The 458153-nt window shown below is 70.2% G+C and carries 431 protein-coding genes, 5 tRNA genes, 6 rRNA genes and 7 pseudogenes (1 of these 449 running past the window's edge); 252 read left to right on the top strand and 197 right to left on the bottom strand.

Annotation, left to right across the window (positions count from 1 at the left end):
- The 3 genes from AC0VYM_RS02245 to AC0VYM_RS02235 all read left to right on the top strand — a co-directional run.
- Positions 1–515, top strand: the 3' portion of a protein-coding gene (locus tag AC0VYM_RS02245) for a gamma carbonic anhydrase family protein (protein ID WP_475458386.1). Its footprint begins 49 nt before the window's first position; 515 of the gene's 564 nt are visible here — the last part of the coding sequence; its start codon lies beyond the left edge, outside the window; its stop codon occupies positions 513–515.
- Between the two features lie 340 nt (positions 516–855).
- Entirely contained in the window at positions 856–1368 is a 513-nt protein-coding gene (locus AC0VYM_RS02240) for a hypothetical protein (protein ID WP_475458384.1), read from the top strand.
- A gap of 166 nt (positions 1369–1534) precedes the next feature.
- Complete coding sequence (locus AC0VYM_RS02235) at positions 1535–2281, top strand: hypothetical protein (RefSeq protein WP_475458382.1); 747 nt, start codon at positions 1535–1537, stop codon at positions 2279–2281.
- Positions 2282–2345: 64 nt separating this feature from the next.
- Here AC0VYM_RS02235 and AC0VYM_RS02230 read toward each other — a convergent pair whose 3' ends face one another.
- The 5 genes from AC0VYM_RS02230 to AC0VYM_RS02210 all read right to left on the bottom strand — a co-directional run bounded on the left by AC0VYM_RS02230 (position 2346) and on the right by AC0VYM_RS02210 (position 11057).
- Positions 2346–5024 carry a sensor histidine kinase gene (locus tag AC0VYM_RS02230; RefSeq protein ID WP_475458380.1) on the bottom strand — a complete coding sequence of 893 codons (2679 nt, stop codon included), beginning with the start codon at positions 5022–5024 and terminating at the stop codon, positions 2346–2348.
- 343 nt (positions 5025–5367) lie between these two features.
- Positions 5368–6216: an ABC transporter permease gene (locus AC0VYM_RS02225; protein WP_475458378.1), complete on the bottom strand. Its 849-nt coding sequence runs from the start codon at positions 6214–6216 to the stop codon at positions 5368–5370.
- 115 nt (positions 6217–6331) lie between these two features.
- A complete protein-coding gene (locus tag AC0VYM_RS02220; RefSeq protein WP_475458375.1) occupies positions 6332–7333 on the bottom strand; it encodes an ABC transporter ATP-binding protein in 1002 nt (333 codons plus the stop codon).
- A 734-nt stretch (positions 7334–8067) separates the two neighbouring features.
- The gene (locus AC0VYM_RS02215) at positions 8068–8667 is read right to left on the bottom strand and encodes a TetR/AcrR family transcriptional regulator (RefSeq protein ID WP_475458373.1); all 600 of its coding nucleotides are present in this window, start codon (positions 8665–8667) and stop codon (positions 8068–8070) included.
- A gap of 170 nt (positions 8668–8837) precedes the next feature.
- Positions 8838–11057, bottom strand: a complete 2220-nt coding sequence (locus AC0VYM_RS02210) for a (Fe-S)-binding protein (protein WP_475458371.1) — start codon at positions 11055–11057, stop codon at positions 8838–8840.
- 532 nt (positions 11058–11589) lie between these two features.
- Between AC0VYM_RS02210 and dnaK the strand changes: the two genes are divergently transcribed.
- From dnaK to clpB, 5 genes and pseudogenes are all read left to right on the top strand, one after another.
- Positions 11590–13452 (top strand): molecular chaperone DnaK, encoded by a 1863-nt coding sequence (dnaK, locus tag AC0VYM_RS02205; protein ID WP_475458369.1) that lies wholly within the window; start codon positions 11590–11592, stop codon positions 13450–13452.
- Between the two features lie 44 nt (positions 13453–13496).
- On the top strand, positions 13497–14225 hold the full coding sequence (gene grpE / locus AC0VYM_RS02200; RefSeq protein WP_475458367.1) for a nucleotide exchange factor GrpE: 729 nt from the start codon (positions 13497–13499) through the stop codon (positions 14223–14225).
- 168 nt (positions 14226–14393) lie between these two features.
- Positions 14394–15551 carry a molecular chaperone DnaJ gene (dnaJ, locus tag AC0VYM_RS02195; RefSeq protein WP_475458365.1) on the top strand — a complete coding sequence of 386 codons (1158 nt, stop codon included), beginning with the start codon at positions 14394–14396 and terminating at the stop codon, positions 15549–15551.
- Positions 15548–16033: pseudogene (locus tag AC0VYM_RS02190) on the top strand (heat shock protein transcriptional repressor HspR); the annotation flags it as partial. The gene dnaJ and the pseudogene AC0VYM_RS02190, both read left to right, overlap by 4 nt.
- A gap of 207 nt (positions 16034–16240) precedes the next feature.
- A complete protein-coding gene (gene clpB, locus AC0VYM_RS02185) occupies positions 16241–18850 on the top strand; it encodes an ATP-dependent chaperone ClpB (RefSeq protein ID WP_475458363.1) in 2610 nt (869 codons plus the stop codon).
- Positions 18851–18890: 40 nt separating this feature from the next.
- On the opposite strand, the gene AC0VYM_RS02180 is transcribed toward clpB, so the two are convergent.
- The 6 genes from AC0VYM_RS02180 to AC0VYM_RS02155 all read right to left on the bottom strand — a co-directional run bounded on the left by AC0VYM_RS02180 (position 18891) and on the right by AC0VYM_RS02155 (position 22821).
- Entirely contained in the window at positions 18891–19118 is a 228-nt protein-coding gene (locus AC0VYM_RS02180; RefSeq protein ID WP_475458361.1) for a hypothetical protein, read from the bottom strand.
- Positions 19119–19340: 222 nt separating this feature from the next.
- The gene (locus AC0VYM_RS02175) at positions 19341–20057 is read right to left on the bottom strand and encodes a VOC family protein (RefSeq protein ID WP_475458358.1); all 717 of its coding nucleotides are present in this window, start codon (positions 20055–20057) and stop codon (positions 19341–19343) included.
- Between the two features lie 560 nt (positions 20058–20617).
- Positions 20618–21067 (bottom strand): hypothetical protein, encoded by a 450-nt coding sequence (locus tag AC0VYM_RS02170; protein ID WP_475458355.1) that lies wholly within the window; start codon positions 21065–21067, stop codon positions 20618–20620.
- On the bottom strand, positions 21064–21627 hold the full coding sequence (locus tag AC0VYM_RS02165; RefSeq protein WP_475458353.1) for an ATP-binding protein: 564 nt from the start codon (positions 21625–21627) through the stop codon (positions 21064–21066). Before AC0VYM_RS02165 ends, AC0VYM_RS02170 begins: the two co-directional genes overlap by 4 nt.
- A gap of 100 nt (positions 21628–21727) precedes the next feature.
- Positions 21728–22249 carry a hypothetical protein gene (locus AC0VYM_RS02160; protein WP_475458350.1) on the bottom strand — a complete coding sequence of 174 codons (522 nt, stop codon included), beginning with the start codon at positions 22247–22249 and terminating at the stop codon, positions 21728–21730.
- Positions 22249–22821 carry an ATP-binding protein gene (locus tag AC0VYM_RS02155; RefSeq protein WP_475458348.1) on the bottom strand — a complete coding sequence of 191 codons (573 nt, stop codon included), beginning with the start codon at positions 22819–22821 and terminating at the stop codon, positions 22249–22251. Before AC0VYM_RS02155 ends, AC0VYM_RS02160 begins: the two co-directional genes overlap by 1 nt.
- Before the next feature lie 431 nt (positions 22822–23252).
- Here AC0VYM_RS02155 and AC0VYM_RS02150 point away from each other — a divergent pair, with 431 nt between their 5' ends.
- Together AC0VYM_RS02150 and AC0VYM_RS02145 are read left to right on the top strand one after the other, a co-directional pair.
- Entirely contained in the window at positions 23253–24092 is an 840-nt protein-coding gene (locus tag AC0VYM_RS02150; protein ID WP_475458346.1) for a helix-turn-helix domain-containing protein, read from the top strand.
- 12 nt (positions 24093–24104) lie between these two features.
- Complete coding sequence (locus AC0VYM_RS02145; RefSeq protein ID WP_475458344.1) at positions 24105–24299, top strand: DUF397 domain-containing protein; 195 nt, start codon at positions 24105–24107, stop codon at positions 24297–24299.
- 133 nt (positions 24300–24432) lie between these two features.
- On the opposite strand, the gene AC0VYM_RS02140 is transcribed toward AC0VYM_RS02145, so the two are convergent.
- Positions 24433–24846, bottom strand: a complete 414-nt coding sequence (locus tag AC0VYM_RS02140; protein WP_475458342.1) for an NUDIX domain-containing protein — start codon at positions 24844–24846, stop codon at positions 24433–24435.
- A 166-nt stretch (positions 24847–25012) separates the two neighbouring features.
- Here AC0VYM_RS02140 and AC0VYM_RS02135 point away from each other — a divergent pair, with 166 nt between their 5' ends.
- A complete protein-coding gene (locus tag AC0VYM_RS02135) occupies positions 25013–25258 on the top strand; it encodes a DUF397 domain-containing protein (RefSeq protein WP_475458340.1) in 246 nt (81 codons plus the stop codon).
- Positions 25259–25350: 92 nt separating this feature from the next.
- On the opposite strand, the gene AC0VYM_RS02130 is transcribed toward AC0VYM_RS02135, so the two are convergent.
- Positions 25351–26337, bottom strand: coding sequence for an NAD-dependent epimerase/dehydratase family protein (locus AC0VYM_RS02130; protein WP_475458338.1), 987 nt, complete (start codon positions 26335–26337; stop codon positions 25351–25353).
- A 120-nt stretch (positions 26338–26457) separates the two neighbouring features.
- Between AC0VYM_RS02130 and AC0VYM_RS02125 the strand changes: the two genes are divergently transcribed.
- Complete coding sequence (locus AC0VYM_RS02125) at positions 26458–26667, top strand: hypothetical protein (protein ID WP_475458336.1); 210 nt, start codon at positions 26458–26460, stop codon at positions 26665–26667.
- 62 nt (positions 26668–26729) lie between these two features.
- On the opposite strand, the gene AC0VYM_RS02120 is transcribed toward AC0VYM_RS02125, so the two are convergent.
- From AC0VYM_RS02120 to AC0VYM_RS02110, 3 genes are all read right to left on the bottom strand, one after another.
- Positions 26730–27983 (bottom strand): RNA polymerase sigma factor, encoded by a 1254-nt coding sequence (locus AC0VYM_RS02120; RefSeq protein ID WP_475458334.1) that lies wholly within the window; start codon positions 27981–27983, stop codon positions 26730–26732.
- Between the two features lie 62 nt (positions 27984–28045).
- Positions 28046–28483, bottom strand: coding sequence for a YciI family protein (locus tag AC0VYM_RS02115; RefSeq protein WP_475458332.1), 438 nt, complete (start codon positions 28481–28483; stop codon positions 28046–28048).
- Positions 28484–28584: 101 nt separating this feature from the next.
- Entirely contained in the window at positions 28585–29907 is a 1323-nt protein-coding gene (locus AC0VYM_RS02110; RefSeq protein ID WP_475462906.1) for an MFS transporter, read from the bottom strand.
- A gap of 345 nt (positions 29908–30252) precedes the next feature.
- Between AC0VYM_RS02110 and AC0VYM_RS02105 the strand changes: the two genes are divergently transcribed.
- The 3 genes from AC0VYM_RS02105 to AC0VYM_RS02095 all read left to right on the top strand — a co-directional run bounded on the left by AC0VYM_RS02105 (position 30253) and on the right by AC0VYM_RS02095 (position 38191).
- Positions 30253–30894, top strand: a complete 642-nt coding sequence (locus AC0VYM_RS02105) for a DUF1449 domain-containing protein (RefSeq protein WP_475458330.1) — start codon at positions 30253–30255, stop codon at positions 30892–30894.
- 209 nt (positions 30895–31103) lie between these two features.
- Positions 31104–33152, top strand: a complete 2049-nt coding sequence (locus tag AC0VYM_RS02100) for a flotillin family protein (RefSeq protein WP_475458328.1) — start codon at positions 31104–31106, stop codon at positions 33150–33152.
- Positions 33153–33163: 11 nt separating this feature from the next.
- Positions 33164–38191, top strand: coding sequence for a DNA repair ATPase (locus AC0VYM_RS02095; protein ID WP_475458326.1), 5028 nt, complete (start codon positions 33164–33166; stop codon positions 38189–38191).
- A gap of 58 nt (positions 38192–38249) precedes the next feature.
- Here AC0VYM_RS02095 and AC0VYM_RS02090 read toward each other — a convergent pair whose 3' ends face one another.
- From AC0VYM_RS02090 to AC0VYM_RS02075, 4 genes are all read right to left on the bottom strand, one after another.
- Entirely contained in the window at positions 38250–38552 is a 303-nt protein-coding gene (locus AC0VYM_RS02090; protein WP_475458324.1) for a helix-turn-helix domain-containing protein, read from the bottom strand.
- Positions 38549–38905 (bottom strand): type II toxin-antitoxin system RelE/ParE family toxin, encoded by a 357-nt coding sequence (locus tag AC0VYM_RS02085; RefSeq protein WP_475458322.1) that lies wholly within the window; start codon positions 38903–38905, stop codon positions 38549–38551. Before AC0VYM_RS02085 ends, AC0VYM_RS02090 begins: the two co-directional genes overlap by 4 nt.
- A 64-nt stretch (positions 38906–38969) precedes the next feature.
- Positions 38970–40976: an acyltransferase family protein gene (locus AC0VYM_RS02080; RefSeq protein ID WP_475458320.1), complete on the bottom strand. Its 2007-nt coding sequence runs from the start codon at positions 40974–40976 to the stop codon at positions 38970–38972.
- A gap of 81 nt (positions 40977–41057) precedes the next feature.
- Positions 41058–41660 (bottom strand): suppressor of fused domain protein, encoded by a 603-nt coding sequence (locus AC0VYM_RS02075; protein ID WP_475458317.1) that lies wholly within the window; start codon positions 41658–41660, stop codon positions 41058–41060.
- Positions 41661–42087: 427 nt separating this feature from the next.
- Between AC0VYM_RS02075 and AC0VYM_RS02070 the strand changes: the two genes are divergently transcribed.
- On the top strand, positions 42088–42654 hold the full coding sequence (locus AC0VYM_RS02070; RefSeq protein ID WP_475458315.1) for a hypothetical protein: 567 nt from the start codon (positions 42088–42090) through the stop codon (positions 42652–42654).
- A 617-nt stretch (positions 42655–43271) separates the two neighbouring features.
- Here AC0VYM_RS02070 and AC0VYM_RS02065 read toward each other — a convergent pair.
- On the bottom strand, positions 43272–43904 hold the full coding sequence (locus AC0VYM_RS02065) for an FMN-dependent NADH-azoreductase (RefSeq protein ID WP_475458313.1): 633 nt from the start codon (positions 43902–43904) through the stop codon (positions 43272–43274).
- A 120-nt stretch (positions 43905–44024) separates the two neighbouring features.
- Between AC0VYM_RS02065 and AC0VYM_RS02060 the strand changes: the two genes are divergently transcribed.
- The 14 genes from AC0VYM_RS02060 to AC0VYM_RS01995 all read left to right on the top strand — a co-directional run bounded on the left by AC0VYM_RS02060 (position 44025) and on the right by AC0VYM_RS01995 (position 62315).
- Complete coding sequence (locus AC0VYM_RS02060; protein ID WP_475458310.1) at positions 44025–44636, top strand: TetR/AcrR family transcriptional regulator; 612 nt, start codon at positions 44025–44027, stop codon at positions 44634–44636.
- A gap of 261 nt (positions 44637–44897) precedes the next feature.
- A complete protein-coding gene (locus tag AC0VYM_RS02055) occupies positions 44898–45521 on the top strand; it encodes a DedA family protein (RefSeq protein ID WP_475462905.1) in 624 nt (207 codons plus the stop codon).
- A gap of 145 nt (positions 45522–45666) precedes the next feature.
- The gene (locus AC0VYM_RS02050; RefSeq protein WP_475458307.1) at positions 45667–46704 is read left to right on the top strand and encodes a hypothetical protein; all 1038 of its coding nucleotides are present in this window, start codon (positions 45667–45669) and stop codon (positions 46702–46704) included.
- A 212-nt stretch (positions 46705–46916) separates the two neighbouring features.
- Complete coding sequence (locus tag AC0VYM_RS02045) at positions 46917–47099, top strand: thiazolylpeptide-type bacteriocin (protein ID WP_378738228.1); 183 nt, start codon at positions 46917–46919, stop codon at positions 47097–47099.
- 125 nt (positions 47100–47224) lie between these two features.
- Entirely contained in the window at positions 47225–47407 is a 183-nt protein-coding gene (locus tag AC0VYM_RS02040; RefSeq protein WP_378738231.1) for a thiazolylpeptide-type bacteriocin, read from the top strand.
- A gap of 85 nt (positions 47408–47492) precedes the next feature.
- Entirely contained in the window at positions 47493–48410 is a 918-nt protein-coding gene (locus tag AC0VYM_RS02035; protein WP_475458302.1) for an ABC transporter ATP-binding protein, read from the top strand.
- The gene (locus AC0VYM_RS02030) at positions 48407–49285 is read left to right on the top strand and encodes an ABC transporter permease (protein WP_475458300.1); all 879 of its coding nucleotides are present in this window, start codon (positions 48407–48409) and stop codon (positions 49283–49285) included. The genes AC0VYM_RS02035 and AC0VYM_RS02030 overlap by 4 nt, the downstream gene beginning before the upstream one ends.
- Positions 49282–51939, top strand: a complete 2658-nt coding sequence (locus AC0VYM_RS02025) for a lantibiotic dehydratase (protein WP_475458297.1) — start codon at positions 49282–49284, stop codon at positions 51937–51939. Before AC0VYM_RS02030 ends, AC0VYM_RS02025 begins: the two co-directional genes overlap by 4 nt.
- Positions 51936–53084 (top strand): hypothetical protein, encoded by a 1149-nt coding sequence (locus AC0VYM_RS02020; protein ID WP_475458296.1) that lies wholly within the window; start codon positions 51936–51938, stop codon positions 53082–53084. Before AC0VYM_RS02025 ends, AC0VYM_RS02020 begins: the two co-directional genes overlap by 4 nt.
- On the top strand, positions 53077–55038 hold the full coding sequence (locus AC0VYM_RS02015; RefSeq protein ID WP_475458293.1) for a hypothetical protein: 1962 nt from the start codon (positions 53077–53079) through the stop codon (positions 55036–55038). The genes AC0VYM_RS02020 and AC0VYM_RS02015 overlap by 8 nt, the downstream gene beginning before the upstream one ends.
- Positions 55029–56831 carry a YcaO-like family protein gene (locus tag AC0VYM_RS02010; RefSeq protein ID WP_475458291.1) on the top strand — a complete coding sequence of 601 codons (1803 nt, stop codon included), beginning with the start codon at positions 55029–55031 and terminating at the stop codon, positions 56829–56831. The genes AC0VYM_RS02015 and AC0VYM_RS02010 overlap by 10 nt, the downstream gene beginning before the upstream one ends.
- Positions 56783–58642 carry a hypothetical protein gene (locus tag AC0VYM_RS02005; RefSeq protein ID WP_475458288.1) on the top strand — a complete coding sequence of 620 codons (1860 nt, stop codon included), beginning with the start codon at positions 56783–56785 and terminating at the stop codon, positions 58640–58642. Before AC0VYM_RS02010 ends, AC0VYM_RS02005 begins: the two co-directional genes overlap by 49 nt.
- Positions 58639–60327: a thiopeptide-type bacteriocin biosynthesis protein gene (locus AC0VYM_RS02000; protein WP_475458286.1), complete on the top strand. Its 1689-nt coding sequence runs from the start codon at positions 58639–58641 to the stop codon at positions 60325–60327. Before AC0VYM_RS02005 ends, AC0VYM_RS02000 begins: the two co-directional genes overlap by 4 nt.
- 170 nt (positions 60328–60497) lie before the next feature.
- A complete protein-coding gene (locus AC0VYM_RS01995) occupies positions 60498–62315 on the top strand; it encodes an acyl-CoA dehydrogenase (protein WP_475458284.1) in 1818 nt (605 codons plus the stop codon).
- Positions 62316–62439: 124 nt separating this feature from the next.
- Here AC0VYM_RS01995 and AC0VYM_RS01990 read toward each other — a convergent pair whose 3' ends face one another.
- Positions 62440–63669: an MFS transporter gene (locus tag AC0VYM_RS01990; protein ID WP_475458282.1), complete on the bottom strand. Its 1230-nt coding sequence runs from the start codon at positions 63667–63669 to the stop codon at positions 62440–62442.
- Between the two features lie 628 nt (positions 63670–64297).
- Here AC0VYM_RS01990 and AC0VYM_RS01985 point away from each other — a divergent pair.
- The 5 genes from AC0VYM_RS01985 (at position 64298) to AC0VYM_RS01965 (ending at position 73215) form a co-directional block, all read left to right on the top strand.
- The gene (locus AC0VYM_RS01985; protein ID WP_475458280.1) at positions 64298–64669 is read left to right on the top strand and encodes a hypothetical protein; all 372 of its coding nucleotides are present in this window, start codon (positions 64298–64300) and stop codon (positions 64667–64669) included.
- Positions 64670–64971: 302 nt separating this feature from the next.
- Positions 64972–67023, top strand: a complete 2052-nt coding sequence (locus tag AC0VYM_RS01980; protein WP_475458279.1) for a WD40 repeat domain-containing serine/threonine protein kinase — start codon at positions 64972–64974, stop codon at positions 67021–67023.
- A gap of 16 nt (positions 67024–67039) precedes the next feature.
- Positions 67040–69094, top strand: coding sequence for a protein kinase domain-containing protein (locus tag AC0VYM_RS01975; protein ID WP_475458277.1), 2055 nt, complete (start codon positions 67040–67042; stop codon positions 69092–69094).
- 42 nt (positions 69095–69136) lie between these two features.
- A complete protein-coding gene (locus tag AC0VYM_RS01970) occupies positions 69137–71137 on the top strand; it encodes a protein kinase (RefSeq protein ID WP_475458275.1) in 2001 nt (666 codons plus the stop codon).
- A 62-nt stretch (positions 71138–71199) separates the two neighbouring features.
- On the top strand, positions 71200–73215 hold the full coding sequence (locus AC0VYM_RS01965; RefSeq protein WP_475458273.1) for a WD40 repeat domain-containing serine/threonine protein kinase: 2016 nt from the start codon (positions 71200–71202) through the stop codon (positions 73213–73215).
- Positions 73216–73394: 179 nt separating this feature from the next.
- Here the strand turns inward: AC0VYM_RS01965 and eccD are convergent, their stop codons facing one another.
- Positions 73395–74735: a type VII secretion integral membrane protein EccD gene (gene eccD, locus AC0VYM_RS01960; protein WP_475458271.1), complete on the bottom strand. Its 1341-nt coding sequence runs from the start codon at positions 74733–74735 to the stop codon at positions 73395–73397.
- Between the two features lie 218 nt (positions 74736–74953).
- On the opposite strand from eccD, the gene eccCa reads away from it, so the two are divergent.
- The 12 genes from eccCa (at position 74954) to AC0VYM_RS01900 (ending at position 92390) form a co-directional block, all read left to right on the top strand.
- Entirely contained in the window at positions 74954–78916 is a 3963-nt protein-coding gene (eccCa, locus tag AC0VYM_RS01955) for a type VII secretion protein EccCa (RefSeq protein WP_475462904.1), read from the top strand.
- A gap of 412 nt (positions 78917–79328) precedes the next feature.
- Positions 79329–79532 (top strand): hypothetical protein, encoded by a 204-nt coding sequence (locus AC0VYM_RS01950; RefSeq protein ID WP_475458269.1) that lies wholly within the window; start codon positions 79329–79331, stop codon positions 79530–79532.
- Positions 79533–79571: 39 nt separating this feature from the next.
- Complete coding sequence (locus AC0VYM_RS01945; RefSeq protein WP_475458267.1) at positions 79572–82010, top strand: TPR repeat domain-containing protein; 2439 nt, start codon at positions 79572–79574, stop codon at positions 82008–82010.
- A gap of 18 nt (positions 82011–82028) precedes the next feature.
- Entirely contained in the window at positions 82029–83465 is a 1437-nt protein-coding gene (locus AC0VYM_RS01940; RefSeq protein ID WP_475458265.1) for an outer membrane protein assembly factor BamB family protein, read from the top strand.
- A 232-nt stretch (positions 83466–83697) separates the two neighbouring features.
- A complete protein-coding gene (locus tag AC0VYM_RS01935) occupies positions 83698–84018 on the top strand; it encodes a hypothetical protein (RefSeq protein ID WP_475458263.1) in 321 nt (106 codons plus the stop codon).
- A gap of 61 nt (positions 84019–84079) precedes the next feature.
- Positions 84080–86764, top strand: coding sequence for a TPR repeat domain-containing protein (locus tag AC0VYM_RS01930; RefSeq protein WP_475458260.1), 2685 nt, complete (start codon positions 84080–84082; stop codon positions 86762–86764).
- A 65-nt stretch (positions 86765–86829) separates the two neighbouring features.
- On the top strand, positions 86830–87327 hold the full coding sequence (locus tag AC0VYM_RS01925) for a hypothetical protein (protein WP_475458258.1): 498 nt from the start codon (positions 86830–86832) through the stop codon (positions 87325–87327).
- Between the two features lie 249 nt (positions 87328–87576).
- Complete coding sequence (locus AC0VYM_RS01920) at positions 87577–87915, top strand: hypothetical protein (protein ID WP_475458256.1); 339 nt, start codon at positions 87577–87579, stop codon at positions 87913–87915.
- Positions 87916–87958: 43 nt separating this feature from the next.
- Positions 87959–88252, top strand: coding sequence for a WXG100 family type VII secretion target (locus AC0VYM_RS01915; protein ID WP_431868344.1), 294 nt, complete (start codon positions 87959–87961; stop codon positions 88250–88252).
- A gap of 14 nt (positions 88253–88266) precedes the next feature.
- Positions 88267–88614 carry a hypothetical protein gene (locus AC0VYM_RS01910; protein WP_475458253.1) on the top strand — a complete coding sequence of 116 codons (348 nt, stop codon included), beginning with the start codon at positions 88267–88269 and terminating at the stop codon, positions 88612–88614.
- Positions 88615–88679: 65 nt separating this feature from the next.
- Positions 88680–90950, top strand: a complete 2271-nt coding sequence (locus AC0VYM_RS01905) for a serine/threonine protein kinase (RefSeq protein ID WP_475458251.1) — start codon at positions 88680–88682, stop codon at positions 90948–90950.
- Between the two features lie 339 nt (positions 90951–91289).
- Positions 91290–92390 carry a hypothetical protein gene (locus AC0VYM_RS01900; protein ID WP_475458249.1) on the top strand — a complete coding sequence of 367 codons (1101 nt, stop codon included), beginning with the start codon at positions 91290–91292 and terminating at the stop codon, positions 92388–92390.
- A gap of 206 nt (positions 92391–92596) precedes the next feature.
- On the opposite strand, the gene AC0VYM_RS01895 is transcribed toward AC0VYM_RS01900, so the two are convergent.
- Positions 92597–93958: an outer membrane protein assembly factor BamB family protein gene (locus AC0VYM_RS01895; RefSeq protein WP_475458247.1), complete on the bottom strand. Its 1362-nt coding sequence runs from the start codon at positions 93956–93958 to the stop codon at positions 92597–92599.
- A 99-nt stretch (positions 93959–94057) separates the two neighbouring features.
- Positions 94058–94261, bottom strand: a complete 204-nt coding sequence (locus AC0VYM_RS01890; RefSeq protein ID WP_475458245.1) for a hypothetical protein — start codon at positions 94259–94261, stop codon at positions 94058–94060.
- Between the two features lie 482 nt (positions 94262–94743).
- Here AC0VYM_RS01890 and AC0VYM_RS01885 point away from each other — a divergent pair, with 482 nt between their 5' ends.
- The 4 genes from AC0VYM_RS01885 to AC0VYM_RS01870 all read left to right on the top strand — a co-directional run bounded on the left by AC0VYM_RS01885 (position 94744) and on the right by AC0VYM_RS01870 (position 99973).
- A complete protein-coding gene (locus AC0VYM_RS01885) occupies positions 94744–96168 on the top strand; it encodes an outer membrane protein assembly factor BamB family protein (protein ID WP_475458242.1) in 1425 nt (474 codons plus the stop codon).
- Between the two features lie 248 nt (positions 96169–96416).
- A complete protein-coding gene (locus AC0VYM_RS01880; RefSeq protein ID WP_475458240.1) occupies positions 96417–96851 on the top strand; it encodes a hypothetical protein in 435 nt (144 codons plus the stop codon).
- A gap of 99 nt (positions 96852–96950) precedes the next feature.
- Positions 96951–97883 carry an AEC family transporter gene (locus tag AC0VYM_RS01875; RefSeq protein WP_475458238.1) on the top strand — a complete coding sequence of 311 codons (933 nt, stop codon included), beginning with the start codon at positions 96951–96953 and terminating at the stop codon, positions 97881–97883.
- 191 nt (positions 97884–98074) lie between these two features.
- Entirely contained in the window at positions 98075–99973 is a 1899-nt protein-coding gene (locus tag AC0VYM_RS01870) for a serine hydrolase domain-containing protein (RefSeq protein WP_475458236.1), read from the top strand.
- A 169-nt stretch (positions 99974–100142) separates the two neighbouring features.
- Here AC0VYM_RS01870 and AC0VYM_RS01865 read toward each other — a convergent pair whose 3' ends face one another.
- Genes AC0VYM_RS01865 through pdhA (AC0VYM_RS01855) form a run of 3 tightly spaced genes read right to left on the bottom strand, consistent with a single transcriptional unit; the run spans position 100143 to position 103668 of the window.
- The gene (locus tag AC0VYM_RS01865; RefSeq protein ID WP_475458233.1) at positions 100143–101549 is read right to left on the bottom strand and encodes a dihydrolipoamide acetyltransferase family protein; all 1407 of its coding nucleotides are present in this window, start codon (positions 101547–101549) and stop codon (positions 100143–100145) included.
- Between the two features lie 19 nt (positions 101550–101568).
- Positions 101569–102549, bottom strand: a complete 981-nt coding sequence (locus tag AC0VYM_RS01860; RefSeq protein ID WP_475458231.1) for an alpha-ketoacid dehydrogenase subunit beta — start codon at positions 102547–102549, stop codon at positions 101569–101571.
- Positions 102550–102552: 3 nt separating this feature from the next.
- Positions 102553–103668, bottom strand: a complete 1116-nt coding sequence (gene pdhA / locus AC0VYM_RS01855; protein ID WP_475458229.1) for a pyruvate dehydrogenase (acetyl-transferring) E1 component subunit alpha — start codon at positions 103666–103668, stop codon at positions 102553–102555.
- Positions 103669–104069: 401 nt separating this feature from the next.
- Here pdhA (AC0VYM_RS01855) and AC0VYM_RS01850 point away from each other — a divergent pair, with 401 nt between their 5' ends.
- Positions 104070–105188 (top strand): lysostaphin resistance A-like protein, encoded by a 1119-nt coding sequence (locus tag AC0VYM_RS01850; protein ID WP_475458227.1) that lies wholly within the window; start codon positions 104070–104072, stop codon positions 105186–105188.
- A 259-nt stretch (positions 105189–105447) separates the two neighbouring features.
- Here AC0VYM_RS01850 and AC0VYM_RS01845 read toward each other — a convergent pair whose 3' ends face one another.
- Complete coding sequence (locus AC0VYM_RS01845; RefSeq protein ID WP_378747235.1) at positions 105448–106083, bottom strand: sigma-70 family RNA polymerase sigma factor; 636 nt, start codon at positions 106081–106083, stop codon at positions 105448–105450.
- Between the two features lie 277 nt (positions 106084–106360).
- On the opposite strand from AC0VYM_RS01845, the gene purS reads away from it, so the two are divergent.
- From purS to purL, 5 genes are all read left to right on the top strand, one after another.
- Positions 106361–106603, top strand: coding sequence for a phosphoribosylformylglycinamidine synthase subunit PurS (purS, locus tag AC0VYM_RS01840; RefSeq protein ID WP_017546939.1), 243 nt, complete (start codon positions 106361–106363; stop codon positions 106601–106603).
- 224 nt (positions 106604–106827) lie between these two features.
- Positions 106828–107307: an ATP-binding protein gene (locus AC0VYM_RS01835; protein WP_475458225.1), complete on the top strand. Its 480-nt coding sequence runs from the start codon at positions 106828–106830 to the stop codon at positions 107305–107307.
- A gap of 347 nt (positions 107308–107654) precedes the next feature.
- Positions 107655–108344, top strand: coding sequence for a phosphoribosylformylglycinamidine synthase subunit PurQ (purQ, locus tag AC0VYM_RS01830; RefSeq protein ID WP_475458222.1), 690 nt, complete (start codon positions 107655–107657; stop codon positions 108342–108344).
- A 42-nt stretch (positions 108345–108386) separates the two neighbouring features.
- Positions 108387–108914 (top strand): hypothetical protein, encoded by a 528-nt coding sequence (locus AC0VYM_RS01825; protein ID WP_475458220.1) that lies wholly within the window; start codon positions 108387–108389, stop codon positions 108912–108914.
- Between the two features lie 81 nt (positions 108915–108995).
- The gene (gene purL / locus AC0VYM_RS01820) at positions 108996–111290 is read left to right on the top strand and encodes a phosphoribosylformylglycinamidine synthase subunit PurL (RefSeq protein WP_475458218.1); all 2295 of its coding nucleotides are present in this window, start codon (positions 108996–108998) and stop codon (positions 111288–111290) included.
- Positions 111291–111361: 71 nt separating this feature from the next.
- Here the strand turns inward: purL and AC0VYM_RS01815 are convergent, their stop codons facing one another.
- On the bottom strand, positions 111362–111883 hold the full coding sequence (locus AC0VYM_RS01815) for a hypothetical protein (protein WP_475458216.1): 522 nt from the start codon (positions 111881–111883) through the stop codon (positions 111362–111364).
- A 130-nt stretch (positions 111884–112013) separates the two neighbouring features.
- Here AC0VYM_RS01815 and AC0VYM_RS01810 point away from each other — a divergent pair, with 130 nt between their 5' ends.
- A complete protein-coding gene (locus AC0VYM_RS01810) occupies positions 112014–112259 on the top strand; it encodes a hypothetical protein (protein WP_475458214.1) in 246 nt (81 codons plus the stop codon).
- 45 nt (positions 112260–112304) lie between these two features.
- Here AC0VYM_RS01810 and AC0VYM_RS01805 read toward each other — a convergent pair whose 3' ends face one another.
- Positions 112305–113033: a class I SAM-dependent methyltransferase gene (locus tag AC0VYM_RS01805; RefSeq protein ID WP_475458212.1), complete on the bottom strand. Its 729-nt coding sequence runs from the start codon at positions 113031–113033 to the stop codon at positions 112305–112307.
- Positions 113034–113310: 277 nt separating this feature from the next.
- Here AC0VYM_RS01805 and AC0VYM_RS01800 point away from each other — a divergent pair, with 277 nt between their 5' ends.
- From AC0VYM_RS01800 to AC0VYM_RS01790, 3 genes are read left to right on the top strand one after another with little or no spacing between them, the layout of a single operon-like run.
- Positions 113311–113820 carry a pyridoxamine 5'-phosphate oxidase family protein gene (locus tag AC0VYM_RS01800; protein ID WP_475458210.1) on the top strand — a complete coding sequence of 170 codons (510 nt, stop codon included), beginning with the start codon at positions 113311–113313 and terminating at the stop codon, positions 113818–113820.
- Complete coding sequence (gene tdh / locus AC0VYM_RS01795; protein WP_475458208.1) at positions 113817–114863, top strand: L-threonine 3-dehydrogenase; 1047 nt, start codon at positions 113817–113819, stop codon at positions 114861–114863. The genes AC0VYM_RS01800 and tdh overlap by 4 nt, the downstream gene beginning before the upstream one ends.
- A gap of 20 nt (positions 114864–114883) precedes the next feature.
- A complete protein-coding gene (locus AC0VYM_RS01790) occupies positions 114884–115888 on the top strand; it encodes a GNAT family N-acetyltransferase (RefSeq protein WP_475458207.1) in 1005 nt (334 codons plus the stop codon).
- Here AC0VYM_RS01790 and AC0VYM_RS01785 read toward each other — a convergent pair.
- The 7 genes from AC0VYM_RS01785 to AC0VYM_RS01755 form a co-directional block, all read right to left on the bottom strand.
- A complete protein-coding gene (locus tag AC0VYM_RS01785; RefSeq protein WP_475458205.1) occupies positions 115885–117798 on the bottom strand; it encodes an endonuclease/exonuclease/phosphatase family protein in 1914 nt (637 codons plus the stop codon). The two genes, AC0VYM_RS01790 and AC0VYM_RS01785, sit on opposite strands and share 4 nt — an antisense overlap.
- A 108-nt stretch (positions 117799–117906) precedes the next feature.
- Positions 117907–118881 (bottom strand): glycine betaine ABC transporter substrate-binding protein, encoded by a 975-nt coding sequence (locus AC0VYM_RS01780; protein ID WP_475458203.1) that lies wholly within the window; start codon positions 118879–118881, stop codon positions 117907–117909.
- On the bottom strand, positions 118874–120832 hold the full coding sequence (locus tag AC0VYM_RS01775; protein ID WP_475458201.1) for an ABC transporter permease: 1959 nt from the start codon (positions 120830–120832) through the stop codon (positions 118874–118876). Before AC0VYM_RS01775 ends, AC0VYM_RS01780 begins: the two co-directional genes overlap by 8 nt.
- Before the next feature lies 1 nt (position 120833).
- Complete coding sequence (locus tag AC0VYM_RS01770; RefSeq protein ID WP_475458199.1) at positions 120834–122000, bottom strand: quaternary amine ABC transporter ATP-binding protein; 1167 nt, start codon at positions 121998–122000, stop codon at positions 120834–120836.
- A complete protein-coding gene (locus AC0VYM_RS01765; protein ID WP_475458197.1) occupies positions 121997–123574 on the bottom strand; it encodes a GMC family oxidoreductase in 1578 nt (525 codons plus the stop codon). Before AC0VYM_RS01765 ends, AC0VYM_RS01770 begins: the two co-directional genes overlap by 4 nt.
- Positions 123575–123783: 209 nt before the next feature.
- Positions 123784–125310, bottom strand: a complete 1527-nt coding sequence (locus AC0VYM_RS01760) for an aldehyde dehydrogenase family protein (RefSeq protein ID WP_475458194.1) — start codon at positions 125308–125310, stop codon at positions 123784–123786.
- Positions 125311–125585: 275 nt separating this feature from the next.
- Positions 125586–126524: an alpha/beta fold hydrolase gene (locus AC0VYM_RS01755; RefSeq protein ID WP_475458192.1), complete on the bottom strand. Its 939-nt coding sequence runs from the start codon at positions 126522–126524 to the stop codon at positions 125586–125588.
- A gap of 178 nt (positions 126525–126702) precedes the next feature.
- Between AC0VYM_RS01755 and AC0VYM_RS01750 the strand changes: the two genes are divergently transcribed.
- From AC0VYM_RS01750 to AC0VYM_RS01740, 3 genes are all read left to right on the top strand, one after another.
- The gene (locus AC0VYM_RS01750; RefSeq protein WP_475458190.1) at positions 126703–127839 is read left to right on the top strand and encodes a sensor histidine kinase; all 1137 of its coding nucleotides are present in this window, start codon (positions 126703–126705) and stop codon (positions 127837–127839) included.
- The gene (locus tag AC0VYM_RS01745) at positions 127836–128489 is read left to right on the top strand and encodes a response regulator (protein WP_475458188.1); all 654 of its coding nucleotides are present in this window, start codon (positions 127836–127838) and stop codon (positions 128487–128489) included. The genes AC0VYM_RS01750 and AC0VYM_RS01745 overlap by 4 nt, the downstream gene beginning before the upstream one ends.
- A 103-nt stretch (positions 128490–128592) precedes the next feature.
- Complete coding sequence (locus tag AC0VYM_RS01740; protein ID WP_475458186.1) at positions 128593–129258, top strand: class II aldolase/adducin family protein; 666 nt, start codon at positions 128593–128595, stop codon at positions 129256–129258.
- Positions 129259–129268: 10 nt separating this feature from the next.
- On the opposite strand, the gene AC0VYM_RS01735 is transcribed toward AC0VYM_RS01740, so the two are convergent.
- Together AC0VYM_RS01735 and AC0VYM_RS01730 are read right to left on the bottom strand one after the other, a co-directional pair.
- Positions 129269–129817 (bottom strand): hypothetical protein, encoded by a 549-nt coding sequence (locus AC0VYM_RS01735; protein ID WP_475458183.1) that lies wholly within the window; start codon positions 129815–129817, stop codon positions 129269–129271.
- A 31-nt stretch (positions 129818–129848) separates the two neighbouring features.
- A complete protein-coding gene (locus AC0VYM_RS01730; protein WP_475458181.1) occupies positions 129849–130112 on the bottom strand; it encodes a helix-turn-helix transcriptional regulator in 264 nt (87 codons plus the stop codon).
- Between the two features lie 232 nt (positions 130113–130344).
- Between AC0VYM_RS01730 and AC0VYM_RS01725 the strand changes: the two genes are divergently transcribed.
- Entirely contained in the window at positions 130345–130746 is a 402-nt protein-coding gene (locus AC0VYM_RS01725; protein WP_475458179.1) for a VOC family protein, read from the top strand.
- 1 nt (position 130747) lies between these two features.
- Here the strand turns inward: AC0VYM_RS01725 and AC0VYM_RS01720 are convergent, their stop codons facing one another.
- A complete protein-coding gene (locus tag AC0VYM_RS01720; protein WP_475458177.1) occupies positions 130748–131515 on the bottom strand; it encodes an alpha/beta fold hydrolase in 768 nt (255 codons plus the stop codon).
- Between the two features lie 151 nt (positions 131516–131666).
- Here AC0VYM_RS01720 and AC0VYM_RS01715 point away from each other — a divergent pair, with 151 nt between their 5' ends.
- The 3 genes from AC0VYM_RS01715 (at position 131667) to AC0VYM_RS01705 (ending at position 133594) form a co-directional block, all read left to right on the top strand.
- Positions 131667–132188 (top strand): DinB family protein, encoded by a 522-nt coding sequence (locus tag AC0VYM_RS01715; protein ID WP_475458176.1) that lies wholly within the window; start codon positions 131667–131669, stop codon positions 132186–132188.
- An 86-nt stretch (positions 132189–132274) separates the two neighbouring features.
- On the top strand, positions 132275–132472 hold the full coding sequence (locus tag AC0VYM_RS01710) for a type II toxin-antitoxin system VapB family antitoxin (protein WP_475458173.1): 198 nt from the start codon (positions 132275–132277) through the stop codon (positions 132470–132472).
- Positions 132473–132829: 357 nt separating this feature from the next.
- Positions 132830–133594 (top strand): SURF1 family protein, encoded by a 765-nt coding sequence (locus AC0VYM_RS01705; protein WP_475458171.1) that lies wholly within the window; start codon positions 132830–132832, stop codon positions 133592–133594.
- Here AC0VYM_RS01705 and AC0VYM_RS01700 read toward each other — a convergent pair.
- Both AC0VYM_RS01700 and AC0VYM_RS01695 read right to left on the bottom strand, forming a co-directional pair.
- Entirely contained in the window at positions 133570–133992 is a 423-nt protein-coding gene (locus tag AC0VYM_RS01700) for a DUF3817 domain-containing protein (protein ID WP_475458169.1), read from the bottom strand. The two genes, AC0VYM_RS01705 and AC0VYM_RS01700, sit on opposite strands and share 25 nt — an antisense overlap.
- 120 nt (positions 133993–134112) lie before the next feature.
- Positions 134113–135660, bottom strand: a complete 1548-nt coding sequence (locus AC0VYM_RS01695; RefSeq protein WP_475458167.1) for a glycosyltransferase family 2 protein — start codon at positions 135658–135660, stop codon at positions 134113–134115.
- Between the two features lie 352 nt (positions 135661–136012).
- On the opposite strand from AC0VYM_RS01695, the gene AC0VYM_RS01690 reads away from it, so the two are divergent.
- From AC0VYM_RS01690 to AC0VYM_RS01680, 3 genes are all read left to right on the top strand, one after another.
- Entirely contained in the window at positions 136013–136747 is a 735-nt protein-coding gene (locus AC0VYM_RS01690) for a WbqC family protein (RefSeq protein WP_475462903.1), read from the top strand.
- Positions 136748–136854: 107 nt separating this feature from the next.
- Positions 136855–137568 carry a PIG-L deacetylase family protein gene (locus AC0VYM_RS01685; RefSeq protein WP_475458165.1) on the top strand — a complete coding sequence of 238 codons (714 nt, stop codon included), beginning with the start codon at positions 136855–136857 and terminating at the stop codon, positions 137566–137568.
- Positions 137569–137661: 93 nt separating this feature from the next.
- Positions 137662–138645 carry an NAD-dependent epimerase/dehydratase family protein gene (locus tag AC0VYM_RS01680; RefSeq protein ID WP_475458163.1) on the top strand — a complete coding sequence of 328 codons (984 nt, stop codon included), beginning with the start codon at positions 137662–137664 and terminating at the stop codon, positions 138643–138645.
- A gap of 184 nt (positions 138646–138829) precedes the next feature.
- Here AC0VYM_RS01680 and AC0VYM_RS01675 read toward each other — a convergent pair whose 3' ends face one another.
- A complete protein-coding gene (locus AC0VYM_RS01675; protein ID WP_475458161.1) occupies positions 138830–139201 on the bottom strand; it encodes a DUF202 domain-containing protein in 372 nt (123 codons plus the stop codon).
- Positions 139198–139545: a YidH family protein gene (locus AC0VYM_RS01670; protein WP_475458159.1), complete on the bottom strand. Its 348-nt coding sequence runs from the start codon at positions 139543–139545 to the stop codon at positions 139198–139200. The genes AC0VYM_RS01675 and AC0VYM_RS01670 overlap by 4 nt, the downstream gene beginning before the upstream one ends.
- Positions 139546–139818: 273 nt before the next feature.
- Between AC0VYM_RS01670 and trxA the strand changes: the two genes are divergently transcribed.
- The 7 genes from trxA (at position 139819) to AC0VYM_RS01635 (ending at position 146286) form a co-directional block, all read left to right on the top strand.
- Positions 139819–140193 (top strand): thioredoxin, encoded by a 375-nt coding sequence (gene trxA / locus AC0VYM_RS01665; RefSeq protein ID WP_475458157.1) that lies wholly within the window; start codon positions 139819–139821, stop codon positions 140191–140193.
- 435 nt (positions 140194–140628) lie between these two features.
- Complete coding sequence (gene pstB / locus AC0VYM_RS01660) at positions 140629–141501, top strand: phosphate ABC transporter ATP-binding protein PstB (RefSeq protein ID WP_475458155.1); 873 nt, start codon at positions 140629–140631, stop codon at positions 141499–141501.
- Between the two features lie 54 nt (positions 141502–141555).
- Entirely contained in the window at positions 141556–142341 is a 786-nt protein-coding gene (locus AC0VYM_RS01655; protein ID WP_475458153.1) for a response regulator transcription factor, read from the top strand.
- A gap of 400 nt (positions 142342–142741) precedes the next feature.
- Entirely contained in the window at positions 142742–143863 is a 1122-nt protein-coding gene (pstS, locus tag AC0VYM_RS01650) for a phosphate ABC transporter substrate-binding protein PstS (protein WP_475458151.1), read from the top strand.
- A 110-nt stretch (positions 143864–143973) separates the two neighbouring features.
- Entirely contained in the window at positions 143974–144981 is a 1008-nt protein-coding gene (gene pstC / locus AC0VYM_RS01645; protein WP_475458149.1) for a phosphate ABC transporter permease subunit PstC, read from the top strand.
- Positions 144978–145886: a phosphate ABC transporter permease PstA gene (gene pstA, locus AC0VYM_RS01640; RefSeq protein WP_475458147.1), complete on the top strand. Its 909-nt coding sequence runs from the start codon at positions 144978–144980 to the stop codon at positions 145884–145886. The genes pstC and pstA overlap by 4 nt, the downstream gene beginning before the upstream one ends.
- Before the next feature lie 181 nt (positions 145887–146067).
- Positions 146068–146286, top strand: coding sequence for an EF-hand domain-containing protein (locus AC0VYM_RS01635; protein ID WP_475458144.1), 219 nt, complete (start codon positions 146068–146070; stop codon positions 146284–146286).
- A 7-nt stretch (positions 146287–146293) separates the two neighbouring features.
- On the opposite strand, the gene AC0VYM_RS01630 is transcribed toward AC0VYM_RS01635, so the two are convergent.
- Entirely contained in the window at positions 146294–147004 is a 711-nt protein-coding gene (locus tag AC0VYM_RS01630; RefSeq protein ID WP_475458142.1) for a spermine/spermidine synthase domain-containing protein, read from the bottom strand.
- Positions 147005–147126: 122 nt separating this feature from the next.
- On the opposite strand from AC0VYM_RS01630, the gene AC0VYM_RS01625 reads away from it, so the two are divergent.
- On the top strand, positions 147127–147531 hold the full coding sequence (locus AC0VYM_RS01625) for a DoxX family protein (protein WP_475458139.1): 405 nt from the start codon (positions 147127–147129) through the stop codon (positions 147529–147531).
- A 124-nt stretch (positions 147532–147655) separates the two neighbouring features.
- Here the strand turns inward: AC0VYM_RS01625 and AC0VYM_RS01620 are convergent, their stop codons facing one another.
- Positions 147656–148213 (bottom strand): hypothetical protein, encoded by a 558-nt coding sequence (locus tag AC0VYM_RS01620; RefSeq protein ID WP_475458137.1) that lies wholly within the window; start codon positions 148211–148213, stop codon positions 147656–147658.
- Between the two features lie 60 nt (positions 148214–148273).
- Between AC0VYM_RS01620 and AC0VYM_RS01615 the strand changes: the two genes are divergently transcribed.
- The gene (locus AC0VYM_RS01615; protein ID WP_475458135.1) at positions 148274–149743 is read left to right on the top strand and encodes a cellulase family glycosylhydrolase; all 1470 of its coding nucleotides are present in this window, start codon (positions 148274–148276) and stop codon (positions 149741–149743) included.
- A 12-nt stretch (positions 149744–149755) separates the two neighbouring features.
- Here the strand turns inward: AC0VYM_RS01615 and hisG are convergent, their stop codons facing one another.
- The 3 genes from hisG to AC0VYM_RS01600 all read right to left on the bottom strand — a co-directional run bounded on the left by hisG (position 149756) and on the right by AC0VYM_RS01600 (position 151890).
- Entirely contained in the window at positions 149756–150610 is an 855-nt protein-coding gene (hisG, locus tag AC0VYM_RS01610; RefSeq protein WP_475458133.1) for an ATP phosphoribosyltransferase, read from the bottom strand.
- An 89-nt stretch (positions 150611–150699) separates the two neighbouring features.
- On the bottom strand, positions 150700–150963 hold the full coding sequence (locus AC0VYM_RS01605; protein ID WP_211715077.1) for a phosphoribosyl-ATP diphosphatase: 264 nt from the start codon (positions 150961–150963) through the stop codon (positions 150700–150702).
- A gap of 99 nt (positions 150964–151062) precedes the next feature.
- Entirely contained in the window at positions 151063–151890 is an 828-nt protein-coding gene (locus AC0VYM_RS01600) for an SDR family NAD(P)-dependent oxidoreductase (RefSeq protein ID WP_475458131.1), read from the bottom strand.
- A gap of 149 nt (positions 151891–152039) precedes the next feature.
- Here AC0VYM_RS01600 and AC0VYM_RS01595 point away from each other — a divergent pair, with 149 nt between their 5' ends.
- The 6 genes from AC0VYM_RS01595 (at position 152040) to lpdA (ending at position 161223) form a co-directional block, all read left to right on the top strand.
- The gene (locus AC0VYM_RS01595; RefSeq protein ID WP_475458129.1) at positions 152040–152756 is read left to right on the top strand and encodes a class I SAM-dependent methyltransferase; all 717 of its coding nucleotides are present in this window, start codon (positions 152040–152042) and stop codon (positions 152754–152756) included.
- Between the two features lie 410 nt (positions 152757–153166).
- A complete protein-coding gene (locus tag AC0VYM_RS01590; protein WP_475458127.1) occupies positions 153167–155548 on the top strand; it encodes a trehalase-like domain-containing protein in 2382 nt (793 codons plus the stop codon).
- A 196-nt stretch (positions 155549–155744) separates the two neighbouring features.
- A complete protein-coding gene (locus AC0VYM_RS01585; protein WP_475458124.1) occupies positions 155745–156851 on the top strand; it encodes a winged helix DNA-binding domain-containing protein in 1107 nt (368 codons plus the stop codon).
- An 84-nt stretch (positions 156852–156935) separates the two neighbouring features.
- Positions 156936–158594, top strand: coding sequence for a hypothetical protein (locus AC0VYM_RS01580; protein WP_475458122.1), 1659 nt, complete (start codon positions 156936–156938; stop codon positions 158592–158594).
- Between the two features lie 142 nt (positions 158595–158736).
- Entirely contained in the window at positions 158737–159684 is a 948-nt protein-coding gene (locus AC0VYM_RS01575) for a DedA family protein (RefSeq protein WP_475458120.1), read from the top strand.
- A 132-nt stretch (positions 159685–159816) separates the two neighbouring features.
- The gene (gene lpdA, locus AC0VYM_RS01570; protein WP_475458118.1) at positions 159817–161223 is read left to right on the top strand and encodes a dihydrolipoyl dehydrogenase; all 1407 of its coding nucleotides are present in this window, start codon (positions 159817–159819) and stop codon (positions 161221–161223) included.
- Positions 161224–161310: 87 nt separating this feature from the next.
- Here lpdA and AC0VYM_RS01565 read toward each other — a convergent pair whose 3' ends face one another.
- The 8 genes from AC0VYM_RS01565 to AC0VYM_RS01530 all read right to left on the bottom strand — a co-directional run bounded on the left by AC0VYM_RS01565 (position 161311) and on the right by AC0VYM_RS01530 (position 167893).
- On the bottom strand, positions 161311–161811 hold the full coding sequence (locus AC0VYM_RS01565; RefSeq protein WP_475458116.1) for a 2,4'-dihydroxyacetophenone dioxygenase family protein: 501 nt from the start codon (positions 161809–161811) through the stop codon (positions 161311–161313).
- Between the two features lie 42 nt (positions 161812–161853).
- Positions 161854–162594 (bottom strand): SDR family NAD(P)-dependent oxidoreductase, encoded by a 741-nt coding sequence (locus tag AC0VYM_RS01560; protein ID WP_475458113.1) that lies wholly within the window; start codon positions 162592–162594, stop codon positions 161854–161856.
- A gap of 12 nt (positions 162595–162606) precedes the next feature.
- Entirely contained in the window at positions 162607–162957 is a 351-nt protein-coding gene (locus tag AC0VYM_RS01555; protein ID WP_475458111.1) for a hypothetical protein, read from the bottom strand.
- Positions 162947–163774 carry an ABC transporter ATP-binding protein gene (locus AC0VYM_RS01550; protein WP_475458109.1) on the bottom strand — a complete coding sequence of 276 codons (828 nt, stop codon included), beginning with the start codon at positions 163772–163774 and terminating at the stop codon, positions 162947–162949. The genes AC0VYM_RS01555 and AC0VYM_RS01550 overlap by 11 nt, the downstream gene beginning before the upstream one ends.
- Entirely contained in the window at positions 163771–164682 is a 912-nt protein-coding gene (locus AC0VYM_RS01545; protein ID WP_475458107.1) for an ABC transporter permease, read from the bottom strand. Before AC0VYM_RS01545 ends, AC0VYM_RS01550 begins: the two co-directional genes overlap by 4 nt.
- Before the next feature lie 8 nt (positions 164683–164690).
- Positions 164691–165539, bottom strand: coding sequence for an ABC transporter permease (locus AC0VYM_RS01540; RefSeq protein WP_475458105.1), 849 nt, complete (start codon positions 165537–165539; stop codon positions 164691–164693).
- Complete coding sequence (locus AC0VYM_RS01535) at positions 165536–166669, bottom strand: ABC transporter substrate-binding protein (protein ID WP_475458103.1); 1134 nt, start codon at positions 166667–166669, stop codon at positions 165536–165538. The genes AC0VYM_RS01540 and AC0VYM_RS01535 overlap by 4 nt, the downstream gene beginning before the upstream one ends.
- Positions 166670–166930: 261 nt before the next feature.
- Complete coding sequence (locus AC0VYM_RS01530) at positions 166931–167893, bottom strand: LysR family transcriptional regulator (protein ID WP_475458101.1); 963 nt, start codon at positions 167891–167893, stop codon at positions 166931–166933.
- A 294-nt stretch (positions 167894–168187) separates the two neighbouring features.
- Between AC0VYM_RS01530 and AC0VYM_RS01525 the strand changes: the two genes are divergently transcribed.
- Entirely contained in the window at positions 168188–168868 is a 681-nt protein-coding gene (locus AC0VYM_RS01525; protein ID WP_475458098.1) for a hypothetical protein, read from the top strand.
- Between the two features lie 309 nt (positions 168869–169177).
- The gene (locus AC0VYM_RS01520) at positions 169178–170059 is read left to right on the top strand and encodes an aldo/keto reductase (protein ID WP_475458096.1); all 882 of its coding nucleotides are present in this window, start codon (positions 169178–169180) and stop codon (positions 170057–170059) included.
- A 76-nt stretch (positions 170060–170135) separates the two neighbouring features.
- On the opposite strand, the gene AC0VYM_RS01515 is transcribed toward AC0VYM_RS01520, so the two are convergent.
- Positions 170136–170942, bottom strand: coding sequence for a DUF4352 domain-containing protein (locus AC0VYM_RS01515; protein WP_475458094.1), 807 nt, complete (start codon positions 170940–170942; stop codon positions 170136–170138).
- A gap of 269 nt (positions 170943–171211) precedes the next feature.
- A complete protein-coding gene (locus AC0VYM_RS01510) occupies positions 171212–172804 on the bottom strand; it encodes an OmpA family protein (RefSeq protein WP_475458091.1) in 1593 nt (530 codons plus the stop codon).
- A gap of 294 nt (positions 172805–173098) precedes the next feature.
- Between AC0VYM_RS01510 and AC0VYM_RS01505 the strand changes: the two genes are divergently transcribed.
- The 5 genes from AC0VYM_RS01505 (at position 173099) to AC0VYM_RS01485 (ending at position 177752) form a co-directional block, all read left to right on the top strand.
- Positions 173099–173716 (top strand): fasciclin domain-containing protein, encoded by a 618-nt coding sequence (locus AC0VYM_RS01505; protein WP_475458089.1) that lies wholly within the window; start codon positions 173099–173101, stop codon positions 173714–173716.
- A gap of 98 nt (positions 173717–173814) precedes the next feature.
- Positions 173815–175533 carry a molybdopterin-dependent oxidoreductase gene (locus AC0VYM_RS01500; protein ID WP_475458086.1) on the top strand — a complete coding sequence of 573 codons (1719 nt, stop codon included), beginning with the start codon at positions 173815–173817 and terminating at the stop codon, positions 175531–175533.
- Between the two features lie 80 nt (positions 175534–175613).
- The gene (locus tag AC0VYM_RS01495) at positions 175614–176279 is read left to right on the top strand and encodes a fasciclin domain-containing protein (RefSeq protein ID WP_475458084.1); all 666 of its coding nucleotides are present in this window, start codon (positions 175614–175616) and stop codon (positions 176277–176279) included.
- A gap of 142 nt (positions 176280–176421) precedes the next feature.
- Positions 176422–177015, top strand: a complete 594-nt coding sequence (locus AC0VYM_RS01490) for a sigma-70 family RNA polymerase sigma factor (RefSeq protein WP_475458082.1) — start codon at positions 176422–176424, stop codon at positions 177013–177015.
- Between the two features lie 8 nt (positions 177016–177023).
- Positions 177024–177752 carry an anti-sigma factor gene (locus AC0VYM_RS01485; RefSeq protein ID WP_475458080.1) on the top strand — a complete coding sequence of 243 codons (729 nt, stop codon included), beginning with the start codon at positions 177024–177026 and terminating at the stop codon, positions 177750–177752.
- 410 nt (positions 177753–178162) lie between these two features.
- Here AC0VYM_RS01485 and AC0VYM_RS01480 read toward each other — a convergent pair.
- From AC0VYM_RS01480 to AC0VYM_RS01465, 4 genes and pseudogenes are all read right to left on the bottom strand, one after another.
- A pseudogene (locus AC0VYM_RS01480) lies at positions 178163–178708 on the bottom strand (MFS transporter); the annotation flags it as partial.
- Between the two features lie 30 nt (positions 178709–178738).
- Complete coding sequence (locus AC0VYM_RS01475) at positions 178739–180448, bottom strand: recombinase family protein (RefSeq protein ID WP_475458078.1); 1710 nt, start codon at positions 180446–180448, stop codon at positions 178739–178741.
- 57 nt (positions 180449–180505) lie between these two features.
- A complete protein-coding gene (locus AC0VYM_RS01470; protein ID WP_475458076.1) occupies positions 180506–180766 on the bottom strand; it encodes a hypothetical protein in 261 nt (86 codons plus the stop codon).
- A gap of 306 nt (positions 180767–181072) precedes the next feature.
- Positions 181073–181552, bottom strand: a complete 480-nt coding sequence (locus AC0VYM_RS01465) for a hypothetical protein (protein ID WP_475458073.1) — start codon at positions 181550–181552, stop codon at positions 181073–181075.
- Positions 181553–181743: 191 nt separating this feature from the next.
- Between AC0VYM_RS01465 and AC0VYM_RS01460 the strand changes: the two genes are divergently transcribed.
- From AC0VYM_RS01460 to AC0VYM_RS01360, 21 genes are all read left to right on the top strand, one after another.
- Entirely contained in the window at positions 181744–182007 is a 264-nt protein-coding gene (locus AC0VYM_RS01460) for a helix-turn-helix domain-containing protein (RefSeq protein WP_475458071.1), read from the top strand.
- A complete protein-coding gene (locus AC0VYM_RS01455; RefSeq protein ID WP_475458068.1) occupies positions 182007–182219 on the top strand; it encodes a hypothetical protein in 213 nt (70 codons plus the stop codon). The genes AC0VYM_RS01460 and AC0VYM_RS01455 overlap by 1 nt, the downstream gene beginning before the upstream one ends.
- 133 nt (positions 182220–182352) lie before the next feature.
- Positions 182353–182622 (top strand): hypothetical protein, encoded by a 270-nt coding sequence (locus AC0VYM_RS01450; RefSeq protein WP_475458065.1) that lies wholly within the window; start codon positions 182353–182355, stop codon positions 182620–182622.
- The gene (locus tag AC0VYM_RS01445) at positions 182619–183545 is read left to right on the top strand and encodes an ERF family protein (RefSeq protein WP_475458063.1); all 927 of its coding nucleotides are present in this window, start codon (positions 182619–182621) and stop codon (positions 183543–183545) included. The genes AC0VYM_RS01450 and AC0VYM_RS01445 overlap by 4 nt, the downstream gene beginning before the upstream one ends.
- The gene (locus AC0VYM_RS01440) at positions 183542–184150 is read left to right on the top strand and encodes a hypothetical protein (RefSeq protein ID WP_475458060.1); all 609 of its coding nucleotides are present in this window, start codon (positions 183542–183544) and stop codon (positions 184148–184150) included. Before AC0VYM_RS01445 ends, AC0VYM_RS01440 begins: the two co-directional genes overlap by 4 nt.
- Positions 184147–184329 (top strand): hypothetical protein, encoded by a 183-nt coding sequence (locus tag AC0VYM_RS01435; protein WP_475458058.1) that lies wholly within the window; start codon positions 184147–184149, stop codon positions 184327–184329. The genes AC0VYM_RS01440 and AC0VYM_RS01435 overlap by 4 nt, the downstream gene beginning before the upstream one ends.
- A gap of 59 nt (positions 184330–184388) precedes the next feature.
- Positions 184389–184937, top strand: coding sequence for a WhiB family transcriptional regulator (locus AC0VYM_RS01430; protein WP_475458057.1), 549 nt, complete (start codon positions 184389–184391; stop codon positions 184935–184937).
- Positions 184934–185191, top strand: a complete 258-nt coding sequence (locus AC0VYM_RS01425) for a hypothetical protein (protein ID WP_475458055.1) — start codon at positions 184934–184936, stop codon at positions 185189–185191. Before AC0VYM_RS01430 ends, AC0VYM_RS01425 begins: the two co-directional genes overlap by 4 nt.
- Positions 185191–185331 (top strand): hypothetical protein, encoded by a 141-nt coding sequence (locus AC0VYM_RS01420; RefSeq protein WP_475458053.1) that lies wholly within the window; start codon positions 185191–185193, stop codon positions 185329–185331. The genes AC0VYM_RS01425 and AC0VYM_RS01420 overlap by 1 nt, the downstream gene beginning before the upstream one ends.
- A gap of 765 nt (positions 185332–186096) precedes the next feature.
- On the top strand, positions 186097–186555 hold the full coding sequence (locus AC0VYM_RS01415; protein WP_475458051.1) for a hypothetical protein: 459 nt from the start codon (positions 186097–186099) through the stop codon (positions 186553–186555).
- Positions 186552–187109 (top strand): zinc finger domain-containing protein, encoded by a 558-nt coding sequence (locus AC0VYM_RS01410; protein WP_475462902.1) that lies wholly within the window; start codon positions 186552–186554, stop codon positions 187107–187109. The genes AC0VYM_RS01415 and AC0VYM_RS01410 overlap by 4 nt, the downstream gene beginning before the upstream one ends.
- 10 nt (positions 187110–187119) lie before the next feature.
- Complete coding sequence (locus AC0VYM_RS01405; RefSeq protein WP_475458049.1) at positions 187120–187428, top strand: hypothetical protein; 309 nt, start codon at positions 187120–187122, stop codon at positions 187426–187428.
- 93 nt (positions 187429–187521) lie between these two features.
- Positions 187522–188691, top strand: a complete 1170-nt coding sequence (locus tag AC0VYM_RS01400) for a hypothetical protein (RefSeq protein ID WP_475458047.1) — start codon at positions 187522–187524, stop codon at positions 188689–188691.
- Positions 188688–188918, top strand: a complete 231-nt coding sequence (locus AC0VYM_RS01395) for a hypothetical protein (RefSeq protein WP_475458045.1) — start codon at positions 188688–188690, stop codon at positions 188916–188918. The genes AC0VYM_RS01400 and AC0VYM_RS01395 overlap by 4 nt, the downstream gene beginning before the upstream one ends.
- Before the next feature lie 146 nt (positions 188919–189064).
- Positions 189065–189628 (top strand): helix-turn-helix domain-containing protein, encoded by a 564-nt coding sequence (locus tag AC0VYM_RS01390; protein WP_475458043.1) that lies wholly within the window; start codon positions 189065–189067, stop codon positions 189626–189628.
- 66 nt (positions 189629–189694) lie between these two features.
- On the top strand, positions 189695–191005 hold the full coding sequence (locus tag AC0VYM_RS01385; protein WP_475458041.1) for a PBSX family phage terminase large subunit: 1311 nt from the start codon (positions 189695–189697) through the stop codon (positions 191003–191005).
- Positions 191006–191014: 9 nt separating this feature from the next.
- Positions 191015–191287 (top strand): hypothetical protein, encoded by a 273-nt coding sequence (locus AC0VYM_RS01380; RefSeq protein WP_475458039.1) that lies wholly within the window; start codon positions 191015–191017, stop codon positions 191285–191287.
- A 3-nt stretch (positions 191288–191290) separates the two neighbouring features.
- Positions 191291–192856: a phage portal protein gene (locus tag AC0VYM_RS01375; RefSeq protein ID WP_475458037.1), complete on the top strand. Its 1566-nt coding sequence runs from the start codon at positions 191291–191293 to the stop codon at positions 192854–192856.
- A gap of 27 nt (positions 192857–192883) precedes the next feature.
- On the top strand, positions 192884–196219 hold the full coding sequence (locus AC0VYM_RS01370) for a phage minor capsid protein (protein ID WP_475458035.1): 3336 nt from the start codon (positions 192884–192886) through the stop codon (positions 196217–196219).
- Positions 196220–196232: 13 nt separating this feature from the next.
- The gene (locus AC0VYM_RS01365) at positions 196233–196430 is read left to right on the top strand and encodes an Rmf/CrpP fold protein (RefSeq protein ID WP_475458033.1); all 198 of its coding nucleotides are present in this window, start codon (positions 196233–196235) and stop codon (positions 196428–196430) included.
- A 2-nt stretch (positions 196431–196432) separates the two neighbouring features.
- Positions 196433–196717 carry a hypothetical protein gene (locus AC0VYM_RS01360; RefSeq protein WP_475458031.1) on the top strand — a complete coding sequence of 95 codons (285 nt, stop codon included), beginning with the start codon at positions 196433–196435 and terminating at the stop codon, positions 196715–196717.
- 1 nt (position 196718) lies between these two features.
- Here the strand turns inward: AC0VYM_RS01360 and AC0VYM_RS01355 are convergent, their stop codons facing one another.
- Together AC0VYM_RS01355 and AC0VYM_RS01350 are read right to left on the bottom strand one after the other, a co-directional pair.
- Positions 196719–197480, bottom strand: a complete 762-nt coding sequence (locus AC0VYM_RS01355) for a hypothetical protein (protein ID WP_475458029.1) — start codon at positions 197478–197480, stop codon at positions 196719–196721.
- 68 nt (positions 197481–197548) lie between these two features.
- Positions 197549–198193, bottom strand: coding sequence for a hypothetical protein (locus tag AC0VYM_RS01350; protein WP_475458027.1), 645 nt, complete (start codon positions 198191–198193; stop codon positions 197549–197551).
- A 164-nt stretch (positions 198194–198357) separates the two neighbouring features.
- Here AC0VYM_RS01350 and AC0VYM_RS01345 point away from each other — a divergent pair, with 164 nt between their 5' ends.
- The 20 genes from AC0VYM_RS01345 to AC0VYM_RS01250 all read left to right on the top strand — a co-directional run bounded on the left by AC0VYM_RS01345 (position 198358) and on the right by AC0VYM_RS01250 (position 213213).
- Entirely contained in the window at positions 198358–198978 is a 621-nt protein-coding gene (locus tag AC0VYM_RS01345) for a hypothetical protein (RefSeq protein ID WP_475458026.1), read from the top strand.
- A 12-nt stretch (positions 198979–198990) separates the two neighbouring features.
- Complete coding sequence (locus AC0VYM_RS01340) at positions 198991–199986, top strand: major capsid protein (RefSeq protein ID WP_475458024.1); 996 nt, start codon at positions 198991–198993, stop codon at positions 199984–199986.
- A 2-nt stretch (positions 199987–199988) separates the two neighbouring features.
- The gene (locus AC0VYM_RS01335) at positions 199989–200381 is read left to right on the top strand and encodes a hypothetical protein (RefSeq protein ID WP_475458022.1); all 393 of its coding nucleotides are present in this window, start codon (positions 199989–199991) and stop codon (positions 200379–200381) included.
- Positions 200382–200393: 12 nt separating this feature from the next.
- Positions 200394–200627, top strand: a complete 234-nt coding sequence (locus AC0VYM_RS01330) for a hypothetical protein (RefSeq protein ID WP_475458019.1) — start codon at positions 200394–200396, stop codon at positions 200625–200627.
- A complete protein-coding gene (locus AC0VYM_RS01325; RefSeq protein ID WP_475458017.1) occupies positions 200624–201022 on the top strand; it encodes a head-tail connector protein in 399 nt (132 codons plus the stop codon). Before AC0VYM_RS01330 ends, AC0VYM_RS01325 begins: the two co-directional genes overlap by 4 nt.
- 4 nt (positions 201023–201026) lie before the next feature.
- Positions 201027–201350: a hypothetical protein gene (locus tag AC0VYM_RS01320; protein ID WP_475458015.1), complete on the top strand. Its 324-nt coding sequence runs from the start codon at positions 201027–201029 to the stop codon at positions 201348–201350.
- A 5-nt stretch (positions 201351–201355) separates the two neighbouring features.
- Entirely contained in the window at positions 201356–201703 is a 348-nt protein-coding gene (locus tag AC0VYM_RS01315; RefSeq protein WP_475458013.1) for a hypothetical protein, read from the top strand.
- A 2-nt stretch (positions 201704–201705) separates the two neighbouring features.
- The gene (locus tag AC0VYM_RS01310) at positions 201706–202152 is read left to right on the top strand and encodes a minor capsid protein (RefSeq protein ID WP_475458011.1); all 447 of its coding nucleotides are present in this window, start codon (positions 201706–201708) and stop codon (positions 202150–202152) included.
- Positions 202153–202165: 13 nt separating this feature from the next.
- Complete coding sequence (locus tag AC0VYM_RS01305; RefSeq protein WP_475458009.1) at positions 202166–202612, top strand: phage tail tube protein; 447 nt, start codon at positions 202166–202168, stop codon at positions 202610–202612.
- Positions 202609–203109: a hypothetical protein gene (locus AC0VYM_RS01300; protein ID WP_475458007.1), complete on the top strand. Its 501-nt coding sequence runs from the start codon at positions 202609–202611 to the stop codon at positions 203107–203109. The genes AC0VYM_RS01305 and AC0VYM_RS01300 overlap by 4 nt, the downstream gene beginning before the upstream one ends.
- A 269-nt stretch (positions 203110–203378) precedes the next feature.
- Entirely contained in the window at positions 203379–205778 is a 2400-nt protein-coding gene (locus tag AC0VYM_RS01295) for a phage tail protein (RefSeq protein ID WP_475458005.1), read from the top strand.
- A 4-nt stretch (positions 205779–205782) separates the two neighbouring features.
- Positions 205783–206679, top strand: a complete 897-nt coding sequence (locus AC0VYM_RS01290; protein WP_475458003.1) for a phage tail family protein — start codon at positions 205783–205785, stop codon at positions 206677–206679.
- A 15-nt stretch (positions 206680–206694) separates the two neighbouring features.
- Entirely contained in the window at positions 206695–207687 is a 993-nt protein-coding gene (locus tag AC0VYM_RS01285) for a hypothetical protein (protein WP_475458001.1), read from the top strand.
- Positions 207648–208865, top strand: a complete 1218-nt coding sequence (locus AC0VYM_RS01280) for a hypothetical protein (RefSeq protein WP_475457998.1) — start codon at positions 207648–207650, stop codon at positions 208863–208865. Before AC0VYM_RS01285 ends, AC0VYM_RS01280 begins: the two co-directional genes overlap by 40 nt.
- 3 nt (positions 208866–208868) lie before the next feature.
- Entirely contained in the window at positions 208869–209696 is an 828-nt protein-coding gene (locus AC0VYM_RS01275) for a hypothetical protein (RefSeq protein ID WP_475457996.1), read from the top strand.
- A complete protein-coding gene (locus tag AC0VYM_RS01270) occupies positions 209693–209941 on the top strand; it encodes a hypothetical protein (protein ID WP_475457993.1) in 249 nt (82 codons plus the stop codon). Before AC0VYM_RS01275 ends, AC0VYM_RS01270 begins: the two co-directional genes overlap by 4 nt.
- Positions 209942–209999: 58 nt before the next feature.
- Positions 210000–210863: a peptidoglycan recognition protein family protein gene (locus AC0VYM_RS01265; protein WP_475457991.1), complete on the top strand. Its 864-nt coding sequence runs from the start codon at positions 210000–210002 to the stop codon at positions 210861–210863.
- Positions 210864–210963: 100 nt separating this feature from the next.
- Positions 210964–211182 carry a hypothetical protein gene (locus tag AC0VYM_RS01260; RefSeq protein WP_475457989.1) on the top strand — a complete coding sequence of 73 codons (219 nt, stop codon included), beginning with the start codon at positions 210964–210966 and terminating at the stop codon, positions 211180–211182.
- Between the two features lie 3 nt (positions 211183–211185).
- Positions 211186–212337 (top strand): hypothetical protein, encoded by a 1152-nt coding sequence (locus AC0VYM_RS01255; protein ID WP_475457986.1) that lies wholly within the window; start codon positions 211186–211188, stop codon positions 212335–212337.
- Positions 212338–212340: 3 nt separating this feature from the next.
- A complete protein-coding gene (locus AC0VYM_RS01250; RefSeq protein ID WP_475457984.1) occupies positions 212341–213213 on the top strand; it encodes a peptidoglycan-binding domain-containing protein in 873 nt (290 codons plus the stop codon).
- A 712-nt stretch (positions 213214–213925) separates the two neighbouring features.
- Here AC0VYM_RS01250 and AC0VYM_RS01245 read toward each other — a convergent pair.
- The 8 genes and pseudogenes from AC0VYM_RS01245 to AC0VYM_RS01210 form a co-directional block, all read right to left on the bottom strand.
- Positions 213926–214492, bottom strand: coding sequence for a hypothetical protein (locus AC0VYM_RS01245; protein WP_475457982.1), 567 nt, complete (start codon positions 214490–214492; stop codon positions 213926–213928).
- The gene (locus tag AC0VYM_RS01240; protein WP_475457980.1) at positions 214479–215015 is read right to left on the bottom strand and encodes a hypothetical protein; all 537 of its coding nucleotides are present in this window, start codon (positions 215013–215015) and stop codon (positions 214479–214481) included. Before AC0VYM_RS01240 ends, AC0VYM_RS01245 begins: the two co-directional genes overlap by 14 nt.
- Positions 215012–215971 (bottom strand): hypothetical protein, encoded by a 960-nt coding sequence (locus tag AC0VYM_RS01235; RefSeq protein ID WP_475457978.1) that lies wholly within the window; start codon positions 215969–215971, stop codon positions 215012–215014. The genes AC0VYM_RS01240 and AC0VYM_RS01235 overlap by 4 nt, the downstream gene beginning before the upstream one ends.
- A 78-nt stretch (positions 215972–216049) precedes the next feature.
- Positions 216050–216910: a hypothetical protein gene (locus AC0VYM_RS01230; protein WP_475457975.1), complete on the bottom strand. Its 861-nt coding sequence runs from the start codon at positions 216908–216910 to the stop codon at positions 216050–216052.
- A gap of 202 nt (positions 216911–217112) precedes the next feature.
- Positions 217113–217295, bottom strand: a pseudogene (locus AC0VYM_RS01225) (helix-turn-helix domain-containing protein); the annotation flags it as partial.
- Positions 217296–217352: 57 nt separating this feature from the next.
- Positions 217353–217523, bottom strand: a pseudogene (locus tag AC0VYM_RS01220) (BldC family transcriptional regulator); the annotation flags it as partial.
- 2 nt (positions 217524–217525) lie between these two features.
- Positions 217526–217720, bottom strand: a complete 195-nt coding sequence (locus AC0VYM_RS01215; RefSeq protein WP_475457972.1) for a BldC family transcriptional regulator — start codon at positions 217718–217720, stop codon at positions 217526–217528.
- A 354-nt stretch (positions 217721–218074) separates the two neighbouring features.
- On the bottom strand, positions 218075–218365 hold the full coding sequence (locus tag AC0VYM_RS01210; RefSeq protein ID WP_475457969.1) for a hypothetical protein: 291 nt from the start codon (positions 218363–218365) through the stop codon (positions 218075–218077).
- A gap of 694 nt (positions 218366–219059) precedes the next feature.
- Between AC0VYM_RS01210 and AC0VYM_RS01205 the strand changes: the two genes are divergently transcribed.
- Together AC0VYM_RS01205 and AC0VYM_RS01200 are read left to right on the top strand one after the other, a co-directional pair.
- Positions 219060–219800 carry a DUF5753 domain-containing protein gene (locus AC0VYM_RS01205; RefSeq protein WP_475457967.1) on the top strand — a complete coding sequence of 247 codons (741 nt, stop codon included), beginning with the start codon at positions 219060–219062 and terminating at the stop codon, positions 219798–219800.
- On the top strand, positions 219797–219997 hold the full coding sequence (locus tag AC0VYM_RS01200; RefSeq protein WP_475457965.1) for a DUF397 domain-containing protein: 201 nt from the start codon (positions 219797–219799) through the stop codon (positions 219995–219997). Before AC0VYM_RS01205 ends, AC0VYM_RS01200 begins: the two co-directional genes overlap by 4 nt.
- Before the next feature lie 153 nt (positions 219998–220150).
- Here the strand turns inward: AC0VYM_RS01200 and AC0VYM_RS01195 are convergent.
- Together AC0VYM_RS01195 and AC0VYM_RS01190 are read right to left on the bottom strand one after the other, a co-directional pair.
- Positions 220151–220900: pseudogene (locus AC0VYM_RS01195) on the bottom strand (MFS transporter); the annotation flags it as partial.
- A gap of 257 nt (positions 220901–221157) precedes the next feature.
- Positions 221158–222435, bottom strand: a complete 1278-nt coding sequence (locus AC0VYM_RS01190) for an MFS transporter (protein ID WP_475457963.1) — start codon at positions 222433–222435, stop codon at positions 221158–221160.
- Between the two features lie 187 nt (positions 222436–222622).
- Here AC0VYM_RS01190 and AC0VYM_RS01185 point away from each other — a divergent pair, with 187 nt between their 5' ends.
- The 5 genes from AC0VYM_RS01185 to AC0VYM_RS01165 all read left to right on the top strand — a co-directional run bounded on the left by AC0VYM_RS01185 (position 222623) and on the right by AC0VYM_RS01165 (position 227352).
- Positions 222623–223105, top strand: coding sequence for an Lrp/AsnC family transcriptional regulator (locus tag AC0VYM_RS01185; RefSeq protein ID WP_475457960.1), 483 nt, complete (start codon positions 222623–222625; stop codon positions 223103–223105).
- 98 nt (positions 223106–223203) lie between these two features.
- A complete protein-coding gene (locus AC0VYM_RS01180) occupies positions 223204–224043 on the top strand; it encodes an EamA family transporter (RefSeq protein WP_475457958.1) in 840 nt (279 codons plus the stop codon).
- Between the two features lie 62 nt (positions 224044–224105).
- Complete coding sequence (locus tag AC0VYM_RS01175) at positions 224106–224780, top strand: hypothetical protein (RefSeq protein WP_475457956.1); 675 nt, start codon at positions 224106–224108, stop codon at positions 224778–224780.
- A gap of 50 nt (positions 224781–224830) precedes the next feature.
- The gene (locus tag AC0VYM_RS01170) at positions 224831–225796 is read left to right on the top strand and encodes an amidohydrolase family protein (RefSeq protein ID WP_475457954.1); all 966 of its coding nucleotides are present in this window, start codon (positions 224831–224833) and stop codon (positions 225794–225796) included.
- On the top strand, positions 225781–227352 hold the full coding sequence (locus AC0VYM_RS01165; RefSeq protein ID WP_475457952.1) for a long-chain-fatty-acid--CoA ligase: 1572 nt from the start codon (positions 225781–225783) through the stop codon (positions 227350–227352). Before AC0VYM_RS01170 ends, AC0VYM_RS01165 begins: the two co-directional genes overlap by 16 nt.
- A gap of 49 nt (positions 227353–227401) precedes the next feature.
- Here the strand turns inward: AC0VYM_RS01165 and AC0VYM_RS01160 are convergent, their stop codons facing one another.
- Positions 227402–228202, bottom strand: coding sequence for a VOC family protein (locus AC0VYM_RS01160; RefSeq protein ID WP_475457950.1), 801 nt, complete (start codon positions 228200–228202; stop codon positions 227402–227404).
- 261 nt (positions 228203–228463) lie between these two features.
- On the opposite strand from AC0VYM_RS01160, the gene AC0VYM_RS01155 reads away from it, so the two are divergent.
- Entirely contained in the window at positions 228464–228955 is a 492-nt protein-coding gene (locus AC0VYM_RS01155) for an SRPBCC family protein (RefSeq protein WP_475457947.1), read from the top strand.
- A gap of 291 nt (positions 228956–229246) precedes the next feature.
- Complete coding sequence (locus AC0VYM_RS01150; RefSeq protein ID WP_475457945.1) at positions 229247–229714, top strand: hypothetical protein; 468 nt, start codon at positions 229247–229249, stop codon at positions 229712–229714.
- Between the two features lie 143 nt (positions 229715–229857).
- On the opposite strand, the gene AC0VYM_RS01145 is transcribed toward AC0VYM_RS01150, so the two are convergent.
- From AC0VYM_RS01145 to AC0VYM_RS01130, 4 genes are all read right to left on the bottom strand, one after another.
- Positions 229858–229974, bottom strand: a complete 117-nt coding sequence (locus tag AC0VYM_RS01145) for a DUF397 domain-containing protein (RefSeq protein ID WP_475457943.1) — start codon at positions 229972–229974, stop codon at positions 229858–229860.
- Between the two features lie 308 nt (positions 229975–230282).
- Positions 230283–231770 carry a recombinase family protein gene (locus AC0VYM_RS01140; protein ID WP_475457940.1) on the bottom strand — a complete coding sequence of 496 codons (1488 nt, stop codon included), beginning with the start codon at positions 231768–231770 and terminating at the stop codon, positions 230283–230285.
- 67 nt (positions 231771–231837) lie between these two features.
- On the bottom strand, positions 231838–232089 hold the full coding sequence (locus tag AC0VYM_RS01135; protein ID WP_475457938.1) for a Smr/MutS family protein: 252 nt from the start codon (positions 232087–232089) through the stop codon (positions 231838–231840).
- Between the two features lie 415 nt (positions 232090–232504).
- Complete coding sequence (locus AC0VYM_RS01130; protein ID WP_475457936.1) at positions 232505–232945, bottom strand: hypothetical protein; 441 nt, start codon at positions 232943–232945, stop codon at positions 232505–232507.
- Positions 232946–233540: 595 nt separating this feature from the next.
- Between AC0VYM_RS01130 and AC0VYM_RS01125 the strand changes: the two are divergent.
- Positions 233541–233635, top strand: a pseudogene (locus AC0VYM_RS01125) (IS982 family transposase); the annotation flags it as partial.
- Positions 233636–233663: 28 nt separating this feature from the next.
- Here the strand turns inward: AC0VYM_RS01125 and AC0VYM_RS01120 are convergent.
- Together AC0VYM_RS01120 and AC0VYM_RS01115 are read right to left on the bottom strand one after the other, a co-directional pair.
- Positions 233664–234149: an N-acetyltransferase family protein gene (locus tag AC0VYM_RS01120; RefSeq protein WP_475457933.1), complete on the bottom strand. Its 486-nt coding sequence runs from the start codon at positions 234147–234149 to the stop codon at positions 233664–233666.
- Positions 234130–234954: a TIGR02452 family protein gene (locus AC0VYM_RS01115; RefSeq protein ID WP_475457931.1), complete on the bottom strand. Its 825-nt coding sequence runs from the start codon at positions 234952–234954 to the stop codon at positions 234130–234132. Before AC0VYM_RS01115 ends, AC0VYM_RS01120 begins: the two co-directional genes overlap by 20 nt.
- Before the next feature lie 114 nt (positions 234955–235068).
- On the opposite strand from AC0VYM_RS01115, the gene AC0VYM_RS01110 reads away from it, so the two are divergent.
- The gene (locus tag AC0VYM_RS01110) at positions 235069–235617 is read left to right on the top strand and encodes an RNA 2'-phosphotransferase (RefSeq protein ID WP_475457929.1); all 549 of its coding nucleotides are present in this window, start codon (positions 235069–235071) and stop codon (positions 235615–235617) included.
- An 11-nt stretch (positions 235618–235628) separates the two neighbouring features.
- Here AC0VYM_RS01110 and AC0VYM_RS01105 read toward each other — a convergent pair whose 3' ends face one another.
- From AC0VYM_RS01105 to AC0VYM_RS01085, 5 genes are all read right to left on the bottom strand, one after another.
- Positions 235629–236453 (bottom strand): class I SAM-dependent methyltransferase, encoded by an 825-nt coding sequence (locus AC0VYM_RS01105; protein WP_475457927.1) that lies wholly within the window; start codon positions 236451–236453, stop codon positions 235629–235631.
- Between the two features lie 26 nt (positions 236454–236479).
- Positions 236480–237334 carry an SURF1 family cytochrome oxidase biogenesis protein gene (locus tag AC0VYM_RS01100; RefSeq protein ID WP_475457924.1) on the bottom strand — a complete coding sequence of 285 codons (855 nt, stop codon included), beginning with the start codon at positions 237332–237334 and terminating at the stop codon, positions 236480–236482.
- Between the two features lie 136 nt (positions 237335–237470).
- Complete coding sequence (locus AC0VYM_RS01095; protein ID WP_475457922.1) at positions 237471–238508, bottom strand: chaplin family protein; 1038 nt, start codon at positions 238506–238508, stop codon at positions 237471–237473.
- 740 nt (positions 238509–239248) lie between these two features.
- Entirely contained in the window at positions 239249–241231 is a 1983-nt protein-coding gene (locus AC0VYM_RS01090) for an APC family permease (RefSeq protein ID WP_475457920.1), read from the bottom strand.
- A 113-nt stretch (positions 241232–241344) separates the two neighbouring features.
- Positions 241345–242388: a GntR family transcriptional regulator gene (locus tag AC0VYM_RS01085; RefSeq protein ID WP_475457918.1), complete on the bottom strand. Its 1044-nt coding sequence runs from the start codon at positions 242386–242388 to the stop codon at positions 241345–241347.
- 283 nt (positions 242389–242671) lie between these two features.
- Between AC0VYM_RS01085 and AC0VYM_RS01080 the strand changes: the two genes are divergently transcribed.
- Complete coding sequence (locus AC0VYM_RS01080; protein ID WP_475462901.1) at positions 242672–243844, top strand: DUF418 domain-containing protein; 1173 nt, start codon at positions 242672–242674, stop codon at positions 243842–243844.
- Positions 243845–243884: 40 nt separating this feature from the next.
- On the opposite strand, the gene add is transcribed toward AC0VYM_RS01080, so the two are convergent.
- On the bottom strand, positions 243885–244913 hold the full coding sequence (gene add / locus AC0VYM_RS01075) for an adenosine deaminase (RefSeq protein ID WP_475457916.1): 1029 nt from the start codon (positions 244911–244913) through the stop codon (positions 243885–243887).
- A gap of 174 nt (positions 244914–245087) precedes the next feature.
- Here add and AC0VYM_RS01070 point away from each other — a divergent pair, with 174 nt between their 5' ends.
- Entirely contained in the window at positions 245088–245717 is a 630-nt protein-coding gene (locus AC0VYM_RS01070) for a hypothetical protein (RefSeq protein WP_475457914.1), read from the top strand.
- 55 nt (positions 245718–245772) lie between these two features.
- Here AC0VYM_RS01070 and AC0VYM_RS01065 read toward each other — a convergent pair whose 3' ends face one another.
- Positions 245773–247233: an aldehyde dehydrogenase (NADP(+)) gene (locus tag AC0VYM_RS01065; protein ID WP_475457912.1), complete on the bottom strand. Its 1461-nt coding sequence runs from the start codon at positions 247231–247233 to the stop codon at positions 245773–245775.
- Between the two features lie 461 nt (positions 247234–247694).
- Between AC0VYM_RS01065 and AC0VYM_RS01060 the strand changes: the two genes are divergently transcribed.
- From AC0VYM_RS01060 to AC0VYM_RS01050, 3 genes are all read left to right on the top strand, one after another.
- On the top strand, positions 247695–248285 hold the full coding sequence (locus tag AC0VYM_RS01060) for a TetR/AcrR family transcriptional regulator (protein ID WP_475462900.1): 591 nt from the start codon (positions 247695–247697) through the stop codon (positions 248283–248285).
- Positions 248279–249187: an alpha/beta hydrolase family protein gene (locus AC0VYM_RS01055; protein ID WP_475457910.1), complete on the top strand. Its 909-nt coding sequence runs from the start codon at positions 248279–248281 to the stop codon at positions 249185–249187. Before AC0VYM_RS01060 ends, AC0VYM_RS01055 begins: the two co-directional genes overlap by 7 nt.
- A 205-nt stretch (positions 249188–249392) precedes the next feature.
- On the top strand, positions 249393–250016 hold the full coding sequence (locus AC0VYM_RS01050; RefSeq protein ID WP_475457908.1) for an HD domain-containing protein: 624 nt from the start codon (positions 249393–249395) through the stop codon (positions 250014–250016).
- 85 nt (positions 250017–250101) lie between these two features.
- Here the strand turns inward: AC0VYM_RS01050 and AC0VYM_RS01045 are convergent, their stop codons facing one another.
- From AC0VYM_RS01045 to AC0VYM_RS01035, 3 genes are all read right to left on the bottom strand, one after another.
- A complete protein-coding gene (locus AC0VYM_RS01045) occupies positions 250102–250860 on the bottom strand; it encodes a sulfite exporter TauE/SafE family protein (protein ID WP_475457906.1) in 759 nt (252 codons plus the stop codon).
- Between the two features lie 247 nt (positions 250861–251107).
- Positions 251108–252034 carry an SPFH domain-containing protein gene (locus AC0VYM_RS01040; protein WP_475457903.1) on the bottom strand — a complete coding sequence of 309 codons (927 nt, stop codon included), beginning with the start codon at positions 252032–252034 and terminating at the stop codon, positions 251108–251110.
- Between the two features lie 268 nt (positions 252035–252302).
- Positions 252303–253091 carry an ABC transporter ATP-binding protein gene (locus tag AC0VYM_RS01035; RefSeq protein ID WP_475457901.1) on the bottom strand — a complete coding sequence of 263 codons (789 nt, stop codon included), beginning with the start codon at positions 253089–253091 and terminating at the stop codon, positions 252303–252305.
- Positions 253092–253146: 55 nt separating this feature from the next.
- Between AC0VYM_RS01035 and AC0VYM_RS01030 the strand changes: the two genes are divergently transcribed.
- From AC0VYM_RS01030 to serB, 3 genes are all read left to right on the top strand, one after another.
- Positions 253147–253893: a hypothetical protein gene (locus tag AC0VYM_RS01030; protein WP_475457899.1), complete on the top strand. Its 747-nt coding sequence runs from the start codon at positions 253147–253149 to the stop codon at positions 253891–253893.
- Between the two features lie 426 nt (positions 253894–254319).
- The gene (locus AC0VYM_RS01025) at positions 254320–254982 is read left to right on the top strand and encodes a DUF1707 SHOCT-like domain-containing protein (protein ID WP_475457897.1); all 663 of its coding nucleotides are present in this window, start codon (positions 254320–254322) and stop codon (positions 254980–254982) included.
- A 90-nt stretch (positions 254983–255072) separates the two neighbouring features.
- Positions 255073–256284: a phosphoserine phosphatase SerB gene (gene serB / locus AC0VYM_RS01020; protein WP_475457895.1), complete on the top strand. Its 1212-nt coding sequence runs from the start codon at positions 255073–255075 to the stop codon at positions 256282–256284.
- Positions 256285–256742: 458 nt separating this feature from the next.
- On the opposite strand, the gene rrf (AC0VYM_RS01015) is transcribed toward serB, so the two are convergent.
- From rrf (AC0VYM_RS01015) to acs, 9 genes are all read right to left on the bottom strand, one after another.
- Positions 256743–256858: ribosomal RNA gene (gene rrf / locus AC0VYM_RS01015) — 5S ribosomal RNA — on the bottom strand.
- A gap of 97 nt (positions 256859–256955) precedes the next feature.
- Positions 256956–260045 (bottom strand): 23S ribosomal RNA (locus AC0VYM_RS01010).
- A gap of 306 nt (positions 260046–260351) precedes the next feature.
- A 16S ribosomal RNA gene (locus tag AC0VYM_RS01005) occupies positions 260352–261884 on the bottom strand.
- The 16S, 23S and 5S rRNA genes sit together here, the layout of an rRNA operon.
- 613 nt (positions 261885–262497) lie before the next feature.
- Entirely contained in the window at positions 262498–262983 is a 486-nt protein-coding gene (locus AC0VYM_RS01000) for a SixA phosphatase family protein (protein ID WP_475457893.1), read from the bottom strand.
- A 259-nt stretch (positions 262984–263242) separates the two neighbouring features.
- Complete coding sequence (locus AC0VYM_RS00995) at positions 263243–265672, bottom strand: sodium-translocating pyrophosphatase (RefSeq protein ID WP_475457891.1); 2430 nt, start codon at positions 265670–265672, stop codon at positions 263243–263245.
- 613 nt (positions 265673–266285) lie between these two features.
- Positions 266286–266801 (bottom strand): DUF309 domain-containing protein, encoded by a 516-nt coding sequence (locus AC0VYM_RS00990; RefSeq protein ID WP_475457888.1) that lies wholly within the window; start codon positions 266799–266801, stop codon positions 266286–266288.
- A gap of 7 nt (positions 266802–266808) precedes the next feature.
- On the bottom strand, positions 266809–267753 hold the full coding sequence (locus AC0VYM_RS00985) for an alpha/beta fold hydrolase (protein WP_475457886.1): 945 nt from the start codon (positions 267751–267753) through the stop codon (positions 266809–266811).
- A gap of 6 nt (positions 267754–267759) precedes the next feature.
- Positions 267760–268248, bottom strand: a complete 489-nt coding sequence (locus AC0VYM_RS00980; RefSeq protein WP_475457884.1) for a phage holin family protein — start codon at positions 268246–268248, stop codon at positions 267760–267762.
- A 223-nt stretch (positions 268249–268471) separates the two neighbouring features.
- A complete protein-coding gene (gene acs / locus AC0VYM_RS00975) occupies positions 268472–270442 on the bottom strand; it encodes an acetate--CoA ligase (RefSeq protein WP_475457882.1) in 1971 nt (656 codons plus the stop codon).
- A gap of 205 nt (positions 270443–270647) precedes the next feature.
- Between acs and AC0VYM_RS00970 the strand changes: the two genes are divergently transcribed.
- The 5 genes from AC0VYM_RS00970 (at position 270648) to AC0VYM_RS00950 (ending at position 276301) form a co-directional block, all read left to right on the top strand.
- Positions 270648–271460, top strand: a complete 813-nt coding sequence (locus AC0VYM_RS00970) for a Fic family protein (protein ID WP_475457880.1) — start codon at positions 270648–270650, stop codon at positions 271458–271460.
- A 939-nt stretch (positions 271461–272399) separates the two neighbouring features.
- Positions 272400–273446 carry a septum site-determining protein Ssd gene (ssd, locus tag AC0VYM_RS00965; protein WP_475457878.1) on the top strand — a complete coding sequence of 349 codons (1047 nt, stop codon included), beginning with the start codon at positions 272400–272402 and terminating at the stop codon, positions 273444–273446.
- Positions 273443–274636 carry a TadA family conjugal transfer-associated ATPase gene (locus AC0VYM_RS00960; RefSeq protein WP_475457876.1) on the top strand — a complete coding sequence of 398 codons (1194 nt, stop codon included), beginning with the start codon at positions 273443–273445 and terminating at the stop codon, positions 274634–274636. Before ssd ends, AC0VYM_RS00960 begins: the two co-directional genes overlap by 4 nt.
- Entirely contained in the window at positions 274633–275283 is a 651-nt protein-coding gene (locus tag AC0VYM_RS00955; protein ID WP_475457874.1) for a type II secretion system F family protein, read from the top strand. Before AC0VYM_RS00960 ends, AC0VYM_RS00955 begins: the two co-directional genes overlap by 4 nt.
- A 280-nt stretch (positions 275284–275563) precedes the next feature.
- Positions 275564–276301, top strand: a complete 738-nt coding sequence (locus AC0VYM_RS00950; protein ID WP_475457872.1) for a type II secretion system F family protein — start codon at positions 275564–275566, stop codon at positions 276299–276301.
- A gap of 47 nt (positions 276302–276348) precedes the next feature.
- On the opposite strand, the gene AC0VYM_RS00945 is transcribed toward AC0VYM_RS00950, so the two are convergent.
- The 6 genes from AC0VYM_RS00945 to AC0VYM_RS00920 all read right to left on the bottom strand — a co-directional run bounded on the left by AC0VYM_RS00945 (position 276349) and on the right by AC0VYM_RS00920 (position 281749).
- Entirely contained in the window at positions 276349–277425 is a 1077-nt protein-coding gene (locus AC0VYM_RS00945) for a CU044_5270 family protein (protein ID WP_475457870.1), read from the bottom strand.
- A complete protein-coding gene (locus AC0VYM_RS00940) occupies positions 277413–277976 on the bottom strand; it encodes an RNA polymerase sigma factor (protein WP_475457867.1) in 564 nt (187 codons plus the stop codon). The genes AC0VYM_RS00945 and AC0VYM_RS00940 overlap by 13 nt, the downstream gene beginning before the upstream one ends.
- A gap of 517 nt (positions 277977–278493) precedes the next feature.
- Positions 278494–278847 (bottom strand): Rv3654c family TadE-like protein, encoded by a 354-nt coding sequence (locus AC0VYM_RS00935; RefSeq protein ID WP_475457865.1) that lies wholly within the window; start codon positions 278845–278847, stop codon positions 278494–278496.
- Positions 278844–279203: a TadE family type IV pilus minor pilin gene (locus tag AC0VYM_RS00930; RefSeq protein WP_475457863.1), complete on the bottom strand. Its 360-nt coding sequence runs from the start codon at positions 279201–279203 to the stop codon at positions 278844–278846. The genes AC0VYM_RS00935 and AC0VYM_RS00930 overlap by 4 nt, the downstream gene beginning before the upstream one ends.
- Positions 279181–279354, bottom strand: a complete 174-nt coding sequence (locus AC0VYM_RS00925; RefSeq protein ID WP_475457861.1) for a DUF4244 domain-containing protein — start codon at positions 279352–279354, stop codon at positions 279181–279183. The genes AC0VYM_RS00930 and AC0VYM_RS00925 overlap by 23 nt, the downstream gene beginning before the upstream one ends.
- Before the next feature lie 103 nt (positions 279355–279457).
- On the bottom strand, positions 279458–281749 hold the full coding sequence (locus AC0VYM_RS00920; protein ID WP_475457859.1) for a DEAD/DEAH box helicase: 2292 nt from the start codon (positions 281747–281749) through the stop codon (positions 279458–279460).
- Between the two features lie 233 nt (positions 281750–281982).
- Here AC0VYM_RS00920 and AC0VYM_RS00915 point away from each other — a divergent pair, with 233 nt between their 5' ends.
- Positions 281983–282330, top strand: a complete 348-nt coding sequence (locus tag AC0VYM_RS00915) for an STAS domain-containing protein (RefSeq protein ID WP_026119772.1) — start codon at positions 281983–281985, stop codon at positions 282328–282330.
- Between the two features lie 13 nt (positions 282331–282343).
- Positions 282344–282895, top strand: a complete 552-nt coding sequence (locus AC0VYM_RS00910) for an ATP-binding protein (RefSeq protein WP_475457857.1) — start codon at positions 282344–282346, stop codon at positions 282893–282895.
- Between the two features lie 84 nt (positions 282896–282979).
- Here AC0VYM_RS00910 and AC0VYM_RS00905 read toward each other — a convergent pair whose 3' ends face one another.
- The 3 genes from AC0VYM_RS00905 to nth form a co-directional block, all read right to left on the bottom strand.
- Positions 282980–284158: a MarP family serine protease gene (locus AC0VYM_RS00905; RefSeq protein ID WP_475457855.1), complete on the bottom strand. Its 1179-nt coding sequence runs from the start codon at positions 284156–284158 to the stop codon at positions 282980–282982.
- A 23-nt stretch (positions 284159–284181) separates the two neighbouring features.
- Entirely contained in the window at positions 284182–284835 is a 654-nt protein-coding gene (locus AC0VYM_RS00900) for an NUDIX hydrolase (RefSeq protein ID WP_475457853.1), read from the bottom strand.
- Positions 284836–284975: 140 nt separating this feature from the next.
- Positions 284976–285746, bottom strand: coding sequence for an endonuclease III (gene nth / locus AC0VYM_RS00895; RefSeq protein ID WP_475457850.1), 771 nt, complete (start codon positions 285744–285746; stop codon positions 284976–284978).
- 290 nt (positions 285747–286036) lie between these two features.
- Between nth and AC0VYM_RS00890 the strand changes: the two genes are divergently transcribed.
- Complete coding sequence (locus AC0VYM_RS00890) at positions 286037–286720, top strand: Crp/Fnr family transcriptional regulator (RefSeq protein WP_014908639.1); 684 nt, start codon at positions 286037–286039, stop codon at positions 286718–286720.
- 122 nt (positions 286721–286842) lie between these two features.
- On the opposite strand, the gene AC0VYM_RS00885 is transcribed toward AC0VYM_RS00890, so the two are convergent.
- The 5 genes from AC0VYM_RS00885 to AC0VYM_RS00865 all read right to left on the bottom strand — a co-directional run bounded on the left by AC0VYM_RS00885 (position 286843) and on the right by AC0VYM_RS00865 (position 290301).
- Complete coding sequence (locus AC0VYM_RS00885; RefSeq protein WP_475457847.1) at positions 286843–287649, bottom strand: MBL fold metallo-hydrolase; 807 nt, start codon at positions 287647–287649, stop codon at positions 286843–286845.
- A gap of 96 nt (positions 287650–287745) precedes the next feature.
- The gene (locus AC0VYM_RS00880; protein WP_475457845.1) at positions 287746–288585 is read right to left on the bottom strand and encodes an NUDIX hydrolase; all 840 of its coding nucleotides are present in this window, start codon (positions 288583–288585) and stop codon (positions 287746–287748) included.
- Positions 288586–288644: 59 nt separating this feature from the next.
- Complete coding sequence (locus tag AC0VYM_RS00875; protein ID WP_475457842.1) at positions 288645–289106, bottom strand: RidA family protein; 462 nt, start codon at positions 289104–289106, stop codon at positions 288645–288647.
- Positions 289107–289280 (bottom strand): DUF4177 domain-containing protein, encoded by a 174-nt coding sequence (locus tag AC0VYM_RS00870; protein ID WP_017546677.1) that lies wholly within the window; start codon positions 289278–289280, stop codon positions 289107–289109.
- Between the two features lie 61 nt (positions 289281–289341).
- The gene (locus tag AC0VYM_RS00865; RefSeq protein WP_475462899.1) at positions 289342–290301 is read right to left on the bottom strand and encodes an oxidoreductase; all 960 of its coding nucleotides are present in this window, start codon (positions 290299–290301) and stop codon (positions 289342–289344) included.
- A gap of 115 nt (positions 290302–290416) precedes the next feature.
- Between AC0VYM_RS00865 and AC0VYM_RS00860 the strand changes: the two genes are divergently transcribed.
- The 3 genes from AC0VYM_RS00860 to bagB all read left to right on the top strand — a co-directional run bounded on the left by AC0VYM_RS00860 (position 290417) and on the right by bagB (position 293458).
- Positions 290417–290992 (top strand): TetR/AcrR family transcriptional regulator, encoded by a 576-nt coding sequence (locus tag AC0VYM_RS00860; protein ID WP_086002877.1) that lies wholly within the window; start codon positions 290417–290419, stop codon positions 290990–290992.
- Between the two features lie 142 nt (positions 290993–291134).
- Positions 291135–292202, top strand: coding sequence for an ATPase BagA (gene bagA, locus AC0VYM_RS00855; protein WP_475457838.1), 1068 nt, complete (start codon positions 291135–291137; stop codon positions 292200–292202).
- Entirely contained in the window at positions 292199–293458 is a 1260-nt protein-coding gene (bagB, locus tag AC0VYM_RS00850) for an ATPase BagB (RefSeq protein ID WP_475457836.1), read from the top strand. Before bagA ends, bagB begins: the two co-directional genes overlap by 4 nt.
- A gap of 20 nt (positions 293459–293478) precedes the next feature.
- On the opposite strand, the gene AC0VYM_RS00845 is transcribed toward bagB, so the two are convergent.
- A complete protein-coding gene (locus AC0VYM_RS00845) occupies positions 293479–293796 on the bottom strand; it encodes a WhiB family transcriptional regulator (RefSeq protein ID WP_475457834.1) in 318 nt (105 codons plus the stop codon).
- A 438-nt stretch (positions 293797–294234) separates the two neighbouring features.
- Between AC0VYM_RS00845 and AC0VYM_RS00840 the strand changes: the two genes are divergently transcribed.
- Positions 294235–296622 carry a penicillin-binding protein gene (locus AC0VYM_RS00840; RefSeq protein WP_475457831.1) on the top strand — a complete coding sequence of 796 codons (2388 nt, stop codon included), beginning with the start codon at positions 294235–294237 and terminating at the stop codon, positions 296620–296622.
- A 61-nt stretch (positions 296623–296683) separates the two neighbouring features.
- Here AC0VYM_RS00840 and AC0VYM_RS00835 read toward each other — a convergent pair whose 3' ends face one another.
- On the bottom strand, positions 296684–297136 hold the full coding sequence (locus tag AC0VYM_RS00835; protein WP_475457828.1) for a GatB/YqeY domain-containing protein: 453 nt from the start codon (positions 297134–297136) through the stop codon (positions 296684–296686).
- Positions 297137–297233: 97 nt separating this feature from the next.
- Between AC0VYM_RS00835 and AC0VYM_RS00830 the strand changes: the two genes are divergently transcribed.
- Both AC0VYM_RS00830 and AC0VYM_RS00825 read left to right on the top strand, forming a co-directional pair.
- Entirely contained in the window at positions 297234–298154 is a 921-nt protein-coding gene (locus AC0VYM_RS00830) for a metallophosphoesterase (protein ID WP_475457825.1), read from the top strand.
- 74 nt (positions 298155–298228) lie between these two features.
- A tRNA-Pro gene (locus tag AC0VYM_RS00825) sits at positions 298229–298302 on the top strand.
- 126 nt (positions 298303–298428) lie between these two features.
- Here AC0VYM_RS00825 and AC0VYM_RS00820 read toward each other — a convergent pair.
- The 3 genes from AC0VYM_RS00820 to AC0VYM_RS00810 form a co-directional block, all read right to left on the bottom strand.
- Positions 298429–299625 (bottom strand): tyrosine-type recombinase/integrase, encoded by a 1197-nt coding sequence (locus AC0VYM_RS00820; RefSeq protein WP_475457823.1) that lies wholly within the window; start codon positions 299623–299625, stop codon positions 298429–298431.
- Positions 299626–299708: 83 nt separating this feature from the next.
- Positions 299709–300113 (bottom strand): hypothetical protein, encoded by a 405-nt coding sequence (locus tag AC0VYM_RS00815; protein WP_475457820.1) that lies wholly within the window; start codon positions 300111–300113, stop codon positions 299709–299711.
- 180 nt (positions 300114–300293) lie between these two features.
- Positions 300294–300797, bottom strand: coding sequence for a helix-turn-helix domain-containing protein (locus tag AC0VYM_RS00810; protein WP_475457818.1), 504 nt, complete (start codon positions 300795–300797; stop codon positions 300294–300296).
- Between the two features lie 173 nt (positions 300798–300970).
- Here AC0VYM_RS00810 and AC0VYM_RS00805 point away from each other — a divergent pair, with 173 nt between their 5' ends.
- The 14 genes from AC0VYM_RS00805 (at position 300971) to AC0VYM_RS00740 (ending at position 309535) form a co-directional block, all read left to right on the top strand.
- Entirely contained in the window at positions 300971–301237 is a 267-nt protein-coding gene (locus AC0VYM_RS00805) for a hypothetical protein (protein ID WP_475457817.1), read from the top strand.
- On the top strand, positions 301234–301425 hold the full coding sequence (locus AC0VYM_RS00800; RefSeq protein WP_475457814.1) for a helix-turn-helix transcriptional regulator: 192 nt from the start codon (positions 301234–301236) through the stop codon (positions 301423–301425). Before AC0VYM_RS00805 ends, AC0VYM_RS00800 begins: the two co-directional genes overlap by 4 nt.
- Positions 301426–301503: 78 nt before the next feature.
- Positions 301504–301983: a hypothetical protein gene (locus AC0VYM_RS00795; RefSeq protein ID WP_475457811.1), complete on the top strand. Its 480-nt coding sequence runs from the start codon at positions 301504–301506 to the stop codon at positions 301981–301983.
- Positions 301980–302225 carry a hypothetical protein gene (locus tag AC0VYM_RS00790; RefSeq protein WP_475457809.1) on the top strand — a complete coding sequence of 82 codons (246 nt, stop codon included), beginning with the start codon at positions 301980–301982 and terminating at the stop codon, positions 302223–302225. Before AC0VYM_RS00795 ends, AC0VYM_RS00790 begins: the two co-directional genes overlap by 4 nt.
- A 62-nt stretch (positions 302226–302287) precedes the next feature.
- A complete protein-coding gene (locus AC0VYM_RS00785) occupies positions 302288–302758 on the top strand; it encodes a hypothetical protein (protein WP_475457806.1) in 471 nt (156 codons plus the stop codon).
- Complete coding sequence (locus AC0VYM_RS00780; protein WP_475457805.1) at positions 302758–303588, top strand: hypothetical protein; 831 nt, start codon at positions 302758–302760, stop codon at positions 303586–303588. The genes AC0VYM_RS00785 and AC0VYM_RS00780 overlap by 1 nt, the downstream gene beginning before the upstream one ends.
- A 33-nt stretch (positions 303589–303621) precedes the next feature.
- A complete protein-coding gene (locus tag AC0VYM_RS00775) occupies positions 303622–304233 on the top strand; it encodes a hypothetical protein (RefSeq protein ID WP_475457802.1) in 612 nt (203 codons plus the stop codon).
- A gap of 96 nt (positions 304234–304329) precedes the next feature.
- The gene (locus AC0VYM_RS00770; RefSeq protein WP_475457800.1) at positions 304330–306771 is read left to right on the top strand and encodes an AAA family ATPase; all 2442 of its coding nucleotides are present in this window, start codon (positions 304330–304332) and stop codon (positions 306769–306771) included.
- 119 nt (positions 306772–306890) lie between these two features.
- Positions 306891–307157 carry a hypothetical protein gene (locus AC0VYM_RS00765; RefSeq protein ID WP_475457798.1) on the top strand — a complete coding sequence of 89 codons (267 nt, stop codon included), beginning with the start codon at positions 306891–306893 and terminating at the stop codon, positions 307155–307157.
- 13 nt (positions 307158–307170) lie between these two features.
- Positions 307171–307833 (top strand): hypothetical protein, encoded by a 663-nt coding sequence (locus tag AC0VYM_RS00760; protein WP_475457796.1) that lies wholly within the window; start codon positions 307171–307173, stop codon positions 307831–307833.
- Positions 307830–308195, top strand: a complete 366-nt coding sequence (locus AC0VYM_RS00755) for a hypothetical protein (RefSeq protein ID WP_475457793.1) — start codon at positions 307830–307832, stop codon at positions 308193–308195. The genes AC0VYM_RS00760 and AC0VYM_RS00755 overlap by 4 nt, the downstream gene beginning before the upstream one ends.
- The gene (locus AC0VYM_RS00750; RefSeq protein WP_475457791.1) at positions 308188–308460 is read left to right on the top strand and encodes a hypothetical protein; all 273 of its coding nucleotides are present in this window, start codon (positions 308188–308190) and stop codon (positions 308458–308460) included. The genes AC0VYM_RS00755 and AC0VYM_RS00750 overlap by 8 nt, the downstream gene beginning before the upstream one ends.
- On the top strand, positions 308457–308789 hold the full coding sequence (locus tag AC0VYM_RS00745) for a hypothetical protein (RefSeq protein ID WP_475457789.1): 333 nt from the start codon (positions 308457–308459) through the stop codon (positions 308787–308789). The genes AC0VYM_RS00750 and AC0VYM_RS00745 overlap by 4 nt, the downstream gene beginning before the upstream one ends.
- Positions 308790–308860: 71 nt before the next feature.
- Positions 308861–309535 (top strand): hypothetical protein, encoded by a 675-nt coding sequence (locus AC0VYM_RS00740; RefSeq protein ID WP_475457786.1) that lies wholly within the window; start codon positions 308861–308863, stop codon positions 309533–309535.
- A 91-nt stretch (positions 309536–309626) separates the two neighbouring features.
- Here AC0VYM_RS00740 and AC0VYM_RS00735 read toward each other — a convergent pair whose 3' ends face one another.
- The 3 genes from AC0VYM_RS00735 to AC0VYM_RS00725 all read right to left on the bottom strand — a co-directional run bounded on the left by AC0VYM_RS00735 (position 309627) and on the right by AC0VYM_RS00725 (position 310611).
- Positions 309627–309812: a hypothetical protein gene (locus AC0VYM_RS00735; RefSeq protein ID WP_475457784.1), complete on the bottom strand. Its 186-nt coding sequence runs from the start codon at positions 309810–309812 to the stop codon at positions 309627–309629.
- A 175-nt stretch (positions 309813–309987) separates the two neighbouring features.
- A complete protein-coding gene (locus AC0VYM_RS00730; RefSeq protein ID WP_475457782.1) occupies positions 309988–310293 on the bottom strand; it encodes a hypothetical protein in 306 nt (101 codons plus the stop codon).
- Positions 310294–310332: 39 nt separating this feature from the next.
- On the bottom strand, positions 310333–310611 hold the full coding sequence (locus tag AC0VYM_RS00725; RefSeq protein WP_475457780.1) for a hypothetical protein: 279 nt from the start codon (positions 310609–310611) through the stop codon (positions 310333–310335).
- An 855-nt stretch (positions 310612–311466) separates the two neighbouring features.
- Between AC0VYM_RS00725 and AC0VYM_RS00720 the strand changes: the two genes are divergently transcribed.
- From AC0VYM_RS00720 to AC0VYM_RS00610, 23 genes are all read left to right on the top strand, one after another.
- Positions 311467–311967, top strand: a complete 501-nt coding sequence (locus tag AC0VYM_RS00720) for a phage terminase small subunit (RefSeq protein WP_475457777.1) — start codon at positions 311467–311469, stop codon at positions 311965–311967.
- Complete coding sequence (locus tag AC0VYM_RS00715; RefSeq protein WP_475457775.1) at positions 311939–313660, top strand: hypothetical protein; 1722 nt, start codon at positions 311939–311941, stop codon at positions 313658–313660. Before AC0VYM_RS00720 ends, AC0VYM_RS00715 begins: the two co-directional genes overlap by 29 nt.
- A gap of 2 nt (positions 313661–313662) precedes the next feature.
- On the top strand, positions 313663–315006 hold the full coding sequence (locus AC0VYM_RS00710) for a phage portal protein (protein ID WP_475457773.1): 1344 nt from the start codon (positions 313663–313665) through the stop codon (positions 315004–315006).
- A complete protein-coding gene (locus AC0VYM_RS00705; RefSeq protein WP_475457771.1) occupies positions 315003–316589 on the top strand; it encodes a VG15 protein in 1587 nt (528 codons plus the stop codon). Before AC0VYM_RS00710 ends, AC0VYM_RS00705 begins: the two co-directional genes overlap by 4 nt.
- Entirely contained in the window at positions 316586–316780 is a 195-nt protein-coding gene (locus tag AC0VYM_RS00700) for a hypothetical protein (RefSeq protein WP_475457769.1), read from the top strand. Before AC0VYM_RS00705 ends, AC0VYM_RS00700 begins: the two co-directional genes overlap by 4 nt.
- 97 nt (positions 316781–316877) lie before the next feature.
- On the top strand, positions 316878–317405 hold the full coding sequence (locus tag AC0VYM_RS00695; RefSeq protein ID WP_475457767.1) for a hypothetical protein: 528 nt from the start codon (positions 316878–316880) through the stop codon (positions 317403–317405).
- A 58-nt stretch (positions 317406–317463) separates the two neighbouring features.
- Positions 317464–318438, top strand: coding sequence for a major capsid protein (locus AC0VYM_RS00690; protein WP_475457765.1), 975 nt, complete (start codon positions 317464–317466; stop codon positions 318436–318438).
- Between the two features lie 2 nt (positions 318439–318440).
- Positions 318441–318860, top strand: coding sequence for a hypothetical protein (locus AC0VYM_RS00685; RefSeq protein ID WP_475457763.1), 420 nt, complete (start codon positions 318441–318443; stop codon positions 318858–318860).
- Between the two features lie 15 nt (positions 318861–318875).
- Positions 318876–319214: a phage head completion protein gene (locus AC0VYM_RS00680; RefSeq protein ID WP_475457761.1), complete on the top strand. Its 339-nt coding sequence runs from the start codon at positions 318876–318878 to the stop codon at positions 319212–319214.
- A complete protein-coding gene (locus AC0VYM_RS00675; protein WP_475457759.1) occupies positions 319214–319516 on the top strand; it encodes a DUF5403 family protein in 303 nt (100 codons plus the stop codon). The genes AC0VYM_RS00680 and AC0VYM_RS00675 overlap by 1 nt, the downstream gene beginning before the upstream one ends.
- Positions 319516–319818, top strand: coding sequence for a hypothetical protein (locus AC0VYM_RS00670; RefSeq protein WP_475457757.1), 303 nt, complete (start codon positions 319516–319518; stop codon positions 319816–319818). The genes AC0VYM_RS00675 and AC0VYM_RS00670 overlap by 1 nt, the downstream gene beginning before the upstream one ends.
- Complete coding sequence (locus AC0VYM_RS00665) at positions 319818–320243, top strand: hypothetical protein (RefSeq protein ID WP_475457755.1); 426 nt, start codon at positions 319818–319820, stop codon at positions 320241–320243. The genes AC0VYM_RS00670 and AC0VYM_RS00665 overlap by 1 nt, the downstream gene beginning before the upstream one ends.
- Before the next feature lie 49 nt (positions 320244–320292).
- A complete protein-coding gene (locus tag AC0VYM_RS00660) occupies positions 320293–320859 on the top strand; it encodes a phage tail tube protein (protein ID WP_475457753.1) in 567 nt (188 codons plus the stop codon).
- 94 nt (positions 320860–320953) lie between these two features.
- Positions 320954–321331, top strand: a complete 378-nt coding sequence (locus AC0VYM_RS00655; RefSeq protein WP_475457751.1) for a hypothetical protein — start codon at positions 320954–320956, stop codon at positions 321329–321331.
- A gap of 17 nt (positions 321332–321348) precedes the next feature.
- A complete protein-coding gene (locus AC0VYM_RS00650) occupies positions 321349–321750 on the top strand; it encodes a hypothetical protein (protein WP_475457748.1) in 402 nt (133 codons plus the stop codon).
- Positions 321751–321786: 36 nt separating this feature from the next.
- Positions 321787–324447 carry a phage tail protein gene (locus AC0VYM_RS00645; protein ID WP_475457746.1) on the top strand — a complete coding sequence of 887 codons (2661 nt, stop codon included), beginning with the start codon at positions 321787–321789 and terminating at the stop codon, positions 324445–324447.
- A gap of 20 nt (positions 324448–324467) precedes the next feature.
- Positions 324468–324827, top strand: a complete 360-nt coding sequence (locus tag AC0VYM_RS00640) for a phage tail fiber protein (protein WP_475457744.1) — start codon at positions 324468–324470, stop codon at positions 324825–324827.
- A gap of 13 nt (positions 324828–324840) precedes the next feature.
- Positions 324841–326508 (top strand): hypothetical protein, encoded by a 1668-nt coding sequence (locus AC0VYM_RS00635; protein WP_475457742.1) that lies wholly within the window; start codon positions 324841–324843, stop codon positions 326506–326508.
- Positions 326495–328753: a hypothetical protein gene (locus AC0VYM_RS00630; RefSeq protein WP_475457740.1), complete on the top strand. Its 2259-nt coding sequence runs from the start codon at positions 326495–326497 to the stop codon at positions 328751–328753. Before AC0VYM_RS00635 ends, AC0VYM_RS00630 begins: the two co-directional genes overlap by 14 nt.
- Before the next feature lie 8 nt (positions 328754–328761).
- On the top strand, positions 328762–328899 hold the full coding sequence (locus AC0VYM_RS00625) for a hypothetical protein (RefSeq protein ID WP_475457738.1): 138 nt from the start codon (positions 328762–328764) through the stop codon (positions 328897–328899).
- A complete protein-coding gene (locus AC0VYM_RS00620) occupies positions 328892–329146 on the top strand; it encodes a hypothetical protein (protein ID WP_475457736.1) in 255 nt (84 codons plus the stop codon). Before AC0VYM_RS00625 ends, AC0VYM_RS00620 begins: the two co-directional genes overlap by 8 nt.
- 127 nt (positions 329147–329273) lie before the next feature.
- Complete coding sequence (locus AC0VYM_RS00615; RefSeq protein WP_475457734.1) at positions 329274–329996, top strand: peptidoglycan recognition protein family protein; 723 nt, start codon at positions 329274–329276, stop codon at positions 329994–329996.
- 64 nt (positions 329997–330060) lie between these two features.
- Complete coding sequence (locus tag AC0VYM_RS00610) at positions 330061–330291, top strand: hypothetical protein (protein WP_475457732.1); 231 nt, start codon at positions 330061–330063, stop codon at positions 330289–330291.
- Positions 330292–330398: 107 nt separating this feature from the next.
- On the opposite strand, the gene AC0VYM_RS00605 is transcribed toward AC0VYM_RS00610, so the two are convergent.
- The 7 genes from AC0VYM_RS00605 to AC0VYM_RS00575 form a co-directional block, all read right to left on the bottom strand.
- The gene (locus AC0VYM_RS00605; RefSeq protein WP_475457729.1) at positions 330399–330542 is read right to left on the bottom strand and encodes a type II toxin-antitoxin system HicB family antitoxin; all 144 of its coding nucleotides are present in this window, start codon (positions 330540–330542) and stop codon (positions 330399–330401) included.
- A 78-nt stretch (positions 330543–330620) separates the two neighbouring features.
- Entirely contained in the window at positions 330621–330803 is a 183-nt protein-coding gene (locus tag AC0VYM_RS00600; RefSeq protein ID WP_475457727.1) for a hypothetical protein, read from the bottom strand.
- Positions 330804–331056: 253 nt separating this feature from the next.
- On the bottom strand, positions 331057–331551 hold the full coding sequence (locus AC0VYM_RS00595) for a hypothetical protein (RefSeq protein ID WP_475457725.1): 495 nt from the start codon (positions 331549–331551) through the stop codon (positions 331057–331059).
- A 142-nt stretch (positions 331552–331693) separates the two neighbouring features.
- Positions 331694–331825, bottom strand: a complete 132-nt coding sequence (locus AC0VYM_RS00590) for a hypothetical protein (RefSeq protein WP_475457723.1) — start codon at positions 331823–331825, stop codon at positions 331694–331696.
- Positions 331826–331906: 81 nt separating this feature from the next.
- The gene (locus AC0VYM_RS00585) at positions 331907–332167 is read right to left on the bottom strand and encodes a hypothetical protein (RefSeq protein ID WP_475457721.1); all 261 of its coding nucleotides are present in this window, start codon (positions 332165–332167) and stop codon (positions 331907–331909) included.
- Between the two features lie 44 nt (positions 332168–332211).
- On the bottom strand, positions 332212–332523 hold the full coding sequence (locus AC0VYM_RS00580; RefSeq protein ID WP_475457719.1) for a hypothetical protein: 312 nt from the start codon (positions 332521–332523) through the stop codon (positions 332212–332214).
- A complete protein-coding gene (locus AC0VYM_RS00575; RefSeq protein ID WP_475457717.1) occupies positions 332523–332711 on the bottom strand; it encodes a hypothetical protein in 189 nt (62 codons plus the stop codon). Before AC0VYM_RS00575 ends, AC0VYM_RS00580 begins: the two co-directional genes overlap by 1 nt.
- A gap of 227 nt (positions 332712–332938) precedes the next feature.
- Between AC0VYM_RS00575 and AC0VYM_RS00570 the strand changes: the two genes are divergently transcribed.
- Both AC0VYM_RS00570 and AC0VYM_RS00565 read left to right on the top strand, forming a co-directional pair.
- Positions 332939–333784 (top strand): helix-turn-helix domain-containing protein, encoded by an 846-nt coding sequence (locus tag AC0VYM_RS00570; protein ID WP_475457715.1) that lies wholly within the window; start codon positions 332939–332941, stop codon positions 333782–333784.
- An 11-nt stretch (positions 333785–333795) separates the two neighbouring features.
- Positions 333796–333987, top strand: a complete 192-nt coding sequence (locus AC0VYM_RS00565; RefSeq protein WP_475457713.1) for a DUF397 domain-containing protein — start codon at positions 333796–333798, stop codon at positions 333985–333987.
- Between the two features lie 71 nt (positions 333988–334058).
- Here AC0VYM_RS00565 and AC0VYM_RS00560 read toward each other — a convergent pair whose 3' ends face one another.
- The 4 genes from AC0VYM_RS00560 to AC0VYM_RS00545 all read right to left on the bottom strand — a co-directional run bounded on the left by AC0VYM_RS00560 (position 334059) and on the right by AC0VYM_RS00545 (position 336010).
- Entirely contained in the window at positions 334059–334217 is a 159-nt protein-coding gene (locus AC0VYM_RS00560) for a hypothetical protein (protein ID WP_475457711.1), read from the bottom strand.
- Positions 334218–334307: 90 nt separating this feature from the next.
- A complete protein-coding gene (locus tag AC0VYM_RS00555) occupies positions 334308–334682 on the bottom strand; it encodes a hypothetical protein (RefSeq protein ID WP_475457709.1) in 375 nt (124 codons plus the stop codon).
- A gap of 25 nt (positions 334683–334707) precedes the next feature.
- Positions 334708–335811: a DUF2637 domain-containing protein gene (locus tag AC0VYM_RS00550; RefSeq protein ID WP_475457708.1), complete on the bottom strand. Its 1104-nt coding sequence runs from the start codon at positions 335809–335811 to the stop codon at positions 334708–334710.
- Positions 335804–336010 carry a hypothetical protein gene (locus AC0VYM_RS00545; protein ID WP_475457706.1) on the bottom strand — a complete coding sequence of 69 codons (207 nt, stop codon included), beginning with the start codon at positions 336008–336010 and terminating at the stop codon, positions 335804–335806. Before AC0VYM_RS00545 ends, AC0VYM_RS00550 begins: the two co-directional genes overlap by 8 nt.
- A gap of 411 nt (positions 336011–336421) precedes the next feature.
- Between AC0VYM_RS00545 and AC0VYM_RS00540 the strand changes: the two genes are divergently transcribed.
- Positions 336422–337279, top strand: a complete 858-nt coding sequence (locus AC0VYM_RS00540; RefSeq protein ID WP_475457704.1) for a maleylpyruvate isomerase family mycothiol-dependent enzyme — start codon at positions 336422–336424, stop codon at positions 337277–337279.
- A 74-nt stretch (positions 337280–337353) separates the two neighbouring features.
- On the opposite strand, the gene AC0VYM_RS00535 is transcribed toward AC0VYM_RS00540, so the two are convergent.
- A complete protein-coding gene (locus tag AC0VYM_RS00535) occupies positions 337354–338583 on the bottom strand; it encodes an amidohydrolase (protein ID WP_475457702.1) in 1230 nt (409 codons plus the stop codon).
- Between the two features lie 122 nt (positions 338584–338705).
- Here AC0VYM_RS00535 and AC0VYM_RS00530 point away from each other — a divergent pair, with 122 nt between their 5' ends.
- Positions 338706–340166: an amidase gene (locus AC0VYM_RS00530; RefSeq protein WP_475457700.1), complete on the top strand. Its 1461-nt coding sequence runs from the start codon at positions 338706–338708 to the stop codon at positions 340164–340166.
- Positions 340167–340178: 12 nt separating this feature from the next.
- Here the strand turns inward: AC0VYM_RS00530 and AC0VYM_RS00525 are convergent, their stop codons facing one another.
- The 3 genes from AC0VYM_RS00525 to AC0VYM_RS00515 form a co-directional block, all read right to left on the bottom strand.
- The gene (locus AC0VYM_RS00525; protein WP_475457698.1) at positions 340179–340958 is read right to left on the bottom strand and encodes a hypothetical protein; all 780 of its coding nucleotides are present in this window, start codon (positions 340956–340958) and stop codon (positions 340179–340181) included.
- Between the two features lie 48 nt (positions 340959–341006).
- Positions 341007–341633, bottom strand: coding sequence for a hypothetical protein (locus AC0VYM_RS00520; protein ID WP_475457696.1), 627 nt, complete (start codon positions 341631–341633; stop codon positions 341007–341009).
- Positions 341634–342103: 470 nt separating this feature from the next.
- Positions 342104–342628 carry a lytic polysaccharide monooxygenase auxiliary activity family 9 protein gene (locus tag AC0VYM_RS00515; RefSeq protein ID WP_475457694.1) on the bottom strand — a complete coding sequence of 175 codons (525 nt, stop codon included), beginning with the start codon at positions 342626–342628 and terminating at the stop codon, positions 342104–342106.
- A 1086-nt stretch (positions 342629–343714) separates the two neighbouring features.
- Here AC0VYM_RS00515 and AC0VYM_RS00510 point away from each other — a divergent pair.
- Together AC0VYM_RS00510 and AC0VYM_RS00505 are read left to right on the top strand one after the other, a co-directional pair.
- Positions 343715–344836 (top strand): DUF4037 domain-containing protein, encoded by a 1122-nt coding sequence (locus tag AC0VYM_RS00510; RefSeq protein ID WP_475462898.1) that lies wholly within the window; start codon positions 343715–343717, stop codon positions 344834–344836.
- Positions 344837–344891: 55 nt separating this feature from the next.
- Positions 344892–345689: an oxygenase MpaB family protein gene (locus AC0VYM_RS00505; protein WP_475457692.1), complete on the top strand. Its 798-nt coding sequence runs from the start codon at positions 344892–344894 to the stop codon at positions 345687–345689.
- A gap of 22 nt (positions 345690–345711) precedes the next feature.
- Here AC0VYM_RS00505 and AC0VYM_RS00500 read toward each other — a convergent pair whose 3' ends face one another.
- Together AC0VYM_RS00500 and AC0VYM_RS00495 are read right to left on the bottom strand one after the other, a co-directional pair.
- A complete protein-coding gene (locus AC0VYM_RS00500; RefSeq protein ID WP_475457690.1) occupies positions 345712–348603 on the bottom strand; it encodes an AfsR/SARP family transcriptional regulator in 2892 nt (963 codons plus the stop codon).
- Positions 348604–348818: 215 nt separating this feature from the next.
- Positions 348819–348977, bottom strand: coding sequence for a hypothetical protein (locus AC0VYM_RS00495; RefSeq protein WP_475463312.1), 159 nt, complete (start codon positions 348975–348977; stop codon positions 348819–348821).
- A gap of 1612 nt (positions 348978–350589) precedes the next feature.
- Here AC0VYM_RS00495 and AC0VYM_RS00490 point away from each other — a divergent pair.
- From AC0VYM_RS00490 to AC0VYM_RS00480, 3 genes are all read left to right on the top strand, one after another.
- Positions 350590–351066, top strand: coding sequence for an NUDIX hydrolase (locus tag AC0VYM_RS00490; RefSeq protein ID WP_475457688.1), 477 nt, complete (start codon positions 350590–350592; stop codon positions 351064–351066).
- 269 nt (positions 351067–351335) lie between these two features.
- On the top strand, positions 351336–351773 hold the full coding sequence (locus tag AC0VYM_RS00485) for a hypothetical protein (RefSeq protein ID WP_475462897.1): 438 nt from the start codon (positions 351336–351338) through the stop codon (positions 351771–351773).
- A 136-nt stretch (positions 351774–351909) separates the two neighbouring features.
- Positions 351910–352722, top strand: coding sequence for a DUF2786 domain-containing protein (locus AC0VYM_RS00480; RefSeq protein WP_475462896.1), 813 nt, complete (start codon positions 351910–351912; stop codon positions 352720–352722).
- A gap of 200 nt (positions 352723–352922) precedes the next feature.
- Here AC0VYM_RS00480 and dnaN (AC0VYM_RS00475) read toward each other — a convergent pair whose 3' ends face one another.
- Together dnaN (AC0VYM_RS00475) and AC0VYM_RS00470 are read right to left on the bottom strand one after the other, a co-directional pair.
- Positions 352923–354017, bottom strand: a complete 1095-nt coding sequence (gene dnaN, locus AC0VYM_RS00475; RefSeq protein ID WP_475462895.1) for a DNA polymerase III subunit beta — start codon at positions 354015–354017, stop codon at positions 352923–352925.
- Between the two features lie 69 nt (positions 354018–354086).
- Positions 354087–354545, bottom strand: a complete 459-nt coding sequence (locus AC0VYM_RS00470) for a DUF4442 domain-containing protein (RefSeq protein ID WP_475462894.1) — start codon at positions 354543–354545, stop codon at positions 354087–354089.
- Between the two features lie 127 nt (positions 354546–354672).
- Between AC0VYM_RS00470 and AC0VYM_RS00465 the strand changes: the two genes are divergently transcribed.
- Positions 354673–354761, top strand: a tRNA-Ser gene (locus tag AC0VYM_RS00465).
- 154 nt (positions 354762–354915) lie between these two features.
- On the opposite strand, the gene AC0VYM_RS00460 is transcribed toward AC0VYM_RS00465, so the two are convergent.
- The 6 genes and pseudogenes from AC0VYM_RS00460 to AC0VYM_RS00435 all read right to left on the bottom strand — a co-directional run bounded on the left by AC0VYM_RS00460 (position 354916) and on the right by AC0VYM_RS00435 (position 360064).
- Positions 354916–355347, bottom strand: coding sequence for a tyrosine-type recombinase/integrase (locus AC0VYM_RS00460; protein ID WP_475457686.1), 432 nt, complete (start codon positions 355345–355347; stop codon positions 354916–354918).
- Positions 355334–356116 carry a tyrosine-type recombinase/integrase gene (locus AC0VYM_RS00455; RefSeq protein WP_475457684.1) on the bottom strand — a complete coding sequence of 261 codons (783 nt, stop codon included), beginning with the start codon at positions 356114–356116 and terminating at the stop codon, positions 355334–355336. Before AC0VYM_RS00455 ends, AC0VYM_RS00460 begins: the two co-directional genes overlap by 14 nt.
- Positions 356117–356134: 18 nt before the next feature.
- Positions 356135–356344, bottom strand: coding sequence for a helix-turn-helix transcriptional regulator (locus AC0VYM_RS00450; RefSeq protein WP_475457682.1), 210 nt, complete (start codon positions 356342–356344; stop codon positions 356135–356137).
- On the bottom strand, positions 356341–358026 hold the full coding sequence (locus tag AC0VYM_RS00445) for a replication initiator (RefSeq protein WP_475457680.1): 1686 nt from the start codon (positions 358024–358026) through the stop codon (positions 356341–356343). The genes AC0VYM_RS00450 and AC0VYM_RS00445 overlap by 4 nt, the downstream gene beginning before the upstream one ends.
- Before the next feature lie 229 nt (positions 358027–358255).
- A pseudogene (locus AC0VYM_RS00440) lies at positions 358256–358600 on the bottom strand (cell division protein FtsK); the annotation flags it as partial.
- A gap of 684 nt (positions 358601–359284) precedes the next feature.
- Complete coding sequence (locus AC0VYM_RS00435; protein WP_475457678.1) at positions 359285–360064, bottom strand: GntR family transcriptional regulator; 780 nt, start codon at positions 360062–360064, stop codon at positions 359285–359287.
- 24 nt (positions 360065–360088) lie between these two features.
- Here AC0VYM_RS00435 and AC0VYM_RS00430 point away from each other — a divergent pair, with 24 nt between their 5' ends.
- Positions 360089–360550, top strand: a complete 462-nt coding sequence (locus AC0VYM_RS00430) for an NUDIX hydrolase (RefSeq protein ID WP_475462893.1) — start codon at positions 360089–360091, stop codon at positions 360548–360550.
- Positions 360551–360723: 173 nt separating this feature from the next.
- Here the strand turns inward: AC0VYM_RS00430 and AC0VYM_RS00425 are convergent, their stop codons facing one another.
- Positions 360724–362046, bottom strand: a complete 1323-nt coding sequence (locus AC0VYM_RS00425; protein ID WP_475457677.1) for a hypothetical protein — start codon at positions 362044–362046, stop codon at positions 360724–360726.
- A 787-nt stretch (positions 362047–362833) separates the two neighbouring features.
- Between AC0VYM_RS00425 and AC0VYM_RS00420 the strand changes: the two genes are divergently transcribed.
- From AC0VYM_RS00420 to AC0VYM_RS00410, 3 genes are all read left to right on the top strand, one after another.
- Complete coding sequence (locus AC0VYM_RS00420) at positions 362834–363079, top strand: hypothetical protein (RefSeq protein WP_475457675.1); 246 nt, start codon at positions 362834–362836, stop codon at positions 363077–363079.
- 4 nt (positions 363080–363083) lie between these two features.
- Entirely contained in the window at positions 363084–363296 is a 213-nt protein-coding gene (locus AC0VYM_RS00415; protein WP_475457674.1) for a hypothetical protein, read from the top strand.
- Positions 363297–363405: 109 nt separating this feature from the next.
- Positions 363406–363606: a hypothetical protein gene (locus AC0VYM_RS00410; protein ID WP_475457673.1), complete on the top strand. Its 201-nt coding sequence runs from the start codon at positions 363406–363408 to the stop codon at positions 363604–363606.
- Between the two features lie 25 nt (positions 363607–363631).
- On the opposite strand, the gene AC0VYM_RS00405 is transcribed toward AC0VYM_RS00410, so the two are convergent.
- From AC0VYM_RS00405 to AC0VYM_RS00395, 3 genes are all read right to left on the bottom strand, one after another.
- Entirely contained in the window at positions 363632–364564 is a 933-nt protein-coding gene (locus tag AC0VYM_RS00405; protein ID WP_475457672.1) for a universal stress protein, read from the bottom strand.
- A 79-nt stretch (positions 364565–364643) separates the two neighbouring features.
- A complete protein-coding gene (locus AC0VYM_RS00400; RefSeq protein WP_475457671.1) occupies positions 364644–365525 on the bottom strand; it encodes a universal stress protein in 882 nt (293 codons plus the stop codon).
- A gap of 75 nt (positions 365526–365600) precedes the next feature.
- A complete protein-coding gene (locus tag AC0VYM_RS00395; RefSeq protein ID WP_475457670.1) occupies positions 365601–367268 on the bottom strand; it encodes a MinD/ParA family ATP-binding protein in 1668 nt (555 codons plus the stop codon).
- A gap of 182 nt (positions 367269–367450) precedes the next feature.
- Here AC0VYM_RS00395 and AC0VYM_RS00390 point away from each other — a divergent pair, with 182 nt between their 5' ends.
- Together AC0VYM_RS00390 and AC0VYM_RS00385 are read left to right on the top strand one after the other, a co-directional pair.
- A complete protein-coding gene (locus AC0VYM_RS00390; protein WP_475457669.1) occupies positions 367451–368425 on the top strand; it encodes an NAD(P)H-quinone oxidoreductase in 975 nt (324 codons plus the stop codon).
- Positions 368426–368458: 33 nt separating this feature from the next.
- On the top strand, positions 368459–369010 hold the full coding sequence (locus AC0VYM_RS00385; RefSeq protein ID WP_378743345.1) for a bacterial proteasome activator family protein: 552 nt from the start codon (positions 368459–368461) through the stop codon (positions 369008–369010).
- Positions 369011–369065: 55 nt separating this feature from the next.
- Here the strand turns inward: AC0VYM_RS00385 and serS are convergent, their stop codons facing one another.
- Complete coding sequence (gene serS, locus AC0VYM_RS00380) at positions 369066–370346, bottom strand: serine--tRNA ligase (protein WP_475457667.1); 1281 nt, start codon at positions 370344–370346, stop codon at positions 369066–369068.
- A gap of 148 nt (positions 370347–370494) precedes the next feature.
- On the opposite strand from serS, the gene AC0VYM_RS00375 reads away from it, so the two are divergent.
- Complete coding sequence (locus tag AC0VYM_RS00375; RefSeq protein ID WP_475457665.1) at positions 370495–370671, top strand: hypothetical protein; 177 nt, start codon at positions 370495–370497, stop codon at positions 370669–370671.
- Positions 370672–370681: 10 nt separating this feature from the next.
- On the opposite strand, the gene pheA is transcribed toward AC0VYM_RS00375, so the two are convergent.
- The 7 genes from pheA to AC0VYM_RS00340 all read right to left on the bottom strand — a co-directional run bounded on the left by pheA (position 370682) and on the right by AC0VYM_RS00340 (position 376807).
- A complete protein-coding gene (gene pheA / locus AC0VYM_RS00370) occupies positions 370682–371629 on the bottom strand; it encodes a prephenate dehydratase (protein WP_475457662.1) in 948 nt (315 codons plus the stop codon).
- Positions 371630–371666: 37 nt separating this feature from the next.
- Positions 371667–372257, bottom strand: coding sequence for a DUF4446 family protein (locus tag AC0VYM_RS00365; protein ID WP_475457660.1), 591 nt, complete (start codon positions 372255–372257; stop codon positions 371667–371669).
- 36 nt (positions 372258–372293) lie between these two features.
- Positions 372294–373142 carry a glycosyltransferase gene (locus AC0VYM_RS00360; protein ID WP_475462892.1) on the bottom strand — a complete coding sequence of 283 codons (849 nt, stop codon included), beginning with the start codon at positions 373140–373142 and terminating at the stop codon, positions 372294–372296.
- 10 nt (positions 373143–373152) lie between these two features.
- The gene (locus AC0VYM_RS00355) at positions 373153–373509 is read right to left on the bottom strand and encodes an STAS domain-containing protein (RefSeq protein ID WP_378743335.1); all 357 of its coding nucleotides are present in this window, start codon (positions 373507–373509) and stop codon (positions 373153–373155) included.
- A 129-nt stretch (positions 373510–373638) separates the two neighbouring features.
- Positions 373639–374232, bottom strand: a complete 594-nt coding sequence (locus AC0VYM_RS00350) for an ATP-binding protein (protein ID WP_475457658.1) — start codon at positions 374230–374232, stop codon at positions 373639–373641.
- A gap of 227 nt (positions 374233–374459) precedes the next feature.
- The gene (locus AC0VYM_RS00345) at positions 374460–376385 is read right to left on the bottom strand and encodes a sensor histidine kinase (protein ID WP_475457656.1); all 1926 of its coding nucleotides are present in this window, start codon (positions 376383–376385) and stop codon (positions 374460–374462) included.
- 89 nt (positions 376386–376474) lie between these two features.
- Complete coding sequence (locus AC0VYM_RS00340) at positions 376475–376807, bottom strand: rhodanese-like domain-containing protein (protein WP_475457653.1); 333 nt, start codon at positions 376805–376807, stop codon at positions 376475–376477.
- Positions 376808–376888: 81 nt separating this feature from the next.
- Here AC0VYM_RS00340 and AC0VYM_RS00335 point away from each other — a divergent pair, with 81 nt between their 5' ends.
- Positions 376889–377380: an SSI family serine proteinase inhibitor gene (locus AC0VYM_RS00335; protein WP_475457651.1), complete on the top strand. Its 492-nt coding sequence runs from the start codon at positions 376889–376891 to the stop codon at positions 377378–377380.
- A gap of 43 nt (positions 377381–377423) precedes the next feature.
- Here AC0VYM_RS00335 and AC0VYM_RS00330 read toward each other — a convergent pair whose 3' ends face one another.
- Both AC0VYM_RS00330 and AC0VYM_RS00325 read right to left on the bottom strand, forming a co-directional pair.
- Positions 377424–378035, bottom strand: coding sequence for a TenA family protein (locus AC0VYM_RS00330; RefSeq protein WP_475457649.1), 612 nt, complete (start codon positions 378033–378035; stop codon positions 377424–377426).
- Between the two features lie 653 nt (positions 378036–378688).
- Positions 378689–378771, bottom strand: a tRNA-Leu gene (locus AC0VYM_RS00325).
- A gap of 229 nt (positions 378772–379000) precedes the next feature.
- On the opposite strand from AC0VYM_RS00325, the gene AC0VYM_RS00320 reads away from it, so the two are divergent.
- The 8 genes from AC0VYM_RS00320 to AC0VYM_RS00285 all read left to right on the top strand — a co-directional run bounded on the left by AC0VYM_RS00320 (position 379001) and on the right by AC0VYM_RS00285 (position 388615).
- Positions 379001–379765 carry an FhaA domain-containing protein gene (locus tag AC0VYM_RS00320; protein WP_475457647.1) on the top strand — a complete coding sequence of 255 codons (765 nt, stop codon included), beginning with the start codon at positions 379001–379003 and terminating at the stop codon, positions 379763–379765.
- Between the two features lie 288 nt (positions 379766–380053).
- Positions 380054–380554 (top strand): FHA domain-containing protein FhaB/FipA, encoded by a 501-nt coding sequence (locus AC0VYM_RS00315; protein ID WP_475457645.1) that lies wholly within the window; start codon positions 380054–380056, stop codon positions 380552–380554.
- Complete coding sequence (locus AC0VYM_RS00310; RefSeq protein WP_475457642.1) at positions 380551–381945, top strand: Stp1/IreP family PP2C-type Ser/Thr phosphatase; 1395 nt, start codon at positions 380551–380553, stop codon at positions 381943–381945. Before AC0VYM_RS00315 ends, AC0VYM_RS00310 begins: the two co-directional genes overlap by 4 nt.
- 4 nt (positions 381946–381949) lie before the next feature.
- Entirely contained in the window at positions 381950–383356 is a 1407-nt protein-coding gene (locus AC0VYM_RS00305) for an FtsW/RodA/SpoVE family cell cycle protein (protein ID WP_475457640.1), read from the top strand.
- Positions 383353–384816 (top strand): peptidoglycan D,D-transpeptidase FtsI family protein, encoded by a 1464-nt coding sequence (locus AC0VYM_RS00300; protein ID WP_475457638.1) that lies wholly within the window; start codon positions 383353–383355, stop codon positions 384814–384816. The genes AC0VYM_RS00305 and AC0VYM_RS00300 overlap by 4 nt, the downstream gene beginning before the upstream one ends.
- Positions 384816–386294: a serine/threonine-protein kinase gene (locus tag AC0VYM_RS00295; RefSeq protein ID WP_475457636.1), complete on the top strand. Its 1479-nt coding sequence runs from the start codon at positions 384816–384818 to the stop codon at positions 386292–386294. The genes AC0VYM_RS00300 and AC0VYM_RS00295 overlap by 1 nt, the downstream gene beginning before the upstream one ends.
- An 83-nt stretch (positions 386295–386377) precedes the next feature.
- Positions 386378–388186 (top strand): Stk1 family PASTA domain-containing Ser/Thr kinase, encoded by a 1809-nt coding sequence (pknB, locus tag AC0VYM_RS00290; RefSeq protein WP_475457634.1) that lies wholly within the window; start codon positions 386378–386380, stop codon positions 388184–388186.
- A gap of 174 nt (positions 388187–388360) precedes the next feature.
- Positions 388361–388615 carry a cell division protein CrgA gene (locus AC0VYM_RS00285; protein WP_378743313.1) on the top strand — a complete coding sequence of 85 codons (255 nt, stop codon included), beginning with the start codon at positions 388361–388363 and terminating at the stop codon, positions 388613–388615.
- 213 nt (positions 388616–388828) lie between these two features.
- Here AC0VYM_RS00285 and AC0VYM_RS00280 read toward each other — a convergent pair whose 3' ends face one another.
- Together AC0VYM_RS00280 and AC0VYM_RS00275 are read right to left on the bottom strand one after the other, a co-directional pair.
- Positions 388829–389743, bottom strand: a complete 915-nt coding sequence (locus tag AC0VYM_RS00280) for a rhomboid family intramembrane serine protease (RefSeq protein WP_475457632.1) — start codon at positions 389741–389743, stop codon at positions 388829–388831.
- Positions 389744–389787: 44 nt separating this feature from the next.
- Entirely contained in the window at positions 389788–390312 is a 525-nt protein-coding gene (locus tag AC0VYM_RS00275) for a peptidylprolyl isomerase (RefSeq protein ID WP_475457630.1), read from the bottom strand.
- A gap of 236 nt (positions 390313–390548) precedes the next feature.
- On the opposite strand from AC0VYM_RS00275, the gene AC0VYM_RS00270 reads away from it, so the two are divergent.
- Entirely contained in the window at positions 390549–391085 is a 537-nt protein-coding gene (locus tag AC0VYM_RS00270) for a hypothetical protein (protein ID WP_475457628.1), read from the top strand.
- Between the two features lie 104 nt (positions 391086–391189).
- On the opposite strand, the gene AC0VYM_RS00265 is transcribed toward AC0VYM_RS00270, so the two are convergent.
- From AC0VYM_RS00265 to AC0VYM_RS00245, 5 genes are all read right to left on the bottom strand, one after another.
- Positions 391190–391810 carry a magnetosome magnetite crystal formation protein family gene (locus AC0VYM_RS00265; protein ID WP_475457626.1) on the bottom strand — a complete coding sequence of 207 codons (621 nt, stop codon included), beginning with the start codon at positions 391808–391810 and terminating at the stop codon, positions 391190–391192.
- A gap of 216 nt (positions 391811–392026) precedes the next feature.
- Positions 392027–392356, bottom strand: coding sequence for a WhiB family transcriptional regulator (locus tag AC0VYM_RS00260; protein ID WP_475457623.1), 330 nt, complete (start codon positions 392354–392356; stop codon positions 392027–392029).
- Positions 392357–393049: 693 nt separating this feature from the next.
- Positions 393050–393122, bottom strand: a tRNA-Ala gene (locus tag AC0VYM_RS00255).
- Positions 393123–393284: 162 nt separating this feature from the next.
- Complete coding sequence (locus tag AC0VYM_RS00250; RefSeq protein WP_014912962.1) at positions 393285–393407, bottom strand: DLW-39 family protein; 123 nt, start codon at positions 393405–393407, stop codon at positions 393285–393287.
- 189 nt (positions 393408–393596) lie between these two features.
- A complete protein-coding gene (locus AC0VYM_RS00245; protein ID WP_475457621.1) occupies positions 393597–394430 on the bottom strand; it encodes a helix-turn-helix domain-containing protein in 834 nt (277 codons plus the stop codon).
- A gap of 229 nt (positions 394431–394659) precedes the next feature.
- Here AC0VYM_RS00245 and AC0VYM_RS00240 point away from each other — a divergent pair, with 229 nt between their 5' ends.
- Entirely contained in the window at positions 394660–394968 is a 309-nt protein-coding gene (locus tag AC0VYM_RS00240) for a hypothetical protein (RefSeq protein WP_017546622.1), read from the top strand.
- Positions 394969–396055: 1087 nt separating this feature from the next.
- Here AC0VYM_RS00240 and rrf (AC0VYM_RS00235) read toward each other — a convergent pair.
- From rrf (AC0VYM_RS00235) to AC0VYM_RS00225, 3 genes are all read right to left on the bottom strand, one after another.
- Positions 396056–396171, bottom strand: a 5S ribosomal RNA gene (rrf, locus tag AC0VYM_RS00235).
- A gap of 97 nt (positions 396172–396268) precedes the next feature.
- A 23S ribosomal RNA gene (locus tag AC0VYM_RS00230) occupies positions 396269–399358 on the bottom strand.
- Between the two features lie 306 nt (positions 399359–399664).
- Positions 399665–401197 (bottom strand): 16S ribosomal RNA (locus tag AC0VYM_RS00225).
- A 1198-nt stretch (positions 401198–402395) separates the two neighbouring features.
- Between AC0VYM_RS00225 and AC0VYM_RS00220 the strand changes: the two genes are divergently transcribed.
- From AC0VYM_RS00220 to AC0VYM_RS00180, 9 genes are all read left to right on the top strand, one after another.
- On the top strand, positions 402396–403109 hold the full coding sequence (locus AC0VYM_RS00220) for a DUF6230 family protein (RefSeq protein WP_475457618.1): 714 nt from the start codon (positions 402396–402398) through the stop codon (positions 403107–403109).
- Complete coding sequence (locus AC0VYM_RS00215; protein ID WP_475457616.1) at positions 403100–403537, top strand: DUF6114 domain-containing protein; 438 nt, start codon at positions 403100–403102, stop codon at positions 403535–403537. The genes AC0VYM_RS00220 and AC0VYM_RS00215 overlap by 10 nt, the downstream gene beginning before the upstream one ends.
- A 163-nt stretch (positions 403538–403700) precedes the next feature.
- A complete protein-coding gene (locus AC0VYM_RS00210; protein ID WP_475457614.1) occupies positions 403701–404372 on the top strand; it encodes a hypothetical protein in 672 nt (223 codons plus the stop codon).
- A gap of 483 nt (positions 404373–404855) precedes the next feature.
- The gene (locus AC0VYM_RS00205; protein WP_475457612.1) at positions 404856–406625 is read left to right on the top strand and encodes an AMP-binding protein; all 1770 of its coding nucleotides are present in this window, start codon (positions 404856–404858) and stop codon (positions 406623–406625) included.
- Between the two features lie 300 nt (positions 406626–406925).
- Positions 406926–407408, top strand: a complete 483-nt coding sequence (locus AC0VYM_RS00200) for a MarR family winged helix-turn-helix transcriptional regulator (RefSeq protein ID WP_475457610.1) — start codon at positions 406926–406928, stop codon at positions 407406–407408.
- A gap of 140 nt (positions 407409–407548) precedes the next feature.
- Positions 407549–407794 (top strand): hypothetical protein, encoded by a 246-nt coding sequence (locus tag AC0VYM_RS00195; protein WP_378747100.1) that lies wholly within the window; start codon positions 407549–407551, stop codon positions 407792–407794.
- Between the two features lie 469 nt (positions 407795–408263).
- Positions 408264–409181, top strand: a complete 918-nt coding sequence (locus tag AC0VYM_RS00190; protein ID WP_475457608.1) for a 3-hydroxybutyrate dehydrogenase — start codon at positions 408264–408266, stop codon at positions 409179–409181.
- Positions 409166–411211: a helix-turn-helix domain-containing protein gene (locus AC0VYM_RS00185; protein WP_475463302.1), complete on the top strand. Its 2046-nt coding sequence runs from the start codon at positions 409166–409168 to the stop codon at positions 411209–411211. The genes AC0VYM_RS00190 and AC0VYM_RS00185 overlap by 16 nt, the downstream gene beginning before the upstream one ends.
- A gap of 207 nt (positions 411212–411418) precedes the next feature.
- Entirely contained in the window at positions 411419–412273 is an 855-nt protein-coding gene (locus AC0VYM_RS00180) for an SDR family oxidoreductase (RefSeq protein ID WP_475457606.1), read from the top strand.
- Positions 412274–412425: 152 nt separating this feature from the next.
- Here the strand turns inward: AC0VYM_RS00180 and AC0VYM_RS00175 are convergent, their stop codons facing one another.
- Entirely contained in the window at positions 412426–414195 is a 1770-nt protein-coding gene (locus AC0VYM_RS00175) for a PASTA domain-containing protein (protein ID WP_475457603.1), read from the bottom strand.
- 182 nt (positions 414196–414377) lie between these two features.
- On the opposite strand from AC0VYM_RS00175, the gene AC0VYM_RS00170 reads away from it, so the two are divergent.
- A complete protein-coding gene (locus AC0VYM_RS00170) occupies positions 414378–415403 on the top strand; it encodes an ADP-ribosylglycohydrolase family protein (protein WP_475457601.1) in 1026 nt (341 codons plus the stop codon).
- 98 nt (positions 415404–415501) lie between these two features.
- Positions 415502–416023: a YbaK/EbsC family protein gene (locus tag AC0VYM_RS00165; protein WP_475457599.1), complete on the top strand. Its 522-nt coding sequence runs from the start codon at positions 415502–415504 to the stop codon at positions 416021–416023.
- A 210-nt stretch (positions 416024–416233) separates the two neighbouring features.
- On the opposite strand, the gene AC0VYM_RS00160 is transcribed toward AC0VYM_RS00165, so the two are convergent.
- Positions 416234–416827 (bottom strand): class I SAM-dependent methyltransferase, encoded by a 594-nt coding sequence (locus AC0VYM_RS00160; protein ID WP_475457597.1) that lies wholly within the window; start codon positions 416825–416827, stop codon positions 416234–416236.
- Between the two features lie 158 nt (positions 416828–416985).
- Between AC0VYM_RS00160 and paaZ the strand changes: the two genes are divergently transcribed.
- The 3 genes from paaZ to AC0VYM_RS00145 all read left to right on the top strand — a co-directional run bounded on the left by paaZ (position 416986) and on the right by AC0VYM_RS00145 (position 420493).
- Positions 416986–419019: a phenylacetic acid degradation bifunctional protein PaaZ gene (paaZ, locus tag AC0VYM_RS00155; RefSeq protein ID WP_475457595.1), complete on the top strand. Its 2034-nt coding sequence runs from the start codon at positions 416986–416988 to the stop codon at positions 419017–419019.
- A gap of 168 nt (positions 419020–419187) precedes the next feature.
- Entirely contained in the window at positions 419188–420024 is an 837-nt protein-coding gene (locus AC0VYM_RS00150; protein WP_475457593.1) for an alpha/beta fold hydrolase, read from the top strand.
- A gap of 52 nt (positions 420025–420076) precedes the next feature.
- The gene (locus tag AC0VYM_RS00145) at positions 420077–420493 is read left to right on the top strand and encodes an SRPBCC family protein (RefSeq protein ID WP_475457591.1); all 417 of its coding nucleotides are present in this window, start codon (positions 420077–420079) and stop codon (positions 420491–420493) included.
- Between the two features lie 51 nt (positions 420494–420544).
- On the opposite strand, the gene AC0VYM_RS00140 is transcribed toward AC0VYM_RS00145, so the two are convergent.
- From AC0VYM_RS00140 to pdhA (AC0VYM_RS00130), 3 genes are read right to left on the bottom strand one after another with little or no spacing between them, the layout of a single operon-like run.
- Complete coding sequence (locus AC0VYM_RS00140; protein ID WP_475457589.1) at positions 420545–421981, bottom strand: dihydrolipoamide acetyltransferase family protein; 1437 nt, start codon at positions 421979–421981, stop codon at positions 420545–420547.
- Positions 421978–422964, bottom strand: coding sequence for an alpha-ketoacid dehydrogenase subunit beta (locus AC0VYM_RS00135; RefSeq protein WP_475457587.1), 987 nt, complete (start codon positions 422962–422964; stop codon positions 421978–421980). Before AC0VYM_RS00135 ends, AC0VYM_RS00140 begins: the two co-directional genes overlap by 4 nt.
- 2 nt (positions 422965–422966) lie before the next feature.
- Positions 422967–424052, bottom strand: coding sequence for a pyruvate dehydrogenase (acetyl-transferring) E1 component subunit alpha (pdhA, locus tag AC0VYM_RS00130; RefSeq protein ID WP_475457585.1), 1086 nt, complete (start codon positions 424050–424052; stop codon positions 422967–422969).
- Between the two features lie 338 nt (positions 424053–424390).
- Here pdhA (AC0VYM_RS00130) and AC0VYM_RS00125 point away from each other — a divergent pair, with 338 nt between their 5' ends.
- A complete protein-coding gene (locus tag AC0VYM_RS00125) occupies positions 424391–424888 on the top strand; it encodes a phosphoribosyltransferase (protein ID WP_475457583.1) in 498 nt (165 codons plus the stop codon).
- A gap of 225 nt (positions 424889–425113) precedes the next feature.
- Here AC0VYM_RS00125 and AC0VYM_RS00120 read toward each other — a convergent pair whose 3' ends face one another.
- On the bottom strand, positions 425114–426391 hold the full coding sequence (locus AC0VYM_RS00120) for a DUF418 domain-containing protein (RefSeq protein ID WP_475457581.1): 1278 nt from the start codon (positions 426389–426391) through the stop codon (positions 425114–425116).
- A 90-nt stretch (positions 426392–426481) separates the two neighbouring features.
- Here AC0VYM_RS00120 and AC0VYM_RS00115 point away from each other — a divergent pair, with 90 nt between their 5' ends.
- Positions 426482–427099, top strand: coding sequence for a TetR/AcrR family transcriptional regulator (locus tag AC0VYM_RS00115; RefSeq protein ID WP_475457579.1), 618 nt, complete (start codon positions 426482–426484; stop codon positions 427097–427099).
- A gap of 114 nt (positions 427100–427213) precedes the next feature.
- Here the strand turns inward: AC0VYM_RS00115 and AC0VYM_RS00110 are convergent, their stop codons facing one another.
- A complete protein-coding gene (locus AC0VYM_RS00110) occupies positions 427214–430000 on the bottom strand; it encodes a helix-turn-helix transcriptional regulator (RefSeq protein WP_475457577.1) in 2787 nt (928 codons plus the stop codon).
- 118 nt (positions 430001–430118) lie between these two features.
- On the opposite strand from AC0VYM_RS00110, the gene AC0VYM_RS00105 reads away from it, so the two are divergent.
- Positions 430119–430787 (top strand): esterase/lipase family protein, encoded by a 669-nt coding sequence (locus AC0VYM_RS00105; RefSeq protein ID WP_475457574.1) that lies wholly within the window; start codon positions 430119–430121, stop codon positions 430785–430787.
- Positions 430788–430904: 117 nt separating this feature from the next.
- On the opposite strand, the gene AC0VYM_RS00100 is transcribed toward AC0VYM_RS00105, so the two are convergent.
- The 5 genes from AC0VYM_RS00100 to AC0VYM_RS00080 all read right to left on the bottom strand — a co-directional run bounded on the left by AC0VYM_RS00100 (position 430905) and on the right by AC0VYM_RS00080 (position 438126).
- Positions 430905–432275 carry an MFS transporter gene (locus AC0VYM_RS00100; RefSeq protein WP_475457571.1) on the bottom strand — a complete coding sequence of 457 codons (1371 nt, stop codon included), beginning with the start codon at positions 432273–432275 and terminating at the stop codon, positions 430905–430907.
- Positions 432276–432619: 344 nt separating this feature from the next.
- Positions 432620–433494, bottom strand: a protein-coding gene (locus tag AC0VYM_RS00095; protein WP_475455515.1) for an IS5 family transposase whose coding sequence is annotated in 2 segments (ribosomal slippage) — positions 432620–433128 and positions 433128–433494 — 876 coding nt in all. Because the reading frame shifts where the segments join, the coding sequence is not laid out codon by codon here.
- A gap of 343 nt (positions 433495–433837) precedes the next feature.
- Positions 433838–434734 (bottom strand): transposase, encoded by an 897-nt coding sequence (locus tag AC0VYM_RS00090; protein WP_475453480.1) that lies wholly within the window; start codon positions 434732–434734, stop codon positions 433838–433840.
- Between the two features lie 79 nt (positions 434735–434813).
- Complete coding sequence (locus AC0VYM_RS00085) at positions 434814–437144, bottom strand: ATP-binding cassette domain-containing protein (RefSeq protein ID WP_475457569.1); 2331 nt, start codon at positions 437142–437144, stop codon at positions 434814–434816.
- Between the two features lie 88 nt (positions 437145–437232).
- Positions 437233–438126, bottom strand: coding sequence for a CPBP family intramembrane glutamic endopeptidase (locus AC0VYM_RS00080; RefSeq protein ID WP_475457567.1), 894 nt, complete (start codon positions 438124–438126; stop codon positions 437233–437235).
- 39 nt (positions 438127–438165) lie between these two features.
- On the opposite strand from AC0VYM_RS00080, the gene AC0VYM_RS00075 reads away from it, so the two are divergent.
- A complete protein-coding gene (locus AC0VYM_RS00075) occupies positions 438166–438849 on the top strand; it encodes a TetR/AcrR family transcriptional regulator C-terminal domain-containing protein (RefSeq protein WP_475457565.1) in 684 nt (227 codons plus the stop codon).
- An 88-nt stretch (positions 438850–438937) separates the two neighbouring features.
- Here the strand turns inward: AC0VYM_RS00075 and AC0VYM_RS00070 are convergent, their stop codons facing one another.
- Both AC0VYM_RS00070 and AC0VYM_RS00065 read right to left on the bottom strand, forming a co-directional pair.
- Positions 438938–439231 (bottom strand): hypothetical protein, encoded by a 294-nt coding sequence (locus AC0VYM_RS00070; RefSeq protein WP_475457564.1) that lies wholly within the window; start codon positions 439229–439231, stop codon positions 438938–438940.
- Positions 439232–439275: 44 nt separating this feature from the next.
- Positions 439276–440037 (bottom strand): L,D-transpeptidase family protein, encoded by a 762-nt coding sequence (locus AC0VYM_RS00065; protein ID WP_475457562.1) that lies wholly within the window; start codon positions 440035–440037, stop codon positions 439276–439278.
- 204 nt (positions 440038–440241) lie between these two features.
- On the opposite strand from AC0VYM_RS00065, the gene AC0VYM_RS00060 reads away from it, so the two are divergent.
- Positions 440242–440940, top strand: a complete 699-nt coding sequence (locus AC0VYM_RS00060) for a response regulator transcription factor (RefSeq protein WP_475457560.1) — start codon at positions 440242–440244, stop codon at positions 440938–440940.
- On the top strand, positions 440930–443020 hold the full coding sequence (locus AC0VYM_RS00055) for a sensor histidine kinase (protein ID WP_475457558.1): 2091 nt from the start codon (positions 440930–440932) through the stop codon (positions 443018–443020). Before AC0VYM_RS00060 ends, AC0VYM_RS00055 begins: the two co-directional genes overlap by 11 nt.
- 397 nt (positions 443021–443417) lie before the next feature.
- Here the strand turns inward: AC0VYM_RS00055 and AC0VYM_RS00050 are convergent, their stop codons facing one another.
- The 10 genes from AC0VYM_RS00050 to dnaA all read right to left on the bottom strand — a co-directional run bounded on the left by AC0VYM_RS00050 (position 443418) and on the right by dnaA (position 458126).
- On the bottom strand, positions 443418–443837 hold the full coding sequence (locus AC0VYM_RS00050; RefSeq protein WP_475457556.1) for a hypothetical protein: 420 nt from the start codon (positions 443835–443837) through the stop codon (positions 443418–443420).
- 1044 nt (positions 443838–444881) lie between these two features.
- Positions 444882–444955: transfer RNA gene (locus AC0VYM_RS00045), tRNA-Ile, on the bottom strand.
- Positions 444956–445139: 184 nt separating this feature from the next.
- Positions 445140–445721, bottom strand: a complete 582-nt coding sequence (locus AC0VYM_RS00040) for a DUF3566 domain-containing protein (RefSeq protein ID WP_475457554.1) — start codon at positions 445719–445721, stop codon at positions 445140–445142.
- 101 nt (positions 445722–445822) lie between these two features.
- Positions 445823–448432, bottom strand: coding sequence for a DNA gyrase subunit A (gyrA, locus tag AC0VYM_RS00035; RefSeq protein ID WP_475457552.1), 2610 nt, complete (start codon positions 448430–448432; stop codon positions 445823–445825).
- Positions 448433–448486: 54 nt separating this feature from the next.
- Positions 448487–450424, bottom strand: coding sequence for a DNA topoisomerase (ATP-hydrolyzing) subunit B (gene gyrB / locus AC0VYM_RS00030; protein ID WP_378747065.1), 1938 nt, complete (start codon positions 450422–450424; stop codon positions 448487–448489).
- 470 nt (positions 450425–450894) lie between these two features.
- Positions 450895–451374 carry a DciA family protein gene (locus AC0VYM_RS00025; RefSeq protein WP_475463300.1) on the bottom strand — a complete coding sequence of 160 codons (480 nt, stop codon included), beginning with the start codon at positions 451372–451374 and terminating at the stop codon, positions 450895–450897.
- Positions 451375–451453: 79 nt separating this feature from the next.
- On the bottom strand, positions 451454–452584 hold the full coding sequence (recF, locus tag AC0VYM_RS00020; RefSeq protein ID WP_475457549.1) for a DNA replication/repair protein RecF: 1131 nt from the start codon (positions 452582–452584) through the stop codon (positions 451454–451456).
- 112 nt (positions 452585–452696) lie between these two features.
- The gene (gene gnd, locus AC0VYM_RS00015; RefSeq protein ID WP_475457547.1) at positions 452697–453596 is read right to left on the bottom strand and encodes a phosphogluconate dehydrogenase (NAD(+)-dependent, decarboxylating); all 900 of its coding nucleotides are present in this window, start codon (positions 453594–453596) and stop codon (positions 452697–452699) included.
- A gap of 103 nt (positions 453597–453699) precedes the next feature.
- A complete protein-coding gene (dnaN, locus tag AC0VYM_RS00010) occupies positions 453700–454839 on the bottom strand; it encodes a DNA polymerase III subunit beta (protein WP_475457545.1) in 1140 nt (379 codons plus the stop codon).
- A 1244-nt stretch (positions 454840–456083) separates the two neighbouring features.
- Positions 456084–458126 (bottom strand): chromosomal replication initiator protein DnaA, encoded by a 2043-nt coding sequence (gene dnaA, locus AC0VYM_RS00005; RefSeq protein ID WP_475463299.1) that lies wholly within the window; start codon positions 458124–458126, stop codon positions 456084–456086.
- Positions 458127–458153: the final 27 nt, after the last annotated feature.

Below are 458153 nucleotides of genomic sequence, written 5' to 3'. Positions count from 1 at the left end.
GGATCGGCGGTGCTCCCTTCGGTGAACCGGAGATCCATCCCACAGCCTGGATCGCCCCCGGAGCCGTGGTGGTGGGACGCGTCCGCCTGGGCGCCGAGAGCAGCGTCTGGTACGGATCGGTCCTGCGCGCCGACACCGAGGACATCGTGGTCGGTGAGCGGGTCAACATCCAGGACCAGTGCGGGCTCCACTCCGACCCGGGCCAGCCCGCCGTCCTGCACGACGACGTGAGTCTCGGGCACAAGGCGATGGTGCACGGCGCCGTCGTCGAGGAGGGTGCGCTGATCGGCATCGGCGCGATCGTGCTGGGCGGCGCGCGGGTCGGCCGGGGCGCGCTGGTCGCCGCCGGGTCGCTGGTCGCGCCGGGCAAGGTCGTCCCGCCGGACACCCTCTGGGCCGGGGTCCCCGGCAAGGTCGTCCGGGAACTGAACGACGACGACCGCCTCGTGCTGGAGCACACTCCCACCGCCTACGCCGCCTACGCCGTCCAGCACCAGGACGTCATCTGGCGCTGACCTCCCGGGCGGCGCCGACACGCGGTGGACCCCGGTGCGCGGGGGCTCCGCGTACCGGGCCCCGTTCCGTGTGCGGGGAGGCGACGGATCGGCGGTCGTCCGTGGTTCGCATGGGGGAGGACCCGCTTTCCCTCCCCCCAAGGGGATGTGGGCCACTGGCTAACCCGGATGATCCCGTCACTGGCCCACAAGAGTCATGCGCTCCGGGGCCCGACGGCCCTAACCTGGAAGTCCTCTCTCCTTGTGGGATCGGTTCCGTCGCGCCGCGCCCGCATCGCCCCGACGCGCGGGGCGGCCGTCCTGTCCTGCGACAACGGGTGCCCCCGGGAGGTGAGTGGTGGTGAACGGCCTGGGTGTGGACGACCGGCTCCACGACCACGTCGCGTTGGACGAGATCGAGCTGTACGCGGAGGTCCTCATCGCGGTGGCCGACACCGACCGCCAGCTCAGTCCCGCCGAGATCGACCGCGCGCTGGGCCTGACCAGGACTCCCCTGGCCAGCGAGGCCGTGGCCCCCTCCGGAGGCAACGGCGTCGGAGAGACCGCCGACGGCGAGAACCCCCCGGTCTCGGCGTCCGAAACCGCCGCGCCGGACGGAGGGTCCCGGCACGGAGCCCACGCCTCCAGGATCCCCGCTCCCAGCAGGACGAAGCGGCCGCGCGGCGGGTCCGCCCCGGAGACGCCGTCCGAAACCAGGTATGCGGGATCGGTGCCCCCGGCCCGTGACGGCCACCGCCCGCCCACCTTCGTCCTCCCCGTCCACGGCGAGGTCCCGAACGGCGCCTCGGCGTCGCATCCGCTGTGTGACGTGGTCCTGCCGCACTTCGTGCCCTGGCGCGCCTGGCACCTCTGAAGTCACACCCGCCCCCACGGAACCACCCGCCTCCGTTTCGGAAACCGAACCGTCCGGAATCGGCCTGATCCGGCCACGTTCGTCCCGCTCCGCGTCGACTCGTACTGGGTACTCCCCTAGTGGGCCCCTCAGCCCACAGAACGGCCAGCAGCCCTCAGGAGCCGAGATGCACGCAGGACCCGACAGGCCGGAGCGCGAGGACGAGCGCTCGGACCCACGCGCCCCAGCGGACCGCCATCCTCGCCGCGTCGTGGGCGAACCCGACAACGCGCGCCGTGTCACCCTCACCGTCGCGCTCGTGGTGACCTTCCTGTTCCTCCTGGTCACGGCCGGAGGCATCGGTTGGTTCCTGTCCAACGGAAGCGGCACGGGGACCCAGGACGACGCCGCCTCGGACGACACGGCGGAGGAGACGGAACCGACCACGGGGTCGGGTCCCCCGCCCGGCGACGAGGGAACCGTCACGGACTCCAGGTCGGGGCTGGCCTACGTCCTGCCCGGTGAGGGGTGGGCCCGGCTCGGAGACGACCAGGTTCCGGCGGAGTACTCCTCGTACACCGTGTTCGGCTCCGAGGACGATCCGGACGCCATGATCGTCACCGGCACCGAGGAGCTCGGCCCCCTGGAGCCCATCGCGGCCACCGGGTTGTCCCTGGCCACGGAGATGGCCGGGGAACTGGTCGCCGGGGGCGCGGACCTGCGGATCGAACGCTCCGAGGAGACCACCCTGGGCGAGCGCCCCGCCTTCGGTGCCACCCTGGGCGACGCCTCCGACGGGAACGGCTACGGGCGGTTCCTGGTGATCCAGGTGACCGACGACCGGGGCGCGTTCATGCTCGGCCTCAACACCAGCGGCGGCGAGGAGGCCACGGCCGGGATCGACGCCGCCTTCGACACCCTGGGCACCGTCTGACCCCACGGCTCCCCGGACGTTCCGCGGCGCCCCGGTCCAGGGCGCCGCGGAACAGGGGCGGCGGTCAGAACGGGATCACGGCGCGGAGCAGGAAGCCGCCGTCCCTGGTCCTGGCCCTGGACAGGCTCCCGCCAGCCAGGGCGACCCGCTCGGAGAGCCCCGCCAGTCCGTTGCCGTCGCTTCCCCCGACTGCCTCGTCCTTCGCTGTGTCGTTGTGCACCTCCACCACCAGGCCCCTCGACACGTTCGCTCCGTCCCGGGTGAGCCGGAAGCTGATCTGGCACTCCTCCGCGTCGCTGTGCCGCATCACGTTCGTGCCGCCCTCGCGGACCACCCAGGCGGCCAGCCCGGCGGCCTTCGGCGGGAGCTCCAGTCCTTCGAGACCGGTGACGACGGTCCGGGTACCGCCCGACTCCAGGACCGCGCCGACCGCCGCGACCTCACCCTCCAGATCGACCTCCCGGTCACCGCTCACCGCGGACCGCATCTGCTGGAGCGCCTGACCGGCCAGCCCCTGGACCTCGGCCATCTCGGTGACGGCGCGGTCCGGGGCGCGGTCCACGAGCCGTCCGGCCAGCTGGGCCTTGACGGCCAGCGCGGAGAGGCTGTGCCCCAGCAGGTCGTGCATGTCCCGCGCGAAGCGGAGCCGCTCCTGGGTGACCGCCAGCTGGGCGCTGGCCCGCTGCCCGGCCACCGCCTCACGGCTGATGTCCCACAGCCAGATGGTGCCGAAGGTGCTGAAGGCGAAGGTGAAGGCCACGAGCACCGCGCCGTACCAGAGCAGTCCGTAGACGAGGGGGTTGATTCCGTTCGGTTCGAAGAAGGGGCCGAAGGTCGGGATCAGCGGGAGGGGGGAGAGCAGCAGCAGGGCGCTGACCAGTGCCCCGGGCCAGCGGGTGGTGAAGAAGATCCCGGTGCCCCACCAGGCACCGATCATGATCAGCACGATGGGCGGGTTGTTCAGGAAGACCGCGCTCAGCAGGAGCAGGGCCACGGAGGTCCACCACAGCCTCGGGCTGGGCCGCCGGTTGCCGTCGATCCGCTCCTGGAGCAGCCGGAGGAGCAGGCAGGCGACCACCACCGCGAGGAGCGCGCCGACCACGGAGGTCCAGAGCGGCAGACCGTACTCGGAGCTCAGGGGCAGGTCCACGAGGGCCAGCCCCACGATCAGCAGGCTGTTGAACCCGATCAGGCCCATGATGATGCGTCGGGAGAGGCGTACCCGCCGGTCGTTGGCCACGTCGCTGAGCAGGTCCGGGTCGTCCTCGGGGGACGGCGGCCCGTCCGTTCCGGAGTCCTCGGGGACGACCGGCACCGGCACCGGCCCGGCGGCGACCGCAGGCTGGGGCGGGCCCGTCCCGTTCCGGCCGCTTCCGGTCGACTCGGGGACCGGCTCCGTCAGGGGCAGAGCCGCCCGGAGGAGGAAACCGCCGTCGTCCGTCCGGGACGCGGTCAACGTTCCGCCGACCCCGGCGATCCGCTCGGCGAGCCCGGCCAGCCCGCTGTCGGACCCCACCCCGTCCGGGACGGCCTCCCGTGCCCGGTCGTTGGCCAGTTCCACGACCAGCTCCCCGTGGCCCGCCCCGGGCACCACCGTGAAGACGATCCGGCAACGCTGGGCGCGGCTGTGCCGCAGGACGTTGGTCCCGCCCTCCCGCACCACCCACGCGGCCAGGGCCGACGTGTCCGCCGGAAGGTGCGGGTCGGCCAGCCCGGAGACCGTCGTGGTGGTCCCGTTGGCCTCCAGGACCGCGCGGACCGAGCCCACCTCCGCGTCCAGATCGATGTCCCGGTACCCGCGGACCACCGAGCGCACCTGTCTCAGCGTGGCCCGTGCCAGCTCGTGGACCTGGCCGATCTCCCGCTTCGCCGTCTCCGGGTCGCTCCGGACGTTCCTCCCCGCGTGCCCGGCTCCGATGCGCAGGGCGTCGAGCCGGTGCCGGAGCAGCTCCCGGATCTCGTTGGTGAAGCGGAGCCGCTCACCGTCCACCGCCAGCCGCGCGCGGGCCTGCTGGCCCTCGGTCACCTGCCGGATGCCGTCCCACAGCCAGACCGTGTAGAGGCAGCCGAGCCACAGGAAGCCCGCCCAGACGAGCATGAACAGGCTGTGGCCCACGAGACTGGAGGAGAACCCCGGGAACCCCGGCGGGTCGTCCGGGCCCGGCAGCAGCGGCATCCTGATCGGGCTGATCAGCGCGCTCACCGCCACCACCACGACGGCCCCGGCCGAGAGGCGCAGCAGCCCCCTCCGCGAGGTCAGGAAGGCGAACAGCACCCCGGCCGAGGCGCAGACGGCGAGAACGCTCGTGGTGTGCCAGAGGAAGAGGCACAGGACCGCGAGCAGGGCGACGGTGTTCCGGAACAGGTTCCGGTCCGGCCGGTGTCTGCCGTCCAACCGGTCCCGGATCATCCGGAACATCGCCAGCGCGCACAGCACGGAGGCGACGAACAGGACGACGGTCCGGGCCACGGCGAGCACCAGGACGTACGTGGGCTGGCCTCCGAGCATGTCCTGGGCGTAGACGAGGTCCACCAGGAGTCCGGTCCCAGCCCAGAAGGGAACCAGGAAGGGGAACGCGGCCATGCTGAACAGGCAGTACAGCCGGGCCCGGCGGATCCTCCGGGCGAACCCCGCGCTCATCCCCGGTGGTCCGTGCGCCTCCGCGCCACGGCCCGTGGCCGCCGTGGCGGCCCCGGATCCCGGCACCGCCACGGGCGCCACGCGCCCGCTCCGCTCCACCACGTCCGCCTCCCCGCGTCCCCCGTACCTGCTTCCAACGTAAGGCCGGAGCGACCCCCCGGAGCCGTTGTCCACAGGCCGGATCCTCCGTCGGCTCCCGGCACGGCGGAGCCGGGAGGCCCCGTCCCGGCCGCCCGGCTCCGCCCCTCCGGTGCCAGCCCTAGGGAGTGTTTTTTGGATGCTTTCGCCGGTGACGGCGGAGCCGCCATCGATGCGAGCGGCCGTCCAGGCAATCTCTCGCAAGCCGTGGAGCGAAGGTCAGCCCGGGTTTGGCTGTCCGAGCTTCATCGGCGCAGCGAGAGGCAGCCTGGTGGACGCGAGCGCGGAATGATCCAAAAAACACGACCTAGGGCTGGCGCGGGTCCCACTTGAAGTAGCGGCGGACCAGCAGCGACAGCACCACGATCCAGGCCAGCATCACGCCGATCGACGGCAGAGCGCTGCCCCACAGGGCGGCGGCGCCCACCGCCTCCGCGGCCTCGTACCCGCCGAACACGTCGTAGCCGGTGAAGGCGGCCTGCGCCATCTCGGCGGCCGGGGCGACCGGAAGGACCTGCGCGACCATGCGGACGGGCTCGGGCATCAGTTCGAGTGGAAGGAACACCCCACCGGTGATCAGGAGCCCCATCATGGGGACCACCGAGAACATCTGCGCCGACTCAGCGCTGCGCACCAGCGGCGTGATCAGCAAGCCCACGAGGGTCATCGCGACGGAGCTCAGCAGCACCGCGACCACCAGCATCACGGGGTCGGCGGGCAGGTTGCCCCCGAAGGCGGCGACCGCGCCGAGGACCAGGGCGGTCATCGCCAGGGAGAACAGGACGACGACCACCGTCACGCCGCCGAAGATCGCCGTCTGCGGGATCCCGCTCACCCGGAGCCGCTTGAGGACCAGCGACTCACGGCGCGCGGCGAAAACGTTCGAGGGGTGCCCGATCCCCAGCATCAGACCGATACCGATGACGGCCGACGCCAGCGCCAGTTCGTGGGTGGTGAAGCCCCCGAAGGCCGGCGCGCTGGGCGTCGACAGCATCGGCGCGAAGAGGACCAGCGGCAGCACCAGGTACATCAGCGCGGTCTTGTACCGCACGAAGAGGGTGAACTCGGTGCGGGCCAGGCGCAGGGTCCGCTTCAGGGTGCCGGGCGCGGTCCGTTCGGCCGCACGGGCCGGGGGCCGGGTGGTGGTCGTGCTCATGGAGTCTCTCCTGGTTCTGGTGCCGGGGTCGCGCTGCGGCGCGTGGTCCCGGTGACGGGGTGGGTTCGCGAGGGCGGGTGCCGTCCGGGTCGGGCGGCGTGCCCGGCCTGCTTCCTCAGGTGAGGAGGTCGGCGGCGCCGTCCGCGACCTGGAGGAAGACGTCTTCCAGGGAGGCGCCGCGCACCTGGAGGTGCTGGAGGACGACCCCCTGTTCGGCGGACCACGCGACCAGCGCGGCGACGGCGCGGTGGGCGCGCTCGGCCACGTCCCCGCCCGTGACCGTGTAGGTGGCCCACAGCTCCTGGTCCCGGGTCTCCACCTCGATCGAGGCTCCGGCCACGTCGGGCAGGTCGGAGGTGCGCACGTCGCCGGGGAGCAGGAAGCTGACCCGGTCGCCCCAGCCCGCGAGCACCCCGGACAGGGTGCCCTCCACCCGGATCTCGCCCCGGTGCATGATGGCGAGCCGGTCCGCGAGGCGCTCCGCCTCCTCCAGGTAGTGCGTGGTGAGCAGGACCGCCACCCCGCTCTCCTTGAGGTCGTTGATGATCCGCCAGGTCTCGTGCCGCGCCTCGGGGTCCATGCCGGTCGTGGGTTCGTCGAGGTAGAGGACCTCGGGCCGGGTGAGCAGCGCCGAGCCCAGGTCCAGGCGGCGCTTCTGCCCGCCGGAGAGCTGGCGGACGCGGAGTGCGCGCTTGTCGGTGAGGTCGATCAGCTGGAGGATCTCCTCGACGTCCCGGGGCGAGGCGGCGAGGTCGCTGGTGAGCCTGAGGCTCTCGTCGACGCTCAGGTCCTCCATGAGCCCGCTGCCCTGGAGGACGGCGTTGACCCGCTCCCGCACCCCGGCGGGCTGGCCGAAGGGGTCCTGCCCGAAGACGCGGACCGTTCCGGAGCTGGGTCGGCGGAAGCCCTCCAGCGTCTCGATGGTGGTGGTCTTCCCCGCGCCGTTGGTGCCGAGCAGGGCGAAGAGCTCACCGGGGCGGATCTCGAAGGAGACCCCCCTGACCGCCTCGAAGTCGCCGTAGCGCTGGTGGAGGTCGCTGACGACCACGGAGGGACCCGTGGTCGACGTGGGGTCCTGGGTGGCGGCGGCCGGTCCGGTGTGCTCTGTCGTCGTCATGGCCCCAGAGTCCCGCGAACCGGGCCCCGGCTGACAGACGTCGCTGTCACCCGTCACTGATGACACTTCATCCGCCCCCGTCGCTGACAAATGTCATCCCGGGGCCCCGTCCGCGTTCCGTCCCCTTGGTCCGGCCCCCTCCGCCGGGCCACGGGAACACGGCCGTGCCCGTACGTGCCCCTTCGACAACTCACCTACGGACGCGGCCGACGCCACCGGCCGGGGCCGCGCCCGTCGACACGATGTCGGGCGCGGCCCCCCGGCGGTCACCAACGTTCTACACGACTCCGATCGGGCGCGTCCGTGGAATGTGGCAATTCCCGGCGCCGGGATTCCGAACTCCCGAGTATTGGTTGCCTTCTTCTTGGGAAACATCGTCCCGGGGGTGCCATCTCCGCGTTGGGCGCAGACCGAACGCCGGTGCGAATGACATCGGCGGCCCTACGCCCAGCGCCCCCGCTGATCAGGCAGGACAGGCATGCTCGCCACCCCAGGGAAATGCGATCCACGGGGCCGATCCCCGGTCGGGGAAATGGCGTGCCGACATCTCCACGGAATTCCTTCACCCGGAGAAAGACACTGGTCAGGGCCACCCCCGAAGGAACGATCCCCCTCCGAACCGCCTTCCGGGACCAAGGACACCAATCGTGCACAGACCGTTTCGGTCCCGGCCCGTTCGAGACGCGAACAGTTGGCCTCCGGGCTCCGCCGCAGTCCCGGAAGGTCGTCCCGGCTCAGCCGGTGACCAGGCGGACCGCCGACTCGACCGCCGCGCGCTGAGGGGCCAGGTCGGCGCCCTCCGGCAGGCGGGCACAGGTGAGCCACAGGCCGTCCACGAGCACCATCAGCAGCTCCGCCGCAGCCTCCGGATCCTGCCCGGAGGCGAGTTCCCCCTGGTCCCGGGCGTACTCCAGGACGGCGCGCAGGTTCGCCCTGGCCTGGGCGTCCAGCTCGGCCAGCACTCCGGCGAACACCGGGTCCACCGCCGCGCGGGCGTAGTAGGCGGCCCAGATCCGTGTCTGGGCCCAGCGCCGCCCGTCGGTGGGCAACAGGTCCAGGAGCACCAGCCGCAGGCCCTCAGCGACGGTGAGCCTCTCCGGCCCGACCCGGAACCGGCCGAAGCGGGCGGTCACCTCATCGACGGAGGCGCGCAGCGCGAAGTGCAGCAGTTCGTCCTTGGTGGCGAACTCCCGCTGCACCGCCCCGGCGGACAGCCCCGCCTCGGCGGCGACCACCCGGACGCTGACGCCCTCAAGCCCCTCCCGGGCGGCGATGCGGTGGATCGCCTCAGCGACCCGGCCCCGTCGGGTTTCCCTGTCTACGACCTTCGGCACACCGTCATTCTGGCACATGACCGCCGCCTTGGAGCCCGCGTATCGGTACGGTCGTATCGCCAAGGGTCCGCCCCCCGGACGCGCGAGAGGGGGCGGGGTGCTCGTGGCACCCCGCCCCCTCGAACGCGGATCGCGACCCCGCCGGGACTCACCCCGGCGCGGGAAGGACGCTAGGCGTCGGCGGTCTCCTTCTCCTCGCCGCCCGCGGCCGGGTTGTCACCCTTGACCGAACGGAGCAGCAGCTGGGAGACGTCGACGACCTCCAGCGACTCCTTGGCCTCGCCCGCCGACTTCTTCTCGTTGATCGCGTCACCGAGCATGACCTGGCAGAACGGGCACGCGGTGGAGACGGTGTCCGGGTTGGTGGTCAGCGCCTCGTCGACACGCTCGGTGTTGATGCGCTTGCCGATCCGCTCCTCCATCCACATGCGGGCGCCGCCGGCGCCGCAGCAGAAGCCGCGCTCCTTGTGGCGGTGCATCTCCTGCGTCTTGACGCCGGGCACCTGCGCCATGATGTCGCGCGGGGGCGTGTACACCTTGTTGTGGCGGCCCAGGAAGCACGGGTCGTGGTAGGTGATGTTCTCGTCGATCGAGTTCACCGGGGTGAGCTGCCCCTCCTCGACCAGCTTGGCCAGCAGCTGGCTGTGGTGGATGACCTCGTAGGTCCCACCGAGCTGCGGGTACTCCTTGGCCAGCGTGTTGAAGCAGTGCGGGCAGCTGGCCACGATCTTCGTGACCCCGGCCTCGTTGAGCGTCTCCACGTTCTGCTGGGCCAGCATCTGGAAGACGTACTCCATGCCGAGGCGGCGCGCCGGGTCACCGGTGCAGGCCTCCATGCCGCCCAGGACGGCGAACTTCACGCCCGCGATGTCCAGCAGCTCCGCGATGGCCTTCGTGGTCTTCTTCGCGCGGTCCTCCAGGGCACCGGCGCAGCCGACCCAGAACAGGTACTCCGTGCCCTCGGGGAGCTTGTCCTCGACGACCGGGACCTCGACCGGGTTCTCCTGGGAGGCGAGCTCCTCGATCCAGTCCATGCGCCGGTCCTCGGCCATACCCCAGGGGTTGCCCTTGTTCTCAAGGTTCTTGAGCAGGGTGTTGGCCTCGGACGGGAAGTTGGACTCGACCATGACCTGGTAGCGGCGCATGTCCAGGATGTGGTCGATGTGCTCGATGTCGACCGGGCACTGCTCCACGCACGCACCGCAGTTGGTGCAGGACCACAGCTCGTCGGGGTGGATGACGCCACCCTCCTCCTCGGTGCCGACCAGCGGCTTGTTGAGGAGGGCGAGGACGTCGACGCCCGCGTGGCTCTCGTCGGGAGCCTCCGCGAGGGTCTCCTCGGTGATGCCCTTGAGGAGGTACGGGGCCTTCTCGTAGGTGTGCTTCTGGAGGTCGAGGATGACCTTCTTCGGGGAGAGGGGCTTGCCGGTGTTCCAGGCGGGGCACTGGGACTGGCAGCGGCCGCACTCGGTGCAGCTGGTGAAGTCGAGGAGGCCCTTCCAGGTGAAGTCCTCCAGCTTGCCCGCGCCGAACGGGTCCTCGTCCGGGTCGGCCTCCTCGAAGTCGAGGGGCTTCTTTCCGGAGGCGTCCATCATCTGCTTGGCGGCACCGAGGGTCGGGGTGCCGTCCGCGTTGCGCTTGAAGAAGATGTTGAACGGCGCGACGAAGCGGTGCCAGCCGATACCCATGGTGAGGTTGAAGAACAGGACCACGAAGAACAGGTAGCTGATGATCAGCTTGAACGCGGCGACCAGAGCGATGGCGGGCTCGGCCACGGCCGCGTCGCTCGGCAGGATCGTGCCGACGGCGTGGGAGATCGGGGTGGCCCAGGCCGGGAAGGGGAAGTCACCGATGGCGACCTTGAGGCCGCGGATCACGAAGATCGAGATCAGCAGGCCCCACAGATAGGCCTCGACGTAGTACGCGGTCCACGTCTTGGAGTTGTAGAAGCGGGAGTCCCGTCCCTTGCGGTGGGGGCCGTTCAGCAGACGGTAGATCGTCAGACCCACGATGCCCGCGAGGCTGGTCGCGGCGATGAACTCGATCGCCAGGCCGAAGACCGTCCAGTCGTAGATGACCGGCAGCTTGAAGTGCGGGTCGAAGACCTCGCCCTGGGCCTCGACGACCGTGAAGAACAGCAGCGGGAACGAGACCATCACGAACCAGTGGGCCACACCGACCCACGGCCGCTTGAGCATCCTCGTGTGTCCGAGGATCTCGATGAGCGTCATCGTGAGCCGCTTGCCCAGCGACTCCGTGCGCTCCGGCTCCACCGCTCGGCCCACACTCACGGTTCGCCAGATCTGGTAACTGCCCAGAGCGAACGTGGCAAGCGCGGCCACGGCGAAGACCGAGGTGATGATGCCCAGCGTCAAGTACAGAGGATGCATCGTCCGTGGCCTCCCATCCTGCTTCTGTCACCCGGTGCGCCACACACCGGTGGTCCTATTGATGTTACTAGCGAGTAATAGCACGGCGGCCACCGGCCCGGAGCCCAACCACGCGGCGGCGGGTGCCACCGTAGCCAGTCGCGACGCGACCTCCCTCACGCGGGTGCGCCCGAGCCTCCCCGAACACACCGCGCACTCCTATCAAAGCGGACCGGGGGCACGGCGCGGGCCACCCGGCCCCGGACCGGACCGCGGCCGTGTCGCGACACCCGACCGCGCGACACACCCCGGAGGGCGACCCCGAGACACCCCCGGCGCCCCTGGTTTCCAGGTCAAGGATGTCCCCGAGTTGTCCCGGGGTTCACCCACTCCCCTCGTGAAATCACCCCAGGTCGGGAACATCCCCGCGAGGCCACCCGTTGTCAGGTCGTAGGAAGTAACTTGAGTGGGGTCGACTCAACTGACTTGACAGCCCCAACCCGACGAAGCAAACTTACGCCTGAACGACTCAACTTTGACGGAGGAAACAACCATGGCACGTGCGGTCGGAATCGACCTCGGTACGACGAACTCGTGTGTCGCGGTCCTTGAGGGTGGCGAGCCGACGGTCATCACCAACGCCGAGGGCTCCCGCACCACCCCTTCGGTCGTGGCCTTCGCCAAGAACGGTGAGGTGCTCGTCGGCGAGGTGGCCAAGCGTCAGGCCGTCACCAACGTCGACCGGACCATCCGCTCGGTGAAGCGTCACATCGGCACCGACTGGTCGGTGCAGATCGACGACAAGACGTTCAACCCGCAGCAGATCAGCGCCTTCATCCTCCAGAAGCTCAAGCGCGACGCCGAGGCCTACCTGGGCGAGGACGTGACCGACGCGGTCATCACCGTCCCGGCGTACTTCAGCGACTCGCAGCGCCAGGCCACCAAGGAGGCCGGCACGATCGCGGGCCTGAACGTCCTGCGCATCATCAACGAGCCGACCTCGGCCGCGCTCGCCTACCACCTGGAGAAGGAGGACGAGGCGACGATCCTCGTCTACGACCTCGGTGGCGGCACCTTCGACGTCTCCCTCCTGGAGGTCGGTGACGGCGTCGTGGAGGTCAAGGCGACCAACGGCGACAACCACCTCGGCGGCGACGACTGGGACCAGGCGATCGTCGACTGGCTGGTGGAGAAGTTCAAGAACTCCAACGGCGTCGACCTGGCCAAGGACAAGATGGCGCTCCAGCGCCTGCGCGAGGCCGCCGAGAAGGCGAAGATCGAGCTCTCCAGCTCCAGCGAGACGCAGATCAACCTGCCCTACATCACGGCCTCGGCCGAGGGCCCGCTGCACCTGGACGAGAAGCTCACCCGCGCCGAGTTCCAGCGGCTGACCTCCGACCTGGTCGAGCGGACCAAGACCCCGTTCCAGCAGGTCATCAAGGACGCCGGGATCAGCCTGGACCAGATCCACCACGTCGTTCTGGTCGGTGGCTCGACCCGTATGCCCGCCATCGCGGAGCTGGTCAAGGAGATGACCGGCGGCCAGGACCCCAACAAGGGCGTCAACCCGGACGAGGTCGTGGCCATCGGCGCCGCGCTCCAGGCCGGTGTGCTCAAGGGCGAGGTCAAGGACGTCCTGCTGCTGGACGTCACCCCGCTCTCCCTGGGCATCGAGACCAAGGGCGGCGTGTTCACCAAGCTCATCGAGCGCAACACGACCATCCCGACCAAGCGCTCCGAGATCTTCACGACGGCCGACGACAACCAGCCGTCCGTGCAGATCCAGGTGTACCAGGGCGAGCGTGACATCGCCCAGTACAACAAGAAGCTGGGCGTCTTCGACCTGACCGGTCTGCCCCCGGCGCCGCGCGGCGTCCCGCAGATCGAGGTCGCCTTCGACATCGACGCCAACGGCATCGTCAGCGTCACCGCGAAGGACCTGGGCACCGGCAAGGAGCAGTCCGTCACCATCTCCGGTGGTTCGGCCATGTCCAAGGACGACATCGACCAGATGGTCCGTGACGCCGAGCAGTACGCCGAGGAGGACCGCAAGCGCCGCGAGGAGGCCGAGGTCCGCAACAACGCCGAGTCCCTCGTCTACCAGACCGAGAAGGTCATCAAGGACAACGAGGACAAGATCCCGGCGGACGTCCGCTCCGAGACCGAGACCGCCGTCGCCGAGCTGAAGACCGCTCTGGAGGGCACCGACACCGAGGCCATCCGCTCCGCGAGCGAGAAGGTCGCGCTGGCCAGCCAGAAGATCGGTTCCGCGATCTACAGCCAGGGCCAGCAGGGTGAGGACGCCGCCCAGCCCGGTTCCGAGAACGCCGACTCCTCCACCGAGGACGCCGACGTGGTCGACGCCGAGATCGTCGACGAGGACAACGGCAACGGCAAGGGCAACCAGGGTTCCTGACCCGCGACGGCCGGAGACGGCTGAGGAAGGAGGGAGCGTCGGACATGGCGCCGTCGGACAAGAACAACCCGGAGACGGGTGACGAGGACCAGGGTCCGGTGATCCGCGACAACCGCAGGATCGACCCCGAGACCGGTGAGGTCCGCACGCCCGAGGGCGAGTCCGCCGAGGAGGCCACGGCCGCCGAGGAGGAGCCCGAGGTCGTCGAGGCCGAGATCGAGGACGTCCCCGAGGTTCCGGACACCCCGGAGTCCGTGGTGACCGAGGCGATCAACGCGGACGAGCGGGTCATCGAGCTCACCAACGACATCAAGCGGGTGCAGGCGGAGTACGCCAACTACCGCAAGCGTGTCGAGCGCGACCGCGTGGCCGTCCGCGAGGTGGCCACCGCCCAGGTCGTCGGTGAACTCCTGCCGATCCTGGACGACATCGGCCGGGCCCGTGAGCACGACGAGCTCAACGGCGGGTTCAAGGCGGTGGGTGAGGCCCTGGAGGCCACGGCCACCAAGCTGGGCCTGGAGCGCTACGCGGAGCAGGGCGACGAGTTCGACCCGAACGTCCACGAGGCGCTCACCCTGGTTCCGGTTCCGAACATCTCCGTCCAGACGGTGATCGAGGTGTTCCAGCCTGGGTACCGCATGGGTGAGCGGGTTCTGCGCCCCGCCCGCGTGGTGGTCGGTGAGCCGTTGGAGGGCGCGGGGGACGACGAGTCCGCCGACACGTCCTCGGACGCCGACGACTCCACCGCCGAGAGCGGCGAGGACAAGCAGTAACCCGATCCGGGCCGAAGCGACAGCGGAAGGCCCGGGGCGGACATGACCCGGCCGTGGCCGACGTGAGAACGTCGGTCACGGCTCCGGGTCGCCCCCGGCACCCCAGCGGTACGGGGCCACGTGGAAACATCGGACGCAACCGGCACCAGCGGGAGAAGGCACCAGTCGATGAGCACCAAGGACTACCTGGAGAAGGACTACTACAAGGTCCTGGGAGTCTCAAAGACGGCCTCCAAGGACGAGATCAAGTCGTCCTACCGCAAGCTGGCCCGGGAGAACCACCCGGACGCGAACACCGACGACCCCCAGGCCGAGGACCGCTTCAAGGAGATCTCCGAGGCGTACAACGTCCTCTCGGACGAGAAGCGCCGTAAGGAGTACGACGAGGCGCGCTCCATGTTCGGCGGGTCGTACCGGCCCGGCGGCGCCGGGCCCGGCGGGTTCGACATGAGCGACATCTTCGGTCAGAGCACCGGCGGCGGGGCCGCGGGCGGGGAACGCCTGAGCGACCTCTTCGGCGGACTGTTCGGCAACCGCGGGCGGGGTGGCACCGCCACCCGCAGCAGGCGCGGGTCCGACATCGAGACCGAGACCACACTGAGCTTCCGCGAGGCCGCGGACGGGGTGACCCGTTCGTTCCAGCTGAGCAGCGAGGCCCCGTGCCCCACGTGCAAGGGCACGGGAGCGCGCGCCGGCACGGCCCCGCGCATGTGTCCCAAGTGCAGCGGCACCGGGCACGACAGCACCAACCTGGGCGGCTTCTCGCTGTCCGAGCCGTGCAGCGAGTGCAAGGGACGCGGCCTCGTGGTCGACGACCCCTGCCCCACCTGCACCGGCAGCGGGCGCGGCAAGAGCACCCGCACCATCCAGACCCGCATTCCGGCCGGTGTCAGCGACGGCCAGCGCATCCGCCTCAAGGGCAAGGGCGCCCCCGGCGAGCACGGCGGCCCCAACGGTGACCTCTACGTCGTCGTCCACGTGAAGGGACACCCGGTGTTCGGCAGGAGCGGCGACAACGTCACCATCACGGTCCCGGTGACCTTCCCCGAGGCAGCCCTGGGCGCCGAGGTGCGGGTCCCCACCCTCAGCGGTTTCCCGGTGACCGTGAAGGTGCCGCCGGGCACCCGGAACGGGCACACGCTGCGGGTCCGCGGCAAGGGCGCCACCCGCAAGGACGGCACCACGGGGAACATGCTGGTCACCTTCGAGGTGGACGTGCCCAGGACACTCAACGGCGAGGCCCGCGAGGCCCTGGAGAAGTTCCGCGCGGCGACCTCCGACTACGACCCGCGCGACGGGCTCGAAGCGCGGGCGAAGGGCGCGTGAACAACGTGAACGATCCTGCCTTCGGCGCCGACGCACCGGTCTACGTGATCTCGGTGGCCGCTGAGCTGGCCGGGATGCATCCGCAGACGCTGCGGCAGTACGACCGGCTCGGGATCGTCTCTCCGGGCCGCACGTCCGGCCGGGGCCGCCGGTACTCCATGCGCGACGTTCGGACGCTGCGCGAGGTACAGCGCCTGTCGCAGGAGGAGGGCATCAACCTCGCCGGGATCAAGCGGATCCTGGAGTTGCAGCACGAGGTGGAGCAGCTGCGTGAGCAGGCGTTCCACCTGGCCAACGAGCTTGAGGCGGCCCGCCGGGCGGTGTCCCGGCGGGGCCGTCCGGCCCGTCCCGAGGGCGGGCCGGTGCGCGGGGAGCTGGTGCGTCGCACCCGCGTCACGATCTTCAACACCGCCGAGCCCGAGGACCCCGACCAGGGCCGCCAGGGCGGCCCCGGTGGTCAGGGGCCGAGTGGCCAGAGCGGCCCCGGCGGCCAGGGCCAGGGCGGCCCGACGGGCGGCCAGGGCTCCGGAGGGCCGGGCGGCCAGAGCGGTCAGGCCGGTCGGGACGACACCGGCCGGAGCGGTCCGGGCCAGGGCTGACGGACCCGGGGGCCACCGTTCGGGGAACGGTCTCAGACGGCCCCACATGATCACTCTGAGTAACAGATTCTGTGGAAGGGGTAACCGGACATGAACTACAAGCTCACGCGGAAGAGCCAGGAGGCCCTGGCCGCCGCGATCCGTGAGGCCACCGCCGACGGCAGCCCGCAGACCGAACCGCTGCACCTGCTGAACGCCCTGCTCGACCAGGCCGAGGGCATCACCCGACCGCTGCTCAAGGAGGTCGGCGCCAGCCCCGACCAGCTCAAGGACAAGGTCGAGTCCGCCATCGGCGCCCTGCCCAAGGCGGCCGGTTCGACGGTCAGCTCACCGTCCTCCTCGCGCCAGCTCATCGTCTCCATCAACACCGCCGCCCAGCGCGCGCAGCAGATGGAGGACGAGTACGTCTCCACCGAGCACCTGCTGGTCGGGCTGGCCACCGACGGCGGCGAGGCCGCCCGCCTGCTCAACGAGGCCGGTGCCGCCCCGGACACGCTGTTGGAGGCCTTCGAGCGGGTGCGCGGCACCGGGAAGGTCACCTCGGAGAACCCGGAGGACACCTTCCAGTCGCTGGAGAAGTTCGGTGTGGACCTCACCGAGCGCGCCCGCGAGGGCAAGGTGGACCCGGTCATCGGCCGGGACGGCGAGATCCGCCGGGTCATCCAGGTCCTGAGCCGCCGCACCAAGAACAACCCCGTGCTCATTGGTGAGCCCGGCGTGGGCAAGACCGCGGTGGTCGAGGGTCTGGCGCAGCGCATCGTGGCCGGAGACGTGCCGCAGTCGCTGCTCGGCAAGCGCCTGATCAGCCTCGACCTGTCCGCGATGGTGGCGGGCGCCAAGTACCGGGGCGAGTTCGAGGAACGGCTCAAGGCGGTGCTCTCGGAGATCAAGGAGTCCGAGGGGCAGGTCATCACGTTCATCGACGAACTCCACACCATGGTGGGCGCGGGCGCGGCCGAGGGCGCCATGGACGCGGGCAACATGCTCAAGCCCATGCTGGCCCGGGGCGAGCTGCGCATGGTGGGCGCGACCACCCTGGACGAGTACCGGGAGAAGATCGAGAAGGACCCCGCGCTGGAGCGCCGCTTCCAGCAGGTCATGGTGGGCGAGCCGTCGGCCGCGGACACCATCGCGATCCTGCGCGGCCTCAAGGGGCGCTACGAGGCGCACCACAAGGTGCAGATCTCGGACTCCGCCCTGGTGGCCGCCGCGACGCTCTCCGACCGCTACATCACGGCGCGGTTCCTGCCGGACAAGGCGATCGACCTCATCGACGAGGCGGCGTCCCGGCTGCGCATGGAGATCGACTCCAGCCCGGTGGAGATCGACGAACTGCGCCGCACGGTGGACCGCCTCAAGATGGAGGAGATGGCGCTCGACAAGGAGTCCGACCCCGCGAGCCAACAGCGGCTGGAGCGGCTGCGCGCCGACCTCGCGGACCGCCAGGAGCAGCTCACCGGCCTGGTGGCCCGCTGGGAGCAGGAGAAGGCCGGGCTGAACCGGGTCGGTGACCTCAAGGGCCAGCTGGACGAGATGCGCACGAAGGCGGAGCTGGCCGAGCGCGAGGGCCGCTTCGAGGAGGCCTCCCGGCTGATGTACGGGGACATCCCGCAGCTGGAGAAGCAGGTCGAGGAGGCGTCCAAGGCCGAGGAGAACGCCGAGGCCAACGCCGGGGACACCATGGTCAAGGACGAGGTGGGCGCCGACGAGATCGCCGACGTCGTCTCCTCCTGGACCGGTATCCCCGTGGGTCGGCTCATGGAGGGCGAGACCTCCAAGCTGCTGCGTATGGAGGACGAGCTGGGGCAGCGGCTGATCGGGCAGCGGGACGCCGTCCAGGCGGTGTCCGACGCGGTGCGCCGTGCCCGGGCGGGGATCTCCGACCCGGACCGCCCCACGGGGTCGTTCCTGTTCCTCGGTCCGACCGGCGTGGGCAAGACGGAGCTGGCCAAGGCGCTGGCCGAGTTCCTGTTCGACGACGAGCGCGCGATCGTGCGCATCGACATGAGCGAGTACTCGGAGAAGCACTCGGTGTCGCGCCTGGTGGGAGCGCCCCCCGGGTACGTGGGCTACGAGGAGGGCGGCCAGCTCACCGAGGCCGTGCGGCGCCGCCCGTACACGGTGGTGCTGCTGGACGAGGTGGAGAAGGCCCACCTGGAGGTGTTCGACACCCTGCTCCAGGTGCTGGACGACGGGCGCCTCACCGACGGCCAGGGCCGTCAGGTGGACTTCCGCAACACCATCCTCATCCTCACCTCCAACCTCGGTTCCCCGTTCCTGGTGGACCAGTCGCTGGACGAGGCCACCCGCCGGGAACGCGTGATGGACGTCGTGCGGGCCACGTTCAAGCCGGAGTTCCTCAACCGCCTGGACGACGTGATCATGTTCGACGCGCTCTCCACCGAGGACCTGACCAGGATCGTCGACCTCCAGGTGGACAAGCTGGCCCGCCGTCTGGCCGACCGGCAGTTGGCGCTGGACGTGACCCCGGCGGCCCGCGAGTGGCTGGCGCTGACGGGATACGACCCGAACTACGGTGCGCGGCCGCTGCGCCGCCTGGTGCAGTCGAGCATCGGGGACCCGCTCGCCCGCGAGCTGCTTTCGGGTGAGCTGACCGAGGGGGATTCCATCCAGGTGGATGTCAACGACTCCCGCGAACGGCTGACGGTGAGCACGCGCAAGGCGGACCAAGCGGTCTGACCGGCGGCGAGGGGCCAGCGCGGTCCCTCGCCGTCCCGGTTCAGAAGAACAGCAGGGCCCCCAGCACGCTCAGCACCAGACCGACGACGATCGCGGTCCAGGCGTAGCCGGTGAAGCGGGCCCGCTCCTCCTCGTCCTCCTTGCCCATCGCCACCGCCGCGAAGGCCACGCCGACGACGCCGCCGATCAGGTTGCAGCACACGAGCGTGAGGATGGCGACGGTGAGGGCTGTTCCGGGGCTGCTGTCACCGGAGGACGCATAGGCCATGAGGGGCTCCAGGGTCGGGGGATGTCACTTGATGGGATGCCCCCGGGCGCTCGGTGGTTTGCGCGGACCGTCGGCCATTTCCGCACGTTGTCGAGAAACGGACACGGTCCTCATTGGCCCCTTGGTTCGAGCACTGTCGGTGAACCACATCGCTCATCAGGCCGAATACGACCTCACCGGTATCCGATACTGATCGCCTCACTCACGGACCCCTCCGAGAATTCAGCTCAGCGGTTTCAGAAGTCTGAACTCGTTTCCCGAAGGGTCGGTCAGCAGATGCCAGGGCGCCCCGTCCTCGGTTTCCACACGAACCGCTCCCCTTTTCACCAACGACTCCAGGGCGTCGGCCTCCCGTTCGTCCTCATCGAGGCGTAGGGCCAGGCCCATGAGGTTCGGTTCGGTCTCGGGTTTGGGACCGAGCTCGTCGCAGAACGCCAAGCGGATGCCGGGACCGTGCGGGGGACGCAGCTCCGGGGCACTCCCCTCGGTGGGTGTCCAGCCGGTGACCCGGGCCCAGAAGTCCCGATCGGACCGAGGGCGCGCGGAGTCCACAGGCAGTGATCCCAGCCCGGGTCCTGCCTCTTCGTAGCGATCACCGGGCATCACACAGAACAGGTTTCCCTCGACGTCGGCCAGCACCTCCCAGGGCACGTCCCCCTGCCCCACGTCGCGGGGGGACGCGCCCCGTGAGCACAGGGTTCGGGCCCAGGAGCGGTGGTCTCTCCCGCCGTTGAGGTCGAGGTGCAGCCGAGTGATGGCCGTTTCCGACCGAGGGGTGGAGGGGGACGGTGCCGGGATGACGCGTAGCGGCACCCCCGGAGCGGGGAGCAGGAAACCGGCAGGCCCTCGACTCACGGTCGGCACCCCCAGGGCCTCCGACCAGAAGCGGGCCAGCGTGGCGGGATCGTCGGCCTGGAGGGTGATCGAGTCCAAGAGCATGGCGCGGAGACTAGCTCAGGGGTACGACCCTCGGAGCGGGCTTCCTTCCCGTGCGCCGTCCGGCCGCGACCAGGTGGCCGATGATGCTCGGAGCGTCGTTCCTCGCAGGTGGAAGGCCTCGGCCCGCCGATACCAGCCGCTCTGGCCCCGAGTTCACTCACCCAGAAGTGCGCCTGTATTTCTCCTCGGGGCACGTCGAAATTCGGAACGGACAAAAAAGGATATTGCCCATGGTTACGAGAGGTCGTTAGTCTGACGGAGTTGAACTACGGTTCCGTCGACTTGTGGAGGTGCACATGTGGGACTGGGTGTAATAGCTGATTCTCAGCAACGCACGGAAATGACGCCTCAGCACTCGTGAAGGCGCAGGCCAACGAGACTGCTCCCCGCACTCGTGAGGAGACCAGCGGCCCTCAGAAGCTCTCTGAGGGCCGTTCTGTTTCCCGTGCGCGGGATGGACCCCTCCGCGACGCCCCGGAACGGCGGCACAGCCGTCTGCTCCCCTCGCTTGCGGGGGTGGTCGGGACACGACATCTGCCGGGCCCCGACCTCTGGGTGGTTCAGGTCAGGATGCCGATGTGGTGGGTGAGGTTCTGGCCCAGGATCTCCAGGGCGTTGAGGCCCAGGAGCAGGGTGGAGCTGATGGCGGTGGCGGGCCATCCCCACCAGGGGCGGGGCGCGCGGTGGCGGCCCCGGGGGAGCGCGCGCTCGGTTTCGGCATGGGTAGCGGCCTCGGCTGCTTGGCGTGCGGCTCGTTCGCGGTGTTGGCGGGCCACGTGCACCCAGTGCGGGAGGGGTCCGTGTTCGAGCATGTACGCCACCCGGGGGTTGCCCCGCATCTGGCGCAGCAGGCGTTCCTGACGGGCCTGGTGTGTCTCGGTCCAGGCGGAGGCTGATTCCAGGGCCGGAACGGCGGGCTGGGGTGAGCGTGTGTGCGGGCGGGGGAAGCGGTGGCCTCGGGGTGCGGTCAGCACCGAACGGATCTCCTCCCTGACCTGGTGTCCGGTCATCGGGCACCTCCACCACAGGTGTCCCCACCAGCGGACAGGGTGGTCAGGGCGGGGTGGGTGAACTCGGCCCAGATGACGGTGCCGAGCCCGGCACAGAAGGGGAAGTCCAGCACCGGCCGGAATCCCCATCGGGTGGCGAGGTGGCCGAGCATCAGCAGGCCCCGGCCGCGTTCGGCCTCGTCCCGCTCCTTGCGCGTCCGATGACGCGGGACCCTCGGAGAGGTATCGGCAGTAGCGTCGGTGCGGGCGCCGTCATCGATGATCGAGACCCGCACCGTCCCAGGCCGGGGCAGGTCCAAGGTCCGGACCACCCGGCCATCGGGGTCCTGTCCGGAGCGGGAGTGTTCGCAGGCGTTGGCGAACATCTCGCTCAGACACAACACCATCTCTTCCCGCACCTCGGCCGGGAGACTGGCCATCCGGCCGAGGTCGGAGGCGAGGTCGGCGCGAACCTGGCTGGTCTGGGAGAGCTGACCGGGGTAGACGCGGCACTCCCACCGAGGCTCGTCGGGCGGGCTGTTCGTGTGTTCCAGGGCAGGGGTGTGCGGCACAATGGCCATGTCGGCAATCGCTTTCTTTCAATGGGTGGTTGTTGTCGGCCTGCTCTGGGGGTGTTGGTGCACCCGCCAGAGCTTTTTCATGGGCTGGCTTCGGAACCTCTCAGGCAGCGGGCGGAGGTTCCGGGTCACTCCTGTGAACACCGAGGTGCCGGTGAGCGAGCAACCTCAGGAGTTCGGAGCGGTCAGGTGCGGTGATGCGTTCGTAGGGGTCTCCATCGCCGGACCAGCCCAGAGGGCGGCGAGCCACGAAGGTCTCGTTGGGGACCTGGCCCTCCACAGTCATGTTCCAGTGCTTGTGCAGCAGGGCGCACAACACGTGTTCGGGGACCGGCAGCGACTCCGAACGGGGGTTGTTCTGCTTCGGGACTGTTCGCGCTACGGGCCTGTTGCCGGGTACCCGTGTGGGTACGGGGTGATCGTGGATGGCCTGGTCAAGCAGCTGTATCGCCAGTTCGGCGTCGCTCTCCTCGCGAGCGACGCGTAGGGCCTCCAGGACCAGGGGGAGGCGGTTGCGCAGGGTGTGGTTGTGCCACACATCCAGCTGAGCGGGAGTGAGATGGCATGGGGCGGTCAAGGCGTCCTCGGCCACGGCCAGCAGATCCCGGGTGTCCACGTCCAACATCAGCACTCCACCTCGTCCTCTTCAGTGTTGATGTGCATCCAGGGGTTGTGGGTGAGGTCGTAGGAGAGGTGGAACCAGACCTGACGGAACTTCGGGTTGCCGTTGTCGCCCCACCGGTCCGCGAGGGTGTCGATGAGAGCGAGCCCTTTGCCCTTCGCCGTCCCCGTCGCGATTTCCTGGGGGGTCGCGGCGGTGAAAGGACCCGGTTCGACGGGCTGGCGGGCGCCCTGGTCCTGGCAGGTCAACGTCATCCCCGTCGCGCCCCGGTCCACCGTGAGTGAGTAGGTGCTGCCGTGCTCGCTCGACAGCGAGTGGGCGATGGCGTTGTTGGCCAACTCCGACCCCAGCAACGTGAAGACGAACCGGTAGTCGATGGAGCGTTCGGCTGCGCTGGTGTCCAGGAACGCCCGCACGAGGGGCATGAGGCCGGGCAGCCCAGCGAAGGCGTACTTGCGCTTACGGAACGGGGTGCCCACGGTCCGGGAGAAGTAGTGGGCGTGGAAGGGCTTGATGAAGCTCGCTAGCGGGACCGTGGTCTCGCGGTGGGTCAGCTCGGGGGAGAACACGCTCACGAGGCCACCGCCAAACGCCGCAGCCCGAACAGGACGACCTCCAAGACCTGCATGGGGACGGAGTCGATCGGCCTTCGGGGCGCGGGGATTACCGGACCACGGGAACGAACAGTGGTGCGGCGGAGGTTCGTGGCGAAGGCCCGCACACGCGCGGCCTGCCTGGGACGACGGCGATGGAACGCCACGGACGCGAGATGGCACACGCATGCCAGCGCGGACAGATTCAGGGATCGCACGGGCGACTCCTTCTTCGGGTGCCGCTGGACGAAGGCGGCGGTGGATGAGCATGTCTCCATACTGGACTCGAAAGTTTCGAGTCGCAATACCTGATTCAAGATACAGTCGATCGAACTATCACGCTAAGGAGTTGCGAAATGTCCGGTTCTGGCTCAACGGCGATACGATCGGCGACGTCCCCTGAGGAGGTCGATGTGAGCAGCGCACCCGTCGCACGGCGCCAACTATCTGCACAGATGAAGACGAAGCGCCTCGAATCGGGCATGACCGCTGAGCAGGTTGCCGACGAGCTCGAATGGTCGACCACCAAGATCTCGAACATCGAAACAGGCCGATCGAAATACCCTGCCGTCAGCGACATCCGGCTGCTGCTCGACGTCTACAAGGTCGGGGACAAGCGAGAGCGCGAAACGCTCCTCGAACTGACCCGTCAATCCAGGAAGCGTGGCTGGTGGAGTCGCTACGACGACGTACTCACCAGCGACTACACGAGCTTGGAAGCCGGTGTCACAGGGCTCAGGGTGTTCGAGCTCCAGTACATCCCTGGCTTGCTGCAGCTACCTGAGTACGCGGCTGCGATCACACATGCCACCTTGATTCGAGAACCAGCCGCAGTGGAACGAGTCGTTGAGGCCCGCATGCGGAGACAGGAGCTCCTACTCCGCAGGGAAGAGCCCATCGACCTGTGGGCAATCATCGATGAACGTGCTCTGGATCTGCTCGCGGCGTCAGACCCAGGTCTTCACCGTCGCCAAGTGGAGCATCTTGCCAACGTTGCCGAGGCAACGAACTCCATCACCCTTCAAGTGCTCCAGCCTGCCGCTGGACTGCACCCTGGTATGGGTGGCCCCTTCACGATCTTGAAGTTCATTACACCGGACATGGATGCGGTCTTCGTCGAAGCTGATGAAGATGGCTTGTACCTCGACAAACGTCCTCAAGTCGACCGCTACCGCCGAATCTTCGACTTGCTTGTGTCGAAGTCCATGGACCCTGACGGCGTAGCCGACTACCTAAGGTCCCTGATCAGCTAGGAAACTCGACTGATGTACTCATCCACCACTGACGACAGGCTCGACTTCCGCAAGTCGAGCTACAGCAACCCCAACAACTGCGTCGAGTACGCCGACGCCGGGGAAGGCACGGCTGCTGTGCGGGACTCCCAGAACCCGGAGATCGGCCACTTCCTGCTCTCTGGGCGGGAGTGGGGGGCACTCCTGGGCGCCGTTCGTCGCGGATAGCCTGCAACAAAGCGGAGAGGCCCTGACAGAACCTGTTGGGGCCTTCTACGTACTCATCCAGGAGCGCTGTACCCCGCTGCCGAGTGGGCCGGAAGCGAGCTCAACTGTCCACAGTTGGGCAGGGAGCCGAACGTCAGGGGCAGTCAGCCAGGTAGAGGTGGAGGGCGGCACGGACAAAGGGCGGGATCAGCAGAGCGTCGAGAAGGTCGGGAGAGACCCAGTCGAGCTTGGTTCCCTCAGTGAGCGGAAGGGCGGCGGCCTCGCCTTCCCAGGTCCCAGCGTAGAAGGTGATGAGCTGGCCGGAGCCGTGGACGTCGGGGATCTCGAACAGTTCAACGAGGTCATCGACGGCCAGTCCGGCCTCCTCGTCCAGTTCGCGCACGATCGCCTGACGCGGGCCTTCGCCCGGATCGCACCCGCCACCCAGCACCGACCAGTGGCCGGGCCACGCGATGTAGGGAAAGTCGTCGCGCAGGTGCAGCAGGAGGTCGCCCTGGCCGTTGGCGATGATGGCCACCGCACCGCGTGGCTGGTCGTCAACTCGCATGCGGCAACAGTAGGCGCCTCCCTGAGTTCAGTGAGACCTATCGAAGTCGGGCGGCGTGGCTCCGGGGACAAAATTCAGGACGTCTTCCTCTGCACACGAGGTGTAGCCGTAGGCAGAACCGTGCATGAGTCAGTCAGTGCCCCCACCCCCAGCGGAGGTCCCGACGATGCACCCCCACACCACCGAACTCACCTTCCACAAGTCGTCCTACAGCAGTGGCCAAGGACAGAACTGCGTCGAAGTTGCCCGCTACCGCAAGTCCTCACACAGTGCGAACGCCAGCGACTGCGTCGAGGTCGCGGACCTCCCCACTGGCGCCGCCGTCCGCGACACCCAGAACAGGGACCATGGTCACCTGGCGTTCGCGTCGCCGGAGTGGCGCGCGTTCCTCGCCGGAGTCCGACTCAGCTGACCAAGGCATGACGCAGGACCCCGGATCTCACCTGGGGTCCTGCGTGAACTCCTTCGTGCCACGCTCCGGCCCGTAGGCCAGTTCTGGGAACCTCACAACCCGAGGACGCGGGCCTCGACCTCGGGGTCCAGGCCCACCCTGGGACGGTCCGGGCGCTGCTCCGCCTCCCCGCCCACGGACTCCAGCCACGCCCACGTGTCCGCGACGGTCTCCTCCACCGGCCGACAACGCAGCCCCGTCGCGAGCGCGCGATCGACGTTCCCCTGGTGCAGGAACCCGTGCAGCTCCCCCGGAGGCAGCCACATCGGCAACTCCCGCCACGGGGCGATCCCCGCGTCCGCGATGACCTCGGGCGAGGTCCACCGGAACTCCGCGTCCGACCCCGTCACCTCCCTGCACGCCGACAGGAAGCCCTCCATGGTCGTGTGCCCGATCGGGCTGACCATGTTGTACGGCCCGTTCAGCCCCTTCTCCGCCGCGTCCAGGGTCCAGGCCGCGAGATCACGCGCGTCCACGTACTGGAGCGAAAGCTCCCTCGGCCCGGGAGCCAGCACCGGCCCGCCCCGGGCGACCCGGTTCAGCCACCACGGCAGCCGACCGATGTTCTCGTACGGCCCCAGGATCAGCCCCGCGCGGACGAACAGCGACCGGTCACCGAACACCGCCTCCGCCGCCAGCTCACCGCCGCGCTTGGCCCGCGCGTAGTCGGTGCCGTCGTCGTCAACGGAGGCCTCCACCACGGGAGCGCCCTCATCGGCTCCGGGCTCAGCGGGCGAGACGTACACGGAACGGCTGGAGACGTAGGAGTAGTGGCCGACCCTGCCGTGCAGCAAACGGGCCGCCTCGGCCACCGCCACGGGAGCCATCGACCAGGTGTCGACCACCAGGTCCCACTCCCCCTCCGCCAAAGCGGCGAGCCCACCCTCCTCCGTACGGTCACCGTGCCGGACCTCGGCCCCGGCGGGCGACGCGCGCGTCCCCCGGTGGAAGACGGTGACCTCCCACCCCCGCGCGATCGCCTCCTCCGCGACCGCACGCCCCACGAACTCCGTACCGCCCAGAACCAGAAGTCTCGTCATGCGGCCAGTCTTCCGGTGCCGCACCACCCGCGCCAGACCCTCCTGCCCACAGCAGAAGGGCGCGAACGGCGTGTGAAGGCCGCCGCGCAGCATGACGGTGTCCCCAACGAAAGGAACACCATGCCCATCCGCCGGTCACTCGGTTCGGTCTCAGCCACCCTGTTGCTGAGCGTGCTTCTGCTCGTCCCCGGCACCACCGCCGCGGCGAACACCCAGGCCTCCGAGTCCGCCACGACCACCTCGCAGAGCTCCGCCCTTCCGGTCCTTCCGCCGGAGCACTGCGTGATCCTTCCGATCGTCTGCTTCCCCCTCCCCCAGCCACCCGCGTAGGTCCGAGGACGACCAGTGACACCCGTGCGCGCGAGCGGACCGCACGCGCGCACGGCACGATCTCACTTCCGGGCGCGTTCCAGCAGGAGGTCGCGTTCGCGTTCGTTGCGGGTGAGCTCGGCCGCACGGGCGAACTCCGCTCGGGCCTCCTCCGCGCGGTCCAGGCGTTCCAGCAGGTCGCCACGGACGGTGGGCAGGAGGTGATAGCCGTCGAGGGCACCGGAGGCACTCAGGGCGTCGACGATCCCGAGCGCCTCCTCCGGCCCCAGCGCCATGGACACGGCCACCGCGCGGTTGAGCTCGACGACGGGTGAGCCGGTGCGCCGAACCAGCTCCTCGTACAGGACGGCGATCCCGTTCCAGTCGGTGTCCTCGGGCCGGACGGCGACCGCGTGCAGCGCGGCGATCCCGGCCTGGAGCGAGTAGACGCCCCGGGGCTCGGCGGGGTCCGTCGGCATCGAACGGCTCAGGGCCCGCACGCCCCGGCCGATGAGCAGCCGGTCCCAGCGGGAGCGGTCCTGCTCCGCGAGCGGGACCGGCTCCCCTCCGGGGCCGCCCCGGGCCCGGAACCGGGAGGCCTGGAGCTCCATGAGGGCCACCAGCCCGTGCACCTCGGGCTCCTGGGGCAACAGCTCCACGAGGACCCGGCCCAGGCGCATGGCCTCCTCGCACAGCTCGGGGCGCAGCCAGCGCTCCCCCGAGGTCGCCGTGTAGCCCTCGTTGAACACCAGGTAGAGGACTTCGAGCACATCCGAGAGCCGGGCGTCGCGGTCGGGTCCGCTCGGCACTTCGAACCGGACCTTCTTCTGGGCCAGCGTGCGTTTGGCGCGCACCACGCGCTGGGCCACGGTGGCCTCGGGAACCAGGAAGGCGCGCGCGATCTCGTCGGTGGTGAGGCCGCCGAGCAGCCTCAGGGTGAGGGCGATCCGCGCCGGGGTGGACAGCACCGGATGGCAGCAGACGAACATCAGGCGGAGCAGGTCGTCGCCGTAGTCCTCCTCCAGGACGGCGTCGAAGTCGGACCGCCCGTCGTGTTCGGTGAACTCCCGGCCCAGCTCCACCATGTGCGACCTGAAACGCTCGTCCCGCCGCCAACGGTCGAGCACACGCCGTCGCGCGACGGTGGTCAGCCAGGCCCCGGGCTTGCGGGGCACACCCTCCTCCGGCCACTTCTCCAGGGCGGAGACCAGGGCGTCCTGGGCGAACTCCTCAGCGAGTCCGACCTCCCCGACCATTCTGGTGAGCGTGGCGACGAGGCGGGCCGACTCGATACGCCAGACCGCCTCCACCTCGCGTTCGACGCCGGTGTGGCCCATGGTTCCATCACAGCACCACGGGCCACACAGGTGCAACGGGATTCGCCCCCCCGGGGCGACCCTCAGCCCTGGCGGCTCTCCTCCTCGGCACGGCGCTCACGCTCGTGCTCCTTGACCTCCTCCGGCATGTCCTCCAGGTCCTCCAGCTCAGCGATACGGCGCAGCTGGAGCTTGAGTTCGCCCGGCTCGCCCTTGGCGGGGTGCGGGCACCTCCTGGCCCACTCCAGGGCCTCGGCGTGCGAGGACACCTGGAGCACCCAGTACCCCGCGATGAACTCCTTGGCCTCGGTGAAGGGACCGTCCAGCACGGTGGCCTCACCGTCGCGGAAGATGACCTCGGCCCCGGCGGAGGTGGGCGCGAGCCCCTCACCGGTCAGCAGGACCCCGGCCCGGACCATCTCCTCGTTGTACTTCCCCATCTCCTCGTAGACCTCGGGGCCGACCTCGTAGTCGGCGGCCTCGGACTCGGGGGTGCTCATGATCGACATCAGGTAGCGCATGGTGCTCTCCGCTCTTCGGGTGCGGAACGGGGTCCGTTCCCCGCTCTCACCAGTACGTCGAACGGGGCGGGCCGGGATCGACACACTCCTCAGGATTCTTCCTACTTTTTCTCCTGCCCGGGTTCCCGCTCATGTTCACCCAGGTCAGCGACTTTTCCCAAGGCTTCGGCCCCTGATGCGTCGGCCACCGCCGCGGCCTCGTGCTCGTCCGCCTGGGCGGTGACCCGGCGCAGCGCGGACGCGGAGGCGAGCAGGGCGCCGAAGACGACCGCGCCCGCCGCGACCGGCACGTAGGACAGCTCGACCCGGCCGAGCGCCCCGCCCAGCAGGGCGCCGATCGGGGAGAAGCCCGCACCGGACACCTGGACGCAGGACATCACCCGCCCCATCTGGGCACCGGGAACGATGAGCTGGATGGCGCTGAGCATCACGATGTTGGACGAGGTCATCGCGAACCCGATCACCGTCCACGCCACGGCGGCCACGTAGGCGTTGGGGGCGAGGCCGAAGGCGACGCAGGACACGGACGCCAGAGTGAAGAGCGCCATCTCCGTGCGGAACCGGCCGAGACGGCCCACGATCCGGCTCACGGTGGACGCACCCAGGAGCGCGCCCACCGCGGAGGCGCCCAGGAAGACCCCGTAGAGGGCGGCGGGCACCCCGAAGTGGTCCCGGACCAGGAGCACCATCACCGCGGACTGGCCGACGAAGGCCATGTTCATAACCACGTTGAACGCCAGGATCGGGCCCAGGGAGCTGCCACGGAAGACGAAGGCCAGCCCCTCACCGATGTCGTCGAGGACCGAGCGCACCGCTCCCTTCCCGTCCCTCTCCTCAGTACCGCCCTCGGGTCGGCGGGGGCGGCGCACCGCCAACGGCAGGCCGAGCAGCACCAGCGCACCCAGGACGTAGGCCCCGGCGTTGACGGCCAGCGGCAGGAACGCCGCCACCACGAACAGGAACCCGGCGAGCGGCCCGCCCGCGAACTGCTGGGTGACGGTCTGACCGCCGACCAGACGGCTGTTGGCCCGGTCCAGCGCGCCGACCGGGGCGATGTCCGGCAGCATCGCCCGCCCGGCGAGGTCGTAGAACACCTCGCAGACCATCACCGTGAACATGACCGCGTACAGCGCCCAGATCGAGGCGTGACCGGTGACGATCAGCAGGGACAGGGCCACGAGCGCGCCGCCCCGGCCGAGGTTGGTCAGGACCATCAGGCGCACCCGGTCGACCCGGTCCACCACCACGCCCGCGAACAGGCCGACCAGCAGCCAGGGCAGGAAGCGGACCGCCGTCAGCCCGGCCACCAGCAGGGGGTCGTTGGTCAGCATGGCCGCCACCAGCGGCAACGCGACGAGCATCATCCCGTCGCCGAGGTTGCTGGACAGACTCCCCGCCCAGAAGCGGTGGAAGTCCCGCCCCATCGGCGGTTTCGCCTTCTTCTCGGGGAACGCCCGGTCGGGGGGTGCGCTGTTCACGTGGGGGATGTCCCTTTCACGAGGTGGGGGCTGCCTGCCGGGTCCAGGCTCCCCGGCAGCGGTCAACTCCGGGTCACGGGTCCCGTGCCGTTCACGCCCCACGGACGGGCACGGACGCCGCTCCGCCCTGTTCACGGGGTCTCCGAGGGAACGAGCGCTTCACCGCGTGACCGGATCAGGACAGGCCGCGAACGTGACCACAAGCGGTCAGGAACGGCCCCGGGGGCCGTCCTGAACTGGGGCGTTCGGTAGAGTTCCTGGACAGTTCGAACGGTGGGGGCGGGGGCACGGGTGGGCGTTTTCCTGAGTGCCGCGTTCGGGTTTCCCACCGTCCTGTTCACGCCGATGCTCGTCGTCGTGCTGGGCTACTGGATCCTCGTGATGGTCGGCGCCGCCGACACCGAGCTGCTCGACGGCGTGGACGCCGACGGCGACGCCGTCGGGCTGAGCGCGTTCCTCAGCAGGGCGGGCCTCGGCGGGGTTCCGGTGACGGTGGCCCTGAGCCTGCTGATCTGTGTCGCCTGGTTCGTGAGCATGATGGGAAGCATCTTGACCACCCTCATCGAGACCACCTCCACCCCCCTGCTCTACGCCCTCGGCGCCGTGGTGCTGCTGATCGCGCTGGTCGCCGCCTGGGCGGTCACCAGCGGCGTGGTCATGGGCCTCCAGCGCTTCCTGCCCAAGGGCAGGGGCGACTCCAAGCACGAGCTGGTCGGCCGCACCTGCGTGATCCGGATCGGTGAGGCCCGCGAGGACTTCGGCCAGGCCGAGATCACCACCGCGGGCGGGGCCGCCATCTCCATCCCCGTACGCACCATCAGCGGTGAGGTCCTCTCCCTGGGCAGTACCGCGCTGATCTTCGACCACAGCCCGGACGACGACGTCTTCCTGGTGACCGCCTTCGACGCCGCCCTCGATCCCGGGCAGTCCTGACCGCCCGACCGGGCACCTCCCGCCAGCCGCCGTGCTCCCGGCCCGCCCGTGAGCAGGGACGACCTTGGCCGACCGTGGAACCGTTCGCGCCACCGTCGCGTCCCACACCATGACGAACGCTTCTCACCCCCGGTCGCCGCACCGCCAGCCCCGCGTCGCTCCCCCGGTGCCGGACCGACCACGTTCACCTCGCAGAAAGAGACCCCCACGTGTTGCTGAGTGCATCCTCCACCGGCGGCCAGGAGGCGGCTGACGCGGCCTTCCTGACCTTCGGAGTGGCCCTGGCCATCGGCCTCGTCGTCCTCATCGTCCTCCTGGTGATGGTCACGCGCCTCTTCCGGAAGGTCGAGCAGGGCAAGGCCCTGATCATCTCGAAGGTCCGCGACGTCCACGTCACCTTCACCGGCTCCATCGTCCTCCCGGTCCTGCACAAGGCCGAGATCATGGACATCTCCCTCAAGAGCCTGACCCTGGAGCGCGGCGGCCGTGACGGCCTGACCTGCAAGGACAACATCCGCGCGGACATCAAGGTGTTCTTCTACGTCCGCGTGAACGAGACCGCCGAGGACGTCAAGAAGGTCGCGAAGGCGATCGGCACCGCGCGCGCCAGCGACCAGGACACCCTCCAGGAACTCTTCAACTCCAAGTTCTCCGAGGCGCTCAAGACCGTCGGCAAGCAGTTCGACTTCGAGGAGCTGTTCACGCACCGCGAGCAGTTCCGCCACGCGATCGTGTCGCTGATCGGCACCGACCTCAACGGCTACATCCTGGAGGACGTGGCCATCGACGAGCTGGAGCAGACCCCGCTGCACCAGCACGACGCCAACAACATCCTCGACGCGCAGGGCATCTCGAAGATCACGGAGCGCACCGCCAAGGAGCACAAGCGCACCAACGAGTTCGAGAACGACCGCAAGAAGGAGATCGACCGCCAGAACACGGAGACCGCCGAGACCCTCGCCGAGCTGGAGAAGCGTCGCGAGGAGGCGGCCGCCAAGGCCAAGCGCGAGATCGAGATCATCCGCGCGCAGGAGGAGGCCGAGACCGCCCGGGTCCAGGCCGAGGAGCGGCTCAAGTCCGAGACCGCCAACCTGCGCACCTCCGAGTCGCTGGGCGTCCAGCACCAGAACCAGCAGCGTGAGATCGCGGTCGCGGAGAAGAACCGCGAGCGCGTCATCGCCATCGAGACCGAGCGCATCGAGAAGGACCGCCTCCTGGAGGTCATCGGCCGCGAGCGCGAGACCGAGCTGAGCCGCATCGCCAAGGAGAAGGAGGTCGAGGCCGAGAAGCGCGAGGTCGCCGACGTCGTCCGCGAGCGGGTGGCCGTCGACCGCACCGTCGCGGAGCAGGAGGAGGCGATCAAGAAGCTCCGGGCCGTCGAGGAGGCCGAGCGCCAGCGCCAGGCCATCATCATCCACGCCGAGGCCGAGGCCCAGGAGAACCTGGTCAAGGACATCAAGGCCGCCGAGGCCGCCGAAGCCGCCGCGAAGCACCGCGCCCAGGAGGAGCTCACGCTCGCGGAGGCCCGCCAGCAGGCCGCCGAGCTGGACACCCGCGCCAAGATCCGCCTGGCCGAGGGCATCCAGGCCGAGGCCGCCGCCGCCGGTCTGGCCGACGTCCAGGTGCGCGAGCAGGACGCCGCCGCCGTCGAGAAGCTCGGCCGCGCCGAGGCCGTCGTCGCCCGCGAGAAGGCCGACGTCGAGGCCGACGCGGTGGAGAAGAAGCTGCGCGCCGAGGCCGCCGGTCTGACCGACAAGGCCGCCGCCATGGCCGCCCTGGACCAGGTCAGCCGCGAGCACGAGGAGTACCGCCTGCGTCTGGACGCCGAGAAGGAGGTCCGCCTGGCCGGGATCGACGTGCACCGTCAGGTCGCCGAGGCCCAGGCCGCGGCGATGGCCGCCGGCCTGGAGAGCGCCGACATCAACATCGTCGGCGGCGACGGCGCCTTCTTCGACCGCATGGTCAACTCCATCGGCATGGGCAAGGCCGTCGACGGATTCGTCGGCAGCTCCGACACCCTCCAGGCGCTGGGCAGCGGCTGGCTGAGCGGCGAGGGCAACTTCGCGGAGGACGTCAAGCGGGTCCTGGCCGAGGCCGACACCGAGGACGTCAAGAACCTCACCGTCTCCGCGCTGCTGCTCAAGCTCATCGCGGCGGGCGGCCCCCAGGCGGGCAGGCTGGACAACCTGCTGAGCACGGCCCGCTCCCTGGGCCTCGAGCAGCTTCCCGTGAACGCCCTCGCCCCCGTGAAGCAGTGAGGTAGTCCTCCGTGACCGAGGCCCACTCCCAGGAGACCGAAGGCCCCGGACCCGACACCGAGGACGCGCGGACGCTGGACGCGGGCACCTACGAGGTGCTCCGCGCCCGGCTCCGCGAACAGACCGGTGAGCTGGCCCGGCGGACCGAGGAACTCAACAACCGCCGCCTTGGGGTGTTCGGCGGCACCGAGCTCTCCCTGCGCGGTACCGAGCGCATCCGCACCGAGCACAACTGCGTGCCGCGCGACATCGTCAGCGTGGGGCGTTCCGTCGGGGACGACGCCGACGGGGACATGATCCTCTTCGGTTACAACGTCTACATCGGCATGCAGAGCCAGACGCACGTCTCCGACGTGTTCTCCCTGCACCGGTACGAGCACGACGGTGACTCCTTCGAGTTCACCGACACGGACGAGGAGGCCGTTCCGGGCCTCCTCGCGGACGAGCGGTTCCGGCAGGAGTTCGCCCAGCTCTACCGCTACTACCGCGACGCCCGCCTGCTCCAGCTGCGCCGGGTCGAGGAACGGCTGCTCGCCGTCTTCCAGACCGGCCCGCGCACCGAGGACGTGCGGGTGCTGCGGTGGTCGGTCTCGCCCACGGGTGAGCTCTCCTACCTCGACGACCGGGGCGAACGCGACCACGTGTTCCCGCCCTCGCACGACTTCTCGTGGACGGAGGCCACCCGCGAGGACCACGTGCAGGGGCGGCACCCGCACATCTCGATCCGCGACGAGCTGTTCGTGGAGACGGTCGGCGGCGACCTCACCATCAAGGTGGAGAACAACACCGAGGTCGGGGAGGGCGTCTACAGCGAGCCCGTCGACGAACCGTTGCAGAGCCTGGCCGACGCGTCGGTGTTCCACGCGCAGGTCGGCGCGCTCGTCCTGCTGAAGGTCCAGCCGTACAACGAGACGGTCTGGCGCCACCTGGTCTTCAACACGCGCACCAAGGAGGTCGAGCGCCTCGACGGCATCGGCCAGTCCTGTCAGCGCCTGCCCGACGACCAGGGGCTCATCTTCCCCGGGGGCTACTACCTGGCCACCGGGGTCGCGCGGACCTTCGACACCGACGTCACGGACCTGGAGTTCGAGCGGGTGGTGCGCTCGCCCAACGGCGAGGACGTGCTGTACGTCTTCCACTCGCGGGCGGACGGCCGCAGCCTGCTGCTGTCGTACAACACCATCCGCAAGGAGGTCGCCAACCCGATCGTCTGCCACGGCTACTCGCTGTTCGACGACGGGACGATGACGGTCTTCCGGGACAACTCCGGTGAGCCCACCCGGGTGCACCCCATGCAGGTGTGGCAGACCCCGTACGTGTCCGACGTGTACGCGGCCGCGCAGCCGGTCGGCACCGGGCCGCTGGAGCGGATCGGCAACGCCGAACTGGTCCAGGGCGTGTCCGAGTGCCTGTCGGTGGCGCGGATCTCCGAGGACATGCGGCCCTCGTCCGAGGTGTTCGAGGCGCTCATCGCGTCCTGCCGCCGGGTCCTGGACCGGTTCCACTGGCTGGGCGACGAGGCGCTGGGCGACCTCGCCACCCCGCTCACCGAGGTGCGGTCCACGGCCGAGCGGGTCCTGGACGAGTTCGAGACCGTCCAGGAGCTCACCCGGCAGGCCGCGCAGAGCCTCACCGAGACCGAGGAGAGGGTCACCGCGCTCATCCGCCGGTCGCGGGGCGAGACCCCGCGCTCGGCCGAGGGGTGGGTGACCCGGCTGACCGACCTGCGCCGTGCCCAGGGGCAGGCGGCCACGCTGCGCGAGATGCGCTACGTGGACACCGGCCGGATCGACGCGGTGGAGGAGGGCCTGGGCGAGGAGATCGCCTCGGCCGGGCGCCGCACCGTCGCCTTCCTCGAACAGGACGACGCCTTCGACGGCTACCACTCCGAGGTGGAGCGGCTGGTCGGGGAGGCCGAGGCGCTGGAGGCGGTCAGCGCCGCCACCGCCGTGGGCGAGCGGATCGCGGAGCAGACCGAGGGCCTCCAGGTGGTCACCGAGGTGATCGGCTCCCTCGACATCGGTGACGCCCAGGTGCGCACGCGCATCCTGGAGCGGATCAGCGAGGTGATGGCGGGGGTCAACCGGGCCCGCGCCACGTTGGAGTCGCGGCGCAGGGAACTGCTCGCCCTGGAGGGGCGGGCCGAGTTCGCCGCCGAGTTCGCCCTGCTGGGACAGGCCATCACCGGGGCGATCGCCGCGGCGGACACCCCGGACCGCTGCGACGAGCAGCTGGGCCGGATCATGCTCCAGCTGGAGAACCTGGAGTCCCGCTTCGCGGAGTTCGACGACTTCCTCCAGGAGCTGTCGGACAAGCGCGAGGACGTCTACGAGGCGTTCTCCACCCGCAAGCAGTCGTTGGTCGACGAGCGCTCCCGCCGGGCCGACCGGTTGGCGTCCTCCGCCGCCCGGGTCCTGGAGGGTGTGCACCGGCGGGTCGCGGCACTGGCCACGCTGGAGGACATCAACACCTACTTCGCGTCGGACGCGATGGTGACGCGGCTGCGCCGCACCGCCGAGGAGATGCGCGCGCTCGGGGACACCGTGCGCGCCGAGGAACTGGAGGGCCAGATCCTGGCCGCCCGCCAGGAGGCGGGGCGGGCGCTCCAGGACCGCACCGACCTGTTCGAGGGCGGAGCCGGCGGGGAGACCATCCGGCTGGGCAGGCACCGCTTCGGGGTCAACACCCAGCCCATCGACCTCACCCTCACCCCGCACGACGGGCAGATGTCGGTGGCGGTCACCGGCACCGACTTCCGGTCGCCGGTCAGGGACGAGGCGTTCCAGGAGACCCGGCACCTGTGGGACCGGTTGCTGGTCTCCGAGAGCCCCGAGGTGTACCGGGCGGAGTACCTGGCCACGTCGATCCTGAGCGCGGCCGAGGAGGGGTCCGGCGGGTTCTCGCTGGAGGCCCTCAACGAGGCCGTCCTGCACCCCGAGAACGGGGAGTCCCTGGAGTCCCTGGTGCGCGGGGCGGCGGAGTCCCGCTACGACGAGGGCTACGAGCGGGGCGTGCACGACCACGACGCCACCCGTGTCCTCTCCGCGCTGCTGCGGCTGCGCGCCGGGGCCGGGCTCCTGCGCTACCCGGGGCGGGTCAGGGCGGTGGCCCAGCTGTTCTGGGCGTACGGCGCGGACCAGGAGCGGCGGGGGGCCTGGCGGACCCGAGCGACCTCGCTCGCGCGGGCCCGGAGCGTGTTCGGTGCGCGCCGGTCGGCGGCGATCGACGCGCTGCGCACCGAGCTGGCCGAGAGTGTGGACGCCTTCCTCACCGACACCGGCCTCCACCAGGACGCCGACCTGGAGCTGGTGGGCGACTACCTCTTCGAGGAACTGGCCCTGGACGGCCCCGCCGAGCGCGGGTTCGTCTCGGGTGCGGGCGCCCGTCAGCTGCTGGACCGGTTCCACCGGGCGCTGGGCAGCACCCGGGAGACCACCCGCAAGGCCTTCGAGGAGGACCTGCGGGGGCTCGGCGAGGACCTGGCCGCCCGTCACCAGCTGGTGACGGCGTGGTTGGAGGCGTACGCGACCACGCTGGAGGAGCCGCCCGCCCCGGGCGACCTGCCCGAGGCCGCCGCGATCGCGCTGTCCGAGGTGGACCGGTACGAGTCGTCGGCCGCGGTCGGCGAACGCGTCACCGGGCTGCTGGGGTCGCACCCGAGGATCAGCGAGCGGTCGCTGGAGGTGCGGTTGGACGAGATCCTGCCGCGCACCCGGCGGTTCCGCACCGTGGAGGTGCCCGCGTACCGGGACTTCCAGCGTCGCCGGAACGCGCTGGTGGCGACCGAACGCGAGCGCCTGCGGCTGGAGGAGTACAGGCCGAAGGTGATGAGCGGGTTCGTGCGCAACCGTCTGCTGGACGAGTCGTACCTGCCGCTGATCGGTGACAACCTCGCCAAGCAGCTGGGCGCGGCCGGGGACGACAAACGCACGGACCAGAGCGGTCTGCTGCTGCTCATCTCCCCTCCCGGGTACGGCAAGACCACGCTGATGGAGTACGTGGCGAGCCGTCTGGGCCTGGTGTTCGTCAAGGTCAACGGCCCCGCTCTGGGCCACGCGGTCACCTCGTTGGACCCGGCCGAGGCCCCGGACGCCACCTCCCGCCAGGAGATCGAGAAGATCTCCCTCGCGCTGGAGATGGGCAGCAACACGATGCTGTACCTGGACGACATCCAGCACACCAACCCGGAGCTCCTCCAGAAGTTCATCTCGCTCTGTGACGGCCAGCGCCGGATGGAGGGCGTGTGGGAGGGACGGACGCGCACCTACGACCTGCGCGGCAAGCGGTTCGCCGTCTGTATGGCCGGCAACCCGTACACCGAGCAGGGCAAGCGGTTCCGCATCCCGGACATGCTGGCCAACCGTGCCGACGTGTACAACCTGGGTGACGTGCTCTCGGGCAAGGAGGAGCTGTTCGCGCTCAGCTACATCGAGAACGCGCTCACCTCCAACCAGACCCTGGCGCCGCTCTCCACCCGGGACCGCGAGGACGTGTACACGTTCGTGCGGATGGCTCAGGGTGACGACTCGGTCGGCACGGACCGGCTGAAGCACCCGTACTCGGCTGCGGAGGTGGACCGGATCGTCTCCGTCCTCCGGAAGATGCTCCGGGTGCAGGAGGTGGTGCTGGCCAACAACCAGGCCTACATCGCCTCGGCGGCGCAGTCGGAGGACGCCCGGACCGAGCCCCCGTTCCAGCTCCAGGGTTCGTACCGGAACATGAACCGGCTGTCGGAGAAGATCGTGCCGGTCATGAACGAGGCCGAGGTGGAGGCCGTCATCGACGACCACTACCTGGGCGAGGCGCAGACCCTCACGTCCGGCGCGGAGGCCAACCTGCTCAAGCTGGCCGAACTGCGCGGGGTGATGACCCCCGAGCAGGAGGAGCGCTGGCACGAGGTCAAGGAGGGCTTCCGTCGCGGCCGTGCGCTGGGCGGATCCGACGACGACCCGATGACCAGGGCCATCGGCGCGATGGGCCTGCTGGCCGACCGCGTGGGCGAGATCGGCACGGCCCTCGGACGAGGCGCCGACAGGTAGCCGAGAGAGGGACCCGAAGGGGGCCGCCGACCCGCGAGGTCGGCGGCCCCCTTCGGACTCAGACGATGGGGAAGCTCTCGTCGCCGATCACCATCTCGACCCGCAGGTTCCCCCCCAGGGCCTCCACGTACCTCCTCAGGGTGTCGACCTGCGTGTGGCCGATCTCCCCGCGTTCGATGCTGGAGACCCTGTTCTGACTGACGTTCAGCTGCTGGGAGAGCTGCACCTGCGTCAGCTCGGCCGCCTCCCTGAGCTCGCGCAGCCGGTAGGACCGAACCTCGTCCAGCAACCGCTGCTTGTGCCGCTCCACCGCTTCCCGGTCGACAGGACGCTTGGCCAGCATGTCTCGAAGGTTCGTCATCGGTGTCCTCTCCCTAGTCCGGCGACGTGTTCGTCGAAACGCTGGTCCGCGAGTGGAATGCTGACCCGGTACCACTTCTGCCAGTTTCCCGACTTGTCCCCGCCCACCAGCATGATCGCCCTGCGCACGGGATCGAAGGCGAACAGGACCCGCAGTTCGGATCTCCCCCTGGATCCTGGGCGCAGCTCCTTCATGTTCGCGTGCCGTGACCCCCTGACCGTGTCCACCAGGGGTCGGCCGATACCGGGCCCGTGTGTGGCCAGTACTTCGAGCGCCGCGATCACTTGTTCGTACGAGCCCTGGTCCAGGGCTTCCAACCAGGGTTGGACGAGTTCCAGTTCGATGCCCCACACCAGCTTAGGTATACAACGCACAGGTTGTAAAGGAAGGTCGTTCGGGTGTTTTCCTCAGTCCTGATCAGCCGGTGCGGAGCAGGAGGCGGCGTTCGAGTTCGGGGGCGAGGGTGCGCATGTAGGTGGTGGTGATGTGGCTCGCGTCCCAGTAGACGAGGACGTTGCCGACCACCGGGCTGCACAGGTCCGGCTCGCACAGCAGGTCGGTGAGGTCCAGGGCCGTGACGTTGGCGGGAAGCTCCGCCCCGTCCAGGGGTGACTCCTCCGCCAGGGAGTGTCCGGGAGGCACCGCGCACTCCTCGGGATCGGACTCGGAGAGGCAGTCGGGGGCGGCGAAGGGCAGGCGCGGGGTGTCGCGGACCGCGACGACCTCGATGCCCAGGGCCTCCAGCTCCCGCCACCGGTCCACGTAGCCGTCCACCAGGACCTCCTCCCCGAAGCCCGCGCTGGTGTCCAGGCTCGTCGTGGTGCCGGTGGTGAACACCGCGTCGGGGCGCAGGGACCGGAGTTCGTCCATGACGTCGGCGTTCCACTCGGCGCACTCGGTGTAGGGCTCCCCCTTGTGGAGCTGGGGCGCGTCGGTGAACAGGCAAGCGCCCTTGGTGATGTTGACCAGCCGCCAGTCGCGGCGGTGCGCGATGTCCTCCAGGGCGGGGAACCAGTGGGCGGCGTGGGAGCCGCCGACCAGGGCGACCGTGCGGTCGGGGTCCGAGGAGCCGTAGGAGCAGGTGATCGCCTCGGTTCCGGAGGTGGACTGGTTGCAGCCGTCGTCGTAGGTGACCGGAAGGTCCAGGGCGGCGGAGGCCGGGGGCGGGTGGACCGGGTCGGGGTACGCGCCGGGGTCGTCGTGGGGCAGCGCCAACGCGCCGGGGTAGCGGGCCGGGTCCGCGAGCAGTTCCTCCAGGCGGCGCTGGTCGGCGTCCATCCGGGCCATCCACGCGCCCGTCGCCAGCAGGACGGGGACCAGGCAGGCGGCGGCGACCACCGGGGGCCGCCGCCGGGTCCCCGCGCGGCCGAACGCGACGATCCGGTCGGCCAGCGGGGTCGTCACCGCCGCCAGGGCGATCGACACGACGAGGACGAGGGCTCCGCCGAGCGGGCTGGCGAGATCCCGCCCGGTGAGCTCCAGGTGGAGGACCAGGATCGGCCAGTGCCACAGGTACAGGGCGTAGGAGAGGGAGCCCAGGTACAGCACCGGGCGGAGGGTGAGCCAGCGGTCCGCACCCCAGGGGGAGCCGGTGGTCCCGGCCACGATGACCGCCGTGGCGGCGAGGGTCGGCCACAGGGCCGCGTAGCCGGGGAAGGCCGTGGACACCTGGAGGAGCACACCGCACAGGACCAGCGCGGCCAGGCCGAGCCAGCCGAGGAGGATCCGCAGAGTGCGGGGCGGGTTCAGGTATGGCAGGAGGAGGGCGAGCAGCCCGCCGAGCGCGAACTCCCACAGGCGCGCGCCGGTGTCGAAGTAGGCCCACGGCTGGTCGGCCCGGGTCATCAGCACCGAGTAGGCGAGGGAGAGCGCGAAAACCGTGCCCAGGACGGTGGGGAGCACCCGGCGCACGGGTCGGCCGAGGCGGGTGGCCCACCACGCGGCCAGGCCGATCACCACCGGCCACACCAGGTAGAACTGTCCCTGGACCGACAGCGACCAGAAGTGCTGGAAGACGCTCGTGGCGTCGTCGCGCGCCAGGTAGTCGACGGAGCCGAGCGCCAGGTGCCAGTTCATGTGGTGGAACGCGGCGGCCACGGCCTCCGCCACGGTGTCGCGCCAGCGCGCCTCGGGCAGCAGCAGCCGGGCGCCCAGCAGGGACACCGCGATCACCAGGGCCGCCGTGGGCACCAGCCGCACGGCGAGCCTCCCGAGGAAGGCGCCGTAGCGGAACCCGCCGCGTTCGGCCGCGCGCACCAGGGAACCGGTGATGAGGAAACCCGTGAGCAGCAGGAAGACGTCCACGCCGCCGGAGACCCGGCCGAACCAGACGTGGTAGACGGCCACGAGCAGGACGGCGACGGCGCGCAGGCCGTCGATCTCCTGCCGGTGTCCGGGCTGCGGGGGGAGGCGGGGCGTGTTCACGGGAACCCCAGGTTCGCGATCCGGGGTGACCGCGCGGGGTACGCGGGTTGGCCCCCACGGGAACCCGGGGGGAAGGGCGCGCTAGAGGCGGATGGTCTCGCGATCGGGGTCGGTGATCATCTTCGGGTCGCGGTCGCGGAGCAGCGCCATGATCGGGGCGACCGTGTCGGCCTCCTGGGCGTACTCGCCCTCCTCGGTCCTGAGCCCCACGACCTGGAAGAACAGCACCAGGCCGTTGTCGGTGTCCAGGATGCGCATGTCGGCGTCGGGCACGATCGCGAGCGAGGTCATGTCCCCGTTGGCGCTCTCCCCGCCGAGCGGGGACCGGGTGACGATCCAGTGCCCCACGTCGAGCTGCGCACCGGCCACGTACTGGTCGGCCAGCGCGTGCAGGACGCGGAGGATCCACGCGGGCACCGTCTCGTCGCCGTCCTCACGCGGGATGCGGCAGGTGAACTCGAACCCGGCGCCGGAGACCCGCTTCTCCTCGCTGGTCTTCTCCCCCAGCTCGGTGAGGCCGAAGGTGACCAGCAGCCAGTGGCCCTCCATCGGGTAGGCGAGCACCCCGTTGATCCCCTGCTCGGACTCGCGGGCGGGGAACTGGATGGTCAGCGGGTGCACGTCCGGGTAGTGCTGCGCCCACCCCTCGTAGATCTGGGTGAGTCCGGGCAGCAGTTCCAGCATCGTGTGCTCTCCAGGTTCGTGATCGGTGCACCTCAGAGAATATGCGGCCGGGGATCGGCACCGTCCGGGGACGAGGCCGGGGGGCGGCGGCGTGGTGGCTCCGGAGCCGGGATCGCGCACCGCGCCACGAGCGACTCCTCAAGCTGCCTGAGGTGCCTACTGTCCGGAGCACACCCCGACTTTCAGCATTCTTGCTCCTTGAGTATCCGCCTCCGAGTGCAATAGTGACTTTTGGTGCATTTCATCTTACGGGCGACGGTGGAAAGAATTGTGAGCATGTCCGAAAGCGAAGGAAATAAACTTCTTTTGGGAAATGATGTACACCAGGCCTTGTTTGATGGCACAGTGGTCCTGTTGGCACGCAAACCCAGTTCGTGGGCATATTTCCACGAGACTGCGCGTGTTCCCTGTTTGAAAGAGGAATTTCGTGGCGAACGAGATCAAGTACGGCGACCTCATTCATTTGCAGAACGGGTACAACAACTGGGCAGGCGGATACCTCGACACCAACGGGCATCGCCCGGCTCCCGCCAAGTACGGGGTCTCCACAGCGGACACACCCACGCGAGGCGCCGGTACCGGAACCTGGGAGGTCCTCTCGGCCACGGGCAAGGCCGCCGGGGCGCTGGTGATCAGCGGGGACGTGATCTACCTGCGCAACCTCTACCTGGACGACGGCGGGTACCTGGACACCAATGGGCACGCGTCCAACGCCCAGCAGCAGTCCGGCGGCAGGTATGACGTCTCCACCTCACCGGGCAGGGACCGGGCCGAGGGCACCGGCCGCTGGCGGATCCTGGCCCAGACCTCCAGCCCCCTGGACCAGTCGGTGCGCCTGGGCGACGTGCTGCTGCTGTGGAACCTCTACGCCAACGGCAGCTTCCTGGAGACCAACAGCACCTCCGGCCCCGGCCTGTACGACGTGTGCACCAACGCCTACTTCAACCGGGCGGCTGACGTCACCTACTGGAAGGCCCTGACCGCCCAGGTGTGATCCCTCAGCACCCGCGGTCGCTGCCACGACTCCGGTCGTCGACAGGATCAGGTATCTCCGACACCGCTTGAGAGGACCTTCGCTGACAGCGGGTGCTCTCCGGCCTGAGCCAAGCAGGTATCCAAGAACCCCTGCCGGGTACGCCCGGCAGGGGTTTCCGCAATGGTGTCGGCGGGGACGGAATCTGGACGTGGTGTGGCCTGGTCAGCCTTGTGTCGTCCTCCACAGGCCAGTGCGTCGCGAAGCTCGCCGGAACAAAGCGAGCTCCACGGATAGCTGAGGCGCCTCGGGTGAGAAATCCCCAGTCCCGTACAAAACCCGTGCGGCAGCACTTTCCCGGGCGGCTGTGGGCCCCGAAAGGAGTGCCCCCCGGTGGGATGGAGGCGTCTCATCGTGAAAACAGGGGAACCTGTTTGGGCGTTCGCCAGCCGGACGGGCATCACCACTGCTGTGACTGATCCTGATGACGAAACTGGTGAAGACGGGAAGGTCGAGTCCCCACCGGACGACACACTCCACCACCACCGCAAGTTCTCCAGGTCGGTGAGGGCAGAAGTCTGTGGTGGTGGACCCCCGGGGATTCCGGTACCCGTCACGCTGTGCCCCCGCCCTTGGGGTCAGACCCCGGCGAGCGCACGACCGGTGTCGCGGGCGGCGTCGAGGGCCCTGGTGCGCTCCTGCTCGGCGAGGTCCCTCAGGCCCTCCATCCCCGGAGTGGTGGCGGCCAGGGTGAGCTCGCACTTGATCAGGGTGAGGTCGGCCTGCCAGAGGTCTCCGACGACACGCTCCAGATAGGGCGTGGAGTGGTCCCAGCCCTCGCGGGGGGTGCCGGGACCGTATCCGCCTCCGGCGGTGGTGACCAGCGCGGTGGGGACCCCCTTCAGCACCGGGTTGGTGGCACCGGCACCGGCGATGACCAGGTCGACCCAGGTCTTGAAGTGCTGGGAGACGCCGTAGTTGTACATCGGTACGGCCAGGATCACGGCGTCGGCGCTCTCCAGTTCCCCGGCCAGCCGGGCGGCCAGGGCCAGCGCCTCGTTCTGGGCCGGGGTGCGCTCGGCCTCGGGGGTGGCGGAGCCCACGGTGGCGTGGACCCAGGCGTCGGCGGGCAGCGGGTCGGTCCCCAGGTGGCGGCGGTTCACGACGCCGCCCGGGTGCGCCGTGGCCCACTCGGTCTCGGCGCGGTCCGCGATCTCGGCGCTGGAGGACACGGACGGGAAGATGCTGCCGTCCAGTCGGAACAGGTGCATGATGCCTACTTCTCCCAAGGGTTCGGTGTACCGCTGACCGGACGCGTGCCCGGTGTCGCGGAGTGACGACAGCATAAACGGACTATCCCCCGCTTAGTATTCCCGGGGTAGGTTGGCTCCGTGGATGTGCCAGTGGTCCCCTTCGGAAAACCGCGCCCCGAACGGGCGGACGCGGCCCGCAACCGCGAGCACCTGCTGCGGACGGTCCGCGCGATGATCGTCGAGCTGGGCCCGGAGAACGTGACCATGGACGGCCTCGCCGAGCGCGCGGGGCTGGGCAAGGGAACGGTCTTCCGACGCTTCGGCACGCGTGCGGGCATCTTCCAGGCCGTGATGCACGACGACGAGCTGCGGTTCCAGGAGGCGGTGCTGTACGGCCCGCCGCCGCTGGGGCCCGGGGCCGAACCGAAGGAACGCCTGATCGCCTACGGCCTGGCCCGCTTCGACATGCTCAGGACCAACCACGCGGTCATCCGCGCGGGCCTGGACCGTTCCGCGCTGACCCCCGCCTCCGTGAGCATGACCCCTCCGCACTTCCGGATGCTGCTCCGACAGATCAGGCCGCCCCTCCCCCACCCGGACGGCCTCGCCCTCCAGCTCTCCGCAGCCCTGGAGGGACCGTTCCTGCTGTACCTGGGCACGGACGACCTCTCCGGCCCGTCGGGGGAGGACGGCTGCGACCACCTGGCCGACAGCTGGCGGACCCTCGTCGAGCGCGTCCTCGGCGGCTGAGCCCGCCCCACGGTCGGAGTTCGACCGACCGGGGCCGACCGACCGGGACCCGCCGGCCGGGGCGGTCCGCCGTGCACACCCCCTTGCCCCGATGCGGCCGGAGAAAGGGATCCGTCTTTACGCGGAGCGTCGCCCCCGGCGCCTAACGTTCTGTTCCACCCTTCGAAAAGGGACCGTGAACAGGAGCAACGAGTGAACGCCAATCTCGCCCTCGCGGCGGCCGAACCCACGGACGGATTCGTCGGGTGGGTCGTCGGACTCATGGAGGTCCTCGGCGGACCGGGGGTCGGTCTGGCCATCGCGCTGGAGAACCTCTTCCCGCCCATTCCGAGCGAGGCGATCCTGCCGACCGCCGGTTTCGCCGCGTCCCGGGGCGAGCTGGGCCTGGTGGAGGTCCTGCTCTGGGCCACCGTCGGCTCCGTGGTCGGCGCGCTCGCGTTGTACGGTCTCGGCGCCTGGCTCGGGCGGGAACGCTTCAGGGCGGTGGCGAGCCGTGTCCCCCTGGTCAAGCTCAGTGACATCGACCGGACCGAGGACTGGTTCGCACGGCACGGGCCGAAGGCGGTCCTCATCGGGCGGCTCATCCCCGTGTTCCGCAGCTTCATCTCGATCCCGGCCGGGATCGAGCGCATGTCCCTGCCGCTCTTCCTGGGGCTCACCACCCTGGGCAGCGCCGTGTGGAACACCCTCTTCGTCCTGGTCGGGTACCACCTGGGCGAGCAGTGGCACGTGGTGGAGCAGTACGTCAGCGCGGGGTCCAAGGTGGTCCTGGGCCTGGTCGCGGTGGCCTGTGTCTGGTTCGTCGTCGCCCGGGTCCGGGAGCGCCGACGCGCCCGTCGGACGGGCAGCCCGGACGACGAGGAGGACTCCTACTCCCGGCGCTGAGCGTGAGGGGACCCGGTCAGGGGCCCTTGTCCGATCCGGGAGCGGGAGGTAACTTTCCTCCGAGTCAGACATCCACGTTGGAAACCACCGACAGTGACCCGGCCGGTGAGCCCCCTCCCCTCGAACCCGCTCCAGAGGTGGACACGTGAAGACCCCCCGACCGCCGTTCCGACGGCGTGCCCTGACCACCCTCACAGCCCTGGCCGCCGCCGCGCTGCTCTGCGCCCCGCAGACCGCCCTGGCCGCGCCCGACGACACCGTCGAGTTCGTCCCCACACCGGCCGACACCCCCGCCGAACGCGCCGAGGCGGACCGGGAGGCGGTGGAGGAGAAGCTGGCCAACACCGCGATCCCGCCCGGACCGCTGAGCTTCGGCGCCGAACCCCTCGCGGCCGCCCGGAACGCCGCCGAGGGCGCCGCCGCCGGCGCCTCCTGCGCGATCACGGCGGAGTCCGCCACCGCCCTGGCGCTGGCCCCCGTCTGGCCCGAGGTCTCCGCGAGCTCGTCCCTGCCGCCCTCACCGATGACCCTGTCGAGGTACGACAACCAGTCCGGCCTGTACGACCCGGCCGGTCGCGACGGCCTGTTCTTCAACCCGGGCGTCGGCCTGTGGCAGATGGACTCCGCCGGGCTCGGGACCAACAACACGGCGGGCGAGGCGATCGACTCCGTGTGGGTCTCCGACTTCGTGGTGCCCTACATCGTGGACAAGTACTGCGCGGCCATCAACCGGGGCTCCGCGGCGCCCGCCGCGCGTGCCACCGCGTGGGCGGACTGGAACGCCTGCTCCGGCGGGGACTGTGACAGCGTGTACTGGCGGGCGGTGAACACCGGGATCACGTCCGACCCGAGTGTGGGCCGCCACGGCGGGGCACAGCCGCGCACCTGCGAGTTCGAGGGCGCCTCGTACGACTGCCTGTTCGTGGACGTCGCCGACGCCCAGGGCGCCGACTGGTGGACCCGGCCGGAGAGCGGCCGCTCTCCGGTGCCGTCACCGTTCTACGTGCTCAGGGCCGGTTCGGGCGACAGCCTCCGCGAGGTGCGCGTGTGGCTCGCGGCGGACTCCGGGCACGGGGTGGACGTGACCGTCACCCGTCCGTTCGGCGGCAACGCGCGGGACTCGCTCTCCTGGACCGACGGTCCGGCTCTGTGCGACACGACCGCCGGGCGCGGCTCCTGCTGATCACTTTGCGTGTCGAATGAACGAGGGCTCTGGTTCCCCGTGGAACCAGAGCCCTTTCTCCTTTCCGGTGTTCCCGCCGTGAAGCGCAGAAGAACCGGCAGCCACACCAGGGAAAAGGATCAATACAACCTCTATCTACCGCTCTGGCCGCATGTTACTTTCTTTCCTCCCGGGGGACCCGCCAGGAAGATTCAAAACGAAGAGGCCACACAATGCCCCATTCGACGGCACCCGAGATCGACCTGCCCGAGCTGGACTTCGACGACATGGAGGTGATGAGCGTCCGCGAGGCGGTCGCCGTCCCGGAGACCGGGGCCACCAGCGGTTCCAGCTCCTGCACCTCCACCTCGTGCTGCGGCTCCAGCAGCTGCTGCTCCGGCGGCTCCTGCGGCTGACGGAGTACTCCGGGACGGCCCCGTCACCGGAACGCGCGTGACCGCGTTACCCAAGCGTGAATTCGGCAGGGGCAGGCTCCAACGTTTCACGTCAACATCCCCCTCACATCAGAAGAAGGTGTCCGATGGCGTCGCAGGAAACCCCCACGATCGACCTGCCCGACCTCAACTTCGACGACATGGAGGTGATGAGCGTCCGCGAGGCGGTCGCCGTCCCGGAGACCGGGGCCACCAGTGGCTCCAGCTCCTGCACCTCCACCTCGTGCTGCGGCTCCAGCAGCTGCTGCTCCTCGGGTTCGTGCGGCTGACCCCCTGAACCGGGGCGGCCCTCTCGCCGGGGCCGCCCCTCCCCCGCCCCCGAACCCCCCAGAAGAAGCACGACGAGGGCCGCACGTGTACGCGATCGACGCCACGGACATCACCAAGGACTACGGGAAGGGAGAGGTGCTCCACGGCATCTCCTACCAAGTGCCCGCCGGACAGATCGCCGCGCTGCTCGGCCCCAACGGGGCGGGCAAGACGACGCTGATCGAGATCCTGGAGGGGCACCGGGGACGCACCTCGGGCCGGGTGGAGGTGCTCGGCCTCGACCCCGGGAACCGCCGTGACTTCGCCCGGCTCCGCACACGCATGAGCGTGGTTCTGCAACAGACCATGCTGGAACCGGGGCTGTCGGTCCGCGACATCCTGCGCCGCCACGCCTCCTACTACCCGGACCCGCTCGACGTGGACGACGCCCTCGCCCAGGTGGAACTCACGGAGAAGCGGTCCGCCCTGGTCAAGTCACTCTCCGACGGCCAGCGCCGCCGTCTCGACCTCGCCCTCGCGCTGACCGGCCGCCCCGAACTGCTCTTCCTCGACGAACCCACCACGGGGCTGGACCCCGTCTCGCGCCGCCGCATCCGCGGGCTGGTGGCGGGGTTGCGTGAGAGCGGCACGACCGTGGTGCTGACCTCCCACGACCTCACCGAGGTCCAGGAGCTCGCGGACCGCGTGGACGTCATCCGCGACGGTTCCTTCATCGCCTCCGGCAGCCCCGACGACCTCGTCCGGGGCTCGGCGGCGTACACGGTGGTGGAGTTCGCCCGCCCCGAGGGGACGGACGACCGCCTGCCCGAGGGGGCCGAGCTGGTCAACGGCAGGGTGCGCATCCTGACCGACGACCAGGACGCGGTGGTGGAGCGCGTGCAGGCCTGGGCCCGGGACGAGGGGACGCGGATCAGCGGCCTCACGATCGTGCCGCCCAGCCTGGACGACGCGTACGTGGCGATGTTGGAGAACGGCGTGCTGGAAGCGGAGAAGAGCGAATGAGCGTCACGGGAACCGAACGCGCGCGGAGCACCCGCCGCCCGTCCTCCTTCTGGCTGCACGTGGACGGCGAGCTCAAGGAGTTCTGGCGCTCGCCCATCACCCTGGCGTTCATCGTGCTCATGCCGGTGATGTTCTACGTGGGCTTCGGGCTGGCCTTCCGCTCCCAGGCGGACGAGATCCGGCTCGTGGGCGAACACGAGGTCACCCAGGCCAACCTGAGCTTCGGCGGCATCCTCGGCTTCGCGCTGATGTCCGTGGCCTTCGCCAACGTCGCCATCGGACTGGCGATCCGCCGTCACCACGGGCTGTTCAAGCGCTTCCGCACCACCCCGGTCAGCCCGGCCACGGTGATGGGCGCCTACCTGGTGAACACGCTGCTCACCGCCGTGATCGTGCTGGGTGTGGTGACCGCGATCGGCCTGCTCGGCATGGGCGTGACCATCGACCCGGCGCGTCTCCCCCAACTGCTGGCCGCGCTGCTGCTCGGCTTCCTGTGCATGGCCCCGCTGGGCGCCGCCGCCTCCCTGCTCCCGCCGAACGCCGACGCCGCCGTACCCATGGTGAACGGCATCTTCTTCCCGACCGCCTTCCTCGCGGGCGGGTTCGTCGTCCTCCCGCTGGGCGACACCGTGGGCGCCGTCGTCGACCTGCTTCCGGGCCGACCGCTGACCCTCCTCGTCCAGGGCGCCCTGTCCGAGTCCGGTCCCGTGTGGGACTGGTCCGCGGTGGCGCTGCTGCTGGCGTGGTCGCTGCTGGGCACCGTGGCCGCGCTGCGGTGGTTCCGGTGGGCCTCCGAGCGGGAGCCGCGCGGGTTCGGTTCGTCCAAGCGCAAGGAGAAGGACGAGGTCACGGCGCCGGAGGGGACCGGGGCTTGAACACTCCCGACGCACCCTCGCGGTCCTTCGAGGTCGTGGAGGGTCCCTACCTGGTCTCCCGGGTCAACCCCCACCCCCACCGGCAGCTGCGCGGCGCGACCCCGACCGCGCCCCTGCTGCGCTCCCTCGCCCGGCTCGAACGCGAACGCGAGGACCTGCGCGAACGACTGCTGGAGGCCCTGCACCGGGCCGCGCCCGAGCTGGGCGCCCACCGGAGCGCGGCGCTGGCCGCCAAGCGCGCCGTGTTCAACCGCCGCCCTCCCCGGGAGGACCTGTACGACCACCCCGTCACCCGTGAGGTCCCCCTCCTGGGCGCGTGGGCGGACCTCTGGCGGGAGACGCGTACCGCGGCCGCCCTGGTCGACGCCGAACACGAGCCCGCGCTCCTGGCCGAGCGCGCGGCCCTGACCGCGTGGGCCCGCGACCCCGGGGTGGACCGGGCCACCGCGCTGTCCAGCCCGGACCTGCACCGGGCGGTGGCCGCCCGCGCCGCCAGGGACGGCGCCCCCGACAAGCGGATGCGCAAGGCCGAGGCCGCCCTGGTCCGGTACTTCTCGCGCTCCACGGTCAAGGTCAGCCCGTACTCGCTGTACACCGCCGTGCACTTCTCCCCCCTGGAGGCCGAGGAGGCCGGGGCCGCGGAGGAGGCCGACCGACCCCTGACCCTCACCTCGCACGCCGCGCTCCGCCGCCTGCTCCCCCGGCAGGCGGCGCGGGCCCTGGCCGCCGACCCCGAGGCGCGTCTGGGCCTGGAGTGGGTGCTCACCGGCGGGGCCCGGCGCGAGGTGACCGACCAGGGAGAACGCCTGGTCGTGCGCCGCCGCCGGTGGGCGCCGCCCTCCCCCGGGCTGCGCGCGGAGGCCTTCGGTGAGGAGGAGGTCCGGCTGCCCATGACCGGGAGCTGGGACCGCCTCGTCACCGTCCTGGAGAAGCGCGCGGCCGCACCGGCGCGGTTGGCCGCGCTGCGCGACGCGGTCGCCGCCGACCTCGGCTGCGGCGCGGACCGGGCGCTGGGCGTGCTGGACCAGCTCATCGGGGTGGGCGTCCTGGTGCCGTGGTCGCCCGTGGCCGAGCAGTCCCCCGACTTCACGCGGCACTGGCACCGGCTGGCCCGCTCCCTGCCCGGCGAGGCGGCGGCACGGGTCGCGACCGCCTTCACGGAGACCGAGACGGTGCTGGCCGGATTCGCTGACTCCGACGGGGCCGGTCGCGCCGGTGACGTGCTGAGGCTGCAACACCTGTGGTCGGCGGCGGTCGGTGTGGAGGGCTCGGCCACCTCACCCGTGGTGGAGGACTGCCTGGTCTCCCGGGGCGTCCCCGTGGAACGGGAGCGCACCCGCACGTGGTCGGCCGACCTCGGACGACTCATGCCGCTGCTGTTCGCCCTGGACGACCAGCGGGTGCTCTCGGGCGCCCTGGAGCAGGTGTTCGTGTCCCGCTACGGCCGGGGCGGGCGCTGCTCCGACCTGGAGGGGTTCGCCCAGCACGCGCGGGCGGCCTTCCCCCTGACCCAGGAGCTCATGGGTGGTGACCCCGCCGCCCTGGCCGGGGCCGACCCGGAGCTCACCCGGGTGCTGGCCGCGCGTCGGCGCGCGGTGGACCACCTGGTGGAACTCGGCCGCTCCGGCGGGGACCGGGTGGAGGTGGACCCGGCGATCGTGGACGAGGTCGCGGCGATGCTGCCGGACCGGGAGTTCGCCGCCCGGCGCTCCTTCGCGGTGTTCGGCCAGGCCGTCCCGGACGGGCTGGTGGTCAACCACCTCTACGGCGGCCGGGCCCGCTACTTCAGCCGGTTCCTCGGCCACCTGCCGGAGGAGGTCCGGGACCGGGTCGCGGACCACGTGCGACGGCTGGGCCCGGCGGAGGCCGACACCGTGCACATGCGGTCGGCGCTGGGGTTCAACGCGAACCTGTCACCGGCGCTGGCCGACGAGGAACTCGCGCTGCGCGACGAACCCACCCTGGTGCCCGGCCCCTCCACCCTGGACCTCACCCTGGTGCACACCCCGCACGGGCTGCGCCTGGTCCGGGACGGCGGGCGCGAGATCGACCCCGTCTACACCGGTTTCCTCGTGCCGCACGCGCTGCCCTACGACGAGATGCTCGTGGCGATGGTCGCGGACTCGCCGTTCTTCTCCTTCGCTGACCTCACCATCGACCTCCACGACCGCTGGACCCGGCGCGGGTTCCGGGGCGGGACACCCCGGATCGGGTTCGGTGCGCTCACCCTGTTCCGCCGCAGGTGGGGCATGGACACCGCCGACCTCTCCCCCCGGCCGGAGGAGTCCCCCGCCCGACTGCACCGACGGCTGAACGTGGACCGCGAGCTCCGGGGCATCCCCGAGCAGGTGTTCGTCCGCCCTCTCCAGGGGGGCAGGCTCGGTCCGCTGGAACGCGCCATGGCACCCAAGCCCCAGCACGTGGACTTCCTGAGCAGGCTGCACACCGGCACCGCCGCCAAGCGCCTGGCCCACCTGGGTCCGGCGCTCCTGGTGGAGGAGATGTTCCCCGGCCCGGACCACCTCCGGGTGCACGGCCCGGCCGGTGCGCACGCCAGCGAGCTGTTCCTCGAACTCTCCACGGTGCCGCGCGCGGCGGGCACCGCCCCCGCTCCCCCTTCCCATCCCCCAGGCGAAGCGAGGCTGACCCCTTGACCGTCGGACTCAGAGTCAACTACCACGACAGCGACAAGAGCGCCCTGCTCGGAGACTGTCTCGTACCCGCCGCGCGCACGGCCGCCGCCCGTGAGGGCGTCACCGCCGCGTGGCTGCACCTGCACTGGCGGCTCGGCCCGCACTGCGTGCTCTACGCGGACGGCGACCCGGCGGCGGTGGAGGCAGCCCTGGCCCAGGCCGGGGAGGGGGTCCGCGCCTTCCTGGGCCGCCAGCCCTCGCGGCGAAGGCTGGACCCCGTCCAGTACGAGGCGTTCTCCCAGCGCATGGGACGGCTGGAGCTGGTGGAGGGCCCCTACGCGCCGATCGAGCCGGACAACGGCACGCGGCGCCTGGCGGGCGACCCGGTGGACACGTTCCTGCGCGGCCCCGAGGCGGTCGCGCTCAAGGGGCGGGTCCTCACCGACGGCCTCTCCCGTGTGGCCGACCAGGCGGGCGGGCGCGGCGGCGAACGGGCGGTCTCCGCCAACGTCTTCGCCGGGATGGGCGCGATCGCGACGCGCTACCCCGAGTGGGGCCTGCGCTCCGGCTACCAGGCCTTCCTGTCGCACTGGAAGGAGTACTTCCACTGGTCCGACCCGCAGGGGGCGGCGCAGGAACGGCTGGCCACCGCCTACCGGGGGCAGCGCGAGGGACTCGTGGCGTCCCTGCGCGCGGTCCACGAGCGCGACGGCGCGGACCCGTACGCACTGGCCTGGGGCGAGTGGGCCGACCGGTGGCTGCCCGAGGCGGTCGCGCTGGCCCGCCGGGACCACATCCTGCCGTTCCCGCATCCGGAGCGGCAGGAGCAGGCGGCGAAGTTCGGTGACGACGTGCGGGTGCGCTGGAGCGGTTCCGACGACCGTTCGTACAGCGACTTCCACCGGGAGTTCCGCAAGCTCGACTTCACCCGGCTCGGAGACGGGTACGGGTTCGCGGCCTTCCGGTTCCTCATCAACTGCTTCTTCGACCTGCTGCCGCTGATGGGGGTCGCCCCCGTCCAGCGCTACTCGGTGGCGTACCTGTTCACCGAGGCCGCGCAGGAGGTGGTGGGCGAGGGTTGGGAGGAGACCGTCCGCCGGGTCGTCGACCACCAGAGCGCGGATCCGGCGCTGCGGCCGACCCTTCCGTGGGTGGGCGATGCCTGACACCACCGCGACCACCCCGGCGGTGCGGCTCAAGAGCGCCGTCCGCGCCCGATCGCTCGCGTCGGAGGGGGTGGCGCTCAGCATGGGCGCCACCGCCGTCGTCGTCCGGGGCTCCCGGGCCGACACCGTGTGGCGGGCCCTGGAACCCGCCCTCCGCGCCGGATTCCACCGCTCCGACCTGCTGGAACGCTTCCCTGAGGCGGGTCGGCCGTTCCTGGCGGGCATCCTCGACCAGTTGGAGGAGCACCGGTTCCTCCGCGACCTCGAACCCGAACCCGCCTCCCTCACGGAGGCCGAACGGGCCGCCTACCCGCACCTGGAGTCGGTGACCCACCGGCCGTACGCCGCGCTGGCCGCGCTGCGCACGAGTGCGGTCCGGGTCCGCTCCTCGTGCCCGCTGTTGGAGGCGGCGGTACGGCGGGCGCTGGCCCGCGCGGGGTTCGGGGAGGTGCACGCGGACACCGGGCCGGTGCCCGAGGCACCGGTCCTGCTGACTGCCCGGCTCTCCCCGAACAGGGGAGCGGCCGAGGCCGAACACGTCGTCGCCGCTGGTGACGGCCTCTGGCTGACCGGGCCGCGCGACCGTCCGGGCACCCCGGACCTGTCGGGGCGGTTGCGCGCCTGGTTCGCCGGAAGGGAGGGCGATCCGGACCACCGGGAACCGGACGCCGCCGCGCTGGGGGTGACCCGGAGCCTGGTCGCCGCCCAGCTGGCCCTGGCCCTGGTGGCCCAGGTCGCGCGCGGGGTGTCCGCCCCCGGGACTGCCCCGGCACCGGGACCGGGCCCCGAGTTCATGGTGACCACCGACGAGCTGGTCAGCGAGCCCCACACCCTGCTCGTCACGGAACCGCTGGACCCGCGCGTTCGCCTGCCGCTGCCGGAGACGGCGCCCGAGCAGTTCGCACCGGCCGAGCCGCTGGAGGTCCCCGACCGCCTGGACGCCGTGACGCACCTGTGGGACCGCGTGTTCGGTCCGGTCGCCCCACCCGCACCTGGGAACCTGTCCCAGCTGCCGGTCGGCCTGGCCAGGTCGGGGAGGCACGCGGGACACGGGCTGACCACCGCGCTCGCTCGGGAGAGCGCCCTGGTCAACGCCTTGCACGAGGTCGTGTGGGACACCCGCGGAACCACCGGTCCCACTGACGGTGGAACCGACCCCCGGACCACGAGCGGGACCACGGGAACGACCGATGGGACGACCGCGACGGGCTCCGCGGCGGGCGGTACGGGACACCGTGCTGGCGGGGTCGAACACCGGGCCGGACTCGGGTCGACCACCGTGCCCGACCGCGAGAACGCCCTGCACGAGGTGTGGGAGGAGTCAGGACCGGGTGGACCCGGGGCACACGCCGGGGACGCACTCGGACGGGAGACCCCGGGAGCACGCGCGGGGCTCGCTGACGTGTCCGAGGCGGGTGGCCCTCCCGAGGCGGGCCGCGCGGACGCGGGCCGCCCACCCGGGGGTCCGGCATCCACCTCCGGCCTCGGGACCGGGCTGACCCAGGCCGCGGCAATCGGCGCGGCCGTGGGCGACCTCGTCCTCCGCGAACCCGACGCCCGCTGGAAGGACGTGGACACCCCGTCCCCCTCCCCGACCGCCCGCCGACTCTGGGCCGCGCTCACCCTGCGGTTCGGGGTCGCGGCCGAGCTCACCCTCCAGGAGCTGGACGGCACCGGTGTGTGGCGGGCCCGTGTGGCCTCGGACGGAGGGCCGCTGGGCACGGGCGCCGCGCCCGACCCCTCCACCTGCGTGGAGGAGGCACTCCTCCACGCGGTCGCGCGCGTGCGGTTGGCCGACGAGGCCCCCGACGCGGTCCTTCCGCCCGCCGCCACCGGCACACCGGCGCTGGCGCGGTGGGCCCTGGAGATCGGTGCCGTGCGGGTGGAGGCGCCCGGCGGCGCCGACACCTGGCGCGACCTCGGGGTGCACTCGGCGGTGGCCGCGTGGACCTGACCCCCGACCTCGACGGCCTCTCCCCCGTCGGTGCCACCCTCGACCGGCCGCACACCGTGCGCGTCGGGGGCGGGCTCCTGCACTCCGCGATGAGCGGTGCCCTGGCCGTCCTCGGCCCATGGACCCCGGACGGGGCCACGGGCTGCGCGCGGTGCGCCGGACTCTGGCGCTCGGACGTGGAGGGCGAACCGGTCACCTCCCCACCGCCTCCGGACGACCTCCTCACGCTGTGGGCCGACGCGTTCGCCGCGCTGACCGCCACCACCGACCCGGTCGACCTGCGCCTTCGCATGGTCGTACTGGACTGCCGCACCGGGGAGGTGACCCGGCACGGCCTCGTCCCCCACCCCTCCTGCGGACACTGCTTCCCGGACGGCCACGGCCTCGGGGTCACGGAGCCGGGCGACACCCTCGACCTCACCGATCCGCTGCCCGCCGTGGGCGACGCCCTGCGCACCCGCGCCATGGACCGCGACGTCCTCCGCGACCGGCTGCTGGACTTCCGGTTCGGTCCCGTCGCGCACGTCTACCGCGACGAGGAGTCCCCCCTGGCCCTCATGACCTGCGAGACCGTCGCCCCCGGGCACGCGTCCCGCGAGGGCGGGTACGGACGCTCCACCCGCTTCACCGCCAGCGAGGTACCCGCCTTCCTCGAAGGGGTGGAACGGGTGACCGGCGGGCGGCGGCTGAACGGCGCCGCCACCGTCCACGGCTCCTACGCGGCCGTCGCCGACGACGCCGTCGACCCCGCCCGCCTGGGCCAGCACGAACCCGAGTGGTACGGACACCCCACGTTCGCACCCGTGCCCTACACCCCCCACACCCCCACCACCTGGGTGTGGGGCTGGTCCACCCGCGAGCGGCGCCGGGTCCTGGTCCCCGAACACGTCGCGTACTGGCACGCGGGCCGCCCCGAGGAGCGGTTCCTCTACGAGTCGTCCAACGGCTGCGCCGTGGGCGGGACGTTCGCGGAGGCCGTCCTGTACGGGTTGTTCGAGGTGGTGGAGCGGGACGCGTTCCTGCTCGCCTGGTACTCGCGCACCCGGCTGCGGCTGATCGAGGGGGCCGACGACCCCGACCTCGCGCACCTCAGGGACCTGCTGACCGAGCGCGGCCTCACCCTGCGCCTGTTCGACCTCACCTCCGACCTGGGGATACCGACCGTCCTGGCGACGGTCACCGCCCCGGAGGAGGCGGTCCGCGAGGGACGCGCGCCCGCGCTCAGCCTGGCCACCGGCACCCACCTCGACCCGCGCCGCGCGCTCATGGCGGCGGTGGAGGAGACGGCGACCAACGCGCTGATGTACCCGAAGTGGGTGCGGATGCGCCCGTCCGTGTCGGTGGAGCGGTGTCGGCCCATGCTCGACGACCCCACCCTCGTCCGCACCCTGGAGGACCACACCGGCCTGCACGGACTGTGGGAGGCCCGCCCGATGTGGGAGTTCCTGGAACACCCCGGCGGGAGCGTGCCCCTGGACCGGCTCACCGCCGGACGGTCCCCCTCGTTCGCCGGAACCGACCTCGCCTCGGTGCTGCGCGACCGCCTCGCGGCAGTGCACGGGCTCGGCCTGGACGTGGTGGTCGTGGACCAGAGCAGCGCCCCGTACACGGCGGCCTCCGGCACCCGGGCGGTCAAGGTGATCGTGCCCGGGGCCCTGCCGATGACCTTCGGCCACACACACCGCCGGACCCGCTCCCTGGAGCGGCTGACCCGGGCGTCCGCGCTGTTCGAGGGAGGGGTTCCATGGGAAGCGCCCGGCAGGACGTACCCGGTTCCGCACCCGTTCCCCTGAGGGACGGGTACGAGGACGCGCTCGCGCACTTCCACGCGCAGTCCCATGACAAGGACGTCTCCCAGGTCGAGACGCTGTTCTTCGGGGACGGGCCGTCGAACGGGCTGGCCCGGCCGGTCCCCGGGCAGCTGCGCCCACCGACACCCGCGCTGGGGCCGCTGCGCGACCTCGACGCCGCCGCGACCGCGCTCGGCGGCGGCTGGTCGTCCGCGCAGCGTCTGCTCGCCGCGTGCGTGGAGGCCGTCCGGGTCCGCCGGATCTCGGCCGCCGACCGGTATCCGGTGCACCGGGCCTACCCCTCCCCCCGGGGCCTGTTCGGGGCCGACCTCTTCCTCGTGGCGCCGGAAGGTCCCACCACGCACGGAGATCCCACACCCCCCGGGGACCCCACCACACCCGGCCGTCCCACACCACCCGGAGACCCCACCACGCACGGAGGCCCCAACACCCCCTGGGACCCCACCACACCCGGCCGTCCCACACACGGGGACCCCACTTCCCCCGAGGGCCCCACCACACCCGGAGATCCCACACCCCCCGGGGACCCCACCACACCTGGCGGTCCCACACCCCCCGAGGGCCCCACCACGCACGGAGATCCCACACCCCCCGGGGACCCCACCACACCTGGCGGTCCCACTTCCCCCGAGGGCCCCACCACGCACGGAGATCCCACACCCCCCGGGGACCCCACCACACCTGGCGGTCCCACTTCCCCCGAGGGCCCCACCACGCATGGAGGCCCCACCAGCCCCGGGGACCCCACGTGGTGCCTGCGGATCGACCCGCAGTCGCACGCCCTGCAACCGGTCGGGGGTCCGGCGGTCCCCTCGGACCTGGAAGGGGCCCGCCTGGTGGTGGCGGTGGACCAGCACCGGTACCCGCCCGAGTACGGTCGGCTCCGGCCCTCGCTTGCCAGCTTGGAAGCCGGGCACCTCCTGGCCACCCTCGGTCTGACCCTCACCCGGGCCGGTCTGCGACCCCGCACCCACCCCGACCCGGCGCACCCGGCCTGCGCGGCGGCGGCCCCGCTCCTCCCCCCGGGCATGACCCCCGTCGCCGCCGTCACCCTGGACGGCCCGGCCCCCGCCACCGGCTCCGGAGTCGGAAACGGGGACGGGAGCAGAAGCGGGAGCAGGAACGCGAACAAAAACGGAGACGGCCCCGGAAACGGGGTGTCCCTCTCCCCCGAGGCCACCGCCCGGGTGGCGGCCTCCGTCGCCCCGGCGGGCCGTACCCTGCGGCGCTGGCTGGACGAGCGGACCAGCGGGGTCTCCACGGCCAACCTGGTGACCAGCGTGTACGTCAGCCCCGAGCAGGGAGCCACGATCACCTCCGGCCTGGTGCGAGCGCTCGCGGCCGTCCACGAGGTCCTTCCCCGTCCCCACTCCCTGCGGCTGTTCCAGCACACGCTGGAGGACGACCGGGTGGACGACCGGGTCGTGCGCGAACTCCGCCCCGACGGTTCCGCGGGGCCCGCGCGTCCCGTCCCCCGCACCGGCGAGACCAACTTCTCCGCCACCCTCGGCCACACCCTGACCGTGGACTTCCCCGCCTGGGCGCACGCCCTGGGCCCGGACCACGCCGAGACCGTCCTGCACACGCTCCTCGGATGGATCGCCCAGTGGGGGTGCCTCGGCGCCGCCGCCACCGACCTGTGCGCCCGCCCCATGCGCAACTACTCGGAGGCCGACTGGGCCTTCGTCCTCGGCCTGGACCCCGACCACACCCCCGCCTACCAGCTGTGGGTGCGCGCCGAACGCGGCACCTACCTGGACACCCCCGTCGACGCCGCCCCGGAGACCCCATGACCCGCACCTGGTCCGCCGTGTACGTCTACCTGCACCGCGGCCGCGCCGACATCGACGCCTTCCTCCTGGACCACCTGGCACCCGAGGCGGAGCGGATGGTCTCCTCGGGGCGCGCCGCCTCCTGGTTCTTCCTCCGCTACTGGGACGGCGGGCCGCACCTGCGCGTCCGGTTCCTGGACGCCGGGCCCGACGCCGTCGCGGAGTTCGCCGAGCGTATGCGCGCGCTGGCCAAGGAGACCTCGGCTGCCGCCCTGGACCTGGACAGCGAGGCCTACTACGCCGACCTCCCCCAGGCCGACCCCGCCCGCTGGTACGCCGACGGCGAGGTCACGGAGGCGGTGTACGAGCCCGAGACCGAGCGGTACGGCGGCCCGCGCGCCCTGGAGGCGTGCGAGGACTTCTTCGTCGTGAGCACGCGCATCGCGCTGGCCGTGCTCCGGTCCGCGCCCCACCAGCACCAACGCCAGGTGGTGGCGGCCGACCTCACCTCCCTGGCCTTCGGGGCGCTGGGCTTCGACGACGTGACAGCGGTCCGGCAGGCGCGCGGGTACTACGCCACCTGGGACTACTCGGCCGAGGTCGCGCGCGGCGGCACCCAGGCACGCGCCGAGGCCGAGCGGCTGTTCCACTCGGCGCCCGCCCGGTGGTTGCAGCGGCGCCCGCAGGTGGAGCGGCTGGTGGCAGGTGGCGGGGCCTCCACCCACCACCTGTGGGACCGGGGGCTGCGGGAGACCGTCGCGCGTCTGCGCCGGATCGACGCGGAGGAGGGGCTGGCCAACGGGCTGGACCGGATCGTCTGGTCTCTGCTGCACATGACGCACAACCGGCTCGGACTGGACATCGACGACGAACGCCGGATCGCCTGGCTGCTCTCGCTGGCCTACCCCCGCTGGGAGCCGCCGGGTGACTACTTCGACCCCGGCGTGAGCTCCCCTGACCGCACCTTCCTGGAGGCCGGCAAGTACCGCCCGGACACCATGGCCGGGGACCACCTCCCCCGCGAGGTGCCGCCGGAGGGGGTGCGCGAGGGGGCCTCGTCGGCGCCCTCGGTCCCGCTCCCCGCGCCCGCCCCGCTCACCGCCTCCCTCGGGCAGGTGCTGGCCGAGCGCAACAGCGACCACGGTGACTACGGCTCCCGCCTGGAACTGGCCGACCTCTCCGCGCTGCTCGGCCACGGCGCCGGGATCAGCCGGGTCCGCGCCGACCAGCCCGGCCGCCACGCGCCGCCGCGGACCCATCCCTCACCCGGGGCGGCCTACGCCACGGAGGTCTGGGTGGTGGCGCGGCACGTGGCGGACCTGGAACCGGGGGTCTACCGCTACCTCCCCGAGGGCCACCGGCTGCTGAGGGCGGACGGGGTCCCGGAGACCGACCGGCTGACCGAGCTCTCCCCGTTCCTGCGTGAACACGCCGACGGACGCCCCGGGGTGACGGCGTCCACGGTTGGCGCCCTCGTGTTCCTGGTGGGCGATCTCGGTCGGCTCCGCCAGGGTTACGGGCAGCGGGCGCTGCGGCTGCTGCTCCAGGAGTGCGGGCACGTGGCGCAGAACCTGTCCCTGTGCGCGGCCGCCCTGGGCCTGCGCTCGCTCGTGGTCTCGGGGTTCGCGGACGACGCGGCCAACGCGCTGCTACACCTGGACGGGGTGGACCGGACGGTGCTGACCCTGCTCCCGGTGGGCACCTGAACCACAGGGACCACTTGCGAACTGGACGAACGATCGCTTTACCTGGCCGTGGGGAGACAAGTGTCTACCCTCACTGGCATCTTGTTCTACTGGGTAGTAACATTGGCTTGTTACTAGTCGGTAGATCCGCGTGTACAGACACCGCGGCCAGGGACACAGCGGAGCTGTCCATGACGCATTACAAGAGCAACCTGCGCGACATCGAGTTCAACCTCTTCGAGCTGTTCCGACGCCAGGACGTACTGGGCGACGGCCCCTTCGAGGAGCTGGACGAGGAGACCGCGCGCACCATCCTGGACGAGATCAACCGTCTCGCCACCGGTGTCATCGCGGAGTCCTTCGAGGACGCCGACCGCAACCCGCCGGTCTTCGACCCCAAGACCAACACCGTCGCACTCCCCGAGAGCCTGAAGAAGTCCTACCAGGCCTACATGGACGCTGGCTGGTACAACCTCGACCTGCCCCAGGAGCTCGGCGGCCTCGGCGCCCCCCGCTCCCTGGTGTGGTCCGCCGCCGAGCTGATCCTGGGCTCGAACCCGTCCATCCACATGTACTCCGCCGGTCCCGGCTTCGCCAGCATCCTGCACTCCGAGGGCAACGAGGCGCAGAAGAAGTTCGCGGAGCAGGCCATCGAGAACGGCTGGGGCGCCACCATGGTGCTCACCGAGCCGGACGCCGGTTCGGACGTCGGCGCGGGCCGCACCAAGGCCACCGACCAGGGCGACGGCACCTGGCACATCGAGGGCGTGAAGCGCTTCATCACCTCGGCCGAGCAGGACATGACCGAGAACATCTTCCACCTGGTGCTGGCCCGCCCCGAGGGCGCCGGCCCCGGCACCAAGGGCCTCTCGCTCTACCTCGTGCCGAAGTTCCTGGTGAACGAGGACGGTTCGCTCGGCGAGCGCAACGGCGCCTACGTCACCAACGTCGAGCACAAGATGGGCCTGAAGGCCTCCACCACCTGTGAGCTGACCTTCGGCGACAAGCACCCCGCCATCGGTTACCTCGTCGGTGACAAGCACGACGGCATCCGCCAGATGTTCCTCGTCATCGAGTACGCGCGCATGATGGTCGGGACGAAGGCGATCGCCACCCTGTCCACGGGGTACCTGAACGCCCTGGAGTACGCGAAGAACCGCGTGCAGGGCAACGACCTCGCCGGGGCCAAGGACTCCCCGAAGGTCACCATCACGCACCACCCGGACGTGCGTCGCAGCCTCATGACGCAGAAGGCGTACGTGGAGGCCATGCGTTCGCTGGTCATCTTCACCGCCACCCAGCAGGACGCCATCCAGATCGCCCACTCCAAGGGCGAGGACGCCACCGCGCTGGAGGCGATGAACGACCTCCTGCTGCCCATCGTCAAGGGTGTGGGTTCGGAGCGCTCCTACGCGCTGCTCGCGGAGTCCCTCCAGACCCTCGGCGGTTCCGGGTTCCTCCAGGAGTACCCGATCGAGCAGTACATCCGTGACGCGAAGATCGACACGCTGTACGAGGGCACCACGGCCATCCAGGCCCAGGACTTCTTCTTCCGCAAGATCGTGAAGAACGGTGGCCAGGCCATCGGCACGCTGTCCGCCGAGATCAAGGCGTTCGCGGAGAGCGACGCGGGCAACGGTCAGCTCAAGGAGGAGCGCAAGCTCCTGCTCGCCGCCCTGGGCCAGGTCGAGAAGATCGTCGAGCTCATGGTCGGCCACGCGATGGGCTCCGCCGAGGACAGCCGCGAGCTGTACAAGGTCGGCCTCAACTCCGTCCGCCTGCTCTTCGCCTTCGGTGACGTGGTCCTCGCCTGGCTGCTGCTCCGCCAGGCCGAGATCGCGCTCAACAGCATCGACGGCGCCAGCGACGACGACCGGAACTTCTACACCGGCAAGATCGCCGCCGCGCGCTTCTTCGCCGAGCAGTTCCTGCCGCGCGTGGAGTCCGAGCTGAAGATCGCCCAGACCGTGAACCTGGGTCTCATGGAGGTCCCCGAGGAGGCCTTCTAGCCTTCCGGAGGGTCATCAGCGCCTGAGGGGCGGGACGAGCGATCGTCCCGCCCCTTCGCCGTTCCCGGGGCCGTTCCGGGGCCCGGGAGGGGGCCTCTCCCCCTTACTGGTGGGCGGCGGCCTCCTACTGCGGGGCGGCCGTGCGGGCCCGGCGGCGGATGAACACGGCCAGCACGCAGGTGGAGAGGAAGGTGGCGACGGCCATCGGGGTGAAGGCCCACTGGTAGGAGGTGGGCTCCTCCGGCAGGGCCTGGAGGATGGCCCCGGCCGCGACCGTGCAGATCACGGCGGTGGTGAAGCCGCTCATGTTGACCAGGCCCGAGGCGACGCCGGTCCGGCTGGCCGGGATGCCGTCGCGGGCGAAGTCGAAGGAGACCGTGGGCGCCATGACCTGACCGAGGGCGCTCACGGCCAGCACCGCGACGCCCACGGCCACGGGCACGCCGCCGGGCCAGGCCACCAGGAGCAGCCAGCCGATCGTCAGGGTGCCGCTCAGGGCCAGGGCGAAGTACACCCTCACCCCCGGCCAGCGGCCGACGAGCACGCCGGCGAGCGGGGCCAGCCACAGCGCACCGGCGGCCAGACCGGTGAGGGTGAGGGCCGCGGAGCCCTCGGACAGCCCCAGGCCTCCCACGAGGAAGGGGTAGCCCCACAGCACCATCATCATCGTGAACGGCGCCATGACCGCCGCGTGGTGGGCCATCCCGATCCGGGGGCCGTCCGCCCTCAGCGCCTCCCACACGGAGATGGGGTCGGCGACCGTGGACCGTCCGGCGGCGCCGACGGGGCGGTCCCGCACCACCAGGAGCACCATCAGGGCCATGAGCACCGTGACCCCGGTGGTGGCGAGGAAGGCCGCCTCCCAGCCGACGCCGTCCAGCGCCCAGGCGAGCGGGGCCGCGCTGGCCACCTGGCCGGTGCCGCCGACCACCCCGGTCAGACCGCTGACCAGGGCGTAGCGCGAGCGCGGGAACCACAGGGCGGCGAGCCGGATGACGTTGAGGAACACGAGTGCGTCACCGAGACCGATGAGGAACCGTCCGGCCACGGCCAGTTCGATCCCCGGCGCCAGCGCGAACAGGCAGGAGCCGACGGCCATCGCGATCATGCCCATGACGAGCGTGTACCGGGGGCCGAGCCGGTCGGCCAGGAGTCCGGCGGGCACCTGGAGGACGACGTACACCAGGAGCTGGAGCATCGGCAGGAGGGAGAGGAGCGCCGGACCGACGTCGAACCGGCTCTGCGCCTCCAGCGCCGCCACGCCGAGCCCGTTGCGGTGCAGCATGGCGAGGAAGTAGCCGGCGACCGCGACACCCCATACCAGCCAGGCCCGTGCACCACCCACCGGCTCCATGGAAACTCGTCCTGTTGCGGATGCCCTGTCACCGGATGTCTGGGTATGCGTCACTTAGCTGCTTCTCTCCTCGTTTGCACCGCCTTCCAGTGTCCTCCAGGCCGTCGAACGCTCACCACACCGGGGTGACCAGGCACGCAACACGGACAGGAACATCCCCCGAGGACGGGGATGCGGACTCGGCAAGGAACGGCAAAGACCCGGCAACGCACGCGTTGTCACCCTGAGTCATCGTGAGTGCGCCAAGGGTTCCCAAACTGGGTGAGACCCACGACAACCAGGACGGGACTACGGCCCCTTCTGCGCAAAATCACCACAGGTACAGCAGTCCGAAAAACCCCATCTGAAGTGCACGTTTCTGCTTTAAACAGGTCCATACTCAGTTGTTAACTGTGAGATGCGTCACTCAAAGAAGCCTCGACTACGAGGGGTCAGTTACTGCTAGCATCCGGAGCGCGAAGAATAACTACGAGGTAACGACACCGTTCGGACCTCGCCAACTTCGCGGAGGGATGTCACCAACGCCGGACGACGGCGAGGTGAACGGAACTCACGCCGCGGCGACGTGGCCGCCACAAGCACACAGGTCAGCACACCCGCGGTATCCCGACACACACTGGAGACGACCTTGAGTCACTGGCGCCTGAACAATCCCCGGGCCTCCCGGGCGAAGTCGGCCCTCGCCAGACGAATCAAGCACAAGCCCCGCCACGCGTTCTGCGCGGAGCGCGCGATCACGGCTCTGCTGGGCGAGCTCGCCTCGGTCGCCTCCCGTCCCCTCTACTGGTCCGGCACCTCCGAGATGGCCGTCGCCTCCGTCATGCGCGACGTCAACGTCTGGTGTCGCGACGGCCGCTTCTTCTGGAACGACCTCTTCCAGGGCGGCACGATCTCGCACCCCGCGAGCGACCCCGTCGGCGCCGCGGCCCTCCTGAACCCGTTCGCACAGGTCCCGGAGCCCGCGCACTACTACACGCACCGCCAGCCGGTCGCCGCCTGACGCCACCCGGGTCCCACTTCCTCCCGCGCGCGCGAAGCCCGCGCCCCCTTGCGCCACGACGACGGCGCCCACACGCGTGCCCGCTCCGTCGTCGTCCCGCCGTCGTCGTCCCACACCACCCCTAACGCGCCCCGCGGCCGCCTCGGTTCGCCGTGCCACCGACCGGATCAGGCCACGAGCCTGGGTGGTTTGTCGTGAACCGGCTACATTGGCGGGGTACACCGACCCCTCGGTCGCCCCGGACCTGCCGTAACCCCTGACTCCAGCGCGCGGCGGTCGCACGCAGTTAGGACCCCGCCGCGGTGCAGCCCCTCGCCTCCGACGACCCGAACGCCATCGGCCCCCACCGGCTCCTCGCCCGTCTCGGCGCCGGCGGTATGGGCAAGGTGTACCTGGCGCGGACCCCCGACGGGCACCTCTGCGCCCTGAAGGTGGTCAAGGCGGACCTGGCCCACGACAGCCAGTTCCGCGCCCGGTTCGCCCGCGAGGTCCGCACCGCGCAGCGTGTGCGCGGCCCCTTCACCCCGGCGGTGGTCGACGCCGACCCCGAGGCCCCCGCACCGTGGATGGCCACCGAGTACGTGCCCGGCCCCACGCTCAAGGAGGCGGTCCGGGAGAACGGACCCTTCCCCGAGGAGTCCCTGCGGGTGCTGGTCCTGGGCCTGGCCCGCGCGCTGTCCACCATCCACACGGCGGGGCTCATGCACCGCGACCTCAAGCCCAGCAACATCCTGCTGTCGCCACGCGGCCCCCAGGTGATCGACTTCGGCATCGCCCGCGCCGTCGAGGGCACCGTCCTCACGCGCACCGGACAGACCTTCGGAACCCCGGCCTACACGTCACCGGAGCAGATCACCGGGCGGAACGTGTCCCCGAGCGCCGACGTCTTCTCCCTGGCGGGAGCGGTGCTCTTCGCCGCCAGCGGCAGGCCGCCGTTCGGTCAGGGCAGCCCGGTCAGCACCCTCAGCAGGGTCATGAAGGGCGAGCCCCGCCTGGAGGCCGTGGCCGAGGGCCCGCTGCGGGACCTGCTGGCCCGCTGCTTCGCCAAGGACCCGGCAGGACGCCCGGACGCCGACACGATCCTGCGGGAGGTCTCCGCCCTCCCGTTGCCGTCCGCCGAACACGGTTGGCTGCCCTCCCAGGTCCACCGGCAGATCAGCGCCAAGGCGAGTGAGACCCGGCGGGCCGAGGAGGCCGAGCCCCCGCAGCCGCCCGCCCCGGAGAGGGGGAGGCGGCTCGGACGGACCGCCCTGGTCGCGGGTGCGGCCGCCGCGGCCCTCGTCCTGGTCGGCGGCGGCGCCCTGGCGCTGAACGCCCTCCCCCTGGGCTCGGACGGGCCTTCCGGGGACACCGCCGACGCGCCTCCCGCCGACGGGGACGGCGAGGGGGACGAGGCACGGGACGAGATGGACGAACTCGGTGAGCTCGCCCTCCAGGGCTTCCTCTACAACATCGACTTCTCCGAGGACGGCGAGCGGATGCACGTCTTCGGCTCCAACACGCTCTCCAGCTGGGACTGGCGGGAGGGTGTGTCGGTCGACCACTACACCCCCACCCCGACCGGCGCCATGATCACCCCCAACGGGTTCGCGGCGGGCACCACCACCAACTACGTCGAGGTGTGGGACGGCGGCAGCGACAACCGGATCGCGGTGATCGGCAACGACGAGGACGAGGAGCGGGGCCAGTTCGACATGCCCGCGCTCACCTCCGACGGCGGCCGCGTCGCCACGCTCAGCTCCGACGACGGCACCGTGGAGGGCGAGCCGCACATCCAGGTGTGGGACGTCCGGGACGGGGAGGTCCTGAGCGAGTTCCCCATCGAGGGCATGCTGACGGACCTGTTCTACACACCGGACGACTCGGCCCTGGTCGGCGTGGTCGCCGAACGCGGCTACGAGACCCATGTCGGCGTTCTCGTCTGGGACCCCGAGACCGGGGAGGAGCTCCAGCGGTTCGAGGGCTCCGACTACTACCAGGTCTCCCTGGCCGGGGACGGCAGGACCCTGGCCATGGTCACGGACCGCGACCGCGCCCGCGTCGCGGACATCGAGACCGGTGAGGTCCGCGACCTGGAGGACCCCGGGCTGCGGAACAACGAGCTCTTCGAGGTCCAGATCTCCGTCGACGGCTCCCTCGTCTACGGCGCCACCTCTGAGTACGCCGAGGAACCGGGGTTCGTCTGGGACGCGCGCAGCGGCGACCTCGTCACCCCCGACAACCTGGTCCTCAACCCTCCCGTCGGGGTCCACCCCGACGGCGAGCACATCGCCACCGCCTCCGACCCCGAGGGCGGCGTCTACACCATCCTCATCCTGGACGCCGACTTCAACGTCGTCGCCGAGGTGAGCTGACCACCCGGAAGGCACCATGGAGCACCCCTCCCCCAACGACCCCGGACGGGTCGGCCACTACCGTGTCGTCGCCCTGCTCGGCTCCGGTGGCATGGGACGCGTCTACCTCGGCCTGGACCCCTCCGGTTCCCCCGCCGCCGTGAAGGTCGTCCGGGCCGAGTACGCCTACGACCCCGGTTTCCGCGAACGGTTCGCCCGCGAACTCGAACTCGCCCAGCGCGTGCACGGCAACTACACGCCACGGGTGCTCGCCGCCGACACCTCGGGCCAGACCCCGTGGCTGGCCACCGAGTACGTCATGGGCCCCTCACTCCAGGACCTGGTCCAGGACACCGGCCCGCTGCCCGAAGACACGGTGCGGTTCATGGGGCGCGGCATCGCCCAGGCCCTGGAGCGCGTGCACGCCACGGGCCTGGTCCACCGCGACCTCAAACCCGGCAACGTCATGGTCTCCGCCGCCGGCCCCCAGGTGATCGACTTCGGCATCGCCCGCGCGTTGGAGGACGCCCGGGGCACCGAGGAGGAGAGGATCATCGGCACCCCGGGGTACATGGCCCCCGAGACCGTGGACGGGCGGGAGACCGGGGCGGCCGCCGACGTCTTCGCGCTCGGCGGGGTCCTGGTCCACGCCCTCACCGGCGACGGCCCCTTCGGCGACGGCCATCCGTCGGCGGTGCTCTACCGGATCGCCAACCTGGAGCCCGACCTCGACGGCGTCCCCGCGTCGCTGCGCGGCGTCATCACGGCGTGTCTGGAGAAGGACCCCGCCCGCAGGCCCAACGCGGCCCAGGTGCTCCAGGCGCTCGGCGGTCCCACCGCCCCGGCGGAGTCGTCCGCCGCCTGGCTGCCCCCGGCCGCCGCGGCCCGGATCGACGGCGTCGCCCACGAGTACGGGAACGCGGTCCGTTCGGCGGGTGCGGGCGGCGTCAGGGGCGCGGTGGGGCGCCGCCTGTTGATCGTCGGCGCCGCCGCTCTGGCGCTGACCATGGTCGGCGGGATCGGTGTGTGGGCCGCTCGGGACGCCGGTCTGATCGGGTCCGGACCGGGTACCGCCTCCGAGGAGGAGGCGGGTGTGCCGGACCGGGAGGTCTGTTCGCCCTCCGAGCACCTGGCCCCCGCGTACACGGAGGCGGCCAAGGACGAGATGACCGTGCCCAACCACGGCGAGAGCGGCCTCTTCTACACGGGCTTCTCCCACGACGGCGAGGTGCTCGCGGTCACGGGGGTCGGCGGGGTGGCCCTGTGGGACTGGCGGGGACACGAGGAGCTCGCCCTCATCGAGGCCGAGATCGCGCCCGGGTTCGGCCACCCGGTGTTCAGCCCCGACGGCTGCAAACTCGCCTACGCCGCCGACGACGGCGCGTACGTGTACTCGCTGGAGAGCGGGGAGGTGACGGTCCTCTCCGAGGGGTACCAGGTGGGCGCGGTCGCCTTCACCCCGGACAACGCGCGGCTGGTCGTCGGCAACGGGGACTACGAGGTGGACTCCGGCGTCGTGGAGTACGACCTGGAGACCGGGGAGCTGGCCACCACCTACACCGACATCGGGAACACCGTCATCTCGGTCGCCGTCTCCCCCGACGGCGGGTACGTCGCCGCCCAGGACATCCTCGAACGCACGACGGTCTGGGACACCGCGACCGGCGAGAGCGTCGCCACGGGCGAGGAGATCCCGGGCACCGACCCCTCGGCCCTGAGCTTCGCCGACGAGGAGACCCTGGTCCACCCCGACGCGATGGGGGCGCGCGGCCAGAGCGTGGTCTCCGACCAGAGCGTCCCGTTCGTCACCGAGGAACTGGAGGAGGGGCTCGCGCTGCACGAGGTCGAGTACAGCGTGGCGGCCGACCGCGTGTACGCCACCTTCGTCCCGTCGGACTACGACCCCGAGCACGCGGTCATGAGGATCTGGGAGTACTCCACGGGCGAGGAGCTGACCTCCGAGTCCGGAGAAGGCTTCCTCTGGCAGATCAGCATGCACCCCCAGGGCGAGGTCATCATCGGCGTCCCCTCCTCCGGCAACGGGATGTGGGTCGTGGACCCCCAGGAGATGCGCATCATCGACCGCCTCTAGGCTCCCGGTCTCCCGTCCCTCCCTCCGCCCCCGGAAAGGCCCATGTTCCCTCTGCACCCGCACGACCCGCCCTCCGTGGGGCCGTACCGTCTGTACGCCCGTCTGGGAGAGGACTCCTACGCGCGCGTCTACCTGGGCGCCGTGCGCGCGGAGGACCCCGTCGCGGTGAAGGTGGTCCGGCCGGAGTACGCCACCGACCCCGCCTTCCGTTCCTCCTTCACCCACCAGGTGACGACCGCGGGGGGACCCAGGGGCCCGCACGTGTGCGCGGTCCGCGACGCCGACCTGCACGGGGCGGTGCCCTGGGTCGCGGTGTCCCGCCCCCTCGGCCCGAGCCTGGCCGAGCTCGTCAGCGGGAACGGGCCGCTCCCGGCGGACGCCCTGCACCCGCTCGCCCTGGCCCTGGCCCAGGGGTTGGACGACCTGCACGCCTCGAACCGCGCCCACGGTTCGCTCTGGCCGGACGGCGTGCTCCTGTCGACCGACACCGCCCTGCTGGCCGACCCCGGCCTGGAGTGGGCGGTCAGCGACACCGACCGGCGCGCGCCGCATCCGGCCTTCGCGGCGCCCGAGGGCGGAGCCGCCCCGGCCACGGACGTGTTCTCGTGGGCCTCCACCCTGTGCTTCGCGGCCAGCGGCGTGGAGGGCCCCGACGGGCTGGCCCGGGTACCGCTGCAACTGCGCGGGCTGATCGACGCCTGCCTCAAACGCGACCCCCGGCTGCGCCCGAGCGCCCACGACCTCGTGCGGATGCTGGGCGGCCCGGCCGAACCCGCCGCCTGGCCTCCCCCGGTGCGGGCGGCGATCGACGCGGCCTCCGAAGCGCAGGGGGCGGTGCTGGTCCCGGCCGACGCCGTTCCCGCCCCCCGGAGGCGGGGCCGCGCCCTGGCCGTGGGCGCGGGGGTCCTGGCCCTGGTGGTGCTGGCGGGAGCGGGGGCGGCGTACGCCCTGTTCGGCGGCGAGGCGGCGCCGGAGGACCCTCAGGACCCCGACGCCCGGGCCCTGGTCTCCGGGACCGGCTGCCCGGACGGCCCCGGGTTTCCCGCACCCGAGGAGCCCCTGCCCGACGACGCCACGTTCTGGGGCCCCGCCTTCTCCCCCGAGGGGGACGTGCTCGCCGCGGCCTCCACCGCCGGACTCACGGTCTGGGACTGGGACTCCGGTGAGCTGGTCGCACGGCCGACGGCGCACTCGACCTTCGGGGTCGAACCGAGGTTCTCCCCGGTCGGCTGCACCGTGACCTCCGCCCGGTCCGTCGAGTACGAGGGCCGTGAGCACCCGGTGCGGATCGGGCACACCCACGACCTGTCCTCGGGTACCTCCGCCGAGCACCTGGGCCCCCAGGAGGGCCCGGACGACAACGGCCGCTGGCTGCTGAAGCCGAGGGACGTGGAGGCCATGGACTTCTCACCGGACGGCGGCCTCCTGGCGGTGACCGTCAGCGGCACCAGCGGCGAGGACAGCACCGTGGTGATCGACACCGCCACCGGTGCGGCGGGCGAGCCCATGGCCCCGGGCCTGCACTACGGCACCGTGTTCGTGGACGACCGGCACTTCGCCACCAACAGCGACGGCGAGATCCATGTCTGGGACGCGGAGACCGGCGAGGAGGTGCACGTCGTCGTCGCTTCCTCGAACACCCGCCTCGCGGCGGTCCCGGGCGAGACCCAGGTGGCCTACCTCGACGGCGACCGGGTCGTCATCAGCGACTACACCACCGGGTCGGAGGTCGCCTCCTTCACCCGGGAGGAGTTCGAGACGGACGACGAGCCCATGCTCACCCGGCTCCTGGTGGACGGCGAACGGAACCGCGTGTACGCGACCTGGCAGGTGACCACCGGCCCCGGGGCGTGGCGGTTCCACACCTACGTGTGGGACCTGACCAGCGGCGCGAACCTCGCTGAGGGCAAGGAGGTGATCGGCGCCTACAGCGCCCTCGTCCCGCACCCGGACGGCGGGGTCCTCGCCGCCAGCACCGCCGTCGACAGCGAGCTGGTCCTGGTCGACCCCGACACGTTCGAGGTGGTCGAGGAGCTGAGCTGACCGGACAACAGAACCCGCCGCCCCGACCCCGCCGCCCGTCCCCGTCCCCAGGAGCTGACCCCGTGTACCCCCCGACCCCCACCGGCCCCTCCCACGTCGGCCCCCACCGGCTCCTCGCCCGCCTGGGCGCGGGGGGAATGGGGGAGGTCCACCTGGCCCGTACCCCCGAGGGCGGACTGGCCGCGGTCAAGGTGGTCAAGGAGGACCTCGCCGGGGACCAGGAGTTCCGTTCCCGGTTCGCACGCGAGGTACGCACCGCCCAACGCGTGCGCGGCCCGTTCACCCCGGCGGTGCTCGGCGCCGATCCCGACGCGGACCCGCCGTGGATGGCCACCGAGTACGTGCCCGGCCCCACCCTGAAGGAGGCGGTCCGGGAACACGGCCCCTTCCCCGAACCCTCGCTCCGGGTCCTGGCCGTCGGCCTGGCCGGTGCCGTCCAGGCGATCCACGCCGCCGGGCTCATGCACCGGGACCTCAAACCGAGCAACGTGCTGCTGTCCCCGCGCGGCCCGCAGGTGATCGACTTCGGCATCGCCCGTGCCGTCGAGGGCACCGTGCTCACCCGGACCGGCCAGAGCTTCGGCACGCCCGCGTACACCTCCCCCGAGCAGGTCAGGGGAGAGGAGACCAGCCCGGCCAGCGACGTCTTCTCCCTCGCCGGCGTGGTGGTCCTCGCGGCCACCGGCAGGCCGCCCTTCGGCGCCGGTCGCGCGGCGGACGTCCTCCCCCGGGTGATCGGCGCGGCCCCCGACCTGGACGGCGTCCCGGAGGCCCTGCGCCCGCTCCTGTCCCGGTGCCTGGCCAAGGACCCCGCCGCGCGCCCCACGGCCGACGCCATCGTGCGCGAGCTCTCCGCCGGACCCCTGCCCTCCGCCGAACACGGCTGGCTCCCCCCACGGGTCGGCCGGACCGTCAGCGACCACGAGCGGCGGGCCCGCGCGGTGACCGCTCCCGCTTCCCCCGTACCTTCCCCGCAGCCCGTCACCCCGACGGGCGGCCGGGGCCGCACCGCCCTCATCGCCGGGGCCGCCGTGGTCGCCGTCGCGGTGCTGGCCGGGACCCTCGCGCTCCTGTCCACCGCCCCCTGGCGGGACGGCACCACCCCGCAGGAAGGGAGCGCTCAGGAGGTGCCTCCGGAACCCTCCGAGGTCTTCGGGGACCGGCTCCTGGGAGTCGGCTTCGCCCCCGACGGCGAGAGCCTGTACGTCTCCGGTCTGGAGCACCTGGTCGAGGTGGACTGGCGGACCGGGGAGGAGCTCCGCCGCTTCGAGCAGCGTCCCAACCACCTGGCCGTGGGCGCGGACGGAACCGTCGTGGGGACCGTCCTCGACGCCGCCCTGGTCTGGGACCCCGGGGCGGAACGGGCCCGGCACCTGTTCGACGGGGAGCTCGGCGAGTGGAACCGGTCCGTGCCGAGCGCCGACGGGAGCAAGCTGGCCGCCTCGGTCAACGACGGCGAGGGCGAGCCCCTCGTCCAGGTATGGGACCTAGGGACCGAGGAGGTCGAGTTCGAGATCGGAACCGACTCCCACGCCCGGGACCTGCACTTCAACGCCGACGGTTCCCTGCTGGTCGTCAGCGACTACTCGGGGACCGGCACCTCGGCCGTGTGGGACCTGGCCGCACGCGAGACCGTGCTGGAGCTTCCCAACGAGGACTTCCCCGCCGTCCCCAACGACACGGGGCACCACCTCAAGCACCTGGCCTTCCACCCGGCCGACCCCACGCTGCTCGCCGTCACCACCGGTCCCGAGGACACCGCGCTGTACGACCTCGACAGCGGCGCGACCACGCCCCTGGAGGCACCCGGGACCAACGGACACCCGCTCTTCGAGATCCACTTCTCCCCAGACGGGTCACGGCTGGTCGCCAGCGGCGACGACGGCGCCTCGGACCGGGGAGGGCGGGTGTGGGACACCGCCACCGGGGAGCTGCTGACCGAGGGCGGGGCACCGCTGTACTCCCTGCTGAGCTTCCACCCGGAGGGCACGGTGATGGCCACCCTCACCCCCGACCAGGAACGGCTCCTCGTCGTGGACGCCGAGACCTTCGAGGTCCTGCACGAGTACCCCGAATAGCACCTCCGGAGTCGCCCGACCGACGCGAGAACAGGGAATGCCCCACCAATCGACTCGTCGGGCACGTCGCATTCCCGTACCCGACGGTTCGGCGGGTGTTCGCGCACCCGCCCTTCGACGACGGAATCGTTCGGATGCGAGCGCCGGAACCCATTCCCGGAGAAATCAACGCACCGGGATCAGTTGGCTCCGGTCATCTCGGCCACGAACTCGAACAGGCCCATTCCCCAGGCGAACATCACGCACATCGCCATGATGACGAGGATCTCGGTCCAGTTGAGGACCCTCCGGAGCGAGGCCCTGGGGACGTCGTTCAGCTTCACCCAGCTCAGGACGCTCAGGAGCGTGCCCCCGAGGAGCACGACCACCGGGAGCCAGGGGCCGAACACCGGATACTGCGTGACCACCGCGACCCCCGCGGCGCCCAGGCCGACGACGCCCGCCAGACGCAGGGGCAGCACGTGCCGGATGCGGTCGAACAGGCGGGAGCGCATCACCAGCAGCACGCCGAGAAGGGCGCACAGCGCCAGGTCCGGAATGCTCGAACCGAAGTAGGCGAGCAGGACGGTGACGGCGCCACCCGCGACGGCGGTGCCCATGACGATCCCCAGCAGCAGGCGGTCGCTGTTGGTGAAGGTCTCCTCGAAGCGTTCCGTGGCCACCTGGCCCGACCGCCCGACCTCGTAGTCGAGGCCGGAGAGTCCGCCCATCACCATCGCCACACGCGGCAGGGCGCCCACACACAGGGTCAGGGCGATGCCCATCGCGCGCACCCCCTGCGTGGGATCCACGAAGATCCCGACCAGCACCAGCACACCGGCCGCGAGCACCACCACCGTGAGCCCGGCGATGTAGGAGAGCCCGGTCTCGTGCAGCGACCAGCCGATCAACGCCACGAGCAGGCCGCCGGACAGCGCGATCCCGGCCGTGGTGAGGGGTGACGCGTTGACCACCAGTTGCGCGGTGAGGACCGCCGTGGCACCCCCCCACACGCACGCCGTCGCGAAGAGGACGTTCGCGACGACGGGCAGCGGGCGGCGAGCGGCCAGCAGCATCGTCCCGACGGTGAGGAGCGTGCCGAAGGCCGCCACCCCCAGGTAGCCCACCGAGGGGCGCAGCCACATCATGAGGAACAGCATCAGCAGCGGGCCGATACCGCCCACGAGCAGGCCGAACGACAGCGTGGTAGTCGAGTTCCAGATCCACGCGGTCTCGTCCACGCTGTCCTCGACCGCGCCGCGTACGTCGTCGACGTGCGCGGGGCGGCTCGGGGCCACCACCCGGTCGAGGAGCAGGACGTCCCCGTCGTAGACCCCCGCGCCCTCCAACGGTTCGTCGGACCGCACCGGGCTTCCGTCGACCGTGGTGAGGGACCAGGAGGCCGGATCCGAGGGCTCATCCTCGGGGACGCACACCTCGATGATGCGCGGCATGAGCGCGGCGACGGGCACGCTCCCCGGTAGCGCCAGATCGGCCCAGTTCTGGGGTCCGGTGATCGTGACCCTGCAGTATCCGCTCACCCGAGACCCTCTTTGTCAAAGTGTGTGCTTTTTTCCATGGCTAAGGGCTGTGCCAGACGCGAATTAGGTGATTCGCGTTGTTCACGAGATCATCTATAGCGTAGTCACCCAGACACGAGACCTCACAGGTGGACGGAGAAGGGACCCCCGTGGCGACGAGACCTGTTCCCCGGCCCGCCCGCAACACCCCGCCGGCTCCCGGGAACTCTCCCCTGGTCATCGCGACTCCGCCACAGATGCCGGAGAACGCTCCGGCCGGCAGCTCGGGCGCGATGATCATCATGCCGATCATCACCGGATCCGGCTCCCTCCTGATGTCCATCACCATGGGCCACCGGCCCTTGATGATGGTGGCGGGCGTGATGATCATGATCGCCAGCGTGATCGTCGGCATCATCATGTTCGTCGCCCAGCACAACGGCCCTCGTAAACGTATTCGGGAGCAGCGGGAACGGTACGTCGACTACCTGGACCAGCTGCGCGAGATCGTACGCGAGGTCGCCGCCACACAACGTTCGGACAACGCCTTCCGGCACCCGACACCCGACCTTCTCACGGAACCGGCGCGCTCCCGGGCGCGGAGGTGGGAACGCAGGGCGTCCGACCCCGACTTCCTCGACGTCCGCGCCGGGTCGGGCACGCGCCCGCTCGCCCGGCGCCTCAAGCTGAAGGTGGACACCTCCTCCCCCCTGATCGTCTACGACCCCGTCTGCCAGGGGGCCGCGGACCAGCTCATCGAGCTCTACGGTGACGTTCCGGAGATGCCGCTGGTCGTCTCCCTCCACAAGTACGGCGTGATCGCGATCAACGGCGACCGCGCGGCCGGACGCGGGCTCGCCCGGGCGATGATCGCCCAGCTGTCGGTCTTCCACTCCCCGCACGACCTGCGCGTCGGAGTGGTGCGGGACCAGAAGCTCCGGGCGCAGTGGGAGTGGCTGAAGTGGCTGCCCCACAACACCTTCGACGACGCCATGGACGGGCCGATGCCGGCCCGGTTCGTCTCGGGGAACACCGTGCAGATCGCGGAACTGCTCTCGGACGAGATCGAGCGCCGCACCGTCGACCTGCAACGCCGTCGAGGCAAGCCCCCGGGCCCGGGAACGCAGCGGCTCGTGGTCGTCCTGGACGGTGAGTACCAGTCGACCCTGTCCGGCCTGCACGCCGAACCGCCGGTCTCCAACCTGGCCGACCTCGGCATCCACGTCATCACCCTCGTGTCGGACCGCAGGGAGGAGCCCGACGGCGTGCAGCTCCGGCTGCTGATCGAGGCCGACGGCACCCTGAAGGAGGACACCGAGGGCACCAGGACCGACGAGGACCCGACGCACGTCCCCCTGGAGGGGAGGGCCGACCGCTCCGACGTCGCGCGGCTGACCACCCTCGCCCGGGTCCTCGCCCCGTACGGCATCGCGGTGACCGACGGCGACGACGCCATGCACGAGACGGTGGGGCTCCCGGAGATCCTCGGGGTGTCCGACGTGGCCGAACTGGACACGCGCCGTACCTGGCGCAGGCGCAGCACCGGTGACTACCTTCGCGTCCCCATCGGTGTGGGACCGGGCGGCAACACGGTCCTGCTGGACCTGAAGGAGTCGGCGTTCGGCGGCATGGGCCCGCACGGCCTCGTCGTCGGCGCCACGGGCTCCGGCAAGTCGGAGATGCTGCGCACCATGGTGGCGTCCCTGGTCATCAACCACTCACCGGAGAACCTGGCGCTCCTGCTGGTGGACTTCAAGGGTGGCGCGACCTTCGCGGACACCGACCGCCTGCCGCACAGCGCCGGGCTGATCACCAACCTGGCCGACGACGACGGCCTGGTGGTGCGCTTCCGGGAGGCGACCTTCGGGGAGCTGCTGCGGCGGCAGCAGATCCTGAAGAACGCGGGCAACCTGCCCAACCTGCACGCCTACGAGGCGGCCCGGGAGAGCAACCCCGAGCTGGAGCCGCTGCCGCACCTGCTCATCATCATCGACGAGTTCTCCGAGCTGCTCACCGCGCACCCGGACTTCGCGGAGCTGTTCGTGGCGATCGGTCGCATCGGCCGGTCCATCGGCGTGCACCTCCTGCTCGCCACCCAGCGCCTGGAGTCGGGCAAGATCAAGGGGCTGGAGTCCCACCTGTCCTACCGGGTGGGCCTGCGGACCTTCTCCGAGGCGGAGAGCCGTGAGGCGATCGGTGTCGGGGACGCCTACCACCTCCCGCCGGAACCCGGCTCGGGGTACCTGAAGGTCGACACGTCCGTCTTCGAACGGTTCAAGGCCGCCATGGTCTCCCAGCCCTACGAGCCGCCGGTCAAGGAGGAGAAGACCGAGTACGACCCGGTCCTCCCCCTGCTGTCCTACAACGGCCTGAACAAGGTGACCGGGTCCGGTTCGCTGGTGGAGTCCCTGGTGGACTCCATCAGGTCGAAGTCGGAGGACAAGCCCAAGCAGGAGAAGCGGACCACCCTCCAGGTGACCGTGGACCGGCTGGTGGCCTCGGGAGCCGACCCGGTGCGGCCCGTCTGGCTGCCGCCGATGCCGGAGATGCTGACCTTCGACAGTGTCCTGACCGACCTCGGCGAGGGAGACGACCTCCAGGGCGAGGGCACCGAGCCGGATCCGGCGGAGGCGAAGGCGGTCTTCGGCCTGACCGACATCCCGCGTGAACAGCGCGTGGTCCCCGCGGAGATGGACTTCACCGGCGGCGAGGGCAACATCGTTGTCCTGGGCGGGCCCCAGTCCGGCAAGTCCACCCTGCTCCGAACGGTCATCACGAGCCTGGCGTGGCGCTACCCGCCCGGCCGGGTGGCGGTCTACGCGATCGACTTCGGCGGCGGGGCGCTCCAGGCGATGGACGAGCTCCCGCACGTGGCCGGTGTGGCCGGGCGTTCCGACCCGGAGAGGGTGCAGCGCATCCTCACGGACGTCTCCGGGCACCTGGACCGCCGCCAGCGCGTCTTCCGTAAGTACAAGCTCGACTCCCCCGCCGCCCTGCGCCAGGCCCGCGCCGAGGGCAGGGTGCCCTCGAACGTCGTGGGCGACCTGTTCCTGATGATCGACGGGTGGTCGGCGGTCCGCGACTCCTTCGACGCGGCCGACGACTTCCTGATGGACATCGCGACGCGGGGCCCCTCCCTGGGCGTGCACACGATCCTGACGGGCGCGGCCTCGTCCCAGGTCCGGTCCCGGTTGCAGGCGCTCTTCGGCGGCCGGTTCGAGCTGCGCCTGAGCGACCCCATGGACTCGGGGATCGGACGGAAGATCGCGGAGGACATCCCGAAGGACGCGCCGGGCCGTGGTCTCACCTCGGAGGAGTACCACGCCCAGGTGGCCCTGCCCCGTGTGGACGGGGTCGCGGGCGACGAGGACCTGACCGACGGCATCCAGGACCTGATCAAGCGGGTCCGGGAACGCTGGCCGCAGGACGCGGTCCAGGGCGTGCGGACGCTGCCCGCCCGCGTGGAGCTGGACGACCTGCTCAAGGGCCGCAAGACGGGCCGCACCAGGTCCCGTGAGCTCGTGCTGGGCATGGCCGAGAGCTCGTTGGCCCCGGCCGTCACGAACCTCGACCGGGACCCGCACCTGGTGGTCTTCGGAGACCCGCAGACCGGCAAGTCCACGCTCATCCGGGGACTGGTCAAGCAGATCGTGCAGCGCCCGGCGAAGGAGCTGGGCATCGTGATGGTCGACTTCCGCCGTTCCCACCTGGAGCTGGTGCCGGAGGACCACCTGTTGGCCTACTGCACGACGGCGGAGCAGACCAAGGCCGTCGCGGACAACCTCGCCGGTTCGCTCCAGCAGCGCCTGCCGGGCCCGGACGTGACCCCCAAGCAGCTGCGGGAACGCAGTTGGTGGAAGGGGCTCGACCTGTACATCGTCGTGGACGACATGGACATGCTCGCCTCGCGCAGCAACCCGTTGGCGTCCCTGGCGAAGTTCATCCCCCAGGGCGCGGACCTGGGCCTGCACATCATCGCCGCCCGCCGTACCGGCGGTACGGCGCGGGCCATGTTCGAGCCGGTGCTCCAGTCGCTGAGCGACATGGCCACCCCGGGTGTGCTGTTCTCCGGTGACCGAATGGAGGGGCGCCTGGCCAACGGCGCGGCCTCCAAGCAGCTGCCCCAGGGCCGGGCCCAGCTGGCCCTGCGCGGCAAGCGCCCCGACCTGGTCCAGGTCGGCTGGAGCGAACCCCCCGCGTAGAAGTCGGGGCGGTGCCGTGGAAGGACGGTCCACAGCGCCGCCCCGCTCACGAATCCGGCAGACACCCGAGCAAGGAAGTCGTCTTCGGCATTCCCGTGAGTCTTTCCTGCATGCGTACACCCCCTTGCACCGCATATCCGCATGCTTCACGGCCTAGAAAGCATTGGATTCCGCCCGGTCGCATCAGACGCACTGAAAGCCCACCGAAAGGCGCTGATGCAAAGGTGTGAATATCCGAAAGTAGATGACCACCCCACAAAGGAGACTCCTCATGAGTGTAGGAATGAATCCCACAGAAGCCCACGCCGGAGGAGATGCCACTCTCACAGCTGCGTCCCGCCTACGGGATCTGCCTGACGATTGGTCGGACGCAGTTGAAGACGTGAGCACGACGATGGGGAAGGGACCAGGAGTGAGCAAGTCAGACTGGTCGAACTTCGGGACATCCCAAGAGGAGCACATGTTCGACGTCCAGGAGCAAGCCGAGATTCTGGGAAACAATATTCAAGCCAGCGCCTCAGAAGGCGCAAACACAGACTCCGAGTCCTCCGGCGCTTACCGCGAGACCTCAAGTGCGCCCATTCTCAATCGAGCACTGAACGAGCAGAACTTCTAGCCACAATCATCCGAAATTCTGCACTATCGGAGATCCCCCATGAGCGAGTACAAATTCTACCCGAAGCTTTGCCTAGTTACCGTATCCGAACTACGGAGCCAGGCACAGGTGTTTGATGAGATATATTCGAGCATCAGCGGACGCTCTGCGAGCTACAACGCCGTAGCGAACACAACAGCCACTAATTTCTCGGAATTGATCAGCTCGGACATCAAAGCGGCCGCCGATGAAAACGAAGCGGCGTGGGAGAGTGCCTTATTCGCGAGCAGCCACGCCGTCGGCGTCATCGGATATTACTCCGCAGCCATCCAGGCCTACGATAACGAAATTGAAGAGCTCGAGGAGGAGTTTGCCTCCGCGATCGCTTCCAAAGAAACGAAGGTCGAGAAAGAACAGCTTGTTACTGAGTACCAGGAACTCGCAGATTCAGCATGGGAGACTCTGCGGGGCAAGGGTACAGAAGTCTCTGGGATGCTACAAGACGGACCCACCCCCGAGCATATAAGGACTTTGACGGAGGCTGGCCACCTCGGCACGGTTCCAGGGGGTCTGGGCTGGGTCATATCCGGGGAGAACGAATACTTCGCACTCTCCGAGGAAATGGATGCCTCCGAGGTAGGAGAAGTATTCCAAAGGGCAGCTGAGGGCGATCCAACTGCGCTGAGGGAACTCGACGAAAACCTTGCACTGATGAGTGCCTTCATGGCTCATGTGGCCCGAAAGCAAGAGAGTGGAACGGAACTCACCGACAAGGAGCTTGAGTTCCTCCGGCACTTGAATACTCAAATGGATTCCGAGGTTCTTGGCAGAGGCGAGCAGAGTGATGATGCCGTCGGCCGAGGTGAGTTCTTCGCATCCCTTGAGAACATCGAGAACAGCGAACATCTCACCGAGGAACAAAAGGAAGAGCTTCTTGCCATCATCGGAGGCTCTGTACTCACAAGCTCCGACGAGAGCCTCGGTGGTGGATATGACGAAATCCCTGAATCGATCAGAGATACTTTGGAAGGCCCGAGAATCTACAATGCTTCCACTGCTCTGTCAAATGGATACTCTCCAGGATGGGCCACGTCCTTCGAAACGCTGACTGAGCTCTTCGAACGAGCCAGCCAAGCTTCACAATCAGAGAACGGTCACCCGATCCAAGGTGGTTCGGAACTATCTGCGATCACTACCGGCACAGTGGCTGGCGCTACAGAGAGCCTTGGACTTGGCGGATCCGACAAGCAAACGCTCGAAACCATGCTGGAAATATCAACGCGCAACAAGGATGCGAACCACGCGATCCTCACGGGTGAATACCCGAATGGGGATAAGTACAGCCACCCTGTCGAGTTCGCGCATGGATACGGGAGAGCAGGGACCAATCGAGAGGATATGCTTGCCGCACTTTTCTCGTTCGACTGGACTGATGATGGTTCCGCAGTGAGCAACCTGACCGATTGGATCGCCCAAGACGGAGATTCCAGAGATGACGCAGAAAAAGAGAGGGCAGACAACGCCTTCGCCGGCCTGCTTGAACTTCTTTCCGCGCCAGAGGTAAGCGAGACTCTTTCCGGAACCGGCGTCGAGGTAGAAGACCCCAACGAAAAAGGATTCTTCTGGAAAAACGCCCCCATGGGCCTGGTGAACCCCGAGATTTCCGGAAGCTTCGCGGACATCTTCGACACTTATGTGTCTAATTTCGCAGGACCAGAGATTCTCAACGGAGACGGGACAATGAAGTCCGACTTCGAGACAGAGTACGACTCGAAAACTGGATTGTCAATTGCCCTGGAAGACAGGATCTCCTTTGCCAGCCTGATATCTGGGGATTCAGAATCTGCGGGCCGAATCTTCGAATCGTCCGAGAAGTTTACACGCGAAGAGATCTTTGAGTACTTCACCGATCCGGAAACAGCGAGCAACCTCGAATCGGCTCGCGGCACAGGGCTTCTATGGAACTCCATCAGCCATGGAATGTACGACTCGGTGGCCACCCGCATCGAAAGCCAGAATAACTGGATCGAATCAACAAATAAGTCAATCGGATATGGAATTGACCTCCTCACTAGCGGAATCCCCAATTCCACCGTGGCGGAGTCCGTCAAGATGACACTAACCGAGTTGGTGCCGGAGGGCGAATGGGATTCCCAAGAGAAGGCTCCATCAAATCCCCAGTCAGTATCGGATTCCCTATCCCCCAAACTGAATTCAATGACCATTGATGCGACCATTAACTCGTTCTACAACTCCACAGAAGGAGACACCTCACTCATTCCATTCGAAATGGTCGACAAGAGGGGGAAGTTTATCACCGACTCCAACTACTGGGACGTGAAGGACGATACCGCCGAGCGGACACTTCGAGACGACACATGGTCGGAAATCCAAGGATCGGATCTACCCGCCCTCCCCGAGAATCGGGATATCTACAAACACCTCTCCGAGTTCCAAAAAGAGATGAATGAGCAAATGCGGAACTCTCCGCAGTGGTAACAACCAAGGAGTTTAGAAGTGAAGCATAAGAGAAAACTGACCTTGGCAACACTTGTTCCGTTGCTCTCGGCGTGCTCTCTGGTGCCTGGGAACTGGCAGGAGAGGGAGATCGACCATGTGGTGTTCCAAGGGACCGCCGAGCCGCTGGAGATCCCCGAGAACCTTGCCTCCATGGGGTGGGACTGGGAGGCCCCTGAGGAAACCGACATCGTCGACGTGCGTCCCTTTCCCCTCGGTGTGGTCGTGACCGTCTCGGACGGGGTCGTCGCCCTGCGGGGCAACACCGGAGAGGAACTTTGGCGGTACCGCCGCGTGGGCGAGGCGGTGACGGACACGAATGTCACCGTGAACGGGGATCGTGTCGCACTCGCCTACCCGCTTGAAGGGGAAGATTCCGAAGCCGCAGTGGCACCGCACGATGTCGTCCTCTTCGACTCCTCCACGGGCAAGGAACTCGGCTCCCACACGGAGGACTTCACCGCTGAGGCGGCCCTTCCCGGGAACGTCACGACGCTGTCCCCCATGCCGGAACACCTGGGCCTGCTCTCCGACTCGTCCCGAATCGTCTATCGCAAGTTGGACGACCAGAGAACCGGGGTGTACTCACTCGATCTGGAAACCGGCGACGAAATGTGGAGCCTCACGGACCTCCACGGAGAAGGCCAGGAAGGGCGGGACTTCCACCCCAAGGGAGTGGTCGCCTCAGGCGACACGATCATCCTTTCGGGCAACTTCATGGACGAAGACATCGAATCTCTCCCTGAAACCTCCGAAGAGCAGGAGCACACAGTCGTTCTCCTGGGACTCGACGCCAACTCAGGCGAGGAGCTCTGGCGTCATGAGATCGACAGGAACAGCCCCATCGACCTCCACCCGGTCAGGCTGGGAGTTCAGCCGACTTCAGGTGCTGTGATCGCGGAGGTGCGCGGCGTGGAGGGCGTGAACGAGTGGATCCTCGACCCCATCACAGGGGAGCGCCTGACTGAGGAGGAATTCTTCTCAGGGCGAGAGGGCCATGTCATCGGGGCTCTTGAGAACACAGTGGTGACTGAGCTTTCTCTGGTGGATGACGAGGAGTTCGAGTACGCCTACACCGATTTTTCAGGGGACACCCATACGACGATCCGCACCTCCGCCCCGCCGGAGCGCATGTCTCGTGCGTTCGTCCTACCCCTCGAAGGTGCGATCGTGTGGCTCGACGTGAACCAGACCAACACTTCCTTGGACCCCGAAGAAGCCGCCTGGGACGAGGCACGCCTGGTGGTCGACGAGGACGGCGAGTCCCGTGTCATCGACCTCGGTGTCCGGGTCGAACGCGACTACGCCCAAGACGGGAGCGAAACTCAGCGCTCTTCGCTCCCCAACCCGCCCGACATGACCGTCGCTCCGGGGGCACTGGTGGTGCAGGAGAAGATCCCGGGAGGCTCGCGCCGCCTTGCGGGCGTGGTCCCGTAGCGGCCTCGGCGCGGGGCGCGGACCCGGTGTCCGCTCCCCGCGCCGGTGGCGGTACCCGGTCCCACCTGGGTGAACGGAGAGTCTCGTTACCTACTTGTTCCCTTTGGTATGAAACCCTCGTTGCCTCATCGTCGTCGCAACAGTCGATCCTGACCTCATCTCCCCCACAGCGGAGACAGCGGAAGCCGGTTCATCGTGCCGGTGCGCATCCTCTTCCGAAAGGAGTGCCCCCATGACCGAATCGGGCGCCAACCCGATCGAGGCGATGGAGGGCGGCGAGTACGCGGAGACCCTCGCCGCCGCGATGGCCGGGCTGGCCGACGCCTTCGACATCCTCATGGGCGACGCGGCGAGCGCCAGCGGCCACGAGGACCTCCGGTCCGGGTTCAACAAGTTCCGGGAGGAGGCCGACCAGGCCCTCATCGACCTCCAGGAGCACGGCCTCGCCCTGGCCAACAACATCCAGGCCGGAGCGGGAGAGATCGCCAGGAACGACCAGGAGAGCTCCGAGGACTTCCACCCCTGGTCCTCCCACCGCGAACTCAACTTCTGACCCCCGCGACGCGACAGCCCCCGCGTCCCCCTCACCACCCGCTCGATCCCCACCCCTGAGGATGTCCGTGGCCACCATCGCCCTCGCCTTCGCCCCCCGTGAATTCTTCGGCAAGCCGGACACCATGTACGAGTGCGCAGCGGACCTGGAGATCCTCAACGCCCGCGTGCTCGGCCGGGCCGACGACCTCGGGGGTGGCTTCGACGCGGCCGCGCAGCAGTTCACCGACATCATCGCCTGGGACATCCGCGGGCAGTCCGAGGAGGACGTCCAGAAGTGGCGGGACGCCGCCGTCACCGTCAGCTACGCGGCCTCGGTGGCCGAGATGTGGGCCGACGCCGTCCAGGCCTTCCATGACGAGCGCGACGCCCAGAACTCCGACTGGCGGAACGGCAAGAGCGAGAAGGAGGGCGCCGTCCCCGCCGCCTACCAGGGGGACCGGATCACGGAGTCCCACCCCCAGGCCGACGGGTTCCTCTGGACGGACTGGGGCGCCGGGGACGAGAAGAGGTGCCGCGAGCTGTACGACGAGCTCTCCACCATCCGGGACGGGCTCGTCACCCGCGAGCAGACCAACTGGGACAAGCTCCAGGAGGTCGCGGAGGACGCCCGGAGGATGCTCGAGGAGGGGCCCACCCCCGAGAACGTCTCCAAGCTGATCGAGGCGGGCAACGCCAGCTGGGGGTTCCTCAGCCTCGATCCCTCCCGCTACTCGTCGCTGATCGGCGACGACGTCGAGCTCACGCCGGAGAACGCCGAGGAGTACGCGAACGACCTCGCGGCCTACTGGTCCGGCGACCGGCCCATCGATGACCGGTACCACGAGCTCATGCTCGTGATGTCCATGCTGGGGACGAGCGCCAAGCAGCACCAGGAGAACGGGACGGAGTTCAGCGCCGACGAGGTCGGCTTCCTGGAGGAGTTCTACAGGCAGCTGGAGGACCCCTACCTCCGCGACGGCGTCGGCGGCGGCCTCATGGTCTACCCCGAGCTCATGGCCGAGTCCGGCATGTCCGACGAGGAGCGCGAGCGGGCCCTCGGAGTGCTCGGAGACGGGCTCCTGGCGCTCTCGGATCCCAGCATCGGCGGCGGCTACGACAGCCTGCCCCAGAGCTTCCGGTACGCGGTCGAGGGCCCGTGGATCAACCCCGACGCCGACGGCAAGATGCCCGCGACCCCGGTCTCCCTGGGCATGGACATGAAGGCGCTCTCCGCCTTCATGGAGCACACGGACGACAACCTGGAGGCCGGGTACGGACTGTCCACCAACCTCCACCTGGCCACCGGGGCCTTCCTGGACGCCTGGGGGGACGAGGTCCACGACTCGAGCGGGGTCCTGCCCGACTCCGAGCAGGTCTCGCACATGATCGACGTGGCCTCCCGGAACAAGGACTCGAACTACTACATCCTGACCGGCGAGCACCTCAACGAGGAGCCGGGCGTCCCCTACGGCGACGCCGACCTGCGCAAGCAGGCCCTGGAGGGAACCCTGACCTTCGAGTGGCACGACAACGGCCACACCGCGCGACAGCTCACCGACTGGCTCGCGGAGGACGTCCACAGCGAGGACCCCGAGCTGAGCCAGCGCGCGGGCGACGCCTTCGCCGGGTTCATGCGGACCATCACCGACCCCGACATGCACGACGCCCTCATCAACACGGGCGTGGACGTCACGGAGGGGGACAACGAGTACTCGGACGCCTCGTTCACCCAGTTCAACGGAGCGCTCGCGGACAGCCTGGCCGATATCTTCGACGCGCACATCTTCAGCTTCGCCAACGGCGACATCCTGGACTCCGACAACAAGGCGATAGAAGGTATCGGGGACTTCGACCTCGAGACCGGCTATGTACGTATGGGACCCGACGAGCGTGCGCAGTTCATGCAGCTGCTCGTGGGCAACGACGAGACCGCTGGACGCGTCGCGGGCTCGGTCGACACCTACCGGCAGTTGGAGGCCGTCGCCTACCTGGAGTCCGGCAATAACGTGGCATCCGCGCGCGGCACCGCTCAACTCCAGGGGTTGTTCGAACGCGCCCTGTTCCTGGATTCGGCGGATCGCAGCGCCGACCTGGACGCGACGATCGAGCGGAAGACACAGATCGCTGACTTCCTGGTGGGCGAGGCGGGGAACCTCTCCGAGAAGATCCCGCTCATCGGACAGGGAGTCTCGAAGGGTATGGAGCTGGGCAAGGACAGCATTGTCGGAGCGATCGTCAACGGAGAGTACGACGTGTCCCCTCGGTTCTCCGTATACACGAGTGAGCCCAACATGGAGCGTGACTTCCGGGTGGAGACGCTGAATTTCGTCGCTGAGAACAATCCGGAGGTGCTCAACGGCGACGTCCGGCGCGGGGACATCAGAGCCCTGGTCGGTGGTGGTGCTCTCAGCATCGAGCGGGACGGCGTGGCGCTCGATCCCGGCGACATCCAGGACGACTTCGTGTTCGACGACTCCGTCACCCTGACCTTCGAGAAGGACCCGGGTAAGTGGGAGGACAGCGAAGACCGGGCCCTCTCCGACATGGACGGTGCCCTCGGAAAGGTCACGAACTCCATCGTCCTCACCGCGAACACCACCGACCCGTACACCGGAGGACCCGTCGAACACACGGCGCCCGGCCGTGAATGGGTGTCGGACTACACCGGCACCTACAGCGGCGCATACCAAACCACCCGGGACTACTTCGGAGGCGAGCTCGAGTCGTTCGGGGAGCCTCCGACGTCTGACGAAGAGGGCAAGTGATGACACCGACCGGTACCGCCTCGTCCCCCCTTGGGCTTGTCTTGAAGAACCGTCTGGAACACCGCATGAGCCGGACGACCGGCCTGACCGGCCTCGCCGTCGCCGCTGGACTGGTTCTGTCCGGTTGCTCGACGTCCGAGGCCGACCCCGAGCCCGCGTCCGGTCTGCCCGAGGACTACGTCTCCGTACAGTGGGTCGAACGAGAGGTGCGGGTCCACACCCTGGACCGGATGTTCACCGAGGGGGACTCGACGGAGGTCGTCGAGAACACGGGCGCCGCTCGTGACCACCTCCTGGATTGGGGGGTCGTGTCCGAGGAGGGGGACGGCTACGCCGTCCAGTTGGACAAGGGCTCCTGGGACGACGAGATCCACCTGGCCAAGGTCGACGGGGCCCTCGGCGCCGCGATGAACCAGAACGAGGTCGCGTGGTGCGGAGAGGCCGTCAGTGGCAAGGACTTCGTCGACGTCTACATGGACGAGTACCAGGACTCCTTCGACACTCAGGACGAGTACACGGCGAGCGTCGTCGACTACGTCGACTGCGGCACGGGGGCTCCGTGACCGGAACCGGCCACTCCATTCCGGGCCTTCGACGCCTCCTCGAACTCCCGGGTTCGCGAGAGGCGGGGAGGGAATGCTCACCCGATTCGCCTCGTCACGAAATACGCACGTACATTGACCGAAAGGTCATACCCTTACTAATCTCCGTAGCGCCGTACCTCCCGTGTTCGTGAAGCAGCGGACGAACACCCTGCCCATGGGGGACAGGCCCACGAACTCACCCGCCAGCGATTCCTTGAAAGGGCACGGATGTCCCAGCACGCCGGTCTTGAAAATGTCAATAGCCTGTCGCAGGGAGGCGAACAGCTCGGTCAGGAGTCCGACGGCCTCCGCACCCAGATGAACCAGCTCATCAACGACATGAGCGGCGACGCCGACTCCCTCCAGGGCCAGGCGCTCCACGACTTCCGTGAGGCCCGGAACAGCCTCACGGAGCGCTTCGACGAGCTCATGACCTGGTGCAGCCAGAACGGCATCAAGCTGAACGAGGGCCAGCAGCAGTTCAACCTCACCGACAGCGAGGCGAGCGACGACTTCTCGGCGTCAGGCCAGGACCTCGGCGGCCTCTCCCGCCCGGTCAACGCCTGACCCTCCCTCCTCCACCCGTTCCACCCCCAGGAAAGGCACTCTCATGGGTTCCCAGTTCGACGTCTACGGAAATGTCGGCGGTCTCCAGACGCTGGCCTCCGACCAGCAGGCGCACCTCGGTCGTTTCACCGCGATCATGAGCCAGATCAACGAGCAGTCCGAGAGCACCGTCAGCCAGTGGGAGGGCTCCGGAAGCCAGCAGTTCCAGTCCAAGGCCCAGGAGTTCGACACCCACTTCTCCGAGGTCAACTCCGCGTTCGCGAAGATGATCGACGCCACCAGTGACACCGCGGACAAGTACGGCAAGCTCACCCGGTACCTGGACGGACTGTTCTAGTAGGCTGACCTTCGATGTCCTCCCCACCTTCGCCGCCCTCCACCGACCCCGATCCACAGCTTCCGGAGGCGTTCCACTACACGCCCGACGAGGAGAAGTACGTCCTCGAGGCGGACGCCCTCCGGCACCGGCAGCTCCGGTCCGCGCTGCTGTACGGGTCCAGTCGCTACTGGCGACGGCGCCAGCGGGTGTGGCCGGCCGTGATCGGCGGGGCCATCCTCATCGCGCTCATCTGTGGGGTCATCGCCCTGGTGGGGGCCTTCGGCCGCCAGCAGGAGATCAACGAGGAACGAGGGTGGGGAGCCAACCGCCAGGTCGGGAGCGCCGCCATCGACCTGTCGGCCCCCTCGGACCGTCCCTGACCGCACACGCCATCCCCCGCTCCGTCTGACCGGGCGGGCCTCCACCACGAAGGGGGCGATCTCCCATGTCCGTCTGGGCGCCGGGGTACGAGACCTCCACTCAGCTTCGTCAGGGACGCCGTGCCCGGATCTTCCGCGCGGTCCGTGTGACCAGCGGCGCCGAGGTCGTGCTCAAGGTCCTGCCGATGGAGGCAGGACAGGCCGAGCTCGGGCACCTGCGCACCCTCGACGGGGTCCCCGGTGTGGTCCCCCTGTTGGACGCCGGAACCACGGCGGACGGCGAGTTCTTCGTGGTCACGCCCTTCTACTCCGACGGTTCCTTCGGGGAGATGCTGGCGCGGAAGGGCCCCGCTCCCATCCAGGAGGCGGCGGCGGTCGCGCGCAGCGTGGCCGGGGCGCTGGGGGCCCTGCACGGCCGGGGGCTGCTGCACAACGACATCTGCCCGGGCAACGTCCTGCGCGCCGGACGGACCCCGGTGCTCACGGGCTTCGGCGCGATCGGCCGGGTCGGGGAGGCGTTGCCCCCGCCGCCCCCGCAGATGGAGTCGTTCCTCCACTCACCGCCGGAGTCGCTGCGCGGTGAACCCCGCACGGCGGCGTCGGACGTCTACCAGCTCGCCTCGACGGTCTGGACGATGCTCACGGGCCGGGCCCCGTTCTCCACCACGGACGGAACCCCCTTCGACCCCCGGGCCTACGCCCAGCGTGTCCTCGGCGAGGAGGTCGCGCCGGTACCGCGTCAGGACGTGTCCCGTTCCCTGCGCGGGGTCCTCACCCGTGCCCTGGCGAAGGACCCGGCCAACCGACACGCGAGCCCGGCCGAGTTCGCGGCGGCCTTCGAGAAGGCGAGGTCCGGACGTCCGGCCGCGGCCCCCAGCGGTGCCCAGCCCTCGATGCTCGCCGCCCCGGCGGACGCCTCCGCTGGTCCACGCCCGACGCCCACGGGCCCCCAGGAAGCGCCCGCACACAGCGCACCCCAGACACCGCCCGTCTCCCCGGGCACCTGGACCCCGGCGGCTCCCTCGGGTCCGCAGGCGCCCGTGGCGCCGCCTTCCGGGCCGCAGACACCCTTCGCCGCGCCATCGGGGCCGCAGGCACCTATGGCGCCGCCCTCAGGTCCGCAAGCACCCTTCGCCGTACCCTCCGGTCCACAGACACCCGTGGCGCCGCCCTCGGGGCCGCAAACACCCTTCGCCGTACCCTCCGGTCCACAGACACCCGTGGCACCGTCCTCCGGACCGCAAACACCCTTCGCACACTCCGGTCCACAGGCGACCGTGGTGCCGCCCTCAGGTCCGCAGACACCCTTCGCACACTCGGGTCCACAGGCGCCCGTCGCGCCCCCGTCCGGCCCCCAGATCTCCCACCTGTCCGCGCCCTCGGGGCCGCACGCGCCACCTGCCCCGCCGACCCCGGCCCCCGTGGAGACCGGCCCCGACCAGACTCCCTCCGCCCCGCCGGAGGACAGGTCCCGCCTGGCCAGTGCCTCGAGTCTGCGCCCGCCCCAGCGCCCTCTGCCCACTCCCGAGGAGCGGGAGCGCCACGGGGCCGTACCGGAAGCCTCCCCGCACAGCACCGCCGACCTCATGATGGCGAAGCTGCGCGGCGAGGAGGTCTCCCCGCTGCGTGCCTGGGCCCGGTTGGAGGGGTGGAACGGGGACGCTGAGTCCGCGTACCTGCCCACCGAAGAAGTCGTCGAGGAGCGTTCCTCGGACCCGGAATGGGACTCGCTCTCCGCTCCCCTCGAACCCCCTCGGTGGCGCAAGCAGATGCACATCGGAGTGACGGTCTGCGGGGTCCTCCTGGTCACCGTCGTGGGCAGCGCCTTCGCGGCCAGGAGCCCCTCCCAGCCCGTGGTCGAGACCGTGGCCAGCGAGGAGGCCGAGGCGAAGACGGACGAGGAGGCACCCGCGGAACCGGTGGCCGCGCCCTCACCCCTGCCCGAGGGCAGCCCTCCGTCCGAGGTCAGCCTGGAGGACACCCTCAGCGCCGTCACCATCTCCTGGGCCGATCACACCGGCGGCACCGGTTCGTACTTCGTGGTCGGCGGCCCACAGGGGCACGCCCCGGCGACCCTGGCCAGAACCGGCCCCGGCGCGGTGACCGCACAGGTCCCCACGGACAACACCCAGGGCGAGTACTGCTTCGTCGTCGTCGCCGTCGACGGAAGCGCGGCACCCGCCGAGGAGGTCTGCACGACCCGTGCGGCGGAGCGGGCCGCCGAGGCGGAACGCCTGGCCGAGGAGGAGGCCGCGGCGGAAGAGGAGGAAGAGGAGGAAGAGGAGGAGAACGAGCCCGATCCCTCGCCGTCCCCCTCCCCCAACGCCGACGAGTAGCGACCTCCCTGGCTCCCCGTCACCTGGAAAGTCCGGGACCATTCGTCCCGTACGGCAACGAGAATGGTCCGGACTTTCCCACGCCCCACCGCTCGAATTTCGTTGCCGAATGGTGAATGGAACGGGGTCCTCTCGGTCCGGCCTCTCGTTCGGTGAAAACGGGACGGTTGTGCGCTGGTGAATCCCCGCGACCAGGGGCACCCAGGGGAGAGTCGTCGGGGACCGGGCCCCGTGGCCGCGCCCCTCGGATAACGTGAGGTCGGGGAGAACCGTGACGTGTCGCCGGGGATCCCACACCCTGGAACCACCCGCTCCTCCTTCTCCCCCGAAAGGCGATCCATGCGGCGTTCACTCGCCTTGGCCTCTGCTGTGTGCCTCCTCGCCGTGACGGCGTGCGAGTCCTCCTCCGGGTCCTCGGAGGGAGCACCGGAGACGGTCGAGGAGCTCACCGAGGACGGCCTGGTGGGGCTGGCCCTGGTGCACCGGGGGTTCGAGGGCGGAGACCCGGAGACCGAGCAGGTGCTGGTCTTCCACGACCCCGACACCGGGGCTCCCCTCCAGCGGATCGACCTGCCCGACGGCGCGGTGGACCCCATGGCGCCCGCGGTGCCGGTACACAAGCGGTTCTCCGAGGACTGGCAGTACTTCGCGTTCGTCACGAACGAACCCAACGCCGTGCACCTGGCGGACCTGACCGACCCCCAGGACGCCGAGGAGGAGGGCGAGGAGTTCTCGTACCAGCCGGTCGAGAGCATCCAGGCCTCGGGGGACGAGACGCTGTCGGACCCGGTGATCCACGGGGACCGGCTCTGGTACGTCTCCGCGCAGGGCCAGGGGCAGCCGCCGCAGGTCCAGTCGGTACCGCTGGAGGCTCCGGGAGGCACCCCCAACCAGGAGGGCAGTCTGGCCCTCGGGGAGGGGCAGCGGCCCAGCGACTGGACGATCACACCGGACGGCTCCCTGCACATCCGCAACAGTGTCCCCACCCAGCAGGTCGCCGGGGGCGAGGGCAACCTCGTGGTGCGTTCGACCAACGGCACCGTCGTGAACGCCACCCTCAACACCGGTGGCGAGCAGTGGCAGACCTTCGACGACGCGCCGGTCTGGGGCGGTGAGCAGGCCCTGCTCCGACCGGACGGCGACGGGGACCTCCAGGGCGCCCACCTGCTCACGGTCGAGGGCCAGAGCTACGGCACGACCCGCCTGCTGGAGGACGCCTCCAGCCCGGTCGTGCAGTACACCCTGGCGCCCGAGCGGGACGCGATCCTGCTCCAGACCGAGGAGGCCTGGTTCCGGGTCGACCTGGAGGAGGCGGCGGTGACGGAGACCGAGGAGAAGTTCCCGCGCTACCACGACACCTCCATGGACGGCTGGCCCCTGGTGGTGCGGTGGTCCCAGGAACCGCCGCCGGACGCCCCCTCGGAGAGCCCCGGCGACTGACACGGGAGCCAGGCACACGGCTGATCCGGCCCCCGTCCCCGCCTTCTCACCGCCGATCGCACCTCTCGGGCAGTTCAGTGCCCCCCGATGCCCGCACCGGGCAGGAGTTCATCGACCTCGTCCTGCACATCCGACCGAATCGATTCTCGTAGCCAGGGACCACGACGGATCAGGTGAGGCACGAGCCCGAGGCCGGATCTCGATCGTCAGGTCAATCCCACCGCCCGGATGCTCACATCGGACTCCTCCGCGACGACGACGGCTCCCGGTACGGGCACCAGCCTCGGGGCATCGGCGTTCGCGTTGATAGAGCCCTCGGTCCGGAACAACAGCGGTTCGTTCGGCGACAGATCCACCGGTACCAACCATGACTCGCCGTTCTCCCAGGAAAGGAACTCCGCGTTCACCTCACCCCGGGCCCAGACTTCGTCGGTCAGGTAGTCCAGGCGCAGCATCCCCTCTCCGGTGACCATTCCTGGATGGATGGCCGCTTCCCCGGGCCGGACGGAGCCCTCGACGTGCTCTCGTCGGGAACCGTCGAAGTTCATCACCTGGTACCGGACCTCCTCCGGATCCTGGGACTTCTCGACGTAACCGTCCCCCAGCAGAGCGACGCGCTGCCAGTCCTCGCCGTCAGAGAAGGCGGATCCGGGCAGTTCATCCCCGGTGTGGGGGTCCAACAGCCACCGCTCCCTTGCCTCGGAAGAGTTCCCGTCGTCCGATTCCAGAAGCAGCACCCGTCCGTCATCGGAGAGTGTGACCTGCGGCTGTTTCACCCTGTCGGCCGTGAAGGAGAACTCCTCCTCCCAGAGGACGTCCCCCGTTCGGGCGTCCAGCCCTACCACTGAGAGAGTCTGACCAACCCCGGCCGCCGCTTCCGCACGGGAGCTCTCCGCGAGTACGGCGCTCAGCACGATGGTGTCCGCGGTGACAACGACCTCACCCGCGTGGAACTCTTCCGCTTCTTCCGGAATGTCCTCCGCGAACTCCCACAGCGGCTCCCCGGTCTCCAGCGATGCGGCGGTCACGCGGAATCTCCCTGTCCCTGAGTGGGACAGCCGTGCGTCGTCGGTCAGGAGCGACGACCCACCGTCGCCCCCACCAGCACGAACGGGAAACTCCGCCAGCAGCTCACCGGTTCCCGCGTCCAGCACGACCACGTCGAGGTCACCTTCGTCCTCTCCCCGGTAGGCCAACACCACGGACGCCTTTCCGGGGGTGGTCGACGCCGACGCCAAGGTGCCATCAGGAATCCGGTACCGCCAGAGCTCGGCCCCTGTCGTCCCCTCCAGCCCCACGACCCCGTCAGTGAGAACCATGACGGCGCCCCCGACGCCCGCCAACACGTTCCGCAGCACGAAGCTGTCGGGGGCCTCCCACACCCAAGCGACCTCCGAGACCGCATCCACCGGGGAAAGTGCTCTGACCTCACCTGAGTAGGTCACCTGCTCATCGGACAAGAAAACCGCCGGGAGTGAACAGCCTGAAGCCACCACGGAGAGAGCCACCGCCGCGGCGGCGATCCCCACACCACAGGCACCCTTGGAACTCACATCAATCCTCGTCACCTGCCGTGTCCCTCCTGCGACATCGGCGCCCCAACTCCAGAGACACATCATCCAACACACCACTTCTGTCACCACCGTGAGATCCACGGGTAAGCGGTGTCAGGTCAGTCCGACCACGGTCCATGGACCTGGGTTCTTCTCCGTCACCACCACGGCCCCAGGCACCGCAACCAGACGAGGAGCGTCGGGAAGAGTCATCGCGCCGCCCTCGGACCTGATCCACCACTCCTTGTTCGCGGTCATGTCAACGTTCAGAACCAGAGGGCCGCCCGAGGCGTCCCAGCGTGCGAACTCGATGTTCATCGATCCACGGTCCAGGTCCGCTTCGGTCAGGTAGTCCGGCCGAAGCACCCCCTCCCCTACAAGCAGACCCCGGGTCGATGTCACCTTCGGCCGGACGCTGGTGAGTCTCCAGATTGGCTAGTTCCTCGCCGCCGAAAGACATGTGCCAGTACTCGACTGTGCCCTTGTCATGGTCAACGGCGGTCTCGACGTAACCGTCGTCGAGCAACCCCACGCGGTGACGTTCCCGGTTCTGGTAGGCCGCGCCCTTGATCTCCTCTCCCGTCTCAGGGGCGATGAGGAACTCATGCCGTTGGTTTCCGATCCCCGCCTCCAGGAAGAGCGCTTCGGCTCCGGGGGAGAGTTCGTGCTTCGCGAGTGGGGAACGGCATCCCTGTCGCAGAGCCGATCGGTGCCGTTCCACCGATTCGGAGAGGCCACGTTAGCCTTCTTCGGTCTCGGCGCCCTACTTCAACTCCCAACCGGCCCCCTGAGGAGCGGATATGGAACTGAACGGAATTCTGTCCGTGACGGCGCTGACCCTTCTGCTCTCGTCGTGTTCCCTGATACCCGGGGCCTGGCAGGAGAGCGAGATCGACCATGTGGTGTTCCAAGGGATCGCCGAGCCGCTGGAGGTCCCCGAGAACCTTGCCTCCATGGGGTGGGGCTGGGAAGCCCCCGAGGAAACCAACGTCGTCGCGGTGCATCCCGCCTCCTTCGGAGTGGTCGTGACCGTCTCGGACGGGGTCGTCGCCCTGCGGGGCGACACCGGAGAGGAACTCTGGCGGTACAGACGTGTGGGCGAGGCGGTGACGGACGCCAACGTCACGACGAGCGGAGAACGCGTGGCGCTCGCCTACCCCGTCGACGTGGAAGACGAAGCCGCAGTGGCAACGCATGACGTCGTCCTCCTCGACTCCTCCACAGGCAAGGAGCTCGGCTCCCACACGGAGGACTTCACCGCTGAGGCGGCCCTACCCGGGAACGTCACGACGCTGTCCCCCATGCCGGAACACCTGGGCCTGCTCTCCGACTCGTCCCGAATCGTCTATCGCAAGTTGGACGGCCAGAGAACCGGGGTGTACTCACTCGATCTGGAAACCGGCGACGAAATGTGGAGCCTCACGGACCTCCACGGAGAAGGCCAGGAAGGGCGGGACTTCCACCCCAAGGGAGTGGTCGCCTCAGGCGACACGATCATCCTTTCGGGCAACTTCATGGACGAAGACATCGAATCTCTTCCCGAAACCTCGGAAAAGCAGGAGCACACGGTCGTTCTCCTGGGACTCGACGCCGACTCAGGCGAGGAGCTCTGGCGCCACGAACTCGACAGGAACGCCCCCCTCGATCTCCACCCGGTCAGATTGGGCGTTCAACCGACGTCAGGTGCGGTGATCGCTGAGGCCCGCGGCGTGGATGAATGGATACTCGACCCCGGCACAGGGGAACGCCTGACCGAGGAGAAATTCTTCTCAGGGCGAGAGGGCAATGTCATCGGCGCTCTGGAGAACACAGTGGTGACTGAGTTCTCGCTGGTGGATGACGACGAGTTCGAGTACTCGTACACCGACTTCTCCGGGGACACCCACACGACCATCCGCGCCTCCGCCCCGTCGGAGCGCATGTCTCGTGCGTTCGTCCTGCCCCTCAAGGAGGCGGCCGTCTGGCTCGACGTGAGCCAGACCAACACTTCCTTGGACCCCGAAGAAGCCGCCTGGGACGAGGCACGCCTGGTGATTGATGAGGACGGCGAGTCCCGTGTCATCGACCTCGGTGTCCGGGTCGAACGCGACTACGCCCAAGACGGGAGCGAAGCTCAGCGCTCTTCGCTCCCCAGTCCGCCCGACATGACCGTGGCCCCGGGCGCGCTGGTGGTGCAGGAGAAGGTCCCGGGAGGCCCGCGCCGCCTTGTGGGCGCGGTCCCGTAGCGACAGGGCAGCTTCACAGCACCGCCGCCCGGGTCGGGGAGCGAGTGGTCCAGGGGGCCGGGAAGCGTTCCTCTCCTGACGTTGCGCTGGCACTGGCCGGTGTCTGTCACCGTTTCAGTCGGCCGCGCACGACGTGGACGCCCCCTCGGAGAGCCCCGGCGACTGACACACCACGGGGAGCTTCCTTACGTTCTCAGGGTGCCCCATATAGCGTGAAATCCCGCGACCCCAGGGAGAGGACACCTCGAATGCCCAGGAAAAGGAACCAGCGCGGCACCATGGCCGCGCTCACCTCGCTGCTCGACAACACCCGCGCCGTGGCCGGGTCCGCCACGGCCTTCGGCGCCCCGGTGAGTTCGGGCGCGACCACACTGGTCCCCGTCGCCAGGGTCAGCACCCTGAGCACCATGGGCGGCGGCACCGGGAACCTCCCGTTCTTCGGCGGTGACGGCGCCGGGGGCGTCGGCTTCACACGGGTCCGCCCGTCGGGATACCTGGTGGTGGGCCCCGACGGCGCCGGCTACCGGCCCATCCGCCAGCCGGCCACCGCTCTGGCCATCCCCCTGGCCGTGATCACCGCCGTCGCGGTCACCCGCATCGTCTCGGTGTCGGTCAGGGAGGCCCGCCGCCGAAAGATGGTGGAGGCCCTCCACAACCGGCAGGAGTGCGACCCTGAGCGCTGAGCGGTCACTTTCCGTGGTGTGACGTGGGCCGTTTCGCTTCCGGGCGGACTCCGTTAGCCTCGGCGGGTCGCGGCCGCACGGTTGTTCGGAGGGCGTTCCTTGTCCGGGGTCATCGTCGGGTTCGGGGTCATCGCCAGCATTGTCGTCATCGGCTACATGCTCGGGCGCATACCCCTGCTCGGTCCGGGGGCCAGGGAGGTCCTCAGCAAGCTGGCGTTCTTCGTCGCCAGCCCCGCTCTGCTGTTCACGATCCTGGCCCGGACGGACCTGTCCATCCTGGTGTCCGGCCCGGTCCTGGTGAGCGTGCTCAGCGTGGTCATCGTGGCCCTGGCCTTCCTCGTGGTGGGGCTGGTCCGCCGCTGGGGCGTCGGCCGCACCACCGTGGGCGTGCTGGGCGCCTCCTACGTGAACGCGGGCAACCTGGGCATCCCGATCTCCGTGTACGTGCTCGGGGACGCCTCCCTGGTCGCCCCGATCCTCCTGTTCCAGCTGCTGGTGCTGGCCCCCGTCTCCCTGACCGTGCTGGACCTGGCCAACGGGAACGTGCGGGGTTTCTGGCCGGTCCTCCGCCGCTCCCTGGGCACCCCCGTGCGCAACCCGGTGGTGATCGCCTCCATCGCCGGGGTCGCGCTCTCCGCCTCCGGCTGGGTCCCGCCCGCTCCCCTGATGGAGCCGTTCGAGCTGATCGGCGGCATGGCGGTCCCGGCGATGCTCCTGGCCTTCGGGATCTCCCTGCACGGCAGCTCCCTGCCGGGCCGAGCCGGACCCGACCAGGTGCCCGTGCTGCTGGCCGTCATCCTGAAGTCGGTCGGGCTTCCGCTGACCGCCTGGGCGCTGGGAGCCCTGGTGTTCGGGCTGGAGGGCGCCGCCCTGTTCTCGGTGGTGGTCCTCGCGGCCCTGCCGACGGCGCAGAACGTGTTCAACTACGCCACCCTGTACCGGACCGGTGAGACCCTCACGCGTGAGGTGATCCTGTTGACCACCTTCCTCACGGTGCCGGTGCTGTTCGCCGTCACCTTCCTGCTGGGCTGAGTCCCCGCCGGGGGCACTCCAACACTCTCCAGGACTCGACCAACGCTGTGTTGGTTTTTGTCGGTTCGGGGTTTCTTGAGCGCCGTACTACAGCTGGCCGTACCCCGAGGAGGGTCACGGGCTCCAGTGCCTCCGAAGCGCCGGGTTCCTAGCGTTGACGGAGACATCGGAACGCCCCATTGGAGCCCCAGTTGCCCGCCCTTCGCTCCCTCGCCGCCCCTCTCGGCCTCGCCCTGGCCGCCGTCCTGGCCCTCCCCGCCGCCGCGGGCGCCGCGCCCGTGGCGGCCCCACCCCCCTCCCTCGGACTCACCGAGGAGGCCGCCAGGGAGTTCGTCGACCAACGCGTCCCCGAGCTGCTGGCAGAACACGGCGCACCCGGTGTGGTGGTGTCGGTCGTCGGGGACGGCGCTCCCCTGGCCTCCGCCGCGCACGGGGTGGCCGACCTCGCCGCCGAGACCCCCCTGGACCCGCTGGCCGGTCTGCCCACCGCCTCCGTCGCCAAGTCCTTCACCGCCCTGGCCGTCCTCCAGCTCGTCGAGCGGGGCGAGGTGGACCCGCACGAGGACGTCAACACCTACCTGCCCGAGGACCTGCGGGTCCCGGACACCCACGACGAGCCCGTGACCCTCCACCACCTGCTCACGCACAGCGCCGGGTTCGACGAGCGCACCGAGATGGACGACCCGGAGGACCCCGCGAGCCAGCGCGATCTGGAGGAGTTCCTGCGGGACAACACCCCCGAGCGGCTGTTCCCGCCCGGCCGGTTCACGGCCTACTCCAACTACGGGACCGGGCTGGCCGGGTTCGTGGTCCAGGAGGTGAGCGGCGTGCCGTTCGAGGAGTACGTGGAACGGAACGTGTTCGCCCCGCTGGGTATGGACGACACCCGGTTCCGCCAGCTCCACGAGGAGGACGGCCTCGTCACCGCCCACCGGTCGGACGGCTCCCCGGTCCCCTACCCCCACATCCCGCTGCCTCCGGCCGGGGCCGCGGTGACCACCGGCGACGACATGGCCCGGTTCATGCTGGCGCTGCTCGGCGGCGGTGAACTGGACGGCGAACGCGTGCTCGGTTCGGAGTGGGCCGACGCCATGCTGGACCGGCGGTTCGAGGTCCACCCGGAGGCCACCGCCATGGGCTACGGGACCTACGAGTTCCGAACCGGCCCGCCCCGGGCCGTGGGCCACGGCGGCGACCTGGACGGCGTCCACACCGGCTACGTGCTCGTGCCCGAGATCGGCGCCGGGGTGTTCGTGGCCGTCAACGGCGACGACTCCGGACCCGACGCGGGGGCCGACCCCCTCCGGGACCTGCGCTTCGCCGTTCTGAACGGCTTCGTCGACGCGTTCGCCCCCGCCGAGGACACGGACGGAACGGGCGCCGGGAACACCGACGCGACCCCGGCGAGCGCCTACACCGGCGGCTACGTCACCACGCGGCGCCCCGGTTCGGGGAGCGGGCGGATCGTCACGCTGTTCGACAACGTCACCGTGCGGGACGCGGGCGACGGGGCCCTGAACGTACGCGGAGGCCTGGTCCCGGACGACCGCTGGGTCCCCGTGGGCGACGACGTGTTCGAGGCCGAGGAGACCGGGGAGCGACTGGCGTTCGTCATGGAGGACGGCGAGGCCGTCGCCGTGTACCTGGACGCCAATCCCACCAGCGGCTACGACCGGGTCCCCGTGTGGGGCACCCCCGGCGTGCACCTGGTGACCGTCGCCGTCTCCCTGCTGCTCCTGCTGAGCGGGGCCGTTCGTCTCCGCCGCCCGGGAGGGGCCGCGCGGACCGCAGCCGCCGTGTCGTCCGGGCTCACCGCGCTGGCCTGTCTGGCCGGTGTGGGGCTGGTCGTCTACGCGGTCCTGGACCTCAACCGGCTCCAGGAGTGGCTGCTCGGCGGCTCGGCCGCGCTCTCCCTCCCGCTGGGTCTGGCCGTCCCGCTCGCCGTGGTCACCGCGGGGTTCGCGGTCACCGCCTGGGTGCGCGGCTGGTGGGGGCCGGTCCGCCGGGTCCACTACTCGCTGCTGCCGGTGGCCGCCCTGGCCGTCGTCGCCGTGGGCGCCCAGTACGGCCTGGTCTGGCCGTTCGCCTGAGAACCGCCGCGGTTCCGGAAAAAGCGGGGGTCAAGGGTTGGTCACGCCCCCGTCGCGGGAACACCTCTCAGTAGGGCCCGCCCCCACCCCCTTGGGGGCGGGCCCGACCAACACGTCGGGGCCGGTGCGGCCGGGGTCTCCCCCTACCGCACCGGCCCCTCGTCTTCGGCTACCCCCAGGCCAGGGCGGTCAGCTCCGGGTCCTCCAGCGCGGTGCCGACGTCGCGCAGCACCTTGGAGCCCAGTTCACCGTCGACCAGACGGTGGTCGAAGGAGAGCGACAGGGTCGTCACCTTCCGGATCTTCAATTCGCCCTTGTGGACCCACGGCATGTCGCGGATCTGCCCGAAGGCGAGGATGGCGGCCTCACCCGGGTTGATGATCGGCGTACCGGCGTCCACACCGAACACACCGACGTTGGTGATGGTGATGGTCCCACCGGACATGTCGGCCGGGGTCGTCTTGCCCGACCGCGCCGTGTCGGTGAGGGCCTTCAGGGACGCCGCCAGCTCCGGAAGGGACTGGGAGTCGGCGTCCTTGATGTTGGGCACCACCAGACCGCGTTCGGTGGCCGCGGCGATCCCCAGGTTCACGTAGTTCTTGACCACGATCTCCTGGGCCTCCTCGTCCCAGGAGGAGTTGACCTCCGGGTGGCGGCGTACCGCCATGAGCAGGGCCTTGGCCACCAGCAGGAGCGGGGACACCCGGACGTCGGCGAAGTCGCGGCGCTCGCGCAGCCGGGACACCGCCTTCATCGTCCTGGTGACGTCCACCTGGAGGAACTCGGTGACGTGCGGCGCGGTGAACGCGCTGTTCACCATGGCGGCGGCGGTGTGCTTGCGCACGCCCTTGATCGGGACGCGCCGCTCACGGGCGGTGCGGTCCACCGTGGGCGCGGCCGAGGTCTCCGCGGCCGTCTCGTCGGCGACCGGAGCGGGCGCTGCCGCCTCACCGCCACCGACGGCGGCGTGCACGTCCTCGCGGGTCACGATCCCGTCCCTGCCGCTGGGCGCGACCGTGCTGAGGTCCACCCCGAGGTCCTTGGCCAGCTTGCGGACCGGGGGCTTGGCCAGCGGACGTCCGGGCGCGGGCGCGACCGCGACCGCCGGGGCGGGCTCGGCGGGCCTGGGCACGGGCGGGGACACCGGGCCGGACGGGGTGGGACGGCGGCGGGCGCGGCGCTGTGTGGCGGCGGCCTTCTCGCCGTAGCCCACGAGCGGCTTCTCCCGGACCTCCTCGGGCTCCTCGGCCTTCCCGGGCTCCGGCGCCTCGGAGGTGTCCGGGGCGGCGGCACCGGAACCGCCGGTGCCGTCGTCCACGGTGATGATCACCGAGCCGACCTCCACCGTCTCGCCCTCGGCCGCCAGCAGCTCCCGGACCGTCCCGGAGAACGGGCAGGGGAGCTCCACGACCGCCTTGGCGGTCTCGATCTCACAGATCATCTGGCCGTCGGCCACGGTGTCGCCCGGCTTGACGTACCAGGTGAGGAGCTCGGCCTCGACCAGGCCCTCACCGACGTCGGGCAGTTTGAACGCGTGCACGCCGTCGACCGCGGGCGTGCTCTTCTGAATCGCCATGTCTTGCGGTATCCCCGATCTAGTACGCGAACGCCCGGTCAACGCCGTCCAGGACGCGGTCCAGGTCCGGCAGGTAGTGCTCCTCCAGCCTGGACTGAGGGTAGGGCGTGTCGAACGCGGCCACGCGGATGACCGGCGACTCCAGGTGGTAGAAGCACTCCTCCGTGACCCGGGCGGCGATCTCCGCGCCGGGGCCGCCGGTGAGGGTGGCCTCGTGCGCCACGACCAGGCGGCCGGTGCGCTTCACCGACTCGGTGATGGTCGGGTAGTCGACCGGCGCCAGCGAGCGCACGTCGATGACCTCGATGGAGTGGTCGGTGTCGGCCTCGGCGGCCTGGAGGGCCGTCTTGACCATCGGGCCGTAGGCCAGCAGCGTGCAGTCGGTGCCGCGTCGGGCGACGCGTGCCGACCCCAGCGGGGTGGCCTCGGAGAGGGACGCCTCCGTGTCGACCTCGGCCTTCTCGTAGTAGCGCCGCTTGGGCTCCAGGAAGATGACCGGGTCGTCGGAGCGGATGGCCTGCTGGATCATCCAGTAGGCGTCCTCAGGGTTGGCCACGCTGACCACGCGCAGACCGGCGGTGTGCTGGAAGTAGGCCTCGGGGGACTCGCTGTGGTGCTCCACCGCGCCGATGCCGCCGCCGTAGGGGATGCGCATGACGACGGGGACGCTGAGCGTGCCCGCCGAGCGTCGGCGCATCTTGGCGAGCTGGGTGAAGGTCTGGTTGGCGGCGGGGAAGAAGAAGCCGTCGAACTGGATCTCCACCACGGGCCGGTAGCCGCGCATGGCCATGCCGATGGCGGTGCCGACGATTCCGGACTCGGCCAGCGGGGTGTCGATGACCCGGTCGGCGCCGAAGTCCTTGTGCAGGCCGTCGGTGACCCGGAAGACACCGCCGAGCCTGCCGACGTCCTCGCCCATCATGAGGACCTTGGGGTCGTGCTCCATGGCGGCGCGCAGGCCCGCGTTGATGGCCTTGCCGATCGTGAGGTTGGTACCCATGGCCTAACGGCCCCCTTCCGCGCCTGCGCCCTCGAAGGAGGACAGGTAGTCGGCGAACTCGGACCGCTGCTGGTCGATGTGGACGTTGGGCTCGGCGTAGACCTCGTGGAAGATGTCCAGCGGCTCGGGGTCGGGCATGGAGCGGCACTGGGTCCGCACCTGCTCGCCGACCCGGTCGGACTCCTCGTCCACGGCGGTGAAGAACGCCTCGTCCGCGAGGTCGTTGAGCTCCAGGTAGCGGCGCACGCGCAGGATCGGGTCCTTGGCCTTCCACTCGTCGAGCTCGGCCTTGTCCCGGTAGCGGGTGGGGTCGTCGTTGGTGGTGTGGGCGCCCATCCGGTAGGTGAACGCCTCGACCAGCGTGGGGCCGTTCCCGGTCCGCGCGTTGTCCAGGGCGGCGCGGGTGACCGCGAGGCAGGCGAGGACGTCGTTGCCGTCCACGCGGACGCCCGGGAAGCCGAAGCCCGCCGCGCGCCGGTAGATCGGCACGCGGGACTGGCGCTCCAGCGGCTCGGAGATGGCCCACTGGTTGTTCTGGCAGAAGAAGACCACGGGGGCGTTGTTCACCGAGGCGAAGTTGAACGCCTCGTTGGTGTCGCCCTGGCTGGTGGCTCCGTCACCGAAGTAGGAGATGACGGCGGTGCCGTCCTCACCGACGGCGCCGTCGCGCTGGACGCCCATGGCGTAGCCGGTGGCGTGCAGCGCCTGGCTGCCGATGACGATCGTGTAGAGGTGGAAGCCGTGCTCGTGCGGGTCCCAGCCACCGTTGGTGACCCCGCGGAACATGCCGAGGAGTTCCTTGGGCTCGATCCCGCGGCACCAGGCGACGCCGTGCTCGCGGTAGGAGGGGAAGGCCATGTCGCGGTCGCGGAGTGCGCGTCCGGAGCCGATCTGCGCGGCTTCCTGGCCCAGGAGCGAGGCCCACAGGCCCAGTTCGCCCTGGCGCTGGAGGGAGACCGCCTCACTGTCGACCCGTCGGACCAGGACGAGGTCTCGGTAGAGCGCGCGGATCTCCTCCGCGCTGATGTCCAGGGGGTAGTCGGGGTGCTCGGTCAGCTCCCCTTCCGGTGTCAGGAGCTGAATGAGCTCCGGTTCCTCGTGCGCGGCGATGTGCGACACGTCGCTCCTCGGGTTCTCGGGGCCGACTTCGCGTGGGTGAACGCTGATCGGCCGGATCACGGTCCGTCCACCCGGGGTGTTGGGCGGGTGCGGACAGCCCTCCCCATATCGTGACAGAACTCACCATGGAGAGCGCAAGCCCCCAGCGACACCTTTTCCCCTGCCCGACCCATGATCCCGAACCTTGGCGACAGCGCAACTACCAGGGCTTCCTAGCTTTTACAAGGTCTTCCAACTACTTTGTGGCAACTTGTCCGCAACCGGCCGAACGCCGCTGGCCCGGGGCCCGACCCCGGCCGCGAAAGATGACACCTGTCATACGGGCGGCCGTGTGATTCGCAGCGAAATCGCGTGATTCCGGAGACTGCCGCGTGAGGGGCGGCCGGACCTAGGTTCGAACCATGCACCCCGAAGACGACCACGCACCGCCGCACCCCGCCCCGGCACACCACCCCGCCGCGCCCCAGGGGCCCGCCGTGCCTCCCGGAAACCCTCCGGGACCGGCGCCGCGGCGGCGTCGCGGCCCTCGTCCGGTTCCCCCGGGGCGGGAGTACCACCGGGTTCTGGCCACCGAGAAGCGTCAGATCTGGCGGGGGATCGCCGCGCTCGCGCTCCTCATGGGCGGGATGCTGGTCTTCTCGTTCGGGTTCGCGATCCTGGGCATGGTCGTCGACCTGCTGCTCGGTCGGGACAGCCTGATGACCGGCGGCGACGAGTACACGCCGGTGCTCCACGGCGCGACCCTGCTCGGCCTCGCCCTGCTCATCCCGTGGAGCATGCTGATCCAGCGGTGGCTCTACGGCGTGCGCGGCGCCTCGCTGCACTCCGTGCTGTCGCTCTTCCGCATGGAGGTCTTCGGCCGGGCACTCCTGGTGATCCTGCCGCTCTGGACGCTCTACATGGCCGTCTTCACCGTGGTGGGTCCGTCCGTCCCCGAGGCGGACTGGGCGTTCCGGGACATCGTCGCGATCTTCGCCCTCACCCTGCTGCTGGCGCCGCTCCAGTCGGCCGGTGAGGAGTACGGGTTCCGCGGTCTGGCCTTCCGGGTGGCCGCGAGCTGGGGCCGGGGGCCGCGCACGGCGCTGGCACTGGGCGTCGTGGTGTCGAGCCTGCTGTTCACGTCGGCGCACCTCGCGCTCGACCCGTGGCTCAACCTGTACTACTTCACGATGGGCGTGGCCCTGAGCCTGATCACGTGGCGCACGGGCGGCCTGGAGATCGCGGTGGTCATCCACGCGGTGAACAACACGGTCGCCTTCCTGCTCTCCACCGTCCTGCGCAGCGACTTCGCCGAGGGGTTCGACCGCTCCACGGGAGCCGGGTCGGCGGCGATGCTGGTTCCGTGCGTGCTGCTGGTGGCGATCACGGCCGTGGTCTGGTTCCGCACCAGGCGGACGGGGCCGGAGCTGACCCCGGCGGAGCACCCCCGGGGCGCGGATGGCCGGGCGCCGGATGCGTCAGGAACGGCGGGGGTCGGGGAATCCGGCCGGGCGGCGGATAACGGCCCCTGGGGCCCCTGAACCGCACCTGGTTCCGAACACGGAGAATGCACCGGTGCCGACTCCGGGTCGCTGCCGGTGCGTTTTCCGCCAGAAGTCCGGTGAGTGGCCGAAGGCGGACGGTCCCACCCGTTCCCGCGCTTCGCCCGGGGCCCTTCCGATTTCACCGGGAGCACTTGGCGGCGCGTGCTCGGGCGCCATTGGCGGGCCCTCCGAACGCCCCCGGCGGCACGGCCTCCGGGCGCTTTCGGGACCCCGTTCCGGCCACGGGCGCGGCCGGTCACTCCGACGCGGTCCGCGCCTCCTGGGCGGGGACCCGCATTCCGCGCTCGCGACCGTAGTCGGCGAGCATCTCGCGGAGCTGGCGCCGTGCCCGGTGCAGGCGGGACATCACCGTGCCCAGGGGTGTGCCCATGCGCGCGGCGACCTCCTTGTAGGCGTACCCCTCGATGTCCACGAGGTAGATGACCTCCTGGAACTCCTCGGGGAGCCGGGCCAGGGCCTGCTTGATGTCGGAGTCGGGCAGGTGGTCCAGGACCTCGGTCTCGGCCGAGCGCATCCCCGACGAGGTGTGCGTCTCGGCGGCGGCCAGCTGCCAGTCCTTGATCTCGTCAGTGGTCTCCTGGCGCGGTTCCCGCTGCTTCTTGCGATAGCTGTTGATAAAGGTGTTGGTCAGGATCCGGTAAAGCCAGGCCCTCAGGTTGGTTCCGGCACGGAACTGGTGGAAATTGGCGAAGGCCTTGGCGAACGTCTCCTGGACCAGGTCCTCGGCGTCGGCCGGATTGCGCGTCATGCGCAGGGCCGTCGGGTACAGCTGGTCGGCGAACGGTGTCACCGCGGTGGCGAAGTCCAGTGTCTGCGCCTCGTCACGGGCCCCACCGGTCGTGGAGATCTGATCCTTTTCGAGAGTCGTCAAGATTCCCCCTCGGGACGACCGAATGATCACTTCCACCCTGTAAGACGCCGCCACACGCTCCCAATGATGACATCAATTGAGGTGATACGGGTCACGAACGAGTCGAAACCATCACCTGTCCCGGCAAGGACGCGGCAAAGGCCCCGCGTGGCTCCTGGCCAGGACCCGTGCGCGCCCCCGGGTGTCATACGCTGGCGACGCCCGCCAGGCGCGTCCGGACGAGGCGCCCTACAGAACGGCGGACCAGTGGCATACCCATTTTTCCTGTGGAGGACCTGTGGCCCGCGTCGTGGTTGACGTCATGCTCAAGCCCGAGATCCTGGACCCGCAGGGCCAGGCCATCGCCGGCGCCTGCCCCCGCCTCGGATTCGAGGGGATCGAACAGGTCCGCCAGGGCAAGCGTTTCGAGGTCGAGGTCGAGGGCGAGGTGGACGAGGCGAAGCTCGCCGACGTGCGCCGCCTGGCCGAGACCCTGCTCGCCAACACCGTGATCGAGGACTTCGAGGTCCGCCCCGCCTGATCCGGTTTTCCCACGGGCACCGGAGGCCACGGGGTGGGAGCGACACCCGGCCGCGAATCGGTCGTCGCCAACCGCGCCCCCAGCTCCCCCGAGTGTCGGAAGTGTCCCGGATGTTCAGCCGCGTCCCTTCGAGGGCGCGGCTGTTCGTTTTACCCGTGGCGGCCTCGGGAAGGGTTCCTAACGTGCCGAGCTGGTAACCGACACGGAGCACGAGAGGTACACGGATGGACACCGTTTTCTCGATCTCCCTCCCCAGGCAGGCGTACACGGTCGCCGTCGTACGCGACGTCCTCGGCGCGCTGCTTCGCCGTTCGGGCCTGTGCGCCGGGTGTGTCGACGACATACTCCTGGCCGCCTCCGAGGCCTGTTCCAACGCCGTCGAACACGGGGAGACATCCCCCGACTACGAGGTGGGCGTCGAGCTCGCCGCGAACTGGTGCGAACTCCAGATCTCCCAGACCGGGAGGGCCCCCGAGACGGGGTCACTCGTCCGGAGATTCGCCTCGGATCACACGCCCCTCCCGGGTCTGACGTCAGAATCGGGCAGGGGCATCTCTCTGATGCGGTACCTCATGGACGAGGTCGCCCTGCGTCCCGAACCACACACCACCGTCATCCTGCGCAAACGCGTCACCACCTGCGACCCCGCCCATCGGGGGGCCTCGGAACGGGGCCAGCCGTCGACGCGGTTCGCGCTCCTGTAGACCGCCCCCGGACCCGGGCGTCCGCCCGTCCCCGCGCACCGTCCGCGCGGGGGTGCGGCCTGTGTGGCCCCGGTCGTCCCCGGTCAGTGACGTACGCCTCGCGAACTGTCGGGTCGTACACCCGCACCCCCTCCAGACGGGCCTTCCTTGGGAGGATCACACAGGACGGACCCCCTCGAAGGGGGTGAGGGTCGTACCCGAGCACAGGTGAGCGGGTACGCTGCGGATGTGGGGCGTGTTCCGTGGAATCCTCCGCGCTCGCGTCGCCAGGCTGTCTCCCTCCGCCGTCCCGGCGACGGGCCAGCCGCCGACTCCTCCCCGTCGAACAAACAACCCGGAGTGTGCTCATGACAGCCCGTGTGGGCGTCGTCACCTTCCCAGGCTCCCTTGACGACAAGGACGCCGCTCGCGCGGTGTCCCTGGCGGGTGCCGAACCCGTCGCGCTCTGGCACGCGGACAACGACCTCAAGGGGGTCGACGCGGTGGTCCTGCCCGGCGGCTTCTCCTACGGGGACTACCTCCGCTGCGGCGCCATCGCCCGGTTCGCCCCGCTGATGTCCGAGCTGGTCCCGGCGGCGCGTTCGGGCGCCCTTCCGGTCCTGGGCATCTGCAACGGCTTCCAGATCCTGTGCGAAAGCCACCTGCTCCCCGGTGCCCTCACCCGCAACTCCTCGCTGCGGTTCGTCAACCGCGACCAGGTCCTGCGGATGGAGAACACCCGGACCGCGTGGACCAACGGCTATGACGAGGGCCAGGAGGTCCTGGTCGTCCTCAAGAGCGGCGAGGGAAGCTACGTCGCCGACGAGGAGACCCTGGACCAGCTGGAGTCCGAGGGCCGGGTCGTCGCCCGCTACGTCGGGGGCAACCCCAACGGTTCGCGGCGCGACATCGCGGGCGTCACCAACGAACACGGCAACGTGGTCGGGCTGATGCCGCACCCCGAGCACGCGGTCGAGGCGCTGACCGGGCCCTCCACCGAGGGGCTGGGCTTCTTCACCTCGATCCTCGGCCACCTGGCCGCCCCGGCCCAGGCCTGACCCACCGACCCGACCCACCCCGACAGGGAGACGATCCTCGCGATGATGGCGCTGCTGCGCTCCCGGAGACTGCTGTACGTACTCGTGGGGCTGGTCGTGGTCGGCCTCGTGGTCTCCGGGGCCATCGGCCTCTTCCAGTCGTTCAACTCGCCCCCCGTGGCCCCGCCCGCCGGCGGCCAGGGCCAGCAGACACCCGGGCAGCAGGGCGAGCAGGGCGAGCCCCCGCCGGAGGTCGGTGCGCTGGGCAGCCCGCCCTCCGGGTTCACCTACGTCGACCAGGCCGAGGCCCACTGCTCCCAGGGGCAGTGCTTCCGCCTCATCGTGATCGCGGGTGAGGAGGGCGAGGAGCTCGACGGCGACCCCCGGGAGGCGGTCCGGTCGGTGTACGAGCACCTGCTCTCCAACGGCTGGCGCCAGGAGCTCCCGCAGGGGGTCGAGTCCGAGGACGACGTCGAACTCGTGGACACCGTCCTCACCGACGACACGACCCTGGTCGCGGACTCCACCGGCGCCGACCCCGACGCCCCGCCGCTGCTGATGCTCGGCAACGCGGGTACGCCCGCAGACTGATCCGGTGCCGGGCGGCGGACACAGCCAAGGCTCGGCCTCCACCCTCCGCGCAACCCCGCGACACCCGAACGGAAGCACCGCATGTCTGAAGCACCCGGCCTCGACACCGTCGCCACGGCGACCGACAGCCCGGACACACCCCAGCCGTACGCCGAACTGGGCATGGCCAAGGACGAGTACGAGCGGGTCCGGGAGATCCTGGGGCGCCGTCCCACCTCCGCCGAACTGGCCATCTACTCGGTGATGTGGAGCGAGCACTGCTCCTACAAGTCCTCCAAGGTGCACCTCAGGCAGTTCGGTGAGAAGGCCCCGGAGAACGACGCGCTGCTCGTGGGCATGGGCGAGAACGCGGGGGTCGTGGACGTCGGTGACGGACACGCGGTCACGTTCAAGATCGAGTCGCACAACCACCCCTCCTACGTGGAGCCGCACCAGGGCGCGGCCACGGGCGTGGGCGGCATCGTCCGCGACATCCTCACCATGGGCGCCCGCCCGGTCGCCGTGATGGACGCGCTGCGCTTCGGCCCGGCCGACGCCGACGACACCAAGCGCGTGCTGCCCGGCGTGGTCTCGGGCATCTCCTTCTACGGCAACTGCCTGGGTCTGCCCAACATCGGCGGCGAGATCGGCTTCGGCGCCGGGTACATCGGCAACCCGCTGGTCAACGCCCTGTGCGTGGGCGTCATGAAGCACGAGGACATCAAGCTGGCCCAGGCGCCCGGCCCGGGCAACAAGGTGGTCCTGTTCGGCTCCACCACCGGACCCGACGGGATCGGCGGCGCCTCGGTGCTGGCCAGCGCCACCTTCGACGACGAGTCGCACGCCAAGCGGCCCAGCGTCCAGGTCGGTGACCCGTTCATGGAGAAGCTGCTCATCGAGTGCAGCCTGGAGCTGTACGCCCAGGACATGGTCGTGGGCATCCAGGACCTCGGTGCGGCGGGCGTCTCCTGCGCCACCACGGAGCTGGCCGCGGGCGGCACCGGCGGCATGAACATCCAGCTGGACCGGGTGCCGCTGCGCGACCACCGGCTCACTCCCGAGGAGATCCTCATGAGTGAGTCGCAGGAGCGCATGATGGCGATCGTCGAGCCCGCGAAGATGGACGACTTCCTCGCGGTCTGCGACAAGTGGGGCATCCTCGCCACCGAGATCGGTGAGGTCACCGACGTGACCCCCGAGGAGGCCGAGCGCGGCGGCCGCCTGGTGATGACCTGGCACGGCGAGACCGTGGTGGACATGCCGCCCCGGACCGCCTCCGACGAGGGCCCGGTCTACCAGCGCCCCTTCGCCCGCCCGGAGAGCCAGGACGCCCTCCAGGCCGACGACGCCGCGAAGCTGCCGCGTCCCGAGGGCGACGCGGAGCTCCGGGAGCAGCTCCTGCGGGTCCTGGGCGCGCCCGGCGTGTGCGACCCGACCTGGGTGACCCAGCAGTACGACAGCTACGTGCGCGGCGACACGGTCGTGTCCACCCCGCACGACTCCGGCATGATCCGGATCGCGGACGGCTCCGACCGAGGCGTGGCGCTGGCCACCGACGGCAACGGCCGGTTCACCCGCCTGGACCCGTACGCGGGCACCCAGCTGGCCTACGCGGAGGCCTTCCGCAACGTCTCCGCCACGGGCGCGCGCCCGCTGGCGGTCACCAACTGCCTCAACTTCGGTTCGCCGGAGGACTCCGGGGTCATGTGGCAGTTCGCGGAGACCACGCGCGGCCTCGCGGACGCCTGCCAGCAGCTCGGCACCCCGGTGACCGGCGGCAACGTCAGCTTCTACAACCAGACCGGTGACGTGGCGATCAACCCGACCCCGGTGATCGGTGTGCTCGGGGTGATCGACGACGTCAACGCCCGGCTCCGCTCGGGCTTCGACACCGACGGCGCCCGCGTGTTCCTGCTGGGTGAGACCCGCGCCGAGTTCGGCGGGTCCGCCTGGGCCGACGTCGTCCACGACCACCTGGGCGGTCTGCCGCCGGAGGTGGACCTGCCCGCCGAGGCCGCCCTCGGTGAGGTGCTGGCCTCCTCCGCCGAGCAGGGCCTGGCCGCGGCGGCGCACGACCTGTCCGACGGCGGTCTGGCCGTCGCCCTGGCCGAGGCCGCCCTGCGCGGCCGCAAGGGGCTGCGGGTCGAGGTGGACGGCGACGCCTTCACGTCGCTGTTCAGCGAGTCCGCCGCGCGCGCGATCGTGGCGGTGAAGCCGGGCCGGGAGGAGTCGTTCGTGGCCCTGGCCGCCCAGCACGGCGTTCCCGTCACGCAGATCGGCACCGTCGGCGGCGAGAGCATGTCGGTGAGCCACCCGGGCGGTGTGGTGGAGATCGGCCTGGACGAGCTCCGCGCCACCTACGAGGAGACCCTGCCCGCCCTGATGAACGGCGTGTAGACACCCGAGACGACGAGGGGGCACTCCCACACGGGGTGCCCCCTTTCGTGTGCCCGGATCCGTGGGGTGGGTCAGACCCGCCCGGTGCCGCAGTCGACGTAGTCGATGACGCTCGCCTCGTAGGCGTCGAAGGTGTCGAGGGTCTGCCAGAACTCGTCCATGTAGTCCTCGACGAATTCCTCGCCCTCCAGGGCGTCGCCGCACCAGGTGACCTCGTTCCGTCGCATGGCGCTCCCCAGGGCTCCGTCGATCCGGCCCAGGTTGAGCGAGGTGTCCCACGTGTCCTTGTCGAGTTCGACGACGTACCCGTCGCCCTCCTCACGGACGACCCCTGCGTCGAACAACACGTCCCTGGTGGGGCCCGTGTTCGCGATGACCTCGTTGGAGTCGCCTTCGGCGAACATGCGGACCAGGGTGTGCACCCGCACCTCGCGTTCCAACCAGAACACCGGGATGAAGGGCGTGGTCGCCTCGGCCTCCGTGTCGGACTCGGAGTCCGGGTCGGCGTCGGGGGTGGAACAGCCCGTCAGGAGCAGGACGAACGGCAGGGCGACGGCCAGGGGGGCGGGCACACGGCCCTCGCGGTGGGACAACCTTCTCCTTCGGTTGACGGGGCGCAGCGTTCCGCCCCATTCTCCCGGCACCGGGGACCACCGGAAGGCACCCCGGAACGTGCGTCCGCTCCCGTTGGGGTAGGACTGTTCACAGGGAGGTGTCAACGACATGGAACGTGCCAGACGCGGCAGGTTGAAGGGGGCCCTGGGGACCCACGACCGCCCGGCGAGCGCGCTGGGTTTCCGGCTGGTCCTGGCGGTGTTCGGGGCGTTGGTCCTGCTGCTGGGGACGGTGGCGGCCATCGTGCTGACCAACCAGGCGTGGTTGGTCATCGTCCTGGGGGTCGGGTTCGTCGCGGCGTGCGTGAACGTCTACTGGGTGAGCCGCCGTCTCCACTACGAGCGGCCCGCGTAGACGCGCACCCCGGCTCGCGGGGTGTCCGCGTGAGGAGACCGTCCGTCAGCTCTCCGCGGGGCGGCGGGCCTCCAGCATGAGCGCGTGCGGCCGGTCCAGGTAGTCGCGCCAGAAACCGGCTCCGAACTCGTGCTCGCCCTCGGGTGAGACGCGGTGTCCGAGGCTCCGGACCGCCGTGAAGCCCGCGCCGGTGAGCGCCCGGTCGAGCGCGTGCCTGGTCCAGTACCGGGCGCTGATCTCCTCCCCGCCCATGATCAGGGTGATCCGGGACCCGTCCGCCAGGGGTTCGGGCACCACCAGGTCGAATCCGTAGGGCCGGTAGTAGCCGGGGACGGTGCTCAGGTCCGGGTTGGCCGGGAGGGCGACCAGTCGGCCGCCCGGCTTCAGGGCGGTGAACGCCTGGGCGCACAGGGCGTCGAGTTCGTCCCGGTCCTCGGCGTAGGGCACGACGTAGACGGACAGGACGAGGTCGAAGCGCCCGGCGAACCCGTCGGTGAGGGGCGCGTGCGCGTAGCGGACCCCCAGGGGGTGTTCGCGCTCGGCCCGGCGGGCGTGCTCCAGCATGCCCTCCGCGACGTCGGCCCCGACCACGCCCTCCGCGCCCAGCCTGGCCAGCGTCCGGCTGTGCGTGCCGGTCCCGCAGCCGAGGTCGAGTGCGCGGAGCCCGGTCACGTCCCCCAGAGCGCGGACGATGCTGGGGAGTTCGAGGTGTCTCCGGAAGGGTGTCCGTGCGAAGTCGTCGTAGGTGTCGCCGAGTGCGTCGAACTGGGCCATCGCGGCCGCCTCCGTCCCTCCGCCCGCCCCGTCCGAGGCGGGACGTGCCGTCGTCCTGCCACCACCGACTGTACGCGCGGGCAGAATCCCCTACGGTGGACCCGGTGAATTCGGCCACCATTCCGGACGGAATCGGAAACCCCTGGGGTCGGTGGGAGCGCTGTTCTTTCCTGTTGGGTGAGTGGCGAATTCTCTGTCTCATTCTCAATATTCGCGGTGAATCCTGTTTGCTCTCCTGCGCCACGGGCATGGTCGTCGGCACCCCACGGAGAGAGCAATGCAGGTTTCCGATAAACTGACCGACCGAAGCAATTTCCTGATCGAGAACGGGCGTTTCGTGACGCTCGCGACGCAGTCGCCCGACGGCGCCTGGGCGTCGACCGTCAACTACGTCCCCCTGCGTGAGCCGCTGCGCCTCCTCTGGTACTCGCTTCGCGCGGCGCGCCATTCACAGAACATCCACGCCGACCCGACGGTCTCCGGATCGATTTTCATGACCGGACTCCCCGGGTTCGGTCTGGACGGAGCCCAGTTCACCGGAAGGGCCGCACCGGTGACCGGAGACGATCTTGGGGACGTCGCGGAGTTCTACTACCAAAGGAACTTTCCCGACGAGGCGACCCGCCAGGAATGGCGCCGCCCCCTTTCCGAATTCCACGGGGACGGGCACCGCCGGTTCTATGTCGTCGAGATCGAGTCCTGGTGGCTGCTCGACGTCGACCAGTGGCTCGTGGACATGAACGACCAGCGCGTCGGCGTCCCACTCGCACCCCTGGCACGGAGATGAACGCGACGCACGCCGAGACGATGCCCGCCCTGTACAAGTCCGGCCCGGGGCCCGGCCTGGAGCTGATCGAGGCTCCCGTTCCACGGCCCGGAGCGGACGAGGTACTCATCCGCGTCCTGCTGACGGGGATCTGCGGGACCGACCTGCACATCGTCGAGTGGGACGACTGGGCCCGGAGCTCGGTCCGCACACCCCTCATCCCCGGGCACGAGTGCGTCGGGCGGATCGTCCGGACCGGGAGCGGGGTCCGGGGGCTGAGCGAGGGACAGACCGTCGGTGTCGAGGGACACCTGACCTGCGGCCGGTGCGCGCAGTGCCGCTCCGGGGCCCGCCACCTGTGCCTCGACAACACCAACCTCGGCGTGCACACCGACGGGGTCTTCGCGCGCTACGTGGCGGTCCCCGCCGCCAACGTGTGGGTGCACGGGCGGGGGGTGCCGTTGGAGGTCGCCTCGATCTTCGACCCGCTGGGCAACGCCGTGCACGCGGCCACGACCCACCCCGTCAGCGGACTGTCCGTGCTGATCACCGGCGCGGGGCCGATCGGGCTGATGGCGGCCCAGATCTGTGCCCGTATGGGTGCCCGGTCGGTGGTCGTCACGGACGTGAGCTCCTATCGTCTGCGGCTCGCCGAGAACATCGACGTGGTGTCCGCCCCCGCGTCCGAGGCGGGTAGCGAGGAGCTGCGCGAGGCGGGTGACACCCCGCTGGGCTTCGACATCGGCCTGGAGATGTCGGGGGCGCCCGAGGCCCTGCGGACCATGCTCGACGCCGTCAGCCCGGGCGGCCGGATCGTGGCACTCGGGCTGCCCTCCCGCGAGACCCCCGTGGACTGGGCCGACATCTCCACCCGGATGCTCAGCATCCAGGGCGTGAGCGGTCGGCGCATCCCCGAGACGTGGCGCGGTGTCGCCGCGCTGGTCGCCAACGGGCTCGACCCCTCCTTCGTCATCACCCACACGTTCCGCTACGACCAGTACGCCGACGCCTTCGCCACCGCGGCCGGTGGAGAGGCGGGCAAGGTGCTGCTGGACTGGACCTAGGTCCGCCGAGGAGACCACACATGCCGTTACACGTGGCCGTCGAACCCGACACCGGCACCCTGGACCCCCGTGCCTGCGAGCGGCTGGTCCGGGAGACCGGTGCGCCGGTGTTCTACTCCCTGGCCTTCCTGCGCGCGTTCGAGGCCTTCCCGCTGCACTCCGTCGAGCGCGGCGCCCACATCGTCGTCCACGACGGGGCCGGGAGGGCGCACGCCCTGCTGCCGGTCTACCTCCAGCGGGGCGTCGACCCGATGGGGGCCCTGGCGGCCAACCGGCCCGAGGCGCTGGACCACCCGGTGCTGCTCTCCCACGTCTGGCACTGCTACGAGACGACCATCCCGGCTGTGAGCCCCGAGGCGGCACGTCTGGCGCTGGCGGCGATGGGCGACCTCGCCCGGGAGTGGGGCGCGGAGCTCCACGGGGCGGCCAACATCGGGGAGGACGGCACCGAGGCGCGCCTGCTCGGGGCCGCCGGTCTGTCCGGGACCCCCCTCGACCGGATGTGGAGCATGGACGTCTCCGGCCTGGACGGGTTCGACGCCTACCTGGAGAGTCTGGGCGGCAAGCCCCGCAGGGAGATGCGCCGACAGCTCCGTCGGGCCGAGGAGGCCGGTGTCCGGGCCCGGGAGCTCGGCGTGGACGACGCGGACCTGGACGGGTTCGTCCGGCTGGCGCGCGCCACCGCGGGCGGCAAGCACGACAACGCCGACTACTACCTGCCCGGGGTCTTCCAGGGGTTCCTGGGCGCCTTGGGGGACTGCGCCCGTGTCACCGAGCTGCGCGTCGACGGGCGGCTGGTCGCGGCGCTGGTGTGCCTGGTGGACGACGCCCGCCACCACCTGTGGTGCCTGGGCGTGGACGACGGCGCCTGCGACGGGTTCAGCCCGACCTACGTCCTGGTCGCCCACGCCCTGAGGTCGGCGTTCTCCGAAGGTCGGCCGACGGTGACCGCGGGCAGGCGCAACGGCTGGTTCAAGGCCCGCTACGGCTTCCGGTCCACCGAACTCCAGGTCTTCCTCTCCTAGGGGCCCTGCTCGGCGGGGGTGAGGGTGACCGCGACCGGGCGGTGGTCCGAGTGGGGCACGTCGGGGTTGGCGGGATCGCTCGGAACCAGGCCGCCACTCGTGAGGATGTGGTCGATCTGCTGGCCGGAGCGGGTGTCCGCCGCCATCGTGGGGAAGGGCCGCACCTCCGCGAAGGCGTCCCGGTAGTCGCCCCCGGACCAGCCCTCCAGAGGCAGTTCCTCCGGTTCGAAGTTGAGGTCCCCGGCGATCACCACGGGCGCTCCCGTCGTCCACCTCGTCTCCTCCGCGAAGAGCATCAGCTCGCTCATCTGGTCGCTCGCGCTCGGGTTCGCCAGGTCGTACCCCTCGGGCTGGAGGTGTGTCGCGATCACGCTCACCTCCGTGTCCGCCCACTCCACGGTGACCGCCAGCGCCTGAGCCCCGGTGGGTCCGCTGTCAGGGAGCGCCTGTCGGCGCACCTCGGTGACCGGCAGGCTGGTGAGCACGGCGTCCCCCCAGAACGGGCCGTCGGCCGGACCCCAGTACGCGGTCATGCCGAGTCGCGCGGCGAGCAGGGACAGTCCGTCGCGGCCCCCGTTGAGCAGCCAGCCCCGGTCGACCTCGCTCAGGGCGACGACGTCGGCGTCGAGGGCGCGCAGCGCGTCCGCCTGCTCCGCCACGGAGAGGCGCCCGTCCATCCCGAAGCCCATCCGCACGTTGTAGGCGGCCACCCGCAACCCCTCCGCTCCGGATCCGGCGGCGGGCGCGTCGGTGCGTGCGATCGGCGCGACGACCGTGGCGGCCAGGGTGAGCGCGGCGGCCGCGGTGGTGGTCCGCACGAGTACGCGTCCTCCCCACGGTGCGGGTCGCGCGGCGGTCGCGCCGGGCAGGATCGCGGCGGCGAGCACGGCCAGCGCCACGAAGGGCACGTGGTCGTTGGGAACGTGCAGGTCGTAGGCGGCGTAGAAGGCGAACACCAGGACCACGAAGAGGAGGAGGCCCGACGCGGCGAGGAGACCGGTCCGGGTGGGTGCGCTCGTCCTCACCGTGGCCGTCCATCCGGCGCAGGCGGCCAGGGCGGGCTGGCCGAGCAGCAGCGCGGCGAGCGACCACGCGGGCAGGGTTCCCTGCGCCTCCCCGGGCAGCAGCGGCGCCAGCCACAGCGTGGTGAGGATCGCGAACAGCACCGCGAGCGGCAGGAACGGGTTCGGGATGAGACGGCGCGGGTCGGCGGCGACCAGCACGGACAGCACCGCCACCACGCTGAGCGCGGCGGCCGCGAGGGGGGTGCCGCCGATGGTCTCGGCCACGGCGGGGTTGGCGGTGTACAGCCCGGACAGGAAGAGCAGCGGTCCCAGGGCCAGCCAGCCCCGGGGGCGGATCGGGGCCGGATCGCCCGGGACCGCCCGCCAGGTCCTGGCCGCCGCGAGGAGCAGGCCCAGCGGGGCCGCGAACACGGCGACCCAGGCGGCGGGGCCCTCCCGCCAGACCAGGTCCACCGTGCCCAGCGCGGTGTGCACGGCGGCGGAGGCCGCCAGTCCCGCCACGAGTCCGACCATGGCCCCGTGGCCGGTCACCCGGCCGTCCACGGCCGTGGCCATGGCCGTGCACACCAGCCACACGGCGCCCAGGCCGACGAGGGCGGAGGCCAGGTACAGCTGGGGGTCGCCGCCCTGGGTGAACTGGAGCCCCACGCGGCCGACCGCGAGAGTCGCGGCGGCGGCCAGGGCGACCCCGAGCGGGGGCAGTCGGCGGGCCAGCGCCACGAACGGAAGGGGGAGCAGGAACCAGGCGAGCGCGTAGGCCCCCATGAGTTCCGGGCGGGTCGCGCCCGCCTGCCCGAAGAGGGTGATCAGGGAGGGCAGGAACACCCGGAGCACGTCCAGGAGGAGGACCGTTCCGAACGCCGTGACCAGTCGTCCCTGGTGCATGTCGCTCCAGCCGTCGGGGGGGTAAGTGAACGATTCTCACTTTTCCGGCGGCGCGGCGCAAGGGCGGAACGCGAGGGGGCGGGGTCCGCGCGGACCCCGCCCCTTCGGCTACCCGCGGTTCTCGTAACCCTTCGGGAGCCACTTCTCCCAGACGTCACGGTTCTCGTCGACCCAGGTCTCCGCCGCCTCGGGCGGGGAGACCCCCTCGTCCGCGATCATCTGCGCGACCTCGTTCTGCTGGGAGTTGGTCCACTTCCAGTTGTCGATGAAGCGGTACGCGTAGTCGTCCTCCTCCACGAAACCGGCCCTGAAGATCTTGTTCAGGTCGTAGACCGGGTAATCGCAGGGGACGTCGTCCAGGTTGGCGTCGCACCCGTCGTGGTAGTCGGGGAAGTCGACCTTGACCAGGTCCACCTCCTCCTGGAACCACTGCGGGTCGTAGAAGTAGAAGAGCACCGGCTCCTGGTTGGCGTACCGGCGCCGCACCTCGGTGATCTGTGCGGCCTCCGACCCGGCGTAGACGATCTCCAGGTCCAGGTCGAAGGCGTTGATCATCCCCTGGTCCTGGCTGACGAACCCGGGAGCCCCCGCCAGGAACTCGCCCTTGTCGCCCGTCTGGGCCGTCTGGAACAGGTCGGTGTTGGCCTTCAGCCCCTCCAGGGTGGTGATCTCCGGGATCTCCTCCGCCAGGTAGGCGGGGACGTACCAGCCGATCACGCCCTCGTTGCCGTTGGGGCCGCCGTCCACGGCGGTGCCGTTGCCGTCGGGGCCGTACAGCTCGTACAGGTCCTCGTGGCCCCAGTTCTCCACGATCACGTCCATGACGCCCTGGTCGAGGGCCTGCCAGGAGGGCTGCTCGTCCACGCGGACGAGCTGGACCTCGTAGCCCATCTCCTCGCGCAGGATGTTGGCCAGCACCTCGGCGCTGGCCTCGTAGCCCACCCAGCCGTTCACGGCGATCCGCACGGTGTTCGGATCGCGGGCGATCTGGTCGGTGCGCACCGCGCAGGAGCTCACCATCACCAGGGCCAGACCCGCGGCGAACAGCCGGAGCAGGGCGCTCCTCCTCAGAAACCTAGGCACGGGGTGCCCTCCTTCCCTGCGTCACCCGGTCCAGGAACAGACCCAGGGACACGATCGCCAGACCCGAGGCGATACCCAGCCCCAGTTCGTTCTGGGCCAGGCCGAGCACCACGTCGTTGCCGAGCGCGCCCGCGCCCACCAGAGCGCCCATGACCACCATGGACAGCACCAGGATGATGCCCTGGTTGACCGCAAGCAGCAGGGAGCCGCGCGCCATGGGCAGCTCCACCTTGGTGAGCAGCTGCCACTTGGTGGAACCCTGCGACGTCGCGGCCTCGACGGTGCCCGCCGGCACCCCTCGGATGCCGTCGTTCACCAGCCGGATCACCGGAGGCAGGGCGAAGATGACCGCGGCCGCCAGGGCGGGGACGGGCCCCAGCCCGAGCAGCGCCACCGCCGGGATCAGGTACACGAACGGCGGCAGTGTCTGCATGAAGTCGAGTACCGGCCGGAGTACCAGGGCGAACACGTCGCTGCGGGACATCAGCACGCCGACGACCACGCCCAGCGCGATGGTGACCACCGTGGCCACCAGCACCTGGGAGAGCGTGTCCATTGCGTTGTCCCACACCCCCAGCAGCCCGATCGCGAGGAAGCACAGGGCGGAGACCAGCGCGACCCGCCTGCCCGCGAAGATCAGTCCGAACGCGGCGGCGGCGAGCGTCACCAGCCACCACGGCGATCCGCTCAGCAGGTTGTCGAGCGGGCCCAGGATCCAGCTCTGCGTCCAGGAGCCCAGGGCCGCGGCGGCCGGACCGATCGCGGACTCGATCGCCTTGTCGGCGGCGTTGACCGGGATGTCGATCCGGATCGACAGCTCACGCGGCCAGCCGCCCAGTCCGAAGAGGCGTCCCACGGCGGCGGCGCCGACCGCGGCGGCGAGCATCCCGCCGAGGAGCGGCAACCGGTACCGTTCCTCGACCTTCGGGGTGCGCGCGCCGTGGCCGACCGCGCCCGTGACGCGGTCCATCGCGATCGCCAGCATGACGATCGCCAGGCCCGCCTGGAACGCCTGGCCCACGTTGATCTTGGACAGGGCCTGGTAGATGGCGTCACCGAGGCCGCCCGCGCCGATCACCGACGCGATCACGACCATGGAGACCGCGAGCATGATGGTCTGGTTGACGCCCAGCAGGATGGTGCGCTTGGCCAGCGGCAGCTGCACCTTGGTGAGGATCTGCCCCGGGGTGGAACCCAGTGAGGCGGCCGCCTCGATCGCGCCCTTGTTCACCTCGCGGATGCCCAGCGCGGTGATCCGTACGACCGGCGGGAGCGCGTAGACGGCCGTCACGACCGCGGCCGACGCGTTGCCGATACCGAAGAGCAGCACGAACGGCAGCAGGTAGGCGAAGGCCGGCATGATCTGCATGAAGTCCAGCACCGGACGGATGGCCCGGTAGAACGCCTCGCTCCGCCCGGCGAGGATGCCGAGCGGGATGCCGAACAGCAGGGCGATGAACACCGAGGTGATGATGAGCGACAGCGTCGTCATCGACTCGTTCCACAGCCCGGTCAGCGCGAACACCGCGAAGGTCGCCAGGACCAGCAGGGCCACCCGCCACCCGGCGACCCGCCAGGCCGCGACCACCCCGATGACGGTCACGCCGAGCCAGGTGAGCCCGTTCAGGAACTGGTTGATCAGCACGACGGCCGACCCCAGTCCCACGGAGATGTAGTTGAAGAAGTAGAGGAACAGCGGGCTGTCGTTGCGGTTGGCGACGATCCAGGCGTAGACCCCGTCGAGCCAGGCCATGAAGCCGCTGCCGATGGTGCCCGGGAAGCCGCCCGCCCAGGACGGGGAGCCCGCCAGGCGGGTCAGCTGGTAGCCCGCGACGAGGACCACGACCACCAGCAGGGCCTGGAACCAGCTCCTGCGCAGGAGGCCTTCGTCGCCTCCCGCGCCCTTCGTGCCGGAGGCCGTGGCTCCGGCGGGTTCGGTCACCGTGGCCATGTCACGCACCGTTCCCCGTCGCGTCGGAGCCGCCGTGGTCGACGGCGTCGTCGGAGATCTCCTCCACCGCCTCCTCGACCATCGCGTCGACCTGTTCGGCGCCCTCCAGCTGGTCCTCCGCGATGGCGCGCAGCACGTCGTCGCGGCCCACGTAGCCGAGGAGGGTGTCGCCCTCCACGACCCGGACCGGGGCGGTGCTCGCGGCGAGCATCGGCAGGACCTCCGCCAGGACGGTGCCGGGTTCGGTGGTCGGGCCGTCGGTGCGCTCGTCCGGGTAGGCGTCGCGGACCAGCCACCGGGCGGTGAGCACGGTCGTGCGGGCCACGTCGGACGTGAAGTCCGCGACGTAGGAGTTGACCGGGCGGCCGACGACCTCCTCCGGGGTGCCCACCTGGACGAGCTCGCCGTCGCGCATGATCGCGATGCGGTCGCCCAGCTTGAGGGCCTCCTGGAGGTCGTGGGTGATGAAGACCGAGGTCTTGTTCAGCTCCTGCTGGAGCCGGATGACCTCGTTCTGCATGTCGCGGCGGATGAGCGGGTCCAGGGCGCTGAACGGCTCGTCGAACAGCAGTACCTGCGGGTCGACGGCCAGGGCGCGGGCCAGGCCCACGCGCTGCTGCATGCCGCCGGACAGCTCGCCGGGGCGGGACCGCTCGTACCCGGCCAGGCCCACCATCTCGATCATCTCCTGCGCCCGCTCGTAGCGTTCGGCGCGCGGCATCCCGCGCACCTCCAGCCCGTAGGCGACGTTGTCGATGATCCTGCGGTTGGGCAGGAGGCCGAAGTGCTGGAAGACCATCGCCATCTTGTGGCGGCGCAGTTCGCGCAGGCGCTGTTCGGTGGCGTCCCCGATGTCCTCGCCGTCGAGCGTGACCGAACCCGAGGTGGGCTCGATCAGGCGGGTGAGGCAGCGGATGAGCGTCGACTTCCCGGAGCCGGACAGGCCCATGACCACGAAGGTCTCACCGGGGCGCACGTCGAAGGAGACGTCGCGCACCGCGACGGTGCAGCCGGTCTCCTCCTTGATGCGGTCGCGGTCGGCCCGCTCCAGCTCCGTGCCGATGACGTCGTCGGCGTTCCTACCGAAGATCTTCCACAGGTTGCGGACGGAGAAGGTGACGTCGGTGGGGCCCGTCGCGGGGGCCGCTTCGGCGGCCGGGGCGCTCATCGGGCCTCCCCCTCAGCGGCGGACCGATCCTCGCGGATCAGGTCGGCGGCGCGCTCGCCCAGGGCGAGCACCATCACCATCGGGTTGGGGGTGGGCAGGGTCGGGAACACCGAGGCGTCCGCGACCCTGAGGCCGCGCAGCCCGCGCACCCTCAGGCGGGGGTCGACCACGGCGTTCTCGTCGTCGGCGGCGCCCATCCGGCACGTGCCCGCCGGGTGGTACACGGTGTGCGCGGCGCGGCGGCCGTACTCGGACAGCTCCTCGTCCGTCCGGACCTGCGGTCCGGGGGCGACCTCGCGCTTGATCCAGGAGCGGAACGGCTCGGTGGCGGCGACGTCGCGGGCGATCCTCAGCCCGTCCACGATGGTCCTCTCGTCGTACCCGTCGGGGTCGGTGAAGTACCGGAAGTCGAGGGCGGGCTTGGCCGCCGGGTCGGCGCTGGTGAGGTAGAGCTTGCCGCGCGAGCGCGAGCGCGGGATGTTCGGGGTCATACAGACCGCCCAGCCGTCCTCGGGCGACTCGTAGCCCAGCCGCTTCGTGTTGTCGTCGAAGGGGATCTGGTAGATGTGGAACATCAGGTCCGGGCGGGGGTCGTCGCCGTCCTCGCGCCGCACGAACAGGGCCGCGTCGGAGTCCATCACGGTGTTCTCGGGGACCCGCTTCGTGGTCTCCCACATGATGATCGACTCCGGGTGGTCCTGGAGGTTCTCCCCCACGCCCGGCAGGTGGTGGTGGCTCTCGACGCCGATCGCGCCCAGCTCCTCGGCGTTTCCGACACCGGACAGCATGAGCAGGCGGGGGCTGTCCACGGCGCCCGCCGCGACGATGACCTCCTGGCGGGCGCGGACGGTGATCCGCTCGCCGTCCTTCGTGGTGGCGCTGACGCCGGTGGCGCGGTCCCCGTCGAACAGGATCCGGCCGACCCAGGTCTCCAGGAGCACGGTGAGGTTGCCGCGCACGTCCATGATCGGGTGCAGGTACGCCACCGAGGCCGAGGAGCGGTGGCCGGTGTAGGGGTCGTAGGCGATGGACAGGAATCCGGCGCCGTCGGAGAACCCGCCGCCGTGGGAGGTCAGGGCGTTGAAGTCCTCGACGACCGGGACGTCCGCCGCCTCGGCGGCCGAGGACACCCAGTCCTTGACCATCGCGTTCCGGTCCTTCTCCGCGATGGGGATGATGTTGCACTTGATGCGGTCGGCGTAGGACTGCACGGTGGCGTTGTCCCAGCCCTCGGCGCCCGCCGCCACCCAGTCGTCCAGGTCCTCGGCGAACGGCCGGAAGCTGATGAGCGTGTTGTGCGAGGAACAGCCGCCCAGCACCCGGGCGCGCGAGTGCAGGATGTGCGAGTTGCCGTTGGGCTGCTCGGTGGTGGTGTACCCGTAGTCGAGGTCGCTGTCGAGGACGCTCAGCCAGTCGCGGAGCCTGAGCACGTGCTCCAGGTCGCGGTCGTCCGGCCCGCCCTCGATGACGCAGACGGTGGTGCCGGGGTCCTCGGTGAGCCGGTTGGCGATCACCGATCCCGCCGTGCCTCCGCCGACGATGACGTAGTCGTAGGTGGTTTCTTTCGTGGACACGGGCCGAATCCTCTCGTTCGTGTGGCTCAGGGGGATGCCGGGGAAACCGACCTGTGTGTACTCGGTCTGGCATGTGCGTTCCGGTGCCGCGGCGTTCGCGGCACTCGGTGAGAAGGGCACCCGCCGACGCGGAGGACGGAACCGCGTCGGCGGGTGGCCTGCGGGTTTCCGGGTGCCGGTGGCGCCCGGTCCCCGGAGGGCGGTGGTCGCTAGCCGAACCAGCGCTGCGGTTCGGGCGACAGGTTCCGGTAGACGTGCTTGGCCTCGCGGTACTCGTCGAGTCCGGCCAGGCCGAGTTCGCGGCCGACGCCGCTGCGGCCGAAGCCGCCCCACTCGGCGCCCGGGAAGTACGGGCCGTAGTCGTTGATCCACACCGTGCCGTGGCGCAGGGCCGCGGCCACGCGCTCGCCGCGGGCGGTGTCGTCGGTCCACACGCCGCCGGAGAGCCCGTAGTCGGTGTCGTTGCCCAGCTCGATCGCCTGGGCCTCGGTCTCGAACCGTTCGACGGTCACGACCGGGCCGAACACCTCGGTCTGCACGATGTCCATGGAGCGGTCGCAGTCCACGAACACGGTGGGCCGGTAGAAGTAGCCGTCCCGGAGGTCGGCGTCCTCGGGGCGCCTGCCGCCCGCGATGACCCGGGCGCCCTCCTCGACGCCGCGCGCCACGGCCTTCTCGACCTTGGCCCGGTGCTCGGCGGAGACCAGGGGACCGCAGCGCACGCCCTCGTTCTGGCCCCGGCCGATGCGGATCGCCTCGGCCCGGCGGGCGAGCTCGGTGGTGAAGGCGTCGTGGATGTCGTTGTGCACGATGAGCCGCGCACCGGCCGAGCACACCTGGCCGGAGTGGAAGAACGCGGCGCTGAGCGCGTAGTCCACGGCCGTGTCGAGGTCCACGTCCGGGAAGATGATGTTGGGGTTCTTACCGCCCAGTTCCAGGGCGATCTTCTTGACCGTCTCGGCGGCCGACGCCATGATCCGGCGCCCGGTGACCAGGCCTCCGGTGAAGGAGACGAGGTCGACGTCGGGGTGCTCGGACAGGGGGGCTCCGGCGTCGGGGCCGCTGCCCAGGACGAGGTTGACCACACCGGCGGGGACGCCCGCCTCGGTGGTGAGCTCGACCAGCTTGGCGGTGGTCACCGGGGTGACCTCGCTCGGCTTGATCACCATGGTGTTGCCCGCCGCGATGGCCGGGGCCATCTTCCAGGCGAGCTGGAGCAGCGGGTAGTTCCAGGGCGTGATCATGCCGCAGACGCCGACGGGCTCGTAGACGACCTTGCTGTGGACGCCCTCGGGAGCGGACACGAGGCGGCCCGCGTCCTTGTCGGCCAGCCCGGCGTAGTAGCGGAAGACGTTGGTGACGTCGTCGACGTCGATCCCGCCCTCCTCGATGGTCTTACCGGTGTCCAGCGACTCCATGACCGCGATCTCCTCGCGGTCGCGCTGGAGCAGGTCGGCGATCCGTTCGAGGACGCGGCCCCGCTCGTCGGCGGAGGTGCGTCGCCACTCGCCGTGGTCGAAGGCGCGGCGCGCGGCGGCGATGGCGGCTTCGGTGTCGTCCCTGCCGCCCTCACTGACGATGGTCAGTACGGAGGCGTCGGCCGGGTCCAGGATCTCTCGGACGCGTCCGTTCCGGGCCGCCCGCCACTCGCCGTCGATGTACAGGCTGGTGGCGGTGGACGCTCCGGGTTCGGACAGGTACGGCACGGTCGGCAGGGTTACATGGGTCTGGTTCACGGACCCTCTCTGCCCAGGATCGCTAGTCACAAACAGCCTCGTCTCGTAGGTCACATACGCCACAACGCTCCCATAACCCCCACTGATCAGGGCAAACAGCGCGTTACGGTACGTCTCGGCCGTGGCTCATATCACCAGCCCGCCTGGACAGACCTACGCCCCGGCCCTCCCCTGGGGCAGGTGGACACACCACCCTGGGGAAGACCGGGACGAGTCTTTGACGTGTGTTTGTGTGGAACTCGGTCGGTTCCGGACGTTCGGCGCGAGGCCGAGGTTCAGGCGGCAGCCTCGTCGGTCACGCGGCGGATGGCCTCGACGGCTACGTCGGGCTCGTCGACGTGGATGTAGTGGCCGCTCGCCTCGGCGGTGCTGAGCCGGCTGCGGTCGGAGAGCGCCAGCCACTGCTCCTGGCCCTCGGTCCACACGCGCTCCAGGTCGTCGCCGTACTCCGCGATCTCACCGAGGTAGCGGACCCCGTGCTGGATGACCTCCACCGGGATGTCCCCCGCCGAGCGGACCTCCGGGTCGCTGTCGATCAGGATCCCCTCCGGGTTCTCGCCCTGGAAGATGGCCAGGTTCTGCGCGCGCACCTCGGCGCCCTCCCCGGTGGCCGACTCCGGGATCACTCCGGTGATGTCGTCGATCATCGTCGGGGACGTGGCGTCCAGCAGCACCAGCCCGCTGACACGGTCCTGGTGGTCCGGGGCGTAGCGGGCGGCGATCAGGCCGCCCAGCGAGTGACCGGCCAGGACCACGGGGCCGTCACCGGCCACGTCCTCCAGGACGGCGGTCAGCGTCGCCCCGGCGTCGTCGATGCTCTGTAGGCCCTCCGGTTGGTCGCTCTCGCCCTCACCGAGCCGGTCGTAGGAGCAGACCCGCTCGTCCTCGGCCAGGGTCTCCTGCACACCCGCCAGGGTGTCCAGGCCGTCACCCATGCCCGCCATCAGCACGATGACCGGTCGGCCGTCCGAGGGCGTACCGGAGCAGGAGACGTTGACGGAGGCGCCGTCGACCTCGAGCGTCTTGGTCCCGGTGAACAGCTGCCCCTCGGTGAGCACCTCGTTGGCGGCGTCCTCCAGGTCCGACTGCACCTCCTCGGCCGCCGACCCCAGTTCGGTGCCCACCTCGGAGAGCACTCCGCACCCGACCAGCCCGGGAACCGCCGCGGCGCAGCACAGAGCGGTCAGGGCGGTCGTCCGGAAGGTGCGGAACATGGGGTGCCTCCAGGCAGCGGGCCCGGCCGTACGGAGTGGCCGGAAGGGGAATTCGGTATGTGGAGAACGCTACGGAAACCGGGGCCCGGGGTCGTCACCGCTGAGTGGACACCTGTACGTAGCTCGCATGGGGGACAAAGGGAGCGTCGCCGTGGCTCTGCGCGACTACACTGCGTCCGTGACCTGGCTCCGACGTCTTCCCCTTCTGTGGCGGCGGCTCGACGTCACCGTCCGAGACCTGCCCCTCGCCCTCATCCTCCTGTCCGTCTCCTGCGTCCCCGCTCTGCACGGTTACGGCACCCAGGTCGGCGGAGTTCCGGACCGCCCCCTCGACGCCCTGGGCGTGGTCGCGCTCGCCCTCCAGTGCCTGCCGCTGGCCGGTCGGCGGCGGTGGCCCGCGCTGACCCTGGCCCTGGTGGCGGTCGGCTTCGCCCTCGACCAGCTGAGCGGGTACCACCTGATCGCCGGGACCGCGATGCCGATCGCGCTCATGAGCGCGGGCGTCCACCTCGACCGGTACCGGCGCACCACCCTGCTGGTGGGGACGGCGGGGTTCGTGGCCCTGGCTCTGGCCCTGACCCGGCTGGGCGAGGGGGAGACCCCGGCCGAGTGGGTGGTCTTCTACTTCGCGCACGGCCTGGCCTGGGGGATCGGTTCGTGGCTGCGCTCCACGCGGGTGGCCGAGGCCGAGCGGCGCCGCCGCCTGGCGGCGGACACGCTGGCCGCCGAACGCGCCCGCATCGCCCGGGAACTCCACGACGTCGTCACCCACCACGTGACCGCGATGGTCGTGCAGACCGAGGCCGCGCGCTACCTGACCGCCGCGCCCGAACGCCTCGACCAGACCCTGAGCACGGTCACCGGCACCGGCCGCCAGGCCATCACCGACCTGCGGCAGCTCCTGGACGTGCTCGACCCGGCCAACCCCGCGCCCGCCAACGACGAGGGGATGCTCGACGTGGTGGAGCGGACCCGCCGGGCCGGGCAGCCCGTGAGGTTCAGCGAGGAGGGCGCCCCGGCCGGGACCCGGGGCGGCGCCGAACTCGTCGCGCACCGGGTCGTGCGCGAGGCGCTGACCAACGCCCTCAAGTACGCGCACGGAAGCCCCACCACGGTGCGCGTGCGCCACCGCCCCGAGGAGATCACAGTGAACGTCGACACCGAGCGCCCCGGACCCCCGGGGGTCTCCCCCGGCGGCAGCGGACGGGGCCTGGTCGGGCTGCGCGAACGCGTCGAGGTCATGGGTGGCGAGTTCACCGCCGGACCCCGCGGCGACGGTTTCACCGTGCACGCGCGCATCCCCGCGCGGCCATGAGCATCAGGGTGCTGGTCTGCGACGACCAGGTGCTGATCCGTACCGGGCTGGTGACCATCATCGGCGCGCAGCCGGACATGGAGGTCGTCGGGGAGTGCGGTGACGGGCGCGCCGCCGTGGAGCTCGCGGAGCGCCTGCGGCCGGACGTCGTGGTGATGGACGTGCGGATGCCCGAGCTCGACGGGATCGAGGCGACCCGGCTGCTGGCCGGATCGGAGGTGGAACACCCGGTGAAGGTCCTGGTGGTCACCACGTTCAGCCTCGACGAGTACGTGTACGAGGCGCTGCGCGCGGGCGCGAGCGGGTTCCTGCTCAAGGACGCTCCCCCGGACCAGCTGCTGCACGGCATCCGCACCGTGGCCTCCGGCGCCGCGCTGCTGGCCCCCGAGGTCACCCGCCAGCTGGTGGGCCGCTTCGCCGCCCGGATCCGGCCTTCCCACGCCCCCGAGACGGAGGTCCCGCTGACCCCGCGAGAACTGGAGGTGCTGGGGCTGATCGCCGACGGGCTGTCCAACGGCGAGATCGCCACGAGCCTCTTCATCAGCCAGGAGACCGTGAAGACCTTCGTCTCGCGCATCCTGACCAAGCTCGACCTGCGCGACCGCGTCCAGGCGGTGGTGTACGCCTACCGGCACGGCCTGGTCGCCTAGGGGGGATTACAGATCGGCCGTCCTGACGTACATTAGGTGTACCTAAGTCGGTTGGTCCGGTTTCTCCGCGGAGCCGCTGACCGCGCACCCCACCGAGGATCGTATGCAGCTGGAACAGGAACGCCGCGACGTCTGTCTGACCGCTCGCGCCATCGCCCAGCACCCGGGAACGGCGCCCGGCGAGGCCGGGACCGTCAGTGTCCGCAGCGGCGACCTGGTGGTCGTCACCCCGCACGGTGTGCCCCTGGACCAGCTCCAGCCGATCGACTGTCCGGTGATGTCGCTGGACGACCGGATGCTGGAGGGTCGGCGCGACCCCGCCGCCGAGGCCACGCTCCACATGGCCGTGCACCGCCACGCCGCCGAACAGGGCCGGGAGGCCCTCGCCGTGGTCAACGCGTTCACCGCGGACACCGTCGCGGTCTCCTCGGTGTTCCCCGAGCTCCCCCCGATCCACCACCGCGCCGCCGGTCTGGGCGGCGCCGTCAGCGTGACCCCGTACATGCCCTACGGCACGGGTGACATCGCTGACCAGGCGGTCAAGGCCCTGAAGGGCCGCGACGCCGCCCTGCTCGCCAACCACGGCGGGGTGGCCCTGGGGCGCGGCCTGGAGCAGGCCCTGGCGAACCTCCGGCTGCTCGACTGGCTCTGCTCCGCCTACCTGCGCGCCCGCCAGCTCGGTGAGCCCCGTGTCCTGAGCGAGGACGAGCTGGCCGAGGCCCGACAGCGCGACACCTACGGCTGGGCGGGCCCCGACCCCTTCCTGTAGACCCGCACGCTCAGGCGTCGTCGGGCTGCTCGTCGGGCTGGGTCCAGGCCAGGTAGAAGGCGGGGAACGACCGGTGCACCACCAGGGCCAGCCAGACGACCGGAAGCAGCAGGCCAGCGGGCACGGTCAGGTCCGCCAGGGGGAACGTGCCCATGAGCTGTGCGACGCCGACGACCGCCACCACCAGCAGGAGCAGGGCCGACGTGACCGAGTGCCCGAGGTCCCGGGCGGCGTCGATCTCGGAGCGTTGGCGCTCGTCCACCACCTCCGCGTAACCGTGCAGGGTCCGCGACCCGGCTTCGAGCCTCTGGAGGGCTCCGGTCTGCGCGATCATGAGGACGACCACCGCGAGGCTCGATCCCGTCAGCATGAGGGCGCTCTGGGACAGGGCCAGCGAGGTGAGCGCCGCCGTGCCCATCAGGACCAGGGCCACCGCCAGGTACAGCCTGCGGACACGGGCGGTCCGGTCGGCCCAGAGGGCACGGGTCCGGGGATCCTCGAACTGGTCGACCAGCTTCTGGCGACGGGCCCGCGCGCGCTCTTCGGTACGTGCGTTCATGTCTCTCCCTGGGGGTTGGGGGGGTGACCGGTCACCGGCCGATGCGGGGGAAGGGTTCGGTGGAGAAGACGACCTCGACCGGGACCTCGAAGTACCGCGCGATGCGCAGCGCCAGGTGGAGGCTCGGGCTGTACTCGCCCCGTTCCAGGTAACCGACGGTCTGGTAGTGCACCCCGAGGGCCACGGCCAGTTCCCGGCGGGAGACGCCGCGCTCGGCCCGCAGCATCGCGATCCGGTTGTGGATCGTCTCGGAGCCCGCTCTGGGGTGGCGTCCGTCGGTCTTCTCGGTGGGCACGCTCTTGTTCCTCTCGGGCCGCTTGCGGTTGATAGTACGTGTACTACATATGGCAGCACAGGGGATATGGAACGTCGCATCTGTGCTCGGTGGTGGAAGAGCAGGTCAACGGAGGGGGCGACACGGGTGGCCGGATCCGGCCATGCGTCATCCGGGTACGGATACTCAGGTGTACGTCATGCTCGGACCCGAGAATGGTGCCGACACCCAGCCCGCACGGCAGGAGGCCCCCATGCGCTGTAGCTACATCAGGCTCCTCGTGAACGACTACGAGGCCTGCTTCCGCTTCTACGCGGACATCCTCAAGCTCCCCGTCCTGTGGGGCGACGAGGTGAGCCGCTACGCCGAGTTCGACGTGCGCTCGGGGACGCGGCTGGCCCTCAACCAGCGCGAGGTGATGGCCGAGGCACTGGAGACGGACACCGCCGACCCCGCCCTCCCCCACCAGGACCGGCTCGCGGTGATCTTCGAGGTGGACGACGTGGACGAGACGGCCGCGGGGCTGGTGGCGAGCGGCGCCCGGCTGGTGATGGAGCCCCGCGACTGGACGGCGTGGGGCATCCGCGCCGCGCACTTCCGCGACCCGGACGGCTACCTCCTGGAGGTCAACAGCCCCCTGGTCCCGCTGGTCTGACTCAGGCCGCGACGTGCTCCGCGAGCAGTTGGTTGACCCGGTCGGCGCGCTCCACCCCGAGCAGGTGCGCGGCGCCGGGGACCACCTCGAACCGCGCCTGGGAGATCCCGTCGGCCAGGCGGCGCCCGTGCCCCGGCGGCAGCAGGGGGTCGTGCGCGGCGGAGGCGACCAGGGTCGGCACGCGCACCCCGGAGACCAGGTTGCGCTGGTCCATGGCGGCCAGGGCGTCGCAGATCGAAGCGTAGGCGCGCGGGTCGACGGAGCCGAAGTCCTCCGTGAACCGGGCCGCCACCTCCGGGCGGTCGTCGGTCAGGTCGGGCGTGAACCAGGGCAGGACCACCTCGGCGGTGACCGCGTCCATGCCGCCCTCGCGGACCTGGGAGGCGATCCGGTCCCAGCGGTGCGTGGGCGGGGTCCGGGACGTTCCGGCCAGGAGCACCAGGCGCTCCAGGGTGCGCGGCGAGTTGGCGGCGATCCACAGCAGGAGGGCGCCTCCGAGGCCGCCCCCGACCGCCGAGACCCGCGTGAACCCCCGGTCCTCCAGGAGCCCGAGGACGTCCAGTGCCAGGTCCTCGACCGAGTAGGGGCCCTCGGGTACCGGTGAGAAGCCGTGGCCCCGGTGGTTGATCCGCAGCACCTGGCGGTTGCGGGTGAGCTCGGGCATCTGGGGTTCCCAGACCGACATCTTCGTACCGAACGGCGGCACGAGCAGCACGACGGGCGCGTGCCTGGGGCCGTCGAGCCGGTACTGGAGCGGAATCAGGGCCATGGAACCTCCGGGTCGCCAGAACGCCAGGTTATCCACACAGCTTTCAAGGAAGCCAGAAAACCCGGTCATGCCCAGCAAATGGAGGACAGTCGTTGACCGCCTCGCTCCCTAGGGTCGAGGCATCGAGACGGACCCCGACTGAGGAGTTTCCATGGGTGAGACGAACAACCAGGTCAACGTCGAGCGGGAGTCGCTGCTGGACTTCCTGGCCCAGCAGCGCGCGTTCCTGCTCACGACCCTCCAGGGGCTGGACCAGGAGCAGGCCACCCGGCGCACCACCGCGAGCGGGCTGTGTCTGGCGGGGATCGTCAAGCACGTGACCTCGGTGGAGAAGGGGTGGATCGACTTCATCGAGGAGGGCCCGCATGAGGTCGACTACGAGTCCCAGGACACCCTGGACAGACACGAGAACAGCTTCCGCCTCATCGGTGAGGAGACCCTGGAGGGGACGCTCGCCGCCTACGAGCAGCAGGCCAAGGAGACCGACGCGTACGTCCGAGCCCTGCCGGACCTGGAGGTCAGCCAGAAGCTCCCGGCCGCGCCGTGGTTCCCGGAGGAGAAGTCCTGGACCGCCCGTGACGTGGTCATCCACCTGATCCGCGAGACGGCTCAGCACTGCGGGCACGCCGACATCATCCGGGAGTCCCTCGACGGCCAGAAGACGATGGGCTGACCGACACCACCCTGGGTAGTGCGCGCGCCACCCTCCGCATGCGGGACGATGGGCCTGACCCCATCCCGAGCGGCGAGGAGCGCGGAGTGAGCCCGACCTGGATCGACATCGACGACGAGGCCCTTCGGGAGGCCATGCGTTTCTCGGGCGCGCGCACCAGGGACGACGCGGTCAACCTGGCACTGAGGGTGTACGCGGCGCGCCACCGGAGCCGCGCGGAGACGTCGGGGGAGCGCAGGCGGACCGATCCCCCGGCGGGGAGCCGCCGGAACAAGCAGCCCTGAGGACGGAAAGAGAACGGGGACGTTCCCACTGAACAGTGGAAACGTCCCCGTCTACGAGGTGGCGAGGGTCGCCTCCGCATCCCCCCTCAAAGTACGGAGGCAACCCTCGCTCTGGGAAGCGGCCTGCGACTCCTCCCCCCTGGAGTCGCGGCCTGAAGGTCTGCCACGTGGAAGCGATCTTGTCGTTCCGCGTTGATAGAGACACTACCGACCACACCCACGAATAACAACCCTGTGTCACGAGAAACTACTTAAAGTGATCGTCATTCCTGGGGCGTGGCCCGGCCAAGCGGGGTGTGGGCATCGTCAACACGGGGTCATGAGTGGACGCTCCGAGGGCGGACATAGCCTGGTCGGGTGAGATCTCCGCTCTTCAGCCCACGCTGGCTCGGCCTGCACCTGCTGGCCGTCCTGGTGGTCGCCGTGTGCGTCGCGGGCACCTACTGGCAGGGCACCCGTGCCTTCGAGCCCGACCGCGACGTCATCACCAACCCGGTGGAGGACCTGGCCGACGCCATCCCCGTCTCGGACCTCGGTGAACCCGGCGATTTCCTGCACCCCAACCTCACGACCAACACGGCGGTCGAGGTGTCCGGGCGCTTCGACGCCGGGGCCCAGCTCCTCGTGCCCCGGAGCCTGGACGGGGTCGACGGCTACGTACTGGTCCTCCCCCTCGTCACCGAGGACGGGGTCGCCATGACCGTCAGCCGGGGCTGGACGGAGGACGGGACCGGGCTCCCGGACGTCCCCGAGGGGGACGTCACCGTGACCGGTTGGCTCCAGCCGCCCCAGGACGCCGCGGAGGGGGTCGTCCCCATGGGCTCCCCCGAGGTGGGGACGGTCGAGCGGATCGCCCCGTCCGTGCTGGTCGGAGAGTGGGACTACCGCCTCTACGCGGCCTACGTCACCCTGCCCGAGAGCGAGCCCGCCGTCGACGGGCTCACCCCGGTGCCGCCGCCCGAACCGCCCACGGAGTTCACGGTCAACTGGCGCAGCCTCAGCTACGCCGTGCAGTGGGCCATGTTCGGCGTCTCCGGCGTGGTCTTCTGGATCATCCTCATGCGCCGCGAACTGGCGGAGGACCCGGCCTCGGAGGATCAGCCCGTGGCGACGGGCTCCTGAGCCTGGTCGGCGGCGAGCTCCTTCGCCTGCTCGGACCGGACCACGCGGTGCTCGACCACGAAGCCGAGGACCGGGATGGTGCCCGCGAGCACGACGCCCAGGGTGCGGCCCGCGCCCCAACGGCGGTCCAGGGCCACCCACAGGACGACCAGCACGTAGGCCATGTAGACGTAGCCGTGCGGCATGGCGACGTAGAGCATCAGCGGCGACTCGGGGCCGAACCAGTGCTCCCACCCCTCCGGCGCACCGACCAGGTGGAACTTCGAGTCCTCGCCCACCAGGTACTTCGCGGGCATGGCCAGGAAGGTCAGGCCCAACAGGAAGACTCCCGTGATGTACGCGAGCACCCGGTACAACGCGAACGACACACGCCTCTTGTCCACTGCGACTTCACCCATTCAACGACTGCGCCCCGAGGAGGGTCGGGTCCCCTCCATCGAGGCTAAGCGGTGTCCGGCACGGTGGGCCCCTGGGGTGGGCATGCTCGGAGAATCTCACATTCCCGCAGGTCGAGACGGTTACCGATCCTTGTGGGAGACCCGGGTGGGACTGCTCCACCGGCCGTCGGACCTGGCGGTCCAGGCCTTCGGGATCATCCGCAGGGCCAGGTAGGAGTCCACGATCCGGATCGGGAAGAAGAACAGCCCGTAGAACAGGTACGAGGGCCGCCGCCGCACCATGGTCATGACACAGGTGAGCACGTAGTCCGGCACGAGCAGGCCGATGGCCAGGGCCGTCAGCGGCAGGAACGCCGTGACCGCCGTGAACCCCTCGGTGAGGAACGGCACCCCCGCCAGCGCCTCCCCGCCGACCGTGCCCAGCAGTACGAACAGGGCGATCGCCACGGTCACCAGGAAGAGCGCCGAGACCAGCACGACCTCCACGACGTACAGGGCCAGGGCCGCCCAGAAGAAGCTCGGCCACACCCCGTGCCGCCGCACCGTCTGCCAGAAGCCGAGGGTCCAGCGGCCCACCTGCTTGCGGTAGTCCCGGAACGTGAACGGGTCCTGGCTGTAGGCCTTGGTGTCCGGCCGCATGGAGATCCGGCCGAGGCGCTTGTGGTGCACCTCGAAGGTCATGTTGAAGTCCTCGATCACCAGCCCCGGGGGGTTGACGGTGATCTCCCTCAGGGCGCGGCTGCGGTACACGCTCGCGAACCCCGGCACGATGAAGGCGACGTTGGCCCGCTTCCAGGTCTGCCCGAAGCGCATGAAGTACTGGAGCATGAAGTACAGGCGGTCCCGGTAGGCCGAGATGACCCGCCCGACCAGCCCCCGCTCCCGGGGCTTCCACTCCGAGACGACGAAGCCCGCGACGGCGGCCACGTCCGGGTCCCGGAGCTGCCGTCTGGCGCCCTCGACGTATCCCGGGTCGAGCTCCGTGTCGGCGTCCAGGATCAGCACGCCGTCGTAGTTCTCGGTCAGTGAGAACTCCTCGATGACCGCCTCGATGGCCCCGGCCTTGCCCCGGTTGGTGAGGAGTTCGAGGACGTTCACGCCGGTCCGGGCCGCGATCTCGGCGGTGGCGTCCCCGGACGAGTCCGAGACGACGTAGACGTCCCACCGGTCGAACAGGCTGAGGGCGGAGGAGATCGCGGCGCCGATCACCGGCTCCTCGTTGTGGGCCGGGATGACGACGGCGAGGGTGGTGACCTCGGGGTCCCCGGCCACCAGCGGCCCGCCCGGGGCGGCGGTGTCGAGCGCTCCCTCCTCGGCGGACCCGCTCGCCCCGCCCCCGGTCAGCTCCTCGGTTCCCCCGGGGCCGCCCGCGCCCACGAGGAGGCGCCGCCGTTCACGGCTCCCGGCGACGCTCGCGCGCCGGTCCTCGGGGCGTCGGCGCAGGGCCGCCCGCGCCCCGCCCTCGGCCAGCCTGAGCAGGCCGACCACGGTCCACAGCAGCAGGTTCAGGCCGAAGGCCATCCACAGGAAGACGTACCCGAGGGCACCGATCCCGGCGGCCGCGGCCATGGACGACGCGAAGTCGAACCAGTAGACGAAGAGCGCGACGGCCAGCACCAGGGCGATCAACCCGGTCAGCAGCCCACCGATGGAACGCACGATACGCACAGCCCTGGGACCCCTCGAATGTCATCGGTTTTCGGACCGACATCAACCCGTGAAGTCGGCCTTGGGTTGACGTCCTACGCGGACGACGGGTTCACCCGGGTTCGCGTCCTATGTAGGCCACGCAAATCGTATACACGGGCTTGCGTGAGGTGGTACCCATTAGAAGATATTTGCGACGAGGTGCCGGAGGTGACCACCGCCACCGGTTTATACGAGGACCCATGGGATCCCGGTAAATCCCCGTCGCCTGACCGACGAGTTAAGGAGAACGCCCGGAGTGATCGGCGACCCACGATCCCCCGCGCCAGATCCCGCGCACGGCGCCCCGGGGCCCTTCTCCGGGAACACCACCCTGACCAGCGACGACGACGCGCGCGTGCGCGTGGCCGTCCACCAGCCGCACTATTGGCCATGGCTGGGACTGATCGACAAGATCGACCGTTCTGACCGTTTCATCATGCTTGACACGGTTCAGTTCGAACGTCGGGGTTGGCAGAACCGAAACTACGTCGCCGGCCACGGTGATCCGGTCCTTCTCACCGTGCCCGTCACCCAGGCGAGCCGCGACGAGCGCATCCTCGACAAGAAAATAGACAAATCACAGAAATGGCGCAGTAAGCACTTCAGGGCACTCTCTGAACACTGTTACCGCAAGGCACCCTTCTGGAACGTTTACCGGGAGGAAATCGCCCGGCTGTACGAAACGGAGTGGGACGACCTCGCGGACCTGGCCATCGCCACCACGCGCCTGCTGACACACGGATTCGGCATCGCCACACCCGTCCTGCGCGCGAGCGAGCTCGGGGACTTCCCCGGGCACAAGAGTGAGCTGTTGGCCCAGATCTGCGCCAAGGCGGGAGCGGACACCCTGCTCTCGGGCGACGGCGCGAGGGACTACCTGGACCCCGGGGTCCTGGGCCGCTACGGGATCGCCATCGAGTGGCAGGAGTTCCGCCATCCGGTGTACCGGCAGCACACCCGCGGCCCGTCCGACGGCTTCGTGCCCCGCCTGTCAGCGATCGACCTCCTGCTCAACGCCGGACCGGACGCGCTGGGCGTGCTCCGTCAGGCGAGAGCCCGCGGCTGACACCGATCAGCGAGCGGGCACCGTCCACCCGGGCCAACGGGCGCGGTGGGCCCGGCGGCCCGGGCGGCGACCGATCGCCCCACTTCGGCAAAGAACGGGAAACCGGCATGACGACGGACTGGTCCCAGGAGCGCCTCCTGGTCTACTCCCCCCACCCCGACGACGAGACCCTCGGCTGCGGCGGGCTGATGCACAAGGCCAAGCGCGCGGGCGCGGAGGTCTTCGTGCAGTTCCTGACGGTCGGTGACACCGCCGACCAGTCCCCGAAGGGCTTCTCCACCGCCGAGGAGCGCCACACCGAGATCAAGAAGGTCTCGGAGCACTTCCGCTGGGACGACTGGCACATGGCGCTGCCGGGCGACGAGCACCACCTGCGGCTGGACGCGGTCCCCCGGGTGGACCTGACGCGGCTGATCGAGCGGGACAGCCCGCTCTCGGTCGCGCGCCTGCGGCCCACCGTGGTGCTCGTTCCGCATCGCACGAGCTACAACCAGGACCACCAGGCCGTGGCGGAGGCGGTGCACACCGCCCTGCGCCCCTCGAACTGCGGTCTGCGCCACCACCCCGCCCTGGTGCTGTCCTACGAGGAGGCCGCCGACCAGTGGCGGTCCGAGCCCGTGGACTCCCCCAACCTCATCGTCGCGCTCTCCGAGGCGGACCTCGCGGCCAAGCTCCAGGCGATGGAGCTGTACGGCTCCCAGAGCCACGAACACCCCCACACGCGTTCGGAACTCACCCTGCGCAGCCTCGCGGTCCTCAGGGGCATGCAGGCCGGGGTGGCCCTCGGTGAGGGCTACCACGTCCTGCGGCACCTGGCCTGACCGGGCGTACGGCCCGAACTCCCCCACCCGTCACACGTAACCCACCCCAGTGAAGCGCAGGACACCTGCATCACCCGTAGTGGAGGGCACACCATGAAGGCCGTCATCACCGGCGGAGCCGGGTTCATCGGCTCCCACCTGTGCGACCACCTGGTCGCGCGGGGACACGAGGTCACCGTCCTGGACGACCTCTCGACCGGTTCACTGTCCAACCTGTCCCAGTTGAAGGGCTCTCCCGCCTTCCGGTTCGTCCAGGGGGACATCCTGGACCGGGACCTGGTGGACCGGCTCGTCTCGGAGTCGGACACCGTGTTCCACCTCGCCGCCGCCGTGGGCGTCTACAACATCGTCGACAACCCGCTCCGCTCGCTGCGGATCAACCTGCACGGGACCGAGAACGTCGTGGAGGCGGCGGTCCGGCACCGGGTCCCGTACATGGTCGCCTCGACCAGCGAGGTCTACGGCAAGAACGACGCGGACGGCATCAGGGAGGACGCCGACCGGATCTACGGCTCGGCCACCAAGAGCCGCTGGTCCTACGCCGCCGCCAAGGGGCTGGACGAGCTGGTGGCCTACGTCCACGGCACGGAGTCCGGCGTGCCCTGCGTCATCACCCGCTTCTTCAACGTGGTGGGGCCGCGGCAGACCGGCAGATACGGGATGGTCGTGCCCCGGTTCGTCGACCAGGCGCTGTCCGGCGAGCCCGTCACCGTCTACGGCACGGGTGACCAGCGCCGGTGCTTCGGGTCGGTGTTCGACGTGGTGCCCGCGATGACCCGGCTGATGGACACCCCCGAGGCCTACAACCAGGCGGTGAACCTGGGCGGGCACGAGGAGGTGACGATCAGGGGCCTGGCCGACCGGGTCGTCCGCCTGACCGGCTCGGGCAGCCCGATCACCTACATGGAGTACGAGGAGGCCTACGGCGAGGGCTACGAGGACATGCGGCGCCGGTACCCGGACACCTCGCTGGCCGGGAGGCTGATCGGCTACGAGCCCACCCTCGACCTCGACGCCATCATCGGGTCCATCGTCGAGCACCGCCGGTCGGACCGGTCGGTCCCCGCCCCCGCGTAGCCGCGCGCCGCCGGAACCGCGGTCCCGCCACGGCCGTGACAGCCGCTGACGGGAGGTCCTCCCCGGGTGCCCCGCCGCCCGGACCGCCCGTCGTCCCGCCGGGCGGTGACGGCCCCCCGTCTGACGGGGACGTCGACGAGGCCCGGCCCCGCCTCACGGACTCGGCGCGGCTCCCGCGGCGCACTCACGGCAGGAGCACCGTCGCCACCACGACCAGGGTCAGGACGAGGACGCCCGCGCTGAGCAGGACCATCGCCCAGGGCCGGGCCACGCTCAGCGGGGCCCGACCCGTCCCCGGTTCGCGGAGTCCGTACTCGGTGCGGCGCCAGCGCAGCCACAGGTGCAGCCCGAGGCCGGTACCCAGCAGCAGGGTGAAGGCCATGACGGCCGCCCGCAGCGCGGGGTCCACCTCGGGTACGACGCCGGAGCCGGGGTCGAGCGGCCCCCGCAGGTAGACCAGGCCCACCACGGCGAGCAGGATGAGCGCGCGCTGCCAGGACAGCAGCGTGCGTTCGGGCTGGAGGCCGGGGTCGCGGCGGTCCTGCTCCGGTCTCACAGCAGGTTCCCCAGCAGGACCAGGAGGCACACCGCCGCCACGGCGAACGTGGTGATCAGCGGGAGCAGGCTCATTGGGAGGGGTTCGCCCCGGCTCATCACCCGCTGCACGCGGTACCAGCGCAGCGGCGCGTACACGGTGACGACTCCGGCGAGGACGGCCAGCAGCAGCCCCACCAGGGTGCGCGGCGTCTCGTCCCAGCCCAGGGGGAGCAGGTGGAGGACCGCGACCGCGCCCGCGAGCAAGGCCAACGCGGTCCGGATCCACGCCAGGAAGGTACGTTCGTTGGCGAGGGTGAAGCGGTAGTCCACGCCCTGCTGGTCCTCCGGCGCCTCGGAGCTCATCGGTCCCCCCGGTTTTCGGCGTTCGGCCCACAACGGAAGCTCCGGTCACGACAATGAACCCGTGCCCCGCAGGCCGACACTAACCGTGTTCGCTCTTTCCTCCCAAACAGGTATGCAACACGCGTTGTGTCGGAAACCACCGGCCCGGTAGGGGTGCGCGCACCACCTCCCAGGCATGTGGAACAAACGAGTGGGCACTACCGCTGTAGCACCCAAGAGGATGGCAGTTGGCCACCGGTCGACACCAACAACGAACGAAGAGCAGGAGACCACGTGTCCACCGTCGAACTCACCAAAGACAACTTCGCGGAAACGCTGAAGGACAACAGCTTCGTCCTGATCGACTTCTGGGCTGACTGGTGCGGTCCCTGCCGCCAGTTCGCCCCCGTGTTCGACAAGTCCTCGGAGAAGCACACGGACATCGTGCACGCCAAGGTCGACACCGAGGCACAGCGGGAGCTCGCCTTCGAGTTCAAGATCCAGTCCATCCCGACCCTGATGATCGTGCGCGACCAGACGGTCATCTACAACGAGCCGGGCGCCCTCCCCTCCGAGGCCCTGGAGAGCCTGATCACCCAGGCCCGGGAGCTGGACATGGACGAGGTCAAGCAGAAGATCTCCGAGCAGGGCGGCGACTCCGGGCAGTAGGTCCCCACCGTCCCCGACCGCCCCGGCGCCCGTGTCACGACCGGCACGGAAGCGTCGGGGCGGTCGTGTGTCGGGGGCCGGTTCCGTGGCCGGGGGCGGGAGGCGGTTCACATGGTCCGGGGCGGTCCACGACCGGACCGCCCGCGCCCGGCACCCCGACCTCAGGGACCCCGATCCTGGTGGCCCCCGCCCCGGGCGGCGCCTGCGGGCGGGCGCACCGGCCGACCCGCCCGCCGCGCCCCTCCGTGACGGTCCTGACCGGTGAGGACACCCGAACGTCACCGGGGGCTTCCTACTCCACCGCCCACGTTCATCTTGGCCACGGGGTTCGTTCACCCGGGCTTCACGCGGACATATTTGCATGGGAATCGACCGCACTCCGCGGGTTTCATCCCCTCATGCACACCGAGCTCCGTCCGACCCGGAAGTGGCCCCATGTCTGTCAGCAACACCGCGACCCCGCGAGGCACCGAGTCCGGCCGCGGCATCGCCCCCGACACCGTCCGGTACAACCGCGAGGTCCCCGGTCTGGGCGAACCCGTCTTCGACATCAGCGACCTGTCGATCCACTACGGGTCCAACAAGGCCGTGCGCGACGTGAACATGCAGGTGGGCCCGCGTCAGATCACCGCGATGATCGGCCCCTCCGGCTGCGGCAAGAGCACGGTCCTGCGCACGCTCAACCGGATGAACGACCTCATCCCCGGCGCGCGGATCGAGGGTCGGGTGACCTACCACGGTGAGGACCTGTACGCCTCCGACGTGGACCCGATCGAGGTCCGCCGCCGGATCGGGATGGTCTTCCAGAAGCCCAACCCGTTCCCCAAGTCCATCTACGACAACGTCGCCTACGGTCCCCGCATCAACGGGGCGCGCGGCAACATGGACGACCTGGTCGAGGAGACCCTCACCAAGGCCGCCCTGTGGGACGAGGTCAAGGACAAGCTGAAGGAGAGCGCCTTCGCCCTCTCCGGCGGCCAGCAGCAGCGCCTGTGCATCGCCCGCACCATCGCGGTGAACCCCGAGGTCATCCTCATGGACGAGCCCTGCTCGGCGCTCGACCCGATCGCCACCCTCAAGATCGAGGACCTCATGTACGAGCTGGCGGCCGAGTACACGATCGTCATCGTCACCCACAACATGCAGCAGGCGGCGCGCGTCTCGGACCGCACGGCCTTCTTCACCGCCAGCGTGGACGGCGCGGGCGAGCGCTACGGCAGCCTCGTGGAGTACGACGAGACGGCGACGATCTTCAGCAAGCCCTCCGACCAGCGCACCGAGGACTACATCTCGGGCCGCTTCGGGTAACCCGCCCGGTCGAGCTCCACCCGCCCCCGTAGCTCTCGACGAAGTGGACCCGCCATGCCCGCGCTCACCTGCTCCGCACCGGTTCCCCCGCCCACCGGCGCGCCGGACGACGAAGCGAGGACGCGGCGCGCGGAGGGTCCGTTGCGGGTCCTGCTGGTGGAGCCCGAGTCCGAGCAGTCGCACCAGCTGGTGCTCTCGCTGAGCGGACACGACGTGGACATCACGGTGTGCGTGGACGGCGCCGAGGCCCTGCTCCGGGTGGGGATGGTGCGGCCGGACACCCTGCTGACCAACGCGGCGCCGCCCGAGGTGGACCTGGAGACGCTGGTGCGGGTGACCCGCCGGGCCATGGACATCCCGATCCTGATCGGGGTGGGCGCGGGCGACTCGCAGCGGGCGATGCGGGCCCTCTCGGCGGGGGCCACCGCCTGTGTGAACCGCCCGTACCGCATCCCCGAGCTCGCGGGGCTGCTGCGCGGCTCGCTTCCGGGGAACGAGGCCGCCCCGCCGTCCGACCCCGGCGGACCGGTGGCGCTGCGCTCGGGCGACCTGGAGCTGGACGCCCTGGGGCACCGGCTGTTCGTGGACGGGCAGCCGGTCAACCTGGCCCTGCGGGAGTTCGGGATCATGGACTTCCTGCTCCGGCACAGCGGCAGGGTGGTCAGCCGGGAGGAGCTGTGGACCGAGGTCTGGCGCAAGCCGCTCCCGCCGGTGAACAACACGATCGCCGTGCACATCCGGCGCCTGCGGCACAAGCTGGGTGACTCGGAGGCCCAGCCCCGCTTCATCCACACGGTCCGGGGCATCGGCTACCGGCTGGACACGACGAACGGCGGGTAGGCGCACAAAGGCGGTCGCGTACTTTTTCGAGGGCCCTCCGACAGGCACCGGAGTGGCCCGCCGTTCACGTACGCGTCACCCTTTTCTGATTCCCACGGAACGGTGACGTCCGAGGAATGCAAATCTGTCATCCCCCTGAACCCCGGTTCCGACAGCACTCTCGGACACGTTCTCATCACAGCAGGTCAGAGCGGACACTGGCGATCCTCCGACGAACGTCCGCACCACGACACACACCATCGCACACAGTGGCCGTTATCGAAAAGTGACCCCCATTCACCTGGCATTCACTGTTCTTCTACCCAACCGCCTCTATTTCGATGACACCACGACTTTCTACGCGCCTAGTGTCGTTTCACGTCAGCCCCGACAGCGGTCATTCAACGAGGAGAACCACGACATGCGCAACGGGCGTTCCAAGCTCGCCGTCCTGGCGGCCATCCCCCTGCTCGCCACGGCGTGCGGCAGCGGCTCCGACGGCGCGGACGGCTCCGCCTCGGGCGGAGACCTCAGCGCCTCGCTGACCGGTGCCGGGGCCAGCTTCCCCGACCCGCTCTTCCAGGACTGGATGCACACCTACAGCCAGGAGGTGCAGCCCGGCGTCAGCATCAACTACCAGAGCGTGGGCTCCGGCGCCGGCATCGAGCAGTTCCTGGAGCAGACGGTCAACTTCGGCTCCTCCGAGCGCTACCTGACCGACGAGGACCTGGCCACCGCCGCCGACGGCCGCGGCTGCGAGGCCATCCAGTTCCCGGTCGTGTTCGGCTCGGTCGTCATCGCCTTCGACAACCCCGACCTCGACGGTCTGGTCCTGGACGCCGAGACCATCGCCGGCATCTACTCCGGCGACATCACCTCGTACACGGACCCGGCCATCGCGGACCTCAACCCGGACGTGGACCTGCCGGACGACGAGATCATCCCGGTCCACCGTTCCGACAGCTCCGGCACCACCGAGGTCTTCACCCACTACCTCTCCACCGAGGTGGCCTCGTGGGCCGACGAGTACGGCTCCGGCGGCGAGATCGACTGGGCCCCCGGCCTGGTCGGCGGCCAGGGCAACGACGGTGTCGCCCAGGGCATCAGCCAGAACCCGGGCGGCGTGGGCTACGTGAACCAGGCCTTCGCGCAGGAGGCCGGTCTGGCCTCCGCCAAGGTCGTCAACGCGGACGGCGAGCCCATCGCGCCGACCCTGGAGTCCACCACGGCCGCCTCCGAGGAGGCGGAGATCCCCGAGGACTTCCGGTTCAGCATCGACGGCATCGGCGGCGAGGGCTACCCGATCGCCGGTACCAACTGGATCTTCACCTACACCTGCGGCTACGAGCAGGCCGAGGCCGACGCGATCATCGACTTCTGGACCTGGGCCCTGACCGACGAGGGCGCCAACGAGATCGTCGCGGAGCTGGGCTACGCCCCCCTCGGTGACGAGCTGAAGGAGCGCGTGCTCGCCGAGATCGAGCGCACCAACTCGGAGAACGAGGGCAGCGGCGACGCCGCCGAGGCCGGTTCCGAGGAGTAGAAGCCTCACCGGGGCCGGGGCCGGAGCGCCCCGGCCCCGTCCTCTCCGCCCCCGACCGGGGCCACCACGCGTCTCCCCCTCCCACGAAAGCCATCAAGAGGAGAAGCACCATGTCCACTGAGGCCCCAGAGGCCCCGGCCCCGGAGGAACCCCGGCGGGGCACGACGCTGAGGTCGAGCAAGGGGAGGATGGCCGACCCCCTCTTCAAGTGGGCGGTCGCGTCCTGCGGCACCATCGTCCTGGTCATCCTGGCCCTGATGGTCCTGCGCACCACCACCGAGGCCTGGCCCGTCTTCGCGAAGGAGGGCTTCTTCGGCTTCCTCGCGGGGGAGCAGTGGCAGTCGGGCAACTCGCGGAGCGAGATCACCGGCACCTACGGCGCCTGGCCGTTCATCTACGGCACCCTGGTGACCGCGACCATCGCCATCGTCATCGCGCTCCCGCTGGCGATCATGGTCTCCTTCTACCTCACCCACATGGCGCCGCGCCGGATCGCCAAGCCGCTCTCCTACACGGTGGAGCTGCTCGCCGCGGTCCCCAGCGTCATCTTCGGCCTGTGGGGCCTGCACTGGTTCCTGCCGACCGTGCTGCGGCCGTTCTTCGAGTTCCTGGAGGGCGTCCTCGGCTGGTTCTTCCTCTTCGAGGGCCCGATCCGCGGGGTGGGCTACCTGTCCGCCGGGATCGTGCTGGCCATCATGATCCTGCCGATCATGACCGCCATCATCCGTGAGGTCATCGCGGTGCACCCGGTCGAGCAGCGGATGGCCGCCTACGCGCTGGGCTCCACCCGCTGGGAGGTCCTGCGCAACGTGGTCCTGCCCGCCAGCTTCTCCGGGATCGTGGCCGCCGCCATGCTCGGCCTCGGCCGCGCGCTGGGCGAGACCATCGCGGTCCTGATGCTGATCGGCGGGTCCCAGTCCTGGGGCGCGAGCCTGTTCGGGACCGGCAGCAGCATGGCCTCGCACATCGCCGCGACCTTCGGTGAGGCCACCCCCGAGTCCAGGACCGCCCTGATGGCCATCGGTGTGGCCCTGTTCCTGGTCACGATGATCGTCAACATCCTCGCCCGCGTCATCGTCTGGCGTCTGGGACGCATGACGGGAGACGCCGCCGTATGAGCACCATGACCTCGACTCCCCCCAGCAGGCACGTCCCGCTGAGCCAGCGCCCCCCGGGTTCCTCCTTCCGGCGCCTCAAGGACCGGGGCGCCACCGTGGCGCTGACCGCCGCGATGGTCGTCGCGATGATCCCGCTGGTCCTGATCGTCTTCGAGGTGACCCGTCGCGGCATCGGCGTGGTCAACCTGGACTTCATCACGCAGGTCGAGCCCCCGCCCCGGCGCGAGGGCGGCGGCTACGCGGCCGGGTTCTTCGGAACGCTGTACATCATGGCGCTGGCCGTCCTGATGTCGATCCCGTTCGGCATCGCCACGGCCGTGTACATCGTGGAGTACGGGCCCAACCGGCTGACCTCCGCGATCCGCTTCTTCACCGACGTGATGACCGGCATCCCGTCGATCTTCGTGGGTCTGTTCGTGTACGGCCTGCTGGTGATCGGCTGGGGCGGCATGGGCTTCGGCACCTTCGTGGGCGCGGTGGCCATCGCGGTGATGATGCTGCCCATCGTCACCCGGTCCTCGGAGGAGATGCTGCGGCTGGTCCCGAACGAGATGCGCAACGCCAGCTACGGGCTGGGGGCGCGCAAGTGGCAGACCATCGTCCACACGGTGCTGCCCGCCGCCGCACCGGGTCTGACCACCGGTTCGATGCTGGCGATCGCTCGCGGTATCGGTGAGACGGCGCCGCTGCTGCTGACCGCCTTCGGCACGGGTCTGGTCGTGACGTCCTTCCAGGGCGACCCGCAGGGCGCGGTCCCGATGCAGCTGTACAGGGGCGCCACGCAGCCCTTCGAGTCCGGTATCGACCGTGCCTGGGGCGCCGCGCTGTGCCTGTTCGTCCTGGTGCTGGCCTTCACCGTGGTCGCCCGCTGGGTGGGCTCGAAGGCGTCCACGAACACGCACTGATCGCCGGAGTCCCCGGAGGGGCCGTCTCCCGCCCACCGGGCGGGAGACGGCCCCTCTCTCGTGTCGCGGGACACGGGGCCGGTGGGTCCTCCGGTCGGGGGCAGGCCTCCCGGTGGCCCCGCGGGGCGTGCCTCGATAGCCTGGCGCGAGCCCGTTCCCCAGCAGATCCGGAGAGCCACCGATGGCCGACACCACCGAGTACGCCGCCACCTTCACCCTCGTGGACACCGACAACGACGGCCTCATCTCCGCCCAGGAGCTGGCCGCGCTGATGCGCAACCTCGGTGACCAGACCACCGACGAGCAGGCCGCCGAGGTCGTCCGCGCGATGGACGGCGACGGCGACCAGCGGATCTCCCTGGAGGAGTTCGCCAGCTACATGTCCCGCAACCAGGGCTGACCGCGCCTCAGAGGGGGTTCGAGGCCAGGTAGACCACGTCCGGGACGCCCCGGGCCACCACCACCTCCACGACCTCCACCGTGGCGAAGCGCCCCCGCAGCAGGGCCTCGAAGCTGTCCACGGCGTTGGCGCTCCAGAACGAGAGCACCCCGCCGGGGGTGAGCAGCCGGGTCAGCTGTTCGAGCCCGGCCGCCTCGTACAGGCGGTTGTTGTTCTCGACCACGGTCCAGTCCGGGCCGTTGTCGGTGTCCAGGCACACGACGTCGTAGCGGCCGGGCCGGTCGGCTGCGGAGGCCTCCGCCAGCCAGGTGACGATGTCGGCGTTGTGGACGCGGCAGCGGGGGTCGCGGTGGACGTACTCGGCGGCCTCACCGAGTTCGTCCTCGTGCCAGGCGATCACCTGGGGTTCGAGCTCCACCACGTCCACTCGGGAGACCCGGGGGTTGTCGAGCGCCTCGCGGGCGGAGAAGCCGACGCCGAGCCCGCCGACCAGCACGCGGGCGTGCGAGCGGCCCGGGGGAAGCGCCGCCAGGCTCGCGCGCACCATCTCGCGCTCGGACGTGCCGTCGCGGGTGTCCATCAGGAACAGGCCGTTGGAGTAGATCTCATAGTGGGCGCCCACCCGGCGTAGTACCAGGTCACCGCCGGTCTCGCCGGTCACCCGGGCCAGGGTGACCGTCTCTCCCTCGGATGCGGGATCTCGTGTTCGCTGGTTCATGACCCACATTGTGCCCGTTCCCCTCGCGGCGGACCGGTGGTATCCGGTTCGGCGGGCCGGTGGAGGACCGCTGGTTGACCCACGAGTAGGTTGGGTTCCGGCGCGTCACGTGAGGAGTGTGTATGTCCATGGGTGAACGCCTGGAGAAGCTGCGCGGAGCGGCCCCGCTCGCTCTGGGAGCCCTGTTCGTGGGTTCGGGGGTGCTGCACTTCGCGGCGCCCCGGCCGTTCGAGTCGATCATGCCGCGCCGCCTGCCCGCGCACCGCGCGTTCGTGTACGGCAGCGGTGTGGCCGAACTGGCCTGCGGCGCCGGACTGCTGACCCGCCGGAGGTGGGCGGGACCGGCCAGCGCGGCGCTGCTGCTGGCCGTGTGGCCCGCCAACGTCCAGATGGCGCTCGACTCCGGCTCCGGACGGCTGCCGTCGGTGGCCGACAACCGGGCCGTCGCCTGGGGACGCGTCGCCCTCCAGGTCCCCCTGGTCTGGGCCGCCCTCCAGTCCCGCCGCACACCGCGCGGCGACGCCTGAGGGCCGGGTCTCATGCTCTCTGAATCGTTCCGCCCACCCGTCGCCCACCACCCTCGACGGACGCGGTCGAACCGTCGCCGCTGATCCGGCTCCGCCACCACCGGCGACGGCATCCGGGCGCTCCCTACGGTGAAACGGTCTCCGGGCGGGTGAGGCGGTGGGTCAGGGCGGCGGGCACCGCGCACAGCCAGCCCAGGCAGACCGCCCACAGCAGTCCGGACAGGGCCCCGACGAGGGCGTAGGAGAACAGGGCCACCGGCCCCGCGCCCACGGCCAGGACGGCGGCGGACGCGCGCAGGGCGTTGGCCAGGGCCAGGCCCAGGACCACGCCGGACCAGGCGGACAGCAGGGTCCGCCAGGCGTTCGCCCGGGGGCGGACCCGCCGTGCCCGGTGGACCCACCCGGCGGTGACGGCGGCCAGCGCCGCGACGGCGACGAGCTCGGCCGCCAGGTGCCAGCCGGGCTGGCCCACGAGGGTGGTGGCGCTGAGTCTCGGGAAGGCGAAGGGGACGCCCAGTGACGTGGGCAGTGTCAGCCAGGCCGCGCGGGATCCCAGCCAGGTGAGGAAGGCGGCGTTCCCGAAGAGCAGGCACGGGACGAGGGTGGCGGCTCCGGCGACACCGGGGACGAGGAGGGGGCGGGTGGCCGGGGGGCTGTTGCGAATAACATTCACCTTTTGCATGATAGTGACCCAGGTCTCATCAGCACACCTCCCGGAGCCATCCTCCCCCCAGGAGCGAGATTGCAGCCCACCGGCAAGCGCAGGCTCGTCACCGCCGCCCTGACCGTGCTCGTGCTGGTGGCCGGTGGTCTCACCGCCGCCGCCACCCGGCACGAACCCGGGCCCACCCGGTACCTCACCGACGCTCAGGGAAGGGCGCTCTTCCTCCACGGCCTCAACACGTCCGGGTCGGCCAAGGGCGACCCCGACCGGCTGCCGTGGATCACTGAGGACGACGTCCAGGCCGAGTACGACGCCATGGGCACCAACTTCGTCCGCTTCCTCATCCAGTGGCAGGCCCTGGAACCCGAGGAGGGCGTCTACGACGAGGAGTACCTGGACGCCGTGGCCGAGCGCGTGGAGTGGTACGCCGACCGCGGGTACCACGTGCTGCTCGACATGCACCAGGACCTGTACGGCCGCCACACCAGCCCCGAGGAGCACTCCGGCAACGGCGCCCCCGAGTGGGCCACCCACAACGACGGGCTGCGGGTGGAGAGCCGGGAGATGTGGGAGCTGGTCTACCTGGAGCCCGGGGTGATGCGCTCCTTCGACCACTTCTGGGGCACCACCGGGGAGCACCCCGGGCTGATGGACGCCTACGCCGACGCCTGGGGCCACGTGGCCGAGCGCTTCTCCGGCCACCCGGCGGTGATCGGCTACGACCTCATGAACGAACCCTTCGGCGGCAGCCTCCAGGGCGCCGACTTCGAGACCGGTCCCCTCGCGGAGCTCTACCGCCGCTCCGTCGCGCGGGTCCGGGAGGTCGACCCGGACACGTGGATCTTCGTGGAGGGGCAGGCCGTGGGCGTGAACTGGGGCCTGCCCTCGTTCCTGCCCCGGATCGAGGACCCCCGCGAGGGTGAGCCCAGGATCGTCTACGCCCCGCACATGTACGCCCTGCCCATGGATCTGGGCCAGCCCTACGAGGGTGCGGCCCGGGAGCGGATCGACGCCAGCGTGGAGCTGTGGTCCCGCAACGTCCGCGTGGTGGGCGAACGCCTGGAGGCGCCGATCGTGCTGGGCGAGTTCGGCCTGGACATGTCCGGCGCGGGCGCCCCGGAGTTCGTCGGCCGGATGCTGGAGGAGACCGAGGCCATGGCGGCCGGGCGCGTCTACTGGTCCAACGACCACGACGGGTGGGGCCCCTGGGAGGACCGGGCCGAGGGTGCGGAACTCACCCCCGGCCCGTTGGCCCACGTCATGAACCGGGCCTACCCGCGCGCGGTGGCGGGTCAGCCCCTGGAGCTGGGGCTGGACGACGCCTCCGGGGCGCTGTCGGTGCGCTACGCCGAGAACGGGGCGTCCGGGGCGACCGAGCTGTACCTGCCCGATGACGTCTTCGGGGAGGGGTACCAACTGACCGTGGACACCCCGGCCGGGGACGACGGCTGGACGTCGCGCTGGGACGACGCGAGACGGGTCCTGCACGTCACCGTCACGGGCGCCGCCGACGGCGACGAGACCCTGCTGACCGTCGCCCCCTCCTGAGCGGGGTCCCGGTCAGAGGCGGCAGGCGTAGATGTCGGTGACCAGGATGGCGCGGGCGCCGAGCTGCCAGAGGTCGTCCATGATCCGCTGGGCCTCCCTGCGCGGCACCATCGAACGGACCGCGACCCAGCCCTCGCGGTGCAGCGGGGAGACCGTCGGTCCCTCCATGCCCGGGGTGAGGGCGACCGCCGCCTCCAGGTTCTCGGCGTGCACGTCGTAGTCCATCATCACGTAGTCGCGGGCCACGAGGACGCCGCGCAGACGGCGCAGCAGCTGGTCGATCTGCCGGTCCTCGGGGGCGTCCGTCGGCCGGATGACCACGGCCTCGGAGACCAGGATCGGGTCACCGAAGGTCTCCATCCCCGCGTTGCGCAGCGTGGTGCCGGTGGAGACGACGTCGGCCACCGCGTCGGCCACGCCGAGCTGCACCGAGCTCTCCACGGCGCCGTCCAGGTGGATGACGCGGGCGTCGATGCCGCGCTCGTCCAGGTAGGCGCGGAGCAGGCCGTCGAAGGAGGTGGCGACGCGCTTTCCGTTGAGGTCGGAGACCTCCATGGCGCCACCGCCGGGCGCGGCGAAGCGGAAGGTGGAGCCGCCGAAGCCCAGCGGGAGGACCTCGTCCACCGGGGCGCCGGAGTCCAGCAGCATGTCGCGGCCGGTGATCCCCGCCTGGAGGATCCCCTCACCGACGTAGACGGCGATGTCCTTGGGGCGCAGGAAGAAGAACTCGGTGTTGTTGTCGGGGTCGACCAGCACGAGGTCGCGGCTGCTCTTGCGCTGCCGGTACCCGGCCTCGCCCAGCATCTGGACGGCGGGTTCGGACAGCTGGCCCTTGTTGGGCACGGCGATGCGGAGCATGTCGGGCATGACGGGTTCCTTCTCAGTTCTGGCGTGGTTCGGGGACGTCCGGTGGGCCGGTCCGCGCACGCGCCCGGTGAGGAGCGCGCGGTACCGGCCTACAGATGCTTGTAGACGTCCTCGAGGCGCAGGCCACGGGCCAGCATCAGAACCTGGAGGTGGTAGAGGAGCTGCGAGATCTCTTCGGCGGCCTCGTCGTCCGACTGGTACTCGGCGGCCATCCAGACCTCAGCGGCCTCCTCGACGACCTTCTTGCCGATGGCATGGACGCCGGCGTCGAGTTGGGCGACGGTCCCGGACCCCTCGGGGCGGGAGCGTGCCTTCTCTGACAGCTCGGCGAACAGCTCTTCGAAGGTCTTCATGGTCTCTTTCCTCGACCGGCAGTGCGGTACCAGGGTAGGCGCAACCGGCGGCCCGTGACCAACCGGGGACCGAATGTCTCAGTATGTGGGAGACCCAGGTCAGGCCATCCGGCGGGCGACGGCGCGGACCAGCGGGCGGGGCAGGAGGCGCAGGATGCCGTCGGCGGCCTTGTACTGGGCGCCGGGGATGACCGCCGAACGCCCGGCGGACCAGGCGGCCAGGGAGTCGCGGACGATGTGTTCCTTGGGCACGAAGGCGAAGGCGGGCATCCCCTGCTCCTGGACGCCCCGGGTCATGTCGGTGCGCACGAAGCCGGGCAGGACCACGGTGACCTGGACGCCGTGTTTGCGCACCTCGGCGGCGACGCTCTCGCTCCACAGGGTCACGAACTTCTTGCCCGCGCCGTACACGGACCCGCCCGGGTTGGCGGGGATCTCCCCGGCCATCGAGGCCACGTTCACCACGCCCAGCGGCTCCGTGTACCCGTTGGCGCGGCGGGCGATCTGCACCGGCAGGACGGCGCGGGCCAGCTGGAGGACGGCGCGGACGTTGAGGTCGATCATGGCGTCGATCTCGGCGGGGTCCTGGTCCGCGAAGGTTCCCCCGTCGCCGCGCCCGGCGTTGTTGACGAGCAGGTCCACCGGCGCGAGCGCACCGGTGCCGTCCTCGGTGAGGCGGGCGGCCACGGCGGCGACGCCCTCGGACGTGCCGAGGTCGGCGGGCAGGACCTCGACGGAGGTCCCGTACCGTTCCCGGACCTGTCCGGCGAGTTCGTCCAGGAGGTCGTGGCGGCGCGCGGCCACGACGAGGGCGTAGCCGCGCTGGGCGAGGCGCCGGGCGTACTCCTCCCCGATCCCGCCGGAGGCCCCGGTGACCAGTGCGGTCCGGGCGCGGGAGGGTGCGGGGGTCGTGTCGGCGTCGCTCATGCCCTCAGGGTAGGGCGTGCCGCCGCGCCCGCCCGGCGCGGGCGCGCCGCGGGGTTCCCGTTCCGGTGGTGGTGATGGCCACGCGGTGTTTCCCGGACAAACGGCCGCGCGGTCTCCCCTGGGAGACACCGACGCGTTAGCGTTCACTCATGTCCGAGACCCAGAGCCCCACCGGACCCCTGGCCGCCCTCAGGCTGGAGGAACGTCTGCGTGACACCAGACTCTTCTTCAGCCAGGCGCTGCGCACCTTCCATGCGACGGGTTCCATCGTGCCCAGCAGCAGCGCCCTGGCCCACGCCATGGCCGAGCACATCCGCCACCGATCCGATCCGGACGAACCATTGCGCATCCTGGAGGCGGGTGCCGGGACCGGCGCCATCAGCCGCGGGATCGCGGCGGCCATGCGTCCGGGTGACACCGTGGACTTCGTGGAGGCCAACCCGGAGTTCGCGTCCTACGTGGAGCACCTGTTGGAGACCGACCCGGTGATGTCACCGATCGCGGACGGCGCGGAGGTGCACGCCTGTCTCGTGGACGAGATGGGCACCGACCGCACCTACGACGTGATCGTCTCCGGCCTGCCGTTCGCCAACTTCACCGCCGACAACGTGCGCGGCATCCTCGACTACTACTTCACCGTGCTCCGCCCCGGCGGGACGCTCTCCTTCTACGGCTACCTGTACACGAAGGAGGTCAAGGCGGTGATCGCCCGCCGCGAGGACTACCTCCGCCAGGCGCGGACCAGCTGGGTGGTGCAGGACTGGCTGGACCGTTACGGGATCGGCTCGGAGAAGGTGTTCGCCAACATCCCGCCCGCGTGGGTCCACCACCTCCGCAAGCCGGAGTGGGAGTCGTCGAGCTCCTGACCCGGCGCTTCGGCGCGCCCACGATCACTCCCCGTCTTCCGCGCACCCCGTCCACCGGCCGTGGACCCCGCTCCACGGCCCGCGGGCGGGGTCCTGCGTGTCCGGACCACCCACCATGTGAGTGATCTGCATCACTCTCTTCACGTGCACGCGCACGTGTGGGGCGCAGGTAGTCTCGCGTTGACTTCTGAGGCACCTGATCTTTTACAGAGCAGCACGGATGACCGTTTTATCCGTTTGAATGCCAAATGTTCTTTAGGTCTACTCAAAGGCCCGCGAAGTTCATCCCGCGCCCTACGCCCCTGGGTCTACGTTTTCCGTACGAGACCCATGTGATCCGGAAACATGCGCGCGGAGTCCTACATCTCACCTATTTCCCAGGTCGGTAATGGACCAGTGGAGGAGGCAACGTGACGCTCACCCAGGTGGTCAGAGCGACTCCGGCGGTCCCGCAGGGACCAACCGACACGATCCTGGAGACCATGCCCCTCGACGTCCGGCAGCGCGTCTCCGCGCTGGCCCGCACCTCACGCCTGCTCGTGGCCTGCGACTACGACGGCGCCCTGGCCCCGGTCGACTCCGACCACCGGGGCCCGCTCCCCGAGGCCGTCCGCGCCCTGCGCGACCTCGCTGACCTGCCCGGCACCGTGTGCGCGGTGATCTCCGCGCGCCCCCTGCGCGACCTGGCCGCCCTCTCCCGGCTGCCCGCCGAGGTCCGCCTCGTGGGCGCCTACGGCACCGAGTTCGACACCGACCTCACCATCGACCCCCGCCACCCCGGCACCGGCCCCGACGCACCGCCCGCCGACAAGTCCGCCGCCCTCGAACTCCTGCGCGAACAGGTCGAGGCCACCGCGATCCTCTACATCGGCGGCGGCGAGGGCGAGGAGCCGGTGTTCGTGAACCTGCACGCCGGGGCCGACGCGGGTGTGCGGGTCGGTGAGGAACCCACCGAGGCCGCGCACAGCGTCCCGGACACCCCCACCGCCGCGTCCCTGCTCACCCTCCTGGCCACCGAGCGCCGATCCTGGGTGTTCGGGGAGCGCCCCACGCCCATCGAGCGCATGTCGATGCTCTCCAACCAGGCGTCCGTCGCCCTGCTGGGCCCGGACGCGCGCCTGCTCTGGTTCTGCCACCCCGAGCCGGACTCCAACGCCCTGTTCGCGGAGGTCCTGGGCGGCCGTCAGGCGGGGGTCTTCGCGATCTCGCCCGCCCACGGCGGGCTCCCCCTCGGCCAGCGCTACCTGCCGGGCACCATGACCGTGCGCACCCGCTGGTCCCGCCTGGAGGTCACCGACTACCTCGCCCACGACACCGAACCGGGCCGCACCGACCTCGTCCGCGTGATCGGCGGCGTCACCCCCGCCACCGTCGAGTTCGCCCCGCGCCCCGACTTCGGCCGCGCCCCCATCCGCATCACCGTCGAACCCGAGGGCCTGCGCGTCCAGGGCGCCGACTTCCCCATGGTCCTGCGCTCCCCCGGCGTGGAGTGGCGCGTGGACCACGACGGCACCGACGACGTCGCCCGCGCCATCGTCCACCCGAGGTCGGAGCGGCCCGTGGTGCTGGAACTGCGCTGCGGCACCGACTCCCTGGCCGCCGAGGAGCGCACCGAGGCGGAGCGCCAGGAACAGGCGGCCCTCCACTGGTCCTCGTGGGTGCGGGACCTGGACCTGCCGCGCACGGAGAACGCCCTCGCCGCCCGTTCGGCGTTGACGTTGCGTGGGTTGTGCACCCCGACCGGCGGGGTGATGGCGGCGGCGACCACGTCCCTGCCCGAGGAGATCGGCGGGGTACGGAACTGGGACTACCGGTACTGCTGGCTGCGTGATGGCGCCCTGACCGTGCAGGCCCTGGTCTCGCTGGGCTCGACCACCGAGGCCGAGGCGTTCCTGGACTGGGTCCACCGCGTCGTGGACTCCCTGCCCTCACCCGAACTCCTGCGCCCCCTCTACTCGCTGCGCGGCACCGACCTGGGCCCCGAAGAGGTCATCGAGTCCCTGTCCGGCTACGCCGGATCCCGCCCCGTGCGCATCGGCAACCTCGCCGACCACCAGGTCCAACTCGACGTGTTCGGCCCCGTCGTCGAACTCATCACCCACCTGTGCCGCGCCCGCGGGGAACTCACCGACCGCGACTGGGACCTGGTCCGCTCCATGGCCCAGGCCGTGGCCCGCCGCTGGCACGAGGCCGACCACGGCATCTGGGAGGAACGCGACGAACCCCGCCAGCGCGTCTACTCCAAGGTCATGTGCTGGCTCACCCTGGACCGCGCCATCACCCTGGCCCAGACCTACGGGCGCACGGTGGACCCCACCTGGCCCGACCTGCGCACCGACATCGCCCAGGAGGTGCTGGAGAAGGGCTGGAACGAGCAGGCCCAGGCCTACACCACCGCCTACGACGGCACCGACCTGGACGCCGCGTCCCTGCACATCGGCCTGTCCGGGCTGATCGACCCCGCCGACGAGCGTTTCCAGGCCACCGTCACCGCCGTGGAGGCCGAGCTGCGCTCCGGGCCCACCGTGTACCGGTACCACCGCGACGACGGCCTGCCCGGCGGCGAGGGCGGTTTCCACCTGTGCACGACCTGGCTGATCGAGGCCTACCTGCTCACCGGCAGGCGGGCCGAGGCCGAGGAGCTGTTCAAGCACCTGGTGGACAGCGCCGGACCCACCGGTCTGATCCCCGAGGAGTTCGACCCGGTCACCGAGCGCGCTCTGGGCAACCACCCCCAGGCCTACTCGCACCTGGGCCTGATCCGCTGCGCCCAACTCCTCGACCGACACTGACCCGCATGACCGCCGAAGGGGGTGTCCCGCCCGGGACGCCCCCTTCGGCGCGTCCGGGGGGCCGTTCCGTCAGAGTTCGGTCCGCTCGTCACCACGCCCGGGTCGGGACCGGACCCGGTACGGCGTGGATCACCCGGCTCCGTCCGAGGTGAGAGGTAGGGTTCCCGCACGTTCCGCACACCGGAAGGGACCCAGCATGGCCACGACCCTCACCCGACGCGAGCTCAACCGCGCCACCCTGGAGCGCCAGTTCCTGCTGGGCCGGGTGGCGCGACCGGCCACGGAGGTGCTGACCCGCCTGGCCGGACTCCAGGCACAGACCACGCACACCTGGTACGTGGGGTTCCAGAGCCGTGTGGAGGACTTCGACCCGCACGAGGTGGGCCGCCTGCTCACCGACGGGGCCCTGGTCCGCATGTCCCTCATGCGCTCCACCCTGCACCTGGTCACCGCCGAGGACGCCGCCTGGATGCGCCCGACCACCCAGGAGGTCATGGAGCGGGACCTGTCCCACGGCTCCCACGGGAAGGCCACCGCCGGGGTGGACCTGGAGGCGGTGGTGACCCTGGGACGCAAGATCCTGGAGGAGCGCCCGCTCACACCCAAGGAACTGGGGGACCAGATCGGTGCCCGCTGGGACGGGGTGGACGGAGCCGACCTGGCCTACGTGGTCCGCTGCCTGCTGCCGGTGGTGCAGCTCCCGCCGCGCGGCGTCTGGGGCGCCTCCGGACAGCCGGTGCTCGCCCCCGCCGACACCTGGACCGGTCTGCCGATGGCGCCCGGCCCCGACCGGGAGGCGCTGGTACTCAGGTACCTGGCGGCCTTCGGCCCGGCGAGCGTGCGGGACGTGCAGGCCTGGTCCGGGCTGACGCGGCTGAAGGAGGTCGTCGACGGCCTGCGTGAGCGGCTGGTGTCCTTCCGGGGCCCGTCGGGCACCGAGCTGTTCGACCTGCCGGAGGCCCCGCGCCCCTCGGCGGACGTCCCGGCTCCGGTGCGCTTCCTCTACGACTTCGACAACCTGCTGCGCGGGCACGCCGACCGGAGCCGGGTGATCTCCGACGACCACCTGCGCGGGCTCTCCGCGCGCAACGGCATGCCGCCCGCGACGGTGCTGGTGGACGGCGAGGTGGCCGCGTCCTGGAGGGTGGACCGGAGCCGCGGCAGGCCCTCGCTGGACGTCGCTCCGTTCCGCTCGCTCGACAGGGCGGACATCGAGGAGATCACCGCCGAGGGCACGCGCCTCCTCGCCTTCCTCCTCCCAGATGAGGAGGGTGTGCGCCTGCGCTTCACGGACCCCGACTGACTCCCCGCCCACACGGGATCCGCCCGTTTTGTGCACGTGCATCCTGACCACGGAGGGCACGGGCGGGTATGACAGGATTCTGGGGTGACTGAAGAGTTCCGCGCCGCGTTCCAACGTGTGCTCGACACCGCCGCCAGCCAGGCACCCGGCTTCCCCGAAGCCGTGCACGACGTGTTCCGGCTCTCCTCCCAGGTGTCCCGGGAGGAGCTGGCCATCGCGCTGGAGGCGCTGACTCCGGTCCTGGGGGACTGCGAACCGCACGCGGGGGTGGCCGCCGACCTCTCGGTCCTGGCCGGAGCCCTCGTCGAGTCCGGCGCGCCCGCCGGACAGGTGGGCCTGGAGGTGCTGCGCCAGCTCGGCAGCTACGGACAGGCCGCCGTGGCCTTCATCCACGCGTGGGAGAAGACCGGCGGCGGCTCCCTGCCCGCCCCGAACGACGTCGGCGAGGCCGAGGAGAAGCGGGTCGAGCAGGTCCTCGGGGACAACGCCCCGCTGGCCACCGTCGGCTGGTGGACCTCGCTCCGCTACGGCCTCGCGGCCAAGGCCATGCTCGGTGACTCCGGGGTGCGCGCCGCCGTGCGCGCGGACCCCGGCGCGCTGCACGAGCTGGGCCAGATCGTGCAGGCGCTCTCCACGCGGCTGAACGAGTTCGGTGAGGTGGGCGAGCTCCTGCGGATGTCCGAGGCGGACCGGCTCCTCGTCCTGGACCGGGCCTCCTGGCGGGGGTTCCGGGTCGCCTTCGACGGCGTGAGCGACAACTTCCAGCTCCACACCCTGCTCGCCGACGCGCTGATCGGCAAGGAGGGGCACCGCCTGCCCGGCACGCGCCCGGACCCGCGCTGGGTCGCGGCCTCCCTGGACGGCCCGGTGGACCCGCTGGCCGACGTCGTGCGCGGCGAATGGGACCTGGTCGGCGGGGACGGCACCTGGGTGGGGAACGAGGCCTGCCCCGGGGACGTCCCGGTGGTGGACGGCGAGCGGGTCCTCGTGCTGGAACCGCAGTCGCTGCTGCACTCCTGGCGGGCCGGGCGGCGCCATCCGCACATCACCGGCTCCCTCACCGTCCTGGAGGAGCTGCGCGCGGACCAGGCGACGGCCTGGTGGGCGCGGACGCACCCGGCCGGGGCGGTCCGCCACCCGCAGGCCCCGCCGATCGAGAACGACGACACCGGCGCGCACCGGCGCCCTCCCCGGCACTTCGGCGTGGCCGCGCACTTCGCGGAGGTGGACTCCGGTCCGATGTCGGCGCCGTTCGCCGCCCTGGACCCGGACCTGGACGCCCCCGGCGGCGGTCTGTCGACGTCCTTCGAGGACGTCACCATCAACCCCGGGGCGGCCCCGGTGTTCCCGGACTCCCCCGCCTCGCTGTTCGACCCTCCCTCGCGACCTCCGGACGCCGGGGAGGAGGACGAGGACGACCTCGACGACTTCACCGTCCCCGCTGCCTGGTCCGGCGCGCTGTCCCCCGGTCCGGGACTCGACGGCCCCCTCGACGACCCCCTCGGCCCGCCCCTCGACGAACCCCTGTGGCGCGAACCCCGCTCCCTCTCGGAGTCGGACCCCCTTCCGGAGCCCGACCCCCTCGACGCCCCTCCCCCGGCGGACACCCCCGTCGCCGACGCTCCCCCCGCCGACGACCGGCCGCCCGGCGCCCGGCTGCTGCCGCCGATGCCTCCCGGGGTGTCGGACAGCAGCACCTGGGCCCCGCACTGGAAGTGGCCGATGGGGCCGCCCGGGCGCTGACCCCGCCCCGTCCGCGCGCCCGACCCCTCCTCGGCGCGCGGGTACATGACAACTGTCATCCCCCTCGCACCGCGCCCCTCACACGAGGCCGGTGACGGCTGGGACTGTGGGCCGGGCGCCGGTTCACGGAATCATGGAGGACATGATGACGACGAGGGACACCCCTCAGGACCGCGGTCGCCCGGACGGGGACGGTGACTCCTCCCGGCCCACCCGCGAGGAGGCGCTCAAGGAGGCGGGCCGGGTCTGGGACGAGGAGGAGGCGCTCAGGGCCAAGGAGCAGTGGAGGAACCAGCGGCCCTGGCCGAGCACGATGCAGCGGCAGGACAAGGTCCTGGCCTGGATGCTCATCGGTATCCCGGCGTTCTTCCTCCTCACCATGCCGCTGCGCCCGCTCTTCATCGCGGACCACGCCATCCCCCTCGCCTTCGCCACCGGCAGCCACGCGGCCGTCGGCGCCGCCGCGGCCTTCGCCAGCATCGGTGAGGCGCCCCTGTGGCTCGTGGTCGTCGCGGGCGTGGTCGGCAAGGTGAAGATCGACTGGCTGTTCTGGTGGGTGGGCCGCCGCTGGGGACAGGGCATGATCACCTTCCTCGTCCCGAGCGAGCGGGGCCGCCGGTTCGCCGCGCGCCTCCAGACCATGAACCCCTGGGTGATGCGACTGCTGATCCCGCTGAGCTACCTGCCGGGTGTGCCCGGGGGCATCCCCCACGTCGTGGCCGGGGTGAACGGGATGCGCCTGGGCACCTACATGCTGCTGGACACCCTCGGCGCCCTGATGGTCACCGGCGTCGTGGCCGCCGTCGGGTACGGCTCGGGACAGGCGGGGGTGGACGTGGTCCTGCTCGTCGACAGCTACGCGCTGTGGCTGACGCTCGCGCTCATCTTCGGTATGGCGGCGATCCCCACCTACGGCGCGATCAGGGACCAGCGTGCGCGCCGGGCGCAGGCGCTCGGCGAGGCCGCCGAGGCCTACGACGCCGAGACGGACCGCCTCGCCGCCGGGGAGGGGACCGCGGCCGGGCCCGTGGAGAAAGCGGTGGGGGAGGTTCCCACCACCCCCACACCCCCCAGCAGCGACGACGCCTGAAAGTCATCTCCCGGTCGCACCGGGTCGCGCGCGGAGGCGGACTCCTTGGCTAGGCTGGCGTTCGGCAATCCGACACCCCGGGCAAGCCGGCTGCGCTGGGTGCGTCACAAACACACTCAAGGAGATCCCGTCATGGGACAGCAACACTTCGATCTGGTCGTCCTAGGCGCCGGGCCCGGCGGCTACGTCGCGGCGATCCGCGCGGCCCAACTGGGCCTCAAGGCGGCCGTCGTCGAGGAGAAGTACTGGGGCGGCGTCTGCCTGAACGTGGGCTGCATCCCCTCCAAGGCCCTGCTGCGCAACGCGGAGCTCGCCCACCTGTTCAACAACGAGGCCGACGAGTTCGGCATCAAGGTGAACGGGACCGTGGAGTTCGACTACGGCAAGGCGTTCAGCCGCAGCCGCCAGGTGGCGGACGGCCGGGTCAAGGGCGTCCACTTCCTGATGAAGAAGAACAAGATCACCGAGCTCAACGGTCGCGGCACCTTCGTCGACGACCACACGATCGAGGTGCGCGGCGAGGACGGCTCGACCGAGACCGTCACCTTCGACAACGCGGTGATCGCGGCGGGCTCCTCCACCAAGCTGATCCCGGGCACCTCGCTGTCCGAGCGGGTCGTCACCTACGAGGAGCAGATCCTCAGCGAGGAGCTCCCCGGCAGCATCATCATCGCGGGCGCGGGCGCCATCGGCGTCGAGTTCGCCTACGTCATGCGCAACTACGGCGTCGACGTCACCATCGTGGAGTTCCTCGACCGGGTCGTGCCGATGGAGGACGAGGAGATCTCCAAGGAGATCGCCCGCGCCTACAAGAAGCTCGGCGTGAAGGTCCTGACCTCCACCAAGGTGGAGACGGTCGAGGACACCGGCGAGGGCGTCAAGGTCACGGTCACCGGCGCGGACGGGCAGAAGCAGACCCTGGAGGCGGACAAGCTCCTCCAGGCGATCGGGTTCGCGCCCAACGTCGAGGGCTACGGCCTGGAGAAGACCGGTGTGGCGCTGACCGACCGGCGCGCCATCGAGATCGACGGGCGGGGCCGCACCAACGTCCCGCACATCTTCGCGATCGGTGACGTGACCGCCAAGCTCATGCTGGCGCACACGGCCGAGGCGATGGGGATCGTGGCGGTGGAGACCATCGCGGACGCCGAGACCCAGGAGATCGACTACCGGTTCATCCCGCGCGCCACCTACTGCCAGCCGCAGATCGCCAGCTTCGGCTACAGCGAGAAGGAGGCGCGGGAGGCGGGGTTCGACGTCCAGGTCGCCAAGTTCCCGTTCATGGCCAACGGCAAGGCGCACGGTCTGGGCGACACCCGGGGCTTCGTGAAGATCATCTCGGACGGGAAGTACGGCGAGTTCCTGGGCGCCCACATGGTCGGCCCGGACGTCACCGAGCTGCTGCCCGAGCTGACCCTGGCCCAGCAGTGGGACCTGACGGTGCACGAGGTCGCGCGCAACATCCACGCGCACCCGACCCTCAGCGAGGCGGTCAAGGAAGCGGTGCACGGCCTGGCCGGGCACATGATCAACTACTGATCCGCAGCGCCCGCACGTGAGTGAACGGGGCCGGTCCCTCGGTTGTCCGAGGGACCGGCCCCGTCGTCTCGGGGTCGCCGTTCCGCGTCAGCGGATGAGCGACTCCACGTAGCCGTCCAGGCCCACCGACGCGTAGTGGGCGCGGGCCATCTCGATCTTGGTGAAGACGTCCTCGTACCCGGTCTGGGTGCCGTCCTCGTCCACGTACACCATCGCGCCGCTGATGTTGAAGAAGGTGACCATGTGGTCGCAGTCCTCGGGGACGGCGAGGGTGTGGATCTCACCCGGCGGCTCGTAGACGAAGTGGCCGGCCTCGGCCACCCAGTCGTGCTCGTGGTAGTGCCAGCGGCCCTCGATGACGTAGCCGAAGACCGCACCGGGGTGGCGGTGCCGGGAGACGATCCCGGACGCGGTGACCTTGAGCAGGTTGCACCACTGGCCGGTGACCGTGTTGAGCATCAGGGGACGGAACCACACGTTGGGGGCCTGCGGCACCCACACGCGCGGGTCCTCGGGGACGGCCGGGATCGCGATCTCGTCGGGGATCCCGGCGGAGGGGTTGATGACGGGGGCTCGGTTCGGTGACACGGTTCCTCCAGGTGGACGGGGTGGGACGGAACTGGGGGCGGCTCAGGCGGCCAGGTAGCCGCCGTCGACGGGGAGGACCGCGCCCGTGACGAACCCGGCGTCCGGGCCGCACAGGAACTCGACCGCCCCGGCGACCTCGGCCGGGTCGCCCCAGCGGGCCATCGGGGTGCGGCCCAGGATGCGCGCCTCGGCCTCCTCGTCGGCGCGGACCCCCTCAGTGAGCTCGGTGCGGATCCAGCCGGGCGCGACCGCGTTCACACGGATGCCCTGGGACGCCCACGCGACCGCGAGCGACCTCGTGAGCTGGGTGACTCCGCCCTTGCTGGCGCTGTAGGCGGGGACCAGGGGACCGCCGAAGAAGCTGAGCATCGAGGCCACGTTGACGATGCTGCCCCCGGCCGCCTCCAGGGCGGGCCGGGCGGCGACGCATGCCCGCATGGCGCAGGTCAGGTTGATCTCCACGACCCTCGCGAACACCGCCGGGTCGAACTCCTCTTTCCTGCGGATGATCCCGGCCGCGTTGACCAGCGCGTCCACGCGCGTGAAGGAGGCCAGGTACTCCTCCAGCGCGTTCTCGCCGGTGACGTCGAGCTCGGTGACCTCGGCCCGTTCCCGGAGCCGGGCCGGGGCCCGGTCGGCGCCCAGGCCGCAGACGGCGACGCGGCGGCCCCGGTCGGTGAAGCGGGCGGCGACGGCCGCGCCGATGCCGCTGGTGCCCCCGACGACCACGACGGTCCCGTCGTCTGACCTGGGTTCGGGGACGTCCCCGGGTGCTGTCTCCATGCGCTGCTCCTTCTAGGCGTCGGAATCCGGGACGGCGAGGGACTCGATCCAGTACTCCCGGGCGAGGGCGTCGACCCCCGCCGGTGACACCCCTCTGAGGTGGACCGTGGTGTCGGTGGTCCCGGCGACCCGTCCGTGGTCCTGGAGCCTGAGGAAGTGGTAGCGCTCCGGCTGGAAGCCGAGGACCACGTCCACGTCGAAGCGGCCGCGCTCGTCGGGGGCTTCCCCGAGGCCGGGCTCGGCCTTGCCGACCGCCTGGACCCCCAGCCACCCCTGGTAGAGGAGGACGAGGAGCAGCACCAGCGCGATCCGCCGCAGGGTGGCGCTGCGGATCGCCCGCGACCCGAGGGACCTAGCGGACATCGGCGGGGCTCCCGTCACTCTCCTGGGTTCCGGCGCCGTCACGGTCCCGCTCGGCGTCGACCGCCAGGAGCCCGTTGATGCGGGCGACGGTCTCCCGGAAGCCGGGGTGGTCCACCGCCGCCTTCCAGGTGCGCGGGCGGGGCAGGTCCACGGTGACGATCTCCTGGACGGTGCTGGGCCGCGGGGACAGCACCACCACGCGGTCGGAGAGGAAGACCGCCTCGTCGATGTCGTGGGTCACGAAGAACACCGTGGGGCGGCGCTCCTCGAAGATGCGGGTCAGGTCCTCCTGGAGCCGGCGCCGGGTCTGCGCGTCGATGCTCGCGAAGGGCTCGTCCATGAGCATCACGGCGGGTTCGTTGGCCAGCACGCGGGCCACGCCCAGCCGCTGGCGCATGCCGCCGGACAGCTCGTGCGGGTAGCGGTTCTCGAACCCGGCCAGCCCCACCAGTTCCAGGTACTCGCGGCCGCGCTCCTCGCGTTCGCGCCGTTTCACGCCCTTCATCCGCAGCCCGAAGACCACGTTGCCGAGCACGGTCTTCCACGGGAACAGGGCGTGCCCCTGGAACACCACGCCCCGGTCGGGGCCGGGGCCGCTGACCTCGCGGCCGTCCACCGACACCGTCCCCGCGGTGGGGTTCGCGAACCCCGCCACGGTGTTGAGGACGGTGGTCTTGCCGCAGCCGCTCGGGCCGAGGACCGACACGAACTCGCCCCGTTCCACCGTGAAGGAGACGTCACCGATGGCGACGACCTCGTCCCCGGTGTAGGTGTCGGTGTAGACCTTCTCCAGGTGCTCGATCACCAACGCGGTCATCTGTCGTCCTCCATGCTTCGCACCAACCCCCACCGCTCCACGGTGGCCCGCTCGAACGGAGCCAGCACCAGCGCGTCGAGCATGTACCAGAGCACCCCGAGCACGACCATGCCGAGGAACACCTGACTGACGTCGCCCACCCGGCGGGCGTCGAACATCATGAATCCGATCCCGCTGGTGCCGACGATGATCTCCGCCGCCACCAGCGCCCGCCAGCCGTAGCCCAGGCCGGTGCGCACACCGGTGGCCACGGACGGCAGCGCGCCCGGCAGGATCACCTCGAAGAACACCCGGACCCTCCCGGCACCGAGGCTGCGCGCGGCCCGGATCAGCTCCTTGGGGACCTGCTCGACCCCGGAGACCACGCTCAGCATGAGCGGGAAGACGATCGTGTAGACGATGACGAACGTGACGGCGGTCAGGCTGAACCCGAACCACACGATGACGATCGGCAGCCACGCGATGTCCGCGATCGCCTGGAAGAACAGCAGGATCGGCCACACGGCCTTGCGCAGCCGCCAGAACAGGGCGGTGAGGAAGCCCATCGGGAGCCCGATGAGCAGTCCGAACCCGACCCCGTACGCCAGCCGCTCCAGGGAGTCGCCCAGGTAGCCGACGAGGATGCCCTTGCGGACCAGCTCGACGAACTCCAGCAGCACCCGGTCGGGGCCCACGAAGAACGCCTGCGGGAAGAGTCCGCTCTCCGCGAGGACCCACCACAGGGCCACCACCGGCACGAACGGGCCCAGCGTGCGGAAGGCGGGGCTCCGGGTCAGCCGGAGCCAGACCCGCCTGTGCAGCGGGGCCCGGCGTCGGACCGCCCGTGCGGGCGCGGCTCCCCCTGGGGAACCGTCGCCCGCCGTAGCGGTTCCGGCGGGTCGGACGGTCCCGCCGGAAGTCTCACCCAACGACCGCATCAGCGACCACCCCCCGTCATGCCCCACCGCTCCACGGTGTTCCGCTCCAGCGGGGCGAGCAGGAGGCGGTCCATCAACAGCCACAGGACACCGATGACCACCATCGAGGCGATGATGACGTCGGTGGAGAAGGAGGTCTGGGCCAGGAACAGCGCGTAGCCCAGCCCCGCGCTGGTCGCGATGATCTCCGCCGCCACCAGACCGCGCCAGCCGTAGCCGAGGCCGATCCGCAGTCCGCTGACCACGCTCGGCAGGGCGCCGGGGAGGAGGACCTCCCAGAACAGCCGCCAGGGCCCGGCCCCCAGCGAACGCGCCGACCTCAGCAGCTCGCCCGGGATGCTGCGCACGCCCAGCATGGTGTTGTAGGCGAGCGCGAAGAACATCGCGTTCCACACGATGAAGATCACCGCGCCGTCCCCGTAGCCGAGCCACAGGGTCGCCACGGGGATCCAGGCGATCCCGGCGAGCGCCACAGAGAAGCGCAGCAGCGGGGTGAAGAAGGCGGAGAGGATCCGGCTGGCACCGAGCGCGATCCCGAACGGGATCGCGGTGACGATCGCGATGACCGCGCCGACCAGGACCCGGTACAGGCTCGCGCTCAGGTGCCGGGCCAGCTCACCGCTGACGGCCATCGCCCACAGGGCGTCGACCACGTCGGTGACCTGCGGGAAGACCCGTTTCGGTACTCCGGTCACGGCCACCGCGGCCGCCCAGGCTCCCACCAGGGCGACCAGCGGCAGCACGAACCAGAGGAAACCGGCGGCCCGGTCTCCGGTACGGCCGCGGCGTGGGGCGGCCGTACCGGATCGCGCGGTGCGTCCGGAACCACGCGTCGGGCCGTGCGTCATACGGCGCACGCCTCCTGGTCGACCTCACGGATGAACGTGTGGTCGGCCTTGATCTCGGCCGTGTTGGGAACCTCGGGGAGATCGTCGAACAGCTCCGGGTTGTTCTCCTCGACGGAGAGGATCGGGCCCGGGACGAACAGGTCGTTGATGTCGGTCTCGTACTCCAGCTGGCCCTGCTCCTCCAGCAGGAGCGCGACGGTGTCCAGCGCCAGGTAGTTGCAGGCGGAGAAGCGGCCGTCCAGCTGGGCGACGTTGTACTCCATGGCGGCCTGGGCGACCTCGGGGTCGGTGCCGGTCAGCCAGCGCGCGGCGGAGTCGGCCGCGTCCTCGGGGTTCTGCCGGATCCACTGGTCGGTGGCGGCGCGGGCGGTGAGGAAGGCCTCCACCATCTCGCCGTTCTCCTCCAGGTACTCCGGCGTGGTGATGATGTACCCGATGAAGGGGATGTAGCCGCCGCCGCGAAGGATCTCCTCGGAGCCCTCGACCTGGTCGGTGATGGTGATCGGCCACGGGTCCCAGATGACGGCGGCGTCGATGCCGCCGGTCTCCAGGGCGACCGGCATGTCCGGCGGAGCGGTGTTGACCATCTCGACGTCGTCCGGGTCGATCCGCAGGTCCTTGAGGAGGCCCAGCAGGTACAGGTGGTTGATGGAGCCGAAGGTGGTGCCGATCTTGGCGTCCTCCAGCGTGGAGAGGTCCTTCGGGTCGATGCCGGAGTCCTCGGCGGCGACGATCGCGGCCGTCTCGTCGATGCTGCGCTGGACGGCCGAGCCGGTGTAGTTGCCGACCAGGGCCAGGTCCACGCCCTCGCCCGCCGCGGCCAGGGCCGGGACGCCGACCTGGATGATGTCGACCTCACCCGCCTCCAGCGCGTTGATCGCGTCGACGCCCGTGGGGAACGGGTCGGCCAGGGTCACGTCGAGGCCGTGGTCCTCGAAGTAGCCGATCTCGGTGCCGACCGGGAGGCCGATCTGGTCGATCGCGGACACGTATCCGGCGCTGATGGAGCCGCTGACGGAGCCGCTGGCTCCCTCCACATCCTCGTCGACGGTGGACCCGCCGCCGCACGCCGTGGCGAGCAGCGCGACGGAACAGACAAGGGAAAGGGGTGTGAGCGGAAATCGCTGCATGAGGGTTCTTCCGGTACGGGGTGTGCGCCCTCACACGAACGCTTGCACGTGCCGTTTCCACTGGTGGAAGACGCACCTGGAACCCGCCCGCGCGGCGGTGAGGGAATGGGGCTGGAGGGCGTGCGAAGCTCCGGAGGACGAGGAGTCGCCCGGAACTTTCATGCTTTCGCTTGCCGACCGTATCGGGATATCGCCCCAACCGTGAAGTTCCCTTCGCTTATACCCTTATCAGGAAAGCGAATACTGCCCGGTCGGGGTGACCTATTCCTCACCGCGTCGTGTGTTCCGTACCCTTGTCGACAGCGTTCCCGCAGGTCGGGGCGCTTCGGTTACAGCCTGGAGAATTCTCCGCGCCGCCGGGGTGAGAGCCCGGGTGGAGTCCCAGCAGACGGCCACACGGCGCCTGGGGGCGCCTTCCAGGGGCCGCACCCGGACCCCCCTGGTGTCGGCGCTCCAGGCGGCCAGCCAGTTGGTGACCCCGACCCCGATCCCGTGCGCGACCAGCGACACGAGCGTCTGCGGCTGGTTGGTGGCCTGGACCGGGGTGATGGTCAGACCGTGTTCCTGGAAGACCCGGTAGGACTCGAACTCCGCCGTCTCGGGGGCGTCGAGGCGTCCTATGACCACGATGGGGTGTTCGGCCACGACCGCCATGGGGACGGGGTCGGGGACGTCGGAGAGCGGGTGGTCCTCCGCGTGCACCACGACCAGCGGCTCGGCCCACAGGGGCCTGCTGACCACCGAGGGGGACGCGGGCTCGGGGGTCATGGGTCTGAGGTAGAGGTCGATGCCGCCCGCCGCGAGGGCCTCGTCCAGTTCGAGGGTGGCGTGTTCCGTGAGCACCACCTTGATGTCCGGGTCGCTGACCGCGAGGGACTGGAGGAGTGCGGGCACGAAGGCCGCGCTGGCACTGGGGTAGGAGCCCAGGGAGACGATGCCGCGCGTGCCGCCCCGCCAGGGCGCCATCGCGGACTCGGCCCGTTCCAGGGCGCGCAGGACGTTGCGGGCCTGGACGGCCAGGGCGCCGCCCGCCTCGGTGAGCTGGACCGGACGCTTCTTCCGGTCGAAGAGCGGTTGGCCGATCTCCCGTTCGAGCGCGGCGACGTGTTGGCTGACCCGTGGCTGTGACCTGCGAGTGGACTCTGCGGCGGCGACGAAACTGCCGGTGTCGACCACCGCCAGGAACGAGACGAACCACTCAAGGCGAATGTCCGTGTCGAGCATGTCGGGGGGTGCTCCGGATTGCCTAGGGGATGAGGGGGGTCACACAATACCGAAAAGGGAAACCAGGTGCGAAACCGGTCATAAATCACACTGGCACCTATGGCCCCTCCCTTTTCAGACTATTACCGATACTGATTCTGGCATTCCGGGAACCGGGCACCGAGGCCGGATCGTCCCCTCCTGCCCCCACCCCCCGCGACGGGCCGCCCCGGAGCCCCGGACTTGCTAGGTTTCCCTGTGTGTCCCCCGCCGGAGCCGCCTCCGCCCGGCGCACCCCCGAACCGAAAGCCACCCATGCGCCTGATCCCGTCCTCACCCCTCTCGTGCCTGGGCACGGCCGTCGCCGCAGTCGTGATCGGCGGTGTCGTCCTCGTCGGCTGCGACGTGGTCGACCTCGACCTGGACCTGAGCATGTCGTCAGGCGGCGCGGACTCCCCCGAGGAGGAGGCGAGCGCCAGTCCGAGCCCCGAGGAGCAGCCGGAGGAGGAGTCGTCCGCCTACGGCCTCCCGGAGTCCTGTGAGGCGGCCGGCGCCGCGCAGATCATCGGGGACCTGGCACCGGGCCAGGTGCTGACCGAGGAGAGCGGGGAGATCGACGGGATCGAGGACGCCGAGCAGCTCTCCTGCACGTTCAGCGACGGGAGCACGGGGCCCGGGACGCCGTCGTTCACCCTCGTGTTCACCTCGGGCGCCGACCCGAGCGCCAACCCGGACGTCGTCCAGGTGCCCGGCGCCGAGGCGGAGATGAACTGGGAGGTGGACGTCGACGTGGACGTGGACACCTACCACACGGAGGACTCCGACGACCTGGGCGGCGACCTGGAGTACGTCGGCACGGTGGACGGCTCCAGCCGCCACCTGTACCTCCAGCTGCCCGGCGACTTCCACGTCACCGCGATCGCCTACTTCGAGGACGTCGAGCGCGGCGACCTGGAGCGGGTGGTCCTCCAGGCCGCGGGCCAGATCCGCGACTAGACCCACGTGTGAGGGGCCGCCGACGCGTGTCGGCGGCCCCTCACGCGTTTTCGGGGTCGGCCGGAACTCCCCATCGGACGGCCGGTCCGGGTGTGCCCGGACCGGCAAAAGCACCGTCGGCGGACGTTCCCACCCCCGGCCCACCCGGAATCCGCATCGCCTCACCGACGCGCTCAGAGGTTCCTTGCCACCGCCCCCACCTGCTGGGATTCTTCCCGCAACACCGCAGCGAGCCTGGTCTCGCACGTCGTGGCCCGATCCCCCTCCGCCCCTGTCACGCGGCCCCGTGCCGCCCGGAAGGAACCTCTCGTGACCGACGTACACACCACACCGGATCTCGCCCGCCAGTCGGGGACCTTCGCCATCGGTGGAGACCTCCCCGTCCACCGCCTCGGTTTCGGCGCCATGCAGCTGACCGGTCCCGGCGCGTGGGGAGAGCCCCAGGACCGCGACGAGGCCGTGGCCGTGCTGCGGCGCGCCGTCGAGCTGGGCGTCACCCTCATCGACACCGCCGACTCCTACGGCCCCGAGGTCAACGAACGGCTGATCCGCGAGGCCCTGCACCCCTACCCCTCGGACCTCCTCGTGACCACCAAGGTGGGAATGACGCACTCCGGCCCCGGGGAGTGGGAGGCCAACGGAAGGCCCGCGCACCTCAAGCGACAGGTGGAGACGAGCCTGCGCAACCTGGGTCTGGAGCGCATCGACCTGCTCCAGCTCCACTGGATCGACCCGGAGGTGCCGCTGTCCGAGCAGCTGGGTGCCCTGGTGGAACTGCGCGAGGAGGGCAAGATCCACCACATCGGGCTGACCGGTGTGACGAGGGAGCAGCTCCGGACCGCCCGCAAGACGACCCCCATCGCCTCGGTGCAGAACGAGTACAGCCTCAGCCAGCGCAGGTCCGAGGACGTGCTGGAGCGCTGTGAGCAGGACGGGATCGCGTTCCTGCCCTGGGCCCCGATCGCCCGCGGCGAACTGGCCGGACCGGACTCCCCGCTGGCCCCGATGGCCGCCGAGCTCGGGGTGACCCCGGCCCAGCTCGCGCTCGCCTGGCTGCTGCACCGGTCCCCGGTGATGCTGCCGATCCCGGGCTGCGCGCGGGTCGAGCACCTGGAGGAGAACATGGCCGCCGCCTCGGTGAAGCTCACCGAGGAGCAGAGCGACCGGGTCCGGCGGCTCCTCGCCGTCTGACCCGCGACACGGTGGACGTGGAACGGCCCCGGTCGGCGTACGTACGCCGACCGGGGCCGTTCCCGGTTCCGTGTGCTCAGGAGATGTCGGTGGTGATGGTCTCCCCGAGACCGAACATCTCGTCCATCTCGACGGAGGCGACGTCGACGTCGTCACCGACCACCGCGATCTGGCCCTCGACGCGCTGGCCGGGGCTCAGGGTCACGGCGGAGAGCGGGTTGATGTCCGCGAAGATCGCGTCCGCCCAGTCCGACCGGACGGTCCCGTCGGCCAGGATCACGTTGAAGTAGATCGGGTTGACCTCAAGCGGTTCGTCGCTGTTGTTCTCGACGGTGACGTCGATGACGGTGTACACGGTGTCGTCGATCGTGTCACCGGCCGTGCCCGCGTGGGAGGCGGTCAGGACGATGTCGGAGACCTCCTCGGCGGCCTCCTCCTCGGCGGGCTCCTCCTCGGCCTCCTCGGTCTCCTCGACCGCGGCCTCCTCGGTGTCCGAGGAGCCGGACTCGGTGGAGGAGGACGTCTCGTCACCTCCGCTCAGGGCGGCCACGCACCCGACCATGAGGAGCAGGATCAGGAGGACGCCGAGGCAGCCACCGCACCCGAGGCCGACCTTCTTGCCGGTCGACATGCCGGACTTCGGCGGCACGGGCGGGGGCCCGTAGGGCGGCTGCCCGCCGTAGGGCTGGTTCGGGTCGTACGGACCCTGGTTCGGGTCGTAGGGGGGCGGCTGCGCCCCGTACGGCTGGTTCGGGTCGTACGGAGGCTGGTTGGGGTCGTACGGAGGCTGCTGACCGTACGGCTGGTTCGGGTCGTACGGGGGCTGCTGGCCGTACGGCTGATCGGAACCGTAGGGCTGGTTCGGGTCGTGGGGGTGGGACATGGGGCTCCCTCTCTGGGAACAGGAACGGCGGAGCGGGAGCCGCCGGGGGACGTGTGCGTCGTTCAGACGTGCGGGCCTGGTACCGGGTTCCCGCTCACGGCGCGTCTGTCGACAGACGTTAACCGGCTTCGGAGACACTTCGTCACGAAATGGGGACCAGTTCGGTCACAGGGGGCGAACCCGGTCGAACGCGGGTCCGCGCGGGCGACCGGCCCGGAACACGAGAGGGGCCGCCGACCCGTGGTCGGCGGCCCCCGTGGGTTCCCGGATCAGTACTCGACCGGGATCTCCTCGAACTCACCGAACGGACCCGCGCGCAGGGTCAGTTCCTCCACGTCCACGGGGGGCGCGGGGTAGACCGCGACCAGCTCGTGGGTGTTGCCGGGCTGGATCATGTGGACCTCCTCGGCGAAGCTGCTGTAGCGCCCCTCACCGAAGTCCATCTGGGCCACGTAGCGGACCAGGCCGTTCTCCGGCTCGAAGAGCTGGAAGCCGCCGAGGGTGCCCTTGTTGAACTGCTCGGGCCCGCCCGCGACCGTCTCGGAGCCGCCCAGCTCGGGGGTGAGCGGCTGGTCCGTGGTGTTGGTCATCGCCACGGTTCCGATGACGTACGCGCCGTCGCGGCGGAGCGGATGGATCTCCAGACGGATGCCGTCCTTCTCCCCCTCCGCGACCACGGAGCCCGGGTCGTCGCTGTACGGCGCTGGCCACGTGACGTTGCGCTGGGCCACGCCCAGGCCGTCGTCGTCGTACTCCTCGTCCTCGGTGGCCTCGACGGTGGGGTTGAAGACGTACGAGAACTCGACGCGGCGGTTGCGCGCGCGGGCCTCCTCGTCGTCCGGACCGCCCTCGCGGGCGATCGGCTCGCGCTTGCCCCGGCCCTCGACCTCCAGCGCGTAGTCGGTGCCGAGCTCCTCCGCGAGGAGGTTCCGCACGGTCTCGGCGCGCTCCACGGACAGGTTGTCGTTGTACGAGGCGTCCCCGATGCCGTCGGTGTGGCCGATGACGGTGATGGTGGGGTCGTCGGGGTCGACGTTGTTGGCCAGCGTGGTCGCGGCCCTGCGCACGACGTCGGCGGCGGTGTCGGTCAGGTCCGAGCGGTCGAACTCGAACATGACGTCCGAGTGGAGGGAGATGATCTCGCGGTCGCCGTCACGCGTGGTGGAGGCGATCTCGGAGTCCACGAAGCTCTGTACCCAGCCCTCGTCGGCCACGGCGTCCTCGTCGGGACGGCGGTTGGCGAAGGTCAGGTTCTCCCCGCGTCCGGGCGGGTCGTCGAGGCTGAGGTGGTCCGGCCCGTTGGGGTTCTCGGGGTCCGCCCTCTCCTCGTCCACGTCCTGGACGGGGATGCCGGTCATCGCGCCCAGACCGCTGCCGACGAAGGTCACCTGGGACACCTCGTCGGGGATGCGGGGGAAGTACCGGGTGTACTCGTTGGTGACCCCGTCGTGCACGGGGTAGAGGCCGTCCTCGTTCGGGCTCTCGGATCCGTACTTGAGTCCCCCCTCGTCGAGGAACTGCCGGTACACGCGACCGGTCAGGGGGTCGACGAGCGTGTGGGCCATGCTCAGGTTCCGGTTGGGCCCGGCGAAGTCGTCCAGGTAGGTGACCTCGTAGTGCATGACCGTGTAGTCGTCGGTGCGCTCCAGGCCGGTGATCGAGAAGCGCATCTCGGCGTCCTGCCCGGTGTCCTGGAAGATCCGGCCCTCGCGGACGTAGGGGAACTCCTCCTTCACCTCCGGCGGGCCCGACGCGTCGCCGAAGGTCTCCGACCACCAGTCGGACACGGGGGTACAGCCACTGAGCAGGAGGGTGCCAGAGACCATGAGCGCGACCACGGTGAGGGGCGTCTTCCGCGCCATGTGGGGGAACTCCGATCGTTGAGGAGACGTACGGGCAACATCCTCCTGCACTCACGGGGTCGAACCGACCACTGCGTCCCCGTAGGGGCGGCGACGACCTGCCTGGCCAGGGGTGACCCGTATGGGGGATTCTTCGCCCGCGGAGCAGGACCGCCCCCTCCAAAGGTGCGGTCCGCCGGGCCCGGGCGGCGTGTGTTCGTGCCCGGGTGGTGTGAGTCGGGGACCACCCAACAAGCTACCGACGCGTAGCGTCGTATCCCGGTGACGGAAGGACATCACCCGAAGGAGTGACGCATGCGCAGATCCACTCGCGCCGCGGCGACGACCGCCGTGGCGCTCGTCCTCGCCCTCGGAGCCTGTGGTTCCGGGGGCGACGACGAGGACCCTGAAGGGGCGGAGCAGGAGACCGGGGAGGGCTCGGCCGGTGACGGGAGCGCGGCCGGACCCTTCGGCCCCGGGTGCTCGGACTTCCCCTCCGAGGGCGAGGGCAGCCTCGACGCGATGGCCGACCAGCCCTTCGCGACCGCCGTGGCGGGGAGTCCGGTGCTGGGCCGCCTGTCCGACGCCCTCAAGCGGGCCGGGCTCGACGGGGAACTGGACACGGCCGAGGGGATGACCGTGTTCGCCCCGACCAACGAGGCCTTCGACATGTACCCGGACCAGGAGATGGACGACCTCCTCGACGACCCGGACAGCCTGGCGTACCTGCTCAACTACCACGTCGTCGCGGGGGAGGTCGGCAGCGGGGAGCTGAACGGGGGCGTGTTCGACTCCCTCAACGGCGGCCGGGTGCGCACCTCGGGCTCGACCGGCGCGTACACGGTGGACGACTACTCGCCCGTGGTCTGCGCGGACGTGCGGACCGCCAACGCCACCGTGCACGTGGTGGACATGCTCCTCATGCCGTCCTGACCGGGGCGGACGGAGGGGCACGCCGGGGGCCGGGGGAGAAATCCCGGAAAAACCGCCCGTCCACCAATCCGGTTCCCTCCCGGCCCCGAATGACCCACGTGACTACCAGGACACGCGGGGAACAGCACCCGCCACACGACGGACGGCGCCGAGGCGTCGGGGCGGGTCTCGGCCTGCTCGTCGTCGGGGCGGCGCTCGGCTTCGGTGAACTCGCCGCCGGGCTCCTCGGCGTGACGTCCCCGGTGGTCACGGTCGGCGACGCGCTCGTCGACAACAGCCCCCGGTTCCTCATGTCATGGGCGATCGCGCTCTTCGGCACGGCCGACAAGGCCGTGCTGGTCACCGGAGTGCTGCTCGTGCTGGTCCTGTCCGGGGCGGCCCTGGGTGTCGTGGCTTCGCGCCGCCCCGTGGCGGGATACGTGGGACTGGGGTTGTTCACGGCGGCGGGGCTGACCGCCGTGGCCCTGCGCCGCGCCGACGACCTGGGGGCGGCCGCGGCCGTGGTCGTCGGCGGGGTCGCGGGGGCCGTCGCCCTCGCCCTGCTGCTGAGGAGCCTGGGCCCGGTCCCCGCACATGGGGCCGGGTCGGATCCCGGAGCCGGGCCGGAGCACGGAACCGACGCGGACCCGACCACCGGGACGGGTTCCGAGGGCGACACCGGGAACGGCTCCGAGGACGACACCGGGCAGGCCCGGGAGCCGGGCGCGGAGGGTGACGCCCCCGGCGTCTCCCGGACGGGCTCGGACGCGGGTCCCGGCCGGAGGGGCTTCGTGCTCACCGCCGCCGGGGTCCTGGCCGCCTCCGGGGCCGCGGGTGCGCTCGGCCGCGCGCTGCCGTCCCTGCTGGGCGGCGCCGGTTCCGGAGCCTCGCTGTCCCTGCCCGCGCCGGCCGCACCCCTGCCCGCCCTGCCGTCCGGCGCCGACCTCGGCGTTCCGGGGCTGGCCCCCTTCACGACCCCCAACAAGGACTTCTACCGGATCGACACCGCCCTGACGGTCCCCCGGCCGGACCCCGCCCAGTGGACGCTGCGCGTGCACGGGATGGTGGACCGCCCGTTCGAGATCACCATGGACGAACTGCTCTCCCGCGACCTCGTCGAGGCGGACGTCACCCTGTCGTGCGTGTCCAACCAGGTCGGCGGGGACCTGGTCGGCAACGCCCGCTGGCTCGGGTTCCCCCTGGCCGACCTGCTGCGGGAGGCCGGGGTGCACTCGGGCGCGGACCAGATCCTCAGCACCTCCAGCGACGGCTGGACCTGCGGCACCCCCACCGAGGTGGTCATGGACGGCCGCGACGCCCTCCTGGCCGTGGGCATGAACGGGCGGCCGCTCCCCCGCGAGCACGGCTACCCCGCCCGCCTGGTGGTCCCCGGTCTGTACGGCTTCGTCAGCGCCACCAAGTGGGTCACCGACATCCGGCTGACCCGCTTCGCCGACGAGGAGGCCTACTGGGCCCAGCGCGGCTGGGGTGTGCGGGCCCCGATCAAGACCATGTCCCGGATCGACGTTCCCTCCCCTCTGGGCCGGGTCGGGTCCGGCGAGGTGGTCCTGGCCGGGGTCGCCTGGGCCCAGCACACGGGGATCGCCGGAGTGGAGGTGCGCGTGGACGACGGCGACTGGTGGGAGGCCGAGCTCGCCGCCGTCCCCGGCATCGACACCTGGGTCCAGTGGGTCACGGAGACCACCGTCGACCCCGGAAACCACGCGGTGGAGGTCCGGGCCACCGACACCACCGGCTTCACCCAACCCTCCGAACGCGTGGACCCGATCCCGGACGGCGCCACCGGCTGGCACCGGATCCGGTTCACGGCCACCTGAGCGGCGGGGCCGAGAGCCGCCGCCGCGCACCGACACCCCCTCACACCGACCGAACGCAGTCACCGACAAGGGAGATCACGATGAACCGCATGACCGCCACCGCCCGCAGGAACACGCTCGCCGCCACCGCCGCGGCCGCCGCGCTCGCCTTCGGTCTGTCCGCCTGCGGTGGCATGGACGACTCCGCCGGTGAGAACACGGACGCCGGGGCCGCCGAGGAGACCGAGGGGACCGGCTCCGAGGAGGGCATGGACGAGGGCACCGACACCGCCGGTGAGAACTTCGGGCCGGGCTGCGCCGAGGTGCCCGCGGACGGCGACGGCAGCTTCGAGGGCATGGCCCAGGACCCGGTCGCCACGGCCGCGTCCAACAACCCGCTGCTGTCCACCCTGGTCACGGCGGTGGGCGAGGCCGACCTCGTCGACACGCTCAACTCGGCCGAGGACATCACCGTGTTCGCGCCCACCAACGAGGCCTTCGACAAGATCCCCGAGGAGGACCTCAACGCCCTGCTGGAGGACCAGGAGCAGCTCACCGAGGTGCTGACGTACCACGTGGTCGAGGGCGAGCAGGCTCCCGACGCCCTGGAGGACGGCACCTTCACCTCGCTCCAGGGTGACGACGTCACCACCGAGGGCGCTGGCGAGGACTTCACCGTCAACGGCGACTCCCGCGTGGTCTGCGGCAACGTGCAGACCTCCAACGCGACCGTCTACCTCGTCGACACGGTGCTGATGCCCTCCTGATGAGAGGCTTCACCGGAAGGTCACCCGGGCGGTCCGCGCGTTGAGGCCGGGCCGTCCGGGTCCCCGCCGGGAAGCCGACCGGGCCAGCCCCGAGGCCGGGTCACGGAGAGAACGAACCACCGCCGAGACGAGAAGGGTCCGGATGGACAGGGCAGCCGCCGCGCCGCACGACGCGTCCCACGACGCCGATCCGCCCGGGTTGGAGGAGCTGCTGCGCCTCGTGGCGCGCGGCGACGAACAGGCCTTCGGCCGGGTCTACGACCTCATCAGCCCCACCGTGTACGGGCTGGTGCGCCGCATCCTGCGCGACCCCGCCCAGTCGGAGGAGGTCACGCAGGAGGTGCTCGTCGAGGTGTGGCGCAGCGCCTGCCGCTACGACGCCCGCCGGGGCAGCCCCCAGGCCTGGGTGATGACCCTGGCCCACCGCAGGGCCGTGGACCGGGTGCGGTCCGAGCAGGCCAGCAGCGACCGGGAGGCCCGTGCCGCGGCGGCCGACACCCAGCGGCCCTATGACGAGGTGGCCGAGGAGGCCACCAACCGGCTCGAACGAGAACGTGTGCGCCGATGTCTGGACACGCTGACCGAACTCCAGGAGCAGTCGGTGCGGCTGGCCTTCTACGGCGGCTACTCCTACCGTGAGGTGGCCAGACTGCTGTCGGCGCCCCTGGGCACCATCAAGACGCGTATGCGTGACGGGCTGATCAGGCTCAGAGACTGTCTGGGGGTGGAGTGGTGAGAGGGACGATGGGACAGGACACGCACACGCTGACGGGGGCCTACGCCCTCAACGCCCTCTCCCCGACCGAGAGCGCCCGGTTCGAGGACCACCTGGCCGACTGCGACTCCTGTGTCCAGGAGGTGCGGGGTTTCGCCGAGACCTCCGCGCGGCTGGCCGCCGCGACCGCGCAGGCCCCGCCCGCCGAACTCCGGGCCCGGGTGCTGGAGGAGGTCGCCCGGACCCGGCAGCTCGCTCCGGCTCCGGAACGCCTCCCCGAGCCGCGCGCCCGCCGCGCCTGGCCGTGGATGCTGGGTCTGGCTCTGGCGGCGTGTGTGGCGGCGATCGTCGCGCTGGGCGCCGTGGTGCTCGACCAGGGCCGCCAGGTGGACGAGCTGCACGCCAACGAGCAGCGGATCGCGGCGGTGATCTCGGCTCCGGACGCGGTCTCCACCAGCGCGGAGCCCATGGAGGGCGTGAGCGTGACGGTGGTGAGCTCCGAGGCCCTGGGTGACCTGGTGTTCAGCGCGCACGGCCTGGAGGACCTGCACGAGGAGGACTACCAGCTCTGGCTGACCCGCGACGACGGCAGCGTGTACTCGGCGGGCGTGCTGTCCGTGGACGAGGCCGGGTTCGTGCTGCCGGTCCTGGCGGAGCCGGAGGAGGGCACCGAGGGCGTGGCGGTGACCGTCGAGCCTGAGGGCGGTTCGGACCAGCCCACGTCGGATCCGGTGATGGCGATGCCGGTCACCGGCTGACCGGTACGACTCCGGCGCCGTGCGGCGTTCGGACGCGGTGTGGCCCCCGTCCCCCTGGCGGGGGCCGCGCCGTGTCCGGAGCAGGGCGTTCCCCGAGCGAGCTGCACCCCGGGACCAGAGGATTCGGGGGCGCCGAGTACGGCGGGGGCGCCCCCGCCGTAGGCACCACGGGACCGGAGGGGTTCAAGGGTCGCCTGGTCCGCCGTAAGGCGCCTTCTCCCCGGGCCAGCGACACCACGGGACCAGAGGTTCGGGGGCCGCGCCGTGTCCGGCGGAGGGCGCTCCCCGGGCGAGCGGCACCCGGGGACCGAAGGGTTAGGGCCACGCCGTGTCCGACGAGGGGCGCTTCTCTCCCGGGGCAAGCGCCAAGGGACCGAAGGGTTCAGGACGCGACTGGCCCGGACCGGGGCTCAGCCCTGTGCGACCTCCTCCGGGCGGGGCAGGTCACGCATGGTGGGGCCGAGCGTGAACAGGGCGGCCAGTGCCGACACCACCGCCATCATCAGGAACACCAGGGTGGGTCCGGCGAGGTCGAAGAGCAGCCCGACCATGAGGATCCCGATCGGCTGGGAGAGCAGCGACATGAACGTCACCGCACCGAGCGCACGCCCCTGGTAGCGGTCGGGGACCGAGGTGGCGACGTAGCCGTAGAACACCGCGTTCACGCAGGGCACGGCGGCGAACACGAACCCCACGATCAGTCCGAGCGACAGCACGCCCGGCGCGACCAGGAGCGCGAGCGCGCACACCGGGGCCGTCCAGGCGGTGAAGAGGAAGATCGTGGTGGGGCGCACCTGGCGCACGACCACCCCGGCGGCCAGGGCGCCGAGCAGCCCGCCGGTGCCCGCGAGCGAGACGGTGAGGCCGACCACGAGGTGGGAGGCGCCCCGGTCGTCGGCCGTGGCGATCAGCGCCAGGAACGCTCCTGTCTGCGTGAAGGCCAGATTGAGCCAGATTCCATAAACACAAGCAGAAGGCACAAAAAACTACGGCATGAGGTTCGCGGCCTGGAGCCGGGCGCGCTGGTCAGCGGGGAGCTTGCCCGCCGCCGGGTGAACCTCCTCGACTCCCCAAGCCGTCGTGATCTTCAACCACGCTTCCTCAGGTGAGATCCTCCAGGCTTCCAGCTCCAGCAGCTCGCGGAGCATCTTGTTTCGGGACCAGACCGGGAGGGTCGGCCACTCTTTCAGCAGCTTGTCCATGACGGGGAGGTACTCCTCGGGGTGTTTCACCTTCTTCGCCTCGGCCTTCGCTTGGGCGAGCTTGGCCGTGACCTCGGCCTCTTGCGCCTCGGCCTTGTCGCGGCTGCGCACGTAGGAGTCTTTGCGGATGTCGCCGTCGGCGTACTTCTCGGCTAGGCCGTCAAGCCGATTACGGACTTTCAGCAGCTGGGCTTGAAGGTCCTTCACGACCTTCGCTGAACTGGTCACCGGGGCGCCCTCTTCCGTGGCGTGAGGCTTCACGGCGCGGCGGAGTTCTTCCAGCCGGGCCTGTTCTCGGGTGAGGAGGTCCCACGCCGCGTAGAGGAGCCGACCGCCCGCCACGCTCGTGCCCGTCGACGACGCCGGGTGAGGGCATCCGTTGAGCTTGTCCGGCAGGCACCGCCACTGTGGGAGAAGGCTGGGGTTGCGGGTGCTGGGCTGGGCTCCGAGGTGGCGCGCGCACCACCTACAGGTGATGGCGCCGGTCCAGTCGTAGAGGGGGTTCGCGGCGCGACGGCCACGCTTCTCAGACCCGGACCGCCGGGCCTTGTAGGCCTCCCACACCTGATCGCGCTCTTCGTCGTCGTCGAACACGTGCGGGTGCGCGCCGGGGTACTCGTGCTGCTTCGGGCAGCTGGCCGTCTCCTCGGACTTGTGTGTGCACTTCGGGTCGTGGGCGAGGATGATGCCGCACCCGAACCCCCGGTCAAGCACGTTGTACACGGACTGCACCACCCACTTGCCGACGTGTCCGGCGCCGGAGGGGACCCCGGTCTCATTCAGCCACCGTGCGATTCCCCCCATGGGGGCCCCGGCTGCTGCTTCCCGGTACATGCGGGCTAGCTGGGGGAAGGTGTCGCCCAGGGCGTACCGTTCGCCGTGTGGGTCGGACGGGTCGTGCACCCACGTGTTCCCGAGCCGGATCTTGCCGAGCCGGTCGTACCCGAAGCGCGGGACCCCGGTGTGCGGCAGACCCCGGGCGATGCGGTGCGCGTGGACCTCCTTCCACCCCTCTCCGATCAGGTCGGATTTCAGGGCGGCGACCTCGAAGAGCATCCCGCGGGCGAACTTCCCGATGGCGGACTGGGCGTCTACCTGCTCGGTAGCGGACAGGAGCTGGCCGCCCGCACGCTCCAGCCGGTCGAGGTTCATCGAGTTGTCGGTCCGGTTGCGGCCGAACCGGTCGAACTGCCTCACGCCTACTTCGCGTGCGCCCTCGGGTGAGGTGCCGTCCGCGATTGAGTCGATGATTCCCGAGATCTGGCGCTTTGCCAGGGTCCGGCCGGACAGGTCGAGGTCCGCCACCCACAGGACGATGCGGCGCCCTGTGGACGCCGCCCAGGTGTTGACGGTGTCCGCCTGCATCTCCGGGCTGATCATGTCCTCACGGGCCGTGCTGACTCGGATGTACCCGATCATGGGGATCCGGCCGAGGGGGTCGCCGTGGTGGGTGATGAGTAGGGCGTCGAGGTCGATGTCGTAGTCGACCGTCATAGGGGGTTTCCCTTCTGGGTTGGCGCTCCGGCTCCCGTTCGGAGCGCCACGTGTGTGCTACCGCGATGGTCCGAGGAGTGGTCCGGGAGCGGCGTCGTGCGGCCATTCGGTGATGAGCCCGCGTTTCTCCATCGCGAGGATGAGCGGGATGTTGATGGTCTCTTGTGTCCACCACAGGCGCCGTGCGTACCCGTCGGGGTCGAGCGCCGGGTCGGGTGTGCGCATGGCCCGCCAGAAGAGCCGACGGGGGCGCCCGCGAAGGGTCCGGGCGTAGGTGTGGGTGAGCAGCGCCGCCCCGTCAGGTCCAAAGTCGGTCAACAAGTCGTTGATGACGAGCAGGACTTTGGGGCCGCGCGGGTCGGGGAGTTCGTACAGCCGGTAGAGGCACCTCCGGGGGAGGGTGCCTAGTGTGCCCGCCAGGGGGCTAGGGCTGGGGGGACGTTCGGGCATGGGGGGTTGGGGGGCGAGTGGGGTGTGCATGATCCTCCGATCGGTCTGGGGAAGATCATGGTATTCGCATGGGCGTTCGATACAAGTAGTTTGACCTGCATTTTTAGGTCTGTTTTGGTTTACACGATTCGCGTCCGATGGTGGCCATGTGGCGATGTAAACCACTTGCGGCTTTTATGCGTCCTTGTCCCTTCGTGTCCGCTTTGACTTGATGAGTGCGGTGTAGCTGGCGCTGATCTGCGCAGCGAGTACCTCCTCGATCTCGGCGCGCTCCTCGGGGGTGATGTCGTCCTCACCATCGGGGGCGGTCGTGGTCACGTAGGTGACCCGCCCGGCGGGGGTGTCGAGTACGTGCGTGACGGCGCCCCCGGGGTGGCTGTCGTCCTCGGCGTAGGGGTTGCCGACGACGGTCGGGTCGCCGCCCGTGAGGATGTCTCGGATGCTGCCGAGCGCCCACCCGAGACCCGACTCCAGCCCCTCGCGGACGTCGCGGGTAATGGGCCGGTCTCCGGTGCGGATGCGGCGGATCGTCTCGTAGGGGACGCCGCTGGTCTCGGACAGCTGGGCCCATGTGATGTCGAGGCCGTCGACCCGGGCCTCAATGAGACCCCGCAGGCGGACGCGTTCGGGTGACTGTGTCGGTGGGGAAGCCATCCCGCCAGAGTACCCACGCGGGACACACTTGGGACACACATAGGGGCAATCTCAGGGGAAATTTTACCTGCCCTCGATGGCACAAAACCCCTGCCACTAGGGGCTTTCAGGACCCGGGGAGGGTTACGGCCCCACCTTCAAGCCACTTCATGTGTGCCCCATGTGTGTGCCATGGGTGTACCGTCTGCCACATGAGTCACACACGACCCACACACGTGGTGGGAGTGGACTTGGACCGCGCGGCCTTCCGGCGGGCGGTGGCCACCTCGGGGATGTCTCTCCGGGAGGTCGCCACCGTGAGCGGTCTGTCCTACTCCTCACTGAAGAAGTACAGCTCTGGCGTGCGCCGGTACCCCACCCGGCAGACCTACCGGCGGCTTGTCGTGGCCCTCGGCCTGCCCCGGGGGTCGCTGCTCCTGGACACCACACACGGCACACACACGAGGGGTTCATGATGGCGCTCCGTCCGTGGCCCGAGGCCCGAGACGCCGCCGCCCGCTTGTGGCGTGCCGGGCGCATCGCACGGGACAGCATGTCGCCCCGCGACGCCGCCGAGGCTGCGTACTCGCCGGGCGGGCTCTCCGTGGATGCCCTAGAGCAGCTGATCATCCGGCAGCGGACCGAGGCCCGCGCGGAAGCTCGCGCCGCCGTCGGCGCCGACGCGTGACAGGCTCCCGCTTCACCTCAGACATGCAGAAGCCCGTGCGCATCCGCCAAGACACCGCACGGGCCCCTATGAAAGGTCAGACCTTCATGACCCACCGTACCCGTCGCCCCGCCGCCGCCCTGGTGGTCGCCCCGTGACCACCGCCGACATCCTCGAAATGCTCTTCCCGCTGTTCGTGATCGTGGCCGTCGCCGCCGCCGTGGTCCTCGGCTACCTCCTCGGGTGCGAGTCGATCCTCCTGGCCGTGCGCACCGCCCGCCGGGCCCGCGCCGAGGTCCGGCGCCTGACCGCCGAGCGCGCCGCCCTGGCCTCCGAACTGGCCGAGGCCGAGCGGATCATCTCCCGTCTGTCTCAGGGGTCCGAGGAGCTGCTCGCCGCTGTGCGCGCCGGGGGTGACCGATGACCGCCGACACCCCGGTGTTCCTGTCCGTCCCCGACGCCGCTCCCACCCCGACGCCGACGCCGGTCGAGGCCGAAGTCGCGGCGTGGCCGACCGAGTCCCTCGCTGAGGGCCTGGTCGCTCTACAGGGCCGTCTCCCCCGCATCGGGAAGGGGCAGACCGCCGACGTCAAGAGCAACAACGGAGCGTCCTACTCCTACCGGTACGCCGATCTCGCGGACGTGTCCGCCGAACTGCTCCCGATCATGGCGTCGGTGGGGCTCGCGTTCACCGCTCGCCCGACCCTGATCGACGGGGTTTTCCTGCTCGCCTACGCGTTGGTGCACGTGAGCGGGGAGCGCGAGGAGGGTGTGTACCCGCTCCCCGCCGGGGGGACCGCTCAGGCGGTCGGGTCCGCCATCACCTACGCCCGCCGGTACTGCCTGCTCGCCGTGACCGGCGTACATCCCGACGGGGAGGACGACGACGCCCAAGGCGCCATGCCGAACCGGTCGGCCCCGGCCCGGCCTCGGGTCGACGCCGCATGGGTAGCCGAAGCTCAGCAGCGCACCGCCGACGCCCGGTCCCGCGATGACCTGGCCGTCGTGTGGTCCGCCATCCCCGAAGCGCAGGAGGCGGGGCGGATCGACCAGGCCACCGCCGACCAGTGCCGGGCCGCCGTACAGGCGCGCGCCGCCGTGCTCGACGCCGAGCGCGCCCAGGCCGCCGAGGAGACCCCCGCGCCGCCACCGGCCGAGCCGACGGTGCCGCCGACGGTCCCGCCCGAGGAGCCGCCCGGCTGGGACCTGACCGCCCCGACGCCGCCCGCCCCGGACCCGACCCCGCCGCCGTCGGTGGTTCCCCCGGGTGGTCGCGACGACCAGCTCGCCGCGCTCCGTGCCCGTGCCGCCCGTATCGCCGCCGACTACCAGGGGGAGTCGAAGTGACTGAGCAGGAGATCACCCCGGGTGCCGCCGTCGCCGTGATGCGCGTGCTCGGAGATGAGGTGAGGGCCGCGACCGCCGAAGCCCGCGCCGACGCCGAGGCCACGTTCAAGGAGCAGCGCGCCCGGGGCATCAAGTCGATGCAAGCCCAGTTGCCGACGGGCGCCGAGGTGGGGCGCATCAGCATCAAGGACCCCTCACCCGTCATCAAGTGGGACGGGCCCAAGCTGGTCGAGTTCGTGCAGGAGACCGCGCCGACGGAACTGGTCGACCGGGTCGACCCGGATGTTCTGGCCGACCCGGAGTTGGTTCTCTGGGTTCTCCAGCACCGGCCGCACATGGTGCGGACCGAGGTCCGGGACGCCTACCGGACCACGCTCCGGAAGCGGCTCACCGCCGACGGGCAGTTGGTGAACCCCGCCACGGGGGAACTCGTGACGGTCGCGTCGGTCGAGACACCCCCGTCGACCGGCGCGTTCTCCTACACGCCCAGCGACTCGGCACGCGAGGAAGTGCTCGCCGCATGGCAGGCCGGGGACCTGGCCGGAATGGGTGGGGTGTTCGCCGCCCTCGGCGCCGCCCCGGCCCCCACGGGGGGCGCGCAGTGACCGCCGAGACGCTCGCCGCCATCCGCGCCGACCTCGACGCCGCCGCCCGCCTCGACACCGCCCGCCGCACCGGCCGCCCCACCGACCTAGGCGAACTCGACGCGCTGCTCTCCGACGCCGCCGAGCGGATCGGGGACCTACGCGGCCTGATCCACGCCGACACGGCTCCCCGCCCCTGATCTCTCCCCGGCCGCACACCAGGCGGTGTGCGGCCGGGCCACTGGAAGGACGTGACCACATGGCGAAGAAGAAGAAGAAGGAGGACGACCGGCCGGTCGTCTCCTGCTCGTGCGGGTGCGGTCGGGTCGGCAGACGCCAGAACAGTACGACCGGTTACGTGCGCACTTGCTGGAACCGGTGGCGCCGCGCGGGCTTCCCCCGCTCGGGGCCGCCCGAGGCGAAGCAGGGGCACCCGCCGTTGACGACCGGCGCCGGGGTTCGGAAACGAGTCTCCGAGGCCCGTGACCGGTGGGCCCTGGGCGTGGCCGAGGAGGTGCTCACCGGCGCCGCCTCGATCCCAGCGCCCGGCTGGCAAGAGTCCGCCGCGTGCCGCAACCTCCCGCCCGACTGGTCGCCTGACGACTGGTTCCCCGCCGGGGCCGGGCCCGCGTCCGACGACGTACTCGCCACGTGCGACCGCTGCCCTGCCCGCCGCGACTGCCTCCTCGACGCGCTCGGGTCCGCCACCCACCCGGACGGCATCTGGGCGGGGCTCACCTGGTACCAGCGGACACGGCTCCTCGGCCGGGCCGCACTCCGTGTCCCCCTCAACCAAGGGGCCGCGTGAGCGCCGCCGACCTGGTCGAGGCCGCCCTCCCCGCCGCTCTCGCTCTCGCCGGGGCAGTACGGCGTCGGGACCTGGCCGAGGTTCACCGGCTGCTGTACGGCCGCACCGACGGCGAGACTCCCCAGCCCCAGCTGTACGCGCTCGCGGTGGTGCTCGCCGCCGCCATCCCCGACGACACCCCGCTGCCCGACCTTCTCGCGTGGGTCACCGAGTGGCCCGACCCCATTGCACACGACGACGACCAGGACACCTGATGACCGACCAGCCTCCCCACATCCGGGCCGCCCTCGACCGGCTCCTCGGCCACCTGTCCGAGCACATCGACGACCAGACCGACCCGCCCGCCGACGAGGAGACGCCGCCGGGGCCCGACTCCCCCGCCGACGACCAGTAGTCCCACCCCGGGGGGTCGCCGCTCGCGACTCCCCGGGGCCCGCACAAGGAAGGAGGGACGCACGTGTGGTTCCGCATTGATGACGGGTTCTACTCGCACCCCAAGGTGTTCGCTGCCTCCCCGGCCGCGCTCGGCCTGTGGGTGGTGGCCGGGTCCTGGTCGGCCGCGACCGGTACCGGCGGCGCCGTTCCCCGGCACGCTCTCGCACGGTTGATGCCCGGCGCCGAGGCGCTCGCTGACGAGCTGGTCGTCGCCGGGCTGTGGGAGGGCGGCGACGCAGGCGGCTACCAGTTCCACGACTGGAACGACTACAACCCCAGCGCGCAGGAAGCGCGTGCGGCCCGGGAAAAGCAGGGGACGGCCGGGAAGCTCGGCAACCACAGGCGGTGGCACATCGCGCGCGGGAAGGTCGACCCGTCCTGTGCCTGGTGCACCGACCCATACATCACGGATCGCCCCACCGATCAGACACCCGATCGGGCACCCGATCGCTCTCCCGATCGGGGCAGGGATCGGGGGAGTGAATCGCCCCGACGCCGACCCGACGCCGGACACGGCCGCGCGGGGGGAGGTGCGTCGATCGGGTCCGATCGGGTCACCACCGCCGAAACCATCGGGTCCACCCCTGACGCACATGGTGACCAGCGCTTTCCCGAAGACGCACCCGATCGGGTACCCGATGCCCTACCCGAATCGCCCCCGAATCCCCCGACCCGTCCCGACCCGACCCGACCCGGGGCAGTCACCTCTACGTCTGTAGGGGGTGTGGGGGAGAGCGACGCTCACGCGTCGTCGACGGGCTCCGAGGAAACGCTCCCCGCGACCCTCACCGACCCGATCACCGACCCCGCACCCACGAAGCGGAAGAAGGCCGAGCCGCGAGGGACGCGCCTTCCTGAGGACTTCGAGGTCACCGACGCCATGAAGCAGTGGGCTGCTGAGAAGGCCCCGGCCGCGTCGTGGGCCGATCACGAGGCTTTCGTCGACTACTGGCGCGGGATGCCCGGCGCCCGAGGCCGCAAGACGGACTGGGTAGCCACGTGGCGGAACTGGATGCGCCGCGCCGCCACCGGGTCACCCGGTTCCCGCCGGGGCTCCAGCGGCCACCAGAGCGCCACCAGCGACCGCGTCGAGGGCTGGCTCACCGTCGGCACCCACCCCGACCCAGACCCCGCACAGCTCGCCCTACCCGCCGCACAGGAGGCGTCCACGTGGCACGCATGACCGAGGCCGACATCCGGCGTGTGCTCGCCCGAGCCGCCGCCTACGACAACCGCAAGCCGGACCCGATCGTCGTAGAGGCGTGGCTCGCCGCACTGGGCGACCTCGACCCCGCCGACACCCTCGACGCCGTCGTCACCCACTACAGCGAATCCACGGAGTGGCTCCGCCCGGGGCACCTGCGCGCCATCGTGCGCCGGGTGCGCGCCGACCGGCTCAGGAACTCGGGGTTGGCGCTCCCGCCCGCCGACCCCGACGCCCGCGACTACTCCGCCCAGCTCCGCCAGATGCTCCGCCAGATCGCAGACGGCCGCGCCGTCCCCCGCGCCCTGGCCGCCGGTGACACCCGACGGGGAACCCAGCCCCCGGCCGCCTACGTCGCCGCCCGGGGCCCCGACTACGCCCGCCGCCGCGCCGCCCTGTCCGTCCCCTGCCCGCTCCCCGACTGCCGGACCGACACCGGCCGACCCTGCCGGATCACCGGCACCCGCCGGGACCTGGCCACCGGCTACCACCCCGCCCGCCTCGACGCTGCCCGCGCCGAACTCGACACCTGAAAGGCCCGCCATGACCGACCCCACTCCCCCGATGGTCGCCGCCGACACCGAAGACCACGACGTCGAGGTCATCGACATCGTCTCCGACGGCCGCCGCTCCATCGTCACCAAGCAGACCGACGGCCGGTTCCAAATCGGGGACCGGGTCCGTACCACCGCCGACGCCCCGCCCGCGTGGACCGGCGACTACGGGATGCCGCCCGGGAGCCTCGGAGTCATCACCTACGTGCACCGCTTCGGCGGATACGGGGTGCTCCTTGATGAGGACCCCGCGAAGATCCCCGCGCACTACGACTGGAATGAGCTAGCCCCCGAGTAGCCGAGATCACGGCGCCCACGACACACCGTCATGTCGTGGGCGCCTTTTCGTGTGCCCCCGGCTGGGACCATTCGTCGACACAGAGGGGGCCACATGGGGAACTGCACCACCGAGGGATGCGTCGAGGTCACCAGCACACGGCTGTGCGACTTCTGCACGGGCCGTCTGCGCGCCATGCTCCGCCACGTCGTCGAGCTTGCCCTCGGCGCGGAGCTGCGCCGGGCGACGCTCCGCCAGACCCGGCTCACCCGCGCGAGCGACACCATCGGACGGCCGAGCGACTCCTACCCGATGCTGGTCGACCCCGACGCCGGGAACCTGGCCGTCGCCCTGGTCGACACGTTCGCGGAGTGGGTGCGCGCCGTCGCCTCCTCCATGCCGCCCGCCCGCGTCTCCGGACCGGTCTGCCACGGGTGTGCCGGTGACCCGCTCCCCCGTCACGGCTCCTGTGGGGCGGTGCTCGGCACCCGCCGCCCGGCCGCCCACCCGACCGCGCTCGCCCAGTGGCTCGCCGCTAACCTCCCCCATATCCGGCGCCAGCCGTTCGCCGGTCAGCTCCTCGACGAACTGTCCGCCATCACCCGCGCCGCCGAGCAGGCGGTCGACCTCCCCACCCCCACCATCCTCGCCGGGGCCTGCCCCACCTGTGCAGCGCCCGTGTACACCCGCCAGGGGGCCGCCACCGGCCGGTGCCGTGCCCCCGGCTGTGACGGCCTGGTCGACGTCACCCAGGGCCGCGCCGACCACCTCGACCGCCTCGACGACACCCACCACACCGCCGCCGACGCCGCCCGCATCATGACCGACCTCGGGGAACCCATCACCCGGAACCTGATCACCCAGTGGCACCGCCGGGGCCTGGTCGAGCGCGCGTCATGGGCACCACCCCGGGCGACCACCCGGTCGACCACCACCGAGGCGCCCCTCCTCGGCCCCGCCCGACCCCGCCCACAATTCCGCCTCGGAGACCTCCGCGCCCTACTCCGACGAAAGCCCACCACCACCCCGAAGGGACCCGACACCATGGCGCAGCGCTACAGAATCGAAATCCACACCACCACCGGAGCCATCCATGCCGGGGCATGGGCCACCCTGCCCCCCGAGGCCGCCGAGGAGGCCGCCGAGGGCCTCCGCCCCGCCATCATCGACCCCCTCCGCATCGAGACCGCCGAGGGATCGCACGTCATCGTTCCCCCCGCCCAGGTCGCCACCGTCCGCCTGGTCCTGGACAAGAACACCCGAAAGAAGAAGACCACCGCATGACCACTGACACCACACCGCGCCGCGACCCCGCCGGGGCCACCATCGGCACCGTCCTGACCGCCCTGTTCGGGTTCCTCACCTACACCGCATGGTCCGCCGGGGGCTGGTGGGTCGCCGCCGCCATCCCGTGCGCGCTCCTCACCGCGTTCGGCGTGTACGGGCTGGTCGAGTCCCTCCAGAAGCGCCCCAGGGACCACCGCGGATTGCAGCAGCGCCCCGAGAAGTGACACACGGTCGACCAGTCGACCGCTATTCGACTGGTCGGCCGTGTCATCATCATTTGCAGCACCACACCTGTACCTAGGGCCCTTGACCGGCCGTCCGCTTCCACCCCGGTCAAGGGCCCTTTCCCATGTCCAGGGGGTGTGCACGTGTGGCTGAGACACCCCGCCGAGGTCGCGGTCGACCGGTCGACGACGCCACCCGCGCACGCGTGCGCGAACTCCACGCCGCCGGGCGCTCCCGGAACGCCATCGCGAAGGAAGTGGGGCTCTCGGGCTCTACCGTCTCGGGGATCATCCGGTCGGCGGGCAAGACGTTCGACCGGGCGGAGACCAAGGCCGCGACCGAGGCGCGTGTCGCTGACACCGCCGCCGCGCGCGCCGATCTCTCCGCCCGACGGGCCGCCTTGTCCGCTGATCTCCTGTCCGACGCCGAGCGGCTCCGCGACCAGCTGTGGTCCCCGTTCACTCACGGCCAGTTCGGCGGCAAGGACAACGTCTGGTCACAGGTGCGGTTGCCCCAACCCCCGGTGTCCGAACAGCGCACGATCCTGTCAGCCGTACACCAGGCGCTGAAAGACCACCTGGAGTTGGAGAAGCACGACCAGGCCGACGGCGCCGCCGACGTGGCGTCCATGCTCGGCCGCCTAGGCGACGCGCTCCTCACCGCGACCGGCACCGCCGACGCCGACCAGGCCGCCGACGACACGCCCTGACTTCCCAGAACTCACGGTTATCGGAAGCCAGAGACGCCCGCCGGGGCGCCGTCCCGGGGGTGGTCCGTGAGCATCCTCGACCGGGTCGCCGGGGTCATGTCCCCGATCCAGCTGGAGTCCATCACCGGCGCTCTGACGACCCCACAGATTGCGGTGTGGTCCGGGGCGGTCGCCTCGGGGAAGACCATCGCAAGCTTGCTCGCGTTCCTGCTCCTGGTGGTTCGCGCCCCCCGTACCGGCCTGATCATCATCACGGGCAGAACACTCCAGACCATCGAGCGCAACCTCATCGACGTGCTGCAGAGCCCGGAACTGTTCGGGCCGGTCGCCAAGCATGTGCACCACACCACGGGCAGCACGACGGCCGTCATCCTCGGCCGGACCGTCCACCTGGTCGGCGCGTCCGACACCCGCGCCGAGGGCCGCATCCGAGGCGCCACGGTGGCGTTGGCCTACGTGGACGAGGCGACGTTGGTCCCAGAGTCGTTTTGGACCATGCTCCTGTCCCGGTTGCGGGTCAAGGGCGCCCGGCTACTGGCCACCACCAACCCCGACGGCCCCCGCCACTGGTTGCGCCGCGACTACCTGTTGCGCGGCTCCGAGATCGGTCTCCGCCACTGGCACATGACCCTCGACGACAACCCCGGGTTGCCCGAGGGGTTCGCGGACCGGCTCAAAGCCCAATACGTCGGCCTCTGGTTCAGGCGGTTCGTCCTCGGTCACTGGTGCCTCGCAGAGGGCGCCGTGTACGAGATGTTCGACGACGACCACCACGTCGTGGACGCGCTCCCCCCGATCGACCGATGGCTCGCCCTAGGCGTCGACTACGGCACAGTCAACCCGTTCGCCGCCCTACTGGTCGGCGTGGGTGCGGACCGGCGCCTGTACGTCACCGCCGAGTACCGGCACGACTCCAAGCACGCCCGCAAGCAGCTGACCGACGCCCAGTACTCCGCCGAGCTGCGCGCGTGGCTCGCCCGGGTCCCCCGACCACACGAGATCACCGGCGCCGACCACGCACCCGCCCGAGGGGTCCGCCCCGAACGGCTCTACGTCGACCCGTCCGCCGCCAGCTTCATGACTCAGCTCTGGTCGGACAAGGTCGCCAGCGTGACGCCCGCCGACAACTCCGTCTTGGACGGCATCCGCACCGTGTCCAGCCTCCTCGGCCAGGACCGCCTACGCGTCCACCGCTCCTGTACCGGCCTGCTCGCTGAACTCCCCGGCTACTCGTGGGACCCGGCGTGGACCGAGCGCGGCGAGGACCGCCCCATCAAGGCCGACGACCACAGCGCCGACGCGCTCCGGTACGCCCTGCACTCCTCGGCGTGGCAGTGGCGTGCCGTACTCCGCCAACCCATCCTCGACCCCAGCTAGGAGACCGCCGTGTCCGCCGCCTACGTCGTCCGGGAACGCACCCTTCCAGCCCACATCCGACCCCACGCCCCGGTGGTGTACGACGTCACCGAGTCGCACGCCACCCGCGCCGTGTACTACGGGGTGCACACCTGTCCCGACCGGGCCTCCCGGCACGCCGACCGGCTCAACCGCCAGGCCGACGCCGACGCACGGTCCGCTGACCGGGCCGACGCCGACGCACGGTCCGCTGACCGGGCCCGCATCCTCGCGCGGCACGCCCGCCAGACCGTCAGGGGGTGAGTGATGCCGCTCCCCGCCCCTGACAGCCCGTGGCCGCCGCCCCAGCTCGCCGCCGTGTACGACGGGATGGTCGAGGCCGACGTCTGGTACGAGGGCGACACGGCCCGGCTCGCGGACTACTACGGCACCCGCGCCACCCGGGAGCATGACCGTCCCTCGGTCGCGTCTCGGCTGTGGTCCGAGGGTCGGTCCCTCGACGAACATGAGCGGCGCGTGCACGTCCCGCTCGCCGGGGATATCGCGGGCACCTCGGCAGACCTGCTGTTCGCTGAGGCGCCCCGGGTCACCGTCGAGGCCGACCCCGGCGCCGCGACTGGCACCCGCTCGACCCTCACCCGCACACAGGACCGCCTTGACGAACTGGTCGAGGACGGCGGCGTTCACATGCGCCTGTTGGAGGCCGCCGAGTTGGCCGCCGCGCTCGGGGACGGGTACCTGTCCCTGGCGTGGGATGCCGACCTGGTGTCCCGGCCGATCCTGGTTCCCCGCGCTGGTGACTGCGCGGTCCCGACGTTCCGGCACGGCCGGTTGGTCGAAGTCACGTTCTGGCGGGAGTTGGAGGACACCGGCGCGTCCGTGCTGCGGCTGCTGGAGCGGCACGCCGTGGAGGCCGGGGCCGGGCTGATCGAGTACGGGCTCTACCGGGGCACCCCGCACAACCTCGGCGCCCGGGTGCCGTTCTCCGAGCACGACGACGCCGCATACCTCGACGCGCTCACCGGCGGGACCGGACTCCAGCCGACCCGCATCCCGTACCTGACCGCGACCCACATTCCCAACATCCGCCCACACCGCCGGTTGCGCGGCGCGCACGGCAGAAGTGACTTCGCCGCCCCCGTGTACGGGCTGTTCGACGCCGCAGACCGCACCATGACGTCGTGGCTCCGCGACATCCGTCTCGCCGCCGCCCGCGTGTTCGTCCCACCCGAGTACCTCACCGACCTCGGCCCCGGGCAAGGGTCCGAGTTCAACGCGTCCACCGAGATTTTCCAGCGGCTCAACATGCCGCCCGGTGTCTCCGACGGCGGACTCACGATGGCCCAGTTCGACATCCGGGTCGAGGAACACCGGTCGTCGCTGGAGTCCTTCACCCGGCAGGCCGTCCACTCGTGCGGGTACAGCCCGCAGACCTTCGGGCACGACGGCGACACCGCCGTCACCGCGACCGAGGTTGCCGCCCGGGAGCGCCGGTCGATGACCACCCGGGGCCGCAAGTGGATGTACTGGAAACCGGCCCTGCGCCGCATCCTGCAAGCCATGCTCGCCCTTGACGCCGTCGTCTTCCAATCCGGGGTTGAAGCGGTGATGCCCGCTGTGGAGATCGCACCGGCGGTCGCGGACGACCCCGAAGCGCAGGCCCGCACCCTCCAGCTGCTCGACGCCGCCGGGGCTATCAGCACGTGGCTGAAGGTCAAGCGGCAGCATCCGGAGTGGGAAGAGGCCGAGGTCTCCGAGGAAGTCGACCGGATCAGGTCGGACCGCACCACCGACGCCGACCCGTGGATGTCCGCCGCCGAGGGCTACGCGGGCAACCAGCTCGACGACCAGGACGGCGCCGACGCCGAGTAGGTCGAGGGGGTGCTCACCGTGCCCGGTGTGGACCCCGACGACATCGAGGACATCGTCGCCGCCGTAGGAGCGATCTACCGTGAGGCCGAGGTCGCTCTCGTCGAGCAGATCACCCGGCACGTCATCCGCCACCCGGGGGCGCCGACGGCGTCCGCCGGGGAGGCCCGCCTCGACGCCATCGGAGAGCTCCGCCGCGCCGTCGAGGCGATCCAGGCCGGGACCATCGTCCGGGGGGCGCGAGCGATCCGTGAGGGCCTGGCCGCCGCGTGGCAGGCCGGGGACCGGGCCGCCCTCTCTGACATCCCACAGACGTGGTTCGCGGCGTCGGGGATCGGGGACCGCGCCGAGGCCGCCCGCGTCGAGGTGCCCCAGTCCGGCGCCATCGAGGCGCTGGCGACGGCCCTTGTGCGGGACGTGGGCGCCGTCGCCGCGAACATCCTCCGCGACAGCCTCGACGCGTACCGGTCGGCTGTGGCCGGTGGTACCGCCCGGATGCTCGCGGCCGGGCAGACCCGCCGACAGGCCACCCAAGCCGTGTGGTCGGGGTTGGTGCGCCAGGGGATCACCGGGTTCACCGACCGTGCCGGGCGCCGGTGGCGGCTCCACTCCTATGCCGAGATGGCCATGCGCACCGCCTCAACCCGCGCGGCTGTGCAGGGCCAGGACGACCGGCTCTCCGCCCTCGGCGTCGACCTGGTATACATCAGCGCCCACGCCCAGGAATGCGGGCTGTGCCGCCCGTGGGAGGGCCGTGTACTCCACAGGGTGTCGGGCCCGGCCGGGCCGGTGCAGGTGCAGCACGCCATCCGTGACGGCGTCATGGTCACGGTGGACGTGGCCGGGACCGTGGCCGCCGCCCGCGCCGCCGGGATGTGGCACCCCAACTGTCGGCACAGCATGTCGGCGTACCTGCCGGGCGTCACCCGCATCCCCACTCCCGCACCCGAGCCCGAGCAGTACGAAGCCCGCATGAAACAGCGCCACATGGAGCGGCGCATCCGTGAGGCGAAGCTCGACCGGGTCACCGCGGCTTGGTCTCCGGAGCTTCGGCGGGCCGCTGACCGGCGGGTTCGTGACCGGCAGGCCGCTCTACGCGCCCATCTCGACGAACACCGCTACCTCAAACGACTTCGCTACCGGGAGCAGGCCGGGGCAGGCTCCCAGCCGCCCGAGTCCCGCGAGGATGACGCCATCGGACCGATCGGACCCGACACACAGGCCACCGTCGACGGGACCGTCGAGCAGGTCCGCCGCCGCTACGACGACGACCAGGCCGACGACGGCCGCGACGACCAGGTCGAGGGTCAGCTCAACTTCGACCAGGCCGCCGCCGACGCCGAGCGGGAACGGCAGGAAGCGGAGCGGCGCGCGGCCGAGGCCGCCGAGGAGGCACGCCGAGCAGCCGAGGAGGCCGAACGCGCGCGCCGCCTGGTGGCGTCCGACGACACCCGCCAGCGGATCAACCGCGTGTACGAGACGCTCCCCACCACCACCGAGGAGTGGGCGGGCACCCTGCCCACCGAGGAATACCGGCTGATCGACGACCTCATCGCGTCACGGCTGGCCGCGCATCAGCGCGCCCTGTACGAATTCGCCGTGCTGGATGACGAGATCGAAGAGGAGTTCAGGCGCAAGCGCACCCCGCACGCCCGCCGAGCCCAGATCCGCGAGGAACGGCTCTCCGGTAAAAAGGGATCGCTCCGACGTGCGAAGGCCTCGCTCGACCGGTGGATCAACGCCCGAAACGCCCACGGCCGTGGGGAGACCGAAGTTGACCCCGGCCACACCGACGCCGAGCTTTTCGACATCCGAACCCGCACGACCTACCCGACCGACACCAACGGCAAGAGGATGCCGACCGAGGAGCTGTACGCCCACCTCGACGACGTGCTCGACGTCGGAGAGCACATACTCACGGACGCCGACCGGATCATCGAGGCCGACACCGAGCACGCCGACGCGGTCAAGGTCCGCGCCGAGGCACGGCGCGTCATCGACGCCGAGGGCGAAACCGAGGAGAACCGACAGGCGTACTGGGATGCCCACCAGGCCGTGGTACGCCGGGAATCGGAGATCACCCGCGACGTGGTGGCGTCAGTCGTCGACCTCGGCGGACACCGCCAACGGATCGGGACCGTAGCCGAGGCCGCGCCCGCAAACTGGAAGGAGCAACTCCGAACGGCCGAACGCTACTACCCCACCGAGTGGCTCAAGATGGCGGACGCGGGCGGACCGCTCGACGTCGTCCACGACGACCGGGCGTACTACTTACAGGGTGCCGGTGACCGGGCCGACCGGATGGCGTTCAACGACCGCCGTAGCGCCTACGTGGGCACGTTCCAGTCCGGCTCACACGAGACGACCTTGCACGAGCAGGGCCACCGAATGGAGCAGCACGTACCCGGTCTGACCTTCCTTGAGTTCGCTCTCACCCGCCGCCGGTCCACCACGGACAGCGGCGACCTGGAAGAGCTGCGCCGGATCAAGGACATCCCCGGGTACGGGCACTACAACGAACGCGAAGTGTCTTACCCCGACGAGTGGGCCAACCCCTACACCGGGAAGTCCTACTCAGAGGGCAGCGCGGACCCTGCCCGGATGCCGTGGGAGCTGTTCCAGACCGCTGTACAGGACGTGTGGGGGCGCGGCCACCGCAAGTACACCAACCGTGACGGCCGCGCGTTCGTCCTCGGCGCGCTGGTCACTCTCCAGCGTCGGGAGCCCGTCGAGCTGCTCGACCCGCCCGTCGAGTCCCTGTCCGACGACCAACTCGCGGAACGGCTCGCCCGCGCTTTCGCCCTCGACGACGTCGACCAGGCCGAGCGCCTGGAAGCCGAGATCGAACGGCGGGCCGACGCTGAGCGGGCCCGTGAGGAGGCGGCCGGGCGTCGCCGTGAGGCTGCTCGCCTACGCCGCCAGGAGCGGGAAGAAGCCCAGTACGCCGAGATCGCACGGCTTGTCGAGGAGGGGGGATACGACTGGGAGTCCGCAGCCGCCGAGGTCCTCGGGATCACCCTGGAAGCCGTCAGACGGCAGGAGTACACTCGCACGCACCGCGTCGGCGCCGACGACCGGCGGGACTTCCGCACCATCGCGCGGGAGCAGTACCGGGACTACGTCGAGCGGCAGGTCGTGGCGGCCGAGCAGGCGACCCGTGGGTACCTGCTCACATCCGAGGCACAGGCGCGCGGTGTAGACCCCGCGACCTTGTTCTCGGGGCCGCGTGCCCGCGCGGAGCGGTGGGCGTCCGAGGAACTGAAACGCTGGTGGGACGCGAACGGGAGACTCACGTTCGCGGAGTTCGTCGAGTCCATCGAGCAGGGCCGCCGCACCGGGGACGCCGGGCGGGACTACAACAGGTGAGGAGGTAGCCGCTGTGGGGATCGCAGTCGACATGATGCGTGCCAAGCAGGCGGGGCAGACCGCCGCCCGCGCCGGTCTGCCCCGGGGGTCGTGCCCCCACTCCCCCGACCCCGACGGGGACCCGCGTGAACGGGCCCTGTTCGGGCTCTGGATGGCCGGGTACCGGTCCGTGACCCCGACCCCCATCACCTACGACACCGAGGAGGCGTGACCGTGGCTGAGTGGACTGTGCGCGCGCGTGGCGCTGACCGGTGGGTGACGTGGGACGGGTCGACCTGGTCGGCTGACCCGGTCACCGCCCGGGAGGTCGGTCTCCTACTGACCGGCCCGGCGCTGCTCACCCCGACCGGCCCGGTGTACGAACCCGCCGGGCCGGGGCCCGACCCCGTGGCGGTGTTCCTCAACGCCGTGTCATTGATCCCGCACCCGGTACACGTCGAGGGGGAGCCCCCGGCCGTGCCGGACGCTCCCCCTGTACCCGACGACGCGGTCGCCTGACCTACTCGGGCAGGCTCACCGACTCGACGTCGACGACGCGCGTCCCGGACTCCGAGTCCACGACCAGCATGGGGAACCGGGCGCGCTGCGACCGGATGTGAGCCGTGTCGGGAGTCACCACCCACATGTGCAGGGACCGCACGGGCCCCCTGTGCGTCCCGGCCCGGTCGGTCCACTCGACCAGCGTGCCCGGGGTGAGACCGGTGACCGCGCGCGCCTCAGCACCGGTACGTCGGGCCAGGTGAGCCCACCCGAGGTCTGTCACCCGGTACTTACCACTGGGCGTGTGCTCGATGAGGCCCGCACGCTCCGCCGCGTCCTTGGTCCGGGCTTTGCCCCTCACGGTGCCGCTGCCCGCGTCGTCGAGCAGGTCCCAGGTGCGGGGCGAGAGCTTGGGGACTGGGCTTGTGGAGACCGTCCCCGGCGCGGGCCGGTCTTCGCCATCCTGTGCGCGCTCGAAGTCGCGCACGGCGTCGAGCATCCGGTCGGCAAACTCCTGCTCGGCGGTCTTGCGTGGCCGTCCGCCGCCGGTGCCCTGTCCGGGCATCCCGGTCCGCCAACGGTCCCACTCGGGGAGCCGTGACTCGGCCCAGCCGAGGACGTCACCGATGATCACGTCGGGCATGGGAACCGGATGCGCGGAGCCGGGCCGGTAGCGCTTGAGCCAGGTCGTAATGGTCGCGGTCTTCACGCCGAGGTGCTGCGCGACACCGGCCGTGCCAACGTAGTACGGGGTGCCCTTGTAGAGGTCTGCGGTCGCCATGGTCGTCATTCTCTCGTCTCCAGACATGAGGGGGCGCCCCGGGCGGGTGCCCGGGGCGTAGGGGTTGGTCAGCCAGCCAGCAGGGCGGCACGCACCCGCTCACCGAACGTGGTGAGCGTGGTGTCCTTGATGTCGATGGTCAGACCACGGTCTAGGGCGCCCTTACGGGTCTGGTAGTGCCAGGACCCGGCGCCACCGTCGAGGACCAGCTCGCGGACGCGCGGGGACATCCGGAGCGCTCCGAGGTCGATCTCCTCGACCGGCTCCTCGGTCTCCTGCTCGGCCTGGTCGGCGTCGGCCTCCCAGGGGAGGTCACCGCAGCAGGCGACCCACACGAAGTCCCCGTCAAGCTCCTCGGGGGCGTATCCCTCGTCCACGAAGTCGCCCATGAAGTCCGCCACGATGCCGCGCCGGTCGGTCGAGCGGATGACCACCGGGGTCGTGCCGTAGCGCTTGCGGTCGCGGTCGAGGTCGGAGCAGTCAGCGGCGTGCACGCGGATGTCGCCCCGGCCGGTGTTGATCACGGCGAACTCGCGCGCCTCGACGACCTCCTCGACCGCGTCGCGGTCCGCCTCGGCGGCGACCTCGGCGGCGGCGCGCTCGATCTCGGCGCGCTGCTCGGCCTCGACGTCCGCGATGGCTCCGAGGAGGGTGCCCTCGGTCGGCAGGAACTCGGTGGCGTCGAACAGTCCGGGCTGGGTGATGGCGGTCATGTCGTCTCCCTAGAAACTTTGACTGGCGTGCAGTCAAAGTATGCGATCCCATAAACCTTGTCAACTCACCACTCAAAGTTTTTCGGCCTCGGCAACCGCCGGGGCCTTCTCCATGCCCGCGACCAGGCGTCCGGGCCCCACCAACCGCCCAGGAGGCGACCCGCATGGACAACCCCGCTCACGGCGGCCCGCAAACCCCCGCTGACCAGGGCGAAAACGCCCCCCAGACGGAACCGCGGCCTTCCACAAACGCCCCTGAGCAGCAGGAACAGGCGCCTCTGGGGCCCGACGGTCAGCCGTGGGACGCCGACCGTGCCGCGCGCCTGGTCGCGAACCTTCGCGCGGAACTCGCGGAACTCAAGCAGAAGAACGGAAACGGCCAGCCGGGGCAGGGACAGGAGCCCACCCCACAGCCGCCCGACCCCGACGCCGGGCAGGCCCCGGCCGACGACGACACCGCCGACCGTCTCCGCGCCGCACAGACCGAACTGTCCGTCTTCCGCGCCGCCGCCCAGCACGGCGCCGACCCGACCCGCCTCACCGACTCCCGGTCCTTCATGGACCGCGTCGCCCGCCTCGACCCGTCCGCCGACGGCTACACGAAGCGGCTCGGTGAAGCCATCAAGTCGGCCCTGACCGATCACCCGCACTACGCCACCGGCCAGGAGCCGGGCGGCACCTCCCCGCGTGGCGGGTCCGACGGCACCGGCAGGCCCGGTGTCGGCCAGACCCCCGCTTCCCTGTCCGACGCTCTCGCCGCCCACTACAGCGGCACCACCCGATAGGAGGGACGCCCCATGGCTCCCGTGACTCTGGCCGAGGCCAAGCTCAACACGACCGATCACATTGACTTGATGGTGATCGACGAATTCCGGAAGTCCAGCTTCCTGCTCGACTCGCTGACCTTCGACGACGCCGTCAACCCCGCCGGGGGCGGGGCGACCCTCACGTACACGTACACCCGTCTGGCCACCGAACGGCCCGCGAGCTTCCGCCCCTACAACACCGAGTACGAAGACGCCAAGGCGACCAGGTCGCGGGTGTCCGTCGACCTGGCACCGCTCGGCGGTAGCTTCTCCGTCGACCGGGTACTCGGCAACCTCGGCCCCGCCGCGTCCGCTGAGGTGGCCTTCCAGATGGCCCAGGTCATCAAGTCCACCCGCGCTTTCTTCTCCGACCAGGTCATCAATGGCCAGCGGACCGGCACCGGCGAGAGTGTGACCGGGTTCGACGGTCTCGACCAGGCGCTCACCGGGTCCTCCACGGAGCACCGGCCCGACCAGGTGACCGACTGGTCGAGCTTCGCGTCGGACGTCGACGCCCGCCAGGCGCTCGACGACGTCGACGAGTGGCTGAGCCTGCTCGACGACACCCCCGGCGCGATCATGGGCAACCAGCGCACCATCGCCCGTCTGCGGTCGATGGCGCGCGCCGCCGGGTACTACAGCCGGTCCGAAGACGCGTTCGGAAGGACCGTCGAGTCCTACGCGGGCATCCCCTTCCGGGACCTCGGCGCGAAGGGCGGCACCAACGACCCCGTGGTCAGCATCAGCGACCGGACGGTCGGCGGCGACCCGTCGACCGGCCTCAGCGACCTCTACGCCGTGAGGTTCGGCCTCGACGGGTTCCACGCCGTCACCACCGCCGGAGGCAGCATCGTCCGCCAGTGGGCGCCGGACTTCACGACCAGCGGCGCCGTCAAGCGCGGTGAGGTCGAACTCGGGCCCGTGGCGGTCGCGCTGAAGGCCACCAAGGCGGCGAGTGTCTTCCGGAACATCAAGGTGGCCGCGTAGCCATGGGGTTCCTTCACTACCGGGACGCCAGCGGCGACCTGGTCGAGGTCGGCCCCGAGACCCCGCTCCCCACCACCGCCAGCGGCGCGGGCGGGGGCGGGGTGTCCACCGTCAACGGGGTCACCCCCGACGAGTCGGGCGACGTCGCCCTCGACGCCCCGACGGTCGGCGCCGCCCCGGCCACCCACACCCACGACGCGGCCGACATCACCGCCGGGACCCTGGCCGCCGCCCGAGTCCCGAACCTGCCCGCGTCGAAGATCACCAGCGGCGTACTCGCCCCGGGGCGGCTTCCCGCCGCTGCGGCTGTGCCCGACGCCACCGACGACCCCGCCGCCACCGTGAACGCCTTGCTGGCGTCTCTGCGGGCGGCTGGCTACCTCGCAACCGAGTAGGAGAACCCGACCATGCCCACTTTCGAGCGCGTCGTCGACGGCCTGGTCGTCGAGCGCCGCCACGTCCCGTACCGGTCCCGGGACCTGTCCACGCTGGAGAAGTCGCCCGCGTGGGCGAAGGTCTCCGAGTCCTACGCCCCCGCCGCCTCGGACCGGCCGTCGCCGTCGGTCGAGGAGCAGCGGACCGCGCGCGCCGAGGCAGCGAAGACCGCCCGCACCAAGGCGACGAAGACCGGGGACGGGTGACCGTGCGCAGGTACGCCACGGTCGAGGACCTGGTCGCCTACCTCGGGCGGGGGAGTGCCCCGCCCGAGGACGCCGAGCAGCTGCTCGCGGACGCCAGCGAAGACGTCGACCGGATGCTCTTGTCGGTCCGGTACGCGGTGGACGCGGCCGGGATGCCGACCGACCCGGGCGTCGTCGAGGCTCTCACTCGCGCCACCTGTGCGCAGGCGACGTACCTCGACGACGTCGGGGACCGCACCGGCGCCGGTCAGCAGTGGTCGAGCGCCAGCCTCGGGGGCGCCTCCTACACCCGGGCGGGCGGCGCCGCCGGGGGTTCCTCGGCGGGGTTCGGGCCGCGTGCGGTCCGCGCTCTCCAGTCCGCCGGGCTCACCGGCCTACCGACCGGGCGGGGGTGACCCCGTGGCCGACATCCCCGGCGTCTTCCTACGCCACCGGGTGACCGTCGAGCCTCACCTCGGCGCCGGGGCCTACGGAGATGTCTACGGGCCGCCCGTGGTGCTCCGCGCCCAAGTCGAGGAGAAGCGCCGCCAAGTCCGCGACAAGACCGGCGCCGAGACGGTGTCCGAGGCGACCGTGCGCGGCCGTCTGGCCACCGCCGACCACTACCCGCCCGGGTCCCGGGTGACCCTGCCGACCGGGCGCATCACGTGGGTGATCAGCACCCGCCGCCATGACGACCAGTCGCTCGGCGGCTGGCAGCACACGGAGGTGACCCTCGCATGATGCGCGTGCGCGTGAAGACGAAGATCAGCACCGGCCGCGTCGGGGGGAAGGTCCACGCGGCCGAGGCGCGCGGGCTCGGCAAGGCCGCCGAGCATCTCCTCGGGCAGTCCCGCCAGCGGGCGCCCATCGAGGAGGGATCCCTCGAACGGTCCGGGACGGCGAGCGTCGATCCGGCCGCGCTGACCGCCGCCGTGTCCTACGACACCGTGTACGCCGCCCGCCAGCACGAGGAACTCACGTGGCGTCACGACCCCGGCCGCACCGCGAAGTACCTCGAAACGCCGTTCACCGAGGAGCACGACACCATGGTCGCCCTAGTCGCGGCCGAGGTCCGCCGGGAACTCGGGGGGTGACCGTGTCCCTGCTCGACGGACTCGCCGCGTGGCTGGCCGAGGAGGAGCGGGGCCTCGGCCTGGTCTACCGGCCCGACGGCCTGTACCAGCCCGACGACGTCGGGATCACCGTCGACGTCCTCCCCGACTCCCCGACACAGGTCGTCGCCCTCACCGGGTACGGGGCCGGACCCGAACCCGACTCCTTGCAGGCGGGCGCCGACGAACACCGGGTGCAGATCCGCGCCCGGGGCACCAGCGACCCGCGTGTGAGCCGGGGCAGGCTCGCCGCCATCTACGACGCTCTCCAGGGCCTCGACGCCGTCGAGCTACCCGGAGGGATTCACGTGGTGCTCGCGGTCGCCCTCCAGGCGGACCCGACCCCGATCGGCGTCGACCAGTCGCGCCGCCACGAACACGTACAGAACTACCGAGTGATCATCGACGCGCCGACGGCGCACCGACAGTAAGGAGGGATCGACCATGCCCAAGGTGGCAGCGCGGTCCTGGATTTTCGAGGTCTCCGACGGGGAGGCCACACCGACGTGGCTCGAAATCGAGGGGGTGACCGAGTGGGAGTCCGACCCCAGCGAGGGTGAGGAGGAAGTCGACATCACCGACTTCAACTCGGACGGTGAGGCGGAGAGCCTGCCCATGCAGCGCGGCGAGTCTCTGTCCATCACGGGTCTGCGCGACATGGTCGCCGGGGAGCAGGCGCCCGGACAGGCCCGCGTGGAGCAGCTGGCGAAGCTGAAGGTCTACGACGGCGTCACCGGCGTCCGCTGGCGGCACGTCACCGAAACGTCGTGGCGGGTGTGGGACGCGTGGGTGTCCCTCGGCTCCCGGGGCGGCGGCAACAACGACATGACCAGCTTCGAGGCCAGCATCCGCCGGACCGGTCCCGAGCAGGTCGAGGCGGTGGCCCCGTGACCGAGTACGACGATCAGGTCGACGACCTCGACCAGGACCACGCCGACAGCGCCGAGGCGCCCGACGGGTTCGGGAGCTTCGACGACTACCGGGAGAGCCGGGCGCGCACCCGCTCGGCCGAGGTGGTCACGACCGTGATCCTCGGTCAGGAGGTGACCCTCCCCGAGGTGCTGCCCATCGGGTTTGAGATGCGTATGCACCGGCTCGGGTCTCCTGACACCACCGCCGAGCAGGCGGTAGAGCTGCTCTTCGAGCTGGTCGCCATGCTCTACGGCGACGACGCGCTCGACGACTGGAAGGACGATCTCGGGGACGACGAACTTCAGATTCTCTTGGTGTGGGGGATGGCTAACACCAGGTCGCCCTACTCGATGACCTTCGAGGAGGCCGCCGAGGCGGTCAGGGCCACCGAGGGAAAAGCCCGGAAGGTCGCGGCCCAGCGGCGGCCCGCGACCCGCTCGCAGAAGCGCAGCAAGCGCGGTTCTTCAAGGCGCTGAGTCTGCGGTGGGGGCTGCTGCTCTCCGACTTCGAGCGGGAGTACCGCATACCGCCCGAGGCGGTCGACGCCATGCCGTGGCCCGACTTCATGAGGCGTTTGACCGGCCTTTCCGAACACGCCCGGTGGCCCGCCGCGTACCGGGACACCCCGGTCGACGCCGACAGCCCGGCCGCCATCGCGGCCGTGACCGGCCGCTACCTCGGCTGACCCACACCTACTAGTCCGCGCGCGCACGCGCGCGCGAGAGCTGATCGGGGGTGATCCCCCGTGGCTCTCCAAGTGGGCGAACTCGTTGCGTATCTGCGGGGCGACGACTCACATCTACAGCGGGCCCTACGCCGCACCGAGCGGGGGCTCGCCAGTGTCGGCAAGGTCGCCGCCTTGACGACGCTGGCGACGTCGGCGGTCGCGCTCACGGCCGCCATGGGTCCGGCGTCCGGCGCGGTGCTGGCGCTCCCGCCCGCGCTGCTGGTCGCCGGGGCCGCCGTCGGCGTCCTGGCCGTCGGGTTGTCCGGCATGGGTGACGCCATGGCGGCGACTGGCGGCGACGCCGAGGAACTGGAGGAGGCACTCGAAGGTCTGGCCCCGTCCGCGCAGGGGTTCGTGCGGTCGTTCGCCGGGTTCCGGCAGGCGTTCGGGCCCGTCCGTGACGCGGTCCAGGAACGCCTGTTCCAGGGGCTCGGGTCCGAGATTGACCGTCTCGCGACCGGGTCCATACCGACCCTGGAAACGGGGATGGTCGGGGTCGCCGGGGCGCTCAACACGGCCGCGAAGTCGGCCACCTCGACCATGTCGTCGGGGGTGTTCAACGGCACCCTGTCGCAGGTGTTCGCGGGCACGACCCGGGTTACCGAGCGTTGGGGGCAGGCTCTCGGGCCGCTCCTCCAGCTGCTCGCGTCCCTCGCGGTGCTGGGAATGCCGCTGGTAGAGCGGTTCTCAGACTGGGCAGCGGGCGGCATTGAGACGGCCGCGGCTTTCCTCACGACCGAAGCGGGCGCCGCCAAGCTCTCGGGGATGGTCGAGCGGGCGGGCGATACCTTCGCTCAGCTCGGCCGGATCGCGTGGGACCTCACGACCGCGCTCGGCGGGGTCTTCGGGTCGGCGTCGGTGTCCGGCGCCGGGCTGCTCGACACCGTCGAGTCGCTCACCACACGGTTCGCGACGTGGGCCCAGTCCGCCGAGGGTCAGGCGGGGCTGGCGACCCTGTTCGACACGCTCGGGCAGGCTGCACAGAACGTGCTGGCGCTGCTGCCCCTGCTCACGGGGGCGCTCGGCACGGTCGTGGCCGTGCTCGGGATGCTCCCCCCGGGGGCACAGACGGCGGTCGCTGGGTTCCTGGCGTTCGCGATGGTCGGCGGCGGGCTGATCAGCAAGCTCGGCGCGCTGACCGGAGTGGTCAAAGGTGTCGGCTCGACGCTGGGGTTCCTCGGGAAGCAGCTCGGCAAGCCCGACTCGGCTTTCCGGCGGCTCATCACGACCGCCGGGGGTCTGGCCGCGCGGATGGCTGTGACCACAGCGTCCGTGGTCGCCGGGGGCGCGAAGATGGCCGCGTCCGCTGTGGCGTCGGGCCTGAGGGTCGCGGCCACGTGGACGATGATGGGCCTCAAAGCCCTACTCGCGGCCGGGAAGATGGCCGCCGCGTGGCTGATCGGGCTCGGCCCGATCGCTCTGGTCATCGCGGCCGTGGTCGGCCTGGTCGCCCTGATCGTCGTCTACTGGGATCAGATCGTCGCGGTCATCTCGGCCGCGTGGGAGTGGGTCAAGGCCGCCACCGCCGCCGCGTGGGCCGCCATCCGGGCCGGGATCGCGGCCGTGTGGGCTGCGATCGTCGGCGCCGTCACGGGCTATATCGCGGCCGTGCAAGCGGTCATCTCCGCCGTGTGGAACACCATCAAGGCCGTCACCGCCGCCTTGTGGAACACCATCCGGGCCGGTATCGCGGCCGAGTGGGCCGGGATCGTCGGCGCGGTCACCAGCGCCGTCGGCAAGGTGAGGTCGTTCATCACCGGGGCGTGGAACACCATCAAGGCCTTGAACGCCGCCATCTGGAACGCCATCCGGGCGGCGGTCGCCGCCGTGTGGAACACCATCCGGTCAACCGTGACCAGCGTGGTCGGCCGCGTCCGCGCCACCGTCACCGGCGCGTGGAACGCCATCAAGGCCGCCACCGCCGCCGCGTGGGGCGCCATCCGGTCCTCGGTCACGACCATGATCACCCGCGCGTGGTCGACCGTGAAGGGCATCGTGGCGCGCTTCCGCACCGTGGGCAGCGACATCGTGCAAGGCATCATCCGGGGCGTCACCGGCGCCGCCGGGCGCCTGGTCTCCAAGATGAAGGATCTCGCCAAGGGGGCGCTCGACGCCGCCAAGGGAGCGCTCGGCATCAACTCGCCGTCGAAGGTCTTCGCTTCCGAGATCGGCCGGTGGATTCCGCCGGGCGTCTCCGACGGCATCGCTTCCGCACAGGCCGCGCTGGATCGGGACCTGTCCGCCATGGTGGCCGTGCCTCCGACCCCGCCGGGGTGGGACGGCGCCGCCGCCGGGGCATCCGGCATCGGGTCCGGGCAGGGCCCTGCCGTGCACATCGAGCACTTCGAGGCCACGGAGCAGATGACGCCGACCGCCGTCGGTGAAGCGCTCTACGGACTCGTGACGGCAAGGGGGTGACGGCGTGGCAGACGACGACGCCCCGATCGGGGCGCGCATGGCGGGGCTCACCCCGGGACAGGTGTCCTGGGGCGGGCTCACCCTCGGCGCCGGTACGCCGTGGCGGTGGTCCCAGCTCGACGGGTGGGAGGACCTCCCTCCCCTCGACTCGGGGGACGTGGCCCGCCCGTCCCGTCACGGGGCGTGGGGCGGAACCGATCTCGCCCAACCCCGCGTGGTCACCCTCGCCGGTCAACTGGCGTGCCGTCAGGGGGACGTCCCCGCCATGGTGTCGGGGCTGCGGTCCGCGACCCGGGTAGCGGACGGCGCCGCGCTTCGCCCCCTGACCGTGAACACCTGGGGCGAGGAACTCGTCTCCTTCGCGCGGCCGACCCAGCGCATCATGTCGCTGGTGAAGGGCGCGAGGTTGGGGATCATCCCGTTCACGGTGCAGTGGACCGCGCCGGACCCGCGCCGGTACTCCCCGGCCGAGTACGCCCGGGAGATCAGCGCGCCGGTGAGGCCCGATGACGGGCTCGACTACCCGCTCGGCTACCCCCTCGACTACGGCGCTCCCATCACGGGCGGCGCCGCGACCTTGACCAACTCCGGCGACACCAGTACACACCCCGTGCTCACGATCACGGGCCCGTGCGACCGGCCGCTCGTGCGCAACTCCGCGACCGGGTACGTGCTGGAGTTCGCCCTCACCCTGGCCGACGCCGAGACGCTCGTCGTCGACTGCGACGCCGGGACCGTGCTCCTGTCCGGCAGCGCTGACCGGCTGTACACCCGCACCCCCGCCAGCGTCCCGGCCGAACTGTGGACCCTGCCGCCCGGACCGTCGCCGATCCAGTTCCGGCCCATGTGGGCGGGCCCCGGCTCGACGGTGTCCGTCCGCTGGCGAGACGCCTACCTGTAGAGGAGAACAACCCCTATGTCTGTGCGCGCTCTCGCGCTCGAATCCGGCACCGTCGGCCTGGAGGACCACCGGCTTCTGATCGGCGCCCTTCTCGGCGGGATCGACTCCGGATGGGCCCTCGACCGGCGGGCCGGTCTGCTCGGCGGCGCCGGGAACCCCGCCGCCCTCACCGGCACGGGCATGACCGCGACCATCGCCCCGTTCGCCGCCGTCATCCCCGGAGGCAGCAGCCCCACCCAGGGGCCGTACCTGGTCGTGTCCACCGACACCGAGGAGGTGACGCTCCCCGACGGAGACGCGTCCGCTCCCCGGGCCGACACCGTCGGCCTGGTCGTGCGCGACGACGTGTACGACACCCTCGGAGAGGTCGCCGTCCGGGTCGGCGTGATCGACCCCGGTACGGACGCGACCGCCCTCCCCCTGCACACGGTGACCGTCCCCGCCGGGGCGAGCGCCGGGACCGGCGGTATCCCGTGGGCGTCGGCGGTCTCCGACCGGCGCACCTACACGGCCGCGCACGGCGGGGTGATCCCGGTGCCGGACATGGCGTCGAGGAACCGGCTCGCCGCCGTGCGTGAGGGGACGCTCGTGCACGTGGCCGCGACCGACGGCTTGTACATGCGGGTGCCGACCGGGTGGACCCCGGCCGCCGGGCAGCCCCTCTACGACGCGCTCGGCGCCATCTTCCAGCGGCTCCCCGGCCCGTGGACCTCAGTCCAGCTGACCACCGGAATCACGGGCCCCGTCGAGGTCCGCCGCACCCCCGACGGGCGCGTCGAGATGAGGGGGACGTTCACCACGTCGCGTGCGATCACTGGCACGGACCTCGGGCAGCTCCCAGCCGGATTCGAGCCGAACCGGTTGTACCGGTGGTCGACCGCGTCCACGCAGTCGGGCACATACAACAGCACGCGAGTCGAGGCCCGGCCGGACGGGTTCATCCGGGCGTTCGCGCTGTATGAGCCGTCGTGGGTGTCTGCGGACAACGCGACCTGGTGGACCTCATGAGCGGCCGGTGGCGGTTCACGTTCGCGGACCTGGTCACCGACCGCGACATCGTCGACCTCGACCTCGCAGACGTCACGTTCGACCGGCGCATCTGCCAGGCAGGGAGCTTCAAGGGCACGGCGCACGTCACTGACCGGGCGACCGCCGACGCCGTCGCCCGGGTCATCCCCCGCACGCCGGGGGACCTCGACCGGGGGCCCGGCCGGACCGTGGTTCACGTGGACCGGGACGGCGACCTGTGGGGTACGTACATCGTCTGGGCGGGCACCCCACAGGCCGACGACCGGGGCCGGATCACCGTCCCGATTCAGGGCGCGTCGCTGGAGTCCTACCTCCATCACCGGGAGATCCGCCGTCAGCTGGTGTACCGGCAGGTGGGCGACCGGGACATCGCGCGCGACCTGGTCGCGGACATGGAGGACCACGGGCCGATCGGGATCGAGGTCGGCCCCGGGACGCCGGGGATGCTCCGCGACCGCGATTACCGGGCGTCCGAGGCGGAGACCTACGGGACTCGGCTTGAGCAGCTGGCCGAGGTGATCGACGGCCCCGAATGGATGATCAGGGTGTTCCGCGACGCCAGCGGGCGCCGCCGCCGTGAGTTCGTTGTCGCGGGCAGGCTCGGGCAGGACCAGACGGACCACGCGTTCACCCAGCCAGGCAACGTCATCAGCTGGTCGTACCCGGCCGACGCTACGGCGGTCGCCACGTCGTGGCAGACCCGGGGAGACACCCCCAACGACGACCTGAGCGCCGAGAGTGAGCCGCTGCTCTCCGGAATCTGGGAAGACCCCCGATACCGGGCCGCCGGGTGGCCGCTCCTAGAGCGCACCGTCGACTACCAAGGCGTCACCGACGCCGACACCCTCGACGCCTACGCCGCCTGGTGGGCCGAGCGCCGGTCCGGGATGATCCGCATCCCCCAGGTCGAGGTACGCCTCCCCGCCGGGGGTTCGTTCTCCCCCGACCGGCTCGGAGACACGGCGTCGCTCACCCTGGTCAACGACTGGTTCCCCCTCGACCAGGGCCGCCCGTCCTTCTCGCACCGGTGGCGGATCGTCGGCGTCGAAGTCACCCCCGCCACACGCGGACAGTCGCACGACCGGGCGCGGCTGATCTTCGAGGAACCCACCGGGCACCCTGCCGGGCAGACCACCACCGCAGACCAGAGGGGATGACCCATGCCCAGACCCGCATACCCGCCCGACTGGGCGGGCACCGTCCGAGGACTCCAACAGGGCGTGCGCGCGGCGTACACGGCCGCGCAGACCCGCGTCAGGTACGCCGCCATCCGCGCGGCGTCCATCATCATCGGGGAAGAAAGCGGGTCTCGGATCACGATCGACCCCGACGACGGGGACCGCCCCCGCCTGACCCTACGCACCCCCGCCGTGACGGCGGACCTGTCGGTGTCGGCGTCCGCAGATGGACCGTGGGCGACCTTGACCAACCGGGGCGCCGACGGTCGGACAGACCTGTCTCTCCAGCCCACCACGGGCGGGCTGTGGGTGCACGACGGCGCCGGGGTCGCCGTCACCACCATGCAGGTAAGCGACACCGCCCTACACGCCGGGTGGATGGCAGACGGCCCCGTACTCCAGATGGGGCCGAATGACACTTGGATTCGGTTCCCTCCCGGGACCGCGCGCGGTGATGTGCGCGTGAGCAAGCAGGGTGGGGGCGCGGTCGTGCTGAGCGCCTACCGGGCGAACGGCACCGTGGCGGCCGGGCTGGCCGTGCAGTCCGACGGCACCATCACGTGGGCAGGGTCATGGTCGCCCGTCCCCCGGGTCGCCGCCGCCCGCGCCGCCGCCCCGGTGGACCCGGGCCCGGCCGCCGACGTCGAGGCCACGCTCGCCTACCTCCGCCAGGTGGTCAGCGACCAGGCCGCCGAGGTGGCCGAGCTCCGCGCGCGCCTCAACTCCATGCCGCCCTTCGAGCGGGTGTCCCCGGAGGCCTTCGCCGCCCTGGTCGACGACGACGCCAACGGGGAGGAGGTGAACGAATGACCACCCCGCCCATGCCGACCGACCCGTTCGCGTCGGTCGTGACGGCCCGGGACGTGTACGACGCGACCCGCGAGACACAGTCCGACGTCCGAGCCGCGCTCGCCCGAGTGACCACCCTGGAAGCCCGCCAAGGCGACCAGGAAACCCGGCTCCGTGCGCTGGAGCGGTGGCGGTGGGGCACCGGCGCCGCCCTGGTGCTCGCCGTCCTGGCCGCCGCCGACTCCCCGCTCTCGTCCCTGCTCTGAACCCACCCACCCCGGGCCCGCCATGTGCGGGCCCTTTCGCATGTCTGGAGACACCCACATGCCACAGCCCGACCTACTCGTATGGCGGTCCGATCTCGGATGGTCGCCGTCCTCCCCCGCCGCCTACGCCAACCCCCGATCCGGTCTGGTCGTCCACTACGACAGCAGCGACCAGAGGCTCGCTGAGGCGCCCCACAGTGCGTGTCTGGCCTACTGGCGGCGCACCCGCAGCTTCCACACCGGGCCCGCGCGCGGGTGGGCCGATATCGGCTACAGCTGGTTCGCGTGCGCCCATGGGTACGTGATCGAGGGGCGCGGACTGTTCCGCACCCAGGCCGCCCAGCCGGGCGGGAACTCTTCGCACTACTCGGTGACGCTGGCGACCGGCCCGACCGACGTCATCACCCCTGCCCAGATCAACGCGGTTCGCCAGCTGCGCACGTGGCTGATGGAACCGAAGTCGTCCATCTCCGGTGCGGTGCTCGGTCACCGCGATTTCTCGGCCACCTCCTGCCCCGGCACCCGGGCCTACGCTCTGGTCAAGGACGGCACGTTCCGCAAGGCCGCGAAGTGGGGCGCCGACGCCCCCGACGCTCCGCCGACCGGCCCGGACCCGTCCCCGACGCCACGCCCGCCCAAGCCCGGCGTGAAGGCACCCCGCTTCCCACTCGCCACCGGGTGGTACTTCGGGCCCCGGTCGGGTCCGGCCTACTCGGTGTCCGGCTACTACTCGCACCGCGACGACCTTCGTCGCTGGCAGCGCCGTATGCGCGACCGGGGGTGGACGATCTCGGCCGACGGCCTGTACGGGCCCCAGACCGCCACGGTCGCCCGAACCTTCCAGACGGAGAAGGGCCTCGGCGTCGATGGCCTGGTCGGTGCGCGCACGTGGCGCGCGGCGTGGGAATCGCCCATCACCTGAACCCCCCACCGGCCGCCATCACTTTAAGTGGCGGCCGGCCGCACCCTCAGTAATCGCACCTCGGGCACCCGCCCGGGGCGCCCTCATGTCTGGAGACCCCTTGCACGCCTCACCGAAGAACCCCGCCCGCTTCCTGCCCGAGAAGAAGGTCGCCGCCGCCGGGTACGCCGGTGCCGCCGTGACCGTCCTGGTCTACGTCGCCGGTCTGCTCGGCCACGACCTGCCCGCCGAGGTCGCCGCCGCCGTCGTCGGCCTGGTCGCGGTCGCCGCCGCCTACTTCGCCCCGCACACCCGCCGCGCCGACGTCGAGGAGGGCTAGCCCGTGCCGACGATCCTCGACCTTCCGCCGGACTTCGACCGGGTCCGGCTTCACGGCCGGTGGGTGCTGCTGTCCGGCACGTCCGCTGCCGGGACGGTGACGCTACAGCCGTCCGTGCCCCGGCTGGTCTCCCCCGCGCACTCCACGGTCATCATGGGCACCCCGGTCACGATCACTCTCGACGACCAGGGCGCCATGTCCGCCGAGGTACCCGCGACCGATGATCCGGACATCACCGGCGGCCCGTGGGCGTACACGGTCACGGTGACGATCACCGGCGCGTCTTCGTACTCCTTCTCTCTCCAGGTGCCGCACGACGGCGGGCCCATCGACCTGTCCGCGCTCACGCCGCCGCTGGTACCGCCGCCGGTCCCCGACGACCCGATCGTGTGGAGCGTGAACGCCCACGTCGGGCACGTGGTGCTCGGCGCGGAGTCGGTCGGCGCGCTCCCCCTCGACCAGGTCGGCGCCCCGGGCGGCGTGGCCACGCTCGACGCTGGCGGCCTGGTGCCCGTCGCCCAGCTCCCCGACGGCGGGGAAGGCGCCGAGGGGCCCCAGGGTCCGCCGGGTGAGCAGGGGCCCGAGGGCCCGCCCGGTGTCGACGGTCGGCCGGGTGACCCCGGCCCGGCCGGTGCCGACGGCGCGTCCGCCTACGCGCTCGCCGTCGAGCAGGGCTACCCCGGCACGCTCCCGGAGTGGCTGGCGTCCCTGGTCGGTCCCGAGGGCCCGGCCGGTGCCGACGGCGCCCCCGGCACGGACGGGGAGCAGGGCCCGCCCGGCACCCCGGGAACCGACGGCCGCGACGGTGCCGACGGCGCGACCGGCCCGGCCGGTGACTCCTCCTGGACATGGTCGGCGCCGCACGCCGGGGCGACCCCGCCCGGCGCTCCGCTGCACCGGATGTACAACAGCAGCGGCGCGACGCGGACGGTCACGCGGGTGCACGCGAGCGTGGCCTCGACGTCGACCTCGGCAATCGCGGTCGAGGTCCGGCGGGGAACCACAGCAGTCGCTACGGTCACCATCCCCGCGAACGCGAATGTGGGCAGCACTGCCGTGTCTGTGCTGGTCAATGACGGTGAATACCTCACCGCGGCCGTAGTGCAGGGTGATGCCGCCGCGCAGGCGCTCACCGTCGCAGCGCGGGTGGTGTGAACCGTGGCCATCATCCGGCAGAACACGACCCATGGCGGCCCGGGGCACCTGGTCACCACCACGGGCAGCGCCGTGCACGGGGACCCGTGGACCACGGTCGGCGGTCACGTGGCCTACGACGGCCGCCCTGACACCGGGTGGCCGTGTCTGCGTCTCGGGTCCCCGGTCGCGGGTGCGTCGAACCTGGCCCGGACCACGGGCACGCGCGCGGCCCTGTCGGCCGCCCTGTTCGTGTGGGTGCCGACCGGCGCCGCGCTGACCGTGTCGGTCGGCGGGACCGCCGCCGGACACCCGTCGGTCGCGTGGACGACCGGCGGGGGGTTCCTCCTCGGCGGGGTCTCCGCCCCGGCCGCCGTCGTCTCGGCGTGCCGTGACCGCCTGGTCCGCGTCGAGGTGTCCGCGACCGGCGGGACCGCGACGTACCGGATCAGCCACGTGTCACCGCTGACCAACGCCCCGGACCACGAGTCGACCTCGGCCTACTCGGGGACCCTGACCACGGTCCGGCTGCTGACCGCCGCCGGGTCCCGGGCGTGGGTCGACACGCTCCGCGTCGGGGAAGGGGAGTGGCTGGGGGCCGGGATCATCGGGCCCGCCTCGACTCCGGGGTACACCGCGTCGGGCCCGTGGGTGGCGCTGGCACAGCGCGACCTCATGGCCGCCGGGTACCCGCTCCCCCAGTGGGAGGACGACGGGTTTTACGGACAGGAGATGTCCGACGCCGTCCAAGCCCTCCAGTCCGACCACGGGCTCGGGGTTGACGGCATCCTCGGCCCGGCCGCCCGTGCCGCCCTCGACACCCGCCTCAACACCACCCGCTACCCGACGGTTTCCGGGCATACGGGGTGGGGGGTAGCGGCCAGCCCGCAGACATGACGGCCGTCATACAGGCCTGAGCACAGCAACGCCCCACCCCCGGTTTCGGGGGTGGGGCGTTTTCGTCGTTTCGGGTGCCCGCGCGACGGTTGAGATGACCGCACTTCCATTACGGACGATCCGCCGCGCAGGCTGCTCCTAGTAAATCAGGGCTGCGTCCTCTCTAGGGCGGTCGCCCAACGCTTCGTGGTAGTCCGTCGCCACCTGTAGGCACGCCTGGTGCCGCACCACGTCAGAGGCGTCAAGGAGCCCGACCAGTTGCGGCGCCGTCCGTGTCAGGTTCACTGTCTGCCCTTGTCGCCAGCAGTGCCGGATCGCGCCGGAACACGCAAGCAGAATCGCCCCAGCCGAAGCCCGGTGAGTCAACACCTGATCAAGCCGGGCCTGAGACGCGGGCGCGGGCTGACCGTGCGACCCCGAGGGCAGGTGGGCCAGAGCAGCGCGCGCCAAGGCGCCGCCGATAGGAAGCCCCCGGGTGGGGTTCATCGACTTCACGTGCGGCCATGTGGCCATGGCGAGCAGGAACCCCGCCACCTGGAACGCGTTAGTGTCGGTCCCCCCGGCCACGCCACACGCACGTTCGTGCAACCCCCCGTACGGATAGAACTGATCGGCACAGAGTTCACCCACCTGCCGCCACCAGGAAGCCACGTCCCGCGACCGGTCCGACCACACCTGATACAACGCGCCGTCGAGGGCCGCGCACTGGTCCTCATTCACCCGCGAACACCTCCCCCTTCTGCTCCGCAAGCCGGTACATCTCCATCACCGCGAACTGGGCGAAGTCCTTACGGACGCCCCCGTCAGGGTGCACGGCCGCATAGGTGTCGCGTACCAGGCGATCAGCGGACAGCATCAGACGCCCGCCGCCGAGCTTGTTCGCGTCGATCAGACGGCGCCTGATTCCCTCCAACGTCTGTTCCCGGCGTCCCCGGACCACCTTGCGGCGGAACGCGTCCACGATGACATCGGCCCCGGGTCCGCCGCGCCGCTCATGGTTCCTCCCGATCGCCCTCAACAGCGACAGACCGCGCACGGGCCGGACATCGAGCGCGGACCCGGATGCCCGTACCGCCAACAGCATCCACAGGGCGTCAAACGCGGGCTCCTCGGCGGTCGTGTCCGTCAACCTGGTGACCGTGCCCATGGTCTGGTGGTGAGGGGTCCCTCGAACCAGGTCCCTGTACCAACTCGGGTTCACCGGCTCCGCGAGAGCGGCGTTGATCTGGTCGGCGCCGACCCCGGGTACCTGGGGAATGGGGTGTTCAAGCGTGCGCATCAACGGTCTCCTCTGCCTGGGCTTCGTCGGGCGCGGGCGTGGTCTTCTGCACAGCCCGGTTGTAGTCGATCGTCCATTTCCGGCATACCGCCGACACCTTGCCGGGGTCGCCGGACAACGCGGTGGCGGTTTCCTGCGCCCAGCTCGTCAGGTTCAGAGGGTTCGTCGCGTAGGGCGCTTGAACGTGGTGAGATTTGGCGATGTCGACCAGGTGGCGCAACAGCCGGTCACGGTCGCCGTCGCGGGCCGCGAGGATGGCTTGGCGCAGCCTCGCCGGGTTGGCATGGCTCGCCCCGGCTTGACCGATCGTGACCGTCCCCGAGACGAACGCGCGGCGGTTCAGCCCGGACTGGAGTGCGGCGACCATCCACACCGCGTCGTACTCGGGACCCTCGTAGGCGTCGACCACCGGCACGACCGCGCGGCAGGTGACGGGGCCGGGCAGGCCCTCCCGCCACTCCTGCCAGATCCGCCCGTCTTGGGCCCACCGCTGAATTTCCATGAGCTTACTGACGTTGATCACGCCTCGTCCCCCTGCTCCTGGTTGGCGAAGTGCTCGGCCCAGAGCTGGCGAACCTTCTCGGTGTCCACGACGCCGTTCTCGTCGGTGGCCGCCCGGATGATCTCCCAGTTCTTCCACTCGTCGGCCGAGGGGGTGTGCTCGGTGTGCTCGTGGACGTGATCCGGGTCCCCGGTGCTGGTCGGGTCAGCCCAGAACTCCAGCTGCCACACCCGGCCCGGGGTGGACTCGCCGCCCCGTTCGGTGAGACCGGTGAGCAGGTACCCGGCGTCCTCAGCGACCTCCTCGATGGAAGCGGCGTTGGAGTCCTGCCACTCCCGGATGGAGTGCTCCACCCATGTTCCGGACTCGTCCCGGTAGACCACCCGCACCCGGTACGTGTGTTCCTGGTGAGGGGCGGTCCCCGCCTCGATAGCCTCAGCCTCGTCCAGCCGGTCCTCGTCGAGTTCGCCCTGGAGGATGCGCAGGGTGTCAGCGGCGGCGGATACGATCATCCTCACCCCCACGGTGGCGGCGTCGTACTCGTCCTGTTCGGCGTTGGACACGGCGTCGGATAGGAACGTTTCGATGACCTCTTCGAGCGAATGGACGGCGCGCAGGCGCGCTTCGGAGGACCCGGTGATGTCCTCCACGTCCTCGCGGTCGAAGCGGTCCCGCATCTGCTCGTAGGTTTCGGCGTTCGCGTCGGCCTCAGTCAGGAGGCGCCCCACGAACGCGGGCGAGACGCCGAGGTGACCGGCGACTGTCACGTTGGTGCCGTGGATGCGCTCGTACCGGTCCGCCAACTCCGCGACGGCGGCGTTACGGATGTCGTCCACCTGATCGCCCACCCCGTTCTTGCGGATGGTCTGGCAGGCGTGGAAGCGGTTGATGGGGTCGAGGCGGAGGAGGGCGGGGCGGTCCACTCTTACGAACAGGGTCGGGTCGATCTCGTTCTCGGGCTGGTGGTCGTCAGTCACGGCCTTCGCCTTTCTGCTGGGTGTGGGATGCTGGCGGGCGGGCGCCCGCCCCGGGTGAGAGCCGGGGCGGTCGCCTCCCTACCTGCCGTTGAATCGGGCGTTGACGATGGCGCGGAGCGCCTTCTCGCACCGGGCCGGGGTGTCCTTGATGTCGTGCTCGGCCATGTACGCGGTGACCTGGTCGTCGCTGACCAGGAAGCCCGCGAGGGTGTCCTCCATCGACTCCTGAGCGTTCCCCACGAACGTGGAGAAGGCGGCGGGGTTCGTGGCCGTCAGCGCACGGGACCCGATCGCTCGCATGAGCGTGTTCGCCTGCCGGTAGTTCAGCGGGGACACCTCCCACTCGCGGATGCCCGCTTCCTCGGCCGGGGGCTCCTGGGTGGTGTGCGCGGACAGGTGCCCGGCCTTGTCCATGCGGATGCGGGTGTACCGGGCGCCGGGCTTGGCGGGGGTGTACTCGGCGTCGCCGTCGATGATGAGGGCCTGAACGTCCTCGGTCTCGATGGCCCGCATCCGGGCCTCGATGGCGGTCCTGCTGACCCGGTTGTAAAAATCGTCGTGGTGCAGGTCGTCCCTTGCGCGGCCCTCCAACTCCCAGTTGCTTCGGTAGGCGCCGGTGATCTGCATCAGGGCTTCAAGGTACGGCTCGTAGCCGTCGCGGTAGACGATCCGGTAGCAGTCGTTACCGCCGAAGTCTCCGGGGACGTACTCCAGGGTCGCGAACTCCTGGAGCTTCCAGACGAGCAGCTGAACCGCGTAGATGTACCGGTTCGCGGCCCAGGCGGGGAGCCCCTGGGGGAGGCCGAGGTACCGGTCAACGCCCCAGTGGACGCGGAAGGTAGTGGCTTCGTGGCGGGGAGGCCGCTGGGTTGGGGTGAGGCTTCCGGTTTCCTGGTCCCAGAGCAGGTGGGTTTCGGTGTAGCCGGTGGTGACGCTCATAAGGGTCCCTTCGGTTGCGGGGGTTCCAACACCGCGATACTAACCATGCTGGTTAGAATTGTAAACAGCACGATTAGTTTTGCCTGAAAGTCGTCCACCACCTGCAAAAACGCCCCCGCCCTCCCGCAAGGGAGAACAGGGGCGACGTGGGGCCCGCGCGCCCGGGAGTGGCCACCAGGCGCACGGGAGTCTTGTTAGTCGGTCAGGGCGTCGACGAAGCAGCGCCGGGGTAGGTGCCCGGCCCGCGCGCTGCCAGGATCTCTAGGACGTCCGCCTCTCGGTACCGGCGGTGACCGCCCACCGTGCGAATCATGTGGAGATCACCCGCGTCCCCCCACCTCGCCACAGTCTTGGGGTCCACCTCGATCAGGGCCGCTGCCTGCGTCGGCGTCAACCACCTCGGCGCGACCTCGGCCTCGGCCTCGACCGGCGGCGTCGGCGTCGGCTCCCCCTCGGCCAGGGCGCGGACCTCCGACTCTAGGAATCGGCGCTGACCTCCCAAGGTGCGAAGCGAGGTCAGCTTGCCCTGCTTGGCCCAGCGGGTGACCGTCTGGGAGTCCACGCGCAGGACGGCGGCGGCCTCGGCGGGGGTCAGTAGATGATCCTCGGCCACGCCTACCGCTCCTGCCCGGTGAGCAGGGCGCGCACCTCAGCCTCGCGGTAGCGACGGTGATTGCCCGGCGTGCGCAGCGATGACAACTTGCCCTCCTTGGCCCACCGCGTCACGGTCTTGGGGTCCACTCGGAAGAAGGCGGCGACCTCGGCGGGGGTCAGCAGCGCTTCCGGCTCGATCGGCTTCGTCTTCGGCACAGCGGTTGGTCCTGTCAGCTCGGGGGGTTGGTTTCAGTCCGGATGTCTCCGCAGTGGCGGCACCTCTGGGTACGCACGCGGGGTGTGCGGGGGTCCGCCGGGTCGGGGACGTAGTCATGGGTGTGGCCCGGCGTGCAGCTGGACATGTCGCCTCACAGGGGGAGGGCGGCGCCCCCGGCCACGAAACCGGGGACGCCGGGCCGCGCGGACGGGCACGGCCGAGGGGGTGGAACGGGCCCCGCCTACCTGCTCGGCGGGGTGGGGAGCGCGCCCCACAGGAGAGCTTGGGCGCGCGTCACGGGGGTGTCAGGGCTGGTCTGATCGCGCGGGGAGATGATCGCGCGGCCGACCACGTCAGCGAGCCACACGAGGGTGGCCGCTTCGTCTGAGGCATCGGGTCTGGGGGGTACGGGCGGCATCGTCAAGGGGGGTCCTTTCCAGGGGGCTGTGCCACGTCGCCGGGTGCGGGTGGTCGTCCCGGTCGGCCCCGGCCGCCACCCACTCCACGCCTGCGTGGAGCACCACGTACACCGGCCGTCCGTCGAGCGTGGGCCCGAGGTAGTGCAGGCGCTTGTGGTGCCGCGCGGCCAGGGCGCGGAGCGCGGCCAGGGTCCCGGCGTCCCGGATGTCACACACCCGCGTCATGCCGCCACCTCCGCCGCACTGCCGTCCCGGGGCTCGGGGATGGGGTGCGGGTCCTGGCCAGCCGGGGCACGCCCCCGCGACGCCCCGAGGTCTAGCAGGACACCGCACCCCAGTCGGGACCGGTCAACGCGCACGATGTGGGCGCGGCGCCGCCGAAGGCAATGGAGTTCGTCGAGCACGTAGGGCCGAACCACAGCAACCGGGCCGACCTCAGGCCCGTGCAGCGGGGCGGTCAGCGCCGGGAGCGCGGGCAAGTGTGGGCGCCGATACGGGCGCGGGACCGCGTAAGGCCGGGCCCGGGACGCCCGTCGGAACAGGAGGGGGACCAGCGCGAGGATGGCGAGCAACTTGTCCGGGATGCCAGAGGTATAGTCGTTCATGGCAGCGCTTCCTTTGATCGCAGCGTTGTCCAAGCCCCGGGCGTGCCAGCGTCGCGGGGCTTCTTGACGTCCTTGAAGGAGGTTCAAGTGTCACCCCTCACACCAGAAAAAGCAATCTGCTTTCATGTTTTGCTTTGACTTTCTGCTAGGGCAGCCTGCCGAACTGGACATATGGCATCCTGGGGCCCATGACCAGCACGCCACAGGGCCCGACCGTGGCCCGATGGGTCCTCGCGCGCGAGCTGCGCAGGCTCCGTGGGGACCGAACCCCCGCCGATGTCGTCCGACCACTCCGCGCCCAACAGACTTCGCTCATGCGCTGGGAAGACGGAGGCCCCGCCGGGCAAGTGCCCGGTGTCGCCCGACTGGAAGGGCTGCTGCGGGTCTACGAAGTCAGCGAGAGCGAGGCCGCGCGGCTGATGGCACTTCGGGAGATCGCCCGTACTCCCGGATGGTGGCAAGGCCACGACGTCCAGAAGCCATACGGAACATTCATCGGGCTCGAAGACGCGTCGAGCGAGATCAGTTCGTTCGAGCAGTCCTTTGTACCTGGTCTACTCCAGACTGAGCGGTACGCACGCGCGGTCACCCTCGCAGCCCATGCGCCCTCCCGAGTGCCGATCGAAGACATCACGGACCGCGTTTCCGTTCGCCTGCGAAGACAACAGCGCTGGGTCGAGCGGCGAACACCCCACCTCTGGGCCATCGTGGGTGAGGCCGCGCTCCGAACCCTGGTGGGCGGGCCCGACATCATGCGCGAGCAACTCGACCACCTGCTCAACCTCGCAGATCAGCACGACATACTGACCCTGCAAGTGCTTCCGTTCTCGGCCGGGGCACACGCCGCGACGGAGCTCAACAGCTTCGCCATCCTCACAGTTGAGGAGGCTGGACTTTCGAGCGTCTACCTCGAAGGGCCGACGTCCGACTTCTTCATGGATTCCCCCGAGGACCTCGGTACCTACCGCCGCGTCTTCGAGCACCTACGCAAAGCGGCGATGAATTCGCCCGACTCCCGGGCGCTGATCACTGAAATCCTGGAAGGGCTCACATGAGCACGCACACGTCTTCACCCGCTGCCCTGGTCTTCCGTACTTCCTCATACAGCGGCAGCGCTGGGAACTGCGTCGAGGTCGCGGACCTACCCGGGGCGGCAGCCGTGCGCGACACCCAGAACCGCGCCGCCGGACACCTGAAGTTCCCCGGCAGTGAGTGGGCCGCCCTGCTCTCCACAACCCGCACCGAGGCGTAACACCCCGGGAAACCATGTGGCCCCCTGGTCGACGACCAGGGGGCCACATGTGCCTAGAAACTGGTGCGGAGCACCGGAATCAGTGTAGCCGGTGCATTCTCCGCAGACTCCGAATCGCAGGCTTCCTGCTACTCGTGTTTACGGAATAGGGTCATTGAAGCAGACGATCCACGCGAGCATCGGCCGCAGGATCGGGTGCCGGGCGAGCAGCACGAAGCCCCGCACCGCACCGCGCGGGCTCATCCGCTCGGTCCCGTCGTGGCGGGCCTGCATGGGGCGTCGGATGCGCAGGATCAGCGCCCCCGACACCAGGTAGAGGAGCGCCTCCGTGAGGAAGGGGTAGGCGCGGCCCAGGCTGAACAGGAACCCGGCGAGGGGCGCGCCGAGGGCGGTCGTGGTGAAGAAGCGGATCTGGTTCTGCGCGGCGGCGTCAGCCATCTGCGCGGGTGGCACCAGCTGTTTGATCGCGGCCATGGCGACCGGGTTGGAGACGCCCATGAACGCCGAGGACACCACCGCCGTGCCGATCACCACGGGCACCGTGGCGTACCCGCTGAGCAGGGTCCCGGCGAAGGCGAAGAGGAGCAGCAGGCGACCGAGGTCGCACACCAGCAGCACGGCGCGGCGGTTGACGCGGTCCGCGAGGGAGCCCCCGACGACCGCCGCGACCATGGTGGTGGCCACCTGGGCGGCGCCGACGAATCCGGCCTCGGCGGCCGATCCGGCCAGCGTCAGCATGAGCAGGGGGTAGGCGACCTCGCCGCTCTCCTTGCCCAGCCCGGCGAGGAACCGGCTGGACCACAGGGACTGGAAGTCCTGGTTGCGCAGGAGCGGGGCCGACGCGGCCGGGCCCGCTGGTGCCCTGTCCGGGGGCGGGAGGGGGCGCCGCTGTTCGATCGTCATGGTGTCCGACCACCCGTCGTGATACCCGGTGGGTCCCGGGATGCCCCGCGGCCCCGCTCCGCGCTTCGCCCCAGGCACCCCCGTCGCGGTGTGCGTGCGGGTCGCGGGCGTCAGGAGGGGAAGGCGGGGATCACGAAGGAGGGTCTTTCGGGGGGTGGGTTGCTCAGATCGACATTATGCGTCCGTTGTGGGCATTGCGAGCTTGTGAGCACCCATCAGTCGCATATCCGACTATTTGGCCACTACCGGCCGCACCCTCACGAGCGGACGCCCGTGGGGTCGGATGTCGGGACCGGACCGTGGCGCTGGGCGGCCGCCTCGATCGTCCAGGGGGTGCGTTCCACGTAGGCGACCACGAGGGCCACCGCGAGCGAACCGCCCGCGATCACCGCGTAGGAGAGGGTCCACCCGCCGGTCAGCTCGTTGAACAGGCCGAACAGCAGCGGGCCGCCCAGGGCGATACCGCTGCCCGCACCCTGCACGAAGCCGGACAGCGCCGCCGCCCCCTGCGGCGTGGAGCTGCGGGCGTTGATCATGGTCATGGTGACCACGAACAGGCTGGTGCCCATGCCGAGGAAGAGCACCCACAGCGCGGCGTGCTCGGGGGCCAGGGCCACGCCGAGGTAGCCCACGCCGTAGCCCGCCAGCCCGAGGGCGACGATCGGGAAGGTGTTGGCCGCGCGCAGGGTGACGATCGGCGCGACCAGGCCGAACAGGAGGCTGGCGCCGACCATCAGGGAGACCAGGCTCCCGGCCAGGGCGGGGCTGTGTCCGGCGTCGTCGAGCAGGGCGGGCAGCCACGTGAACAGCGTGAAGACGTTCCAGGTGACCATGCCGAACAGCAGCGCCATCCGCCAGGCCATGCCCACCCGCCAGATCGGGCGGGCCAGGGCGGGACCCCCGGAGGGCACCACGGCGCGCGGGGCGCCGCCGGACCGCCGCCACTGGACGGTCCACAGGAGCGCGGCGACCAGGGCCAGGACGGACCAGGCGCCCAGGGCCACCCGCCATCCGGCGGCCTCGGCCAGGGGGATCGCGACCAGCGGCGGGAAGAGGGCGCCCAGGTGGATGGCGACCATCTGCACGGTGCTGAGGGCGGCCAGCCGGTCCGGGAAGTACTGCTTGATCAGCGGCGGGACCACGACGTTGCCCAGGGCGGCGCCGACGAGCGCGATTCCGGTGAGCGCCAGCAGGGCGCCGGTGTCGGGCGCGAAGGCGCGCGTCACCTGGCCCACTCCGGTGAGCAGCATGCTGAGCGCGGCCGTGGCCTCGGGGCCCAGGCGGCGCATGACGGCCGGGGTGATCAGGCCGAACACGGCGAAGGCCACCAGCGGCAGGGTGCCGAAGACACCCACGACGGTGGCGGTGAAGCCGAACTCCGCGCCGATGGTGGTCAGCAGGGGAGAGAGCGCGGTGACGACGAGGCGCAGGTTGAGCGCCGCGCAGACGATGGCGAGCAGGGCCAGGATGCGGCCCCGCGTTCGCGGGCCCACCGACGGTCGGTCGGTGACGGCCACGACGGAGGAAGGTCTCACGGTGACGGACGTCCCTTGTGTTGCGGTGGTGCGACGTTGCACCAGTGCTGGGCCGACCGGCGGGCGACACTGCCGACCGGGAAAGGATCACTTCCCGGCGAGCCAAATACGACCTTTTCGCTCAAATGTTACGCATGCTCCGGAGTCAAACACAACAACCCGTATTAAGTACGGGTAAACTCCGGTCATGGCTGATCTTGACGAACTAGATACGGCGATCCTGGCCGAACTCCAGTCAGACGCACGAAAAACCAACCGCGACGTGGCCGCAGCGGTGGGCGCGTCGCCCACGACGACGCTGGATCGGACCCGCGCGCTGCGAGAAAGGGGTGTGATTCGGGGCTCACTGCTGGACGTGGACCTCGAACTCATCGGCCGCCCCGTCCAGGCGCTCATCACCGTCAGCGTCGTGAAGCCCTCGCGCCACAACATCGAGGCCTTCCGCGACTGGGTCCGCGCCCTGCCGGACACCCTGTCGGTCTTCGTCACCTCGGGGAACGAGGACTTCCTGGTGCACGTGGCCCTGCCGGACAACAACAGCCTGTACGCCTTCGTGGTGGACAAGCTGACCGAGCGCCCGGAGGTGGCCGACGTGCGCGCCTCGATCGTCTACGAGCACCTGCGCAACAACCACATCGCACCCACCAACGTCCGGGCCCACCGCCCCTGACCGGCGCGGCGACCGGGTGGGGACGGGGGCGCCGCCGGGTGGCGCGGGGGGTGGGGGCTAGCCTTGCGGGGTTCCCCTTCCCCTCTGCGAGACATCCAATGACCACACCCATCGTCTTCGCGGTGCTGGTGGCGGCCCTGCTGCACGCGGCGTGGAACGCGATCGCGCACGCGATCAGCGACCGGCTGCTCGGCTTCGCGCTCATCGGGCTCGGCGGGATGTTCGCGACCCTCCCGCTGCTGTTCGTGGTCGGGATGCCCCCGCCCGAGGCCTGGCCGCTCCTGCTGGGCTCCCTCGCCACCCACCTGATCTACCTGACCCTGCTGATGCTGTCCTACCGGACCGGCGACTTCGGGCAGGTCTACCCCCTGGCGCGCGGCACCGCGCCCTGGGTGGTGGCCCTCATCGGCGTGCTCCTGCTGGGTGATCACCTGCCGCCCCAGGAGCTGGTCGGGGTCCTGGTCATCTCGGCCGGGCTCATGATCCTGGTGTTCGCGGGCGGGCTGCCGAAGCGGCACCACGTGCCCGCGCTCCTGGCCGCCTTCGCGACCGGTCTGGCGATCGCCTCCTACACCGTAGTGGACGCCTACGGCGTGCGTCTGACCCAGGACCCGCTCGGGTACATCACGTGGATCATGATGCTCCAGGGTCCCGTGTTCTTCCTCGTGGCCCTGGCCACCCGGCGGGGGAAGCTGGTCGGGCAGCTGAGGCCGATCTGGAAGGTCGGCCTGTTCGGCGGCGCGGTCAGCGCGGGCGCCTACGGACTGGTCCTGTGGGCGCAACTGTCCGGGGCGGTCGCCGGGATCGCCGCCCTGCGGGAGACCAGCATCGTCTTCGCGGCGCTGATCGGGCTGGTGTTCTTCAAGGAGCGCGTGGGGCCGATCCGGATCGTCGCCTCGACCGTGGTCGTCGCGGGCGTCCTCCTCCTGACCCTCTGACCCGGGACGCCTGAGTACTTCTACTCAGCAACCGCCCTCTGCCGGGCGCGGTCCCAACGGGTATGACGAACAAGCTCCCCCTCCCCCCGCCGCTGCCCCTCCTCGCGACGCTCGGCGCGGGGCTGTTCCTGACCGGCTGCGGCCTGCTGCCCGACTCCCCCGACGAGCCCCGCGACCCCGGTTCCTCGGCGTCCGCGTCCGCCTCTCCAGCCACCGACGTCCCCTCCGCGTCACCCGACGACGCCGCCGACACCGACGACGAGGGATCCGCCTCCTCCGAGGCCGCCCCGGACTGGGTGGCCCCTACGTTCGCCACCGGGTGGACGATCGAGTTCGACGCCGACAGGAACCTGCACCGGGCCACGCAGGACGGCACCGGCTGCGACATCGTGTTCAGCCAGACCACCGGCACCGACCAGGCCGAACGGGACGGCTTCGAGCCAGCCGGGACGCTCGATGCCCTGCTGGAGAACGTGGCCGAGCAGGCCGGGAGCGTGCCGGTCGACGTCCCCGCAGACCCCTACCGGATCGTCGCGGACTCGGGGGAGACCCACGAGTTCGAGACCCGGCAGGTCACCTTCGACACGCCCGACGAGAACCGCACGGCCCGCATGGGCGTGCTGTGGGTCGACGACGCCGAGCTGGTGGTCAGCTCCTCGTGCCCCGCCCGCGAGTGGGACGAACAGCGGCTCCCGATCGTCATGCTCGTCGGCTCGGCCTCGATCAGCGGAGCCTGACTCCGGCCCCGGGCCCGAGCGCGGTTCGGATCGGTCGTAGGCTGACGGATGTGACTGGAATCTCACCGCTCCCCGAGGGCGACGAGGAGGCCGAGCTCCGCCGGATCCTGGGCGGGCTCGGGCTCCCCGGCCTCGTGGACGTGCACACGCACTTCATGCCGGACAACGTGCTGCGCAAGGTCTGGGCCTACTTCGACGCCCTCGGTGCGGGGGTCTGGCCGATCAACCCCCGCTACCGGACGGACGAGCGGGAACGGGTGGCGCTCCTGCGCGGGTTCGGTGTCCTGGGCTTCACCGCGCTCTCCTACCCCCACCGACCGGCCATGGCCACCTGGCTCAACGACTGGTCGGCCGACTTCGCGGAGCGCCACCCCGACTCCCTGCGCAGCGCCACCTTCTTCGCGGAGCCCGAGGCGGCCGACTACGTGCCCGAGGCGATCCGCTCCGGTGCCCGCGTCTTCAAGGCCCACCTCCAGGTCGGCGGCTACGACCCGCGCGACCCCCTGCTCTCCGACGTCTGGGGCGCCCTCTCCGACTCCGGGACCCCCGTGGTCGTCCACTGCGGCTCCGGGCCCACCCCCGGGAACTTCACCGGCCCCGGGCCGTTCTCCGAGGTGCTGCGCCAGCACCCGCGCCTGACCGCCGTGGTCGCCCACGCGGGAGCACCCGAGTACACGGCCTTCCTCGACCTCGTCGAGAAGCACGAACGCGTCCACCTGGACACCACCATGACGTTCACCCCGTTCACGGAGCGGCGGTCGCCCTTCCCCCGTGCCGAGCTGCCCCGCCTCCGGGAGTTCGGGCACCGCGTCCTCCTGGGCTCGGACTTCCCGAACATCCCGTACCGCTACCTCGACCAGATCCGGAGTCTGGTCGGGCTGGACCTGGGCGACGACTGGCTGCGCGGGGTGCTGCACGACAACGCGGCCGCGCTGTTCGGCCTCCGCACCGGTCCCGACCAGGTCCCCGACACCAGGCAGCACCACACAGAGAGGGCACGATGGAACTCACCCTGACCCCCCTGGAGTTCGCCCGCCGGACCCGCAGACTCCACCCCGACCGGGAGGCGCTGGTCGACCGGGAGCTCCGGCTCACCTACGAGGAGTTCTTCGACCGCTGCGACCGCTGGTCGACCGCGCTCCAGGGCATGGGGGTGGAGAAGGGCGACCGGGTCGCCTACATCGCCCCCAACACCCACGCCCAGCTGGAGTCCTTCTACGCGGTCCCGCAGCTGGGCGCGGTCCTGGTCCCGGTGAACTTCCGGCTGACCGCCGAGGACTTCGTGTACATCGTCAACCACTCCGGCGCCAGGGTGCTGTGCGTGCACTCCGACCAGCTCGACGCCGTGGACGGGGTGCGCGACCGGATGCCCGGTGTGGAGCGGTTCGTCGCCCTGGAGGGCGCCCGCGACGGGTGGGAGGACTACGAGTCCCTGGTGGCGGCGGCCTCCCCCGACTTCGAGCGCCCGGAGATCGCGGAGACGGACCTGCTCACGATCAACTACACCTCCGGCACGACCGCGCGCCCCAAGGGGGTGATGATCACCCACCGCAACGCGTACATGAACTCGGTGGGCACCCTGCTGCACCTGCGGATCGGGCTCGGGGAGAGGTACCTGTGGACGCTGCCGATGTTCCACGCCAACGGCTGGACCTACACGTGGACGGTCACGGCGGCCGGGGGGACCCACGTGTGCCTGCCCGCCATGGACCCGAAGCGGGTGTTCGAGCTCATCCGCACGGAGGAGGTCACCTGGCTGTGCGCGGCGCCGACGGTGCTGATCATGCTCTCCAACACGCCCGAGGCCGTGCGCGGTTCCGTCCCGCCGGGGGTGCACGTGGTCACCGCCGGGGCCTCGCCCGCCGCCGAGACCATCGAGCGGCTGGAGGAGGACTTCGGCTGGACGGTCACGCACGTGTACGGGCTGACGGAGACGACGCCCTTCATCACGGTCTGCGAGCCCCGGCCGGAGCACCGGGACCTGTCCGTGCGTGAACGCGGCGCGCTCAAGGCCCGCCAGGGGGTGGAGCTCATCACCTCCGGTGAGCTGCGCGTGGTGGACGAGACGGGTGCCGAGGTGCCCTGGGACGGGACGACCGTCGGCCAGATCACGGTGCGCGGCAACGTGGTGATGAAGGGCTACTACAACGATCCCGAGGCCACCGAACTCGCGATGGGCGACGGCTGGTTCCGGACCGGGGACGCGGCGGTCACGCACCCGGACGGCTACGTGGAGATCCAGGACCGGATCAAGGACGTGATCATCTCCGGGGGCGAGAACATCTCCTCCGTTGAGGTGGAGGGCGTGCTGCTCCGGCATCCGGCCGTGCTGGAGGTCGCGATCGTGGGTGTGCCGCACGAGCGCTGGGGCGAGACGCCGCGCGCCTCCGTGGTGCTGTGCGAGGGTGCGTCCGCCACGGAGGAGGAGGTCATCGCCTTCGCGCGTGAGCACCTCGCGCACTTCAAGGCGCCCACCCAGGTGGAGTTCGTGGAGCAGCTGCCCAAGACGGCCACCGGGAAGATCCAGAAGTTCGTGCTGCGCGGCGGCGCCTCCGCCGTCTCACGCCAGTAGAGGGCGGCCGAAGGCCCCGCTCCGTGGGTGCCACGGAGCGGGGGCGGACCTACCCGGGGTTCGGGGTGAGCAGCACGAACCCGGCGCCGAACGGGTCGGCGCCCACTGCCAGGCGTCCCACGCCCGGGACGTCGTCCGGACCCATGTAGACGTGGGCTCCGGCGGAGGTCATCTCCGCCACGGTGGCGTCGCAGTCGGTGACGTGGAAGACCGGGTGCCAGTCGGCCGCGCCCCGGGTGGCGGGCAGGTCGGCTTCGGCGACCTCCATGACCCCGCCGAAGGCCCGGTCGTCGCCCAGACCGGCGGGGCGGGCCACGGAGTAGACGCTTCCGTCTCCGTCGCCCGGGAGCTCGAAGGCCTCGAACTCCCACCCGAAGAGGCCGCTGTAGAAGTCCCTGGCGCCCTGCGCCGAGGGGGTCCACAGTTCGGCCCACACGAGGGTGTTGGGGTCGTCGGTCCGTTCCATGCCCGGGAGGGTTCCGGCCTCCCAGAGTGAGACCGAGCCGCCCTGGGGGTCGGTCACGTAGGCCATTCTTCCCAGGCCCATGACGTCCATGGGTTCGACGTAGGGTGTGGCGCCCAGTTCGCGGGCGCGGTTGAACGTCGCGTCCAGATCGGGGGTGTTGAAGTAGAGGGACCAGCTGACGGGCTGGTCCTCGGACATCTTCGGCCCGAGTCCGCCGATCAGGGACCCCTCGTACCTGAGCAGCATGTAGCCGCCGGTGTCCGGACCTGCGGACTCCGCTGTCCAGCCGAACACCCGGCTGTAGAAGTCGATCGCCCGGTCCACGTCGGCGGTGGTCAGCTCGATCCAGCAGGGCGAGCCGATCACGTAGTCGGTGGTGATCATGGTGCCTCCCGTCCGTGGCTCCATATTCGAGTCTGCTCCCGGGCACTGCCATGCCGGGGATGAGCGGGGCAAAGTCTTGACAACGAGCCGACGGGGAGACCGTCGGCTCGCCGCGCGTCCAAGCCTTGCACTCGCTGGCGACAGGAGCCGTGACCAGGCGGAACGAGGGGAACGATCACGGGACGTGAGGGCGCGGGTGAATAGCATGAGGTGAGGCTGCACCCGCACGCCACGTCACTCGGGGAACCGGAGCACTCCGCCATGAAGTACACCGTCTCGATCGAGATCGCCCTCCCGCGGGAGAGGGTGGCACAGCTGCTCGCTGACCCGGCGCACATGGCGAAGTGGCTGCGGGGTCTGGTGTCGCATGAGCCGGTGAGTGGGGAGCACGGGGAGGTCGGTACCCGGTCGCGGGTCGTGTTTCGGACGGGGCAGCAGGAGATGGAGGCCACCGAGACCGTCACGCGCCGGGAGCCGGAGGAACTGCACGGGATCCCGGAGGACGTGGTTGTTCACTTCGACCGCGAGATCGTTGCTGAGGGGATGTGGAACGCGGTGCGGGACCGGCTGACCGAAGCCGGTCCGGAGACGACGCTCTGGGAGAGCGAGAACGAGTACCGGTTCGATGGACTGATGATGCGCCTGGTGGGGTTCGTGATGCCCGGAGCCTTCCGCAAGCAGTCGCTCCAGCACATGGAGGACTTCAAGGCGTTCGCGGAGCAGGGGAAGGACGTCCGCGACTCGGAGGGTTGATCCACAGGGCTCTGGAGTGCTGCACCTCTGGTGCGGGCGACGCGCACGTCGAGGTGTTCATCTTCGCTCTGGCCTCGGGCGATCCGCCGTGGGAGGCCGCCCGCCGGGTCAACGCGGCCCTGGCAGTGACCCGCCCCGGCCCCGCAACTTCCCCCGATCAGTCGGCCGGGGCGGGGACGGTGTGCGGGGAAGTGGCTGGCGTCGCCTTGTGTTCACGGAAAACCACCCCCGAAGACTGGTCACTGAAAGTAGGATTCCGGTGACTTAGGGAACTTCTCTGGAAAGGCCTCCATGGCTGCTCATGGCATCGTCGCTGGCAAGCCCTACCACCTCGTCTTCGACAACCGCGGGGTCGGAATCGAAGTCGAAACCAACTGGGACTGGGTCCGGCTGTCCAACGCGCAGGACGGCCTCTGGCACACGGTCACCTTCCACGAGTACGAAGGTGGCCGCTACGTGATCGAGCACGAAACCGGCCACTGGGACGACTACAAGTACTGGCAGCTGTCGAGTCAGGGAGTCAGCCTCAACAAGTGGGACCCCTCCACTGCCTGGACCATCCACCCGACCAAGAACGGGTTCCTGCTGGGGAAGGGCGACAACGTCTTGGTGGTGGTCAAGGACGGTAAGAAGTGGCTCAAGGCCAAGGAGTCGGGTCTGGCGCTCGGCTTCTCGCTGTCGCAACTCGATCCCGTCCACCACGTCCGCGAGATGTCCATGAGTACTAGCGTCGTTGAATTCCAGGCTGTCCCGGCCTGACCACCGCTCTCTCCGGCCAGTTCCAGGCAGACGGGCTTTCCGCCACGAGGGGGCGGAGAGTCCGTCGCATGCCACGCCTCGACCAGGGTTGAATCCAGCATTGAGATGCCCCGGCCACTTCGGCCGGGGCCTTCGTCGCCTAGCTACTTGGAGGCACGAAGCAGCGCGGTCCACTCCGAGGAGGGGAAGGCCAACGTGCCGAGGTCCCTGTTCTGAGTGTCGCGGACTGCGGGCGAGTACGGATCGTCGCTGTGCGACACAGGCCCAAGCTACGAAGCCGACAATGGCCACACCGGCCACGACCGTCGGCAAGACCCACCCGGTCCCTGTGAGGTGTTCGTGTAGAGCGTTGACTCTCATACAGCCGATCTCCTCTCCTTACTTCTGATCGCGCCACTCGCGTTTGATTTAGGTGGGCGCTACAAGGAGGAAGGAGTTCTAGGGGCAGCTCGTGACAGCCCCAAGCTGCGTTTCTTATTCGTGATCTTTGGCAATCGCCTCAAGCGGGTCTGGCAGCACGAAGGGGCACCACCGGCAACATGCCCGGTACCGCCCCCATGTTCAGGAGCTACTCAGTGTCCTCCGGCACCGCGTTGACGATGCGTTCCCACACCTCCACGGGAACAAGTTCGGCACGCTCCGCCGTGGTGATGTTGCGGCGACGCTGCGCACTGTGAACCACACAACGAAGGTTCATGCCCTTGATGAGCTGCCCACGTTCTTCGTCGTCGGACTTCTCCCACAGCTCCGCGACCGTGAGCCCCAAGGGCCGCTGCTCCCAGCGTGGCGGCATCGACGGCTGGTTGCGGAGGGCTCGGCGGCGACTCGTCAAAGCCGTCATGCGCTGGCGGTAGTCCTCCGGATCGTCATCGAAGAGTCCGGCGTCACGGTCATCACGGAGATTGGCGATCGAGCGGTTCAGGGCTTCGAGTTCCGCTTCGGTGTCGTTGCCCGGCACGAAAACGGTCTCGTAGGCGTCCATGTGCCCCACGGTCGTCAGGAACTCGTCGGAGATGAAGGACGTGATCTTACGGATCGTGATCATCACACCCCCGCACCGATCACCGTTCCTGCCGTAGCACCGCATGACTGGTTCGGCGTTCGGGGACTTGGGATAGGGCTTGCGTGTGGACTGGGTCAGTGGCCGTCCGCACTTGCCGCACACGGCGATCCCGAACAGCCAGTGGCGGCGAGCCGGAGCGACCCTGTCGAAGCTCCGTGCCTCGATGGCCAGCCGAGCCGCCGTCAGCGTCTCCCGGTCCGTGACGGGCTCCCAGAAGACGGTCTCAGTGCCGTCCACGTTGCGGACGACATGATCTCGCTCATCCAATCGATATCCGAGCAGTGAGGGGTGCTTGATGATCGCCTGGATGCCCTGCCCCGACCAGTAGGACGGCTTGGGGTTGGGCTTGAGCGACGTGCGCACCCGGGGCGTCGTCACACCCCGCTCGTTCAGGTCGCGGGAGATCTTGTTGCGCGGTTCCCCCGAGATGAGACGCGAGATGATCTCACGGAGGACTTCGACCGCCTCCGGATCACGCTCCAGAACCTTCCCCCTGCCATCAGGTGCGGGGACGATGCGCAGACCGTACGGCGCGCGCCCCTCCGTGTGGCGGTGGGTCTTCTTGAGGTGCTGGCGGGCCTGCATGATCCGCTCCCGGATCATGCTCCGTTCCATCTCCGCGAACAGCGCCACGAGTTGGGCGAACGCCCGCCCCATGGCGGTCGTGGTGTCGAGCTGTTCCGTGCACGACACGATGTCGACACCGTCACGTTCGGCCACTTCCAGGAGACGGGAGAAGTCCAACAGGGACCGTGAGACCCTGTCGAGCTTCCACGCCACCATGGCATCGATGTCGGGGAACTGTTGAAGCAGCTTGGACATGGCGGGTCGGTCCTCCGGGGCCACGGCCCCGGAGACACCGTCGTCCACGTACTCTCCGGCGATGGACCATCCACGCTGCTCGGCCAGCTCACGACACACCTTGAGCTGACGCTCGATGGAGGTGGAGTTGTCCGCAGAACTGGATAGACGGGCGTAGATCAGGACACGCATGATAGGCATTATCGCCTCATTCGGGCAGGTCAGCACCCCCGAACGCGACCCTGTGGACAACGTCGCGTCAGAAGCGCATTCGTACTATGACTCTTCCGAAGTTCTTCGAGTCCTTCTCGACGCGGTGGTAGCGGGCCTTGACGTCCTTGCGGTCGAGGAAGCGCAGGACCCGCTTCTTCAACTGTCCCGAGCCCTTGCCCGGGATGATCTCGATGGTCTTGGCCCGCTTCCGTTCGGCCTCGTCCATGATGTCGTTCAGGGCCTTGTCGATACTCGTGCCCTTGTTGAAGATGTCGTGCAAATCGAGCTTGAGTCGCACTCCCGCCCCTTCTCCGCCAACTGGATGACGTGCGGGGAGACGGCTGCCAGGTCCGCGACGACTCCCATGCGCACATCGCCACCTTCACCAAGCCGCCGGAGATCGTCAAGGCCCGGCACCCGGAGAGCAACACCGGCCAGAGCACCACGACGCCGGACCTGGGTCCTGTCTCGTGGAAGCGGGAGCGGAGCGGCATCTGCCCTGGCAGGGTGGGTGAACGTACCCGGACGCCAGGAACTCACCGGTGCAGGGTGGGCCCCGTCGCGTCCGCCCTGCCCACCGGACGCGACGGGATCATCACGCAGATCGCCCTTGAGCTCTGTGGCGAGTACACGCCCCGGCGAACAGAGAGGTAGGCCCCCCGAGGCCCTACTCCGGCCCTCGTCCTGGCACGATCACCGCGGCCACACGGACCTCAGTACTGGTTCAGTCGGCGCAGCTTCGGACGCGTGCGCAAGACGACGTACACAGCGGTCCACACCACGGCCACGACCAACCCGATAAGGGCGCCCTGCCCGAACGCCAGGGTCGAGTGGTCGACGTTCCCGGGCAGCCTGGTGGAGGCGAAGAAGAACGCCAGGAGAAACGCCATGGGGAAGTGGAGCACCGCCTGCATGATGTAGCGAAAGCGCCGATCCCGCACCATTCTGACCCCGAAACCGACACCACCGGCGGCAATGCCTCCGGTCGTTCGTACGGCGCCGACGAAGGCGTCGCCTGGGGCGTCGATCATCCGTCCAGCGATGTGGCTCATATCCTGGTTGTACTGGTCGTTCGCTCTTGCCTTGGCAATGTCGTCCTCCAGCCCGGTAATCCGGTAACCGCCGTGGAAGTTATCTCTGCTGATACGTGCCATGATCGGTCTTCCTACTCCTTCGAGTAGATCTCGCCATTCCAGCGGTACTGGACGGGGTTCGACATTGCTCCGTCGCCGCGGACGGACCCCGCAAGGGAGCCGTGGCGACTGACACCGATGAGGGTCAGATACGTACCGGACCGCGACCACGGGCATTCTCATATGTGCTCGCACTTGCCGACGGCAGCTCGTTCCGCTCCGGGTCGCGGTTCCTGGTGCACGAGTCGAATCTACAGGAAGGCCTCAGCCTCTTGTAGAAGCGATCGGTACCCGACATTCCCGCTTCCACTCACCAGCCCCGAAAGGCCCGCGTTCCGCGTAATTCCTCTGCCTGGAGTGCGAAATCCTGGCCCTGATCTGGGAGAACAGAGTTTCTCCGCTCGGCGGACGTTTCTCTGCGCGGTAACGCCTTCGCTGGTCAGCGGGGTGTGGGCTGAAGGTCGAGGACCTACTCGGGGCGGGGGCACCGGGTAGGCCAGCAAGTCGAGCCGCGCCTCAGTCTGATCGGTGATCGGCAGGAACGTGCAGGCAGGACCAATGCGCCGTCTTCCTCTCGAAGGTGCGGGCCGCGGCCCCGTGCCCGGTCTCCCCGAACACCTGTCAGAGGATCTGCGCGCCCAACACCGCGAACTGGCACACCTGGTTGATCGGTGCCCCCTCAAGCGGTCGTTGGTCGCCTACGACCACTGACCAGGACACCGAACACCCCAGCAACGGTCTAGAGCTGGAGCGCGAAGCACACCCGGTCGTCGCCCGGACCGTCGTAGTCCTCGAACGGGCCGGTCACCGCGAACCCGAGCGACCGGTGGAACGCGATCGAGCGCTCGTTGGACGGCGAGGTGACCGCGCGCACCAGGGAACGACCGTCGGCCCGCGCGGCGTCGGTGAACAGGCGGTACATCTCCCGCCCCACACCGGAGCGCCGATGCCTCGGAGCCACCCCGGTGAAGTGCACGTAGGCCTGCTCCGCCCGGTCGGGGCTGGGGAAGCCCACCAGGAACCCCGCGATCCCCTCGTCGTCCTCGACAACCAGGGAGGTCCCACCGAAGTGGTCGAGGAACAGCCTCGGCAGGATGTGCGCCACCGGCCTCCCCCACCAGTCGTCGCAGACGGCGATGATCCGCCCGTGGTCCCCGGGCACCGCGTTCCGAACCGTGACCCCACCGGGCCCCCGGCTCTCGAACTCACCGCTCCATGCGTTCATCGAAGGCCTCCTCGAAGGGTCTGCGTACCCCGGGATCCCGGTCCAACACCGCGAAGACCACCCGAGCGAACACCCCCGCCAAGTCCCCCTTCAGGTGCTTGGCGAACGCGGCGGCCACCGCCTCGGGACGGTTGCCGAACACCCCGCAGCCCCACGCACCCAGCACGAGCCGGGTGGTGCCGTGGTGGGCGGCCACGGCCAGCACCGCGCGGGCCCGTGCGTCCAACGCGGGCGGCACCAGGGGCAGGAGTTCGGGCTGGTTGCGCTGGACCATGCGCCGGTTGGGCGCGGCCGCGGTGAGGAAGTCCACCGGCACCGGCTCGGGCAGCCACCCCGCGCGGTCGTCACGGAACACCGGAACGCCCGGTGACCAGATCACCCGGTCGCTGTACAGCAGACTCCGCTCCGCCACGTGGTGGTCGTAGTACTCGGGACAGCGGATCAGCGAGTCGTAGAGCGCGCTGGACCGGGCCAGGCTCTCCTCCTGGGCCTTCGCTCCGTTGGTTACCCCGCCCCCTGGTCTGCGGGCCGAGGCGAAGTTCAGCGCCGCCACCCGGCCCGGCTCCTCCGCGACCAGCCTCCGCGCCGCCGCCAGGGTGCTCTCCCCGGTGACCTCGAAGCGGGTCTCGCGACCAGCCGCCGGGACGGGCAGCTCCGCGATCTCCTCGGGCAGGTGGAGCCGCGTGCCCGCGCGCATCGTCCCCAGGGGCCCGGAAAGATCCACCCGAACGCCGTCGGCCTCGTAGCTCTCCCGCTCGTAGGCGGCACGGGTCTGGTTCCACACTTCACGCAGTCGCTGGGACACGCGGCTCCTCTCGTAGAGCCACGAAGCTACCGCCCGCCCAGGGCCGTCCCCAAGGGGTTTTGGCAGGCGGAAAACCCCTCGACCCCGCTGCGATCCGGCGCGATCATCGGGTCCGTGAAAAACGACAACAGAGAGCTCACCCGCACGTCCAGGTTCCTCTCCCTGGTCCTGCGCCACGACCCCGGCCGGGCCGGGGTCAGCCTCGACCCGCACGGCTGGGTCGAGATCGAGGCCCTGCTCGCGGGCTGCCGCCGTGCCGGGCACCACCTGACCCCGGAGCGTCTGCGGGAGATCGTCGAGACCAATGACAAGAAGCGCTTCGCACTCAGCCCCGACGGCCTGCGGATCCGGGCCCAACAGGGGCACTCGGTGGACGTGGACCTCGCGCTGACGGCGGAGACCCCACCGGAACTGCTCTTCCACGGCACCGTGAGCCGCTTCCTGCCCGCGATCCGCCGCGAGGGTCTGCGGCCGATGAACCGCCACCACGTCCACCTGTCGGCGGACCGCGAGATCGCCCGCCGGGTCGGCGCACGCCGGGGCTCCCCGGTCGTCCTCACCGTCGACGCGGCCCGCATGCACGCCGACGGGCACCGGTTCGGCGTGAGCGAGAACGGCGTGTGGCTGACCGACTCCGTCCCGCCCGCGTACCTGCTCGGCTGACGCGGGGACCGCTAACCCGGCTTGACCGCCGAGAAGATCGCCGTCCCCGGGATCATCCGGCCGCGTACCGGCCCCCACCCGCCCCACACCTGGTCGTTGTCCTCGGGCCACTCCGGCTCGACCATGTCCCGGAACTCCAGCCCCGCCGCCACGATCCCCCGCAACCAGTCGCCCACGGTGTGGTGGTGCTCGACGTAGACCGCCCGGCCCTCGTCGTCCTCCTCCACGTAGGCGCGGCGGTCGAAGTAGCTCTGCCGCACGGTCATCCCCCGTTCGGTGGGGTCGTCCGGGAAGCACCAACGGATCGGGTGCGTCACCGAGAACACGAACCGCCCGCCGGGCCTGAGCACCCGACCGGCCTCGGCCAGCGCGGTCTCGGCGGCCGGCACGAACGGGAACGCCCCGAACGAGGAGAAGACGACGTCGAAGGAGTCCGCGGCGAACGGCATGCGCTGCGCGTCGGCCTGGACGGCGGGCAACCGGTGCCCGGTCTGCTCGTCGATCCTCCGGGAGTGCTGGAGCTGCCGCCAGGCCAGGTCGAACCCCACGACCTCGCGCACACCCTCCGCGCGCAGCCACCGGCCGCACTGCCCGGCGCCGCAGCCGACCTCCAGGACCCGCTTTCCGTCCAGGTCCCCGAGCAGCCGCACGTCGGCCTCGTCCACGCCCTCGGGCGACCAGACGAACCCCACGTCACGCAGGAAGTCACCGTGTTCGGCCTGGTAGGCGTCGGCGGCGCCGTCCCACCACAGGCGTCCGGCCCGCGCGCTCTCGTCGCCCCGCACCGCGCGCCGCTCCACCCGGCCGGGAGCCGGGTAGTCCATCTGATCGTCCACGTTGCTCCTCGGGCTGCTGACGCGGCTCAGGTCCGGGTCGGCCGGGCGCTCTCCGCCGGTGCCACCGGACCTTCGGGGCCCTCCGGGTCCCGGGCGTCTCCGTCACCAGTGTCCCCGTTCCCCGAACCCTTCGTGTCGGCCTCGCGGGCGTCGCGCAGCTCACGGCGGATCAGGACGACCCAGCCCACCACCGCGACGACGCTGAACACCCACCACTGGAAGGCGTAGGAGGCGCTCATCCCGGTGTTCTCCTCGCGCAGGGCGATGCGCTCGGGGGCCACCTCGGGCACCGGATCCTGGTCGGTGAGCTCCACGTACCCGCCGTAGATCGGGTACGGCAGCTCCTCGGCCAGCCGGTCCACGTCCACGAACATGATCTGGCCCTCGGGCATGCCGTCGCGTTCACGCAGCCCGGTGTTCTCCTCGGTCTCCCCGAACTGGAGGCGCCCGGTCACCCGGACCTCGCCCTCGGGGGCGGCGGGCGCCTCGGGTGTGTCCTGGGCGTTCTCGCCGCGCTCGATCCACCCCCGGTTCACCAGGACGGCCGTGCCGTCCCCGGTGACCAGCGGGGTGAGGACGTGGAAGCCCACCCCCTGGGAGCCGTCCCGGTTGCGGAGCAGGAGCTCGTGCTCCTGGTCCCAGGTGCCGGTGGCCTCGACGGTGCGCCAGCGGTCCGCCGGGGCGACGTCGCCGCCCACGGAGGTGAGCCGGTCCACGGCCACGGGCTCGGCGGCCACGTTGTCCCGTTGGAGGTCGACCGCGGCACTGCGCGTCTCGGCCCGGTCCAGCTGCCAGAACCCCAGCCAGACGAAGGCGGGCACCAGGATCACGACCAGCGCGTGGAAGGCCAGCATGCGTGAGGAGAACAGGACTTTGAGCACGTCTTCGAGGTTATGAGACGTTCCCGGCCGCCCCGCACCGGCCCCGCCCACGCGGACGGGGCCGCCGGTCTCCCGACGACCCCGCAGGTCGGGCGCTGGATCCACGCCCCCGGCCCGGTGCTCCGGGCGGATCCGACTACTCGTCGGCGGCGGCGGTGGCCCTGCGCCTGCGGGCGAAGTACAGACCGGCGCCACCGGCACCGATCGCGGCCACGGCGGCGGCGACCAGACCGCCCAGGGCGCTGCCGGTCATCGCCAGCTCCTCACCGGCCTCCTGCTTGGGGGCGGGCTTCTCGTCGGTCTCCTCGGGCTTCTGCTCCGGGTCCTTCGGAGCCTCGGACTCCTCGTGCTTCTCCGGGTCCTTCGGCTTCTCCGACTCCTCCGGCGTCTCGGGCTCCTCGGGCTTCTCCGACTCCTCGGGGGCCTCCGGCTCCTTCGGCTTCTCGGAGATGGTCTCCACGCAGGAGGCCTCCGCGATGCCGAGCACGGACACCGCGTTGCCGCAGATGTCGACGGCCGCGTTGACCGGGACGGAGACCTGATTGCCGCTGGCCACGCCGCCCGCGCCGCTCGTGGCGGTCCCGGTGGAGGCGCCCTCGTTGTCCGGGGAGGCGTGGATGATGTTGATGATCGTGGTGCACTGCGCGCTGGAGGCGCCCAGGACGGCGATGGAGTTGCCGCAGATCTCGATGGCGGTGTCCACCGGGACGGTGATCTGGTTGCCGCTGGCCACACCGCCGGAGCCGTCGGTGTTCAGGGTGGTGGGAGCGTCCTCGGACTCCTTCTCCAGGACCTCGACCACCTCCACGCACTCCGCCTCGGAGATCCCGGCCACGGCCACGGAGTTACCGCACGCGTCCACGGCCGCGTCCACCGGGACGACGAGCTGGTTGCCGCTGGCCACACCGCCCGAACCGTCCGTGGCGGCGCCCTGACCGCTGCTCTCGTAGAGGACCTCGGAGACCTTGGTGCAGGTGGCCTTGGAGATGCCGAGCACCGCGAGCGAGTTGCCGCACAGGTTGGCCTCGACGTCGACGGGGACGACGATCTGGTTGCCGCTGAGCACACCGCCGGAGCCGTCGGTGGTGGTGTCGGCGAAGGCGGCGCCGAAGGGCGCCAGGACCAGCCCCGCGGTCAGTGCGGTGGCGAAGGAGTAACGGAACGTGTTTCGCATGGTGCGGCTTGGACCCTTTCACGAAGTGCTGCCAGGGGATGCGCCGAGCGGCGCGGCGCCGTGAGCCCGGACCCGGCGCCGTCGTCGCGGTCGCCCCGGGTCCCACGGCCAGCGAACCCGTCCACGAAGACGTCGGGACGGCGGGGTGGCCCGCTTGCTCAAGACATGGGTGGCGGCCCGGTTATCACGGAGTTCTTTCCGACCGGAACTGCCAACGGACCGAAACGTTAGCAGTCGAAGAGGCCGCGCAGGCCTATTCCGGAAATGTTGCCGCGAATCATGAACACCCTACGCCCATAGGATATTACGTAGAGTCATTCTTCCTGTTCAGGTGGGTCTGGTTCAACACGAAGCGCTCAAAGTCGATCACCAAGAGCAGTGGATCCCTACTAAGAGGCCTCGGGGAACCGCGCAACAAAAGGGAACTAACCGACTTCGTAGATTCGTTTCGGGCCACCCACTCAGCGCCTCATACCCTGCGCACACAAATAAGCCGATCGCACTTTATGACCGAATAGTCCTTCCTTTTCGCGACCCTCCCCGAACCCCGCCGCACGGCGACGCGCCACGCACCACCGAGGACCGAACATCGCTGGTCAGAGCGGTTCCACCTGCCCCGGACCCAGCACCGCACCGATCAGGCCGGAGCCAGCCGGGTCGCGTCCCGCGCAAGGACACGCCCCCGGCCCGCCACCGGAGCACGCGTGAACGAGGACCGACCCGCTCCGGGACCCCTCGGATCAGCTCACGTGCACCACGGGACGGCGGTCGGCGTCCGGCTCGTTCTCCCGCAGGATCTCCCGGGTGAACCCGGCGGTACCGCCGGCGCCCAACACCAGGAAGTGGAAGAACGCCCGCATCGGTGAGTAGTCCGACCACGCGAAGTAGCAGTGCGGGATGCTCCCCGTGGCGTCGCGCACGCACAGCAGCACCGCCGCCAGCGCGTTGGGGACCGCCGGGCTGCTCACCCGGAGCACGCGGTGCCCGTGGATCCAGGTCCCCCGCACGCTGAGCGTCCCCTCGAAGTCCGAGGGGTGGTGGACGCGCACCTCGACGAACAGCGGGGAGATCCGCAGCGTCACCGGGTTGAGCCGGTGCTGTTCGGCCTCGGTCGCCGCGTACTCGTCCGCCTCCCCCGAACGCGGCCGGTTCGCGAACAGCAGCACCTTGCCGTGGCGGGCGGCCTCCCGGACGAACCGGAGGGCGGTCGGGTCCAGGTCCACCGAGTGGGCACGCAGTTCGGTGCTGCGCAGGGTCCGGGAGACCAGCGACACGACGATGATCGCCAGCACGAACAACAGCGCGATGGCCAACCCGTCCGGACGGCTCACGACGTTGTCCACCAGCGCGAACCCGAACACGGCGGTCAGCACCGAGAACCCGAACGTGGCCAACCACGCCCGCCTGCGGTGCACGATGATCGTCACCGCCACGGCGGAGGTCACCAGCATCGCCAGGATGCCCGTGGCGTACGCCCCGGCCTGCGAGTCAACGCTCGCGCCGAACGCGATCGTGATCAGGATCGTCACGGCCGTGTACACCAGGACCACCGGACGGACCGCGGTGCCCCAGGCCGGGGCCATCCCGAACCGGGGCAGGTAGCGCGGCACGATGTTGATCAGCCCGGCCATCGCGGAGGCCCCCGCGAACCACAGGATGAGGATCGTGGAGACGTCGTAGACGGTGCCGAACCCCTGACCCAGCAGGTCGTGCGCCAGGTAGGCCATGACCCGGTCCGCGGCCGGGCCGCCGACCTCCACGTCCTCGCGGGGGACCAGCACGCCGGTGACGAAGGTCGTCGCCAGCAGGTAGACGCTCATGATGACGGCGGCGGTGGTCAGGAGCCTGCGGGTGCCCGTGATGCGCGAGCGCATCCGCTCCTCCGCCGTCTCCCCCTCCGAACGCACCAGCGGCATCATGCTCACGCCGGTCTCGAACCCGGACAGGCCCAGGACCAGCAGCGGGAAGGCGAACAGCACCACGGCGGAGGTCGGCCAGAAACCGTCCCCGACCACGGCCACCTCCCACTGCGCCAGGGTCTCCGGGTGCGCGGCGATGTGGGCCAGGGCCGCCACCACGACCACCAGGTTCAGCAGGAGGAACAGCAGGACCAGGGGGATCGCCAGCCGGACCGCCTCCTTGAACCCCGCGAGGAACACCGCTCCCAGCAGTGCCAGGAGCACGATGGTGACCAGCACGGGGTGGTCGGTCAGCGCCCGCGGCGTGTAGGGGTTGGCCCCCAGGTGGGCGGTGGCGTCGGCGGTGGACAGGGTGATGGTGACGATCCACGAGGTCGCCACGAAGCCGAGGAGGCACAGCACCAGGAACTTGCCCCGCCACTCCGGGAGCAGGTGGGCCAGCATTGCCACCGAGCCCTGCCCGTGGGGGCTGCGCTCGGCCACCCGGCGGTAGATGGGCAGCATGCCGAACAGGGTCAGCAGCACGATCAGCAGCGTGGCGACCGGAGACAGGGCCCCGGCCGCGAGGATGGCGATGCTGGGCAGGTAGCTCAGCGTGGAGAAGTAGTCCACACCGGTCAGGCACATGACCTGCCACCAGTGGTGCTGGCGCTCGGTGCGCGGTCGGGACCCGGGGCCGCCCACGTCGTCCACCTGGTGGGCCGTCATCCACCGGCCGAGGGGGTCCGACCACCGCCCGCGCCGACGCCCCCGGCAGGGGACCTCCCAGTGGTATCCGTCCCGCGTGGCGTCCTGCTCCAACACGCCTCCCCCGGCCGACACGTACGCCCACAAGTCTGCGGGGGCGGACGGCCGAAAGGGGGCAGGTCACGGGTGTGTCGGGCGTTCCGGACCGGCCCCGGCGGGGTCCGACTGGCTCAGGCCGTGTCGGTGCCCTCGATCCAGGGGGCGAGTCCGTCGAGGAGGCGTGCCATGCCGGGCGCGAAGGTCGCGTCGACGTCGGGCGGCCCGGAGACGCTGAACATGGTGGGGAAGCGGCCCTCGACCGCGAGCTGCCGGAACTCCGGCCCCCGGGAGCGCCACCACTGCTCGGTGTCCATGTCGAGTTCGTGCTCCTCCAAAGCCACCCGCGTGGCCTGGAGCGCCATGCCGGAGTTGTAGGCGGACACGATGGTGAGGATCTGCAGGGCCTCGTCGGGGGTACGGCCCTGGGCGACGAGCACCCGCATCATCCACTCACCGTTCCGCAGGAGCGCCGGGGTGACGACCCCGCCCGACATCACCGTCAGCCGGGCGGCCCAGGGATGCTTCCGGTAGATCTCCCACTCACCCACCAAGGCGACCTGGAGGGCCTCCCGCCAGTCGGCGGGCGCCGGTTCGGGCAGCGCGTCGACCGTGTAGAGGTGGTCGACCATCGCCGTCAGCAGCTCGCCCTTGCTCGCCACGTGCCGGTACAGGGCCATGGTGCTTACCCCGAGTTCGACCGAGACCCGGCGCATGGACAGGCCTTCGAGCCCTTCGGCGTCGGCTACGGCGATCGCGGCCAGGACGATGCCCTCGCGGGTCAGACCCGACTCGGTGTGGGGGCGGCGTTCCACGGCGGTGGCGGAGCGGGGGTGTTCCCGCGTCCCGGGCGCGGACCCGGAGACCCGCTCGGACCCGGGGCCCAGATCGGACCCGGAGATCCGCTCGGGCTCGGGGCCCGGCTCGGCCCCGGAAGCGGGTGCGGCGGGGCCCCGGACGACGGTGCCGACCCCGCGCACCGCCTCCACCCGGCCCGCGAGGCGCAGCGCCGAGAGCGCCTTGGTGGCGGTGGCCATGGCCACGCCCCACTGCTGGGTGATCTCCCGCGTGGAGGGCACCCGGCTCCCCGGCGCCAGCTCCCCGGAATCGATGCACGCGCTGATGTCCGCGACGATCCGCTGGTAGGGCGCGAGCCCGTCTCCTGTGTCCATGGTCATCCTCTCCGAGCCAGGCCAAGGGCCAGCCAAGTGTACTAGTGCACCACCGCCGTGACGACGCCGCAGCCCACGGAGCACCGCCACGCGAAACCCACTCCACCGCTCCAGGTGCACTAGTGCATTGATTACGTATTCCCGCTAGAAAAAGGGCTTTGACAGAGTTATTTTTTGTTGTTTAGTGTGTACACACGGGTGCACTACCCGCCCGATCCCCACACCCTCCCACCCTGGCGTGTACATCGTCCACAACGAGCGTGCCGCCACCACCCCACCGGAGACCACCATGGCCCAGCCGTCCACGTCCGCCCCACCCACCCCGGACACCTCCGACCGCCCGCTTCCGCCGGACCGGCGCTCACTGGCACCGGACCTGGCGCGCGGGATCATGCTCCTGCTCATCGCACTCGCCCACGCGCACCTGTTCACCCTGTTCATCGGCGGCACCGAGGTCACCACGACCCTCCTCGACCGGATCGCCACCGGCGGCACGGTCATGTTCGTGGACCTGCGCGCGTACCCGATGTTCGCGGCGCTGTTCGGCTACGGCCTCGCCCAGATCCACCGTCGACGGACCGAACAGGGCCACGAGTGGCGCAGCACGCGGGGGCTGCTGCGCCGACGCGGCCTCTGGCTGGTCGTCTTCGGTGTGGCCCACGCCGCGCTGCTCTTCTTCGGGGACATCCTGGGCGTCTACGGCCTGGTGTCGCTGCTCCTCGTCGGGGTGCTGCGGTTCCGGGACCGGACCCTGGTGGTGCTGGCCCTGCTCTGGATGCCGCTGGCCGCCGCCGCGCACGCCCTGATGGCCGCCGGGCAGGCCATGACCGAGGAGACCCCCCTCCTGATGCCCGACGGCTTCGTGAACGAGCTCGTCTTCCGCCTGACCTTCTACGCGGTCCTCATCGTGGTGATGTTCCTCAGCACCGTGGTCCCGTTCCTGGTCGGCGTCCTCGCGGCCCGGCACCGCGTCCTGGAGAAGCCGCAGGAGCACCTGCGCCTGCTGCGCGCGACCGCGTTCGTCGGCGTCCCGCTGGCCGTGCTCGGCGGGCTCCCGCTGGCCCTCACGAAGGTCGGCGTGTGGGCCGACCCCACGCCCCTGGCGGTCCTGCTCGTCTCGCCCCTGCACCAGGTGACCGGCTACGCGGGAGGCCTGGGCTACGCGGCGCTCATCGCCCTGGCCGCCATCCGCCTGAACGCACGGCGCGGGCCGGTGACCGACGCCCTGTCCGCCCTGGGCCAGCGCTCCATGACCTTCTACCTGGCCCAGTCGGTGGCGTGGACGGTGCTGTTCGCCTCCTACACCCTCCACGTGCAGCTCACGTCCCCGGCCGTCGCCGTCGGCATCGCCGTGGCCGTGTGGGCCGTCACCGTGGTCCTCGCGGACCTCATGCGCCGTCGCGGTCGGCGCGGCCCGGCCGAGACGGTGCTGCGCCGCCTCACCTACGGACCCAACCGCTGAGGTGGTCCGGGCCCGGGGCTTCCCCGGGCCCGGACGGCGGTCAGGCCACCCCGTGCCGCTCGGCCACCGCGTCGATCTCCGCCAGCAGCGCGTGCCTGCGGGCCGCGCCCAGGTAGGAGGCGTGCACGCCGTTGCGGGCCAACCGCACCAGCCCCTCGGCGCCCACCAGGTCGTGCGCGATCCCGTACTCACCGCTCAGGTCGCTGCCGAACAGGGTGGGGTCGTCGCTGTTGAGGGTCACCAGCAGGCCCGCGTCGAGCATGGCGGGCAACGGGTGCTCCTCGATCCGGTCCACCACGCGCGTGCGGATGTTGGAGGTCGGGCTGACGTCCACCGGGATCTGGGCGTCCACCATCCGCTCCACGAGCGCCGGATCCTTCATGGTGTCGATGCCGTGCCCGATCCGCTCGGCGCCCAGCAGGTCCAGCGCCTCCCGGACCCGTTCCGGCCCGGCCTGTTCACCGGCGTGCGGAAGGCTGGCCAGCCCGGCCGCGCGGGCCCGGCCGAACACGTCCGCGAACGGGCCGAGCGGGCCCTCCACCCCGCCGACCCCGAACCCCACCACGCTGGGCGGGCCCTCCCGGAGCACCGCGTCCAGGGTGCGCTCCGCCGACTCCACCCCGAAGTCCACGGGGAAGTCCGGGATCCACCGCAGCTGGATGCCGTGCTCGCGCTCGGCGCGCATCCGCGCGTGCTCGATCCCGTCGAACACCACCTTCGCCGGAACACCGCGCATGAGGTGCGTGTACAGGCTCACGTGCACCTCCGCGTAGCGGACGTTCTGCGCGGCCAGCCGCTCCGCGACCACCGAGGCCAGCAGGTCGAAGTCGGCCTCCTCCCGCAGGGTGCGCACCGAGGCCAGGTACACCTCGATGAAGTGCGGGAAGTCGGTGAAGACATACCACTCCCGGAGCTCCTCCAGGGTGGCCGGGATGTCCTCCACCCGGTGCCTCCCGGCGAGCTCGAAGAGGGTCTCGGCGGGCATGGAGCCCTCAAGGTGGACGTGCAGCTCGACCTTGGGCAGGTCGCGGACGAGCGGTCGGAGATGTGACGCGGGGTTCTGGTCCATGGCGCCAACCTAGGAGCCCGGCGCGACCGCCCGCCACCGGAGGCCGACAACCTGACGAAAGTTGGGGAACTCCGCCCCCGGGTGCTGACCAAAGAGCATGGTGGCGCCCCCGCCACCTGCGTAGATTCTGGGCCATCACCCCCGGCGCAGAGCCAGGCGCAGAAGGAGCAGACGATGAACGCGCGACCCACGGCCCTTCCCCGACCCACCGCCCTCCAGGTGCTCGGCTCCCGGATCCGGGTCCACGCCCAGGGCCACCCGGGCGCCTTCGCGGTCGGCGGGGGTCTCGTCGCCGGAGCGGTCACGGCACTCCTGGCCCTGCTCTCCTCCACGCCCGGTCTGGCCGACCCGACCGGCGCCCCGGGCTGGCTGCTGGCCTCGATCCTGACGGCGACGCTGGTCGTCGCCGCCCTGTGCGGCCTGCTGCTGTTCTTCGAGGCCCGGAGCCTGCCGAAGGTGTCCGAGACCGACCCGGTCCGCTACGCCACGGCCCGGCTCCAGGCGGCCTCGGGCGAGCTGGGACCGGACCCGGAGACCAACCGTCTGGCCCGCCAGCTGGCCGACCGGCTGGAGCGCCGGAGCGACCCCCACCACCACCTCGCCCCGCTCTTCGTGATCATGGTCTTCGTGACGTTCCGCCCGCTCGCGGAGATCATCGGCCCGGACTTCGAGCCCCTGACGCTGTTCCAGCTCACCCCGACCGTCCTGTTCCTGTTGCTGATCGTCCCCGCCTACCTCGGCGCCAGGGCCAGGTACTCCCGGATCGCGGCCTTCCGCAGCAGCTACGACGCCGCCCGGTCGTGAACGTGACGGCGGCGCGGCACCCGGGGGCGCCGCGCCGCACGTCACACGGGGTCGCTCACTCCGTCGGCAACCCGCCGTTCACCCTCCGGGGGACGGCCCTCGGGTTGCCGTCCCTCAGTTCCGGCGGCAGGAGCGGCTGCGGCACCGACTGGTACGTGACCGGCCGCAGGAACCTGCGGATCGCGGTGCTGCCCACCGAGGTGTGCGCGGAGGCGGTCGTGGCCGGGTAGGGGCCGCCGTGGGTCATCGCGTGGGTGACCGCCACCCCGGTCGGCCAGCCGTTCCAGACCACCCGCCCGGCGACGGAGGCGCCCAGGGCCAGCAGCGCCGCGGCCATCGGGTCGTCCTCCTCACCGTGGACGGTCACGGTGAGCTGGCCGTGCAGGACGCCGCCCACCTCCAGCAGACGGCGTTCGTCGGGGTAGGTGACCACGAGGGTGGCCGGCCCGAAGCACTCGGTAAGCAGGTCCTCGGAGTGCTCCAGCAGGGAGTCCAGCCCGGTGCGCAGCAGGGTCGGGGACCACCCCTCGGCGCCCTCCCGCCCCCGGACCAGCACCTCCGTGGCCGGATGGGCCGACAGGGCGTCCACACCCCGCGCGAACCCCTCCGCCACCCGCCCGTTGAGCAGCGGGGCGGCGGCCCTGCCCTCGAAGTCACCGACCAGGGCGTCCAGCCCGGCCCCCTCCGGGACGAACAGCACCCCCGGCTTCGTGCAGAACTGGCCCGCGCCCAGCGTGGCCGAACCCGCGTACCCGTCGAGGATCTCCTCACCCCGGGCGGCCATCGCCGCGCGGGTCACGAAGACCGGGTTGACGCTGCCGAGCTCCCCGTAGAAGGGGATGGGCTCAGGACGCGCGACGGCGAGGTCGTACAGGGCGCGGCCCCCGGGAATCGATCCGGTGAAGCCGACCGCCCGCGTGAGCGGGTGGGTGACCGCACTCCTACCCGCCTCGAAGCCGCTCACCAGGGCGAACGCCCCCTCCGGCACCTCGGCCTCGGCCAGTGCCGCCACGACCAGCTCCGTGGTGAGCCGGGCCAGCTCCGGGTGGCCGGGGTGCGCCTTGACCACCACTGGGCACCCGGCCGCCAGCGCGGAGGCGGTGTCGCCCCCGGCCGTGGAGAACGCGAAGGGGAAGTTGCTGGCCCCGAAGACCACCACCGGCCCGAGCGGCACCAGCAGGCGCCGCACGTCCGGCCGGGGCGTGCCCCAGTCCGGGTCGGCCGGGTCGATCATCGCCTCCAGGTACTCGCCCTCCTCCAGGACGTCCGCGAACAGGCGCAGCTGGAAGGTGGTCCGGCCCAGCTCACCCCGGCAGCGCGCCTCGGGGTAGCGGGCCTCGGCCATCGCGACGGGGACGAGGGAGTCGGCCGCGCCGTCCAGGGCGTCGGCCACGGCCCGCAGCGCGCGGGCCCGATCGGTGGCGGGCAGGGCGGCGAGGAGCGGGGCGGCGGCGGCCGCGCGCTCCATCACGGCGTCGAGTTCCTCGGGCGTGGTGTCGGGGGCTGCGGTGGTCATGGCCAGAACCTCCTGGAGGGGTGCGTGCACGGCGTCGGGCACGGGCCCCACGATGCCACGACCGCCCACGCGGGGCACGGCAGCGCCATTCACGACGCGACAACCCGACTACGCAAAGCGACATCAGGGAACACAACAGACCAAAGGGGCAACTCCGTTTCCGACTCCGGACACCCGCCCCCACCTCGGAGAACGCCGCCCCCACGGGGCGTCGGCGCCCCCGCACGAGGTTCCTCCGCACGAAACTGGAATTCCCCGGAACCAGGTGATTCCGGAAAGGCATCATAGGTTTCGTGACGACTAATTCCCGAAGCTCAACGCCCCCTCGCGCACGACGGGCTCCCGGTGCGACCAACGGGACCGCCGCGACGCGTGAGGGCCGTGGGCCCTCCAGCGTCGCCAACGACGAACTCGCGTTCGCGCAGGCACCCCTGCGCAGGCTCCCGGCCCAACAGCGCAGCATGGTCCGGGTCCAGCGCATGCTCGACTGCTGCGCCGACCTCCTCGACGAGGTCGGGTACGACAACCTCTCCACCACCCGGATCGCCGAACGCGCCGGAGTGGCCATCGGCTCCGTCTACCAGTTCTTCCCGGACAAGAAGGCCATCACCCAGGCCCTCGGACTCCGCTTCCTCGACCAGTTCGGCGCCCGGGTCACCGAACGGCTGGCCGACACCAAGTTCACCCACTGGACCATCGCCGTCGACGCCATCATCGACGAGTACATCGACATGCACCGCAACGTGCCCGGCTTCCGCAGCCTGCACTTCGGAGACATCGTCGACCCCCGGCTCCTCAGCGGCGGCAGCGACAACAACCGTGTGATCTCGGTGCGACTGCGCCGGATCATCGTCTCCGTCACCGGCATCCCCGACGACACCGAACTCGACCGCGCCATCCACGTGGCCGTCGAGGCCGCCGACGCCGTCCTCAAGCTCGCCTTCCGTGACAACCCCGAAGGCGACCCCGCCCTGGTCCACGAGGCCAAGCGACTCGTGAGCAGTTACCTCTCCCGATTCTCCGAACCAGACGGAGGCGACCGTTCTTGGTAGTCGACACCACAGGTCCCACCACGACCGCACCCGTCACCGGCACCGTCGCGGGCGTCCCCTTCCTCGCCCTGCCCCCCGCCGCCGCCACTGAGGGCCCGGCCCCGCTCGTCGTCGGCCTGCACGCCTTCGAGCCGCCGCGCAGCCAGGCCGCCCTGGCCGGAGCGATCCCCATGGCACCGCTTCCCGCCTGGCGGATCCACCTCGGCCTCCCCCAGTTCGGCGCCCGGCTGCCCGAAGGGGGCGTCGCCGAGATCAACCGGCGCGGCGAGCAGGACTACCTCCTCGAACTCTTCGGCCCCGTCGTGGAGGAGGCCGCCGCCGAACTGCCCCGGGTCACCGACGAACTGAGAGCGGTCTTCCCGGTCGCGGACACCCCCGTGGGCCTGGTCGGCGTGGGCGCGGGAGCCACCGCCGCCCTCCTGGCCCTGGCCGAGACCCGGCTCCCGGTGGGCGCCGCCGCGGTCATCAACCCCATCGTGGACCCCGCGCACGTGGTCGCCGCCCGCGAACACCGCACGGGCGCCCCCTACCAGTGGAGCGCCCAGGCCCACCGGGCCCGCGGCTGGCTGGACCTGACCGCGCACGCCGAGACGCTCTCCCGCACCGGCGTCCCCGTCCTCATCGTCAACGGCGGCCTGGACGAGGTCTCCCCTCCCGAGCACGGCCGCGCCCTCCACGACGCGCTCCAGGGCGCGCTCGCGCGGTCCGGCACCGCACGCGCCCCCGAACATGCGCTCCGTCACATCGTGGTCCCCGACCTCGCCCACGCGATCGGCCCCGAGCCCGGCCTCGAACCGGGTCCGCTCACCCCCGCCGGGGTGCTCACCGACCGCGCCCTCACCGAGTGGTTCCACCTGCACCTGACCTCTTCACGGCAGGTCCAGGCACCCGCCCGCCACTGACCGGAGCCCGACCCGTCCCCGACCGCACGCGTGCGGACACGGTGACGGACGGTGTTCACCCACACCACCCCGCGGCCTTCCCCCGCGTCCGCCTCCCGGACGCCGTCGCGACAGTCGGCACGCGTTCCATGGGATCATCCAGTGGCGACCGCGTCCGCGGTCCCACCTGATCCGTTTCGACTCATCCATCAGGAGGGCGAACCACGTGACGGAACCGGCACCGGTCATTGCCAGCGGGGTCGACAACGAGCGGTTGAACGCGCAGCTGCGCTTCATCCTCGAAGTGGACAAACTCAAGCGCGTCCTGCGGCAGAACCTGCTGGTGGACGGCTCCCGGCGGGAGAACTCCGCCGAGCACTCCTGGCACCTGGCCCTGTCCGCCCGAACCTTCGCCGAGTACGCTCCCGAGGGCACCGACATCGACCGCGCCGCCGAGATGCTCCTCATCCACGACATCGTGGAGATCGACGCGGGCGACACCTTCCTCTTCGACCCGGTCAACACCGAGACGCAGGACGAGCGCGAACGCGCCGCCGCCGACCGCCTCTTCCCCCTGCTCCCCGAGGACCAGGCCGCGCGCGCCCGGGAACTGTGGGACGAGTTCGAGGCCCGCCGCACCCCGGAGGCGCGGTTCGCCCGCGCCGTCGACCGGCTGGCCCCCATGCTCGCCAACTGGCACAACGAGGGCGGCGCGTGGGTGCGCTTCGGCGTCACCAAGGCCCAGGTCCTGGAGAAGGTGAAGCTGGTCTCCGAGGGCTCCGAGGCCCTGGGCGCCTACGCCACCGCCCTGATCGACGACGCCGACCGGCGCGGCTACTTCAAGGGCTGATCGGTCTCAGAGGCTGACCGGTCTCAGGGGTTGGCTGGCTTCCAGGGCAGACCCGGTCCAGGGGCCGACCGGTCGCGGACCGGGGTCAGATCCGTCCCATGAGCAGCTGGACGGCGGCCGTCAGGCCGACGACCACGAGAACCATCCTCAGCGCGGTCGGGCTGAGCCTTCGGCCGTAGTTGGCCCCGAAGTAGCCGCCGACGATCGTCCCGGCCGCGATGAGGCCCACCACCGGCCAGGCGGGCGACGCGAGGACGATGTAGAAGACCGCCGCCGTGCAGTTGGCGATGGTGGCGAGCGCGTTCTTCAGGGCGTTCAGCCGCTGGAGGTCGTCGTCCAGGGTCGCGCCGAGCAGGCTGACCAGGATGATCCCCTGCGCGGCGGCGAAGTACCCGCCGTAGGTGCCGGCACCGTAGGCGCCCAGCGGCATGAGGACGCCGCCGTTCTTGGAGGCGGGCCTGCGCGCCCGGACCCACTTGGTGATCCGGGGCTGGAAGATGATCAGCACGCAGGCGCCGCCGATCATGAACGGCACCACGGACTCGAACACGCCCGAGGGCAGGTAGATGAGCAGCATCGCTCCGGTCATCGCCCCGAAGAAGGACATGGTGCCGAACCGGATCAGCCGGGACCTCTGCCCGGCCAGTTCGCGCCGGTAGGCGATGGTGCCGCTGAGCGTCCCGGGGGCCAGGCCGATGCTGTTGGACACGGTCGCGGTGATCGGCGGGTAGCCGAGCGCGAGCAGCACCGGGAACGTGAAGAGCGTGCCCGAACCCGCGATGGCGTTGATCCCACCCGCGGCGACACCGGCGAGCAGGATGGCCAGCGCCTCCCAGAGTTCCATCGCGGCGCCCTCCCGATCCGTCGCTCCCCGACCGTCGAGGGCCAGAACAGACTACGAGACCCGGTCGGACGGCCTTCGGACCGGGGCTGGTCAGCCGGGGTGACCGGGACCACACCCGGGGGTCCGGGCCGGAGAACCGAGAGAGCCGGGAACACACGGGGAACCGGGAACGCGGGAGACCGGGAACACACGCGGGGCCCCGCCGAACGTATGTCGGCGGGGCCCCGGGTGGCCGGTACGGAACGGATCAGGTCGGGAGCTTCACGACCTCGTTCTGGATCCGGTCGAAGGCGGAACTGACGCCCTGGAGCGCCTTGCCCATCTCCGCCGGGACCACCCACACCTTGTTGGCGTCGCCCTTGGCGATCTCCGGGAGCTTCTGGAGGTACTGGTAGGCGAGCACGTCCGGGTCGACCCGGCTCGTGTGCAGCGCCTTGAACACCATGTGGATGGCGTCGGCCTCACCCCGGGCGCGCAGGGTCTGCGCGTCCGCGTCGGCCTTGGCCGTGAGCATCTGCGCCTCGGCGCTACCCTGCGCCCGCAGCACGGACGAGGAACGCTCACCCTCGGCGCGCAGGACGGCGGCCTGCTTCTCACCCTCGGCGCTGAGCAGCTGGGCGCGCTTCTCGCGGTCCGCGCGCATCTGCATCTCCATCGCCTCCTGCACGGAGGACGGCGGCTCGATGCCCTTGAGCTCGATCCGGCTGATCTCGATGCCCCAGTCACGCGTGGCCTCGTCCAGGACGGACTTCAGCTCGCGGTTGATCTGGTCCCGGGAGGTGAGCGTGCCCTCCAGGTTCATGCCACCGATCACGTTGCGCAGGGTCGCGAGCGTGAGCTGCTCGACGGCCTGGATGAAGTTGGCTACCTCGTAGGTGGCGCGGTAGGCGTCGACGACCCGAATGTAGACCGCCGAGTCGACCTCGACCGCGAGGTTGTCCTCGGTGATCGCGGACTGCGGCGGGAAGCTGACCACCTGGACACGGCGGTCGATCCGTTCGCGGACCTGGTCCACACCCGGAATCACGATGTTGAATCCGGAACTGAGCGTTCGGTGGAACTTACCGAAGCGCTCGACGACGTCCTCCATCGAGTGCGGCACGATACGCACACTTCGCCAGAAGATGATCAGAAGTACGGCAACGAAGAGAACGACGATGATGATCGGGGCCATGGGTTAACCCACCCTCCCGACGTCGAACCGGGTATCGGTGTTCAACAGCGGCATCTGCGGCAGCTCCGGATCTCCTGACGGGGGTGGCAGGCAGCGTGGGAGCGGACCGCACCCTCGCGGCTCGCCCCGGGGGATGATCCACGCGCGCCGAAATAGAGCGATCCGCTCACTGAACGTTGACGCTACCCCATACCCCTCCGGGACGACCACATCCGGACGGAAATAGGTTTTACGGACAATACATTCCGCGCATATAAACGTCCCCTATTTACGAGACGGCCTTCGCCGTCCACCGTTCGCCGTCCCGCTCCACCTTCAACGGAAGCCCGAAGGTCTCACCCAGGTTCTCGGCGGTCATGACCTCGTCCAACGGACCGGCCTGCACGACCCGGCCGTCACGGAGCAGCAGCCCGTGGGTGAAGCTCGGCGGGATCTCCTCCACGTGGTGCGAGACCACCACCAGCGCGGGCGCCATCTCGTTGGCCGCCAGCTTGCTCAGCCGACGCACCAGGTCCTCACGGCCGCCCAGGTCCAGACCGGCCGCGGGCTCGTCCAGGAGCAGCAGCTCCGGGTCGGACATCAGCGCGCGGGCGATCAGCACCCGCTTGCGCTCGCCCTCGGACAGGGTGTGGAAATCCCGGTCAGCGAGGTCGGCCACCCCCCAGTGGCCCAGCAGGGCACGCGCCCGCCCGTAGTCGGGGGTCCCGTACTCCTCACGGAACCGTCCGAGGTAGCCGTAGGCGGCGCTGACGACCAGGTCCAGGACCGGCGTCCCCCGCTCGATCCGACCGGACACGGAGGCCCCCGCGTAGCCGATCAGCGGGCGCAGCTCGAACACGTCCACACCGCCCAGGCGCTCCCCCAGGATCTCCACCCGGCCCTCGGTGGGGAACAGCTGGCTGGAGGCCACGTTCAGCAGGGTGGTCTTGCCCGCTCCGTTCGGGCCGAGCACCACCCAGCGCTCGCCCTCCAGCACCGACCAGTCGACACCGTCGAGAAGCCTCTCGCCGCCCCGTCGTACCGTGACCCCGTTCAGGCCCAGAACACGCCCGTCCATCATCCTCCTATCGTCACGTCCCACGCCGGTGCACGGGCCGCCCTACCCTGAAGTAATGCATCTGACGTCCGCACCGCTCGTCGCCTGGGGCAACGCCTGGCTGTCCGGCCACGTCGGGTTGGACGACGCCGTCGACGCCGTCGAGCGCCGGAGCGGCCCCAACCTGATCGGGACAGTACCCCCAGGCGACCTGCCGTTCGACAGCGGCGTACCGCTGCGGACGGCACTGGTACAGCTTCGTGGCCTGGGACTGTCCGGGTTCCGGTTGGCGCTGCCCACCTGGGGTGACCCGTTCGGACTGGTGGGACCGGCCGAACTCAACCAGGCCGCCATCGAGGCACAGGAGGGGGTGCTGGTGCGGCTCACCGGCCGGCAGGTGGGCCTGGTGCCCACCATCGACCGGCGTGGTTCATCCTACGTGGGCGTCTCCTGGGCCCCGTATCGGGCGAACGGGACCGATCCCCAGGTACCCGACCTGCCCGACGCGGAGCGGCAGATGAAGCTGACCCTGCTCCGCGTGGTCCAGGAGATGGAGTCCGTGGACGACGTGGCGGGGTTCTCGCCCGCCGTGCACGGGGAGCTGGGCGACACGGGTCCCCCGCTCCTCGCCCACGGCTACCCCGCGCGGGCGCACCGGGTCGCCGCGCAGGCGGTCCGGCTCGCGAAGATCGTGGAACTGGCCGAGCCCGGGTCGGGGCGCGGACTCAACGCCCACCAGGCCGACGCACGGGCTCGGGCCCTGCGCGACCTGGACGCCGCGGTCCGCCGTGCCCTGGTGGCCGCCCACGCCGCCCTGGGGTAGGAGTGGGGCGATGAGGCACTGGTCGACCAGCGCGATGTCGTGGGAGCGGTGGCAGCGCAGACCGGCCACCAATGGGTGGAGGACCCTCGGGTGGAGGACGACCCCGGGATCGGACCCGAGGCCCGTGACCCGCACTCGTGGAGGGCGTCCGCAGGTGGAGGACGTCCGTGGCCTCGGCTGGTGGATGTCCAGGGCCTCCCCCCTGGTGACTGCCCAGGCCGCACGCGGCCAGAGGCCGCCCACGCCGCCCCGGGGTAGGGGCAGGGTCCGCTCGCGCCCCTGGATCAGAGGGGACCCTGGGAGGGGCGTCGGGTTTTCTCGGGGTGAAGCCAGGGGAATCACCTGATCCACCGTGGGACCGATCAGACCGATACTGGTGGGGAGAGGCCGTTCGTGGCCGACCCACCGAGGAGGAGAGCCGTCATCATGCAGCCCGAGCACATCCGAGCTTCGGACGCGGACCGGGACCAGGTTGCCGAACGGCTCCGCGAGGCCCTCGCCGAGGGACGGCTCTCGCCGGTAGAGCACGAGGAACGGCTGGACACCCTGTACCGGGCCAAGACCATCGGGGAACTCGCCCCGATCACCTCCGACCTGCCCGGCCCCGGAGGACCCGCCCTCCCCTCCTTCACCTCCATGTCCATGGACCGCAGCGACCCCGACAGCGGCATGGAGATCCTCGGCAGCGAGGCCCGTGACCTGGCCGGACAGAGCAAGGGCTCGGAGAACCTCGTGGCGGTCTTCGGCGGCTGCGAGCGGCGCGGCCGGTGGCTGGTGGAGCCCCGCACCAACGTGTCGGTGCTCTGCGGCGGGGTGGAACTGGACCTGCGCGAGGCGGTGCTGAGCCAGCACGAGGTCACCATCCAGGTCGCCGTCATCATGGGCGGGGTCGACATCACGGTGCCCCACGGCGTGCGGGTGATCAACAACACGTCAGCGATCCTGGGCGGCACGGACCTCCACGGAACGGACCAGGTGACGGACCCGAACGCGCCGGTCGTGCGCCTGACCGGGACCTGCATGCTGGGCGGGGTGGACGTGAAGGCCAAGAAGGTCAAGAAGAAGCGCAAGGGTCGCCGCGATAAGTGAGCGCAGGGTGTCCACATAGTGAACTAGCTGCGAAAACCTCGGACCCTGCCCGTCACTTCCGCACCACGGCCGAGTACCGTGGGTGGTGCCATGAGTGATGAATCCACGTTGTTGGTCACGATGACCGGGCGCGATCGCCCAGGCATCAGCGCACGCCTTCTGAGCACCCTCTCCGTCTTTCCCGTCACCATCGTCGACCTGGAACAGGTCGTCCTGGGCGGCCGACTGGTCCTGGGTTCGGTCCTGGAGGTCGACCAGCGGGTCGCCCCCGGGGTCAGCGGACAGCGGGTCTTCGAGGAGATCCGTTCCGCCCTGGACAAGACCGCGATCGACCTCGACATGGAGGTCGAGTACGGCGGCGGAAACGGGCGCGTGAACGAGTTCGCCTCCGAGCGGCTCCACGTCACCGTCCTCGCCGCACCCCTGCGCCCCGGGGCCCTGGGCGCGATCACCTCGTGCGTGGCCCGGTCCGGCGCCAACATCGACCGCATCGAGCGGCTCTCCGGCTACCCGGTGACCTCCGTGGAGATGGAGATCTCCGGAGGCAACCCGGACCAGCTCCGGGCGGAACTGGCCATGGAGTCCGCCACCCAGGGTGTGGACGTCGCCGTGCAGTCCAGCGGGCTGCACCGCCGAGGCAAGCACCTCATCGTCATGGACGTCGACTCGACCCTGATCCAGGGCGAGGTCATCGAACTCCTCGCGGCCCATGCTGGCTGTGAGGAGGAGGTGGCCCGGGTGACGGAGGAGGCGATGCGCGGGGAGCTGGACTTCGAGGAGTCGCTCCGCCGCCGTGTGTCCCTCCTCAAGGGGCTGGACGCCTCCGCGATCGACCTGGTCCGGGACGAGATCCAGCTGACCCCCGGTGCCCGTACCCTGGTCCGCACCCTGAAGCGCCTCGGCTACGAGTGCGGCATCGTCAGCGGCGGATTCACGCAGATCACCGACGTTCTGGTCGAACGGCTCGGCCTGGACTACTCGGCCGCCAACACCCTGGAGATCGTCGACGGCGAGCTCACCGGCGAGCTGGTCGGCCCCATCATCGACCGCAAGGGCAAGGCCACCACGCTTCAGCGCTTCGCTGAGGAGGCCGGGGTCCCCCTGGAGCAGACCGTCGCCGTGGGCGACGGCGCCAACGACCTGGACATGCTCCAGACCGCCGGCCTGGGCGTGGCCTTCAACGCCAAGCCGGTGGTACGGCAGCAGGCGGACACCTCGGTGAACGTGCCCTACCTGGACACCATCGCCTTCATCCTGGGCATCACCCGCGAGGAGATCGAGGCCGCCGACCTCCACGGTTGACCGCGGGGGTTGACTGCGGTCCGCAGGCCCCTGCTGCTGATGAGCAACAAAGCCCCCGGCTGGCCGCCCCCAGGCCCCGGGGGTCTTTCGTACCCGTGGGGTCCTGCGTGCGCGTACCCGCTCTGAGGGGGTTTGCGCCGTACGGGTTCAACCACCGGGGGTGCCTTCGAGCACACCGCCCGCGGTTGAGGAAGCCACACACCTGTACATCCACACCCCCGGGCTCCAGACCGTGCCGTCCGTTCACCGGTCCGGAGGTTGTCCGCAGGCTTCACAGCCCGCCATGGCCAACCCCCACCCACCACACCCAACCCCGACACCGGGGGAACATCCACCCCCGCCCACACAGGCCTGCCCACCACCATTTTCACAAACGCACAAACCAGGGCAACAAAAAAGAGAAGGAGAAGAACCCACACCCCAAGGCGTGAACCCTTCCCCTCCCCTTCCAAGAAAAACCGTGGCGGCGACCTACTCTCCCACCCCATCACAGGGCAGTACCATCAGCGCAAGGAGACTTAACGACCGGGTTCGGAATGAGACCGGGTGTGACCCTCCTGCCAAAACCACCACGGAAACCAACACCCACAACCACCACTCAACCCCGAAAGGGAATGACAGCCACGAGCAAGCTTCGTGAACAAAGTGTGCGCGAACATCCAATTATCTGCAGCGGACAAGCCCTCGACCTATTAGTACCGGTCAGCTCCACCCCTCACAAGGCTTCCACACCCGGCCTATCAACCCTGTCGTCTACAGGGAGTCTTACCCTCTCAAGGAGGCAGGAGACCTCATCTCGAAGCAAGCTTCCCGCTTAGATGCTTTCAGCGGTTATCTCTCCCGAACGTAGCCAACCAGCCATGCCCTTGGCAGGACAACTGGCACACCAGAGGTTCGTCCGTCCCGGTCCTCTCGTACTAGGGACAGCCCTTCTCAAGTCTCCAACGCGCACAGCGGATAGGGACCGAACTGTCTCACGACGTTCTAAACCCAGCTCGCGTGCCGCTTTAATGGGCGAACAGCCCAACCCTTGGGACCAACTCCAGCCCCAGGATGCGACGAGCCGACATCGAGGTGCCAAACCATCCCGTCGATATGGACTCTTGGGGAAGATCAGCCTGTTATCCCCGGGGTACCTTTTAGCCGTTGAGCGACACCGCTTCCACACGCCGGTGCCGGATCACTAGTCCCAGCTTTCGCTCCTGCTCGACACGTCCGTCTCACAGTCAAGCTCCCTTGTGCACTTACACTCAACACCTGATTACCAACCAGGCTGAGGGAACCTTTGGGCGCCTCCGTTACTCTTTGGGAGGCAACCGCCCCAGTTAAACTACCCACCAGACACTGTCCCCGAACCGGATCACGGTCCAAAGTTAGATGCCCGAAACAGTCAGAGTGGTATTTCACCAACGCCTCCACCGCCACTAGCGTGACAGTCTCACAGGCTCCCACCTATCCTACACAAACCATCCCAAACACCAATGTCAAGCTATAGTGAAGGTCCCGGGGTCTTTCCGTCCTGCTGCGCGAAACGAGCATCTTTACTCGTAGTGCAATTTCACCGGGCCCATGGTTGAGACAGTGGGGAAGTCGTTACGCCATTCGTGCAGGTCGGAACTTACCCGACAAGGAATTTCGCTACCTTAGGATGGTTATAGTTACCACCGCCGTTTACTGGCGCTTAGATTCCTAGCTTCGCGGGCCGAAACCCACTAACCAGTCCTCTTAACGTTCCAGCACCGGGCAGGCGTCAGTCCGTATACAGCGTCTTACGACTTCGCACGGACCTGTGTTTTTAATAAACAGTCGCTTCCCCCCGCTATCTGCGACCCCACCCAGCTCCGAAGGCATGCTTCTTCACCGGACAGGGCTCCCCTTCTCCCAAAGTTACGGGGACAATTTGCCGAGTTCCTTAACCATGGTTCACCCGAACGCCTCGGTATTCTCTACCTGACCACCTGCGTCGGTTTAGGGTACTGGCCACACACGAACTCGCTAGAGGCTTTTCTCGACAGCATGGGATCACTCACTTCGCCAAAAACGGCTCGGCATCACGTCTCAACCTTCATGAGAGGCGGATTTACCTACCCCTCGGCCTACACGCTTACCCCCGGACAACCACCGCCGGGTAGAGCTACCCTCCTGCGTCACCCCATCACTTACCTACTACAAGCTCGGGTCCCAGACCAGTTCAGAGGCACTCCCCGAAGGGACCACCAAGAACCAGCGTGGTTAGCATCACCTGATTCGATACTGGACGCTCGTGCACGGGTACGGGAATATCAACCCGTTATCCATCGACTACGCCTGTCGGCCTCGCCTTAGGTCCAGACTCACCCTGGGCGGATTAACCTGCCCCAGGAACCCTTAGTCAATCGGCGGCAACGTTTCTCACGTTGCTTTCGCTACTCATGCCTGCATTCTCACTCGCACACCCTCCACCACTCGATCACTCGGCAGCTTCACTGGATGCACGACGCTCCCCTACCAACCCAAGAATAAACTTGGACTTCACAGCTTCGGCGGTGTACTTAAGCCCCGCTACATTATCGGCGCAGAACCACTTGACCAGTGAGCTATTACGCACTCTTTAAAGGATGGCTGCTTCTAAGCCAACCTCCTGGTTGTCTGGGCAACTCCACAACCTTTCCCACTTAGCACACGCTTAGGGGCCTTAGCTGATGATCTGGGCTGTTTCCCTCTCGACTACGAAGCTTATCCCCCGCAGTCTCACTGCCACGCTTCACTTAACCGGCATTCGGAGTTTGTCTGACGTCAGTAACCTTGTAGGGCCCATCAGCCAAACAGTAGCTCTACCTCCAGCAAGAAACACGCGACGCTGCACCTAAATGCATTTCGGGGAGAACCAGCTATCACGGAGTTTGATTGGCCTTTCACCCCTACCCACACCTCATCCCCCAGATTTTCAACTCTGGTGGGTTCGGGCCTCCACGAGGTCTTACCCCCGCTTCACCCTGGACATGGGTAGATCACTCCGCTTCGGGTCCACAGCATGCGACTCAAACGCCCTATTCAGACTCGGTTTCCCTACGGCTACCCCACCCGGGTTAACCTCGCCACACACCATGACTCGCAGGCTCATTCTTCAAAAGGCACGCCATCACAACCCCGAAGGACTGCTCTGACGGCTTGACAGCACACGGTTTCAGGTACTATTTCACGACCCCTCACCGGGGCACTTTTCACCTTTCCCTCACGGTACTAGTGCACTATCGGTCATCAGGACGTATTTTGGCTTAGCAGGTGGTCCTGCCAGATTCACACGGAATTTCTCGGGCTCCGCGCTACTCGGGAGAACATCAACACCTAGACTCTTCCTTCACCTACGGGACTCTCACCCACTCCGGTACCGCTTCCCAACGGATTCAGCTAGAAAAATCATCAGCGCTCCAGGCCGACAGACCTGAAAAGATGCATCCCACAACCCCGCACACGCAACGACTGTCGTCTATCACACGCGCACGGTTTAGCCTCTTCCCCGTTCGCTCACCACTACTAGGAGAATCACTGTTGTTTACTCTTCCTACGGGTACTGAGATGTTTCACTTCCCCGCGTCACCACCAACTACCCTATACATTCAGGTAGCGGCAACCCGACACAACTCGGGCTAGGTTTCCCCATTCGGACACCCGCGGATCAAAGCTCGGTTGACAGCTCCCCGCGGCCTATCGTGGCCTCCCACGTCCTTCATCGGCGCCTGATGCCAAGGCATCCACCGTGTGCCACTATCACTTGGCCACTACAGATAATAAGATGCTCGCGCACACTATTCACAAATCAAAACACCAACCACAAACTCCCCTACCTCAAACCACAAACCCAACCCGCAAGGGCCAGGATCGTGGGAGTTACTGGAGGTGGTAGCGGGAACCAACCACAAGGATTGCTTCCTCAGATACCCAACAGCGCGCCCCCCGACGCTTCTAGTCGCCGGAGGTTAAGTTCGATTTCACTTCAGCCACTCCCCATCACCCCGAAGGGTGTGAGGTCCACTTTCGAGTCCGACCAACGATAGAAAGGTGTTGGTCTTCAAAAGACTCCTTAGAAAGGAGGTGATCCAGCCGCACCTTCCGGTACGGCTACCTTGTTACGACTTCGTCCCAATCGCCAGCCCCACCTTCACTCATTCCCTCCCCGAAGGGTTAGGCCACAAGTTTCGGGTGTTGCCGACTTTCATGACGTGACGGGCGGTGTGTACAAGGCCCGGGAACGTATTCACCGCGGCGTTGCTGATCCGCGATTACTAGCGACTCCACCTTCATGGGGTCGAGTTGCAGACCCCAATCCGAACTGAGACCGGCTTTAAGGGATTCGCTCCACCTTACGGTATCGCACGCCCATTGTACCGGCCATTGTAGCATGTTTGCAGCCCAAGACATAAGGGGCATGATGACTTGACGTCGTCCCCACCTTCCTCCGAGTTGACCCCGGCAGTCTCCCATGAGTCCCCACCATTACGTGCTGGCAACATGGAACAAGGGTTGCGCTCGTTGCGGGACTTAACCCAACATCTCACGACACGAGCTGACGACAGCCATGCACCACCTGTCACCCACCAACTAAATGACCCTGTATCTCTACAGGTCCACGGGTGATGTCAAACCTTGGTAAGGTTCTTCGCGTTGCGTCGAATTAAGCAACATGCTCCGCCGCTTGTGCGGGCCCCCGTCAATTCCTTTGAGTTTTAGCCTTGCGGCCGTACTCCCCAGGCGGGGCGCTTAATGCGTTAGCTACGGCGCGGAAACCGTGGAAAGTCCCCACACCTAGCGCCCAACGTTTACGGCATGGACTACCAGGGTATCTAATCCTGTTCGCTCCCCATGCTTTCGCTCCTCAGCGTCAGGTAAGGCCCAGAGACCCGCCTTCGCCACCGGTGTTCCTCCTGATATCTGCGCATTTCACCGCTACACCAGGAATTCCAGTCTCCCCTACCTACCTCTAGCATGCCCGTATCCACTGCAGAACCGGAGTTAAGCCCCGGTCTTTCACAGCAGACGCGACATGCCGCCTACGAGCTCTTTACGCCCAATAATTCCGGACAACGCTCGGACCCTACGTATTACCGCGGCTGCTGGCACGTAGTTAGCCGGTCCTTATTCCCCACCTACCGTCAACCCCACGAGAACGTGGAGCCTGCGTTGGTGGTAAAAGAGGTTTACAACCCGAAGGCCGTCATCCCCCACGCGGCGTCGCTGCATCAGGCTTTCGCCCATTGTGCAATATTCCCCACTGCTGCCTCCCGCAGGAGTCTGGGCCGTGTCTCAGTCCCAGTGTGGCCGGTCGCCCTCTCAGGCCGGCTACCCGTAATCGCCTTGGTAGGCCGTTACCCCACCAACAAGCTGATAGGCCGCGAGCCCATCCCTGACCGATAAAACTTTCCACCCTCCACCATGAGGTGGCGGGTCGTATCCGGTATTAGACGGCGTTTCCACCGCTTATCCCGGAGTCAGGGGCAGGTTGCTCACGTGTTACTCACCCGTTCGCCGCTCGTGTACCCCGAAGGGCCTTACCGCTCGACTTGCATGTGTTAAGCACGCCGCCAGCGTTCGTCCTGAGCCAGGATCAAACTCTCCATAAAGGTCAAACAACCCGTCCCGGCGACCAGAGGTCAGCCTGGGGCGAGTAAACCTAGAAGAAATCCTGACCAACCAACTCGCGTTGGTTAATCAAAGGAACCCTACGCACCGAAGTGCGTCGGGGCCAAAACAAACATGGCTTAAAGAAAATCAAACACGCGCTGTTGAGTTCTCAAGAAACAATCGCTCTTCCCGTACAAGCGCCAGAACCTCAAGGTTCCGTCTGCTCTTCCGGAGAAGGCCTCTGCGTTTCCGCTTTGTTGTGTCTTTACTTTATCAGGTGTTCCGCGCCCCGCCAAATCGGCGGTTTGTGTTGACCAGATCGGGGTAAAGCCCGTTTTACTTCGTTTGGTTCCGAGTTGCTGCCTTGCGGCTTTTGCTCGTTTCCTTGAAGCGACTCTCCGAGTTTACATGGCCCGAGCAGTGCTCGAACCGGAGTGTTTCGGAGATTGTCTGACTCGAAGATCTGATCACGCCCACGGAGAACCCGTGTTCGTTTCGATCGAGAAGATCCTGATCCCTCCTTGCGACCTTGGGCCGGTCGGAGGCGACTCGGAGAACATTACCCCCCGCGCCGGAGCGCCGCAAACGGTTCTCCCTATGCCGTGGGTCACATCAGTTGAGGAGGCGTCCCTCGCCCGTCCCCGGGGCGGCGTACAGCCACTCCACCTCCAGTGACACGGCGGCGACCGTCGCCGGGGCGAAGGCCGTCAGGGCCTCGTGTCCGACGAGCGACGCGGCCACCTGGGCGATGGTCGGGTTGTGTCCCACCACCAGGACGGTCTCGGCGTCGGCGTCGACCTGGTTGATCAGTTCCCACAGCTCGTCCACCCTTGCGAGGTAGGCCGACTCCGAGTAGTCGACGGCGAGGCCCGCGCGCACGGTCGGGTCCATGGCTCCCAGGACACCGTCCAGCGTCTGGCGGGTCCGCTCGGCCGTCGAGCAGATCACGTGGTCGGGGACGTGACCGTGCTCGGCCAGGACCCGCCCCACCAGTGCGGCCTGTTTCCGGCCCCTGTCGGTGAGGGGGCGCCCGTGGTCGGTGACCCCGTGGCCGTCCTCCGCCTGCGCGTGGCGCATGAGCAGCAGCGTGCGACTCATGACGAGAGCGCCGTCGCGACGATGGCGAGCAGGGCCATGAAGCCCACCATCGCCCCCACGATGACCAACAAACCCTTCATCCCCGTCAAGGCCCACTCCCTCGCTCTGGCTGTCCCCGCTGTCGGAGGCGTCCCCCCAGGTTAGGTGTGCGCCGAAGGTCCGGAACCGCCCCCTCACCCCACGCGGCGCGGCCGCCCGGGATGTCCCGGACGGCCGCGCCAGCTGTTCGGTCCGGCCCCGGTCGGGTCCGGACCCGGCATCAGCCCTGGTTGGCCTCCCCGGCCCGGGCCTCCTCCCTGTGCCCGCCGTCCTCCTCGGCGGGGTCGGCCGCGTCGCCGCCCGCGACGTCCGCGCCCCGGTCCCCGCCACCGGTGACGGCACCACCGTCTCCGGCCTCCGGGGCGTCCTTGGGCGCGGAGACACCGCTGGTCTCCGCGAGGTCCGTCTCGGTACCCGATCCACGGTTCTTCGACCAGAGGACCGCGCCGACCAGCACACCGACCGCGACCACGGTCACCCCGACCCGCAGGGCGACGTTGTCCGCGTAGATCACCACGCTGGGCGCGACGATCAGGGCGACGAGGTTCATCACCTTGAGCAGCGGGTTGATGGCCGGTCCGGCGGTGTCCTTGAAGGGGTCACCGACCGTGTCACCGATGACGGTCGCCTCGTGGGCGGCCGAACCCTTGCCGCCGTGGTGTCCGTCCTCCACCAGCTTCTTGGCGTTGTCCCAGGCGCCGCCGGAGTTGGAGAGGAACACCGCCATGAGCACACCCGCGGCGATCGCGCCGCCGAGGAAGGCGCCGAGCGGGGCGTACCCGAAGGCGAAGCCGACCGCGATGGGGGCCAGGACCGCGAGGAGGCCGGGGGTGACCAGCTCCCGCAGCGAGTCCTTCGTGCAGATGTCGACCACCCGCGCGTACTCCGGCTTCTCCGTGCCGTCCATGATCCCCGGGCGGGTGCGGAACTGGTTGCGCACCTCCAGGACCACGCGCTGGGCGGCCCGGCCGACCGCCATGATCGCCAGGCCGGAGAAGAAGAACACGACGCTGGCGCCGATGATGACGCCGACGAGCACGTCGGGCTGGTCCAGGGAGAGGGAGAAGACCTCGGTGTCCCCGAGCCGCTCCTGGACCGAGGTACGGAAGGCGCCGAAGAGGGCCGTGGCGGCCAGGACCGCCGTGGCGATCGCGATGCCCTTGGTGATCGCCTTCGTGGTGTTGCCGACCGCGTCGAGCCCGGTGAGGATGTCCGCGCCCTTGCCCTCGACGTCACCGGACATCTCCGCGATGCCCTGGGCGTTGTCGGAGACCGGGCCGAAGGTGTCCATCGCGACGATGATGCCGACCGTGGTCAGCAGGCCCGTGCCCGCGAGGGCGACGGCGAACAGGCTCAGGGTGATGGACCCGCCCCCGAGGAGGAAGGCGGCGTACACGGCACCGGCGATGAGCAGGGCCGAGTAGACCGCCGACTCCAGGCCGACGGAGATGCCGGACAGGATGACGGTGGCGGCACCGGTCTGCGAGCTCTCCCCGATGTCCCTGACCGGACGCTTGTCGGTCTCGGTGAAGTAGCCGGTGAGCAGCTGGATGGCGGCGGCGAGCACCAGGCCGATGAGGACCGCCGCGACCGCGATGAACCTGGGGTCGGGGTTGGTCCCGGCGTCCGCGATCTCCTGGAGGACGGTGTCGCTGACCCCGGACATCTGCTCGAAGCTGCTGGGCAGGTACCAGAAGGCCGTGACGGTGACCAGGACGGCGGAGATCGCGGCGGAGATGAAGAAGCCCCGGTTGATCGCGGTCATCGCGCTGCGGTCCCGGGTCCTGGGCGCCACGATGAAGATCCCGATGATGGCGGTGAGGACACCGATCATCGGGACCAGCAGCGGGAAGACCAGGCCCTCGGTACCGAAGGCGACGCGGCCGAGGATGAGCGAGGCGACGAGCACCACGGCGTAGGACTCGAAGAGGTCCGCGGCCATGCCCGCGCAGTCGCCCACGTTGTCACCGACGTTGTCCGCGATGGTCGCGGCGTTGCGCGGGTCGTCCTCGGGGATGCCCTGTTCGACCTTGCCGACGAGGTCGGCGCCGACGTCCGCGGCCTTGGTGAAGATGCCGCCGCCGACACGCATGAACATCGCGAGGAGGGCGGCGCCGAAGCCGAAGCCCTCCAGGACGATGGGAGCGTCGCCCCGGTAGAGGAGGACGACGAGGGCGGCGCCGAAGAGGCCGAGGCCGACGGTGATCATGCCCGCGACGCCGCCGGTGCGGAAGGCGATCCGCATGGCGGTGTGGTTGTCGCTCTCCGTGCCTCCCCGGGCGGCGGCCGCCACGCGGACGTTGCCGCGTACCGCGAGCCACATGCCGATGAACCCGGTGGCGGCCGAGAGCAGCGCGCCGAGCGCGAAGAAGACCGACCGGCCGATGGCGATGGCCCATGTGTCGGCCGGGAGCAGAAGCAGAAGAAGGGGAATGGCGACGACGAACACCGCGAGGGTGCGGAACTGCCGTTTCAGATAGGCCGCGGCTCCTTCCTGTACCGCGACCGCGATGTTGCGCATTCGCTCGGTGCCCTGGCCGGCGGCGAGAACCTCACGAACGAGCATCCCCGCGACGGCGAGCGCGAGTAGCGCGACCACCATGACGAGGATGACGAGGGTGAGGTCCCGGCCCTCCAGTGCCAGTGCCATGCCACTTCCCGTGGCTAGGTTGAGCCCAGACAATCCGTCCTCCTTGAGACGGGCACGTCCTTTTCGGCCCCTTGTCGGGGGTGCGTGGGCCGTCGGCCACGTGGGCTCCGGTGCCGCGCACCGCCGTGGACGTACCGCCGTCCGAAAGGCTCCTGAACTGGCTCGACGGCACGCTTGCCGGGGTCGAAGCGGTGCCACCTTCCTGTGTGGTGAACGCCGCCCGCAGTCACGCACGCGCGGACGGTGATCCCGGGATTCTACGCACGGAACCGAATAAAGCAGAGAGGCGGTTCGGCATTTGTCCAAGAGAGATTAAAGATGTGATCTCACGGTGATCCTGGGAATCGGATAAATGCCTTTAGTGGCATTGTTGGCCCCGCATGGCATCGTATAATGCGTTAACTCGATGTTAACGTTAAAGTACGCATAAAGCCTGGAACATGGAAGTTGCCCCTTAGGCCTCATCCGGCACGCAGGACCCAGGTTCAACATCGACACCGGGTCCGAGCCGGTGTTCCGCGCGATCGGGCTCCCCTCCGTGGCACGAGGCGCGGACCCTCTCCCGGAAAGGAGACGGGGAGAGGGCAGGAAGGGTTTTTCGGTCCGTACGGAACTACGCTCGGCGCAGCCGCATCCCCGAGGGATCGATGCCGTCCCCGGAGGTCGCGCGGCCGGAGTCGAGGTCGTCGGCCAGGCCCCGTGCGAACGCCGCCACTCCGGCCACGTCCACACCGTGCGGCGCGTCCGGACCGAAGGCCTCCACCCGGTCCGCGCCGCGCCTGAGCAGCCGCGCCGCCCCCACCCGGTTGCCTCGCTGCGCGTGGGTGACACCGACCGCCGTCTGCGCGAGGCCCCGCCACAGCTCCCGTTCCGGGTCCGGCACGGACTTCCAGACGGCTTCGAGCACCTCGTGCGCCGTGAACGCGAAACCACCGTCGAGCAGACGCTGCGCCTCCGCGATGCCCTCCTCCACGGTGAACACCGCGTCGTCGGGCACCCGGTCGACCTCACCGACACTGCCGTGCGGCATCGGACGGCCGTAGCGGTCACGCGGGCGCTGGTTCTGCGCCTGCCCGGACTCGTTGCGATCGCGGACGCCGTCCGCCCCGGGCCGAGGTCCCCTGGTCATACGTTCCTCACCGCCGTTCGCCGTCGGCGCCCCGGTCACCCGTGACGCCGAGTCCACCGTCGACTTCCCGCAACCACCCTACGAGAGCGCGTTCCACCTCACGCGGGCGCTCCTCGTGCGGGAAGTGTCCGGCGCCCGGAACCTCCACCCACCTGAAGGGACCGCGCACCCACCGGCGGGAGGAGCGCGCCACCCCGGGCGGACACACCCGGTCCAGGGCACCGTGCAGCTGGAGGACGGGCACACCCACCGGGTGCCGCATGCTGCGGCCGTACCTGAACCCGTCCGAGCGGAACCGCGACCGGAAGATCCAGCGGTGGTACTCCAGCGAACAGTGCGAGACCTTCGGGATGGCGAACGCGAGGCGGTAGCGCTCCGCCGTCTCCGGGTCCGGCCAGCCGGGAGCGGACCAGGAGTCCAGGAGCTCGCCCACGCGGACACAGCCGTCAGTGAGGAGGCGGTGTTCGGGCAGGACCGGCACCTGGGCGCGGAGCAGGTGCGGGGTGCCCGGTCCCCCGGAGAACAGGACGCGGGCGGCACGGCGGGGGTGGGGGGCGGACACTGCGGCCAGGGCACGGACCGCGCCGGGGTGGTGGGCCGTCATGGTCCAGCCGACCAGTCCGCCGACCCCGTGGCCGACGACGACGGCGTCCGCAGCGCCGAGCGCGCGGACCAGGCTCGCCATGTCCTGGGCCAGTCCCACCAGGTCGTAGCCGCGCGGTGTCTTGTCGCTGGCGCCGTAGCCGCGCAGGTCGACCGCGACGGCGCGGTACCCGGCCTCGGCCAGGCCGGTCAGCTGGGCGCGCCAGGCCCACCAGAACTGGGGGAATCCGTGCAGGAGGAGGACGAGCGGGCCCTCACCGAGTTCGGCCACGTGGAACCGGGCACCGGCGGCGCTGAGCGTGCGGTGGGTCCAGGGGCCGTCGACGTAGGCGGCCGAGTCGTCCAGCACCGGAGGCTAACGGCTGGCGGGTTCGGCGGTCTCGCTGTCCGTGGCGGGCTCGACCGAACCGTCCCGGGGCGGGCGGATCTCGCCGCGCAGGATGCCCATGAGCCGGGAGGTGGTGACCGCAGTGCGGGCCAGTCCCTGGCGGCGGCGCAGGTTGATCACGGCGACCAGGACGAGGACGGCGGCGATCAGCAGGTAGAAGCCGGTGACGGTGAGGAAGGAGAGCCAGAAGGCCCACCCGACCACCTCGGCGAGGAAGAGTCCCACGGTGACCGAGAACAGGATCAGGACGAGGTGGAGGACGAAGGCCGCGGCCCCGAACTCACCGACGCTCTTGCCGATCTTCGTCGCGTCGGCCTTGGCCTCGAGCTTGGCGAGCTTGATCTCCAGCCGCACGATGCGGGAGAGGTTGTCGGTGGCGTCGGAGACCAGCTCACCGATGGAACGGTCGGAGTCGCTGGCAGTGCCAGGTCGGCCGGTACCCGGCTTGTCCACCATCGTGGGGGTTCCCTTCTCTCGGTCCGTACACGTGGATGATCCTCCGCATCCTCGCACATGCCCTCCCTCCCGTGTCTCTCACGGCACGCAAAACCGGAGGCTTCGGTTTCGTCACGTGGGTGAGCGGGAACGGCGCCCCGTCCCTTCGGAAGGGGCGGGGCGCCGTGGTGTCCGGGCCGGGCGGCGGCCGGGGACGTCGCGCGAGGTCGCGCGGTCAGACCGTTCAGTCGCCCTTCTTGGCGGAGGGCAGCTGCTTGGCGATCACGTCCATGATCGACGAGTCGGTCAGGGTCGAGGTGTCACCGATCTCCCGCTCCTCCGCGATGTCGCGCAGCAGACGGCGCATGATCTTGCCGGAGCGGGTCTTGGGCAGCTCGGGAACTGCGAGGAGCCGGGCGGGCTTGGCGATGGGGCCGAGCGAGGTGCCGACGTGGTTGCGCAGTTCCTGGACCAGGTCCGCGGGGACCTCCTCGGCACCGCCGCGCAGGATGACGAAGCCGACGATGGCCTGACCGGTCACCTTGTCGACGGCGCCCACGACGGCCGCCTCCGCGACCTTCGGGTGGGAGACCAGGGCGGACTCCACCTCGGTCGTGGAGATGTTGTGGCCGGAGACCAGCATGACGTCGTCCACGCGGCCGAGCAGCCACAGGTCGCCGTCCTCGTCCTTCTTGGCGCCGTCACCCGGGAAGTAGAGGCCCTCGAAGCGCGACCAGTAGGTGTCCTTGTAGCGCTGGTCGTCGCCCCAGATGCCGCGCAGCATGGACGGCCACGGCTCGCGGATGACGATGAAGCCGCCCTCGCCGTCCGGGACGGACTTTCCCTCCTCGTCCACCACGTCCGCGACGATGCCCGGGACGGCGCGCATCGCGGCGCCGGGCTTGCCCGAGGTCACGCCGGGGAGCGGGCTGACCATGATCGCGCCGGTCTCGGTCTGCCACCAGGTGTCCACCACCGGGGTCTTCCCGCCGCCGATGTTCTCCCGGTACCACATGTAGGCCTCGGGGTTGATGGGCTCACCGACCGAGCCGATCACCCGCAGGCTGGAGAGGTCGTACCCGGCGGGGATCTCGTCGCCCCACTTCATGAAGGTGCGGATCGCCGTGGGCGCCATGTAGGCGATGGTGACCTTGTACTTCTCGATGATCTCCCAGAAGCGGCCCTTGTGCGGGGTGTCCGGGGTGCCCTCGTACATGACGACGGTGGCCGCGTTGGAGAGCGGGCCGTACACGATGTAGGAGTGGCCGGTCACCCAGCCGATGTCGGCGGCGCACCAGTAGACGTCGGTCTCCGGCTTGAGGTCGAAGACCGCCCAGTGGGTGTAGGAGGCCTGCGTGAGGTAGCCGCCGGTGGTGTGCAGGATGCCCTTGGGCTTGGCCGTGGTGCCGCTCGTGTACATGATGTACAGCGGGTGCTCGGCGTCGTGCGCCTCGGGGGTGTGCTCGGTGCTGGCGGTCTCGACGACGTCGTGCCACCAGACGTCGCGCTCGTTCCACTCGACGTCCTGGCCGGTGCGGCGCACCACGAGGACGTTCTCGACGGCGGGGCGGTCCGCGACGGCGCCGTCCACGGCGGGCTTGAGGGCGCTGGGCTTGCCGCGCCGGTAGCCGCCGTCCGCCGTGATGACGAGCTTGGCCTGGCTGTCGTCCAGGCGCTGGCCGAGGGCGTCCACGGAGAAGCCGCCGAAGACGACCATGTGCACGGCGCCGATGCGGGCGCAGGCGAGCATGGCGACGACGGTCTCGGGGATCATCGGCATGTAGATGGCGACGCGGTCGCCCTTGGTCACGCCCAGCGCGGTGAGGGCGTTGGCCGCCTGGGAGACCTGGTCCTTGAGTTCGGCGTAGGTGATCGCGCGGCTGTCGCCGGGCTCCCCCTCCCACTGGAGGGCGACGCGGTCCCCGATGCCGGCGTCGACGTGCCGGTCCAGACAGTTGACGGAGGCGTTGATCCGACCACCGACGAACCACTGCGCGTAGGGCGGCTGCCAGTCCAGGACGGTGTCCCAGGTCCGCTCCCACTGGAGCCTCCGGGCCTGCTCCTCCCAGAAGGCCAGGCGGTCACCGTTGGCCGTGTCGTAGGCGTCGGCCTTGACGTTGGCGTGCTCCGCGAGGTCCGCGGGCGGCGGGAAGCTCCTGGTCTCGTGGAGAAGGTTGGACAGTGTCTCCTGGCTCGGGGGAGTGCTGTCGGCCACTGTGATTCTCCTTACGTCGGCTGTGCGTCCAGCCTAATCATGTGGTCCATACCGGGGGAACAGCCGGGTCGGCGTACAGCGACCGCGTGGCGCGGGCGCGCGACGAACGGTCGGTGAACGGTCACCGGTCCGCGACGAGCGGTCCCTCGGAGCCCGCCCCGGGCCGTGGAGCAGCCGGTGTTACCGACGCGTAGTGTTGGTTTCCGTGAGCGAATCGACTTCTGCATCCCCGTCCGACCCACTGTCCCGGATCGCCGGGCTTCCGGGGGTGAGCGACGCGGTGAACGAGACGCGGACCCTGGTCGACAGGCTGCTGGGGCACCGCATCCTGCGCCGTCGGAGCAGCGACGTGTCCATGGAGTCCTCCCTGCGGGGCGCGTGCGCGTCGGCCGCCCTGGAGGGGGCCGAGGTCTCGATGGACGAGATCCGCGAGGGCCACGTGTACGACACCCGGATCAAGGGCGCGCTCCGTGTCGGCGGCGAGCTGGGCACGATGGTGGACACCTGGCCCCAGGCTCCCCGGCAGGCGCTGGCGCGACTGCACACCCTGGCCGCGGCCGACGCCGTGTCCGAGGACGCCCTGGGCCGCCCCCGACTGGAGGGTGAGCGGGTCGAGGACCCGATGGACCTCGGTCCGGCGCCGAGCGCGGCGGAGGCCGCCGCCCGGTTGGAGGGCCTGTACGCGCTGCTCGGCGCGCGGACGAAGGTTCCCGCCCTGGTGACGTCGGCGCTGGTGCACGGCGAGCTGATGGCGATCCGTCCGTTCGGCTGGGGGGACGGGCTGGTGGCGCGTGCCGCCGAGCGGCTGACCCTGGTGGAGCGCGGGCTGGACCCCAAGTCCCTGGTCACGTCCGAGCTGGGTCACCAGACCCTGAGGGACGAGTACGCCCCGGCGCTGCGCGCGTACATGTCGGGCACCGCCGAGGGGGTCGCGGAGTGGGTCGTGTACTGCTGCCGCGCGGTGCGGGCCGGCGCCCAGGACTCGCTCGCCACGTGTGAGGCGCTCAAGCGCGGCTGATCGGCCGCTCCAGCAGAACCGAACGGTGTTCGTCGAACCGCGTTCGGCTCTCTCGGATAATCGCCAGTTCGCCCCTCTCACTTGATTTACCAACGCGCAATGACGCGGACGCATCTCGTTTCGATCACGCTTGAACGTGCGCGAATGTTTCCTGATTGCTCACGCACATGCACGTGCATCCGAACGGCACCCCGGATGACTGTCCGGGGTGCCGTTTACGGCGCGCGGGATCGCGATAGAAGTCGCCACCACATATGCCCCGACCTGGAAGAACGCGGCCCCACGAAAGCTCGGCCGACCCTGTGGGACCCCGCGTGGCGCGGCTTCTCGACCCGCACGCCGGAGCGGACCCGGACACCGTCTCCTTTGTTTGTAGGCCGGGGATCCTTCTTCCAAAAGGTGGCGGGGCGAAGTTTTTCTGTTGGATTCCCGAACCGATAGTCAGTCTCTCGTGATAGCGTCTGTTCCGGAGTCGCGCGAAGGGTCGACAGCGACGGGCCAAAACTCCGGGCTTCTGTCCTAATGGACACAAGCCGCCAATGCGGACATTGCGCCCACGAATCAGCGTCACCGTCGTTCCTCGCGAGAAGTACGAACCCGGACACCCCGCACGGGGTTCCGCGCGTACGGACCAGCGCTCCCGATGGACCCTTCCCCGGAGAGCGGACTCCGGCCTGTCCCCCCGAGGCCGGAACCGAGTGGCCCCCAGTTCCCCCTGTGGGGTCCGCTCGACGACCTCCGCTCCGTCTCACCTGACGGGCAGGGACGCACGACAGCCCCCGTACGTGTGTCCCGCCCGCCGGGTGGGGCCGCCGCCGGTCCCCTCCGCCGAGCTCCGGTCGTCACCGGGTTATCCACAGATCCGCACCGGGCCTTCCGCCGCGCCCCCGATTCGGCGAAGGTCGAAAGGGCAGGTTCCCCGCCCTCCCGGAAGGTCCGATGGACGTCCCGCAGCGCACCCTCATCGCCACCGCAGACCCCGCCCTCCTCGACGACCTCCTCCGACTGACGGCTGCGGCCGCCACCGAGGTCACCGTCGCCCCCGACCCCGAACAGGCCCTGCGCGCGTGGGACCGCTCCCCGCTCGTCGTGGTCGGCCTCGACCTGGACCCCGCCCTGCGCGCCGCCGGTCCCCCGCCCCACCCACGGGTCGCGGTGGTCGCCCACGGCACCGAGGACACCCGCCGCGAGGGCGTCTACCTGCTGCCCCGGGACGAGTCGGCCCTCGTCGACCTGTTCTCCTCCGTCTCCGACCGCTCACCGGCACCCGTGGTCTCGGTGGTCGGCGGCCGGGGCGGCGCGGGGGCCAGCCTGCTCTCGGCCGCCCTCTCCCTCGCCGGGGAGCGGGCCGGACTGGCCACCGCCCTGCTCGACGCCGACCCCCTGGGCTGCGGAGCCGACGTCTACCTGGGCTGCGACCACACCGACCCACGGTCCCGCACCGGCTGGGCCGACCTGCTCCGACAACGCGGCCGCGTGCCCTGGCGGACCCTGCGGGAGGGCCTGCCCCGGGTCGGCCGGGTGGACGTGCTCACCTGGGACCGGCGCGACGGCGGCGAACAGGGGCACCCGCTCCCCGTGGGGGCGGCCCGGGCCGCGCTGGACTCCGCCCGCCGGGGCACCGACCTGGTGGTGACGGACCTCCCCCGCTGCTTCGACCCGGGCACCACCGTCTTCCTCAACCACTCCACCCTCGTGCTCGTGGTGGTCCCCGCCGACGTGTACTCGGTGGTCTCCGCCGCGCGCATGACCCACCGGCTGCGGCAGGAGACGGCACGGGTGCGCGCGGTGGTACGCGGGGCCAGGGGCGGCCTGTCCACCGGGGTGGTCACCACGGCACTGGGGGTGGAGCTCGGTGCCGACCTGCCACCCGAACCGGGGCTGTCCCGGGCCCTGCGGGTGGGCGAGGTCCCCGCCCGGAACCCCCGGTCACCGCTGGCCCGCTACGCGGACCGGGTCGTGTGCTCCCTCCGGGAGGCCCGGTGAGCGCCGTCTGGGACCGGCGCGCCCCCCGCGCGGCGTCGGAGCCCTCGGTACTGGAGCGGGTCCGCGACCGGTTCGTGGCCTCCGGCGCGCCGGTCACCCCGGCCAACGTCGCCACCGCGATCCGCTCCGAGGGCGGAGCCCTGGGCGACCGGGAACTGCTCGCGATGACCAGGAGGCTGGCCGCCGACCTCTCCGGGGCCGGGCCCCTGGAGGAACTGCTCACCTCCGACGTCACCGACGTCCTGGTCAACGGGCCGGACCAGGTCTGGGTCGACTCCGGTGAGGGGCTGCGCCGGGTCCGCGAGGTGCGCTTCACGTCCGAGGACGAGGTCCGCAGGCTCGCCCAGCGGCTCGCCTTCCAGGCGGGTCGCCGCCTCGACGCGGCCGCGCCCTACGTGGACGCCCGCCTTCCCGGCGGGGCCCGACTGCACGCGGTACTGCCGCCGATCGCCCCCGAGGGGGCCTGCCTGTCCCTGCGGATCCCGCCACGGAAGGTGTTCGGCCTCGAGGTGCTGACCGCCAGCGGCACCCTCACCCCCTCGGGCGCGGACCTGCTCCGCGCCCTCGTCTCCCACCGTGAACCCTTCCTGGTCAGCGGTGGTACCGGGACGGGGAAGACCACGCTGCTCTCCTCTCTGCTGTCCCTGGTGGACCCGGAGGAGCGGATCGTGCTCGCGGAGGACTCCCCCGAGCTCCGCCCCGACCACCCGCACGTGGTGCGCCTCCAGACCCGCCCGGCCAACATCGAGGGCAGCGGGGAGGTCTCGCTGGAGACCCTGGTCCGCCAGGGGCTGCGGATGCGCCCGGACCGACTCGTGGTCGGTGAGGCGCGCGGCCCTGAGATCGTGTCGCTGCTGGGTGCCCTCAACACCGGGCACCGGGGAGGCGCCGGGACCCTGCACGCCAACGGGGCGGAGGAGGTGCCCGCCCGGGTGGAGGCCATGGGGTGCGCCGCCGGGCTCAGCCGGGGCGCGGTGCACAGCCAGCTCGCCGCCACCGGGGTCCTGGTGGTCCACCTGGTCAGGGATCAGGGAGGGCGCCGCCTCTCCGAGATCAGGGTTCTTCGCCAAGGGTCCTCCGGTCTGGTGCGCGCCGAACCCGCGGTGGCCTTCACCCCGGACGGGCACAGACACGAACACCCCGGCGCGGAGGAGGTGGCCGCCCGCCTGGGGCGGGGGTGGCGACGATGACCCTCCTGCTGGTGTGCGCGCTGGCGGCCGCCCTGGCCTGGTCCGCGCCGACCGGCTGGTACCGGCTGGCCGTGGTGCCCGCGCGCTCGCGCCGCCCCCTCCCCCGTCTGAAGGCGCCGCTCGCCCGCCGCGCCCGGGGGTCGGAACGTCGGTGGGCCGTGGTCCAGCTCTGCCGGGTGATGGCGGTCGAGCTCCGCTCCGGGCAACCCCCGGAGACGGCGCTGAGGGTCGCGGTCCTGGAGACGGGTCCACTGGTCGGCGCGGTGTCGGACGTGGCCTCGCTCCGCAGAGCGGCCGAACGGGACGAGGACCTGTGGGCGCTCGCCTACCTGGCGGCCTGCTGGGAGGTGGCGTCGGAGACCGGTGCCGGGCTGGCCGGGGTGGTGGACGAACTGGCGGAGAGCCTGACCGAACGCGAGGAGCAGCGGGCCGAGGTGCGGGCGCGGACCGCCGGTCCGCGCACCACCGCCCTGGTGCTGGCCGGGTTGCCGCTGGTCGGGATGGCGATGTCGGCGGGTCTGGGCGGTTCACCGCTGGTGTTCCTGTTCACCACCCCCGTGGGCCTGCTCTGCCTGGGCGCCGGGGTGCTGCTCGACGTCCTCGGCGCCTGGTGGACCCTGCGCATGGTCCGAGGAGCGGTGACGTGAACCCGGTGCGACACCCCAGACCCACGAGTCCGAGGAGCGGTGACGTGAACCCGGTGCGACACCTGAGATCCACGAGTCCGAGGCCTCGGGGGTGCGACGGGTGCGACGGGTGCGACGGGTGCGACGGGTGCGACGGGTGCGACGGGTGCGACGGGTGCGACGGGTGCGACGGGTGCGACGGGTGCGACCGAGGATCGTACTCCCCTGTCAGCAGGGGAGGTGGGTTCCCGGGACGGGCGGGCCGTGGTCGGACCCGCTGGGAAACGACGAAGGAGGAGGGATGTTCTTCGAGGTGGCGGCGGTGCTGTGCGCGGCGGGGTCGGTGTGGGTCCTGTGCGGTTCGGACCGCCCACGGGTGCTCCGAGAGGTGCTCGGTACCCCGGAGCCGAGGAACCACGTCGGGCGGGTCGCCGGGATCAGGCGCAGGGCGGGGCCGTGGCTACGGCTCGTCGCCCTGGTCGGTGCCGCGACACTGCTGGTCGCCCTCCTCGGAGGGGTGGGCGTGCTCGCCGCGCTGGGCGCGGGCGCCTACCTGTGGTGGCGTTCCCGCCAGGACCGACAGCGCTCCCCACGGCTGCCGGTCACCGACGACCTCCCCGTGCTCATCGGCCTGCTCGCGTCGGGGGTCCGGGCCGGGGCCACACTCCCTTCCTGTCTGGGAGCGGTCGCCGGAGCGGCACGCGGCGACCTGGGTGCGGAGCTGTCCGCGGTGCGGGACCAACTGAGACTGGGAGCCGAGCCCGCCCTGGCCTGGGAGCGATCGGCGCTGCCCGCGCCGCTGGTGGCGGTCGGCGCGGACCTGGCCCGGGCCGCCGAGACCGGCGCGCCCGTGGCCGACCTGCTCGACCGGCACGTGCGGGACCTTCGCCGCCGGTCCAGGGCGGCGGCCACCGCCCGTGTCGAGCGGCTGGGCGTCCTGGTGGTCGCCCCACTGGGCCTGTGCTTCCTGCCCGCCTTCGTCCTGATCGGCATCGTGCCCATGGCGGCCGAACTCCTGTCGGCCGCCCTCGCCCACTGAAGAAGGGGCGGTGGACCCCTGTCCACCGCCCCCCCCCCCGCTTCAGGTCAGGGGCGCTGACCGATCTCGCCGACCCAGCCCGACCACACGAAGCCGACCTGCTCGGTGAGGAGCGGGTACTCCAGCCCGAAGTCGGCGGCGTCGCCGTAGTCGGGGTCCTGCTCCAGCACGGTGGTGTCGCGGTAGAGCAGCGAGCCGTCCTCGGCGTCGTACATGTAACGGACCTCGGACACGCGGCCCTCGTCCTCCACGGTGAAGGAGAACAGCTCGCCCTCACGGTTCAGGGTGTCGGTGGCGGTACCCAGATAGGTCACGTCCGCGACCTCCGCGAGCACCCGCTGGATCGCCGCCTCCTCGGCACCGGACAGCGGGCGCGACTCGTAGAGCCTTTCCGCCGCGTTGGCCACTGCGGGCAGGGACTCGTCGAGCGGCCCCTCACCGAAGTCCGCCAGCACCTCGAGCATGCCGTCCGTGTCGGTGGGCAGCTCGGCGGGCCACACCAGGCTCTCGTGCAGGGTGTCCTCGTGGGACTCGCTGCCCTGCTCCAGGAACCACTCGTGGTCGGCCTCCTCACCACCGGTCTCCAGCGGGGGCTTCGGCTCGGTGTCCAGGCGCGTGTTGCCCTCCAGGTCCTCCCACCCCGTCCAGTCGTAGGGCACGAACCGGTAGCCGTACGTCTCGTCGGGGTCCTCGTCACCGGCGTTGGCGGTGAGCAGGTGCAGATGCGTGCCGGTGGTGGACACGAAGGCGACGTCGCCCTCGCCCGGAGCCGCGCCGCGCGCCTCGGTGACGTCGGCCAGTTCCGTCAGCGGCTCGGTGCCGTCGACCGGTTCGCCTCCGGCCACCTCGATGGGTTCGGGCTGCGCGGCGTAGGCGAGGGGGATGCCCGCGGGGTCGTCACCGGGCAGGATGACCACTCCCGCGCCGACGGCGAGGGCGGCGGTGGCCGCACCGGCGGCCAGGACGGGGATGCGCTTCCACAGGGGACGGGCCATGGTGTTCTCTTCCTCCAGTTTCGCGATGGCGTTCAGGCGCGCCCGCTGTCGGGACTCGGGGGTGGGGCGAGCGTCCTTGGCGGGGTCGGTGCCCTCGAACGCGTTGCGCAGGGCGGTCAGGTCGTCCACGGGGCCTCCTTCAGGACGCGGACCCGAGCGGGTGCGGGGGCGTCTTCCTTCATGTACGCGGTCAGTTTTCTGCGAGCCCGGTGCAGACGCCCGCGAGCGGTGACGTGGGTGCAGCCGACCACTTTCGCCGCCTGTCGGCAGTCGAGCCCCTCCCAGGTCACGAGCATCACGAGTTCGCGTTCGACCTCCGTCAGCCGGGCCAGCGCCGCGAGGGCACCGGCACGGTCGAGGAACTGGTCGGCGTCGTCGTGGTGGGCCGACCCGGTCTCACGCCCGAGCGATTCGGCGATCAGCCCCTGGCGTCGCGCCGTACGCGTGTGGGCGAGCCCGATCCGGCGCGCACAGGCGTACAGCCAGGGCAGTTCCTGGCCCGGGGTCAGACGCCCCCGGCGCTGCCAGGCCACCGCGAAGGCCTCCGAGGCGACGTCATCGGCCTGGTCGGCCCCCACACGCCGTCGCGCGTAGCGGTAGACCGCGTCGTAGTGCTCTTCGAACATGTCGTTGAAGTCGCGTCGGTCGGAGTGTTCGTCTCCGGCCCGGCCTTCTCGCATCGGCGTTCCTCCCGTTCTCTCACCCGTCTATGTCTGTGGAGGGGGTGTGTGTTCGGTCGGGAGGCGACTTTTTTTTCGAGTGCCCACGTATGTCCTGGGTCACAGGGACCCGCCCTGTCACTGGAGGTGGAAGGGGCACCCGTGGCCAGTCTCGCCTCGAAGGTGAGGACCGCGCACATCACGGACGCACCCCACGGCGGCTGGAAGAGGACGGCCGTGGGGTGCCGATCACCGCCGGTCGCCCGGGATCAGAGGAGCGCCACGGCCGTCGGCCGGGTTCGTCGCGGGCCGGGGACTCACCTGTCCCGGGGGCTCGGGCGGTCACACGCCCCCGGGAATCGGGCTTCGGAACCGGAAAGGCCCCAGAGGGGGGCACGATCCCCGTCCGCCGGGGAATCTGGCTCGGTTCTGCCCGAACCCCCTGACGAACGGCGTGGACGGGCGTCCACCGGGGGACCTGGGCCGATTCTGCCCGAACCCCCTGGCGAACCGCGCGGACGGGCTTCCGCCGGGTGCGTCACCCGGGAGGGTGGGCGGGTCCGGCTCGGGAGCGGGCGGTGACCTCGTGGGACAGGGCCGAGGTGGTGCGGGAGACCGTCACCTCGACGGTGAGGTCGACCAGGTCACAGCTGTCGAGGTCCGCCCCGTTGGCCTCGGCGGTCCGACGGGCCACCTCGCAGGCGGCGTGCGATCCCTCGTGCGCGCGGGCCGCCGCCGCGAGGGCGGCGAGGTCGGCGGCGGTCGCCGCGCGGTCCCGGTCCAGGCGTGCGGTCGAGGTGAGGAGCACGGCGTGGACCAGGAACCACAGGACCAGGCTCAGCGAGATCCACCAGACCGTCGCGGAACCCGAGTCCGGGAGGCTGCGGTTCATCGCGCGTGCGCCTCCAGGGGGACCGCCGCGTCGGCGCCGACGCTGAGCGGCGGGGCCCGGAGGGGGCCGATCCTGAGTTCGGCGCGAACGATGACCCGCGCCGTTCCCTCACCTTCGGAGAACTCGACGCCGGCCCCCTCCGGCGCCGCCGACAGGGCCAGGGACCGGGCCCGTTCCGGCGGTTCCCCACGGGCCAGGGCCCGGGCCCCGATCCGGGCGGCGTCGGCACAGGAGAGTCGGGCCTCGGCCGCCGCGATCCCGCCGAGGGCGACGGCCAGCACGAGCATCAGGGTGGGCAGCAGCATGGCGGCCTCCATCGTCACGGAGCCGTGGTCAGTGGCGGGGCTGGAGGGCATCGACGAACACCTGGGTGAGGGCGGCCGAGACGGGTTCGCTGGTGGCGATGAGGTAGAGCACGCCCGCGATGGCGACGGCGGCGATCGTGCCGACCGCGTACTCCGCGGTGCTCATGCCCCGGTCGGGGGCGGGCGTCGGGCAAGGGAACACGGGACCTCCCTGGTGGTCCGGGAGGAGGGGGTTCCGCCCGGTCCTTCCAGAGTGCGGTGTCCTCTGGCGGAGGGGAAGGCGTTGTCCCCAGCCTGTGGACAACTCAGCTCGCGGCGCCCAGGACCTCGTCGAGGAGGCGCAGCGCCCCGGACTTGCTCAGGGGTTCGTTGCCGGTTCCGCACTTGGGCGACTGGATGCACGAGGGGCAGCCCTGCTCGCACTCGCAGTCCGCGATGGCCGCCCGGGTGGCGGTGAGCCACTCGCGGGCGGCCGCGTGGCCGCGTTCCGCGAACCCGGCTCCGCCCTCGTAGCCGTCGTAGACGAAGACCGTCAGCTTCCCGGTGTCCGCGTGCACGGCGGTGGACACCCCGCCGATGTCCCAGCGGTCGCAGGTGGCGAGCAGGGGCAGCAGACCGATCGCCGCGTGCTCGGCGGCGTGCGCGGCGCCGAGGAGGGGGACGTCCTCCCCGCGCAGCCGGTCCTCCCCCTCACGGGGCAGCGTCCACCACACCGCACGGGTCTGGAGCGTGCGTTCGGGCATGTCCAGGGACTGCTCCCCCAGGACGGAACCGGTGCGCACGTCGCGCTTGAGGAAGCCCACCACCTGGCGGACCACCTCGACCTCCCCGAAGCAGACCGACGCCCCGCCGGGCCAGGTCTCCTCGCGGAGCACCGACCGCACGGAGATGTCGGTGGTGTCCCTCGCCCAGGTGCTGTAGGGCGGCTCGGCGGCGTGCACCAGGGCCACCCCCTCGTCCAGGTCGAGGTCGTCGACCAGGTAGGTCGCCCCCCGGTGGAGGTAGACCGCCCCCGCGTGGACGGTGCCGTGCGCGGCGGCCTCGTCGATCTCCCCGAGCAGCTGCCCGCTGGCGGTGTCGACGATCTGGACCGGGGGGCCGCCCGCGCCCCGGATATCGGCCAGGTCACTTGCCCGTTCGTGGCTCGTCCAGAACCAGCCTCTGGGGCGCTTCCTCAGGAGTCCCCGGTCCACGAGTTCCGCGAGTTGGCCCTCGGTGGTCTCACCGAACAGGGTGAGGTCCTCGCCCGTGATCGGGAGCTCCTGGGCGGCGGCGCACAGGTGCGGGCCGAGGATGTGCGGGTTTTCCGGATCAAGGACGGTGGCCTCCACCGAGCGCCCGAAAATGGCCTCGGGATGGTGGGCCAGATAGGTGTCCAGGGGGTCGTCCCGCGCGATGAACACCGCCAGGGCGTCCTCCCCGCGCCGCCCGGCCCGGCCCGCCTGCTGCCACAGGGACGCCAGCGTGCCCGGCCAACCGGCGATGAGCACGGCGTCCAGCCCGCTGATGTCCACACCCAGTTCCAGGGCGTTCGTGCTGGCCAGACCGAGGAGCTCCCCCGTGCGCAGGGACTCCTCCAGTTCGCGCCGCTCGCTCGCCAGGTACCCGCCCCGGTAGGCCGCGACCCGTCCGGCCAGGTCGTGTTCGCCGTTCTCGGTGAGCATCCGCCGGGCGTTCATCGCGACCACCTCCGCGCCCTGGCGCGAACGCACGAACACCAGCGTCCTGACCCCGTCCCGGACCAGGTCGACGAGCATCTCGGCGGCCTGTGAGGGCGCGGTGCGGCGGACCGGGGCGCCGTTCTCCCCGGTGAGGTCGGTGAGTTCGGGCTCGACCAGGGCCACGGACATCCCCGGCCGGGGCGATCCGTCCTCGCTCACGGCGGTGACCGGGACCCCGGTCAGCCGGGTCGCGCTCTCGGCGGGCGAGCCCGAGGTGGCCGAGGCCAGGACGAACACCGGCTCCGAGCGGTAGCGGGCGCACACCCTGCGCAGACGCCGCAGGATCTGGGCCACGTGCGAGCCGAAGACCCCCCGGTACCGGTGGGCCTCGTCGATCACCACGTAGCGGAGCCGCCGCAGGAACCGCGACCACGCCCCGTGCCGGGGCAGGATGCCGTGGTGCAGCATGTCCGGATTGGTCAGGACGTAGTTCCCGTGCTCGCGTACCCAGGAGCGTTCCTCGGGGGTGGTGTCACCGTCGTAGACGGCCGCGCGCATGCCCGAAAGTCCCAGGTCCGTAATCCATCTGAGCTGGTCCTGGGAAAGCGCTTTCGTGGGGGAGAGGTAGAGCACCGTTTCCCCTGAGTCAATCGCGTCCACAGCGGGCATAAGGAAGCCAAGCGACTTCCCCGAGGCGGTACCCGTGGCTATGATCACATCACGGCCCGAGCGTGCGAGGTCGGCGGCGGCTGCCTGGTGGGACCACGGACCCGTGATCCCCCGTTCGGCCAGTCGTTCGACCAGATGGGGGGCTGTCCACCGCGGCCAGTCCCCACTCACTCCCGCGTTGCGGGCCACATGCTCGATATGGGTGACCTGCGGGTATCGGGTGTCGTCACGCCACACACCGGGGAGCGCGGGCTCCGATCGCCTCATCGAGTCCCCTCCTCACTGGACACGTTCACGAGTCGTCGGCCCTCGTTCCCAGGTTCGGGGCACCGCTCGACGTCGGTTTCAGTGTGACATCCGGGGTAGGAGTGGCGCGGGGTCGCCGTTCTTCCGTGCTTGACGGACGGACATTCGCGACACCCGTGGTTGAATGCGTGCTGGTGGGGTAACGCCCGGCAGAGATACTTCGCGATATTTCGCGGTTCGGCGCTGGAGGACTTGTGGATTTGAAGCTTGATCATTACACCGAGGGCGACACCGAGATCGTCGTCGTTGAGGGTGAGATCGATGTCTATACCGCGCCCCGGCTCCGCGAGCTGCTGATCGACCTGGTCAACAAGGGCAACTTCCACCTCGTGGTGAACATGGAGAAGGTGGAGTTCCTGGACTCGACGGGCCTCGGTGTGCTTGTGGGCGGGTTGAAGCGGGTCCGTGCTCACGACGGGACCCTGGACCTGGTCTGCACCCAGGAGCGGATTCTGAAGATCTTCCGGATCACCGGGCTGACCAAGGTGTTCGGTATCCACAGCTCGGTGCAGGAAGCCATCGACAAGCGTTCGTCGAAGTAACCCAGAGCGAGCGATGGCAACCATCACGCTCACGATCAGCGCGCTCCCGGCCCACGTGCGCACGGCCCGGCTCATGGCCGCGACCGTCGCACGTCGGGCGGGTATCGCCGCCTCCGCGATCGACGAGATCAGGCTGGCGGTCGGTGAGGCCTGCTCACGGGCGGTCGCGGCGCACAAGCTGCACTGCCCCACGCAGCCGATCCAGCTCCAGCTGATCGACGGCAGCGGACCCGATCCGGCGACGGATCCCCGGACCGACGCCTCGGCCCCGACGCCGCACTCCAACGGGAGCGCGACACGACGGTTCGAGGTGGTCGTCTCCGACCGTGCCCCCGCGAAGGACACCGAGGAGACGACCCACCTGGAGCCGTTGCTCGACGGCCTCTTCCTCGACGGAGAGGACACCCCTCCCGGCGGGATCTCCGGTTTCTCCCCCGGCCTCGGCCTGGCGGTGATCACCGGCCTCGCCGACGAGGTGAGCATCGATCCCGAGGAGTCGGGGACGGTGGTCCGGATGAGCTGGCCGATCCAGACGGACCAGACCCAGAACCCGAGCTCGAACTAGAAGTCACGTCACGAGGGGGCGCCTCCCACACGGGAGGCGCCCCCTCGTCGTTCCCGGGGCCCGGAGACCGGGCCCCGCCCCGGATCAGTCGCAGGTCTGGGACGAGACCTCCGCGGTGGCGGTCAATCCCTCCTCCGCGTTGGCCGCGACCTCGTCCGCGGTCAGCACGTACCCGGTCTCGTCCTCGTTGGTGGCGGCGGCGAACACCACGCCGTACACCGTGCCGTCGGGGGCCAGCAGCGGGCCGCCGGAGTTGCCCGGGCGCACCACCGCGCGCACCTGGTAGATCTCCCGGCTCACCTGCTGCGCGTGGTAGAAGTCCGAGCCCTGCGCCGTCTGCTTGGCGCGAACGCGCGCCGGGACCGCCGTGAACCCGCTGTTGCGCGGGAACCCGGCCACGACCGCGTCGTCGCCCTGGGCCGCCTCGGTGTTGAAGTCCAGGGGCTCCAGGTCCATCCCGGGCACGTGCAGCACGGCCAGGTCCTGCTGGGCGTCGAACAGCACCAGGGTGGCCTCCAGCTGGTGCCCGTCCCGGGTGACCACGCGCAGGTCCTCGGTGACCCCGGCGACCACGTGGGCGTTGGTCATGATGCGGTCCTGGCCGTAGGCGAAGCCGGTGCCCTCCACCCTGCGCTGGCACGAGGGGGCGGTGCCCAGCACCTTGACCACGCTGCGGCTGGACTCGATGAGCTCCGGGGTGGTGAGGACGTCGGGGTCCGGCGGTTCGACCTCCGCGAGCTCACCGGTACCCAGACCGCTGAACACCTGCGGGAAGGCGCTCTGGTCCACCACCCGCCGGAAGGTCGAGAAGCCCTGGTGGGCGGCGTCCGGCATCAGCGCGTCCACCGACTGGAGGATGCGCGACTCCTTGACCTGCTGGGACACGTACGGCAGGGCCGAGTTGGCCACCGTGCTGCCGATGAACCAGGCGACCAGGAGCACCGAGATCCCGCTGACCACGGCCCCGCCGAGCGCGTCCACGACGCGCGCCGAGTCCCAGGTGACCCTGTTGCGGACCATGGTGCCCAGGTAGGACGCGAGGAACTGGCCCAGCGCGGCGGACAGGAACACCACGGCGATGGCCAGCAGCGCCTGTCGGCCGGGGTCGGCCACCCAGTCCTGGATGAGCCCCGGCGCGGTGAGCGCCGCGACGATCCCCCCGCCGATGAAGCCGACGAAGCTGAAGACGCCGACGATGAATCCCTGCCGGTACCCGGTCACCGCGAAGAGCAGCAACAGGATGACCAGAACCGCGTCGAGCACGGATGCCCTCCAAGAAGTGAGCGTTACCCGACCGGGCGCAGGCCCTGCGGGGTGGCTTCGAACACGTCAGTGAGACCCCGGTCGCGCCAGGGAAGTTCCCATCCGCCGAGCACGAGCAGGCTGTCGATGATCGCGCCGGTGAATCCCCACACGAGCATGCCGTCCACCCGGAAGCCCGGACCCCACATGGGACCGCCCCCGTAGCGGACCTTGACCCTGTTGGCGGGCTCGGCCAGGTCCGCGACGGGGACCCGGGCCACGGCGGCGACCTCCCCGGCGTCGGCGGCGCGCACCTCGGAGGGTTCGCGCCACCAGCCGAGGATGGGGGCGACCCGGAAGTCGCTGAAGCTCAGGTAGAGCTCGGGGAGGCGACCGACCACGTCGATCCCGTCCGGCACCGCACCGGTCTCCTCCTCCGCCTCGCGCAGCGCGGCCGCCTCGGGTGAGGCGTCGGTGGGCTCGATCCGCCCGCCGGGGAAGGCGGGCTGGCCCGCGTGGCGGCGCAGCCCGTCGTTGCGCTGGATGAGCAGGAGGTCGGGGCCCCGGTCGGTCTCTCCGAAGAGGATGAGCACCGCCGACTCCCGCCCTCCCCGCTCCGGCGGGCGCATCGGCTTGGGTACCGGCATCGTCCGGGCGGCGTCCGCGAGAGCGGACAGCCAGAGCGGGGTCGAGTTCATACGCAGGGAACCTGTTCCGGGGGTTGTCGCGCCGACGTCTGTGCGGGTGCGGACGCCTCGGGAGCCGGTGTGCGCGCACTCACGTGATTCAGGGTACAAACCGCGGCGACCCGCGCCCGCGTCCCCGGGTGCGCGGGCGGTCAGGCGAAGGAGCGCATGCGGAGCAGTTTGGTGGCGGTGGCGGTGTCCGTGGGCCCCTCCCCGTAGGACGGGCACCAGCGGGCCACCGCGCACGCGCCGCAGGCGGGCCTGCGGGCGTGGCACACGCGGCGGCCGTGCCACACCACGCGGTGGGAGAGCATCGTCCAGTCCTTCGGTGGGAAGAGCTCCCCGATCGCGTGTTCGACCTTGACCGGGTCCTCCTCGTCGGTCCACCCGAAACGCCTGACCAGGCGCCCGAAGTGGGTGTCCACGGTGATCCCCGGCACATCGAAGGCGTTTCCGAGCAGTACGTTTGCGGTTTTTCGCCCTACACCGGGTAGTTTGACCAGGTCGGTGAGGTTTCCAGGGACCTCGCCGCCGTGTCGTTCGCACAGGGCCTGGCCCAGCCCCAACAGGCTGTTGGCCTTGGCCCGGAAGAACCCCGTCGAACGAATCATCTCCTCCAGCTCCTCACGCCTGGCCGACGCGTAGGCCTCGGCGTCGGGGTAGCGCGCGAAGAGCGCCGGAGTGACCAGGTTGACCCGCTTGTCCGTGCACTGCGCGGACAGGATCGTCGCGACCAGGAGCTCCAGCGGGGTGGTGAAGTTCAGTTCGGCGTGGGCGTCCGGATACAGCTCCGAGAGCTCCCGGTACATCTTCCGGGCGCGGCGGACCAGCGCGAGTCGGCTCTCACCGGTGGGCGTGGCGTTCTCCGGCACGGCGGCGTCCTCTTCGGACGCGGTGTGGCGGGACTCTGGAGTGTGGGACATCGTCACAGGGTAGGCGTCCGGTCGTGGGGCACGTCCGGGTCGACTCACCCCGGCGCCGGGATTGGTCCGCGCGCCGACGTTTCGGCTGGTGACCGAGATTATGTAACCAATGTCCGGTCACCCGGCGCGGACAAGCCCTGACCCAAGTCGACAACGACTAGGATCCAATGGGCTGACGTCGGCTGTTGTGGGCACGTTGTCTCCCGGCGGACAAGCCGTGGTAACGAACTGGTTTCCCACCCGGTTGCGATATACGTCACACTGTTGACGGTCAGGTTTTAGGAGGACGTGTGGACGAGATCAACGAGGTGCTCCGGAAGGCCCCTCTGTTCGAGGCGCTGGACGAGGAGGACACGGCCGCGCTCCGCTCCTCGGTGAACGAGGTGCGTCTCGGTCGCGGTCAGACCCTGTTCAACGAGGGTGACGAGGGCGACCGCCTGTACGTGATCCTCAGCGGGAAGGTGAAGCTCACCCGCACGGCCGTCGACGGCCGCGAGAACCTGCTGGGCGTGCTCGGCCCCAGCGAGATGTTCGGTGAACTGTCGCTGTTCGACCCGCGCCCGCGCACCGCGAGCGCCGTGGCCGTCACCGACTCCGTGCTCGCCGGGCTCGGCCACGACGACCTGCGGCCCTTCCTGTCCAGCCGCCCGCAGGTGGGGCTCCAGCTGCTGAAGTCGCTGGCCGCCCGACTGCGCCGGACCAACGACGTGATGGCCGACCTGGTCTTCACCGACGTGCCCGGCCGCGTGGCCAAGGCGCTGCTCGAACTCGCCGACAAGTTCGGCAAGGAGGGCGACGACGGCCTGCACGTGCACCACGACCTCACCCAGGAGGAGCTGGCCCAGCTGGTGGGCGCCTCCCGCGAGACGGTCAACAAGGCCCTGGCCGAGTTCGCCCTGCGCGGCTGGCTGCGGATCGAGGCCAAGGCCGTGGTCCTGCTGGACGTCGAGCGCATGCGCCGCCGCGCCCGCTAGACGACCTCAGCCGAACCACAGACGCTGTGCGGCCGTCACCCTCCGGGGTGGCGGCCGCAGCGCTGTCAGGGGCCTCTCAGCCGCTCTCCGGGCCGTGTGGGGCCCGTGTGGCGGCGCGGACCCTACTCCACGAACCCCTCGGGGAGCTCGCCCTTGGTCGCGAGGTAGCGCAGCTGCGCCCGGACCGAGGAGGCCGCGGCCGGACGGATGCTCTCCACCACGTCCGGGTAGACGCGGTCGATGATCGCCTCGACGCCCTCCGCCCCGGCCGCCACGGCGTCCCGGACCTGCGCCAGGCGCGCCTCGCGGTGGTCGATGTAGGAGGTCAGCGCCGCCGCCGGTGAGGTCAGGACCGGTCCGTGCCCGGGCAGCAGCGTCCGCACCTGGTACTCCTCCACCAGGCCGCGGAGCCGGTACAGCGAGTCCAGATAGGGGGCCAGGCCGTCGTCTCCGTCGATCACCGTGGTGCCGTGGCCCAGGATGGTGTCGCCGGTCAGGATGGCGCTGTCGGCCTCCACCAGCAGGCTCACCGAGTCGTCGGTGTGCCCGGGCGTGGCGATGACGCGTACCTCCAGACCGTCCACGTCGAGCAGCTGGCCGTCCTCCAGCCCCGCGCCGCCCACCCGCACCTCCGGGTCCACCGCGTGCACCGGCGCCCCCGTCAGCTCGGAGAGGTACCGGGCGCCCTCGGCGTGGTCGAAGTGCCGGTGCGTCACCACGGCCATCTGGACCTGTGCGCCCTGTTCCTGCACGGTCCGCGCCACCCGTTCCAGGTGCCGTTCGTCGTGCGGGCCCGGATCGACGACCATCACCCCGCGTCCACCCGGTTCACGCAGGATCCAGGTGTTGGTCCCCTCCAACGTCATCGGGCCTGGGTTGGGGCAGAGCACGCAGGCGGCGCGCAGTGTCCCGGAACCGTCGATCCTCATCGCACCTCGCTTCGATCGGCCGACCCGGACCCGTCCGGCGGGACCCGTTGGGGGCCGCTCGGTGACGGGGAGCCGCGCACCGCCCGGGGCGGACGCTCACCTCGCGGCGTCGGGCCCCGGCAGGGGGAAGTCGCTGCCGTCCGGCGCCACGACACGGATCTGACCGTCTATCTCCCGAACGTCCGGTTCGATGGGAACGATATCCCGTCGGGCCTCCCGCACACCCTGGAGGGTCCGCCGCTCGGCCAGCTCGGCGCAGGCGATCACGGTCGGCGGCAGCATGGGCATCCGCCCGGCGCTCCACTCGGAGGCGACCACGGACGGGTCGGTCCACCGTGTGAGGTCCGCCTCCCCGCCGACGTCGCGCGACTCCTGCCCCGGGGGGAGTTCGGCGGTGAAGAACCAGGTGTCGAAGCGGCGCGGCTGGTTCCTCGGGGTGACCCACCTCGCCCACGCGCGCAGCCACTCCGAGCGCAGTACCAGGCCGCGCCGTCGCAGCACCTCCGTGAACGCGTGGGTGCGGTCGATCAGGCCGAGCCGGTCCCGCTCCCAGTCGTCAGTGGCTGTGTCGAGGGTGATCGCCTCCTCGCCCGCCCGCTCGGGCTCGCTGGCGAGCAGCACGCCGGTCTCCTCGAAGGTCTCCCGCACGGCCGCGCACACCAGGGCGCGCGCCCGGGGCACGTCCGTTCCCAGGATCCCGGCCCACTCCGCCGGGGACGGGCCGGTCCAGGGGAGGTCGCCGTCGGAGTCCCGCTCGTCCACCCGGCCGCCGGGAAAGACGTAGGCGCCCGGGGCGAACCCCATGGACGGCACCCTGCGCATGAGCAGGACCTCCATGGGGCGCTCGGCCCGCGCGGCGTCGGAGCCCGCCGCCGGACGCAGCAGCATCACGGTGGCGGCGGGGCGGGGCCGGGCCACACCGTCGTCCTCGGTCATCGACACACTCCCGTCGTTCACGAAGGCCGCGCTGTGGCCCGGGTCGTCCCCGGGTCCGGTCAGCGGACCTCGACGATCATGTCAACCTCGACCGGAGAGTCCAGCGGCAGGGAGGCGACTCCGACTGCGGCCCGGGCGTGCACCCCGGCCGCCCCGAAGACCTCGCCCAGCAGCTCGCTGGCCCCGTTGATCACACCGGGGTGCCCGGTGAACTCGGGTGAGCTGGCCACGAAGCCGCCCACCTTCACGATCCGCACCACGTCGGACAGGTCACCGACCTCGGCCCGCACCGCCGCGATGGCGTTCAGCGCGCACACGGCGGCCAGTTCCTTGGCGGTCTCGGGGCTGACCCCGGCACCGACCTTCCCGGTCGCCGGAAGGGCGCCGTCCACGAACGGCAGCTGGCCGGAGACGTAGACGTGGGCACCGCTGCGAACGGTCGGCTGGTAGGCCGCGACCGGGGGAACCACCTCGGGCAGGGTGAGCCCCAGCTCCGCGATGCGCTCCTCGGGGGTCGCCATCTACTTGGCCCGCTTCATGTAGGCGACGTACTGCTGGTTACGCGGGTCCGTGCCCTCGGGCAGCGGCGCGGGCACGACGGAGACCAGCTCCCAGCCGTCCTCGCCCCAGTTGTCCAGGATCTGCTTGGTGGCGTGCGACAGCAGAGCCACGCTCTGGTACTCCCACTTGGTCATCGTCTACCCCTCTCGGTCACCGGCGGCCCCAGGGGCCGCCCCTCAACGCCGCTCACCTTACTCACCCGCGCCCACCCGGGAGGTCAGGCGGACCCGGTGACGCCCCCCTCAGGACGGGTCCGTCCGAGTGCCCGCCGGGTTCCAGGGGGAAGCCGACTCCGGTCAGGGCCTCCGAGACCGCCCACAGCCGACGCGCCACGGAGGCGTCCCGCGCTCTGCGCGCCCGTCCGACCAGCTTCGGAGCTCCCCGGAGCCCCATGAGTCGGCCCGGACCGGCGTAGCCGTTCCCAGGGATCTCGGCGACGGCCGCGTAGAGCGTGGGAAGGGCACCGTCGTCCTGACTCTGTGTGAGCGCGCCGATCAGGGCCTGCCCCAGCCGAAAGCCCGGGCCCGGGTCCTCGGACCTCATCAGGTTCGTGGCCGAGATCCCCGGGTGCGCGGCCGTCGCGATCACCGGTGAGCCGACCGCCTCCAGTCGGCGCTGGAGTTCGCTGGTGAAGAGCAGGTTGGCGAGCTTGGACTGCCCGTACGCGGCCATGCCCCGGTAGCGCTTGCGGTGCTGGTTGAGGTCGCCGAAATCGATCGAGCCGATCAGGTGGGCGAGCGAGGCCACCGTGACGACCCGCTGCCGGATCCGCGGGAGCAGCAGGTTCGTCAGCGCGAAGTGGCCGAGGTGGTTGGTCCCGAGCTGCGGTTCGAAGTCGTCGGCGGTGCGGATGGGGGGCGGGAGTGACACACCCGCGTTGTTGATCAGCAGGTCGACGGGGTCGGTGAGGTCCCGGGCGAACGCACGAACCGAGGAGAGGTCGGCGAGGTCGAGTCGTCGGACCTCGACCTCACCGGTCATCTCCGCGGCTGCGGAGCGCCCCTTCTCCTCGCTGCGCACCGCCAGCACCACCCGTGCGCCCCGTTCGGCGAACACCCGGGCGGTGACCCGGCCGATGCCGCTGTTCGCGCCGGTGACGACAACGGTGCGGCCCCGCATCGGGGGCACGCTCGAAGCCGAGAACGCTGCCCGCACACCGCCCGCGGGGGCGGCACCGTCCACCGGGCCGTGCGGGGGACGAGATTCATATGACTTTGTCATATGAATGATGATGGGCGATTCATGTGACACTGTCAAGTAGAATTCGGCCATGGTGACCAGAGCTGAGACGGCTGCGGCGACCCGTAGCGCCCTCCTTCGAGCCGCGTCCGAACTGCTGGACGAGGGCGGTGCGGCGATGGTCACCCTCCGCGGAGTCGGCGCGCGCGCCGGGGTCTCACGCGGTGCGCCGTACGGGCACTTCACGAACAAGGAGCAGCTGCTGGCCACGCTCGCGATCGCGGCGTGGGACTCCCTCGCCGCCGAGGTCGAGCAGCTGCGCACGGGCTCGGGAGACCCGGGCGCCAGGCTGGAGAGCGCGGTCATGGCGCTCATCGGACGCGCACGCGAGCGACCGCATCTGTACGCGCTCATGTTCGCGACGCCCGCCGAGGACCGCGAGGCCGCGGAGTCCGCCGGTCGTCTCCAGGACGGGTTCCTCGACCTGCTCGGTGATCTGGTCGGTACGACCGATGCCCCCCGATACGGCGCGCTGCTGATGTCCACCGCGCACGGCATCGCGGAACTCGAGCGCAGCGGTCACCTCGGGGTCGAGACGTGGCGGGTCGACAGTGAAGAACTCGTCCGTATGACGATCGAGGGGATCCGGCTCGGCGCGCGGAGCTGACCCGGGACCGCCCCGGGGGCAGCAAGGGCGCGGGACGCCTCCGCGCCCGACGACACCTCACCCGCGCCCACCCGGGAGGTCAGGCGGACCCGGGCGCACCCGCGTCCGACTCCCGAAGAGGCACGCACATAGACTCCGTGGGGTGAGCGATCGTGAACAGGGACCGCGCGGAGACGACCCGGGAGCGGCGTTCGCCGGTGCCCGACTGCACATCGTGACCGGCAAGGGCGGCACGGGCAAGACGACGGCCGCCACCGCGTTGGCCCTCTCCCTGGCCTCCCGGGGCGGCCGCGTGCTCCTGGTCGAGGTCGAGGGCCGCCAGGGGGTGGCCTCCCTGCTCGGGAGCCCCGCCCTGCCCTACGAGGAGCGCGAGATGATCTCCGCGCCGGGCGGCGGTTCCGTGCACGTGCTCGCGGCGGACCCCGAGGCGGCGCTGCTGGAGTACCTGGAGCTCTTCTACGGCATGCGCCGGGCCGGGCAGGCACTCACCAGACTGGGCGCCGTCGACTTCGCCACCACCATCGCCCCCGGGCTCCGCGACGTCCTCCTCACCGGCAAGGCCACCGAGGCGGTCCGGCGGCCCGCGGGCGCCCGGCGCCGGTCCTCCGACGCCCCCGCCAGGGCACCCTTCCACTACGAGGCCGTGGTCATGGACGCGCCGCCCACCGGGAGGATCGGGCGGTTCCTGAACGTCAACTCCGAGGTGGCCGGGCTCGCCCGGGTGGGTCCGGTCCGCGACCACGCCGACCGGGTCATGGAGGTGATCCGGTCCGACCGCACCCGCGTGCACCTCGTGACCCTCCTGGAGGAGATGCCCGCGCAGGAGACCCGGGACGGGATCGCGGAACTCCGTGAACTGGGGCTGCGCCCGGGCGCCGTCCTCGTGAACATGGTCGCCCCGCCGCTGCTGGATGCGGCCGACCTCGCCGCCGCCGTCGCGGGCGAGACGGACACCGCCGCGATCGCGTCGGGGCTCGGGGCCGCGAACCTGGACCCGGCCCTGCTGGAGGCGCCCGGGGCGCTGGCCGCCGACCTCGCGGGCGAGGTGCGCGCGCACGCGCTGCGCCAGCTCCTGGAGGAACGGGTCCGCGGCGAGCTGGAGGACCTGGGCCCGCCCCTGGTGGAGCTGCCCCGGGTGGAGGGCGGGGTGGACCGCGCGGCGCTGGGCGACCTGGCCCGGCGGCTGACCGATCAGGGGGTGGGACGTTGACCGAGGGCCCGAGAGCGGGAGGTCCGGGTGCGCGGGGCGCGCGTGAGGGCGCGCAGCTGGACGTGGACGCCCTCCTGGACGACCCCCGCAGGCGGATCATCGTGTGCTGCGGGTCGGGCGGGGTCGGCAAGACCACCACCGCCGCCTCGCTGGGGCTGCGCGCCGCCGAACGCGGACGGCGCACCGTGGTGATCACCGTGGACCCGGCCCGGCGTCTCGCACAGTCGATGGGCCTGGTGGAGCTGGACAACACCCCGCGCCCGGTGCCGCTCCCCGAGACGGCCAAGGGCAGCCTGCACGCGATGATGCTCGACATGAAGCGGACCTTCGACGAGGTCGTCAGGGAGCACGCCGACCCCGAACGGGCCCGCCAGATCCTGGCCAACCCCTTCTACCGGACCCTCTCCACGAGCTTCTCCGGCACGCAGGAGTACATGGCCATGGAGAAGCTGGGGCAGCTGCGCCAGTCCGGCGAGTGGGACCTGATCGTGGTGGACACCCCGCCCAGCCGCTCCGCGCTGGACTTCCTCGACGCTCCCAAGCGCCTCGGCCGGTTCCTGGACGGCAGGCTCATCCGCTTCCTCAGTCCCCCGGCCAACGGCGCGTTCCGGCTGCTGGGCGCCGGGGTCAACGTGGTGGGGGCGGTGGTGGGGAAGATCGTCGGCACCCAGTTCCTGGCCGACCTGCGGTCGTTCGTCTCGGCCTTCGACACGGTGTTCGGCGGGTTCCAGAAGCGCGCCGAGCGCACGTACCGCCTGCTCCGGACACCGGGGACGGCGTTCGTCGTGGTGGCGGTCCCGGACACGGACGCGCTGCGCGAGGCCTCGTACTTCATGGACCGCCTGGCGACGGAGTCCATGCCGCTGGCGGGACTGGTGGTCAACCGGACGCACCCGCTGCCGCCCGGCCCGGGCTCCCGGCTGGGCGCCGAGGAGGCGCTGAAGGCCGCCGTGTCCCTGACGGAGGCCGGAACCCACCCGATCGCCGCGGCGGCGCTGCGGTTGCACGCGGAGCGGGTCCGGACGCACGAGCGCGAGGAGCGGCTGCGGTCCCGGATGCTGGCGGCGCACCGGGGGGCGCGGGTGGTCGAGGTCCCGGCGCGGCCCGAGGACGTGCACGACCTCGCCGGGCTGCGGGAGATCGGCGTCGCGCTCGCCAGGGGCGCGCCGGGGTCGGCGGACACCGATGAGCCCGGTACCGATGAGACCGGTCCGGGGGAGGCCGGTCCGGGGGAAGCCGGTCCGGGGGCCGCCTGAGGCCGCGCCGGACGGAGGGGTCAGGCGGGCGAGTCCCGCAGGGTGCGCGCGATGCGGGAGAGATCGTCCGCACCCTCCCGGCGCGCCTCCTCCAGCACGGGTGCCCAGTCGGTGACCTCGGGGTGCTTGCGCAGCAGGGAACGGCGTTCCCGCTCGGTCATGCCGCCCCACACACCGAACTCGACCCGGTGGTCGAGGGCGTCAGCGAGGCACTCGACACGCACGGGACAGCCGTGGCAGAAGAGCTTGGCGCGGTTCTGCGCGGCGCCCTGGACAAAAAGGGCGTCGGGGTCGATCTGACGGCACAGGGCCTCGGTCGTCCACTGATTGGTCCACATGTGGCCCACTTCCCAGACGTGTGCTAGCGCTCGCGGTCAAAGGTGGTTGGTGTGCTCTGGTTGAGTGGAGGTGAACACGGTGGCCTCCCGCTACCGCGTGGGGCGCGACGTGCACGTACCGTCACGGCGCCCCCGTATCTCGAAAGTACGGTTCGGATCGCCGCGCCAACAGAACCCACTCGACCCACTTTCCGTCTCACGGATATGGCCCGAGCGGGCCATTGCGCGACCGGCCGACCACCCTCCCCGACCGGGGCAGGGGCGCGTGTCGGCCGAACCGCTCCCGGAGCTCCCCGCGTTAACCGTGGAAGGATGGTCCGGGGGTACGGCTCGTGCGTAGTCATGGGCGATTCGGCGTGAGAACGCACCGTCCGTTACCGATCGCACCGCTTCTGAGCGTTCGTGGTCACTTAGTCTGATGGGGTGGGTCAGGGGACATTGCTTCAAAGAATCAGCCAACTGGTCGTCGTCGGTGTGATCGCCGGCCTCCTCGTCGCCGCACTCGCCCTTCCGGCGGTCGGCGGCATGGGGATCACCGCCCGCAACATCGCCAGCGGCTTCCTGGACATGCCCAGCCAACTTGAGACACCTCCGCCACCTCAGCGGTCGACCATCTACGACAGCGAGGGCGGCGTCATCGCCGAGATCTTCGACCAGAACCGCGAGCTCGTCGACATCGACGACGTCTCGCCGGTCATGGTCGACGCGATCCTGGCCATAGAGGACTCCCGCTTCTACGACCACGGCGGTCTGGACGTCTCCGGCACCCTGCGTGCCGCGCTCCGGACCGTGGGAGGCAACACCGAGGGTGCCTCCTCCATCACCCAGCAGTACGTGAAGAACGTGCAGATCGAGGCCGCCACCTCCCAGGAGGAGCTGGAGGAGGCCCGCGAGGAGACCATCGCCCGCAAGATCCGGGAGCTGCGCTACGCCGTCGCCCTGGAACAGCGGATGTCCAAGGACGAGATCCTCGAGGGCTACCTCAACATCGCCTACTTCAGTGACGGCGCCTACGGCGTCGAGTCCGCCGCACAGCACTTCTTCCAGGTGCCCGCGAGCGAGCTGGAGCTGCACCAGGCGGCGACCATCGCCGGTCTCGTGCGCTATCCGTACCTGTACAACCCGCGCTTCTTCCCCGAGCAGACCACCGAGCGGCGCAACGTCGTCCTGGACCGCATGGTCGCCACCGGGGCCATCACCGAGGCGGAGGCCGAGGAGGCCAAGGCCGAGGACATGGAGCTGGAGCTGGACACCCCGCCCAACGGGTGCGTCCCCAGCGACGAGCCCTTCTTCTGTGACTACGTCGTGCAGGAGATCGAGCAGGACGAGCGGTTCGGCCCCAACGAGACCGAGCGGGCGCGCTGGCTGCGCACCGCTGGCCTGGAGATCCACACGACCCTGGACCCGCAGACGCAGGAGGCGGGGCAGAAGGCCGTGGACAAGTGGGTGCCGCGCAAGAACGACTCCCGCAAGGTCGCCGCGCAGGCGGTCGTGGAGCCGGGCACCGGCCACATCCTCGGCATGATGCAGAGCCGCAACTACGGTCCCGACGAGAGCAAGCTCGGCGAGACCTCGATCAACTTCACCACCGACTCGGACCGGGGCGGCAGCAGCGGCTTCCAGGCCGGGTCGACGTTCAAGGCGATCACCCTCGCCGCCGCGCTGGAACAGGGGCTGCCCTTCAGTACCTCGTTCAACTCACCGAGCTCCACCACGGTGAGCGGCCAGACCTCCTGCAACGGGGGGCGGCTGGAGTCGTGGTCGCTGAGCAACGCCGGTGACAGCAACGCGGGCAACCACAACATGATCTCCGGCACGAAGGCCTCGTCCAACACCTTCTTCGCGCAGCTCCAGGCCCGCGCGGGCCTGTGCAACACGATGAAGATGGCCGAGAAGATCGGGCTGAAGCGCGCCGACGGCACCCTGTTCACGGAGAACGACAACTCGCTCGCCAACAGCAGCTTCACGCTGGGCAGCGAGGAGGTCTCCCCGCTGCGGGTGTCCAACGCCTACGCGACCTTCGCCTCCGGTGGCATGTACTGCGAGCCGCAGGCCATCACCAGGATCGAGGACCGCCAGGCGGGCACCACGATCGAGATCGAGCCCGAGTGCGAGCGGGTGATGGACGAGGAGGTCGCGGACGGCACCAGCTACCTGCTGTCGCAGCCCTTCAACGGCGGCACCGCCGCCAGCCTGGGCATCGGTCGTCCGGCCGCAGGCAAGACGGGAACCACCGACGGCTCCGCTGCGGCCTGGTTCGCCGGGTTCACCCCGCAGATGGCCAGCAGCGTGTTCGTCGGCGACCCGCGCGGTCCCCAGCAGTACCCGCTGCGCAACGTCAGGATCGGTGACCGGTACTTCGGCACCGTGTACGGGGCCACCATCCCCGGCCCGATCTGGCAGGAGACCATGCGCGGCGCCCACGAGGGCCTGGACACCGAGCAGCTGGCGTCCGCGCCCGGCAAGTTCGGCTCCACCTCGGAGCCCCGCGCTCCCCGGGATGACGACGACGGGGACGAGGAGGCCAGTCCGGCCAGCGACGACGGCGGCGTCCCGAACGTCGTCGGGATGGGCGAGTCGGAAGCGGTGGCCGCCCTGGAGTCCGCCGGTTACACGGTGAACGTGTCCGGCACGACGGTCCGCTCCGCCGAGAGCGAGGGTTCGGTGGCCGCGGTCAACCCGAACCCGGGCACCCGTCTCCCCGAGGGCGCGACGGTCAACGTGTTCCTGAGCAGCGGCGGCGGCCGGGCCAACGCGGAGGAGGACCGGGGCCGCAACGGCTGGTTCCCGGCGACTCCGGCGGCCCAGCCGGGCCGGGGCGACTGATCCCGTGACACCCGCGAGGGGGCGGTGGTGACATGGTCACCACCGCCCCCTCGTCGTTTCGCTAGGCGAGCTGGCGCTTGACCTCGGCGGCCACGCGGGCGCCGTCGGCACGCCCGGCGATCTGGGCGTTGACGACCTTCATGACCTTGCCCATCTCCTTCATCCCGGAGGCGCCGGTCTCGGTGACCGCGGCCGCGACCAGCTGGGAGAGCTCGTCGTCGGTGAGGGGCTTGGGCAGGTAGTCCGACAGGACCTCGCTCTCGGCCCGCTCGTTGGCGGCGGCCTCGGGGCGGTCGCCCTTGTCGAACGCCTCGGCGGCCTCGCGACGCTTCTTGGCCTCGCGGATGAGGAGCTTGGTGACCTCGTCGTCGTCGAGCACCCGCTGCGAGGAGCCCGCGGACTCCTCGGTGGCGATGGTGGTGAGCACCATGCGCAGGGTGGCGGTGCGGACCTTGTCCTTCGCCTTCATGGCGGTGGTCAGGTCGGACTTGAGACGGGCTTTGAGTTCGGACATGGCCCGATCCTATGGCCGCCCCGACCGGGCCCACCAACGGTTTGCGCGCGGGGCACCCCGGATCTGAGACGATCGGTACTCGACGAAGGAGGGCCGGATGGGCGCCGACAACAGACCACTGCTGCGCCGGATCGGGCGCGCGGCCGCGATCACCGGGGCGGTCGGTGTGGCCGGGCTGGGGTACGCCTCGGTCATCGAACGCAACTGGTTCCGGCTGCGCCGGTACGAGCTGCCGCTGCTGCCTCCCGGCAGCCCCCGACTGCGTGTGCTGCACCTGTCCGACGCGCACCTGACGCCCGGGCGGAAGATGCTCATCGACTGGATCCGCGGGCTGGAGGCCTACGAGCCCGACCTGGTGATCAACACCGGGGACTCGCTGGCCCACCCCGACGCGGTGGGGCCGTTCATCGACGCCCTGGGCCCGCTCCTGGACCGGCCGGGCGCGTTCGTGTACGGGTCCAACGACCTGTTCTCACCCCAGTTGAAGAACCCGGCGCGCTACCTGTGGCGGACCAGCAAGACGGACTACCGCAAGCGCCGGGTGCCGGACCTGCCCTGGCGTGAGCTGGGCGCGTCGATGTCGGCCTCGGGCTGGTTGGACCTGAACAACCACAAGGGCTCGCTGAAGGCCAACGGCCTCGACGTGGCCCTGGCGGGCGTGCACGACTCGCACATCAAACTGGACCGCTACGAGGACGTCGCCGGACCGGCCGACCCGCTGGCCGACGTCAGGCTGGGCGTGCTGCACTCGCCGGAGCCCGCCAACCTGGACCGCTTCGAGGCCGACGGGTACCAGCTGCTGCTCGCCGGCCACACACACGGCGGTCAGCTGTGCCTGCCCTTCTACGGGACGCTGGTCACCAACTGCGGGATCGACCGCCGCCGCGCCTGGGGTCTGAACGAGTACGGGGACGCGTGGCTGCACGTCTCCGGTGGTCTGGGCACGTCCCCGTACGCCCCGGTGCGGTTCTGCTGCCGCCCGGAGGCCTCGCTCCTGGACCTGGTCGCCCGACCCTGACCTGCGGGTTCGATGCGCCCGGAATTGACGTGCACAAGCACTCCCCGAGTCCGCTAGACTTGGGGACGTTGCTTCGGGGTGTAGCGCAGCTTGGCAGCGCGCTTCGTTCGGGACGAAGAGGTCGTGGGTTCAAATCCCGCCACCCCGACAGAGCGACCAGGGGATGTATCCCCAGGTCAGAGGCCCCGGCCTCGGTAGATATCCGCTACCGAGACCGGGGCCTTCTTCATGCCCGTGCGTCACACGTGCGTCACGATCTCAAAAACGTGCGTCGCTAGGCTCCTGGATCCTCCGCCCGCGCCTTCTTCCGACGCTCCCACGACGCACGCACCCCCTTGTGGGCCCCTGGCTTGAGCGCGGCGTAGAGCAGGGTGGTCGCGTAGTCCTCGTGACCCAGCAGATCCTGAATCTCCTTGAGGTCCACGTCGTCCTGAGCCAGCCGCGACGCTGCCGTGCTCCGCATGACCCGCGGCGGGAACCTGCGCACTCGGTGTGACGGGTCCTGACAGGCTCCCCGGCACTCCTCGGTGCACATCCGCGCATCCTCGACCGCCGGGTACCAGACCCGGTGCCGGAACGTGTCATCCAAGACCATCCCGCCCTCTGGCGCAGTGAACACCGCCGAGTCGACCGGGCGCCCCACCATGAGGGGCCGCATGAGGTCCAAGACGTCATCATCGACTGGGACGGTCCTGCTGGACTTCATCGACTTCGGATACTCACGGATCCCTTCCTCGGTCATCACGTGCGTGACGTGGATCAGCCCGCGGAGCCAGTCGACCCGGTGACCGTGCAGCCCGAACAGCTCACCGGGCCTGAGGCCGACCTGCATCCCGAGGCGCACCATGGGCTCATAGACATGGCCGTGTGGCCGGAGCGCGACCGACTCGTAGATCGCCTCCTCTTCCTCGGGCTCGTAGAAGAGCACCGCACGCGCCGCCCTCTTGGGGAGTTCCAGGTCCGTGAACGGGTTGCGAGCGACAACCGGCGGGTCCTGCTTCATCGCCGCCTTGTACAGCGCGGACATGTGGTGAACGATGTCCTGGATCGTCGCCGCGCTCAGCAGCGGGATGCTCTCATCGGCGGCGCCCTCGACCGGACGTCCCTTGTGGCGTCGGCGCCGTGTCTCCATGAGGTCGCGTACCCACTCTTGGGTCATCTTGCGCGTGACCGACCCCATCGGCCAGTCACCCCAGCGGGGCTCACAGTGCACTCGCCAGAGGCTGTTGTTCTTCTTCACGGTGGGGTCGTCGAGCACACGCCCCTTCATCCATTCGGCCCGCCACTCTCCGGCCGTTGTCTTGTCGTCCTCTGGCGACCGGACATCCCCGCGGTTGTAGCGGTCTTCTTCGGCGGTGGCCCAGGCCTTCACGGCGCTTTTCAGCTTGTCGGTGTGGCTATGGCGCCGACCGGATGGGTCTCGGACTGTGGCCTGCCACAGCCCGCTGGGCAACTTGCGGTAATAGGGCATGGGGGTGTCCATTCTGTTGGTTCCAGGGGGCGCCGACTTGTCCGGCGCCCCCACGCTTGGGGGGTGACTCTGCCGGTTCTGTCCTAGGCGGGCGGGTCGAGCAACCAGGCGTGCGGGTAGCGGGTGATCAGCCCCGGGTGGGCGTTCTCCGCGATGGAGACGGAGGCGCGGCTGACGGGCCACTCGGGGTCCCACCACATCGTGCGGGCCGCCTTGGCGGGGTCGTCGATCGGGTCGACGGACCCGAAGGAGGTGTAGATCCTTCTGCGAGCCCAGGGGATCAGATCGGTCTGGTACTTGCGCTCGACCTGGCCGTACTCGACTCCGTCTCGGATGATCAGGAGCAGCCCACCGCCGGGGAGCCTGCGCTCCAGGTACTCGATGGTGATGGGCATGGTGTCCACGGTGACGGACATGCGGAAGCGCGGGTCGAGGCGTAGTCGGCGGCCACGTCGGTGCGGCCGTTTCTGACGGGGGTCGTGCAGCATAGGTCCCCTCCCATGTTGCTGCTGGGGGTCCCGCGAGCGACGCGGGGGAGGCTCATCGTAGGACGAAAGCATGTCCGAATCTAGGCATTTGACCTGCCAACTTCACGCCGTGATAAGCCTCGGGACAATGCGTAACCGGTTTACCGCAGGGGTGTCCTCATCTGGCCAAAACGGACTGGTTTACCCGTCAGCCGAGTCCCGCTCCCGCCGGTACAGCTCCGCGTCCATCGCCGTCTCCAGGGCCTGCTCCGCCCTCCGCATGACCGCCTCGATCGCTTCGCGCTCCTGCTCGGGGGTCAGGCCAGCGTCCTCAGCGCGCTTCGAGAGGTTCCGGACGATCCGGTAGACCTCTCCGGAGTAGGGGCTCACCATCGTCTCGGACGCCTGCTCGTCCGAGGGTCCGGCGATGCCGAGGTCGGCAGAGATGCCGGGGTACCCGGCCGAGGAGCACAGGGTGGCCACGGTGTCGCGCAGGTCGGGGCGACTAGCGAGGAGGCCGCTCGCTAGGCGCTTGAGGGCGTCGTAGCCGGGTCGGTGCGCGCCGGAGGACCAGCGGCTCACCTGGGGCCTGCTGATCCCAGCCAGGGTCGCGAGGTCGGCGCCGGTGAGTCCTGCGTCTTTGAGCACTTTGATGGCGCGCGCGAAAGTCTGCGCGTCCCATTCAGGCGGGGAAGTGGTGTGCATGCACCGCACACTAGCGGACGTCTGAGGCATGCCTAAGCCCACAGGAGAAGGCATTCCCTTGTGGTTACAGGGTTCTTACCCTGTGCGCACCCCGCACATGTTTATGGAGTGACCGAGGTTACTCTGGGATTTTACTGTTGCGTGCACGCACACACATGAGTATCGTGCGGTGCATGCACAGCACACTTCGGCCGGATTCGGCCATCGGGGTTGCGGTGCGCCGCACGGAGTGGCAGCGGCGCATGCGCGCTCACGGACTCACCACCGCGACCGCCCAAGGGGCCGCCCTCGGTGTCTCGCACACGACCGCGCACCGGGTCGCCCACGGGGAGGTCGCGCCGTCCACGAACATCATCGGCCGCGCGCTGCTCCTTCTGAACTGCCGGTTCGAGGAGCTGTTCGAGATCACCGAGACCCACCCCACCGAGGAGGCGGCATGACGCTCCTGTCCATCCCGGACGCCGCCAGACGCCTCGGATGCAGCAAGACGCACGTGTACGACCTCATCGCTGACGGCCTCATCCCCGTCGTCGACATCTCGCGCCCCGGGGCGAAACGCCCGAAGAGCCGCGTGTCCGACGCCGCGATCGAGGCCTACGTGAAGCGGCACACCCGAACCGCCGCCTGACCCTTCCCCCACCCACGAGAAAGCCCCCGCACCGGTCGTGACCCGGTCGGAGGCGTGACGAGAAACAGAGGTTCTCGTATGGCCCAGCGTATCGCCCCCACCCCGGCCACCGCCGCCGCGAACATCCCCGCCCGCGACACCACCCAGCTCCGCGCCGCCTACGAGGCCGCACTCGCCACCGTCCGCGCCCTCGCCCCCCTGGTCGGTGACCAGACCCCCAACGGCGACGGCACCGCCCAGGGCAACCTCCTCAACACCCTCATCCACCTCCGAGCAGAGGGTGGCCCGTCCACCTCGTGGACCGTCCCCGACGAGCGCGCCGCGAGCTACGCGTTCGCCGGGGCGGTGCACCTGGACGGTCAGCTCCTCATGGGCGGCGACGACGAGCGCCGTCGGGGCCTGTCGGTGTGGCAACGCATTCTCGGCGCGGGCGCTGTCGCCGCCGACCGGACCGGGTCCCGACTCCACCTGCGCATCACCGGGTCCTACCGAGGGGTCACCGTTGGCGTCAGCACCATCGTCGACGCCGAGGACGCCCCCGAGGCGGTGGCCGCATGATCCCCGTCATCCTCGGCGCCATCGCGGCGCTGCTCATCCTCGCCTCGGTCGCGCTGTTCGTCCTGTGGGTCGTGCTCGGCGCCGAACGGGATGCCGAGGAGCTGTTCACCGAGATCGAGTCTCACCCGGACACGCAGAGGAGGGACCTGGCCGCTGAACGCGACCTGGTCGACCAGCTGACGGCTGGGGCCGACGACATCATCGCCGCCAAGGGCACTCACCACCGCGCCGACACCTATTGACCACCCCGGTCGCCCCGCCCGTCCTGCGGGGCGGCCACCCCACACCAAGGAAGGAGCCGACGTTGAGCGGTTCACGATCCATCGGAACCCGCGCCGAGACCGGCGTGGTCCGATACCTGCGAGAGCACGGCTGGCCCTACGCCGAACGCCGGGCGTTGGCCGGGGCCCAGGACCTCGGAGACATCACCGGGACCCCCGGCCTGTGCTGGGAGATCAAGGGCGGCAAGGTCGCGGAGTCAGCTCACGACGCCGACGTCACGCGGTGGCTGGCGGAGACCGAGCAGGAGACCGTCAACTCCGGTGCGGACCTCGGGATCCTCGTCACGAAGCGGCGCGGGTACTCGGCCGTCGGAGTCGGGTCGTGGTGGGCGCACCTGGACCTGGTCACCTGGTCGGGGCTCACCCAGGGGCGTCTGCCCATCCCGGTGCCCGTGGTCGGTGACCCGGTGCGGATGCACCTGTCCACCCTCGTGCCGCTGCTGCACCTGGCCGGGTACGGCACCCCGTCCGAGCAGACTCCGGAGGTCGCTTGATGTCCCGGATCGACGTGGCCGAGCTGGCGCCGCTGCCCGAGGCCGACATGGTGCGCGACCTCGACCCTGGCCACCTCCAGGGGGAACTCACCTACTTCGTCGAGGACGCCATCCACAACCACCCCCGCAGTCTCCAGCGGGCTCTGGGGCCGTCCGAGATCGGTGTCGAGTGCGCGCGCCGGATCGGGTACCGGCTCGCCGGAGTGGCCGAGGTTCACCAGGGCGACGGGTGGCTGGCGACGATCGGCACGGCCACCCACGCGTGGCTCGAAGGGGTGTTCCTCGGTGCCAACCAGCGTCTCGGCCACCCGCGGTTCCTGATGGAGCAGCGGGTGACCGTCGGCACCCTCGCCGGGGAACCGGTCGTTGGGTCCACCGACCTCTACGACCGGGTCACCGCCACGGTCATCGACTTCAAGGTCATGGGCAAGACCAGCCTCGACAAGCTCCGGCGGTCCGGGCCCGGCGCCCAGTACCGGTCACAGGGGCACCTGTACGGGCGCGGCTGGGCCTCGGCCGGGCACCCCGTCGACCGGGTCGCCATCTGGGGCCTTCCGAGGAACAGCCCGCTCAAGGACGCCCACCTGTGGGCCGAGGACTACGACGAGCAGGTCGCCGTCGCCGCCCTGGACCGCGTCGAGGGCATCGCGTCCCTCACCTCGGCCATGGGCACCGGGGCCCTGGCCCTCCTGCCCACCGCCGATTCCTTCTGCTCCTACTGCCCGTTCCGCCGCGCTGGGTCCACCGACCTGGCCACCGGATGCCCCGGACACCCCGGAACCCGGATCAACCCCGGCCGCCCCACAGCGGCCGAGTCCCTCATCGCCTGACACACCACACACAGAAAGCACAGGTCACACACCATGTACAACAACTCTGCGAACGACATGTTGATGAGCGGCGGGACCCCCTCCGCGAAGTTCGAGACCCCCGGCACGGTGGTCTCCGGCACCATCTCCGTTCCGCCGGAGGTCCAGCAGCAGCGCGACTACACCAGCGGTGAACTGCTCACCTGGGACGACGGGTCCCCCCGCCAGCAGATCCGCGTGGTCCTGGACACCGACCAGCGCGACCCCTCCGACCCCTACGACGACGGCGCCCGCGCCATCTACGTCAAGTCCGGGCTCATGAAGGCCGTCCGCACCGCCATCCGCACCGCCGGAGCGAAGGGCCTGGAGGTCGGCGGGAAGCTCACCGTCACCTACACCGGCAACGGCGAGGCCAGCAAGCGCGGCATGCACCCGCCGAAGCTCTACTCAGCCGTGTACGAGTCGCCCTCCTCCCCGGCCATGGTCGACGCGAACGCGCTCCTGGCCGGGTCCGCTCCGGTTCAGCAGCAGGCGACCGCTCCGGCCGCTCCGGCTCCCACCCCTGCCCCGGCTGCTCCGGCCCCGGCCGTCCCCGGTGTGTCCGCCGAACAGGCCGCCGCCATCGCCGCACTGTCCCCCGAGCAGCGCCGCGCCCTCGGCCTGTAACCCACCAGCCCGACCGGACCCAGCCGGGGCCCCATGTGCAGCCCGTGGGGCGGGCACCAGCCACCGAACACGCACACGAACACGGGGGAGACATCAGTGAGTGGTCCCTACGCCCAGACCTGGGAGACGTACCAGGACCTGGGCTGGCAGGGTGTCCTACCCCTCCCAGAGCGCAAGAAGTCGCACCCGCCCCGCGGGTTCACCGGCGCCGAAGGGGCATGGCCCACCTACGCCGACTGCTGGTCGTGGGCCGACGATCCCCGCCACGAGTCCGGCAACGTCGCGTTGCGCCTGCCCGACGGCATCATCGGCATCGACGTCGACAACTACGACGGCAAGCCCGGTGCGAACACCCTGGCCGCCGGAGAACAGCAGTGGGGGACCCTGCCCACCACGTGGCGGACCACGTCCCGGGACGACGGTGTCAGCGGCATCCGCCTCTACCAGGCGCCCACCGGGCTCGCCTGGCCCGGCGAAGTCGGACCCGGCATCGAGATCATCCAGCACCGGCACCGGTACGCCGTCGCCCCGCCATCCCTGCACCCCGAAGGCCGCACCTACCGGTGGATCACCCCCCACGGCGCCGTCTCCACCGTCCCTCCCGCCCCCGCGGCCCTCCCCCACCTCCCTCAAGAGTGGGTTGACGGGCTCACCTCCGGGGCCGCCTACACCGCGTCCCCGCGCGCCGACCTCGACGACCAGGCCGTCGCCGCCTGGCTGACCTCCCAGCCGCGCGCCGCCGAGACGCCGTGCGAACGGATGAGCCACCAGCTCGACGCCGCCCTGTTCACCCTCACCGACGGCTCCGCGCACAACAACGCCAACCTCGCCGCCATGCGGTTGATCCGCTTGTCCGACGAGGGGCACGCCGGAGTCGCCCAGGCCCTCGACCACCTCCGCAGGGGGTTCCTCACCGAGGCCACCCGCACCGGCCGCGCCGGGCAAGCACGCACCGAAGGGGAAGCCGCCGCCGAGTGGGCGCGCAACATCCGCGGTGCCGTGCAGCTCGTCGCCGGGCGCCCCTCGGCCGCCGACACGTGCGACTGCGGGTCGGGGCTGGCCGACCTCATCGCGCCCAGTGCGTCACCAGCGCAGACGGACATGGCCGACCAGCTCACCCCCACTCAGATCGCGAACGCCGAGGAGGCCCGCAGGCTCGCCCACGAGCGCCTGATCGCTGAGGAGATCACCAAGCTGGAGGTGCGGGAGGAAGCGAAGCGGCGCCTGCGGGCGAAGCAGCGGCCCACCGAAGCCCCCGTGATCTCCTTCCTCGACGAGTTCCTGTCCATCGAGGACCCGCCCCAGCGGTACCGGCTCGAAGGCCTGTGGCCGCTCGGAGGAAGGGTGATGTTGGCCGCCCAGTTCAAGGCGGGCAAGACCACCCTCGTCGGCAACCTCGTGCGCAGCCTGGTCGACGGGGACCCGTTCCTCGACCAGTTCACCGTCGAGCCCCTGGCCGACGACCGCCGCGTCGTCGTCATCGACGACGAGCTCGACCAACGCATGATCCGGGCATGGCTCCGAGACCAGGGCATCAATCGGACCGACCGCGCCGCCGTGCTCCCCCTGCGCGGCAACCTCGCCAGCTTCGACATCCTCGACCCCACCGTCCGCTCCCAGTGGGCGACCGCACTCCGCGAAGCCGGGGCCGAAGTCGTCGTCCTCGACTGCCTCGCCCCGCTCCTGGACGCCCTCGGCCTGTCCGAGGACAAGGAAGCCGGGCAGCTCCTCGTCGCCTTCGACGAACTCCTCGGTGAGGCCGGGGTGTCCGAGGCCGTCGTCGTGCACCACATGGGCCACAGCGGGGAGCGCACCCGAGGGGCCTCCCGCCTGAGGGACTGGCCGGACGTCGAATGGCGGTTGGTCCGGGAAAAGGGCGAGGACGGGGAAAACGACCCTGCGGCCCCACGGTTCTTCTCCGCCTACGGGCGCGACGTCGACATTTCCGAGTCCGCTCTCCAATTCGACCCCACCACCCGGCGCCTGTCCATTTCTGGAGGGTCCCGGAAGGACGTCAAGGCCACGGAGGCGCTGGAGACCGTCATCGAGTACCTGGCGGTCACCCCGAAGGCTTCAGGGCGTCAGGTCGAGGAGGCACTCGCCCAGGAACTCACTCAGAAGACCGTCAGGGCGGCGTTGAAGAAGGGTCGAGCTGACGGGTCGATCGTGACCGAGCCGGGTCCGAAGCGGGCCGTCCTGCACTCCATGAGCCCCTCCTACACACCCCCCAGTGCGTCAGTGCGTCAGAGTGCGTCACCAGTGCGTCAACGCACTGTGAGTGAGTGCGTCAGTGCGTCTTATAGAGACGCACTGCACTCACACCCACACGACGACCACGAACCCGATGTGAGTCGAACGCACACCGACCCCCCGCAGGAGAAGCAGGCGTCGACCCGCCCGAACCTCGTCGTCATCGATGGCCGCATCATCGACTCCGCCGCCGGGGTCGTCCTCACCGCAGCGGGGGACGACCTGATCGACCCCACCACCGGCGAGGTACGCGGACACGTGACCGACCTCCCCGGGGGTGCGGCATGACCCACGTGCCCCAGTGGCTCCGAGACCGCCAAGCCGAATATGCCCTCGCCGCGCAAATGCGCATGTGCAAGAAATGCGCCGCACCGATTCTTGTCGGCCTCGACGACCACGTGGCCGGGATGAAAGTCGAAATCGACCCGACCCCGATCACCGAACTCGGGGAGGCGGTCGCGCTCCTGGCGGGGCGGGGCACCTACGAGCTTCACCGGCGGGCCGGACGGCAGGAGATCGCCCACCGCGCCGAGTGGAACATCCGCGCCGAGAGGTCCCGGCCTGTGTTCCCCGCGCACCGGTGCGGCCACCCCCTGGACGACCACATCGACACCCGCTGGGCGCAACCCCCCGAACCCGATCCCTACCCGACCCCCGACGGCTTCCCGTTCTGAAAGGCACCCCGAGATGGCCGACAACACCACCCCGACCTTCAAGCCAGGCGACCGCGTCCGCACCCTCCCCACCGACGACGAGATGCCCGCAGGGTCCCTCGGGACCGTGGCCGAGCACTACCCCAGGACGCCGGGATACCCGGAGGGGTACGGGATCCGCCTCGACGACGACCCGACCGGTCTGGTCTCCCACTACGACCCCCACGAGATCGCACCCGCCCCGGCCAACGAGTCGCTGCGCGAAACCGTCGCTGACGTCATCGACGCCCAGATCCCGAACGCCACCACCGCACCGGCGACCACCGCCTTCGTGATCCTCACCAACGTCATGACGGCCGTCGCCGCCGAGCTCGACGCCCGCTGGGAGCAGGGCCGCAAGCACGGCCTCCGGCAGGCGCACCGGCCCGGGACCGCCCGCGTCCGCCAGCTGGAGGCGGAGATCGAGTCCATGCTCACCGTGGAGGAGGGCAACAGCCGGGCGTGGGCGCTGAAGTGCCTCCGTGTTCGCGAGCTGGAGGCCGAGTTGGAGTGCAGCCTGATCCTGCACGACGACGACGACAACACCGGAACCTGCCTGGAGTGCCAGTCACCGCACCCATGCCGAACCAGGACGGGGCACCTCCGGGCGCTCGCCACGATCACGGACCCCACCCCCACCGAGGAGACCGACCGATGAGCAAGAACACCACGTACCGCACCTACCCCGTGGGCGACAGGGTTCAGACCCTCCCCGTGGACGGATGCACACGCGCAGGAACCCTAGGCACCATCACTGACCACCGCCCGCCCGGACGCCCGGAGGGGTACGGCGTCCAGCTCGACACCGACCCGACCGGTCTGATCTCCCACTACGAACCGCACGAGATCGCACCCGCCCCGCCGCCGTCCGTCGACCGCGATCGCATCCTCCAGATCGTGGCCGACTGGGCACACCGGTGCGCCGAGTACGGAGGCGAGGACTCCGGGGACCTCATCTGGGATCTGGGGATCGCGGACTACCACCTCCCCACCCCCACCGAGGAGACCGACCGTGGCTGACCACCTCACCCCCGCCCAGCGGGCCGCCATCGACGCCACCGTCGACCGGGTCCACCGAGAGCGCGCCGACGCCGGGATCATGGCCGCCCGCTACGACGCTGCGTGCGAACGCATCTCCGAGCAGCACGACGAGATCGTGAGTCTCCGCCGCCAGGTCGAGGCCCTGGAGGACCAGCTGGCCGACGCCCGCGAGGAAGGCCGCCGCGCCGGGATCACCGAGATCGCTGACCACTTCGCGAAGACCTACCCGAGGAGCGAACCGTGACCACCCTGTTCGCCCCGCCCGACCAGATCACCTGGTGGCACGCCCGCACCCTGGAGGCCGCCGAGGCCGGGCGCATCCGGTACAACGTCCGCGCGTTCCCGATCCACGCCGTCGACAACAACACCGTCCAGGCGCTCTGGCAGGGGCTCCTCGAAGACGGCCCCGACGGGCCCGTCATCACCGAACTCGGCCAGACCCTCCTCGACACCTACCGGGCCAACCAGCCGGACCCGGCGCCGCCGCCGGAAGCGCCGGCGCTTTCCGCGTTGGCGCCGACGCCGGAGTGTACGCCCAGCCGCCTCCCGAACGCCCAGACCGTTCTCTTCTGACCGCCCCGCCCGGGGCGCACCCGCCAGCGCCCCGGGCCCCACCACTGCCAGCACGACCACCAGGGGGACACATGACGATGACCGACCACTACCCGTGTGACCTCTGCGACCGCCCCAGTGGCGACGACGCACGCGTGTGCACCGGGTGCGCCGACGATGCCGCCGCCGCCCTGCGCCAGGTGGCCGAGTGGCTCGCCGCGGACCTTGTCACCGCCACCGCGAAGCAGACCGCGCTCGGCACCGGCCGCGCCGGTGGGAAGCCCACGAAGGCCAGCGAGGCACCCCTGCCGCTCGACCTACGCGCATCCGAGGCCGCCACCATCCTGCGCTCCACCCTCTCGACGTGGGTGCGCCTGGTCCATGCCGACGGATCCAAGCAGGCGCCGCCCACCGACACTCTCGCCGCCATGGCCGCCTGGCTCGCCCCCGTCATGCGTTGGGCCCGCACCCGCGAGTACGGCGCCGAGCTCGTCGACGAGATCCTCGCCTCCGTCCGCCAGGCCCTGCGCGCGGTCGACCGACCCATCCGCGCCGTCCCGCTCCCCGAGCCCTGCCGGACCATCTCCCTGGACGGCCAGACCCCGCGGGCGTGCGGCGGTCGGCTGTTCGTCGTCATCGCCCCCGGGCTGCCGATCGACGGCCAGATGCGGTGCGAGGTGGACCGGACTCACACGAGCACGGTGCACGAGGAGGGGAAGGCGAGGAGGAGGGCGGGGCACGTGGCTGCTCGACTTGCGCGGACTTGACAATACTGGGATGATGCGAAGCAGGATGGCGTAAGCTTTCCGAAAACGCCAGAAGGCCCCGACCGGGACACGGTCGGGGCCTTCGTCGTTCCTACTCCTCGATGCGCTTCAGAACCTCAACGCGGGACTGTCGAATCGCGAAGACTTCGAAATTCGGATCCCCGAAGCGACTGAAAGTGATGAAGTTCTCGTCGATCTCGAAGAAGTCCGCTTCAACCGTTGGTTTCCAGGCGTCGGGGAGACCGGAAACGCCTTCGTTGATCTTGTACTTGGCCATCTGAATTCCTCCCTATGCACTTGCGAGCAGCGTAAGCCGGGGGCCGGACAATCCGTCCTTCACTGACCCGCCCGGCAGCCCATCACCCCGCGGGCGCGTCCCCACTGCCGGGCGCCCCAACGTCCCGCCCTGCTCCACGTCCCTGAGGGGGAGGCGCGCCGAGCGGGGCGGGCGACTACTTCGCTTGGGGATCGCCCTTCGCCCGGTACGAGGTGTTGATCCACACCAAGACCAACAGGGCCACCCCACCTACGATCAGAGCGATCGCCCACGAACCAACCGGTGCCATGGCTGTCCCGCACACACCGGCCATCATGATGGGCGGCGATTCCTGCGTGTAGGCGAACCATCCGTAGGACGCATTGATGCTCGCTGGGGACCACCACCCAGCCCCACAGGACCCGCTGGGAACCAGCCCAAGGGCTGCGCCGCCAGCGATCAGCGCGATGGCCACCGTGCGGATGACCTGAACAGGGGTCACGGAACTCTCCTCAATGGCGGGGGCTGGCGGGGCGGGCGACTACCTCACCGCCGGGTCCATGGTCAGCGCACCGAAGGCCAGCACGGCGCCCGGGACAATCGACCCCCACACAAGCAGAGTTCGGTTCGACCAAGCGGCCGCACACTCCGGGCCTCCGAGGTAGCTGCTCTCGCGATCGAACACCTTCCCGCACTCGCCTATGGCCAGGGGCCCGGACTGGACGGGGGCGATGGGCTCGATGGGTAGGAGCCCCGCGACGACACCGGTCACCACGAGGGCGACGCCGACCAGGATGAACAGCTTCGTGGAGTGCCGCATGGCGTCTCTCACCGGTAGTACGTCTTCGTGACCCGCTTCCTCGGCACGATCATCCGGAAGAGCCACCACGGCACCCATACGAACAACCACAAACCGCACGTCAACAGGGTCAACAGCAGATGCGTGCTGTTCGCCAGCCCACCCAGCCCGCGTCGCTTCTCCACACTCTTGGAGTACCGGGGCATCGGGTGAGGCGGCTGGTGCGGGTGGTGGTGACCGTAGGGACCCGGGGGCGGAGGGTAGGACACAGGGGCTCCAAGGGTGCTGGGGTACGGCGCCACAGTAGCCCCCACCTACCCCCCACCCGCCCCCGCCGGGATGAATGGCCACAGACGGCCACCAGGGCAACCCCCTGGGCATCAAAGAGTCGGGGGTGTCTGGATGTCCGGGGGCTGGAAGGGGAGCACCCGCAGAGGGGAGCTCCCCTCCGACTGGTACACCCGGGTGCGCCCCCGGATCCTTCGACGCGACCGCCACGCCTGCCAATGGCGAATGGCCGTCGGTGGAATCTGCAGAGAGCCTGCGAACCAGGTCGACCACAAGGGCGATCGTCACGACCACCGAGACGAGAACCTCCAAGCGTTGTGTGAACGGCACCACGCCCGCAAGTCGTCCGAGGAAGGCAACGCCGCGCATCGGCCCCGTCCGAGCCGCTTCCGCAGGCCCGAACGCCACCCCGGAACCACATAGGCCCCTGACCTGCACAAACACCCTGGGGGGTGCCCCCTCCCCTTTCACCGACAGCCCGGGGGGTCATAGCAGCTCCGGCCCGGTACGGGTTTTGAAGTTCGGCCCCTCCCCGATTCTGACCAGCCCGGCCGCGCCCTGGAGGCGCCCTAGACCCTGGAGGTCACCATGGGCACCCGCCCCGTAGGCACCCGCGGGCCCGTCGGCAAGTCCGACGCCGAGCGGCGCCGCCGCAACAAGCCGACCGAGGAAACCGCCGAGTCGGCGGGCCCGGTCACCAAGTTGGAGCGAGCCCGCAAGGTGCGGGTCCCCGCCGCCGACAAGGACTGGCACCCGATCGCGAAGCGCTGGTACACCTCGCTGCGCCAGTCCGGCCAGTCCGAACTGTACGAGCCCAGCGACTGGGCGGTCGCCTACCTTATCGCGGAGTCGATCTCCCGAGACCTGTCCCCGCAGGTCGTCGGTATCACCGACCAGGGCGACGTCGTGCGCGACACGATCCCGCTCAAGGGCGCCAGCCTGGCCGGGTACCTCAAGGCCATGAACGCTCTACTCGTGACCGAGGGCGACCGGCGCCGGATGCGCCTGGAGCTCCAGGCCGCCGAGGCCCAAGGCCCTTCGGCCGCCGTGATGGCGCTGGATGACTACCGTGACGCCCTCGACGGTTGAGGACGTCCCGCGGGTTGAACCGGTCCGGATCGGGCCGTCCTGGCAGCGCGACGAGTTCGGGCGGTGGGTGCTCCCTGAGCGCACCCTGGGCTGGCACGCGGTCGCGTGGACGGCCGAGAACCTCCAGGGCGCCACGGGGCTGCCGTGGCGGTACACGCCGGAGCAGTTGCGGCTGACGCTGTGGTGGTACGCCCTCGACGAGCAGGACAGGTTCATCTACCGTGACGGCGTCATCCAGCGGTTGAAGGGGTGGGGGAAGGACCCGCTCGCAGCAACGTGGGCCGCGATCGAGTTCGTGGGTCCGTGCCGCCCGGACCCGTCGGGGCGCATGGTCGCGGACCCGTGGGGCAACGAACATCCTGCCGGAGTCGCTCACCTTGCGGCGTGGGTTCAGATCGCGGCTGTGTCCAAGGACCAGACCCGCAACACCATGACCCTGTTCCCGGGCCTGTTCACGAAGGCGGCGATCGCCAAGTACGGCATCGACCTGGGCAAGGAGATCATCTACGCCCACCAGGGTCGGGCCCGCATCGAGGCCGTCACTTCCAGCCCTCGTGCTCTTGAGGGAGGCCGCGCAACGTTCGTGGTCCGCAACGAGACTCACCACTGGCTGCGCTCCAACGAGGGCCACGAGATGGACGCGGTCATCGACCGCAACGCCACCAAGTCGGCGGACGGCGCCGCCCGTGCCCTGTCCATCACCAACGCCTACGAACCCAGCGAGGACTCCGTTGCGCAGCGGGCCCGGGAGGCATGGGAGGCCGGAGAGGCCGGTACCTCCCTGGTGTCCGGGATCATGTACGACTCCCTGGAGGCGCCGCCCGAGGCGCTTCTGGCTCCGGAGTTCGCGCGCGCCGTCATCAAGGCGGTGCGCGGGGATGCCACCTGGCTGGACGTGGACCGGATCGTCGCGGCGATCCTGGACCCGCGCAACCCGCCGAGCCGCTCGCGCCGGTTCTGGTACAACCAGATCGTCGCGGCCGAGGACGCGTGGATCGTTCCGCAGGACTTCGAGTCCGAGGAGATGTCCCGCCCCGACATCAAGGTGGGCTCCAAGGATGAGATCGTCCTGTTCTTCGACGGCTCCAAGTCCGACGACGCGACCGGCCTGACCGGCTGCCGCATCTCGGACGGCCACATCCTGACCTTGGGCATGTGGCAGAAGCCGCCCGGCGGGCGAGGCGACCTGTGGACGGCCCCGCGCGGAGAGATCGACTCCCGCGTGGAGCAGGTCTTCGAGACGTACCGGGTCGTCGCGTTCTGGGCCGACCCGTCGCACACCCGCGACGACGAGACCCAGGAACGGTACTGGGACGCCCTGATCGACGACTGGCACCGCCGCTACGGCGACCAGCTCGAACTCTGGGCCGTGCCCGGCCGCGCCGAGGGCCACTCGGTCATGTGGGACATGACCTCGCACAAGAGGGCCGCGCAGTTCACGGCCGCCGCTGAGCGCACCGCCCTGGAGATCGAAGACCGGAGCTTCACCCACGACGGCGACAAGCGGTTGATCATCCACGCCCGCAACGCCCGCAGGTATCCGTGGCGGTGGGGGGTGTCGCTGTGGAAGGGGCACCGCGAGTCCGCCCGCAAGATCGACCTCGCCGTCTGCATGGTCGGCGCCCGCATGCTGCGCCGTCTGGTCCTGAACAACCCCGCGCGCAAGCGCCGACGTACCGGAAAGGTCTGGTGACCATGGTGATGAGCCAGGCCGACGTGGTCGAGCTGGTGACCGACCAGTTGCTGCCTGAGTTCCTCGCGGAACGCAAACGGCTGGACCGGATCGACCGCTGGTACCGGTGGAAGCACGAGGACAACGACATCCCGCGAAGGTCAGGGGACGAGATCAAGCGCCTGGTGGAGCTCGCCAAGACCCCGTGGTTGGGGCTGGTGGTGTCCTCGGTGTCGCAGTCCATGTACGTGGACGGGTACCGCACCCCGACCGGCGGCACCGTGGACCCGGTGTGGGCGATCTGGCAGCGCAACGGCATGGACGCCCGCCAGGTGGCGCTGCGCCGCGCTGGCCTCGCCTACGGGCAGGCCTACGAGACCGTCCTACCGGGCGACTCCGGCGCGGTCATGCGGGGGGTTTCCCCCCGCAAGATGCTCGCCTGGTACGCCGACGACGTCGAGGACGAATGGCCGATGTACGCCCTTCGCGCGGAGGCGTCGGGGGATGCGTGGTCGCTCCGCCTGTATGACGAGGACCGTGTCTGGTACCTGTCAGCGGACGCCGAGGGCGACAAGGTCGAGTACATCGAGTACCGAGACCACGGCGTCGGGGTGTGCCCCGTTGTGCGGCACGCCCCGATGTTGGACCTCGACGGGCGGTCGCCGGGCGAGGTGGAGCCGTTCATCACGACGGCCATGCGGATCAACAAGACGACGTTCGACCGGCTGATGGTCCAGCACTTCAACTCTTGGAAGATCCGCACCGCGGCCGGTATGGCCGAACCGGAGACAGAGGAGGAGGCACACGCGGCCAAGCTCCGGCTCCGACAGGATGACCTGCTGATCGCAGAAGACCCCGACACGAAATTCGGGACGCTCGACGAGACCCCGATGGACGGCTTCGTCTCCGCCGGGCGCGCAGACGTCGAGACGCTCGCCGCCGTGTCACAGACCCCGTCCCACCAGTTGACCGGCCAGATGGTCAACCTGTCCGCCGAGGCTCTGGCCGCTGCGGAGGCCGGGCTGGAGCGCAAGGTGGAGGAGCGCAAGAAGACCGAGGGCCAGGCGCACGATCAAGCACTTCGACTCGCTGCCGCGATCGAGGGCTTGGACGTCGAGGCCGCGGACTCCAGCGCACACGTCACCTGGGCCGACATGGGGTCCCGCTCCCTCGCCCAGGCCGTGGACGCGCTGGGCAAGGCCGCGACCATGTTGCAGATCCCGCCCCGGGCGTTGTGGGCGCGCATCCCCGGCGTCACCCAGGACGACGTCACCGAGTGGGCGACCATGGCCGAGCAGGGCGACCCGATGGCCCAGCTGGCCGCGCGGATCGACTCGCAGATGGCCGACCTCGGCGGTGGCGGGTGAGCACGGCGCTCGCCCGCCGACACCGCACCGCGCAGACCGCTCTGACCTCCATGCTCACTCTGGGCATGGCGGACCTGTGGCGGTCGCTGGTGGACGACCGGGGGCCGCGTGCTGTGTGGCCGGTGCTGTATCCGCAGATGGCGTCGATGGTCCAGGACCACCGCGCGCAGTCCGCCGAACTCGCCAGCCGCTTCTACGCGCAGGCCCGAGCGGAGGCCGGGGTCCCCGGCGAGGCGCCGCGAGTCGAAGTGCGGAGGGCTCCCGATGCGCAGCTGGAGAAGTCTCTGGCCGTGACCGGGTTGACCTCATATGAGCGGGGTCGGCGTTCCGGCCGGTCCCCTGACGCCGCCCTGGACGTCGCGGTCGTCACCGTCACCGGCGCAGCTGAGCGCCTGGTGGCCGAGGGCGGCCGGAAGGCCATCACCTCGTCAGTACAGTCCGACTCCCAGGCGCTGGGCTGGTTCCGGCTGCCGGGTCCGTCGCCGTGCTGGTGGTGCGCGATGCTAGCCAGCCGCGGCGCCGTCTACGGGTCCCGCGAGTCCGCATCAACCACCGAGGACGGCGACAGCTACCACGACCACTGCGCCTGCGAACCCTGGCCGGTGTTCTCCCGCTCGGAGGCCCTGCCCTCGGAGGTGCAGCGGTGGGTGGACGCCTGGGACGCCTCGGCGAACACCGACGATCCCATGGCGGACTTCCGACGCCGGGTGGACGAGAACAACGGCGTCGAGGACAGCGAGCGGGTCGAAGCTGGCGAAGCGACGTCCGACGCTGGCCGATCTGATGGTGGGGGCCAACCACCGGCCGACCCGCCACCGACCTCCCCGGACCATCCGGATGATGACGATCCCCGGGTGGGGGATCTGGTGCCCACCAGCGATGGTGACGCCGAGGAGCGGTCAGGCGAGATCGAGGATGCCCTGGCCGACCGGATCGAGGGCGAGTACACCGCCCGCGACGGGACAACCTTCCAGGTGACCATCACCTCCGTGTCGGTCAGGGACGCCGAGGTCAGCGTGCAGGCCGCGATCTACGCCGACGGCCTGGATGTCGGGGAGGTGATCCGGGAGTTCCTGCGCGACGACCAGGGGCTGCTGTGGGTCCACCACGACCTGCTGGCCATTGACAGCGCGTACCAGGGTCGTGGGTTCGCGTCGGTGTTCAACGGCCAGATGGAGGACTGGTACCGCAGAAGCAACGTGGACCGCATCGAACTCCTCGCCGGACTAGACGTGGGACCCTACGCTTGGGCGACCCAGGGGTACGATTTCCTCAACGAGGAAGAGGCTGAACAGGTCTTCGAGGTCTTGGACCGTGAGGCCCTGCGGATCGAGCAGTGGCTGGAGTCCGCCGAGGACGACGAGTCTGTCACGGACGCCGAGTACGAACGCCAGGAGGATCTGCTGGCGGCGGCGCAAGACATCATCAGCCGCACCGGCCAGCAGTTCGGGTCACCTGGGTACCCGTCCGCCTACGAACTCAGCCGCCTCGGCCACCAACCCGGCCTTGGTCGGGCCGATTCCTGGCTCGGCAAGGTCGTCCTGCTGGCGTCGTCCTGGAGAGGGGTGAAGTACCTACGATGAGCCGCGATCAGAACGCTGCCCTTGGTGCCTGGTGGTCGGAGTGGTCCCGGCGCCACGGCGCCGACCACCTCGAGGACGCACCTGCGGAGGCGCAGGAGGAGTACCGGCGCCGCGCCGACGAGATCATGGGGCTCGACCCCGACACAGGGATGCGTCCCGGGGTCCGCGGGCGCCGACGCCGACGCACCTGACCCAGACCTGAACCATCCGACCCCGTACCGGCCGGTGCGGGGTTTTCTCATGCCCGGCACCCCTGGAGGGTGCCTCACCCGACCCTGGAGGTCACCCGTGTCTGACCCGATCACTCCCGAGCCCGACGCCGAGACCACCGACCCGGCCACCCCAGAGGGGGATGGTTCGGAGCCGTTCGACGAAGAGCGCGCCAAGGCCAAGATCCACAAGGCGAACCAGGAAGCGGCCGGACTACGGTCCCGCCTCAAGGAGCTGGAGGCCAAGGCCAGCAAGTTCGACGAGTGGGAGAACGCCAACAAGAGCGAGCAGCAGAAGGCCCAGGAGGCCGCCGCCGCTCTGGAGCAGCGCGCCACGTCCGCCGAGCAGCGTGCTCTGCGCCTGGAGGTAGCCGCTGACAAGGGCCTCACCCCGGTGCAGGCCCGACGCCTCGTCGGCTCCACGAAGGAGGAACTGGAGGCCGACGCCGAGGAGCTCCTAGAGAGCTTCGGCGGGACCACGCCGGCGCCCGCCGACTCCATCCCCCGGCGCCCCACGGAGCGTCTGCGCCCTGGTGGCGCCGGCACTCCTGAGCCGCCGGAGGAGACCGATCCGCGCAAGCTCGCCGCCAAGATCCGGCGGCGCTGACCACCCACGCCCCGCGCCTTCGCCATGACGGCCGGTGGCGCCAACTCGAAGGAGAGTCATGGCGAACGAGTTCATCAAGTCCGAGAAGGTCGTCCGTACTGCGCTCGGTCTGCTGGAGCGCGAAGTGGTGCTCCCCAACCTGGTGTGGCGCGACGCCGCGGGGGATTTCCGCGGCGCCAAGGGCGACACCATCACCGTCCGCCTCCCGTCCTACTTCAAGGCGAAGAAGAGGGCGCTCCGCTCCGGCGCTCCCCGGGTCAAGAGCCAGCTCACCGAGCGGGCCATCCCGGTGACCCTGACCACGGACATCTACGGGGACATCCCCATCACCGACGAGGAGCTGACCCTCGACATCGAGGACTTCGGCGCCCAGGTCCTGACCCCGACCCTGTCCGGGGTCGGCCGCGCCCTGGAGGACGAGCTCGTCGAGACCATCACCGGTGCCACCTACGCCCACACCCTCGCCCTCGACGCCGATCCGTTCGGCACGTTCGTGGACGCCCGCGAGCTGCTGAACAACGCCCGCGTGCCGTTCTCCGGCCGGTCGGTGGCTGTTGGCTCCGCTGTAGAGTCCGCCATCCTCAAGTCGGACCACTTCAACCGGGTCGACCAGTCCGGTAGTGACAACGCTCTGCGTGAGGCCATCATCGGCCGCATCGCCGGGTTCGACGTCGTGTCCGTGCCCGCGCTGAACCCGGACGAGGCGTTCGCGTTCCACCAGACCGCCTACGTGCAGTCGGCGGTCGCCCCGGTCATTCCGGCCGGTGCACCGTGGGGAGCCACCCAGAGCTACAACGGGTTCGCGGTCCGAACCGTCCGCGTCTTCGACCCCGACGAGGTAGAGGACCGGTTCATCCTCGACGCGTGGACCGGCACGGACATCGTCACCGACGTCGGCCACCTCGACCCGGACACCGGCGTGTTCGAGCCTGCGGAGGACCCCACGGAGGCGGGCGCGGCGGAGCACTTCATCCGCGCGGTGAAGATCGGGCTCGGCTCCGAACCGTCGCCGTCTCCCGAGCCCGAGGTCTGACCATGGCCGCCCTACCGCCGCTGGTCGACGTAGCCGAGTTCGGCGCGTGGGTGGAAGCGGGCGACCTCACCAACGACACCAGAGCGGAGATGGTCGTGCAGGCCGCCTCTGCTCTGGTGCGCGGGGAGGCCCGCCGCACCTGGGTGGACGAGGACGGCCACCTCAACGACGTGCCCGACCAGGTGCGGACGATCGTGTTCGAGGCCGCCGCGCGCCGCTGGCGCAACCCGGAGGGGTACACCGGCGAGACCGACGGCGATTACACGTACCGCCAGGACGCGGAGACCGCGAGCGTCTACCTGGTGGAGGCGGAGCGGGACATCCTCGCCCGCTACCGAAAACCTCGGTCGGGTCTGTGGACGCTCCCGACTACCCGTGGGGAAACGCCGTGGCGGTCCGGCTATCACCACGTCCTGGACTGAGGGGAGGCCCCGCCATTGTCGCTGCTCGACACCGGCAACGAGACCATCCTCGTCTGGCCGGAGGTGGACTCCGCTGACACCGACGGCAACCCCATCCGGGTTCCTGCCGCTGACCCGGTGCAGGTCCGGGCCCGTGTGCAGCCGGTGTCCTCGACGGACGTGATCGCCGCCGGGCAGCAGAGCACTGCCCGGTACCGGATCATCACCCGAGACGCTCCGCTGGGGCCGTGGGTGCGTGTGCGCTGGCGCGGCCGGGACTGGGACATCGACGGCGAACCGCTGTGGTCGACCGGCAGTCCACGGACTCGGCACGTCCAGGCGGTCATCCAGGCGCGAGGGGAGGGTGAGGCGTGATGGCCACCGTGAACAAGTCCGTTGCCCGGGTGGTCGCGAGGCTGCCCGGGGTGAAGAAGTCCGTGAAGGAGCGCGCCGAGGTCCTCGGTGCGCGGGCCCGGGGCATCCTCGGCGCGCACAGGGAGACCGGCCGGGCCCGCATCGTCGTCACCCAGGGCAAGATCGACAGCTTCGTGTCCCTGGAGGACCCGGCCGCCGCCGCCCTGGAGTACGGGCGTGAGGCCGGGGTGTCCGCCTCGGGCCGGGCCTACCCGGCGCAGGCCGGGCTCTACATCCTGCACCGCACTATCGGGGCACGCTGATGACCGACCACACGGAGGACTGCTACCTCAACCCGGAACACCACGTGTGCGCGGTCGCCCGGCTCGGCCGTGCGGAGGGGGCACTGAGCGAGGCCCGCGCGATCGCGTCCGACGCTCTGGCCGCGCTCCGCGACGCCGGAGCGGACCAGGCCGCGCTCGCCCGAGTGCGGGCCCTGACCGCCGACTTCGAGCGGGACCTGGAGACCGCAGGCGAAGACTGGCCCCCGCGGGCCCGCTCGTTGGTGGCCCAGGTCGTGGCCCAGCTCCGCGCCGCCCTGGGCACCGAGAACGGGGGCGACTGATGGCCCGCCTGTTCGCGCCCGCCACATCGCTCGTCCTCGCTGTCCTGCGACCGGCCGTCGCGCCCGTCGTCGTCACCGGGCTCATGCCCGATCTGACTTCGACGCCGCCGCCGGTGGTAATGGCCCGCCGGGTGCCAGGCGGTGGCGCCTACGACCCGCGCGGGTACGACCGGGCCGTCATCGACGTTCAGAGCTGGCACACCGACGACCGTCTCGCGGACGACCTCGCGGACACCCTTCGAGCCGCGCTTGTCTCGGCGTGGCGCACCCAGCTCGTCATCCCCGGATTGGGGTCCATCGCCCGGTACGAGGAGACAGCCGCCCCGGCGCTCCTGGGCGACTCCGCCCGGGGGTCCGGCACCACCACGCCGAAGGGCGTCTACCGCTACCAGGCGACGTACACCCTCGGTCTGCGCACCGCCTGACGTCCGCTCCACTCTCTGTCACACATTCCCTGCCCGTAGGAGGCACATCATGGCGCTCGTCGATGACGCCGATCTCGTCCCAGCTGTGGGCGAGTACCACTTCCACCCGGTCGTGAACACGCCCCCGCCCGCTGACGAGGACGATCCGGACGCGGACGGCTACGACGACCTCGGCCACACTGCGCTGGAGTCGCCGTTCGCCATCACCTCCGAGGGCGGCGAGCAGACCGTCCTGGGGACGTGGCGCAACAAGTCCAAGCGCGCGGTGACCAGCCCGCGAGTGGAGAACGTGGCGTTCGTCCTCCAGCAGTGGACCGAGGACAACTACAAGCTCTACTACGGGTCCAACGCGTCCACCGACGCCAACGGGTACGTGATGGTGCCCGAGAACCCCGTCCCCGTCACCGGCACCCTGTGGGTCCTCATCCGCGACGGCGACGACACGCTCCCGCTGTGGTTCCCGCACGTGTCTATCTACCGGGCCGACGACATCACCGCGGACCCCGAAGCGCTGATGGGTCTGCCCGTGCGCGCGACCATCCTGGGCCGCTCCGGCCAGACCGGCCTGTACGGCCTCAAGCCGAAGAGCGCGCCGACCCCGCCCGCCGGACCCTGACCGGAGCTGGGCCCTTCTGACCGGGTGGTGTGCGGAGCGGATCCCGTGCACCACCCGACCACCCCTGATCCGCGCACGTGAGGAGATCCGCACCATGGCCTACGACTTGTCCCACCTGACCGAACCCACCGCGACCGCGCCCTTCGTCGTCACCCTGCCCGACGGCGAACTCGCTCTCCGCCCCGTCGTCGCGCTGCCCACCGAGGGCCAGGCGGCGATGCTGCGACTGTCCGGGCGCCTGGCCGACGTCGTGGGCGACGAGGAGGACGCTCCGCTCGGCGTGATCACGTCCGCGCTGGCCGACGTCCTGCCCGACGTGGACACCCTCCTCCGGGCCGCATGCCCCTCCAAGGCCGCCGCGACCAAGCTGATGAAGCTGCTCGGCGGGTCGATGATGGACAAGGTCGGGCTCGTCGTCGCCTACATCGGTCAGGAGCAGGTGGGGGAAGCCTCGGCCTCCGCGAGCTCCTAGGCGAGTACGGCGCGGAGATGTACGCGGACCTGCTCCGGTACTACCAGGTCGATCTGACCGAGGTGGTGGCCGGGCGGGGGCCGCGCCCCGCGCTCGTGCTCGCGCTCGTGGAGGGCCTGCCCGACGATTCCGCCACCGTGGCCGCGATGAGGGGCGGCCGGGAGTGGCGCGGGTGGACGACACAGACCGGTGTGCTCGCTGACGCCGTCGACGCCATCAACACGAACTCGGTCGTCAGCGGCCGGTGGCGTAAGAAGCCGCCGCCGATCCCGCCGTACCCGCGACCGAAGCCCCCTGGCGAGACCACGAAGAAGGCGACGCGGCGGCGGGGGCAGTCCATCGCGGACGTGCGCCGCGCCGTCGGCATGCCCCAGCTCCCCCCGCAGATCCCTCAACCACAACCGAAGACGACGAAGTAGCGGCGGGCCGCCGCGCAACCATGAAGGGGGTGCGCGGTGGCCACCACACGCATGGTCGGACGCGTCTCGGTGCGAGTCATGCCCGACTCTCGACGCTTCCGCCCGGACCTGCTCAAGGACCTGGCCAAGCTGGAGCGCACACTCTCGGTGTCGATCCCCACCCGGCTCGACACCACGAAGGTCGCCACTGACGCCGCCCGGGTCAAGGCCGACGTCGAGAAGCGTCTCGGCCACGCCAGCATGGACGTCGACGTCGACTCCGGCGCCGCGTCTGCCGAACTCGCCCTTCTCGCCCGCGACCGCACCTCGACCGTCAAGGTCGACGTCGACCGCGCTGGTCTCTCCCGCGTGCGCGGGCTCCTTGGCGGGCTCACCAGCGGACTCGGCCGGATCACCGGCGGCGCCGCCGGGGTTGGTGCGATCGCTGGCGCGCTCTCCACACTGGCCGCTGGAGCCGCAGCCGCAGTCGTCCCCGTCCTCCAACTGGGAACCGCCCTGGCCCCGGCGGTGGGCATCCTCGCGACCCTCCCGGCCGCCGCCGCCATGACCGTCACCGCCCTCGCACCGCTGGTCATCGCGTTTCAGGGGATGGGGGAGGCCCTTGGCGCCGCCCTGTCCGGGGACGCCGACGCGCTCGCTGAATCCCTGGAGGATCTCACCCCGGCCGCGCGGGGCGTGGTCCTGGCGGTGCGGGACATGGCACCCGCCCTGGCCGACATCCGCGACGTGGTCCAGGACAACTTCTTTGCGCCGCTCGTCGGCCCGGTCACCCAACTGGGCGACCGGCTCCTTCCCGTGTTGAACGACGGACTCGGCGGTGTCGCTGTCGCACTCGGCTACAGCACCGCGCGCCTGGTCGCGTTCGTCGGTGAGGCCGAGAACCTCAACGGGCTGCGGCTCCTGTTCGAGTCGACCGGCCGGTCCGTCGCCACCATGTCGGACTTCTTCCCCGGGCTGCTGACCGGCATGCGGGAACTCGGGATCGTGGGCTTGCCATTCATGGAGCGGTTCTCCGAGGTCCTCAACGAGGGCGCCATCCGGTTCGGTGAGTGGGCGACCGCTGCCGCTGAATCCGGGCAAGCGACCCGGTGGATCAAGGAAGCCATCGAGGTCTTCCAAGAGCTCGGAGCGATCGCCTCGAACGTCAGCGGGATCCTCGGCAGCATCTTCACCGCCGCCGGTGACGGGGGGATCCTCGGCACGATCGAGGGGCTGACCGGCAGTCTCGATGAGTTCTTCAAGTCCGCTGAGGGCGGCACGGCGCTCCAAGGCGTCTTCGAGGGCCTGGCCGAAGTCGGCAACGCCCTGTCGCCGGTGCTCTCCACCATCGCCTCCTCCCTCGGCCAGCTCTCACCGATGATCGGCCGACTCGCCACGGGCTTTGGGCCAGTGCTCACCCGCGCGATCGAGGGGCTGACCCCGGCGCTGCTCCGGCTCGAACCCGGTCTCTTGGCCATCATCGACGGCCTGGGCCGGGGTGTGGACGCGCTCGTCTCCTCCGGGGCGCTGGAGTCCATGGGCGCCGCCCTGTCAGAGATCATGGTGGCGCTCTCCCCGTTGCTGCCCGTGCTGGGGGAGCTCGCCGCGACGCTGGGGCTGGCCTTGGCGGACGCGCTGATCGTCCTTGCGCCGGCGCTGGAGACTCTGGCCACGCACCTTGCGGACACGATCGGGCCGATGCTGCCCGAGCTTTCCGCGAGCTTCAGTGATCTGGTCGAGGCGATCGGTCCGCTGATCCCCCCGCTGGTCGAGGCGCTCCTTCCTGCGCTGGACCTGCTGCCGCCGCTCCTGGAGCTGCTGGTGGAGAACTTCGACACGTGGGCGGCGACGATCGCGGACGTGACTCCGCAAATCATCATGATCATCGGATGGCTCGGGACGCTGGGTGTATGGATCGTCCGCCTGATCGGGTGGGTCCTGGAGCTCCTCGCGGGATGGCTCCGGTGGGCTGGAGAGACCAGCCAGAAGCTCCGCGACGCACTGCGCAACATGGCCGCCCGGGTCCGTGAGTTCGTCGACGACGCCCGCGCCCGCTTCAACGGGTTCCTGGCCGCGGCTCGGTTGATCTGGGCAGCGATCAGGTCGGTGATCACCACTGCAGCCACCAACGTCCGCGACGCCGTGGTCGGCGCGTTCCAGCGGTTGGTGTCCAGCGCCCGGGAACGGATCTCGACGTTCCTCGAAGTGGTCCGTCGCATCAGAACTGCCATCGTGACGGCGGTCTCCGGGTTCGGCACGTTGCTGCGCACCGCGGGCCGGAACGTGATTACCGGGCTGATCAACGGCATCACCAGCAAGCTGGGCGACCTGCGAGCGAAAATGTCGCAGGTCGCGTCCGACGTGCGCGGTGCGCTCCCGTTCAGCCCCGCGAAGTACGGGCCGCTGCGCACTCACCCGCCGGATGTGGCGGGCGAGACCATCACCCGCATGATCGCTGACGGCCTCGAACGTGGACGGCGCATCGTCGCTTCCGCCGCCGGGGATGTGGCCGGTGCCGCAGTCCTGGAGCTCAACGCGCACCCCCTCGCGCCCGTGTCCGACCGGGCCCCGGACCCGGAGTTGCCTCGCCAGTCCGCGCTCCTGGAACGGCTCCTCCAGGCGGTGCTCGCCGCCGACCGGGACGTGGTCCTGCGCGTCGATTCCAAGGAAGTCGCCCGCGCCAACCGGCAGGGCGAACGCCAGCTGTCACGCAGGTAACCAACACGAGAGGAGGCCTCATGGCCTCGTTTTTTCAGCCCGGGATGCGCACCCCAGCCGCTGGTGCGGCCGTGGGCCCAGCGGTCCAGGTGTCCCTGCACGCGACCCAGCCGGACGCCTCCGGGTCCGCCGAACTGTCCGGCGGTGACTACGAGCGGCAGGCGGTGACGTGGGGGGCGCCCGCTTCTGGGGCGGTCACCGCCACCGCTGATGTGGTGTTCTCCGTGCCTGCTGGGTCGTGGGTGCGCTGGTGCGGTCTGTGGACCGAGACCGGCGAGTTCCTGTGTGGGATCGAGCTCGCCACCCAACTGGAGTTCCCGGCCGTGGGGACGTACACGATCAGCCCCCTCCGGGTCGGGGCCCGCAACCCCACCACCTGAGAGGAGACCCCGCGTGGCGATCGTCTGGCAGAACTCCTTCGACGGGCCCACCGGCCAGGCCGTGACCGTCGCGAACTCCGCGACCTACGGGGACCCCGTGGCGTCCGTCTTCAATGTGCTCACCTACTCCACCACCTGGGCGGCGCACGGGAGCGCCTCCATCCGTTTCGGCGCGGGCGGGGAGCAGGGCGGGGAGGTCCAGTTCGACCCCGCCAGCGGCACTACGTGGTCGCTGCGCGCCTACCTCCTCATCCCTTCCGGCGGGTGGCAGCAGATCAACGCGACTGCCGGAGGTACGCGGCTGCTGTCGATGGTCGACGACGACCTGGCCGACTACCAACTACTCGGTCAGGACGTTAGCGCCCACACCTCGAACCTGGTCGGCCGTCCGCTCCGTCTGGAGATCGTGCGCGCGGGGGCGACGGCGACGGCCAGGGTGTGGTGGACCGACCCCGATTCCACCGACGCCCACGACCTCCAGGTCCAGGCGGCGGCATCGGGGTGGTCGGCGCTGACCACCATCGCGGTGACCGGCGGTGGATGGAACACCACCCCGTCCCACATCGACGAGATCGCAGTGGGGCAGGGCGAGTGGATCGGCCCCGTCATCGAACCGATCCACGCAGTCGGCGCCGCCGTCGGTGACCTCGTCCTGTACGGGGAGGCGGACGGCCGCGCCCAAGGGGCCGCACCCGCAGTCGGTGAATTCGTCCTATACGGGGAGGCAGACGGGACGATGACGATCGGGTCTGAAGCTGCCGGTGACCTTGTCCTGTATGGGGAGGCGGACGGATTCGCTGGAGCCAGCGTCGCCACCGGCGCCCCCATCGAAGACATGTGGGTCGGCGCCCTCGGCCTGCTCCATCCCCTGGCGGAGCGCGGCGACTGGGTACGCACGCCCGAGCTCGGAGTCACCACCCACGAGTCCCTGCACGGGGCAGTGACGGTGTCCCGGGCTCGACGCTCTGCCCGCACCACGACCCTCTCGTGGGACCGCCTGGTCGCCACCGACGCCGACGCCCTGGAGGAGATCGCACTCATCCCGGCCCGAGCCGACGCGGCCATCGCCGTCATCGACCCTGACGCCGCCACCGGCAACCTCCTCACCCCGGAGCAGTCGCGGGGGCGACCGGGCCCCGGGTCAGCACCCGGCGCGGTAGAGCACCTGTACCAAGTGACCGGCCCGGGGCGAGTGACGGTCGGCACCGTCGGCGGTGTGCGTCACGCACTCATCGACTCCGCCGAGTCCGGCACGGCCGTGCGGTGGCTTCACCCCTACTGGGGCACGCGCGGGTGGCCGGTCATGCCCGGGTGGCCGGTGTACCTGGCGGCCGATCTCACCGGCCTCGCGTCCCTCGGACGGTTGTGGCTCACCTTCCACGACTTCGCCGGTGCCGTGATCACCTCCGCCGCCGGGCTCCTCGGTGATGGCCAGTGCGAAGCGGACGCCCCGCCCGGGGCGGTCTCCGTGTCCCCACAGCTGATCATCTCCGAACCCGCGCCGGGGCTCCGCCTCTTGGGCGCCGCCCGCATGTCCTACGCCCCGCACACGGAGGGGACGCGTCCCCTCGGCAACGGGTGCCCCGCATACGCGGTGACCGACTTCTCCGACACCCCGATCTACCCGTACCGGTCCCTCTCCCTCAACCTCCAGGAGGTGCGTGCCATTGCGTACCGGTAGCCCGGACCTGACCGCTGCCCTCGACCACGGGCAGCGCACCTACGACCTCCAGGTACGCCTGGGCGGGCGAGACATCACCGACGAAGTGACCACCTGGAGCGTGGAGCGCGGTGTGGACACCGGCCTCCCAGCCGAGATCGCCACCCCCACGGGGTCGACCGCAGCCGCCGCAGCACTCACGCTGGTGGGGCAGGGGATCGCGACCGCCGCGACCCGCTACAGCCCCTGGGCGCCGAGGGTGACCGCCGACATCACCCGGCCCGGACAGTCCTGTGTGCTGGAGTGGGGGCTGGCCGAGGACCGCCTCCAGTCCCTGCGCGGCAGGGTGCGCAGTGTGCGCGCCGACTCCCGGTCAGGGACGGCTGAGGTGTCCGTCCTCGACGGCTCCGAACTCCTGCGCGGGCGGGCGTGGCTACCGCCGTCGGTGATCGCTGGCGGAGGCGGCGGAGGCATCCACACACAGTGGGTGATCGACCACGCGTTGCGGGAGTCGGGGGTCTACACGTCCCCTCCCCCGCGTCAGGGCTCCATCTTCTTCGCCAGCATGAACGGGTCAAGGGAGGCCTCCCGGGGGATCCGGCAGTCCACCACCGGACTGACCGGCTCCTACCCGGCGATCTCCCCGTGGACCGCCGGGCCCGCCAACACCCTCGGAGGCCAGCCGACCACCACCCCATGGTCCGCGACCTACGCCCCACAGCGGCGCGTCCTCACCCAGGCCAACCAGTTGATGGTCGAGTGGTGGATTCGGTGCACCGCACCCGGTCAGGGACCCACCAGCGAGGTTCGGTTGGTGTTCGCTGACCGGCCCACCACCGACTCCGGGACCCGGTCCGAGACCGTGATGGTCGTGTCCTACGACCCGTCCACCCGCCAGCTACGCGCCCAGGTCGGCAACGGCTCCACCACCTGGACGGCGCCCGCGTCCGCGTCACAGACAGGCCGGTTCAAGGTTGCGTTCCTCGTGGGGCTCACCACGACGACGGCGCCGACGACCGTGCGCGGGTGGCTGTACCAGCCCTCCGGCGCCCTCTACTCCAGCCCCACCTACTCCGGCCCGTCCCCGATCTGGGGAGTCCTGGAGACGATCACCGTGACCGCCACCGGCCCCGTGGAGTGCGTGGGCGTCACCCCGATCACGGGGACGATCGACGTGGTGGAGCCGTGGCGGCGCGGCGCCACCCTCGACCTCATCTCCGAGGCTGGGGCCTCCGCCGGGTTGGAGACCTACGCGCTTCGGGGGTTGCCGGAGGTGTCCGGGACGTGGTGGGACCTGCTCAAACAGGTGGCCACCGACACCATGAGCTACATCTGGTTCGACGAGGACGGAGTGCTGAGGGTCCGCAGGTACGACTTCGTCGTGCCGGACAGTCCGATCATCCCCACCCCGGAGCTGGAGGTCACCGCGGCCCGGTCCATCTCCGACATCACCGTCTCCGAGGAGATCGACTCCGTCGCGAACCGGGTCACGGTCGGGTGGTCGCCCATCCAACAGCGGACGGGAACGTTCTCCGAGGTGTACGAGTACACGTCGGTGATCACGGTGCAGCCCGGCGCTGTCGTCGAGATGGCCATCGACTTCCAGGGACGTCCGTGGGGGCTCCGGCCACCCATGCTGTTCGCAGGGACCACACCCCCTACGCAGGGGACCGCAGGGAGCTTGGTCAAGTTCGTCACGACCACGGGCGCGACCGCTCCGGTCGAATCCGAGGTGGTCTATGACTCGGGGCTTCCGATGTTCCGGTTCCACAACCGCGGTTCCAACACCGCCTACGCCGCGCTGACCAGCGCGCGCACGACCCCGTCGTTCCGTCCGGCTCACCAGGCGGCGGAGACCCCGCAGGCCCAGCCGGTCGCCCGCCAGAACCCCGCGAGCGTCGCCCGGTATGGGGTGCAGTCCGTGGAGATCGGGGCGTCCCCGTGGGTGCAGAACATCTGGTGGGCCGACCAGCTGTCCCTACGCCTGGTGGCGTGGACGGCGTGGCCCGTCCCCCTCACCGGCAACATCCAGATCCTCCCCGACCCCCGCATCCAGATCGGTGACGTGGTCCGCATCGTGGACTACGACGGTCTCCGGATCGACGGGGTGTACCGGGTCCTGGGGTACAGCGTGCAGGGCCAGGGCGCGACCGTGTCCATGTCCCTGGACGTGCGCCCCCTGTCCCGCCCCACCCCGCCGCTGGACGGCGGGCTCACCACCGAACCCATCCTCGACCCGACCGTGGCGGCTGCGCTGCCCGGCTAGGAGCACCCGTGTCTGAGATCATCCCCGCCCCGCTGGTCGAGGCCGACCCCTCCCACCCTCGGTGGGAACCACCGCCCGGCAACCGCATCGACGTCGGCCAACCGGGGACTCCCGTGGACGAGGCGGAGGGGGGCGACGGTGCCTGATGAGAGCCCCACGCCGCCCCGCCCGCTGGGGTACACCGTGACGGCCGCCGACATCTACGGCGAGCTCCGCCAGCTGTCCGGGCAACTACAGACCTCGATCACTCAGCAGGAGATCGCTCGCCAGCAGATCCAGGACCACGAAGCTCGTCTCCGCTCCTTGGAGGCATGGCGATACGCGCTCCCGGTCTCCGCGTTCTCCGCAGTGGTCGCGGGGATCGCCGCGATTGTCAGCGTGTTCGTCGGCTGACCCATCGCCTACAACCGCCCCGGCCGAACGGCCGGGGCTTTCTCATGCCTGGAGGCACCCGTTGGACAACATCAGATCGCGCTCCTCATGGGGCGCCCGTACTCCCCGCTCCCGGCAGACCGTGCCCATGTCCGTCCGCCAGGAGGTGACCCTCCACTACTCCTCCGGACCCACGAGCCAGACGCCGCGCCAGATCCAGAACTTCCACATGGACGGCAACGGCTGGTCGGACGTGGGGTACAACTTCCTCGTCGACAGCGCGGGCGTCGCCTACGAGGGCCGGGGCTGGACCGTCGTCGGCGCGCACGCCGCACCCCGCAACACGCAGGGCATCGGCATCTGTTTCATCGGCCGCGACGGCATGACCGACGCCGCCAAGCGCACCATCATCGCGCTGTACGACGAGGCGTGCCGTCGGGCCGGGCGCACCCTGTCTCGCCGCGGCCACCGCGACATCAACAACACGTCGTGCCCCGGCTCCGGCAACCACGCCTGGTGGAAGTCCAGCGACTTCCGCAACGTCTCCGGAGGCGGCACCGCACCCGCGCCGAAACCACCCAGGCCCGGCACGAAGGCCCCAGCGTTCCCGCTCGCCAAGGGCCACTGGTTCGGGCCCGAGTCCAGCAACCCGCGCAACCACAGCGGGTTCCACACGGCCGCTCGCCCCGGTGTCCGGCAGATCCGCAACCGGCTCCGCGAACGCGGGTGGGTCGGCGTGGCCGCCGGAGACCGGTACGACACCGGGCTCGCCACCACGATCCGCCAGTTCCAGCGGGAGAAGGGCCTGGCCACTGACGGCCTCGTCGGCGCCCAGACCTGGCCCGTCCTGTGGACCGCGCCCATCACCTGACCTGTACACCGTCACCGTGTGCGCAGCCGGCCGCCGCGCAAAGTAACCCCGTCTGGAGATCCCCATGCACGAAGCCCCGACCCCGGCACCCACTCCGACCCGGGACGCCCGCACCCGTGCCGTCCGCTCTCTCCTTCACGCCCTGGCGGTGACCGCGCTCGTCGTCGCCGCCACCGCTGTGTCCACCCTGGCGACCGACGGCGGGGTGCTCACCCTCGCCACCGTCGGCACCACGGCTGGGACCGGCGCGCTCATGGCCGTGACCGCATACATCCACCGCCGACTAGAGAAGTAGCAGGTCAGCGTGTAGAATCGCACGCGTGTTCGAGGAAGGGAAGCCTCGAACCGCCGCCGCCCCGCCCCACCGTGATGGTGGGGCGGGGCGGCTTCTTCGTGTGTCCGCTACTCGCCTTCGAGGAGCTCCAGGGCTTCGGCCAGGGAGCGGAGCGCAGCGGGTCGGGTGTCTCCCTGGGAGGCGAGTTCGGGGTCGGTGGAGTGGGCGACGTACCCGCCCTGCTCGTCGTCGGGCGTGACCGTGATGATCATGGCGCTCCCAAGGTTCGGCGGTCTGGGTTCAGTGTGGCGTGTTCGGGGCTGTGGCGTGGCTGCTTCCGGCCAGTCGGCTCACCGGACCCGGACGTTCGACCACCAGCCGGTGACTACGCCCTCACCTTCCAGGGTGGAGGTGAGCCAAGCGGCGAGGTCGGGGCGCGTGGACGTCGCCCCGGTCAGTGCGCGTTCCGCGCGGTAGGTGTGCTGCTCCTCGTCGGTCATGGTGATGCTGACCCAGAACCGGTACTCCGTCATTCTCTTCCCCCCGTAATTCACTGACCACCACGCGTTATCACGAGTGGCCGAAGAGTGGGCCCACCAGCTCCCCGCTGGTGGGCCCCTTGGCCCGGCCTCCCCCGGCCGGGCCACCACCTCCGTCCCCCCGGATCGGAGGTGGTGGTCTGAGTGGGGGCCGAGGACTTGAGTCCTCGGCCCCCTGTGTGGAGCGGTCCCTAGCGCGGGCGGGTCTCCAGGCGCGCCCGCGCCGTCATCCGACCACCCCCACGGTCTAGGAGGCGCGCTCCGGCCAGTAGGTGCTGTAGCCGGTGAGGCGGTCGGCGGGGTCCTTGATGAACGGGACCGGGCCGGTCTCCGCGCCGACCGTCACGGACACGTCGGTGGTGGTGAGGTCGCTGTGCTCCATGACGTCGGTGACCATGTCGGCCACCCGGTCGCCGTACTCGTCCAGGACCTGCTCAGGGGTGAGGGTGCGGCGGGCGCCGTCGTCGACGACCACGAACCCGCGGCTCCCGTCGAGTCGGGCGTCCTCGATCAGCCGGTAGTCGAGGAGCATCTCCAGGAGCTGCGCGGCGTGGGCGAGCGGGCCGTGGTCGGCGGGGGTGCGCAGCGGCACCCACAGACGGTGGTGACCACGGCCGCCGCCGAAGATCAGCCCGCAGCTCCAGCAGCTCGTGGCGCGGCTGTCGACGGTGGCGCCGCATCCAGCGCAGTCGACTGGTCCAGCGGTGATGTCGGGGGTGGGGGCTATGACGGTGTTCGTCATCTTCGTATCCTTCGGGTGCGGTGATCCTTCCGTGGCCCGGAGCGGTTGCAGCCGTGATTCCGGGCCGGGGCCGAACGGCCCCTGGGGCGGCGCCCCCAGTCGCATGGGGGCGCCGTCGTCTTGCGGGTCCTACGCGGGGCGCCTACTTCTCCTTCAGTCGGTCCACCAACGCGTTGACCGTGTCCTCGTCGCCGGACTCTCCGGCCTTGCGGATGTCCGCCATCAGGTCCAGTCCCTCGCGCTCGTCGGCGGTCGGCTTGTCGGGGTCGCTCATGTGTCTCTCCTTCTGTTGTGGGTGGGTGGTCCGCGCACCCGCCGGGGGAAGTTCCAGACGGGCGGCGGGTGCGCGGGGTCTCTAGGGAGCGGCGACCAGCTGCTGGCGGCGCCACTCCGGCGGAGCCACCGCCTCCCCCTCGGGCAGGGCGGCCAGGAGGAGCTGGTCCTCCATGACCTCCAGGACGTCAGCGGGGTGCTCGTCTCCAGCCACCGACCGGAGCGCGGCCGCGACGATCACGTTGCGGCGGTGGAGGTAGTCAGCAGGGGCGTCCTCGGCCGGGGCTGCGGCCACCTGTACGGCGACCTCCTCCAGGAACGCGGACATGTCCATGTCTGCCATTGCTTCCTCTCTGTGCTGTGGGTGCTGTGCGGTGAGGGTGGGAGCTACGGGCGGGCCGACGCGGGCTCACCGTGGTGGGCGAGGAGGGACTCCTCCAGCTGCTCCGGAGTGGGCTCCACCTCGGTGCGCCAGTGGCTGCTCGGGCGCCGGTCGGTGGCCAGCCACAGACGGCCAGTCCACGAGATGCGGTGCGTGCTACCCCACCGTGCGGAGAGTCGACGGAGGACGACGGCCGGGTCCTCCCATTTGTCGGCGGCCCAGCTCATGTGGTCGCCCTCGTGCCCGGCCTCCAGGGAGCAGGAGCGGGGGATGCCGCCGGAGTCGAGGCTCATCTCGGCGCAGTGCGGGGGCATCATCACGCCACCGACAGACGACGGAGCCCCGCGAGGACCGCCAGGAGAACGTCGAGGTCGGTGCGGGGGCGACGCGGGAGGGAGTAGCTCCTCACCCGCGAGGCTCGGCGGGGGCGACGGCGGCGCATCGTCTCGGACGCCAGCCAGCGCACGTGCGCCAGCTCGGAGAGATTCAGGTATCGCGGCGCCATGGGCGCACACCTCCGGTAAGGACAGCGCCGGGTGGGAAGTCCGGCGTGCTTTCAGGTGAGTCCATAGTGCCTCCGAGTCATCAAAATATGCAATGCCATCTTTAGATGAATGCCAGAATCTCATCTGCCATGCCGTTGCTACATGGAGGATGCGTGAAATGTCTGAGTCTGGCGGAGGGATCGTAGGATCGACTCATCGACCATCGACAAGCACGGGGAGTGACGACGTGAGTAGCAGCCCCACCCTGCGACGCAAGCGCCTGTCTCGGCAGCTGCGCGCCTTGCGGGAAGAAGCGGGGCTGACCGCTGACGACGTCGCCGCCGAAGCCCGCAAGCGCTCGGGAAAAAGCCGGGGCTGGTCACTGTCGAAGCTGATCAGGCTAGAGAAAGCGGACTGGAAACGGCTCTCGTTCGACGATCTCCAGTTGCTGCTGGTGATCTACGAAGTACCCGAAGAGGAGTGGGAGCCGTACCTCACACTGGCCAAGGAGGGGAACCGGCGCGGGTGGTGGGCGAGCTTCGGGGACGCCTTGGGCAGTGGGCAGTTCGTCGGACTTGAGTCCGAAGCGACGCGCATCCGGACCTACCAGTCGATGGTCATCCCCGGGCTGCTCCAGACCGAGGAGTACGCGCGGGCCATGCTGCGGGCCTCCGGCATCACCGATGACGAAGACCTCGACCTTCGAGTTCAGGCCCGGATGTTTCGCAAGGGTGCGGTGTTCCACTCTTCCCCGGCCACCCTGTGGGCCATCATCGACGAGTCAGCCTTGCTTCGTATCCCGAGAGAGCTCCATGGCCAGCTCGAGCACCTGATCGAGATCAGCCACACCCCGAACGTGGGAGTTCAGGTGCTTCCGCTCAGCCGGGGCCTGCATGGCGAGACTGGCCAGATGGTGATCCTCGACTTCGAGTCACCGGACCCGCCAGTGGTCTACCTGGAGGTCATGGCCCAGGAGCTCTACTTGGAGAAGCCCGCCGAGATTACGCACTACCAGCACGTATACGATCATCTACAGGCTGCGGCTCTCTCTGTTGAGGAGACCCGGGAGCACATCCGCAGCCTGATGACCTAGGAACGGCCGCCATGCCTGAAACATCCCACGCCCTGAATTTCCGCAAGAGCAGCTACAGCGGTGCCCGCACGCAGGACTGTGTCGAGGTTGCCGACATCCCCGGCGCCTCGGCTGTGCGTGACACCCAGAACCGCGACGCGGGGCACCTGCTGTTCCCCGGCTCGGAATGGGCCGCGCTACTCAAGACCGCGACGCACAAGTAGCCGAACACGACGAAGGCCCCCAGTCGATGACTGGGGGCCTTTGCCGTGCTTTACCTGAAAGCATCCCGCGCTCACTGTACCCGGGTCGGGGGCTCCTCGGGAAGTTCCTTCGGCATCCAGCTGGGGCGGGTGTCTCGTGCCTCCCGCCCCGTCTCCGCCAGCTGGACGAGTGCGGGGTGTGGGGTCTCCAGGTAGACGCGGACCCGGTCCGCGAACTCGAAGATGGTCATGGTCCTCCTCAGGGGGTGGCCACCGCTGGCCACCCCCTGTGATGCCCGGGTCCGAACCCGGCCACACAACCGGGTGGCCCGGTCAGACCACTACGCTTCGGGGTCCTCGCCCTGGCGGTACACCGGCCACCTGGTGGCGCGCATGAGCCGGATGATCCGGCCACGCTCCATGTCCCCCGCCGCGACCTGGACGGACCCCGGGCGGGTGAGCTCCTGAATGCGCTTCGCCTCCATCTCCAGCGTCAGCAGGTTCTGTCCCTCGCACGCGGCGCGAACTGCGGCCCTGGCCTCGTCGGCCTTCGGCACTGCCTCCTGCGCCCACTCCAGCTCCTGACGGGCCCGCGCGATCCCTTCCGGGGTGTCGAGGGCGTCCAGGAGGCCAGCGAGCTCGGCGGGGTGCAGGGCCTCAGCGAGACGGACACGGCCGGACATGGCCCAGGTCAGTCCTCGGCGTCGGTCACTCATCACGTTCTCCTCAGTTGGGTGGTGGTCACGCGGCCACGGTCGTGGCCAGCTGGTCGCGGACGGCCTGGAGGTCGCGACGGGCGGTCCGGCCGGACACCCGGTGGCCAGCGGCGGCCAGGAGCTGGACAACGTCGTCGCCGTTGGCGGCGGCCATCCGGGCGTCGGGGTCGTCCGCGTCCGCGATCCATTCCAGGATGGCCACCTCCCGCGCGGCCGGGTCGTCGGTGGTGGCCGCTGGCCGGTTGGCCGGTCGCGGCCGTGCCGCCGGGGCCGGCTGTTTCTCGGTGGCCACGGGTTCGGGCATGGCCACCGGGGAGAGAGCGAGGACCTCGGCCACGGTCACCAGCTGGGAGCAGACCGGCCGCCGGGTGTCCACGGGCGGCATGGCCACCTCGGTGACCGGGATGACCCGCGTGCACACGGCCAGGCGCTCCGGCATGGCCACGTCCTCGACGGCCACGAACCGGCCACAGATAGCCGGACGCGGGTCCTCCAGAGTGGCCACCGGCCGGGGCGGCATCGTGGCCGCCAGCGTGGCCATGGCCACCGGCCGGTGACAGATGACCGGGCGGGGGTCACGCGGGGCCGGTCGGCGGACGGCCACGAGGGTGGCCGCGAGCATGGCCGTGGGGACGTCCTGGCCACAGATCACCGGGCGGGCGTGGACCCTGGCCATCACCGTGGCCACGCTGACGTGGTGGCCACAGATGACAGGCCGGTCCTGCTGGCCACCGGCGCCCATGCGAAGCGCGGCCATGGCCAGCTGGTAGGCCAACTCAGCGGCCACGGGAACCCACAGGCTGACCACGATTCCCATCCACCCGTGCGACCACCCGTAGTGGAGGTTCGCGCCCGTGGTGGCCACGATGCCGACCACGAGCGCGATCTCAGCGATGAGCGGTGGCCGCTGGCCAACACGGCGGGCCTGACCGATCGCACCGAGGGCCAGGAGGACCAAGGCGTCGACGGTGACCGCGATGACGGTGGCCTCCCAGGCTGCCGCTCCGGCCGACTGGGCGAAGGCGCGGATGTGGCCGAAGCTGACCGCGAGGAGGCTCCCGGCGATGAGGAGGGACCCGGTGATGGTGGCGACAAGGGGGAGGCGTTCGAGGAGGGACGGGCTACGCACCGGGCACCTCCTGGAGGCGGCCCTCGTAGGCGGCGACGAAGTCCCCGAGGAGGCCGTCGAGGGTGGGGAGCGCGGCGCACAGGGTGCGGCCGGGGGCGCGGTCGTAGCCGTGCGCGTCGAGGACGTCGAACACGTCCTGGAGGAGGGCGGCAGTAGGCGTAGGCGTGGGGGCGCCCTGAGGGCGCTGTACGGTGGTCACGTTCATCTCCATCGGCTTGCAGGTCCTGGAGGTGGGCTAGGCCCCGGCGCGGTGTTGGTAGCACCGCCTGGGGCCGCTTCAGTTGTGCGGTGACGGTAGCACGCTGCGCGTGCGTCCATGCGTCGCTGGTGCGTCAGGAGCAGTGATTTCCTGCGGTCGTGCACGGTCATGCACGGTCATAAATTTGCAGGTCAGAGCAACCACACCCATCTTGACCAGCGGACCCGAATTCGTTCGGGACGAAGAGGTCGTGGGTTCAAATCCCGCCACCCCGACAGAGCACGAAGGCCGGTCCCACGGGACCGGCCTTCGTCGTGTCCGGGGTCCGAATTCGGGGTCGGTGGGGATCTGCCGGGGCCCGATCGCGGATATTCACTGGTGGATCCCTACTCCGGCTGCCAGGGTTCGCCTATGGACCTTCGACGCGATGACGTGCCGAGCCTTTCCTGGATAGGCGCCCCGGTCGACGCCCGACCGTTCTTCGCACCTGAACAGGCCGCGCTGATGTCCACACTGCGTGTCCTGGACCCCGCCGACTGGAGCCGGGAGGCGGTTCCGGGGTGGACGGTACGCGATCTGGCCACCCACATCCTGGGCGACTTCTACGGGCGGCTGGCACGCGACCGCGACGGCCACCGGCTCGGGACCTCCTTCGCTCCGGGCGAGTCGCTGGAGTCGTTCATCCACCGCGCCAACCAGGAATGGGTGGAGGCCATGCGCCGGGTGAGTCCCGCCGCACTCACCGACACCCTCGACCTGGTCGGCGGGCAGGTCGTTCGCTTCTTCGAGGCAGCCGACCCCTGTGCTCCTTCGCTGGGTGTGTCCTGGGCGGGTGCGGACCCGGCACCGATGTGGCTGGACAGTGCCCGCGACCTCACCGAGTTCTGGACTCACCGACAGCAGATCCGCCACGCCACCGGCCAGGGCACCGACTCCGACCCCCGGCTCATGACCGTGGTCCTGGACACGTTCATGCGGGCCCTCCCCCACACACTTCGCGACACCCGGGCACCGGTCGGTACGACGGTCCGGGTGAGAATCGACGGTCCGGCAGGAGGGACCTGGACGGCCCGCGTCACCAAGGACCGCTGGTCGCTCGTAGAGAACGCACCCACGAGGCCCGACGTGACCGTCGGCCTGGACGCGGAGACCGCTTGGCAGCTGTGCACCCGCCGTATCCAACCGGACACCGCGCTGTCCCGTGCCCGCATCGACGGCGACCACGACCTGGCCGAGACCACCTGCCAGATCGTGTCCATCATCCACTGATATCGAGGGAGCACGAAGGCCGGTCCCACGGGACCGGCCTTCGTCGTGTCCGGGGTCGGTGCCGGACCGCCCCGTCAGTCCCGTGAGTCGGTGCCGAGGTAGGCCAGGATCCCGGCGACGGCGGCCCGCGTGCCAGTGGCCAGTGTCGGTTCCATGGCGGGCGCGAAGTACGGGGAGTGGTTGACCGGGGCCTCCTCGCCCGGGACGAGGTCGAACCCCCCGAACATCCAGAAGACCGAGGGGACCCCGATGGCCTCCGCCAGGTGGCCGAAGTCCTCGCTGCCCATCACCGGCTCGGCCACGGAGACGTTCCCCTCCCCCAGTCCGGCCCTGAGCGCCGACTCAACGCGTGCGGCCTGGGCCGGGTCGTTGTGGCAGCTCGGGAACGAGTAGACCTCCTCCACCAGCGGTTCAGGGGCGCCGGAGACGGCCGCCTCGCCGGAGACGATCCGGCGGACCGCGGAGAGGACCTGCTCGCGGACCTCGGGTTCGAACGTGCGGATGTTCAGGGTGAACTCCGCGCGGTCCGGGATGATGTTCTCCTTCAGGCCCGCGTGGAAGGTCCCGGAGGTGACCACGGCGGGGGTGCGCGGGTCGAGTTCGCGGGAGACGATCGTCTGCAACCGGGCGATCATGTGCGCTCCGAGCACGATCGGGTCGATCGAGGACTGCGGCCGAGAGCCGTGGGACTGCTTCCCGAACACCGTCACCCGCAGCGCGTCGGCCATGGCCATCGCGACACCGTGGGAGATGTTGACGGTCCCCGCCTGGAGCGGCATGACGTGCTGGCCCAGGACGACCTCCGGGACCGGGGCCAGCTCCCACAGGCCGTCGTCGACCATCGCCCGCGCACCGGCCGCGACCTCCTCGCCGGGTTGGAAGACCAGCACGAGGGTCCCGGACCAGGCGTCCGGGTGGGACGTCAGCGCGCGGGCGGCGGTGAGCAGCGACGTGACGTGGGTGTCGTGTCCGCAACCGTGCATGACCGGCACCGCGGTGCCGTCCTCCAGCGTCCCGGTGGCCGTGCTCGCGAACTCCAGGCCGGTGTCCTCGGCGATGGGCAGACCGTCCGTGTCGGCCCGGAAGGCGACCACCGGCCCCTCGCCGTTGCGGATGACGCCGACCACGCCGGTGCCGCCGCAGCGGTGGTTCTCGATCCCGAGGTCGTCCAGCTCGGCGGCGACGAAGTCGGCCGTGGCGTACTCCCGCATGGAGAGCTCGGGGTGGGCGTGCAGGTGCCGGTAGATCCGGTGCGCGCGCCCGGTGTCGAGGTCGGACAGGACGGTGTCGGTCGGGCTGGTCATACGGCCTTCCTTCGCGGTCGGGAGCGGGAGGGAACCCCTGTGGGTCGTTTCCCGAAAAACCGGGGCGAATCCACCGAGGGGAGGTTCCGGAACGCGCGGTCCCGGCGGAGACTGGCGGCACCATGAACGAGATCCAGCTGATGTCCGCGACCGCCCTGGTGGCGGCGATCCGACGCCGTGAGGTCTCCGCGCGGGAGGCCCTCGACGCCCACCTCGAACGGATCGAGGAGGTGAACCCGGAGGTCAACGCCGTGGTCACCCTCGAACCGGAGCGGGCCCGGGCCGCCGCCGAGGCCGCTGACCGGCGCACCGTGTCCGGGGCCGCCCTTCCCCCACTGCACGGGCTGCCCATGACCCACAAGGACACCCACGCCGTGGCCGGGACGCGCTCCACCAGCGGCTCCCGGATCCTCGCGCACCACGTACCCGTCGAGGACGACGCGATCATCGCCCGGCTGCGGGGCGCGGGGGTCGTCTCCACGGGGAAGAGCAACGTCCCGGAGTTCGGCGCCGGGTCGCACACGTTCAACGACGTCTTCGGCACGACCACCAACCCGTACGCCCCCCGGCTCAGCGCGGGCGGCTCGTCCGGCGGCCTGGCCGCGGCGGTCGCCAGCGGGATCCAGCCCCTGGGAGAGGGGTCGGACATGGGCGGATCGCTGCGCATCCCGGCGTCGTTCTGCGGTGTGGTGGGGTTCCGGCCGTCCTACGGGGTGATCCCCACGCCACCGGAGGGCGACGACTGGGCGTGGCTGACCCGCACCGGGCCGATGGCGCGCGAGGTGTCCGACGTCGCCCTGTTCATGTCCGCCGTCGCCGGCCCCTCACCGAGGGTCCAGCCCCCGGCCCCGGTCACCGGGGCCGACTTCACCGGCCCGCTCCTCGGTGACCTGCGCGGGGTGCGGGTGGCCTGGAGTCCGGACCTCGGGCTCGGGCTCCCCGTGGAACCCGAGGTCCTGGAGGTCCTGGAGGGTCGGCTGCACGTCTTCGAGGAGGCCGGGGCGATCGTGGAGGAGGCCGCCCCGGACCTCACCGACGCGGAGGAGGTGTTCCGGACCACCCGCGCCCTCGACTTCGCCGCCGCGCTGGGACCGCTGGTGCGCGAGCACCGGGAGCTGGTCAAACCCGAGGTGGTCGGGAACGTGGAGGCCGGGTGGGCGCTGAGCGCCAGCGAGGTCGTGGGCGCGGCCGCCGCGCGGACCCGGCTGGCCGCCGCCCTCCGCACCTTCCACGCACGCCACGACCTCCTGGTCAGCCCCGCCGCGCAGGTGCTGCCCTTCGACGCCCGGCTGCGCTACCCGGCGTCGGTCGACGGCGTGGAGAGCTCCGGGTACCTGGACTGGATGCGCTCGGCCTACGCGCTCTCCGCGACGGGGCTCCCCGTCCTGGCGCTCCCGGCCGGGTACACCGCGTCGGGGCTGCCCGTGGGCTTCCAGCTCTCCGTGGACCACTACCGGGACGTGGAGCTGCTGCGCCACGCGAAGGCGTTCGAGGACCGCACGCGCTGCGTGGACCGCCGCCCGGAGATCGGGGCGGGCACCGGGCAGCGCGTGCGTCCTGTGACGACGGTGGCGGCCGGGTAGGACCGCCCGAGGTCATCCCATGTGGGCCACGGCGCGTTCCGCGACGGCCACGAGGGTCTCCTCGTCGCCGGTGAAGTCGGCCCCGCCGGTCTTCTTCTCCCAGTGCTCCTGGGCGGCGACCTCGATCAGGAGGTCCCCCTTGCGCACGAGCACCTTGGCGATGCTGGTCGGTTCGTCACTGCCCTCCAGGTAGTGCGACACCAGCGACTCGTCACCGAGGTCGAGGGTGCGCGACTCCAGGACCTCGATCGTCCGGTAGTCGGGGGCGTCGCCGTCGACGACCCCGGCCCGCTCCTCCTCGTACGTCTCCGCCGCCCTGGCGGCGTCCCGCTCCGGATCGCCGTCAGCGTTGACGGGGAAGCGGTAGACGACGGAGAACGCTCCCCGAGTCCCGTCCGAGAACTCGGCGCTCCACCGGCATTCGGAGCTCGTGGCCAGGAACGTCGAGGACGGGAGGACGGCGCCGACACCGCGGAGTTCGGAACCCGCGGGAACCGAGCACGGGTCGGTGGGCAGACCGTCGAACTCCGGGCCCGCGACGGACCCGCCCGACGAGGACGTCAGCGCCCAGGCGCCTCCGACCACGAGGGCGTAGACGGCGAGCGTCGCCGCCACGGTGACCGCGACGGTGCGTCCGGTGCCGCCCCGACGGCGGGCGGGGTCGGGCCCGGGAACGGGCGGGGGGACCTGGCCGGGGACCGGGGCGCCCGGGCCGTGCGGCTGGTGGGGCTGGTGCGGCTGGTGCGGCTGGTGGGGCTGGTGGGGAAACTGCTGAGGGGGACCGTTGTACACGGCTGTGCTCCTGGTTCTGTACGACGTCCGGGCGCTGCGCGGAAGGGGTCACCCGAAGACGTCGGCGGCCATTCCGTCGAGGAGGTCCTCGGCCGTGTTCAGGTCGATCTCCCCGGTGGCGGGGAACACCCTGAAGGAGACATCGGTGACCAGGTCCCCCTCGCGGACGACGAGCGTCACCTTCTGGTTGTAGGGCTCACCGGACCCGTAGTCGATGTCGGTGACGACGAGTGTGCCCTCGTCACCGTGGCTGAGCGGACGGTCCCGTGTCTCCACGACCTCGATCCCCGGGACCGTGAACCCGACCTCGGCGGCGTCCTCGACCCGCGTCGAGAAGAGCTCCTCGGAGGTCGTGGGCAGGGCCTCCGTGTCCGGTCCGCGCTCCTCGCTCAGCTCGGCGTCCGCCGCGGAGAGCGGCACGTACCGGACCAGGGAGAGGAGCACCTCGTCCTCCCCCGCCAGGGACACCCACCAAGAGCAGCTGTTGGCGTAGACGGAGGAGTTCCAGGCCCTGACCTCGCCGTTCATGTCCGCGAGGGTCTGCTCACCGACGGCCGCGCAGGGGTCGCCGGTCGGCAGGCCACGCGCGGGGCCGGTGGAGGAACCGTAGGCGGAGGAGACCACCCAGGTGAGGGAACCGGCGACCGCCAGGGTGACGGCGGCGGAGAGGGCCACTGTGAGCGCGGTACGGGGACGGCGTCCAGAGGGCTGGCCGGGGGCGCCCTGGGGCGGGTGGCCGGGCGGCGGCCCGGGCGGGGGCGGGTTCGGTCCCGGGGCTCCGGAGTACCCGGGCGGGCCCTGGGGGTGCGGCGGTTGGTACGGCGGCTGACCCGGCGGGCCCTGGTGGCCGAACGGGGGCTGCCCGTGGTGGCCCGGGTGTCCGGGAGGCGGCGGGAAGGGGTGTCCCATGCGAGGGTCCATCCACGAGTACGTGAGTCCTGACCCGTCGAATGTTCTCACGGCGCCCCCGACGAAACCGGGCACGAGCACCGTCCAGGCGGAAAACGGCCCACTCCGGCCATCCGGAACACGGTGGGCCCGCGAACGGGAACGCCCCGGACCGGCACTGGGCCGGTCCGGGGCGCGCGCCGCGACGCCCGGGGGGTTGGGCGTCACGGCGTAGGGAGGGGGGAGCCTCCGGGTGTCTACGCGGCGCCGACGTTGAGGTCGACGCAGACGTAGAAGGCCATCGGGGTGTCGGCCACGTTCCAGCGGGCCAGCACCGTCTGCTCACCGCTGTAGCCGGAGAGGTCGATGGTGTGGGAGAAGTTCGCCGGCGGCTGCGCGCCACCGTCGTCGATGCTCTCGATCTGCTGACCGTCGATGAAGTATTCCCACGTGCTGGTGGAGTGACGGGCGGTGATCGTCCAGTCGAAGGTGACGGAGTTGCCGACCGGGGTGACCTCCCAGCCGTGGTTGTTGTCGTCCAGCTCGGAGAAGGCGGCGTTGCCTCCGGAACAGCTCATCAGACCCTTGGGGCCCTCGACGCTCTGCGGCTCGTACTGGATCGGCCCGCAGGAGACCGTCCCGGCGGCGCACTGGGCCTGGCGGCTGGGCGGGTTGTTGATGTAGCCGTGGGCGCTGGCGGTGCCCGCGGGCATCAACGTGAAGGCCAGCGCGGTGGCGGCGCCGACGGCCGCGGTGGAGCGGAGCTTGCTGCTGATACTCATGAGGGAGCCCTTCTTCTGGGTCACGACCCTGGGGGGCCGTAGCGGGGTGACCCGGACCGTTGCCGGACCAGGGCGGGTGGAACGCACTCACGGCCGGTTATCCGTGAGCCCGGGCGGGGGTTGCCCGGGGATGTTCCCGTGGGGTCGGGAACCTCCGTCCACCCAGTACCGAGGACGGTAAAGAGGTTGTCACCCGTCGTCAAGATCCCTGTTACCCATGGGTGTGGAGTGACACCCGTACCAGTGGAACGGCCCAGTGGCGGGGCCTCGGGCACTGGTACTGGTGGGGCGGGTGCCCAGGAGGGCACCCCGAACAGGCCCGATGCCGATCGGTTCCCGCATCCGGTCTGCCACTCCGGGACTGGACCAAGAGGTCGAACCCGCCGACGTTCCACCAGACCTCACCAGAAGGTGACAATCCCCTTCCCCTCCTGCGCGTGAACGGTAGGGGGCGGACGTCGGAAAAGCCGTGGACAGGGCCCCGTTGCGGGTGACAGAACGGACCCGGAACGGAGGGGCCCGCGTCACCGACGGCCGACCGTGCGCCGGGATGCGGGGCGCCCCCGCGCGGCCAAGGGCGGAGTGATCACGGATGACCCAGCAGGCACACCCACCACGTCCACCCCGGGAATCGCAGGAGTCCCAGGCCGGATCACGACTGCCAGACCCCCAGGAATCGCAGGAGTCCCAGACCCGGTCACGCCCGTCGGCACACCAGGAATCGGATCACGGATGACCCAGGCACACCCACCACGTCCACCCCGGGAATCGCAGAGGTCCCAGGCCGGATCACGACTGCCAGTCCCCCAGGAATCGCAGAGGTCCCGGGTGTCCCAGGCCGGATCACGACCACCTCGGGAGTCGCAGGAGTCCCAGGTGTCCGAGGCCGGATCACGGCTGCCAGACCCCCAGGTGTCCCGGGCCGGGTCACGCCCCTCGGTACCGCAGGAACCACGGGCCGGGTCACAGCCACCGATCCCCCAGGACTCTCAGGTCCCCCAGGAACCCCCGCTTCCCCCGTCCCGGACGGAACACGGGGCACCTCCCGCGCACCCCTCAGGTCGGACCTTCCTGCCCGGGCTTGAGCTGTCGCGCGCCCTGTACGAGGAGGGGGTCGCGCCCCTCCTGAACGGGATCCCCCACGCGGCGGCCCGCGTGGGGGCGGGATCCGAGGTGCTGGGACTGGACACCCCGCGCTCCACCGACCACGACTGGGGACCGCGCCTCCAGCTCTTCCTCCCCGGCGACCACGAACACGTCCGGGCGCTCCTGGAGGAGGGGCTGCCCCGGCGGGTACGCGGCTGGCCCACACGGTACGAGGCGGCGCCCGGCGACCCCGGCGTGCACCAGCTCACCGACGGCCCCGGCGGGCGCCACCTGGTGGACGTGGTCGAACCCGGCACCTGGTTCACCGAGTGGCTGGGGTTCGACCCGAGCACCGGAGTGACCACCGCCGACTGGCTGGCGACCCCCACCCAGCGGCTGGCGGGGGCGGTCGGCGGCGCGGTCTTCCACGACGGCGTCGGGGCGCTCACCGCCGCGCGCCGGTCCCTGCGCTGGTACCCGACCGACGTCTGGCGGTACGTGCTGGCCTGTCAGTGGTCACGGATCGCCCAGGAGGAGCCGTTCGTGGGACGCTGTGCGGAGGCCGGTGACGAACTCGGCGCACGGGTGGTCGCCGCGCGCCTGGTCCGCGACCTCATGCGCCTGTGCCTGCTGCTGGCCCGCCGCTACCCGCCCTACTCCAAGTGGCTGGGGTCCGCCTTCTCGGCGCTCCCCGAGGCGGCCGAGGTGGGTCCGGTCCTGCGCCGGGTGCTCGCCGCGCCCGACCCCCAGCACGACCTGGCCGAGGCCTACCGGCTGGTCGCGGTCTGGCAGAACCGGACCGGGTTGGCTGAGGAACTGTCCCCCGAGCCCCGCCCCTTCCACGCGCGCCCGTACCCGGTCCTGGACGCCGCGCGCTACTCCGGGGCCCTGCTCGCGAGGGTCGGGGACCCCGCTCTCGCGGGTCGGCCGCCAGTGGGATCCGTCGACCAGTTCGTCGACGGCACCGACGCACTGGAGCGCGTCGGGCTGGTCCGGGACCTGGCCCGGGCCGTGGGCGGGCCCGGCTCCGGAGAGGTGCCGTGCGCCTCCCCGGACGCGTCCTCGGAGTGCGCAGGGGCGGCCGGGAAACCCGGACAGACGAACGCGGAGGAAGCCCCATAAACCAGGGTGGGCGCGTCACCTGCGACGAAGCTGGGCGCTGCCCTACGATCCAGGCATGGACCTATCCCACGCCCCGCCGGTTCTCCGGCGGCTCAACACCGAGGCCAGCATCCTGGCCGGGGCCAGCTACGCGATCCTGCTCCAGATCGCCCACCCGAGCGTCGCCAGAGGCGTGGCCGAGCACAGCGAGTTCGCCAAGCGCCCTCTCGACCGGCTGCGCGGCACGATGTACTACGTCTACGGAACCGCCCTGGGCACCCCGGAGGAGCGCGAACGCGTACAGGCCATCGTGCGCGCCATGCACCGCAGGGTCCGGGGGCCGGGCTACGACGCCCTCGACCCCGAACTGCTGCTGTGGGTCGGCGCGACGCTGTACCACAGCGCGGTGCGTCTGTATGAGCTGACCGTGGCCGACCTGACCGAGGAGGAACGAGCCGAGTTCCTTCGTGAGACCTCGGTGTACGCCACCGCCCTCGGCCTACCCCAGGAGCGGTGGCCCCAAAGCACCGAGGAGTTCTCAGACTACTGGGAAAACGCCTGTGCCCGTCTGGAGGTCGGCCCGCACGCCGTCGGTCTGTCCCGGTCGCTGTTCCGACCCGACAACCGGCTGCTGTGGCCGTTCACCCTCACGCAACGGTTCCTCAGCGGCGGCCTGCTGGATCCGGAGCTGCGGAGCCAGTACGGGATTCCCTGGTCCGAGGCTCGTCAGCGCCGCTTCGACCGCCTGATGCGCCTCACCCGCACGGTGTACCCGTGCCTTCCGAAGGGCGTCCGGAGACTGCCGTCGACGCTGTACCTGAGGTCGATGCGCAAGAACGGCGGTTGGAAGCCGTCGAAGTCGTCGAAGCGCTGAGGGGTGGCCGCCGGGGAGGGGTTCAGAGGTCCTTGAGCGCTTCCCGGGCCCGGTCGGCCTCGGGCAGGCCCTGTTCCTCGAAGGTCCGGAGCGCGTCGGTGAGCAGGCCCCGAGCGCGCTCGGCGTCCACCACCGGCGCGGGCAGCCCGCCGAGCGCCAGCGAGGCCCTGGCCGCGGCGTACCGCTCGCCCCGCTCGTGCGCCATGGCGAGAGCCTTCTCCAGGGTCCGTGCGGCCTCCGCGTGCCGACCGGCGGCGGAGTAGGTCGTCCCGAGGTCCGTCAGGACCTCCGCGTCCGCGCTGCGGTTGCCGCTCCGGTCCGCCAGATCGAGCGCCGTCCGGTGTTCCGCGACGGCCTCGTCGAACCTCCCGCCCGCCCTGTAGGCGACCCCCAGGGAGTTGTGGGCGTACATCTCCTTCGTGCTCTTGCCCTCGCACAACGCGACGGCGACCCGCAGGGCCTCGTAGGCGCCCTCCAGGTCCCCGAGGGCCGTCCGGGCCTCACCGACGATGAGCGCCGCCTGGTTCCGGCTGTTGTCCAGGCTCTCGTCCGCGCCCAGGGCCAGGACCCCCTCGCTGAGGACCAGGGCCTCCTGGTACCGCCCGAGGTTCATGTACAGCACCGCCAGGTTGGCCCGCTGCATCACCTCCAGCTGCTTGTCCCCCTGGGACACCGCGAAGGAGATGACCCTCTCGATGCATTCGGAGCACTCCTGGAACCGCCCCGTGCGCTCGTGGACCATGCTGAGGTTGGCCAGGGCGCGGATGATCCCGCGTTCGTCGCCCAGCTCCTCCAGGAGACGGAGGGCCTCCTGGAGGTAGGAGAGCGAGCTGTCGAACCTCCCGGAGAGGCAGTGCGCGATCCCCATGCCGATGAGGGTGACCGCGCGGCCCCGCTGGCTGCCGCGCCGCTCGCTGGCGCGCAGGGCCTTCTCCTGCGAGGTGAGCAGGAGGCCCATCTTGCCGCGCTGGGCGTAGAACCTCCACACCGCGTCGGCCATCCGCCACGCCTCCTCGACGCTCTCCCCGTCGCTGTAGAAGTCGATGACGTCGGCGACGTTGTCCTGGTGGCGGTCGAACCAGGCCTCCGCCTCGGCCCGGTCGAGGAGTTCGGCCCGGTACCGCGAGCCCCCCGCCTCGTCCGGGCTGCCGTGCGCGCGGGGGCCCAACAGGTCCGCCGCGCGCTGCGAGACGTGCATGTACTGCCGGGCCAGCCGTGCCCTGGCCCCCTCGGCCTCCGTCGGCTCCAGGTCGGACGAACCCCGGTAGCGCGAGAAGTCACCGATGAGGTCGTGCAGGCGGTACACGTCTCCGTCCGGTTCCTCCAGCAGGCAGACACCCACGAGCCCCTGGAGGAGGTCGTCCGCGTCCTCGGGGTCCATGTCCAGCAGCGCCGCCGCCCCGTGGAGGTCCACGGTGGTCCCGATCAGCACCCCGAGCAGGAGGAAGGCGCGCCGCTGTTCGCCGTTGAGGCTCTGGTAGGAGAGGTCGATCGCCGCCTCGACGTTCTGCCCGTCCATCTGGAGCTCGCGGAAGCGGCGGCTCTGCTCGCTCAACCGGCGCTCGACGTGGCCGAAGGTCCACTTCGGTCTGCTGAGCATGCGCCCGGCGACCACGCGCAGCGCCAGGGGGAGGCCGCCGCAGATCCGCACCACCCTGAGGGCCTGGTCCCGCTCCCGGACGACCCTGTCCTCCCCCAGGACCCTGCCGAGGAGTTCCAGCGCCGACTCCTCCCCCAGCATGCTGAGGGAGACGTAGTCCGTACCGCTGAGCCCGGCCAGGTCGTTCCGGGTGGTGATCAGGGTGAGCGTGCCCTCGGCGGAGGGCAGGATCGGGTTGACCTGCGCGTAGCTGACCGCGTTGTCCAGGACCACGAGCAGACGCCTGCCCCGGAGGGTGGCCCGCCAGAGGGCGGACCGCTCGTCCACCGAGTCGGGAAGTTCCTCGAAGGGCACCCCGACCGCGCGCAGGAGGGCGCCCAGTGCCGCCCCCTCGTCCAGGGGCTTCTTCTCGGCCGTGTACCCGTACAGGTCGATGAACAGCTGCCCGTCCGGGAAGTGGTGTACCAGTTCGTGCCCCGCGCGGACGGCGAGCGTGGTCTTCCCGGAGCCGCCGCTGCCCGAGATCACGCAGACCCGGGCCCGGTCGTCCTCGGAGGTGCCCACACCGACCAGGTGCTCCAGGGTCTCCCGCCGCCCGGCGAAGTCCGGGATGTCCCGGGGGAGGTCGTTCCGGACGACGAAGTGGTCCTTGACCACGGGGAAGGGCGAGGACAGCCCCTTGGCCGGGGTCTGCTCGGAGGTGTCCGCGCGCAGTATCTGGGTGTGCAGCGCGGTGAGGTCGGGGTCGGGGTCGACGCCCAGCTCGTCCGCCAGACGTGATCGGATCTCCTCGTAGGCGGAGAGCGCCGCCGCGCGTTCGCCGCTGTGCCAGAGGGCGGTGACGAAGTGGTGGTGCAGCCGTTCCCGGAGCGGCTCCTGCCGGACGATCGGCGTGAGGTAGGAGACCACCTCGTTCGCGCGGCCCAGTGAGAGCGCGTAGGAGGCCCAGTCGGCCACGGCGGCCCAGCGCTCCTCCAGGAGCGGGGACACCACCGAGTAGTAGAGGTGTTCGGACCCGACCCCGGAGAACGGGACCCCGCGCCAGCACTCCAGCGCCTCGGAGAGCCGCGCGAGGGCGGTCTCCGGATCGGCGGGGTCGGCGCCGTCGCGCAGTCGCCGGAACCGGTGCAGGTCGACCCGGCCGGGGTCGACGTCGGCGAGGTATCCGCCGGAGGTGGTGCTGATCATCCCGGGGAACGCCCGGCGCAGGTGGGAGACCTGGACCTGGATGACCGAGCGCGCCGTGCGCGGGGGGTCGTCGCTCCAGAGGTAGTGGATCAGCTGGTCGAAGGTGACCTCCCGACCGGCGTACACCAGGAGCGCCCCCAGAACACAACGCTGGCGTGGTCCACCGACCGGAAGGGGTCGTCCCTCGGACCACGCGGCAATGGGACCAAGCACGCCGAATTCCACAAGGAGCAACCCTAGCAAGGCCACCTTGTGGAATTCGGAATGCGTCTGAGTCCGTCCCCGCCGAGTGCCCCCCTCTTCACCAGCACTCGGAGCGGCGGCTCCTCAAAGACGCGCGTCTACTTGTCTTCCTTCTTCTTGTCCTCCGGCTTGTCCTCGCGCTCGGCGGGGACACTCTCCTTCGGAGTGGGCTCCTGGTAGGGATCGAACCTGGCTTCCGGCTCCACTCCGGAGACGATCGCGTCGAACTGCTCGTCAACCGTCAGCATCTTCGGCACTCGTACTCCTTTGCGCACTGCACTCGTGTAGAGCCGCAACGTCGCCCTACGTCGTCTACGAAGCATCATGGGCCACCGCCTTCCGGCGGATCCGCCATCCGTGGCGCTTCCGCCTCAGCTACGCCACGGATGGCATGTGTCCGACAGCCGTCGGACCACTGGGAGCTGCGAGCCGTCCTCACGCAGCTACCGATCCGACGAACACGCTTCACGCTAGAGAGGTCCTCTTCCGCTCCGCTTTCAACCGGCTTTCAGTCCGAGCGGAAAAACCCAAGGTCACAACGGCACTACCCGTTGTTCACTTCCCGTGCCGCAGGGGCTTTCCCCGGTCCCCCCACCTCTTCTCCCCGTCACGGACCGAACACGAACCACGACTTTCCCGCGTTCTCACGAAGAGGACCCGGAAGTGGAGGTCCCACGCTTTCGGAGAAAAAATACGGCCGCGGAGGAACGTCCGACACCTCGGAACACGGTCACCCCTCCTACCCCGCACGAGCCCAGGCGAACGTGTCCGGCCCCTCCTCTCCACCCGAACCCCCGCCCCCGCCGGCGAACCGGGCACCGAAACCCGTCCTGCGCTGGGCGAACCCGCGGTGTCCTCTTCTGGCCAGGTCCGGGCGGACCCAAGGGCGGTTCCGGGGGGATCGACCCGGTTGGGCCTACAGTCGCGCCTCGTGGTGCACCATGTCCTCGAAACCGACGTTCCCCGTCGGTCCCCCTCCCCCGGAACCACGAGGCCGAGAGACTGGACGCCCGCGGCGGCGGGGCGTCCTGTGGCCCACCGGCAAGGAGCTCGCGGGCGCGGTCACCGTCCCCCTGGAGGGCGGCGGACGGTGAACCGCACCCTCTCCGTCCTGACCTGCGCCCGGACACCCCCTACGGTTACCCCGGACGGCCCCCGGCCGGTCCCGCCGGTCCTCCCCCGGGCCGAACCCAGGGACCTCCCCAGCCACAGGGCCCGCAGAGGCCGTTCCCGCCCCAGCCCGGCCCAGGACAACCCAGGTCGGCCTCCCGCACCCCCCAGGGCCGCCCCAGGGAGCCCCACGGGCACCGGTCCCGCCCGCCCCGGCCGCCGGTGTTGAGCAGACTGACGCTGTAGGTGTCGTACTGTTCCCCGACCAGCCCCCAGGCCCCGTAGAAGAGCAGGAAGGGGAGGATGGCCAGCGCCACCCGTCGACCACCTCGCGCTCGCTCTCGGCGAACCCGTTCCGACGGTGCCGGACGACCTCGGCGCAGAGTTCGGCGTCGGTCAACGGCAGTCCCGGCCTGAGCAGCTGGAACATGACGACGAAGGTGATCAGGGTGACGAGGAGGGTGAGACCGAGCCCAGCGAGGGAAAGGGTGGGGTTGACGTCGGTGAGCGCCACCAGCCCGCGCATGAGCAGCGTGTGGGTGAGCATCTCCGCCGTGTAGGCGCACAGCAGGGGATCCCGTGGCTTCGGACGAGGCCGAGGGCGTACACGGGCAGAGAGGCTGCGGAAGAGGTCGTGCGGGCCATAGGTTCAAGAGGTGAGCGGGAACGGTCTCCGTGGATTCCCGTGGTCCACGGCACGCGGACCGGGGAACCCCCTGATCGCGGGACACGAGGAACGGCTCTGGTTGGAGGGGCTTGATGCAGGAGGGCGACGGAAACGGCTGGGTCGACCTGGCCGACGGATCCCGCAGGTGGGGCCGGTACGGCGCCGCCGGGCTGCTGTTGTACGCCACCGACGTGACCGGTTCCGGTCACGTCCTGCTCCAGCACCGTGCGGGCTGGACGCACATGGGCGGCACCTGGGGCATCCCCGGCGGGGCGCGCAACCGGGACGAGACCCCGCTGGAGGCGGCCGTGCGGGAGTTCCGCGAGGAGGTCGCGGGAGACCTCGGGGACTACACGGTCCTGGGCCGCCACGAGCAGGACCTGGCCGTGTGGCGCTACGACACGTTCCTGCTGCGCGTGCCGACCCTGACCCCGTTCCGTCCGGGGAACTCGGAGAGCAAGGAGATCCGGTGGGTCTCGGTGGACGCCGCCGAGGAACTCCCCCTGCTGCCCGCCTTCCGCACCGCCTGGCCGCACCTGAGCGCCGACCTGCGCGCGGCGTCGGCGTAGTCCGGTGGCCGTCCCTCACGGCGGCGGCCACGATCCCCGCGGGACGGGCACTTTCGGGCCCCGCCGATCGTTGGACCCACCAGAGGCGGCGGCCCCCACCGTTCTGGGATGATTCGTGTCGGCTTTCCTCCGCGTGCCAGGTGCCAGATCACCGCCTCGGGGGTAAGTCAGGGACGGGCCCTGATGTGCGGACCGCCCCTGGCCCCGCATGCTGAGGGGGACGGCCCTGCGACGAGTGGGCGCCACGCGATTCGACTGGAGCTGTGAACATGACGCTGGAGCGCGGTAACGCATTCACTCCCGTCGCCTCGGCGACGATGATCTGGCCTTGGGGGGCGTCCGTCGTCGGCGGCACCGTGGCCGGTGCCCTCTCCTTCCTCGCCAACTTCGGCCTGGCCGGCATCCCGGCCGCCGTGACCACCGGCATCTTCTTCTTCGCCCTGATCGGCGGGGTCGGCGGCGTGCTGAGCAAGAAGGGCGACCGCCGTGGCCGCCGCTGGGCCGCCGCCTACCCGTTCCGCTACGCGAGCGCCCCGGCCATCCTCGGCGGTGGCGCCACCGCCGTGGTGAGCTACGTCGTGTCCGTGATCACTGACTTCGCCATCATCGGCGGTCTGTTCGGCGGCCTCTGGGCCGGTCTCGGTGTGGGCCTTGCCCTGTGGCTCATCATCGGCGTCGTGGCCATGGTCGCCGGCGACAAGAAGTAGGGGTGATCGGGCGCCACCGTGATGGTGGAGGGGAACAGAAGGGCCTAGGCTCGATGTTTTCCGCCAAGGAGCGGATGGACCACACCTCACCTACGGGAGACAACCGGCGCCGATGACTGAAGCTGCTCGTCAGAAGATGGTCGAGCGGGTCCGCGGGCTCCTTCGCATGGCGGAGGACCCCGCGGTCACTGATGCCGAGAGCCAGGCGTTCACCGCCAAGGCCGCCGAGCTGATGACCCGCCACGCGATCGCCGAGGCCGAGGCCCGCGCCGAGAGGGGCGAGGAACCGGACGCGATCAGCCGCATGGACTACACCGTCCCGGGAGTGGGTGGCCACGGCAAGGCCAGGGTCAGAGCCCTGGCCGACATCGCCGCCGCGTACGGATGCCAGTCCGCGGTGCGCGGGAACAACTCCGAGAACACCGACCGGACCATCATCCTGGTGGGAACGGTCAGCGCGCTGGACGCGCTGCGGATGCTGATGCCGTCGATCTCCATGCAGATGGAGGCCTCGGCCAGGTTCATGAGTTCGTCCCACGTGGCCGACATCCGGGAACTGCGCAACTACACCCGCTCCGAACTGGAGACCGAACGCAAGCGCTACTACCGGTCGTTCGTGCGTGCCTACGGTCAGGCCGTGGCCGAACGCATTCGGGAGTTCCGGGCGCGACTCCAGGAAATGGCCGCTCATGACGCAGAGACTGGCGTCACAGAGGGTAACGGTGAGAACGGTTCGGCGCGCGGTGCGGAGTTGGTTCTACGGGACGACCCGAACCGGGTGAACGAAGAGTTCCACAAGCAATTCCCACAGTTGCGCAAACACCGCCCCGAGCGGACCCACAGCGCGGCCGGGTACCGGGCGGGATACCGCCGTGGGCGCCAGGCGGAGCTGGGTCTGGACACCCCGGTGACCAGCGGACGGACGTCCACTCTGGCCGAGGGCGAATAGCCCCTCACCCCGAGTTGTCCACAGGCTGTGCAGGAAATCCACAGGCGCTCCGTTTTCCCATGTCACACAGGAAATTCGAGCCGATTCGAGAGGCCGTTCGAGCCCCCGAGGGGGCCGATCACCCGGGGTTATCCACAGGCTGGGGAAGCAGCCTGTGGATAACCTGTGGAGAACTTTCCCAAGAACAGCAAAACACCTGGTCAACTAACCCGAAGGGGTTGAACGAGGTAGCGGAACGAGGGTTCCTCTGCCGCATCCGTGAACACCGCGGGTTTCACCGGTTCGGTGAAGTTCAGGTGAGCGGTGTCGGTCTCCACCCCGTTGAGCCCGTCCGCCAGGTAGTCGGGCCGGAACGCGAGCCGGATCGGGTCCCCCTCGTAGCCGACCTCCAGGGCCTCCACGGCCTGGGCGTCGTCCCCGGAACCGGCCTCCAACACGACCTCACCCTCCGTGAAGGCGAGCCGGAGTGGCGTGTTTCGGTCAGCCACCAACGCGACCCTCTTGACCGCCTCCAGCAGCGGTGCCACCGGTACCTCGGCCCGTGCCGAGAACTCCGTCGGGAACCAGGAGGCGTACTTGACGAAGTCGCTGTCGATCAGCCGGGTGGTGGTCCTGCGCTCGCCGTTCTCGAACCCGATCATGCCCTCGCCCCCGAGGGCGACGTCCACGTCGCTCTGGTTGATCAGGCCCCGCACCGTGTTGGCCAGGGTGCGCGCGGGCACCAGGGCGTCGGCGTCGATCCCCGCGTCCTCCGGCTTCCACCGGAGTTCGCGGACCGCGATGCGGTAGCGGTCCGTGGCGACCACGCTCAACCGGTCGCCGGTGAAGTCCAGGTAGGCGCCGGTGAGCATCGGGAGGGTGTCGTCCCGGCTCGCCGCCGGGGTCACCTGGCGCACCGCCGCCGTGAACGCGTCCGCGGACACGGAGCCGATCCGCTCGGGCATCCCGGGCAGGCTGGGGTAGTCCTCCAGCGGCATGGTGATCAGGGTGAACCTGGCGGCACCGGCGCTGACGAGCACCCTGGGGCCGTCGGTCTCGATGCGCACGGTGCCCGAGGGCAGGTTGTTGACGATCTCCGCCAACAGCCTGCCGGGTACCAGCACGGCCCCCGGCTCCTCCGAGAGGACCTCCACCGAGGCCCGGGTGGAGATCTCGTAGTCGAAGCCGGACAGACGCAGGGCGTTCCCGTCCGGAGAGACCTCCAGGCGCATCCCGGCGAGCACGGGGACCGCGTGCCGCGTCGGCAGGGCCCTGGCGGTCCAGGCGACCGCCTCCGCGAACGCGTCGCGGTCCACACGTAGTCTCACTGCGCCTCCCGGTCGTTGTCTGCGGTCAACGTACCCAGGGGCACCGACAGTCGACGGCTACCCGCGGTTGGGGCGCAGGGTCCACAGCACGGTCATCCGGCCCGTCACGGTGCCGTCGTCGGTGCGCAGCTCGATCTCCACCGGGAACTCGGGGCGCCTGCCCTCGTCCAGCTCGGCGACGACGTCCTCCCGCGACCGGCCCAGCGCAGCCTCGGCGGTCACGTCGCCCATGGCGAGCTTGAGGTAGTTGATCTCGGCGCTGACCGCCAGCGGTACGGCGCGCTCCAGCTGGTCCCCGAAGGTGCCGATCACGATGGCTCCCGAGGCCGACTCGGCCAGAGTGAACATGGCGCCCGCGTGCGGGCCGCCCACGTGGTTGTGGTGGTCGGCGTTGTCGGGCAGCCGCATGACGGCGCGCCCGTGGTCCAGGTCGGTGAAGGTCACACCCAGCGTGCGCGCGAAGGGAACCGAGGCCAGGAACCCGGACTTGACCATCTCCGCCGTCTCGGCGTCCATTTTCTGCATACCCCCAAGGTTACTCACGAGTAACCCCGGTGCGCCACCCCCGGCCGACCCCGAATACTCCCGCGAACCCGTCCCCGCCGTGGGCTACCATGTCTGGCGGAGAGGGCTCCTCTCCCCGGGAGGGTTCGCATAGCGGCCGAGTGCAGTGCTCTTGAAAAGCACCAAGTCCTTGACGGGGCTTCATGGGTTCAAATCCCATACCCTCCGCAGAATCCGGAAGTTTGCCCAGGTGGGAGGCTTCCACGGAACACGGCGAAGGCCGGTGGGCCCGGGCCGGTGCACATTCAGTGCACACGGTCCACAGGCCACCGGCCTTCGGTGTATCCGGGGTCGTCCCCGTTGGATCGGTCGAGGAGGGGGATCACGCGGCCAGCGCGGCGAGGCGAGCGACGTCCATTGCTTCGGCGACCTCGTCCAGGCGGTCCGGGAACAGGTGCCCGTACCGGTCCAGGGTCATCGTGGCCGTGGCGTGCCCGAGCATCGACTGCACCACCTTCACGTCCGCCCCGGAGGCGATGGCGAGCGAGGCGGCTGTGTGCCGGAGTTTGTGCGGAGTGAGCCCCATGCCCGCCAGACCGTCCGCCTTCACCGCGTTGCCGAACTCCCGGTAACGCCAGTTACGAATGCGCAGCGGCGCACCCCGACGAGTCGTGAACACCAGTTCGTCAGGGTCGCGCCCTTCCAGGAGCGGCCGTAGTTCGGGCACCAGAGAGGGAGGGACGGGCACCGTGCGGGGCTTGCCCGACTTCGGGGTCTGTTCGATGAGTTCACCCTCCACTTCAGCGAAGGCCACCACCACCCGCACCCGACGCCGCTCCAGGTCCACGCGCCCCACCCGCAGGGGCAGCAGCCTCGTTGAACCGCAGACCCGTGTAGGCCAACAGCAGGATCAGCGCACGGTTGACCGGAGCGCTTGAGACGATCTGCCCGTACTGGGTGCGCAGCCCGCCAGCGGCGTTGGCCAGAGTCTCCACCTGGACGTGGTCGAGGTAGACGTGTTCGGCCTCGGAGGGCTTGGGCAGCGGAACACCCTTGGCCGGGTTGTAGGGGATGCGCCGGGGCACGCACCAGCCGAGCACCATCGACAGCACGACGTGCGTGTGCCTGGTCTGTGAGGCCCCGAGGTTCGATCCGCCCTCGTCCTGCGGCTTCTGAAGCCGGGCCACCCACACGGCGATGTCCTCCCCGTGGATTGCCGAGAGCGGTTGCTCTCCCCAGCGCGGAAGCACGTGGTTGTCGAGCACGGCCCGGTACTGCCACCAGGTGGACCGCTTGATGTCAGTCCGGGTACTCAGCCACTTCTCAGCCATCTGCCCAAGGGTGACCTTCGCGGCCGAGGGGTCCCGGTAAGAGCCTTCGTGCAGGCTGTTCTCGATCTCGGTCTGCCGCTTCTCGGCGTCCGGCTTCTTCTTGTAGGTGCCAGCGCTTTTGATCTTCCCGGAGGGGTCGTAGTAGCGGACCATCCACCGGGCGGGAGGGGTGCGTTTGGCAGCCTTGGCCTTTCGTACGGCTTCGGTGTACGCCTTGTCCTTGGTGCGGTCGTAGACCCAGGCACGGGCCATAGTCAGTCTCCTTGGGGGTTACCGGGTTCGGACCCAGGCGTGGACCTCAGAGGGCATGTAGCGCACGTACCGGCCGATGCGGTGGGAGGGAGGCCCGTCGCCCTTGTAGCGCCACTCGTAGAGGGTCTTGGGAGGCACGCGGAGGTAGGCGGCGGTGTCCTTGACCGACCACAGCACCTCGTCTGTCCGGGGCCGGGGAACGGTTTGAGTGGCGCCAGCGGTTCTCATGCGGCCCTCGTCTCGGTGGTTGCCGAAAGATCGTTCTGCCGTGCGGCGTCGAGCTGGGAACGGCGTTTGAGCGCTTCACCCACGGCCCGCAGCAGGCGTTGCTCTCGGGGTGCCACGTCCGGATCGGTGGGACCCGCGAGTTCCCAGGCGAAGTCACCGGAGTTGACCGAGGTCAGCACCGAGGTACGCGGGTTACTTTCGTCGCCCTGGCCCTCGTTGGCGGGATCGACACCGAGCGCGTCCAGGACCCAAGCCAGCCGGTCCGCCTTGTGATCGGCCAGGGTCTTGCCGGACCACTTCCGGGAGACCAGGACGCGGCGTCCGGCGTATCCGAGGTGTTCGCGTCGGTGGGCTTTGGAGCGGCAGAACCCGGGGCGCTGACCGGCTTTGGGGTCTTGGGGTTGGAGGCCGTACCGGAGCCAGTTCGAGCAACGGGGAGAGCACGGCTCGAATCGGAGTGCTTCCATGAGTCGATCCACGTGCTGTTCCTGCCGAACCGTTTCGGCCGCGTGGCAGTCAGCGATGTCCTTGGTCAGGTACTTGGCCAGGTAGCGCACGCACCGGGCGGCGTCCTCGGTACCGGCCACGACCCCTTTGGCGTCGACCTGCTTTCCGAACCGCACCACGTGGAACGGTTCCGGGTCTGGTTGGTCGTCGATCTCGTCCAGCGCCTCATCCCAAGTTGGGAGAACTTCCCCCGTGGCAGGGTCGAGGTAGGTGGCGTTGTCCGCATCCCACACCGGCAGGGTCTCCCCTTCGAAACGAACCGTGTCAGCGGAAGGCCACCACACCTGGTGGTAGGTCGCGGCGGCGATCTGGCGCAGCTCAGCCCGGGGCAGGGTTCCGCGTGTGGCCATGTGCAGATGCGGGGCCAACCTGCGCTGCGGCTCCACGGCCGCGAAGTACTGGACGTCGAACCCGGCGACCCGGCGCAGGTTCTGCACGAACCGGTCCACGAGCTTGGAGAAGTGCAACGTGTCCCGGGCGGCCCGCCGGTAGTTGTAAGTGGAGAAGTCCACCGGGGTGCCGTCCGAGCGCACCCGCCCGTAGGAGTCCAGGGTCAGGGTCAGGAACAGGGAAGGTCGGAACACCTTCCCCGAGGCAGAGTCAGTGAAGGCCCGCCCGACGGTCTTCCTCGTCATGGGTCGCTTGGGCAGATCCGGGGCGTCCTGACGCCTCTTGGTGGAGCGAACCCGACGCGGACCCGACTCAGCAGACTTCGAGCGGGTGACCGAGCCCCGTAGGCCGGAAGCGGTGATCTCCTCGTCCAGGTCCGCGATCACAGCGTCCAGGGCTGCGAGCTGTTCAGGAGCGGCGCCCCCGGTCGCGGCGAGCCGGTCGCGTTCGGCGGTGACCATGGCCCGCTGCTCCACCCACGCTTGTTGTTGTTCTGTGGGTGGGTCGGGTTCCACGACGGGTTCGACCGCGAGGTGCCAGCCCTCTTCACACTGGGATCGGCGCAGGGACCGCTTCCTCTTCGCACAGGCCGGGCACCGCGATTCCAGCGTGGACCCGCACGGGACGTCGATCACCTCAGTCCGCCCAGTGCCGATATCGGTACGCCGAAGAGAGACCGGTCGGATGCACACCCCGTGGTCGGCGGCGACCTGTTCGGCCACCTCACGGGCCAGGGGTTGCGCGAGGCGTTCGGCCCGGGTGGACTTACCGGTAGGAGTCGGCATCAGCGCCACCCCCACGACCACAGAGCGGGAGCCCCCACCCCATGAAACGCAAGGCACCGTTCGGTGTCTACCTGGCCACCGCCTGCACCCTCGGCGTGTGGGGCGTCATCGGGTTCGTGTTCGACTTCCTGCCACCGAGCGCGATCGTGCAGCTCCTGACCTTCTGCGCCGTTTTCCTCGTATTGCTCTTTGTCACGTACAGGATTGAGCGGAAGAGGTCTCGAACGCATCAGGCCTCCCCACCGCCGGAGGAACGCGAGAAACCCTCCGCGTAGCCGTCTGCCATAGCGGTGATGTCGGTATCCGAGACGAACGCGGCCCGCACCCGCACCGGGGACGGTGAGGTCTCCAAGCGGACGTAGGCCACCCCGGGAAAAGCGGGATCGATCAGGTGCGCCTCTGCCCCGCGTTCCCTGGCCCCTTCACCGAGGACCATGTCCACCTGCGATGCCTCATCCAGCCTCAGGGCGATCTTGTCCGGGAACAGGTTGCGCAGGTTCATGACCTCCTTACGGGGGTCCTGCAACGCGGCCAGCACGCAGAACCCCACCGAGCGTCCTTGTGAGGTCAGGGTGGTGCGCGTAGGGGCCGCGCAAGAGGTTGTAGGCACGGGGGTCGCCACTGTCCATCACGATCGGTTCCGGCGCGGGCCACAATTCCACCCGCGCAGGCGGAGGCAGGTGGACCGCCCGGGGTCCAGTCCGGTGATGCCTTCCCCGTGGTTTCGGTCGTATCAGAGTCACCAGAGCCCGAATCAGGGCGATAAGGTCGCTCACGTCAGCCTGCTTTCTCAGGTTGGCCGCGCCCCCGGACGCCTTGCCCGCGTCGCGGGGGTCACTTGTCGATAAACCGCCTTGCAGCGTGGCGAAGAATCAGCCACGTGCGGCTTGAGTGGTTCTCAGGAATGCGTTCCGGTTCCCCGACATGCGGTGCAGGGCTCGATGCGCATCGCCGACTGCTGGGTTCCGGCGGAGCGCACGACCACGAGGCGCCGTGAACGGACGGTCTTGTACCCCCGCCCTCGACAGGACTTGCACCTCTTCGAGGCTGTGACTGCATCCACCAAGCACGCTCCCGTGAACCGGAGGCACCCGCACCGCTTGAGCAGAGAGGCACCGCTCATCCAAGACCCAACCCATATGCATGAGAACAACCCATGCACTCATGTATATGAGTAGTGCCATAAGGGTGCCTCACTCATGTACATGAGTCAGCCCTGTTTGGCGAAGTCCCTGATCAGCTTCCCCGACCACCTACGTCAGTCGGTGGCCGGAATCCTGTAGTCGAGCACGAACTGATCGGCAGCCATGATCGTGTCGCAGACCTCCACCACGCGCCCGGCCTCTGTCACAGCGTTTCGGGTCAGGTGGATCACCGGAGCGCCGGGGCTCAGCGCGAGTGCACTCGATTCCTGCTTGGTGGCCAGCCGGGCCCGGACAGTCTCGATGTACTCCGCGAACTCGTGCCCGTGTTCCTCCAGACGGGCGTAGATGCCACCACCGCCGGGGTTATCCTCGAAGAGTTCGGGTATGTCCCGCGCGACGTCCCACGGCAGGTAGGACGTAGCTTCCTCGGTGGGTGTGCCATCGGAGAAGTAGAGCCGTCGACGAGCGAGCACCTTGTCCCCCTCATTCACGCCCAGGCGCTCAGCGATACCAGCGGGGGCGAGAACGGGACCGATGGAGATCACCTGGACGGTGGGCTTGACTCCGGCCTGTTCGGTCTCCGCGATGTAGGCGGCTTTGCCCGCACGTCGGTGCGAACGCCGGAAGCGGTCCGAGGACTTGCGGGTCACCGGAGGGCGCGATTTCACGAAGGAGCCCTTGCCCTGGTGGGTCTCCACGAGCCCGATAGCCCGGAGTTGGGCAACCGCCTTGCGGACCGTGCCCGACGAGACTCCGTAGCGCTCTATCAGTGCGGTCTCACTCGGAATCTCCTCAGCAGGAGCCAGAGCCCCGCCCTTGATCTGCTCTTCGATGTCGTCCGCGATCTGGAGATACCGGGGCTTCGCAGACCGCGCCCCTACAGTGCTCGCCATAGTCCTTCTATGCCTCCTATGCTCATGTACATGAGTAACAGCACCGGAGACAAGCCGTCAACGCCGCTGCACTCCGTGTCCGTCGCAGGAGCGGTCATCCGTGAAGACGGGCGGATGTTGGTAATCAAGCGCAGGGACAACGGCAACTGGGAGCCACCGGGCGGAGTCCTGGAGTTGGATGAGACCCCGCAGGAAGGGGTTGTCCGCGAAGTATTGGAAGAAACCGGCGTCCACGTCGAGGTGGAACAGCTCACGGGCGTCTACAAGAACATGGCCCGCGGAATCGTCGCCCTTGTCTTCCGCTGCAAGCCATCCGGAGGCGAAGCGCGGGTCACATCAGAAGCGACCGTCGTCGAATGGCTAACACCCGACGAGGTCAAGAAGCAGATGAGAGAAGTTTACGCGACCCGCCTTCTAGATGCGCTTGAGACGAACTCACCCCATATTCGCAGCCATGATGGCACGCGAATCAAACGCGAGAATTAATTAGGCAACTTGTACCAAAATCCCAAACCCCTGAACTTCAACAACCGCAAGAACCAGAACTGTCACTGGACAATTCGGCTCCACAAAACCCACTTAAGCCAAATTAAACATCATTGACAATTGAGAAATGGGCCTCTGTTTCTATATTCGACTTGACGACATTAACCTGAGATCTATCTAAGAAGGTCTCCTTCGCCGATCAGAATCTGCTCTGCAATAAGCCTAACCAAAGGTATCTCTCTAGCCAAATCTCCATCATCCCTAAAAGGGAGGAACCTAGGCTTGCTGCCTTCTTTTGCATGAACTAGAGCATTCCTTGTATCATAGACTCTCTTCGCCACTCCATCCAAAATCTTCTTCTTGTCGCCTCCCGAAAAAGGAATTACAGCACCCTTGGAGAACGGCACTATAGAATTTTCATAGTATTCGACCAAAGAACCTTCGACTTTCATCACATCATCTTTCAGTTTATCCAGGTCTACATATTTAGCCAATACTAGAGCGAGGGCCTTGGCCTCATTTCCTCCCCCATCTTCACGCCGCTGACGACCAGCTCTTTCGATTTTTTTGACCAATGATTGGATATCTGTTTTCCGCTTCAAGGAGAAGGCTGGGCTCGATATCTCATCTCTAGCCATATCCACTACATGTTCAGAGAACACTTGCTCAAAGAAATGCTCCATTATCTGATAATAGGACACAAACTCCAGAAAGGGATTCTCTGCTGCAATCGCCAACTGGTAATTATGGACAAGGATCTTATTGTATGACCTGAGAGGCGCCTCCATCGTCGCGTCAGATCCACCTCTGCGAAGCCCGACGAACCTCCCTGAACGCAGCAGGTAATCGAACCCATGTGACGGCATGACAGCCACATCAAAAGCATACGCCATTTGGAAGAAGAAGGAGTTCGCAAAGTCATAGAAAGCTTCATGCGAACGAGCTTTATCCGCCGCAATTCGCAAGGTCTTAGTTCCCCCATGGGGAATAAAGTAGACATTACTTTCCCCAGGGACGATCAATTTACTCCGCGCAGCCCCCATGCGCAAAGCCGTAGGCTGATCCAAAAATGACCTCGGCCGCTGCCCACTACTTTCAAAATAACTTATCTTATACAAAAGATAAGCCAGACTCGGCTCCCCAAATTCGTACACCAAGCCGTTTTCTTTGTCCGATATAGGCTCTTCTGAGAACAATCTAGATGCAGCTCCTACAAACCGAGAGTGCACCCTTGTGTGTATCTCACACGAACTCTTCCAAAAGAGATCACTATCGTTCGAACTTCCCACCAACCCAAGGGAGTGAATGCACTCCTCATACTCCTCCCGGGTTAAGCTGAAGACCTTTTCATCTGCGTTATTAAATATTTCCATTTCACCCTCCCCGCATTCGAAGCGAAGAGGAACAACTCTTTCTACTTCAAACCTCTTTTTAGGGTAATAGAATCTCTTCATCATATCACAAAATTCGCCCCAAGTTATGATATCGATCATCATTCTCCCCAGTGAATACATTGCCGAATTAAGCTGTATTGAATCAAGGTGACGGCGCGAGCGCCGTCGCAGTGGCCAGCGGCCTCCGCTCGGGCTGCGGGCTGACGCCCGGTCCCGAGCGCACGGCCACGCGGCCGCACGCCAAAAGCACCTCTCGGACAGGTCCGAGACTGAGCGGGGACCAGAACTGACCGAGAACACCATGGTGACCCAGGACACTGGGATCTGTCAGGGGATTAGGTCCCAACGCTCCTTGTCAGCATCCGTGAGCAGCACGTAGCCGAGCACTGGCAGTACCAGGGGGCTCGCGCCCCCATGGACCCCCCGAGCCCACGCGGAACCTGGCGCGACACCGGACGTGCGGAAGCCTCGGCCGACCGCGCCAGAACCCGCGCGGGACCGAACCGTGGTTGCAGCCTCCTGGGTAACCGACGCGACTTCCTCTGCTCGATCATGGCCACCCGGAGCCCACCCCCAGCGATGCATATTCAGTGCACATGGCTCTGCGAAGTCCCCAGAACCCATGGGAAGCCCTCGAAACGTCAGCGCAGGTCAAAAAGCCATTCGTCGCTTTGTCGACAGGTCGTTAGGGTCCCCCGGTGCAACGGGGCTTCATGGGTTCAAATCCCATACCCTCCGCAGAAGAGAAGGCCGGTGGGCTGGTCCGCAGGGACCAGCCCACCGGCCTTCGCCGTTGCCGGGACCCCCGCGCCGAGGGGGATCCGGACCAGGACACCGGGTCGCTCCCGCGCTATCTTTCTGTCCCAGTCTCCGGCCAGAAGGAGAGCCAGTGAGAGACCGCGTCCTTCCCGTCTCGACCACGGGATCGATGGTGCTGCTCCTGTTCGGGGCGGTCTCCGTCAGCGTCCTCGTCCACTGGGTGTTCGACCCACCGACCTGGGTCGTGGGAGTGACCGTCGGCGCTCTGTGCGGCACCGGGACCACCTTCATCGTGAACAGGGCGGTGTCCCCGGCGCGCGGGGAGGGCACCGGCAATCCGAGCACCGATCAGACCACACACCAGCGAACGGAATGACCTGATGGCCGAGTCCGACTCCCCCGTGGCGGCGCCGCTCACCCTGTTCATCGCGATGGTGGTCTCCATGCTCGCCGTCGGCGTCCCCCTGGGCCTCCTCACCGCATGGCCCCCCTGGGTCTACGGAGCCGTGGCCGGTGGGGTGGGCGGACTCGCGGGCCCGCTCGTCACCCGATGGATCGTGGCCAGACGGGCGCACCGCCAGGAAGACCGGTAGGCACCTGTCGCTTTGTCGACAGATCGCCACCGGGGGGTTTGGGGCGGCTCTGGTTCGGTATGCCGGAGGGTGACCGGTTCGACACCGGTGACACACACGGAAGTTCGGGGTGAGGACGATCGGAACAGCCAGACAGAAGATCCTGTGGGTCACCCTCGGGATCGTCTTCACGGCCGGTGCCCTGGCCGTGCTGGTACCCAGCCTGGGCGGGTCCTGGACCGTCTACTTCTTCATGCTGGCGCCGTTCGTGGTGAGCGGCGTCTGGGTCCTGGCCAGCGGCGGCTCCCGAAGGTCCGAGGTGGAGAGCTAGGGGCGGCCCTGGGGCCGCCCCTTCGCTAGTCGTCCTCGTCGGCGTGCTTGGGGAGCACCACCACGGGGATCTTCGCGTGGTGCAGCACGCCCTGGCTCACGGAGCCCAGCAGGAGCCCTCGGATGGTGCCCCGGCCACGGGAACCCACGACGATGGCGTCGGCCCCCTCGGCGGCCTCCAGGATCGCGTCGACCGGCCCTGCCTGGGTCCGCACCACGGTGACCTCGATGTTCACGTCCTCGCGCTGCTCGTCCATGGCCTCGGCCAGGAGTTCGGCGACGAGCTCCTCGGACTGCTTCTCGAAGATGTTCTCCTGCGGCTGGTGCCCGGCCGCCGTCATCGCGATCGGGTCGTACGGGTAGGGGACCTCCCAGCTGTTGACCACGACCAGCTCACCGTCGGTCTCGGCCGCCAGGTCCACCGCCAGGCCCAGGGCGCGTCGGGAGGGGTTGGACCCGTCGACCCCGACGACGATCCGCTCCAGCTTCGTGGTGGCGGGATGGCCCCTGCCGTCCGAGGGGACCACCACCACGGGGCACGGGGCCTGCGCGGACACGCGCACGCTCACGGAACCCACGAACATCGACGCGAAGGCGCCCAGGCCACGGGTGCCCAGCACGATGAGGTCGTGGGGGTGGCTGTCCCGGATCATCGCCAGCGGCGCCTCCTCCAGGGCGGTGATCGTCTCGACCCGCGCGGACGGCTGCTTCTCACTGATCAGCTCGACGGCCTCCGTGAGGACCGTGGTGGCCTGCCCGGAGATCTCGTCGGTGGGCTCGAACCGGTTCGGCCCGCCGTAGGCGGACACGATCAGCGGCATCCCCAGCGCGTGCACCACGTGGAGCTCGGCGTCCCGGCGCACGGCCTCGGCCGCCGCCCATTCGAGGGCCGCCCGTGAGTGGCTCGATCCGTCCGCCCCCACGACCACCCTGCCGGGACGTTCGTGTCTGCTTGACATGGTTCCCCCTAGAGACGAGTTCCCTCTGTTCACCATCATCACCGAGTCGGGCGCGAACACACGTGAACGGCACAGGGAATCAGTCGTCGGAGTGCGGCGGGAGCACCGCGACGGGGCCGTGCGCCCGGCTCAGGACCCCCTGGCTGGTGGAGCCCATCACCAGGCCCCGCACACCTCCGCGCCCTCGGGAGCCCACCACGATCAGGTCCGCGCCCTCACCGGCCTCCAGGAGGGCGTCCACCGGGTCGGCCTGCATCCGGACCGCGCTGATCTCCAGGGCCTGGGTCCGGTCGTCGATCACCTCGGCCAGCACCCCGGCGACCACCTCCTCGGACTGGCGGTCGAACATCTCCTCGTGACCGTCGGTGCGGTCCTCCGGTAGCGGCACCTCCCAGCTGTTGACCACCACCACCTCCGCGTCCGTGGTCAACGCGTGCTCCAGGGCGAAGCGCAGCGCCCGGCGCGAGGACTCCGAGCCGTCCACCCCGACCACCAGCCTGCCCCTCGGTTCCGGGGCCGCCTCGGGGACGACCACCACCGGGCAGGGGGCGTGGGAGGAGGTGCGCAGGCTCACCGAGCCGAGCATGATCGCCCGCACCGCGCCCAGCCCCCGGGAGCCGACGACGATGACGTCACCGTGCCGGGCCTCGTCGAGCAGGACCTCCGGGGCGTCCTCCGAGGCGATCACCGTGGCCACGTCCACCTCGGGGTGGACTCCGCGGGCGTACTCGGCGCTCTCGGTGAGCAGCGCGTGCCCGGCCTCCCGGACCTCGTCGCCGGACTGGTACCGCTCCGACGAGGGAATGGTCCCCATCACGACGGGCAGGCCGAGGCCGTGCACGATCCTCAGCTGCCGCCCGTACCCGGCGGCGGTGTCCGCCGCCCAGGCCAGCGCCGCTCTCGCGATCGGTGAGCCGTCCACCCCCGCGATGACCGCTGGCGGGCGTTCCTGTGCGTTCATGTCCACCTCTTCCCCTCACCTCCATTGTCGGGACCGGGCGGCGGTAAACCGGCGAGGGAGGGCCCGCGCGTCCTCTCAGCGCGCGAAGGCCTCCCCCACGTTCGCGGCCAGTTGCAGATAGGCGTCCCTGGTCGCGGGGGCGAGCTGTTCCAGGTCGACCTCCGCTCCCTCCTCCAGGTGACCGTCCCAGGGCACCCGCACGACGGACCGGCAGCGTCCGGCGAAGTGCTCCTCCAGCCGGTTGAGGTCCACGCTGCTCTTGCTGTTGGAGCGGACCATGGACAGCACCACGGCGGCGCCGCGCACCAGTCCCCCGTGCCCGTGGGCGTCCAGCCAGTCGAGGGTGGCGCTGGCGCTGCGCGCCCCGTCCACGGAGGCCGAGCTCACCAGCACCACCTGGTCGGCCAGGCCGAGCACCCCGCGCATGGCGGCGTGCAGCAGTCCCGTGCCGCAGTCGGTGATGCAGATGGAGTAGAAGTGCTCGACGATCCGGGCCACCTCGCGGTAGTCGGCGTCGCTGAACGCCTCCGAGACCGCCGGGTCGCGGTCGGAGGCGAGGATCTCCAGTCGGCTGGGCGACTGGGAGGTGAAGCCGCGGATGTCCGCGTAGCGCGACACCAGGTGGCGTTCGTTGAGCAGGTCGCGGATGGTGGCCGCGGTCTCCAGGCGCACCTTGTCCGAGAGCGTGCCCCGGTCGGGGTTGGCGTCGACCGCGAGGACCCGGTCCCCGCGCAGCGAGGCCAGCGTCGCGCCCAGGGCGACCGTGGTGGTGGTCTTGCCGACCCCGCCCTTGAGGCTGAGGACCGCCACCCGGTGGTGTCCGGAGGCGACCGGCGTGCTGGCGCGGGCCACGAGTTCGCGTTCGCGCAGCACCTTGGGGGACTCGCCCGGGTTGATCAGGCCGAGGCTGGCGCTGTGCACGGCCCGGCGCCACCCGCCGGTGGGGCCGTAGCGACGGTTGCGGACGAGGGTGGCGGCACTGAGGGAGTCGGAGGTCTCCCCATGGTCGGCGGGGGTCGCGGGCAGGCGGGCCGGTGCCTGGCTCCCGCTCCACGGCTGGGCCGCGGGCCCGGTTTCGCGAGGCCCGGTGTCACGGGGCCCGGTGTCACGGGGCCCGGTCAGGGAGGCTGGCGGGGCGGGGGGTTCCGGCGCCGTCCAGAGCCCCGGCGGCCCCCACTGCGGGTTCGCCGCCCTCGGAGAGTCGGCCTCCGGGACCGGGGCGGGACCGGCCCAGGGCCCCGCAGGCTCCCGCTCCGGGGGTTCGGCGCGCTCCGCCTCCAGCGGCGGCAGCTGTTCGGGTTCGGGCACGTCGGAGTCGCCGGGGATCCCGCGCGGCGCCAACGGGTCCCGCTCCTCCGTCGGCCCCCCGAGGCGCTGGGGGCGCTGGGGTCGGCGTTCCTCCTGCCACGGGCCGGAGGGCCGGGGCCGCCGGTCGCGGGCGCCCGGGAACAGCCGGACCGTGTCGCCGGGCTCCTCCGCGGGATCGTCCGGCGCGTCGTCCTCCGGCGCCGGTGCCCGGAAGGCCGTGCCGGGGGTCGGCGGCGGCGTGTCCTCGGGAAGGCGCGCGTACGGCGGCGGGGGCGGCGCCGCGCCCTCGAACCCGCCGAACCACTGCTCCCTGGGAGTGGGCGCGGGCGAACCCGGTGCGTCCTCGACCTCCGCCGAGTCGTCGGTCCCGTGCCAGTCCGTCCGCTCGTGCGGCTCCGGCTCGGCTGCCGACCCGTTCTGTTCCTGCTGTGCCACCGGGGCTCTCCTGCGTCGAGGGGTGTTCTGTGGAGGAAGGGTCCCGCCGGGTTGCGGGGGTGGGGCCCTCGGGGTTCTCATACCCGTGCTGCACCAGAAAAGCATCCTCCCCGGCGCTCTGAACAGAGTGATCCCCGGAACCCTCCTCCCCTTCCGTCCCGAGTCTGGGTACTGTCGGCCCCATGCACGCGATCAGAATCACCGAACCGGGCGGCCCCGAGGTCCTGGCCTGGTCCGAGGTCCCCGATCCCGTCGTCCGGGAGGGCGAGGTCCTGGTGGACGTGGCGGCCACCGCGGTCAACCGCGCGGACGTGTCCCAACGCCAGGGCTTCTACCCCCCGCCTCCCGGCGGCTCCGAGTACCCGGGCCTGGAGTGCTCGGGCACCATCGCCGAACTGGGCCCCGGCACCGACGGCACCGGCTGGTCCGTCGGGGACCGGGTGTGCGCCCTGCTGACCGGCGGCGGGTACGCGGAGAGGGTGGCCGTCCCGGTCGGCCAGCTCCTGCCCGTGCCACGCGGCGTGAGTCTGACCGACGCGGCGGCGCTGCCCGAGGTGGCCTGCACCGTGTGGTCCAACCTCGTGATGGTCGGCGGTCTGCGCGCCGGACAGACCGTCCTCGTCCACGGCGGCGGCAGCGGGGTCGGCACGTTCGCCGTCCAGTTCGCGAAGGCTCTGGGCGCCCGGGTGGCGGTCACCGCGGGCAGCGAGGAGAAGCTGGCGCGCTGCCGCGAGCTCGGCGCCGAGATCACCGTGAACTACCGGACCGAGGACTTCACCGAGGTCCTGCGGGCCGAGGGCGGCGCGGACCTGATCCTGGACATCATGGGCGGCTCCTACCTGGAGGGGAACCTGCGGTCCCTGGCCACCAACGGCCGCCTGGTGATCATCGGGCTGATGGGCGGCGGCGCGGCCGAGGTCGACCTCGGCCGCATGCTGGTCAAACGCCTCTCGGTCCAGGCGACCACGCTGCGCTCCCGCCCGGCCCAGGAGAAGGCGACCATCGTCTCGGGAGTACTGGAGCAGGTCTGGCCGTTGGTAGAGGAAGGAACCATCCGCCCCGTCGTGGACCGCGCACTGCCGATCGAGGACGCGGCGGAGGCGCACCGCGTGATGGAATCGAGCGCGCACACAGGCAAGATCCTTCTCACCCGTTGACAGCGTGCCGGACACAGCCGAACTAGGGGATCGATGAGCAACGCAGACGACCAGAAGGAACCGCAGGTCCTGGTGGTCGGGACCGACGACCGCCACGGGAACGGGGACGACGACGGCTCCGACGAGCCGCGCACCCTCGCGGACATGGTGGAGCAGCCCGCCAAGGTGATGCGGATCGGCAGCATGATCCGCCAGCTCCTCGACGAGGTGAAGGCGGCCCCGCTCGACGAGGCCAGCCGCGCCCGTCTGAAGGAGATCCACACCTCCTCGATCAAGGAGCTGGAGGACGGGCTCGCCCCCGAGCTCATCGAGGAGCTGGAGCGGCTGACCCTGCCGTTCGCCGAGGGTGCCGCGCCCAGCGACGCGGAGCTGAGGATCGCCCAGGCCCAGCTGGTGGGCTGGCTGGAAGGCCTCTTCCACGGCATCCAGACCACCCTGTTCGCCCAGCAGATGGCGGCCCGGGCGCAGCTGGAGAACATGCGCAAGGCGCTCCCCCCGGGGGTGTCCGGGCTCCAGGCCCAGGGCGGCCCCGGCGCCGAACCGCAGGAGGACCACCCGCACATGGGGTCCGGCCCCTACCTGTAGGACCACGCGTGACGGAGCCCGCCCCCCACGTGGGGGGCGGGCTCCGTCATGCTGCCTACTTCTTGCTCTTGGGGGCCTGGACGGGTTCGAGGACGTCCTTGCCCAGGAAGGGCCGCAGGGCCTCGGGGACCACCACGGAGCCGTCCGCGCGCTGGTGGTTCTCCAGGATCGCGACGATCCACCGTGTGGTGGCGAGCGTGCCGTTCAGGGTGGCGGCGAAGCGCGGCTTGCCGTCCTCGTCCCGGTAGCGCACGTTGAGGCGACGGGCCTGGAACTCGGTGCAGTTCGAGGTGGAGGTCAGCTCGCGGTAGGTCTCCTGGGTCGGAACCCACGCCTCGCAGTCGTACTTGCGGGCCGCGCTGGTGCCCAGGTCCCCGCCGGCGATGTCGACCACGCGGTAGGGCAGTTCGAGCTTGTCCAGCATCTCCCGCTCCCAGGCCAGGAGCCGCTTGTGCTCCTCGTGCGCCTGCTCGGGGCGGGTGTAGACGAACATCTCCACCTTGTTGAACTGGTGGACGCGGATGATGCCCCGGGTGTCCTTGCCGTAGGAACCGGCCTCGCGGCGGAAGCAGGACGACCAGCCCACGTACCGGTTGGGCAGCGCGTCGGCGGGCAGGATCTCGCCGCCGTGGTACCCGGCCAGCGCCACCTCGGAGGTGCCCACCAGGTACTGGTCGTCGGCGGGCAGGTGGTAGACCTCGTCGGAGTGCTCACCGAGGAAGCCGGTGCCCTCCATGGTCTCGGGCTTGACCAGCACCGGCGGGATCATCGCGGTGAAACCGGCCCCGACGGCCTGGTTCATCGCCATGTTGAGCAGCGCCAGCTCCAGCTGGGCGCCCACACCGGTGAGGAAGTAGAAGCGGGAACCGGAGACCTTGGCGCCGCGCTCCATGTCGATGGCGCCGAGCATCTCGCCCAGCTCCAGGTGGTCGCGCGGGGTGAAGTCGAACTCGCGGGGCTCGCCCACGGTCTCCAGCACCACGAAGTCGTCCACGCCACCCTCGGGGGCGCCCTCCTCGACGAGGTTGGGCACGCGCGCCAGCACGGCGTCGAGCTCGTCCCCGAGCCGTCCCGCCTCGGCCTCGGCCTCCTTGACCTCCACCGAGAGCGCCTTGGCCCGGGTCAGGAGTTCCTCGCGCTCCTCCGGAGAGGCCTTCGAGACGGACTTGCCCACGCTCTTCTGCTCGGCGCGCAGGGTCTCGAACCGGGTCAGCGCGGAGCGCCGACTGGAGTCCAGTTCGAGCAGCCGGTCGGCCACGGCGGGGTCCTCACCGCGGGCCCGCTGCGATGCACGGAGTCGTTCGGGGTCTTCTCGAAGAGCGCGAAGGTCGATCACGTCTTGCAGGTTACCGCCCACCCCAGGTCGGCCCCACATCTTTTGCCGACAGTCACGTCATGAACCGTCTCCGGCCCCGTATCTCCATCGAAGGACCGAACGGGGAGCGCGAGCCCCCGAGCGGCACGCCGACCGTGGGGGAGAAGTCGTGAAACCGCTGGCTGAGATGACCACCGAGGAACTCTCCGAAGCCCTGGAGGCCCTGGACGACGCGCGCCCGGAGGACACCGCGCTGCGGCTGGCCCTGTACCTGGAGCTGCGCCGGGCCGCCGCCGAGGAGTGGCTCTTCGAGGAGGAGCCGACCGCCCCCGTCGAGGCCACCTGACCGCGTTCGCCTAGGCGGTCTCGCCCGCGCGGACCCGGGCGAGCCAGAGTTCGGCCTCCGCGAAGTCCGCGTCGGTGGCCGGGCGGGGACGCATCGCGGGGGTGGTCCCGGTGTCCCGGCCGCCGCGCGGGTAGCTGCCCAGGAAGCGCACGTCCCGGCAGACCCGGCGGATGCCCATGAGTGCCTCGCCCACGCGGGCCTCGGAGACGTGCCCCTCGGCGTCGATGCAGAAGCAGTAGCTGCCGAGGCCGTCGCCGGTGGGGCGCGACTCCAGCCGGGTGAGGTTCACGCCGCGCACCGCGAACTGGTTGAGCACCTCGATGAGCGCGCCGGGCTGGTCGTCGGTGATGAAGGCGACCAGGGAGGTCCGGTCCGCGCCGGTGGGTTCGGGGAGGTCCCCGGCGCGGGAGAGGTAGATGAAGCGGGTGGCCGCGTCCGAGCGGTCGCCCACACCGGTGGCCAGGGCGTGCAGCCCGTAGCGCTCCCCCGCGATGACCGCGCAGATCGCGGCGTCGTAGGGGGCTCCCGGCTCCGCGACGGCGCGCGCGGCGGCGGCCGTGGAGGAGACGGTGTGGGTGTCGGCGTCGGGCAGGTTGCGGGAGAGCCAGCCCCGGCACTGCGCGAGGGCGTGCGGGTGCGTGGCCACCCGCTTGACGTCCTCCAGCGCGGTCCCGGGCCGCACGAAGAGGGCGAACTCGACGGGCACGGCGGTCTCACCGGTGATGAGCAGCGGTTCGCCGTTGATGAGCTCCGCGATGGTCGCGGTGACCCCGCCCTCCACGGAGTTCTCCAGCGGGACGACCCCGCCGTCCACGTCCCCGGCGCGGACCGCGTCGAAGACCGCCGCCACGCCGTCACACGGGACGCGGGCTTCGTCGGTGGCTTCGGGTCGCAGATCGCGCAGGGCGGCTTCGGTGAAGGTGCCCTCGGGGCCGAGGTAGGCGTAGCGGTTGGGCATGCTGTTCAGGCTATACGCAGCCGGTGGGCCGGGGTGGTCACTTCTCCGGTCGGGGCGCCGGGGGCCCGTGAGTCTCCCCGGATCCCTGGGTCCGGTCGGCGGCGCCCTCGGCGTCGTCCTGCTGGCCATCGGGCCCCTGGACCACCGTGACCAGGGCCTCCGCGCCCTCGTCCGGTGTGTCGGCGGCCGGATCGTCCGAGGCCTCCGTCGGAGCGGGGTCGGGCAGCGTGGCCCCGATCCCGTTGCCCAGGCGCGCCGAGCGGATCACCCGGTACTCCTCGGGGCTGAGCAGGTGGTCCGCCTCGCCCCGGGTGACGGCCTTGGCGTAGGTGCGGGTCTCGGTGCGCCCGTTGATGGACGTGACGACCACGCCGTCACCGTGGCTGTTGAGCATGGCCAGGGAGAAGGAGCGGGCGCCCGACATCTCCTCCAGGGCGTCGTAGTGCAGGACGGCCACGTCGCGGACCGCGCGTGGGTCGGCCCCCGAGGTGTTGACGGCGAGGGCGCGTTGGGCCAGGACCTGGTACTCACCGCGGACCTGAGCGGTCCGGAACAGCGCGTACACACCGAGGGCGAGCCCGGCCAGCCCGGCGAACAGTGCGATGGATGCGATGGTGGTAGTGAACACAGCGCGAGCGTATCCCCACGCATCGCAGCCATGGGGTCACTCTTGGCGATTTTTGCGAGTAATGTGCCCGGTTTTTCGGGAGTGTTCACGCCGACGGCCGCCGTCTCCCGCCGTCACGCCCCGCCAGGTCCGGCGCAGCGCGGGCCGGAGCTCACGGGCGGTCAGGGCGCGGGCGACGTCGACGAACTGGTGCGCCCGGTGCAGCTGGGCCCGCAGGTCCGTGCCGGTCGCGCGGTGTTCGAGCGGGACCTCGACCTCCATGACCCGGAAGCCGCCGTGCAGGACGTCGATGGTCAGCCCGGTCTCCACCCCGAACCCCGGGGCGAGGGGCCGGGCCGCCTCGAAGGCCGCGCGGCTCAGGCAGCGCTGACCGTTCAGCGGCTGCTCGGGCTCCCACCCGGTCGACCTGCGCACACCCTCCCGGGCCAGACGGACCACGAATCCGTGCCCGCCCAGACGCAGTCGGGTGGCCGGGAACAGCGCGATGGTCATGTCCGCCGTGCCCGCGAGCACCGGCTCGACCAGGGGTGCCGCGTCCTTGGCGGTCTCCCCGAGGTCGGCGTCGAGGAAGAGCAGATGGCGCGGGACGCGGGCCGAACCCTCGTCCGCCTCGCGCACCTCCATCCGGCGCACACCCTCGGCACCGGTCTGCATCGCCGCACCCTTGCCGCGGTTGCGGCCGTGCCTGAGCACCCGGGCCCCCGCCTCCAGGGCGAGGTCGGCGGTGCGGTCGGTGGAACCGTCGTCGACCACCACGACCAGGTCGACCCCGGGCAGCGTGTGGGCGGCCACGACGGTGGCACCGATGCGGTCGTCCTCGTTCTTGGCGGCGATCACCACGGCGACCGCCACGTCCGTCGGCCCCTGGGGCGCTCCTCGTGCCACGCTCACCCGGCTACTGCGCCGTCCCGGTTCCCGCGGCCACCGGCGACGCGTCGATGTCCGGATGGATCACGAAGACCTCGTCCAGACCGGTGACCTGGAGGACCTTCATGACCGCCGGCTTGGGCGCCACGAGCTCCAGGTCCCCGCCCCGGTCGCGGGAACGCTTCATCGCGGAGAGCAGGACGCTGATCCCGGTCGAGTCGCAGAACTCCGCCCTCGACATGTCGATGACCAGGCGCCGTGCCCCCAGCTCCAGGGACTCGACGAGCTCGGAGCGCAACTGGGGTGCCGTGTACAGATCGATCTCACCGCCCACGGTTACCACTGCGACGTCATCTTGAGATCGGCTTGATATCTTCAACTCCACAGTCGTGACTGTAGCGTCCACGCCAGGGCCAGGCCACCTCGTTGGCGGCGTTTCGCTACATCGGTCACGTTCCTCCGCCCGGAACCACGAAAAGCCCAGCTCAAAGCGGATCAGACCGGTGCGCTCCGGTCAGGGCAGGACGCTCCAGGCGGGTTGGCCCTCCATCGTTCCCAGGTCGAGCTCGACCACGTCGGCCGCGTACGCGCGGACGCGCCCCGTCTCCGAGGAGGCGGGCAGGTCGTCGGCGACCCCGGCCGGTTCCCCGTCGATCTCCACCACCGCCCAGACCGTGGTCGTGGTGGCGTCCATCTCGGTGCCCCAGCGGCCCGCCAGGGACTGCACGATGCCCAGACCCCGGCCGCCCAGGCCGGACAGCGCGGGCCGGGACACCCTCGGCATGGTGCTGGAGCCGCCGTCGCGCACCGAGATCTCCAGCCAGTTCTCGTCCGGGCCCTCGTGGCCGACCTCGGCCCGCCAGCACACACCCACGGTGTCGTCCGGGAGGGGGCTGGCGTGTCTGAGGGCGTTGCTGACCAGTTCGCTGAGGATCAGGGCCGCGTCGTCGATCCGGTCCGCCCCGACCTCCAGGGCGCGCAGGTCCGCGCAGAGCGCCCGTCTGGCGCCGGTGACGCTCTCGGGAACATAGGGAAGGATGACGCTTCGCTCGACCTTCCGGGGCGCGTCGCGGCCCCCGTCGTCGTGTGCGGCGTTGTCTCCTGACACAGCTTTCGTCCCCGCGAGTTCGTGCTTCTCGGTCGGCCCGGAACTCGCCCGAAGTGTGCCAGCGAATTCCACCAGGGGTGGAAATGCCCCGATCCCCCGCAGGGGAAACCAGCATGTGGGCGAATCCACGGGGAGGGCCCCCTCCACGACCGCGTACAACTCCGACGTGACAGGGCTTGAGGGTCAGTTGAGGTTTTTGTGGTTTTCCGTGTGTCGCCGTGTCCGTTCTACGCCTTTGCCGGGAAGACCTCCGGCTCTCCCCTTCTCCGCGGCGTTTCGGACACCAGGGCGCCGAGCTCGGCGTCCTCACCCTGGTGCCGGGGCAGCGTGACCCGCATCCGCGTGCCGGTACCCATCCGGTGCGCGGTCACCTCACCGCCCTGTTCCCGCACCAGCTGGCGCACGATGTACAGGCCGATCCCGAGCCCGCTGTACCCCCGGCGGTCACCCCGCTCACCGCTCTGGAAGAACCGTTCGAAGATCCGCTCCTCGTCACCGGGGTCGATACCGATGCCCTCGTCGTCGACGTGGATGGTGACGACGTCCTCGTCCTCCTGCACGGTGACCCGCACGGTCCCACCGCTGGGCGAGAACTTCAGCGAGTTCTCCAGCAGCTGGTCGATGACCATCCCTGTGACCAGCGGGTCGCCCACGGTCCACAGGGTGCCGCCGGAGTCCAGGATGAGTTCCTGGCGCTCGGCCAGCGGGCGGAAGGCCGCCACGGACTGGCCCAGCAGCTCCACGAGGTCGAACGGCACCCTGTCGACGGTCATCTCGCCGCTGGCCACGTCCGACCCCAACCGCAGCCGCTCCACCAGCTTGGCCAGCGAACGGGCGCGGTCCAGGATGATCTCGCTCGCCTCCTGGCGACCCTCCGGGCCCAGCCGTTCACCCTTGCGGGACAGCAGCGCCGCGTACCCCTGGATCACCGTCACGGGGGTCCGCAGTTCGTGCCCGGTGCTGGCCAGGAAGAACTCCCGTTCCTCCTCCAGCGCCTTCTGCGCGGTGATGTCGCGGAAGTCCACCACCCACTCGTGGGTGTCGGGGATCCGCGCCATGAGGATCTCCAGCCACCGGCCGCCCTCGTTCTTGTGCTTGACGGGCTCACCGTGCGCGGCCGGTATCGGGAACGGCGGGTGCCGCCCCTCCATCTCCTCGAACGAGTACCCGGTCAGCTCCGCCGCCGACCGGTTCCACTTGCGGACCTTGCCGGTGGAGTCCAGCACCGCGATGCCGTCCGCACTGGAGTCCGACACCGCCTGTTCCCTGGCCCGCTGGACCTTGAGCTCCTCGTAGGCCATCGCGTTGCCTATGGCCACCCCGGCGTGCTCGGCCAGGAGTTCGAGGAGCTCCAGCTCCACGTGCCCCACCCGGCGCTCGCTGTACAGCGCGTACAGGGCGCCGTAGGGGCGGCCCTGCACGTTGGACACGCACAGGGCGATGGTGTGCAGCCCGGGCAGGTCGGCCCAGACCAGGTCCTCCAGGCTGCGGGTGGCGCTGTTGGCCAGCAGCACGGACTTGCCGCTGCGCAACAGCTCACCGAACAGGCTGGACTCCAGGGGCGCGCTGACCCCGTACAGCTCCTCCGACAGGTGGGTGAGGCTGACCAGCTCCACCCGGTTCTCGTTGAGCAGGACGAACCCGCCCGCGTCGGCTCCGGTGAGTTCGGTGAGGCTGCTGATGATGCGGTCCAGGACCGACTTCAGACTGAGGTCGGCGTTGATGTCCGCGACCACGTCGGTCAGCCGCCGGACCAGGCGGGCGCGCTCCATGGCGGAGGCCTGCGCCTGGACCTCCTTCTCGCTCGGGTACAGCACCAGCACCCACCCGGCGTGGTCGCCGTTGGCGTCCCGCACGCAACCGGTGCTGACCCGCACGTCGACGGCGGTGCCGTCCCTGCGCATGCGGCGGGTGAAGATCGTCAACGGGGTCCCGTTGCGCACCTGCTCCAGCACCGCGCCGTGCTCCGGCCGCATCTCCTTGGGGATGATCGGCAGCTCGCCGCCGAGCACCTCGGCGGCGGGCCAGCCGAACATCCGCTCGGCCGCCGGGTTCCAGACGGTGACCCGCAGCGCGTCGTCGACGCCGATGACCGCGTCCACCGAGGACGCCAGCACTGCTTCGGCACTGAGGGGCGCGCGGTCGGAACTCACGACGTCATAGTGCCATTCGTGGGGCCCCACGTGTCGGGGCTTCGCACAATCCGACCAAATTCGACGGCTCTCACGTCACAGCGTGACCACTAGATGACCGTGGGCTCACCTTCGCCCTCAGCGGCCATGTCACGGGCGGCGTGCTGCCAGGCCTGCATGCCCCCGGCGACGTTGACCGCGTCCCAACCGGCCTGGTTGAGCGCCATGGTCGCCTGGGCGGACCGTCCGCCCACACGGCAGACGACGTAGACCCTCTGGTCCTTCGGGACCTCGCCCGCGCGCTCCCCCAGCGTCCGCAGCGGGATGTGGACGGCGCCGGGCGCGTGCCCCGCCCGCCACTCGTCGTCCTCGCGGACGTCGAGAAGGTAGGCGCCCTCCGGCACGTCGTTGACGAGAACTTCGGCGACCTGCTCACCGAACATGTTGGTGACCCCCTGTGTCAGGTGTGTACTGAAAATCGAAGATCGGTGGAACCCGGGAACCGGGCCCTCCGTCCAACCAGTATGCGTAAGCACACCTTCGCAACGGCCCTGCCGGCCCGCCTCGCCGCACTCGCAGCTCTTGGCCTGCTCATCACGGCCTGCGGCAACGAGCCCACCGAGGTGAACGCACCGGCCCCCGACGAGACCGCCGCCAACGAGACGACCCCCGACGAGTCCGCCGAAGTGGAACTCGTGATCGAACGCTCCCTGTCCGAGGACGACGCCCTCTCCGCCGAGGAGGGCTTCGACGAGGGCGAGTGGACGCTCACCTGCGCCCCCGTCGGCGGAGACCACCCCGACCCCGAGGCGGCCTGCGCCGAGATCGAGGAGGTCGGGGCCGAACCCTTCACCCTCGACACCAGCGACTCCATGTGCACGTTGCAGATCGGCGGCCCCGAGGTCGCCCGTGTCACCGGGCACGTGAACGGCACCGAGATCGACACCGAGTTCAACAAGCGCGACGGTTGCGAGATCGAGCGCTTCGATGAGGTCCACACGGTCCTCAACCCGTAGACCCCGGAAACAGGAGGGGCGGACCCGGTCCGCCCCTCCTCGTCTACGTGTGGGGGGTGTCCCAGAAGGCCACCTCGTGGCGCATGCCCTCCAGGAAGAAGCGCTCCGCCCTCGCCGGGTCGGGCTCCGCCTCCTCCAGCATGCGCCCGTACTTCCTGGTCAGATCGGTGAAGGCCGGGTCGGCGTAGGTGTCGATCCACCGCTGGTACCTGGGGTCCGCGGGCCTGGCCTCGGCCAGTTCGAGCCCCAGCGTGTTGTAGCCCCACATGCAGGGGTAGACGGCCGCCAGCCCGTCACGGTAGTCGGCCGCCGCGTCCAGGAGCCAGGACGTGTACGCCTCGCAGGCGGCGCCCTTCTCCTTGGTGCCCAGGTCGGCGCCGAACTCCCCGGAGAGGGAACGGTGCAGCTCCAGCTCCTCCGTCAGGGTGCTGTGCGCGATCCCGACCAGGTCCGCGAGGTGTCCGTCCGGTGCCTGCCAGGCCAGACGGGAGAAGGCCCGCGCGTAGTCCAGCAGGTACAGGTGGTCCTGCTCCAGCCAGTAGCGGAAGGCCCGTTCGTCGAGGTCGCCCCGGGAGATCCCGGCGACCGTCGGGTGCGCGAGCTGTTCGGCGACCAGCGGACGCCCGATGTCATGAAGTCTCTCGATGATTCCCACGCCCGGAGTGTCCCATTCGCGTGGACGCCGCCGCCTCCGGTGTCCGTATCCGGCCCCCGACCTAACGATCGAAGATCGTTAGTAGGCCTCCCCGGCCTCTTGGGGCTACCCGAATCCCGCCGCCCGTGCCAACCGAAAGCCCCGCCACGCCCGGGGTTCCGACAGAATCGCGGGGACCGGAGCCCTCGGTCGACCAGGCGCCGGAAGGCAGGTTCTGCCACGCGTCCTGCCCGCGACCACCGCCCGGAGAGCCGAAGGACCAGCCGGGCCACGGGCGTGCGACGGGGCCGGTGGCCGAAGGCCGGGCGCCACATCGGGGGTGAGCTCGGGCGTTCCCCCGGACACGGCCCTCCTCGCTGGTCCTCGGCCAGCGACCAGGGTCGTTCCCACACCGGGGGTGTGGGGGCCGCCCCCCACAGGGCACAACGAAAACGACCCCGGGAGCAAGCTCAGCCTGTGACCAGGGCCGTTCATACACCGGGGGTGTGGGGGCCGCCCCCCACAGGGCACAACGAAAACGACCCCGGGAGCAAGCTCAGCCTGTGACCAGGGCCGTTCATACACCGGGGGTGTGGGGGTCGCCCCCCACAGGGCACAACGAAAACGACCCCGGGAGCAAGCTCAGCTTGCGACCAGGGTCGTTCATACTTGAGTGCGCGAGGAGGGATTTGAACCCTCACATCCTTTCGGACACACGGACCTGAACCGTGCGCGTCTACCGTTCCGCCACCCGCGCAGGTGGTGCTGCATGAAGTTGTGTTGCCAGGTGATCCGGGCGTTTTACCTGTTCCCCCTGGCGACATGAACAAGGCTAGCACGGCTTGAAGGCGGGTTGCACACCGTTTGTCGCGGGCCCGGATCAGGGCTCCCGGAGGGCCCTGACGGGGGTGCGCCTGAAACCAGGGGCACCCGGGCCCGGTTACGATCGTCTACACATACGGAGTGGAGTACAAGGGAGGTACCTCGTGGGAGTGCTCCAACGCTTCGAGCGCAGGCTTGAGGGCATGATCGAAGGCACCTTCGCGATGGCCTTCAAGTCTGAGCTCCAGCCGGTCGAGGTCGCGAGCGCGGTCCAGCGTGAGATGGACGAGCGCGCCGCGATCGTGGCCCAGGGACGCACACTGGTTCCGAACGACTTCATCGTCGAGCTCTCGGCCAGTGACAAGGAGCGCCTGGAAGTCTACGCCGACAGCCTCGGCCAGGAACTGTCCAAGCTGGCCCGTGACTACGCGACCGAACAGGGTTATTCCTTCGTCGGTCCGGTGCGGGTCCAGTTCAGGTCGGACGAGGGTCTGAAGACGGGTCGCTTCCGCATCCGCTCGGGCGTCGTCCGCGGAACGATGGTCAAGGACGGAGAGGTCCGCCAGCCCGTCGGTGACCCGGGACCGGGCGGAGGGCCGCGCCAGACCGGCCGCCCCCGTCTGCTGATCTCCCCGGGCGGCGCGACCGCCGAGGGCAACATCGCCAGCCAGGGCATGCAGCAGTCCTTCGAACTGACGACACCGGTCACCCTGCTCGGTCGCGGCACCGACTGCGACCTGCGCCTGGTCGACAACGGTGTCTCACGTCACCACGTGGAGATCCGGGTCGACGGCGAAGAGGTCATCCTGGAGGACAAGGGGTCCACGAACGGGACCTTCGTCAACGGACAGCAGGTCAGGCAGGCCAGGCTGGTGGACGGGACCCGGATCAGCCTGGGCCGTACCACGATGACCTTCCGCCGGGACTGACCGCCCGGCCCCGAGCAGTCGGACGATCTGGCCGAACCGGACCGCAACCAACCGCCCCGATTCGGCGTCTGAAAGGTCGATGTCCGAGTCAGGCCTGGTATGGACCTGTGTCGGAACTCCGGCCGGGAGGGTAGTCTCCGCGATGACCTGACCGATCGGGCAGAATGTCCGCGCCCTGGCCGCGGACCAGCGACCCAGACTCACCGACTCGAAGGTGGGGCAGAAACGGTGGCGGCGCCGATGACCGCCACCCCGGCCGAAGCACGACAGGGGCTGAAGAGCAGTTCGATGTCCAACTTGACCCTCATATTGATCAAGATCGCGTACCTCGCGGTGCTTTGGCTGTTCGTCCTCATGGCGGTCGGCGTCATCCGCACGGACCTCTTCGGTCAGTCGAAGAAGAAGGCTCGGAAGAAGCCTCGCCCCTCCGCACCGCGCCCGGCCCAGCGCCGTGCGCCGTCGTCTTCCCAGGCCCGACCCCAGCGTCCCCGCCGCAACGAGCCCACGGTCCTGGCCGTGACCCAGGGCCCGCTGACGGGGACCACGGTCGACCTGGCCTCACAGCCCATCCTCATCGGCCGCGCCCCCGACTCGACGCTGGTCATCACCGATGACTACGCCTCGGGCCGCCACGCGCGCGTCTACTCCGAAAACGGCCGCTGGTTCGTCGAGGACCTGAACTCCACCAACGGCACCTACCTCGGCCAGCAGAAGCTGAACCGCCCCCAGCCCATCACGGTGGGTCAGCCCATCCGTATCGGCAAAACCGTCCTGGAACTGCGCAAATGACAATCGCTCTCCGATACGCGGCGTACTCCGACGTTGGATGCCTCCGCGAAGGCAACGAAGACTCCGGCTACGCCGGCCAACACCTCCTCGCGGTAGCCGACGGCATGGGCGGTTACGCGGGCGGTGAGGTGGCCAGCTCCATCGCCATCTCGTCCATCCGCCAGCTCGACACCCAGGACGACCCCAGGGCCGAGGAGATGGCCGAGGTCCTCCAGCGCGCGGTCGAGCGCGCCAACGAGTCGCTCGCCATCCGCATCCGGCAGGAACCCCAGCTGGAGAACATGGGCACGACCCTGACCGCCATGCTGTGGTCGGGTTCGCAGGTCGCCCTGATCCACATCGGTGACTCGCGCGCCTACCTGCTGCGCGGACCGCGCTTCGAGCAGATCACCCACGACCACACCCTGGTGCAGACCCTCGTCGACGAGGGCAAGATCACCGAGGAGGAGGTCGCCACCCACCCGCAGAGGTCCCTGATCCTGCGCGCGCTGGACGGCAAGACCCCGGTCGACCCGGACATCTCCATCAGCAAGGCGAAGGTCGGCGACCGCTACCTGCTCTGCTCCGACGGCCTGTCCGGTGTGGTCAGCAAGAAGACCATCCACGAGACGCTCGTCGCGGAGACCGACCCGCGCGGGGCCGCCAAGAAGCTCATCGAGCTGGCGATCCGCGGCGGCGGCCCGGACAACATCACCGCGGTCGTCGCGGACGTCATCGAGACGGACACCGACCGCGAGGGACCGACCGGCGCCTCCCAGACGGTGGGCGCGGCCGACCAGCGCGACGAGTCGACGGGGCCGAACGAGACCAGCCCGGCCAGACGGGCCCAGGAGCTGCGCGGCGCCGGCGGCGACACCGCCGAACTGGACCCGGTCCGCGAGGATCTCCCGAAGCAGGAGCCCGGCCAGGCCTACGGCGCCCCCCACGAGGAGCGCCCCTACGACACCCGCGACGACTACGACGCGCCGCCCTCGCGCGGCGGGGACGCGGAGCCCGAGTACCGCACCCGCAGCTGGTGGCCGATCATCGTGGTCTTCATCGTGGTGGTGGCCCTGGTCGCGGGCGGCGGGTACTACTTCGGCCGCCAGTACGTCGACAGCCAGTTCTACGTGGGCCTGTCCCCGAACGGGGAGACGGTCAGCGTCTACCAGGGCATCGACACCGACATCGCGGGCATCAGCCTCTCCGACGAGGTCGAGACCACCGACCTCCAGGTCACGTCGCTCTCCGACGCCGACCAGGAGCTGCTGAGGAACACCATCACGGTCGACGACCGTGACGACGCCACCCGTGTCGTCGGGGAGCTGGAGGAGGCCGCCGACGACAGCGCCTCGAACGGGTCCACGACGGGCGGCTCCGACAGGGGGACCGAGACCGGGGAATCGGGGTGACCCTGTGAGTACCACCGCGCCCGAGGCGCCCACGGCACTCCCCCCGATCCAGCGCCGCAACGCGGAGCTGGTCCTGATCGGCATCACCGTCGTCATCACCATGGGTGCGATGGCGATCTCCGGTCTGAACCTCAACGGCCAGGTCCCCGGAGCCATGTGGGGCTACGGCCTCATCTTCGGCGCCCTGGCGCTCGCCACCCACGTGGCACTGCGCTTCATCGCCCCCTACGCCGACCCCCTGATCCTTCCGTGCGCGCTGTTCCTGAACGGCATCGGCGTCGCGATGATCTGGCGTCTGGACGCCGCCGACTCCGGCGAGATCGAGCACGCCGGCGTCGGCATGCAGCTGATCTGGACCGCGGTCGGCATGGTCATGTGCATGCTCCTGCTGTTCTTCCTCAAGGAACCGCGGGTCCTCCAGCGCTACACCTACATCAGCGCCCTGGCCGCCCTGATCCTCATCGCACTGCCGATGGTCCCGGGCCTGGGCGTCTCCGAGTACGGCGCCCGCCGGTGGATCGGCATCGCTGGCCGCACCCTCCAGCCCTCCGAGTTCGCCAAGATCGCCCTGGTGATCTTCCTGGCGTCCTATCTGGTCACCAAACGGCAGGTGCTGTCGCTGGCGGCGAAGCAGGTGAAGATCGGCCGGTTCAAGATCATGGACCTGCCGCGCGCCCGCGACTTCATGCCGATGGTCGTCGGCTGGGTCGCCGCGATCGGCCTGCTGGTCATCACCAAGGACCTCGGCACCTCGCTGCTGCTCTTCGGCACGTTCCTGGCGATGCTGTACGTCGCCACGCAGCGCTCCTCCTGGGTGATCATCGGCCTGACCGTGTTCCTCGGGGCGGCCGCGCTCGCCTTCCAGCTCTTCTGGCACTTCCGCCAGCGCGTCGACATCTGGTTCCACGCCTTCGACCAGGAGGTCTACGACCGTCTGGGCGGCAGCATGCAGCTGGTGCAGGGCCAGATCGGCATGGCCTACGGCGGCCTGTTCGGCACCGGCATGGGCGGCGGCCAGGCCCACCTCATCTTCGCCGCGGACAGCGACTTCATCCTGGCCTCCCTCTCGGAGGACCTGGGGCTGACCGGCGTCATGGCGATCCTCGCCGTCATCTTCATCCTGGTGGAGCGGGGCATGCGGATCGCCCTGGCCTCCCGTGAGCTGTTCGTCAAGATGCTCGCGAGCGGCCTGGCCTTCGTCATGTGCTTCCAGGTGTTCGTGGTGCTCGGTGGTCTCACCCGGCTCATTCCGCTGACAGGTATGACCACGCCCTTCATGGCCGCGGGCGGCTCCGCCCTCATGGCCAGCTGGCTGATGATCGGCCTGTTGCTCCGGATGAGCGACAACGCGCGGCGCCCGGCGCCGCAGGCCATCCAGGACGAGGGGGCCACCCAGGTGATCCGACGATGAACACACCCATCCGACGCCTCAGCGTCTTCGCGATGATCCTGTTCGGCGCGCTGATGCTCCAGCTCACCTACATCCAGGGGTTCCAGGCCGAGGCGATCCGCGAGGACCCGCTGAACGGCCGCCAGTACACCGAGCGCCTCAGCGAGCAGCGCGGTCCGATCGTCATCGGTGACGAGAACGTCGCCTCCTCCACGAACGTCGCCGAGGAGGGCGACCCGGCGCGCTACCAGCGCGAGTACGTCGGCGGCACCATGTACACGCCGGTCGTGGGCTCGTTCCGCCGGTTCGGCGCCTCGGGAGTCGAGTACTACGAGAACGCCCTGCTGGACGGCAGCGACGAACGCCTCGCCGTGCGGAACTTCCGCGACGTCATCACGGGCCGCGAGCCCGAGGGCGCGCGGGTGGAGCTCACCATCGATCCGGCGGTCCAGGAGGCCGGTTTCAAGGGCTTCGAGTCGCTGGGCAAGAACGGCGCCGCCGTCGCACTGGACCCGACCACCGGGGCCATCCTCGGTTCGGTCTCCTACCCGTCCTACGACGGCAACGACGTCTCCAGCATCACCGACGTCACCGAGGCCAACGAGAACTACGTGGCCCTGGAGAACGACCCCAACCAGCCGCTGCTCAACCGGGCGCTGCGCGAGCGCTACCCCCCGGGTTCGACGTTCAAGGTCGTGACGGCCGCCGCCGCCATCGAGCACCTGGACGCCGGTCCGGACAGCACCATGGACGCGCCGAACGTCCTGGAGCTGGGGCACCCGCTCCCCAACGCGACCCCCGGCGGCACCTGCAACAACGGGCAGCCGGACACCCTGGCCCACTCCATCCAGATCTCCTGCAACACCTCGATGGCCAACTGGGCGATCGAGATGGGCGGGCAGGCCCTGGCGGACCAGGCGTCGGCGTTCGGCTTCTCCAAGACGGCCGACGAGCGCGACCCCCTGGAGGTGCCGCTGGAGGCAGTCCCGAGCCTGGCCCCGGTCGAGGACGACCGCAACATCCTGGGCCGCGCGGGCATCGGGCAGTCCAACGTCGAGGCGACGCCGCTCCAGATGGCCATGGTCGCCGCCGGTGTGGCCAACTCCGGCGAGGTCATGCACCCGTACCTGGTCGACTCGGTGCGGGACGCCGACCGTTCGGTGGTCACCCAGACCAGCCCCGAGGTGTACAGCCAGGCCATGAGCGCCAGCACCGCGTCCACCCTCACCGACATGATGGTCCTGGTGACCGAACCGGGCGGGTCCGGCACCAACGGAGCCATCCCGGGCATGGAGGTGGCGGGCAAGACGGGTACCGCCGAGACCGGCGGTGAGAGCGGAACCCACAACTGGTACATCGGATTCGCACCCGCGGACGACCCGCAGGTCGCGGTCGCCGTGGTGATCGAGCACGGCGGCGGCAGCGGTGGCGAACTCGCCGCGCCGATCGCCCGCCAGATGATGGAGGCAGTGGTCCAGTAGTGAGCGCCTACGAGCCGTCTTCCCAGAACGGCCCCGGTGGACTGGCCGGGGCCGTTCTGAGCAACCGTTACCGCCTGGAGGAGCAGATCGGCTCCGGCGGTATGGGCACCGTGTGGCGGGCGACCGACACACTGCTCAACCGTTCCGTCGCGGTGAAGCTGCTGCACCCGGCCCAGATGGCCGAGCCGACGGCACGAGAGCGTTTCCGGACCGAGGGCAGAATCACCGCCGGCCTGTCCCACCCGGGCATCGCCCAGGTCTTCGACTACGGCGAGGAGGACGGCCGCGCGTTCCTGATCATGGAACTCGTGGTCAGCGAGCCGCTCTCACAGGTCCTGCGCGAGCAGGGCCCGCTCAGCTCCGACCAGACCCTCGACTTCGTGTGCCAGGCGGCCAAGGCGCTCGCCGCGGCGCACGCGCGCGGTGTGGTGCACCGCGACATCAAGCCCGGGAACCTGCTGGTGACCGAGGACGGCCAGCTCAAGCTGACCGACTTCGGTATCGCCCGCGGCGACACGTCGGTCACCCTGACCCAGACCGGCATGGTCATGGGCACCGCGCAGTACATCTCTCCCGAGCAGGCGTCGGGGCGGCCCGCGAGCGCCGCCTCCGACCTGTACGCGCTCGGTGTGGTGGCCTACGAGTGCCTGGCCGGGACACCCCCGTTCACCGGGGACAGCCCCGTGGCCCTGGCCCTCGCGCACACCCGCGACGACCCGCCCGAGCTTCCCGAGTACGTCCCCGCCGATATCGACGACCTGGTCTTCTCGCTGTTGCAGAAGGACCCGGAGGACCGCCCCTCCTCGGCGGGCGAGGTCGCCCACCTGGCCGCGGTGATCCGCTCCAACGCGGGCACCGGACCGCCCACGCCCTCGACCGGCTTCCACGGCATGGCCCAGACCGCGGTGGTCGGTTCCATCCCGGACGGCCCCCGTACCGGACCGTCCGGAACCGTGCGGCGAACCGCCGGGCAGTCGGCCGTAACCCCTGTTCAGGCAGGCGACTCGGCTAGTCTGGCCGAGGGTTCGGGTACCGAGCGACGCGTCCGGACCCCCGTGGTGTTGGCCGCGGTGGCCGCGACCATCCTGATCGTGGCCGCGGCCGTGGCGGGGTTCGTGTTCAACCCGGACCGCGACACCCAGAACGTCAACGACAGCACGAAGCCCCCGACGTCCGAGGTCTCCCCGTCCCCCTCCCCCAGCGAGGACGACGACCCGGACGAGGAGATCGAGGCGCCTCCGCCGGTGGACGACACACCGCACTGGACACCCGACACCGGTGGCTGGGAGGAGACGGAGAGCCCCCTTCCCGACGAGGGCGAGGAGGAGCCGACCGTCCCCGAGGACGACGAGAACGACGGGTCCGAGGAGGAGCCCGGAACCGAGGAACCGGGGGGCACGGACCCGGAGACGCCGCCCGAGGGCGGTGGCGAGAACCCTCCCAACCCCGGCCAGGAGAACCCCGGCAACGCTCCGTGAACAGGTAACGAGCCAGAGACGACGATCAGGGTAGGCGGCGGCCCGCGGGCGGCTTCCGGATGACACGAGGATGAGTGCACGACATGTCCCAGCCCCGGCTCCTCGGTGGCCGCTACGAACTCGACACGGTGGTCGGGCGCGGCGGCATGGCCGAGGTACACCGCGCACGCGACCTCCGGCTCGACCGGCTCGTCGCCATCAAGACGCTCCGGCACGACCTGGCACGCGACCACATCTTCCAGGCGCGCTTCCGTAGGGAGGCGCAGTCGGCGGCGTCCCTGAACCACCCGGCGATCATCGCGGTGTACGACACCGGCGAGGACATGATCGACGGGGTCTCCATCCCGTACATCGTCATGGAGTTCGTCGACGGGCGCACGCTCAAGGAGCTCCTGGACGACGACCGCAAGCTGCTGCCGGAGCGTTCGGCGGAGCTGGTGGACGGCATCCTCAAGGCCCTGGAGTACAGCCACGACAACGGGATCGTCCACAGGGACATCAAGCCCGCCAACGTGATGCTGACCAAGAACGCCGAAGTCAAGGTGATGGACTTCGGTATCGCCCGGTCGATGGACGACAACCAGGCGACGATGACCCAGACCTCCCAGGTCATCGGCACCGCGCAGTACCTCTCCCCCGAGCAGGCGCGCGGTGAGCGGGTCGACCCGCGCAGCGACATCTACTCCACCGGTTGCGTGCTCTACGAGCTGCTCACCAACCGTCCGCCGTTCACCGGCGACTCCCCCGTGTCGATCGCCTACCAGCACGTCCGCGAGGACCCGGTGCCTCCGTCCGAGGTGGACGGGCAGATCCCGGAGTGGCTGGAGGACGTCACCCTCCGCGCGATGACCAAGGACCGCGAGGAGCGGTACCAGAACGCCGCCGAGATGCGCGCGGACATCCAGCGCGGCCTAGCCGGGATGCCCACCCAGGCGGGCACCATGGCGATGGCCGCGGCCGGGGCGACCACGGCGCTGCCGCCCGCCGACGACCGCGGGTACGACGACTACGACGACGACTACGACGACTACCGGGACGAGAAGAAGGGCGGCGCGGGCAAGGCGATCCTGTGGACCCTGCTGGGTCTGGGCGTGATCGGCTCGATCATCCTCGTCTTCTTCCTCATGAGCCAGGGCGGCGGGGACGACGTCGAGACGCTGGCCGTGCCCGAGCTGGCCGGGAGCACGCTGCCGGAGGCGGAGGCCCAGCTCACCGAGGAGGGGTTCGAGAACCACCGCTCCGAGGAGAGGTCCGACGACGAGGTCGAGGAGGGCACGGTCATCGAGACCGACCCGTCGGCCGGCTCCGAGATCGAGGCCACCGCCTCCATCGTCATCTACGTCTCCTCGGGCCCCGGTGAGCTGGAGGTCCCCAACGTGGAGAACCAGTCGGAGGCCGACGCGATCTCCACGCTCAACGACGTGGGCTTCGAGAACGTCACTACGGACCGCAGGGCGAACGAGAACGTCGCCGAGGGCTACGCGGTGGGTACCGAGCCCGGTTCCGGCACGGACGCCGACCCCTCCGACGAGATCACGCTGATCATCTCCTCCGGCCCCGACCAGGTGGGGGTGCCCGACCTCCAGAGGATGACCCGTGAGCAGGCGGAGAACGCGTTGAGCTCGGCGGGGCTGAGCGGCGACTTCCAGGAGCAGGAGAACGCCGACTCCCCGGAGGGCACGGTCATCAACCAGTCGCCCGGCGCGGGGCAGACGGTGAACACGGGCACCACGGTGACGGTGACGCTCGCGGTGGCCCCGGCCGAGCAGCCCACCGACCCCGAGGAGCCCACGGACCCGGAGGAGCCGACCGACCCGGAGGAGCCGGGCGTGCCGAGCTTCCCCGACTGGCCGCCGCCGGGCGGTGACGAGTTCGTCTTCCGCAGGGGCTAGGACGGTCACGACGGCGGGCGGGTGCTCCGAGAGGGGCCCCGCCCGCCGTCGTGTGCGTGGGCGCGGATCCCCGGGGCCGTTGGGGTATTGGAACCTTCCTCCAGTGACGCGCGCCCCACCCGACGCGTAGACTGTGTGCGTTCCGAACCTCCGCACAACCTTGGAGCAACGACCGTGCCCAAGTCCCGCAGCGACCGCAAGAAGAAGGCTGTCTACACGCCGCCTCCTTCCAAAGAGAAGCCGAAGGTCAGTCCGCGTTGGCTCGTCCCGACGATGCTGGGCTTCTTCATCCTGGGCATTCTCTGGATCGCGGTCTACTACATCGCGGGTTCCCAGGTGCCCTACATGCAGGACTGGCACAACTGGAACCTGCTGATCGGCTTCAGCGGGATCATCGTGGCCGTCATCCTGTCCACGCGCTGGCACTGACCGCCCCCGCCGCGCGCCCGCGCGGCGCCCCCTGACCCGAGCGGGGTCCGACAACGGCACCGACGTCCCCCGTGGGCGTTCGACCAGCCTTGATCAGTTTTCCACAGGGTTATCCACAGGCTGTGGGTAGCTCTGTTCGCATGCCCGGAAACAGGCGCTGGCGTGGCAGGGAAGAGGCCCCCGGAGAACACGCTCCGGGGGCCTCTTCCTGGATCAGACGGGCAGCACGGTGAACCAGAGCTGCGGCGCCACGAACAACAGCGCGAACAGCAGGACCACGAAGGCCGCCACGAGGAGCGCGTGCGTCAGGGTCCGCTGTCCCTCCCCGCCCTTCCGGGTCGGCAGGTAGGCGAAGACCGCGCCGAGGGCCAGCCCCGCCACGAGCCCGCCGATGTGCGCCGTCCAGGAGATGCCGGGGACCAGGAACGTGATACCCAGGTTGAGCGCCAGCAGGACCAGGATCATCCGCATGTCCAGCCGCAGGCGCCGACCGAGCACGAAGACCGCCCCGAAGAGGGCGAAGATCGCGCCGGAGGCGCCCACCGAGAGCTGGCCGGGCGCGAAGAGCGCGCTCGTCACGGAACCGGCCAGGGCCCCCGCCACCCACAACGCGAGGAACCGGCCGTGCCCGAGCCAGCGCTCCAGCTGCTGCCCCAGGAGGAACATCGCGTACCCGTTGAACAGCAGGTGCATCACCCCGCCGTGCAGGAAGGCCGCGGTGACCAGCCGGTACCACTCGTGTTGCAGGATCGTCGCGAAGCCGTGCATCCCGAACTCGACGACCAGCGGCGACCGCCCGGCCTGGCCGACCGGGTCGGAGGTGCCGAGCTGCGCGAGGAAGCCCACCGCCATCAGGGCCAGGATCGTCCAGGTCACGTACGGCTTCTGGACGATCCTGCCGCCGAAGGTGGTCCGCGCGGAGCGCACCCTCCGGTTCCCCTCCGCCACGCACTCGGGGCACTGGAACCCGACCGACGCCTCGACCATGCAGTCCGGGCAGATCGGCCGCGAGCACCGTGTGCAGCTGACGCCGGTCTCCCGGCCGGAGTGCCGGTAACAGGTACGGGGCGCTCCCGGCTCGGAGCCGGACGCGGACGGGGTTCCTGGCGGAGGGGGGTACGCGGTCATGGGTGGGTCGTCACTCCTCTGGTGTCACCGCTGTGGTGCCCGCTCTAGCGGGTGATCTCGACGCTGTTGATCACCACGTCCTCGTGGGGACGGTCCTGCGCGTCGGTCGAGACCTTGGTGATCTCGGTGACGACGTCACTGCCCTCGACGACCTCGCCGAAGATGGTGTGACGGCCGTTGAGCCAGTACGGCTCACCGACGGTGATGAAGAACTGCGAGCCGTTGGTGCCCGGACCCGCGTTGGCCATGGCCAGCAGGAAGGGGCGGTCGAAGGTGAGGTCGGGGTGGAACTCGTCCCCGAACTTGTAGCCGGGGCCGCCGCGGCCGGTGCCCAGCGGGTCCCCGCCCTGGATCATGAAGCCGTCGATGACGCGGTGGAAGACCGTGCCCTCGTAGAGGCTGCTGTTGGAGGGCTTGCCCGTGGTGGGGTCCACCCACTGCTTGGAACCGTCGGCCAGCCCGATGAAGTTGGCGACCGTCTCCGGCGCCTGCGCCTCGAAGAGCTTGACGACGATGGTTCCCTTGGAGGTGTTCAGCCGCGCGGTGGGCTGACCCGTGGAGTCCGACACCTCAGTGCCTTTCGGTCGAGCGAGATTTACGTGCTCACGTTACCCGTCCGGCCACCGCGTTTCGCCTGAACCCGATCCACGCTCGACGGTGTCGAAACGTAGATCACAGACGCAGAGGACGTATGTTGAGATAACACCCGGATAACGGGGAAGGACGACGGGAAGCCCGAGGGGGCCGCACACGTCGGCACCGCCGGGTGGCAACGAACCTGAGATCGATCGAAGGAGCTGACGACGTGCCCATCACTGCCAAGCGTCGCAAGGCCCGCAAGGAGGCCGAGGCGACTCTCGCCCGCCTACAGGACCTGGCCAAGGAGCAGGCCGACAAGTTCGGCCCCTACGCCGACCAGGCACGGGACCAGGCAGCGCTCAGGCTCCTCCAGGCGCGTGGCTGGACCGCTCCCCGGCTGGAGACCGCCGCGCAGCGTGTCGAGGACACTGTGGCGCCCCGGGTGGCCGGGCTGCTGACCACGGCCGCGCAGCGGATCGACCCGAAGCCGAGCCGCCGGGGGCTGCGCCTGCTCCGGCGCGGGAACCGCCGTGTTCCCCGGGGTGTCCTGATCGGTGGCGCCGCCGTGGTCGGCGGCGTGATCGTGTACTCGCTCATCCGCATGCGCCAGGCCTCGCAGGACGCCGAGTGGCAGGAGCACCTGGACCAGGCCCGCGAGCAGGTCCGCGAGACCCGCGAGCACCTGGAGGAGAAGGCGACGGACACCGCCAAGGCCACCAAGGCCAAGGCGAAGGAGACCGTACGCGCCGCCAAGGACGACTGACGTCCCGGACCTGACATCCCCCTCCCGGTGAGGGCGGAGCCCCTCCGGGAGGGGCCCGCCGACCGGTGGTGCCCTGAGAGCCGCGTCGAGGTCTCGACGCGGCCTCAGTTCTCCTTGATCAGGCGGTAGACCAGCGGGTACCGCCAGTCCCGGCCCATCAGGGCCCCGGCCGCGGCGATGATCGGCAGGATGAACCAGCCGAGGAAGACGCCGACCAGGACCAGGGCCGGGAGCACCAGCCAGACGAGCAGGACGCTCACGATCGCGCTCACCAGGCAGAAGAGCTGGAAGTTGAGCGCCTCCATGGCCTGCCGCCGCAGGTAGGGCGACAGCTCCCCGCCGACGAGCAGCAGCACCAGCGGGGCCAGGAAGGGCAGGAAGAACGCGGACAGGTGTCCGGCGGCCGCCCCGACCTTCTCCATCGGGTTGTCGGTGGTCAGCTTGCCGTCCTGCCGGGCGCCGTCGGTCCTGGGGGCCCGACCCGTACCGCCGGGCGAGACGCTGATCCCCAGGTCGGACGTGAGCGGCACGAGGTCCCCGCTGATCTTGGCCCGCATGGCCCGGTCGAGCCGGTCACCGAACTCGTCCTCGTCCAGTTGCCCCTGCGAGTAGGCCTCACGGAGAACCTCGGCCACGGCGTCGCGGTCGGCGTGGGTCAGCCGGATCTGCGGCTCCGGCACGGCCGGCTCCCACGGATTCCGTCTCTGAGGGTTCTGCACGGCCATCCCCACTCCCAGTGTGCTCCGACGAGCACGGCCGTACGAGGATGGCCGCGCCCCCTCCATCATGCGGCATCACGAGCGGTGCGGGTATGGGGGGCGTCCCTGATCCTCCCCTGATCCGCTCCTCCCCCGAAGGGAGGATGCGGGCATCGACTTTGGTCGGAACGCCGCTCCCCACACCGTCATCCGTCCGGGCTCCCCTCCCAGACGGGTCTCACCTCACTGTCGCGCGGCGGCGGGCACCCCGGTCCGCGCGGGCTCCTCCTCGGTCCGCTCCTCCTCGTAGCGCCGCTCGGCGCTGGTGAGCAGGTCGAACCAGCTGGTGACGTCCTTGCGCCGACGCAGCAGGGCACGGCGCTCGCGTTCGGTCATGCCTCCCCAGACACCGAACTCGATCCGACTGTCCAGCGCCTCGGCGAGGCACTGGGTACGCACCGGGCAGCCCCGGCAGATCAGCTTCGCGCGGTTCTGCGCGGCACCCTGAACGAACAGGGCGTCAGGGTCGATTTCACGGCACTTGGCTCGGGCGGCCATCTTCTCATTCCACATGTTGCCCCACTCCCAAGATCAGCATGTGTGGTGTTCGAATCCCACCGGGCGGCACGGCCGCCGGTGGACGAGAACAGCGGGCCTACGCGAGGACGGTGTACGAGGCCGGGCGGGGGGCCGCACGGCTCGCCTTCGGGGGTCTCTCGTTTCGGCGCGCTGTGTTTCTCGTTGTCGTTGGTGTCGAAACTACGGATTGCCGGAGTTCACCAACAGGCCCCAAGAGGCCTATTTCTCATATGGCCCACTAGGACCATTGCCTCTCCAGGAAGTGTCATCATACACACACGGAGAGTCACCACATGTGATACGGGCGCCCCCACGCAACCACAATGAAAGGTCGGTCTCAGACCATTCCCAGAAAACCATGATGACCTGCGGATTCACGCCATCCGAGCTGCGACTGTCCCCACTGTGACGGGGATGCCGCAACAGGACAGGCTGTCACCGACCCCACCCGATCGGGCTATGCGGACCCCCCGGACAGACGTGCCGGGCAACCACACAGGTCCCCCAATTCACTCCCACACGAACGGATACAGAACTACCGTTTAGTAACCTAGGGGAATTTTTCGCGGGGCCCTTCCCGCGCATCCCATCCAATGCGGCGAAAGGTTCCAGCGCCGGGATTTCGGCACGAATGGTTCCCGGACACGACGAAGCGGCCCTGTGCCGAGCACAGGACCGCTTCAAGGGTGGAGCCAAGGGGAGTCGAACCCCTGACCTCCGGTATGCAAAACCGGCGCTCTGCCAGCTGAGCTATGGCCCCTTCGGACCCGCAGGTCACCTGGAGAGCATACCCGCATCGGAGCCCCGGTCACGCCGGGAGGACCCGGACCCTGGGGCTACGCAGCACAAAGCCGTGGGTCGCACCACGGGATTGTCGGCCCACCCACGTCTTCGTGTCACCTGGAAGGCTCTCGGCCGGTGATCAGCTCTCGCTGGCCGCGGTGGCTTCAGTCCACAGGTCGAGCTCGGCGCGGTCCGCCTGGATCTTGCGGTAGACGGCGAAAGCCCCGAGGGCCACCAGCGCCAGAACGATGATCTTCTTCACTGTCCGGACCCTTTCTCTGTTGGAAAACCGGTCGTACGCACGGGCACCCGCCGTGGGCGGGGGCTCCATGGGCAACTTTATGAGGTTGTCACCTAGCAGACTAGCAAGCCATGGCGGGCGGTCCCTGCCATGGTGGACCGATTCACACCGTCTTCTTCCCCTGATCCGCACTGAGGGGGTTCCGTACGGTCAGGTCAACAGGGCCATCCGCCCCAGAATCCCCACCGTGGCCTGGGGCGAGGCCGCGATTCGGGTGAGTTCGTCCCACACCCTCCGGCACGACCGGAGCGCCTCCTCGGCCTCGACGATCCCGCCGCCCTGGGTCGCCTCCACGTACGCGAGGTCGGCCTCGTCCTCCTCGAACTCCAGGATGGAGAACGGCCCGGCCAACCCCGGATGGGGCCCCGCCGAAGTCGGCAGCAGCTGCACCGTCACGTGCTCGGACCCGGTGGCGAGCTCGACGATCCGCTTCGTCTGCCCGCGAAGCAGCCCCAGGTCACCCGAGACACGGAGCAGGGCGTCCTCCTCGACCACCGCGTGGTAGTGCCCCAGGGACCCTGAGTCGAGGATCTCCTGGCGTTTGAGGTAGGCCGCGACCATCCGCTCGGCCGCGTGCTCCCCGTGCCCCAGCCGCCGCGCCAGGGCCGCCGTGTAGTCGGGGGTCTGCAACAGGTCCGGCACCAGGATCCCCGCGTAGGACCTCAACGAGACGGCCCCGGCCTCGTTGCCCACGTACGCGGAGGACAGCACGTCCTCGTACTCGGTCCACCAGGGGCGCAGACGCGATTCACGCACCAGCGTCAGAACGGCCTCCCGCTGCCCCCCGGTGACCCCGTACAGGCGCAGCAGCGCGGAGATCTCCATGACCGAGGGCCACTTGCGGATCCCGGTCTCGATGTGGCCCAGCTTGGCCGGAGACCACTCCAGCTCCTCGGCCACGTCGTTGAGGGTCATGCCCGCCTGGACACGGCGACGTCGGAGTTCGGCGGACAGCCTCCGCCGGCGAACAGTGGGGCTCGTCATAGCACTGATCCAATGACGCAGAGTGTCGGGAGTATCAGCGAAACACGACACCTAGCATCTAGCAATGAGTTTCTAGAAAAGAGCGACCGATTCGATGCATTACGAGACGGTCCGCAAAGCCAAAACTTCCGGTTTGTTACGATAAGTAGCCACATCCACCACACACGAACCCACAGTTGGATAGCGCGTACGATGCTTGAGGGCGTACCCGCACACATAGAGGAAACCCATGAGCTACCCGCTTGACGACGCAGAGCAGTTGATCGCGAACGCGGAGGCCCAGATGCCTCCGAGCACCCGGTCACGCCTGATCGCGAAACTCCGCATGGGTAAGCACATCGACGACGCCGCCAAGGAGCTGGACATCAGCCCGAAGCAGGTCTTCTCGACGGCGCGAGTCCTCAAGCCCTTCGGCGAACAGCTCGACGCCACGCTCACCAGCCAGCGGGACCCGTCCCTCCCCCACGGCAGCGTCACCGGCTACAACAAGCGCTGCCGCTGCCCCGAGTGCCGCGGCGCCCTCCAACAGCGGGTTTGACCCCTTCCGGCCACCTCTCCCACCTGCGCCAACTCTCCGTTAACCCAGACTTCTCGAACCAATACGCCACACACAGGCTTACGGACGAAGAAGTTGGGGGAGACCGCTGAACATGAACGAGCACGTGGACTGGTCCGGGATGAGCGAGGACGACTTCGTTGCGCTGCTGCGGCAGCTCATCGACTCACCTGAAGCCGACGAGGACTGACCTCCAGGAGCACAACCCCCTGCCCCGGGGCCCGTGCCCCCAGAGGCTCACACCCCACGGGGCGTGAAGCGCGACCACGCCCTGTTCCCCTCAGCCCCAGGGGGTGTGCTTGAACCTTCACCCGGTCGTTGATCCCGCAGGACGCCTTCCCCCTCAACCACCGGGGTTGCGCACGTGCTGGTGTGAAGCTTCCTCAGCCCCTGGGGTGTGCTCGAACCCCAGCCATCCGCTGTGGTAACCGGCCAGGCACCAACCCCCCTCAACCACTGGGGGGTGTGTACGTGCAGGTGTGTAACTTCCTCGGCCCCTGGGGGTTTGCTTGAAGCTCTGTGTCCGGTGGTTGAACCCGCACGGCGCCATTCCCCTCAGACACAGCGGGGTACAAACGTGCGGGTGCGCGCTTCGCTCGCTGGTGCGGGTTGGCGGGAGTGCGGTGGGCGGCGCTTAGACGGCGGGGGTTTTCGCCAGTGGTGGGGACACGCATCTCTAGAACACGTCAGTAGTCCTGGGGGGTGGCCCGTGTCCGTACTTGGCCCTGAACTACCAGTCGTGCCACTGTTCCGCTCATCCGCCAAGTGCGGTGCGGGCAGAGCACCATCCGCCCGCCCCGCCCTGAATAGACCGAGAAACCCCAAGGGGTACGGTGTGACCCGCACGTGACTGCCTTCAGCTGATGGGAAAAGCGGGTTGGCCGTAGAGGATTCCCGCCACCGCAACCCCCCACCGTCGAGGCCGCCCACCCACACCAACCCCCCCAGGGATTCAGGGCCACCACCCAAACTCACAATTCACAAACGCACAAACCAGGGCAACAAAAAAGAGAAGGAGAAGAACCCACACCCCAAGGCGTGAACCCTTCCCCTTCCCTTCCAAGAAAAACCGTGGCGGCGACCTACTCTCCCACCCCATCACAGGGCAGTACCATCAGCGCAAGGAGACTTAACGACCGGGTTCGGAATGAGACCGGGTGTGACCCTCCTGCCAAAACCACCACGGAAACCAACACCCACAACCACCACTCAACCCCGAAAGGGAATGACAGCCACGAGCAAGCTTCGTGAACAAAGTGTGCGCGAACATCCAATTATCTGCAGCGGACAAGCCCTCGACCTATTAGTACCGGTCAGCTCCACCCCTCACAAGGCTTCCACACCCGGCCTATCAACCCTGTCGTCTACAGGGAGTCTTACCCTCTCAAGGAGGCAGGAGACCTCATCTCGAAGCAAGCTTCCCGCTTAGATGCTTTCAGCGGTTATCTCTCCCGAACGTAGCCAACCAGCCATGCCCTTGGCAGGACAACTGGCACACCAGAGGTTCGTCCGTCCCGGTCCTCTCGTACTAGGGACAGCCCTTCTCAAGTCTCCAACGCGCACAGCGGATAGGGACCGAACTGTCTCACGACGTTCTAAACCCAGCTCGCGTGCCGCTTTAATGGGCGAACAGCCCAACCCTTGGGACCAACTCCAGCCCCAGGATGCGACGAGCCGACATCGAGGTGCCAAACCATCCCGTCGATATGGACTCTTGGGGAAGATCAGCCTGTTATCCCCGGGGTACCTTTTAGCCGTTGAGCGACACCGCTTCCACACGCCGGTGCCGGATCACTAGTCCCAGCTTTCGCTCCTGCTCGACACGTCCGTCTCACAGTCAAGCTCCCTTGTGCACTTACACTCAACACCTGATTACCAACCAGGCTGAGGGAACCTTTGGGCGCCTCCGTTACTCTTTGGGAGGCAACCGCCCCAGTTAAACTACCCACCAGACACTGTCCCCGAACCGGATCACGGTCCAAAGTTAGATGCCCGAAACAGTCAGAGTGGTATTTCACCAACGCCTCCACCGCCACTAGCGTGACAGTCTCACAGGCTCCCACCTATCCTACACAAACCATCCCAAACACCAATGTCAAGCTATAGTGAAGGTCCCGGGGTCTTTCCGTCCTGCTGCGCGAAACGAGCATCTTTACTCGTAGTGCAATTTCACCGGGCCCATGGTTGAGACAGTGGGGAAGTCGTTACGCCATTCGTGCAGGTCGGAACTTACCCGACAAGGAATTTCGCTACCTTAGGATGGTTATAGTTACCACCGCCGTTTACTGGCGCTTAGATTCCTAGCTTCGCGGGCCGAAACCCACTAACCAGTCCTCTTAACGTTCCAGCACCGGGCAGGCGTCAGTCCGTATACAGCGTCTTACGACTTCGCACGGACCTGTGTTTTTAATAAACAGTCGCTTCCCCCCGCTATCTGCGACCCCACCCAGCTCCGAAGGCATGCTTCTTCACCGGACAGGGCTCCCCTTCTCCCAAAGTTACGGGGACAATTTGCCGAGTTCCTTAACCATGGTTCACCCGAACGCCTCGGTATTCTCTACCTGACCACCTGCGTCGGTTTAGGGTACTGGCCACACACGAACTCGCTAGAGGCTTTTCTCGACAGCATGGGATCACTCACTTCGCCAAAAACGGCTCGGCATCACGTCTCAACCTTCATGAGAGGCGGATTTACCTACCCCTCGGCCTACACGCTTACCCCCGGACAACCACCGCCGGGTAGAGCTACCCTCCTGCGTCACCCCATCACTTACCTACTACAAGCTCGGGTCCCAGACCAGTTCAGAGGCACTCCCCGAAGGGACCACCAAGAACCAGCGTGGTTAGCATCACCTGATTCGATACTGGACGCTCGTGCACGGGTACGGGAATATCAACCCGTTATCCATCGACTACGCCTGTCGGCCTCGCCTTAGGTCCAGACTCACCCTGGGCGGATTAACCTGCCCCAGGAACCCTTAGTCAATCGGCGGCAACGTTTCTCACGTTGCTTTCGCTACTCATGCCTGCATTCTCACTCGCACACCCTCCACCACTCGATCACTCGGCAGCTTCACTGGATGCACGACGCTCCCCTACCAACCCAAGAATAAACTTGGACTTCACAGCTTCGGCGGTGTACTTAAGCCCCGCTACATTATCGGCGCAGAACCACTTGACCAGTGAGCTATTACGCACTCTTTAAAGGATGGCTGCTTCTAAGCCAACCTCCTGGTTGTCTGGGCAACTCCACAACCTTTCCCACTTAGCACACGCTTAGGGGCCTTAGCTGATGATCTGGGCTGTTTCCCTCTCGACTACGAAGCTTATCCCCCGCAGTCTCACTGCCACGCTTCACTTAACCGGCATTCGGAGTTTGTCTGACGTCAGTAACCTTGTAGGGCCCATCAGCCAAACAGTAGCTCTACCTCCAGCAAGAAACACGCGACGCTGCACCTAAATGCATTTCGGGGAGAACCAGCTATCACGGAGTTTGATTGGCCTTTCACCCCTACCCACACCTCATCCCCCAGATTTTCAACTCTGGTGGGTTCGGGCCTCCACGAGGTCTTACCCCCGCTTCACCCTGGACATGGGTAGATCACTCCGCTTCGGGTCCACAGCATGCGACTCAAACGCCCTATTCAGACTCGGTTTCCCTACGGCTACCCCACCCGGGTTAACCTCGCCACACACCATGACTCGCAGGCTCATTCTTCAAAAGGCACGCCATCACAACCCCGAAGGACTGCTCTGACGGCTTGACAGCACACGGTTTCAGGTACTATTTCACGACCCCTCACCGGGGCACTTTTCACCTTTCCCTCACGGTACTAGTGCACTATCGGTCATCAGGACGTATTTTGGCTTAGCAGGTGGTCCTGCCAGATTCACACGGAATTTCTCGGGCTCCGCGCTACTCGGGAGAACATCAACACCTAGACTCTTCCTTCACCTACGGGACTCTCACCCACTCCGGTACCGCTTCCCAACGGATTCAGCTAGAAAAATCATCAGCGCTCCAGGCCGACAGACCTGAAAAGATGCATCCCACAACCCCGCACACGCAACGACTGTCGTCTATCACACGCGCACGGTTTAGCCTCTTCCCCGTTCGCTCACCACTACTAGGAGAATCACTGTTGTTTACTCTTCCTACGGGTACTGAGATGTTTCACTTCCCCGCGTCACCACCAACTACCCTATACATTCAGGTAGCGGCAACCCGACACAACTCGGGCTAGGTTTCCCCATTCGGACACCCGCGGATCAAAGCTCGGTTGACAGCTCCCCGCGGCCTATCGTGGCCTCCCACGTCCTTCATCGGCGCCTGATGCCAAGGCATCCACCGTGTGCCACTATCACTTGGCCACTACAGATAATAAGATGCTCGCGCACACTATTCACAAATCAAAACACCAACCACAAACTCCCCTACCTCAAACCACAAACCCAACCCGCAAGGGCCAGGATCGTGGGAGTTACTGGAGGTGGTAGCGGGAACCAACCACAAGGATTGCTTCCTCAGATACCCAACAGCGCGCCCCCCGACGCTTCTAGTCGCCGGAGGTTAAGTTCGATTTCACTTCAGCCACTCCCCATCACCCCGAAGGGTGTGAGGTCCACTTTCGAGTCCGACCAACGATAGAAAGGTGTTGGTCTTCAAAAGACTCCTTAGAAAGGAGGTGATCCAGCCGCACCTTCCGGTACGGCTACCTTGTTACGACTTCGTCCCAATCGCCAGCCCCACCTTCACTCATTCCCTCCCCGAAGGGTTAGGCCACAAGTTTCGGGTGTTGCCGACTTTCATGACGTGACGGGCGGTGTGTACAAGGCCCGGGAACGTATTCACCGCGGCGTTGCTGATCCGCGATTACTAGCGACTCCACCTTCATGGGGTCGAGTTGCAGACCCCAATCCGAACTGAGACCGGCTTTAAGGGATTCGCTCCACCTTACGGTATCGCACGCCCATTGTACCGGCCATTGTAGCATGTTTGCAGCCCAAGACATAAGGGGCATGATGACTTGACGTCGTCCCCACCTTCCTCCGAGTTGACCCCGGCAGTCTCCCATGAGTCCCCACCATTACGTGCTGGCAACATGGAACAAGGGTTGCGCTCGTTGCGGGACTTAACCCAACATCTCACGACACGAGCTGACGACAGCCATGCACCACCTGTCACCCACCAACTAAATGACCCTGTATCTCTACAGGTCCACGGGTGATGTCAAACCTTGGTAAGGTTCTTCGCGTTGCGTCGAATTAAGCAACATGCTCCGCCGCTTGTGCGGGCCCCCGTCAATTCCTTTGAGTTTTAGCCTTGCGGCCGTACTCCCCAGGCGGGGCGCTTAATGCGTTAGCTACGGCGCGGAAACCGTGGAAAGTCCCCACACCTAGCGCCCAACGTTTACGGCATGGACTACCAGGGTATCTAATCCTGTTCGCTCCCCATGCTTTCGCTCCTCAGCGTCAGGTAAGGCCCAGAGACCCGCCTTCGCCACCGGTGTTCCTCCTGATATCTGCGCATTTCACCGCTACACCAGGAATTCCAGTCTCCCCTACCTACCTCTAGCATGCCCGTATCCACTGCAGAACCGGAGTTAAGCCCCGGTCTTTCACAGCAGACGCGACATGCCGCCTACGAGCTCTTTACGCCCAATAATTCCGGACAACGCTCGGACCCTACGTATTACCGCGGCTGCTGGCACGTAGTTAGCCGGTCCTTATTCCCCACCTACCGTCAACCCCACGAGAACGTGGAGCCTGCGTTGGTGGTAAAAGAGGTTTACAACCCGAAGGCCGTCATCCCCCACGCGGCGTCGCTGCATCAGGCTTTCGCCCATTGTGCAATATTCCCCACTGCTGCCTCCCGCAGGAGTCTGGGCCGTGTCTCAGTCCCAGTGTGGCCGGTCGCCCTCTCAGGCCGGCTACCCGTAATCGCCTTGGTAGGCCGTTACCCCACCAACAAGCTGATAGGCCGCGAGCCCATCCCTGACCGATAAAACTTTCCACCCTCCACCATGAGGTGGCGGGTCGTATCCGGTATTAGACGGCGTTTCCACCGCTTATCCCGGAGTCAGGGGCAGGTTGCTCACGTGTTACTCACCCGTTCGCCGCTCGTGTACCCCGAAGGGCCTTACCGCTCGACTTGCATGTGTTAAGCACGCCGCCAGCGTTCGTCCTGAGCCAGGATCAAACTCTCCATAAAGGTCAAACAACCCGTCCCGGCGACCAGAGGTCAGCCTGGGGCGAGTAAACCTAGAAGAAATCCTGACCAACCAACTCGCGTTGGTTAATCAAAGGAACCCTACGCACCGAAGTGCGTCGGGGCCAAAACAAACATGGCTTAAAGAAAATCAAACACGCGCTGTTGAGTTCTCAAGAAACAATCGCTCTTCCCGTACAAGCGCCAGAACCTCAAGGTTCCGTCTGCTCTTCCGGAGAAGGCCTCTGCGTTTCCGCTTTGTTGTGTCTTTACTTTATCAGGTGTTCCGCGCCCCGCCAAATCGGCGGTTTGTGTTGACCAGACCGGGGTAAAGCCCGTTTTGCTTCGTTTGGTTCCGAGTTGCTGCCTTGCGGCTTTTGCTCGTTTCCTTGAAGCGACTCTCCGAGTTTACATGGCCCGAGCAGTGCTCGAACCGGAGTGTTTCGGAGAGGATGTCTGAGATCGCGACCCGGCTCGAGTCGGCCCTCTCGGGCCGCTCACCGTCTCGCGGCGACCTGGAGAACATTACCCCCCGCCCAGACCCCAGGCAAACCGAACCCCTGTGTCCCCAGTCACCGGGGGGCCAGGTCCATTCGAGCACCCGGCCCAGGCCCCACCACCGAGCGCTCGCCCTCCCACGCGTGCGCGTACGCGCGCCCGTTCCTCCAGTTCCCTCCGCGAGCCTCCCCTCCCCGAGCCATGGGTGTTCCCTGCCCCCGCCTCCCCGCGGTCGCGCCTCCCCCACCGCCTCGTGCTGCCTCCCCTCCCTCCCGCCCTGGAGGCGGTTCCCACGCCTCACTCCCCAACCCCACGGCCCCTCTGGGAACACACCCACTCACCGAAATGAGAATCATGGACAGAGAAAATCCTCACCCAGGTGACAAAGGAAAGCCGCGAACCACTTTCCTTCACCCTTGACTTTCCCAAACAACCGCGCCCATCACGGGCTTTCCCGCGTTCCCGCACGTCAGAGCCGCCCAAACTCCGGAACAAGATCATTTTCCCCCGCTCCGAAAAGGTTCCGAAACTTCACCCGGAACTCTTGATATCCAGCCGATCCCGATACATGATGTGCAGCGTTACCGAAACACATTCTCTGGCTCGGATCCACCCGCACACGGGAGGGTTCAGCCGGGCCGCGTGCCGGAAGTTCGGGGGGACGGCGGGCGCAACGCGGTCATGCACCCTTGGAAGGACTCGCATGGACTCCCCATCCCCCGACGGCCGTGGCGGCGCCCCCAGCTCGACCAGCTCCCCCTCCTCCGTTTCCTCGAACAGCCCGGACACCACGTACTCCACGGACTCCCCCGGGAGCCACACCAGCTGGAAGCGCTTCGCCCTGTTCTGCGTCCCAGCCGGGGCGGCCATCGGCGGCATCCTCGTCGCCATGGCGAGCGGCGCCCTGGCGGCCTCCTTCAGCATCTCCGGCCAGCAGTTCAAGATCGCAGCGGACGAGATGCACGGTGAGGGCTTCACCCAGTTCGGATGGGTCAACGCGACCGTTCGCGACGAGCCCGTCCCCCTCGCGACGGCCGGGATCAGGTCCGCCGAGATCACCGGTCTGTGTCAGTCCGTCCTGACCACGGAGTTCCCCCTGGTCGGTTCGATCTCCCTCATGCTGACCGCCGGGGACGCCGGCACCCCGGTTCAGGCGTCCGACCTGGTCATCGACATGGAACAGATGGACGGCAACGCCGAGTTCACCAACATGGAGATCGGCCGGGACGCCTCCACCCTCGACAAGGGCCCCGACGGGCTCGGCTCAGGCCGCGGCCACACGGACCTGTTCGGCATGCAGTCCGACACCATCCACGTGGAGGACCTGGAGCAGACCGCCCGAGCCGCCTCCGCCGGGACCTTCAAGCTCCACAACCTCAGCCTCGGTGTCTCCCGTGGGGACGCCGAGTGCTTCTGAGAGGAGACCGGACCCCGTGGTCAGCGTGGACCAGGTGGCGTAGGCGGCGCCCGTTCCTGGCGGGACTGCTGATGATCCTGGCCGGGATCGAGATGGTGCTGGTCACCCGGATCCCCGTGGAGCTGATGCTCCACCTCGGTATCGGTGCCGTCTCCACCCTCGTGTTCAGCGGGATGCTGATCGTCCTGGGCCTGGTCACCTGGTTCACCCCGAACCAGCACGTGATCACCGGCAGCTTCGCCGGGTTCATCGCCCTGGGCGCCCTGATCCTGTCCAACCTCGGCGGGCTCGTCGTCGGCACCCTGCTGGCGCTGGTCGGGGGCGGTCTGGCCTTCGCCTGGCGTCCGCTCGCGCGACCACCCCGTCGACGGCGCGGTCGTCGCCGGGCTCCCCGGGACAAGGAGCCGACGAGTCCGCGAGACCACTGATCCCCCGGGGCGAGTGGGCACCGTACCCCTGCCCACCCCGCCCACCCGTCCCGGGTTCCCGTCAGACAAGTGACGTCTACCTACGTCGGCGCGTGCACACACCTCCAGCCGCGCCGGGCGTCCTCCCCAGGGGCCGCCCGGCCACCCCACCCAAGGAGTACCCATGTCGGTTCCGCGACCGAGATCCCGCACCCGCTCCTGCCTGGCCGTCGCCGCCGTCGGAGCGCTCGTCCTCGGCTGGGGCGGTCCCGCCCTCGCCGAGCAGCAGGGCCCGACCACGGTCGAGCCCGCCGGCGCCGCCTTCACCGCCGAACTCGTCGGATCGGCCGTCTTCACCGCCGGGGACGTCACGATCACCTGCGACGTGTCCGCGACCTCACCCGGCAACGGCAACAACCTGGTCCCCGACGCTCCCGACAACCACAACCCCGACGGCGCGGTGGGCGGCCCCATCAACGCCCCGAACTTCACGGACTGCTCGACCGACGTGGCCCTCGTGAACGCGACCGTCACCGTGAACGACCCCGTCTGGCAGATGACGATGCAGCACGGTTCGCCCTCGCTCGCCACCATGATCGTCCCGGCGGCGGGGATCGTGGTGAACACGACCGGTCTGGCCACCTGCACCGCCACGGTCAGTCCCAACGCGGACGCGCCGATCGGAGGCGAGTGGACCAACGGGGACCCGGCTTCGACGTTGGCCTTCGACACCACGACCGCCGTCGAGGTGGAGGGGAGCTTCGGCTGCCCCAACGTCAGCGAGGCGGGATTCACCGCCACCTACGCGGTGACCAACGCGGACGACCCCGCGAGCCCCGTCACCGTGAGCGGCTGATCCAGCGGGGCCGTTCCGCACGGTCCCCGTAGTGAACGGGGTCGGGTCACGCGTGTCTGACGCTGGCCCGGCCCCACCCCGCACACTCCCCCGCCCTCCCCCGGTGTCGACTCCTCGACTCCTCGACTCCTCGACTCCTCGACAGCTCGATCCGACCACTGCCGGGGGTCGCCGCGACGCTCCCCTCACCCACGTGAACACGGCAGCCCGCCCGCCCACCCGGGCGCCGATCCCTCACCTTCCCGGCCCACCGGGCACCCGCGGATCTCCACCCGCCCCGGTTCTCGGTGGCACTCCCGGTCCGTGACCGGGCCGAACCCACTCTCCCCAGTGACAACTACGCGCGAGTAGTCACTCACCTGACGACGGAGAAAGTCCGTGGCCTCCTCGCCTACGGTCGCAGTACTCCGTGGAGTCACGAGGCGAAGGCTCCTCGGAGGGCGCGGACCGCTTCGCCCGTCCCCGGACCCCCTCGGAGACCTCATGGCGTCCCAAGCCAGCAGCCCGCCCACCCCGCCGGAACGACCCACCCCGTCGACCGGGTCGGCCCCGCCCGCTCCGTCGACCCCTTCGGCCCCTGCGACGGCGGCCTCGCCGCCCCCTCCCCCGCCTTCGACCCTGTCGAGGCTCCGGCACACGCTGAGGGTCGCGCGGGTCCTGGTGCGGGCCGGGGTCCTCTCCCCCGGGCGCCCGGACCGGATCGTCCGCCAGCTCCGCGCGTTGAAGACCTGGGGTGCCACCATCGCGGGCGGTTACGCCGCCGCCGGTGAGCGTGTGCCCGACCAGGTGTCGCTGATCGACGAGTCCGGAAGCACGACCTTCGGGGAGATGAACCTGCTCGGGCGCGCTCTCGCCCGTGACCTCCACGGCCTCGGCGTCGGTCAGGGAACCCGGGTCGGCATCCTGTGCCGCAACCACGTCGGCCTGGTTCAGGCCACCATCGCCTGCGGGCGCCTCGGCGCCGACGCCGTCCTCCTGAACACCGGTTTGGCGGCGGGCCCCCTGGTCGACGTGATCGGGCGCAACGAGGTCTCGCTGCTGATCGCGGACGCCGAGTTCGAGGAGCTGTGCCGGGGCCTGCCTCCGGAGATCCCCCGGGTGACGGCCTGGGGTGAACCGAGCGTGCCGGGACCCCGGATACCCACCAGGGACCTGCTCTCCGCGGACGGCGCGGACACCACGGGACCGCCGACGCCCCCCGAGCGCCCGGGCAGGTTGATCGTGCTCACCTCGGGGACGACGGGTACTCCGAAGGGGGCCCGTCGCCCCACGCCGAAGGGGCCGCAGGACGCCGCCTCCGTGCTGTCACGTATCCCGCTGAACTCCGGGGACCGCATCCTCGTCTCGGCTCCGGTCTTCCACACCTGGGGGCTGGCCGGGGTCCAGCTGGGCATGTCGATGCGGGCGACTCTGGTGATGCGTCGCCTGTTCGAGCCGGAGGACGTACTGCGGACGATCCAGGAGCAGCGGTGCACGGTGTTGTTCGCGGTGCCGGTGATGCTGCGGAGGATCATGGACCTGCCCCGGTCGACCCGGGACCGGTACGACACCTCGACGCTGCGGATCGTGGCGTGCAGCGGGTCGGCGATGAGCCCGCAGTTGATCAGTGACTTCATGGACGCGTTCGGGGACGTCGTCTACAACCTGTACGGGTCGACCGAGGTGTCGTGGGCGACGATCGCGACCCCGGAGGACCTCAGGCTGGCTCCGACCACCGCCGGTCGGCCTCCCCTCGGAACCAGGATCGCGGTGCTGGACGAGCGGGGCCGGGAGGTACCGCAGGGGAGCAGGGGAGCCATCCACGTCGGCAACGAAATGCTCTTCGACGGATACACCAACGGAAACACCAAACGAATCGCCGACGGGCTGATGGAGACCGGCGACCGCGGCTACGTGGACGCCCACGGGTTGCTGCACGTGGCCGGACGGAACGACGACATGATCGTTTCGGGTGGTGAGAACGTCTTCCCGAGACCGGTGGAGGAGGCGATCGTGACGATGCCGTCGGTGCGCGAGGTGGTGGTGACCGGCGTCCCGGACGAGGAGTTCGGCCAACGCTTCGCCGCCTACGTGGTGCCCTACGAGGGCCGCTCCGTGGATCCGTACGAACTCCGCATGCACGTCCGTGAGGCCCTGGGCCGCTTCTCGGTGCCGCGCGACGTGGTGGTCCTGGAGGAGCTGCCGCGCAACGCCACGGGGAAGGTGGTCAAGCGGCGGTTGCCGAGCAGCGCGCCGGACCGGACGGAGGAGTGAGCCTCGGGGTCACGGGTTCACGGCCGGGGGCAGGGAGGCGTCCCTGCCCCCGCCAACGAAACACCCCTCCGGCCCCGATCCCCCCAGCTCTCCCTCCCCTGACGACTCCCCGCCCTCCTCCCACCCCTCCGTCGCGGCCCGGAACCTGCGCGACGGTGTCGACGTGAACGCCGGTCGACCCCGTCGCGCGCGAACTTGCCCCCCGTTGCGCACACATGGTCCCCCGTGTCCCTTTTTTGCTTGTGCACAAGGCAATTGTGGGCTTTGACATCGGGTGCGTGGTTACTACGATGTGGAACGATGCCCGACCGATCCCCCGCCCAGACGGGCGACTTCGAACTCCCGGCAGTCGACGAGCAGATGTGCTTCGCGCTGTACGCGGCCTCGCGTGCGGTCACGAACCTCTACCGCCCACTGCTGGATCCGCTCGGCCTGACCTACCCCCAGTACCTCGTGATGATGCTCCTGTGGGAACGCGGAGAGTGCGCGGTCAAGGAGATCGGCGCGGTACTGCAACTCGACTACGGCACTCTCACGCCGCTGCTCAAACGCCTGGAGACCAACGGCCTCCTGCGCCGGGAACGCGACCCCGCCGACGAACGCTCGGTGCTGGTCACCGCCACGGGGGAGGGCGCCGCGCTGCGGGCCCGCGCCCGGGGCATCCCGGAGGCCATCGGGCGGGTCATCGACCTGCCCGCCGAGGAGTTCGAGGCGACCAGGCTCGCGCTGCGGAGACTGACCGCCCACGTGCTCGCGGGCGAGGCCCGCGTCGAGGAACCCTAGCCGTCCCCTTCGGGGGAACGGTCACGAGGACGGGCACCACGGGGGTCGTGCCCGTCCTCCAAGGGTCCGGGGGACCGTGCGGACGGGCCGGAAAGCCCGTCCGCACCGGCTTTCCGGCCTCTTCGGGTTACCGTTGAAGCATGGCGATCTGGGCTTCAGACAACCGTAACGGCCACGTCCGCGAGGCCCTGACCCTCCTGCTCTCCCAAGGGGTGATCGACGACTTCCGGATCAGCCCCGAGGACGAGTTCCCGTTCAGAATCCAGGTTCCCGCCGGGATCGTCCCGATGACCGAGCACCAGGCGGCGCACTTCGCCCTGGGCGCCGTGACCGCGCACTTCGGCCACCTGGCCCGGGACTCCGAGGGGACGGGGACGGGGTTCTGACCTCACAACCGTCCCCGCGCCGCGCCGCGACGACCACGCGACAACCGCCCGCACGGCCATAGGCGCCCCGACCGCGACGGCTCCCCTCGCCCCTCAGCAACCGTCCGGGGCGTAGGCGGCGGCGTCCTGGGTGCAGCCGTGCGACAGGACGACCAGGGGCGCGCCCCGGGGGAGTCGTCGGGGACGTACTCGTACACGGAGAGGCCGCCGGGGTTGGTGCCGAAGGCGGGCACCGGGGCGAGTTCGGCGGCCGAGGCACGCGGCGTCGCGACGACCAGCACCGCCACCGTCGTCAGGAACACGGTGACCACGGAGAGGAGGGGAACCGCGAGCCGGATCGGACCCGACCAGGGGGACGGACGACACGGAGGTCCCGGGCCCGCACATGGGCCGAACCCACATGGACCGACACCGGGGTGTGTCTCCACGCCCCGTCCCCCGGTCCGCGAGCCGCCCCTAGTTTGCTGGCATGACGACGCACGAGTTCCCGTCGGAGGCCGCGCGGCAGGCCCCCGGTTCCCCCGCCGAACCCTCCCTCCGCCCCCCTTCGGAGCCCGGTGCCTCGCCCGCCCCCGGTACCGCCCCCACCGAAACCCCGCCCACCCCCGGCGGCCCAACCGCTCCCACTCCCCACACGACACGGGTCGATCTCTCCGGAAGGACGGCCCTGGTGACCGGCGCGGCCAGCGGGATCGGCCGCGCGTGCGCGCTGCGCCTCTCCGCCGCCGGGGCCGCCGTCCGGATGGTCGACGTCGACGGACCCGCCCTGGCCGCACTCGCCGCCCAAGGCGTGGGCGAACCGGTGGAACTGGACCTGACCGACCTGGACGCCGCCGAGGAGACCGCCCGGGGCACGGACATCGTGGTGAACAACGCCGGGGTACAGACGGTCGCCGCCGTCCAGGACTTCCCTCCCGAGCGTTTCTCCCTCATCCTTCGACTCATGGTCGAGTCACCGTTCCGCGTGGTGCGCGGGGCCCTGCCGCACATGTACGCGCGCGGATGGGGCCGGATCGTCAACATCTCCTCCGTGCACGGGCTGCGCGCCTCCGCCTACAAGTCCGCTTACGTGGCGGCCAAGCACGGGCTGGAGGGGTTCTCGAAGGTGGTCGCCCTGGAGGGTGCCCCCCGCGGTGTGACCTCCAACTGTGTGAACCCCGGCTACGTGCGGACCGCGCTGGTGGAGAAGCAGATCGCGGACCAGGCCGAGGCGCACGGCATCCCCGTGGACCAGGTGATCTCGGAGGTCCTGCTGGCCCGCACCCCGGTGAAGCGGCTGATCGAACCCTCGGAGGTGGCCGAGATGGTCGCCTACCTGTGCTCCGAAGACGCGTCCTTCGTCAACGGGGCGTCCCTGCCCATCGACGGAGCCTGGAGTTCGAGCTGAACACCACCCCTGTCCCTCAGGACCCTTCCCCCGAGAGATCGGGGGCCGAGCAGCAGGCGCTCTTCCTGGAGCTGCTGCTGCGTGACGCACCGGCCGTCGAGTACGAGCGGCCGGTGCTCCGCGCCCGCTCGGACGGTTCGGACGCGGAGACGGTGGCCGCGCTGGAGAACGCCAAACTGGCCGCGCTGCGGGTGCGCGCGGTGCTGCGGGACCGGCAGCGGCGCGAGTCGGAGCTGAGCGCGCTGTTCGAGACCGCCAACGACCTCGCCGGGATGCGCAGCCTCGACCAGGTGCTCCGGGCGATCGTGGAGCGGGCGCGGCACCTGCTCGGGACGGACGTCGCCTATCTGACTCTGAGCGACCCGGAGGCGGGCGACACCTACATGCGGGTGACGTCGGGGTCGGTCTCAGCGACCTTCCAACGGCTACGGCTGGCCCCGGGCAAGGGACTGGGCGGTCTGGTGGCCAGCACGTCGCTGCCGTACGTGACCGCCAACTACTTCGCGGACCCCCGGTTCGAGCACGCCGAGAACATCGACGACGGCGTGCGGGAGGAGGGCCTGGTCGCGATCCTGGGGGTGCCGCTGCGGATGAACGGACGAAGGGTCGGGGTGCTGTTCGCGGCCAACCGCCGGGAGCGTCCGTTCGCCCACTCGGAGGTGGCGCTGCTGTCGTCGCTGGCCACGCACGCCGCGATCGCGATCGACAACGCCAACCTCATCGACGACACCCGCCGGGCCCTGGACGAGCTGCACACCGTCAACGAACGTCTGCAACAGCACACGGCGTCGGTGGAGAGGTCGGCGGCGGCGCACGACAGGTTCACCGACCTCGTGCTGGGCGGGGGAGGGGTGCGGGAGGTCGCCTCAGCGATCGCGGCGGTCCTGGGCGGCACGGTGCGCATTCACGACCGCACCTCGGACGAGCTGGTGACCGCGTCCCCCGAGGGTGTGACCGGGGTGACGGCAGCGCTCCGGGAGAACAGTGCGGCCACCATGACCGGGGCGGCCGGGGAGGACGCCGAGCTGGCCGAGGCGGCCCGCTCCTCCCTGGCCAGCGGGCGGGCCGTTGCGGTCGGGGACGCGTGGGTCGCGGCGGCGGTCGCCGGGGCCGAGCCCCTGGGCACGCTCGTCCTGCGCGGGGTGGAGCTGGACGACACCGACCAGAGGGTGCTGGAGCGGGCGGCGATGGTCACCGCCCTGCTCCTGCTCATCCGCCGATCGGTCAGCGAGACCGAGCACCGGGTGCGCGGCGACCTGCTCAACGAACTCCTGGAGGTGCCCGCGCGCGATCCGGCGTCCCTGCGCCAGCGGGCGGCGCTGCTCCACGCGGACCTGGACACCCCGCACGTGCTGGTGGTGGCGGAGGCACCCGGGGGAGACCCGCAGCGGTTGCGTTCGGCGGCGGCCTTCGCCGCCGAGACGGTCGGCGGGCTGGCGGCCTCCCGGGGCGGGCGGCTGGTGCTGGCCCTGCCCGGTTCCGACCCGGCCGAGGTGGGCGGACGGGTGGCGGCCGAGCTGTCCGCCGCCGCCAACGGCCCGGTGACGACCGGGCTGGCCGGGCCCACCCGGGGCCCGGCGACCTTCCGGGACGCGTTCACCGAGGCGGTGCGGTGCCTCCAGACCCTGCGTGCCCTCGGCCGGATCGGGGACGCCGCCACCACCGACGACCTCGGGTTCTCCGGGTTGCTGCTGAGCCAGGACCGGGACGTGCCCGGCTTCGTGACGGCCGCGCTGGGGCCGCTCCTGGAGTACGACGCCAAGCGGGGCACCCTGCTGGTGGAGACCCTGCGCGCCTACTTCGCCGCCGGGGGCAACCTGTCCCGCGCCAAGGACGATCTGCACATCCACGTGAACACCGTGGCGCAGCGCCTGGAGCGGATCGGGCACCTGATCGGGGCGGACTGGCAACGCCCCGACCGCGCGCTCGAACTCCAGCTCGCCCTTCACCTGCACGGTCTGCTCGACCAGGGCGTGGATCTGCTCAGCGACCACGGCCATGGTCGAGTCCACGGCGACGGCCGAGGTTGACGAGACCACGCCGCCGTCCGGACCACGCCGCCGACCACCGGGGCGCGGTTCGGCCGCGCATCGCGTGCCCCGACGCCCCCGGCCGAACGGGAACCGACCCCCAGGGGGTTGACCTCAACATTGGTTGAGGAAGTGGACTGGACTCCGGGTCCCTCATCGAGGTGGCCCCCGGGCCCGACGCCCGGCACTCATCCAGAGGGAGACACGATGTCCCAGCCGACGAAGACCCTGCCGATCCTGGTCACCGGAGCCACGGGCAACACCGGCCGCCACGTGGTGGCGGGGCTGCTCGCCGAGGGGGTACCGGTCCGTGCGCTTACCCGGGACCCGCAGCGGGCACGGCTGCCCGAGGGCGTCGAGGTGGTCGCGGGGGACGTCACCGACCCCGCGCACGTGACCCGCGCGGCCAGGGGCGCGAGGGCCGCCTACCTGGTGTGGCCGGGAACCGACGAGGCCGCGAAGGGAGCGGCGGAGGTGGTCGCGGCCCTGGGCGCCGAGGTCGGGAGGGTGGTCTACCTCTCCGCCGCCGGTGCCGAGGAGACCGAGGGCGTGTGGGGCGGCGTGGAACACGCCGTGCGGCGCTCCGCCCGCGAGTGGACCTTCCTCCGGGTCACCGGGCTCGCGACGAACGCGCTGGCGTGGTCCGACAAGGTGCACCGGGGAGTCGTGCGGGCCCCGTTCGGCGCGGCGACCCGTTCCCTTGTGCACGAGCGGGACGTGGCCGAAATGGGGGTGCGCGCGCTCCTGGACGACGGACACGCGGGGCGGTCGTACGTGGTCAGCGGGCCCGAGGTGGTCAGCCAGGCCGACCAGGTGCGGATGATCGGGGAGGAGATCGGGGTCCCGGCGCGGTGGGAGGAGCAGCCGCTGGACGAGGCCCTCGTGGAACTGTCGCAGGAGGTGGGGGTGGACTTCGCCCACCAGCTCATCGAGCACTGGACCGCCAACGTCGACATCCCCGAGGAGGTGTCCGAGGACGTCGCGCGGGTACTCGGCCGTCCCGCCCTGGGCTTCCGGGAGTGGGTCCGCGACCACGTCGCGGACTTCACCCCCGGAGACTGACCAGCTCCCGAGACTCATCCGGCCCCCGAAGCCGATCCAGCCTGCGGGCCGCCCGCCCCGGGTGCTGACCAGGGCGGCGGGACAGGGGTACGGGGCGGCGGGGGAGCGGCCGGGTCAGGGTGTGCGGGGTGCTGCCACCGGTACCGCCCGGGTCAGCAGGGCCCCTGGTCGGACCAGGCGCCCCACTCCCCGCCGAGGTCCGGCGGGAAGCCCTGGATCCACCACCGGGCCTCGTAGACCCGCCCCTCGTGGTGGACCCGGTCGCCCTCCTCGTAGATCGTGCCCGCGTCCCAGGCGGCACCGGCGCAGGAGCTCTCCGGGGCCTCCTGGCCACCGCCCTCCCCGGAGCCACCGTCGGCGGTGTCGTCCTCCGCCTCCTCCTCGACCGGTTCGGGGCCGGTGGAGACCGTGAGGGTGACGGCGCCGTCCTCGGGCAGGATCGTGCCCGGTTCGGGGTCCTGGCCGCTGACCGCTCCCTCCGCGACGGACTCGCTCGGAGCCTCGACCACGGACACGGTCAGACCGAGCCCGGACAGCGCCTCGGAGGCCTCCGCCCGCCCCATGCCCGACAGCGCGGGAACGATGACCCCCTCGCTGACGTGCAGGGTCACCTCCTCCTCCCGGTCGCCGTCCTCCCCGACCCCGGGGACCGAGGACAGGACGGTGCCCGGCGTCTCCTCGGCGGAGTGCTCCTGCACCACCTCGACCTCGGTGAAACCGGCCTCACGCAGCAGGGCGCGGGCGTCGTTCTCGGTGCCGCCCACGACGTCCGGCACCTCCGCGTGCCGAGGGCCGACCGACAGCGAGAGCAGGATCGACTCGCCGCCCTCCAGCTCCGTGCCCGCCGCCGGTTCGGTCGCGGCCACCTCACCCGGAACGACGTCCTCGCTGTAGGCGTCCTCGTAGGTGAAGGTGAGGTCCATGTCCAGGGCGGCCAGCTCCACCTCCGCCATCTCCGGGGAGAACCCGGCGAGATCGGGGAGTTCGGCGTCCCCGCCCGGCACGAGGGCCCATCCCGCGACGCACAGGGCCAGCACCACGGCCCCGGCTCCGACCAGGACGGGCAGGCGCCGCCAGGGAGGGGTGCCCCCGCCCCGGGCGGGGGAGGCCTCGACCGCGAGGGCGTCGACGCCCACCACCGGGATCGGCTGGGTGACGTCACCGCCCTCGGCGCGGGGACGGGGCAGCGACCTCAGTACCTGCTCGACCAGGGTGAGGTACTGTCCGGCGTCGCGCGGCCGGTAGCGGGGATTGGGTTCGGTGGCGTTGGAGACCAGCATGTCCAGGTCGGGCGGCAGTCCGGGGACGGTGGCCGAGGGGCGCAGCGGCTCCCCCTCCTCGGACCGGAGGTCACCGGTCAGCAGGGTGTGCAGGAGCGCGCCCACCGCGCGCACGTCCGAGCGCGGGGTCAGGTCCTCGACCCCCAACAGCCGGAATCCGGTGACCGTGACCCGGCCCTCGGCGTCCAGGACCACGTCGCCCGGGGCGAGGTCGCCGTGCACCAGGCCCTCGTCATGTGCCGTCCGGAGCGCCTCCAGGACCTCGGCCACGACGCTCAGGGCCATGTGCGGGCCGTAGCGCAGCCCCTGCTCCCCGCCGCCGAGCACCTCGCTGAGGGGTTCCCCCGGCGTCGACGCGGTGACCAGGTACACGTGGTCGCCGTCCCGGCCGTCTCCGAGCACCCGCACGAGGCCGGGGGAGCGGAGTCCGGCCAGGCTCTGGGCCCGGCCCAGGAAGGCGTGGACGGCGGCGGGGTCGCCGACCAGGTCCGGGGCGAGGAGGGTGACGGTGACGGGCTGGTCCGCCACCGTGTCGTGCCCGTCGTGGACGGACACCTGGCCGTCGCCGCCGACACGTTCGCCCACGAGGACGCGTCCGTGCAGCGTGGTACCGGTGGCCGGAGAGGGGGTGGGGGACTCCATGAGTCGGATTGTACGGCGCCGAAACCGCACGAATCCTTCTTCAACGGGCCGGATACGGACAGAAGCACCTGGACCGGGCACGCGGTGTCAGCTGTCCGAATTCCCGGCCTCCCCGGGCCGGTTCGTGCGTGACCAGCGGAGTAGAGTCGGCCGGACACCCCTCTCCCCTCCTGTGAGGCCCCATGAACACCCTTGGCAGCGACCCCGACCGGGACGGCGGAGACCACCGCCGGGACGACCGGGCCGCAGGGGTCCTGCTCGGAGCCGCGTGCGGCGACGCGCTCGGCGTGCCCTACGAGTTCGCCGCCCGCCTCTCCGAGAAGGAGGTCCCCGCGATGGTCGGCGGCGGACTGGGCCCCTACGCCCCCGGGGAGTACTCGGACGACACCCAGATGGCGGTGTGCCTCGCGGAGGCGCTCCGGGACCACGACGACCCCCGCTCCGGACCGGCCCTGGAGCAGACCGCCCGCGCCTTCCTCTCCTGGCGCCGCGAGGGCGCCACGGACATCGGCGCGCAGACCGCCCGGGTCCTCGGTGACACCGAACGGGCCCTGGCCGCCGACGACACGGGCAGGACCGGGGCGGCCGAGGAGATGATCCGGCTGTCCGCGCGGATGTTCGGCGCGGGGGAGCGGTGCGCGGGCAACGGGTCGCTGATGCGCACCGCACCGTTGGCCCTGGCGCACCTCGGCGACCGCCACCGGCTGGCCGAGACCGCGCGCGTGTACAGCCTGCTCACCCACGGCGACCCCCTCGCCGCCGAGGCCTGCGTGCTGTGGTGCGAGGGGATCCGGGTGGCCGTGCTGGACGGGTCCGACGAGGGACCGCGGGCGGGGCTCGACCTGCTGGAGCCCCACGAACGCGGGATCTGGGCCGGGTACCTGGCCGAGGCCGAGGCCGCCCCGCCCCACGCGTTCGCGCCCAACGGGTTCGTGGTGCGCGCGCTCCAGGCGGCCTGGTCGGCCGTCGTGCGCACCCCCGTGGACGCCGGGGACCCGGACCGGTACGCGGCCCCGGTGCGGGCGGCGGTGCGCGCGGGGGACGACACCGACACCGTGGCGGCGATCGCCGGGGCGCTGGTCGGCGCCCGGTGGGGGCGCTCCGCCATCCCGGAGGAGTACCTGACGGCGGTGCACGGTTGGCCGGGCTACCGTGCGGACGGGCTCGCGCGGCTGGCCGGGGAGATCGTGCGGCGACACGGGGGCTAGGGCCACGGGCGTCCGTTTGCGGCCACGGAGCGGACGTGCGGCATCATGGTGGCGCACGAGAGCGGGAACGTGAATCGGTACGGGAACGGGGAGCGGCCATGGCGGAGCGAATCGACTGGGTGCCTGCACACGATCACCCGGAGCTGACGGCCGATCCGGTGCGCGAGGCCATCGCGCCCTTCGACGGTTCGGTGCGGGCCGCGGCGATCGACCCCACGCTGGCGGACACCGCCGAGTTCTGCGAGGCCTACGGGCTGTCCCTGGAGACCAGCGCGAACTGCGTGGTTCTGTCCGCGAAGCGGGGCGGCGAGGTGACGTACGCGGCGTGCATGGTGCTGGCCACGGATCGGGCCGACGTCAACGGGGTGCTGCGCAGACACCTGGGGGCGCGGAAGGCGTCGTTCGCGCCGATGGACGAGGCGACCGGGCTGACCGGGATGGAGCACGGGGGGATCACCCCGTTCGGGTTGCCCCGGGGGTGGCCGGTCCTGGTCGACAAGCGGGTGTACGACACCCCGTGGGTGGTGGTGGGCAGCGGCCTGCGTCGCTCGAAGCTGCGTGTTCCCGGCCCGTTGCTGGCCGAACTGCCGGGTGCCGAAGTGCTGTCGCTGACCCGCTAGGGGCGGTGGACTCCGTCCGACCGAGGCCCGCCGCGCGTCGATTTGTCGACAAATCCACGAGTGGTTAAGGCGGGTTTCGGAACGGGGACGGACCCGGCACTAAGTGCCTGGTCTGGGGACATACCCGTTCGCGGCCAACAGGCTGTCCGGAAGTGCCCGCGTTCCCCCGCGCGACCGCACGCGCCCCTCCGGCCGACCACCCACCCCTTCCTAGGAGACGGGGTAGCGCAGCCGGTACCACTGGGGCGCGGTGCGGTTCATGGGGAAGCCGAGTCCCCTCCGGGGGGCGTCCTCCACGTCGAGGAGGTCCCACCCGGGGAACGCCTCCAGGACCTCGGACCGGGACACCCCGCCCACCATCCTGCGATAGATCGACGGCCCGAACTCCAGCATGATCAGGGTCGCCCCCGGCGCGGCGAGCGCCGTCACACTGCGCCCCTGCGCCGCCCGCTGTTCGGCGTCGAAGCCCTGGAAGCAGCCGATGTCGATGAACAGGTCGAAGAGCCCCAGGTCGGGGGAGAGGTCGGTGGCGTCCCCGACGCGGTAGCTCACCTCGGCGGGCCCCTGGCGACGGGCCGCCTCGACGGCGGCGGGGACCAGGTCGACGCCGGTGACGTCCCAGCCCTGGTCGGCCAGCTCCGGGGTGAACCGCCCCCGGCCGCATCCGATGTCCAACGCCCGGCCCGGGCCGCCCCGCTCCTCGGCCTCGCGGTCGAGGAAGGAACGGAACCGCACCATGGCCACGGGTCCGTAGCGCTCCCACGGGGTGACGCCGAGACGGTACATCCGCGCGTAGTTGGTCATGGCTCCACGGTAAGCCCGGGTTCCCGACGTGGCCAGGCTCCCCGGTGTCGCCGGTGAAATCGCTGGTGGGGCGTTGTTCGGCTGGTCAGAGCCTATTTACTGACCGATCGGTCTGTAATACTGTTCGCTCAGGCCCACACCGAGGAGAGGACCGTCACGTGTCCGAAGTACTGGAGAGCTACGCACAGGGATCGTGGTTCACCCCCGCGGACGAGGGTGCCCCCCTGGCCGACGCGAACACCGGCGAGACCGTCGCGCGGATCTCGACGCGGGGCCCCGACGTCGCCGCGATGGTCGAGTACGCACGTGAGGTCGGCGGCCCCGCGCTGCGCCAGCTCACCTTCCACCAGCGGGCGAACATCCTCAAGGAGCTCGCCAAGCACCTGATGGGGTACAAGGACGAGTTCTACGCCCTCTCCCACCGCACCGGCGCCACCAAGCGCGACACCGTGGTCGACGTCGACGGCGGTTTCGGCACGCTCTTCAGCTTCTCCAGCAAGGGCCGCCGCGAACTCCCCAACTCGACGGTCATCCTGGACGGCCCGCTCGAACCGCTGGGCAAGGGCGGCACCTTCGTCGCGCAGCACGTGTTCACCTCGCGTCCCGGCGTCGCGGTGCAGATCAACGCCTTCAACTTCCCCGTCTGGGGCATGCTGGAGAAGCTCGCCCCGGCCTTCCTGGCGGGCCTTCCGAGCATCGTCAAGCCCGCCGGCCAGACCGCGTACCTGACCGTCGCGGTCGTCCGGCGGATGGTCGAGTCGGGGCTGCTGCCCGAGGGCTCCCTCCAGCTGCTGGTCGGCAGCCACCGGGGCCTGCTCGACGCCCTAGGCCCCCAGGACATCGTGGGCTTCACCGGCTCGGCGGCCACCGGCGCCCTGCTCAGGGAGCACCCGAACGTGGTCCGTGGCGGGGTGCGGCTCAACGTCGAGGCCGACTCGCTGAACTGCTCGATCCTCGGCCCCGACGTGGGCGTGGACGACCCCGAGTTCGACCTGTACGTCAAGCAGGTCGTGGCGGAGATGACCGTCAAGGCGGGCCAGAAGTGCACCGCCATCCGCCGGGTGATCGTGCCCGCCGCGATGGCCGACGCCGTCACCGGGGCCCTGACCGACCGCCTGTCCAAGGTCGTCGTGGGCGCCGCCGACCACCCCGACGTCCGCATGGGCGCCCTGGTCTCGCTCGCCCAGCGCGAGGAGGTCCGCAAGGCAGTCCGGACCCTGCGCACCTCCAGTGAGCTGGTGTTCGGCGACCCCGACCGGGTCGAGGTGACCGGCGCCGACGAAGCCACCGGCGCGTTCATGTCACCGATCCTGCTCCGTGCCGCCCCCGGAGCGAAGGAGCCCCACGACGTCGAGGCGTTCGGTCCGGTCAGCACGATCATCACCTACGACTCGGTCGCCGAGGCCGTGGAACTGGCCGCGCGCGGCCAGGGCAGCCTGGTGGGTTCGCTGGTCACCCACGACGAGGACGTGGCCCGCGAGGTCGTCCTGGGCGTCGCCCCCTGGCACGGCCGCCTCCTGGTGCTCGACCGGGACGACGCCAAGGAGTCCACCGGCCACGGTTCCCCCATGCCGGTCCTGGTGCACGGCGGCCCCGGCCGCGCGGGCGGCGGCGAGGAGATGGGCGGTGTACGCGGCGTCAAGCACCACATGCAGCGCACCGCCGTCCAGGGCTCCCCGGACATGCTCACGGCGATCACCGGCCACTGGACGACCGGTTCGCGCCGGGCCGTCGGTGCGACGCACCCGTTCCGCAAGGACCTCGGTGAACTGCGGATCGGTGACACCATCGAGTCGGCGGAGCGCAGGGTCACCCGCGCGGACATCGACCACTTCGCGGAGTTCACCGGCGACACCTTCTACGCGCACACCGACGAGGAGGCGGCCGCCGCCAACCCGTTGTTCGGCGGGATCGTGGCGCACGGCTACCTGGTGGTCTCGCTGGCCGCCGGGCTGTTCGTGGACCCGGCCCCGGGTCCGGTGCTCGCCAACTTCGGCGTGGACAACCTGCGCTTCCTCACCCCGGTGAAGGAGGACGCGGTGATCCGGGTGACGCTGACCGCCAAGCAGATCACGCCGCGCACCAACGCCGAGTACGGCGAGGTCCGCTGGGACGCCCTCGTCACCGACCAGGACGGCGAGCCGGTCGCCACCTACGACGTCCTCACCCTGGTGGCCAAGGGCGAGGAGTAGGACCGGCCCGCGTGTCGATCCGTCTCCCTGTCGACGAACCGACGGGGAGACGGGTCGGCACCGGGATCCGGACCCGGGGCATAACCCTGGTTTATGTTCCCGAGATACGCGTCTTCCTAGGGTGAGTGGAGCGTGAACACCGAGGTTCCGACACGGGCAGGGGGCGACATGGGACGCATCACCGTCGACGCCGAGAACAGTGATCCGGTCGAGTTGTACTACGAGGACCAGGGGAGCGGCCAGCCGGTCGTCCTCATCCACGGGTACCCGCTCGACGGACGATCCTGGGAGCGGCAGACCGCCGTGCTCCTCGACTCCGGGTACCGGGTCATCACCTACGACCGCAGGGGGTTCGGCCAGTCGTCGCACCCCGCCGACGGGTACGACTACGACACCTTCGCCGCCGACCTGAGGACCGTCCTGGAGACCCTGGACCTCCACGACGCGGTGCTCGTCGGGTTCTCCATGGGTACCGGAGAGGTCGCCCGCTACCTGGGCTCCTACGGCTCCGACCGCGTCACGAGGGCGGTCTTCCTCGGTTCGCTCCAGCCCTTCCTGCTCCAGACCGACGACAACCCCGGCGGCGCGGCCCCGCGCGAGTTCTTCGAGGACATCGTCGCCCAGGTCAGGGCCGACCGCTACGCCTACTTCACCGCGTTCCTGGAGGGCTTCTACAACCTGGACGAGACCCTGGGGGACCGGATCAGCGAGGAGGCCGTGCACAACAGCTGGAACAGCGCGGCGAACTCCGGGCCGGTGGCGTCCGCCGCCTGCCCGCTGACCTGGATCACCGACTTCCGCGAGGACGTGCCGCGGATCGACGTGCCCGCGCTGATCGTGCACGGCACCGGTGACCGCATCCTGCCGGTGGACGCCACGGGGCGCCGGTTCGCGGAGCTGCTGCCCTCGGCCGAGTACGTGGAGCTCGAAGGGGCCCCGCACGGCCTGCTGTGGACCCACGCGGACGAGGTCAACCAGGTGCTGCTGCGTTTCCTGGCCACCTGACGTGGGAGGACGCGACCGGAGCGTCCGTCCTCGGCGCACCACCAAGCTGCGTGTGACCGAGGACTTCGACGCACCGCCGGAGCGGGTGTTCGCCCTGACCCTCAGCGAGGAGGGCTTCGTGGACGCGATGCCCCCGGGCGTGGAGGTGCTGGGCTGGCCCGAGCGGTTCGGTGAGGGGGAGGTCCTGGACCTGCGCTGGGGCGTGGCCGGGGTCCACCCCGTGCGCTGGGTCGCGGTCATCGACGCCTACGAGGAGGGCCGTTCCTTCAGCGACCTCCAGGTGCGCGGACCGTTCCGTTACTGGCGGCACACCCACACGGTGGAACCGTACGGCGGGGGCACGCGCCACACCGACCTGGTGGAGATCAGCACCGGACTGGGTCCGGCGGGCGACCTCGCCGCCGCGATCGGCGTCCGCGGGGCCTTCGGGCCGAGACTGAACCGCATGCGCGCCGCCCTGGAAGGGTGAACGTGAGAGCGCCCCGGAGGTGCCGACTCCTCCGGGGCGCTGGTTCCGGGCCTACAGGCGGGCGATCGCCCTCGCCGGGTTCTCCATGGCGTCGGCGACGACGCGCATGAACCCGGCCGCCGCGCCGCCGTCACAGACCCGGTGGTCGAAGGCGAACGACAGCTGGGTGATTTTGCGGACCGTCAGCTCCCCGTCCACCACCCAGGGCCGGTCGATGATCCGGCCGAGGCCGAGGATCGCGACCTGCGGGTGGTTGATGATCGCCGCGCTGCCGTCCACGCGGAGCGCGCCGTAGTTGTTCAGTGTGAACGTGCCGCCGGTGAGCTGGGCGGGGGTGGCCCGACCCTCGCGGGCCATCTCGGTGAGCTCCCTGATCCCGGCGTCCAGCTCGGTGGTGGTGAGCCCGTGGGCGCCCATCACCGCCGGGGCGACCAGGCCCCGGTCGGTCTGCACGGCCAGGCCGAGGTTGACCCCGTCGTACTGGACGAGTTCCTCGCGTTCGGTGTCCACCCGGCCGTTGAGCTCCGGGTACGCGCGCAGGCCCGCGAGCACGAACCGGGCCACGTAGGCGAGCAGGCCGGGGCCGTCGGGGTCGGACTGACGCAGGCGCACCAGCTCGGTGGCGTCCACGTCGACCCACACGGTGGCCTCGGGGATCTCGGCCCGACTGCGGGAGAGCGCGGCCGCGACCGTCCTGCGGAAGGTGCCCATCGGGACCCGCCGGGACTCGGTGAGTCCGGTGCGGGAGTCGACGGCGCCGGGGGCAACCGGCGCCGGGGCGGTGACCGGGGCCGCCTGGGAGGGGACCGCGATCGGGGCGGACGGGGCCGGAGCGGTGTTGGCACCGGCCGCCTCGATCGCGGAGCGTACGTCGCGGCGGGTGATCAGGCCACCCGGACCGCTGCCCTGGACGTCCGCCACGCGCAGCCCGGCCTCGCGGGCCAGCTGACGGACCAGGGGCGAGGTCACCAGTGGCACCCGGCGTGCCGGGGCCGCCTGGATGGGTGTCACCGAGGCCACGGGGGCGGCTGGCCGTGCGGCCTCCGCCGGGCGGTGGCGCGGTCGGCGGCGGCGCCCGGTGCCGGTGGACTCGGGGGTGCCGTAGCCGATCAGGACGTTGCCCGAGCCCGCGCGCTCCTCCTGCCGGTAGCGCTCACCGGCGGTGTCAGCGGAGTCGGGGGTGTCGGCGGGTGCGGACTCCGTCACCGGTGCCTCGGGAACCGGGACCTCCGTGACCGGGGCCGCCTCCGCCACACCGACGCTGATCAGCGGTTTCCCGACCGCCAGCACCTCGCCCTCCTGTCCGTGCAGGACGGTGACCGTCCCGGCGAACGGCGAGGGGACCTCGACGATGGACTTGGCGGTCTCCACCTCCGCGACGGGCTGGTCGAGGTCGACGGTGTCGCCCACGGCGACCAGCCACTTCACGACCTCGGCCTCGGTGAGACCCTCCCCGAGGTCGGGGAGGTCGAACGTACGGGTCGTCACTGGTCCTCCCACTGAAGGTCGTCGACGGCGTCCAGGATCCGGTCCACGCCGGGCAGCTGGAAACGCTCCAGCTTGGGCGGGGGGAAGGGGATGTCGAAGCCGGTCACCCGGCGGACCGGGGCGGCCAGCGAGTGGAAGCAGCGTTCGGTGACGCGGGCGACGATCTCCGAGGCGACGCTGGCGAACCCGCTGGCCTCGGCGACCACCACGGCGCGGCCGGTGGAACGGACCGCCGCGCACACGGTCTCGTCGTCGAAGGGGACGATCGAGCGCACGTCCACCACCTGGAGGCTGCGGCCCTCCTGGGAGGCGGCCTCTGCGGCCTCCATCGCGGTGGACACGGCGGGGCCGTAGGCGATCAGGGTGGCGTCGGTCCCCTCACGGCGGACCACGGCGTGCCCGATCCCGGGGGCGGGGCGGTCGACGTCGACCTCGTCCTTGGCCCAGTAGAGCTTCTTCGGCTCCATGAAGACCACGGGGTCAGGGGAGGCGACGGCCTCGCGCAGCAGGTGGTAGGCGTCCTCGGGGGTGGCCGGGGTAACGACCTTCAGGCCGGGGGTGTGCGCGTAGTAGGCCTCGGAGGAGTCGCAGTGGTGCTCCACCCCGCCGATGCCCCCCGCGTAGGGGACACGGATGACGATGGGCAGGCCGACCCGGCCCCGGGTGCGGTTGCGGGTCTTGGCGACGTGGCTGACGATCTGCTCGAAGGCCGGGTAGGCGAAGGCGTCGAACTGCATCTCGACCACCGGGCGCATGCCGTTCATCGCCATGCCCACGGCCATGCCGACGATCCCGGACTCCGCGAGCGGGGTGTCGAAGCAGCGGTCCTCACCGAACTCGGCGGTCAGGCCGTCGGTGATGCGGAAGACGCCGCCGAGGGGGCCCACGTCCTCACCGAAGACGTACACGGAGGGGTCCTCCGCGAGGGAGTCGCGCAGCGCCCGGTTGAGCGCCTGCGCCATGGAGAGCTTCTCGGTCGCCATGCTCAGTGGCCCTCTCTGCTCAGTTCGTCGGCCAGGAAGGCGGCCTGCTCGGTCAGCTGCGGGGTGGGGGCGGCGAACACGTGCGCGAACAGGTCGGCGGTGTCGGGCTCGACGTCCTGGTTGACGCCCTCACGCATGTGGGCGGCGACCGCCTCGGCCCTTTCCTCGATCTCCGCCTTCCTGGCCTTCGTGAGCACCCTCTTCCTCTTGAGGAAGGCCTCCATGCGCAGCAGCGGGTCGCGGGCCACCCAGGGGTCGACCTCGGCCTCGCTGCGGTAGCGGCTGGCGTCGTCGGCGTTGGTGTGCGCCTGCATCCGGTAGGTGTGCGCCTCGACCAGCTGCGGGCCACCGCCGGAACGGGCGGTCGCGACGGCGCGGTCCAGGACGGCGAGGACGGCGGCGGCGTCGTTGCCGTCCACGCGTTCGCCGTTGACGCCGTAGCCGACGCCCTTGTGGGCGAGGGAGGGGGCGGCGCTCTGCCGGGCCAGGGGCACGGAGATCGCGTACTCGTTGTTCTGCACGAAGAACACGACCGGTGCCTTGAAGACGGCGGCGAAGTTCAGGGCCTCGTGGAAGTCGCCCTCGCTGGTGGCGCCGTCGCCGCACAGCGCCATGACCACGGTGTCCTCGCCGCGCAGGCGGGCCGCGTGGGCGACGCCGACGGCGTGCAGGAGCTGGGTGGCGAGCGGTGTGGCCTGGGGTGCGACGCGGTGGGCGTAGGGGTCGTAGCCCGCGTGCCAGTCGCCCTTGAGGAGGGTGAGGACCTCGACGGGGTCCACGCCGCGTGCGATGACGGCGGCGGTGTCGCGGTAGGTCGGGAAGAGCCAGTCGCCGTCGGCCAGCGCGAGCGCGGCGCCGGTCTGGCAGGCCTCCTGGCCGTGGGAGGAGGGGTAGACGGCGAGGCGGCCCTGGCGGACGAGGGCGCTGGCCTGGTCGTTGACGCGGCGGCCGATCACCAGGGAGGTGTAGGCCTCCAGGAGGCGCTGGGTGCCGGGCATCCGCAGGTCGGCGCCGTCGACCGGGACTCCGGACTCGTCGAGCAGTCGGACGGGCTGCTCGGAGGGGAGTAGGCCCTGGTGTCCAGCCATGCTGCAACCTCCTGTTTCACGCAGGGTTCGCGGAAGATCTGTACAGGGCCATGGTGCTGTTCACGACCATCTGTTCGCTACAAACCGGGAGGAATCGAGAAAATGTCGCGAAAGTTCCCATACTTCGCGTCAGTCCGTCCAGGAATGTGACCCGGGACACCTGCCCCCGTGGACATGTGGCCCACGCCTCACGGTCCGGTGACCCTCGCCGCGTGGACGCCCCGAGCCATCGCCGGGGTGCCCCGGCGTCGTTAGCATGTAGCGGTGCCGCGATCGCCCTGACCTGCGATGCGCCGGGCGCACACCACACCAGCGGGAACACCAGGGGGAACCAGACCGTGAGCGACGAGCGCGAGAACCTGAGCTATGAGCTGTTCGGCACCGCGATGCGCGAGATGGCCCAGGCGATCGCGGACGACGGGTACGAACCGGACATCATCCTGTCCATCGCCCGGGGCGGCCTGTTCGTCGCAGGCGGGCTCGGGTACGCCCTCGACGTCAAGAACCTCCACGTCATGAACGTGGAGTTCTACACGGGTGTGGGCACCACCCTGGACATGCCGGTCATGCTGCCGCCGGTGCCCAACGTGGTCGACCTGAGCAAGAAGAAGGTCCTGGTCGCCGACGACGTCGCCGACACCGGCAAGACGCTCAAGCTGGTGCACGACTTCTGCGCCGAACACACCGCCGAGGTGCGCAGCGCGGTCATCTACGAGAAGCCGCAGTCCCTGGTCAAGTGCGAGTACGTGTGGAAGCACACCGACCGCTGGATCAACTTCCCGTGGTCGGTGGAGCCGCCCGTGGTGCGGCGCGAGAACCAGGTGCGCGACGCCTGACCCCTTCCACGAACGACTCCGGCCCCGAGGCCGGAGTCGTTCGTGGAAGAAGCGGGAGACGCCCACGGGTGTTTCACGTGAAACACCCGCCTCTGGGCCGCACCACGTGGACAGCGTGGTGACATGTCGGTGGGTCGACCTGACGACGAAGCACCAGATCGACATGTCGACGCCGGTGGGACCGCGAGCTGGATGACGGGAGCACGGTCACGGGTCCGCGGAACGTCACCCGCCGGTCATGCGCTCCCCGTCCGCCGACGGTGACCCGGAGGTCGGGCCGTCGGACGGTTCGGCACCGACGGGGACGGACTCCGGGGCTCCACGGCCCGCCTGGCCGTAGGCCATCCGGCGCAGGAAGGTCTCGGCCGGACCACTGACGCCGAACCGGCCCATGATCGCGGCGACCACCACGGTGACCGCCCAGACCCCGGCGCCGAGCAGCACCGACTGGGCGTCGTCCAGACGCGTGGCCAGGTTGAGCGTGTACGGCATGAACAGCGCGAGCCACGCCACGGACTGGAGGAGATAGCAGGTCATGGACCGCTGTCCGGTGGCGGCGAGCGCACTCACGACCGGCCCGCGGCGATCACCGAGGGCCACCGCCACCAGGGCGATCAGGGCCGCGTAGCCGAAGCCGCCCGCGTACCCGGACAGGACGTGCAGCCACTTGGCGCCCACCTGGAGGACGGAGTCCGGCGACCAGACCTGGATCAGCACCAGCATCTGCGGGACGGCGCCCAGCACGGCGAGCGGGACACCGATCCCCGCGATCCGCCGCAGGAACGGGAGGTGCCGCTCGGGTTCCTCCAGGAGTCGGCGGCGGGCCGCCCAGATCCCCACGGTGAAGGGGAACAGGGAGATGGGCAGCATCAGCATGACGATCACCGGCCAGCTCCCGAGCCGGATGAACGGGTCCATGAGCGGGGTGACCTCCATGGCCATCTCCTGCTGGGCCCCGGAGGCGGAGAGCACGGCCTCGGCGGCCGAGTACAGCAGGCTGCCGAGGGACATCCAGACGAGACCGTGGGCGAGCAGGCGGCGGTCACCCAACTGGAGCAGCCCGGCGAACAGCAGCGCGATGAGCCCGTACACGGCGATGACGTCGCCGTGGAAGATCAGGACGGTGTGCAGCAGACCGATGACGATCATCCACCGGCCCCGTCTGCGTAGCAGGGAGCGGACCCAGGGCCACTGCCGTCCCTCGGCGGTGCGGCGGAGGTGGATCCGCGCGACGCCGTAGCCGAACAGCGCCGCGAACATCGGGTAGCCGCGCGACTCCGCGAAGAGCGTCATGAAGCCGGTGACCGCGACGTCCAGGGTTCCTGCCAGGCTGAAAACCTCGCCTCCCGTCGCGAACTGCCGGAACATGTGGGCGTGCACGGTGGCGATGACCAGGAGCATGAGGCCCCTGGCGAGGTCGGGGGCGAGCGAACGTCGGCCGGTTCCCGCCGGGGTGGGCGGCCGATCCGAAGAGAGGGTGGGTGACGAGGGGGTGGATGGCACCGGGGACTCCCGTTCTCACTAGCCAATATTGGATACGATTGCGTATCTAAGAAAATAAGATACAGCCCCGTGTCTTATGAACGGACGGACATGACTGACCAGATGCGGCCAGCCGCCAGGACCACCCGAAGGCGCGGGCAGGAGCTCGTCGACGCCATCCACAGGGCCGTGATCGCGGAGACCGCCGAGACCGGTGTCTCCGGCCTGAGCATGGAGGGGGTCGCCCGCCGCGCCGGGACCGCCAAGACGTCGCTCTACCGCCGCTGGGCCTCACCGGAGGACATCCTGGTGGAAGCGGTCCTGCACCGGTATCCGCAGGAGAGCCCGACCCCCGAGGGGGGCGACCTCCGCGAGGACCTCCTGCGAGCACTGGGGCTCTTCCGCGACCTCATGGGCGAGGCCACACTGGGACGGGCGCTCATGGCCGTGTTCGCCGAGGGCCTGCGCCGTCCCGAACTCTTCCGGCGCATGACGACGGACGTGTACGAACCGCGTGGAGGGCGCTTCACCAGGACCGTGCTGGAGCACTACGCCGCCCGAGGAGAGGTCGATCCCGCCCGGGTCACCGACGTCACCACCGATATCGGAGAGGCCATGATGATCAAGTACTGCGCGGACAACCCCGGTGAGCTCCCGTCGTCGGACCACCTGGCGAGGATCGTCGACGAGGTCATCCTGCCCGCGGTCGGCCGGACCCCGGAACGGTAGCGACGGGCGCCGGGCGCGGGAGGGGCACCGGAACGTGCCGACGAGCCGACATCTCGACCGGTGGACCCGCCGGCTCCGCCGGTCACGCCCGCCACAACCGCCCGACGTCGGGCGTCACGGACCGACCAGGCGGGAGAGCTCCACCCGGGAGCGGATGCCGAGCCGGCTGTAGATGTTACGCAGGTGGTGGTCGACCGTGCGGGTGCTCAGGAAGAGCCGCGCGGCGACCTCCCGGTTGGTGGCCCCGTCCGCCACGTGCCGGGCGATCCGCAGCTGTTGCGGGCTGAGCAGGTCCACCCCGGCGGCCTCGCGCGCCGCCGTGCTGCCGCGTGCGGCGCGCAGCTCCTCCCGGGCCTGGCGCGCCCACGGACGGGCACCCAGCCGGTCGAAGACCTCCATCGCCGTGTGCAGGTGTTCGCGTGCCCGCCCCGGGTGCCGGGAGCGGCGCAGGTGCCCGCCGTACAGCAGCCGGGTGCGGGCCTCCTCGAAGTCGCAGTATCCGGAGGCGTGCAGGTCCAGTGCGCTCTCGAAGTACCGGGTGGCCTCCTCGCCCTCCCTGAGCAGCCCCCGGCAGCGCATGACCTGGGCCCGCGCGGTGTCCTGACCGGTGGCCTCCGCCCAGCTGGCGAAGGTCTCCACCGCCTCGCCCACGCGCACCGCGACCCCACCGCGCACCGACGCCTCCACCAGGTGCGGGGTGATCAGCAGCCGCACCGCCGCGTGGCCGCTGCCCGGCCCGGAACGCGCCAGCGCGCGCAGCCGCATCGCCGCCTCCGAGGTGCGCCCGGAGCCGAGGTCGAGCAGGGCCAGCGCCCAGGCCGCCAGCCCGGCGGGCAGCCCCACGTCGTGCTCACCGGCCCGCGCCAGCGCGGTTCCGGCGTGCTCCCGGCACGCGTCCTCGTCCCCCCGGATCGCGGCGACGAAGGCGAGCGCGCCCCGGTGGTGGCTCGCGCAGTTGTCCTGACCGGACTCCAGGGAGACCCGCAGCCCCTCGACGGCGCTGCCCTCCGCCAGGGACAGCCGACCGAACCACATCTCCGCGTAGGTCAGGAACTCCAGGATCTGCGGGACCAGCGTGAGCGCCCCGGTGCGGCGGGCCGCCGACGCCGCCCGACCGGCCAGGGCACGCGTGCGCACGTGGTCGCCGCGGAGCAGCCCCGCGATCACGCCCAGCACGAGCGCCTGCGGGTCACCGATCCGGTCGGCGGTCTCCACGGCCCGTTCCAGGAGCACGGCGCCCTCCCGGTGACGCCCCTGGAACATGGCGGCCTTGCCGGTCATGTAGTCGAGGACCAGCCGGTCCCACGGCCGACCGGCGCCGTCCCGGCCCCCGGGCGGCTCGGCCACGAGGTCACGGGCCCGGCGCGCGGTGGCGAAGAAGCGTTCGTGGTCACCGGACAGGCAGCTGGCCTCACCCGCCTGGAGCAGGACCCGCAGCGCCGCGCCGGGATCACTCAGGGCCAACCGGTCGGCGGCGGGGCCGAGGAGTTGGAAGGCGTCGATGGCCACACCGGAGCGCAGGTCCATCTCGGCCCGGAGGAGGTCGGCGCGTACCTGGACGGTGTGCGCCCCGACGGCGCGGCCCGGACCCTCCTGGGCCGGGCGCACCCTCGCGAGGACCCGTCTGGCCCGCTCAGGGTCACCCGACAGCCAGGCGGAGCGCGCGGCGTCGGTCAGGCGCAGCCCCCGGAGGGAGGGGTCGGGGGTCAGCCGGGCGGCGTGTTCGTGGAGCAGGGAGGCGGGCGCGTGCCCGCCCCGCTCGACGGCGCGGCGCGCCTCCTCGTGGAGGGCGGCGGCGAGGCGTTCGTCGGGGGCGCCTCCGGCCAGGGCGCGGTGCCAGACGGCGCGTCCGGTGTCCCCGGCGGCCTCGTGCGCGCGGGCCAGGTCCTGGTGGGCGGAGCGCCGCTCGGCGGGGGAGGCGCGGTGGTAGGCGGCGGAGCGGGCCAGCGGATGAGCGAGGTCCGTCCGCGCCCCGGTGTCGGTGAGCAGCCCGGCGCGGCGCGCGGGTTCGAGCGGGTCCGGTTCGGCGGGGTCGGGGTCCGGGGCGTGCGCATCGGCCGCGACCCGCACGAGGGCGCGCCGGGTGGCCCGGGGGAGTCGGGCGAGGGCGGCGGCGAAGACGTCGGTGAGCTCGCCCCGGGAGCGCGGCGGCTGGTCGAGGGCGACGGCCCCGGAGCGCTGTTCGGGGCCGGTCCCCTCCAGCAGTTCCAGGGCGGCGCGGGGGTTGCCCTCGGCGGCTCGGGCGAGGGCTCCCGCCACCGGCGCGGCCGGTTTCTCCCGGTCCGGCTCTCCGCGCGCGTCGGAGAGCAGCTCCAGGACCGCTTCCTCGGGCAGGGGCGGCAGCCGGAGCACGGGGATCCCGGTGAGCCGGTCGGGGTCGCCGTCCCGGGAGCTGAGCAGGACCGCCGCCCCGTCGTGGGTGAGACGCCGGGCGGCGAAGGCCACGGTCTCCCGGGAGGGCGTGTCGAGCAGGTGGAAGTCGTCCACGCAGAGCAGGAGCGGGCTCTGCGCGGCGACCTCGGAGAACAGCCCGAGGACCGCGTTGGCCAGCGGGAAGGCCTCGCCGGGGTCTCCGGTGTCCAGGGCGCGGGTGAGCGTCTCGCGCTGGGCGCGCCGCAGGCGCGGGAGGTGGGGGAGCGCGGGGCGCAGGAGCTGGTGCAGCCCCGCCAGGGGGAGCCGTTCCTCGCCCGGGGCGGCCCGGGCACGGAGCACGGTGAAACCGCGGGCCTCGTCCGCGGCGCGCTCCACCAGGGCGGTCCGGCCCGCGCCGGGGGGACCCGTCACGAGCAGGCCGCCGCCGCGTCCCGAGCGGGCGGCGTCGAGCAGGCGTCGGACGGTGAGCAGTTCGCGGTCGCGGCCGTGGAGGGGCATCGGGCGTGTGAGCGGGTTCACGCTGATCACCCCCTCAAGTTACTCGCCGGTTAAGTCCGAGTAAAGGGACCGGCGATTCAGCCGATGCGCTCCATGTGACCGGGGGCACACAATCGGGTTCCCCGCTTCCCCCACCCTCGGAGGTCACATGAGACGGCTGACCGCCCTCCTGTGCGGACTCGTCCTCGCCCTCACCACGGCCCTCCAGGCCGCCCCCGCCACCGCGAACACCCACACCCCGGTCGTCTTCGTCCACGGGTTCATGGGCAAGGGCGGCCAGTGGGACGACATGCGCGCCGCCCTCGTCGACTCCGGTGTCCCGGAGGACCGGCTGCACGTCTTCTCCTACGACTGGGCCCGGTCCAACACCACCATCGGCGGGCAGTTGGCCGACCACGTCGAAGGCGTGCGCGACCAGCACGGAGTGGACCGCGTGCACCTGGTCACCCACTCCATGGGCGGCCTGTCCTCGCGGTACTACATCAAGAACCTCGGCGGCACGGAGACCGTCGACCAGTGGATCTCCATCGGCGGCCCCAACAACGGGACCGACATCGCCAACCTGTGCCCGTCACCGATCACCCCCTGCCAGGAGATGCGGCACGGGTCGGACTTCCTGAACGGCCTCAACGACGGCGACCCCACGCCCGGCCCGGTCGGGTACACGACCCTGCGCTCGCCGTGCGACATCGTCATCTCGCCCACGGACAGCACGTCGCTGCCGGGGGCCGACAACATCCGGGTGGGCTGCGTCGAACACATCTCGATGATGTGGAACGGCGAGGTCATCGACCACGTGCGCGGCCTCGTCAGCTGACCCGCTTCCAGCTGAGGGCGCCGTGTCTCCCTGTCGCCCTGTCGACAAGGGGACAGGGAGACACGCGGTCGGGGCGGCGGATCACTCCGCCGCCCCGACCGCGCACGCGTCCGGTCCCTACCTGGCGGGGGCCGGGTCGCTGTCGTCGACGTGCAGGTCGACGCCCTGGATGCTCTTCGGCACCAGGGAGACGGCCACGAAGGAGATCACCGACAGGCCGATGATGTAGACCCCGATGGTCCACGAGGCCCCGAAGGAGGTCAGCAGCATCTCCGCGATCATCGCGGCGAAGGCGCCGCCGAGGATCGCGCCCAGGGCGTAGCCGATGGACACGCCCGAGTAGCGGACCTCGGCCGGGAACATCTCGGCGTACAGCGCCGACTGCGGGCCGTAGCTCAGGCCGAAGGTCAGCGTGAAGACGAAGACGCCCGCGAAGTACATGTAGATGTTGCCGGTGTCCACCATGAACCACATCGGGATCGCCCAGACGGACAGCAGGACGTAGCCGAGCTGGAAGGTGCGCACCCGGCCGATCCGGTCGCAGACCCAGCCGCCGTACAGGGTGGACACCAGCCAGCCGAAGGACGCCAGGGCGGTGGCGAGCAGGACCGGGCCCCGGTCCATGCCCAGACCCATCTCCTCCACCGGGCGCGACGCGTAGGTGGCCAGGAAGGCGATCACCAGGTAGCCGGCGGCGTTGTTGGCAACGAAGATCAGTGCGGAGAGCACGACCTCCCTGGTGTTCTTCCGGAACAGCTGGCCGAGCGGAGCGGACGACTTGGCGCGGCGGTTCTGCATCTCCTTGAAGACCGGGGACTCCTCCACGGTCTTGCGGATGAGGTGGCCGATGATGATCAGCAGGAAGGACAGCAGGAACGGGACGCGCCAGCCCCATTCGAGGAAGGCCTCGGTGCCGATGGCGGTGGTGATGCCCCACAGGACCAGGGTCGCCAGGATCATGCCGCAGGGGACGCCGATCTGCGGGTAGGCGCCGAAGAAGCCGCGCTTGTTGACCGGCGCGTGCTCCACGGACATCAGGGCGGCGCCGCCCCACTCGCCTCCGGCGGAGAAGCCCTGCGCGATGCGCAGGAGGATGAGCAGGATCGGCGCGGCCATCCCGATCTGCGCGTAGGTGGGCAGCAGACCGATGGCGCAGGTCGCGACACCCATCATGACCAGGGTGAACACCAGGATCTTCTTACGCCCGAACCGGTCTCCGAGGTGTCCGGCGACGATCGCGCCCAGGGGGCGGAAGAGGAAGGAGATACCGATGGTCGCGAAGGAGAGCACCTGCGCCACGGCCGGGTTGGCGTCGGCCAGCGGCGCCATGAAGAGGGGGGCCAGCACCAGGCCCGCGGCCTGGGCGTAGATGAAGAAGTCGTACCACTCGATGGTGGTCCCGACCATGGTCCCCGCGAGGACCTTGCGCTTCTCCTTGGGATCGAGGGTTCCACCGGGTCCTGGGACCGTGGCGTCGGAAGTCGCCATTGCTGCTCCGTAGGTTCTCTACCGGCCGGGGGGCCGCGTTCTCTGGCGGGCCCGGGTCGTCGGGCACCCGAAGACGGAACGGCGGATACCGGGACAGACCATGAGCCCCAGCACACCATGCCATGTGATGCAGTGCACTTTCTACACCGGGGTTCAATTTTCGCAGCTAGATGCGCATGTACTGACCGAACGGTCGGTGGGGAACCCTTCCTGACGAGGGAGGCTGGCAGCACGCGACGACCCGGTCACGAACCGCAGGCCCCGAAGCCGTCCACCTGGTGAGACATGCCGATCCGCCGACCTGTCGCCGTGTCACCTCCGGCCCTCCTCGATCACCTCCTCCGCTAGGTCGTGTTTTTTGGTTCGTGGTTGAGCCAGAACAGGGCGCTGATCAGTACGGCTCCGGCGCGGTAGTGCGTGGCGAGTTTGTCGAAGCGCGTAGCGACCGCCCGGTAGTGCTTGAGCCATCCGATGCAGCGTTCGACCAGGTTGCGGCGCTTGTAGGCGCCGCGGTCGAAAGCGGGCGGGCGCCCGCCATAGGAGCCGCGCCGCTGTCTCCAGGCCTTCTGATCGCTGCGCTCGGGGATGGTGCACCCGATCCGGCGGCTGCGCAGCAGCCGCCGGATCGCCTTGGAGGAGTAGGCCTTGTCCGCGATGACGCGTTCGGGTCGGCTACGGGGACGTCCGCGGCCCGGCCGGGGAACCCGGATGGTGTTCATGAGCTGGGCGAAGACCGTGGAGTCGTTGGTGTTTCCCGTGGTGATGACCAGGGCCAGCGGTAGTCCGCGCCCGTCGGTGGCCAGGTGAACCTTGGTGCTCAGCCCACCTCGGGAGCGTCCGAGTGCTTGGTCCTGCTTTGTTCTGTGCTCGGTCCCTTTTTTGGTGCGCCGGCGGCGTGCTGGTGGGCGCGCACCACGGTCGAATCGATACTGACCTCCCATTCGATACGGCCGACGGCGTCATGACGGACCTGGACGTGTTCGAGGATTCGGTCGATGGTGCCGTCGTGGGCCCAGCGCCGGTAGCGGCCGTAGACGCTTTGCCAGGGTCCGTAGCGTTCGGGCAGGTCACGCCAGGGGCATCCGGTGGCGAGTTTGTAGATCATGCCGTTGAGCATGGTTCTGTGGTCGTGCCAGCGGCCGCCTCGGCCCTGGTTGGTGGGCAGGAGCGGGGCAATCGTTTCCCAGGCCTGGTCAGTGATCTCGTGTCGTCGAACCACGCTTCCATCACTAACAGCACGGCATCCGCCCCCGCAGCCGAACCACAAAACACAACCTAGACCGTGTTTTTTGGATCATTCCTCCCGCCCGTCGCCCGCCACCACCCTCAACGGACGCCTTCGGCGCTGTGTCCTCGCGTTACCACCAGGCTGCCTCTCACTGCGCCGATGAAGCTCGGACAGCCAAACCCGGGCGGGCCCCCGCTGTGCGACACTGCGGAGCTTGCGTAGCAGCGCACAGTAGGGGCGACGGCCGCTCGCATCGATGGCGGCTCCGCCGCCACCAGCGAAAGCATCCAAAAAACACGGCCTAGATCGTTGATGTGAAAAGTGTGTGCCCTGGTCAGTGGTCGTAAGCGATCAGCGACCGCTTGACCGGGGCGCCGATCAGCCAGTTGTGCCAGATCACCGCGTTCAGCGCGCAGACGCGCTGGCACACCCTGGCCCACAAACCCTCAGTGGTGCGTGCCTGGTGGCGTTCCAACCCGAGTTGGTTCTTCAACGTCCAGATCACCGCCTCGATCCGCTGACGCAACCACCCCGGGAAAGCGTGGTCGGGCTCGTCCTTGCGCGAGGGACGGACCAGAACGTGACCCAGACCAGCAGCGGCCTTCTCGATCCCGGCCCCGGCGAACCCTTTGTCGCACACGATCGGCACCGGCCCCGGCCCGGGGGCGCAGCCCTGCACGTGGAGCAGGTGCAGCGCCTGCTTGCGCTCGTCCAGCTCCTTGGGATGGGCCAGGGAGAACGCGCACACCGACCCCTCGGCAGTGGTGATCAGCATGAGCTTGGCGCCCCAGTAGAACGCGTGGTGGGACTGGTCCATCCCGTAGCCGGCGATCTCGCCCAGGCCGGAGCGGTTGACCGTCACTCGTGAGGCACCGCAGCGCACCGGGGTGCCATCCATCAACCGCAGTTTCTCGTGCCAGGTAGGTGCGACTCGGGCGAGCCACCGAGCTGCTTGGAGCAGGGCCGGGGCCGTCGCACGCAGGTGGCGGTTGTACTCGGACTGGCTGGGCAGACGCGGGAAGAGATGGCCGATGCGTGCTGGTGCGGCGCGCATCCAGTGCCGCTCGGAATCATGGCGCAGCAGGACCTGGGCGATGGCCACACAGACCAGTTCGGCGTCGGTGAGCAGGCGGGGCCGCCCCGCCCGTCGGGGTCGGTTCGCTGAAGGGAGCACCTCATCGTCCAGATGGACGTAGAGTGCTGTCAGAAGGGCGTCGAGGTCTTTGGTCACACTCTGATCCTTGACGCCCTTCGTCATGCCCGCAGGGAGTTCAGGGATTTCACATCAACGATCTAGAGGGCGCGGCGCATCACAGCAGCTCCTTCAGGTAGACACCGGTCCGGCTGTCCGGGACCGACGCGATCCGTTCAGGGGAGCCCTGGGCGACGATCCGCCCGCCCTCCGATCCGCCGCCGGGGCCCAGGTCGACGACGTGGTCCGCGGTGGCCACCACCCGCATGTCGTGCTCGGCCGCCACCACCGTGGCCCCGGAGGCGACCAGGTCCCGCAGGCGGCCCATGAGGACGTCGGTGTCGTGCGGGTGGAGGCCCGTGGTGGGCTCGTCGAGCAGGTACACCGTGTCGGCCACCCGGCGGCGCTGGAGTTCGGTGGCGAGCTTGATGCGCTGGGCCTCACCGCCGGACAGCTCCGTGGCGGGCTGGCCCAGGCGCAGGTAGCCCAGGCCGACGCCGGACAGCGTCTCCAGGGCCCGCCGCACGGACGGTTCCTCGGTGAAGAACCCCGCCGCCTCCTCCACGGACATCGCGAGCACGTCCGCGACCGTGACCCCCCGGTACCGCACGCGCAGGGTGTCGTCGTTGTAGCGGGAACCCCCGCAGGTCGGGCAGGGCGCGTAGGTGGTGGGCAGGAACAGCAGCTCCACGGAGACGAACCCCTCGCCCTCGCAGGTCGCGCAGCGTCCCCCCACCACGTTGAAGGAGAACCGGCCGGGGCCGTAGCCGTGGGCGCGGGCGTCGTCGGTCCCGGCGAACAGCTTGCGGACGGTGTCGAAGAGCCCGGTGTAGGTGGCCAGGTTGGAACGCGGGGTCCGGCCGATGGGCTGCTGGCTGACCCACACCACCCGTCCGTGCTCGGCGGCCTCGTCCGCGATCCCGGCCAGCAGCGTGGACTTGCCCGAGCCGGACACCCCGGTGACCGCGGTGAACACCCCGAGGGGCACGTCCACGTCCAGCCCCCGCAGGTTGTTGCTGGTGACCCCGCGCAGCTCCAGGTGGCCGCGCGACTCGCGCGGTCGGCGTTCGGGCACGGCGTGGTGGAAGAGGTAGCGGCGGGTCACCGACTCCGGGACGTCGCGCAGCCCGGCCACCGGACCGCTGTACAGGACCCGCCCGCCGCGCTCGCCCGCGTCCGGGCCGACGTCCACGATCCAGTCCGCGCCGCGCACGATGTCCAGGTCGTGCTCGACGAAGCACACGGTGTTGCCCCCGTCGCGGAGCCGCCGGAGGATGCCGGTGAGTGCCTCGCAGTCGGCGGGGTGCAGCCCCGCCGAGGGCTCGTCCAGCACGTAGACCACGCCGAACAGCCCGGTGCCGAGCTGCGTGGCCAGCCTGATCCGCTGGAACTCCCCGGTGGACAGGGTCGGCGCGGGCCGGTCCACGCTGAGGTAGCCCAGGCCCAGTTCCTCCAGGACCTCCACCCGGCCGGCGATCTCCCCGGCCAGCGTCGCGGCGGCCCCGGTCCCCTCCCGCCAGGGGCGCAGCAGCACGGCGAGTTCGGCCAGGGGCAGCGCCGCGAGTTCGGTGATGGTCTGCCCGGCGAAGGTGACCCGCAGCGCCTCCTGGCGCAGCCGCCGCCCGCCGCACTCCGGGCAGGTCCGGTTCACCATGAACTCGGCCGCCCTGCGTCTGCGGGCCTCGCTGGCCGAGGAGGCGTACGCCTTGAGCACCAGCCTGCGGGCGCTGCTGTACTTGCCCTGGTAGGGGCGGTGGACCCGGCCCGCCTCCCGGACGGGGTGGACGGTCACCACTGGCTGTTCGTCGGTGAACAGGATCCATTCGCGCTCGCTCCGGGGCAGCTCCCGCCAGGGGCGGCGGATGTCGTACCCGAGGGCGTCGAGGACGTCGCGCAGGTTCTTGCCCTGCCAGGCGCCGGGCCAGGACGCGACGGCCCCGTCAGCGATGCTCAGCGCGGGGTCGGGGACGAGCGAGTCCTCGGTGACCTCGTGTTCGATCCCCTCGCCGTGGCACACCGGGCAGGCCCCGACCACGGTGTTGGGGGAGAAGGAGTCGGAGTCGAGGTGCTCCGCTCCGGGCGGGTAGGTCCCCGCTCGGGACAGGAGCATGCGCAGCGTGTTGGAGAGCGTGGTGAGGGTGCCCACCGTGGACCGCACCGACGGGGCCGAACGCGGCTGGGCGAGCGCCACGGCGGGCGGCATGCCGGTGATGTCGTCCACTTCCGGGGCGGGGAGCTGCTGGAGGAGGCGGCGGGCGTACGGCGCGACCGACTCCAGGTACCGGTGTTGGGACTCGGCGTAGAGGGTCCCGAAGGCCAGTGAGGACTTCCCGGAGCCCGAGACGCCGGTGAAGGCGACCAGGGCGTCACGGGGCAGCTCCGTGTCCACGTTCCTCAGGTTGTGGATGCGGGCGCCGCGCACCCGGATGCGGTCGTCGAACTCTGTCATGTCCTCAGATGTACCCGCTCGGGCCCGTCACCTCGACGAACGGGGGCGGCCCCGGTGCCGGGGCCGCCCCCGTGGGGAAGTCCCGGGATCAGGTCCCGACCGTGGTCCGGGCGTCGTCGGCGCGGCGCAGACCCAGGCGGCCGCGGGTGGCCAGGGCCAGGATCACGGCGACGGTCAGGACGGCCGAGACCTCGAACACCCCGGCGGGGTCGCCCACGAGCACGCCCTTCAGCCCGGCGACGACGTTGACGGCGGCGTGGGCGACCACGGCGGCGAGGACCCCGCCCCGCGCCGAGTTGAAGACGTGGCCCATGACGACGGTGAGCCCCACGCAGAGCAGGGCGTAGGCGGGGAAGCTCACCTCGGACTGGATGGTGCCCGCCATGTCGAAGAGCGGGGCGTGCCACACGGCCCAGACGGCGCCGAGGGTCAGGTTGGCGGCCAACGGGGGGAGCGCGCCCTGGAGGCGGGGCAGCGCGAACCCGCGCCAGCCCAGCTCCTCGTTGCCGCCGCCGACCAGCGCGATGAGCAGGAACTGGACCGGCACGCCCAGGAGCGCGGCCCTCAGCGCCTGCTCCTCGACGGCGGCCGTCCCCAGGTAGACGGGCAGGGCGGCCGATCCGGCGATGGCCAGGACGACCAGCGCGGCGAGGGCGTAGGGCCGGAGGCCTCCCCTGCGGCCGAGGGAGTGGCGCCGGAAGAGGGCGCCGACCCCGGAGCGGCCCTGGGTGAGGGCGGTGACCAGGATCGCGGCCACCATCGGGCCGAAGCCGCCGACGAGGACGGCCGGGGTGGGGTCGCCGCCGTCGAGGAGCCGGGGGCCGAGCCACCAGGCGGTCCAGGAGAAGGCGAAGGCGACGACCAGGAAGGCGGCGAGGCCGCGCGGGTCGACGGCGGTGGTCCGCGAGGGGTCGGGGGCGGTGACGGGGACGGAGGTGTTCGGACGTGTGGAGGGGGTCTCGGTTGCCATGCGGAGAAACATACACCGTTGGATGGAATCCGACAACGTATGATTGCTTGTATGCTGTTGGACATGGATGAACAAGGCCCCGACCAGCGGATCGACAGCGTCTTCCACCGCCCCCAACGGCGCCGACGTTCACAGCCCGCACTCAGCAGGGAACGGATCGTCACAGCGACCATCACACTGCTCGACCGGGAGGGCGCCTCCGCGCTGACCATGCGCAAGGTGGCCGCCGAGCTCGGAGTGCACGCGACCAGCCTCTACTGGTACGTGGAGCGCCGCGAGGACCTCGTGGACCTGGCCGTGGACGAGGTCCTGGCCGAGGCCGCCACCGGTCTGCCCGCCGCCGACCTGCCCTGGGACACCGCGCTCAAGGAGACGGCCCGCCGGTTCTACACGGCGCTGACCGCCCACACCTGGGCCGCGGAGTTCGCGGGTTCACGCCCCCTCGTCGGCCCGAACGCGGTCGCCCTGTCGAGGCGGATCATCGAGGCGCTGGGGCGGCTCGGCGGCGGGGAGGAGCGCCAGGCCGTGGCCATCCGCGCGGTGTCCAACCAGATCCTCGGCGCGGCCACCTCGGCCGTCGCCATGAGCGTGACCCGGGCCGACCGTACCGAGGAACACGAGGGCGCCGTCGCGACGGCTGTGTCGGAGCCGGGCGCCCTGGCCGTGGAGAACACCTACTTCGACCAGGCGCTGGACCTCGTCGTCCGGGGCATCAGGGCCGGTCACGAGGGCTGACCGGTGCGGGGCGCCAGACATCAGACGCCGGGAACGGCGGAGGCCCCGCTCCCTCCAAGGGGAACGGGGCCTCCGGGTGCGGCTCAGGTCAGCCGGTGTAGTTGGGGTCCTGCTCGATCGGGGTGACCGGGCCGGCCTCCGCGGGGTCCGACGGCTTCTCCGGCTCGACCGGGGCGGCCGTGGGCTCCTCGGGGGTGGGCTCCACCGGGGCGTCCGTGGGCTCCTCGACGGAGGGGTCCTCCGGGGAGACCGGGCCCGGAACCTCCGACGGGGCCTCGGCGACGGGGAGTGCCGGGGAGTCGTCCGACGCGAACGCCGGGGCGGTGCCGAAGAAGGCGGCCGCCATCGCGGCGACGATGAGCACTCGGGACTTCACGCGCATGGTTGACCTCTTGTCGTGTGTTCGGGTGTCCGCTCGGTGAGCGGTCATTCGTTGATCTCGACCGGGGTGCCGATCGGCAGGCGTTCGGCCATCCAGGTGACGTCGTCGTTGGACACCCGGATGCAGCCGTGGCTGACCTCGCCGCCCAGACCCGACTCGTCGTCGGTGCCGTGCAGCCCCAGCTGGCCGGGACCGCCCGCGAAGCTCTCCAGGGTGTCGGAGTGCCCGCTGAGGCCGAAGGCGAAGGCCCCGTACTCGCCGCCGGGGTCCGAGGGCTTGAGCAGCTCGGTGAAGTAGTACTCACCGGGCGGCGTCGGGGTGTCGCCCGTACCGATACCGATCTGGCCGGTCAGGACCTCCTCCTCGCCCTCGGTGACCGTGAAGGAGAACTCCGACATGTCGACCACCACGCGGTACGCGGTGACGGTGATCTCGACGTCGTCGGCCTCGATCCAGCCCGTGGATCCGTTGGGCCGCACCGGCAGGAGCACCTCCAGCCAGTCGCCCCGGGCCTCCTGGACCAGGAAGGCCCGGTCCGCGCCGAAGTCGTTCGGGCTGGCGAGGGTGTGCACGACCTCGCCGCCGTCCGGCTCGGAACGGACCTCGATCTCGTCCGTGAGGGCCGTCGCGATCCGGGCGCCCTCGGGTTCCGTCCGCTCCTCGGTCCGTACCGACGCCTCGGAGGTCTCCTCCGGCGGCTCCGACGACGAGCAGGCGGGCACGACGGCCAGTACGGCGACGGCGGCCAGAACGGGAAGTCTCCCGACGGTTCCACCGGGTGTCAGGGATCGGCGCATGGGGTCCATCCGGTCGAGGGAGTCCGGCGGGTCTCTCCGCGCCGGACACCATGAAGAGTGGTCGAGGAATGTGAAGAACCCGTGTGGCCGCCGTGTGCGTCCCATGTGGTGACCTGCGGCGTCCCCCGACGCCCCCGTCGGCCCAGCTGGCGGCGGTCGTACGATCATCGGTGCCGGGGGACCCGTCCCCGGTCGGCGAACGGAGGCCCTCACGTGTGCGCGCATGTCCTGGTGGCCGAGGACGACGTGAACCAGGCCGAACTGATCCGGCGATACCTGGAGCACGAGGGCCACACCGTCCGTGTGGTCCACAACGGCCGGTCCGTGCTGGAGGAACACCACCGCGACCGCCCCGACCTGATCGTGATGGACGTGATGATGCCGGTGATGAGCGGGTTGGAGGCGTGCCGGGTGCTGCGGGCCGAGTCCGACGTGGCGGTGCTGCTGCTCACCGCCCGGTCCACCGAGGAGGACCTGCTCACCGGCCTGGACCTGGGCGCGGACGACTACGTCACCAAGCCCTACAGTCCGCGCGAGCTCATGGCGCGGGTACGCACGCTGCTGCGCCGCTCCCGCACCCCGGTGCGGGACGAGGAGCGCGTGCTGGAGGCGGGCCCGATCATCGTGGACCCGGCCCGGCACACGGTGCGGGTCGACGGGGAACCGGTGCGGTGCACCCCCGTGGAGTTCCAGTTGCTCCAGGCCCTGGCGGTCCGTCCGGGCCGTGTGCTGAGCCGGGCCCAGCTGCTGGAACTCATCCACGGGATCAGCGGCTACATCACCAGGCGCACCATCGACGTCCATGTGAAGAACCTGCGCCGCAAGATCGAGCCCGACCCCCGGAAACCGGTCCGGCTGGTCACCGTCTACGGCGTCGGCTACAAGCTCGCGGTGCCCGAACGTGTCCGCTGACCGGCCGCGCGGCGGAGAACGGTGGGCCTCCCTGCGGCACGGACTCCTGTTCCGTCTGCTGGCGGGTTCGGTCCTGGTGGCGGTCTGCTCGATCACCGCGACGGCCTGGCTGTCGGTGCAGCGGACCTCGGAGTCCATCACCACCCAGCAGGGGGAGACCCTGACGGTGGACACCCACATCCACGACACCCTCGTCGGGTACGCGGCGGCCCACAGTGACTGGGCCGGAGTGGCGGAGACCGTCGACGACCTGGCGGAGGAGACCGGCCGCCGGGTCGTCCTCACCACCGAGGGCCGGGCGGTGATCGCGGACTCCGCCTCACCGGCCCAGGGAGCGGGGGACGCCCCTCCGCCGCCCACCCGGACCTCGTCGGTGGTGGACCCGCTGGCCGTCGACGTGACCCTGGTCGCCGGCAACGGGGACCGCATCGACCCGCGCGCGGTGGGCCCGTTCGCCCTGACGGAGGAGGAGCGCGAGACGCTGCGCGACCAGGCGGAACAGGGGGTCTCCTGCCTGGAGTCGCTCTACGGCCTCCCCGCCGAGGTGGTGACCGGATCGAGCGGGCGACCCGCGGTCGAGGCCGAGGGCGGGGACGCCTACACGTGGGCCGACTGCGGGCTGGACGCGCTGGACCAGCCGGTCGGCGGTGAAGAGGAGGCGCTGGCCGACCTCAACGCGCGGGCCTCGGACTGCGGCGACCCCGAGGCGAACCTCGAGTACGCGATGGACGGCCGCACCGGGGGCCTCGTGATCACGGGGAGTCCGACCGCCCCGGGGCCGGTCCCGGACGACGCCCGTCCACCGGCCGCCCCCGAGGACCCGGCCGCTCCCGTCCCGACCGCTCCCGAGGAGCCCGTCGATCCCCTACCCGAACCGGAGTTCCCGTCCGAGAGTGAGGAACCCTCCGCTCCGCCGGACCCGGGGCCCCTCGTGCCGGGCGAGGCGCCGACCGAGGTCCCGCAGGTGTGGCCGTCACCCGGTGAGGTCGATCCCGCTCCCGGCGCGGAGAGCCTGACGTGGTCCAGGGTCGAACTGGGACCGGAGGAGGCCGCCTGCCTGGACGCCGCCCGACGGGCCCAGCTCGACCCCCATGTGGCGCCCGCCGCGCTGCTGTTCATCGACGACCCTGCGGAGAGCCCTGAGGCGGGGCTGTCACTGTCCCGCGAGGGCGCCCTGCGCCTGGGTGGCGTGGTGCTGCTGATCCTGGTGTTGACCGTGGTGGTGAGCACGACCATCGCGACCCGGCTGCTGCGCCCGGTGCGCGCGCTCACCGACGCTGTGAACCACATGAGGGAGGGCGGAGGGCCCACCACCCGGGTGGAGGTCCGCGACGCCGGGGAGATCGGCCGCCTCGCGGAGGCGTTCAACGAGATGTCCGAGCACCTGGAGCGGGCCGAGGACCAGCGCAAGGCGATGGTGAGCGACGTGTCGCACGAGCTGCGGACGCCGCTGAGCAACCTGCGCGGCTGGTTGGAGGCCGTCCAGGACGGGGTGGTCGATCCCGACCCGGACCGCATGGAGATGCTGCTCGGGGAGACCCTGCTGCTCCAGGCGGTCATCGACGACCTCCAGGACCTCGCCCTGGCCGACGCCGGTCGGCTGCGCCTGTCCCCGGAACCGGTGGACGCCGCCCTCCTCGTCGCCCGGGTGGTCGCGGGCCACGAGCTGCGCGCGGAGGAGGCCGGGGTCCGCCTCGTCGACGAGTCGCGCGACGTGACCCTCGTCGCGGACCGCACCCGGATGCTCCAGGTGCTGGGCAACCTGGTCGGCAACGCGCTGCGGCACACCCCGGAGGGAGGGACCGTCACCGTGCAGGCGTACCGGGCGGGCCCGGACGCTGTGATCCGGGTGGTCGACACCGGGGTCGGCATCGCTGCGGAGGACCTGCCGCACGTCTTCGACCGGTTCTGGCGGGCGGACCGGTCGCGCAACCGGCGTACCGGAGGCAGCGGCCTCGGGCTGGCCATCGTGCGCGGACTCGTGGAGCTGCACGGCGGTTCGGTGACGGCGGACAGCACGGTCGGGGAGGGGACGGCCTTCACCCTCCGGATGCCCCTGGCGGGTCCCGCCGCCGGGTAGGCACAAGTCGACATGGCGACTCGGCGCGGTGTCGACAAGGAGCCCTGTCGACCCCCCTCAGTCCGTGTGTCCGCGCGCACCCGACCTGGTCAGGACCACGGCGATGACCAGGGCGACGGCCAGCAGGCCGACGCCGACGAGGAGGGCGACCGCGTAGCCGTGGGTGAGCGAGGCCCGAGGCTCCGAGCAGGAGCCCCAGGATCAGGATCGTCCTCGGACTCACCCGGGTCATGATCCGGCCCGTTCCCAGGGAGCCGAAGAGGATGCCGATACCGCTGGGAACGAACGCCAGCCCGGTCATCAGCCGGGAGTACCCCCGCACGACCTGGAGGTAGTAGGTCAGGAACAGGAAGAACGCCAGGAGGGCGTACCAACGATCAGCGAGGAGGGTGCCGGATCAGGCGCACCGCTGGATGGAACTGTTGGTGTTCCGCCAGAACACCTGCTTCCGGTCGATGGACCGACCGGCCGAGCTGTCAAAGGCCTCCAGGACGAACTGGAAGCAGTTGCCCTCCCTGAGGTTGTACCGGGACCCGGTCGCCGCCCGGACGGTGGTGCAGTCGCCCGTTCCGACGGCCTGCGCCTTGTACTTGTACTTGTTCTGCGTCCAGTCGGTGACGTAGAGGATGACCCGGGCGCCGTCCTTCTTCGTGTCGCAGACCTTGGCGATGTCTCCGTTCGGCCAGAACTGCAGCCACCCGCCATTGATCGTCGTCCGGTGGTAGATGTTGTCCCCCGCATGCGCCGGCGCCGCCAGAGACAGGCCCATGACCAGGGCCGCCAATCCTGCGACCACCGCTTTCGCGAGATGCTTCACTGTCGCCGTCTTTCCCGCCCATAGAGGGCGCGTGAGGGGAGTGCCCTGGAGGAAACGCCTTGTCACACAGCACCTCCGACGGGCGCGGAAAAGCAGGGCACCACGGAACGAGTGGTCAGCGACCCCGGGGTGTCCGGTTGCGGCCGCCCCTCCCTCCCGAAGCACAGAATCCGTTATAACACCAGGAATCCACAGTGTCCATATATTAAAGATTCCAGGCACACCTTTGGCGCCCATACCGCAAATGACCAGGGATAATTACTGGAAACGGCGGAACATTGAAGTCGAACAGGAACTGCGACACTTCCTCCAACCACGGGATTCGTCACCGCGCGCCCGAACAAAGGCATGGATGGTCGAAGGCGCATCCTCCGCAATGCGTTTTTCGCCATTATTCGAGGTCCTACGGGTGGTGCAATACCCGGAGCACGTCCTTTCGGGTGACCGCCGGAGCGGCAGGGGAGGGTCCTCGTCGGTCGGCCTCCCGGACCCCGGGGGCGCTCATCGATCGCCTGCGCCATGTTCTCCACGCCCTCCGGGGCGATCGCGGCGTCGAAACTCCGCCCAGGCGGATCACGGCGACTGCCCGGTGGGTGGCGGCCGCTGACGCGGAGCCGCCGGTGTCGACACCCGTGTAGATCGACATGGCGCCGGATCCGCATGTCGACAAGGCAACCGGCGTGCGCGCCGCCCGGGGGCAGGGCGCCGTCCGGCCCCAAGCGCTTCCTGTCCGTTCCGCCGAGTGACTCCGGGTGCCGCGCCTCACCGCACGGTCACAGAGCCAGAGCGCGGTCGGGAACGGGTCTGCCGCACTTCACCGCGCGGGGGCTCCGAGGTCGGTCACGGACGAACTGATGCGGCACACACGGACCGGATGGGTAGGTGCGTCAGCCGACAGGGCCAGCGACAGTTTCTCTTCCATGGCGCGGTCGGGGCGGTACGACAACAGGAAGACCGTGGGGTTCCACGGTCAGATGACGGTCACAACAGGAAGAGCCCTGCTCTCCGAGTGGAGAAGCAAGGCTCTGACCGGGTGAAACTGGGTGGGCGTACCAGGACTTGAACCTGGGGCCTCATCCTTATCAGGGATGCGCTCTAACCGACTGAGCTATACGCCCGCGTTCCGTCAGGAACTCTACCGCATCCGGAGGGGCGGAGCGAACCGGAATCCTCGGGGTGGGGAGGAGGTGCGCGGCCCCGCCGCGTCCCTCTTCACCTTCGATTTTAGCGGGCTTCGGGAGTGCTCGGGACGGGTCGGGCCCGGCTCCTCGGAGAGGTGCCGGGCCCGGACGGGACGGAGGACTACTCGGCCTCGGAGAGCGTGACGTCCACGCCGCCGACCAGGTCGGAGACCAGGTTGTAGAGCATCGCGCCCACCGTGGAAAGGGCGGTGATCAGCACGACGTTCAGCGCGCCGATCACACCCGTGTAGCCCAGCACACGGCCCGGGGAGAACCAGGCGGCCGGGTTGAGGCCCAGCTCGTCCTCTCCGCCGTCGCCCTCCATGAGGGCGTTGATCATGTTGGTGAGTTCGTCGAAGACACCCAGCATCGACAGGGTCGCGTAGATCACCGCGACGGCGACGAACAGGATGATGAAGCAGACGAGGGAGACCACGAAGGCGAACTTCATGACCGACCACGGCTCCACGCGGGAGACGGTCAGGTGGGCCTTGCGGCTCGCCAGGGTGGCCTTGACCGCGCTCGGCCCCGCGGGGGTGGACTCCCCCTCGGGCTCGGACGGCGACTCGGTCATCTCGGGCTCCGCGTTCGTGGCCTCCGAGGAGTCCTCAGCGGTCTCCCCCGCCGTCTCCACGTCCGCGTCACCGGCGGTGGCATCCGCGTCGGACTCGTTGCTGGGTGTGTTCCGCTGGTTCTCAGACATAGAAGCGCTACCGCTGGACTTTCGTTGAGACGGGTCGATCCGTGTGTCCCGTGGGGCCGCCGAAACGCACCCCACGGGACGTACTGGTCTTAACGCGCAGTCTAGGCGTCAGGGTTGCCTTCGCCCGCGACCTGCTCGACCGTGTCGGCGTTGGCGGCCTCGACGGCGTCCGCGACCTCCTCGGCCTCGGCCTCCTCGGCGGCCTCGGCGTTCGCGGCGACGGCCACGATCTTGTTGCCCTTGTCCAGGTTCATCAGCCGGACGCCCATGGTGGTGCGCCCGGACCGCTTCACCTCGGCGGCACCGGTGCGGATGACCCCGCCGGCGGAGGTGATCGCGAAGATCTCGTCCACCTCCGGGTCCACCATGAGGGCGCCGACCAGCTTGCCGCGGGCCTCCACGACCTTGGCCGTCAGAACGCCCTTGCCGCCTCGGTTCTGCACCGGGTACTGCTCCGAGGGGGTCCGCTTGGCGTACCCGTTCTCGGTGGTGACCAGCACGTCGGTGGAACCGTCGTCGGGGCGGATGACGTCCATGGAGAGCAGGTAGTCGCCCTCCAGGAACCGCATGCCGATCACACCGCTGGTGGCGCGGCCCATGGGCCGCAGCGACTCGTCGGAGGCCGGGAAGCGGATCGCCTGGGCGTCGCTGGAGATCAGCAGCAGGTCGTCGTCGGGGAAGACCAGGCGCGCCGCGATCAGCTCGTCCTCCTCGCGGAGGTTGATCGCGATGATGCCCGCCGCGCGCGCGGAGTCGAAGTCCTCCAGGCGCGACTTCTTCACCAGGCCCTCGCGGGTGGCCAGCACCAGGTAGGGCGCCGCCTCGTAGTCGCGCAGCGCCATGATCTGCGCGATCTCCTCACCCGGCTGGAAGGGCAGCAGGTTGGCGACGTGCTGGCCGCGCGCGTCGCGGGCGGCCTCCGGCAGCTCGTAGGCCTTCGTCCGGTACACCCGTCCCTGGTTCGTGAAGCACAGGATCCAGTGGTGGGTGGTGGTGACGAAGAAGTGCTGGACGATGTCGTCCTGCTTGAGCTGGGCACCCCGCACGCCCTTGCCGCCGCGCTTCTGCGCGCGGTAGTTGTCGATGCGGGTGCGCTTGGCGTACCCACCGCGGGAGATCGTGACGACCACGTCCTCCTCCGCGATGAAGTCCTCCATGCGCATGTCACCCTCGAACGGGATGATGTGCGTGCGCCGCTCGTCGCCGTACTTGTCGACGATCTCGCCCAGCTCCTCGCGGATGATGGTCCGCTGACGGGAGTCCGAGGCGAGGATGTCGTTGTAGTCGGTGATGAGCGCCATGAGCTCGTCGTACTCGGCGGTGAGGGCGTTGCGCTCCAGGGCCGCCAGCTTGCGCAGCTGCATGTCGAGGATCGCGCGGGCCTGGATGTCGTCGATCTCCAGCAGGCCCATCAGGCCGGTGCGCGCGTCGTCCGCCGAGGCGCTGCTCCGGATCAGGCTGATGACCTCGTCGATCCGGTCCATCGCCCGCAGGAGGGCACGCAGGATGTGCGCCCGCTCCTCGGCCTTGCGCAGCAGGTACTTCGTCCGGCGGACGATGACCTCGACCTGGTGCTTGACCCAGTGGCGGATCATCTGGTCCAGGCGCAGGGTGCGCGGCACCCCGTCGACCAGGGCCAGCATGTTCGCGCCGAAGGTCTCCTGGAGCTGGGTGTGCTTGTACAGGTTGTTCAGCACGACCTTGGCGACCGCGTCGCGCTTGAGCACGATGACCAGGCGCTGACCGGTACGGCCGCTGCTCTCGTCCCGCACGTCCGCGATGCCGGTGATCTTGCCGTCCTTGACCAGGTCGGCGATCTTCAGCGCCAGGTTGTCCGGGTTGACCTGGTAGGGCAGCTCGGTGATGACCAGGGTCTGACGCCCCCGGCCGTCCTCCTCGACCTCGACCACGGCGCGCATGGTGATGGAGCCGCGCCCGGTCCGGTAGGCCTCCTCGATCCCGCGCTTGCCCACGATGAGTCCGCGCGTGGGGAAGTCGGGGCCCTTGACCCGGGCGATGAGCTGGTCGAGCAGCTCCTCGTCCTCGGCCTCGGGGTTGTCGAGGTACCAGTTGACGCCGTCCGCGACCTCGCGCAGGTTGTGCGGCGGGATGTTGGTGGCCATGCCGACCGCGATGCCCGAGGAGCCGTTGACCAGCAGGTTCGGGAAGCGGGCGGGCAGCACGACGGGCTCGGAGGAGCGGCCGTCGTAGTTGGGCCGGAAGTCGACGGTCTCCTTGTCGATGTCCCGGAGCATCTCCATGGCCAGCGGCGCGAGCTTGCACTCGGTGTAGCGCATGGCGGCCGCCGGGTCGTTGCCCGGCGAGCCGAAGTTGCCGTTCGGGTCGACCAGCGGCATCCGCATCGACCACCACTGGGCCAGGCGGACCAGGGTGTCGTAGATGGCGCTGTCACCGTGCGGGTGGTAGTTGCCCATCACGTCACCGACGACGCGGGCGCACTTGAAGTAACCGCGGTCGGGACGGTAGCCGCCGTCGTACATCGCGTACAGCACGCGCTGGTGGACCGGCTTGAGCCCGTCACGGACGTCGGGGAGGGCCCGGCCGACGATGACCGACATCGCGTAGTCGAGGTAGCTGCGCTGCATCTCGACCTGGATGTCGACGGGCTCGATCCGGTCGGTCACGCGCGAGAGGGACTCGACAGTGGAGTCCCCGCCCTCAGGGGCGTCGGGGTTGTTCGCATCCGTCACGGATGTCGATCCCTTCTACGAGGCTTGCTTGGGGCACGGGTGGGAACGGGGGACCTAGATGTCCAGGAAGCGGACGTCCTTGGCGTTGCGCTGGATGAAGGCGCGCCGCGACTCGACGTCCTCACCCATGAGCACGCTGAACATCTCGTCGGCCTGGGCCGCGTCCTCCAGGTTGACCTGGTCGAGCACGCGGCGGTCCGGGTCCATCGTGGTGTCCCACAGCTCGTTGGCGTTCATCTCGCCCAGACCCTTGAAGCGCTGCACCATGTCGCGCGGGCGCGGGTCCCTCTTGCCCTCGGCGATCCCGGCCTCGATGACCCGGTCGCGCTCGGCGTCGGAGAAGGCGTAGCTGGCGTCGCTGCCCTTCTGGTCCCACTTGATCTTGTAGAGCGGCGGACGGGCCAGGTAGACGTTCCCGGCCTCGACCAGCGGCTTCATGAAGCGGAACAGCAGGGTGAGCAGCAGCGTCCGGATGTGCTGGCCGTCGACGTCGGCGTCGGCCATCAGGATGATCTTGTGGTACCGCAGCTTCTCGGCGTCGAACTCCTCGTGGATACCGGTGCCCAGGGCGGTGATGATCGCCTGGACCTCGTTGTTCTTGAGGATGCGGTCGATCCGCGACTTCTCGACGTTCAGGATCTTGCCGCGGATGGGCAGGATGGCCTGGTTGTGCGGGTTGCGACCACCCTTGGCGGAGCCGCCGGCCGAGTCGCCCTCGACGATGTAGACCTCGCACTCCTCCGGGTTGGTGGACTGGCAGTCCGACAGCTTGCCCGGGAGGGAGGTGGTCTCGAGGAGGGTCTTGCGGCGGGTCAGGTCGCGGGCCTGGCGGGCGGCCACACGGGCGCGGGCGGCCTGGCTGGCCTTGGACACGATGTCCTTGGCCTCGCCGGGGTTGCGCTCGAACCAGTCGCGCAGGTGCTCGTTGGTGACCTTCTGGACGAAGGACTTGGCCTCGGTGTTGCCGAGCTTCGTCTTGGTCTGGCCCTCGAACTGGGGGTCCGCGAGCTTGACCGAGATGATCGCGGTCAGGCCCTCACGGATGTCGTCGCCGGTGAGGTTGTCCTCCTTGTCGCGCAGCAGCTTCTGGTCCCGGGCGTACCGGTTGACCAGAGTGGTGAGCGCGGAGCGGAAACCCTCCTCGTGCGTGCCGCCCTCCGCCGTGTTGATGGTGTTGGCGAAGGTGTGCACCGACGAGGTGTAGGACTGGTTCCACTGCATGGCGATCTCGACCGCGATGCCGTCGCCGTCCTCCTCGAAGGAGATGATCGACGCGTGCGCCGGCTCCTTCTTGGCGTTGATGTGCCGGACGTAGTCCGACAGCCCCTCCTCGTAGTGGAAGGTGTTGACCACGGGACCGTCGTCGGTGTGGTCGGGCCGCTCGTCGCGGATGGTGATGGACAGCCCCTTGTTGAGGAAGGCCATCTCCTGCATCCGGCGGGCCAGCGTCTCGAACGAGTACGTGGTGGTCTCGAAGATGTCGCCGTCGGCCCAGAAGGTGATCTCGGTGCCGGTCTCGTCGGTCTCCTCGGCCTTCACGAGCTCACCCGTGGGGGCGGTCATCTCGTAGTGCTGGCGCCAGACGTGCCCCTGCTGTCGGATCTCCACGTCCAGTGCCGTGGACAGCGCGTTGACGACGGAGATGCCGACGCCGTGCAGACCGCCGGAGACCGCGTAGGACTTGCCGTCGAACTTTCCGCCCGCGTGCAGCGTCGTGAGGACGACCTCGACCGCGGGACGCTGCTCGACGGGGTGGATACCGACCGGGATACCCCGGCCGTTGTCGGCCACCCTGATCCCGCCGTCGGCGAGCAGGGTCACCTCGATGGCGTCGGCGTGACCCGCCAGCGCCTCGTCGACCGAGTTGTCGACCACCTCGTAGACCAGGTGATGCAGACCCCGCTCACCGGTGGAGCCGATGTACATACCCGGGCGCTTGCGTACTGCCTCGAGCCCTTCGAGAACCGTGATTGATCCTGCGTCGTAGGCCAAGTGGGAACACCCTCCTGCTGGGGACGCCTGTCGGCAGCGGCCGAGCGGACGACGGTCAACCCACGACAGGGTGATCGGAGGGCCGACTTGCCGCGACACCTGGGGGATCACCGTTCGCCGCACGGGCCGTCCGCCCACCCTCTACATGGGAGCGTGATACCGGCTACAGGCGTCTGAAGAACCGTCTCCATGATACCCCGCCCGGTGCGACAAAGTGGCATTCGCGGCCCTGTGCCGCTCCAGAACGAACGTTCGGGGCGGGAGCCGAGTCCCTACACGCGGGAGCCCCCTTGCGCAAGTCCCGGCGCGGTTCAGTGGCCTTCGCAGGGCCACCGCACCCCCTCGGTGCCATGTCACGGAAGGAGAGGGGTCCAGCGATCGGGGGGCACGTCCCGGAACGGCGCCCAAAGGGGCGCGCGGGACCCCAGGTCACAGACGTGCCGGGGCGACACGGGGCAATCCGGGCGGGGTCACCGGCGGCGGAAGCCCGGCCCCTTCACCTTGATCGCGATGACGGTGCCGTCACCGAGCTCCTCGTTGAGACGGCGCATCAGATCTCGAACCATCGCTCGCGCGTGGGCCGCCATCGTCGGTGAATCAGCCACCACGACGAGTTCGCCCTCCGAATAACTCTCCGGACGCAGGTGCTCGGCGTTGAAATCACCGACGATGTCCGCCCACCGGCCGAACACACCGCCGATCGCCACCTGCTCCTGCCAGCCGTGCTCGATCAGCCAGGTGCGCACCGCGTCTCCGAACAGCTGCGGTTCGTTCCGTGACCGCAACCGGCCACGCGCGCGCTTCCGGTTCATGCCCCGGGGGACGGCGCCGCGCTCACGCGCCTCCGCCCGGGCCCGGGCCAGCGCCTGGCGTGCCAGGTCCGCGCCGGAGGCCGGGGGAGCCTCCGGGGCGTGCGGCGCCTGCGGTGCGGCCGGGCCGCCGCTGTCCACAGGCTGTGGACGGACCGCTTCGGCGGGGACACCCGCGGCGTCGCGGCCGACACCGGGATCCACAGGCTGTGGACGACCCTCACGCATCCTCGACCACCCCCTCACGGACCCCGAACCGCGCACCGTCCAGTTCCTTCGGGATGTCCTCCGCGACCGCCGCCGTCACCAGCACCTGCTCGGTGTCGCGCACCCGCTCGGTCAGCCTGCGGCGGCGCTCGGAGTCCAGCTCCGCGAAGACGTCGTCCAGGATCAGGACCGGGTCGTCGCCCTCGGCCCGCAGCAGCTCGAACGCGGCCAGCTTGAGCGAGAGGGCGTACGACCACGACTCGCCCTGGCTGGCGTAGCCCTTCGCGGGCAGGTCACCGAGCTGGAGGTGCAGGTCGTCGCGGTGCGGTCCGACCAGGCTGACGCCCCGTTGGAGCTCCCGGTCGCGCGCCCCGGCCATCGCCTCGCGCAGGACCTCCACGAGCCGGGGACGGTCGTGCGGAAGCTCGGCCCCCTCCTCGACGGAGGAGCTCCGGTAGGTCGGCACGGCGGGGCCCCCGGACTCGGTCAGCCCCGCGTAGGAGTGCGCGATCAGCGGGCGCAGCTCCTCCACCAGGGCCAACCGCGCCGCCAGGAGCTCCGCCCCGGTCTCGGCCAGGTGGGAGTCCCAGACCTCCAGCGTGCTCAGGTCCGGGGTGGCCCGCTGGCGCATCCGCGCCGAGGCCGACTTCAACAGGGCGTTGCGCTGCTTGAGCACCCGCTCGTAGTCGGAGCGCACCCCCGCCATCCGGGGCGCGCGCGCCACCAGGAGGTCGTCGAGGAACCGGCGCCGTTCCCCCGGGTCGCCCTTGACCAGGGCCAGGTCCTCGGGGGCGAACAGCACCGTCCGCAGGATGCCCAGCACGTCGCGGGGGCGCCCGGCCGCGCCGCGGTTCACCCTGGCGCGGTTGGCGCGGCCCGGGTTGATCTCCAGGTCCACCAGCATGTCGCGGCCGTCACGGACGACCTTGGCGCTGACGATCGCGCGCGGAGCACCCTGGCGCACCAGCGGGGTGTCCGAGGAGACCCGGTGGCTGCTGAGGCTGGCGACGTACCCGATCGCCTCGACGAGGTTGGTCTTGCCCTGGCCGTTGGAGCCGACGAACACGCTCACGCCGGGTTCGAGTCGCAACTGGGCCGTCTCGTAGGAGCGGAAATCGGCCAGTTGCAGGTGGGAGACGTACATCCGGCCTTCCTCCTGGAACGGGGGAGCGGGAACGGTGGGGAGGGGCGGCGGGGAACGGTGCCGGGGTCGGTCCGGGGATCCCGGACCGACCCCGGGGGAGGAGCGGGCGCGGTCAGCCCTGCTCGGCGTCCCTGGGCTCGGCCTTGGTGACGGCGTGGCCGCCGAACTGGTTGCGCAGGGCGGCGACGACCTTCATGGCCTCGCTGTCGTCCTGGCGGGAGGCGAACCGCGCGAAGAGCGAGGCGGTGATCGCCGGGGCGGGGACCGCGAGGTCCACGGCGGCCTGTACGGTCCACCGGCCCTCGCCGGAGTCCTGCACGTATCCGCGCAGCTCGGACAGGTCCGGGTCCTCCTCCAGGGCGCGTCCCAGCAGGTCCAGCAGCCAGGAGCGCACGACGGTGCCCTCGCGCCAGCTCTCGAAGGTGCCGGGGACGTCCTTGACGATCCCGGAGGCCACCATCAGCTCGTAGCCCTCCGCGAAGGACTGCATCATGCCGTACTCGATGCCGTTGTGGACCATCTTCACGAAGTGGCCAGCGCCGACCGCTCCGGCGTGCACGAAGCCGCCGCCGTCGTCGGGGGTCAGGGAGTCGAAGACGGGGCGCAGGCGCTCCACGTCCTCGGCCCGGCCGCCGACCATGATCCCGTAGCCGTTCTGCCGACCCCACACGCCGCCGCTCACACCGGCGTCCACGTAGCCGACGCCCTTCGCGGCCAGCGCCTCGGCGCGCGGCGCGTCGTCGACGTAGTGGGTGTTGCCGCCCTCGACGACGATGTCGCCCTCGGAGAGGAGGTCACCCAGCTCGGAGACGATCGCGGCCGTCGGGTCGCCGGACGGGACCATCACCCAGACCACGCGGGGGGCTTCGAGGCGGTCGACCAGTTCCGACAGGGTCTCGACGTCGCGGGCGCCGGGGGAGACGTCGTAGCCGACGACGTCGTGCCCCTTCTCACGCAGGCGGGCGGCCATGTTGCCGCCCATCTTGCCGAGACCGATCATTCCGAGTTGCATGTGTACTCCCCTGGGGCACCTGTGGACATGTGGAAGCCGACCGGCCCGTGGCGCTGTGCACGGGCCGGGCGGCGGACGCTCGTCGGTGGAACGGGCGTTCCGGTCAGCCGGAGAGGCGGACCGGCATGATCAGGTAGCGGTACTCGGGGGAAGCACCCTCCTCAGCGGGCTTCCCGGTGAGGATCGCGGGCTTGGTCGAGGTGGTGAAGTGCAGGCGGGCCACGTCGGTGCCGATGGCGCCCAGCCCGTCCAGCAGGAACCCGGAGTTGAAGGCGATCTGGATGTCCTCGCCGTCCAGGTCCGCCTCCAGGGTCTCCACGGCCTGCGCGTCCTCGCCGGTGCCCGCCTCCAGGACCAGTGCGCCCTGGGAGAAGGCCAGGCGCAGCGGGGTGTTGCGCTCAGCGACCAGGGAGACGCGCTTGACGGCCTCGACGAACTCGGAGCGGCTGACCTCCGCGACGGTGTTGAAGGTGTCCGGCAGCAGCGCGCGGTACTTGGGGAACTCACCGTCCAGCAGGCGCGTGGTGGTGCGTCGGCCACCGCCCTCGAAGCCCATCATGCCCTCGCCGGTCTCGCTGCCCGACAGGGCGATGGAGACCTCGGCACCCGAGGTGAGCGACTTGGCGGTGTCGTGGAGGGTCTTGGCCGGAACCAGCGCGACCGCGGACAGGTCCGGGTTCTCCGGCTTCCAGTTCAGCTCACGGACGGCGAGGCGGTAGCGGTCGGTGGAGGCGAGCGTGATGGTCTCGCCCTCGATCTCGACCCGGATGCCGGTGAGCATCGGGAGCGTGTCGTCGCGGCCGGCCGCGACGGCGACCTGGCTGACGGCGGCGGCGAAGGCGTCGCTGCCGATGGTCCCGCTCACGCCGGGCATCTCCGGGAGGGACGGGTAGTCCTCGACCGGCATGGTGTTCAGGGTGAACTTCGCGCTGCCACAGCTCACGACGACCTTCGGGCCGTCCGTGGAGATCTCCACAGTCTGTGGAGGAAGGTTGCGGGTGATCTCGGCGAGGAGGCGTCCGGAGACCAGAGTCTGTCCGGGCTCCTCGATCTCGATGTCCACGGAGACCTGGGCGGAGACCTCGTAGTCGAAGCCGGACAGGCGCACGCGCTGTCGGCCGTCGATCTCGCCCGCGTCCAGCAGGATCCCGGCGAGGACCGGTACAGAGGGACGCGAGGGCAGTGTGCGCGCTGTCCAGGCGACAGCGTCGGCCAGTACGTCGCGTTCGACCCGGAACTTCACTCTCCGACTCACTTTCCGCCCGACCGGGGACCGGTCGCAGCCTCAACGTTGCAGCTCGTGGGTGTCTCGTGGATCCGCCGGGGGCGTGTCCCCAGGGTGTGGACGGTGTCCGCGACGAGGGCGGACCGTGCCGCTGGAGCGGTCTCGGGCTCCGTAGGGGTCACCGCTCAGAACCGGGCGGCGGAGGACAGGGGCGAGACCACACGTTACCCGGATTCATCCGCTGCCGCTGCCAGCTCGGGACTGACCCGCCGTCACCTCGATCTCAGGGGTTTGTCCACAGATTTTCCGCGAAGCTGTTTTGACGCCACATCTTGGTTAATGAAGGTGCGTCGTAGTAGTAGGGGCTGTGGATAATGTGGATAACCCTTGTTCTCGCAGGTCAGACTGCGAATTTTTGTCCACAGGCCCTGTGGATGACCCTGTGGGTAACTCGGGCCCGTTGTGGACAACCAGAGGGCCCCTCAGCTTGTCCACAGACCGTCCACAGGTTCGTCCACAGCTTTTCCCCAAGTTGTCCACAGTGCCCCGGGGTTCGGTGGTCCGATCATCGGTGTCGGCGTCCACAGGGCGACCCCGGGTTACCCACAGGCTCGGCGCCGTTGTCCACAGGTTGTCCACAGGGTTGTCCACAGAATTCGACCCCTCCCTGTGGATAACTCCGCCGAGAAAACCCCAAACTTTTTTTCGGAGCACGGAGCAGAGCGCGCGAACCTGGACAAAGAGTCTGTGCACAGGGTTTTCCACAGGCCCTTCGCGAATCGCGGGTCCCGTTCCTCGTCAGGGCCCCTGACCGGCGCACTCCGGCCCCGCTGTGGCCAGCGCAACAGGCTTCGGACACCCCGGAAACCAGGGGAAACGATGCGTGTCGGGTACGGACGGTGCGGCTCGGCCACGACACGGACGTACTCCTCCCCAGGGTGCGAACACGCACACAAGCCTGTGGATAACTCGGTCCGGGCGGTTCCGGGGGAGCCTCGGAGACTGTGGACAAGAGCGGAGCGGTCGCACGGGCGCCACCGGACCGGGGGCGGGCTCTCTGAGGGGTTCGGTCCGGGGACAAGTGGAGAAGTCGACACGGCGACTCGGTGACACGTCGACAGGCGGACACGTCCACCCGGCGACACGGAGAAGGCCCTGAAGAGGACTCCGGGCCACAGGGGAGGCCCCCGGGCACGACGGAGGGGGCGGGCCCGCACCGCGGCGGCCCGCCCCCTCCGATCGTTCGTTGCCCGGTGCGCCGGTCACGTCAGCGAGGGCTGGTCCTTGATCCGGCTGGTCAGCTCGTGCACCTGGTTGTAGATGGAGCGGCGCTCCGCCATCAGCGCCCGGACCTTGCGGTCGGCGTGCATGACCGTGGTGTGGTCCCGGCCGAACTGCTGCCCGATCTTGGGCAGGGAGAGGTCGGTGAGCTCACGGCACAGGTACATGGCGATCTGCCGGGCCGTCACCAGCACCCGGGACCGGGAGGTCCCGCACAGGTCCTCCAGGCTCAGCCCGAAGTAGGCCGCGGTCTGGGACATGATCGCACTGGCCGTGACCTCGGGGACCTCGGCGTTGGGGACCAGGTCCCGCAGCACCTGGCCGGTCAGGTCCAGGTCCACCGACTGCCGGTTGAGGCTGGCGAAGGCGGTCACGCGGATGAGCGCGCCCTCCAGCTCCCGGATGTTGGTGGAGATCTTGCTCGCGATGAACTCCAGGACCTCGGGCGGGGCGGCCAGGCCCTCCTGCGCGGCCTTCTTGCGCAGGATGGCGATCCGGGTCTCCAGCTCCGGCGGCTGGACGTCCGTCAGCAGGCCCCACTCGAACCGGCTCCGCATCCGGTCCTCCAGCGTGGTCAGCTGCTTGGGCGGCCGGTCGCTGGAGATGACGATCTGCTTGTCGGAGTTGTGGAGCGTGTTGAACGTGTGGAAGAACTCCTCCTGCGTCTGCTCCTTGTTCTCCAGGAACTGGATGTCGTCCACCAGGAGCACGTCGATGTCCCGGTAGCGACGGCGGAACCCGTCCGCCTTGCCGTCCCGGATCGAGTTGATGAACTCGTTGGTGAACTCCTCCGAGCTCACGTACCGCACCCGGGAACCCTCGTACAGCCGGTGCGTGTAGTGACCGATGGCGTGCAGCAGGTGGGTCTTGCCCAAGCCGGAGCCACCGTGGATGAACAGCGGGTTGTACGCCTTCGCGGGTGCCTCGGCCGCCGCGACGGAGGCCGCGTGCGCGAACCGGTTGCTGGAGCCGATGACGAAGGTGTCGAAGGTGTACTTCGGGTTCAGCCGCGCGTGCTCACCAGGGGGGATCTCCTGGGACCGCCCGGGCGGGGAGGTGGGCGCGGGTGCGGCCAGGGCCGCGGGCTCGCTCTCCTCCGCCGCCGGGGGCTCCGCCACGGGCTCGACGGGCGCGGGTGCGGCCTCGGGCTCGCTCGGGGCCGGTTCCGCGACGGGGGCCGACTTCGGGCCGGGCCTCGCGGACGGGCTCTCCCAGCGGTTGGGCTCGTCCCAGGACGCGTCGGACCAGCTCTGCTGCTGCCACAGCTGCTCCTGAGCGGGCTGCTCCCACCCGGAGGAGGCCGCCCCGGGGAACGCCCCGTGGTGCCCCTCCTGGGGCCGCGCCGGGGGATCGGGCAGCTGTTGCTGGGCGCCGTGCGCGGGGACCTCCGCGGCGGGCGGTGCCGGTACGGCCGGAGCCGGTCCCTGGGGGGCGCGGGCACCGGCGGGCGCGTGACCGTGCTGGTGGGGCGCCGGTCCGCGGTCGTCGGACCGGGGGCCCTGGACCGAGGGCGAGGGGCCGAGCAGGTCGGCCTGGGCCTCCTGGGCACGGGCGTGCCCCGGGTGCGCGCCCAGCGCCTCGGACGGGTGCGGGGCCTCCTGCCTCTGGGGCGCCTCGAAGGGGTGCGGCCCGGCGGGACGCGCGTGCTGGCCACGGGGTTCGTGGGCGGAGGGCTGGTCGGGGCGGCCGTGCGGCGGCGGCTGCTCGGGCGGCGCGGAGAGCGAGGTGTGCGCGCCCGTGTCCCTGCTCACTCCGTAGGGGGAGGGCGTCGGGGGAGGGGTGGGCACGGCGGTGGGGTCCACGGTGACCGCGACCCGGATCTCCCGTCCCAGGTGGGCGGAGAGCGCCTTGCTGATCGCCGGGTAGAGGCGTGTCTCCAGGACCTTCTTGGTGAACTCGTTGGGCGCCGCGATCAGCGCCGTGTCCTCGATCAGACCCAGCGGACGGGTCTGCGGCAGCCAGGCACGCTGGTGTGCGGGGAGGGAGTCGTGGTCGATCCCGTCCAGCACGCTCGACCAGACCATTGCGAGGTTGACCTGTGCTTCAGCCAA

Source organism: Nocardiopsis sp. iso_237, from assembly GCF_056173345.1.
This window is presented reverse-complemented; position numbering and strand designations above follow the sequence as displayed.

Coding starts and splice junctions, on each gene's coding strand:
- AC0VYM_RS01600 (WP_475458131.1), bottom strand. CDS start 151,890: ATGAGCGACGCCGACACGACCCCCGCACCCTCCCGCGCCCGGACCGCA.
- AC0VYM_RS00200 (WP_475457610.1), top strand. CDS start 406,926: ATGCCCGACCGATCCCCCGCCCAGACGGGCGACTTCGAACTCCCGGCA.
- dnaJ (WP_475458365.1), top strand. CDS start 14,394: ATGAGCACCAAGGACTACCTGGAGAAGGACTACTACAAGGTCCTGGGA.
- AC0VYM_RS01035 (WP_475457901.1), bottom strand. CDS start 253,091: ATGGACGGGCGTGTTCTGGGCCTGAACGGGGTCACGGTACGACGGGGC.
- AC0VYM_RS02160 (WP_475458350.1), bottom strand. CDS start 22,249: ATGTTGGACGTGGACACCCGGGATCTGCTGGCCGTGGCCGAGGACGCC.
- AC0VYM_RS00725 (WP_475457780.1), bottom strand. CDS start 310,611: ATGCGGCACTCCACGAAGCTGTTCATCCTGGTCGGCGTCGCCCTCGTG.
- AC0VYM_RS01150 (WP_475457945.1), top strand. CDS start 229,247: ATGGCTGCTCATGGCATCGTCGCTGGCAAGCCCTACCACCTCGTCTTC.
- AC0VYM_RS01735 (WP_475458183.1), bottom strand. CDS start 129,817: ATGAACGCACGTACCGAAGAGCGCGCGCGGGCCCGTCGCCAGAAGCTG.
- AC0VYM_RS01175 (WP_475457956.1), top strand. CDS start 224,106: ATGACGAACAAGCTCCCCCTCCCCCCGCCGCTGCCCCTCCTCGCGACG.
- AC0VYM_RS01285 (WP_475458001.1), top strand. CDS start 206,695: ATGTCTGTGCGCGCTCTCGCGCTCGAATCCGGCACCGTCGGCCTGGAG.
- AC0VYM_RS00175 (WP_475457603.1), bottom strand. CDS start 414,195: ATGGAGTCCCCCACCCCCTCTCCGGCCACCGGTACCACGCTGCACGGA.
- AC0VYM_RS00450 (WP_475457682.1), bottom strand. CDS start 356,344: ATGAGAACCGCTGGCGCCACTCAAACCGTTCCCCGGCCCCGGACAGAC.
- AC0VYM_RS01630 (WP_475458142.1), bottom strand. CDS start 147,004: ATGAACCAGCGAACACGAGATCCCGCATCCGAGGGAGAGACGGTCACC.
- AC0VYM_RS02040 (WP_378738231.1), top strand. CDS start 47,225: ATGGCGTCGCAGGAAACCCCCACGATCGACCTGCCCGACCTCAACTTC.
- AC0VYM_RS01445 (WP_475458063.1), top strand. CDS start 182,619: ATGACCGCCGACACCCCGGTGTTCCTGTCCGTCCCCGACGCCGCTCCC.
- AC0VYM_RS00900 (WP_475457853.1), bottom strand. CDS start 284,835: ATGAACTCGACCCCGCTCTGGCTGTCCGCTCTCGCGGACGCCGCCCGG.
- AC0VYM_RS01070 (WP_475457914.1), top strand. CDS start 245,088: ATGAACGCGCGACCCACGGCCCTTCCCCGACCCACCGCCCTCCAGGTG.
- AC0VYM_RS00470 (WP_475462894.1), bottom strand. CDS start 354,545: ATGGACGCCGAGACGGCGGAGATGGTCAAGTCCGGGTTCCTGGCCTCG.
- AC0VYM_RS00080 (WP_475457567.1), bottom strand. CDS start 438,126: ATGTTTCTCCGCATGGCAACCGAGACCCCCTCCACACGTCCGAACACC.
- AC0VYM_RS00675 (WP_475457759.1), top strand. CDS start 319,214: ATGGCCACCGTGAACAAGTCCGTTGCCCGGGTGGTCGCGAGGCTGCCC.
- AC0VYM_RS00390 (WP_475457669.1), top strand. CDS start 367,451: ATGCACGCGATCAGAATCACCGAACCGGGCGGCCCCGAGGTCCTGGCC.
- AC0VYM_RS02030 (WP_475458300.1), top strand. CDS start 48,407: ATGAGCGTCACGGGAACCGAACGCGCGCGGAGCACCCGCCGCCCGTCC.
- AC0VYM_RS00880 (WP_475457845.1), bottom strand. CDS start 288,585: ATGACCGAGGACGACGGTGTGGCCCGGCCCCGCCCCGCCGCCACCGTG.
- AC0VYM_RS01165 (WP_475457952.1), top strand. CDS start 225,781: ATGGAACTCACCCTGACCCCCCTGGAGTTCGCCCGCCGGACCCGCAGA.
- AC0VYM_RS01515 (WP_475458094.1), bottom strand. CDS start 170,942: ATGTCCCACCCCCACGACCCGAACCAGCCCTACGGTTCCGATCAGCCG.
- AC0VYM_RS00755 (WP_475457793.1), top strand. CDS start 307,830: ATGAGCAAGAACACCACGTACCGCACCTACCCCGTGGGCGACAGGGTT.
- AC0VYM_RS01975 (WP_475458277.1), top strand. CDS start 67,040: ATGGAGCACCCCTCCCCCAACGACCCCGGACGGGTCGGCCACTACCGT.
- AC0VYM_RS00190 (WP_475457608.1), top strand. CDS start 408,264: ATGACGACGCACGAGTTCCCGTCGGAGGCCGCGCGGCAGGCCCCCGGT.
- AC0VYM_RS00930 (WP_475457863.1), bottom strand. CDS start 279,203: ATGCCCTCCAGCCCCGCCACTGACCACGGCTCCGTGACGATGGAGGCC.
- AC0VYM_RS00445 (WP_475457680.1), bottom strand. CDS start 358,026: ATGCCGACTCCTACCGGTAAGTCCACCCGGGCCGAACGCCTCGCGCAA.
- AC0VYM_RS01920 (WP_475458256.1), top strand. CDS start 87,577: ATGTCCCAGCACGCCGGTCTTGAAAATGTCAATAGCCTGTCGCAGGGA.
- AC0VYM_RS02165 (WP_475458353.1), bottom strand. CDS start 21,627: ATGGCCATTGTGCCGCACACCCCTGCCCTGGAACACACGAACAGCCCG.
- AC0VYM_RS00600 (WP_475457727.1), bottom strand. CDS start 330,803: ATGACGGAGTACCGGTTCTGGGTCAGCATCACCATGACCGACGAGGAG.
- AC0VYM_RS00650 (WP_475457748.1), top strand. CDS start 321,349: ATGTACGCGGACCTGCTCCGGTACTACCAGGTCGATCTGACCGAGGTG.
- AC0VYM_RS00455 (WP_475457684.1), bottom strand. CDS start 356,116: ATGGCCCGTGCCTGGGTCTACGACCGCACCAAGGACAAGGCGTACACC.
- AC0VYM_RS02135 (WP_475458340.1), top strand. CDS start 25,013: ATGCACCCCCACACCACCGAACTCACCTTCCACAAGTCGTCCTACAGC.
- pknB (WP_475457634.1), top strand. CDS start 386,378: ATGTCCCAGCCCCGGCTCCTCGGTGGCCGCTACGAACTCGACACGGTG.
- AC0VYM_RS00210 (WP_475457614.1), top strand. CDS start 403,701: ATGTCGGTTCCGCGACCGAGATCCCGCACCCGCTCCTGCCTGGCCGTC.
- AC0VYM_RS01160 (WP_475457950.1), bottom strand. CDS start 228,202: ATGATCACCACCGACTACGTGATCGGCTCGCCCTGCTGGATCGAGCTG.
- AC0VYM_RS00995 (WP_475457891.1), bottom strand. CDS start 265,672: ATGGCACTGGCACTGGAGGGCCGGGACCTCACCCTCGTCATCCTCGTC.
- AC0VYM_RS00920 (WP_475457859.1), bottom strand. CDS start 281,749: ATGAGGCGATCGGAGCCCGCGCTCCCCGGTGTGTGGCGTGACGACACC.
- AC0VYM_RS00160 (WP_475457597.1), bottom strand. CDS start 416,827: ATGACCAACTACGCGCGGATGTACCGTCTCGGCGTCACCCCGTGGGAG.
- AC0VYM_RS00040 (WP_475457554.1), bottom strand. CDS start 445,721: ATGTCTGAGAACCAGCGGAACACACCCAGCAACGAGTCCGACGCGGAT.
- AC0VYM_RS01560 (WP_475458113.1), bottom strand. CDS start 162,594: ATGGAGACAGCACCCGGGGACGTCCCCGAACCCAGGTCAGACGACGGG.
- AC0VYM_RS01375 (WP_475458037.1), top strand. CDS start 191,291: ATGCCGCTCCCCGCCCCTGACAGCCCGTGGCCGCCGCCCCAGCTCGCC.
- AC0VYM_RS01740 (WP_475458186.1), top strand. CDS start 128,593: ATGCAGCTGGAACAGGAACGCCGCGACGTCTGTCTGACCGCTCGCGCC.
- AC0VYM_RS00990 (WP_475457888.1), bottom strand. CDS start 266,801: ATGACCAGGGGACCTCGGCCCGGGGCGGACGGCGTCCGCGATCGCAAC.
- AC0VYM_RS01785 (WP_475458205.1), bottom strand. CDS start 117,798: ATGCACCAGGGACGACTGGTCACGGCGTTCGGAACGGTCCTCCTCCTG.
- AC0VYM_RS01430 (WP_475458057.1), top strand. CDS start 184,389: ATGGCGAAGAAGAAGAAGAAGGAGGACGACCGGCCGGTCGTCTCCTGC.
- AC0VYM_RS01775 (WP_475458201.1), bottom strand. CDS start 120,832: ATGGCCACGGTGACCGAACCCGCCGGAGCCACGGCCTCCGGCACGAAG.
- AC0VYM_RS00670 (WP_475457757.1), top strand. CDS start 319,516: ATGACCGACCACACGGAGGACTGCTACCTCAACCCGGAACACCACGTG.
- AC0VYM_RS02235 (WP_475458382.1), top strand. CDS start 1,535: ATGCACGCAGGACCCGACAGGCCGGAGCGCGAGGACGAGCGCTCGGAC.
- AC0VYM_RS00170 (WP_475457601.1), top strand. CDS start 414,378: ATGAACACCCTTGGCAGCGACCCCGACCGGGACGGCGGAGACCACCGC.
- add (WP_475457916.1), bottom strand. CDS start 244,913: ATGGACCAGAACCCCGCGTCACATCTCCGACCGCTCGTCCGCGACCTG.
- AC0VYM_RS01040 (WP_475457903.1), bottom strand. CDS start 252,034: ATGGCCCCGATCATCATCGTCGTTCTCTTCGTTGCCGTACTTCTGATC.
- AC0VYM_RS01865 (WP_475458233.1), bottom strand. CDS start 101,549: ATGGCGATTCAGAAGAGCACGCCCGCGGTCGACGGCGTGCACGCGTTC.
- AC0VYM_RS01915 (WP_431868344.1), top strand. CDS start 87,959: ATGGGTTCCCAGTTCGACGTCTACGGAAATGTCGGCGGTCTCCAGACG.
- AC0VYM_RS01185 (WP_475457960.1), top strand. CDS start 222,623: ATGGCTGATCTTGACGAACTAGATACGGCGATCCTGGCCGAACTCCAG.
- AC0VYM_RS02015 (WP_475458293.1), top strand. CDS start 53,077: ATGCCTGACACCACCGCGACCACCCCGGCGGTGCGGCTCAAGAGCGCC.
- AC0VYM_RS00505 (WP_475457692.1), top strand. CDS start 344,892: ATGGACCTATCCCACGCCCCGCCGGTTCTCCGGCGGCTCAACACCGAG.
- AC0VYM_RS00790 (WP_475457809.1), top strand. CDS start 301,980: ATGATCCCCGTCATCCTCGGCGCCATCGCGGCGCTGCTCATCCTCGCC.
- AC0VYM_RS02130 (WP_475458338.1), bottom strand. CDS start 26,337: ATGACGAGACTTCTGGTTCTGGGCGGTACGGAGTTCGTGGGGCGTGCG.
- AC0VYM_RS01655 (WP_475458153.1), top strand. CDS start 141,556: ATGCCCGCGCTCACCTGCTCCGCACCGGTTCCCCCGCCCACCGGCGCG.
- AC0VYM_RS01265 (WP_475457991.1), top strand. CDS start 210,000: ATGCCACAGCCCGACCTACTCGTATGGCGGTCCGATCTCGGATGGTCG.
- AC0VYM_RS02120 (WP_475458334.1), bottom strand. CDS start 27,983: ATGGGCCACACCGGCGTCGAACGCGAGGTGGAGGCGGTCTGGCGTATC.
- AC0VYM_RS00715 (WP_475457775.1), top strand. CDS start 311,939: ATGACTACCGTGACGCCCTCGACGGTTGAGGACGTCCCGCGGGTTGAA.
- AC0VYM_RS01345 (WP_475458026.1), top strand. CDS start 198,358: ATGGACAACCCCGCTCACGGCGGCCCGCAAACCCCCGCTGACCAGGGC.
- AC0VYM_RS01850 (WP_475458227.1), top strand. CDS start 104,070: ATGCACCCCGAAGACGACCACGCACCGCCGCACCCCGCCCCGGCACAC.
- AC0VYM_RS01330 (WP_475458019.1), top strand. CDS start 200,394: ATGCCCACTTTCGAGCGCGTCGTCGACGGCCTGGTCGTCGAGCGCCGC.
- AC0VYM_RS02145 (WP_475458344.1), top strand. CDS start 24,105: ATGTACTCATCCACCACTGACGACAGGCTCGACTTCCGCAAGTCGAGC.
- AC0VYM_RS01550 (WP_475458109.1), bottom strand. CDS start 163,774: ATGACCGCGTTGGTGATCGAGCACCTGGAGAAGGTCTACACCGACACC.
- AC0VYM_RS00430 (WP_475462893.1), top strand. CDS start 360,089: ATGTACATGAGTAACAGCACCGGAGACAAGCCGTCAACGCCGCTGCAC.
- AC0VYM_RS01245 (WP_475457982.1), bottom strand. CDS start 214,492: ATGCGCACGCTTGAACACCCCATTCCCCAGGTACCCGGGGTCGGCGCC.
- AC0VYM_RS01720 (WP_475458177.1), bottom strand. CDS start 131,515: ATGGCCCTGATTCCGCTCCAGTACCGGCTCGACGGCCCCAGGCACGCG.
- AC0VYM_RS01810 (WP_475458214.1), top strand. CDS start 112,014: ATGGAACGTGCCAGACGCGGCAGGTTGAAGGGGGCCCTGGGGACCCAC.
- AC0VYM_RS00690 (WP_475457765.1), top strand. CDS start 317,464: ATGGCGAACGAGTTCATCAAGTCCGAGAAGGTCGTCCGTACTGCGCTC.
- AC0VYM_RS01525 (WP_475458098.1), top strand. CDS start 168,188: ATGCGCCTGATCCCGTCCTCACCCCTCTCGTGCCTGGGCACGGCCGTC.
- AC0VYM_RS00760 (WP_475457796.1), top strand. CDS start 307,171: ATGGCCGACAACACCACCCCGACCTTCAAGCCAGGCGACCGCGTCCGC.
- AC0VYM_RS00100 (WP_475457571.1), bottom strand. CDS start 432,275: ATGGCGACTTCCGACGCCACGGTCCCAGGACCCGGTGGAACCCTCGAT.
- AC0VYM_RS00660 (WP_475457753.1), top strand. CDS start 320,293: ATGGCGCTCGTCGATGACGCCGATCTCGTCCCAGCTGTGGGCGAGTAC.
- AC0VYM_RS02180 (WP_475458361.1), bottom strand. CDS start 19,118: ATGGCCTATGCGTCCTCCGGTGACAGCAGCCCCGGAACAGCCCTCACC.
- AC0VYM_RS00485 (WP_475462897.1), top strand. CDS start 351,336: ATGACGCTGGAGCGCGGTAACGCATTCACTCCCGTCGCCTCGGCGACG.
- AC0VYM_RS01900 (WP_475458249.1), top strand. CDS start 91,290: ATGCGGCGTTCACTCGCCTTGGCCTCTGCTGTGTGCCTCCTCGCCGTG.
- AC0VYM_RS01080 (WP_475462901.1), top strand. CDS start 242,672: ATGGCCCAGCCGTCCACGTCCGCCCCACCCACCCCGGACACCTCCGAC.
- AC0VYM_RS01995 (WP_475458284.1), top strand. CDS start 60,498: ATGACGCATTACAAGAGCAACCTGCGCGACATCGAGTTCAACCTCTTC.
- AC0VYM_RS00415 (WP_475457674.1), top strand. CDS start 363,084: ATGGCCGAGTCCGACTCCCCCGTGGCGGCGCCGCTCACCCTGTTCATC.
- dnaK (WP_475458369.1), top strand. CDS start 11,590: ATGGCACGTGCGGTCGGAATCGACCTCGGTACGACGAACTCGTGTGTC.
- AC0VYM_RS01045 (WP_475457906.1), bottom strand. CDS start 250,860: ATGGAACTCTGGGAGGCGCTGGCCATCCTGCTCGCCGGTGTCGCCGCG.
- AC0VYM_RS02220 (WP_475458375.1), bottom strand. CDS start 7,333: ATGACGACGACAGAGCACACCGGACCGGCCGCCGCCACCCAGGACCCC.
- AC0VYM_RS01350 (WP_475458027.1), bottom strand. CDS start 198,193: ATGACCGCCATCACCCAGCCCGGACTGTTCGACGCCACCGAGTTCCTG.
- AC0VYM_RS01890 (WP_475458245.1), bottom strand. CDS start 94,261: ATGAACATCGAGTTCGCACGCTGGGACGCCTCGGGCGGCCCTCTGGTT.
- AC0VYM_RS01395 (WP_475458045.1), top strand. CDS start 188,688: ATGACCACTGACACCACACCGCGCCGCGACCCCGCCGGGGCCACCATC.
- AC0VYM_RS01700 (WP_475458169.1), bottom strand. CDS start 133,992: ATGGGTGAAGTCGCAGTGGACAAGAGGCGTGTGTCGTTCGCGTTGTAC.
- AC0VYM_RS01475 (WP_475458078.1), bottom strand. CDS start 180,448: ATGACGGTCGACTACGACATCGACCTCGACGCCCTACTCATCACCCAC.
- AC0VYM_RS02065 (WP_475458313.1), bottom strand. CDS start 43,904: ATGCACCTGTTCCGACTGGACGGCAGCATCTTCCCGTCCGTGTCCTCC.
- lpdA (WP_475458118.1), top strand. CDS start 159,817: ATGGGACAGCAACACTTCGATCTGGTCGTCCTAGGCGCCGGGCCCGGC.
- AC0VYM_RS01670 (WP_475458159.1), bottom strand. CDS start 139,545: ATGAGCTCCGAGGCGCCGGAGGACCAGCAGGGCGTGGACTACCGCTTC.
- AC0VYM_RS00195 (WP_378747100.1), top strand. CDS start 407,549: ATGGCGATCTGGGCTTCAGACAACCGTAACGGCCACGTCCGCGAGGCC.
- AC0VYM_RS00845 (WP_475457834.1), bottom strand. CDS start 293,796: ATGTGGACCAATCAGTGGACGACCGAGGCCCTGTGCCGTCAGATCGAC.
- AC0VYM_RS00610 (WP_475457732.1), top strand. CDS start 330,061: ATGCACGAAGCCCCGACCCCGGCACCCACTCCGACCCGGGACGCCCGC.
- AC0VYM_RS01200 (WP_475457965.1), top strand. CDS start 219,797: ATGAGCACGCACACGTCTTCACCCGCTGCCCTGGTCTTCCGTACTTCC.
- hisG (WP_475458133.1), bottom strand. CDS start 150,610: ATGCCCGACATGCTCCGCATCGCCGTGCCCAACAAGGGCCAGCTGTCC.
- AC0VYM_RS02115 (WP_475458332.1), bottom strand. CDS start 28,483: ATGCGCTACCTGATGTCGATCATGAGCACCCCCGAGTCCGAGGCCGCC.
- AC0VYM_RS00580 (WP_475457719.1), bottom strand. CDS start 332,523: ATGATGCCCCCGCACTGCGCCGAGATGAGCCTCGACTCCGGCGGCATC.
- AC0VYM_RS01460 (WP_475458071.1), top strand. CDS start 181,744: ATGAGTCACACACGACCCACACACGTGGTGGGAGTGGACTTGGACCGC.
- AC0VYM_RS01420 (WP_475458053.1), top strand. CDS start 185,191: ATGACCGACCAGCCTCCCCACATCCGGGCCGCCCTCGACCGGCTCCTC.
- AC0VYM_RS00615 (WP_475457734.1), top strand. CDS start 329,274: ATGTCCGTCCGCCAGGAGGTGACCCTCCACTACTCCTCCGGACCCACG.
- AC0VYM_RS00665 (WP_475457755.1), top strand. CDS start 319,818: ATGGCCCGCCTGTTCGCGCCCGCCACATCGCTCGTCCTCGCTGTCCTG.
- AC0VYM_RS00720 (WP_475457777.1), top strand. CDS start 311,467: ATGGGCACCCGCCCCGTAGGCACCCGCGGGCCCGTCGGCAAGTCCGAC.
- AC0VYM_RS00595 (WP_475457725.1), bottom strand. CDS start 331,551: ATGACGAACACCGTCATAGCCCCCACCCCCGACATCACCGCTGGACCA.
- AC0VYM_RS01715 (WP_475458176.1), top strand. CDS start 131,667: ATGGGTGAGACGAACAACCAGGTCAACGTCGAGCGGGAGTCGCTGCTG.
- AC0VYM_RS00115 (WP_475457579.1), top strand. CDS start 426,482: ATGACTGACCAGATGCGGCCAGCCGCCAGGACCACCCGAAGGCGCGGG.
- AC0VYM_RS00940 (WP_475457867.1), bottom strand. CDS start 277,976: ATGCGAGAAGGCCGGGCCGGAGACGAACACTCCGACCGACGCGACTTC.
- ssd (WP_475457878.1), top strand. CDS start 272,400: ATGGACGTCCCGCAGCGCACCCTCATCGCCACCGCAGACCCCGCCCTC.
- AC0VYM_RS00385 (WP_378743345.1), top strand. CDS start 368,459: ATGAGCAACGCAGACGACCAGAAGGAACCGCAGGTCCTGGTGGTCGGG.
- AC0VYM_RS00565 (WP_475457713.1), top strand. CDS start 333,796: ATGCCTGAAACATCCCACGCCCTGAATTTCCGCAAGAGCAGCTACAGC.
- AC0VYM_RS00685 (WP_475457763.1), top strand. CDS start 318,441: ATGGCCGCCCTACCGCCGCTGGTCGACGTAGCCGAGTTCGGCGCGTGG.
- pstC (WP_475458149.1), top strand. CDS start 143,974: ATGTCCACTGAGGCCCCAGAGGCCCCGGCCCCGGAGGAACCCCGGCGG.
- AC0VYM_RS00605 (WP_475457729.1), bottom strand. CDS start 330,542: ATGATCATCACGGTCACGCCCGACGACGAGCAGGGCGGGTACGTCGCC.
- AC0VYM_RS01025 (WP_475457897.1), top strand. CDS start 254,320: ATGCAGCCCGAGCACATCCGAGCTTCGGACGCGGACCGGGACCAGGTT.
- AC0VYM_RS00780 (WP_475457805.1), top strand. CDS start 302,758: ATGTCCCGGATCGACGTGGCCGAGCTGGCGCCGCTGCCCGAGGCCGAC.
- AC0VYM_RS00870 (WP_017546677.1), bottom strand. CDS start 289,280: ATGACCAAGTGGGAGTACCAGAGCGTGGCTCTGCTGTCGCACGCCACC.
- AC0VYM_RS01530 (WP_475458101.1), bottom strand. CDS start 167,893: ATGCTCGACACGGACATTCGCCTTGAGTGGTTCGTCTCGTTCCTGGCG.
- AC0VYM_RS01485 (WP_475458080.1), top strand. CDS start 177,024: ATGGGACAGGACACGCACACGCTGACGGGGGCCTACGCCCTCAACGCC.
- AC0VYM_RS01455 (WP_475458068.1), top strand. CDS start 182,007: ATGGCGCTCCGTCCGTGGCCCGAGGCCCGAGACGCCGCCGCCCGCTTG.
- AC0VYM_RS01925 (WP_475458258.1), top strand. CDS start 86,830: ATGAGCCGGACGACCGGCCTGACCGGCCTCGCCGTCGCCGCTGGACTG.
- AC0VYM_RS00150 (WP_475457593.1), top strand. CDS start 419,188: ATGGGACGCATCACCGTCGACGCCGAGAACAGTGATCCGGTCGAGTTG.
- AC0VYM_RS01825 (WP_475458220.1), top strand. CDS start 108,387: ATGATGGCGCTGCTGCGCTCCCGGAGACTGCTGTACGTACTCGTGGGG.
- pdhA (WP_475457585.1), bottom strand. CDS start 424,052: ATGGCTGGACACCAGGGCCTACTCCCCTCCGAGCAGCCCGTCCGACTG.
- AC0VYM_RS01635 (WP_475458144.1), top strand. CDS start 146,068: ATGGCCGACACCACCGAGTACGCCGCCACCTTCACCCTCGTGGACACC.
- AC0VYM_RS01935 (WP_475458263.1), top strand. CDS start 83,698: ATGACCGAATCGGGCGCCAACCCGATCGAGGCGATGGAGGGCGGCGAG.
- AC0VYM_RS00765 (WP_475457798.1), top strand. CDS start 306,891: ATGAAAGTCGAAATCGACCCGACCCCGATCACCGAACTCGGGGAGGCG.
- AC0VYM_RS01880 (WP_475458240.1), top strand. CDS start 96,417: ATGCCCAGGAAAAGGAACCAGCGCGGCACCATGGCCGCGCTCACCTCG.
- AC0VYM_RS00805 (WP_475457817.1), top strand. CDS start 300,971: ATGCACAGCACACTTCGGCCGGATTCGGCCATCGGGGTTGCGGTGCGC.
- AC0VYM_RS01410 (WP_475462902.1), top strand. CDS start 186,552: ATGACCGAGGCCGACATCCGGCGTGTGCTCGCCCGAGCCGCCGCCTAC.
- AC0VYM_RS01585 (WP_475458124.1), top strand. CDS start 155,745: ATGGCCACGACCCTCACCCGACGCGAGCTCAACCGCGCCACCCTGGAG.
- AC0VYM_RS00180 (WP_475457606.1), top strand. CDS start 411,419: ATGTCCCAGCCGACGAAGACCCTGCCGATCCTGGTCACCGGAGCCACG.
- AC0VYM_RS00815 (WP_475457820.1), bottom strand. CDS start 300,113: ATGCTGCACGACCCCCGTCAGAAACGGCCGCACCGACGTGGCCGCCGA.
- AC0VYM_RS01970 (WP_475458275.1), top strand. CDS start 69,137: ATGTTCCCTCTGCACCCGCACGACCCGCCCTCCGTGGGGCCGTACCGT.
- AC0VYM_RS01230 (WP_475457975.1), bottom strand. CDS start 216,910: ATGAGCGTCACCACCGGCTACACCGAAACCCACCTGCTCTGGGACCAG.
- AC0VYM_RS02210 (WP_475458371.1), bottom strand. CDS start 11,057: ATGCATCCTCTGTACTTGACGCTGGGCATCATCACCTCGGTCTTCGCC.
- AC0VYM_RS00800 (WP_475457814.1), top strand. CDS start 301,234: ATGACGCTCCTGTCCATCCCGGACGCCGCCAGACGCCTCGGATGCAGC.
- AC0VYM_RS02175 (WP_475458358.1), bottom strand. CDS start 20,057: ATGCTCTTGGACTCGATCACCCTCCAGGCCGACGATCCCGCCACGCTG.
- AC0VYM_RS00875 (WP_475457842.1), bottom strand. CDS start 289,106: ATGGCGACCCCCGAGGAGCGCATCGCGGAGCTGGGGCTCACCCTGCCC.
- AC0VYM_RS00735 (WP_475457784.1), bottom strand. CDS start 309,812: ATGGCCAAGTACAAGATCAACGAAGGCGTTTCCGGTCTCCCCGACGCC.
- AC0VYM_RS00260 (WP_475457623.1), bottom strand. CDS start 392,356: ATGTGGAATGAGAAGATGGCCGCCCGAGCCAAGTGCCGTGAAATCGAC.
- AC0VYM_RS01270 (WP_475457993.1), top strand. CDS start 209,693: ATGACCACCCCGCCCATGCCGACCGACCCGTTCGCGTCGGTCGTGACG.
- AC0VYM_RS00820 (WP_475457823.1), bottom strand. CDS start 299,625: ATGCCCTATTACCGCAAGTTGCCCAGCGGGCTGTGGCAGGCCACAGTC.
- AC0VYM_RS01355 (WP_475458029.1), bottom strand. CDS start 197,480: ATGGCGACCGCAGACCTCTACAAGGGCACCCCGTACTACGTTGGCACG.
- AC0VYM_RS00135 (WP_475457587.1), bottom strand. CDS start 422,964: ATGGCGACCGAGAAGCTCTCCATGGCGCAGGCGCTCAACCGGGCGCTG.
- AC0VYM_RS01065 (WP_475457912.1), bottom strand. CDS start 247,233: ATGACCACCGCAGCCCCCGACACCACGCCCGAGGAACTCGACGCCGTG.
- AC0VYM_RS00425 (WP_475457677.1), bottom strand. CDS start 362,046: ATGATGATCGATATCATAACTTGGGGCGAATTTTGTGATATGATGAAG.
- AC0VYM_RS00265 (WP_475457626.1), bottom strand. CDS start 391,810: ATGGCCGTGCAGAACCCTCAGAGACGGAATCCGTGGGAGCCGGCCGTG.
- AC0VYM_RS01000 (WP_475457893.1), bottom strand. CDS start 262,983: ATGAGTCGCACGCTGCTGCTCATGCGCCACGCGCAGGCGGAGGACGGC.
- AC0VYM_RS00700 (WP_475457769.1), top strand. CDS start 316,586: ATGAGCCGCGATCAGAACGCTGCCCTTGGTGCCTGGTGGTCGGAGTGG.
- AC0VYM_RS00560 (WP_475457711.1), bottom strand. CDS start 334,217: ATGACCATCTTCGAGTTCGCGGACCGGGTCCGCGTCTACCTGGAGACC.
- AC0VYM_RS01335 (WP_475458022.1), top strand. CDS start 199,989: ATGGGGTTCCTTCACTACCGGGACGCCAGCGGCGACCTGGTCGAGGTC.
- AC0VYM_RS01755 (WP_475458192.1), bottom strand. CDS start 126,524: ATGTTCCGCACCTTCCGGACGACCGCCCTGACCGCTCTGTGCTGCGCC.
- AC0VYM_RS01800 (WP_475458210.1), top strand. CDS start 113,311: ATGCAGGTTTCCGATAAACTGACCGACCGAAGCAATTTCCTGATCGAG.
- pstS (WP_475458151.1), top strand. CDS start 142,742: ATGCGCAACGGGCGTTCCAAGCTCGCCGTCCTGGCGGCCATCCCCCTG.
- AC0VYM_RS00405 (WP_475457672.1), bottom strand. CDS start 364,564: ATGTCAAGCAGACACGAACGTCCCGGCAGGGTGGTCGTGGGGGCGGAC.
- AC0VYM_RS00065 (WP_475457562.1), bottom strand. CDS start 440,037: ATGGACCCCATGCGCCGATCCCTGACACCCGGTGGAACCGTCGGGAGA.
- AC0VYM_RS00490 (WP_475457688.1), top strand. CDS start 350,590: ATGCAGGAGGGCGACGGAAACGGCTGGGTCGACCTGGCCGACGGATCC.
- AC0VYM_RS01085 (WP_475457918.1), bottom strand. CDS start 242,388: ATGACCATGGACACAGGAGACGGGCTCGCGCCCTACCAGCGGATCGTC.
- AC0VYM_RS01505 (WP_475458089.1), top strand. CDS start 173,099: ATGCGCAGATCCACTCGCGCCGCGGCGACGACCGCCGTGGCGCTCGTC.
- AC0VYM_RS02000 (WP_475458286.1), top strand. CDS start 58,639: ATGACCCGCACCTGGTCCGCCGTGTACGTCTACCTGCACCGCGGCCGC.
- AC0VYM_RS01595 (WP_475458129.1), top strand. CDS start 152,040: ATGTCCGAGACCCAGAGCCCCACCGGACCCCTGGCCGCCCTCAGGCTG.
- AC0VYM_RS02055 (WP_475462905.1), top strand. CDS start 44,898: ATGGAGGTCCTCGGCGGACCGGGGGTCGGTCTGGCCATCGCGCTGGAG.
- AC0VYM_RS00860 (WP_086002877.1), top strand. CDS start 290,417: ATGGTGACCAGAGCTGAGACGGCTGCGGCGACCCGTAGCGCCCTCCTT.
- AC0VYM_RS01860 (WP_475458231.1), bottom strand. CDS start 102,549: ATGGGTACCAACCTCACGATCGGCAAGGCCATCAACGCGGGCCTGCGC.
- AC0VYM_RS00795 (WP_475457811.1), top strand. CDS start 301,504: ATGGCCCAGCGTATCGCCCCCACCCCGGCCACCGCCGCCGCGAACATC.
- AC0VYM_RS01210 (WP_475457969.1), bottom strand. CDS start 218,365: ATGACGCGGGTGTGTGACATCCGGGACGCCGGGACCCTGGCCGCGCTC.
- AC0VYM_RS01990 (WP_475458282.1), bottom strand. CDS start 63,669: ATGGAGCCGGTGGGTGGTGCACGGGCCTGGCTGGTATGGGGTGTCGCG.
- AC0VYM_RS02090 (WP_475458324.1), bottom strand. CDS start 38,552: ATGACGAACCTTCGAGACATGCTGGCCAAGCGTCCTGTCGACCGGGAA.
- AC0VYM_RS01510 (WP_475458091.1), bottom strand. CDS start 172,804: ATGGCGCGGAAGACGCCCCTCACCGTGGTCGCGCTCATGGTCTCTGGC.
- AC0VYM_RS00885 (WP_475457847.1), bottom strand. CDS start 287,649: ATGAGGATCGACGGTTCCGGGACACTGCGCGCCGCCTGCGTGCTCTGC.
- AC0VYM_RS00070 (WP_475457564.1), bottom strand. CDS start 439,231: ATGCGCGTGAAGTCCCGAGTGCTCATCGTCGCCGCGATGGCGGCCGCC.
- AC0VYM_RS00555 (WP_475457709.1), bottom strand. CDS start 334,682: ATGAGTGACCGACGCCGAGGACTGACCTGGGCCATGTCCGGCCGTGTC.
- AC0VYM_RS01305 (WP_475458009.1), top strand. CDS start 202,166: ATGCCCAAGGTGGCAGCGCGGTCCTGGATTTTCGAGGTCTCCGACGGG.
- AC0VYM_RS00435 (WP_475457678.1), bottom strand. CDS start 360,064: ATGGCGAGCACTGTAGGGGCGCGGTCTGCGAAGCCCCGGTATCTCCAG.
- AC0VYM_RS01540 (WP_475458105.1), bottom strand. CDS start 165,539: ATGACGCACGGCCCGACGCGTGGTTCCGGACGCACCGCGCGATCCGGT.
- AC0VYM_RS01945 (WP_475458267.1), top strand. CDS start 79,572: ATGAGCGAGTACAAATTCTACCCGAAGCTTTGCCTAGTTACCGTATCC.
- AC0VYM_RS00910 (WP_475457857.1), top strand. CDS start 282,344: ATGGCAACCATCACGCTCACGATCAGCGCGCTCCCGGCCCACGTGCGC.
- AC0VYM_RS00585 (WP_475457721.1), bottom strand. CDS start 332,167: ATGGCAGACATGGACATGTCCGCGTTCCTGGAGGAGGTCGCCGTACAG.
- AC0VYM_RS01140 (WP_475457940.1), bottom strand. CDS start 231,770: ATGCGTGTCCTGATCTACGCCCGTCTATCCAGTTCTGCGGACAACTCC.
- AC0VYM_RS01205 (WP_475457967.1), top strand. CDS start 219,060: ATGCGCTGGGAAGACGGAGGCCCCGCCGGGCAAGTGCCCGGTGTCGCC.
- AC0VYM_RS00075 (WP_475457565.1), top strand. CDS start 438,166: ATGCTGTTGGACATGGATGAACAAGGCCCCGACCAGCGGATCGACAGC.
- AC0VYM_RS01805 (WP_475458212.1), bottom strand. CDS start 113,033: ATGGCCCAGTTCGACGCACTCGGCGACACCTACGACGACTTCGCACGG.
- pheA (WP_475457662.1), bottom strand. CDS start 371,629: ATGCCCAACCGCTACGCCTACCTCGGCCCCGAGGGCACCTTCACCGAA.
- AC0VYM_RS01030 (WP_475457899.1), top strand. CDS start 253,147: ATGCATCTGACGTCCGCACCGCTCGTCGCCTGGGGCAACGCCTGGCTG.
- AC0VYM_RS00775 (WP_475457802.1), top strand. CDS start 303,622: ATGTACAACAACTCTGCGAACGACATGTTGATGAGCGGCGGGACCCCC.
- AC0VYM_RS00535 (WP_475457702.1), bottom strand. CDS start 338,583: ATGACCAGCCCGACCGACACCGTCCTGTCCGACCTCGACACCGGGCGC.
- AC0VYM_RS01405 (WP_475458049.1), top strand. CDS start 187,120: ATGACCGACCCCACTCCCCCGATGGTCGCCGCCGACACCGAAGACCAC.
- AC0VYM_RS01605 (WP_211715077.1), bottom strand. CDS start 150,963: ATGAAGACCTTCGAAGAGCTGTTCGCCGAGCTGTCAGAGAAGGCACGC.
- AC0VYM_RS00740 (WP_475457786.1), top strand. CDS start 308,861: ATGACGATGACCGACCACTACCCGTGTGACCTCTGCGACCGCCCCAGT.
- AC0VYM_RS02110 (WP_475462906.1), bottom strand. CDS start 29,907: ATGGGGCGGGACTTCCACCGCTTCTGGGCGGGGAGTCTGTCCAGCAAC.
- AC0VYM_RS01620 (WP_475458137.1), bottom strand. CDS start 148,213: ATGCAAAAGGTGAATGTTATTCGCAACAGCCCCCCGGCCACCCGCCCC.
- AC0VYM_RS00950 (WP_475457872.1), top strand. CDS start 275,564: ATGTTCTTCGAGGTGGCGGCGGTGCTGTGCGCGGCGGGGTCGGTGTGG.
- AC0VYM_RS00955 (WP_475457874.1), top strand. CDS start 274,633: ATGACCCTCCTGCTGGTGTGCGCGCTGGCGGCCGCCCTGGCCTGGTCC.
- AC0VYM_RS01770 (WP_475458199.1), bottom strand. CDS start 122,000: ATGAGCGCCCCGGCCGCCGAAGCGGCCCCCGCGACGGGCCCCACCGAC.
- tdh (WP_475458208.1), top strand. CDS start 113,817: ATGAACGCGACGCACGCCGAGACGATGCCCGCCCTGTACAAGTCCGGC.
- AC0VYM_RS01095 (WP_475457922.1), bottom strand. CDS start 238,508: ATGCGAAACACGTTCCGTTACTCCTTCGCCACCGCACTGACCGCGGGG.
- AC0VYM_RS00480 (WP_475462896.1), top strand. CDS start 351,910: ATGGTCGAGCGGGTCCGCGGGCTCCTTCGCATGGCGGAGGACCCCGCG.
- AC0VYM_RS01120 (WP_475457933.1), bottom strand. CDS start 234,149: ATGAACGCATGGAGCGGTGAGTTCGAGAGCCGGGGGCCCGGTGGGGTC.
- AC0VYM_RS01555 (WP_475458111.1), bottom strand. CDS start 162,957: ATGTCCGCTAGGTCCCTCGGGTCGCGGGCGATCCGCAGCGCCACCCTG.
- AC0VYM_RS00105 (WP_475457574.1), top strand. CDS start 430,119: ATGAGACGGCTGACCGCCCTCCTGTGCGGACTCGTCCTCGCCCTCACC.
- AC0VYM_RS00335 (WP_475457651.1), top strand. CDS start 376,889: ATGCGTAAGCACACCTTCGCAACGGCCCTGCCGGCCCGCCTCGCCGCA.
- AC0VYM_RS01400 (WP_475458047.1), top strand. CDS start 187,522: ATGGGGAACTGCACCACCGAGGGATGCGTCGAGGTCACCAGCACACGG.
- AC0VYM_RS00315 (WP_475457645.1), top strand. CDS start 380,054: ATGTCCAACTTGACCCTCATATTGATCAAGATCGCGTACCTCGCGGTG.
- AC0VYM_RS00575 (WP_475457717.1), bottom strand. CDS start 332,711: ATGGCGCCGCGATACCTGAATCTCTCCGAGCTGGCGCACGTGCGCTGG.
- nth (WP_475457850.1), bottom strand. CDS start 285,746: ATGTCCCACACTCCAGAGTCCCGCCACACCGCGTCCGAAGAGGACGCC.
- AC0VYM_RS01490 (WP_475458082.1), top strand. CDS start 176,422: ATGGACAGGGCAGCCGCCGCGCCGCACGACGCGTCCCACGACGCCGAT.
- AC0VYM_RS00980 (WP_475457884.1), bottom strand. CDS start 268,248: ATGGTGGACAAGCCGGGTACCGGCCGACCTGGCACTGCCAGCGACTCC.
- AC0VYM_RS01130 (WP_475457936.1), bottom strand. CDS start 232,945: ATGGCACGTATCAGCAGAGATAACTTCCACGGCGGTTACCGGATTACC.
- AC0VYM_RS01905 (WP_475458251.1), top strand. CDS start 88,680: ATGTCCGTCTGGGCGCCGGGGTACGAGACCTCCACTCAGCTTCGTCAG.
- AC0VYM_RS01155 (WP_475457947.1), top strand. CDS start 228,464: ATGAAGTACACCGTCTCGATCGAGATCGCCCTCCCGCGGGAGAGGGTG.
- clpB (WP_475458363.1), top strand. CDS start 16,241: ATGAACTACAAGCTCACGCGGAAGAGCCAGGAGGCCCTGGCCGCCGCG.
- AC0VYM_RS00310 (WP_475457642.1), top strand. CDS start 380,551: ATGACAATCGCTCTCCGATACGCGGCGTACTCCGACGTTGGATGCCTC.
- AC0VYM_RS02005 (WP_475458288.1), top strand. CDS start 56,783: ATGGGAAGCGCCCGGCAGGACGTACCCGGTTCCGCACCCGTTCCCCTG.
- AC0VYM_RS00240 (WP_017546622.1), top strand. CDS start 394,660: ATGAGCTACCCGCTTGACGACGCAGAGCAGTTGATCGCGAACGCGGAG.
- AC0VYM_RS02225 (WP_475458378.1), bottom strand. CDS start 6,216: ATGAGCACGACCACCACCCGGCCCCCGGCCCGTGCGGCCGAACGGACC.
- purQ (WP_475458222.1), top strand. CDS start 107,655: ATGACAGCCCGTGTGGGCGTCGTCACCTTCCCAGGCTCCCTTGACGAC.
- AC0VYM_RS00220 (WP_475457618.1), top strand. CDS start 402,396: ATGGACTCCCCATCCCCCGACGGCCGTGGCGGCGCCCCCAGCTCGACC.
- AC0VYM_RS00710 (WP_475457773.1), top strand. CDS start 313,663: ATGGTGATGAGCCAGGCCGACGTGGTCGAGCTGGTGACCGACCAGTTG.
- AC0VYM_RS02075 (WP_475458317.1), bottom strand. CDS start 41,660: ATGCTGGAACTGCTGCCCGGACTCACCCAGATCTACGAGGGGTGGGCG.
- recF (WP_475457549.1), bottom strand. CDS start 452,584: ATGTACGTCTCCCACCTGCAACTGGCCGATTTCCGCTCCTACGAGACG.
- AC0VYM_RS01275 (WP_475457996.1), top strand. CDS start 208,869: ATGCCCAGACCCGCATACCCGCCCGACTGGGCGGGCACCGTCCGAGGA.
- AC0VYM_RS01340 (WP_475458024.1), top strand. CDS start 198,991: ATGGCTCCCGTGACTCTGGCCGAGGCCAAGCTCAACACGACCGATCAC.
- AC0VYM_RS02140 (WP_475458342.1), bottom strand. CDS start 24,846: ATGCGAGTTGACGACCAGCCACGCGGTGCGGTGGCCATCATCGCCAAC.
- AC0VYM_RS01790 (WP_475458207.1), top strand. CDS start 114,884: ATGCCGTTACACGTGGCCGTCGAACCCGACACCGGCACCCTGGACCCC.
- purL (WP_475458218.1), top strand. CDS start 108,996: ATGTCTGAAGCACCCGGCCTCGACACCGTCGCCACGGCGACCGACAGC.
- AC0VYM_RS00300 (WP_475457638.1), top strand. CDS start 383,353: ATGAACACACCCATCCGACGCCTCAGCGTCTTCGCGATGATCCTGTTC.
- AC0VYM_RS00340 (WP_475457653.1), bottom strand. CDS start 376,807: ATGTTCGGTGAGCAGGTCGCCGAAGTTCTCGTCAACGACGTGCCGGAG.
- AC0VYM_RS00515 (WP_475457694.1), bottom strand. CDS start 342,628: ATGAGTATCAGCAGCAAGCTCCGCTCCACCGCGGCCGTCGGCGCCGCC.
- AC0VYM_RS01725 (WP_475458179.1), top strand. CDS start 130,345: ATGCGCTGTAGCTACATCAGGCTCCTCGTGAACGACTACGAGGCCTGC.
- gnd (WP_475457547.1), bottom strand. CDS start 453,596: ATGCAACTCGGAATGATCGGTCTCGGCAAGATGGGCGGCAACATGGCC.
- AC0VYM_RS01685 (WP_475458165.1), top strand. CDS start 136,855: ATGACGACGGACTGGTCCCAGGAGCGCCTCCTGGTCTACTCCCCCCAC.
- serB (WP_475457895.1), top strand. CDS start 255,073: ATGAGTGATGAATCCACGTTGTTGGTCACGATGACCGGGCGCGATCGC.
- AC0VYM_RS00540 (WP_475457704.1), top strand. CDS start 336,422: ATGGACCTTCGACGCGATGACGTGCCGAGCCTTTCCTGGATAGGCGCC.
- AC0VYM_RS00085 (WP_475457569.1), bottom strand. CDS start 437,144: ATGACAGAGTTCGACGACCGCATCCGGGTGCGCGGCGCCCGCATCCAC.
- dnaA (WP_475463299.1), bottom strand. CDS start 458,126: ATGGTCTGGTCGAGCGTGCTGGACGGGATCGACCACGACTCCCTCCCC.
- AC0VYM_RS00810 (WP_475457818.1), bottom strand. CDS start 300,797: ATGCACACCACTTCCCCGCCTGAATGGGACGCGCAGACTTTCGCGCGC.
- AC0VYM_RS01885 (WP_475458242.1), top strand. CDS start 94,744: ATGGAACTGAACGGAATTCTGTCCGTGACGGCGCTGACCCTTCTGCTC.
- AC0VYM_RS00590 (WP_475457723.1), bottom strand. CDS start 331,825: ATGAGCGACCCCGACAAGCCGACCGCCGACGAGCGCGAGGGACTGGAC.
- AC0VYM_RS00835 (WP_475457828.1), bottom strand. CDS start 297,136: ATGTCCGAACTCAAAGCCCGTCTCAAGTCCGACCTGACCACCGCCATG.
- AC0VYM_RS00640 (WP_475457744.1), top strand. CDS start 324,468: ATGGCCTCGTTTTTTCAGCCCGGGATGCGCACCCCAGCCGCTGGTGCG.
- AC0VYM_RS00205 (WP_475457612.1), top strand. CDS start 404,856: ATGGCGTCCCAAGCCAGCAGCCCGCCCACCCCGCCGGAACGACCCACC.
- AC0VYM_RS00400 (WP_475457671.1), bottom strand. CDS start 365,525: ATGAACGCACAGGAACGCCCGCCAGCGGTCATCGCGGGGGTGGACGGC.
- AC0VYM_RS01625 (WP_475458139.1), top strand. CDS start 147,127: ATGTCCATGGGTGAACGCCTGGAGAAGCTGCGCGGAGCGGCCCCGCTC.
- AC0VYM_RS01930 (WP_475458260.1), top strand. CDS start 84,080: ATGTCCGTGGCCACCATCGCCCTCGCCTTCGCCCCCCGTGAATTCTTC.
- AC0VYM_RS00830 (WP_475457825.1), top strand. CDS start 297,234: ATGGGCGCCGACAACAGACCACTGCTGCGCCGGATCGGGCGCGCGGCC.
- AC0VYM_RS02125 (WP_475458336.1), top strand. CDS start 26,458: ATGCCCATCCGCCGGTCACTCGGTTCGGTCTCAGCCACCCTGTTGCTG.
- pstA (WP_475458147.1), top strand. CDS start 144,978: ATGAGCACCATGACCTCGACTCCCCCCAGCAGGCACGTCCCGCTGAGC.
- AC0VYM_RS01745 (WP_475458188.1), top strand. CDS start 127,836: ATGAGCATCAGGGTGCTGGTCTGCGACGACCAGGTGCTGATCCGTACC.
- AC0VYM_RS01575 (WP_475458120.1), top strand. CDS start 158,737: ATGATGACGACGAGGGACACCCCTCAGGACCGCGGTCGCCCGGACGGG.
- AC0VYM_RS02170 (WP_475458355.1), bottom strand. CDS start 21,067: ATGACCGGACACCAGGTCAGGGAGGAGATCCGTTCGGTGCTGACCGCA.
- grpE (WP_475458367.1), top strand. CDS start 13,497: ATGGCGCCGTCGGACAAGAACAACCCGGAGACGGGTGACGAGGACCAG.
- AC0VYM_RS00935 (WP_475457865.1), bottom strand. CDS start 278,847: ATGAACCGCAGCCTCCCGGACTCGGGTTCCGCGACGGTCTGGTGGATC.
- AC0VYM_RS01835 (WP_475458225.1), top strand. CDS start 106,828: ATGGACACCGTTTTCTCGATCTCCCTCCCCAGGCAGGCGTACACGGTC.
- AC0VYM_RS01465 (WP_475458073.1), bottom strand. CDS start 181,552: ATGGCTTCCCCACCGACACAGTCACCCGAACGCGTCCGCCTGCGGGGT.
- AC0VYM_RS01680 (WP_475458163.1), top strand. CDS start 137,662: ATGAAGGCCGTCATCACCGGCGGAGCCGGGTTCATCGGCTCCCACCTG.
- AC0VYM_RS01910 (WP_475458253.1), top strand. CDS start 88,267: ATGTCCTCCCCACCTTCGCCGCCCTCCACCGACCCCGATCCACAGCTT.
- AC0VYM_RS01535 (WP_475458103.1), bottom strand. CDS start 166,669: ATGCAGCGATTTCCGCTCACACCCCTTTCCCTTGTCTGTTCCGTCGCG.
- AC0VYM_RS00530 (WP_475457700.1), top strand. CDS start 338,706: ATGAACGAGATCCAGCTGATGTCCGCGACCGCCCTGGTGGCGGCGATC.
- pstB (WP_475458155.1), top strand. CDS start 140,629: ATGTCTGTCAGCAACACCGCGACCCCGCGAGGCACCGAGTCCGGCCGC.
- AC0VYM_RS01495 (WP_475458084.1), top strand. CDS start 175,614: ATGAACCGCATGACCGCCACCGCCCGCAGGAACACGCTCGCCGCCACC.
- AC0VYM_RS00245 (WP_475457621.1), bottom strand. CDS start 394,430: ATGACGAGCCCCACTGTTCGCCGGCGGAGGCTGTCCGCCGAACTCCGA.
- AC0VYM_RS00655 (WP_475457751.1), top strand. CDS start 320,954: ATGGCCTACGACTTGTCCCACCTGACCGAACCCACCGCGACCGCGCCC.
- AC0VYM_RS00280 (WP_475457632.1), bottom strand. CDS start 389,743: ATGACCGCGTACCCCCCTCCGCCAGGAACCCCGTCCGCGTCCGGCTCC.
- AC0VYM_RS00165 (WP_475457599.1), top strand. CDS start 415,502: ATGGCGGAGCGAATCGACTGGGTGCCTGCACACGATCACCCGGAGCTG.
- AC0VYM_RS01180 (WP_475457958.1), top strand. CDS start 223,204: ATGACCACACCCATCGTCTTCGCGGTGCTGGTGGCGGCCCTGCTGCAC.
- AC0VYM_RS01060 (WP_475462900.1), top strand. CDS start 247,695: ATGGTCCGGGTCCAGCGCATGCTCGACTGCTGCGCCGACCTCCTCGAC.
- AC0VYM_RS02045 (WP_378738228.1), top strand. CDS start 46,917: ATGCCCCATTCGACGGCACCCGAGATCGACCTGCCCGAGCTGGACTTC.